366 protein-coding genes, 4 tRNA genes, 3 rRNA genes and 1 pseudogene (2 of these 374 only partly in view) are annotated in these 461,373 nt (G+C 60.5%); 182 read left to right on the forward strand and 192 right to left on the reverse strand.

Annotated elements, in window-relative coordinates:
- Both BLW03_RS11640 and BLW03_RS11645 read left to right on the forward strand, forming a co-directional pair.
- Positions 1 to 1,076: the 3' portion of an outer membrane protein assembly factor BamB family protein gene (locus BLW03_RS11640; protein ID WP_083350487.1), read on the forward strand. 616 nt of this gene lie to the left of the window's left edge; only the last 1,076 of its 1,692 coding nucleotides appear in the window; its start codon lies off the left edge, out of view; the stop codon is at positions 1,074 to 1,076.
- Positions 1,077 to 1,229: 153 nt separating this feature from the next.
- Positions 1,230 to 3,941, forward strand: coding sequence for a glycosyl hydrolase 115 family protein (locus BLW03_RS11645; protein WP_083350488.1), 2,712 nt, complete (start codon positions 1,230 to 1,232; stop codon positions 3,939 to 3,941).
- A 69-nt stretch (positions 3,942 to 4,010) separates the two neighbouring features.
- Here BLW03_RS11645 and BLW03_RS11650 read toward each other — a convergent pair whose 3' ends face one another.
- Entirely contained in the window at positions 4,011 to 5,381 is a 1,371-nt protein-coding gene (locus BLW03_RS11650; protein WP_074654232.1) for an MATE family efflux transporter, read from the reverse strand.
- Between the two features lie 132 nt (positions 5,382 to 5,513).
- On the opposite strand from BLW03_RS11650, the gene BLW03_RS11655 reads away from it, so the two are divergent.
- From BLW03_RS11655 to rrf, 6 genes are all read left to right on the forward strand, one after another.
- The gene (locus BLW03_RS11655) at positions 5,514 to 7,421 is read left to right on the forward strand and encodes a hypothetical protein (protein ID WP_074654233.1); all 1,908 of its coding nucleotides are present in this window, start codon (positions 5,514 to 5,516) and stop codon (positions 7,419 to 7,421) included.
- A 631-nt stretch (positions 7,422 to 8,052) separates the two neighbouring features.
- Positions 8,053 to 9,554 (forward strand): 16S ribosomal RNA (locus BLW03_RS11660).
- Positions 9,555 to 9,847: 293 nt separating this feature from the next.
- Positions 9,848 to 9,924: transfer RNA gene (locus tag BLW03_RS11665), tRNA-Ile, on the forward strand.
- Between the two features lie 55 nt (positions 9,925 to 9,979).
- Positions 9,980 to 10,055, forward strand: a tRNA-Ala gene (locus BLW03_RS11670).
- Positions 10,056 to 10,391: 336 nt separating this feature from the next.
- A 23S ribosomal RNA gene (locus BLW03_RS11675) occupies positions 10,392 to 13,340 on the forward strand.
- Between the two features lie 181 nt (positions 13,341 to 13,521).
- A 5S ribosomal RNA gene (gene rrf, locus BLW03_RS11680) occupies positions 13,522 to 13,638 on the forward strand.
- Together the 16S, 23S and 5S rRNA genes with 2 tRNA genes alongside form the textbook arrangement of a ribosomal RNA operon.
- Positions 13,639 to 13,740: 102 nt before the next feature.
- On the opposite strand, the gene BLW03_RS11685 is transcribed toward rrf, so the two are convergent.
- The 4 genes from BLW03_RS11685 to BLW03_RS11700 all read right to left on the reverse strand — a co-directional run bounded on the left by BLW03_RS11685 (position 13,741) and on the right by BLW03_RS11700 (position 17,741).
- A complete protein-coding gene (locus tag BLW03_RS11685) occupies positions 13,741 to 14,214 on the reverse strand; it encodes a protein-disulfide reductase DsbD N-terminal domain-containing protein (protein WP_074654235.1) in 474 nt (157 codons plus the stop codon).
- 47 nt (positions 14,215 to 14,261) lie between these two features.
- A complete protein-coding gene (locus BLW03_RS11690; protein WP_170835024.1) occupies positions 14,262 to 15,455 on the reverse strand; it encodes a redoxin domain-containing protein in 1,194 nt (397 codons plus the stop codon).
- Between the two features lie 41 nt (positions 15,456 to 15,496).
- Positions 15,497 to 16,606 (reverse strand): redoxin domain-containing protein, encoded by a 1,110-nt coding sequence (locus BLW03_RS11695; protein WP_074654237.1) that lies wholly within the window; start codon positions 16,604 to 16,606, stop codon positions 15,497 to 15,499.
- A 142-nt stretch (positions 16,607 to 16,748) separates the two neighbouring features.
- On the reverse strand, positions 16,749 to 17,741 hold the full coding sequence (locus tag BLW03_RS11700; protein WP_074654238.1) for a cupin domain-containing protein: 993 nt from the start codon (positions 17,739 to 17,741) through the stop codon (positions 16,749 to 16,751).
- Between the two features lie 226 nt (positions 17,742 to 17,967).
- Here BLW03_RS11700 and BLW03_RS11705 point away from each other — a divergent pair, with 226 nt between their 5' ends.
- The 6 genes from BLW03_RS11705 to BLW03_RS11730 all read left to right on the forward strand — a co-directional run bounded on the left by BLW03_RS11705 (position 17,968) and on the right by BLW03_RS11730 (position 27,504).
- A complete protein-coding gene (locus BLW03_RS11705; protein WP_074654240.1) occupies positions 17,968 to 18,990 on the forward strand; it encodes a hypothetical protein in 1,023 nt (340 codons plus the stop codon).
- Between the two features lie 278 nt (positions 18,991 to 19,268).
- The gene (locus tag BLW03_RS11710) at positions 19,269 to 22,790 is read left to right on the forward strand and encodes a TonB-dependent receptor (protein WP_074654242.1); all 3,522 of its coding nucleotides are present in this window, start codon (positions 19,269 to 19,271) and stop codon (positions 22,788 to 22,790) included.
- Positions 22,791 to 22,890: 100 nt separating this feature from the next.
- Positions 22,891 to 23,583: a FadR/GntR family transcriptional regulator gene (locus BLW03_RS11715; protein ID WP_074654244.1), complete on the forward strand. Its 693-nt coding sequence runs from the start codon at positions 22,891 to 22,893 to the stop codon at positions 23,581 to 23,583.
- Between the two features lie 141 nt (positions 23,584 to 23,724).
- Entirely contained in the window at positions 23,725 to 25,626 is a 1,902-nt protein-coding gene (locus tag BLW03_RS11720; RefSeq protein ID WP_074654245.1) for a pyrroloquinoline quinone-dependent dehydrogenase, read from the forward strand.
- A 114-nt stretch (positions 25,627 to 25,740) separates the two neighbouring features.
- The gene (locus BLW03_RS11725) at positions 25,741 to 26,838 is read left to right on the forward strand and encodes a sugar kinase (protein ID WP_074654247.1); all 1,098 of its coding nucleotides are present in this window, start codon (positions 25,741 to 25,743) and stop codon (positions 26,836 to 26,838) included.
- A 15-nt stretch (positions 26,839 to 26,853) separates the two neighbouring features.
- Positions 26,854 to 27,504: a bifunctional 4-hydroxy-2-oxoglutarate aldolase/2-dehydro-3-deoxy-phosphogluconate aldolase gene (locus BLW03_RS11730; RefSeq protein WP_074654248.1), complete on the forward strand. Its 651-nt coding sequence runs from the start codon at positions 26,854 to 26,856 to the stop codon at positions 27,502 to 27,504.
- Between the two features lie 32 nt (positions 27,505 to 27,536).
- On the opposite strand, the gene BLW03_RS11735 is transcribed toward BLW03_RS11730, so the two are convergent.
- Positions 27,537 to 28,871 carry an MFS transporter gene (locus BLW03_RS11735; protein WP_083350492.1) on the reverse strand — a complete coding sequence of 445 codons (1,335 nt, stop codon included), beginning with the start codon at positions 28,869 to 28,871 and terminating at the stop codon, positions 27,537 to 27,539.
- A 220-nt stretch (positions 28,872 to 29,091) separates the two neighbouring features.
- Between BLW03_RS11735 and BLW03_RS11740 the strand changes: the two genes are divergently transcribed.
- The 9 genes from BLW03_RS11740 (at position 29,092) to BLW03_RS11780 (ending at position 36,069) form a co-directional block, all read left to right on the forward strand.
- Positions 29,092 to 29,601: a ComEA family DNA-binding protein gene (locus BLW03_RS11740; protein ID WP_074654250.1), complete on the forward strand. Its 510-nt coding sequence runs from the start codon at positions 29,092 to 29,094 to the stop codon at positions 29,599 to 29,601.
- Between the two features lie 19 nt (positions 29,602 to 29,620).
- Complete coding sequence (locus tag BLW03_RS11745; protein ID WP_074654251.1) at positions 29,621 to 30,094, forward strand: nuclear transport factor 2 family protein; 474 nt, start codon at positions 29,621 to 29,623, stop codon at positions 30,092 to 30,094.
- 29 nt (positions 30,095 to 30,123) lie between these two features.
- Positions 30,124 to 31,104, forward strand: a complete 981-nt coding sequence (locus BLW03_RS11750; protein WP_083350493.1) for a cyclase family protein — start codon at positions 30,124 to 30,126, stop codon at positions 31,102 to 31,104.
- A gap of 113 nt (positions 31,105 to 31,217) precedes the next feature.
- The gene (locus tag BLW03_RS11755; protein WP_074654253.1) at positions 31,218 to 32,291 is read left to right on the forward strand and encodes a type III polyketide synthase; all 1,074 of its coding nucleotides are present in this window, start codon (positions 31,218 to 31,220) and stop codon (positions 32,289 to 32,291) included.
- Positions 32,292 to 32,368: 77 nt separating this feature from the next.
- Positions 32,369 to 32,992, forward strand: coding sequence for a methyltransferase domain-containing protein (locus tag BLW03_RS11760; RefSeq protein ID WP_348270846.1), 624 nt, complete (start codon positions 32,369 to 32,371; stop codon positions 32,990 to 32,992).
- Positions 32,989 to 34,101, forward strand: a complete 1,113-nt coding sequence (locus BLW03_RS11765) for an NAD(P)/FAD-dependent oxidoreductase (RefSeq protein WP_074654256.1) — start codon at positions 32,989 to 32,991, stop codon at positions 34,099 to 34,101. The genes BLW03_RS11760 and BLW03_RS11765 overlap by 4 nt, the downstream gene beginning before the upstream one ends.
- A 41-nt stretch (positions 34,102 to 34,142) precedes the next feature.
- Complete coding sequence (locus tag BLW03_RS11770) at positions 34,143 to 34,415, forward strand: acyl carrier protein (protein ID WP_074654258.1); 273 nt, start codon at positions 34,143 to 34,145, stop codon at positions 34,413 to 34,415.
- Positions 34,412 to 35,617 carry a beta-ketoacyl-[acyl-carrier-protein] synthase family protein gene (locus tag BLW03_RS11775; protein WP_074654259.1) on the forward strand — a complete coding sequence of 402 codons (1,206 nt, stop codon included), beginning with the start codon at positions 34,412 to 34,414 and terminating at the stop codon, positions 35,615 to 35,617. Before BLW03_RS11770 ends, BLW03_RS11775 begins: the two co-directional genes overlap by 4 nt.
- Positions 35,618 to 35,646: 29 nt before the next feature.
- Positions 35,647 to 36,069 (forward strand): DUF2147 domain-containing protein, encoded by a 423-nt coding sequence (locus BLW03_RS11780; protein WP_244502055.1) that lies wholly within the window; start codon positions 35,647 to 35,649, stop codon positions 36,067 to 36,069.
- 21 nt (positions 36,070 to 36,090) lie between these two features.
- On the opposite strand, the gene BLW03_RS11785 is transcribed toward BLW03_RS11780, so the two are convergent.
- Together BLW03_RS11785 and BLW03_RS11790 are read right to left on the reverse strand one after the other, a co-directional pair.
- The gene (locus tag BLW03_RS11785; RefSeq protein WP_074655963.1) at positions 36,091 to 38,562 is read right to left on the reverse strand and encodes a glycoside hydrolase family 31 protein; all 2,472 of its coding nucleotides are present in this window, start codon (positions 38,560 to 38,562) and stop codon (positions 36,091 to 36,093) included.
- A gap of 99 nt (positions 38,563 to 38,661) precedes the next feature.
- Positions 38,662 to 40,893 carry a winged helix-turn-helix domain-containing protein gene (locus tag BLW03_RS11790; protein ID WP_074654263.1) on the reverse strand — a complete coding sequence of 744 codons (2,232 nt, stop codon included), beginning with the start codon at positions 40,891 to 40,893 and terminating at the stop codon, positions 38,662 to 38,664.
- A gap of 211 nt (positions 40,894 to 41,104) precedes the next feature.
- Here BLW03_RS11790 and BLW03_RS11795 point away from each other — a divergent pair, with 211 nt between their 5' ends.
- Together BLW03_RS11795 and BLW03_RS11800 are read left to right on the forward strand one after the other, a co-directional pair.
- Entirely contained in the window at positions 41,105 to 44,464 is a 3,360-nt protein-coding gene (locus BLW03_RS11795) for a TonB-dependent receptor (protein WP_074654264.1), read from the forward strand.
- A gap of 86 nt (positions 44,465 to 44,550) precedes the next feature.
- On the forward strand, positions 44,551 to 46,395 hold the full coding sequence (locus tag BLW03_RS11800) for an alpha-amylase family glycosyl hydrolase (protein ID WP_074654266.1): 1,845 nt from the start codon (positions 44,551 to 44,553) through the stop codon (positions 46,393 to 46,395).
- A gap of 131 nt (positions 46,396 to 46,526) precedes the next feature.
- Here BLW03_RS11800 and BLW03_RS11805 read toward each other — a convergent pair whose 3' ends face one another.
- Complete coding sequence (locus tag BLW03_RS11805; protein ID WP_074655964.1) at positions 46,527 to 49,880, reverse strand: TonB-dependent receptor; 3,354 nt, start codon at positions 49,878 to 49,880, stop codon at positions 46,527 to 46,529.
- A gap of 273 nt (positions 49,881 to 50,153) precedes the next feature.
- On the opposite strand from BLW03_RS11805, the gene BLW03_RS11810 reads away from it, so the two are divergent.
- Positions 50,154 to 51,200, forward strand: a complete 1,047-nt coding sequence (locus BLW03_RS11810; RefSeq protein ID WP_074654268.1) for a ThuA domain-containing protein — start codon at positions 50,154 to 50,156, stop codon at positions 51,198 to 51,200.
- A gap of 103 nt (positions 51,201 to 51,303) precedes the next feature.
- Here the strand turns inward: BLW03_RS11810 and BLW03_RS11815 are convergent, their stop codons facing one another.
- From BLW03_RS11815 to BLW03_RS11825, 3 genes are all read right to left on the reverse strand, one after another.
- Positions 51,304 to 53,283: an outer membrane protein assembly factor BamB family protein gene (locus BLW03_RS11815; protein WP_074654269.1), complete on the reverse strand. Its 1,980-nt coding sequence runs from the start codon at positions 53,281 to 53,283 to the stop codon at positions 51,304 to 51,306.
- 185 nt (positions 53,284 to 53,468) lie between these two features.
- Complete coding sequence (locus tag BLW03_RS11820) at positions 53,469 to 54,878, reverse strand: aldehyde dehydrogenase family protein (protein ID WP_074654270.1); 1,410 nt, start codon at positions 54,876 to 54,878, stop codon at positions 53,469 to 53,471.
- A gap of 29 nt (positions 54,879 to 54,907) precedes the next feature.
- Complete coding sequence (locus BLW03_RS11825) at positions 54,908 to 55,678, reverse strand: citryl-CoA lyase (RefSeq protein WP_074654271.1); 771 nt, start codon at positions 55,676 to 55,678, stop codon at positions 54,908 to 54,910.
- A 284-nt stretch (positions 55,679 to 55,962) separates the two neighbouring features.
- On the opposite strand from BLW03_RS11825, the gene BLW03_RS11830 reads away from it, so the two are divergent.
- The gene (locus BLW03_RS11830; RefSeq protein ID WP_244502056.1) at positions 55,963 to 57,294 is read left to right on the forward strand and encodes an MFS transporter; all 1,332 of its coding nucleotides are present in this window, start codon (positions 55,963 to 55,965) and stop codon (positions 57,292 to 57,294) included.
- Positions 57,295 to 57,377: 83 nt separating this feature from the next.
- On the opposite strand, the gene BLW03_RS11835 is transcribed toward BLW03_RS11830, so the two are convergent.
- Positions 57,378 to 59,183: a thiamine pyrophosphate-binding protein gene (locus tag BLW03_RS11835; RefSeq protein WP_212733188.1), complete on the reverse strand. Its 1,806-nt coding sequence runs from the start codon at positions 59,181 to 59,183 to the stop codon at positions 57,378 to 57,380.
- 122 nt (positions 59,184 to 59,305) lie between these two features.
- Here BLW03_RS11835 and BLW03_RS11840 point away from each other — a divergent pair, with 122 nt between their 5' ends.
- Entirely contained in the window at positions 59,306 to 61,051 is a 1,746-nt protein-coding gene (locus BLW03_RS11840) for a tetratricopeptide repeat protein (protein ID WP_074654272.1), read from the forward strand.
- Here BLW03_RS11840 and BLW03_RS11845 read toward each other — a convergent pair.
- The 6 genes from BLW03_RS11845 to BLW03_RS11870 form a co-directional block, all read right to left on the reverse strand.
- Positions 61,043 to 61,954 carry a ThuA domain-containing protein gene (locus BLW03_RS11845; protein WP_074655967.1) on the reverse strand — a complete coding sequence of 304 codons (912 nt, stop codon included), beginning with the start codon at positions 61,952 to 61,954 and terminating at the stop codon, positions 61,043 to 61,045. The genes BLW03_RS11840 and BLW03_RS11845 overlap by 9 nt on opposite strands.
- 145 nt (positions 61,955 to 62,099) lie before the next feature.
- Positions 62,100 to 62,510 (reverse strand): hypothetical protein, encoded by a 411-nt coding sequence (locus tag BLW03_RS11850; protein WP_074654273.1) that lies wholly within the window; start codon positions 62,508 to 62,510, stop codon positions 62,100 to 62,102.
- A 308-nt stretch (positions 62,511 to 62,818) separates the two neighbouring features.
- Entirely contained in the window at positions 62,819 to 65,224 is a 2,406-nt protein-coding gene (locus tag BLW03_RS11855) for an Orn/Lys/Arg family decarboxylase (protein ID WP_074654274.1), read from the reverse strand.
- A gap of 371 nt (positions 65,225 to 65,595) precedes the next feature.
- Positions 65,596 to 68,433, reverse strand: a complete 2,838-nt coding sequence (locus tag BLW03_RS11860) for a UPF0182 family protein (RefSeq protein ID WP_074654275.1) — start codon at positions 68,431 to 68,433, stop codon at positions 65,596 to 65,598.
- 153 nt (positions 68,434 to 68,586) lie between these two features.
- On the reverse strand, positions 68,587 to 69,006 hold the full coding sequence (locus tag BLW03_RS11865; protein ID WP_074654276.1) for a hypothetical protein: 420 nt from the start codon (positions 69,004 to 69,006) through the stop codon (positions 68,587 to 68,589).
- Between the two features lie 191 nt (positions 69,007 to 69,197).
- On the reverse strand, positions 69,198 to 69,956 hold the full coding sequence (locus BLW03_RS11870; protein WP_074654277.1) for an SDR family NAD(P)-dependent oxidoreductase: 759 nt from the start codon (positions 69,954 to 69,956) through the stop codon (positions 69,198 to 69,200).
- A gap of 100 nt (positions 69,957 to 70,056) precedes the next feature.
- Here BLW03_RS11870 and BLW03_RS11875 point away from each other — a divergent pair, with 100 nt between their 5' ends.
- A complete protein-coding gene (locus BLW03_RS11875; RefSeq protein ID WP_074654278.1) occupies positions 70,057 to 71,298 on the forward strand; it encodes an SGNH/GDSL hydrolase family protein in 1,242 nt (413 codons plus the stop codon).
- Here the strand turns inward: BLW03_RS11875 and manD are convergent, their stop codons facing one another.
- Entirely contained in the window at positions 71,299 to 72,507 is a 1,209-nt protein-coding gene (gene manD / locus BLW03_RS11880; protein WP_074654279.1) for a D-mannonate dehydratase ManD, read from the reverse strand.
- A gap of 19 nt (positions 72,508 to 72,526) precedes the next feature.
- A complete protein-coding gene (locus tag BLW03_RS11885; protein ID WP_074654280.1) occupies positions 72,527 to 75,151 on the reverse strand; it encodes an alpha-glucuronidase family glycosyl hydrolase in 2,625 nt (874 codons plus the stop codon).
- 174 nt (positions 75,152 to 75,325) lie between these two features.
- On the opposite strand from BLW03_RS11885, the gene BLW03_RS11890 reads away from it, so the two are divergent.
- The 3 genes from BLW03_RS11890 (at position 75,326) to BLW03_RS11895 (ending at position 78,138) form a co-directional block, all read left to right on the forward strand.
- Positions 75,326 to 76,534, forward strand: a complete 1,209-nt coding sequence (locus BLW03_RS11890; RefSeq protein WP_074654281.1) for a DUF2252 family protein — start codon at positions 75,326 to 75,328, stop codon at positions 76,532 to 76,534.
- A 136-nt stretch (positions 76,535 to 76,670) separates the two neighbouring features.
- A complete protein-coding gene (locus BLW03_RS20865) occupies positions 76,671 to 76,832 on the forward strand; it encodes a hypothetical protein (protein WP_212733254.1) in 162 nt (53 codons plus the stop codon).
- Positions 76,833 to 76,869: 37 nt separating this feature from the next.
- Positions 76,870 to 78,138, forward strand: a complete 1,269-nt coding sequence (locus tag BLW03_RS11895) for an APC family permease (protein WP_244502058.1) — start codon at positions 76,870 to 76,872, stop codon at positions 78,136 to 78,138.
- Positions 78,139 to 78,159: 21 nt separating this feature from the next.
- On the opposite strand, the gene BLW03_RS11900 is transcribed toward BLW03_RS11895, so the two are convergent.
- The 3 genes from BLW03_RS11900 to BLW03_RS11910 form a co-directional block, all read right to left on the reverse strand.
- Entirely contained in the window at positions 78,160 to 79,815 is a 1,656-nt protein-coding gene (locus BLW03_RS11900; RefSeq protein ID WP_074654283.1) for an alpha-L-fucosidase, read from the reverse strand.
- A 122-nt stretch (positions 79,816 to 79,937) separates the two neighbouring features.
- Positions 79,938 to 81,365: an MFS transporter gene (locus BLW03_RS11905; RefSeq protein ID WP_074654284.1), complete on the reverse strand. Its 1,428-nt coding sequence runs from the start codon at positions 81,363 to 81,365 to the stop codon at positions 79,938 to 79,940.
- 271 nt (positions 81,366 to 81,636) lie between these two features.
- Positions 81,637 to 82,164: an inorganic diphosphatase gene (locus BLW03_RS11910; protein WP_074654285.1), complete on the reverse strand. Its 528-nt coding sequence runs from the start codon at positions 82,162 to 82,164 to the stop codon at positions 81,637 to 81,639.
- Between the two features lie 233 nt (positions 82,165 to 82,397).
- On the opposite strand from BLW03_RS11910, the gene purS reads away from it, so the two are divergent.
- Positions 82,398 to 82,643 carry a phosphoribosylformylglycinamidine synthase subunit PurS gene (gene purS / locus BLW03_RS11915; protein WP_074654286.1) on the forward strand — a complete coding sequence of 82 codons (246 nt, stop codon included), beginning with the start codon at positions 82,398 to 82,400 and terminating at the stop codon, positions 82,641 to 82,643.
- 43 nt (positions 82,644 to 82,686) lie between these two features.
- Here purS and BLW03_RS11920 read toward each other — a convergent pair whose 3' ends face one another.
- Entirely contained in the window at positions 82,687 to 83,340 is a 654-nt protein-coding gene (locus BLW03_RS11920; protein ID WP_074654287.1) for a TetR/AcrR family transcriptional regulator, read from the reverse strand.
- A 65-nt stretch (positions 83,341 to 83,405) separates the two neighbouring features.
- Here BLW03_RS11920 and BLW03_RS11925 point away from each other — a divergent pair, with 65 nt between their 5' ends.
- On the forward strand, positions 83,406 to 84,284 hold the full coding sequence (locus BLW03_RS11925) for an oxidoreductase (protein ID WP_074654288.1): 879 nt from the start codon (positions 83,406 to 83,408) through the stop codon (positions 84,282 to 84,284).
- Positions 84,285 to 84,456: 172 nt separating this feature from the next.
- A complete protein-coding gene (locus BLW03_RS11930) occupies positions 84,457 to 85,749 on the forward strand; it encodes an aminotransferase class V-fold PLP-dependent enzyme (RefSeq protein WP_074654289.1) in 1,293 nt (430 codons plus the stop codon).
- Positions 85,750 to 85,865: 116 nt separating this feature from the next.
- Here BLW03_RS11930 and BLW03_RS11935 read toward each other — a convergent pair whose 3' ends face one another.
- Positions 85,866 to 88,049: an alpha/beta hydrolase family protein gene (locus BLW03_RS11935; RefSeq protein ID WP_074654290.1), complete on the reverse strand. Its 2,184-nt coding sequence runs from the start codon at positions 88,047 to 88,049 to the stop codon at positions 85,866 to 85,868.
- A 390-nt stretch (positions 88,050 to 88,439) separates the two neighbouring features.
- Between BLW03_RS11935 and BLW03_RS11940 the strand changes: the two genes are divergently transcribed.
- Entirely contained in the window at positions 88,440 to 89,165 is a 726-nt protein-coding gene (locus BLW03_RS11940; RefSeq protein WP_074654291.1) for a hypothetical protein, read from the forward strand.
- A gap of 81 nt (positions 89,166 to 89,246) precedes the next feature.
- Here the strand turns inward: BLW03_RS11940 and garD are convergent, their stop codons facing one another.
- The 8 genes from garD to BLW03_RS11980 form a co-directional block, all read right to left on the reverse strand.
- Positions 89,247 to 90,797: a galactarate dehydratase gene (garD, locus tag BLW03_RS11945; protein ID WP_074654292.1), complete on the reverse strand. Its 1,551-nt coding sequence runs from the start codon at positions 90,795 to 90,797 to the stop codon at positions 89,247 to 89,249.
- A gap of 3 nt (positions 90,798 to 90,800) precedes the next feature.
- Positions 90,801 to 92,381, reverse strand: a complete 1,581-nt coding sequence (locus BLW03_RS11950; protein ID WP_074654293.1) for an aldehyde dehydrogenase (NADP(+)) — start codon at positions 92,379 to 92,381, stop codon at positions 90,801 to 90,803.
- A 37-nt stretch (positions 92,382 to 92,418) separates the two neighbouring features.
- On the reverse strand, positions 92,419 to 93,324 hold the full coding sequence (kdgD, locus tag BLW03_RS11955) for a 5-dehydro-4-deoxyglucarate dehydratase (RefSeq protein ID WP_074654294.1): 906 nt from the start codon (positions 93,322 to 93,324) through the stop codon (positions 92,419 to 92,421).
- Positions 93,325 to 93,400: 76 nt separating this feature from the next.
- Positions 93,401 to 94,741: a glucarate dehydratase gene (gene gudD / locus BLW03_RS11960; RefSeq protein WP_074654295.1), complete on the reverse strand. Its 1,341-nt coding sequence runs from the start codon at positions 94,739 to 94,741 to the stop codon at positions 93,401 to 93,403.
- A complete protein-coding gene (locus BLW03_RS11965) occupies positions 94,738 to 96,072 on the reverse strand; it encodes an MFS transporter (RefSeq protein ID WP_074654296.1) in 1,335 nt (444 codons plus the stop codon). Before BLW03_RS11965 ends, gudD begins: the two co-directional genes overlap by 4 nt.
- A gap of 117 nt (positions 96,073 to 96,189) precedes the next feature.
- Entirely contained in the window at positions 96,190 to 97,329 is a 1,140-nt protein-coding gene (locus BLW03_RS11970; RefSeq protein ID WP_170835026.1) for a GGDEF domain-containing protein, read from the reverse strand.
- 105 nt (positions 97,330 to 97,434) lie between these two features.
- Positions 97,435 to 98,046: a 2OG-Fe(II) oxygenase gene (locus tag BLW03_RS11975; RefSeq protein WP_074654298.1), complete on the reverse strand. Its 612-nt coding sequence runs from the start codon at positions 98,044 to 98,046 to the stop codon at positions 97,435 to 97,437.
- A gap of 54 nt (positions 98,047 to 98,100) precedes the next feature.
- Positions 98,101 to 98,964: a sugar phosphate isomerase/epimerase family protein gene (locus tag BLW03_RS11980; RefSeq protein ID WP_074654299.1), complete on the reverse strand. Its 864-nt coding sequence runs from the start codon at positions 98,962 to 98,964 to the stop codon at positions 98,101 to 98,103.
- Positions 98,965 to 99,073: 109 nt separating this feature from the next.
- Here BLW03_RS11980 and BLW03_RS11985 point away from each other — a divergent pair, with 109 nt between their 5' ends.
- Both BLW03_RS11985 and BLW03_RS11990 read left to right on the forward strand, forming a co-directional pair.
- Positions 99,074 to 99,499 carry a DoxX family protein gene (locus tag BLW03_RS11985; RefSeq protein WP_074654300.1) on the forward strand — a complete coding sequence of 142 codons (426 nt, stop codon included), beginning with the start codon at positions 99,074 to 99,076 and terminating at the stop codon, positions 99,497 to 99,499.
- A gap of 138 nt (positions 99,500 to 99,637) precedes the next feature.
- A complete protein-coding gene (locus BLW03_RS11990) occupies positions 99,638 to 100,390 on the forward strand; it encodes a hypothetical protein (RefSeq protein ID WP_139285185.1) in 753 nt (250 codons plus the stop codon).
- Between the two features lie 171 nt (positions 100,391 to 100,561).
- Here BLW03_RS11990 and rpoD read toward each other — a convergent pair whose 3' ends face one another.
- A complete protein-coding gene (gene rpoD, locus BLW03_RS11995; protein WP_074654302.1) occupies positions 100,562 to 102,256 on the reverse strand; it encodes an RNA polymerase sigma factor RpoD in 1,695 nt (564 codons plus the stop codon).
- 445 nt (positions 102,257 to 102,701) lie between these two features.
- Between rpoD and BLW03_RS12000 the strand changes: the two genes are divergently transcribed.
- Positions 102,702 to 104,747, forward strand: coding sequence for a M13 family metallopeptidase (locus tag BLW03_RS12000; protein ID WP_074654303.1), 2,046 nt, complete (start codon positions 102,702 to 102,704; stop codon positions 104,745 to 104,747).
- Positions 104,748 to 104,820: 73 nt separating this feature from the next.
- On the opposite strand, the gene BLW03_RS12005 is transcribed toward BLW03_RS12000, so the two are convergent.
- The 3 genes from BLW03_RS12005 to BLW03_RS12015 form a co-directional block, all read right to left on the reverse strand.
- A complete protein-coding gene (locus BLW03_RS12005) occupies positions 104,821 to 105,072 on the reverse strand; it encodes a GlsB/YeaQ/YmgE family stress response membrane protein (protein ID WP_074654304.1) in 252 nt (83 codons plus the stop codon).
- A gap of 85 nt (positions 105,073 to 105,157) precedes the next feature.
- Positions 105,158 to 105,661: a GNAT family N-acetyltransferase gene (locus tag BLW03_RS12010; protein WP_074654305.1), complete on the reverse strand. Its 504-nt coding sequence runs from the start codon at positions 105,659 to 105,661 to the stop codon at positions 105,158 to 105,160.
- Entirely contained in the window at positions 105,658 to 106,446 is a 789-nt protein-coding gene (locus tag BLW03_RS12015) for a glutaminyl-peptide cyclotransferase (RefSeq protein ID WP_074655968.1), read from the reverse strand. Before BLW03_RS12015 ends, BLW03_RS12010 begins: the two co-directional genes overlap by 4 nt.
- A gap of 99 nt (positions 106,447 to 106,545) precedes the next feature.
- On the opposite strand from BLW03_RS12015, the gene BLW03_RS12020 reads away from it, so the two are divergent.
- Positions 106,546 to 107,058, forward strand: a complete 513-nt coding sequence (locus BLW03_RS12020) for a gluconokinase (RefSeq protein WP_074654306.1) — start codon at positions 106,546 to 106,548, stop codon at positions 107,056 to 107,058.
- Between the two features lie 251 nt (positions 107,059 to 107,309).
- Here the strand turns inward: BLW03_RS12020 and BLW03_RS12025 are convergent, their stop codons facing one another.
- Positions 107,310 to 107,597 (reverse strand): zinc-ribbon domain-containing protein, encoded by a 288-nt coding sequence (locus BLW03_RS12025; RefSeq protein ID WP_139285186.1) that lies wholly within the window; start codon positions 107,595 to 107,597, stop codon positions 107,310 to 107,312.
- 22 nt (positions 107,598 to 107,619) lie between these two features.
- On the opposite strand from BLW03_RS12025, the gene BLW03_RS12030 reads away from it, so the two are divergent.
- Positions 107,620 to 108,819: a BaiN/RdsA family NAD(P)/FAD-dependent oxidoreductase gene (locus tag BLW03_RS12030; RefSeq protein WP_074654307.1), complete on the forward strand. Its 1,200-nt coding sequence runs from the start codon at positions 107,620 to 107,622 to the stop codon at positions 108,817 to 108,819.
- Positions 108,820 to 108,970: 151 nt separating this feature from the next.
- Positions 108,971 to 109,726, forward strand: coding sequence for a hypothetical protein (locus tag BLW03_RS12035; protein WP_074654308.1), 756 nt, complete (start codon positions 108,971 to 108,973; stop codon positions 109,724 to 109,726).
- A 1-nt stretch (position 109,727) separates the two neighbouring features.
- Here BLW03_RS12035 and BLW03_RS12040 read toward each other — a convergent pair whose 3' ends face one another.
- From BLW03_RS12040 to BLW03_RS12055, 4 genes are all read right to left on the reverse strand, one after another.
- On the reverse strand, positions 109,728 to 111,521 hold the full coding sequence (locus BLW03_RS12040; RefSeq protein ID WP_348270855.1) for a choice-of-anchor D domain-containing protein: 1,794 nt from the start codon (positions 111,519 to 111,521) through the stop codon (positions 109,728 to 109,730).
- Positions 111,518 to 115,849, reverse strand: a complete 4,332-nt coding sequence (locus BLW03_RS12045; RefSeq protein WP_074654310.1) for a beta strand repeat-containing protein — start codon at positions 115,847 to 115,849, stop codon at positions 111,518 to 111,520. Before BLW03_RS12045 ends, BLW03_RS12040 begins: the two co-directional genes overlap by 4 nt.
- Before the next feature lie 233 nt (positions 115,850 to 116,082).
- Positions 116,083 to 117,489 (reverse strand): nucleotide sugar dehydrogenase, encoded by a 1,407-nt coding sequence (locus BLW03_RS12050; protein WP_083350499.1) that lies wholly within the window; start codon positions 117,487 to 117,489, stop codon positions 116,083 to 116,085.
- A gap of 286 nt (positions 117,490 to 117,775) precedes the next feature.
- Entirely contained in the window at positions 117,776 to 119,434 is a 1,659-nt protein-coding gene (locus BLW03_RS12055) for a DHA2 family efflux MFS transporter permease subunit (protein WP_074654311.1), read from the reverse strand.
- Between the two features lie 417 nt (positions 119,435 to 119,851).
- Here BLW03_RS12055 and BLW03_RS12060 point away from each other — a divergent pair, with 417 nt between their 5' ends.
- A complete protein-coding gene (locus BLW03_RS12060) occupies positions 119,852 to 120,385 on the forward strand; it encodes a 5' nucleotidase, NT5C type (RefSeq protein WP_074654312.1) in 534 nt (177 codons plus the stop codon).
- 94 nt (positions 120,386 to 120,479) lie between these two features.
- Here BLW03_RS12060 and BLW03_RS12065 read toward each other — a convergent pair whose 3' ends face one another.
- The gene (locus tag BLW03_RS12065; protein ID WP_244502059.1) at positions 120,480 to 121,223 is read right to left on the reverse strand and encodes a YqaA family protein; all 744 of its coding nucleotides are present in this window, start codon (positions 121,221 to 121,223) and stop codon (positions 120,480 to 120,482) included.
- Positions 121,224 to 121,366: 143 nt separating this feature from the next.
- Here BLW03_RS12065 and BLW03_RS12070 point away from each other — a divergent pair, with 143 nt between their 5' ends.
- From BLW03_RS12070 to miaA, 3 genes are all read left to right on the forward strand, one after another.
- On the forward strand, positions 121,367 to 122,488 hold the full coding sequence (locus tag BLW03_RS12070; protein ID WP_244502060.1) for a cell envelope integrity TolA family protein: 1,122 nt from the start codon (positions 121,367 to 121,369) through the stop codon (positions 122,486 to 122,488).
- A 220-nt stretch (positions 122,489 to 122,708) separates the two neighbouring features.
- The gene (locus BLW03_RS20645; protein ID WP_170835027.1) at positions 122,709 to 122,873 is read left to right on the forward strand and encodes a hypothetical protein; all 165 of its coding nucleotides are present in this window, start codon (positions 122,709 to 122,711) and stop codon (positions 122,871 to 122,873) included.
- Positions 122,867 to 123,796 (forward strand): tRNA (adenosine(37)-N6)-dimethylallyltransferase MiaA, encoded by a 930-nt coding sequence (miaA, locus tag BLW03_RS12080; RefSeq protein WP_074654315.1) that lies wholly within the window; start codon positions 122,867 to 122,869, stop codon positions 123,794 to 123,796. The genes BLW03_RS20645 and miaA overlap by 7 nt, the downstream gene beginning before the upstream one ends.
- A 46-nt stretch (positions 123,797 to 123,842) precedes the next feature.
- On the opposite strand, the gene BLW03_RS12085 is transcribed toward miaA, so the two are convergent.
- Positions 123,843 to 124,406, reverse strand: coding sequence for a porin family protein (locus tag BLW03_RS12085; RefSeq protein ID WP_074654316.1), 564 nt, complete (start codon positions 124,404 to 124,406; stop codon positions 123,843 to 123,845).
- Between the two features lie 148 nt (positions 124,407 to 124,554).
- On the opposite strand from BLW03_RS12085, the gene BLW03_RS12090 reads away from it, so the two are divergent.
- From BLW03_RS12090 to BLW03_RS12105, 4 genes are all read left to right on the forward strand, one after another.
- Positions 124,555 to 125,592 carry an aldo/keto reductase gene (locus tag BLW03_RS12090; protein WP_074654317.1) on the forward strand — a complete coding sequence of 346 codons (1,038 nt, stop codon included), beginning with the start codon at positions 124,555 to 124,557 and terminating at the stop codon, positions 125,590 to 125,592.
- 580 nt (positions 125,593 to 126,172) lie between these two features.
- Positions 126,173 to 126,826, forward strand: a complete 654-nt coding sequence (gene hslV / locus BLW03_RS12095) for an ATP-dependent protease subunit HslV (RefSeq protein ID WP_432279815.1) — start codon at positions 126,173 to 126,175, stop codon at positions 126,824 to 126,826.
- The gene (gene hslU / locus BLW03_RS12100) at positions 126,826 to 128,430 is read left to right on the forward strand and encodes an ATP-dependent protease ATPase subunit HslU (RefSeq protein WP_074654318.1); all 1,605 of its coding nucleotides are present in this window, start codon (positions 126,826 to 126,828) and stop codon (positions 128,428 to 128,430) included. Before hslV ends, hslU begins: the two co-directional genes overlap by 1 nt.
- Positions 128,431 to 128,696: 266 nt before the next feature.
- Positions 128,697 to 128,918 (forward strand): hypothetical protein, encoded by a 222-nt coding sequence (locus tag BLW03_RS12105; RefSeq protein ID WP_074654319.1) that lies wholly within the window; start codon positions 128,697 to 128,699, stop codon positions 128,916 to 128,918.
- A gap of 70 nt (positions 128,919 to 128,988) precedes the next feature.
- Here BLW03_RS12105 and BLW03_RS12110 read toward each other — a convergent pair whose 3' ends face one another.
- From BLW03_RS12110 to BLW03_RS12120, 3 genes are all read right to left on the reverse strand, one after another.
- A complete protein-coding gene (locus BLW03_RS12110; protein ID WP_074655973.1) occupies positions 128,989 to 130,665 on the reverse strand; it encodes a VWA domain-containing protein in 1,677 nt (558 codons plus the stop codon).
- Positions 130,666 to 130,886: 221 nt separating this feature from the next.
- The gene (locus BLW03_RS12115) at positions 130,887 to 131,879 is read right to left on the reverse strand and encodes a transaldolase (RefSeq protein WP_074654320.1); all 993 of its coding nucleotides are present in this window, start codon (positions 131,877 to 131,879) and stop codon (positions 130,887 to 130,889) included.
- Between the two features lie 122 nt (positions 131,880 to 132,001).
- Positions 132,002 to 133,144 carry a fibronectin type III domain-containing protein gene (locus BLW03_RS12120; RefSeq protein WP_074654321.1) on the reverse strand — a complete coding sequence of 381 codons (1,143 nt, stop codon included), beginning with the start codon at positions 133,142 to 133,144 and terminating at the stop codon, positions 132,002 to 132,004.
- Positions 133,145 to 133,384: 240 nt separating this feature from the next.
- Here BLW03_RS12120 and BLW03_RS12125 point away from each other — a divergent pair, with 240 nt between their 5' ends.
- Entirely contained in the window at positions 133,385 to 134,176 is a 792-nt protein-coding gene (locus BLW03_RS12125) for a helix-turn-helix domain-containing protein (protein WP_074654322.1), read from the forward strand.
- 9 nt (positions 134,177 to 134,185) lie between these two features.
- Here BLW03_RS12125 and BLW03_RS12130 read toward each other — a convergent pair whose 3' ends face one another.
- Entirely contained in the window at positions 134,186 to 135,346 is a 1,161-nt protein-coding gene (locus BLW03_RS12130; RefSeq protein ID WP_074654323.1) for a glutathionylspermidine synthase family protein, read from the reverse strand.
- Complete coding sequence (locus tag BLW03_RS12135) at positions 135,346 to 135,729, reverse strand: hypothetical protein (protein ID WP_074654324.1); 384 nt, start codon at positions 135,727 to 135,729, stop codon at positions 135,346 to 135,348. The genes BLW03_RS12130 and BLW03_RS12135 overlap by 1 nt, the downstream gene beginning before the upstream one ends.
- Before the next feature lie 384 nt (positions 135,730 to 136,113).
- On the opposite strand from BLW03_RS12135, the gene BLW03_RS12140 reads away from it, so the two are divergent.
- Positions 136,114 to 139,728 (forward strand): choice-of-anchor D domain-containing protein, encoded by a 3,615-nt coding sequence (locus BLW03_RS12140; protein ID WP_170835028.1) that lies wholly within the window; start codon positions 136,114 to 136,116, stop codon positions 139,726 to 139,728.
- Positions 139,729 to 139,811: 83 nt separating this feature from the next.
- On the opposite strand, the gene BLW03_RS12145 is transcribed toward BLW03_RS12140, so the two are convergent.
- The 3 genes from BLW03_RS12145 to BLW03_RS12155 form a co-directional block, all read right to left on the reverse strand.
- Complete coding sequence (locus tag BLW03_RS12145) at positions 139,812 to 141,842, reverse strand: DNA repair helicase YoaA (protein WP_074654326.1); 2,031 nt, start codon at positions 141,840 to 141,842, stop codon at positions 139,812 to 139,814.
- A 113-nt stretch (positions 141,843 to 141,955) separates the two neighbouring features.
- The gene (iscX, locus tag BLW03_RS12150) at positions 141,956 to 142,171 is read right to left on the reverse strand and encodes a Fe-S cluster assembly protein IscX (RefSeq protein ID WP_074654327.1); all 216 of its coding nucleotides are present in this window, start codon (positions 142,169 to 142,171) and stop codon (positions 141,956 to 141,958) included.
- 2 nt (positions 142,172 to 142,173) lie between these two features.
- Positions 142,174 to 142,617 (reverse strand): 2Fe-2S iron-sulfur cluster-binding protein, encoded by a 444-nt coding sequence (locus tag BLW03_RS12155; protein WP_074654328.1) that lies wholly within the window; start codon positions 142,615 to 142,617, stop codon positions 142,174 to 142,176.
- A 132-nt stretch (positions 142,618 to 142,749) separates the two neighbouring features.
- Between BLW03_RS12155 and BLW03_RS12160 the strand changes: the two genes are divergently transcribed.
- Positions 142,750 to 143,643 carry an SDR family oxidoreductase gene (locus BLW03_RS12160; protein WP_074654329.1) on the forward strand — a complete coding sequence of 298 codons (894 nt, stop codon included), beginning with the start codon at positions 142,750 to 142,752 and terminating at the stop codon, positions 143,641 to 143,643.
- On the opposite strand, the gene BLW03_RS12165 is transcribed toward BLW03_RS12160, so the two are convergent.
- On the reverse strand, positions 143,636 to 144,112 hold the full coding sequence (locus BLW03_RS12165) for a hypothetical protein (RefSeq protein ID WP_074654330.1): 477 nt from the start codon (positions 144,110 to 144,112) through the stop codon (positions 143,636 to 143,638). The two genes, BLW03_RS12160 and BLW03_RS12165, sit on opposite strands and share 8 nt — an antisense overlap.
- A 72-nt stretch (positions 144,113 to 144,184) precedes the next feature.
- On the opposite strand from BLW03_RS12165, the gene BLW03_RS12170 reads away from it, so the two are divergent.
- The gene (locus BLW03_RS12170; protein WP_074655974.1) at positions 144,185 to 144,667 is read left to right on the forward strand and encodes a DUF427 domain-containing protein; all 483 of its coding nucleotides are present in this window, start codon (positions 144,185 to 144,187) and stop codon (positions 144,665 to 144,667) included.
- 2 nt (positions 144,668 to 144,669) lie between these two features.
- On the opposite strand, the gene hscA is transcribed toward BLW03_RS12170, so the two are convergent.
- Positions 144,670 to 146,601, reverse strand: coding sequence for a Fe-S protein assembly chaperone HscA (gene hscA / locus BLW03_RS12175; RefSeq protein ID WP_074654331.1), 1,932 nt, complete (start codon positions 146,599 to 146,601; stop codon positions 144,670 to 144,672).
- 111 nt (positions 146,602 to 146,712) lie between these two features.
- Here hscA and BLW03_RS12180 point away from each other — a divergent pair, with 111 nt between their 5' ends.
- Entirely contained in the window at positions 146,713 to 147,144 is a 432-nt protein-coding gene (locus BLW03_RS12180; protein WP_074655975.1) for a VOC family protein, read from the forward strand.
- A 25-nt stretch (positions 147,145 to 147,169) separates the two neighbouring features.
- On the opposite strand, the gene BLW03_RS12185 is transcribed toward BLW03_RS12180, so the two are convergent.
- Both BLW03_RS12185 and BLW03_RS12190 read right to left on the reverse strand, forming a co-directional pair.
- Entirely contained in the window at positions 147,170 to 148,426 is a 1,257-nt protein-coding gene (locus BLW03_RS12185) for a PQQ-dependent sugar dehydrogenase (protein WP_074654332.1), read from the reverse strand.
- A 163-nt stretch (positions 148,427 to 148,589) separates the two neighbouring features.
- Positions 148,590 to 149,360, reverse strand: a complete 771-nt coding sequence (locus BLW03_RS12190; protein ID WP_074654333.1) for an SDR family oxidoreductase — start codon at positions 149,358 to 149,360, stop codon at positions 148,590 to 148,592.
- 113 nt (positions 149,361 to 149,473) lie between these two features.
- Between BLW03_RS12190 and BLW03_RS12195 the strand changes: the two genes are divergently transcribed.
- Positions 149,474 to 149,917: a winged helix-turn-helix transcriptional regulator gene (locus BLW03_RS12195; RefSeq protein ID WP_074654334.1), complete on the forward strand. Its 444-nt coding sequence runs from the start codon at positions 149,474 to 149,476 to the stop codon at positions 149,915 to 149,917.
- Here BLW03_RS12195 and hscB read toward each other — a convergent pair whose 3' ends face one another.
- On the reverse strand, positions 149,918 to 150,526 hold the full coding sequence (hscB, locus tag BLW03_RS12200) for a Fe-S protein assembly co-chaperone HscB (RefSeq protein ID WP_074654335.1): 609 nt from the start codon (positions 150,524 to 150,526) through the stop codon (positions 149,918 to 149,920).
- A complete protein-coding gene (locus BLW03_RS12205; protein ID WP_244502061.1) occupies positions 150,523 to 151,005 on the reverse strand; it encodes a GNAT family N-acetyltransferase in 483 nt (160 codons plus the stop codon). The genes hscB and BLW03_RS12205 overlap by 4 nt, the downstream gene beginning before the upstream one ends.
- 86 nt (positions 151,006 to 151,091) lie before the next feature.
- Here BLW03_RS12205 and BLW03_RS12210 point away from each other — a divergent pair, with 86 nt between their 5' ends.
- Positions 151,092 to 151,364, forward strand: a complete 273-nt coding sequence (locus BLW03_RS12210; RefSeq protein ID WP_074654336.1) for a DUF4242 domain-containing protein — start codon at positions 151,092 to 151,094, stop codon at positions 151,362 to 151,364.
- Positions 151,365 to 151,378: 14 nt separating this feature from the next.
- Here BLW03_RS12210 and BLW03_RS12215 read toward each other — a convergent pair whose 3' ends face one another.
- The 7 genes from BLW03_RS12215 to BLW03_RS12245 all read right to left on the reverse strand — a co-directional run bounded on the left by BLW03_RS12215 (position 151,379) and on the right by BLW03_RS12245 (position 155,854).
- A complete protein-coding gene (locus BLW03_RS12215; RefSeq protein WP_074654337.1) occupies positions 151,379 to 151,852 on the reverse strand; it encodes a HesB/IscA family protein in 474 nt (157 codons plus the stop codon).
- A gap of 14 nt (positions 151,853 to 151,866) precedes the next feature.
- On the reverse strand, positions 151,867 to 152,409 hold the full coding sequence (locus BLW03_RS12220; RefSeq protein ID WP_244502062.1) for a hypothetical protein: 543 nt from the start codon (positions 152,407 to 152,409) through the stop codon (positions 151,867 to 151,869).
- 150 nt (positions 152,410 to 152,559) lie between these two features.
- Positions 152,560 to 152,982 carry a Fe-S cluster assembly scaffold IscU gene (gene iscU, locus BLW03_RS12225; RefSeq protein ID WP_074654339.1) on the reverse strand — a complete coding sequence of 141 codons (423 nt, stop codon included), beginning with the start codon at positions 152,980 to 152,982 and terminating at the stop codon, positions 152,560 to 152,562.
- 74 nt (positions 152,983 to 153,056) lie between these two features.
- Positions 153,057 to 153,254: a hypothetical protein gene (locus tag BLW03_RS12230; RefSeq protein ID WP_074654340.1), complete on the reverse strand. Its 198-nt coding sequence runs from the start codon at positions 153,252 to 153,254 to the stop codon at positions 153,057 to 153,059.
- A 9-nt stretch (positions 153,255 to 153,263) separates the two neighbouring features.
- Positions 153,264 to 154,532: an IscS subfamily cysteine desulfurase gene (locus tag BLW03_RS12235; RefSeq protein WP_074654341.1), complete on the reverse strand. Its 1,269-nt coding sequence runs from the start codon at positions 154,530 to 154,532 to the stop codon at positions 153,264 to 153,266.
- Positions 154,533 to 154,661: 129 nt separating this feature from the next.
- On the reverse strand, positions 154,662 to 155,141 hold the full coding sequence (locus BLW03_RS12240; protein WP_074654342.1) for an RrF2 family transcriptional regulator: 480 nt from the start codon (positions 155,139 to 155,141) through the stop codon (positions 154,662 to 154,664).
- A 140-nt stretch (positions 155,142 to 155,281) separates the two neighbouring features.
- The gene (locus tag BLW03_RS12245; protein ID WP_074654343.1) at positions 155,282 to 155,854 is read right to left on the reverse strand and encodes a CDP-alcohol phosphatidyltransferase family protein; all 573 of its coding nucleotides are present in this window, start codon (positions 155,852 to 155,854) and stop codon (positions 155,282 to 155,284) included.
- A 193-nt stretch (positions 155,855 to 156,047) separates the two neighbouring features.
- On the opposite strand from BLW03_RS12245, the gene BLW03_RS12250 reads away from it, so the two are divergent.
- The 3 genes from BLW03_RS12250 (at position 156,048) to BLW03_RS12260 (ending at position 160,285) form a co-directional block, all read left to right on the forward strand.
- A complete protein-coding gene (locus BLW03_RS12250) occupies positions 156,048 to 156,602 on the forward strand; it encodes a hypothetical protein (protein ID WP_074654344.1) in 555 nt (184 codons plus the stop codon).
- A 98-nt stretch (positions 156,603 to 156,700) separates the two neighbouring features.
- A tRNA-Val gene (locus tag BLW03_RS12255) sits at positions 156,701 to 156,777 on the forward strand.
- Positions 156,778 to 157,393: 616 nt separating this feature from the next.
- Entirely contained in the window at positions 157,394 to 160,285 is a 2,892-nt protein-coding gene (locus BLW03_RS12260) for a beta strand repeat-containing protein (protein ID WP_074654345.1), read from the forward strand.
- Positions 160,286 to 160,437: 152 nt separating this feature from the next.
- Here the strand turns inward: BLW03_RS12260 and BLW03_RS12265 are convergent, their stop codons facing one another.
- Positions 160,438 to 161,820 (reverse strand): M20/M25/M40 family metallo-hydrolase, encoded by a 1,383-nt coding sequence (locus BLW03_RS12265; RefSeq protein WP_074654346.1) that lies wholly within the window; start codon positions 161,818 to 161,820, stop codon positions 160,438 to 160,440.
- 508 nt (positions 161,821 to 162,328) lie between these two features.
- Here BLW03_RS12265 and BLW03_RS12270 point away from each other — a divergent pair.
- The 4 genes from BLW03_RS12270 to BLW03_RS12285 all read left to right on the forward strand — a co-directional run bounded on the left by BLW03_RS12270 (position 162,329) and on the right by BLW03_RS12285 (position 171,417).
- On the forward strand, positions 162,329 to 165,277 hold the full coding sequence (locus BLW03_RS12270; protein WP_074654347.1) for a TonB-dependent receptor: 2,949 nt from the start codon (positions 162,329 to 162,331) through the stop codon (positions 165,275 to 165,277).
- Positions 165,278 to 165,361: 84 nt separating this feature from the next.
- Positions 165,362 to 168,436, forward strand: a complete 3,075-nt coding sequence (locus BLW03_RS12275; RefSeq protein ID WP_074654348.1) for an amidohydrolase family protein — start codon at positions 165,362 to 165,364, stop codon at positions 168,434 to 168,436.
- Between the two features lie 26 nt (positions 168,437 to 168,462).
- Positions 168,463 to 169,890 (forward strand): M20/M25/M40 family metallo-hydrolase, encoded by a 1,428-nt coding sequence (locus BLW03_RS12280; RefSeq protein ID WP_083350502.1) that lies wholly within the window; start codon positions 168,463 to 168,465, stop codon positions 169,888 to 169,890.
- Positions 169,891 to 169,962: 72 nt separating this feature from the next.
- A complete protein-coding gene (locus BLW03_RS12285; RefSeq protein ID WP_212733189.1) occupies positions 169,963 to 171,417 on the forward strand; it encodes an amidohydrolase in 1,455 nt (484 codons plus the stop codon).
- Positions 171,418 to 171,633: 216 nt separating this feature from the next.
- On the opposite strand, the gene BLW03_RS12290 is transcribed toward BLW03_RS12285, so the two are convergent.
- The 5 genes from BLW03_RS12290 to BLW03_RS12310 all read right to left on the reverse strand — a co-directional run bounded on the left by BLW03_RS12290 (position 171,634) and on the right by BLW03_RS12310 (position 184,126).
- Complete coding sequence (locus BLW03_RS12290; protein ID WP_074654349.1) at positions 171,634 to 174,732, reverse strand: amidohydrolase family protein; 3,099 nt, start codon at positions 174,730 to 174,732, stop codon at positions 171,634 to 171,636.
- 93 nt (positions 174,733 to 174,825) lie between these two features.
- Positions 174,826 to 177,948: a TonB-dependent receptor domain-containing protein gene (locus BLW03_RS12295; protein WP_074654350.1), complete on the reverse strand. Its 3,123-nt coding sequence runs from the start codon at positions 177,946 to 177,948 to the stop codon at positions 174,826 to 174,828.
- A gap of 333 nt (positions 177,949 to 178,281) precedes the next feature.
- Positions 178,282 to 179,784: an argininosuccinate lyase gene (gene argH, locus BLW03_RS12300; protein ID WP_074654351.1), complete on the reverse strand. Its 1,503-nt coding sequence runs from the start codon at positions 179,782 to 179,784 to the stop codon at positions 178,282 to 178,284.
- An 82-nt stretch (positions 179,785 to 179,866) separates the two neighbouring features.
- Complete coding sequence (locus BLW03_RS12305; RefSeq protein WP_074654352.1) at positions 179,867 to 182,752, reverse strand: TonB-dependent receptor; 2,886 nt, start codon at positions 182,750 to 182,752, stop codon at positions 179,867 to 179,869.
- Between the two features lie 126 nt (positions 182,753 to 182,878).
- Complete coding sequence (locus tag BLW03_RS12310; protein WP_074655979.1) at positions 182,879 to 184,126, reverse strand: ROK family transcriptional regulator; 1,248 nt, start codon at positions 184,124 to 184,126, stop codon at positions 182,879 to 182,881.
- Positions 184,127 to 184,217: 91 nt separating this feature from the next.
- Here BLW03_RS12310 and BLW03_RS12315 point away from each other — a divergent pair, with 91 nt between their 5' ends.
- From BLW03_RS12315 to BLW03_RS12325, 3 genes are all read left to right on the forward strand, one after another.
- The gene (locus BLW03_RS12315; protein WP_244502063.1) at positions 184,218 to 184,622 is read left to right on the forward strand and encodes a cupin domain-containing protein; all 405 of its coding nucleotides are present in this window, start codon (positions 184,218 to 184,220) and stop codon (positions 184,620 to 184,622) included.
- A gap of 64 nt (positions 184,623 to 184,686) precedes the next feature.
- Complete coding sequence (locus BLW03_RS12320) at positions 184,687 to 185,532, forward strand: DUF4097 family beta strand repeat-containing protein (RefSeq protein ID WP_074654354.1); 846 nt, start codon at positions 184,687 to 184,689, stop codon at positions 185,530 to 185,532.
- 23 nt (positions 185,533 to 185,555) lie between these two features.
- The gene (locus tag BLW03_RS12325) at positions 185,556 to 186,353 is read left to right on the forward strand and encodes an endonuclease III domain-containing protein (RefSeq protein WP_244502064.1); all 798 of its coding nucleotides are present in this window, start codon (positions 185,556 to 185,558) and stop codon (positions 186,351 to 186,353) included.
- On the opposite strand, the gene BLW03_RS12330 is transcribed toward BLW03_RS12325, so the two are convergent.
- A complete protein-coding gene (locus BLW03_RS12330; protein ID WP_074654355.1) occupies positions 186,319 to 187,074 on the reverse strand; it encodes a cupin domain-containing protein in 756 nt (251 codons plus the stop codon). The two genes, BLW03_RS12325 and BLW03_RS12330, sit on opposite strands and share 35 nt — an antisense overlap.
- A gap of 271 nt (positions 187,075 to 187,345) precedes the next feature.
- On the opposite strand from BLW03_RS12330, the gene BLW03_RS12335 reads away from it, so the two are divergent.
- Positions 187,346 to 188,536, forward strand: coding sequence for a hypothetical protein (locus tag BLW03_RS12335; RefSeq protein WP_074654356.1), 1,191 nt, complete (start codon positions 187,346 to 187,348; stop codon positions 188,534 to 188,536).
- A 47-nt stretch (positions 188,537 to 188,583) separates the two neighbouring features.
- The gene (locus BLW03_RS12340; RefSeq protein WP_074654357.1) at positions 188,584 to 189,996 is read left to right on the forward strand and encodes a carboxylesterase/lipase family protein; all 1,413 of its coding nucleotides are present in this window, start codon (positions 188,584 to 188,586) and stop codon (positions 189,994 to 189,996) included.
- Positions 189,997 to 190,004: 8 nt separating this feature from the next.
- Here the strand turns inward: BLW03_RS12340 and BLW03_RS12345 are convergent, their stop codons facing one another.
- Together BLW03_RS12345 and katG are read right to left on the reverse strand one after the other, a co-directional pair.
- Positions 190,005 to 191,549 (reverse strand): glycoside hydrolase family 43 protein, encoded by a 1,545-nt coding sequence (locus tag BLW03_RS12345; RefSeq protein WP_212733190.1) that lies wholly within the window; start codon positions 191,547 to 191,549, stop codon positions 190,005 to 190,007.
- A gap of 162 nt (positions 191,550 to 191,711) precedes the next feature.
- Positions 191,712 to 193,997 (reverse strand): catalase/peroxidase HPI, encoded by a 2,286-nt coding sequence (katG, locus tag BLW03_RS12350; RefSeq protein ID WP_074654358.1) that lies wholly within the window; start codon positions 193,995 to 193,997, stop codon positions 191,712 to 191,714.
- A 138-nt stretch (positions 193,998 to 194,135) separates the two neighbouring features.
- On the opposite strand from katG, the gene BLW03_RS12355 reads away from it, so the two are divergent.
- The 4 genes from BLW03_RS12355 to BLW03_RS12370 all read left to right on the forward strand — a co-directional run bounded on the left by BLW03_RS12355 (position 194,136) and on the right by BLW03_RS12370 (position 198,560).
- Positions 194,136 to 195,080, forward strand: a complete 945-nt coding sequence (locus tag BLW03_RS12355) for a LysR family transcriptional regulator (RefSeq protein ID WP_074654359.1) — start codon at positions 194,136 to 194,138, stop codon at positions 195,078 to 195,080.
- 141 nt (positions 195,081 to 195,221) lie between these two features.
- Positions 195,222 to 195,977, forward strand: a complete 756-nt coding sequence (locus tag BLW03_RS12360; protein ID WP_170835029.1) for a gluconate 2-dehydrogenase subunit 3 family protein — start codon at positions 195,222 to 195,224, stop codon at positions 195,975 to 195,977.
- Positions 195,978 to 196,060: 83 nt separating this feature from the next.
- Positions 196,061 to 197,629 (forward strand): GMC oxidoreductase, encoded by a 1,569-nt coding sequence (locus BLW03_RS12365; protein WP_074654361.1) that lies wholly within the window; start codon positions 196,061 to 196,063, stop codon positions 197,627 to 197,629.
- A gap of 169 nt (positions 197,630 to 197,798) precedes the next feature.
- The gene (locus BLW03_RS12370) at positions 197,799 to 198,560 is read left to right on the forward strand and encodes a cytochrome c3 family protein (RefSeq protein ID WP_139285189.1); all 762 of its coding nucleotides are present in this window, start codon (positions 197,799 to 197,801) and stop codon (positions 198,558 to 198,560) included.
- A gap of 304 nt (positions 198,561 to 198,864) precedes the next feature.
- On the opposite strand, the gene BLW03_RS12375 is transcribed toward BLW03_RS12370, so the two are convergent.
- Complete coding sequence (locus BLW03_RS12375) at positions 198,865 to 199,998, reverse strand: acyltransferase family protein (RefSeq protein WP_074654363.1); 1,134 nt, start codon at positions 199,996 to 199,998, stop codon at positions 198,865 to 198,867.
- 202 nt (positions 199,999 to 200,200) lie between these two features.
- Between BLW03_RS12375 and BLW03_RS12380 the strand changes: the two genes are divergently transcribed.
- Positions 200,201 to 200,731 carry an Hsp20/alpha crystallin family protein gene (locus tag BLW03_RS12380; RefSeq protein ID WP_074654364.1) on the forward strand — a complete coding sequence of 177 codons (531 nt, stop codon included), beginning with the start codon at positions 200,201 to 200,203 and terminating at the stop codon, positions 200,729 to 200,731.
- Positions 200,732 to 200,786: 55 nt separating this feature from the next.
- Here BLW03_RS12380 and BLW03_RS12385 read toward each other — a convergent pair whose 3' ends face one another.
- The gene (locus BLW03_RS12385) at positions 200,787 to 201,416 is read right to left on the reverse strand and encodes a YoaK family protein (protein WP_212733191.1); all 630 of its coding nucleotides are present in this window, start codon (positions 201,414 to 201,416) and stop codon (positions 200,787 to 200,789) included.
- Between the two features lie 135 nt (positions 201,417 to 201,551).
- On the opposite strand from BLW03_RS12385, the gene clpB reads away from it, so the two are divergent.
- Positions 201,552 to 204,191, forward strand: coding sequence for an ATP-dependent chaperone ClpB (gene clpB / locus BLW03_RS12390; RefSeq protein ID WP_074654366.1), 2,640 nt, complete (start codon positions 201,552 to 201,554; stop codon positions 204,189 to 204,191).
- A 175-nt stretch (positions 204,192 to 204,366) separates the two neighbouring features.
- Here the strand turns inward: clpB and BLW03_RS12395 are convergent, their stop codons facing one another.
- The 7 genes from BLW03_RS12395 to BLW03_RS12425 form a co-directional block, all read right to left on the reverse strand.
- Entirely contained in the window at positions 204,367 to 205,686 is a 1,320-nt protein-coding gene (locus tag BLW03_RS12395) for an alkaline phosphatase family protein (RefSeq protein WP_244502065.1), read from the reverse strand.
- 159 nt (positions 205,687 to 205,845) lie between these two features.
- On the reverse strand, positions 205,846 to 207,165 hold the full coding sequence (locus tag BLW03_RS12400; RefSeq protein ID WP_074654368.1) for a sugar MFS transporter: 1,320 nt from the start codon (positions 207,163 to 207,165) through the stop codon (positions 205,846 to 205,848).
- 149 nt (positions 207,166 to 207,314) lie between these two features.
- Positions 207,315 to 208,361, reverse strand: coding sequence for an NAD-dependent epimerase/dehydratase family protein (locus BLW03_RS12405; protein ID WP_074654369.1), 1,047 nt, complete (start codon positions 208,359 to 208,361; stop codon positions 207,315 to 207,317).
- A gap of 48 nt (positions 208,362 to 208,409) precedes the next feature.
- Entirely contained in the window at positions 208,410 to 208,814 is a 405-nt protein-coding gene (locus BLW03_RS12410) for a response regulator (RefSeq protein WP_244502066.1), read from the reverse strand.
- A 30-nt stretch (positions 208,815 to 208,844) separates the two neighbouring features.
- A complete protein-coding gene (prmC, locus tag BLW03_RS12415) occupies positions 208,845 to 209,714 on the reverse strand; it encodes a peptide chain release factor N(5)-glutamine methyltransferase (RefSeq protein ID WP_074654371.1) in 870 nt (289 codons plus the stop codon).
- A 2-nt stretch (positions 209,715 to 209,716) separates the two neighbouring features.
- On the reverse strand, positions 209,717 to 210,790 hold the full coding sequence (prfA, locus tag BLW03_RS12420) for a peptide chain release factor 1 (protein WP_074654372.1): 1,074 nt from the start codon (positions 210,788 to 210,790) through the stop codon (positions 209,717 to 209,719).
- Positions 210,791 to 211,042: 252 nt separating this feature from the next.
- Positions 211,043 to 211,234 carry a hypothetical protein gene (locus BLW03_RS12425; protein ID WP_074655982.1) on the reverse strand — a complete coding sequence of 64 codons (192 nt, stop codon included), beginning with the start codon at positions 211,232 to 211,234 and terminating at the stop codon, positions 211,043 to 211,045.
- 98 nt (positions 211,235 to 211,332) lie between these two features.
- Here BLW03_RS12425 and BLW03_RS12430 point away from each other — a divergent pair, with 98 nt between their 5' ends.
- A complete protein-coding gene (locus tag BLW03_RS12430; protein WP_212733192.1) occupies positions 211,333 to 211,938 on the forward strand; it encodes a cysteine hydrolase family protein in 606 nt (201 codons plus the stop codon).
- 56 nt (positions 211,939 to 211,994) lie between these two features.
- Positions 211,995 to 213,941: an ATP-dependent DNA ligase gene (locus BLW03_RS12435; protein ID WP_074654373.1), complete on the forward strand. Its 1,947-nt coding sequence runs from the start codon at positions 211,995 to 211,997 to the stop codon at positions 213,939 to 213,941.
- 130 nt (positions 213,942 to 214,071) lie between these two features.
- Here the strand turns inward: BLW03_RS12435 and BLW03_RS12440 are convergent, their stop codons facing one another.
- The 3 genes from BLW03_RS12440 to BLW03_RS12450 form a co-directional block, all read right to left on the reverse strand.
- Positions 214,072 to 215,091 (reverse strand): hypothetical protein, encoded by a 1,020-nt coding sequence (locus BLW03_RS12440; RefSeq protein ID WP_074654374.1) that lies wholly within the window; start codon positions 215,089 to 215,091, stop codon positions 214,072 to 214,074.
- A 149-nt stretch (positions 215,092 to 215,240) separates the two neighbouring features.
- Positions 215,241 to 216,599 (reverse strand): dihydroorotase, encoded by a 1,359-nt coding sequence (locus tag BLW03_RS12445; protein ID WP_074654375.1) that lies wholly within the window; start codon positions 216,597 to 216,599, stop codon positions 215,241 to 215,243.
- The gene (locus tag BLW03_RS12450; protein WP_074655984.1) at positions 216,596 to 217,570 is read right to left on the reverse strand and encodes an aspartate carbamoyltransferase catalytic subunit; all 975 of its coding nucleotides are present in this window, start codon (positions 217,568 to 217,570) and stop codon (positions 216,596 to 216,598) included. The genes BLW03_RS12445 and BLW03_RS12450 overlap by 4 nt, the downstream gene beginning before the upstream one ends.
- Before the next feature lie 61 nt (positions 217,571 to 217,631).
- Between BLW03_RS12450 and BLW03_RS12455 the strand changes: the two genes are divergently transcribed.
- Entirely contained in the window at positions 217,632 to 218,990 is a 1,359-nt protein-coding gene (locus BLW03_RS12455) for a M24 family metallopeptidase (protein WP_074654376.1), read from the forward strand.
- A gap of 4 nt (positions 218,991 to 218,994) precedes the next feature.
- Here the strand turns inward: BLW03_RS12455 and bshA are convergent, their stop codons facing one another.
- The 3 genes from bshA to BLW03_RS12470 form a co-directional block, all read right to left on the reverse strand.
- The gene (bshA, locus tag BLW03_RS12460; RefSeq protein WP_074654377.1) at positions 218,995 to 220,128 is read right to left on the reverse strand and encodes an N-acetyl-alpha-D-glucosaminyl L-malate synthase BshA; all 1,134 of its coding nucleotides are present in this window, start codon (positions 220,126 to 220,128) and stop codon (positions 218,995 to 218,997) included.
- Positions 220,129 to 220,152: 24 nt separating this feature from the next.
- On the reverse strand, positions 220,153 to 220,734 hold the full coding sequence (pyrR, locus tag BLW03_RS12465) for a bifunctional pyr operon transcriptional regulator/uracil phosphoribosyltransferase PyrR (RefSeq protein WP_074655985.1): 582 nt from the start codon (positions 220,732 to 220,734) through the stop codon (positions 220,153 to 220,155).
- Between the two features lie 97 nt (positions 220,735 to 220,831).
- Positions 220,832 to 221,545 (reverse strand): TFIIB-type zinc ribbon-containing protein, encoded by a 714-nt coding sequence (locus BLW03_RS12470; RefSeq protein ID WP_074654378.1) that lies wholly within the window; start codon positions 221,543 to 221,545, stop codon positions 220,832 to 220,834.
- 69 nt (positions 221,546 to 221,614) lie between these two features.
- On the opposite strand from BLW03_RS12470, the gene BLW03_RS12475 reads away from it, so the two are divergent.
- Positions 221,615 to 222,433 carry an SDR family NAD(P)-dependent oxidoreductase gene (locus tag BLW03_RS12475; RefSeq protein ID WP_083350505.1) on the forward strand — a complete coding sequence of 273 codons (819 nt, stop codon included), beginning with the start codon at positions 221,615 to 221,617 and terminating at the stop codon, positions 222,431 to 222,433.
- 108 nt (positions 222,434 to 222,541) lie between these two features.
- Here the strand turns inward: BLW03_RS12475 and BLW03_RS12480 are convergent, their stop codons facing one another.
- Positions 222,542 to 223,108, reverse strand: coding sequence for a sugar O-acetyltransferase (locus BLW03_RS12480; RefSeq protein WP_074654380.1), 567 nt, complete (start codon positions 223,106 to 223,108; stop codon positions 222,542 to 222,544).
- 109 nt (positions 223,109 to 223,217) lie between these two features.
- On the opposite strand from BLW03_RS12480, the gene BLW03_RS12485 reads away from it, so the two are divergent.
- Positions 223,218 to 224,042, forward strand: a complete 825-nt coding sequence (locus BLW03_RS12485; RefSeq protein WP_139285190.1) for a hypothetical protein — start codon at positions 223,218 to 223,220, stop codon at positions 224,040 to 224,042.
- Positions 224,042 to 224,584 (forward strand): hypothetical protein, encoded by a 543-nt coding sequence (locus BLW03_RS12490; RefSeq protein ID WP_074654382.1) that lies wholly within the window; start codon positions 224,042 to 224,044, stop codon positions 224,582 to 224,584. Before BLW03_RS12485 ends, BLW03_RS12490 begins: the two co-directional genes overlap by 1 nt.
- Positions 224,585 to 224,741: 157 nt before the next feature.
- On the opposite strand, the gene BLW03_RS12495 is transcribed toward BLW03_RS12490, so the two are convergent.
- A complete protein-coding gene (locus BLW03_RS12495) occupies positions 224,742 to 226,052 on the reverse strand; it encodes a hypothetical protein (protein WP_074654383.1) in 1,311 nt (436 codons plus the stop codon).
- A gap of 254 nt (positions 226,053 to 226,306) precedes the next feature.
- Here BLW03_RS12495 and BLW03_RS12500 point away from each other — a divergent pair, with 254 nt between their 5' ends.
- The 5 genes from BLW03_RS12500 (at position 226,307) to BLW03_RS12520 (ending at position 234,762) form a co-directional block, all read left to right on the forward strand.
- Positions 226,307 to 229,765 (forward strand): TonB-dependent receptor, encoded by a 3,459-nt coding sequence (locus tag BLW03_RS12500; RefSeq protein ID WP_074654384.1) that lies wholly within the window; start codon positions 226,307 to 226,309, stop codon positions 229,763 to 229,765.
- A 218-nt stretch (positions 229,766 to 229,983) separates the two neighbouring features.
- Complete coding sequence (locus tag BLW03_RS12505; RefSeq protein ID WP_074654385.1) at positions 229,984 to 230,544, forward strand: DUF4232 domain-containing protein; 561 nt, start codon at positions 229,984 to 229,986, stop codon at positions 230,542 to 230,544.
- Between the two features lie 30 nt (positions 230,545 to 230,574).
- Entirely contained in the window at positions 230,575 to 231,459 is an 885-nt protein-coding gene (locus tag BLW03_RS12510) for an LpxI family protein (RefSeq protein WP_083350507.1), read from the forward strand.
- A gap of 162 nt (positions 231,460 to 231,621) precedes the next feature.
- Entirely contained in the window at positions 231,622 to 232,182 is a 561-nt protein-coding gene (locus BLW03_RS12515; protein WP_074654386.1) for a peroxiredoxin, read from the forward strand.
- An 81-nt stretch (positions 232,183 to 232,263) separates the two neighbouring features.
- A complete protein-coding gene (locus BLW03_RS12520) occupies positions 232,264 to 234,762 on the forward strand; it encodes a glycoside hydrolase family 95 protein (RefSeq protein ID WP_074654387.1) in 2,499 nt (832 codons plus the stop codon).
- Between the two features lie 98 nt (positions 234,763 to 234,860).
- Here BLW03_RS12520 and BLW03_RS12525 read toward each other — a convergent pair whose 3' ends face one another.
- Positions 234,861 to 235,901: a histone H1-like repetitive region-containing protein gene (locus tag BLW03_RS12525; RefSeq protein WP_212733193.1), complete on the reverse strand. Its 1,041-nt coding sequence runs from the start codon at positions 235,899 to 235,901 to the stop codon at positions 234,861 to 234,863.
- Between the two features lie 284 nt (positions 235,902 to 236,185).
- Here BLW03_RS12525 and hisS point away from each other — a divergent pair, with 284 nt between their 5' ends.
- Both hisS and BLW03_RS12540 read left to right on the forward strand, forming a co-directional pair.
- Complete coding sequence (gene hisS / locus BLW03_RS12535) at positions 236,186 to 237,529, forward strand: histidine--tRNA ligase (protein WP_074654389.1); 1,344 nt, start codon at positions 236,186 to 236,188, stop codon at positions 237,527 to 237,529.
- A gap of 80 nt (positions 237,530 to 237,609) precedes the next feature.
- Positions 237,610 to 238,242: a hypothetical protein gene (locus BLW03_RS12540; RefSeq protein ID WP_212733194.1), complete on the forward strand. Its 633-nt coding sequence runs from the start codon at positions 237,610 to 237,612 to the stop codon at positions 238,240 to 238,242.
- Positions 238,243 to 238,247: 5 nt separating this feature from the next.
- Here BLW03_RS12540 and lpxA read toward each other — a convergent pair whose 3' ends face one another.
- The 6 genes from lpxA to BLW03_RS12580 form a co-directional block, all read right to left on the reverse strand.
- Positions 238,248 to 239,033, reverse strand: coding sequence for an acyl-ACP--UDP-N-acetylglucosamine O-acyltransferase (gene lpxA, locus BLW03_RS12545; protein ID WP_074654391.1), 786 nt, complete (start codon positions 239,031 to 239,033; stop codon positions 238,248 to 238,250).
- Positions 239,034 to 239,035: 2 nt separating this feature from the next.
- A complete protein-coding gene (fabZ, locus tag BLW03_RS12550; protein WP_074654392.1) occupies positions 239,036 to 239,578 on the reverse strand; it encodes a 3-hydroxyacyl-ACP dehydratase FabZ in 543 nt (180 codons plus the stop codon).
- A gap of 44 nt (positions 239,579 to 239,622) precedes the next feature.
- Positions 239,623 to 242,451 carry a bifunctional YncE family protein/alkaline phosphatase family protein gene (locus tag BLW03_RS12555; RefSeq protein WP_244502067.1) on the reverse strand — a complete coding sequence of 943 codons (2,829 nt, stop codon included), beginning with the start codon at positions 242,449 to 242,451 and terminating at the stop codon, positions 239,623 to 239,625.
- Between the two features lie 38 nt (positions 242,452 to 242,489).
- Positions 242,490 to 243,362 carry a Nif3-like dinuclear metal center hexameric protein gene (locus tag BLW03_RS12560; protein ID WP_074654394.1) on the reverse strand — a complete coding sequence of 291 codons (873 nt, stop codon included), beginning with the start codon at positions 243,360 to 243,362 and terminating at the stop codon, positions 242,490 to 242,492.
- A gap of 1,253 nt (positions 243,363 to 244,615) precedes the next feature.
- Positions 244,616 to 244,993, reverse strand: coding sequence for a hypothetical protein (locus BLW03_RS12575; protein WP_212733195.1), 378 nt, complete (start codon positions 244,991 to 244,993; stop codon positions 244,616 to 244,618).
- 189 nt (positions 244,994 to 245,182) lie between these two features.
- The gene (locus BLW03_RS12580; RefSeq protein WP_074654398.1) at positions 245,183 to 248,014 is read right to left on the reverse strand and encodes an aconitate hydratase; all 2,832 of its coding nucleotides are present in this window, start codon (positions 248,012 to 248,014) and stop codon (positions 245,183 to 245,185) included.
- A 278-nt stretch (positions 248,015 to 248,292) separates the two neighbouring features.
- Between BLW03_RS12580 and BLW03_RS12585 the strand changes: the two genes are divergently transcribed.
- The gene (locus BLW03_RS12585; protein ID WP_074655988.1) at positions 248,293 to 248,721 is read left to right on the forward strand and encodes an MmcQ/YjbR family DNA-binding protein; all 429 of its coding nucleotides are present in this window, start codon (positions 248,293 to 248,295) and stop codon (positions 248,719 to 248,721) included.
- Positions 248,722 to 248,771: 50 nt separating this feature from the next.
- On the opposite strand, the gene BLW03_RS12590 is transcribed toward BLW03_RS12585, so the two are convergent.
- Entirely contained in the window at positions 248,772 to 249,383 is a 612-nt protein-coding gene (locus tag BLW03_RS12590) for a hypothetical protein (protein WP_074654399.1), read from the reverse strand.
- Positions 249,384 to 249,839: 456 nt separating this feature from the next.
- Between BLW03_RS12590 and BLW03_RS20190 the strand changes: the two genes are divergently transcribed.
- The 5 genes from BLW03_RS20190 to gnd all read left to right on the forward strand — a co-directional run bounded on the left by BLW03_RS20190 (position 249,840) and on the right by gnd (position 256,366).
- Entirely contained in the window at positions 249,840 to 250,442 is a 603-nt protein-coding gene (locus tag BLW03_RS20190) for a MerR family transcriptional regulator (RefSeq protein WP_083350510.1), read from the forward strand.
- Between the two features lie 101 nt (positions 250,443 to 250,543).
- Positions 250,544 to 250,975 carry a hypothetical protein gene (locus tag BLW03_RS12600; protein ID WP_139285192.1) on the forward strand — a complete coding sequence of 144 codons (432 nt, stop codon included), beginning with the start codon at positions 250,544 to 250,546 and terminating at the stop codon, positions 250,973 to 250,975.
- A 95-nt stretch (positions 250,976 to 251,070) separates the two neighbouring features.
- Positions 251,071 to 252,708: a lipid II flippase MurJ gene (locus tag BLW03_RS12605; protein WP_139285193.1), complete on the forward strand. Its 1,638-nt coding sequence runs from the start codon at positions 251,071 to 251,073 to the stop codon at positions 252,706 to 252,708.
- 141 nt (positions 252,709 to 252,849) lie between these two features.
- Positions 252,850 to 254,724, forward strand: a complete 1,875-nt coding sequence (gene der, locus BLW03_RS12610; protein WP_074654402.1) for a ribosome biogenesis GTPase Der — start codon at positions 252,850 to 252,852, stop codon at positions 254,722 to 254,724.
- 181 nt (positions 254,725 to 254,905) lie between these two features.
- Entirely contained in the window at positions 254,906 to 256,366 is a 1,461-nt protein-coding gene (gene gnd / locus BLW03_RS12615; protein ID WP_074654403.1) for a decarboxylating NADP(+)-dependent phosphogluconate dehydrogenase, read from the forward strand.
- A 281-nt stretch (positions 256,367 to 256,647) separates the two neighbouring features.
- On the opposite strand, the gene BLW03_RS12620 is transcribed toward gnd, so the two are convergent.
- The 4 genes from BLW03_RS12620 to BLW03_RS12635 form a co-directional block, all read right to left on the reverse strand.
- A complete protein-coding gene (locus BLW03_RS12620) occupies positions 256,648 to 257,034 on the reverse strand; it encodes a DUF779 domain-containing protein (protein ID WP_074654404.1) in 387 nt (128 codons plus the stop codon).
- A gap of 133 nt (positions 257,035 to 257,167) precedes the next feature.
- Positions 257,168 to 258,697, reverse strand: coding sequence for an aldehyde dehydrogenase (adh, locus tag BLW03_RS12625; RefSeq protein ID WP_074654405.1), 1,530 nt, complete (start codon positions 258,695 to 258,697; stop codon positions 257,168 to 257,170).
- A gap of 330 nt (positions 258,698 to 259,027) precedes the next feature.
- Positions 259,028 to 259,699 carry a peptide-methionine (S)-S-oxide reductase MsrA gene (msrA, locus tag BLW03_RS12630; protein ID WP_074654406.1) on the reverse strand — a complete coding sequence of 224 codons (672 nt, stop codon included), beginning with the start codon at positions 259,697 to 259,699 and terminating at the stop codon, positions 259,028 to 259,030.
- Positions 259,700 to 259,738: 39 nt separating this feature from the next.
- Positions 259,739 to 261,181, reverse strand: a complete 1,443-nt coding sequence (locus BLW03_RS12635) for a serine hydrolase domain-containing protein (protein WP_074654407.1) — start codon at positions 261,179 to 261,181, stop codon at positions 259,739 to 259,741.
- Positions 261,182 to 261,311: 130 nt separating this feature from the next.
- Here BLW03_RS12635 and BLW03_RS12640 point away from each other — a divergent pair, with 130 nt between their 5' ends.
- Positions 261,312 to 262,556 (forward strand): NAD(P)/FAD-dependent oxidoreductase, encoded by a 1,245-nt coding sequence (locus BLW03_RS12640; RefSeq protein ID WP_074654408.1) that lies wholly within the window; start codon positions 261,312 to 261,314, stop codon positions 262,554 to 262,556.
- Positions 262,557 to 262,590: 34 nt separating this feature from the next.
- Here the strand turns inward: BLW03_RS12640 and BLW03_RS12645 are convergent, their stop codons facing one another.
- A complete protein-coding gene (locus BLW03_RS12645; protein WP_074655989.1) occupies positions 262,591 to 263,253 on the reverse strand; it encodes a BON domain-containing protein in 663 nt (220 codons plus the stop codon).
- Positions 263,254 to 263,377: 124 nt separating this feature from the next.
- Between BLW03_RS12645 and BLW03_RS12650 the strand changes: the two genes are divergently transcribed.
- From BLW03_RS12650 to BLW03_RS12665, 4 genes are all read left to right on the forward strand, one after another.
- The gene (locus BLW03_RS12650; RefSeq protein WP_074654409.1) at positions 263,378 to 264,562 is read left to right on the forward strand and encodes a PQQ-dependent sugar dehydrogenase; all 1,185 of its coding nucleotides are present in this window, start codon (positions 263,378 to 263,380) and stop codon (positions 264,560 to 264,562) included.
- 66 nt (positions 264,563 to 264,628) lie between these two features.
- Positions 264,629 to 265,183, forward strand: coding sequence for an RNA polymerase sigma factor (locus BLW03_RS12655; protein WP_074654410.1), 555 nt, complete (start codon positions 264,629 to 264,631; stop codon positions 265,181 to 265,183).
- The gene (locus BLW03_RS12660; RefSeq protein WP_074654411.1) at positions 265,180 to 265,791 is read left to right on the forward strand and encodes a hypothetical protein; all 612 of its coding nucleotides are present in this window, start codon (positions 265,180 to 265,182) and stop codon (positions 265,789 to 265,791) included. The genes BLW03_RS12655 and BLW03_RS12660 overlap by 4 nt, the downstream gene beginning before the upstream one ends.
- A complete protein-coding gene (locus BLW03_RS12665; RefSeq protein WP_074654412.1) occupies positions 265,788 to 266,540 on the forward strand; it encodes a secretin N-terminal domain-containing protein in 753 nt (250 codons plus the stop codon). Before BLW03_RS12660 ends, BLW03_RS12665 begins: the two co-directional genes overlap by 4 nt.
- Positions 266,541 to 266,710: 170 nt before the next feature.
- Here BLW03_RS12665 and BLW03_RS12670 read toward each other — a convergent pair whose 3' ends face one another.
- The 4 genes from BLW03_RS12670 to BLW03_RS12685 form a co-directional block, all read right to left on the reverse strand.
- The gene (locus BLW03_RS12670; RefSeq protein ID WP_074654413.1) at positions 266,711 to 269,809 is read right to left on the reverse strand and encodes a TonB-dependent receptor; all 3,099 of its coding nucleotides are present in this window, start codon (positions 269,807 to 269,809) and stop codon (positions 266,711 to 266,713) included.
- 507 nt (positions 269,810 to 270,316) lie between these two features.
- Positions 270,317 to 271,333 (reverse strand): phosphate acyltransferase PlsX, encoded by a 1,017-nt coding sequence (plsX, locus tag BLW03_RS12675; RefSeq protein WP_074654414.1) that lies wholly within the window; start codon positions 271,331 to 271,333, stop codon positions 270,317 to 270,319.
- Between the two features lie 17 nt (positions 271,334 to 271,350).
- Positions 271,351 to 271,539, reverse strand: a complete 189-nt coding sequence (gene rpmF / locus BLW03_RS12680; protein ID WP_074654415.1) for a 50S ribosomal protein L32 — start codon at positions 271,537 to 271,539, stop codon at positions 271,351 to 271,353.
- A gap of 129 nt (positions 271,540 to 271,668) precedes the next feature.
- Positions 271,669 to 272,229 carry a YceD family protein gene (locus tag BLW03_RS12685; protein ID WP_074654416.1) on the reverse strand — a complete coding sequence of 187 codons (561 nt, stop codon included), beginning with the start codon at positions 272,227 to 272,229 and terminating at the stop codon, positions 271,669 to 271,671.
- Between the two features lie 993 nt (positions 272,230 to 273,222).
- On the opposite strand from BLW03_RS12685, the gene BLW03_RS12695 reads away from it, so the two are divergent.
- From BLW03_RS12695 to dut, 8 genes are all read left to right on the forward strand, one after another.
- Positions 273,223 to 274,302, forward strand: a complete 1,080-nt coding sequence (locus tag BLW03_RS12695) for a response regulator (protein ID WP_074654418.1) — start codon at positions 273,223 to 273,225, stop codon at positions 274,300 to 274,302.
- Between the two features lie 67 nt (positions 274,303 to 274,369).
- Complete coding sequence (gene moaB / locus BLW03_RS12700; protein WP_074654419.1) at positions 274,370 to 274,897, forward strand: molybdenum cofactor biosynthesis protein B; 528 nt, start codon at positions 274,370 to 274,372, stop codon at positions 274,895 to 274,897.
- Positions 274,898 to 274,906: 9 nt separating this feature from the next.
- Complete coding sequence (locus tag BLW03_RS12705) at positions 274,907 to 275,266, forward strand: cupin domain-containing protein (protein ID WP_074654420.1); 360 nt, start codon at positions 274,907 to 274,909, stop codon at positions 275,264 to 275,266.
- 56 nt (positions 275,267 to 275,322) lie between these two features.
- The gene (gene dnaG / locus BLW03_RS12710) at positions 275,323 to 277,101 is read left to right on the forward strand and encodes a DNA primase (RefSeq protein ID WP_074654421.1); all 1,779 of its coding nucleotides are present in this window, start codon (positions 275,323 to 275,325) and stop codon (positions 277,099 to 277,101) included.
- 56 nt (positions 277,102 to 277,157) lie between these two features.
- The gene (locus tag BLW03_RS12715) at positions 277,158 to 277,604 is read left to right on the forward strand and encodes a RidA family protein (RefSeq protein WP_244502204.1); all 447 of its coding nucleotides are present in this window, start codon (positions 277,158 to 277,160) and stop codon (positions 277,602 to 277,604) included.
- Positions 277,605 to 277,660: 56 nt separating this feature from the next.
- Positions 277,661 to 278,044 carry a RidA family protein gene (locus tag BLW03_RS12720; RefSeq protein WP_074654423.1) on the forward strand — a complete coding sequence of 128 codons (384 nt, stop codon included), beginning with the start codon at positions 277,661 to 277,663 and terminating at the stop codon, positions 278,042 to 278,044.
- 22 nt (positions 278,045 to 278,066) lie between these two features.
- The gene (locus BLW03_RS12725) at positions 278,067 to 278,651 is read left to right on the forward strand and encodes a histidine phosphatase family protein (protein ID WP_074654424.1); all 585 of its coding nucleotides are present in this window, start codon (positions 278,067 to 278,069) and stop codon (positions 278,649 to 278,651) included.
- Positions 278,652 to 279,035: 384 nt separating this feature from the next.
- The gene (dut, locus tag BLW03_RS12730) at positions 279,036 to 279,476 is read left to right on the forward strand and encodes a dUTP diphosphatase (protein WP_074654425.1); all 441 of its coding nucleotides are present in this window, start codon (positions 279,036 to 279,038) and stop codon (positions 279,474 to 279,476) included.
- Here the strand turns inward: dut and BLW03_RS12735 are convergent, their stop codons facing one another.
- Positions 279,477 to 280,013 carry a nuclear transport factor 2 family protein gene (locus BLW03_RS12735; protein WP_244502068.1) on the reverse strand — a complete coding sequence of 179 codons (537 nt, stop codon included), beginning with the start codon at positions 280,011 to 280,013 and terminating at the stop codon, positions 279,477 to 279,479.
- 36 nt (positions 280,014 to 280,049) lie between these two features.
- Between BLW03_RS12735 and BLW03_RS12740 the strand changes: the two genes are divergently transcribed.
- Positions 280,050 to 281,123: an aldo/keto reductase gene (locus BLW03_RS12740; RefSeq protein WP_244502069.1), complete on the forward strand. Its 1,074-nt coding sequence runs from the start codon at positions 280,050 to 280,052 to the stop codon at positions 281,121 to 281,123.
- On the opposite strand, the gene BLW03_RS12745 is transcribed toward BLW03_RS12740, so the two are convergent.
- Positions 281,120 to 282,058: a cation diffusion facilitator family transporter gene (locus BLW03_RS12745; RefSeq protein ID WP_074655992.1), complete on the reverse strand. Its 939-nt coding sequence runs from the start codon at positions 282,056 to 282,058 to the stop codon at positions 281,120 to 281,122. The two genes, BLW03_RS12740 and BLW03_RS12745, sit on opposite strands and share 4 nt — an antisense overlap.
- 94 nt (positions 282,059 to 282,152) lie before the next feature.
- Between BLW03_RS12745 and purL the strand changes: the two genes are divergently transcribed.
- Genes purL through BLW03_RS12760 form a run of 3 tightly spaced genes read left to right on the forward strand, consistent with a single transcriptional unit; the run spans position 282,153 to position 287,275 of the window.
- Positions 282,153 to 284,594 carry a phosphoribosylformylglycinamidine synthase subunit PurL gene (gene purL, locus BLW03_RS12750; RefSeq protein WP_244502070.1) on the forward strand — a complete coding sequence of 814 codons (2,442 nt, stop codon included), beginning with the start codon at positions 282,153 to 282,155 and terminating at the stop codon, positions 284,592 to 284,594.
- Entirely contained in the window at positions 284,591 to 286,090 is a 1,500-nt protein-coding gene (gene purF, locus BLW03_RS12755; RefSeq protein WP_083350514.1) for an amidophosphoribosyltransferase, read from the forward strand. Before purL ends, purF begins: the two co-directional genes overlap by 4 nt.
- Positions 286,091 to 287,275, forward strand: a complete 1,185-nt coding sequence (locus tag BLW03_RS12760; RefSeq protein ID WP_074654426.1) for an MFS transporter — start codon at positions 286,091 to 286,093, stop codon at positions 287,273 to 287,275.
- Here BLW03_RS12760 and BLW03_RS12765 read toward each other — a convergent pair.
- A complete protein-coding gene (locus BLW03_RS12765) occupies positions 287,272 to 288,798 on the reverse strand; it encodes an RNB domain-containing ribonuclease (RefSeq protein ID WP_244502071.1) in 1,527 nt (508 codons plus the stop codon). The two genes, BLW03_RS12760 and BLW03_RS12765, sit on opposite strands and share 4 nt — an antisense overlap.
- A 74-nt stretch (positions 288,799 to 288,872) precedes the next feature.
- Here BLW03_RS12765 and BLW03_RS12770 point away from each other — a divergent pair, with 74 nt between their 5' ends.
- Positions 288,873 to 289,166, forward strand: coding sequence for a hypothetical protein (locus BLW03_RS12770; protein WP_074654428.1), 294 nt, complete (start codon positions 288,873 to 288,875; stop codon positions 289,164 to 289,166).
- A gap of 25 nt (positions 289,167 to 289,191) precedes the next feature.
- Here the strand turns inward: BLW03_RS12770 and BLW03_RS12775 are convergent, their stop codons facing one another.
- From BLW03_RS12775 to BLW03_RS12795, 5 genes are all read right to left on the reverse strand, one after another.
- Positions 289,192 to 289,404, reverse strand: a complete 213-nt coding sequence (locus BLW03_RS12775; protein WP_074654429.1) for a hypothetical protein — start codon at positions 289,402 to 289,404, stop codon at positions 289,192 to 289,194.
- Between the two features lie 83 nt (positions 289,405 to 289,487).
- Positions 289,488 to 289,784 (reverse strand): hypothetical protein, encoded by a 297-nt coding sequence (locus BLW03_RS12780; protein WP_074654430.1) that lies wholly within the window; start codon positions 289,782 to 289,784, stop codon positions 289,488 to 289,490.
- Positions 289,785 to 290,119: 335 nt separating this feature from the next.
- A complete protein-coding gene (locus tag BLW03_RS12785) occupies positions 290,120 to 290,593 on the reverse strand; it encodes a hypothetical protein (protein ID WP_074654431.1) in 474 nt (157 codons plus the stop codon).
- Positions 290,594 to 290,737: 144 nt separating this feature from the next.
- Positions 290,738 to 291,814, reverse strand: a complete 1,077-nt coding sequence (locus BLW03_RS12790) for an alpha/beta hydrolase (RefSeq protein WP_074654432.1) — start codon at positions 291,812 to 291,814, stop codon at positions 290,738 to 290,740.
- A gap of 229 nt (positions 291,815 to 292,043) precedes the next feature.
- The gene (locus BLW03_RS12795; RefSeq protein WP_074654433.1) at positions 292,044 to 292,610 is read right to left on the reverse strand and encodes a hypothetical protein; all 567 of its coding nucleotides are present in this window, start codon (positions 292,608 to 292,610) and stop codon (positions 292,044 to 292,046) included.
- Positions 292,611 to 292,770: 160 nt separating this feature from the next.
- On the opposite strand from BLW03_RS12795, the gene BLW03_RS12800 reads away from it, so the two are divergent.
- Together BLW03_RS12800 and BLW03_RS12805 are read left to right on the forward strand one after the other, a co-directional pair.
- Positions 292,771 to 293,139, forward strand: a complete 369-nt coding sequence (locus BLW03_RS12800) for a hypothetical protein (RefSeq protein WP_074654434.1) — start codon at positions 292,771 to 292,773, stop codon at positions 293,137 to 293,139.
- A gap of 21 nt (positions 293,140 to 293,160) precedes the next feature.
- Positions 293,161 to 293,505 carry a hypothetical protein gene (locus BLW03_RS12805; RefSeq protein ID WP_074654435.1) on the forward strand — a complete coding sequence of 115 codons (345 nt, stop codon included), beginning with the start codon at positions 293,161 to 293,163 and terminating at the stop codon, positions 293,503 to 293,505.
- A gap of 320 nt (positions 293,506 to 293,825) precedes the next feature.
- Here the strand turns inward: BLW03_RS12805 and BLW03_RS12810 are convergent, their stop codons facing one another.
- The 3 genes from BLW03_RS12810 to glmS form a co-directional block, all read right to left on the reverse strand.
- Entirely contained in the window at positions 293,826 to 294,941 is a 1,116-nt protein-coding gene (locus BLW03_RS12810) for a hypothetical protein (protein ID WP_074654436.1), read from the reverse strand.
- A gap of 54 nt (positions 294,942 to 294,995) precedes the next feature.
- Positions 294,996 to 295,928 carry a hypothetical protein gene (locus BLW03_RS12815; protein ID WP_139285194.1) on the reverse strand — a complete coding sequence of 311 codons (933 nt, stop codon included), beginning with the start codon at positions 295,926 to 295,928 and terminating at the stop codon, positions 294,996 to 294,998.
- Between the two features lie 332 nt (positions 295,929 to 296,260).
- The gene (gene glmS, locus BLW03_RS12820; protein WP_074654438.1) at positions 296,261 to 298,246 is read right to left on the reverse strand and encodes a glutamine--fructose-6-phosphate transaminase (isomerizing); all 1,986 of its coding nucleotides are present in this window, start codon (positions 298,244 to 298,246) and stop codon (positions 296,261 to 296,263) included.
- 349 nt (positions 298,247 to 298,595) lie between these two features.
- Here glmS and BLW03_RS12825 point away from each other — a divergent pair, with 349 nt between their 5' ends.
- On the forward strand, positions 298,596 to 300,263 hold the full coding sequence (locus BLW03_RS12825) for a cytochrome c oxidase subunit I (protein ID WP_074655995.1): 1,668 nt from the start codon (positions 298,596 to 298,598) through the stop codon (positions 300,261 to 300,263).
- Positions 300,264 to 300,570: 307 nt separating this feature from the next.
- Here the strand turns inward: BLW03_RS12825 and BLW03_RS12830 are convergent, their stop codons facing one another.
- The 4 genes from BLW03_RS12830 to BLW03_RS12845 form a co-directional block, all read right to left on the reverse strand.
- The gene (locus tag BLW03_RS12830; RefSeq protein WP_212733196.1) at positions 300,571 to 300,711 is read right to left on the reverse strand and encodes a hypothetical protein; all 141 of its coding nucleotides are present in this window, start codon (positions 300,709 to 300,711) and stop codon (positions 300,571 to 300,573) included.
- Between the two features lie 99 nt (positions 300,712 to 300,810).
- Positions 300,811 to 301,533 (reverse strand): Crp/Fnr family transcriptional regulator, encoded by a 723-nt coding sequence (locus tag BLW03_RS12835; RefSeq protein ID WP_074654439.1) that lies wholly within the window; start codon positions 301,531 to 301,533, stop codon positions 300,811 to 300,813.
- A 53-nt stretch (positions 301,534 to 301,586) separates the two neighbouring features.
- Positions 301,587 to 301,955 (reverse strand): hypothetical protein, encoded by a 369-nt coding sequence (locus BLW03_RS20870; protein WP_074654440.1) that lies wholly within the window; start codon positions 301,953 to 301,955, stop codon positions 301,587 to 301,589.
- A gap of 55 nt (positions 301,956 to 302,010) precedes the next feature.
- Positions 302,011 to 302,436, reverse strand: coding sequence for a DUF2256 and DUF3253 domain-containing protein (locus BLW03_RS12845; protein ID WP_074654441.1), 426 nt, complete (start codon positions 302,434 to 302,436; stop codon positions 302,011 to 302,013).
- A 21-nt stretch (positions 302,437 to 302,457) separates the two neighbouring features.
- Between BLW03_RS12845 and tyrS the strand changes: the two genes are divergently transcribed.
- Entirely contained in the window at positions 302,458 to 303,717 is a 1,260-nt protein-coding gene (gene tyrS / locus BLW03_RS12850; protein WP_074655996.1) for a tyrosine--tRNA ligase, read from the forward strand.
- Between the two features lie 14 nt (positions 303,718 to 303,731).
- Here the strand turns inward: tyrS and BLW03_RS12855 are convergent, their stop codons facing one another.
- Positions 303,732 to 305,183: a sensor domain-containing diguanylate cyclase gene (locus tag BLW03_RS12855; RefSeq protein ID WP_083350516.1), complete on the reverse strand. Its 1,452-nt coding sequence runs from the start codon at positions 305,181 to 305,183 to the stop codon at positions 303,732 to 303,734.
- Positions 305,184 to 305,226: 43 nt separating this feature from the next.
- Positions 305,227 to 306,162 (reverse strand): MBL fold metallo-hydrolase, encoded by a 936-nt coding sequence (locus BLW03_RS12860; protein WP_074654443.1) that lies wholly within the window; start codon positions 306,160 to 306,162, stop codon positions 305,227 to 305,229.
- 261 nt (positions 306,163 to 306,423) lie between these two features.
- Between BLW03_RS12860 and BLW03_RS12865 the strand changes: the two genes are divergently transcribed.
- The 3 genes from BLW03_RS12865 (at position 306,424) to BLW03_RS12875 (ending at position 314,229) form a co-directional block, all read left to right on the forward strand.
- A complete protein-coding gene (locus BLW03_RS12865; RefSeq protein WP_074654444.1) occupies positions 306,424 to 309,147 on the forward strand; it encodes a TonB-dependent receptor in 2,724 nt (907 codons plus the stop codon).
- 364 nt (positions 309,148 to 309,511) lie between these two features.
- Positions 309,512 to 312,982, forward strand: a complete 3,471-nt coding sequence (locus tag BLW03_RS12870) for a TonB-dependent receptor (RefSeq protein WP_074654445.1) — start codon at positions 309,512 to 309,514, stop codon at positions 312,980 to 312,982.
- Between the two features lie 221 nt (positions 312,983 to 313,203).
- On the forward strand, positions 313,204 to 314,229 hold the full coding sequence (locus tag BLW03_RS12875; protein ID WP_083350737.1) for a sugar phosphate isomerase/epimerase family protein: 1,026 nt from the start codon (positions 313,204 to 313,206) through the stop codon (positions 314,227 to 314,229).
- Between the two features lie 270 nt (positions 314,230 to 314,499).
- Here BLW03_RS12875 and rpsU read toward each other — a convergent pair whose 3' ends face one another.
- The gene (gene rpsU / locus BLW03_RS12880) at positions 314,500 to 314,697 is read right to left on the reverse strand and encodes a 30S ribosomal protein S21 (RefSeq protein WP_041592738.1); all 198 of its coding nucleotides are present in this window, start codon (positions 314,695 to 314,697) and stop codon (positions 314,500 to 314,502) included.
- Positions 314,698 to 314,972: 275 nt separating this feature from the next.
- Here rpsU and BLW03_RS12885 point away from each other — a divergent pair, with 275 nt between their 5' ends.
- From BLW03_RS12885 to BLW03_RS12895, 3 genes are read left to right on the forward strand one after another with little or no spacing between them, the layout of a single operon-like run.
- A complete protein-coding gene (locus tag BLW03_RS12885; protein ID WP_074654447.1) occupies positions 314,973 to 317,357 on the forward strand; it encodes a TonB-dependent siderophore receptor in 2,385 nt (794 codons plus the stop codon).
- Between the two features lie 2 nt (positions 317,358 to 317,359).
- A complete protein-coding gene (locus BLW03_RS12890) occupies positions 317,360 to 318,526 on the forward strand; it encodes a PepSY-associated TM helix domain-containing protein (protein WP_074654448.1) in 1,167 nt (388 codons plus the stop codon).
- Positions 318,527 to 318,573: 47 nt separating this feature from the next.
- The gene (locus BLW03_RS12895; protein ID WP_074654449.1) at positions 318,574 to 321,876 is read left to right on the forward strand and encodes a DUF3857 domain-containing protein; all 3,303 of its coding nucleotides are present in this window, start codon (positions 318,574 to 318,576) and stop codon (positions 321,874 to 321,876) included.
- Positions 321,877 to 321,882: 6 nt separating this feature from the next.
- On the opposite strand, the gene BLW03_RS12900 is transcribed toward BLW03_RS12895, so the two are convergent.
- Positions 321,883 to 324,111: a penicillin acylase family protein gene (locus tag BLW03_RS12900; protein WP_074654450.1), complete on the reverse strand. Its 2,229-nt coding sequence runs from the start codon at positions 324,109 to 324,111 to the stop codon at positions 321,883 to 321,885.
- Between the two features lie 99 nt (positions 324,112 to 324,210).
- Positions 324,211 to 325,533, reverse strand: coding sequence for an enolase C-terminal domain-like protein (locus tag BLW03_RS12905; RefSeq protein ID WP_074654451.1), 1,323 nt, complete (start codon positions 325,531 to 325,533; stop codon positions 324,211 to 324,213).
- A 172-nt stretch (positions 325,534 to 325,705) separates the two neighbouring features.
- Between BLW03_RS12905 and BLW03_RS12910 the strand changes: the two genes are divergently transcribed.
- The gene (locus BLW03_RS12910) at positions 325,706 to 326,065 is read left to right on the forward strand and encodes a YciI family protein (protein ID WP_074654452.1); all 360 of its coding nucleotides are present in this window, start codon (positions 325,706 to 325,708) and stop codon (positions 326,063 to 326,065) included.
- A 64-nt stretch (positions 326,066 to 326,129) separates the two neighbouring features.
- Here BLW03_RS12910 and BLW03_RS12915 read toward each other — a convergent pair whose 3' ends face one another.
- Together BLW03_RS12915 and BLW03_RS12920 are read right to left on the reverse strand one after the other, a co-directional pair.
- The gene (locus BLW03_RS12915) at positions 326,130 to 327,779 is read right to left on the reverse strand and encodes an acido-empty-quinoprotein group A (protein WP_244502072.1); all 1,650 of its coding nucleotides are present in this window, start codon (positions 327,777 to 327,779) and stop codon (positions 326,130 to 326,132) included.
- The gene (locus BLW03_RS12920) at positions 327,779 to 328,537 is read right to left on the reverse strand and encodes a c-type cytochrome (protein ID WP_074654454.1); all 759 of its coding nucleotides are present in this window, start codon (positions 328,535 to 328,537) and stop codon (positions 327,779 to 327,781) included. The genes BLW03_RS12915 and BLW03_RS12920 overlap by 1 nt, the downstream gene beginning before the upstream one ends.
- Before the next feature lie 142 nt (positions 328,538 to 328,679).
- Between BLW03_RS12920 and BLW03_RS12925 the strand changes: the two genes are divergently transcribed.
- Positions 328,680 to 329,561 carry a TIM barrel protein gene (locus tag BLW03_RS12925; RefSeq protein ID WP_074654455.1) on the forward strand — a complete coding sequence of 294 codons (882 nt, stop codon included), beginning with the start codon at positions 328,680 to 328,682 and terminating at the stop codon, positions 329,559 to 329,561.
- A gap of 47 nt (positions 329,562 to 329,608) precedes the next feature.
- Positions 329,609 to 330,502: a TIM barrel protein gene (locus BLW03_RS12930; RefSeq protein ID WP_074654456.1), complete on the forward strand. Its 894-nt coding sequence runs from the start codon at positions 329,609 to 329,611 to the stop codon at positions 330,500 to 330,502.
- A 71-nt stretch (positions 330,503 to 330,573) separates the two neighbouring features.
- Here the strand turns inward: BLW03_RS12930 and BLW03_RS12935 are convergent, their stop codons facing one another.
- From BLW03_RS12935 to BLW03_RS12945, 3 genes are read right to left on the reverse strand one after another with little or no spacing between them, the layout of a single operon-like run.
- Complete coding sequence (locus BLW03_RS12935) at positions 330,574 to 332,403, reverse strand: lytic transglycosylase domain-containing protein (protein ID WP_244502205.1); 1,830 nt, start codon at positions 332,401 to 332,403, stop codon at positions 330,574 to 330,576.
- Between the two features lie 56 nt (positions 332,404 to 332,459).
- The gene (locus BLW03_RS12940; RefSeq protein ID WP_074654458.1) at positions 332,460 to 333,626 is read right to left on the reverse strand and encodes a glycosyltransferase family 2 protein; all 1,167 of its coding nucleotides are present in this window, start codon (positions 333,624 to 333,626) and stop codon (positions 332,460 to 332,462) included.
- A complete protein-coding gene (locus BLW03_RS12945; RefSeq protein WP_074654459.1) occupies positions 333,626 to 334,429 on the reverse strand; it encodes a lysophospholipid acyltransferase family protein in 804 nt (267 codons plus the stop codon). Before BLW03_RS12945 ends, BLW03_RS12940 begins: the two co-directional genes overlap by 1 nt.
- A gap of 174 nt (positions 334,430 to 334,603) precedes the next feature.
- Here BLW03_RS12945 and BLW03_RS12950 point away from each other — a divergent pair, with 174 nt between their 5' ends.
- A complete protein-coding gene (locus BLW03_RS12950) occupies positions 334,604 to 335,485 on the forward strand; it encodes an alpha/beta hydrolase family protein (protein ID WP_139285196.1) in 882 nt (293 codons plus the stop codon).
- Between the two features lie 65 nt (positions 335,486 to 335,550).
- Entirely contained in the window at positions 335,551 to 336,939 is a 1,389-nt protein-coding gene (locus BLW03_RS12955; protein ID WP_074654461.1) for a DNA polymerase domain-containing protein, read from the forward strand.
- Between the two features lie 554 nt (positions 336,940 to 337,493).
- On the opposite strand, the gene BLW03_RS12960 is transcribed toward BLW03_RS12955, so the two are convergent.
- A complete protein-coding gene (locus BLW03_RS12960) occupies positions 337,494 to 340,829 on the reverse strand; it encodes a TonB-dependent receptor (protein ID WP_074654462.1) in 3,336 nt (1,111 codons plus the stop codon).
- Positions 340,830 to 340,930: 101 nt separating this feature from the next.
- Positions 340,931 to 341,161, reverse strand: coding sequence for a hypothetical protein (locus BLW03_RS12965; protein WP_074654463.1), 231 nt, complete (start codon positions 341,159 to 341,161; stop codon positions 340,931 to 340,933).
- A 121-nt stretch (positions 341,162 to 341,282) separates the two neighbouring features.
- On the opposite strand from BLW03_RS12965, the gene BLW03_RS12970 reads away from it, so the two are divergent.
- The 7 genes from BLW03_RS12970 to BLW03_RS13000 all read left to right on the forward strand — a co-directional run bounded on the left by BLW03_RS12970 (position 341,283) and on the right by BLW03_RS13000 (position 346,313).
- Positions 341,283 to 342,074: a hypothetical protein gene (locus tag BLW03_RS12970; protein ID WP_083350519.1), complete on the forward strand. Its 792-nt coding sequence runs from the start codon at positions 341,283 to 341,285 to the stop codon at positions 342,072 to 342,074.
- A gap of 155 nt (positions 342,075 to 342,229) precedes the next feature.
- Positions 342,230 to 342,961, forward strand: a complete 732-nt coding sequence (locus BLW03_RS12975; RefSeq protein WP_139285197.1) for a hypothetical protein — start codon at positions 342,230 to 342,232, stop codon at positions 342,959 to 342,961.
- Positions 342,962 to 342,982: 21 nt separating this feature from the next.
- Positions 342,983 to 343,246 carry a YgaP family membrane protein gene (locus tag BLW03_RS12980; protein WP_244502073.1) on the forward strand — a complete coding sequence of 88 codons (264 nt, stop codon included), beginning with the start codon at positions 342,983 to 342,985 and terminating at the stop codon, positions 343,244 to 343,246.
- Between the two features lie 52 nt (positions 343,247 to 343,298).
- Positions 343,299 to 344,468 carry a DUF6351 family protein gene (locus BLW03_RS12985; protein WP_074654465.1) on the forward strand — a complete coding sequence of 390 codons (1,170 nt, stop codon included), beginning with the start codon at positions 343,299 to 343,301 and terminating at the stop codon, positions 344,466 to 344,468.
- Positions 344,469 to 344,509: 41 nt separating this feature from the next.
- Entirely contained in the window at positions 344,510 to 345,526 is a 1,017-nt protein-coding gene (locus BLW03_RS12990) for a sugar phosphate isomerase/epimerase family protein (RefSeq protein ID WP_170835033.1), read from the forward strand.
- A 171-nt stretch (positions 345,527 to 345,697) separates the two neighbouring features.
- Positions 345,698 to 345,898: a YgaP family membrane protein gene (locus BLW03_RS12995; RefSeq protein WP_074654467.1), complete on the forward strand. Its 201-nt coding sequence runs from the start codon at positions 345,698 to 345,700 to the stop codon at positions 345,896 to 345,898.
- A gap of 187 nt (positions 345,899 to 346,085) precedes the next feature.
- A complete protein-coding gene (locus BLW03_RS13000; RefSeq protein ID WP_074654468.1) occupies positions 346,086 to 346,313 on the forward strand; it encodes a YgaP family membrane protein in 228 nt (75 codons plus the stop codon).
- A gap of 199 nt (positions 346,314 to 346,512) precedes the next feature.
- Here BLW03_RS13000 and aspS read toward each other — a convergent pair whose 3' ends face one another.
- Both aspS and BLW03_RS13010 read right to left on the reverse strand, forming a co-directional pair.
- Positions 346,513 to 348,366: an aspartate--tRNA ligase gene (gene aspS / locus BLW03_RS13005; protein WP_280138031.1), complete on the reverse strand. Its 1,854-nt coding sequence runs from the start codon at positions 348,364 to 348,366 to the stop codon at positions 346,513 to 346,515.
- 7 nt (positions 348,367 to 348,373) lie between these two features.
- Positions 348,374 to 349,744, reverse strand: coding sequence for an MFS transporter (locus BLW03_RS13010; RefSeq protein ID WP_244502074.1), 1,371 nt, complete (start codon positions 349,742 to 349,744; stop codon positions 348,374 to 348,376).
- Between the two features lie 198 nt (positions 349,745 to 349,942).
- On the opposite strand from BLW03_RS13010, the gene BLW03_RS13015 reads away from it, so the two are divergent.
- Positions 349,943 to 350,722, forward strand: a complete 780-nt coding sequence (locus BLW03_RS13015; protein WP_212733197.1) for a hypothetical protein — start codon at positions 349,943 to 349,945, stop codon at positions 350,720 to 350,722.
- 21 nt (positions 350,723 to 350,743) lie between these two features.
- Here the strand turns inward: BLW03_RS13015 and BLW03_RS13020 are convergent, their stop codons facing one another.
- From BLW03_RS13020 to BLW03_RS13035, 4 genes are all read right to left on the reverse strand, one after another.
- Positions 350,744 to 350,962, reverse strand: a complete 219-nt coding sequence (locus BLW03_RS13020; RefSeq protein WP_074654470.1) for a type II toxin-antitoxin system HicA family toxin — start codon at positions 350,960 to 350,962, stop codon at positions 350,744 to 350,746.
- On the reverse strand, positions 350,959 to 351,159 hold the full coding sequence (locus tag BLW03_RS13025) for a type II toxin-antitoxin system HicB family antitoxin (protein WP_074654471.1): 201 nt from the start codon (positions 351,157 to 351,159) through the stop codon (positions 350,959 to 350,961). Before BLW03_RS13025 ends, BLW03_RS13020 begins: the two co-directional genes overlap by 4 nt.
- A gap of 20 nt (positions 351,160 to 351,179) precedes the next feature.
- The gene (locus tag BLW03_RS20875; RefSeq protein WP_074654472.1) at positions 351,180 to 351,770 is read right to left on the reverse strand and encodes a hypothetical protein; all 591 of its coding nucleotides are present in this window, start codon (positions 351,768 to 351,770) and stop codon (positions 351,180 to 351,182) included.
- 95 nt (positions 351,771 to 351,865) lie between these two features.
- Entirely contained in the window at positions 351,866 to 352,525 is a 660-nt protein-coding gene (locus tag BLW03_RS13035; protein ID WP_074654473.1) for a TetR/AcrR family transcriptional regulator, read from the reverse strand.
- Positions 352,526 to 352,636: 111 nt separating this feature from the next.
- On the opposite strand from BLW03_RS13035, the gene BLW03_RS13040 reads away from it, so the two are divergent.
- Positions 352,637 to 353,434, forward strand: a complete 798-nt coding sequence (locus BLW03_RS13040) for a VOC family protein (RefSeq protein ID WP_074654474.1) — start codon at positions 352,637 to 352,639, stop codon at positions 353,432 to 353,434.
- A 168-nt stretch (positions 353,435 to 353,602) separates the two neighbouring features.
- Here BLW03_RS13040 and trmFO read toward each other — a convergent pair whose 3' ends face one another.
- A complete protein-coding gene (gene trmFO, locus BLW03_RS13045; protein WP_074654475.1) occupies positions 353,603 to 354,949 on the reverse strand; it encodes a methylenetetrahydrofolate--tRNA-(uracil(54)-C(5))-methyltransferase (FADH(2)-oxidizing) TrmFO in 1,347 nt (448 codons plus the stop codon).
- A 102-nt stretch (positions 354,950 to 355,051) separates the two neighbouring features.
- Between trmFO and BLW03_RS13050 the strand changes: the two genes are divergently transcribed.
- A complete protein-coding gene (locus BLW03_RS13050) occupies positions 355,052 to 355,261 on the forward strand; it encodes a hypothetical protein (protein ID WP_074654476.1) in 210 nt (69 codons plus the stop codon).
- Positions 355,262 to 355,663: 402 nt separating this feature from the next.
- Here BLW03_RS13050 and BLW03_RS13055 read toward each other — a convergent pair whose 3' ends face one another.
- Complete coding sequence (locus BLW03_RS13055) at positions 355,664 to 356,149, reverse strand: GNAT family N-acetyltransferase (protein WP_074654477.1); 486 nt, start codon at positions 356,147 to 356,149, stop codon at positions 355,664 to 355,666.
- Positions 356,146 to 357,018, reverse strand: coding sequence for a hypothetical protein (locus tag BLW03_RS13060; protein ID WP_244502075.1), 873 nt, complete (start codon positions 357,016 to 357,018; stop codon positions 356,146 to 356,148). Before BLW03_RS13060 ends, BLW03_RS13055 begins: the two co-directional genes overlap by 4 nt.
- Positions 357,019 to 357,093: 75 nt before the next feature.
- Here BLW03_RS13060 and BLW03_RS13065 point away from each other — a divergent pair, with 75 nt between their 5' ends.
- Genes BLW03_RS13065 through BLW03_RS13085 form a run of 5 tightly spaced genes read left to right on the forward strand, consistent with a single transcriptional unit; the run spans position 357,094 to position 361,900 of the window.
- Positions 357,094 to 358,368, forward strand: coding sequence for a 3-deoxy-D-manno-octulosonic acid transferase (locus BLW03_RS13065; RefSeq protein ID WP_074654478.1), 1,275 nt, complete (start codon positions 357,094 to 357,096; stop codon positions 358,366 to 358,368).
- A complete protein-coding gene (lpxK, locus tag BLW03_RS13070; protein ID WP_074654479.1) occupies positions 358,365 to 359,387 on the forward strand; it encodes a tetraacyldisaccharide 4'-kinase in 1,023 nt (340 codons plus the stop codon). The genes BLW03_RS13065 and lpxK overlap by 4 nt, the downstream gene beginning before the upstream one ends.
- On the forward strand, positions 359,384 to 360,445 hold the full coding sequence (gene waaC / locus BLW03_RS13075; RefSeq protein ID WP_074654480.1) for a lipopolysaccharide heptosyltransferase I: 1,062 nt from the start codon (positions 359,384 to 359,386) through the stop codon (positions 360,443 to 360,445). The genes lpxK and waaC overlap by 4 nt, the downstream gene beginning before the upstream one ends.
- 22 nt (positions 360,446 to 360,467) lie before the next feature.
- A complete protein-coding gene (locus tag BLW03_RS13080) occupies positions 360,468 to 361,037 on the forward strand; it encodes a methyltransferase family protein (RefSeq protein ID WP_074656002.1) in 570 nt (189 codons plus the stop codon).
- 41 nt (positions 361,038 to 361,078) lie between these two features.
- Entirely contained in the window at positions 361,079 to 361,900 is an 822-nt protein-coding gene (locus BLW03_RS13085; RefSeq protein WP_432279816.1) for a DUF3108 domain-containing protein, read from the forward strand.
- A gap of 206 nt (positions 361,901 to 362,106) precedes the next feature.
- Here the strand turns inward: BLW03_RS13085 and BLW03_RS21055 are convergent, their stop codons facing one another.
- The 4 genes and pseudogenes from BLW03_RS21055 to BLW03_RS21060 form a co-directional block, all read right to left on the reverse strand.
- Complete coding sequence (locus tag BLW03_RS21055) at positions 362,107 to 362,451, reverse strand: histidine triad nucleotide-binding protein (RefSeq protein WP_074656003.1); 345 nt, start codon at positions 362,449 to 362,451, stop codon at positions 362,107 to 362,109.
- A 111-nt stretch (positions 362,452 to 362,562) separates the two neighbouring features.
- A pseudogene (locus BLW03_RS21350) lies at positions 362,563 to 362,823 on the reverse strand (HepT-like ribonuclease domain-containing protein); the annotation flags it as partial.
- Positions 362,777 to 363,607 carry a septal ring lytic transglycosylase RlpA family protein gene (locus BLW03_RS13100; RefSeq protein ID WP_074654482.1) on the reverse strand — a complete coding sequence of 277 codons (831 nt, stop codon included), beginning with the start codon at positions 363,605 to 363,607 and terminating at the stop codon, positions 362,777 to 362,779. The gene BLW03_RS13100 and the pseudogene BLW03_RS21350, both read right to left, overlap by 47 nt.
- The gene (locus tag BLW03_RS21060) at positions 363,594 to 363,905 is read right to left on the reverse strand and encodes a hypothetical protein (protein WP_244502076.1); all 312 of its coding nucleotides are present in this window, start codon (positions 363,903 to 363,905) and stop codon (positions 363,594 to 363,596) included. The genes BLW03_RS13100 and BLW03_RS21060 overlap by 14 nt, the downstream gene beginning before the upstream one ends.
- Positions 363,906 to 364,047: 142 nt before the next feature.
- Between BLW03_RS21060 and BLW03_RS13110 the strand changes: the two genes are divergently transcribed.
- Positions 364,048 to 364,881, forward strand: a complete 834-nt coding sequence (locus tag BLW03_RS13110) for a hypothetical protein (RefSeq protein ID WP_074654484.1) — start codon at positions 364,048 to 364,050, stop codon at positions 364,879 to 364,881.
- Positions 364,882 to 365,187: 306 nt separating this feature from the next.
- Positions 365,188 to 367,335: a radical SAM protein gene (locus tag BLW03_RS13115; protein WP_074654485.1), complete on the forward strand. Its 2,148-nt coding sequence runs from the start codon at positions 365,188 to 365,190 to the stop codon at positions 367,333 to 367,335.
- Positions 367,336 to 367,397: 62 nt separating this feature from the next.
- Here the strand turns inward: BLW03_RS13115 and BLW03_RS13120 are convergent, their stop codons facing one another.
- Entirely contained in the window at positions 367,398 to 368,201 is an 804-nt protein-coding gene (locus BLW03_RS13120) for a bestrophin-like domain (RefSeq protein WP_083350521.1), read from the reverse strand.
- Between the two features lie 198 nt (positions 368,202 to 368,399).
- Between BLW03_RS13120 and BLW03_RS13125 the strand changes: the two genes are divergently transcribed.
- Complete coding sequence (locus tag BLW03_RS13125; RefSeq protein WP_074654487.1) at positions 368,400 to 369,233, forward strand: class I SAM-dependent methyltransferase; 834 nt, start codon at positions 368,400 to 368,402, stop codon at positions 369,231 to 369,233.
- Between the two features lie 2 nt (positions 369,234 to 369,235).
- Here BLW03_RS13125 and BLW03_RS13130 read toward each other — a convergent pair whose 3' ends face one another.
- Genes BLW03_RS13130 through BLW03_RS13140 form a run of 3 tightly spaced genes read right to left on the reverse strand, consistent with a single transcriptional unit; the run spans position 369,236 to position 371,721 of the window.
- The gene (locus tag BLW03_RS13130; protein WP_074654488.1) at positions 369,236 to 370,486 is read right to left on the reverse strand and encodes an aminotransferase class V-fold PLP-dependent enzyme; all 1,251 of its coding nucleotides are present in this window, start codon (positions 370,484 to 370,486) and stop codon (positions 369,236 to 369,238) included.
- Positions 370,487 to 370,515: 29 nt separating this feature from the next.
- A complete protein-coding gene (locus BLW03_RS13135) occupies positions 370,516 to 370,890 on the reverse strand; it encodes a RidA family protein (protein ID WP_074654489.1) in 375 nt (124 codons plus the stop codon).
- Between the two features lie 48 nt (positions 370,891 to 370,938).
- Complete coding sequence (locus BLW03_RS13140) at positions 370,939 to 371,721, reverse strand: tetratricopeptide repeat protein (RefSeq protein WP_074654490.1); 783 nt, start codon at positions 371,719 to 371,721, stop codon at positions 370,939 to 370,941.
- A 229-nt stretch (positions 371,722 to 371,950) separates the two neighbouring features.
- Between BLW03_RS13140 and BLW03_RS13145 the strand changes: the two genes are divergently transcribed.
- The 4 genes from BLW03_RS13145 (at position 371,951) to BLW03_RS13160 (ending at position 375,057) form a co-directional block, all read left to right on the forward strand.
- The gene (locus BLW03_RS13145; RefSeq protein ID WP_074654491.1) at positions 371,951 to 372,793 is read left to right on the forward strand and encodes an alpha/beta fold hydrolase; all 843 of its coding nucleotides are present in this window, start codon (positions 371,951 to 371,953) and stop codon (positions 372,791 to 372,793) included.
- 119 nt (positions 372,794 to 372,912) lie between these two features.
- Complete coding sequence (locus BLW03_RS13150; RefSeq protein ID WP_074654492.1) at positions 372,913 to 373,707, forward strand: SDR family NAD(P)-dependent oxidoreductase; 795 nt, start codon at positions 372,913 to 372,915, stop codon at positions 373,705 to 373,707.
- A gap of 165 nt (positions 373,708 to 373,872) precedes the next feature.
- Entirely contained in the window at positions 373,873 to 374,550 is a 678-nt protein-coding gene (locus BLW03_RS13155; protein ID WP_244502077.1) for a YdeI/OmpD-associated family protein, read from the forward strand.
- Between the two features lie 63 nt (positions 374,551 to 374,613).
- Entirely contained in the window at positions 374,614 to 375,057 is a 444-nt protein-coding gene (locus BLW03_RS13160; protein ID WP_074654493.1) for a DMT family transporter, read from the forward strand.
- An 84-nt stretch (positions 375,058 to 375,141) separates the two neighbouring features.
- Here BLW03_RS13160 and BLW03_RS13165 read toward each other — a convergent pair whose 3' ends face one another.
- From BLW03_RS13165 to BLW03_RS13190, 5 genes are all read right to left on the reverse strand, one after another.
- Positions 375,142 to 375,537, reverse strand: a complete 396-nt coding sequence (locus tag BLW03_RS13165) for a hypothetical protein (protein WP_074656005.1) — start codon at positions 375,535 to 375,537, stop codon at positions 375,142 to 375,144.
- Positions 375,538 to 375,674: 137 nt separating this feature from the next.
- Positions 375,675 to 377,759: a M13 family metallopeptidase gene (locus BLW03_RS13170; protein ID WP_074654494.1), complete on the reverse strand. Its 2,085-nt coding sequence runs from the start codon at positions 377,757 to 377,759 to the stop codon at positions 375,675 to 375,677.
- A 489-nt stretch (positions 377,760 to 378,248) separates the two neighbouring features.
- A complete protein-coding gene (locus BLW03_RS13180) occupies positions 378,249 to 378,794 on the reverse strand; it encodes a zinc ribbon domain-containing protein (RefSeq protein ID WP_074654496.1) in 546 nt (181 codons plus the stop codon).
- Positions 378,794 to 379,177, reverse strand: a complete 384-nt coding sequence (locus BLW03_RS13185) for a hypothetical protein (protein WP_074654497.1) — start codon at positions 379,175 to 379,177, stop codon at positions 378,794 to 378,796. The genes BLW03_RS13180 and BLW03_RS13185 overlap by 1 nt, the downstream gene beginning before the upstream one ends.
- Positions 379,178 to 379,179: 2 nt before the next feature.
- Positions 379,180 to 379,890, reverse strand: coding sequence for an RNA polymerase sigma factor (locus BLW03_RS13190; protein ID WP_083350524.1), 711 nt, complete (start codon positions 379,888 to 379,890; stop codon positions 379,180 to 379,182).
- A 157-nt stretch (positions 379,891 to 380,047) separates the two neighbouring features.
- Here BLW03_RS13190 and rlmB point away from each other — a divergent pair, with 157 nt between their 5' ends.
- Both rlmB and BLW03_RS13200 read left to right on the forward strand, forming a co-directional pair.
- Entirely contained in the window at positions 380,048 to 380,839 is a 792-nt protein-coding gene (gene rlmB / locus BLW03_RS13195) for a 23S rRNA (guanosine(2251)-2'-O)-methyltransferase RlmB (protein WP_074654498.1), read from the forward strand.
- Positions 380,840 to 380,985: 146 nt separating this feature from the next.
- A complete protein-coding gene (locus BLW03_RS13200) occupies positions 380,986 to 383,310 on the forward strand; it encodes a gluzincin family metallopeptidase (RefSeq protein WP_139285198.1) in 2,325 nt (774 codons plus the stop codon).
- A gap of 21 nt (positions 383,311 to 383,331) precedes the next feature.
- Here the strand turns inward: BLW03_RS13200 and BLW03_RS13205 are convergent, their stop codons facing one another.
- From BLW03_RS13205 to BLW03_RS13230, 6 genes are all read right to left on the reverse strand, one after another.
- Complete coding sequence (locus tag BLW03_RS13205; protein ID WP_074654500.1) at positions 383,332 to 385,104, reverse strand: AsmA family protein; 1,773 nt, start codon at positions 385,102 to 385,104, stop codon at positions 383,332 to 383,334.
- Positions 385,105 to 385,109: 5 nt separating this feature from the next.
- Positions 385,110 to 385,910: a signal peptidase I gene (lepB, locus tag BLW03_RS13210; protein WP_074654501.1), complete on the reverse strand. Its 801-nt coding sequence runs from the start codon at positions 385,908 to 385,910 to the stop codon at positions 385,110 to 385,112.
- Positions 385,911 to 386,040: 130 nt separating this feature from the next.
- Entirely contained in the window at positions 386,041 to 387,156 is a 1,116-nt protein-coding gene (locus tag BLW03_RS13215; RefSeq protein WP_074656007.1) for a tetratricopeptide repeat protein, read from the reverse strand.
- A 109-nt stretch (positions 387,157 to 387,265) separates the two neighbouring features.
- Complete coding sequence (gene queC / locus BLW03_RS13220) at positions 387,266 to 387,964, reverse strand: 7-cyano-7-deazaguanine synthase QueC (protein WP_074654502.1); 699 nt, start codon at positions 387,962 to 387,964, stop codon at positions 387,266 to 387,268.
- 59 nt (positions 387,965 to 388,023) lie between these two features.
- Positions 388,024 to 388,317 (reverse strand): hypothetical protein, encoded by a 294-nt coding sequence (locus BLW03_RS13225; RefSeq protein WP_074654503.1) that lies wholly within the window; start codon positions 388,315 to 388,317, stop codon positions 388,024 to 388,026.
- Between the two features lie 114 nt (positions 388,318 to 388,431).
- Positions 388,432 to 389,937 (reverse strand): carboxylesterase/lipase family protein, encoded by a 1,506-nt coding sequence (locus BLW03_RS13230; RefSeq protein ID WP_170835034.1) that lies wholly within the window; start codon positions 389,935 to 389,937, stop codon positions 388,432 to 388,434.
- 139 nt (positions 389,938 to 390,076) lie between these two features.
- Between BLW03_RS13230 and BLW03_RS13235 the strand changes: the two genes are divergently transcribed.
- Complete coding sequence (locus BLW03_RS13235) at positions 390,077 to 390,796, forward strand: Rossmann-fold NAD(P)-binding domain-containing protein (RefSeq protein WP_244502079.1); 720 nt, start codon at positions 390,077 to 390,079, stop codon at positions 390,794 to 390,796.
- Here BLW03_RS13235 and asnS read toward each other — a convergent pair whose 3' ends face one another.
- The 6 genes from asnS to ggt form a co-directional block, all read right to left on the reverse strand.
- The gene (gene asnS, locus BLW03_RS13240; RefSeq protein WP_074654505.1) at positions 390,797 to 392,146 is read right to left on the reverse strand and encodes an asparagine--tRNA ligase; all 1,350 of its coding nucleotides are present in this window, start codon (positions 392,144 to 392,146) and stop codon (positions 390,797 to 390,799) included.
- 465 nt (positions 392,147 to 392,611) lie between these two features.
- Complete coding sequence (locus tag BLW03_RS13245) at positions 392,612 to 393,436, reverse strand: sugar phosphate isomerase/epimerase family protein (RefSeq protein ID WP_244502206.1); 825 nt, start codon at positions 393,434 to 393,436, stop codon at positions 392,612 to 392,614.
- Between the two features lie 104 nt (positions 393,437 to 393,540).
- Positions 393,541 to 394,359 carry an SGNH/GDSL hydrolase family protein gene (locus BLW03_RS13250; protein WP_074654507.1) on the reverse strand — a complete coding sequence of 273 codons (819 nt, stop codon included), beginning with the start codon at positions 394,357 to 394,359 and terminating at the stop codon, positions 393,541 to 393,543.
- Between the two features lie 66 nt (positions 394,360 to 394,425).
- Positions 394,426 to 395,205 carry an exodeoxyribonuclease III gene (xth, locus tag BLW03_RS13255; protein ID WP_348270856.1) on the reverse strand — a complete coding sequence of 260 codons (780 nt, stop codon included), beginning with the start codon at positions 395,203 to 395,205 and terminating at the stop codon, positions 394,426 to 394,428.
- Positions 395,206 to 395,446: 241 nt separating this feature from the next.
- On the reverse strand, positions 395,447 to 395,887 hold the full coding sequence (locus tag BLW03_RS13260) for an REP-associated tyrosine transposase (protein WP_074654509.1): 441 nt from the start codon (positions 395,885 to 395,887) through the stop codon (positions 395,447 to 395,449).
- Between the two features lie 404 nt (positions 395,888 to 396,291).
- Positions 396,292 to 398,037, reverse strand: coding sequence for a gamma-glutamyltransferase (gene ggt, locus BLW03_RS13265; RefSeq protein ID WP_244502081.1), 1,746 nt, complete (start codon positions 398,035 to 398,037; stop codon positions 396,292 to 396,294).
- 186 nt (positions 398,038 to 398,223) lie between these two features.
- Here ggt and BLW03_RS13270 point away from each other — a divergent pair, with 186 nt between their 5' ends.
- Positions 398,224 to 399,720, forward strand: coding sequence for an MHYT domain-containing protein (locus tag BLW03_RS13270; RefSeq protein ID WP_074654511.1), 1,497 nt, complete (start codon positions 398,224 to 398,226; stop codon positions 399,718 to 399,720).
- Here the strand turns inward: BLW03_RS13270 and BLW03_RS13275 are convergent.
- Complete coding sequence (locus tag BLW03_RS13275; RefSeq protein WP_083350739.1) at positions 399,662 to 401,440, reverse strand: DUF885 family protein; 1,779 nt, start codon at positions 401,438 to 401,440, stop codon at positions 399,662 to 399,664. The genes BLW03_RS13270 and BLW03_RS13275 overlap by 59 nt on opposite strands.
- 261 nt (positions 401,441 to 401,701) lie before the next feature.
- Here BLW03_RS13275 and BLW03_RS13280 point away from each other — a divergent pair, with 261 nt between their 5' ends.
- On the forward strand, positions 401,702 to 402,880 hold the full coding sequence (locus tag BLW03_RS13280; RefSeq protein WP_244502082.1) for a D-alanine--D-alanine ligase family protein: 1,179 nt from the start codon (positions 401,702 to 401,704) through the stop codon (positions 402,878 to 402,880).
- A 164-nt stretch (positions 402,881 to 403,044) separates the two neighbouring features.
- Here the strand turns inward: BLW03_RS13280 and BLW03_RS13285 are convergent, their stop codons facing one another.
- Genes BLW03_RS13285 through BLW03_RS13295 form a run of 3 tightly spaced genes read right to left on the reverse strand, consistent with a single transcriptional unit; the run spans position 403,045 to position 405,529 of the window.
- The gene (locus BLW03_RS13285) at positions 403,045 to 403,797 is read right to left on the reverse strand and encodes a class I SAM-dependent methyltransferase (protein WP_074656011.1); all 753 of its coding nucleotides are present in this window, start codon (positions 403,795 to 403,797) and stop codon (positions 403,045 to 403,047) included.
- Positions 403,798 to 403,835: 38 nt separating this feature from the next.
- Entirely contained in the window at positions 403,836 to 404,789 is a 954-nt protein-coding gene (locus tag BLW03_RS13290; protein WP_074654512.1) for a molybdopterin-dependent oxidoreductase, read from the reverse strand.
- Positions 404,789 to 405,529 carry a cytochrome b/b6 domain-containing protein gene (locus tag BLW03_RS13295; protein WP_074654513.1) on the reverse strand — a complete coding sequence of 247 codons (741 nt, stop codon included), beginning with the start codon at positions 405,527 to 405,529 and terminating at the stop codon, positions 404,789 to 404,791. The genes BLW03_RS13290 and BLW03_RS13295 overlap by 1 nt, the downstream gene beginning before the upstream one ends.
- 125 nt (positions 405,530 to 405,654) lie before the next feature.
- On the opposite strand from BLW03_RS13295, the gene BLW03_RS13300 reads away from it, so the two are divergent.
- Entirely contained in the window at positions 405,655 to 406,092 is a 438-nt protein-coding gene (locus BLW03_RS13300; RefSeq protein WP_074654514.1) for a hypothetical protein, read from the forward strand.
- Here the strand turns inward: BLW03_RS13300 and BLW03_RS13305 are convergent.
- Both BLW03_RS13305 and BLW03_RS13310 read right to left on the reverse strand, forming a co-directional pair.
- Positions 406,089 to 406,349: an anti-sigma factor family protein gene (locus BLW03_RS13305; RefSeq protein WP_074654515.1), complete on the reverse strand. Its 261-nt coding sequence runs from the start codon at positions 406,347 to 406,349 to the stop codon at positions 406,089 to 406,091. The genes BLW03_RS13300 and BLW03_RS13305 overlap by 4 nt on opposite strands.
- Entirely contained in the window at positions 406,340 to 406,969 is a 630-nt protein-coding gene (locus tag BLW03_RS13310; RefSeq protein ID WP_074654516.1) for a sigma-70 family RNA polymerase sigma factor, read from the reverse strand. Before BLW03_RS13310 ends, BLW03_RS13305 begins: the two co-directional genes overlap by 10 nt.
- 140 nt (positions 406,970 to 407,109) lie before the next feature.
- On the opposite strand from BLW03_RS13310, the gene BLW03_RS13315 reads away from it, so the two are divergent.
- Both BLW03_RS13315 and BLW03_RS13320 read left to right on the forward strand, forming a co-directional pair.
- Complete coding sequence (locus BLW03_RS13315; RefSeq protein ID WP_074654517.1) at positions 407,110 to 407,901, forward strand: DUF1223 domain-containing protein; 792 nt, start codon at positions 407,110 to 407,112, stop codon at positions 407,899 to 407,901.
- Between the two features lie 91 nt (positions 407,902 to 407,992).
- Positions 407,993 to 408,592 carry a peroxiredoxin family protein gene (locus BLW03_RS13320; protein ID WP_074654518.1) on the forward strand — a complete coding sequence of 200 codons (600 nt, stop codon included), beginning with the start codon at positions 407,993 to 407,995 and terminating at the stop codon, positions 408,590 to 408,592.
- Positions 408,593 to 408,632: 40 nt separating this feature from the next.
- Here BLW03_RS13320 and BLW03_RS13325 read toward each other — a convergent pair whose 3' ends face one another.
- Positions 408,633 to 409,475, reverse strand: coding sequence for a CPBP family intramembrane glutamic endopeptidase (locus BLW03_RS13325; protein WP_139285200.1), 843 nt, complete (start codon positions 409,473 to 409,475; stop codon positions 408,633 to 408,635).
- Between the two features lie 52 nt (positions 409,476 to 409,527).
- Positions 409,528 to 410,139 (reverse strand): TetR/AcrR family transcriptional regulator, encoded by a 612-nt coding sequence (locus BLW03_RS13330; RefSeq protein WP_083350525.1) that lies wholly within the window; start codon positions 410,137 to 410,139, stop codon positions 409,528 to 409,530.
- Between the two features lie 146 nt (positions 410,140 to 410,285).
- On the opposite strand from BLW03_RS13330, the gene BLW03_RS13335 reads away from it, so the two are divergent.
- Positions 410,286 to 410,912 carry an FMN-dependent NADH-azoreductase gene (locus tag BLW03_RS13335; RefSeq protein ID WP_074654521.1) on the forward strand — a complete coding sequence of 209 codons (627 nt, stop codon included), beginning with the start codon at positions 410,286 to 410,288 and terminating at the stop codon, positions 410,910 to 410,912.
- Positions 410,913 to 411,098: 186 nt separating this feature from the next.
- On the opposite strand, the gene BLW03_RS13340 is transcribed toward BLW03_RS13335, so the two are convergent.
- Entirely contained in the window at positions 411,099 to 412,796 is a 1,698-nt protein-coding gene (locus BLW03_RS13340) for a DHA2 family efflux MFS transporter permease subunit (protein WP_083350526.1), read from the reverse strand.
- A 135-nt stretch (positions 412,797 to 412,931) separates the two neighbouring features.
- Between BLW03_RS13340 and BLW03_RS13345 the strand changes: the two genes are divergently transcribed.
- Positions 412,932 to 413,498, forward strand: coding sequence for a TetR/AcrR family transcriptional regulator (locus tag BLW03_RS13345; protein ID WP_074654522.1), 567 nt, complete (start codon positions 412,932 to 412,934; stop codon positions 413,496 to 413,498).
- Here BLW03_RS13345 and BLW03_RS20650 read toward each other — a convergent pair whose 3' ends face one another.
- The 3 genes from BLW03_RS20650 to BLW03_RS13355 form a co-directional block, all read right to left on the reverse strand.
- Positions 413,499 to 413,666, reverse strand: a complete 168-nt coding sequence (locus BLW03_RS20650) for a hypothetical protein (protein ID WP_170835036.1) — start codon at positions 413,664 to 413,666, stop codon at positions 413,499 to 413,501.
- Between the two features lie 123 nt (positions 413,667 to 413,789).
- Positions 413,790 to 415,964 carry an NAD-dependent DNA ligase LigA gene (gene ligA, locus BLW03_RS13350; protein WP_074654523.1) on the reverse strand — a complete coding sequence of 725 codons (2,175 nt, stop codon included), beginning with the start codon at positions 415,962 to 415,964 and terminating at the stop codon, positions 413,790 to 413,792.
- 190 nt (positions 415,965 to 416,154) lie between these two features.
- A complete protein-coding gene (locus BLW03_RS13355; RefSeq protein ID WP_074654524.1) occupies positions 416,155 to 416,616 on the reverse strand; it encodes a hypothetical protein in 462 nt (153 codons plus the stop codon).
- Positions 416,617 to 417,036: 420 nt separating this feature from the next.
- On the opposite strand from BLW03_RS13355, the gene serA reads away from it, so the two are divergent.
- A complete protein-coding gene (serA, locus tag BLW03_RS13360; RefSeq protein WP_074654525.1) occupies positions 417,037 to 418,629 on the forward strand; it encodes a phosphoglycerate dehydrogenase in 1,593 nt (530 codons plus the stop codon).
- Between the two features lie 27 nt (positions 418,630 to 418,656).
- Positions 418,657 to 418,998: an FmdB family zinc ribbon protein gene (locus BLW03_RS13365; RefSeq protein WP_074654526.1), complete on the forward strand. Its 342-nt coding sequence runs from the start codon at positions 418,657 to 418,659 to the stop codon at positions 418,996 to 418,998.
- 92 nt (positions 418,999 to 419,090) lie between these two features.
- Here BLW03_RS13365 and BLW03_RS13370 read toward each other — a convergent pair whose 3' ends face one another.
- The 3 genes from BLW03_RS13370 to gatB form a co-directional block, all read right to left on the reverse strand.
- Positions 419,091 to 419,513 (reverse strand): DUF6496 domain-containing protein, encoded by a 423-nt coding sequence (locus BLW03_RS13370; RefSeq protein ID WP_244502083.1) that lies wholly within the window; start codon positions 419,511 to 419,513, stop codon positions 419,091 to 419,093.
- A 77-nt stretch (positions 419,514 to 419,590) separates the two neighbouring features.
- Complete coding sequence (locus BLW03_RS13375; protein WP_074654527.1) at positions 419,591 to 421,063, reverse strand: hypothetical protein; 1,473 nt, start codon at positions 421,061 to 421,063, stop codon at positions 419,591 to 419,593.
- Between the two features lie 113 nt (positions 421,064 to 421,176).
- Positions 421,177 to 422,658, reverse strand: coding sequence for an Asp-tRNA(Asn)/Glu-tRNA(Gln) amidotransferase subunit GatB (gatB, locus tag BLW03_RS13380; RefSeq protein ID WP_074654528.1), 1,482 nt, complete (start codon positions 422,656 to 422,658; stop codon positions 421,177 to 421,179).
- Positions 422,659 to 422,753: 95 nt separating this feature from the next.
- Here gatB and mfd point away from each other — a divergent pair, with 95 nt between their 5' ends.
- The 13 genes from mfd (at position 422,754) to BLW03_RS13445 (ending at position 440,816) form a co-directional block, all read left to right on the forward strand.
- A complete protein-coding gene (mfd, locus tag BLW03_RS13385) occupies positions 422,754 to 426,380 on the forward strand; it encodes a transcription-repair coupling factor (RefSeq protein WP_074654529.1) in 3,627 nt (1,208 codons plus the stop codon).
- A 53-nt stretch (positions 426,381 to 426,433) separates the two neighbouring features.
- A complete protein-coding gene (locus tag BLW03_RS13390) occupies positions 426,434 to 427,549 on the forward strand; it encodes an acyltransferase family protein (RefSeq protein ID WP_074654530.1) in 1,116 nt (371 codons plus the stop codon).
- Positions 427,550 to 427,738: 189 nt separating this feature from the next.
- The gene (locus BLW03_RS13395; RefSeq protein ID WP_074654531.1) at positions 427,739 to 428,401 is read left to right on the forward strand and encodes a YdeI/OmpD-associated family protein; all 663 of its coding nucleotides are present in this window, start codon (positions 427,739 to 427,741) and stop codon (positions 428,399 to 428,401) included.
- Between the two features lie 55 nt (positions 428,402 to 428,456).
- A complete protein-coding gene (locus BLW03_RS13400) occupies positions 428,457 to 430,217 on the forward strand; it encodes a DUF885 domain-containing protein (protein WP_074656013.1) in 1,761 nt (586 codons plus the stop codon).
- Between the two features lie 158 nt (positions 430,218 to 430,375).
- The gene (galU, locus tag BLW03_RS13405) at positions 430,376 to 431,251 is read left to right on the forward strand and encodes a UTP--glucose-1-phosphate uridylyltransferase GalU (RefSeq protein WP_074654532.1); all 876 of its coding nucleotides are present in this window, start codon (positions 430,376 to 430,378) and stop codon (positions 431,249 to 431,251) included.
- Positions 431,252 to 431,733: 482 nt separating this feature from the next.
- Entirely contained in the window at positions 431,734 to 432,498 is a 765-nt protein-coding gene (locus BLW03_RS13410; protein ID WP_074654533.1) for an RNA polymerase sigma factor, read from the forward strand.
- 197 nt (positions 432,499 to 432,695) lie between these two features.
- Positions 432,696 to 433,658, forward strand: coding sequence for a HEAT repeat domain-containing protein (locus tag BLW03_RS13415; protein WP_074654534.1), 963 nt, complete (start codon positions 432,696 to 432,698; stop codon positions 433,656 to 433,658).
- A gap of 49 nt (positions 433,659 to 433,707) precedes the next feature.
- Positions 433,708 to 434,607 (forward strand): PDZ domain-containing protein, encoded by a 900-nt coding sequence (locus BLW03_RS21145; RefSeq protein WP_280138032.1) that lies wholly within the window; start codon positions 433,708 to 433,710, stop codon positions 434,605 to 434,607.
- Positions 434,608 to 434,725: 118 nt separating this feature from the next.
- Positions 434,726 to 436,183 carry a circularly permuted type 2 ATP-grasp protein gene (locus tag BLW03_RS13425; RefSeq protein WP_074654536.1) on the forward strand — a complete coding sequence of 486 codons (1,458 nt, stop codon included), beginning with the start codon at positions 434,726 to 434,728 and terminating at the stop codon, positions 436,181 to 436,183.
- Positions 436,165 to 437,622 carry a carbohydrate porin gene (locus tag BLW03_RS13430; RefSeq protein ID WP_244502085.1) on the forward strand — a complete coding sequence of 486 codons (1,458 nt, stop codon included), beginning with the start codon at positions 436,165 to 436,167 and terminating at the stop codon, positions 437,620 to 437,622. Before BLW03_RS13425 ends, BLW03_RS13430 begins: the two co-directional genes overlap by 19 nt.
- A 377-nt stretch (positions 437,623 to 437,999) precedes the next feature.
- The gene (locus tag BLW03_RS13435) at positions 438,000 to 438,986 is read left to right on the forward strand and encodes an alpha-E domain-containing protein (RefSeq protein ID WP_074654538.1); all 987 of its coding nucleotides are present in this window, start codon (positions 438,000 to 438,002) and stop codon (positions 438,984 to 438,986) included.
- 105 nt (positions 438,987 to 439,091) lie between these two features.
- The gene (locus BLW03_RS13440) at positions 439,092 to 440,096 is read left to right on the forward strand and encodes a transglutaminase family protein (protein ID WP_074654539.1); all 1,005 of its coding nucleotides are present in this window, start codon (positions 439,092 to 439,094) and stop codon (positions 440,094 to 440,096) included.
- Positions 440,097 to 440,381: 285 nt separating this feature from the next.
- Entirely contained in the window at positions 440,382 to 440,816 is a 435-nt protein-coding gene (locus BLW03_RS13445; RefSeq protein WP_074654540.1) for a pyridoxamine 5'-phosphate oxidase family protein, read from the forward strand.
- 185 nt (positions 440,817 to 441,001) lie between these two features.
- Here the strand turns inward: BLW03_RS13445 and BLW03_RS13450 are convergent, their stop codons facing one another.
- Both BLW03_RS13450 and BLW03_RS13455 read right to left on the reverse strand, forming a co-directional pair.
- The gene (locus BLW03_RS13450; RefSeq protein ID WP_074654541.1) at positions 441,002 to 441,847 is read right to left on the reverse strand and encodes a hypothetical protein; all 846 of its coding nucleotides are present in this window, start codon (positions 441,845 to 441,847) and stop codon (positions 441,002 to 441,004) included.
- The gene (locus BLW03_RS13455; protein WP_074654542.1) at positions 441,844 to 442,158 is read right to left on the reverse strand and encodes a PadR family transcriptional regulator; all 315 of its coding nucleotides are present in this window, start codon (positions 442,156 to 442,158) and stop codon (positions 441,844 to 441,846) included. The genes BLW03_RS13450 and BLW03_RS13455 overlap by 4 nt, the downstream gene beginning before the upstream one ends.
- A gap of 89 nt (positions 442,159 to 442,247) precedes the next feature.
- Here BLW03_RS13455 and BLW03_RS13460 point away from each other — a divergent pair, with 89 nt between their 5' ends.
- From BLW03_RS13460 to BLW03_RS13470, 3 genes are all read left to right on the forward strand, one after another.
- Positions 442,248 to 443,021, forward strand: a complete 774-nt coding sequence (locus BLW03_RS13460; protein WP_074654543.1) for an ABC transporter ATP-binding protein — start codon at positions 442,248 to 442,250, stop codon at positions 443,019 to 443,021.
- 76 nt (positions 443,022 to 443,097) lie between these two features.
- The gene (locus tag BLW03_RS13465) at positions 443,098 to 444,711 is read left to right on the forward strand and encodes an LTA synthase family protein (protein ID WP_074654544.1); all 1,614 of its coding nucleotides are present in this window, start codon (positions 443,098 to 443,100) and stop codon (positions 444,709 to 444,711) included.
- 54 nt (positions 444,712 to 444,765) lie between these two features.
- A complete protein-coding gene (locus BLW03_RS13470; protein ID WP_074654545.1) occupies positions 444,766 to 445,095 on the forward strand; it encodes an EthD family reductase in 330 nt (109 codons plus the stop codon).
- 152 nt (positions 445,096 to 445,247) lie between these two features.
- Here the strand turns inward: BLW03_RS13470 and BLW03_RS13475 are convergent, their stop codons facing one another.
- Positions 445,248 to 446,519, reverse strand: coding sequence for a VWA domain-containing protein (locus BLW03_RS13475; RefSeq protein ID WP_074654546.1), 1,272 nt, complete (start codon positions 446,517 to 446,519; stop codon positions 445,248 to 445,250).
- A 98-nt stretch (positions 446,520 to 446,617) separates the two neighbouring features.
- On the opposite strand from BLW03_RS13475, the gene BLW03_RS13480 reads away from it, so the two are divergent.
- Positions 446,618 to 448,012 (forward strand): APC family permease, encoded by a 1,395-nt coding sequence (locus tag BLW03_RS13480; RefSeq protein WP_244502086.1) that lies wholly within the window; start codon positions 446,618 to 446,620, stop codon positions 448,010 to 448,012.
- 4 nt (positions 448,013 to 448,016) lie between these two features.
- A complete protein-coding gene (locus BLW03_RS13485) occupies positions 448,017 to 448,769 on the forward strand; it encodes a polysaccharide deacetylase family protein (RefSeq protein ID WP_074654548.1) in 753 nt (250 codons plus the stop codon).
- Here the strand turns inward: BLW03_RS13485 and BLW03_RS13490 are convergent.
- Both BLW03_RS13490 and BLW03_RS13495 read right to left on the reverse strand, forming a co-directional pair.
- Positions 448,766 to 449,083 (reverse strand): hypothetical protein, encoded by a 318-nt coding sequence (locus tag BLW03_RS13490; RefSeq protein WP_074654549.1) that lies wholly within the window; start codon positions 449,081 to 449,083, stop codon positions 448,766 to 448,768. The genes BLW03_RS13485 and BLW03_RS13490 overlap by 4 nt on opposite strands.
- Complete coding sequence (locus BLW03_RS13495; RefSeq protein ID WP_083350529.1) at positions 449,080 to 450,663, reverse strand: adenosine deaminase family protein; 1,584 nt, start codon at positions 450,661 to 450,663, stop codon at positions 449,080 to 449,082. The genes BLW03_RS13490 and BLW03_RS13495 overlap by 4 nt, the downstream gene beginning before the upstream one ends.
- Positions 450,664 to 450,937: 274 nt before the next feature.
- Between BLW03_RS13495 and BLW03_RS13500 the strand changes: the two genes are divergently transcribed.
- Positions 450,938 to 451,012 (forward strand) — tRNA-Phe (locus tag BLW03_RS13500).
- A 2,011-nt stretch (positions 451,013 to 453,023) separates the two neighbouring features.
- On the opposite strand, the gene BLW03_RS20880 is transcribed toward BLW03_RS13500, so the two are convergent.
- A complete protein-coding gene (locus BLW03_RS20880) occupies positions 453,024 to 453,236 on the reverse strand; it encodes a hypothetical protein (protein ID WP_212733198.1) in 213 nt (70 codons plus the stop codon).
- Between BLW03_RS20880 and BLW03_RS13525 the strand changes: the two genes are divergently transcribed.
- Together BLW03_RS13525 and BLW03_RS20465 are read left to right on the forward strand one after the other, a co-directional pair.
- Positions 453,235 to 459,345 (forward strand): beta strand repeat-containing protein, encoded by a 6,111-nt coding sequence (locus tag BLW03_RS13525; protein WP_083350530.1) that lies wholly within the window; start codon positions 453,235 to 453,237, stop codon positions 459,343 to 459,345. The two genes, BLW03_RS20880 and BLW03_RS13525, sit on opposite strands and share 2 nt — an antisense overlap.
- Before the next feature lie 52 nt (positions 459,346 to 459,397).
- The gene (locus BLW03_RS20465; protein WP_074654555.1) at positions 459,398 to 460,495 is read left to right on the forward strand and encodes an OmpA family protein; all 1,098 of its coding nucleotides are present in this window, start codon (positions 459,398 to 459,400) and stop codon (positions 460,493 to 460,495) included.
- 343 nt (positions 460,496 to 460,838) lie between these two features.
- Here the strand turns inward: BLW03_RS20465 and BLW03_RS13535 are convergent, their stop codons facing one another.
- A protein-coding gene (locus BLW03_RS13535) for a putative bifunctional diguanylate cyclase/phosphodiesterase (protein ID WP_139285203.1) crosses the window boundary here: on the reverse strand, positions 460,839 to 461,373 show its final stretch. Its footprint extends 1,724 nt past the window's final position; only the last 535 of its 2,259 coding nucleotides appear in the window; the start codon falls outside the window, past its right edge; it ends in the stop codon at positions 460,839 to 460,841.

The raw sequence follows: 461,373 nt of genomic DNA on the forward strand, positions 1-461,373 counted from the left end.
TGGCCGCCAGCGATCCTACCCTTGTCCCCGACTTCCGCGGTTCCGTCGTCGCGCTGGATCGCAAGTCCGGCGATGTGCTCTGGCGCACCTTTACGGTTCCCGATGGCTACAGTGGAGGCGCGGTCTGGGGTGGCAACTTCGTCATCGATCACAAGCGCGGCCAGCTGTATGCGAGCAGCGGCAACAACTACTCGATTCCTTCGAGCGCGAACGCCTGTATCAGTGGCGCCATGACACCCGAGGCGAAGTTCAACTGCCTGGACCGGGCAGACAACATCGATTCCATCCTGGCCATCGACCTTCGCACGGGCAAACCGCGCTGGGCTCGTCGCCTGTTTGGTCCCGATACCTGGACAGTCGCCTGCGTTGCCAAGCCCAACCTGGGTATCCCGTGCCCGGACAATAGTGGCCCGGACTTCGACTTCGGTTCTGCTCCCAACTTCTTCACCGTGCATGCCGGTGGCCGCGAGCGGGACATCGTCGGTGCGGGTCAGAAGAGCGGCATGTACTGGGCGCTCGATCCAGACACTGGTGCAATCCTTTGGGGCACGCAGGTAGGGCCGGGTGGAACCACGGGCGGCATTGAATGGGGCTCCGCGACCGATGGCAAGCGCGTCTATGTTGCGCTCAACAACAGTGGTCGCCTGCCTTACACCTTTCCCAACGGTCAGACCTCCATCGCAGGATCGTGGGCTGCGCTGGACGCGCTGACCGGTAAGGTCGAGTGGCAGGTTCCTGCATCCGGACAGAGTGCAGTGAACCCCACACTTGCGGCGGGAGCTACCGGGCAGATGTCCATTGCGAATGGCGTCGTCTTTGCACCCTCCTTGTCCGGAGACATGGTTGCGCTGGATGCCGCGAACGGAAAGACCCTCTGGAAGTTTGCCAGCGGCGGTTCCGTGGTGGATGGTCCTTCGATCGTCGACGGAACGGTCTATTGGGGAAGTGGCTACGGACACTTCCGCATCGGCACGCCCAACAATAAGTTGTATGCCTTTGAGCTTCCGCATGGGCATCATGAGGAACACGGCGACGACCACGGCGATGGGAGGGATGGGCGCGAACGCGGCAAGTAAAGTCCTGAAGATGCCGTGGAGATGCTGGGAACCGGGCGCGTCAAGCTGCCCGGTTCCAGCACCTGAAGCGATCGCGCTCTAGCCACCGGGGCGTGCAAAAAGCTTCCAGCGGGAGGCCGGGCCGGTGCGTGCTCGTGCCTTAGACTCTTGAGCATGCGAACATCTCACCGCGTGCTCCTCTTGGCCTTCGTTGGCAACGTTGCGGCCGCCTTGTGCGCGGCCCAAACGCCGCTTGTGGAATTGGACAAACCATCGCAGGCCACGTCATTCGCGGTAGCGGCGCAGGGCAGAGCAGCGGCAATCTATGTTGCACCCGGCAATCCGGAAAGCGTACGGACTGCTGCGGAGGCATTTGCCGGCGATGTCGAGCGCGTTACGGGCATACGTCCCGCACTCCTGACCAGCCTGAAGGCGCCTTTGCCTGCACAGTTGATCCTGGTCGGGGTTGTCGGAAAGACGTCCGAGTTCGACCAGCTCCAGAAACAGCATCGTCTTGAGACTGCTGCGATCGATGGCAAGTGGGAAGCGGCGGAGACGCTTGTGATCTCCAATCCGCCCGCCGCTCTTCTTCCGGGAGTAAAGTCGGCCCTGATCGTTGCAGGAAGCGACCGGAGAGGGACTGCCTTCGCACTGTTTGCGATGTCGCGGGCCATGGGCGTCTCTCCCTGGTACTGGTGGGCTGACGTGCCCGTGGCGAAACATCGCGCAATTTATGTCTCGCCGGGGTTGCACACACAGGCTCCGCCTTCGGTGCAATACCGCGGCATCTTCCTGAACGATGAAGACTGGGGTCTTCGTCCGTGGGCTGCGAAGAAGATGGATCCCGCGGTCGACGGCGGCAAGGGGAATTTCGGTCCACACACGTACGAGCACATCTTTGAGCTTCTTCTGCGCTTGCACGCTAACTCGCTTTGGCCGGCGATGCATCCGGGATCGTTGGCGTTCAATGCGATTCCTGAGAATGCAGTATTGGCCGACAAGTGGGGCGTCGTGATGGGTTCCTCGCATTCTGAGGCCCTGCTGCGAAACAACGTTGGCGAGTGGAGCGAGGCAGCGCCGCCCCGGGGCGATGGTCCCTGGAACTACCAGAAGAATGCCGATGCGATGAATGCGTATTGGGACAAGCGTCTGCAGGTGAACGGCAAGTACGAGAACTTCTACACGGTGGGCCTGCGAGGGCTCCACGACTCGGGACTGCAGGCGACCGGATCAGCCGAGGTGAAAGCTCGCCTTGTGGAAGGCGCGATGACGAAACAGCGGCAGTTGTTGGAGGAGCGGGTAAACCGAAACGTCGCAACACTGCCGCAGGTGATCTGGCTCTACAAGGAATCGTTGGATCTGTACCGCGCGGGCATGAAGGTGCCGGAGGATGTAACGCTCGGCTGGACGGACGACAACTATGGCTACATTCGGCAGTTGCCCAACGCCGTGGAGCAGAAGCGGCCGGGCGGTTCAGGCGTGTATTACCACGTCAGCTACTGGGGAGCTCCGCACGATCATCTCTGGTTAAGTTCGACTCCCCCCGCACTGATCCGCGAAGAGATGACCAAAGCGTACGACCACAATGCCAGGAAGTATTGGGTTCTGAATGTAGGCGACATCAAGCCGGCGGAAATGGACATTGACTACTTCATGCAACTGGCCGTGGATGAACCGGGAATGTCGAAGATCAGCCAACGACAGTTCCTGCAGGGCTGGTTGCATGAGCAGATTCCGTCCGCCAATGCTGCAGCGGCTGCAGACCTGATGACCCGCTACTACGCCTTGAACTTTGTCCGCAGGCCAGAGTTCATGGGCTTCAACGGGTACGACGACGGGGTCAAGCGAACCGACTTCAATCCGCTTGCCTGGCCAAGCCATGGCCAGCCGGACCAAAATCATGCACGCACGGCCGAGTGGGCACGGGCCAGTGAAGAGGCGCGCGTCCTCTCGAAGTCACTTCCGGCTGACGAGACTGCGGCGTACTTCGAGCTTGTCGGCTATCCCGTGGAAGCGGCTGCAGCGATGAACGAAAAGTTTCTTGCGACGGACCTGAGCTTTCTGGATGCAGCGAAACAGAAGTCAGCAGAGACACAGCGCGATGCGTCACGAGCGCAGGCGGCCTACCAGACCATTCAGGCGCTCACAGCGAAATACAACAACCTGCTAGGAGGGAAGTGGGACGGCATCATGTCCGCCTCGCCGCGCGAACGACGTGTGTTCGAAATGCCCGCTACTGCCACAGCAGCCGATGCAAAGACCCCTTTGCCCGCAAGTTGGGGTGAGGGCCAGATGCAACCGGAACGCGCCCCGAAGAGTGTCACTGGCTTTACGGAGCAGCACGGGGCCGTGTCGATCAATGCAGCTCACTATGGGACGAAGATCGATGGCGATATCGCGCATTGGCAGACGCTCGATGATCTCGGCATCTCCGGGAGTTCGGTGGTTTATGGCAGCCCCGGCGCGCTCGCGAATACGGCGGCTTCGGGAACGCCCTCATCGAATGCAGCGTCGCTGGACTACGACTTCACAACAGTAACGACTGACCCGGGCAAGCTGTCGATCTATCTGCTGCCAACGTTTCCGCTGGATTCGGAGCATCGTCTTCGCTACGCGGTTGTACTTGACGTCGGAGCGCCGATGGAGCGCGTGATCAACGGTAACGGCATGCAGGCGGCAGAATCCGGAGACGGCCCAAGCGGCGCGGAGTGGCCCCGGAACGTGTTGCGGAATGCTGCGGTCGACAGCATCGAACTGCCCTCGTTGGCACCCGGCAAACATCACATCAAGCTTCTCTATCGCGACCCGGGTGTCGTGTTCCAACATCTCCTGCTGACGTTCAAGGGTGCCGCTCCGGCTTACCCGGTTCCCCCTGAGACGCGCTGAGCAGATGACCTTAAGCGGACACGAGGTGGCTCTGCGTTATTGCTGAGCCATCTACCTCCCGGTTGTCACTCAGCGCGAAATAAGCGCAGGTGTGGTGGCATGAAGCGGGGCGTGTGACTTCCTTTGCCATACCGTGAAGAGCGCGATCGAGATCAGAATGAGCGCGGTCGTGAGACCGATCCAAACACCGAAGATACCCATGCGAGCCACAAAGCACAGCGCCGCTCCCAGGGGCACGCCGATGACCCAGTAGCCAACCAGGTTCGCCCACATGGAGGTGCGCGTCTCCCCCATGCCGCGCAACGCTCCGCTGGCAATGATCTGGACACCATCGAACACCGCGAAGAGCGACGCAAGCGCGAAGAGCGGTACACCAATCGCGGTGACGTCCTGATCATGCGTATAGAGCGCGATCAGGTGCTTTGGCACGGCAAAGAACAACACCGTCGCGCACAGCATGAAGCCCACGCCCAGACCGAATGCCAGCAACGCCCGCAGCCGTGCACCCTTCGGATCGCCCGCGCCTAACGAGTGCCCAACGGCGATGGCCGCTGCCGCGCTGATGCCCAGCGGCACCATGAACGCGAGTGCCGCATAGTTCAGCACGATCTGGTGTGCGGCCAGCGCATCCGGCGAGATCTTTCCAGCCAGGACGGTCGCGACACCAAAGGCACCCACTTCCAGCACAAGCTGTGTTGCGGCGGGCAGGCCCAGCTTTAGCAACTCCCGCATCTCGCGCAGCACGGGCCTCGCCCAGTGCGCGAACAGCGGATGGCCGCGCTGCTTCTCATAGCGCCACGCGAACGCGAACAACGTCAATGCCATCAGGCAGCGTGACAACACGGTCGAGATGGCGGATCCGCCCACACCCAGTGCAGGCAGACCCAGCTTGCCGTTGATCAGGACGTAGTTGCCGCCCCAGTTCAGCAGGTTCGCTGCAACAAACGTAACGGTGATGACCCGCACCTGCCCTACGGCCTGAAGGTAGCGGCGCGATGCTGCGTACAGCAGCAGGGGCAGCGTGCCCAGCAGCAGGATGTCAATGTATGTCCGGGTGGGATGGATGAGTTCGGCTGCGACACCGAAGTGCGGGGTCAACGTACTCAGGCCGAAGGTGATCAGCATCAGTGGCACGGTCGCGATCAACGCCACATAGACACCCTGCGCCAGCCAGCGATGGCACGCTTCATGGTCGCCGCGACCATACGCGTGCGCCACTACGGTATCCAGACCAAGCATCAACCCCAGACCGAAGAGCGACGGAGCGTAGTACAGCGCATTGCCCAGCGCGACGGCGCCAATCGCAACAGGGCCAAGGCGACCCACCATGATCACGTCAACGACACCCTGCAGCATCCAGCCAAGTTCAGCCAGCACCACGGGCCACGCCAGTTTCAGCATGAATCGAAGTTCCATCCGCCACGGGTGTGTCTGAGCCATCCGAAGATTCTATCGAGATTGGCCTGTTGCCTGAGCAACTGGTCCGTGTGGCCGCATTGTCTACTCCCGCGAGACCGAACGGGGTGGGAGTGGAAGATACGTCCGCATACCGTTCGGAGCTACATTGGTAGTGTGATCGGCGTCGGAATCCCACCAAGCTGCCATGGAGCAAGCGTCCACTCCGCGCAACCAGGTCCACCAGCAGCCTACGTCTGCGTCGGCAACGTCTATGTGCCGGCGACAGCAAGTGCTCTCCCCGCGGCGGTGGCAACATTGCGTCCTCCGGAGGCAGCCGCTGCGGCTTATCCGTCGGGACCTGCGGCCGACCATTCCGATGTGGCGATAAGGAACACAGACCTGCCGGTGCAGACGATCGGGGCCCCTCGGTACTTTGTGAACTCGCTCACCGGGAATGAGGCAAACGATGGTCTGACCCCAGCCACCGCTCTGGCGACCGGTGTCAGCAAGATGGGTGTTGCAAATGCCACGCTCCTGCTCTACTCGGCCGGCACCTATCGTGTGCAGTATTTGCCCACAGCTTCGGGCATCACATTTGCGCCATACGGGCCTGCACCCGTGTGCAATGCGCCGCAGGACGGTAGCACGCCGCAGTGCTCCAACATCCCCACCATCAAGGGGTCGGACATCGTCTCTGGCTGGACGGATGACGGAACAGGCAGCCACACCTATAAGGCAAACTTCACTGCCATTGCAGATCCGGCGAAGACCAAGGTCTACCTCGATAACCTGGACAACTTTGAAACGACGCCCTTGGCTCGCACCACCAGCCTGGCCCTTGTGCGCTCAGAACCCGGCAGTTTCTTTATCACCGGAGGCCACTTGTACCTGCATCTCGCGGACAACACCAGTCCCGCCAGCCACGCGGTCGAAGCCTCGACACGCGACTACGGCATCTGGTCGGGCGCGAACAGTAACCTGACGGTGCGGGGCATCCGCTTGATGGCGGCCAATCATGCCGGCTTGATGGATTGGGCGAATGGCGGCACAGCGAATGGACTGGTCCTCGACGGCGGATGGATGGCCTACAACAACGGCCTGAGCGACCAGGTCTCTGACCCCAACACGCACGACACGACAGACGGCAACATCGTTGCGTTCACCGGCACCGGAGCGGACTCCGCCACACAAAGTTTGACTGGGATTGTTATCCAGGACGGCTTCGCAGGAAGGCGCGACACGGAGAGCATGGTGCTCAACGATCACGGTGCCGGGATCGCCGTGATGTCGGCCACGGGCGCGCGGATCCAGCATGTAAAAATCCGGTCGACCAATGGTCACGGCTTTGTTCTGCGCCGTTACTACGCGGGTCTGATGGCGAATGACGTGATTGACGATGTTGAGGTGACGAAGTCGCAGGGCAATGGCTACGTAGTGAATTGCACCAATTGCCAGATGACCAACGTTCGGGCGCATGACAGCGCAGGCAACATCCAGACAGGCAGCAACACAAACTTCATCAACGCCCACAACTGGGTCTACAACCTGACGTCCGCATTCCAGCACGGCCTGTACAACGGCTTCGACGACCAGAGCAGCTCGAACACCTCTGAATTCGACAACCATTGCTGGCATGTTGCGAACAACTGTTCGACCCATGAGTCCGATAGTGGTGTCGGCAGCACCGGCACCATCACCTCGAATCACTATGACGCCAGCGGCAACACCACCAATCAGGATGTGGCGCCCACCCCCAGGGATGTCGTCGTGCCCATCTACGCAACATTGGCCTCTGTTGCCGGTGGACTCAGGGGATCCGGCAATACGCTTATCCCCGGCAGTGCGCCAGGAAACCTGGTGGCCTGGTGGGGTGCCAGGGATGCGGGCGATCACGCACCCCGGTACACCGACGAGCAATTCGCCGTTGTGGCTCCGGGATTCTCGCTGACGGGACACGCGCCGACGGCACCAACCGGCCCCTGCTCCGCACCGACCTTCACAAATGCCTGGCGCCAGTGGGTCACCGGTGATGACGGCCGCAAGAGCTACTGTGACGGAAGCCAGTGGCTCCCGAAGTTCTAACTGCCTTCGGTACGAGCACGGGTGCTCCGAAGTGAAGACAATCCAAAGAGGAGTTACCCAACCAAGAGTGTCCATCCTGAGGAAAAAGTAACGGTGAGGGTATTCAACCGCGTCATTCGGTCAATCAAACAGAAATCTATTTGGCTCGTATGTACAAGCAAGGAATAGGGTTAATGCACTCGCGTCCAAGCAAGTCAACATTCCTGAAAGAAAATGCGATCCGAAGTGTTGACGAAGCTCGATCTGCTTGTTACATTAGAAAAGTCGTCGCGAGCGGTTCTGAAACATCTCGCGACCCAAGCGCTTAGAGTACTGGATGCGTCGAGCTCAGCTCCTCCCGGTCCTTAAGCCCAAGTCACCGACAACATATAAGACTCACACCCTTAAAGGGGTGAGTTAAGTTCGAGGACACAACCGTTGAGTCAATGACTTGCGGCGTCCTTGATCCAAAGCGGACGGCTTAGGCCTGATCTGACTAGGATCTTTGACAACATGGTTGAACGTGCCAGTCGTGAGATGCATTGGACCTTACGGTTTAGTCATTCTCACTTGTTTTAAACCGGCTAGTTTTCGAGACTAGACCGGGCACCTATGCTAACCACCTCCGTGAGTTAGTAAGTGCAACCAGCATTCAAACGAGAGTTTGATCCTGGCTCAGAATCAACGCTGGCGGCGTGCCTAACACATGCAAGTCGCACGAGAAAGGGTCTTCGGATCTGAGTAAAGTGGCGCACGGGTGAGTAACACGTGACTAATCTACCCTCGAGTGGGGAATAACCTAGGGAAACCTGGGCTAATACCGCATAACACTTACGAGTCAAAGCAGCAATGCGCTTGGGGAGGAGGTCGCGGCAGATTAGCTAGTTGGCGGGGTAATGGCCCACCAAGGCAATGATCTGTATCCGGCCTGAGAGGGCGCACGGACACACTGGAACTGAAACACGGTCCAGACTCCTACGGGAGGCAGCAGTGGGGAATTTTGCGCAATGGGGGAAACCCTGACGCAGCAACGCCGCGTGGAGGATGAAGTCTCTTGGGACGTAAACTCCTTTCGACAGGGAAGATAATGACGGTACCTGTAGAAGAAGCCCCGGCTAACTTCGTGCCAGCAGCCGCGGTAATACGAGGGGGGCAAGCGTTGTTCGGAATTATTGGGCGTAAAGGGCGCGTAGGCGGTTTGGCAAGTTTCGTGTGAAATCTTCGGGCTCAACTCGAAGTCTGCACGGAAAACTGCCGGGCTTGAGTATGGGAGAGGTGAGTGGAATTTCCGGTGTAGCGGTGAAATGCGTAGATATCGGAAGGAACACCTGTGGCGAAAGCGGCTCACTGGACCATTACTGACGCTGAGGCGCGAAAGCTAGGGGAGCAAACAGGATTAGATACCCTGGTAGTCCTAGCCCTAAACGATGATTGTTTGATGTGGCAGGTACCCAATCCTGCCGTGTCGAAGCTAACGCGATAAACAATCCGCCTGGGGAGTACGGTCGCAAGGCTGAAACTCAAAGGAATTGACGGGGGCCCGCACAAGCGGTGGAGCATGTGGTTTAATTCGACGCAACGCGAAGAACCTTACCTGGGCTCGAAATGTACCGGAATCCGGCAGAAACGTCGGCGTCCAGCAATGGACCGGTATATAGGTGCTGCATGGCTGTCGTCAGCTCGTGTCGTGAGATGTTGGGTTAAGTCCCGCAACGAGCGCAACCCTTATCTCTAGTTGCTACCATTTAGTTGAGCACTCTAGCGAAACCGCCTCGGATAACGGGGAGGAAGGTGGGGATGACGTCAAGTCCTCATGGCCTTTATGTCCAGGGCTACACACGTGCTACAATGGCCGGTACAAACCGCTGCGAACCCGCGAGGGGGAGCCAATCGGAAAAAGCCGGCCTCAGTTCGGATTGGAGTCTGCAACTCGACTCCATGAAGCTGGAATCGCTAGTAATCGCAGATCAGAACGCTGCGGTGAATACGTTCCCGGGCCTTGTACACACCGCCCGTCACATCACGAAAGTGGGTCGTACTAGAAGTCGGTGCGCTAACTCGCAAGAGGAGCAGCCGCCCAAGGTATAATTCATGATTGGGGTGAAGTCGTAACAAGGTAGCCGTAGGAGAACCTGCGGCTGGATCACCTCCTTTCTAAAGAGAACCAGTCTGACAAAGTCAAAACGCCTCGCGTATCGCGAGCAGCTTACGAGCTGAGTTCGACTGAGGTCAGACAACCTCCAGGATTTATCCTGGAGAGCTTGAACTAAGCCTCTCTTTGGTCTAATTCCCATCTATGCGATGGTCATCACTGGCGTAGCCGGTGAGCACGTTCAACTGTGTCCTCGAAATCTTTCGAGAGCCAACTGCTTTGCAGTGAGCTCAAGGTAAATCAGAGGGTTGCCGGCAGGGTTCCGCGAGGGGCTCTGCCGGTATCGCCCTGATCTGGGCCTGTAGCTCAGTTGGTTAGAGCGCACCCCTGATAAGGGTGAGGTCGGTAGTTCGAATCTACCCAGGCCCACCACCAACCACTTGATTGGAAGCCGTGCGAGCGGTACTCTGGTGAAGTTGTTCTGAATGGGGCTGTAGCTCAGTTGGGAGAGCGCCTGCTTTGCAAGCAGGATGTCATCGGTTCGATCCCGGTCAGCTCCACCATTCTCTCGAAAGAATGAGTCTGTATGAGGTTGAGGAAGCTACTTCGGTAGTGCTCCTGAGCCTTGGACAGAACGCGTGTGCGGCTAAGTGATTAGTCTGCCGCGAGGAAAAGTCCCGCACCCCAGGGTGTGATGGTAAGCGAGATAGCTTGCCTGTGATGTTTGACAACTGAATAGATTGGGTAAATATAACTACAAGGCTGAGCCTTCAGTTTCCCGGGTTTTCTCTGGGAGTAAATCTGAAGATTTAGTGTTGAGTGTCTTTAGGATAATAAACGGCGAAGTAAAGGACTTGCAGCATTAGCAGAGTATGTTTCTGCGTGCGAGTAAATTCTATGAACAAGCTACTAAGGGCGCACGGTGGATGCCTTGGCAGAATCAGGCGATGAAGGACGTGGCAAGCTGCGATAAGCTTCGGGGAGCCGCACACAGGCGTTGATCCGGAGATTTCCGAATGGGGAAACCCACATGAGCAAAACTCATGTATGACCCGCTGAATACATAGGCGGGCTCAAGCGAACGGGGGGAAGTGAACCATCTCAGTACCCCCAGGAGAAGAAAGAAACCTCGATTCCGAGAGTAGTGGCGAGCGAAATCGGATGAGCCCAAACCCGTTCCATTTCGGTGGCACGGGGGTTGTAGGGCCTGCAACAAGTAGAGTTACCAATCCAGTAGATAGTCAAAGCCCTTGGAAAGGGGCCCCATAGAGCGTGACAGGCGCGTAGACGAAATTTATCTGGACTCGAAGCAGGTACCTGAGTAAGGCGGGGCACGAGAAACCCTGCTTGAATCCACGGGGACCATCCCGTAAGGCTAAATACTCGATTCTGACCGATAGTGAACCAGTACCGTGAGGGAAAGGCGAAAAGCACCCCATTGAGGGGAGTGAAAAGTACCTGAAACCGTGTGCCTACAAGCAGTGGGAGGACTATGCCCGTAAGGGAATGTCTGACCGCGTGCCTATTGCATAATGAGCCGGCTAGTTATTCTTGTCAGCAAGGTTAAGCGTGAGCGAGCCGCAGCGAAAGCGAGTCTGAATAGGGCGATAAGTTGGCAGGAATAGACGCGAAGCGGGATGATCTACCCTTGGCCAGGTTGAAGATGGGGTAACACCCATTGGAGGACCGAACCGGTGTTTGTTGAAAAAAGCTCGGATGAGCTGAGGGTAGGGGTGAAAGGCTAATCAAATTCCGTGATAGCTCGTTCTCTCCGAAATAGCTTTAGGGCTAGCCTCGGGTGATTTGGATTGGTGGTAGAGACATGATTGGACTAGGGGGCTTTCCGGCTTACTGAATCCAGCCAAACTTCGAATGCCAATCACAACCAGCCCGGGAGTCAGACTGTGGGGGCTAAGCTTCACAGTCGAGAGGAAAACAGTCCAGACCGCCTGCTAAGGTCCCCAAATTATCGTTAAGTGGGAAAGGAAGTCGGAACGCTCAGACAGCCAGGAGGTTGGCTTAGAAGCAGCCATCCTTTAAAGAAAGCGTAATAGCTCACTGGTCAAGCGGTCCGGTGCCGACAATACAACGGGGCTAAAACGATATACCGAAGCAGCGGATGCACACCTATGGTGTGCGTGGTAGGAGAGCATTCTCGCGACAATGAAGGCAGACTGAGAAGACTGCTGGAGTTTCGAGAAGAGACCCTGCCGGCATAAGTAGCGATAATCAGTGTGAGAACCACTGACGCCGAAAGTCTAAGGTTTCCTGAGGAAGGTTAATCCGCTCAGGGTTAGGCGGTCCCTAAGCTGAGGCCGAAAGGCGTAAGCGATGGATATCCGGTTAATATTCCGGACCTCCCAATACCTCGTTATTACGATGGGGTGACACAGAAGGATAATCAGGCCCTCCTATGGCTATGGGGGTTGATACACGTAAGCTGGATCTGATAGGCAAATCCGTCGGGTCTTAACAGTGAGGTGTAAAACAGTAAGGCGTATGCCTGAAAGCTGATGAGTTCACGCTGTCAAGAAAAACCTCTAAGGAGAGGGATTGGGAACCGTACCACAAACCGACACAGGTAGACGAGGAGAATATCCAAAGGCGCTCGAGTGAAGGCTTGTTAAGGAACTCGGCAAATTAGACCCGTAACTTCGGGAGAAGGGTCGCCACGGTAGGGTTTATAGCCCGAAGTGGCCGCAGTGAAACGCGTACGGCGACTGTTTAACAAAAACACAGGTCTCTGCAAAGTCTAAAACGACGTATAGGGGCTGACTCCTGCCCGGTGCTGGAAGGTTAAAAGGAGGGGTTAGCGCAAGCGAAGCTCTGAATTGAAGCCCCAGTGAACGGCGGCCGTAACTATAACGGTCCTAAGGTAGCGAAATTCCTTGTCGGGTAAGTTCCGACCTGCACGAATGGAGTAACGATCGTACGACTGTCTTAACGAGTTGCTCGGCGAACTTGTAGTACCGGTGAAGATGCCGGTTACCCGCAGCTAGACGAAAAGACCCCGTGCACCTTTACTATACTTTTACTATGGGTTACGGCATTTGCTGCGCAGGATAGGTGGGAGGCTTTGATCTCGGGATTTCGGTTTCGAAGGAGCCAACGGTGAGATACCACCCTGCGAATGTTGTGACTCTAACCTCCTTCCCTTATCGGGAAGAGGGACATAGTAAGACGGGTAGTTTGACTGGGGCGGTCGCCTCCTAAATTGTAACGGAGGCGCGCGAAGCTACACTCAGGCTGTTTGGAAATCAGCCGTCGAGTGCAAAGGCATAAGTGTGGTTAACTGCGAGACCTACAAGTCGAGCAGATGCGAAAGCAGGCCTTAGTGATCCGGTGGTTCTGTATGGAAGGGCCATCGCTCAACGGATAAAAGGTACGCCGGGGATAACAGGCTGATCATTGCCAAGAGTTCATATCGACGCAATGGTTTGGCACCTCGATGTCGGCTCATCGCATCCTGGAGCTGTAGAAGGTTCCAAGGGTTAGGCTGTTCGCCTATTAAAGCGGTACGTGAGCTGGGTTCAGAACGTCGCGAGACAGTTCGGTCTCTATCTGCTGTGGGCGTAGGAGATTTGAAGGGGGCTGTCCTTAGTACGAGAGGACCGGGATGGACGAACCTCTTGTGTTCCAGTTGTCTTGCCAAAGGCACGGCTGGGTAGCGAAGTTCGGTTATGATAACCGCTGAATGCATATAAGCGGGAAGCATGCCCTAAGATGAGATCTCCCAACCCAAAAGGGAAATGAAGGGCCCTGGAAGACCACCAGGTTGATAGGCTGGATGTGGAAGCGCAGTAATGCGTGTAGCTTACCAGTACTAATCGCCCGTTCGGCTTGATCATAGAATTTACTCTGCGCAGAAACATCGTTTCTGTCCTGAGACAATTCAACACAAGCTAAGTAGTTATGTTCGGAGCGCAAGCTCTGCGACGAAACTAAGTACGAAAATTACGAAGTATATGTCTACTCAATCTATTCAGTCGTGAAACTTCGCAGCAGGTATTGCGCGAGTTTTGACAATTTGCCGGTGAGAATATCACGAGGGCTACACCCGTTCCCATCCCGAACACGGAAGTTAAGTCTCGTTGAGCCGATGGTACTGCACGGGTGACTGTGTGGGAGATTAGGTTATCGCCGGCATAAACAACAAAGGCCCACTCTTCGGAGTGGGCCTTTTGTCTTGAGCGGCAAAAACTGGATTGTTTGCTTGCCTGTGAGATCTTCTACGGACATCGAAAGCATTTAGTTCTTCTTCCAGTCAGCGGTCAGGTGTGCCGTGTACGGCGGCAGGCAGAGGCGGTCGTTGCAGGCCTGGAAACGTACGTCCACCGGGATAACATCGACTGCCGCTGAGCCCTGCTTCTTGACATCGACGACCAGGTTCACCTCGTTCAGGTAGTAGACGGCCTCCATCTTGAAGGTGGGGTCGTCATGACGCGTCACCTTCGTCTCCGCTACCGGTGCCTGCAGGACAAACGGAGCGCCTGTTGGAATGGTGATCCTGAGCGGTGTCGGCCCTCCGGAAGGCTGCGAGAGTGCGTAGACATGCCACCCATCCTGGATCGTTGCAGCCAGTCCGACCGACGCTGAAGCCGCGGTGGACTTCGTCACCTTCGCGCTCCACTTCACGACTTCGTAAGGCCGCTGACCGGCGCTCACAGCTGTCGACGAAAGCAGACCGAGTGACGCGATCAGGATGCATTGATTGGTGGTCATGGAGTCAGTCCTTAAAAAGCTCGGAATACCTGGATGTTTTGCGAAACTCACTTTGTCCGCGAAGCCCAGTACTCCGCTTGACCGGGATAGTGAGGGTTATCTGTGAAGCTTCCTAGAATTGCGTGCCGCACCTCAAGAATATCCACCGGACCCTTATGCGCGTAGACGAGTTTGCCACCCGGCGCAATCACTGCGGTGAACTCTTCATTCGGTTGCCATGTGCTGCCAAAGGCGCTCTGCACAGCCTTCAGATCTGCCGGGGCAAGCTGCAGATTCTTGCTGGAAGCGTATTGGGCATGCAGGAAGTCCGTTGCTTTGGCCGTGTTCGCCGGGGCATCAGTATCCACCGTCACAAAGTTGTAAGAGCGTCCGCGATACATGCGCCAGGTGGTCTGCAGGTCGGCGAAATCTTTGTCAGCATTCTGACCTGCTGTGCTCCAGAAATGGACCACCGTGACCTTGTCACCACTGTTCGCACGGAGGGCTGTAAGGTCGGCCGTCGATGCAGGCGTGAGTTCCACCGGCTCCGCGTGAATCCTTGTCATCTCGCGCTCAACGTCGCCGGATTTCGAAAGCCACTTCGTCGAGCATCCAAACGCAGGCCGATGTGGCACCGCAACGGCACCACCTGACAGCAGCGCCTCGATTGCATCATGCGCATCGTGCACCTTCACCAGCGCCTCGTTCTGGTTGTCATCGATGCGTCCCTCGTAGCGCAGCTTGCGATCAGAATCAAAGATGAAGATGTGAGGCGTGGCGACTGCTCCGAACTTTTGCGCAGTGCTCTGCGTCTCGCCGTCGGAGACATAGGGCCACGGGATCTGCCGATCGCGCACACGGATCTTCATGTCCTCGGGTGAGTCGGTCAAGTCCGTGTAGCCGAGTTCGTCCAGGCGAACAGCCTTCGGGTTGTTTGGATTGATGGCGACGAACTCCACTCCCTTGCCGTGGTAGGTGTCGTACAGGGCGCGCATGCGACCCTCGTAGTTTTCCGAGACCGGGCAATGGACCGACTCGAACATCACAACAAGCACCTTCCCTTTGCTGAACTCCGACAGCGTGTGCGTTTTGTCATCTGTCCCTTTCAGCGCGAAGTCGGGTGCGGCCGTGCCGATGGGCATGAGCGGATGTTCGAGATTCGCTGTCATAGGGATCGTGCCGGCGGGCGGCGGCGGTGTCTGCGAGTGTGCCTGGAAGGTGCCGACGACTGCTGCGAGTAGAAGGAAGGAAAGGCGGCGCATGAGTCTGCTCCTATACGGAAATAAGTCTGTTTGGGCGGAGATCATTTCGCCGCCCAGTATGCCTGCGCTCCCACGTGTTCGGGATCGTCCGGCAGATTGGCCAGAATGGCGCGACGGATCTGCATGAGGTCAATCTCACCTTGTTCGTGAAAGAGGACGTCGCCACGCGGCGAAAGCAGTACCGTCACTGGAACTGCTGACCCCGCGTTGGGGTCAAAGGCGTCCTGCATGGCGTACGTGTCATCGGAGCCATAGAGCAAATTCGCAGTGGTAGCGTTCATCCTCTTGAGAAAGGCGAGCACCTCGGGCTGCTCTGCCGGCACGTTGGACGAGACCGTGGTGAAGGCGAACGCGCGATCGCGATACATGCGATTGGTCGCCATAAGATCTGGAAATTCGGTGACACAAGGTCCGCACCAAGTGGCGTAGAAGTTGACCAGCAGCAGCTTACCCGTGGGATTTTGCCGAAGCTTCGAAAGCATTTGTGCGCTGGCGAGTGTAACGCTAATGGGGCCGTTGTCGATGGTGGCTTTGACCTCTGCATGCGGTCCCAGATGAAGCGTGCAACCTGCCGCCTTGGTCGACGCCACAGAGACTGGCTTCTCCGCGAGAAGCTCTTCCACTGCGGTTGTCGCGCTATGCACGGTGGCCGGGCCATTTGCTGGATCGCTGTCGAAGCTGCCGGTGTAGCGGAGCTTGCGATTCTTGTCGAAGATGAAGACGGACGGAGCGACCGTTGCGCCGAAGGCCTCAGCGGTACTGCCGGTATTGCCGTCATACAGATAAGGGAAGTGGAAGTTGCGGAAGGTGGCCCGCTCCTTCATCTCCTCAAGGCTGTCGCCCACGTCGGACCATGCGAGGTCCTTCTCTGTAACAGCCTTTGGATTACTCGACTGGATTGCGACGACGGAGACACCGTTGCCGGTGAATCTCTTGGTCATGTCGTTCAGGCGGGACTCGTAGAGCTGCGATTCCGTGCAGTGGTTGCATAGAAAGGCGACGACCAGCACCTGGCTCTGCTGCCAGTCAGCGGGTTTGTGAACGACACCGTCCGTTCCCGGAAGGCTGAAGGCCGGCAACGCATCCCCGAGCGCGAGCGGCCTCGCCGTCGCCTGGCCCCAACCGGCCGACACGGAGACTGCTACCAACATAAGAAGGATGGCGGGAAAATTTCTGCGCACGCGCTCTGCCCCTAACTTCGGTGGCCATCATCTATATGCCTTCGAACTACGGGAATGCAAGTACAACGCGCCGAGCAACCGCCCGGCGCGTGTGTCCTTCGGGAACCATGCGCTAGCGCAGCGGTCTACCGGCGATGGTTGCTGCCGTCGTGTCGCGTGACAGGTTCGGATTGGCCGCAAAGCCTCCGCCCTGTCCCTGCGGACGCGGTGGCGCATTCGGATTCACCGGGCTGCGCGCGATGTATAAAAACCACTCCGTCTTGTCCTTGCTCAGGTTCAGATTAGAGTGATCGGTCTTGCCGGTCGGCGGCACCAGGTAGGACGAGTTCTGTTGCATCTCTCGCAGTTCGCTCCCGATGAGTACGGGGATCGTCCCGGGCGACAGCTTCGTCCAGACCTCTTCCATACCCTGCGGATGGCTATGTGGTTGCGATACAGACCACGGTGGCAGCATGACGGTGTAGATTCGCTCGCCCTGAACCAGACCATCGGCTGTGCCGAAGATGCAGTGGGAGGCATTATTCCAGTGCGCGTTCTCCTCGCACCACGGCAACGCGTAGCTGTTGCGGACGATCAGGGCCTTCTTCGCATCGGGCCCCGCTGTCCATTGCAGCATAATCATCTCGAGCGGCTTGTCCGACGTGTTGACTAAGCGATGCGGCACGGATGGAGGCACCATGATGGCGATACCATCTTTCAAGTCCCACATCTGCTTGCCATCATCCAGTCGACCTTCGCCGCTCTTCACATAGAAGAAGTAGCTGTCCGGGTAGGTTTCGAGCGGCGTCTGCGCGCCCGGCAGCAGCTTGGCAGTCGCAAGATTCTTCCGGTACTGCAGCACCTGGCCGTAAGCGCCGGGATGGTCCGGGTCGCCGGGACCCAGGATCTGCTGGATAAGCAGCGTGCCGTGCGACAGGTGGACCGGCTGATCTTCCGGCCTGCGAAGGAAGCGATCGATGGAGACGCCCTCATCCTCATTGCTGCGAACTGCCGGTGCCCGTCCAGCAGCAGCCGGTGCCGCCGACGCGGGAGGTGTGGCCGCGGGTGTCTGCGCGTAGCTGCAGCCGAGGCCGCCAAGAAACAGGGCAATGCAGGCGAGCTTCATGGATTTCCTTTCGTACCTGACTGTTCGTGAAAGGTCGGAACGGGCGGGTGTGCCCTGTCTTTCGCGCCCAAAGCATAGCGGCAACCTGTAGCACAGGTCAACCGGTGATTGAAAATTTCGCGCAGGTCGTTTGAGCCTCTGTCGCACGGCAGGAAGTCGTTGACCTATCCAACAGGCTGTTGCTACTATTCGCACGTTCCGACACAAACACCCAAAGGAATCCCGAATGACGATGAGGGCTGTACTGAGCGTTTCGATGGCCGCATGTCTTTGCGCCGGCATGCAGGCCCAGGCGCCGCAGGCCGAGATCAGCAATGGCGCGATTCGCGCGAAGGTGTACACGCCGGATGCCAGGACCGGATTCTATCGGGGGACACGCTTCGACTGGTCCGGCGTGATCAGCGATCTGGAGTTTGCCGGACATCATCTTTACAAGCCGTGGTTCGCTTCCACAGATGAGACGGTGCGCGATTTTTCGTATGTGGGAGACGGAATCGTCGCGGCTCCGAACAGTGCCATGACGGGGCCTGTCGAAGAGTTCCAGAGGCCTATCGGCTATGACACCGCAAAACCAGGAGAGACGTTCCTCAAGGTTGGTGTTGGCCTGCTTCGAAAGGCGGATAACGATCCGTACCAGTTCGGAAAACATTTCGAGCTGGTAGATGGCGGCAAGTGGATCACGCGTAAGACCGCCACGTCCATCACCTTTGAGCAGGTGCTGGGAGGTGCGGATTCGACCTACGGCTACGTGTATACCAAAACGCTTCGACTCGTGGGGAAGGAGTCGAAGCTGGTGATCGAGCACCATCTCAAAAACACGGGCAAAACTTCCATCGCCACCGCTGTTTATGATCACAACTTCCTCACGATCGATAGCGCCGGTGTGGGTTCGGCATACACGGTGACGGTGCCGTACACGATCAAGCCGACTCGATCACCCGACCCGAAGTTTGTCACCATTGAGGGCAGCAAGGCCACTTACATTGCGGATCTCCATGACAAAGATCGCGTTGCATTTGGTCTGCAGGGATTTGGTGGAGCTGCGAGCGATTATGACTTTCGCATCGCAAACTCTGCCGCGCAGGTCGAGGTACGAATGCAGGGAGACCGGCCATTATCCAATGCGAGTGTCTGGTCGATTCGCGATGTGCTGGCCGTGGAACCGTTTGTGGACATCAGTGCTGAACCGGGGAAAGAGATGTCCTGGTCTTACACCTACACGTATACCGACCTGGCAAAACATCGCTGATTCAACGGCGATACCGGCCTTTCGAGGTTTTTCTACCTGTAGAACACGACGGATGTTGAACGGGCCCTGCAATTTGCAGGGCCCGACTTCGTTATGCCCCAGCAGGCCGCTTTTTAACGTACCCGCGCTGCTTCAGGTCGAACAAAAAAAGTTTTTGAGATGCTTGACCTGTTGTACAGGTAGTTGCTATTGTTCGTCCGTCTCCGAGGAAGGACCAATACCTGGAGCGAACGAAATCCGGAAGCGGATCGCTGGCGGGATTTTCGGGAGGAGTTGAAATGAGCAACCGCAATACTTTTCTGAGGCTGGTTCCAGTGGTCCCTCTCGCGTTCCTCGCCTGCACTGCAGCGTATGGACAGGCGAGTGGGTCGCTGGTGGGTACGGTGACCGATGCTGGTGGCGCCTCCGTCCCGAACGCGAACGTAACCTACACCAACGTGGGCACCAATGAGACGAAGACGGCCAAGACGGATGACAGCGGCAACTACCAGTTCCTGCAACTGCTGCCCGGCAACTACCGTATTACGGTCGAGGGCAATGGCTTCAAGCAGTTCGTCCGCACAAACGTTGAGGTGACGCTGAACAACGCGACACGCATCGACGCCGCAATGCAGTTGGGTGGCGTCACGGAGACCGTCGAGGTCTCTACGGAAAGCCCGCTTGTCAGCACGCAGTCGTCTTCGTTGAACTACGAAGTGGGCGCCAAGCAGGTGGATGCACTGCCGCTGAACGGACGCAACGTGCTGAACCTGACAGCGCTGGTTCCCGGCGTTGTACCGCAAGGAAATACGTCGGGTAACGCATCCACGCTGAATGTCAATGGCTGGGGAAATTATCAGATTGGCGGAGGCGCAGCGAACCAGAGCCAGACATTCATCGATGGCGCGCCCGTCAACATCAGCTATACCAACAGCACCTCGCTGGTGCCAACGCAGGATGTCATCCAGGAGTTCCAGGTTGCGACCAATAACGTGTCGCCGGAGTTTGGACGGTTCGCCGGCGGCGTGATCAACATGGCGACCAAGGCCGGCACCAATGACCTGCATGGCACCGCTTATGAGTACTACCGCAACGCAGCGTTGAACGCGAACCTGTACTTCAACAAGCACAATCCGGCGAACCTGATCGATAGACCTCTGTTCACGCAGCACCAGTTCGGTGCGGCCATTGGTGGACCCGTCATCAAGAACAAGACGTTCTTCTTCTTGAGCTGGGAGGAGTTCAGCCTGAGGCAGGCAGCTACCACGACGACAACGGTACCGAGCGCGGCCTTTCTTGCAGGAGACTTCAGTTCCATCTGCACGAGCAGCTTTAATTCGGCAGGCGTCTGCAACACGGCGAGCCAGCAGATCTATGACCCGATTAACAAGGACGTGAACGGCAATCGTTTGCCTTTTGCAAACAACAGAATTCCAGGCACGCGGCTGAACGCTTCCGCGATCGCAATTGCAAAACTGATTTTTCCTGCACCGACCAATAACGGCCTGACGAATAACTTCGTCGTCAGCGTGCCGCGTCAGACGGTCTACAACCAGTACAGCGCGCGCTTCGATCACCAGTTGAATGCCAAGAACCAATTGTTCGCGCGCTTTACGAACTGGCACAAGAATCGTTCGGGTTCGTCCGCACTTCTGAACCAGATCGGCAACAACGCAAACTTCGGCACCATCCAGACCGTTGTTGGTGATTCCTTCACGTTGACACCGAACCTTGTAGGACAGGCGCGGGCATCCTATCTGCGGTTCCGGAACCAGTCGATCCCGTTCCTCTGCTGCAGCTTCAACGAAGGCTCGCTGGGCGGTAACTGGGGAAGCTATCAGAGCCAAATTGCCTTTGCGCAGGCACCGCAGCCAAATATTACGGGCTTCAATAACTTCAGCACCGGTGCCACCATTCTCGATACAGACAATGCGTATGTGTTGTCGGGAAGCCTGAATTGGACGCGCGGACGTCACTCGATCCAGTTCGGTGGTGAGTCTCGCCGCATTGAATGGGGTTATGTGCAGTCCAACAGCCCAGGCGGCACCTTCACGGCGGATAACCAGTTCACCGCAACCAGGACTGGCGGCACGGGTGGTTACAGCTTCGCAAGCTGGGCCCTAGGGTTTCCATCATCCGGAAGCGCGCAGGAGCCGTCGCAGTCTCTTGGCACCATGTACTACTCGGGTCTGTTTGTCGGTGACTCGTTTCGCTTGAACAAGCGACTTACAATCAACGCCGGCTTGCGTTGGGAGCAGCCTGGTTCCTTCCATGAGCGCAACGGCAGCCTGACGACGCTGGACCTGACGCGCCCGACGAATTTGCCCGCGGTGAATGGCAAGGTACCTGTTGGCGGCCTGTCGCTGGTCGACACGGACCGTCAGTCGAGCCGCAACTGGCAGAACCTGCATTGGACACTCTTCTCGCCACGCGTTGGATTTGCCTTCAGCCCGAATGAGAAGTCGGTACTGCGCGGAGGCTTCGGTATCTCGTACCTGCCGAACACGGTTGCGTTCAGCCTTGGACCGTACAACAACCCACCGAACAGTGCGACGACGACGATGAATGTGTCGAACAACGGCAACGTGGATCCGAACACAGCCACGACGCTCAGCAACCCATTTCCGAGCGGCATTCTGCAGCCGCCGGGTCGTAACCAGGCTGCGCTGGCCCTCGTCGGTCAGGGCATCCAATCGCCACTGCCAAGCACGAGCTATCCCTATGCCGAACAGTGGAACCTCGGACTGCAGCACCAGTTTGGTCAGGGTCTTGTGGTGGATGCCGGCTATGTCGGATCGCACGGTGTCGACCTGCCGCTGTACTCCATCAACCATAATCAGTTGCCCTACCAGTACATCGCGCAGGGCGCCGCAGCAATGGCGACGAAGGTTGCGAATCCGTTCTTCGGCATCGCTCCTTCCACGTCGGTGCTGGGTGGCCAGACCATCAGCCAGGGCTACCTGTTGAGACCGTTCCCGCAGTACCTCTATGTCACGGAAGACGCGCCGGCTATCGCAGGCTCTTCTTACCAGGCGTTGCAGGTGCGAGTGGAAGAGCGATTCAAGTCAGCCGGCGTACTGCTCGTCTCGTACACGCATGCGCATCTCGAAGGCACGGCCGATACGCTGACCGGGTACCTGGAAGGCAGCCGCTTTGGCGTCGGCGGTGCCTCCGGCGTGCAGGACAACAACAACATCGCGGGCGAGTACTCGAAGTCAAGCTTCGACATCCCGGATCGCGCGGTCATCAGCTATACCCTCGGTCTGCCCTTTGGTCGCGGAAAGGCACTGCTCAGCAACGCGAATGGCTTCGTGGATCGTGTCGTGGGTGGATGGACGTTGAACGGCATCTTCACCTTCCAGTCGGGTCTGCCGATTGCGTTCCAGTACTCAAGCCCCAACACGCTTGAGACGCTCTACGCCGCAGGCAATGCGGGCCCCGGTCTTCCAGCCGGTGTCTCGCGTCCCGACTATGTCGCGGGCTGCAAGAAGACCATTGATGGAGCACCGAAGGACAAGTTGACCAAGTACTTCAACACGGCCTGCTTTGTGAAATCAAACGATTTCGCTTTTGGAAACGAACCACGTGTCGATGACACACTTCGCGCGCAGGGGCAGAACAACTTCGATCTCTCCCTCGCAAAGAAGATCCCGGTAACAGATCGGTTCAACTTCGATCTTCGCGCGGAGTCGTTCAACCTGTTTAACCGGACGCAGTTTGCACCGCCGAACGCACAGGTGGATGTGTCCACGTACGGCACGGTCACGACGCAGGTTAACCAGCCACGTTTAATCCAGCTTTCGGCGCGCGTCAGCTTTTAAGGATGCGCTGGTAAGTGGTCCTCCCAACAAGGGCCGGCACACTCCCTGTGCCGGCCCTGCTTTATCCGGATGACATAATGGGGATGGGGAATTGAACTTAATGCCGACGGATTCGCTGACAACCCGTGTGATCGATCACGTATTCGATCACATACGGCTGAATGGACTTACTTCCGGCGAAACACTGCCTTCCGAGATGCGCACCAGCACTGATCTGAAGATCAGTCGCGGCATCGTGCGTGAGGCCTTCCGTTCGCTGGAAGTGGCAGGCATTATCGAGAAGGGAAATGGTCGCTCGCCTAAAGTCGGTGAACTGAACAATTCCTTCCTGACACACCTGATGCTGCACGCTCTTTCGACCAGCCAGGTATCCATGAAACAGGTACTTGAGATCCGAACACTGCTGGAAGTTCATGCAGCGCAGATGGCTGCGAAGCGCCGCACGAAGTCCGATATTGCACGTCTTCGAGCAGCAGTCAGCGGCATGAAAAAAGCAGCGGGCACGCCCGACGTGTTCGTTGCGCATGACCTCGAATTTCACGCCGTCATCGATGGTGCCACGGGTAATCCGCTCGTCGATATGATGTGTGGCGCAATGCATGAATGCATGCAGCAAACGATGCGTGTGGGCATTGTGAATCGCAGGGCAAAGGCCGACATACTCAAGGTGGTGGAAACTCACCATCAGATTGTCGATGCAGTCGAAGAAGGTAACTCGCAACGTGCCGGTGTCCTGATGCGGAAGCACTTTGAAGAAGCGAAAAAGTCCATCGCGCGTTCCGGCGTGGAGTAACTTCGTGCTTCGCCAAAGACCTCATTTGCGATGTGTCATGGGCTCTGCACGCACCTCGAAATATCGCCTCGGAACTCGTTGACCTGTCCTACAGGTGCATGCTAGATTTCTGCAGTTACCTGCCCGTTCCCAGGAGCTGTCATGAAACTTCGTCTCCGGCGGTTTGCCATTTGCCTGCCACTTTCCATCGCCCTTAGCTGCGCAGCACAGTCGGTTGGCGATTGGCCCATGTATGGGCATGACGACGGCAGCAGCCGCTACTCCCCTCTGACAGATCTCAACCTGAAGAACGTTGCAGGGTTGAAGCGTGCGTGGACGTACCACATGGCGCCCGCCACAACCGTAGCGGCGCCGGCTCCACCGGCGGGCTCGCTGGCCGCCCGTCTGCGCCAACGCCGGACGGAAACCACGCCGCTGATGGTGAATGGCATGCTCTTCCTTCCTACGCCCTACAACTCTGTCCTCGCGCTGGATCCGGTCACGGGCAAGCAGATCTGGGAGCATAAGCTGGCCGCGGGTGCGAACGCGTCGACCCGTGGCGTTGCCTACTGGGGCGGTAGCGGCACGACGCCCGCACGGATCGTCTTTGGCACGAGCGACGGCCTGCTGATCGCGCTCGACGCGAAGACAGGCGAGCCCGCTGCAGGTTTTGGTACTGACGGCATCGTGGACATGAAGCCGGGCGTGCAGAACGGCATTGCAAACGCGCGTGTCAGCATGACGTCTCCTCCCAGCATCTATAAGAACGTCATCATCACCGGCTCTGTCGTGCAGGAGTCGCCAAGCATCGGCGCCTCGGGTGATGCACGCGGATGGGATGCCGTGACCGGCAAACTGTTATGGCAGTTCCACTCCGTGCCACGGCCCGGCGAGCCTGGTAATGAAACGTGGGAGACACCGGATTCGTGGAAGGATCGCTCCGGCACCAACGCGTGGGGCTTCCTCAGCGTCGATGCGCAGACTGGCCAGGTGTTTCTGCCGTTTGGCTCACCGACGACCGATGCCTACGGCGGGGACCGCAAGGGCAATAACCTGTACGGTGATTCGCTGGTGGCACTGGACGCGAGCACCGGCAAGCTGAAGTGGTTCTACCAACTGATTCACCACGACACGTGGGATTACGATCCCGAATCTGCGCCGATTCTCGTCACGGTGCACCGCGGCTCGAAGAAGATTCCTGCGGTGGTGGTGACCTCGAAGACGGGACTGATCTTCGTTCTGGATCGCAACACCGGCAAGCCTGTCTACGACGTGAAGGAGACAGCCGTACCAGCGAGCGATGTTCCGGGTGAGTTCTCCGTCAACACCCAGCCGGTGCCGGCGAAGCCTGCTCCGCTGGCAAGGATGAGCTTCGATCCGAAGGACATTGCAACGGTCACGCCAGAGCACCAGAAGTTCTGCGAGAACCTGCTGAAGTCCGACGGTGGTCTGCACAACGATGGTCCGTTCACACGTTACGGGTTGAAAGGTTCCATCGTCTTTCCGGGCACGCTCGGTGCGACGAACTGGCATGGTGGCTCCTACGATCCGAAGTTAAATTACGTCTTCTTCAACACCATTGAGTTGGCAGATGTAGGCAAGGACACTCCGGCTCCTGCGGGATCGCCCTGGCCCTATCAGCGCGCAGGCTATGGACGCTTCTGGGACGGTGACAAGTATTGGCCGTGCCAGCAGCCGCCATGGGGCCAGATGGTTGCATTGAACCTCGACACGGGTGAGTATGCGTGGCGTGTGCCGCTCGGCATCATCCCGGAGCTCGATGCGAAGGGTGTTCATAACACCGGCGCGATGAACATGGGCGGCAGCATTGCAACAGCGGGCGGGCTCGTATTCATCTCTGCCACGAACGATCATCACTTCCGCGCCTTCGACGCGAAGACCGGCAAGATCGCCTGGGATACCGAGATGGAAGCGGGCGCCTACGCCACGCCAATCACCTACAAGGCCAAGGATGGCAAGCAGTACGTTGTCATCGTGGCGACTGGCGGCGGATATTACGACAAGACGGGTGGTGACAGCGTTGCCGCTTACGCTCTACCCTAGGAGGACGGGCGGTCTTCCTGTTTAACAGGGTAAGAGTGTCGTGGCTGCTTCTGCAGCGGTCGCGCTTCCGCATGACAATTTCCAACGTAGCGGCTTGCCGCGTCCGAAAGTGATATGAACGCAAACGGTGGGCTGCAGATTCGCTCTGCTGAGACATGTAAGTGGGATCTATTGAGCCTGGGCGAAGTGATGCTCCGCTTTGATCCCGGCGAGGACCGCATCTCGCGCACACGGCACTTTCGTGTGTGGGAGGGTGGCGGCGAATACAATGTGGCGCGTGGTCTGCGCCGGTGCTTCGGCATGCGCACCTCGCTGGTGACAGCGCTCGCAGACAACGCCGTGGGTCGCCTGCTGGAAGACATGATGCTGCAAGGTGGAGTGGACCTGAGCCATCTGCGCTGGACTGCCTTCGATGGCGTGGGGGAAGCCAGCCGCAATGGCGTGTACTTCCTGGAGCGTGGCTTCGGCAACCGGCCGGCGATGGGCATGATGGATCGTGGTCACACGCCCATCTCCCAGTTGCAGCCGGGCGACGTCGATTGGGACAGCATCTTCGGGGCAGAAGGGGTGCGCTGGTTCCACACCGGCGGCATCATGTGTGCGCTGTCCGCGTCTGCCACTGAGGTAGTGCGTGGGGCGATGACCTCAGCGCGTCGCCATGGCGTCCTGGTTTCTTACGACTGCAACTATCGGCCGTCGCTGTGGAAGCGTCGCGGCGGAAGACAGGGCGCTGCATCGATCAATCGTGAGCTTGCGCCGCTGGTGGATGTGCTGCTGGGCCACGATGGCGATCTTGCACGGGAAATCGGCGCATCGTCGCAGGGACCGCCGTCGCACGATGAAGAGAGCTACGCAGCGATGGCGCGGGGCATCTGCGGTGACTTCCCGAACATCCAGGCGATCGCCACCACGACGCGCAAAGCGACCGTTGCCAATCGGAATGACTGGGGCGCCTTCGCCTGGATGGACGGCGAGGTGTATCGCGGTGCGCAGTACAACGATCTCGAAATCTTCGATCGCGTGGGTGGTGGTGATTCTTTCGCAGCGGGCTTGTTCTACGGCCTGATGAACAATCGTGGCATGCAGTGGTCGCTGGACTGCGGCGTGGCGCACGGCGCCCTCGCCATGACAACCGCGGGAGACAACTCGATGTTCACACTGGCTGAGGTGGAACACGCCATGACCCGCAACGGCGCCGCCGTGCAACGCTAAGGATAAGGAACTGATATGGACAGGACAGCAGTTTTAGAGCGTATTGGACAGGTCGGCGTCTTGCCGGTGCTGCGAGCCAGCACAAGCGACGCGGCCATGGCACTTGCCGATGCAATCGCAGAGGGCGGCATCGCAGCGCTTGAGGTCACCATGACAGTCCCCGGCGCGATCGGCGTGATGCGGCGACTGGTCACGGAACGGCCGGAGTTGTTGATTGGCGCAGGCACCGTGCTGGATCCGGAGACGGCGCGCATGTGCATCCTGGAGGGCGCACAGTTCGTCGTCAGTCCTGCGCTGAATCTTGCGACGGTTTCGCTTTGCCGGCGCTATTCGGTTGCCGTGCTTTCAGGCGCGCTGACACCCACTGAGGTCATCGCTGCCTGGCAGGCCGGCACTGACATCATCAAGGTCTTTCCGGCCAGCGCCATGGGCGGTGCCAAGTATCTCAAGTCACTCAAGGCGCCGCTGCCGCAAGTGGAGCTGATCCCGACCGGTGGGGTGTCGCTGTCGAACGCTCGCGAGTTTCTGGAGGCAGGCGCCTTCGCGCTTGGTGTCGGTGCAGACCTTGCGGATGAGAAAGCAATCCTGGAAGGCCGCGCGCAGGATGTCACGGCCATCGCCAGGAAGTACGAGGCGATTGTGCGCGAGTATCAGTCGACCTTCTAAATCTTCAGCAAGTATCCCAGTAGAGACGAGCGCTACTCGGCTAGCGCCAGGTCGCTCGTCTCTGCCATGGCGTCTACCTGTTGTACGGGTCGCAGCACCAGGATCAGGATTCCTGACACCGTCAGTGCAACGGACATCAAGAGGTAGCCTGCCTTGGAATTTCCCGTAGACGCCTGCAGATAGCCCACGAGATAGCTGCCAAGGAACGAGCCAAGCGCTCCCATGCTATTGATCAGCGCGGTGACCTCGCCGGCGACGTTGCCCGGGAGCATCTCTGGAATGATGGCGAAGAACGGGCCGTAGGGTGCGTACATGGCGCCACCGGCAAGGATCAGGAAGCCGAAGGCGACGAAGAAATTCATGCCGGCCGTCAGATAAGACCCGAAGAATGCTGCGCCTGCGAGTATGAGGAACGGCCACACAAAGCGTGTTCGCTGCGCCGTGCGGTCTGAGTAGAAGCTGACAACGATCATCAGCAGGGCCGCGACCGCGTAAGGGATAGCGCTCAGCAGGCCGGTGGCACCAATGCCTTGTGACGAACCTTTGCGGATCATCACCGGCAGCCACAGCACGAAGCCGTAGACGCCGATGGACCAGAAGAAATACTGCAGGCAAAGCAGGATGACGTTAGGGTTCCGCAGCGCCACGGTAAGGCTCGCCACCTTCGGGATAACGCCTTGCTCGCTCGCCAGTGTGGCCGTCAATTCCTGGGCAGACTCCTTGCTGATCCATGCAGCATCTTCCGGCTTGTCGCGAATGACGAAGTACCAGACAACGCCCCACAGCACCGACGGCAGACCTTCAATGATGAAGGTCATCTGCCATCCGAAGGCCTTGATGATGTAGCCCGTCACCGCGGACATCCAAAGCACCGTGACCGGATTTCCGAGGATGAGCATGGTGTTCGTGCGTGAGCGCTCCGACCGCGTGAACCACTTGGTCAGCAGGATTAACATGCCCGGCAGGATGAAGCTTTCGGCCGCACCCAGTAACAGGCGATCTGCGGCGAGCCACCAGTACGACTTTATGACGCCGGTCAGCGAAGCGAGAATGCCCCAGCTGATGAGCGACAGGAAGATAAGCTTCCGAGCGGAACGCTTGCGGGCGTAGGCTGCGCCGGGAATCTGGAAGATAAAGTAGCCGAAGAAGAACAGGGAACCCAGGAGCGCCGACTGTGCGGCGGTGATGTGCAGTGTTTCCGCCAGGCCAGCCGCTGCGCCAAAGCCATAGTTCGCGCGATCGACGTACGCAAGACTGTACGTAACGAAGACGGCAGGAATAATGTAGAGCCAGCGACGCTTCAGGTCGGGATATTTCGAGAGATCAGTGGTAGCCGCGCCGGAGCTTTGAGAGGGTTCGAAAGCCATCGTTCATCCTTCTTGATTTCAGGAGCACCGCAGTCGAAAGATTGCCGACGCGCATCCCACCAGTCTGTACGGTGTGCGTGAGACTACCAGTATCCTGTTAAACAGGTCAACAGCCGATAACGCCGGAATTACAGGCGCACTCGCTACGATCTTCCATGCGTCCGATTGACCTGTCCAATAGGAGTTTGATACGCTCCTCCCGTTTGACGGAGGTGCCTGCATGCGGTTGGGAAGCTGGATCAGCAGCGCGGCCATGGCGACGGGAGCGTTGTTCCTGCTGCTGCCGGCGCTGGCTGGGAACTACGTGCAGACGCCCCCACCCGCGAAGGATCTGCCGCCCGGGGCGGGACATGATGCCTTTGTGCGAGTGTGCAACGGCTGCCACGTCACGGCTCTTGTTACTTCTCAGCGCAAGTCGGCCGATGACTGGGCCTCGGTCGTGATTGAAATGCGCAATCGTGGCGCAGTGGGATCGGACCAGGATCTTGAAGACATTGTGGGGTATCTCGCTGCCAATTTTGGTCCCGCTGCCGCACCCGTTCGCGTGAACGTCAATAGCGCTTCCGCTGCCGAAATCGCCGGCGCGCTTTCCTTGCCTCTCGCACAGGGAAATGCGATCGTCGAGTTCCGCGAAAAGAGCGGCAAGTTCAAAGACATCACAGCGCTGGAACAGGTGCCGGGCGCAGACACCGCCAAGATGGAAGCTGCGAAAGACCGCATCGATTTCTGAAGCCGTACCGGAGAGAGTCATGAAGCAGTGTCAACTTACCGTCCCTACCCTGCTCGCAGGTGCAGCCGTGTTGCTGTCCGGCGTGGCCCATGCACAAAGCCTGCCACCGCAGAAGCGCCAGGCAACACCGGAGAAAGTAATCGCGGAACATATCGCGGCGCTGAATGCCTGTGACTGGAATCGCATGATGGCACAGTACAGCGACAACGTGGAATTCCTCTCAAAGGACGGCAATGTCGTCAAAGGCCGTGAGGCCATTGGAAAGATGTTCAAGACGGCACTGATGCCGCCGGCAAAGGGTGGCCAGTGCGGCATGAAGCTCATCCCGGAACACACGGTCGTTGTGGATGGCACGGTGAACGTGGTGTGGCGTGCAGAGGCTCCCTTCTTCGCCGAACCGTATAAGGGTTCTGAGGCGTTCGAGACGAAGGATGGCCTGCTGGTGTTACAGGTGACCACGTGGGATCCGGCCGCCATCAAGATGAAGAAGTAGACGCCTCACTCTCAGGGACATCCACACACATGAATCGCCTTATCACCACGCTGGCTTTCGCTGCTCTCTTCGCACTGCCCTGTGCGGCACAGACGCCATCGCAGCCGCGCGAGTCGCTGACGAAGGCGCAGTTCGATGAGATGTTTCACAAGCTTTCGAACTGGGGGCGCTGGGGTAAGGACGAGCAGAAGGGCACGCTGAATCTGATCACGCCGGCGAAGCGTCAGCAGGCGGCAAAGCTGGTGACGGCGGGTATCTCTGTCTCCCTGGCGCGCGACCTCAATACGGCGAAAGAGATCGATAACCCCGATCCATTTCAGGATGCGATGGCGCTTGGCGCTGACGGCAAGTTCAACACCGACACTTACAAGGTGAACTTCCACGGCTTTGGCTTCAGCCACTTTGATGCGCTGTCGCATACCTTCTACGACGGCAAGCTTTACAACGGATTTTCTGACCATGCGATTACACCTCATGGCGGCGAAGTGCTCGATGCCACGCAATATCGTGATGGCATCTTCACGCGTGGTGTTCTCATCGACATCCCCTGGCTGCGCGGCCTGCCTTATCTCGAAAAGACGGGTCACATCTCTGCCGCGGACCTCGATCTCTGGGAGCGTAAGACCGGCGTGCATGTGACCTCGGGTGATGCCGTGCTGATCCGGACGGGGCGTTGGGCTCTGCGCAATGCGAAGGGGCCATGGGACATCTCCAGCGCCGCTGCCGGTCTCGATCCTTCAGCGGTCGCATGGCTTCACAAGCGGGACGTGGCCTTCCTGGTGAGCGACGCCGCGCATGACGCGCTACCGTCTGCGGTCCAGGGCATCGACTATCCCATCCACATCCTGACCATTGTGGCGATGGGAATGTCCCTCGCGGATCAGTGCAACCTGGAGGATGTCGCCGCGACAGCCTTGAAGCTCCACCGCCAGACCTTCCTGCTGACCCTTGCTCCAATCCGGATCAAGGGTGGAACGGGCGCGCTCATCAACCCCATCGCGACCTTCTAAACCTTCACATTCTCTTCAGCCTGTACAGGGAGCAGCGAGTCTGTGATCACACAACAACGAGTGTGACAACATAAGTCCTGCGAAGGGTCATCCAACTCGCATTGAGAGGTTCCATGGCGAGCAGGGTTTACCTCGAGCGGATCGCGACCGCTACATTCGACAGTGATGTCCACGAGGCGTTTGTCCGCTACGCGCATGGAATGCTTCGGGAAGAACGTAGCCGCGCACTGTTCCTGCGCATGGCGGAACGTTCCGGTATCACTGCGCGCTACTCGCCGCTGTTCATCGATGGAACGCACGGCCCCACCGATGTGGATGCGTACGAGTTCTACCAATCCGGCAGCTTCCCCGCGACTGCGCAACGCATGGCGCTCTACAAACAGTTTGCGCCCGTCCTGATGCGCCGTGCGCTGGATCGGCTCGCCTTGAGTCAAGAGGAGCGGCAGAGGGTTCGTCACGTCATCGTGACGTCCTGCACCGGCTTCTATGCGCCCGGGTTGGACTTCGATGCGGTGGACTATCTCGGTCTCGATCCCTCGGTAGAGCGCACCATGATCGGCTTCATGGGCTGCTATGCAGCCATGAATGCGCTGAAGCAGGCTCGACATATCGTGCGATCGGAACCGGATGACAGTGTGTTGGTAATCAACCTCGAAATCTGCACCCTGCATCTGCAGGAGTCGCAGGAACTCGGCGAGGTGTTGTCATTCCTTGTCTTCGGCGATGGCTGCGCGGCGTCGCTTGTAAGTGCGCGACCCACAGGTTTTGAGCTTGAGAGTTTCCGCGCGATACGCCTTGAGAACACGTCCAATCTGATCACATGGGATATCGGCGATCAGGGTTTTGACATGGTGCTCTCAGGGCAGGTACCGACCGCGGTAGGACAAGCGCTTGAGGCGCATCGGAAGGATTTTGTGCACGATGGAAGCGTCGCTCTCTGGGCGGTTCATCCGGGGGGACGATCCGTTCTGGATGCGGTGGAAGACGCACTGGCATTACCCACCGGGGCGCTGCAGGCATCGCGCGATGTTCTTCGGCAATACGGCAACATGTCCTCTGCCACGGTGATGTTTGTGCTGGAGTCGATAATGCGGACGGCTCGTGCGGGGCAGCGAGGCTGCGCCATGGCCTTTGGGCCGGGGCTGACCGCGGAGACGATGAATTTCGTCACGGCACCGCAGTCATGATGGATTTCGCCTCGCGTGCACACCTGTCTGAGTGGATGGATGAGCCATGCACTTATGAAGACTTTCGCGCATGCCTCATGGATCTCGAGCAGGTGAATCGACTGACCTTCGCGTACCGCCCTACGCTCGACTGGCTGGGGAAAGTCATAGGTCAGGAGAAGCGCACCCTGCATATCGTGGATGTGGGCAGTGGCGGTGGTGACATGTTGCGGATGGTCGAGAGTTGGGCAAAGCGAAACAATCTTGCGGTGCGGCTGACTGGGATTGATCTGAATCCTTATGCGGCGCGCGCTGCTGCGGAAAGGACGCCGCGCCGATCGAAGATCGCATGGGTCACGGGCGATGCCTTTTCGTATCGGCCTGACGTTCCTATCGATTTAGTCCTCAGTTCTTTATTCACGCATCATCTGGCCGATGAGGAGATTGTTCGCTTCCTCGCGTGGATGGAGCGCGTGACGGAACGTGGCTGGTTCATCAACGATCTGCACCGCGAGCCGTTTCCCTACTTTGGCTTTCAACTGCTGGCACGCGTTATGCGTTGGCACCGCTTCGTGCAACACGATGGACCAATCTCCATACGCCGCGCGTTTCGCCACGACGATTGGACCAGGTATCTGACTGCCGCAAACGTGTCGGCCAGGGCGGCGCACCTCGTTACCTATCGGCCGGCGAGGTTGTGCGTCTCGCGCGTGAAGGTATGACTCCCATCGATGCGGAAGCGCTGATCGTGGGCGGCGGCCTTGCCGGCAGCATGGTTGCGCTGGAGCTTGCAAAGGCCGGACGCGGGGCTGTTTTGCTGGAACGGAGCAAGGCAGCGCACCACAAAGTTTGCGGCGAGTTCCTGAGCGCTGAGACGATTCATTACCTGGCGCGCCACAATGTCGACCTGCCCGCACTTGGGGCGATTTCGCTGCATTCCGTTCGGTTGGTGCTGCGGCGCGGGATCGTTGAAGACAGGTTACCGTTTGCTGCATACTCGCTGACGCGCTCCGTGCTCGATGAGGCATTGCTGACGCATGCCGCGGCCGCTGGCGTGGTGGTGGAGCGGAACAGCGCTGTGGAGCATCTGCAACCGCAAGGTGCTGCCTGGTGCGCTTCGGTACGTGACGGACGGAGCTTTCGCTCGGCAAACATCTTCCTCGCCACAGGGAAGCATGATCTGCGGGGATTCTCACGCCCGGCAGGAACGCATCGCGGTCTTATCGCCTTCAAGATGTACTACCGGCTCACGCCTCAACAACATGCGCAACTGGGTGCGGCGGTGGAATTGATCCTGTTCCCGGGTGGCTACGCCGGCCTGCAACCGGTTGAAGATGGCCGCGTAAACTTATGCCTGCTGGTCACAGGAAAATGTCTCAAGAGCGTGGGCAGTAACTGGGCTGGACTTGTTCCATATCTCTTCCGCCATGCACCGCACCTTGAGGAGCGGCTGCGTGGTGCCGTGTCGCTGTTGGATGCACCGTTAACCGCGTCACACATCCCCTACGGCCACATGCAAGCGGCTTCGCGGGATGGCTTATGGCATCTTGGCGACCAGGCGGCGGTCATCCCGTCGTTCTGCGGAGATGGCATGGCGATCGCGCTGCATAGTGGGGCGGTCGCAGCGCACCACTTTTTGAAGGGTGATCGAGCAGAGACATACCAGTTACAACTTCGCTCGCAGCTTGGACGTAGACTTGCGCTTGCGACGCGTCTCTCCCAAGCGATGGTGGCATGGCCGGAGGCAGCGCAGATCGCTCGACTGGTCCCGGGACTGCTTTCTCGCATCGCATCCATGACGCGAATACCGGACACGGCGTTGCTGCGATAAGTGATGGACCTGGTCGGCGCGAGCGATAGCGGGAGGGTGCTGTGACGGAACTGGAAGTGGAATGCATCCGACGGATTGCCGAAGAGAAGTTGATTCCGGCAGAGTCCATCACGCTGGACACCTCGCTGGAATCGCTGGCGATCGATTCGCTTGATCGTGTCACGCTTGCCTTCGATCTGGAGGAGAAATACGGTGTGGAGATTCCCGAAGCGAAGCTGCACCAGATCATGACCGTGCGCGATGTTGTCGTCGCTGTGCAGCAGGCGCTTACGAAGAAGCAGCAAGCGATTGCGGGCGGTACGGGCGCGGCATGAGACGTGTTGTTCTTACAGGTGCAGGATGCGTCACGGCAATTGGTCACGACGTTGCCACCTTCCGTTCAAATCTGTTTGCCGGAATCTCAGGCATTCATGATGTGGAGGACGTTCCTCCCGGTGAGCTTCACTTCAGCACGATCGCAAGCGTGCGCGGTTTTGTGGCTTCGGATTGGCTGATGGCATCGCAGACAAAGCTGGCGGAGCGATCGTCACAATTTGCGATTGCTTCCGCTCGGCAGGCACTGTCGGCATCGGGGCTGATGAAAGCTTATGCGGGCAGCGATGTCGCCGCAGTCTTCGGATGTTCTGCTGGCGGGCGCACTGCCGAGGAGCCTGAGACAGCGAAGCTCTACACGCAAGGCGGACGCATCCATCCGCTGACCGTACCACGGGCCATGGCAAGCGCCGGCACAAGTCTCGTGTGTATTGAGCATGGCATCACCGGCCCCGCGTATAACGTCTCGACGGCATGTGCTTCCGGCGCGCATGCGCTGGGGCAAGCCTTCCACATGGTTCGCTCAGGCATGGTGGAAGCTGCTATCGCCGGTGGACATGAGGCGCCCCTGACCTTCGGATTTCTCAAGGGCTGGGACAGCCTGCACGTCGTCTCTCCCACGGTATGCCGACCCTTTGCGGCGGACCGTGATGGTATGACGCTGGGCGAGGGAGCCGCATTGGTGACCATGGAAGCGATGGACGCTGCCGTAGCGCGAGGTGCGCCGGTTCTCGCTGAGATCGTTGGATTTGGTATGTCATCGGATGGCCATCACATGACGCAGGCCAACCCCGCGGGCCCCGCCGCAGCGATGCTGCGCGCGCTGCAGGATGCTCACGCGATGCCATCCGAGGTCGGCTATGTCAACGCGCATGGAACGGGGACAGATGTGAATGATCGTGCGGAGGCGGATGCGTTGCATCGCGTCTTCGGAGACGATGCGCGCACCCTCCCGGTCAGTTCGACAAAGAGACTGCATGGCCATGCCATGGGGGCCTCGGGAGCGATTGAGCTACTGGCAACTGCGCTTGCGCTGCACGAAGGTGTGCTGCCGGGGAACGGTCACATCCATGTCGATGAAGCACTGAACCTGCAAGGTGTTCTTCGCGAGAACCGGAAGACCGATGCCTCAATGGCGCTCACTAATTCATTCGCCTTCGGCGGTTTGAATGCCGTGATCGCTTTACGGAGGTACGTCCCGTGAGAGCTTGTCGAACGGCAGGTTTGCTTTTCTTGTCGGGGGCATGTCTGCAGCTCTTTGCCGGCATCGCAGGCGCGCAGCAGAGTGGAATGCTGGGCTATTGGAAGGAGCCAGGCGGGTCCATTGTTCAAGTCGCGACGTGCGGCAAAGACATTTGCGTCAACATCGTCTCGATCAGCCCAACGGCTCCGGGGCGCGTGGATAACAACAACCCAGATGCCAGCCTTCGTGGGCGATCGCTCTGCGGTCTGCGCATTGGAGAAGGCTTTGAGCCGGTGTCACCGACCAAGGCGGAAGAAGGAAAGCTCTACGATCCAAAGTCCGGCAGAACGTATCGCGGCCGGATGGAAAGTCATGGCGACGAACTGAACCTGAGGGGCTACGTTGGCATTTCTATCCTGGGCAGGACGGAGAAGTGGAGCCGCACCTCAGTGACGAAGGTCTGTGCCCGATGAGGTGCGGCTTCCGATGAGTGCCTACCGCAGCGAGATGCGTGAGCCCCTTGGATTCACCGCGGTCGTGATGCTGACAAACCCGTTGGAGCTCTGGATGGGTGTCGCTTTGCCATCGATGGTGGCCTGCTGCAAGGTCTGCTGTGAGCCCAGCACCTCGATCCGAAGCTGCTTGAACCAGGGCTTGTAGCGACCTTCCACCGCACCCAGACTGACGCTGATGGAGCCGTCGGCTTCCGTGGCGCAGGTTGCGTTCATGCGGAAGTATTCTCCATTGCGATAGTTCAGAGAGTGACCATCGTCGGTGTAGACGCTGCCGTTGCAGGTGCCGCCGGCAGTGGGCAGATACACCCGTAGCGTGAGCGGACCGGAAGGCGTCTCATCGGTGCTTTGCACCAGCGGCTGCATTGGCAGAATTGCGCCGCCACGGACGTAGACAGGCAGCGTCGCGAGTTCGGGCGTCAGCATGATGCGCTTGCTCTCCAGCAGGGCGTCGCGCACTTCCGCGTCGCGCGCCTGGCCGCCGGTTCCGACACCTGCGCGAGCGCCAGTCCAGTAGTCGTACCAGGCACCCGGGGGCAGGTGCAGCTCATACTGCGCGACTTCTTCCGGGGAAGGATTCGGTGCGATCAGCATGTCCGGTCCCAGCATGAACTCTGCGCCGCCCGTAATCAGGTCGACCGGGCTGCCGTCCGCCGTGGCGTGCGGATACTGCATGAAGAGTGGCCGGACCATGGGCATGCCATCGCGAGATGTCTCTTCCGCGACGGTGTAGAGGTAGGGCAGCAGGCGATAGCGCTCTTCGATGTAGTGCTTGCGGATGGCCTCCTGTTCGGGGCCGTCGACCCAGGGTTCGTGCATGCGCGTGCCCTTGGCGGAGTGATCGCGATCGATGGGCTGGAAGGCTGCAATCTCAAGCCACTTGGTCAGCAGGTCCGGCGGCGGTGAACCGGCAAAGCCGCCCACGTCGGCACCGGCGAAGCTGAAGCCGCTCATGCCCAAATTGGCGAGCTGCGGAACGGTCATGCGGAGGTGATTCCAGGTGGAGCTGTTGTCCCCTGTCCAGGTGACAGCGTAGCGGTGACCACCGGCGTAGCTGGCGCGCGTCATGACATAGGGACGCTCGTTCGGTCGCAGGGCGAGGACGCCTTCGTAGCTGGCCTGGCTGTTGAGCAGACCGTAGATGTTGTGCACCTCGTTATGCGAGGTAGTCCGCTTCGCGAAGCCGGGTTCGTCGATGCGATGCTGGGTATCGAGCGGCATTGTCTTCGACGGATAGCGGAAGACCGCCGGCTCGTTCATGTCGTCCCAGAAGCCTGCGACGCCTTGCGCAACGAAGTCTTTATAGAGAGTGCCGAACCACTTGCGGGTTCGCGCCTGCGTGTAGTCGGGGAAGACAGAGTCGCCGGGCCAGACCTTGCCGACGTAGGTGGTGCCGTCAGGATTCTTGAGGAAGTGATCGCCCGCAGTGCCGGAATCGTAGGGCGCATAGCCGATGTTGGGCTTGTCTGCGATGTGGGTGTCGGCGATCACGATCAGGTGGAAATGGTCCTTTGCGAGCTGCTGCACCATCTCCGGGAACTTCGGGAAGCGAACGGAATCGACGGTGAAGGGCATGTTGTCCTTCTGAAAGTCGATGTCGAGCCAAAGGGCGTCGGCCGGGATCTTGTCCTTGCGCAGGTGAGCGGCGACGTCGAGCAATTGCGATTCCGGGTTGTAGGTGTAGCGCGACTGCTGGAAGCCGAACGACCAGAGCGGCGGCAGGGGCGCGGGCCCGGTGAGCCACGCGTAGGCGGCCATCACCTGCTTCGGCTCCGGACCGTAGAGGAAGTAGTAGTCGACAGGGCCGCCCTGCGATCCGAAGTTGTACTCCTGTGCGCTTTCGCGACCGAAGTCGAAGGAGGTCCGCCAGGTGTTGTCGAAAAGGACACCGAAGCTGCGCCCGTCCTTCACGTCCATGAAGAATGGCACGCTCTTATAAATGGGGTCTGCGGACTCCTGCCAGCCGAAGTCGTCGGTGTTCCACATGGTGAACTCCTGGCCGGCACGGTCGAGTGGGCCGGGCTTGTCGCCCAGGCCGAAAAAGTGTTCGTTGTCGCCGCGCTTCTTGTAGATGTGGAAACCGTCCCCACGCCACTGGGCAGGGGTGGAATCCTCCTGCAGGATGTGACCCTCATGGTCGCGGATGACCAGATGTAAATCGGATCCAACTTCCACGGAGAGCTGGCTCGTGTGGAAGCCATTGGAATCGGCCGTGACGGTCGCCCGGCTGGTGCGGCTGGCAGAGAGCACGGCCCAGGATGCGTCTTCGGGTGGGGCGGATCGCCATTCGCGAATGCGGAGCTTGTCGGCCTGCAGCGCCGTGACCTCCAGCGTTACACCATCTGAGGTGGCGGTCAGACCGCTTGCGGTGGGTCGGACGGCTTGCTGAGCGAGTGCGACTGGGACGGAAGAGAGGCCAAGAACAAAGAGGCAGCAGAGATTGGACCGGAGCATACCAGCGACCATCTCGGGTTCGGGTGGGTCAGCGCAATCCGCAGCCAGACCTTTTCACCTCATCTGTATGTCAACAGCTAACTCTCTTGGATTGAGTCTTTAGGGCTTGCTTCGGGATGCGCCGAGGTGAAGCGCATAGAGGTTTGCGGTGGTCAGCCGGCCTCTGACAGCCACCGTTCCGTCGTCGAAGACACCACAAAGAACCAAATCGCTGAACTCGGTGGACCGAAAGTTCGCGATGCCTCCAAGATCTTCCATGTGGCCGTCGGCGACATTAACCCGGTAGACGGGCTGGCCGGGTTCGGTGAAGGCATCGGCATAAAGGCTTCGGCTATCGGGCGACCAGACCGGGTCAGCGGCGGCACGCGTCGCGAGCACGCGCCATTGCCTGGTTGCGACGTCGTACAGGCGAAGCTCTCGTTGATCCAAGGACATGGCCGCAATGTGATGTCCATCCGGGGACCAGCGCGGGCTGAAGAGGCCGCTCGAGCCGTCGAGCGTGGTGAGCTTGTTCGTCCGGAGATCAAAGATCTGGATTGTGCGTGGTGCGGCGTCCTTTCCCATCAAATCCGGCGTCTGTCCAAGCACAATCTGCTGGCCGTCCGGCGACCACGTCGGATCGGCCGCGTTGCTGCGCGTCTGCAGCAGGGGCTGCAGGTCGCTGCCGTCCGCCAGAACCTGGAAGAGGCTCCACGCACCGGTGCGTGTACGCGCCATGAGCGCGATCCGCGACCCGTCCGGCGACCAATGTGCGACGAAGACCTGCAGGTCGGCCGAGGTCAGCTGGAGAATTTCGGAACCGTCAGACCGTGCGCGCCAAAGCCGCCCCTCGGTGTCGACCCAGCCCAGCCATTTACCATCGCGCGTCTGCTCCAGGCGGTGCGCGTCGCTGTAAAAGCTCTGGGCGGGCACGAATTCCTTGCTGTTCGGCCGCAGCAACTGCACTTCGCCTTCGGAAGCGACGCCGGTCAGGTATACCGTGGTCTCGTTCCGCGCGGCGACCGGGCCTTGATAGGCAAGCGGGCCATCCGTCAGCCGTACCGGCCGTTTGAGTACTCCATTCAGCATCCAAAGGTCGGATGCCTGGCCCTGGGTCGCCTGGAAGACGAAGCCCCGACCCTCCGGCATCCAGCTACCGCAACAGACTTCGCGAGTCTCGGACCAGTTCGGCAACAGCGGATGTGCGGAGTGGTCCGATACCTTCAACTCCCAAAGGTTTTGCGTGTGGGTTAGCGGATCGAAAAGCGTGAAACGTAACAGTTTGCCGTCAGGAGACCATCGCAGCCAGAACGCGCGCCCAGGTAAGGAGGCGTACCGCTCCGGTTTCGCACCGGTCATCGGCGTCACGAAGAGGTCATTGCCCGCCGCATAGAGAATGCTTTGATCGTCCGGCATCCACGTCGCGTCATGTGCAAGCACGCGGACGACACGCTGTGCTGAGCCGCCGCCTGCCGGGACGATGAAAAGGGGTTGTTCGGATTGGTTCGAAGCGTGGCTGCGGACGAGCAGTCGGGATCCGTCATGCGAGATGTCCGCGATGGCAGGGCCCGCCACCTCATCCGGCAGCGTGATAGGCGAGCTCTCACCGCCGGCAATCGTGATCCGTTCCAGATGAACGCCGCCGTCCCGGATAACGGATGCGAACAGGTGCAGGCCGTCCGTGACAGTCACCGGGAACGACTCCGTGGCATCTGCTCCTGGAAGAACCCTTTGTGTATGAGTGACTTGGCGAATGACGGGGACCGTCAAGGAAGTGCGGCCTGAGCCTGCAACATAACCCACCAGGCCTGCAAGCAGTATTACGGTTGCGGCAACGGCATACCCAAATCTCCGGTGCTTCGCTGCAGATGCAGATGGGGTTTCTTCAAGCAGAGGCAGCGGCGGGGTCAGTTCTACCGGTCCAGGGGTGAGTACTGCACCGGAAATCTCCGCTTCGATGGGCAGCACGGGCGGCAGGATCTCTCCTGGCTCCGGCGATGCAGGCGTTGGCTCGTCCAGAACTGTTAAAGGGGCGATGAACCGATAGCCGCGTCTGGGAAGGGTTTCGACGAACCGTGGATTGTCCGCAGTGTCTCCCAGTGCTTCCCGGATCTTATTGATCGCAGTGCCGAGGGAGTGGTCGAAGTCGACATTCGTCCCTTTCTCCCACACCGCAGCCTGAAGTTCTTCCCGCGTCACTACGTGCCCGGACCGGCGGATCAGCTCTGCCATCACGCGGAAGGGCTGGCTCTGCAACTTGATGCGGAAGCCACCACGCCAAAGCTCGCCAGTGGAAAGGTCGGCCTCAAAGGTGCCAAATCCTACACGCACGGGATGAATCTGGTTCTGCATAAGCTGCACCGCAAAATCTACCACTTTGCTCTCTCGGGAGACATCCCACTCTTGACTACAGCTCACAACTCAAAGAAACGAAGGCGCTTAGTAGTTGATGTGACTTCCATCCGAAAAGGATCAGCAGACGATGGAATTGCTGACGCCATTTTAGGGAGAGTCACAATGCCCGAGCAGGTTATGCCTGCGCGTGCGTTTTGGAGGCACCACCATGAAGTTGAAGCACAAGAGCTTTCGCTCAAACCTTTGCGTCACCGCTGCGACACTGTCCCTCGGTTTCGCAAGCATCGCCATGCACGCGCAGACCGACACCGGCCGCGTGACAGGCGTCGTCGAAGACACCACCGAGGCGAGCATCCCCGGCGCGACGATCACCATTACGAACACCGGCACAGCAGCGACCCAGACCATCACGTCGGACGCCGCCGGCAACTTCAGCTTCCCCGCGCTGACCCGCGGCACCTACAAGATTACCGCTACGATGAATGGCTTCCAGACCTTCACGCAGACGATTGATCTGCAGGTTTCGCAGACCCAGACCCTCATCTTCAAGCTGACGGTTGGAGCGAGCGACCAGACGGTCGAAGTGAGCACCGCTGCTCCCCTGGTTGACCTGGGATCGTCGACGATCGGCGAAGTCGTCGGCAGCCGCCAGCAGACACAGCTTCCCCTGAACGGACGTAACTTCACCCAGCTCGCCCTGCTGTCGCCCGGCGTGACCCGTGGCAACTATGGCAACGGTGCTTCTGGTGTCAACGGTGATGCGGAGACCTTCCGCAACAGCTCGTCGGGCGGCGGTTCGCTCTCGACCAACGGTCTGCGTCCCCAGGCCAACAACTACATCCTGGACGGCGTCGACAACAACGAAGGCCTGGTCAACACCCTGAACTTCTTCCCGAACGTGGAAGCGACGGAAGAATTCCGTGTGAACACCAGCACGGCGCCGGCTGAGTTCGGCCGCGCCGGCGGTGCGATCGTTCAGACCTCGATCAAGTCAGGTACGAACGGCATTCACGGATCCGCGTATTGGTTCTCCCGCTCGAACCTGTTTGACGCCAGCCCGAACTACCAGTTCCTGGGCGCCAGCAAGACACCCGCTCTGCCGTTCAAGCGCAACACCTTTGGCGGTGCGCTGGGTGGTCCCATCATCAAGGACAAGCTATTCCTCTTCGGTGATTACTCGGGCGTTCGTGAGAACTCGCCCTTGAACCCCGAGATCGTGACTGTCCCCACGGCGCTGATGCGCCAGGGCAACTTCTCCGAACTGTTGGGACAGGGCAGCACACAGGCTCCTTCGGTCTGCGGCATTGCCGGTGTGAAGACGGTTGTGGTCAACGGCGGTATCTATGACCCGACCACCTGCCAGCAATTCGCGGGCAACATGATCCCGACGGGCCGCCTGAACAAGGCTGGTTTGAACTACCTGAATGCCTATCCGCTGCCGAACATCCCAGGCACGTTGGGTGGCACGCAGAACAACTACCGCACCATTCGCACGGATATCCGTCACTCGAACACGATTGACGGTCGTTTGGACTGGAACCTCTCCAATGCGGATCGTCTGTTCGCTCGCTTCAGCTATGACAACAGCAACTTTGCACGGACGTCGCGCTTCTCGGCGCTGCCTGCAGGCTTTGCTTCCGGTACCAACTACGTCCATGCGCGCGGTTATGTGCTGGGTGAGACGCACACCTTCGGACCGAACGTCATCAATGAGTTCCGTGCGGGCTACACGCGTTACACCTTTGCGAACCAGCCCGTATTCAGCAACACGCCCATCTCGGCGAACCTGGGCATCGTGAATGCAAACCGCACCACGAACTTGGGCGGCGGCGCTCTCATCGGCGGCAACGGCAGCCAGTTGGAGTACACCGGCGACTACGGTACCTACCTGGTTCCGGAGAACACCTACCAGTTCAACGACGCGCTCACCTATATCTGGAAGGGCCACACCTTCAAGGTTGGTGGCAATGCCATCCGTCGTGAAGTGGCTTACTTCCGCCCCATCTCGGGCAAGGGCTACTTCCAGCTTGGCAACGGTGATTTCACCGGTTATGACACGTCGGAAGTGCTCGCAGGCTTTGCGGACAACTACAGCATCGGTGCGCAGAGCGGCCTGTTCGGTACGCGCAACTATGAAGTGGGCGCGTTCGCACAGGACGACTGGAAGGTCACCCGCCGGCTTACCTTCAACCTGGGCTTCCGTTGGGATCTGATCACCAATCCGACGGAGCAGCAGAACCGCCAGGCTGCTCTGAATCCGAACAGCACCGGCGCCAACCCGACGGAGTTCATTGCGGGCCAGAACGGTGTCGCTCGTTCCATCATCAACACTCGCTTCACCAACTTCGCACCGCGCTTCGGCTTCTCCTATGACCTGACCGGTCAGGGCAAGACGGTTCTGCGTGGCGGTTATGGCATCTTCTACTTCTTGGATCGTGGTGGTATCGACAACCAGCTCGGCCAGCAGGTGCCGTTTGGTGGCAGCACGTCGTACTATGCGAGCGGCGGTTCGCGTATCGCGTTCACCGGCCAGAATCCGAATGGCAGCTCGCTCAGCAGCACGCTGGCGACTGCTCCTCTCCCGGCACCTTCGACGTCATCGCTCGCCGGTGCGAACGTCTTCGCTGTGAACCAGACGGAGAAGATCCCCACGGTGCAGCAGTATGACGTGCAGATCCAGCATGAGATCACGCCGAAGATGGTGATGACGGTTGGCTACGTTGGAAACCTCTCCACGCACCTTGCAACGGGTTACAACTACAACAGCAAGCCGTTCTCCGCTGGCGCAACGACTCCCACCGCCTTCCCGACGCTGGGCCAGGTTGTCTACAACCTGAATGACGGTGTCAGCCACTACAACAGCCTGCAGGCGCAGTTGAACTACCGCGCGGCGAAGAGCCTTACGCTCACCTCGTCGTACACGTGGGCGCATAACATCGACAACACCAACGGCTACCTGGGCTTCTACGCTGTGAGCGATCTGAACTACTACGATCACAGTCTGAATAAGGGCAACAGCTCGCTGGATCAGCGCAGCGTCTTCGTGGCGAGCGCACTGTACAGCATCCCGTTCGGCCGTGGTCAGCAGTTCGGTGGTGGCATCAACCGTGGCGTCGATTACGTCCTTGGCGGATGGCAGTTGAACACCATCGTGCAGGCACAGACGGGTACGCCCTTCAGCGTGACCTTCCCTGTGTATGGCGGTGGTACCAGCATCCGTGCGGACTATGCGAACAACGGTCAGCCCATCTACACCCACAGCATCCAGGGCAACTACATCAACCCGGCAGCGTTCAGCAAGACGCAGCCAGTTGGTCGCCAGGGCAACACGGGTCGCAACCAGTTCTACGGACCTGGCTTGGCTTCGGGCGATGTGTCGATGTTCAAGACGCTTGGCATCACGGAGCGCCTGAAGACCGAACTGCGTGCTGAGGTCTTCAACGTGACCAACACACCGCAGTTCCAGAACCCGGACGGTACCATCACGGACGGCAACTTCGGGAAGGTCACGGCGACGCGTTCGGCTTCCGAGCGTCAGATGCAGATGGCGATCCGCTTCCTGTTCTAAGTCGTTCTTACTCACTCCCCAGGGCGCCGCGAGCTTGTTTCTGCGGCGCCCTTCTTGTTGAACTGCTTACCTTTGGAGATGCCACCATGCTTCGCTTCCGTTCCGTATTTGTCTCACTCTCGCTGGCAGCATGCAGCTGCCTGCCCATGGCGGCGCAGGCACCCGCCATCAAGAAGATTGATCCACCGAACTGGTGGGTGAACATGCCCGCGCCCATGTTGCTGCTGAATGGCGAACACTTCACCGGCGCACGCTTCACTATCAATGGCATTGCCATCGATCACACCGTCATCTCCGACAACGGCCACTGGGCCGAGTTGTGGCTCGCCAAGGATGCAGCCAGGGCCGGTAGCGTGACCATCACGGTAGAAAGCGCTCAGGGAAAGACGACCGCACCCTTCCGCTTCGAGACGCGCCGCGATGCGAACGATGGCTTTGCGGGCTTCTCGTCGAAGGACGTGATGTATCTCATCATGACGGACCGCTTCGCCGACGGTGACACCACCAACGATGGCCCTGAAGCGAAGGACAGCGCGGACAGTGCTGCCGCACAGGCCCAGCGTAAGGATCCGCATGGCTGGCACGGCGGCGATCTTCGTGGCATTGAGCAGCACCTGGACTATCTGCAGGCGCTGGGTATCAATACCGTGTGGATCACACCGGTCTATCAGAATCACGACCGTAATTCGTATCACGGCTACGGTGCCACGGACATGTATGCGGTGGACGAACACTACGGCTCGCTGGATGACTTGAAGTCACTCAGCAAGGCACTGCATACCCGCGGCATGAAGCTGGTACTGGATACGGTGCCGAATCACGTCGGTCCCGCTCACCCCTGGGTGAATGACGAACCGGAACCCACATGGTTCCACGGTACCAAGGCGAAGCACACTGTGGCGCAGATGGAATTTCAGCCACTTACAAATTCCCATGCACCGTGGAGCACACAGCGCGACATTACTGAAGGCTGGTTTGTCGATACGCTCCCGGATAACAATCAATCGAACCCTGCCAACGCAAAGTACCTGACGCAGAACGCCATCTGGTGGACGGAAGAAGCGGGGCTCGATGGTCTGCGGATCGATACCTTCCCGTATGTCCAGCGTGACTTCTGGACTGAATTCAACGGCACGCTGCATACCCTCTATCCCAACCTGACCAGTGTTGGAGAGGTCTCCGGGACTGATCCCATCATTAACTCTTCCTTTGCTGGTGGTGTGACACGCGATGGTGCAGATACGAAGCTGTGGACTCCGCTGGATTATCCGCTGCACTTTGCCATTCGCAATGCATTCACAGGCTTTTCGCCGATGACGGAACTCACCACCATCCTGCGGCAGGACTCACTCTACCCGCACCCGGAGCGCCTGGTGCCGTTCCTCGATAACCATGACCTCATCCGTTTTGCCAGCGAACCCAATGCAACGCTGCGAGGCGGCGAGCTGGCGATGGCGTTTCTCGCGACTGTGCGTGGCATGCCACAGCTTTACAGCGGCAACGAGCTCTACATGGAAGGCTGGCAGGATCCGGACAATCGCCGCGACTTCCCGGGCGGCTTTGCTGGAGAGAAAGGAGACGTCTTCCAGGCTACGTCGCGCACACCCGTGCAGGCAGAGATGTTCGACTGGACAAGCCGACTCCTTGCCGTGCGTAAAGCGACTCCCGCATTGCAGACTGGCGCCCTGCAGATCCTGTACACATCGACCGACTCCATCGTGTACACACGGACGGAAGGAAAGCAGCACGTTCTCATCGCACTTCATCGCGGCGGCGAAGACGTAACGCTTCACATGCCCACGGCAGAGACATCGCTGGCTGGCTTACAAAACAGCACGTCGCTCTTCGGCACTGGGAGTGTGCAATCGGAGAAGAACGGTCTTGCAATCCAGCTGCCCGCCAACAGCGTTGTTATCTCATCCATGCAGTAAGTCACAATATTCGCGAGAAAAGGGCCCAGCGAAAGCCGGGCCCTTTTTTTATTTCATGCTCAATGTGCGTGTGCCTAAAAGGATCAGGCCCATGCGTGATGCATGGGCCTGAGGGAGAGTGCGTCATACGCTTAGAATATGTACTTCAAAGCGAACTGCATGATGCGTGGATCGGCAGCGGTCGTCGTGACGATGCCGAAGTTGTTGCTGTTGAGCGCTGCCGTCGGGTTGGAGAATACGGCCTCATTCGGCACGTTAAAGACCTCCCAGCGAAACTGAACCTTGGTGGCTTCGTAGATGGGGAATTCACGCGTGAGTGCCATGTCTAACTGGTAGCTGCCCGGTCCGAGCGTGTTCAGTGGACGATTCAACGAGTAGGTTCCAGTCGCCGCAGAGGCGTAAGCGGCCTTGGTGATGAGCCCGCTCGCCCCGAAGCGCGTGGATGCCGTGTAGGGGTTGCTGATGCGCGTTGCGATCTGTGCGCCGATGCCACTGAGTGCATTGTCAACGCCAGAGGTCACGGTGTAATAGCCACCACTGCGAATGGTGAAGATAGTTGAGAGTCCCCATCCTCCGACAACAGCGTTAGTGAACCGCTGCTGGAAGCGGGGCGAATTGAGGATCAGCGAAACGTTACCGACATGCCGGCGATCTGAATCGCAGTTTGAGTAACTGGCGGCGCGATTCCCGGGGATGATGTACGACGGGCCGGTAAGTTCCGTCGTCTCCGCTTCGGACAGACAGTGTGACCACGTGTAATTTGCGACCAGGTTCATCAGCTTGGCGCGGCGATTTACGGACAACAACATGCCGTTGTAGTTCGCATGGCCGCCATCATCCAATTGACCAATCGTGGAGTAGAACACACCCTGCGCCGGGTTCGACAGGTACAGCGCGCGGCGCTGGTTGGTGTTGCCGGTTGTCGAACATGCTGCGCCAACTGCCATCGTTGCCTGCACGGAGGTGGGCATGGCACCGCAGCCATTCTTTGCAGCATTCTGTGTTCCGGGAATGTAGACCGCCGGATCCAGTTCGTAGGACGTTGTGAGATGCGTTGTCGTGTTGCCCAGGTAAGTGGCACCGAAGAGCCAACTCTTGTACTGCTTCTGCACGCTCAAGTTGAACTGCTGAAGATACATGGGCTTCAGGTTCAGCGGCGTATTCACATACACGCCACCTGTCACGAAAGTGGTGCCAGAGTTCAGGTTCAGCAGGCCCGGGAACGGGTTGCCGCCCGGGTAGTTTGCGAACGGGCTGGCCAACGGAACGTTCGTCAGAGAGAGTGTCTGCCCCCACGGTGGGGAGTTGGAGTAGCGCGTGTCGAAGAACATCTGCGGCGTGTCATAGAACAGGCCGTAGCCGCCGCGGACGGACATGGTGCCATCGTGTGACGGATCCCAGACGAAACCTACGCGAGGCTGGAAGCCGCTGCTGATCTTGCCGTTGTTATAGGAGCGACCCGGGAAGCCGGCATCGCCTGGAAAGATCAGCCCGGCAGGCGCCGCGGTGTACACGCTGCTCTTCTGTCCTGCATTGAAGCGGGCAATGTCGAAGTTCTCAGCGTGACTATTTACGTTATAGAAGGGGATATAAGGCTCCCACCGAAGGCCGTAGTTTGCCGTCAGGTGTTTCGTCACTTTCCACGAATCCTGTCCATAAAACGCAACATAGTGCCAGCGATCGTTCTCGTAATCAGCTGCACCCTGGCTGAAGGTGCTCACCTGGCCGGTCAGGAAGTCGGCGAAGCCGGCGGTGTTGCCGCCGTTCACCGTTCCGGCAAAGGTGTACGAGCCGTTCGTGGGACGGTTGTTGACCGTGTTCATGTAGGCGAATAGATACTGGCCGCCAAGGGCGAAGGAATGCGAGCCACGAACAAAGGTGACATCGTCTCCGAGCTGGTACTTCACCGTGTTGAAGTAGCCCGGATTATTGCCGCCCTGGCCCAACGCGAAACCGTTGGTGATCGTGATACCCATGAATCCCTTCAAGCCGGGATTCGTGTAGGCGTTGATACCGACGGAACTCGGATCGAAGAACGGATAGAGCTGACGCAGACCAAGTGTGCGGTCTCCCGTAATGCGCAGCGAGTTGACCACGTTCGGCGTGATGATCCACGTATGTCCCAGCGTGAGTGCCTGGTCCTGGTTAAGCTGGCCCACCTGGTTCGCAGTCAGCAGGTTGGACTGATCCACGTTCACCGGCGAGTTGTAGCGTGCAATCAGGTAGCGCGCAAAGATCGACTGCGAAGGATTGATGGTGTAATCCACGCGGCCGATCACATCATGACGGGTGGAATTTTGCGACAGGCGCACGTTGATCGAGCCACAGGGATTCGATGGATCATTCAGAACCGGGATGCCAGCCTTCACAATGTTCAGCGCCTGCTGGCTGTAGTTCGCAGGATTCGTCTTGTTGCCGATGAAAGGCCCGCCGAGCTTCACCGCTCCCGTGGTGGGATAGCAACCGGTGAAGTCGCCATTCAGTTCTGCCTGCGTCAGTGTGAATGTCTGGGTCGGTGCGCTCACGGATCGGACGATCGTTCCCTGGTAACCACCAAAAAAGAACAGCTTGTCTTTGATGATGGGACCGCCGATGACACCACCGAACTGGTTGCGCTTCAGGTTGTCGCGCGTCTTGGTGGCAGCAGCGGTTGCGGTGGGCGCGGTGTAGCCGAAGAAGTTCGCGGCATTGAACATGTAATTGCGAACGAAGTAGAAGACATCGCCATGGAACGCATTGCCGCCGCTCTTCGTGACTGCGTTAATGGCGGCCGAAGCATGGTTGCCATACTGTGCGGGCAGCGAACTCGTTTCAGACTTGAACTCCTGCAGAGCATCCGGAAACGGCAGTGGCAGGTTCAGGTTATTGAACACGTCATTGTGGTTGCCGCCATCCAGAATGTAGGCCACACCGTTCGGCAGGCCGCCCGCAACAGCAATGGTGATCGTCGGAAAATTCTTATTCGAGTTGAGATCGCCTGCGGGCGCAGTTGTGGTGGCGCCGGCAAGTGCAATGAGCTGTGTTGGGTCACGGCCGTTCAGCGGTAACTCAACCACCTGCCGCTGGTCGATGACCTGGCCGATGCCATTACTTACTGTCTCGACCTGAACGCCGCCCGATGTCTGGACAGTCACTTCTTCTGTCTGTGAACCAATCGCGAGCCTCACATCATACGTGGGATTACTGCCCACCTGCAAGACGATGCCGGTGACGGTGTACCCCTGGAAATTCGGCGCAGATACCTGCAATTTGTAAGGGCCCAGCGGCAGATCGTTCACGCTATACGTACCGGACGACGAGGTCTTCACCGTGCGGACGAGCCCAGTATCGGTTTGCGTCAGCGTGACTATGGCATCCGGTACGGACGCGCCTGTCGGATCCTGTACCGTCCCAACGATCTGGGAAGTGTTAAGCGATTGCGCCAGGGCCGGTGCGCAGCTTGCTAAGCCGACTGCACAGGTCAGGAGCGTGCGGGTGAATCTCATGAATCCTGCCTCCGGAAGGTGGTGCCAAGTTACAAGCGAGCGGGCCATCTTCTGTTCGTTCTTCGATCCCGAAGTAGGTGTGCCTTGGGCGCGCACAAAAGCCCCTTGCTGGATCGGACGGGATGCTAGGCTTCCTCAAAAAATGAAGTCAATGAACTTACCGTGTTGACACCGTTCGTCATCGCGTTGCAACTTGGCGGCCTGCTAGCATCACGACCGATGAGCACGTGCCGCATGTGGGACCGCGAACGTGTCTCGACGCGAGGAGAAGTAATGTTTAAACGCAGGGTTCTCACTCTTACAATTGCGCTGGCCTTCGCCGCGCCGATCCTTTGTGCTGCGCAGGCTCCGGCAGCCGCCGCAGACACGGGCTGTCCCGCGCCCGGTGCGCGTGGACCCCGTCCTGGCGGGCCCGGAGGTGCCGGAGGTCCGGGTGGACCTGGCGCCACTGCGGCGCGTCCGCAGGGCCCTCCGCCTGAGTTTGCCGATGCGCCCGCAGGGCCACCGAAGAAGCGGCTGTTGATCTGGGCCGATACGCGCAACGGCATCGCACAGCATGACATCGGTCATGCCATCGCAGTCATTGAAGAACTTGGCTACAAGTCCGGCGCGTATGACACGTGGATTCGTACGGATTCCAACATCATCTCGCGTCATCCGAAGATGACAACCGGCGAGCCGGCGAGTGGCGGCCCAAGCCTGTGCAACGTGGATGCCATCTTCTTCATGGGACATCGCGAGATTGAACTGTCGGCCGAACAAAAGGCGGACCTCCTGTGGTTCGTTCACGACGCGGGCAAAGGCTTCGTCGCGGCGCACGTGGGCGATACCGCATTCCTGTCATGGCCGGAGTTTGGCGAGATGCTCGGTGGCCGATTCGATCAGCATCCGTGGGGAACCATCGAAGGCACTGTCATCGTGACCGATCCCAAATTTCCCGGCATGAGCCAGTTCGGTCCCAGCTTCACCATTCGCGATGAGTTCTATCAGAGCAGCGGCTTCTCTCCCGATAAGAGCCGCGTGCTGATGCGACTCGACACCACGAAGATCGATAAGACCAAGGCGCGCGGCATGCAGGCTGCGGATTATCCCTACGCCCTGGCATGGGCAAAGATGTATGGCAAGGGCCGTGTCTTTTACGCAACCTTCGCGCATGCCCCCGCGACATGGGATAACCCTAAGATCCAGGAGATGTATCTGCAGGCTATCAAGTGGTCGCTGGGTGAAGTCGACGCGGATGTAACTCCGATCAAGATGCCGGCCCCTACGGCGGACGCTCTGCCAGCGCCTGGGGCACCTGCAGCGCCGGGCGGCCAATAACTCCTGCTGGTAGCCCAGGGGATGTGTGGTGTACTGCAAACCCGCTCATGACGAGAGCCCGTCATGAGCGGGGGACGCGCATCTTCTTACATTGCGCAGTGCATTACTTCGATTTCACCATCTTCGCGGGTGCCCTGGTCACGGCACCCTTCGGAAGAGCGAAGGCCACCACAGCATCTGCAACAGGGTCACGCAGGAAGCCACCTCCGGCCGCAGATACTACTACATACTGCCGCCCATCCTTCCCGAGGTAAGTGGCGGGCACAGAGTGCGCGGGCGCGTCGACCTTCACGGACCAAAGTTCTCTGCCAGTTTTCGAATCAAAGGCGCGGAACTTCCCATCAACTGTTGCGCCGATGAAGATCAGTCCGCCAGCGGTGTTGATACCACCGCCAAGGTTCGGTGTACCGGTCTTCAGACCCTTCGCCTCAAGCTCATCAAATGCACCCAGCGTCGAACGCCACGCGATGTTGCCGGTGTTCACATTCACAGCAACCAGCTCACCCCACGGCGGTGGAGCACACGAGTAGCGCGTATCCGCCTGCCAGAAGCGCTGCCCTTCAGGCGTCATCTTGCTGTACTGCTGCGCACCCGGCTTGGGAGCCTGGGCACGATCGGCAAACTCCTGATCGCTCGCGGGCTGACCGCCAACCGGAGGCGTCCCCGATGCTTGAGGCGTCCCAGAAGGTTGAGGCGGAGCACCAGCGCCTCGCGGCGGACCACCAGGACCACCCGCGCCCGGTGCGCGTCCGAAGCGACCGCCACCAAGCCCAATGTGCCCCCACTGGCCGGCGTTCATGACATTTGTGTAGACCAGCCCAAGCTGCGGGTTATAGGAAACACCATTCCAGTTACCGCCACCCACCGCGCCCGGAAACTCGACGACATCCTGATTCAGCAGCCATGCATTGAAAGGTTTCGCATCCTGCAGTTTGTACTTCTGCCACAGGCCTTCGCAGTAAGTGGTCAGGCTGCCGGTGATATTCTTCGGCAGTTCATCATGCGTCATGCTGATGCGGGCGATCGGTTCCGGCTTGATAGGGAACGGCTGTGTTGGCGACGACTTTTCGCCCGGCACGTTGCTCTGCGGGACCGGCCGCTCTTCCATGCCAAAGATCGGCGTTCCATCACGCCGGTCGAAGAAGTACATCAGACCGGTCTTGCCCATGTGGACGACCGCGGGAATCGTTTTGCCCTTCTGCTTCACCTCAACCAGCGCCGGTGCGGCCGCAGAATCGAAGTCCCACAGGTCATGGTGCACCAACTGGCGAAACCACTTCAACTTGCCCGTGTTCGCGTCCAGCGCTACCAGCGAGGTGCCATAGAGGGTGTCTCCCGGGCGTGTGACACCCACATAGTCCGGCGACGGTGGCGCCGTTGGCACGAAAGCGATCCCGAGCTTCTCATCGACCGTGATGTAGCCCCACACGTTGACACCGCCTGTGGTCTTCCACGCATCGTTCTCCCATGTCTCGTGGCCCGGTTCACCGGGCTGCGGAACCAGGTTAAAGCTCCACACCATCTTCCCGGTCTTCGCATCCCACGCGCGCACAAACTTGTCCATGGTGGGCAGAATCAACATGCCCTTATAAATCGCAGGCGGTGAAGTCATCTTCGTCTTGATATCGACATAGCCGCCATCGCCAAACTCCGGCACGGGCTTGCCTGTCTTAATATCCAACGCCACGATGCGGCCACCACTGACAGCCCCGATGATGCGAGGCGCCGTTGTCTTATCACCCGGCCAGTACGTCACACCACGGGTAGTCGTATCGGTCGCAGCAAACTTCCAGATCTGATCGCCCGTCACTGCATCCACGGCGAAGTAACCGTTGGGCGAAGAAAGATAGACGACCGAATCCATAACGACGGGCGTCACTTCATTCTGAGAATCGCCGCCTGTGTGAAATGTCCACGCACGCTCAAGCTTCGACACGTTCGATGCGTTGATCTGATTCAGCGTGGAGAAGCGACTCGACCCCTGGTCCTGGCCGTACGAAGCCCAATTGGCCTGTGCCCCGGCAGACAACGTACTGAGGCAAACGGCGGCGGTCCCAATGCTTACGAGATATCGGCTTTCCATGTCTCTCTTTCAATCCGGCGATTCAGGCGCCAACGCGTCTGTCCAAGGAAGCGCCTCAGGATATAGGGCGGACTGGAGCGCGCGCGACCCTGTAACCGTAACGGCACGGAGCCGCATTGAGCTCCCTCAGCGCTAACAAAGCGACCCGTGGCGATGTCACCCGGGCCGCCGGTTTGGTCACAGTGTTAGTAAGTCTGCGAGTTGTAAAAGTCGCCGAAGATCTCCTGATCGGATGGGCGATCTTCCGCGATGGGACGGCTGACCCACGTGGTCTGCATGTAGTGCTTCAGAACCACGTTCTCGTTGGTGATGTTGCCACCCCAGATACCGCAGCCCATGCTCGACGTCATCGCCAGACCGTTGTTGAACGAGCCCGAGTTTGCGCGCGACTGCGGCTGCCGTACGGTAATGCGGCTGACCGGCGCCATGCGTGCCAGCTCGTCGATGTGTGCGTCGTTGAACGAGTAGATACCTACTGAGTGGCCGCGTCCGCCGACCTTGTAAATCTCGGTCACCATATTCAGCGCATTCTCCCAGCCGTTGTACTTGAAGATCGCCAGCACCGACGAAAGCTTCTCGCTGCAGAAGGGAAACTCCTTGCCGATGTTGGTCTCCGGCACGATAAGGAAGCGCTTGCCTGCCGGGATCGAGAAGCCCGCCAGTTCCGCGATTACTCCCGCGCCGCGTGCGATGGTGGGCGCAGTGCGGTGGCGTTCGTCATCCCACATCACGGCCTGTAGCTTGACCTTCTCTTCCGGCGAGACGACGTAGCCACCTTCATCCTGCAGACATTGCAGCACGCGGTCATAGACCGTGGCCTCGACAACGAGGTTGCCGTCGGATGAGCAGCCGGAGCCATTGTCATGCGCCTTACTGATGCGAGTATTCCTCGCAGCCTCCTCGGGAATCGTCGTCTCATCGAAGACCATGGTGGCGTTCCCGGCTCCGACGCCATAAGCAGGCTTACCGGAACTGTAGGCCGCCTTCACCATCGCTGGACCGCCAGTTGCGACGGTCATGTCGCAGGACGCCATGAGTTCGTTGGCGACGGGGATGCTCGGCTTCTCGATGACCTGGAAAACATCCTCCGGCACGCCCTCGCGCTTCAGGACTTCGCGCATGATGTTGACGGTTTCGATGGTGGTGTTTTTCGCTGCAGGATGCGGTGCAAAGATGGCGACGTTCTTCGCCTTGATGGTGAAGATGCCTGTCACGATCTCGGTCAGCGCGGCGTTGGTCACTGGCACGAGCGCGGCGATGACACCGACGGGCTTGGCGTACTTGACGATGCCTTTTTCTGGAATCTCTTCGATGATGCCCATGCTCTTCTGCCGGAGAACATCGCGCAGAACACCGACGACCTTGGTGCGTTTACCGGGGCGTGTTTCGCGGTCGCCCAGGCCGCTCTCGTCGATGCTCTTGTTCGAGAGGCGTGTGAAGGTCGTCTCATTCGCGACGGCCCAGCCAAGCGCCTGGCACAGCCGGTCAACCTTTGCCTGGTCGTAGTCCTTGATGGCGTCCAGCGCGACCTTCGCCCTAGTGACCATCTCTGCAATCTGTTCTTTCTGCTCTTCGGTAATTACCTTCGGTGCCATTTCCTGCTCCTGACTGCGGTAGATCTTTGTTACGGCAATTCGCGTGGTGCGGGACCGTCGTAGGTGACCGGCACCTTGATGCGCATGGCCTTCTCCCGCCGAAGCTCTTCCGCCACTTCCGCGCTCAAGCCTGCGGTACGGCCGATGATGAAGATGAGGCGGCCCATCAAGGGCGGGAAGCCTAGATCGAAGAGGATGGCGGCGAGCACGCCGTCGATGTTGATGGGAAGCGGCTTGACCTTGGCGGCAACGGCGGCTTCAAGTGCCAGCATGAACTTCACGCCGTCCCCGGAGAGGCCGTAGCTCTCCGCCATGCCAAACAGCACTGCCTTACGCGGATCGCTGGTGTGCTGGCGGTGCCCCATCCCCGCCACGCGAGCACCACGAGCGCGGTAGTTGTCGACGAGTTTCTCTGCGGCAACTTCGAGCGAGATGTCTTCGGACTTCGCAATGCCTACACCTTCGGCAATGACCTCCATGCACTCCATACCCGCGCCGCCGTGCTGATCGCCTATGGCGAGGATCCCTGCGGCGATGGCAGAGGAGACGGAGCCGCGATTGCCCGAGCAGGCGAGTCGCGCGGTTGCGGCGGAGGGAGACCCCGGGCCGTGGTCAGCGGACGAGATCAGGATGGCATCGAGCAACTTGCCCTCTTCCTTGCTGGGCATGCGGCCCGCGTGCAGCAGGAAGATGGTTTCTGCGAAGGTCGCCCTCTGCATCAGGTCGCCAATGGCGTAGCCGCCGACCCAGATGTTCTTCTCGTCGTATGTCGTAATGCCTGTTCGCCAGGGCTCTGTCATGCGGTCTCCAACCTGTCTTGCACGTTCCGCGATTCCCACTTACCTGGCAGCCCGGACTGTGCGGCCGTAGAGCAGGTGACTAAGCGTAAAGCGAATCGACCAGGCACAAAAAACTTGATGCCAAGGTTAGCAGCGCGATCTGCTCAACAGGCGGCTTCTACCGTGACGATACCGTTCCTCGCTTGCTGGAGATTTTGGGGTGGTGCTACGGTTGGTGGCACTCTGGGAGCCCTGCAGGTACGGCGGCTCTCGACTCAAAAGCGACCAGCAGAAACGACGGGATTTTGATCGTACAGAAGCCGACACACGCATCCCCCGCGGCCCCGGACAGCGCAGGCCGTAGTCACCCGCCCGCCCTGCTCTCGTGGTCGATTTGGGCCCTCGCTGCAACCTTTTATCTTTCTGGTTTCTACCAGCGCGTATCGCCCGCTGTTATGACGGACGAGCTGATGCGCACCTTCTCCATCGGTGCCGCAAGCCTTGGGAACCTGTCGGCTTTCTATTACTACTCGTACCTTGCAATGCAGATCCCCACGGGCATCCTGATCGATTCGTGGGGCGCACGCAAACTTCTCATCAGCGGTTCGATCGCTGCGGCGGTAGGGACCATGCTGTTTGCGTCTACGGATAACTTTGCGCTGGCATGCCTTGGCCGGCTGATCATTGGTGCGGCGTCTGCGGTGGGTTGGGTCACACTGCTGACGCTGGCGACGCACTGGTTTCCGGCAAAGCGTTTCGCCATGCTGTCCGGCCTGGGCCTGCTCTTCGGCAACCTGGGTGCGCTGTTCGCGCAGGTGCCGCTACGCCTGGCCATTCAGAGCTTCGGGTGGCGGCCGGTGGTCTTCGTCTCTGCCATCGTAGTGCTCAGCATTGGCTTGCTCGCCTTCTTCTTCGTGAAGAACGATCCGGTCGATGTGGGCTTCGCGACGTATGCACCCGCTGATGTTCATCGGGGAGACTCGTCCTTCGTGGAACGGCTGAAGGGCTTTGGGCGCATCTTCGGTTTTCGCAATACGTGGCTCATCTTTCTGGCGCAGGGCGGCATCGTCGGTTCGATCCTGTCCTTCACCGGTCTCTGGGGCTCGCCTTATCTCCGCTCCCGATTCGGTCTGCAACAGACCGTGGCCGCAGAAGTTTGCTCCGTCATGATCGTCTGCTGGGCCGTGGCCAGCCCGCTGTGTGGCGCACTGTCCGATCGCATTGGTCGCCGCAAGCCGATCTATGTTGCCGGCGTTGCGACCGCGTTACTCGGCTGGATCGCCATGTTCTACACACCAAACCTGCCGCTTGCCGGCTTCATCGCCATCGCGGCAGTGACCAGCGTCGCCAGCGGCTCGGTGGTCATCGGGTTCGCTTACGCCAAAGAATCAGTGCCGCCACAGTACCTTGGCTCCATCTCGGGAACGGTGAACATCGGCAATATGATCGGGCCGACACTGCTGACGCCTGCAATCGGCGCGGTACTGGATCGCCACTGGACGGGCCAGCTGATCAAAGGTGCGCACGTCTACGGCGTGCATGCGTACGAGCTCGCCTTCCTGTTGATGATTGGATGGCTCACACTCTCCACGATCCTTCTGAGCCTGACGCGGGAGACCGGCTGCGAGCAGTGCTAGACGGCCCCTGATAACAATGGAAATTAATCAGCGGGGGGGGATACCCCTCCGCCGATTTGTTGCTGTTTGTAAATCACTGCGAGTTACTGACCGTTGCGGTAGATGTCATTGATATTCCAATGTCCGGGCGTCGGTGTGGGTGCATTTTCCATTGGCACCTGGATGACGGTGGGCATGCCGGAGGCAATTGCTTCTTCCAGCGCTGGCCCTAACTCCGCTGCAGATTTAATCGCGACACCCCGGGCACCGTAGGCACGAGCAATGGCGGCGTAATCGACGTGATACGTCTCACCGTTGCACTCGAACAGGCAGCCGAAGCTCCAACCGTAGTGCATCTTCTCAAGTCCTGCGATGGTACCGAAGGCGGAGTTATCCATGACCAGCCAGATGCAGGCGAGGCCGGCTTCCATGGCCGTTGCAACGATGCCCGGATTGCTGCTGAAGGCGCCGTCACCGATCAGCGCAAGTGCTACGCGGTTCGGCTGCGCAAACTTTACGCCGAGGACCGCTGCCGGTCCGAAGCCCATGGTTGCCAGGCCGCTTGGCGTGATGAACGTTCCCGGGACAGGGAAGTCAAACTGTTGCGCGACACCGTTCTTGTTCCAGCCCACGTCCGTGACGATGAAGCCATCTTCGGGGACAGCCTTGCGTAGCTCTGCGAGGATCCGCTCCGGTCGCAACGGAAACTGGTTAGATGTCCATTCATCCGCCCACAGGTCACTGAACTCCTTACGTGCCTTCGCGATGCGCTCGCGCATGCCGGGCCGCTCAACGTGCTTGCGACCCTGCGCGGCGCGCGCCAGCTCAGCTAGCGCAACCTTCGCATCGGCAATGACGCCGAGCTCCGTCTGGTAGTTCCGTCCGATCTCGGGAATGTCGATATCGATGTGAATCAGGCGTGGGCTGTCGAAGGTAAATTCAGGCTCCCACGAGCTTGAGTTCGCTTCGGCAAGCCGTGTGCCGACGGCGAGAATCAGGTCGGCCTCGCGGCACATCTCGTTGGAGACGGGGATGCCCCAGAAACCGGTCTGCCCCATCAGCAAAGGGTGTTTCTCGGGCATGCAGGCCTTGCCCATCAGCGTATGCGCCACGGGAAGCTCCAGAGCCTCGGCAAGCGCCTGCAGCTCTTTTGTCGCCTTGGATGAGATGACGCCGCCGCCGGCATAGAGCACGGGGCGCTCTGCCGTTGCGAGTGCATCGAGGATGTACTCGACAGAGTCCGGATCGATCGCCTGCTTGCTCAGGCGTGGTGGCGTCTTGGAGAAGGAGCCTTCCTTCAGATCCGCAGAGAAGATATCCATCGGCACGTCAACCAGCACGGGGCCAGGGCGACCGGACTGCGCAAGGTAGAAGGCACGCTCCACCGCGCGTGGCAGATCTTCCACGCGATCGACGCGATAGACGCGTTTGCAGAAAGGCCGGTAGATCTGGCTTTGATCAGCGTCCGCATGAAGATTCACTTCCTGGTGCGGATGACGGCCGTAGTAGTAAGACGGCACGTCGCCCGCGATGACGACCATCGGCACGGAGTCCAGTGCGGCATTCGCAACGCCGGTGGCGGCATTTGTAAGTCCTGGTCCAAGGTGGCTGAGGACGACACCCACCTTGCCAGAGGCGCGCGCGTAACCGTCTGCCGCGTGTGCCGCCGTCTGCTCGTGGCGCGTGGTAATGAACTTCACTTTCGGATTTTTTCCCAGCGCATCCAGAACTGCGATCACCGTATGTCCGCAGAGTCCGAAGACTACCTCCACACCAAGTAACTCGAGGTAATCGACCAGCTGATAGGCGGCAATGCGGTAACCCTCTTTCGGAGCAGGTGGAACCTTAGTCAAAACATGGCCGTATGGCTTTGCGGGAGCGATCGGGGCGTCGGTAATCGTGGGGATCATAGCGTGATGATTCTAAGGTCGTGGCTATGCCGTAACAACGGTGTAACGGTGGTGGCACGTTCCGAAGCGTAGTTCCTCTTGACGACAGGCGCAGACTGGATAACTTCCATTACTATTGTGCGGTGCCAGCCAAGACCCAAGCCGTGAGAGACAAATCCCCCTTCGATGACGTGGTGCGAAACCAGCTCCAGAAGATCATTGGTAGTAAGTCCTTTCGCCAGGGTGACCGGCTGCAGCGCTTCCTTGGGTTCATCGTGGACGAGTCCCTGGCCGGCCGAGGCGATCAGCTGAAGGAATACCCCATCGGGGTGGATGTTTTTGGCAAGAGCGACAGTTTTGACCCGCGGATGGATCCCATCGTGCGCGTGCAGGCACGGCGTCTTCGCATCCGTCTTCAAACGTATTACCGCGAAGAAGGTCATGCCGACGAGCTGGTCATCGAAATGCCAAAGGGCGGTTACGCGCCCACGTTCCGCCAGGTTGATCCCTCGCCAGTCAAGCATTCGCATCCGCCCGCACTGGTGAGCCGCAACACCGTCGCGATCCGCGCCTTTGAAGACTGCAGCCCGAACGGGACTGAGGGAGCGTTCTGTCGCGGCCTTGCCAGCGAGATCGTGCACGCTCTCTCAAAGATGGATTCCATCGTCGTCATGGATGGTTCCTCGGCGCGTGCTGAGAGCGTTGAGGATGCAGCCGTTCTGATCGGCGGCACGGTGCGCACGGCACAGGGGATGATGCGCATCACCATGCAGATGACCGACACCATGCGTGGCAGCATCCTCTGGTCGGAGTCGATTGATCGGCGCTACGACGACGTTTTTGCTCTTCAGGAAGAAGTGGCCACGACCATCATTCGGGCAGTGATGCCGCAGCTTGTAGGCGCCCCGGCAGGCACGCGATCGAAGGTGGGCAATCTTGCCGCGAACAACATGTACCTGCAGGGCATCTACCAATTTAACCAGCGCACGGAGAGCGGTCTGCGTAAGGCCATGGAGTACTTCGGCAAGGCGGCGGAGGAGGATCCGGGCTTTGCCAAGGCCTACGCGGGCATGTCCGACGCGCAACTACTAATGGCCAACTACGGCGTCGCCGCGCCTACCGAAGTGTGGACCAAGACGGCCGCAAATGCTTCGCACGCCGTGCTGCTTGACGACGAGTCCAGTGAAGCCCATACCTCCCTCGCGCACATCAAGGCTATTCAGGATTGGGACTGGGTTGGCTCGGAGAAAGAATTCCGGAAGGCAATTCGTCTCGATCCGCGAAACCCGGTTGCACACCACTGGTTTGCTATTTCCTGCCTGGTTACGCTTGGCCGGCTGGATGAAGCGTTGCAGGAGATGATGATTGCGCAGAGTCTTGATCCGGTGTCGTCGATCATCTCGCGAGACGTGGCGCAGATTTTTCATTTTCGCCGCGAATACGACCGCGCTCTGGAGCAGTGCGATCACACCATCGAACAGAACCCGCATTTCTCCGCGGCATACTGGACACTGGGTCTGGTGCAGGAGCAACGCGGCGAACTCGAAGAAGCAATCGCCGCCTTCCAGCGCGCGATTGAACTCTCTCCGCCGAGTCCTCGTATCGTCGGTGCGCTGGCGCGGACGTACGCAATCCTGGGCCGCAGGCAGGACGCGTTGCGCCTGCTGAATGACCTGAATGAGTTGTCGAAAAAGCGTTATATCTCGCCCTTCGAACTTGCCCTGATCTACTTCTCACTGGGCCGGATGGATGAAGGGTTTGAGCGGCTCGAACTGGCCTTCCAGCATCGCTGCTTCGAGTTGATCACGCTGCGCATCGACCCGCGTTTCGATGACGTACGCGATGATCCACGGTTTCAGGCCCTGTATGCACAGCTCGGCTTATCGTGAGGTTCCGGCTGCTGCGGGGAATGGTCGCGGTGTGATCTCAGCGTCCGTAAGATGCAGCGCCCAGCGTAGCGCCTCAAAGTACATCTGCTGAATTGCACGGTCATCCCATGTGCTGGGATCGTGCCCCAAAGCTGAGTAATAAACGCGACCTTTGCCATAGGTCTTCGCCCATGCAAGCGGAAAATCCGCATCCTTGTGATGCACCAACGGCATCGTCATATCCAGCTTCGATACATCAAGACGCAGCAGAACATGCACATTGGATCGTGAAAAATCCTTGATCTGGTAGTACTCGTCGATGTGATGGAAGGTGGACGGCAGATTCGTCATGCCGGGGAACTTCGGATCTTCCACGAGCACCGGCGCGTCCGTGATCCCCCACGGGTGCTCGTCGAATCGGCCGCCCAGCATCTGGCCGAACTCTGGCCATGAGAAGAAAGCAGTCGCACCCGCGTGCGCAGCAACAAAGCCTTTGCCGTCCTCATGCACGAAGGCCAGCAGATCCCGCCTCTGCGAAGCGGTCAGATCGATCTCGCGCACGCCAAAAAAGAAGATGGCGTCGAAGTCATTCAGGTTCTTTGAGTACAGCAGGGGCTGCCCGTCGCTCCCCGTGACCTCCCCTTTTGTAATCATGTGTGAGTCGGTGCGGATGAAGGTGTCGTAGGCGCCGGTCTCGTATCCAAGGCGTTCGATGGTCGCGACCGCATGGGAAACCGAGTCATGCTGATAGCCATTGCTGATATCGATCCACGCCAACACCCGCTTGCGATGCGGCTCTGCATTGTTGTGATAGCTCTCATCGCCAACGCTGGCGGAGTTCTTACCCGGGCCCTGGCGGATGCCGTTCTGACTCAAGCCGAGATCGGCCGTACCCTGGCGGCCCGACGGAGATTGTTGTGCCAACGACGTGCATGGCCAGCAGCATGCGAGAAGGAACAGCGCGAGCGACTTCACGAGAAACCTCGCAGGAATGCTAGCGGGTGATGCGTGCCGGGCGCACGTGATTCGAGCGTGAAAACGGTATTGATACCGTCGAGCCCGGAAGCCTTTACCCAACGCTTATTCGACGCTGTACGTCACCAGCCGTGCGGGACCGGCGGTGTTCTCGGTTACGTCGGTTTCGCGCACCATCGCGAAGGACGCGATCGTCGCGGCCCATGGGTACGGAGCGAGCCAGCGATCGCAGGTCAGGATCGACCAGGAACTCTGCGGCGGCCTCCGTTGAATAGATGGAAAGACCACCAGGCATCACCACGTCGTGCTCTGTCTCGGAGTCGAGGATGTGCGTGATCAGTGCGTCGTGCAGTGGGACCGAGCTGTTGCAGTCCTTCTCGGCGGGATGCGTGTTCCAGGACCAGTTACGAGTGCCCGGTTGTTGGCGGTCGCGGATATCGATGAGGTGCTGCGCCGCATCGAGAGCCAGGCTGACGCGCAGGCCGCGCGACAGGTGGAGCTCCACTGATTGTTAAGGCACCAATGCTGACCACGGGCGATTCGCGCAGGTCAGCGAAAGAACTGAATCCTTTCGCGGGATCACGGTCTGCTTGCCTCGCGAGGCGAAGACGCAGAGATCCGCGTGATCGCGATGGCATCAAGAGTGGAACATTCGGTTAAGTGAAGACCGCAGGCGTCGGCAGCGGCGCTTGGCCCTCTGTCGATGCGGACGTCGTGTCTTTGCGGTGCGCGACAACATGGACGGGAGGGTAAAAATCAGAAAGGCCTTCACCCGGTGACGAGTGAAGGCCGTGAAGTATCAAATGGGATTTGTCATTCGGTTGAGTGCCGTACGGGGCGGCTCGGCAGCCGCGAAGCTCCCACGATCGGCTCAGTCAGTGAAGCAGGCGGTGTGTGTGTTGCCTGTTGCCCCTCTTCGATAACGGCGCGCATCCAGTAATTGCCATCGCTATCGACCTCGATGCCATGAACCTCGCGTTCGAAGCCAGGGAAGCGCTTGCCGAACTGCTCCATGGCCAGGATCAGGCGGATAACCGGCGAATCCGGTCCGCCCAGGCGCTCGCCCGGCATGGACATGGGGATGCCCGGCGGGTAGGGAACCAGCATTACGGCGGCAATGCGGCCCGGCATCTCCGTAAAGGGGATGCGCTCGGTCTCGTTGCGCACCAGCTTCTGGTAGGTCTGCGAAGGTGTCAGCACGGGGTCGAAGTCCTCGTCGCAGGCGGCGTTCACCAGCCCCGCGAGATTCAACTCGATCATCGACTCGTGCATCTCGTCGGACAGTTCCTTCAGCGACATGTGGCGATACCGGGCAGGGTACTTCTGCACCAGCTCCGGCAAGGCTTCTTCGAGCGGCGCCTCGGAGTCATACAGCCGCTTGAATTCGAAGAGGTTCTCCAGCAGGCTGCCCCACTTACCCTTGGAAGTGCCGACCGAGAAGAGCACCAGAACCGTGTAGTCGCCGGTGCGGGCAATCTCCACGCGTCGAGAATCCAGGAACTCCGTCAGCACAGCAGCGGGAATGCCCCACTCTTCAATGGTGCCCTTTGCATCCACGCCCGGCGTCAGGATGGTGACCTTGGCCGGGTCCAGCATGCAGTAGTCATCGGGCGAACCTTCGTCCGCATAGCCGTGCCAGTCGTCGCCGGCCTTCAGCGTCCAGCAGCTCGGTTCGGTGGCGAGCAGCTCATCTTCCGCATCTTCAAACAGGATCGACTCGCCGGTGGCGGGATCAATGACGCGTTCGGGCTGGTAGATGCCGAAGAACCAGCGCTCTCCATTTTCCGACTCCGTACGCAGGCGGTGCGCAATGGAGCTCATCGCCTGGCGGAAGCTGATCGCGTCCGCAAGCGTTTCGATCATCAGCGTCGGTCCCGCGGGCTCGTCCATCATGGCCGCGGCCACGTCCAGCGATGCGATCAACGGGTAGAACGGCGAGGTGGTGCCGTGCATCATGAAGGCTTCGTTGAACTGGTCGAAGTCCATCGGCGCACGGTCGCTCAGCTTCACGTGCACCATGGAACCCATGGAGAACGCTGCCAGCATCTTGTGCGTGGACTGCACAGAGAAGATGGTCGGGCGGTCTTCCATATCGCGCGGCACGCCCATGGCGTAACGCTCACGATAAATGGGGTGGAACTTCGCGTAGGCATACCACGCCTCGTCGAAGTGAACACGCGCTACGGAGCCTTTTAGCTCCTCCACCACCTGGTTCACGTTGTAGCAAAGGCCGTCGTAGGTTGAGTTGGTAATGACCGCATAGGTCGGCTGCTGCGAGCGCGCCTCAGGAGAGAACGGGCTGCGTGCAATCAGCTCGCGTACATTCTGCGGTGAGAAGCGCTTCAGCGGCACCAGGCCGATCATGCCGTAGCCGTTGCGCGTCGGCTTGAAGTACACGGGCCGTGCCCCGGTAACAGTCAGCGAGTGGCAGACGGACTTATGGCAGTTCGCATCCGCCAGAACGATATCGTCCTGCGCGATGACGCCGTGTCCCACGATTTGGTTCGATGTGCTCGACCCGCCCAGGACGTAGAACGTCCAGTCCGCGCCGAAGATGCGTGCGGCATTGCGTTCGGAGTCACCCGGAGGCCCGATGTGATCCAGCCACGAACCAAGAGGCGCGGAGGAGATACCGAGATCTGAGCGCAGTAGATTCTCACCGAAGAAGCGATGGAACTCCTGCCCGACGGGGTGCTTCAGGAACGCCACGCCGCCCATGTGGCCAGGCGCGTCCCACGAGTACGCTGACTGGTCGTTGTACTTCAGCAGTTCACGGAAGTAGGGCGGTAGCAACTGTTCGTGATAACGCTCGATGGCGGTGTCGAGACGCGATGCAATGAATGCTGGCGTATCGCCGAAGAGGTGGATGTACTCATGGACCTGCTTGACCACTTCCAGCGGCAGCTCGCTGACCAGCGTGCGGTCGGCGATGAGGAAGATGGGAACCTTCTTGTTGCGATGACGAACGGCACGGATGACATCCAGCGCGGCGCGTTCTTCAAACTGCGAGTTGCTCTCAAGATCCCAGTCCAGCAGGATGGCGGAGTAGCTAGGGTCCGACGTTACAAGCGAACGACCGTCCTCAGGAGAAGTGGTGCGGACCACCTCGTAACCTTCCGCGCCAATCGCCTCGACGAGGCGCTCCATGGCACGGTCTGACACGGAGTCGGTACGACCGACCTCGCTCGCAATTAATAACACCCAACGCTTCTCACCCATTTATCTCTGTGTGCCCTCTCAAGGTGCCCCTGCATCATGGCAAAGGCGACGAACGGTTTATGGTATCGCGTATTGGTTTCCGGCGTGTGACCGGGGATCGAACGGCCTAACGTAGCGTTCCACAAGACGTGTCGCCCCGAGCACCCACAAAAGCGTGTCATCCTGAGCGAAACGAAGCGCAGCGGAGTGCAGTCGAAGGACCTGCATTCCGCTTGCGGCGGCAACAATGCGGTAGGAATCGAGCTTCCCGGTGTCAGAGGAAGTGGGATTCCCCGCAGGTCTTAGCGGCGGCGGAGCGAATGCAGGTCCTTCGACTACGCTGCGCTCCGCTCAGGATGAAAAATGCAGGAACTGAAGAACCAAGTAGCGATCTACCGCTCGCCACCCGCCGTCAACCGGTTCAACACCGCCTTCAACGCATCCAGCTTCGCGCCGGCCTCGCCGAGTTTGCCCTGCGCGGTCAGTCGCTGGTACTCGGCCAGATCCTGAGCGGCCTGCTGAATCTCTGCGTTGCGGTTGGTCGGTGCGCCCGCAACCGGAGAAGCGGACGGAGCCGCTGCAGCACCGCTGGAAGGAGTCGAAGGTTGCGCAGCAACCTGGGTAATGGACGACTCCGTGCCATTGAACAGGCTCGCCAGCGCCGCTTCAAAGGTGGTGCCATAGGCCAGCCGATCCTGTAGCGCAAGCACGACAAGGCGCAGCTCAGGCATGGGGCTGCGGTCGGCCTGCAGATAGATCGACTCGGCATACAGCAGCGCGGTGCCGGTGGGGATCACCAGCAGGTTGCCACGATGTACATGCGATCCCTGCTGGTTCCACAGCGTCAACTGTCCGCTGATCTGCGCGTTCTGGTCGATGCGCGCTTCGATCTGCGACGGACCATCGACCAGACGTGTCTTGGGGAAGTTATAGGCGACGGCCGTACCGTAGTTGGCACCATCGCTGCGGCCTGCGATCCAGCCGATCAGGTTGTTGCGATTGCTCGGTGTGAACGGCAGGATGTTGACGAACTCCATGCCCTTTTCGCCGGGCAGGTTCATCAGTACGTAGTTGGGCTGCATCTCCTGCGAGGATCGCTGGCCCTGGCTGTCGACGGCGGACTCCGTTGCTGGTGTCCAGAGGTCTTCGCGATTGAAGAACGTTGCTGGATCGGTCATGTGGTACAGCCCGTAAGCGTGCGCCTGCAGCTTCAGCAGCGTGTCGGTATAGCGCAGGTGTGCGCGCATGGTTGCGGGCATCGCGGCTGCGGGCTGAAACATACCCGGAAAGGCGTTGCGATACGCGTTAAGGATCGGGTCGGCCTCATCCATCACATAGAAGGAGACGGTGCCGTCATAGGCATCGACCGCGATCTTCACACTGTTGCGCAGATAGTTCACCGGCGTATCGCCCAGCGCGTAGTGGCGCGCGTTGGGATAGGTATCGGCGGAGGTGAAGCCGTCGAGAATCCAGCGCAGCCGGCCATCGTCGCCCACGGTGATGTACGGATCGGGGTCGAGCGAAAGGAACGGTGCGATGTTCATCACACGCTCCTGAATGTTGCGACGCATCAGCAGGCGTGAGTCCGGTGTGACGTCGTCACTGAAGGGCAGCTTCGCTACATCACCCCGCTCCAGCGCAATGATCGTGCGGCGCAGCCAGTTGCCCAGCGCGATACCGCCGGTGCCGGTGTAGCTGGTTAGGCTGTTCGACTGTCCCTGCGGATAGTCGAACTCCTGCTGACGCGTCTTCACGTAGACGTCCGTGTTCGTCATCTCGCCAAAGTAGATCTGCGGACGTGCAACGTTCAGCGATGGCACGGTGCTTTGCACGGGCATGTTGCCCAGCAGCAGAGTCGGCAGGCCCTCCGGCGTGAAGCCGTTCACCGGGTTCATGGTGACGCCGTAACCATGCGTGTAGACAAGGCGCTCGTTGATCCAATTGCGGCTGCTCTCGGGTAGCTTTTCGGTGCTTAACTCACGTGTTGCCAGCATCACCTGGCGCGGGTGGCCGTCCAGGTTGTAGCGATCGATGTCGATACCGGGGAAGTCGTAGTAGGTTCGAATCTCCTGGATCTGACGAAGCGTGTCCTGCAGCGCTTGTGCATCCCACAGCCGGATGTTCTGTAGCGTCGGCTGATAGTTCGAGGCATCGGCGTCAGCGACCGTTGTGCCCGCAGCAAACGGCCGCACTACGATGCTGTCCAGCGCGTAGGCCGTGCGCGTTGCTTCAATGTTGTTGCGGATGTATGGCTGTTCTTTCACAAGCTCGTTCGGCTTGACGATGAACGTGTCGACGGCTGCGCCAGCTACTTGCACGGCAACGTACAACAGCGCTCCAGGGAGGACTGCAGCAAAGACCCATCGCGCACCACTGTTCCGTTTCGCCGCGCTGTACGCGGCAACTGCCGCCCCCAGCAACAAGACCACGGAGACGATGAGCAGGCCGGGCAAACTGACATGTGCATCGGTATAGGTGACGCCGGAGAAGATTGTGTGCTCACCCATTAACAGACTGAAGCGACTAAGCCACACCCGCACCGACAGCGCCACCAGCAAAAAGGCAACGGCCGCATAAATTCCACGCCACGATGTGGTACCGGCGTCGGCGAAGTGAAAATCCTGATGGAAGTCCGGGACCTGCACTGCGCGCTGGCGCGTCATGTGCAGACCTGCGGCGAAGGCCAGGACGAGTGCTGCCATGGCGATCACCCATCCCGCCAGCAGTTGCCACGCGGGCAGCGTCAGCAGATAAAAGTTCAGCGGCCGGCCAAGCACCGGATCCAGTGCGCTCGCACCATGCTGCGCATAGATCCAACGAACAAAGGTAGGCCACTCCTCCGACATGCCGGAGCCCGAGACCCACGCAACAAAGAGCGACAAAGCCAGAACGGTCGGCTTCAGCCAGCGCCCAACGTCGATGCTGAGCGGCTGTCCATTCACCAGCACGGCACGCACCATGCTGGTGCCGTGTCCGCGTCCACGCAGCAACACAAACGTTCCGTAGAGCAACGCAAATGTCAGTGCGAAGAAAGCCAGAAACAGAGCCCACTGCAACATGAGTGTCTTGCGAAAGATCTCTGTAAAGCCGAGCGAGTGGAACCAGAGCGCGTCCACGTAGAAGCTGAGCAGACGGCCGCCACCAAACAGCAGCGCCGCAATGACGGCAACGGCAATCAGCAGCGCGCGCGGTCTGCGCGATGGAGCAGGAATGTCAATGATGTCGGGCATGTGTGCACCTGCACGGGCAGACAGCGATAAGCGCTGTGCCACTCACAAGCATAGAGGCGAAGGGCTGCGCGTGCGTGTCACTCTGACATACAAGGAGCAGGCCCGGTTCCACCACGGAAACCGGGCCCTTGTGCCTTCCTTGTGGGAGACGTGTTACTGCTGCGGAGGAGGTCCACCAGGGCCCATGCCGCCGCCGGGACCGCGTTGCGGACGCGATGCCAGGTAGGTGTCGTACTTGGTCTTCTGATCATCGGTCAGCAGGGCCTTGATCTTAGTCGTCTGCTCGGCGTTGATCGCCATCATCTTCGGACGCATCTCCTGCGGGTCGCCACCGGACGCTCGAAGCTCTGCCATCTTCTTCATCGTGTCGTCCTGGATGGCCTTCACCTGCGGGATCTGTTCCGGCGTGAGGCCGACAGCCGCAGCCATCGCATCGAACTGTGCCTGCCGCTGCTCCGGCGTCATCATGCCGCGACCTCCGCCGCCCTGTGCCATGGCCGGCAGAGTACAAAGCGCTGCACTGCAAAGTGCCACGGCGCTCAGGCGCGTAGCGTTTCTCAGGAAGTTCTTCATCGTCTGTCTCCTTCGTTGCTTCGATACCGAAGCCTGCGCCCCGGCGTGGTGCCTGTACTGAGGAAGACGACGGAGACACTGAGAATGTTTAAGTCATTGCCAGAAAATCTGCGCGGTTACGGTTACAACCGCACGTGGCGGCACATTGCGTGCCTGGCCGGTCGATTTCGCGACGTAGTCCTTACCTTCGACTACTGATTCACGCCGCTCGCCAGGAAGCCACCATCCACTGCAATCACCTGTCCGTTTGTAAAGGATGTCTTTTCGCTCGCAAGATAAACCGCGGTACTGATCAGTTCGTCGGTCGTTCCAAAGCGCGCGAGAGGTGTGCGCATCTGCAACTCCTGCCCGCGCGGGCTGTCGAGAATTCGACTGTTCAGCGCAGTCGGGAAGATGCCCGGCGCAACTGCGTTGACAAGCACCCCATGCTTTGCCCACTCCACGGCAAGTGACCGTGTGAGTGACGCAACCGCAGCCTTGCTCGCGCAGTATGCCGTAACTTCCTGAAAGGCCACAAAGCTTGAGAGTGATGCGATGTTAATGATCCGGCCGTACCCCTGCGTAATCATCTGTCCGCCAAAGACCTGGCAGGCGCGCAGTGTGCCGTGCAGGTTTACATTGAGGATCGCGTTCCACGTCTCTTCTGAAACTTCGAGTGTCGGCTCGCGCTTTGTAATGCCCGCGGCATTCACCAGAATGTCGACGCGGCCGAAGACTGCAAGCGCGCCTTCCAGTAGAGACTGTAGCGATCGACGCTGGAGGACATCGGACACGATCTCCATCGACTCACGCCCAAGCGATCGGATCTCTGCGGTTGTCTCAGCAACGGCCGCGTCCGAGCGTGACGTCGCGATGACATTCGCACCGGCACGCGCCAGGCCAAGCGCCAGTGCCTTGCCAATACCGGATGTGCCACCGATCACTACGGCCTTGCGGCCCGCTAACTCCATACCGCCGACTCCTCCTCAGGACGCGCAATCCCGTTGACGTTTCTTCCCGAGCAACTTTATTCTTTGCTCCGAAGAAAGTACAAGCCCTCAGGAGCATTGGATGCGCGTCCGGTCTCTCTTTATTTCGATTGCAGCACTGCTGTCGGCGCTGGGCTCCTACGCTCAAATCGTGAAGCCACCGCAGTGGGTGGGTAGCTGGGCCGCTTCACAACAAATTCCCACGGATATGAACATTGCACCTAAGGGGCAGCTTGAGGCCGCAACACTCCGGCAGATCGTCCATCTCTCACTGGGCGGCGAGGAGATTCGGCTGCGTCTGTCGAACGTCTTTGGCACATCGTCGTTGGGGTTGATGTCCGTCCATGTAGCGCGGCCGGTCTCAGCCTCCGGCGCCGTCATCGATTTTGCAACAGACCGTGTGGTCACCTTCGATCGTGGTCACACGAGCGTCATCATCCCCTCTGGCGCTGAGTATCTTTCAGACCCGGTTCCGTTCCACGCAGCCGCGCTGTCAGACATTGCCATTACGATCACCTACGACCAGGAGCCAGCGACCCAGACGGCGCATCCGGGGTCACGTTCGACGTCGTACGTATTACACGGTGTCGACGCATCGACCGCAGAGATGGAAGGCGCCGCACACTTCGACCGCTGGTACCAGATCGCCGGCGTCGATGTACCTGCACCGACGGGTGCAGCAAGCATCGTGACGTTTGGCGACTCGATCACCGACGGCCACGGCGCTACAACAAACGGCAATGACCGCTGGCCGGATGATCTTGCAGTCCGCCTGCAGTCCGACCCGGCATTGCGCAATCTTGGCGTACTAAACGCCGGGCTCGGCGGCAACCGCGTGCTGGTGGATGGCTCGGGCCCAAATGCGCTGGCTCGCTTCTCGCGCGACGTGCTGGTGCAGCCGGGCGCCAAGTATGTTGTGGTCTTCGAGGGCGTGAACGACCTGGGCATGACTGCTCGCCTGCAAGAATTCTCACCTCGCGCGCACGATGCGCTGGTTGCATCGATCCTCGGCGCATATCAGCAGATGATCGACCTAGCGCACGACCGCGGTCTGCGGATCTACGGCGCCACCATCACGCCGTTTCTCGGCTTCGACTTCTACCATCCCAATGCCGCGAACGAAGCCGACCGGCAGAAGATCAATGCCTGGATACGCGCGGCAGGCCACTTCGATGCAGTGATTGACTTCGACAAAGTCATCGCCGATCCAGCGGATCCCACGCGACTGTTGCCGAAGTTCGACAGCGGAGATCATCTGCATCCGTCGGCGTCTGGCTTTCATGCGATGGCAGATAGTATTTCGCTCGATCTATTTCGCAGGTAACTACCAATCCGTTACGGTGCCATCCAATAACCGTGCAGTCGGCAGGTACGCTCGCTGGTACGGATAATTCGCAGCCAGTGTTTCATCAATTTCCACGCCAAGGCCCGGCTCATCGCCCGGATGCATGTAGCCCGCCTCAAAGCGGTAGGCATGCGGGAAGACCTCGTCCGTCAATGCCGTGTGCGGCATGTGTTCCTGAATGCCGAAGTTATGGATCGCCAGTCCAAGGTGCAGCGCTGCTGCCATCGTCACCGGCGATAGATCGGTCGCACCGTGGAAGCCTGTCTTCACGTGGTACAGCGCAGCGAAGTCTGCAGCCTTCTTCAACGGTGTGATGCCACCACCATGCACAACAGTCATGCGTAAATAGTCGATCCACTGGTTGCGAATGAGTTCGTGCGCGTCGTAGATGGAGTTGAATACCTCTCCGACCGCAAGGGGTGTGGTTGTGTGCTGACGTATGAGTTGAAAGCCTTCCTGCAACTCTGCGGGTACAGGGTCTTCCATCCAGAACAGGTCGTGGGGTTCAAGCTCTTTGCCCAGGCGCGCGGCCTGTATCGGCGTCAGTCGATGATGCACATCGTGCAGCAGATGAACATCGGGCCCAACACTCGCTCGTACGGCTTCCATCAGTTTCGGCGCAAAGCGAAGATAGCGCTCGCTGGACCAGACACTTTCGCTCGGCAGCCCACGCTCCGCCGGCTCATACGGCTTGCCTGCCTTCGGGACACCGTAGCTCGATGCGATGCCCGGTACACCCGCCTGTGCGCGAACCGCGAGATAACCTTCGGACAAGTGCTTCTGCACGGAGTCGACGGCCTCCGCGATGTCCGCACCATTGGCGTGTGTGTAGACCATGCAGCCCTGCCGGCTGGCGCCTCCCAGCAGGTTGTAGACAGGCGTATTCAGAGCCTTGCCCTTGATATCCCACAGCGCCATATCAACTGCTGCAATGGCGGCCATGGTGACGGGCCCGCGGCGCCAGTAAGCACCCCGATATAGAAACTGCCAGGTGTCCTCGATCATGGAGGCATCACGGCCGATGAGGCATGGCGCCACGTGCTCCTGCAGGTAGCTTGCAACGGCTAACTCACGGCCATTCAGCGTGGCGTCGCCCAGGCCGTAGATACCCTCGTCGGTATCGATGCGCAGCGTGACGAAGTTGCGATCGGGAGAGCAGATGATTAGGCGAGCGCCAATGATCTTCATAAGACTTGATTGTCTCCACTTAATGCGGCGTAATATCGCCGTCCGGGCCAATGACAATGTAGTCGACGGGAGCGTACTCGCGATAGTCGCGCGCACGGATCTGGCTATTCGCCTCAGCAGCCGGGACCACGTTCTCCAGTTCCGTTCGCAGGTCCGGCACGGCGTGCAAAGTCAACGTCGCGCCGGGATGCAGTGCGACGCCATGCGCCGTGAAGCGCGTTGCCGTCTGTCCATCCGGAGCGGCGTCGTACTGCGCGGGCGGTAACGTGTCATCTGCGCGCCACTGCGCAACGCTCTTGCCGTCGACGAGTAACTCATAGCGCGATGCGCCGCGCCACATGTCGTAATACTGCACAGCGACGTTATATCTGCCGCGCGGCTGCGGAACGGTGGTTGTCAGTGTGCATCCATTGACTTCACGGCAGACAACAACTTTGCCGGCTGAAGCCGTCTCCCATGGGGTTACCTCGATGGGCGTGTAACCTTCGGCCTTCATCGCTTCCGCTTCGATGCGACCGGTGTCGCTGCCCACGCGATACGTTGCATCCGGTATGCCGGACTGTTTTTGAAACCAAGTGTTAATCGCATCGCGCCATACAATCGCATGCCCAGTCTGGAACTCGAGCAGTTGAAGAGTCTGCGTATAGCGCTCAGCATCGACCTTGCCTTCGAGCGACTTCCACTGCGGCACATACTCAGCAGCGGCACGTGCGCTTGCGTAATGCGTGTCGTATATGGATTGCACAAGTGTCTTGCCGCTGTGCAGCCGATGGTCATACGGCACATGGTGGAAAAAGAGCAAAAGGTTATCGGGAACCGTCGCAAGCGATTCGTACTGCGCAGCAAGCTCCGGCGGATACTGCTGGATGTATCCGCTGCCCCTGGCCGTTCGGTCCATGCCGATGCCATCCTTCTCTCCGCGGAACCACTGTCCCCAACCATTGCGCTCGGCGGACTCGATGCCTGGCCCGAAGTGATATCCAAGGATGTTCGTTAGGGTCCCGATTCCGTTCGGACCGGTGTAGCCCTCGTAGACCTGCCAGCTCGTGAGTAACATCTTCGGCACGGTCGTGCGGACCGCAGCATCGCTGCCCCACGTCATCGTGCTCCACGTATTCGCAATTTCGTCGAGAGGCGTGTCGGGGTTCCATGCCAGCCGTCCGAAGCCATACAGGTTCGCCATCGCCATCGGATGATGCAGCCAATTAGCATCCAGGCCGACGTTCGTCACGGAGATAAAGCCACCCAGGCGCGGCGTGCCGTCTGCGTTTGGAAACGTGTGGCCGGTAATGATCTGCTTCACCGGTGTTGCGCGCGGCTTGCCGTCAATGGCAGGCGCATGTAGATCCGTGTCGAGCACCCACTTCCACATGCTGGGCAGAAAGACCATGTGGCGTTGCTGGCCGGTGTACTCCTGCGCAGTCTGCACTTCGATCGCAACGTTCGTTCTATGGAGCGCAGCGAAGAGCGGGCTCACCGGTTCGCGTGCCTGGAAGTCGATGGGGCCTTCCTTGATCTGGATGATGACGTTGGAGTCGAATGTCCCGTCGTTCTTCACGAAGTTATCGACACCGGCACGCGCGCGGTCGGCCTTGCGATCGTTCCAGTCAAGATGGTTGTTATAGACGAAGCCGCGATAGAGCACCACGCCCCCGTGGGGCTTCAACGCGCGCGCCAGCACGTTCGCCGCGTCGGCTGGTGTGCGGCCGTATTGCGATGGTCCCTTACGACCCTCGGAGTCAGCCTTTACGGTAAAGCCGCCAAAGTCCGGCATCAGCTTATAGATCTCGTCCGCCTTCGCCTGCCACCATGCGATGACCTTCGGATCAGCGGGATCGAAGGTATCCAGCCCACCGACTGTCTGCGGACTTGTCAGGTCGATGCTCAGTGCAAGCCTCACGCCCCATGGACGGAAGACATCCGCAATGCGCGCGAACTCGTGCAGGTGCTCTGGCGATAACGTGTCCAGGTCCGCATTGACGTTGTTGACGTTGCAGCCGTTCATGCCAACGGATGCCAGCAACCGCGCATACTCGCCTGCGCGTGAAAGGTCAGCGCGCACATGCCCGTTCTCGAAGAAGATGGAGCGGCCCGCATAGCCGCGTTCGATGGTGCCGTTCAGGTTGTCCCACTCATCCGTCCACCGGATGGGCGCGGAAGGGGTATGTCCTTCATTCGAAGGCAGGGGCTTTGCTGTCGCAATCAACTCCAGCAGATGGAAGACGCCGTAGAGCTCAGCACGAGTGGAAGCACCAAGGACCTGCACCTGCCAGGGATTGCGAGAGGCAATGCGATACGTGTCCGCGCGGATGTCGACCGCGTTGTCATAGTCAGGGGCCTTGCCGGACCCGCCGCGCTCTCGATCCAGAACGATGGCTCGTTCTGTCAGCCCGGCAGCGCCCGTCACGGTGAACTCTCGCCCCAGCATCTTCGTGAGGCCTCGCTGAAGTTCAGCGCCGGCAGCGCGTTCTGTGGGGGAGTCTCCCATCACCACGATGCGCGAAGGCAACTCGCGGTACTGTGCAGGGTTTGCGATCGGCGCGTACCGTAGCCATGCGGCTGCACCGTCCTCCGCTTTCGCACCAAGGCAGGCGGCGAGGCATGTGGCGATGAGAACGATGGTGCGTGGGTTGCTTTTCATCATCAGCGCGTGTTCGTGCGGAGATACTCTGGCTCCCGAACTATATCGCCGAGGTGCACAACTGTCTATACATTGACCGCACACATACGCACTGTGCGCGTCGTCAGTGACACGCACGCACGCTTCTATGAGGCTGGTTCCCGACAGACCATCCGCGCAGCTTCATGTAACAGTTCAATGAGATTGAAGAACGATAAAACAACTACACCCGATCGACGTTCCCTCCTGGAGACAAAACGCCATAGCAAGATGGCCGAGTCTGCGCACGCCTACGTCCGTGGCAATACCCGGCGCTTCTACGAATGGCTCTCCAGTGATGCAGTGAAAGCTTCGTTACCCAGCGGTCCGGAGGTATGGATCTGCGGCGACTGCCATACGGGTAATCTCGGACCGGTAGCCGGTGTCCATGGCCGCATCGACATTGAGATCCGTGATGTCGACCAGACAGTCATCGGGAATCCTGCGCACGATCTGCTGCGCCTGGGCCTGTCTCTGGCCATGGCGGCGCGCAGCTCCGATCTACCCGGTGTAACCACAGCCCTCATGATCGAAGAGATGATCGAGGGCTACCTGGCACGCCTGACTGGCCACTCTGCGCATATCACGCCGAATGAGATTGAACCCATTCGCCGGGTGATGCGGCAGGCGGGCATGCGCCGATGGAAGCACCTGGCCGAAGAGCGCATCGAAGGCATCACGCCGAAGATTCCGCTGGGTCGCAGATACTGGGCGTTGCAGGAGCCGGAGCACGAAGCTTTGCAGAGCCTGTTCACGGAAGAAAAGCTGCGCAAGCTCATCGAGGGCATTCGCGGCAAGACCGAGGAACAGGTCGATCTGCTGGACGCTGCCTACTGGATGAAGGGCTGCTCATCTTTGGGCAAGCTACGCTTTGCAGCGCTGATCGGGGTTGGAAAGAAGAAGCATCGCCAGTTCCACCTCCTCGACATCAAGGAAGCGACAGCCGCCGCAGCTCCGCGCGCATTGCATGCGACGGTCTACGAAGACCATGCGGAGCGCGTAGTCACTGGTGCGCGTGCCTTATCACCCTTTCTGGGTAATCGGATGATCGCCGCGCAGCTGCTTGGCAAGCCCGTCATCGTGCGTGAGCTGCGACCGCAGGACATGAAGTTCGATCTTGAGAACCTTTCCCGTGAAGACGCCATCGGAACGGCTCGACTGATGGCCGGCGTGGTCGGGCGCGCACATGGCAGGCAGATGAAGCCAGCGCAGCGAGCGGCATGGGTGAAAGAGCTGCGTTCACGCCACACGCGTGGGCTCGACGCGCCGCGCTGGCTATGGAGCAGCATCCTGGACCTTGCGGCGCTGCATGAAGCTGCGTATCTGGAGCACTGCCGTCGCTACGCCCTCGGCGAAGTCGCAGCCTAGGTCATCGCAACGGTCCGCTTGCGGGGGTGCTTCGTGCCGTCGTTCCCGCGAGTCCGCTCCCGAGGAGCAGCAGGACTGTATCGCTGGTATCCGGCCGTCCTCGCCTGCCCCTGGTGGAGGGGCAGCAGGAACCACTTTGCCCGCAGTAGCTTTGCCTCCCGCTCTGCAAGGCCGTTCGTATTCCTGGGGATCGGACGAGGACGGCTTTCGCGGCAGCCAGTCCACGCGGTACAGTCACATCACAGCCCATCGACTTGACGACATCGACACCATCGCAACGGCGCACCGGCCCGCGTAAACTTCGGCTTCTGCCTCTACTGGCGGCCACTTACTTCATGGTCTCTGGCGGCCCGTATGGCCTTGAAGACATCATCGGCTTCGCAGGCTACGGCCGCGCGCTTGCCGTGTTGCTTCTGCTGCCGTTCGTTTGGAGCCTGCCCACAGCGCTCATGATCGGCGAACTTGCTGCAAGCGTGCCGGAGGAGGGCGGTTTCTATGCCTGGGTGCGTCGTGCCATGGGCCCGTTCTGGGGCTTCCAGGAGGCGTGGCTATCGCTCTCCGCCTCCATCTTCGACATGGCCATCTACCCGACGATCTTTGTGTCGTATCTGTCACGGGTGGCGCCCTCTCTGACCAGCGGACATCGAGGTCTGCTGCTGGAGATTGGTGTCGTTGTGCTGTCCGCGCTGTGGAACCTGCGCGGCAGCGTGGCGGTCGGCGTTGGCTCGGTATGGATGTGGCTGGTGGCTCTCAGCCCATTCCTCGCCTTGGTGGGCTTTGCGGTGTGGACGGGCGCGCATGCACCGCATGCAGCCATGGGTGCTCCGTCCCGCGTGGATCTGCCGGCAGCGATCCTCGTCGCCATGTGGAACTACATGGGCTGGGACAATGCCACCACGATCGCGGGAGAGGTGGAAGATCCGCAGCGCACGTACCCGCGCGTGATGATGCTTGCGGCCGCGATGGTCATGGCGACGTACATCATCCCCGTCGCGGCGGTCGCCTGGGCAGGCATCCCCCCGGAGCGCTTCAGTACCGGCGCCTGGGCTGACGCGGCGCAACTGCTGGGCGGCTCAGCCCTGGCTGTATGCGTGGTCCTGGCCGGATCGCTGGACAGCATGGGAACCTTCAACGCGCTCACACTCAGCTATACGCGCCTGCCGTATGCCATGGCCTGCGACGGTCTGCTGCCGAAGGCGCTCACCCTCCGCAATCGCGCGCGTGTGCCGTGGGTGGCCTTGATCGTCTGCGCAACCTGCTGGGCGTTGGCGCTCAAGCTGTCGTTCGAGCGGTTGATCACGGTCGATGTGCTGTTGTGGGGCCTGTCGCTCATGCTTGAGTTTGCCGCGCTCATCATCCTTCGGCGGCGTGAGCCAGACCTGCCGCGTCCCTTCCGCATCCCGGGACCAACCTGGGTCGCCGCAGCACTGGGTGCGGGGCCAGTCGGGCTGATGTTCTTCGCGCTGTGGGCTGCGCGGAACGAGCATGTGGGGCCGGTGCCGGCCTCGCTGTTTGCGCTGGGGATCGCGGCTTGCGGACTCCCGCTGTACTGGCTCGCGAAGAGGTATTTCGCAAGCCAATACAGCGGAGATCTGACGCATTGACGCTGCCAGGGTGGGCACTCGCTACGTACGGATGCGCAGGACATAGGCGTACGGATTCGGTGGCGACGAAGGCATCTTCACTTCCAGCGCATCCGCGGTTTGTTTGTACTGCAGCGATCCCGATTCACCGATCAACTCAACACGATGAATCGCACGCGGTGCGTGCTCGCCGCCCTTGCGCAGTGTCTTCACGCGCACGACTCCGTCTGTAGGCCACGCGAGCACAAAGGCATACAGCGTATTGCCGCGCGTCGTGAAACGAATGTCTTCCGCTGTGTGTGGCCGTGTCTTTTCCGCAAAACTGTTTGTAATTGGCTCGGGCGGACCTTCGCCGAAGATCGTGTAGGGTCGCGTCCCATAGATGGCTTCGCCGTGCTTTGGCACCCACGACGCGAGCTGGGCCAGGAAGGCGTGCTCATCCTCATCCAGTGATCCGTCGCCACGCACCGGCACGCTCAGCAGCAGATTGCCATTCTTACTGATCACGTCGATCAGCAGGGGAATGACGGTCTCTGCGGTCTTGTACTTGTGCTGCTCGTAGAGCGATCTCTTGTAGTGCCATTCGCCGATGCAGGTAGCGGTCTGCCACGGGTCTTCCAGAATCTCCGTGGAACGGCTGCGTTCGATCGTCAACGTGAACGCGCCGCGATGTTGTGGCTGGATCTTGTTTGCCACCACGACTGACTGCTGTGAGCCATGCTTCGCAATGCTGCTGTTGTACAGATGCGCCGTGGCCATCAGGCCCTTCTCCCCCAATGGCAGCTCCGTGTCGTCGAAGTAGACGATGTCTGGCTCGTACTTGTCGAATAACTCCTTGCAGCGCAGGTACCATAGCTCCGCAAAGCGAGGGTTCTGCGGCGGATCGTCCTCATGCCACACGGCATCATGTGTCTTGTGCCACTCGTTCTGCGCCTCGATGGTGTTCACCCCATCGGGCATGGCAAGGTTGTTGCGGCCTGTGTACAGAACCTGCGGGTCGTAGCCCTCCCACCATTTGCCTTTGCCATCCGCCTTGGTCAGCGTTGCGGCATCGTATCGCACGTTGGCCATAGGTCCGATTGCGTCGTAGCCATACGCCGCCTGCTGCCAGTGCCACGCGTGGGAACTGTGATTCGACACACCAAACTTCATGCCGTGCGCTCGAGCCACCTTGGCCCATGTGCCGACGATGTCGCGCATGGGACCGATGCGTGTGGAGTTCCATGGATGGTAGGTGCTGGCGTAGTTATCGAAGTTGTCATGGTGATTCGCCAGTGCGAAAAAGTACTTAGCACCCGCGGCCTGGTAGAGCCCCATCAACTGCTCCGGCTGCCACTTCTCGGCCTTCCACAGGTTGTCGATCTCCATGAAACCGAACTTTGATGGATGGCCATAATGCTGGGCATGCCAGTCATGGATGGGATCGCCCTGCAGGTACATCTTGCGGGCATACCAGTCGCCCTGTTCCGGCACACACTGCGCCGACCAGTGCGCCCAGATGCCGAACTTGGCGTCCCGGAACCAATCGGGCGTCTTGTTCTGCTTCAACGAGTCCCAGGTGGGTTGAAATGGCCCCGAGGCCATGTTCTGCCCGGCACCCATTGCGGAGGCCTGGGACAGGGCAGTTCCAGCTTGGGCGAGTGCAGCGGCAGCGGCCGTGTTTCGAAGAAAAGTTCGACGAGTTAGCTTCCCGGACATGCGGAATATCCTACGCCGTTCCTCGATCCAGGCCCAGATGCGGGCCATTACGAAACTTGGGTTCCCCACATACACACGAAGTGGGTGTGGGATGGGTCAGGAGGAGATGACACCGGCAGGGCTTAGATCAACGCCGATTCTGCCTCTGGCATCGGCTGGTGGCCGCTCGTATCCGAACCCGCATCGTGGGGCAGTGCAAGGCTGTCGAAGACCGGGCCCAGCGCCAGCAGAGCCATGACGATGATGGTCCATCGGAAATCCCGCAGCATTGGCGTCGATGCGGAGTGACCAGCGGTCTGCGCCACCATGCGAAGAGTGATCGCGCCTACGGCCACGCCCATACCGACACTTAACTGCATGATGGCGCTCAGGAAGCCGTTGGCACGGCTCATGCGCTCCGACGGAATCTCTGTATAAGCCAAGGTTGTCAGGCAGGTGAACTCCATGGACCGGGATGCGCCATGCGCAAACAGGATCAGCAGCAGGAGGGGGACGGGCGTGCCCGGTGTCAGCATCGCGCACAGCACCATCGTGCCTGCCGTGATGATGCCGTTGAAGATGAGGATCCGCCGAAAACCGAACTTCCGAAGCAACGGAATCACAATGGACTTCATGCTCAAATCGCCGCCAAACAGCGCCAGCAGGTAAAGTCCGCTCCGGAAGGCGCTGAGCCCAAAAGCAATCTGGAACATGAGCGGCAGCAGGAAGGGCAGTGTCGATACAGAGATGCGGAAGGCGCTGGCCCCATAGATCGAGAGCGAATACGATTTACGTCGCATTGATTCGAAGTCGATCAGCGACGTCTCCGGTCTGCGCCGCGCGTTCACGATGGCGAGCACGCCACTCAGCAGGCTCACCAGCAGCAGCGTTGCAGGGCCGGTCCATGGACTTTCGCCGCCACCGAGCTTCTCCATTGCATACACCGAACCAGCGGAGGCGAAGCCGGCAAGGATGAAGGTGCCCCAATCAAACCCATGGCTTAATTCGGTGCGGGTATTTTCAATCCACAGCATGGTGAGGACGAGCGCCGCAATGCCAAGCGGCACGTTAAGCAGGAAAATCCAGTGCCAGCTCGCGTACGTCGTGATGAAACCACCCAGCGGCGGACCGAGAACGAGCGCCGTAAGCCCAGGCCAGCTGATGTAAGCAATCGCCTGTGTGAGCTGGTCCTTGGGAGTATTGCGCAGGACGATCAGGCGGCCCACAGGGACCATCATGGCGCCACCCACACCCTGCAGAATTCGCATCAGCGTGAACTGCGTCAGGGTGTGCGCGCCCGCACAAAACAGCGAAGCGATTGTGAAGATGGCAATAGCCGTCGCAAAGACGGAACGCGAGCCGTAGTGGTCCGTCACCCACCCGCTGATTGGGATGAGAACTGCCAACGTCAGCAGGTACGCCGTCATGCCGATGTTCAGGCTGACCGCGCCCACGTGAAAGCTGCGAGCCATCTGCGGGATCGCTGTCGCGATGATGGTGCCGTCCAGGTTTTCCATGAAGAACGCGGCCGCGACCAGGGAGGTGACAAAAATGGGCGAACGGGGCTTCATCTCTTTATCGTAAGGCGGGACACGAAACTGGGTGCTAGAGATGCAAATGAAGCGGGATCTGTAGGCATCGCGTGGTGTCGACGGAATGGAAAGTCTGGATGTATCCGCAGCATCGGAGATATCCCGCGAAGGCCAAACACGCGGGATCGGGGCGCTGATGTTCCGGGATGGATCCAGGCAGCGCTGTGCTCAGAATGACATTCCTGTCGATCCATAAATAGCAAGAGGCAGCGCCGGAGCGCCGCCTCTTACGAGATGCCTGAAAACTTTCCTACTTCTTCTTCGCCTTATAGGCCGCAACCGACTTCTGAATCACTTCGTGCGCGTAATCGACGTCACGCCAGCCCCTGATCTCAACGGTTTTCCCTTCGAGGTCCTTATAGGTCGAGAAGAAGTGCACGATCTCCTTCAGCTTGTGTGGGTGGATCTGCTTGTAATCGGTGATATCGAAGAAGCGCGGGTTTGCGCAGCCCACAGCCAGGATCTTCTCATCGCCTTCGCCACCGTCGATCATCTCCATCAGGCCGATCGGACGAACTTCCTGCAGGCAACCGGGAAAGCTGGGCTCATCCACCAGAACCAGAACGTCCAATGGGTCGCCGTCATCGCCCAGAGTGCTTGGAAGAAAGCCGTAGTCGCCGGGATAGTGGACGGGGCTGTACAGGTTGCGGTCCAGCTTGAAGACTTCCAGCTGCTTGTCGTACTCAAACTTCATGCGGCCCTGGTACGGGATCTCAATCACCGCATTTACGACTTCGGGCGACTTTGCGCCCACCGGCAACTCTAAATAATTCGGCATAGGGTCTTTTCAGGTCTCAGATGGAGATATCGGCCACAAAAACGGTGTGCCCAAAAGGGGACGGGCTGCGGCAACTGCGTTTCATCTTACCCGTCAGTGGCCGTGCTACGCAAAGCCGATCTTGGGAAAGAGAATATCCGGTACCGCTCCTATCTCAAGCGTTTCTACGATTTGCGTCGATACGGGGAGGGCAGGCGACAGGCTCCGCGCCCGGCCTCACCTATAATCCGGGTATGCGCGCCCACGTTTATGTCACGCTGAAGACCACGGTACTCGATGCCCAGGGCCAGACCATTGCCAACGCCCTTCGCCGCCTGCACCACCCGCAGGTTGAGTCCGTGCGCCAGGGAAAGTACTTCGTCCTGACCCTCGCCGACACCCTGACCGGTGATGCGGCCGAGGCAGAAGTGAAGCGCATTGCCAGTGAAGTGCTGACAAACCCCGTCATCGAAGAGTTCACCTACAAGATCGACGCCTAACCGCAAATTCTGCTGAACGACCCGCGCGAACCTGCCGGACGAGTTACCGGCAGGGACGTCGCGTCGGCTTATGCACGGATGCCTGCAGGTAGGCAGTTGCAGCGACGACCAGTTCGCGCCGCATCGCATCGGCCTGCTTCTTCGGCACTTCCGATTCCACCATCCGCCGCGTCACACCGGCCATCATGTCGCCCAGCATCGCCGCAGCCACTGCGGGATCGGTGCCCAGTGGTTCCGTCGACGTGCGAAGCATGTCGGCCATCGCCGTACGGATGCGCTCGCTCATGCACTTCACCAGGCGCGCCCGGTCCATGTCGTAGCTGAAGGCATACAGCGCCATGCTTTTGCGGAGATTCCCCAGCTTCACCCTCAAAAACTCCCGCACCACACCTTCGGCCATGGCTGCCAGAGGCTTTCCTCGCAGCAGGGCGCACTCTGTCTCCACGACCTCGGCGATCTCGGCCAGGTGGCGCTCCATTACTGTCTTCAGCAACGCGTTCTTGTTGGGGAAGTACTGGTACAGAGTGCCCACGGACACACCCGCTCGTTCGGCGACGCGTGTTGTGGTCAGGCGGGCCTGTCCCACATCCAGCAAAACCTGAAGGGTCGCCTCCAGGATTGACTCCACGCTGACCGTGGCGCGTGCCTGGACCGGCGTCTTTCTTGGCTCGATGGACTCTTGAATGACCTGCGGCAAATGCGAACTCCAAACCTGAAGCTTCCTTCATCTAATCACAGGAAGCAAACTTCAGGAGATTCAACATGGCAGAAGCAGCAAAGCTTGGCGGCACCTACAAATTCCCCTCGGCAGAAAAGACTGTCCACCGCGTCGGCTACGGCGCCATGCGGCTCAGCGGGCCGCATGTCTTCGGTCCACCCGCAGACCGTGACGAGGCCATCCGCGTTCTCCGTACGGCGGTGGAGGCAGGCGTCAACCACATCGATACCTCAGATTTCTACGGCCCTTTCGTCACCAACCAGATCATCCGTGAAGCCTTGCACCCCTACGCCGACGTTCTGACGCTTGTCACCAAGATCGGCGCGTCGCGCGGTGAAACCGGCTCGTGGGACGCGGCACTGGATCGCCAGCAGATCATCGATGGCGTTCACAGCAATCTTCGCAATCTCGGCGTGGATGCTCTGGATGTGGTGAACCTGCGCGTCGGCGCGCCCCTCTTCCCGGCAGACATGTCGATCGAGGAGCCGCTCACCGTACTGCTTGAGCTGCAACAACAGGGCCTGATCCGTCACCTTGGACTGAGCACCGTGACGCACCAGCAGATCCAAGAAGGGCAGAAGCTTGCGAAGATTGTCTGCGTGCAGAACCTGTACAACATCGCGCAGCGCGAGGATGATGCGCTGATCGACACACTCAACGCGCAGGGCATCGCGTACGTGCCGTACTTCCCGCTGGGCGGCTTCACGCCACTGCAGTCGTCTGCGCTGGACGACATCGCAAAGTCTCTCGGCGCAACGTCCATGCAGGTTGCACTGGCCTGGCTGCTGCACCGCTCACCCAACATCCTGCTGATCCCCGGCACGTCATCGGTAGCGCATCTGAAGGAGAACCTGGCAGCAGCCGATCTGCAACTGCCCGCAGGGACCCTCGCCCAGCTCGACGCAATCGGAAAGCAGAGCTAACCGATAGAACCGGGTGCCCCATTCTTTGCGAAGCAAAAGGGTGGGGTATTCGCGTGAGCACGAACCTCGTTCTTCCATCGAACGCGCATAGAACAAACGTTTCAGGACTGCCTCCGCCACCAACGGATTCACGGACTCTCGTTACACTGTGTGCATCCAACGGAGACCGCACGTGCCCAACCGCCGCACCTTTCTGAAGTCCGCCGCTGCCTGCGCTCCTGCTGCCGCCATGCTCCGCACGCCCGCGCAGAATCCTGCGAAGACCATCGCGCCGCTCCCCGCGACCCTGCCCGCGGATCGCTGGCCCGCAGAGTTCGATGTCGCTCCCGGCATCATCAACCTTGAGAACGGCTACTGGGGCCTGATGCCTGTGCGTACGGCCAATCTCTATGCCGAAAAGACCGCCTATGTGAATCGATTCAACAGCATCTGGGGACGTGGCGTTCTGCCCGGCGACAACTCTGCAGCAGACTTCCGCGCAGGCCGTGCTGCCATCGCGTCAATGGTCGGTGTCGCCTATGAAGAGTGCGCACTGACGCGCTCCGGTACTGAGGGGCTGCAGACACTCATCGTGCAGTACAAGAACCTGAAGCCCGGTGACACGGTCATCTGCTGCGACCTGGACTATGACACGACACTGTCCGCGATGGACTACCTGGGCGATCATCGCGGCGCGAAGGTCGTGCGCTTCAACATGCCCGAGCCGGCCACCGAGGCCAATGTTCTGCAGGCCTACGAAGACACGCTGAAGGCAAATCCCGGCACGAAGATGATGCTTGTCACGCAGGTCTCGCACCGTACCGGCCTCATCTCGCCGGTGAAGAAGATCGTGGCGATGGCGCGTGCGCGCGGTGTGGATTGCATTGTGGACATCGCGCACGGCGTAGGCTGCCTCGACTTCAAGATCCCGGATCTCGATTGTGACTTCGCCGCGTGGTCCGTGCACAAGTGGACGATGGCGCCTCTGGGCACAGGCGCCCTCTACATCCGCAGGAACCGCATCGCGGACATCGACATTCATTACGACAATCACGAGATCCCGCCCGACGACATCACCGCGCGCGTGCCGCCCGGTGTCACGAACTTCGCCGCGACGCTGACGCTGCCGGGCGCGGTGCAGTTCTACAACGCGACCGGCGGCAAGGTCCGCGAAGACCATCTGCGCATGCTGCGCGATCGTTGGGTGCACGCCGTGAAAGACCTTCCCAACGTGGACATCCTGGTGCCTGACAATCCGGCAAACTACTGCGCCATTACGAGCTTCCGCTTGAAGGGCATGTACACGGTTGCAGACGCGTTGAAGGTGCAGCATCGGCTCTTCGACAAGTACAAGATCCACACGGTCTTTCGCAAAGGCGTCGCGAAGGGCCCGGTGATTCGCGTCACTCCGAGTCTGTACAACACGGTGGCTGATATGGACGCGCTTGCGACCGCTCTACAGGTGGAGCATGGGATGTTGCTGTAGAGGGCGCGAACTGCAAAAAAGCATGAATCGTAAGGGCACGGCTGAAGCCGTGCCCTTACGATCCTTAACCCCGCCCTACAATCCGTGCTCGAATGCGTCTGCGCTCACAAGGGAGATCACGGACGATTCTTCAGCTTCCGATCAAAGAAGTCCGCCGCGAGTTCGTAAGCCTTGACCCAGTTCCCATGCAGCAGAAAGTCGTGGACTTCATCGGGAAAGACTTTCTCTTCGACATCGACACCGTTTGCACGCAGAGCCGCGGCCAGCCGCACCGTCTGACCGAACAGCACATTGCGATCGTCGTCTCCCTGCATCAGCAGTACGGGGCTCTTCCACTTACTGACATCGGCCATCGGCGAAGCCTTGAACGCAACCGCCGCAGCGGCAGCCGTGTTGTGATCCGGATCGTCCGTCGGCTTCCACAGGTCGAGTTCGTACGACCAGTCATGCACGCCGTGCAGATCCACGCCCGCCGCAAAGTCTGCCGAATCACGCGCGAGTGCGAGCGCCGTCAGATAGCCTCCATAGCTGCCACCCCATGCGCCAATGCGTTTCGTGTCGACATTCGGTTGCGCCTTCAGCCACTTCACTGCGCCTTCAATATCCAGATACTCCGTACCGCCAAAGGCGCCGTAGTGCGGGGCCTGCCGGAACTCCATGCCGTAGCCTGTCCCGCTGCGATAGTTCACGCTGAGCACCGCGTAGCCGCGCGAGACGAAGTACTGGTTCAGCTCATACGTCTGCGCGTAGTACTGCATGGGATTGAAGCCAAGCAGCATCTGGCGGCGCGATCCACCGTGGAAGAAGACGATGGTGGGTAGCTTCGTGCCGGGCCCTGCGTTCTTCGGTAGGAAGAGTTGACCGTGAATCGGCAAGCCATCGGTTGCCGGGAAGACAATCATTTGAGGGACGACGAACTCGTCATAACGGGGACGGGATGACGAAGGCAGTCCCTCGACGGCCAGGCTGGCGAGAGGACCCCGGCCCGGAGGAGCCATTTGGGGGCAAGGCCGTCTGCCCGGACCGCTACACGAGATGATGTTCTCCAGTCCTCTAACCGAGAGCACGGGAAAGAATGCCTGGCCCCATGAAGCAGCCATGAAAGCGACCGACCCATCGGCTAGTAACGCTGGATTGGTCTCCAGTTGCGGGCCGCTGGTAATCGCGCTTGGCGGGCTCGCCGCCGTACTCACACTCCACAGGTGCCTGCGGTCGATATCCGCAGGATCGTTTGTGACCTGGTTGCTGCTGTAAACGACCCGCTCGCCGTCCGTGACAACGTTGTCCACTTCGAAGTCGCCGGGCGTCAGCAGCTTCCCACTCTTCTCACCGGGCATCAGCGAATACAGGTGCAGCCAGCCGGTCTTCTCCCACGGGAAGACAATGCGGCCATCCGCCATCCAGAGCAGTTGATTCTTCGCCACCATCTCGTGGAAGAGAGAGCCATTGCCTTTGTCGGCATGCCAGGCCTCAGTGCCTTCGCCGGTCGCTGCATCGGCAATCCGGATCGACCACGGCACGGGCACGGCGCGCATCCAGCGAAGATCGAGTTCACTGATCCACGGACTCTCCCGCACGAAAGCAATGCGCTTCGAATCGTTCGACCAGGCGGGATCGTGGTCGAGGCCCGTACCGGGATCGACGTACGTGAGTGTCTTGCTGGCAAAGGTGAAGACGCCGATGAAGCTGTGGTCGCTGCGGCGCGAAACAAAGGCCAGCTTGCTGCCATCGGGGGAGGGCCGCAGTGCGGTCGCGGTGCCTTTAGCAATCACGAGTTGCTCGGGCTGCTTCGTGGCGTCGACCACGTCTGCGGCGAAGATCTTGCCGCTGCGCAGGAAGAAGATGCGCTTGCCGTCCGCGGAGAATGCCGCGGAATGGCCCTCGCCGACGACACGCACCTCGCCGGTCACAGTTGCGATCTCGACACGCGCCTTTACGTCTTCCTGCAGATGCGCGGGGTTGGCAGCGGTCGGGTGTTCGCTGCCCTCAGGTCCAATACCGCGCGTGTAGGCAACGCGCTCTCCATCGGGCGACCAGGTGATGTTGTCGATGTCCTGGCCGTCGTCCTCCTTGTAGTGCGTGATGGCGTGCGCCTTCTCGCCGGGGGCGGCAACCCATACGTTGCGAATGCCCTCCTGATCCACGAACCATGCCACGCGATTCTTCGCGGGTGCGGCAGTCAACTGGTTCATGAAGGGCGCGGAGAGCGCATCGGCGACGCTGAACGGCTGCTGCGTCTGCGCGTTCGCTACGCAGGCAAGGCTAAGGCTAAGAGCTAGCAGGCGGTGCAGGCGCATCATGTGGTCCTCTGGGGGTAGATGGGTTGAATTTGAGCATATCGTGGGCGCAATCGAAGACGATTCGCGCTTTGCGCGAAGCACCCGGGCCGTGCTCCTCGAATTGGTCATCCTGAGCGGAGCGCATTCGCGGTTTTCCTCCAGCACTCCTCAAGAGCTGTCATCCTTCGATCGCACTTCGCTGCGCTCCGTTTCGCTCCGGATGACAAATCCGTGAAGAAGTCCCGGATCGAAGGCCGCACCGCATTCGTTCAGGGCTATAAATCTTCCGGGCGGGAGGAATTCCTGCTCACCCATTCGCGATGGAGCAGGTCTAGAATGAGTGCCGATGACGTTCGCCTTCGCGCGTGTTGCGTGGAGCGTCACAACTCCCGATCCAACAGGAATGCCCTTATGCGCAATTCGCTCTGTTGTACGTTCGCACTCGCCGCTATCGCCCTTGTCCCCGCGCTTCGCGCCCAGGCCCCCGCCGGCGCACCGCCTGCCCAGGAAGAAAAGGCCAAGGCCATCGCCAACGGCGGTATCTTCGTTCCCGGATGGAAGGCGACCGTGGATGCTGGGGCCGTCAAGCAGGGTCAGAGTGAGAAGGATTCCAGCTTCAAGATGGAGGGCAAGGCCTTCCACGTGATGACCGGACCGGCGCTCACCTACTGGAACCCGAAGAACGCCCCTACCGGTGACTACACCGTGATGGCGAACTTCAATGAGCCGCAGTATATGAACCGCAACGACCATCCGCACCCGTACGGCATCTTTATCGCCGGCAATGACATGGGCACGCCCAATGAGAGTGGCCTGTACTGCGCCGCTTACGGCAACGGCAACTTCATCGTCCGTGGTTTTGGCCCCGCACCGTTCCAGGTGAACGGCCGCCGCGGCGAGGCGAACGATGCTGTGCATAAGGCTGCCGGCCCCGGCCAGCCCGTCTCGCAGGCGATCTCTGTGCAGGTGAAGGGCGACAGCGTGTCGTGCATCATCAATGGCACGACGGTTGGCACCTACAAGAAGGCCGACCTCGTCGGGCCGGGCAAGCTCAAGTCCACCGACGGCGTAGCCGGCATCCGCTTCGCACACAACACCGACGCAACCGTCAGCGACTTCATGGTGATGAAGCCGTAGTCTGCTTCTCAACGATCACGCATCGACGACAGGCCCTGCATCCGAAAGCGATGCGGGCTCTGTTGCGTCTGGTCTCCTTGTCTAGGTAATCGGAGCCGGATTGAACAACGCGAATTCGTTGTGAAGTCCCCAGCGGTCTGCGCAGGTCTGCTGACGGCCGCTGGCCACCTCCAGAATCATGTGGAAGATCTCCCAGCCCACCTGTTCAATGGTCTGGTCACCCGTTGCAATGGTGCCCGCGTTGATGTCGATCAGGTCGCTCCAGCGTTTTGCCAGCGAGGTGCGTGAGGTCACCTTGATCACCGGCGCCATCGCCAGGCCGTAGGGCGTGCCCCGGCCTGTGGTGAAGACGTGCATGTTCATGCCGGCCGCCAGTTGCAGTGTGCCGCAGACGAAGTCGCTGGCAGGTGTCGCGGCAAAGATCAGACCCTTCTTCGTCACGCGTTCGCCGTGGCCGCTGACGCCGTGGATGGTGCCGATGCCGCTCTTCGCGATAGAGCCCATGGCCTTCTCGACAATGTTATTCAGGCCGCCCTTCTTGTTGCCGGGCGACGGGTTTGCGCTGCGATCCACGCCGCCATGTGCGAGATAGTCGTCGTACCACTGCATCTCGCGGACAAGGTCTCGCGCCACCTCATCCTCGGCGGCACGCGCGGTCAGCAGGTGGATGCCGTCGCGAACCTCGGTGACCTCGCTGAACATCACTGTCGCGCCTGCACGCACGAGCAGGTCGGTCGCGAAACCGACTGCAGGGTTCGCGGTCACACCACTGAATGCATCGCTGCCGCCACACTGCAGACCCACCACAAGGTCGCTTGCGGGGCAGGTCACGCGACGTCGCTTATCCAGTTCGATCAGGCGCTTCTCCGCCAGCTCCATGATGGCCGCAACCATCTCGCCGAAGCTGGTGTGCTCCTCGTCCTGTAGCCGCACGACGTACGGTGATCCTTGCAGGATCGGCAGGGTCGATGCCGGCAGCATCTGCGCGGGCTGCAGCTTTTCGCAACCGAGGCTGACGACCATGGGCGCACCACCGAGATTTGGATTCAGGCTCAGGTTACGCAGCGTGCGGATCGGGATCTCGGAGCCCGGCGCGTTGATGGCGACGCCACAGCCATAGATGTGCGTGATGCCGATGACGTCATCGACGTTGGGATACTTCGGCAGCAGCTCTGCCTTGATGCGCTTGACGGCAAAGTCGACGGTTGCCGCGACGCACTGCACCGTAGTGCTGATGCCCAGGATGTTGCGCGTGCCAACCGTGCCGTCGTCGTTACGGAAGCCCTCGAAGGTAAAGCCTTTCAGCGGCTCCTGCGCCGGGAGCACCGCGCCGCCGAAAGGCACTTCGCTCAACTCCGGTGCAGGCGGCAATTCCAGCAGACCCTCGTGTACCCAGGCTCCGCACGGGATGTCGGCATTCGTTGCGCCGATCGTCACACCATAGCGAATCACGCGCGATCCGCGCGGCAGATCCACCAGCGCGATCTTGTGGGCTTCGGGGATGTCTTCCGTCAGCGTCAGGCCGTCCTCAAACACCGTGCCCGCGCGCAGCCCGCCTTCATTCACGATGATGGCGACGTTGTCGTCCGGATGGACGACGATGCGCAGCGGGCGTGTCGGTGTGTCAGTCATGGGCTATGCGGTGAGCAGCTTGCCGTCCACGAGCCGGGGTTTCGTCGCAAGGTTGGCATCCTGCAATTCGGCAGGCAACAAATCGGCGGGGAAGTCCTGGTAGCAAACCGGTCGGAGGAACCGCTCGATCGCCATGGCACCAACGGACGTCACGCGCGCGTCCGAAGTCGAAGGCGAAGGTCCGCCATGCACCATGGCGTACGAGACTTCTACACCCGTCGGGAAGCCATTGATCACGATGCGTCCAGCCTTGCGCTCCAGCACCGGCAGCAGCTTCGCGGCGAGCGCGTGGTCCGCTGCTTCCAGATGCATGGTGGCCGTCAGCTGACCCTCAAACTGGTTGGCAAGATGGACCATCTCGGCGTCGTCCTTGCACGAGATCACGAGCGCGACGGGCCCAAAGATCTCCTCACCCAGCTTTGGATTCTTACTGAAGCTCTCAGCCGTCGTCGCGAACAGAACGGGCTGCGCTGCGACGGGATGCGGGGCCTCACCGCCCGCGCCCAGCCTGGTGACGCCGCTGATGGCTTCTACCGATACAACACCATGCGCGAAGGCCTGTTGAATGCCTGCGTTCAACATCGTCGCGGCGTTCGCGGCAGAGATTGCCTCGCCCGCGGCCTTCGTGAACGCATCGAACGTCTCGCCCGCAATGCCGAAGATCAGACCGGGCTTGGTGCAGAATTGTCCCACGCCCAGCGTCGCCGATCCGACGAGGCCGGTAGCAATCGCCGCACCGCGTGCTTCAAGAGCTGCGGGCAGCAGAAAGAGCGGGTTTATGCTGCTCATCTCGGCAAAGACGGGGATGGGCTGAGGGCGCGCGGCGGCAATCGCCATCAACGCCTGCCCACCCTTGCGCGACCCCGTGAACGCGACGGACTGGATGGCGGGATGCTTCACCAGCGCGCCGCCCACCTCATTGCCTACGCCCACCAGCAGCGAGAACGTACCCGGAGGCAGGCCGCACTTCGCAACAGCCTCCTGAATCGCACGCCCCGCAAGTTCCGAGGTGCCCAGGTGCGACGGGTGTGCCTTTGCTACGACGGGGCACCCCGCTGCAAGCGCCGCAGCGGTATCGCCGCCAGCGACTGAAAACGCGAGAGGGAAATTGCTTGCGCCGAAGACAGCGACCGGGCCAACGGGAATCTTGCGCGAGCGCAGATCGCTGCGCGGCAGCGGCTTGCGATCGGGCATGGCAGTGTCGACGACGACATTCAGGAACCGGCCGTCACGCACCAGCGATGCGAAGAGTTTTAACTGGCCGCAGCTACGTCCGCGCTCGCCCTCGAGGCGAGCCTTAGGCAGTCCGCTCTCGGCCATTGCGCGTTCGATGAGCTCATCGCCCAGGTCTATCAGGTTCTGCGCAATGGTCTCCAGCAGCACTGCGCGCATCTCCAGCGGCGCCGCGCGAAAGGCGTCGAAGTCCTGCTCGGCAAGCTCGCAGGCCTTCGCCACATCGGCGACCGATCCACCGCCGAAGACCGGCTCCAACTCCGCACCGGTTGCGGGATTTGCCGCGCGCATCTCGCCCTGCGTCCCGAGAACTTCCTCGGCACCAATCAGCATTGCTCCAGTCACTGCCATGTGTTTCTCTCCAAACCTGCTGCAACCAGCCTACTGCTTAGGTGCGGTTGCCGATCAAGGCTTTCAACTGCGTCGTTTCGTCGTCTGTCAGGTCGCTGAGCGGCGTGCGTACCGGGCCACAATCGTGACCCATCAGGCGAACGCCTGCCTTCACGATGGAGACCGCGTATCCCTTGCGGCGGTCGCGGATCGCCAGATAGGGCACAACGAACTCGCGCATTTCCCTGGCAACGAACGCGTGGTCGCGACGGCGGACCGCGGCGTAGAAGTCGGTCGCCCACTTCGGCAGGAAGTTGAAGATCGCCGACGAGTAAGTCGTCACGCCCATCTCCAGGTAGCTCAGCGCGAACGTCTCTGCCGTGGGCAGGCCGCCGATGTACGTCAGCCGGTCGCCCATTCGCAGATAGATCTTCATCATCAGTTCCAGGTCACCGACGCCGTCCTTGAAACCAACCAGGTTCGGGCAGGCGTCGCACATGCGCGCAATGGTCACGTCCGTCGCAATCGCGTTGTCGCGGTTGTAGACGATGACGCCCAGCGACGTCGAATCGCAGATCGCCTTCACATGCCGGAAGAGTCCATCCTGATCCGGATTCACAAGGTACGGCGGAAACAGCAGTAGCCCCTGCGCACCGGATTTTTCAGCGGCTTTGGCAAACTCAATCGCCGTGCGTGTGCCGTAACCGCAGCCAGCCAGGATCGGCATCTTGCCCGCGGTCTCGGCGACGGCGGCGCTCACCACGCGGCTGTACTCCGGCAGCGTCAGCGAGAAGTACTCCCCCGTACCGCCCGCGGCAAACAGCGCGGCCAGCTTGTGCGCATCCAGCCACGCCAGGTGCTTGCGGTACGAGTCTTCGTTGAAGTCACCGTCGGCGGTGAAGTGCGTGACCGGGAAGGAGAGCAGGCCGGAGCCGATGGTCGATGCTAGAGTCTTGGGGTCCATGTCTATCCGTCAGCAAGATCGTGCGGGCTGCGCACGTTACCACTCTACCGAAGGGCCGTCGTCGGCCTGTTGAGGTCTACCGTACGAGGCAAGGCCGTTTGGGATCAAAGGTCCATCCGGGGATCAGGTACTGCATCGCCATCGCATCGTTGCGCGCGCCGGCCGGCAGCCTGTTGTAGACCTCGTGCGCCAGCTCTACCTGCTGCATATCGATCTCGATGCCAAGGCCCGGCATCTCCGGCACGGTCAGCATGCCACCCTCGATCTGCAATGGATTCTTCGTGATCCGCTGGCCGTCCTGCCAGATCCAGTGTGTGTCGATGGCGGTCGTCTTACCCGGCGCTGCAGCGGCCACATGCGTAAACATAGCCAGCGAAACATCGAAGTGGTTATTTGAATGCGATCCCCAGGTAAGCCCCCACATCTGGCACATCTGCGCCACGCGCACGGAACCTTCCATAGTCCAGAAGTGCGGATCGGCCAGCGGAATGTCGACGGACTGCAGTTGGAGCGTGTGCTGCAACTGGCGCCAGTCGGTCGAAATCATGTTGGTCGCGGTGGGCAGGCCGGTTGCGCGGCGGAACTCCGCCATGATCTCGCGCCCGCTGAAGCCGTCCTCTGCGCCGCAGGGATCTTCCGCATAGGCCAGCACTTGCTGCTTGCCGCTGCACAGACGGATCGCTTCCTTCAGCGGCCATGCTCCGTTGGGATCGAGTGTGATGCGAGCCTCCGGGAAGCGTTCGGCCAGCGCCGTAATCGCTTCCATCTCCGCATCACCGGCCAGCACGCCACCCTTCAGCTTGAAGTCGTTGAATCCATAGCGATCGTGCGTCGCCTCCGCAAGGCGGACGATGCTCTCCGGCGTCAGCGCCTCTTCGTTGCGCAGACGCAGCCAGTCGTCCTCTGCATCGGTATCGCTTGGGTAAGGCAGGTCCGTTTTCGTGCGGTCGCCGATGTAGAAGAGATAGCCGAGCACTTCGACGGACTTGCGCTGCTGCCCATCGCCCAGCAATGCCGCAACGGGAAGGTTCACGAACTGGCCCAGCAGGTCCAGCATCGCCGCCTCAATCGCGGTGACGGCGTGGATGGTGATACGCAGGTCGAACGTCTGCAGTCCGCGGCCACCCGCATCGCGATCGGCAAAGGCGGCGCGCACCGCCTGCAGCACATTGCGATAGGCTGCGATGGACTTGCCGATCACCAAAGGGGAAGCCTCGTCCAGCACCTGCCGGATCTTCTCGCCACCGGGGACCTCGCCCACGCCGGTATTGCCCGCGTTGTCCGTCAGGATGACCAGGTTGCGCGTGAAGAAGGGAGCGTGTGCGCCGCTCAGGTTCAGCAGCATGCTGTCCTGCCCAGCCACGGGGATGACACGCATTGCGGTGACAACAGGCGCGCCGGTGATGTTCGAAATCATGCCCTGCCTTCGATCTGTTCCGGTGTGAACTCAACACGGTGGATGTCACCCACGATGAAGAGGTACGAGATGATGGCGCACAACGCCATGAAACCCACATACACCAGCGCCAGGTTGAACGAGCCCGTGCGCTTGACGATGTAGCCAATGATGATCGGCGTCAGGATGCCCGCCGTGTTGCCGAACAGGTTGAACAGGCTGCCCGTCAGTCCGGTCATGCTGCGTGGCGCTGCGTCGGCAATGACCGTCCAGCCCAGAGCTCCAAAGCCCTTGCCGAAGAAGGCAAGCGCCATCAGCGCGATGACGATGGTGGTGTTGTCGGTGTAATTGCAGCCGATCATCGTCAGGGAACAAAGCATGCCCAGAACGATGGGTGTCTTACGCGCGACGGACAGATTGCCGGTGCGTCGCAACAGCTTGTCACTCACTACACCACCCAGGATGCCGCCCACCACACCGCATAATGCCGGCAACGAAGCAGCGAAGCCGACCTTCAGCATCGACATGTGGCGAGCCTGGCTCAGGTAGATGGGGAACCACGTCAGGAAGAACCATGTCAGTGCGGTAATGCAGTACTGGCCCAGGTAAATGCCCACAAGCATGCGGCTGCTCAGCAATAGCTTCACCGCAGCCCATGTCAGCGTGGACGGGTTCTTACGGGCAGCGCCATAGTCCATGCCGGCAAGGCCGCCACCCATCTCGATGTGGCTGATCTCGGACTGGCTGATGCTGGGATGTTCCTTCACGCTATAGACCGTGCGGAACCACGCTGCGCTCAGCGCCAGGCTCATCAGGCCGCCCAGCCAGAAGCACGTCTGCCAGTTGAAGTGAGTGACCGTCCAGCCCATCAGAGGGCCGAAGAAGACCAGCGCGAAATATTGTGATGAGTTGAAGATGGCTGATGCGCGTCCGCGCTCTGCCGCCGGAAACCATGCGGCAACGATGCGTCCGTTGCCGGGGAAGATCGGGGCCTGCACCGTGCCGGAGAGCAAACGGATAAAGAACAACGCGCCAAATGCGATGGCCGCAGGCAGGTATCCGGTGAATCCCGCGAGCAGGCCGCAGATGGACCAGCCGATGATGCTGTAGCCGTAGACACGCTTGGACCCATAACGATCCAGCAAGCCACCTGCGGGAAGCTGCGCGACTACATACGCCCAACTGAAGGCTGAAAGCAGCCAGCCCAGCCGCGAAGGATCAAGGTGCATCTGCTTGCTGAGCGCGAGCCCGACAATCGATAGCACGACCCGATCGCCGTAGCTGAAGGAGCTGGCAACGAACAGCATGAATACGATCAGGTAGCGCACGCGGGTTTGCTTCGCTATTGGCATGTGTCGCGTGCGTGGCCTCCGGCTTCCTTCAGAACGTCTCCGACCAGTGAAAGCCCGGCAGGAGAACTATAAAAGACCCTCGATCATTGCGGGCGAATCCGCCGTGGAAGACCCAACCTACGTGACGTGCACGAAGTTTCCACCAGCGTTCTTGGCGGCGTAAAGCGCCTCATCGCATTTTGCGATCAGGCCTTCCCAACTGGTCATGCCGCGCGTCAGCGTTGCGACGCCAAAACTGGCCCGAATCCTCAGGCCGTCACTGGCTTCAAAGTGAAGCGCTTCAAGTGCCAGGCGCAGCCGTTCGGCGATCTCTTCTGCGTTGAACAAAGGGCAGTTCGGCAGCACAATGACGAACTCATCCCCGCCCACACGCGCAATGGAATCTGTGCCGCGCAGTTCCGCCTCCATGCTGCGAACAGTGTCCACCAAAACGGTGTCGCCGACGCTATGGCCCAGCGAGTCGTTGATCCGCTTGAAGTCATCCAGGTCGACCGCAATCGCAGACAACGGGCGCCCTGTTTCCATGCTCATCTCAACGGCTGTTGCCACCAGCAGTTCCAGTGCGCGCCGGTTGAGCACGTGCGTCAGCGGATCAGTCATCGCCTGCACATGCAGTTCATTTCGCAGGGTCGTCGCAATCATCCACACAAACGCGATATCGATTGCGACAAAGATCATCGTGTTCAGCATGACGACAGATGTCTGGATGTCGTCGGCCTTCAGATACGTCTGCGTCGTGCCCCACACCAGTGTCAGCAGCACGCGCGTCAGATTCAGTGCCGCCGAAAACGCCAGCACACCGCCCATGCTGATGGCGGCCACGCGAATGCGCACACGGCCACCGTCAAAGGCCACCGCCGCGCAGATGGCGAACTGCAGTCCCGTCGCAAGTCCAATCGCCGCCAGCCGCAAGCGTATATCCGGATGGATCAGGGAGAAGTAGATGCACTGTGCCAGCGACAGTGTGGCCACGGTGCACTGCGCGATCCATAGTCGACGGTCTGCCCGCAGGAACTCTGAAAGGCAGCGATGCAGAAACACATAACCCATGCTGTACAGGAAGTTTGCCAGCACCACGGCAACCCACACGGGCAGGTGCTGCCGATCGGCAATGAGTATCCCGCCGATGAGGTAATTCACATTGCTGGCGACAAACCAGCGGATGCCCCGCATGCTGCGGTGCTCGCGCACATTGGCGACCACCAGCAGGGTGCAGAAGCCCAGTAGGCAGACCCGTTCCAGAAGGAGAGTGCGCATGTCCATGGCCATCCCCTTTCAACTTGTACTTTGTGCGTGTGCGTTGAAGGATAAATCAGCAAAGGACTCGATGGGATGGCGCGAGTCGCTAAACGCCCGAATCGACTACGCCGTCTTGAGACGCGTCCGCACATGCAACCAGCAGTTCACGGCAAAGCGCGAATCAGCGAAGTCCTGTGATGGGCACTCCACGCGCATCACCTGGTGAGCAGCCCACGACGGGAAGACCGCCAGCGTATTCTGCGTCGGCTCCACGGTTGCAAACACGCTGCCGTCTGCCGTGCCTTGCGGATAGATCCGCAACTGACCGCCCGTGAAGCGCTTAGGCTCGCGATAGAAGTAGTACACGGCACTCAACGCGCGGTGGCTGCCGTCGCCACCCATAACCGTCTGTGTATCCAGGTGCCGATGGAAGTGTGCGCCATCGTTGTGCGCGGCCAGCTCCAGCTCAACACCGGAAACATCGAAGGGCGGCAGGCCCATCTGCGCAACCCAGCTCTTGTACTGCTTTGCCGCGGCTGCGGCAAACGGCATCTTGAAGGGACCAATGTCTGAGAGCACCAGCGCGCGGCGACGATCTTCATCCACGCCGGTAAAGACGCGAGCCGGTACAAACAGATCCTGGTTCTCCAGAGTCCAGGCCAGAAGCCGTGCGTGCTCTTCCTTTGGCAGGAAATCAGGCACGGTGATGTGAGGAGCAGGTATCGCAGGCGGCATGTCTTCCTATCTCACCACATCACCGATGCTTCCGTTTCCCAACGACGATCGCCGTCAGACCTTCAGAGAATGAAGATACGGAACACTGGGCGGCATTAGTTCCGGATCCTCTTCCAGCTCGACAAAGTAGTTCTTGATGCCGCTGATCTTTGCGGCAGCGAAGACTGACTTCCAATCCACCACGCCCTTACCAAGCGGCACCTGCTTCGTCTTACCGTCCGGTCCGACGACCCAGTCCTGGCAGTGCATAGAGATGTAGCGGCCTTTGTACCGGTTGAAATAAGTGACCGCATCGTAGCCTGCCTGCATGCTCGACACCTGGAACTGCAGCTTCACATTCGTCGGATCGAGTTGCGCGATCATCATGTCATAAACAGGTTTGCCATCAATGCGGGCAGAAACGAAGCCTTCATTGTGCAGAACGGCCGTGATGCCAGCGGCATGTGCCTTTACGGCAAAAGCATTGAAGTCGTCGGTGTAGCGCTTTACGTCGTCGACGGTCTCCTTGCCGGTGGGCTTGTACGGCCCAAGCATCGCAACCACCATCTGCGTCATGCCGAACTCCTTCGCATAGGCGATGCGTTCATCGCCGTGCTGGTAGAGCTCCGTTGGAACGAAATGCGCGCTGATGCAGGTGATGCCGTGGTCGGCGAGCATGCCGCGCAGCTCCTGCGGCTTGTACCTGCCGAGCGGAAGGAAGTCCGGGTAGGCGAAGGGCGAACACAGTTCAATAGTCTTGAAGCCGGCGGCCTGCACCCACTTCAACGCACCGGGAAAGTCCGCCTTGATCATGTCTTTGATCGGATACGTCTGGCAGCCGATGGGCATGCCGAGCGGATCGGCAAAGGACAAGGGCAGAGCCGCCGCGGCAGTGGCCGCAGCACCAAGCTGAAGAAAGTTGCGTCGCGTGATTGGCATCGGTCGGTCGCCTCCGAAAAGTCTTCCACAAAGCATATGCCAGGTGGCTGCTTTGTGGAGGCGCGCGTGTCAGCGTCCATGTGCATCTTAGGACGGGAAGGAGTTCCCTATGTCGAAGCTGTTTTCTCTTCGCCGATCCCGAACGAGCCCGCTGCAGGATGCCGCGCGCATCGGCCTGGGCCTGACACTCATGTTCGCCGGAACCTCGCACCTAACCTTCGCACGCAAGCCTTTCAAGGCGCAGGTACCGCCGTGGATCCCGATGGATGTCGATGATGTCGTGCTGCTGTCGGGTGTGGGAGAGATCACACTGGGCGCCGCTCTGCTGCTGGCGCCGGAGGAGTTCCGCCAACTGGTGGGCAGCGCCGCCGCCGGCTTCTTCACCGCAATCTTCCCCGGCAACATCGCGCAGTACCAGCACCGCCGCAGCGCGTTTGGCCTGGATACCGATGGGAAGCGGTTTGCGAGATTGTTCTTCCAGCCCGCGCTGGTCGCATGGGCTCTCTGGTCTACCGGAGCTATTGGGAAAAAGTGAACTAACGGGCTGGCCGCGAATTAACACCCGATAAGCCGACTTCTCGGTACTAATCTCGGCAAAGGAGAGGTCAAACGTCCGAAAGCCTTTTTCTCGTCCAAATGGATTAGCTCCAGTTTGTCGATCCACGCTAACTGATTGGAAGCCATCGGCTACGATGGAGCTGAAGCGTTCTGTAATTTTTCTATGGTCACAGTCAAACGTGTACTAGTTTGGTTGCTGGAGAGGCTGCTAGAGGCCTGGATGCTTGGTGCCCTCTTGGAAGTTTTGCTGATCCGAAGCAATGATGCCGCCTCGCGTAGCGGACATGGCAACCCGGCTGCACAGGTATGGGTTTTTGGCGTCGTGGTCGCCGTTATGCTTTTCGTACACGGATACTACATCACCACGGCAATATTCGGCGTGCTCTGGAGAAGCAAAAGGCCGTGGTCCTACCCCGCGATTTTAGCAGCGTTGTTTGCTCTCCACACCCATATCACTTTCTTGCACGGCAAGCCAGACTTTACGCGGGAAGCTAGGGCTATGGAGTTCCCGTTGGTTGTAGGCGGGGTGGTGATCGTCTTGATGTGTAGTTCTGCAGGTAACGAGATCCTAAGACATTGGACAGGTGATGGGCGAAGGTCAAATCCGTATCTTTCGGCGAGCGTTTTGACGTTATTCGGCTTTCTGCTTCTGAACATCGCGAACTACCTCCGCCCAATCGATGGCAATTTCAGTTTCCGCCCTTACGGTCTTCCATTTACGTTCTATCGCGAAGGTGGGTATGTCCAGGAATGGGTCTGGCGCAGTGGGGTCGTTGTCTGGAAAGGACTGATAGCGGACCTTGTAGTCGTTGGCGCAATCGCTGCGCCAACCGGCAAAGCAGCCCAACGGCTTCGCGTAATTCGCTGACACCAAGCAGTAGGTCTTCGATGCTTATTGGATCGCCTTCCAAGGGCAACTCACCCGAATGAGAAGTCGCTTACCAGACACTACACGGATAGATCCTTATAAACGCCGTTGTCTGATGTTGTGCAGAAGGGCCGCGATCGCTCGCGGCCCTTTCTTTCGATTCGGTGGTATTTAGTATTCCTTGACACCGTCGACGAACGCCTTCAGCTTGCGGCTGCGGCTGGGGTGACGGAGCTTGCGGAGAGCCTTTGCCTCGATCTGACGGATGCGCTCACGCGTTACCTGGAAGCTCTGTCCCACTTCCTCCAGCGTGTGTTCGCTGCCGTCTTCCAGGCCAAAGCGCATCTTGATGACGCGTTCTTCGCGCGGCGTCAGCGTACGCAGAACCTGGCTGGTGTACTCCTTCAGGTTGACCGCGATCACGGCGTCTGAGGGCGATACGGCCATGCGGTCTTCGATGAAGTCGCCAAGGTGCGAATCTTCCTCTTCACCGATGGGCGTCTCAAGCGAGATGGGCTCCTGCGCGATCTTCAGGACCTTGCGGACCTTCGCAACAGGGATATCCATACGCTTCGCGATCTCTTCCGAGCTCGCTTCGCGGCCAAGCTCCTGCACCAGCTGACGGCTGGTACGGATGAGCTTGTTGATCGTCTCGATCATGTGCACCGGGATACGGATGGTGCGGGCCTGATCGGCGATGGCGCGCGTGATCGCCTGGCGGATCCACCACGTTGCGTACGTGGAGAACTTGTAGCCGCGGCGATACTCGAACTTGTCCACGGCCTTCATCAGGCCGATGTTGCCTTCCTGGATCAGGTCAAGGAACTGCAGGCCGCGATTGGTGTACTTCTTCGCAATGGAGACGACGAGGCGAAGGTTGGCCTCGATCAGCTCGCGCTTGGCGCGCTCGGCGTCCATGTCGCCCTGGACCATCTCGCGCTGGGTGCGCTTGAGGATCTCGGTCGTCAGGCCGGCTTCCGCTTCCAGGCGATCCAGATCCACCTTGCAGTTCTTCTGCTGGCGGCGATATTCCTTTCGCAGCTCTTCCGACTTGGAAGCCTCGAACTTGATGTCGAGGTTCTTCATCTGGCGCTCAAGCGTACGCATGCTGTCGACGGTCTTGTTGACCTTGTCCAGCAGGCGCTTCTTCTCCGCGTTGGTGTATTTCAGTTCGCGGACGATGCGGGTGACCTTGACGCGTTCGCGTCCGGCCATCCAGCGCAGCTTACGCTGCTCCTTCTGCGTCTTTGCCTTGCCTTCGGCCAGCTTGTCCATTGCGGACTGGGCCTCGGCCTGGTGCTTCACCAGCGCATCGATGCGCTTGACCGTCTGCTTGACGCGTGCGGCCAGGACATCTTCCGTCAACTCGTCCTCGTCGAACGTGACTACTTCCTTCACGTTACGGACGCCGCGCTTCAGGTCTTCACCCAGCGCTGTAATCTCACGGATCACGATGGAAGAACGCGAGATGGCCTTCATGACGCGCAGCTGTCCGCGCTCAATGCGCTTCGCAATCTCGACTTCACCTTCGCGCGTCAGCAGCGGAACGGTGCCCATCTCACGCAGATACATGCGGACTGGGTCGTTGGTCTTCTCAAGCTGTCCGGGCGTCAGGTCGAGTTCGACATCGTCGTTCTCTTCCGACTCTTCGCCGTACTTGTCGCGCGACTCAAACTTGTCATCACCGTTCAGAACGTCGATGCCCTGCGTATTGATGGTGGTCAGCAGGTCGTCCAGGTCATCTGCGGAGGTAATGCCTTCAGGGATCAGGTCATTCACCTCACCGTATGTGAGGTAGCCCTTTTCCTTGCCGGTATCAATCATCCGGTCTACGTCTTCTTCGTACTTATCGATCTCTTCGGCCACGGGTATTTGGCTCCAATCCGGAAAATTGTGCAGGGGAGGGGGTACGCCAGGGTGCGGGCGCAGACACGACTCCCTTTATGGATGCAATGAATCTGAGCAGGGAAGCATTAGTGCGGTATCAAAGACCGCGGGCGCAAGGTTATCGGTCGTGCGAGGACCGGACCACGAAGGCGCACTTCTCCAGCGAGCCACAGATTATCACACTTCGTTAGACGCAAAACCTCCGCGAAAAGACTCAGCGCCCAGGCAACGCGCCAGATTCGGTGTTTTCACGCAGCGTGCGAAGCAATGGCTAAGCCGCAACACGAGTTCTGAATGGCCGTGTATCGTGTGACGTCGGCTTCCCGCCCGGATGTTTGCTCCCCCGGTCGAACCATTGCAGCTCTGGCCAGAACGATCCGGCCCGGTCTTAGAATGGTTTTCACGTTTTCCCCCCGGAGCCTGGATGTCTCTTCGCCTTACCGTTGTCTCCTTCGGCCTTGCCGCCGCCTTCGCCTCAACAGCATTCGCACAGACGCAGTCGCACGGCGTGAGCACCGCGTCGATGGACCGCTCGGTGAAGCCCGGCGACGACTTCTACAAGTTCGCCAACGGCACTTATGTTGCGAAGACCACGATCCCGGCCGATCGTTCCGGTATCAGCGTCTTCTCTATCCTGGGCGACCGGGCGCTGGCCCATGTGACCGCCATCGTGACCGACCCCGCGCTGGACAAGGCTCCCGCAGGCTCCGACGGTCGCAGGATCGCGGACCTTTACAAGGCCTACATGGACGAGGCTGCGATTGAGGCGCATGGCCGAGCCACGCTCGACGCGCAGTTGAAGCCGATCCTGGCAGTAAAGACACGTCACGATCTCGCGGTGGAGCTCGGCCGGTCGCTCCGCAACGATGTGGACGCGTTGAACAACACGAACTACCACACAGCCAACCTCTTCGGTCTGTGGGTCGCCCCCGGATTCAACGACCCGGACCACTACGCGCCGTACCTGCTGCAGGGTGGCCTCGGGCTGGCCACGCGCGACTATTACCTGAGCGATGCACCACGGATGAAGACCATCCTGGACGCCTACGGAAAGCACCTGGCGAACAATTTCCGGCTGTTGGGGATGGACCGTGCAGAGGAACGGGCCACAGCCGTCCTGTCGCTCGAAAAGGCCATCGCCCAGAAGCAGATTTCACTGGCGGACAGCGAGAACATCGAGCACGCCAACAACCCCTGGTCGATGAACGACTTCGACACCAAGGCACCGGGCCTGGACTGGAAGGCCTTCTTCACGGCGGCCGGCCTTGGCACACAGAAAAGCTTCATCGTCTGGCAGCCATCAGCCTTCACAGCGGAGTCCGCGCTCGTCGCCTCGCAGCCAATCGAGATTTGGAAAGACTTTCTGGTGGCGCACTTCGTGGATGCGCACACCAGTGGCATCAGCAAGGCCTTTGCGGAGGAGCGGTTTGAGTACAGCAAGGCCATCACCGGCACGCAGCAGCAGCGCCCTCGGCAGCAGCGCGCTGTGGGCCTGGTGAGCGCGGACCTGGGTGACGCGGTTGGCAAGCTGTATGCGCAACAGTTCTTCACGGCGGCGGAGAAGGCTAAGGTGCAGGCGCTGGTCGCCAACCTGATGGCTGCATTTCGCACCCGTCTGCAGACGTTGACCTGGATGAACGCAGCGACCCGCGCCGAAGCCATCACCAAGCTCGACGCGCTGCAGGTGGGCATTGGCTACCCTGACAAATGGCGGAGCTATGCCGGCCTGGAAATCAAGCCGGATGATCTGCTGGGAGACTACGTCCGCGACGAGATGTTTGAGTACCGCTACGCGTTGTCGCAGATTGGCAAGCCCACGGACCGCAAGGAATGGACGATGACGCCGCAAACTGTGAACGCGGTCAACCTGCCGCTGGATAACGGTCTGAACTTCCCTGCAGCGATTCTGCAGCCGCCCTTCTACGACCCTGCCGCGACAGACGCCGTGAACTACGGCGCGATTGGCGCCGTCATCGGCCACGAAGTCTCGCACACTTTTGACAGTGAGGGAGCCGCGTTCGACAGCAAGGGCCGCGTGCGGAACTGGTGGACGCAGGCAGATCTGGCCCACTTCAACGCATCGAACGCCGCCCTTGCAGCGCAGTATGACGCGTACGCGCCCTTTCCCGATCTGCACCTGAACGGCAAGCAGACGCTGGGCGAAAACATTGCCGACGCAGCCGGGCTGCAGGCTGCTTACGATGCCTTCCACGCTTCGCTGCATGGTCAGGCAGCGCCGGTCATCGACGGCCTCACAGGCGATCAGCAGTTCTTCCTTGCCTTTGCGCAGAACTACTCCGGCGTTGAGCGCGAAGCGGCTCTGCGGTCGCAGGTGCTGGGCGATCCACACTCTCCCGGCAGGTTTCGGGCTGCAACGGTTCGCAATGTCGATGGGTGGTACGACGCATTCGGTGTAAAGCCCGGCGATGCGCTATACCTGGCACCAGATCAGCGCGTCCATATCTGGTAGTCGACAAGGTCACGGCGACGCAGCGCGACGTCTGCATCACCGTGGCCTTCGTCTTGCCGTTAGGCCGGCCGCGCTAGGCGCTGCGACCCCTGATGACACGGTAGATCGCGAGCAGGATCAACGCGCCGATAATGGACATAATCCAGCCCGCAGACTGGCCCGGCTGGTACAGGTGCATCGCCTGACCCAGATACGTGCCCAGAAATGCGCCCGCGATGCCGATGAGGATGGTGACGATGATGCCACCCGGATCCTTGCCGGGCATGATCAGTTTGGCCAGCGCGCCCACGATCAGGCCAATTATCAAAGTTCCAATCAGGTGCATGTCGTTTCCTCCGGGGCCGCGCTATCTGCGGCTTGTCGTAGGAGGCAAAAGTCTCGCAACACGTTGCGTTGACGTGTGATTCAGGTCACACACCCGGCAGGCCCGGCCATGTGCTGTCGGCGAAGACGATTGACGTCTCCACCTGCCGTTCCGGAATCTGCCAGTACTTTCGGAGCAGTACTTCCTTTTCCGCATGCGTCACCACGCGAAAGCCATGCCGCTGGTAGAAGCCGATAGCCCAGTAGGAATCGATCCATGTGCCCAGCAGCAGCGGCCCCTGTGCCAGCGGACGAATGTGCTCCAGCAGCCGTCCGCCAATGCCTTTGCCCTGTGCCGCAGTGAGCACATACGCATGGCGGATCAAGGTCACGTCCTGCACACGCTGCACGCCCATCACACCCTGCAGCGCTCCGCCCTCTTCGTCACCAAAGAAGTGAACGCCGCTGGCGATCTCATGCTGCAACTCTTCGGCAGACATATACGGATCCTTCAAGCGGTCGGCTGGGATGACACCTCGATATGCCGTCGCACCATCGTTGATGATGGCGAGAATGCTCGCGAAGTCCGCGCTGCCGCAGAGCCGAATCATTTCTTTGGCACAACTTTGATCTCGAAGATCGTCGGCCATTGCTTGCCTGTAATGAAGATGCGATCCGTCGCGGCGTCATAGGCAATACCATTCAAGACGCTCTCATCATCGCGCTTCTGGTTGGCCGGCAGGATGCCCGTGCAGTCGACCCAGCTGATCACATGGCCATCCTTCGGCGAGATGCGTGCGATTCGCTCCTGATGCCATACGTTCGCCCAGATCTCACCCTTGATGTACTCCAGTTCGTTGAGCTGGTCGATGTTTTTTGCGCCGTCGTGGACCACAATGTGCCGGACTTCCGCGAAGGTCTCCGGATTACGGAAACGCAGCGTGTTGCTGCCGTCGCTGGTGATGATCGTCTTCGTGTCGCGCGTCATGCCCCAGCCCTCGCCCGTATAGCTGAAGGTGCGGACTGGCCGCAGGGAAAACCGGTCCAGAACCACGCCCGTGTGAGTCTGCCACGTCCACTGGTAGATATTCGCGCCCCAGTCGACGATGCCCTCGCCGAAGAACTGCCGGGTCATATCGTGGCGCTGCAGCACCTTGCCGGTGGCAGGCTGAATCACCTGCAGGCCGCTGCGACCCTCCATACCCGTGCCTTCGTAGAACAGGCCGTCCTTGAACAGGAAGCCCTCCGTGTAGTTGTCCGTGGAGTGCGGAAACTTCGCCACAACCGTATAGCCGCTGACAGGGGCGGACGCTGCCGGTGGCAGAGCAGAGCAGCCCAGGGCAATGGCGGAAATCGCAGCAACGGCAGACGTGCGCAGGAGGGTTTTAAGACGCATGATCACCACAACAGATTAGACGCACGCACGCCGGAGCTTCCACCTGTCAAGCGAACTTCCTCCGTGTATTGGAAAATAGGGAACTGAGGAACAACACACGTGATTCTGATCCTGATGGGTGTCAGCGGTACCGGTAAGACCACGCTGGGCAACATGCTTTCCGCCGAAACCGGCTGGCCGTTTCTCGACGGCGATGACTTCCACCCGGCCGCCAACAAGGCGAAGATGGCCGCTGGCCATCCGCTGAACGATGAAGATCGCGCGCCCTGGCTGGCCATACTTCACGGCAAGATCGCCGAATTCGCAGGCGAGAACAAGAGCATGATCCTGGCCTGCAGCGCGCTCAAGGCGCAGTACCGCGACACCCTGCGCGGCGATCTTCCTGCTACGACCGTGCAGTTCGCGCTCCTTCAGGCGGACCCGGCAGAGATCGCCGACCACCTGCAGAAGCGCCACCATGAGTTCATGAACCCGAACCTGCTCACCAGCCAGCTCGCGACGCTGGAACAGCCAGGCGACGACGAAGCCTGGACGATCTCCGTCGCAGGCAAGCCGGAACAGTCACTGGCGGAACTGAACGCCAAGCTAAGAGCGGCCGGCGCGATCGCATAAGCCGTCTTCCCCCCTATTTGTCATCCTGAGCGAAACGGAGCGCAGCGAAGTGCAGTCGAAGGACCTGCATTTCGTTCGGAGCGCCACAAAGGTGCGAGGTCTGCCGCACACCTTTGTGGCAACGCAAACAGAATGCAGGTCCTTCGACTTCGCTGCGCTCCGCTCAAGATGACAGGTCTGTGGCGCGTCGCGGTCAGGACCGAGCCTTTGGACACGTCGTGACGGCTCCGGGAGGCGCGGCAGCCGTGCTTCTACCCAAACAGCGTCGGTTCCGGCTCCGGCACAGGCAGCCCGGCTTTGCCTCCATCGCACTTTGGGCACTTCCGCTGGTGCACACGAATCCCCGCCTCGCCGTACTCATGGCCGCAGCTCTTGCAGCGCAGGATGTAGATGCTCTGTCCAGCCAGGTCATCGGCTGCTCGGCCTGCCTTCCGGACGACGGTCTGGCCGTGGTGATTGGTCGTTCCGGGCTCTACGGTGGTCGCTCGGGCGGGTTCGCGCGTCGCTCGGCCGCGGATGGATGGTGGTCTTAACTGCATACCTCTCTAGGATAGAGAGTAGATGTCCACAATTGAGAACTACGACGTTATCGTTCTAGGCGCCGGCGCTGCCGGCCTGTTTTGCGCCGCACAGGCGGGTGCGCGCGGCAAGCGTGTCCTGCTGCTGGAAAGTGGTGAGCGCACGGGCCGCAAGATCCTCATCAGCGGCGGCGGCCGCTGCAACTTCACCAACACCGGCACCAGGCCGGCCAACTACCTCAGCGAAAACCCGCACTTCTCGAAGAGCGCCCTTGCCCGCTACACACCACGCGACTTCATCGCCCTGGTCGAAAAGCACGGCATCGCGTACCACGAGAAGACACTGGGCCAGCTCTTCTGCGACGGCGGTGCTCACGTTATCGTCACCATGCTGGAGACGGAATGCCGCGAGGCCGGTGTAGAGACACGCCTTCGCACACCTGTCGAACGCGTCGAGAAGACGGACGACGGCTTCGCCGTCACGACACCCTCGGGCGTGCTTCATGCGAAGGCGGTCGTCGTCGCCACGGGCGGTCTCTCGATCCCGAAGATGGGCGCAACAGGCGTCGGCTACGACATCGCCCGCAGCTTTGGCCTGAACATCGTCGAACCACGCCCGGGCCTCGTCCCATTCACCTTCAGCGAAGCGGAAGCCGAGAGGTGGAGCGACCTCTCCGGCCTGTCGGCAGAGGTGGTCGCGACCGCCAACCCGAAGAAGAAGCAGCGCACACCACCGCCCACCTTCCGCGAGAAGCTGCTGATCACGCACCGCGGCCTCTCCGGCCCGGCCGTTCTGCAGATCTCGTCTTACTGGCGCCAGGGCGAAGCCGTGACGATCGATCTCGCACCGGGGTACGAAGTCTTCCTGCACATGCTGGAGCCCACGACCCGCCGCGATGAGACCACTATGCTTAACCTGCTCCGCGACCACCTGCCCACACGTTTTGCCGAACGCTGGCTTACGGAAAACCCACCGACGGACTGGAAGAACACCTCGATCCAGCGCACGGAAGCTTTGGTGCACGCGTGGCCGGTCACACCCGCAGGGACCGAAGGCTACGCCAAGGCCGAGGTCACGGCAGGCGGCGTCAGCACCGCCGAACTCGACAGCACCACCATGCAGGCCAAGCGCGTACCCGGCCTCGCCTTCATCGGCGAAGTCGTCGACGTGACCGGCTGGCTCGGCGGCTACAACTTCCAGTGGGCGTGGGCCAGCGCCTTCGCAGCAGCCGCAGCTCTCTAATACCCACGCCTTGGGTGCCCCCGTCTCGCGTTTGAGACGTGGGTTCACGTCTCGCCACCGCAGCACAATCCCAAGTCACGGGACCAGAATCCTGTTTCCCACGAAACACCCGCAGGCATAGACTTCTCCCGCTGACGAAGGGAGCTACGCCGTGCGGCTGTCACGACTCATCGGACTATTCGTAGCCGTTGCATCGGCCGCCGCGCAGACGCAGGCCGACGGCGGCATTGGCATGGATGGCGCCGGGAAGCAGGTGCTGGAGAGCATCCATGTCCCGCCCATCGCCGGCGCGCCCTTCAGCCTGACCCTTGCCACGGAGTGGACGAGGCCTCTTCTGCAGGGCGGCACATTCACCGTCGAAAACGTTCGCCCCATCAAGCGTGACAGCCGGGGGCGCATCTACGAGGAGCGCTGGCTGCTCTCTCCGAAGGGCAGCAACAACATGCCGTCGCGCCGCAGTTACATCCAGATCTACGACCCAACCGCTGAGACGTTCTACGAGTGCGCCGATCGCACGCATATCTGTGAGTTGTACGACTGGCCGAAGACGCAGCGGGCGCCTGAGATTCCTATTCGCACTGAGAGTGGTCCGCTACCCGATGGTCGCGGCTTCCGCACGCGTGAAGATCGCGGCGTCGAAACCTTTGCAGGTCTCCCCGTTCACTCGTACCGTGACACCGTCGTCCTCAATCCCGGCGTTATGGGAAACGACAGGCCGATGACTTACGTCCGTGATCTGCGGTACTCGGAAGCACTGCACTTCAACCTGAGTTCTATTCTGCAGACCCCAACGGTTGGCGAACAGCGCTTCCGTGTTCTTGAGATCGTCACCACTGAGCCGGAAGCAAAGTGGTTCGAGGTGCCGGAGGGCTACCGTGTCGTGGACAAGCGTCAAGCAGCGCGCTGAATCACTTCACGATCAGCGTCAGCGGTACCGTGTGTGTCACACCGGCAGCCGTCGCGGAGACGGTAAGGCTGTAGCTACCGGAGGGCGTCACGGTCGTGCCTGCTCCGGTGCCGCTGCCGTTCCCGGCGATGGGCACCGCGCGGTTGCTGCCGCAGCCCTGCACACCCGCCAGTACCGCAAGGGATATCGCCGCGAAAGCGGTGTGCCCTGGGACGGTACGCCGCCGCACGTACCAGGGCAGGCATAGCAGTACCGGCAGAATGAAGGCCGCGGCACGGAGACTCGTTGTTGCCGTGCCGGTCAGCACGGTAACCGTTACGGTACTGATGGCCGACAGGTCGCTGTACTGTGCGATGACGGTGCACTTCGCGTACGCAGGCGCGCCGCTGCAGGCGTAGGTGACGGGATCCGCGGTGCTGACAGCGGGCCGCAGTAGCAGGGGATAGGCCGCGCTTCCACCATTGCTGATGGTCTGGATGGTCGCGCCAGCACTTGCCAGGGCGAAGTCGACGCCGGTTCCGCCCAGTTGCGCGACCTGTGTCTGGGCATTGCTGCTGACCGTGACCGTTCCGGAGCGGGCTCCGCTTGCCGTAGGCAAGAATGCAACGCTCATGGAGCACGATCCGCCCACGGGAACCGTTGCGGTGATCGCGCAGGTGCTGCTGCCGGCAACGATACCGAAATCGCCCGTAAGCGTGATGCCTGTAAGTGCAATCGGCACTTCGCCATTGTTGGTTAGCGTCAGCCTCTCCCCTGTGCCTGCGACACCAACGCCGGTGGCCGCGAAGGCGATGGTCGACGGCAGCAGCGAGACACCGGGTCCAGCAAAGCCCGTGCCGATGAGCGTGATGGTCTGTACGCGCTGCACATCTGTGATCTGCAGCGTCCCTGAAAAGGTGCCCACACTCTTCGGAGAAAAAATGACGGCGATGCCGCAGGATCTGTGCGCGGGTACCGTTGGCCCGCAGCCGTTTACGACGCCGAAGTCACCGGCAACAATCACTGTGGAGACCAGCGTCAGGGAGGCATCGCCGCTATTCGTAAGGGTCACGACCTGCGCCGCGCTCGACGTGTCCGCCTGCTGTCTCCCGAAGGTGAGTGACAGTGGCGACAGTGTGTCGGTCGCTGCTGCCGTGCCGGTTCCCGTCAGTGTCGCAGTCTGCGTCCCGGCAGCGTTCATAACGGTAAGCAAACCCGTGCGAGTGCCGACTGCCGACGGCATGAAGACAATTGAGACGGTGCAGCCCGTCTGTGCCGCCAGCGATGCGCCGCAGGTATTCGCCCTGAGCACGAAATCTCCTGAAACGCTGATACTTCCAAGCGCGCCCGTTGAGGATCCAGTGTTGGAGATGGTGATGTTCGTGATGGCAGTTGCCGTACCAACGATTTGCGATCCGAAGTTAACGGCTGCAGGTGTCAGAACAATTTGAAAGGCTGCGACGCCGGTGCCGGTGAGTGTAACGGTGTGATTGTTTGAGGCGTCGGCCAGCGATAATGTGCCGGTGCGTATGCCTGAGGCGGCAGGTGTGAACCGCAGCGTGAGTGTGCACCTGGCACCAACACCAAGGCTCGCGCCGCAGCTGTTCGCAACAATGCTGAAGTCTCCTGTGACAGTGGCCGAGCCCAGCACGATGGAAGCGTTGCCATTGTTGGCAAGCGTGACCGTCGTCGCTGCTGAAGTCACCCCGACTGCCGTATTCGTAAAGGTTATGGTCGAGGGAGAAAAGGTAACGATGGCAGCGCCCGTTGCCGTCCCGGTCAGTGTGATGGCGTGCGAGGAGAGTGCGTCCGTCAGGTAAGCGTGCCACTCCGCGCACCACTATCCGTGGGCGTAAAGGTGACGGATAACGCGCAGGTAACGCCTGCGGCCAGGCTATTGCCACAGGTGTTCGTCACCACGCTGAAGTCGCCGGTGATCGCCGAGGGCGACAACGCAGTGGCGGCTGTACCGGTATTTGTGATGGTGATGGTCTGCGGGGACGAAGTGCTGCCGACCCCCGTGGGCGCAAACAAAAGCGACGTAGCCGAGACGCTCACAGCCGCCGCACCATTTCCGTTGCCGGTGAGCAGGACCGTATGCGCCACACCGGCTCTATCCGTGACGGTCACGGCGCCGCTTCGTACCCCGGTTGTTATGGGGCCAAAGACCACCGTGAGTAAACAGGACTGGTTCGTGTTCAGCGCAACGCCGCAGGTGTTAGCCGTGATGCCGAAGTCGCCGGTCACCTGCTCCGTGCCAAGGTACGTATTGCCGCCAATGTTGGTGACAGTGATGATTTGCGATGCGGACGTGCCGTAGACGGGTGTCGTCGCGAAGGTCAGTGTCGCGGGCGACGCCGTCAGGCTGGGCGCTGCAGTCGCCGTGCCGGTCAACGTCACAACGTGTGTACCGTTCTCGTCACTGAAGCTCAGTGTCCCCGCGCGTGGGCCCGTCCCTGCCGGCGAGAACAGCAAGGTGACAACACAGTTGGAATTGGGCTGCAGGTAGGTGCTGCAGGTGTTGGTGTACACGCTGAAGTCCGAGCCACTGACCACGGGACTCGAGAGCACTGCGAGCGCTGTTCCGGAGTTTGTGATGGTCACAGAGGCGAGGCTGGTCCGTGTCGAGATCTCACCTACGCCAAACGACAACGTTGCGGGTACGAAGGTGATGACTGCCGTTCCCGTACCTGTGCCGAACAGCATTGCCGTGTGATTCGCCGTGCTGTCCGTCACGGTCAACGTGCCGCTCCGCGCGGTGTTGCCCGTAGGCTGAAAGTTCACCAGGAGCCTACATGTCCCGCCTGCCGCGAGTGTCGACGTGCAGGTGCTGCCCGCGATATTGAAGTCTGCCGTGACAGCAGGCGCGCTCAGCGTCGCGTCTCCTGTGCCGGTGTTCGAGACGGTAACCGCCATCGTCTGCGAGGTGCTGTTGACCGCTGTATCCGCGAAGGTGATGGTGGTGGGCGTCAGAAGAATATTCGGCACGCCCAGGCCTGTGCCGCTCAGGTCTACTGTGCTGCTGCCGCTACTTACGTTGCTGTCGATCTGCAGCGTACCGGTCGCTGCACCCGCCGCCAGCGGTGAGAAAGTGACGGCCAGACTGCAGGTAGCGCCAACCGTAAGCTCTGCGTTCGAACAGGTATCAGTCTCCGCGAATCCGGTGCCGGCGAGAATGGTGCCGACCGCCAGAACGGTGTTGCCCGTATTGGTCAACGTAATGGTCTGCGGCGTGCTCGTGCTGCCCAAATCCTGCGACCCAAAGTTGAGCCATGCTGGAACAAACGTCGCAACGGGTGCCAGCGTCTGCGCTGAAGACACAAGCCCGATCTGCCAGATGCCACGGCCATAAGTCGCTGCCCGCAACGCGCCCGCGCTGCTGCTGCCCGGTAGCGTAACGCCCGCAGTTGCCACCAGCGACATCACCGGTGCATTCGGCAGAGCAGTGCCCAGAACGCCCCAGCAACTGCCGGTACCGCTTGCAGGCACACAGGTCGTAACGTCCGCCGCAACGTACACGCCGGTATCCATCGCAACGTAAACAGTCAGGGGATTGTTCGGGTCCACGACGACGCTGTTGGCAGGAGAGTTTGGCAGATTCGCGCTGATGTTCGACCACGTAGCGCCGCCATTCACGGAGCGATAGACATGCGCCACGCCGAAGCCCATGACGGTGGCATAGACGGTGTTGCCGGTGCCATCGCTGGGATCGACCGCGATCGAGGACACATCGAAGCCCGCTGCATTAAAGCGGTTGTATGGATCGTTGCTGACCGCGTTGTTCGTCAGGTCGGTCCATGCGGTCGTGGACGTGGCAACGTTGGCGGATGCCGTGCGGTAGAGGTGTCCTGCGAAGCTTGTCCCACCATCCGCACCGCCCGCAAGACCGGCATACAGGACGGACGATCCGCTGCCCTGCGCTGCGCTGGTTGTGATGATGGGACCGCCCGCCGCGAGGGAACGGATGTATGCGTCGGACGGGTTACACGCGGTGCCGGGTGGACCTGCGAGAAAGGGGCTGATCGCGTTTGAGGTCGACCATGCATCCCCTCCAGCCACCGATCCCCGCCAGACGCGGCAGGTGCCGGTCAACACGTTGGTGCCCTGCCCAGGATCCAGCAGCGCGGGCGGATCGGTCAGCGATTCATCGTCGCTGACCTGTGTCATGCCGACAGGTGCAGGTCCCGTAAAGTCAGCCGCAGTGCATGCTGCTCCGTTGTCACAGGCATGCAAGGCCACACCGCCGCCCGACTGCACCAGCCATTTGTTGCCACTGGATTGGTCAATGGCAACGCTGCCGCTTTCGCCCGCGCCAAGCTGCGTCCACGGTGTGATTCCGTGAGCCTGCGCATCGGTTGTGCTGGCTGCACTGCCGTTCGCTCCCAGTGCTGCCAGCAGGATCTTCGCGTCGCTGGGATGTGCGGCTAGATGGACGACCTCGGCCAGCGATCCAAGCGATCCATTCAGGTTGGTAAAGTGCGTCGCATCGTCGACAGAGCAGACGCCGGCCTGCTGGTTCACGCCATCGGCAGACCGCCATAAACCACCATCGTTGCCAAAGTACATCGTCGGTGCGGCCGTGTTCGACAGGTTCACGCCCCATGCGATGGCGTGTTGAGCGGGCGCAACACCGGCAGGAGCAGCACAGCCGGTAGAGGTATTCGTCGTGTTGCGCAGGGCGCAGCCACCGGCCAGCGAGCAGCGGTACAGATCGCCCGCGCCGGCGAATAACAGAGTGTCGGTCGTGCTGAGCGCGGTCGCGGCGGGAACAGCAGCGAGCACAAAGTTGTAGTCGCCCTGCGCGATGTTGCCGAAGCCATCTTCCATGGGCGTTGTCGCGATCTGTGTTGCCCATCTGACGGTGGTCGATGCGCACGCTGTGCCGCTCTTCGCGCATGCATCCTGCCACAGACCGCGGTCCGCGTTCTCCGCATCGACGGTCATCGCAAACAGATCGCCGGAGGTCGGTTGAACTGCCAGCGCGCCACGGAAGATGGGGCAACTGGTCAGGCCGTAATCGCCCGGCCGTGTGGGGCAGTTCGTTGTGGATAGGCCCGCGCCCGGCTGATTCGCCATGCGGGTCCACGTCTGCCCGTCGGCCGATTCGTAGTAGCCGTGCGACCGGATCGCTGCGTAGAACGTCTTCCGGATCGGGTTCCAAACAACCGCCGTCGCCGCGTTGCCACGGAAGCTTGTATAGCTGGTGCTGCGGTTCTGGACGATTGTGCTGCCATCCATGATGGTCGCCAGCGTCCAGGAAGCACCCGCGTTGATGCTGTAGTACAGGCCTCGCACACCGGCGTTGCTGCCCTTCACAATGGCCGATTCTGCAGAGGAGGAGAGAGCGGCTACGGCCAGGCCGGGCGTGACGCTGCTCCACGCGAACCCTGCAAAGCCCTCGCCCACAAACGCGTTGGCACTGCCTCCCGTGATCAGTGACCATGTCGCTCCGTTGTCAGCGGATCGCAGGATGCCGCCGCCGTAGTAGCTGTCGGTCGCGTCGTTCGGATCGCCCGTCCCAGCCAGCACCACGCCGGCTCCGCCCGGCTGCACCGACAAGGCACCAATCGAGAGCGACGGCACGACGGCGCTGCCAGCGCCCGCGGAGAAGACCGGCAGCGTGTCCGTCAGCGGTTGGAAGGTCGGCTGCGCTCCGGCGGCATTGGCACTCTTCCACACGCCGCCGCCTGATGTGCCAACGTAGACGGTGTTATTGGTCGCATCCTTCGGGTCGATGGCAATGCTGGTGACGCGGCCCGTAACCGGGCCGTAAGTTGTTGTCTGCACCTGCACAGGTCCAACCGGCGACCATGCGGACGGCGAAGTCAGGGCGTTGGACAAAGCAGCGAGCGCCAGGTGCTGCACACGGGCCTGCGCGAGCGATGCTGCGGCGGAGGTGTCTTCCGCCTGCGGCTCGCCGCTCGCAACGGCAGCGCGAAGGCGGACCACTGGAGTGTCCGACGCGACGCGGCTTTGGACAAAGGCGCGTGCACGACGGACGGCGACGGCAGCTTCGCCAGTGGACTGCGCAGGAGCACACAGGCAAAGCACATTGGCAAGCGCCAGGGCGAGCGCTGTCCAGCGCAGCGATGAGGCATGGCGGCGCGAGCCTTGCTGCAGCTTCGATTCGGCTGTGCGGTGCAATCAGGATCCTTTGGCCGGCAATCGGTGCGCGCACGACCGCGGGCGCAACCTCCGCACGGTGCATGCAAGGGGCCGCAACAAAGGGAATGCTGTGAGAAAACTCTCAGCGTTCTGCAGAGCCCGGGCGAATCGCCGTGTGCTGCAGAATCGTGAAGGAAAGGTGGAACGGCGCTGCTCTAACAGGCAGCTCGTCTACGCGCGCAGAGCGGCTGAGCCTGCGAAAGTGGGCTGGATTAGCAGCGCACAATCTTTGGCGAAGCGATATGGCGTGTGGCGTTGCGCGAGTCTACCACCAGCTTTGCGTCGGCGACTATCCGCTCCATCTCATAACTGGAGTGATCGGTGGCAATCACCACGCAGTCGAACTCCGGCACACGCTCCAGCGGCGTGGACTCCATATTCAGGGCGTACTTCCGGCCGTGGCCGACCGTGGGGAAGAAGGGGTCGTTGTAGCTGACCTCGCAGCCCATGCTCTGCAACTGTTCGATCAGCACCAGCGCCGGCGACTCGCGCAGGTCATCCACGTCGGCCTTATACGCCACGCCCAGCACCAGTACCTTGGCGCCCTTCATCGCAATGCCGTGCTCGTTCAGTGCACGTGCTACCTGACGCATCACGAAGATCGGCATCTCTTCGTTGACCTCGCCAGCTAACTGGATGAAGCGAGTCGTGAAGCCGTACTCCTTGGCCTTCCACGTCAGGTAGAAGGGGTCCACCGGGATGCAGTGCCCGCCAATGCCGGGGCCGGGATAGAACGCCTGGAAGCCGAACGGCTTGGTCGCAGCCGCGTCGATCACCTCCCAGATGTCCACGCCCATCTTCATGCACAGCTGCTTCATCTCGTTCACGAGGGCAATGTTCACGCTGCGGTAGATGTTCTCCAGCAGCTTCGTCATCTCGGCCGTAGCGGGCGAGCTGACGGGCACGGTGCGATGGAAGATGGCGCCATAGAGCGCGCAGGCAGCCTCGGTCGCCGTGACATCCATGCCGCCCACAACCTTGGGGATCTCGCGGCGCGGCGTGATCATGTTGCCCGGATCTTCGCGCTCGGGCGAGAAGGCCACAAGGACGCCGTCGATCTGCTCCTTCGTCTCTTCCGGTGCAATCTGTACCTGCACGTCCCGCTTCGCTCCAGCCTCCATCAGGATGCGGACGACGATCTCTTCCGTGGTGCCGGGGTAGGTGGTGCTCTCCAGGACAATCAACTGTCCGGCACGCACATACGGCGCAATCGCATGTACGGTCGCTTCGACGTAGCTCAGGTCCGGCGCGTGATGGTCCGTCAGCGGTGTTGGCACGCAGATCAGGACCGCGTCCATATCGGCAATTTGCGCGAAGTCCGTCGTGGCGGTAAAGCCCTTGGACTGTGCTGCAGCAATGTGATCCGGCTCAATCCGCCAGATGTAGCTCTCACCGCGGTTCAGCGTGTCGATCTTGGTGGTATCGACGTCAAAGCCCGTGACGCGAAAGCCCTCGCTGGAGAACAGCAACGTCAGCGGCAGGCCCACGTACCCCAGGCCGATAATGCCCACACGAGCCTCACGCCGCGCAACGCGCTCACGCCATTCTGTCAGGGAGCGGACTGAGGTTCCGGCTTTCAAAATGCTTTCGGTAAGCGTTGCAGGTACGGCATTGGCCAAGGTCTTGCCTCTTCTATCTCAGGCAGATACGTCGTGCGGCACGCCTGCCGCGATGGTACGCCCCTGCGAAATGATGGTTCAGGAATTGGACGGCGGGGTTCCTGTGAAGTTCCAGGGAATAGGTCTGCCGGATTCTGCCATCGGAAGTTTCTCGTCGAAGGATGGACTGATTTTTATCCCGAGAGGGCGGGGATCCGGGGAATCTGATAGGCACTGCGAAATCGTCACACTTCGTGCGGTACCCCACCCCTGCTTCGCAAGGATGGGGCATGCTTCTTTGTGTTCCCTAGTGCGCCATCGTCTCGGCGGACGCCGGTGCCGGCTTGGGTACCAGCCACACCAGCGGCACCATCACCGTCGTAAAGACGGCAAGGATTGCGATGATGTCCAGGTAGGCCAGCATCTGCGTCTGGCTGTGCAGCATGTTGTAGACGTTCCCCTGCGCCGCTGCAATCGCATCCGAATGATTCGCGACGGCCGCAGTTCCATGGTTCTGCAGATAACCTGCAATGCCGCTGATCCGGTCGTTGTATGCGGTGCTGCCTGCGCCCATGTGGATGGTCATATTCTGCTGGTGGGCCTGCGAGCGCCGCGCCAGCATGGTCGCCACGAACGCTGTGCCGACCGATCCGCCCACATTTCGGGCCAGGTTCGACAGGCCGCTGACGTCATTATTCTGAGACCGCGGCACACCGTTGTAGCTGATCGTGTTGATCGGGATAAAGAGGAATGCCAGCGACGCACCCTGCCATACGCGCAGCCACATCACCGTTTTAAAGGATGAGTTCAGCGCCAGCATCTGGTGCATGGCGAAGAGCGAACTGGTCATCAGCAGGAAGCCGAACGAGATCATGACGCGCGGATCCACACGCGTAATCAGCAGGCCCACCACCGGCATCATGAACATGATGATCACGCCACCGGGCGACATCACAAATCCGGCCAGCTCTGCTGTGTATCCCAGCAGCGTCTGCACAAACTGTGGGATCAGCACCGTCGACGAATAGAGTGAGAAACCCAGAACAAACAGCAGCGTAAACGCGATGGCGAAGGACGGCCGCTTGAACAGCGTCAGGTTCAGGATCGGTCGATTGCCCTTCCGCGCCTGGACCAGGGACCAGATAATCAGCGACACCAGCGAGACCACGCAGATGATGATGAAGGCCGTGATCACATGCGACCCGAACCAGTCATCCTCCTGCCCCTTGTCCAGCACGAACTCCAGCGATCCGAAGCCCAGCGCCAGCAGACCGAAGCCCACATAGTCCAGGTTCAGGCCCTTACGCTTGCTTTCGGCGACCTCGGCCACGATGTGCGGCGGATCTTCCACCATGCGCGTCGTCAGGATCAGGGAGAGAATTGCGACCGGCACGTTGATGAAGAAGATCCATCGCCAGTCATAGTTATCGGTAATCCAACCACCCAGCGTCGGTCCAATGGCAGGCGCTGCGACGACCGCCAGGCCGTACAGTGCAAAGGCCTGCCCGCGTTCCTTTGGTTCAAACGTATCGGCAAGGATGGCCTGTTCGCTCGGTCCAAGACCACCACCGCCCGCACCCTGGATCAGGCGGAAGACGATCAGCATCGGCAGCGAGACGGCAAGACCGCACATCATCGACGAGATGCCGAAGATGACCACGCACATCATGTAGAACTTCTTGCGGCCGATGAAAGTCGTCAGGTATGCCGACGCAGGCAGGATGATCGCGTTCGCCACCAGGTAGCTTGTGATGACCCACGTCGCCTCGTCCTGCGAAGCGCCCAGGCCACCCGCGATGTGCGGCAGCGCGACGTTGGCAATGGAGGTATCGAGAACCTCCATGAACGTGGCCAGTGTCACCGTCAAGGCAATCAGCCACTTGTTGTGCTTGGGTGCCCACGGCAGATGAGCCGCCGCCTGCACCTCGGCCGATTGGCCTGACTCTTCGATCGTTGCGGATGCCATGTCCTTGTTTCGATTCGTCCGGAAAGTGCCGGGATGCAGTTTTGTTCGACCGGGTCGGAGCCGGCCCAAAGCGCAGATCCTACCTCGACAACCCGGTCATCCTGGTCGGAACGCCCGCTTCCCACAGATTTGTCATCCTGAGCGGAACGGAGCGCAGCGAAGTGGAGTCGAAGGACCTGCATTTCGTTCGGTGTGCCACAAAGGTGCGAGGTCTGCCGTGCACCTTGTGGGGCCGCAAACGGAATGCAGGTCCTTCGACTTCGCTGCGCTTCGCTCAGGAGGACAAAATCTGTGGGATACGCGCTTCGCTCCGGATCCAGATTCTGAACGCGAGCAGAATCGCCACGTTGCGCTTAGGGAGCCGGACGGCGCGCCGCCCAGACCAGCCGCGCCTTGAAGTGCGCTACGCTGAGAACCATGGCAAGAATTGCAGTCGATATGGATGAGGTCATGGCGGACACTGTGGCCGAACACAAACGCCGCTACAACGCCGACTTTGGCGCCGAACTCACCCACGAAGACCTGGACGGCAAGTGGCTCTGGCAATGTGTTCCGCCGGAGCACCACGAGGCTCTTGGCAACTACCTGAACGAACCGGAATTTTTCGGCGCCCTGCCCGTTATGCCGGAGGCCCAGCGCGTTCTGGAGCGCCTAAGCCGCGACCACGAGGTCTTTATCGCCTCCGCTGCCATGGAAGTCCCGGCCAGCTTCACCGCCAAGTACCAGTGGATGGAACAACACTTCCCCTTCATCCGGCCGTCACACATGGTCTTCTGCGGCGATAAGTCCATCCTTGCCGCCGACTTCCTGATCGACGACAACCCAAGACAGCTGCGTCTCTTCCGTGGCCGCGGCCTGTTGTTCTCCGCACCGCACAATAAGTACGCGACGGAGTGGACCCGCGTGGACGACTGGCTGGCCGTGGAGAACTTCTTCTACAAGCAGAAATAGACGCCAGGGCAGGGATGCCCGCATCTGGGTGTTCAACCGGCGTGGACAGCCGGACAAGGGGTGACCGGCCTGCGTACAGGGAGGTCGCGGCGCCCTACTCCTCGACGATGGAGGTCCTGCCCTCGAGCTCTTCTTCTTCGATGGGCAGACGTGTACCCCGCCGGCGGTCGAAGATCTTGCGGATAACCCAGATCGCAATGGCGGCCAGCAGCAGCCCCACCACGGTAAAGATCAGGTGCGTATGTCCGCGTAGACCGGCGGTCAATGTTCCCAGTGCACCGGGTCCGTACACATGTGTGATGACCGCGTAAATGGTGAACTGCACCAGTTTGCCCAGCAGGATGGCGACCACAAAGGTCAGGGGCTTCATCTCGAAGACGCCCGCACAGAACTCGAACAGCTTGATGGGGGTTGGCGGCGGCCCCATGGCCGGGACGAAGATGGCCAGAAACTCCTGCCGTTCGAAGCGATCGCGCAGACGCTCGTAGCGCTCGCGGTTGATCTTGCCCAGCAGGAAGATTTCGCCGCCCAGGCGACCCACATAAAAGGGCACCAGGCTGCCAATTGCAGAGGCAACTGCCGCTACCACCGGGTAGATCAGGAAGCGGGAGGGATTGCTGTGGACTTCGGAGACAAGCAGCACCTGCCACGGCATGGGCAGAATTGCCGAGTCGAGCAGGGCGATGGCGGCAAGTCCCCAGATCCCGAAGCGCTGGAAGAAGTGGTTCAGATTCTCAGTGAAGTGTTTCAGAGCGCCGACGTGCTTGGCGCCATGCGCGGCGGCTGTTGTGGCGGCGTCAGTCTGCAGAAGTGCCGCAATGGCGTGCAAGTGGAGCATCTCCGGGCTATTCTACGCGCCGGAGCGGCACGGGTCTGCCTGCCGGGATGAGAGAATAGAGGTGCGCCACGGGCGACAAGCCGCGCCGTTCGAAACGAATTGGCCCCGGCAGTCGTCCTAACCCTGAAGAGACCGACACACGCGTGGCCCAACTCGAAACACCTCCCGGCGAGGACAGCTCACAGGAAACAGCACGGCCCAACGACACGCCCAGCGCGGTGTCCGGCGGCCGCAGGTTTCGTAGTGGCCGTTACGAAGAGCTTCACCAGCACGAACTGGTGATGCTGCTGGACGAAGTGGACGCGGAACGATCCCGCGCGCGCTTTCGCGAGTCTGTCTATATCTCGGTTATCGTCTGGCTGATCCTTGGCTGGGTCATCGTCTATGGTCCGCGCTACCTCTGGCACCCGCCGGTTATCGTGCAGGCACCGCCGGACCGCCGCAGCGCAATGACCGACCTGGACACGCCGCCGGACCTGAAGAAGTTCACAAAGCCGACGCGGCCGACGCCCAACATCAGCGAGAAGTCCACCAGTTCACAGAGTCCCAAGCCCAGCCCGCAGGCTCCGGAGCCGCGCGCCGGCAATCCAGCGCCTCCCGCGCCGAAGCCCACGCCTCAGCCGGCACAGCCGCGGCAACAGACGCCACAACCTCAGCAGCCACAGCCTCAACCCCAACAGCAACAACAGCCCCAACAGCAGCCGCGCAATACACCGCCGACGCCTCAGCCCAGCCGGACTGCACCGCCGCTCGCTGACGCGCCTTCCGCTTCTCCGACCGCCAACAGAAACATCTTTGGCGGTCAGAAGAGTGCGGGTGAGTCCATCGCCGATGCGGCACGCGGCGCGCGTAGCGGTGAGGGTGGTGACTACGGCTCAACCGGTCGTGGCCAGCAGGGCGGTACAAAGCAGGGCGTACAGGTCCTGTCGGACATGCAGGGAGTCGATTTCAGCAAGTACCTCGCACGGCTGCTGAGCGATGTGCGGCGCAACTGGCTGCCACTGATCCCGGAAGAGTGCCGGCCCCCGTTGAACAAGCAGGGCATCACCGGCGTGAGGTTCACCATTCTTCCAGACGGCCACATCGCTCCGAACTCGATGAAGCTCGACTACTCTACGCATGACGTCGCCATCGACCGCGCCGCCTGGGGCTCCATCACCGGCCTCGGTCAGGCGCAGCCGCTGCCGAAAGAGTTCCACGGCCCCAACCTCGAACTCCGCATCGAATTCCGCATCAACAAAGACGGCCAGGGCGACGCGCAGTAGCCTTTCTTCGATCGCAATGCCCCCACGATCCTCCACGATTCGGGGCCCATGCTTGCGCAGCAAGGGTGGGGTACCGCGCGTAAGCGACCTTTTCCAGTTAAGTTCTCCGATTCGCGCTGCCAGCGAATACTCCATCATTTCGCCATAGGCCCACGAAAGAATGGGACCCCGGTGGAGTGCCGCTCCGTGGCGATCCCTTCCGGGCGATATCCTGCACATCATGCCTCGCCGCAACATCCCGCACGAACATCAGGACGCGCTCGCCACGCAGCAGCGGCAGCAGGTCGGCGCGGCGCTTTGGCTGGGCGCGGGTGTTATCGCGGTGATCGTCTATCGTGCTGCGATTCACGGCATGTTTTTGCAGGGGTGGTGGCGGATTTGGTAACGGTAGAACCCCTGCTCGTAGTCCTTGTTGGTCCCACCGGCAGCGGCAAGACCGCTCTCTCGCTTGCGCTTGCAGAGCGCCTTGGGGGTGAGGTCGTCTCGTGCGATTCCGTCGCCGTCTATCGCGAGATGGAGTTGGGCACCGCCAAGCCCTCGCGAGAGGAGCGCACACGCGTGCCGCACCACTTGATTGATGTCGCTTGGCCCAGCGAAGAGTACACCGCGGGCGACTACGGTCGCGCCGCACGCGAGGCAGTCGCCGGCATCGCGGTGCGAGGACATGTGCCCATCGTTGCGGGAGGAACCGGTCTTTACCTGAGAGCGTTGCTCGATGGATTAAGCCCGGTACCGCAGCGTGACGAGGCCCTGCGCGACCGCCTGCGAGCAGCTGCGGACCGGCGAGGCCCCGCGTTGTTGCATCGCGTGCTGCGGCGGCTTGATCCCGCGAATGCAGCGAAGATTCATGCAAACGACCTGCCGAAACTGATCCGAGCGATCGAGGTTTCAGTGATGGAAGGACGTCCGATGAGCGAAGCATGGAGCGATCGCCGGCCGCAGCCGCTCACTGGCTTCCGCGTAGTGCAACTGGGGCTGATGCCCGATCGAGCGGCGCTCTACGAACGCATCAACGCACGCTGCGCCGCGATGTATGCGGATGGCCTCGTCCAGGAGACGCGTGCACTGGTTGCGAAGTATGGTTCCACACGAGCGTTGGGAGCTCTCGGCTACGCGGAGGCGCAAGCGGTTCTTCGCGGTGAGATGACCGAGCCAGAAGCGGTCGAGCGCGCCCAGATCGGCCATCGCAACTACAGCAAGCGGCAGGGCACATGGTTTCGGCGGGACCCGCGTATCCAATGGATTGAAGGCTTCGGCGGCGAAGTGTTAGAAGAAGCTCTGCACATGATCGAAGCAACAAACGGTTGAACCCTGTCTCCGCTGCGGGACATTGGCACCCGTTTCGACGGCTGCGCTAGAAGTGGTAAGCCGCGCCGATGGTCACCATCTGCGGCGTAAGTCCATGCGGCGGAAAGCCAAACCACTTCTGATACTCATACTCGGCGCGGACATTCACATGCTTATGCACATGGATATCGACCCCTCCGCCGGCCACACCCATGTTGTAGGCCAGGTTGGCGATGTTGGCGGGGAAGTTGAAGACGCCGCGCCCGTACATGACTCGCACGTACGGGTTCAGTCCATGCCCCAGATGCCACACGTAACGCGGACCCATCTCGTAGCTGCGTTCGTACAGGTCGCTGCCGGTATGGGAGCTAAGCTGGTGGAAGTCGAATTCAACGCCTAGATGTGTGCGGAAGTCGTACGTGCCGTAGAGCGTGAAGCCCTTGATGCCCGGGCCGTAATCCGGAGCTGCGAGGGCGAAGCCTCCGCCGAGTTGCAGGTCGGCCGTGCGGCTGGCCGTCGGTGCGGATGCCTGCGCCTTCATGCGCGGCGCGATTGATATCGCAACCAGCAGCGCGGCAATGAGAACGCAGCGCCTGCAGGACTGCGAGGAAGTTGGGTCTCGAGTTTCCATCACGCTCCATGGGACGATTTCCCCCGTCTCTCCGCGTACGCGAATGAGCGATGCCAAAAAGGTTTACATTGGCGGTTTTCTTCGCGACTCCGCCCACCGCCGTTCGGAAAGACGCGCCCCGCCGCAGGGGTGGCGCATCTGAAGGTCCATGGAATTTCGACAGCTTGGAAAAAGTGGTTTGCAGGTGCCGGTGCTCTGCTTCGGTACGGGGACGTTTGGTGGATCAACAGACTTCTTCAAGGCTTGGGGCTCGACCGACGTGGCCGAGGCGCGTGGCCTGATCGACATATGCATGGACGCCGGTGTCAACTTCTTCGACACGGCGGACGTGTATTCGAACGGTCACTCGGAGGAGATTCTTGGCGCGGCCATCGCTCACCTGCCCCGCGAGTCGGTACTGATCTCAACGAAAGCGACCTTCCCATTCGGTGATGGACCGAACAACATGGGATCCTCGCGCTTCCATCTCACGAGCCAGATCAATGGAAGTTTGAAACGTCTCAACGTCGACTACATCGACGTCTTCCACATGCACGGTTTCGACGCGCTGACACCGATGGAAGAGACCCTGAGCACGCTGAACGACTTCGTTCGCGAAGGCAAGATTCGCTACATTGCCTGCTCCAACTTCAGCGGTTGGCATCTGCAGCGTTCGCTCGATATCAGCGCGCAGTATGGCTGGGCGCGTTACGCCGCCCACCAGGTCTATTACTCGCTGATCGGCCGGGACTACGAGCACGAACTGATGCCGCTTGGGGTAGAGGAGGGCGTCGGCGCGCTCGTCTGGAGCCCGCTTGGCTGGGGTCGACTAACGGGCAAAATCCGCCGCGGACAGCCGCCAGCCGAAGGCAGCCGGGCGAAGGAGGGTACCGCGGGCGGTCCCGTGGTCGACGACGAGTATCTTTACACCGTAGTGGAAGCACTCGACGCGGTCGCAGCAGAGACCGGCAAGTCTGTCCCTCAGGTGGCACTGAACTGGCTGCTGCGTAAGCCAACGGTCAGCAGCCTGATCGTCGGCGCACGCAATGCCGATCAGCTGAGAGCGAATCTCGCTGCTACCACCTTCACCCTGTCAACAGATCAGGTTGCGAAACTGGATCAAGCCAGCCAGCGGCCGCTCCCATACCCCTACTGGCATCAGCGCCAGTTCGCCGTGCGCAACCCCGCGCCGCCCAGCTACCGCTAGCAAAGCGAAGGAGTTATAGCCTTGTGCCGTTTTGGGGAGCATCGATGCGCTTACCCGGGCGGCACAGGCTACGACTTTGGTATCACGCATAATCCTTGTGATTTAATTGCAGTTGCGCGAAACGACGCATCCAACCATCCATTGGTCACAATTGTTCCTCTGCACGGCTATATCCACTGCCTGGACCAATCCAATTCGAGACCACACATTGAGTGAGCACCGTTGTACTGTCTGCGCGAGCGGCAGGATGTATCGAAGCGGAAGACGCGGCCTGTGGGAGACTTACATTCTTCCGTTGGCAGGCAAGTACCCCTGGCGTTGCGGATTCTGCCGTACCCGTGTCACTCTGGCCGACCGCGGACCTGAGCATCAGTATGTTCAGTCCAATCAGGCCCAGTCGTCTCGCCCTGTACCAAGGGAGAGCGAAGCAGAGATCTAGCCGCATCGCCTTTGAGCCTCGCTCGTGACCCTTTCCGCGCTTCCGCATCAGGGTCTGCACGGCGGCTGCGACGTCCTCCGGAAAGCGAAGAAATCCAGCATTCATGCGGGTTTCGTGCCGGCGGGCGTATACTTGTGAGTGATGCAATCTTCTTCCGGCGGCCGCTCCGGCGCGCCCACGCGCAACACTCCTATGCCGATTTCCTCTTCTAACCCGAACCCTGCTGCGCACCCGTACGACCAGGCAGACGGCCGCCGCATCCGCTCGACAACGGTCTTGTGCGTGCGTCGCAACGGCTCCGTCGTCATGGCTGCGGATGGCCAGGTAACCCTCGGATCTGCTGTGATGAAATCCAGCGCGAAGAAGCTGCGCCGCCTGTACCAGGACAAGGTGCTGGCCGGTTTCGCGGGATCGACGGCTGACGCGTTCTCACTCTTCTCGCGTTTCGAGAGCAAGCTGGAGCAGTTCGCCGGCAACCTGCCGCGCGCCGCGGTTGAGCTCGCCAAGGATTGGCGCACCGACAAGCTGTTGCGCCAGTTGGAGGCTCTGCTGCTGATCGCGGACAAGGACCACATGTATCTCCTCGGCGGCAATGGCGATGTCATTGAGCCGGACCAGATTGAAGGTGGCGCGATCATGACCATCGGCAGCGGCGGCAGCTTTGCCCAGGCCGCGGCGCAGGCACTGCTTGAGAACACCGAGCTTTCTGCCCGCCAGATCGTCGAAAAGAGCATGAAGATCGCGGCTGAGATCTGTATCTACACAAACGAAAACATCACCGTGGAGGAACTCTAATGGCGATCTACCTCCCCGGAGTTGCAGAAGACCAGGCCGTCAATCTGGAAGAGATGACCCCGCGCGAAATCGTTGCGGAGCTCGACAAATACGTAGTTGGTCAGCATGCGGCGAAGCGTGCCGTGGCCATTGCCTTGCGCAATCGTCAGCGTCGGCAGAAGCTGCCGCCTGAGATTGCCGACGAGATCATGCCGAAGAACATCATCATGATCGGACCGACGGGCGTTGGTAAGACAGAGATTGCGCGACGGCTAGCCAAGCTAACGAACTCGCCGTTCCTGAAGGTGGAAGCCAGCAAGTTCACCGAGGTCGGCTATGTCGGCCGCGACGTGGAATCCATCGTGCGCGACCTGGTCGAAACATCGATCGAGATGGTGCGCGAAGAGAAGCTGGAGGAGATTGAAGACAAGGCCGAAATGGTCGCGGAAGAGCGCCTGCTCGACCTGTTGCTGCCGCCCGCGCCTCTGGATACATTGAAGGCCTCGCAGGAGCAGAAGCCGGAAGATCAGGCACAGGCTGCTGCCGCCGTACCGGTCGCCATCGACTTCGACGCCGCGGCTGCGAAGCCGGAAGAGCCGAAGTCGCTGGACAGCACGCGCGAGAAGCTGCGCACACAATTTCGTGAAGGCAAGCTGGACGACCGGATGGTCGACATCGATGCTCGGGATCGTAACCAGCCCGCGTTTGAGATCGTTGGCGTGGGCGGCAGTGAAGATGCCGATGTGAACCTGAAGGATCTGTTGCCGGGCCTCTTCGGATCGCGCTCGCGCAAGAAGAAGATGAAGGTCTCGGAAGCCTTTGAGTATCTCATCAGCGAAGAGGAGGGCCGCCTGATCGACATGGATCAGGTAACGCGCACGGCGATCGAGCGCGTTGAAGATAGCGGCATTGTCTTCCTGGATGAGATCGACAAGATCGCCGGCCGCGAGGGCGGCCATGGTCCCGACGTCAGCCGCGAAGGCGTGCAGCGCGATATCCTGCCGATCGTCGAGGGCACCACGGTCAACACGAAGTATGGCTTCGTCTCGACGGACCATATCCTCTTTATCGCGGCGGGTGCGTTTCACGTATCGAAGCCGAGTGATCTTATCCCTGAACTGCAGGGCCGTTTTCCGATCCGCGTGGAACTTCAGTCGCTGACCGTTGAGGACTTCATCCGCATTCTTACCGAGCCGAAGTCGTCGCTGGTGAAGCAGTCCATCGCGCTGCTTGAGACCGAGGGTCTGCGCCTTGAGTTCAAGCCGGAAGCTCTTGAGGAAATGGCAAACTTTGCGTTCAGCGTGAATGAGACAACAGAGAACATCGGTGCGCGCCGCTTGCACACCATCATGGAGCGCGTGCTGGATGAGATCAGCTTCCAGGCGCCCGACCTGATCAAGAATGCGAAGCCAGCAGAGAACGGTGTGGTCGCTCAGGTTGAGCCCAGTACGCTGCAGAAGCCCAAGGGCACACCGGAGACCGAGCCACCGCAGCATCCGCTGCCGGTGATTGAGCGGCAGGTGGAAGGCGGCGTGGAACGCGTCGTCGTAATCGATCCGGAGTACGTGCGCCAGCAGGTTGCGGCGATCGTGAAGAACCAGGACCTGAGCCGCTACATTCTCTAACGGACACTTCCAGCAGACTCATTAATTCAAAGGCAGCGAGGGCGGATCGCAATGCGATACGCCCTCGCATCTTTTGGCTCAGCCCCATTGCGAACGCAGTAGTTTTGGGAGTATTCTTCGCGGCAGCAAGGTGCCTCTCGCCTTGAAGCCTACCCTCTGGCGCGCGCCGTCTGCATCGTGTTTTGCTGCACCGGCCAACACCCTCTGGATCTGCTCCGGACGAGCATCTTCAAAACGTTGTAAAGGACACACGTTAGGGAGTTGCCATGAGTCTCATCACGCGCAGTACCGGTATCCACAATCACCTGGCGCCTCGCAAAAAGCATCTGTCCTCCCACTTGGGCAGCCATGCCGTGCAGGGCGAAGGTGCCTCAACGAACCCCGCTGATATCCCCCAGCGCGAACGCCCGTTTGCTCCCCTGAAGTTTGACGAAAACAGCGAAGTCGCTTCAAAGCCTCCGGCTTATAAATCCATCTTCCATCTGTAGACTTTTCCCCCGGTCTGGTGAGAACGGTCCTGCTTCGGCGGGACCGTGCCGCGTCTGGGCAATTTTTGCGCTACTTCGGCGGCGGCAGGGTGGCTCCATTCATGGGGGCATCCGCCGTTCCGATGCGGCCCGTGGCAGAGACGCGCACTACAAAGCGAGCGCGGACGGCCTTCGGATCGTGGTCCAACAGGAAGTGGAAATTCACATCGCGCATCAGTGGTCCGGTCGGAGGCACATCGGCAGTCGCCGGCACCTTGATGCTGCGTGCAATCTGCTTGAGTTGTTTATTTTTCTTGTCGAAGGTTGAGGCGATGACGACGACATCGGCATGGCGTGCCTCGGTATCGGTTGCCATCGTCCAGACAAGACCTTTGCCGTTGACGTGAATGTTGAAGGCGTCTGGATTCGCGGGGTCGGGCGTGAGCGTGAGCGGAACGCCGTCATACACCATGTTGCTGCTGTCTGCGGCCATCAACTCAAAGGCAAGCCGACGCGATGGATTAGAAGGATTAACGCGGGCCGGACCCTGCTGGACGTAGTAGCCTTCACGCGTCGTCGCCGTCAGGTCCGGGCGGCTGAGTGTGATCTTGATGCGGCGGAATTTCTTGGGATCGACCGAGTCATTCCCCGGACGGTAGGTGAGCGAGTAAAAGGCAGCGCCGTCGCGGATACCGTTGGCAATCTCGGCATCCACATCGTTGCGTCCGTAAAAGGTGCGACCGCCGGTTGCTACCGCCAGTTTGCTGAACTGATAGTTCCCGCCGAACGGGTCGTTGAATGCGGCTGCGGGACCGTAGCCTCCACCGGGCGTCGCGGTCAGTCCGGCCGGGTCTACCGTGTAGAGGGTCACACGCGCGTCGCGCAATTCGTTCACGCAGAGCTGCACTGCGTTGTTGACGCGATTCTCCGTGTCGACCGGGCCGTTGACGAAGTTATAGGCAGGGAAGCCGCGGCCGATCCAGATCATGTTCTTGTGGCCAGGATGGCCGGTGACTGCTTCAGCCACGCGGGTCAACGTACCGAACGCTGCGCTGAAGCGCTCAGCGATCCAGCCACCCTGATGTACCTGCCACGGATACGCAACGAAGTGGTGGTCCAGTGCGCCGATCAGCTTTGCCTTGTCCTGCGTGTAGTCCACCAGCACGCTGAAACTGGTAAGGTTCACGGCGATCAGCATCGTCGGCGTGGGGAGCTTTTCCGGTTGCTTCTCCAGGATCTTCTTGAGGGAGTAACGAGCGAAGGCCATGTCCTCAAAGCGTGTGTTGAACTCATCCAGCAGAAGAATGTTGACGGGGGCCTGGGGTGCCAGGCGATCCAGGTCTGCGGTGGAATTGATGTCGAGCGTGGTTGGAACCGTGTGGCGACCTGCATCCTCGAAGTTCAGGATGGTTTGCGGTTGGTCCATCTCGGTGACATGGAAGTCATCCCGTGTCAGATCCGTGACGACCTTGCCGGACTTGTCGGTGACGACCACGTCCAGAACCACCAGACGGGCAGAACGGCGAATGGTGAAGGAGCCATCCGCGGCGCGACCTGGTTGTGCCGGGGTGGCCGGCTGCGCCGAGTTCGGCTGCCCAGAAGCAGAAGAGGCTGGTGATGCGGGCGCGGGCTGGGTTACGGGTGCGGCCGTGGCAGGATCTGTCTGCGGTGCAGTGGCAGGCGTTTGTGCCATGAGGTGGACCGTGACTGGCATGAGGCTTGCGATGAGGCAGAGTGCCCGAAGAGTCGAAAGGAGCTTATGTCGCATGGCTGGGGACCCATCTTTCAGCGCAGTCGGCGCTTGGAACGCGTTGACCGTCAATGTATGCCGTTGCGTTCAGGAGGCGGCACGCCATTTTGGACTTGACGCTCGGGAGTCTGAAGCACCGACCGGCTGAAGCCACTCGTCTGCAGTGGAAGAACTGCAGCGAGCAATAAAACGGGAACGGCCGTAGCCGTTCCCGTTCCTGGTGGCAGCTCGCAGCGCGTTTATGCGTGTGCGGGCTCGGGCATTTCCTTCAGGCGCTTGGCGAGCAGTTCTTCCAGCTCTTCCAATGCCTTGCTGAAACCCTCGATGCCTTCCTTCAGCTTGTCGTGAGCCATGCGGTCTGCTGCATGCATCTTCTCGAAGGTCGCCTTGTCGATCGTGATCTTCTGGATGTCCATGGATGCGGACTTCGAAGCATCGAGCTTCTTTTCCAGCGTGCCTTCGGTCGCATCCAGCTCTGCAAGGAGCTTCGGCGCGATCGTCAGCAGGTCCGAACCGGCGAGCTCAATGATCTCGCTCGTGTTGCGGAAGCTGGCGCCCATCACCTGGGTCTTGTAACCGAACTTCTTGTAGTAGTTGTAGATCGTCGTGACAGACTGCACGCCCGGATCTTCCGCGCCGGCATAATCCTTGCCCGTGTCCTTCTTGTACCAATCCAGAATGCGGCCGACGAACGGCGAGATCAGGGTCACCTTCGCTTCGGCGCAAGCTACGGCCTGGTGCAGACCGAAAAGCAGTGTCAGGTTGCAGTGAATGCCTTCCTTCTCGAGCTCCTCAGCGGCCTTAATGCCCTCCCAGGTGGAGGCAATCTTGATCAGAACGCGCTTGCGATCAACGCCGGCATCCTCGTACTGCTTGATGATGTCGTGCGCCATTTCGATCGTCTTCTCCTTGTCGAAGGAGAGGCGTGCGTCGACCTCGGTCGAGACGCGACCAGGAACAATCTCAAGAATCTTGCGGCCAAAGGCGACAGCCAGCGTCTTGAATGCAGCGGCTGCAACAGCCTTATCATCCGAGTTCGCACCGGCGGCTGACTTCGCCTGCTTCAGAACGTCGTCGACGATGTAGCTGTACTCCGGCATGCCGGCGGCCGCAGTGATCAGCGAAGGGTTGGTCGTAGCATCGGTGGGCTTGAACTTCTCCATCGACTTCATGTCACCGGTGTCCGCAACTACCGTGGTGTACTGCTTCAACTGCTCCAAGAGCGTCGCCATCGTGTATCCCTCGCTGTGCCTTCAATCTTTTGATGCTGCTTTACGATTCTACGCCCGTATGGGAGCCGTTCCGCCGGCGACGATGCGCAGCACGAGCGAGAATTCACCTTCTGCGCAGCTCGTCAGGGCTGCGGAATGGAGGCGTGAATCTCCCGGCTGTGCTCACCCGCCCGGCCATCCGTGCTGACCGCCGCCACGCTGTACCGGTAGTCGGTACCAGGCTGCGCGGTGGCGTCGGTATAGCTGAAGCCTCGCACAGGTGACGCGGTCAACTGCGTCGGGGTCCCCGCGGCATCTGCGCGAAAGACCAGGTATCCACCGACACCGGGCTCCGTATTAGCCTGCCAGACCAGATCGATGGAGGGAGAGCCAAGCGTGTTCGCAACCGCCTCCAGACCAGTGGGTGGCGCAGGCGGAGGCGCCAGGGCCGACGCAGCGACCGTGACAGACGCAGATTCGCCGTTGATCGCCAGATCCAAACCGCCGATGTGCGCAGGACGCGACCGGTAGACCGTATAGGTCTGGGTAACACCGGCGCGGCCGCCCGTGTCGACAGCGCCCCCCGGATCGTGCGGCCCGGGCTCGACGGCCATCAGCGTCGTCGCTGGTGGCTTGGTTTCACTAGGCTTAGCGACATCGGGCGGTAGCGTCGTGGGGGTTGCACTATTGCGGAAGGCCACGACCGGCGCATCGCCACGCGTCACGTGGAGCAGGGTTCGGTCCTGCGCTGTCGCGCCGGGTTGCCAGCGAAGCGCAACGCCAGCCGCGACGGGCGACGCGGTCAGGCCGCGCATCGCGGCCGGCGCCTCTCCCGCGGCGGTAAGTATCTCGGCATAGGCAGCACCTTTGCCCATGCCGTTCAACACCCGGACGCGGTAGCGTAGTGCGCGATCCGGGCCGGCCATAAGGTCCGTGGGCAGCGCATCGCGGAAGCTGGTGTGCGTTCCGGCCTCAACCGGGATCTTCGCGATGGGAGAGCAATTGCCGTTCGCGGCGAAGGATTCTGCCCGGCAGATCTCGGCGGCGAGCTTGCCCGCACCGTGTTTTCCGGTCAGCGAGACGCCGTCCGTTGTGCGTGTCGGGTTGGTCCATGCCAGGTCCACCCCCGGGCCGGAGCGCTGGGCGCTTAGAGCTCGGACGACAGCCGGAAGGCGCAGTGTCGGTGGTCGAAGCGGCCCCTCGCTCGCGCAGCCTGTCAGCAAAATCGGGACGACCAGCGGCAGGATGCCGTACCGAGTCAGTCCAGATTTGCCGGAGGCATTCATTCCCAAAGCCTAGCATCGCGATCGCCCTGAACGGCTTTCACCGGGTTGTGCGGGAGCTTGTGCGAGCTATCGGACTATATGACCGGGCTGCAAATCCGTCACATTTTTTTTGCACAGGCCACGAAATCTATTTCATCTGGCTCCAATCCAGCAGTGTTAGCGAGACGTACATCTTTCGACGGAATAACAACATCTTTTCGGCTTGCCACACTCGCCGACCGTCAGGAGCATACCGACCCCATGGCAATCCAGATCGACCCCCAAGAACTGGCCCCGCAACCCATCACGCCGCCGGAAGTAGCAGCGGAAAAGGACGTGCGCGTCGCCACAGAGGCCGCTGAGTCCTTTATCTCTGAGAAGCGCCTTGGCGACCGCATCAAGCAACTGCGCCTGAAGAAGTCGATGGGCCTAGTCGAGTTGGGCCGCCATACGGGTCTTTCGGCCAGCTTCCTGTCGCAGCTTGAGACTGGACGCGTCGTGCCGACCCTTCGCAACCTGGCTCGCATCGCGCTAGTCTTCTCCAAAGACCTGAGCTACTTCTTCGAGCCGGAGCCTAAGACGCTCTTCCGCGTACAGCGAGGCAAGGATCGCATTCGTCTGCCGCAGAGCGGAACGGATGACCCGGCGTACTACTTCGAGTCGCTCGGCTATCTCATCCCGGATCGTCAGCTTGATCCCTACTTCGCCGAGTTCCTGCCGAATATGACTCCGCGCCGCGCCCATCAGCACCCAGGTTGCGAATTCCTGTATGTGCTGGAGGGCGAACTGGATATCACGCACGGTGAAGGCAAACACAGGCTTGGAGCGGGCGACGCCGTCTACTTCGACGCGAACACGCCGCACAGCTACGCGAACGCTTCCAATGAGCCTGCGAAAGCCCTGATCGTGACGCTGCAGGGGAACGCAGCATCGGCAAACAGTGGCAGCGGAGCGTTGCCGACGGGCAACGGGAAGACGCGGGGCCTCAACAACGGCTCCAGCAGCGTCATGCGCCCACGCACGACCGAGGGAACAACCCAGACGCCTCAGTAAAGGCGTCTGCTAGCGGAACAAGTGCGGTACAAAGCTGCTGAGATTCCCGGTGATGGGTGTCCGCGATTCGCGGATACCCATGCCACCGCACTCCTGGTCGATCATCCACAAACCCAGCACCGGGTAACGCGCGCTGCCATCCGCAGCAGAGAATGTCGCCAGTGGCGCCGCTTGCTGGCAGACAAACCGACCAGCGCCGTACCGGCCGTCTGTCTTGGTCGACGCTCCCGGAGCGACGAGCGTAATGTTCGCGCCTTCACGGCTCAGCAAAGGCTTGCGAACATAGCTCCGCATGGCGTGCGGATCGTCGAAGTGAGCCTCCAACAGCAGGGGATGATTTGGATACAGCTCCCACAGGATGGGAAGAATACCTTTGTTGGCCAGCAACATCTTCCAGATTGGCTCAATCCAGGTGACACGGTCGTAAGTGGAAAGCGCGTCCGGCCCAAACGACTCTGCCAGCAGACACTCCCACGGGTACAGCTTGAACAGCGTGCGAATGGGCTGATTCTCCAAATCGACGAAACGCCCCGCGCCGTTATCCCAGCCGATCTCTTCCATCAGCAATTGCGCTGTGGCCAGGCCCGCCTGTTCGGCGGTGTCGCGCAGGTAAGCGACGGTCAGCACATCCTCCTCGCTGTCCGCGCTGGCAAAGTGCACCGGCTGCTGCAGGTATGGTTTGATGTCCTTCCACTTGGCGATCAGGCGTTCGTGCAGGCTGTTGAACTGGTCCGCGCCCGCATGCATCTCGTTCAGCCAGTTCCACTGTGTCACCGCAGCTTCAATCAGGGACGTTGGCGTATCGGCGTTATATTCCAGAAGCTTCGGCGGACCGCTGCCGTCGTACATCAGGTCGAATCGACCGTAGAGCGCGGGAGGTTCCGCCTGCCAGGTGCGCTCGATCAGCGGGATGGCCCCCTGCGGAATGGTCAGGTCAGCGTAACGCTTCGTGTCGATGATGTGCTGCGCAGCGGCGAGGCACATCGTCTGTAGCTCATTCGACGCCGCTTCCAGTGTGTCGATCTCCGCAGCAGTAAAGCTGTAGAAGGCAGACTCATCCCAATAGACGGCGCCCTGCTGCGCAAGGTCTTCCGGTGAATGAAACGTCAGACCATCGACTTCTACCTTACGCCGCCAGTTCTCTCGCGGCTGTGTTGCGTGTCGTTGCATTACTCGCCGCCCCCGCCAAAGTGTGACCCGAAGCCGCCGCGTGTGATGCCGCTGAAGAAGCCCCCACGACTACCGCTGCTCGGACTGCCGTAAATGTGGTTCGGCTGCGGCTGATAGCCACCGCCGAAGACACGTGACCCCAGCCCATAACCGCCTCCGCCGCCGTAGTAGTAGCGGTACGGAATGATCAGCGGGACAAAGCCGCCATGTCCGTCAGGCCTCTGCTGCACGGCGTTCTGGGGCAGATTCGCGCAAAGCTTATCGTCGACGACATTGTCATGCTCGTCCACGCAGCGCTGCATCTCCTTCGGCCGGCAGCCGGTCAGGACGCTGACGGCTGCAGCTGCGAGCAACGGCGTGACGATCGTGCGGACGCGAGCCATGGTGAGAATCAGCCTATCTCACTCGTGCGAGTTCCTGGCATCAATCCGCGACGCGCCAACGTCCCCGGGAATTCCAGGCTTCGGGGACGAGCAGGCATCCTTCGTCCTCACCTGTCACAGCCGCCTCGCACGCGTGCAGATTTCTACGCACCACTACATAAGGGGTTATCTGTCAAGCAGTTAGGGCAGCATCCCAAAACTGGGGACGGCCTAAGAAAAACCTCACAAAACCAAGATTCGAAGAGTGCCGCGTCCGCGCGCAAAGTACTGCAGAGCGATCAAGTCTCCCCGATGTCTCGATCGGCCATGCCTGTTTTCTGCCCATTGTCGCCATCGAGCGTGTACCCGGACGCACCCCAAGAACCCATGTTTGTTGAGGAACTTATGCAGACTGTCCTGAATGTCCGTTCTACTGCCCGGCCCCACCCCGATTCCTCCGCTCCTGAAAACCGCTCGGAACAAATCGCGCGGGTACTTCGAGGTGTCCTGAAGCTCGGAACTTCCCTGGCAGTCTGCCTGTTGCTGTCCCTCACGGCGTATGCCCAAACGGTCGTCAGCACGACCAACCCCGCAGCCCTCGGGGAGGCAGTCGACGCGGCGGGCAACGTCTACTACGTCTCCCGTGCCGCTCAGAACATCGTTTTGAAGGCCACACCCACCGGGACGGGGTACGCCGAGAGCAAATTCTTTACGAGTACCAGCAACGTGACCGGCAACATCGCAATCGACGCGAGTGGGACTCTCTTCGCGATCGAAGGCAACAAGGTCGTGAGATTTGCGCCTGGTGGCGGCGGCGAAACTTCTATTGCGACGCTTACTCTCCCTTCCACATTCACAACTGGCTTGACGCTAGACGCAGCCGGAAATGTCTATGTCACCACCAGCACAAGCGTCATGAAGATATCCAGCGCCGGGACCTCGACGGTTGTCTCCGGCTTGAACTCCCCCAGCAGCGTTGGTGTCGACGGCAGCGGAAACCTCTACATCGTCGAAGCTGGAAACTCACGCGTCCTGAAAGAAACTCTGACAGGCGGCAGCTTTACACAGAGTGTCCTGATGACAGGACTCATTGGCCCGCAGGGCCTGGTGGTGGATGCCGTCGGAAATGTCTATGCCACAGACATACATCACATTTACAAGGCCGTGCCCACTGGCGGCGGCTACACCCTTCGGCTCTTCGGCTACTTTGACGCTGCCATCCCCGACGACCTCGAGCCCCAATGGCTAGCGGTGGCACAGGACGGCAACACACTTTACGTCGAGGGGCTGACAGTCGGGCAGCCTCCTCTCCTGGCGTTCCCAGCTTCCAGCGTCGATGCGGCAAGATTGCAGTTCGCCGACACCGCTCTGGGTAGCACCACTTCGCAGACACTGACTTACAAGTTCGCAGCAGCGGCCACACTGGGCAGCTATCGGGTCACGACACTTGGAGCGACGGGGCTGGACTTCACCGACGCGGGCGGCGGAACCTGCGCTGCGGCCACAGCCTATGCCGCCGGTGCAAGCTGCACGGTAGCCGTGACATTCACTCCACGGCACGCTGGCACACGTGCCGGTGCCGTCACCCTGGTCGACAATGCCGGTGCCGTCATTGCAGACGTGCCAGTCTCCGGAACAGGTACCGGACCGCAGATCGCCTTTATCCCGGCCACCGGCACGCAGGTTCGCGCAGGTTCCATCTCTTACACAGGCATTGCAGTCGATGGGAACGGCGTTGTGTACCTCTCCGACGCGATAAACCAACGCGTACTGAAGGAAACGCCTGGCACCGGAGGGACGTACACCGAGACTGTCATCGCCAGTGGTCTACAGGGACCGTCAGGCATTGCGGTCGATGGTGCCGGGAATCTATATGTCACCGACCACCCGAACCCCATCACCGCATACCGCGTTGCCGTCGCTCTAAAGTTCACGCCGAATGCCTCCAACGGCTACACGCAGACGACCGTTGCCACGGGACTGAACAGTCCGAAGGGCATCACGGTTGACGGCAGCGGCAATGTGTACATCGGTGACATTCGCGGGGACGGCAACAGCGGTGGCGTGGTCGTTCGGCTGACCCCTCTGCCCGGTGGCCGTTACTCCCAGGCAAAGATCGCGGAGCCCGACTCCTTCGGAGGGATAGCGGTCGATGGTACAGGAACCGTTTATACCGCGGACATCAATGGTCTGACGGCCGTTGTGCCAACCTCTTCGGGGGAATTCAAGACAAGCGTCTTCTCCAGCGGCAACGTGTCTCCCAATGGGTCCATCGCGGTAGACGGTGCTGGTGATGTCTATGTGTCCGGTGCCGGCAGCGGCGCCAATCAACAGATCTCACGGGTCAAGGCCGATGGCAACGGCAACTATGCTCTCTCCGTCGCGGCCGGTTCGGGCGTCATCACCGTCGATGGTGGCGGAAGTGTGTATGGAATCGGCTCTCTCTATACGCCTGCTGGATCGGTAGGCGGTGTCTACAAGGCAGACCAGGAAAATGCGCCTAAGCTCACCTTTCCATCTCTCGCCGTCGGCACCACCTACGGCATTCCCACACAGGTCCAGATCGCAAATATCGGCAACAGCCCCTTGATCTTTTCTGTCCCAGCCAGCGGGACCAATCCGAGCATCTCCGCCAACTTCCTGAACAAGCAACAGGGCTACAGCGATGGCTGCTCGCTGCTCACTCCGACATCCAGCACCGTCACACTGGCCCCGGGCGGAGAGTGCAGAGACTTTGTAGACTTTGCCCCGACTGTCTCCGGCGCCATCACAGGCGCGCTCACAACCACGGACAACAACCGCAACGTCGCAGGTGCTACCCAGGTCATTGCTCTCAACGGAACGGGTTCGGGCGGTACTGGTACGACCGCGCCGCAGGCCGCACTCAGTCCTGCAACCGGCAGCTTCGGCACTGTGGTGGTCGGCTCCTCCAGCGCCATCATCACCTTCACGCTCAGCAATGCCGGCAACGCCGCGCTGCCCATCACCTCGGTTGGCATCAGCGGCACCAATGCAGCATCGTTTGCGCTGGGGACGGTCAGTTGCGGCACCTCTCTGGCGGCGAGTGCCACTTGCACCATTGCTGTGAAATTCACGCCGACTGCAGCTGGTCCCGCCACGGCAACGCTCTCAGTGAACGACTCCGTCGGGACGCAGAGCGCTGCACTGTCTGGCACCGGCACAACAGTCGCCACGCCACAAGCAACCCTCACGCCTGCCACTGCCGCGTTCGGCAGCGTCAACGTCGGCAGCGCCAGCGCCCTACAGGTCTTCACCCTGACGAATGGGGGTACTGCAGCCCTGCCGATCACCTCGATCAGCATCGTCGGTATCAACGCATCGGCATTCACCCTGGGAACGAATACCTGCGGCACCACCCTGGCAACAGGTGCGTCCTGCACCATCCAGGTCTCGTTCCGTCCATCCGCAGCCGGAAGTGCATCGGCTTCACTCTCCGTGGTGGATAGTGTCGGCACACAGAGCTCAACGCTCACCGGCACCGGCACAAGCGTCGCACCTCCCGTTGCTGACTTCAGCCTGTCCGTCCCGAATCCCTCGCAGACGGTACAGCGCGGCGCCACTGCAACGTACACCCTTCAGCTTCTCTCCACGACGGCCGGCGCAAACTTTACGAGCGCCGTCACCCTCACGGCCACGGGGCTACCGAACGGTGCCACCGCGAGCTTTACGCCGGCGAGCCTTGTTCCGGGAACCACGCAAGCCGCAGCCGCCACCATGACCATTAATGTGCCCACCCAGGTAAGTCAGGCCAGGCAGAACCCCAAACAGGCAATCGCTGCAGTTGTGTCGTTTGCGTCGCTCCTCTTACTCCTGCCACTCCAGCGCAGGAAAGTAGCATTCCGCCTGCTGACATTGCTCTTCGCCGCGATGCTGTGCACCGCGGTGATGAGCGGGTGCGGCGACGGGGTGTCCACCGCCACCTCGACATCGAACATCACCGTGACCGGAACGAGTGGCGCAGTGAGCCATTCCACGACTGTCACGCTGAACATCAACTGAGGAACTCGCGAGTCGCCAGGGCACTGAGGGGACCATTCGCATCCGTGGACCTCTCAGTGCGGGGCATCCGTGCGTCGTCCCGGCTACAAGACTGGCGTCTCTCGTGTGAAGAAGGCTTCTACGTCGTTGATGTCCTGTGTCAGGCGGTAGGGCGGCAGGCTGTCGAGGAAGATCTTGCCGTAGCTCTGGCGCTGGATGCGACTGTCGAGAAGCATGAGGACTCCGCGGTCAGTGGCGGAGCGGATCAGTCGGCCGAAGCCCTGCTTCAACGTGATGACGGCCTGCGGGATCGACAGGTCATGGAAGGGCTTGCCGCCGCTGGATTCGATGGCTTCCATGCGCGCCTGTTGGACTGGATCGCTCGGCACAGCGAAGGGCAGCCGGTCGATGATGACGCAGCTTAGTTGGTCGCCCTGCACATCGACACCCTGCCAGAAGGACGAAGTGCCGAATAGAACGGCGTTCGGCGTTTCGCGGAATTCGTCCAGCAACTGCTTGCGTGGCGCCTGCCCTTGCAGCAGCAGAGGGAACGGCAACTCGACCAGCATGCGTTCGTACATGGTCTTCATCTGCGCGTAGCTCGTGAAGAGGCAGAAAGCGCGGCCACGCGACAGCTCCAGGACGCGGCGCATGCGCTCAGCAGCCTGCGGCATAAAGTCCTGGTCGCGGGGATCAGGCATATATGGCGGCAGATACAACAGCGCCTGCCTGGTGTAATCGAAGTGTGACGGCACCGTTAGCTCGCGCGCGCCGACGAGTCCCAGGCGCCTCGCAATGTGGTCGAAGCCGCCCTGCACGGTAAGCGTCGCGCTGGTCAGGATGACAGAGCTGAAGCCTGCGAAGAGAGAGGTCTGGAGGATCTCCGAGACGTCGATAGGAGTGGCTTGTAGATAGGTATGAAAGGCCGCAGGAGTGCCCGTCTGCAGACGGCTGAAGTTCTTGACTCCACCGGCTGCGCGGCGCTCGATCCAAAAGACAGTGTTCGGATCCTGGGCCTCCATCAGGAAGCTCGAGGAGGTCCGAAGGTCCGTTACGCGCCGCTTCAAGCCGTTGACCTCGTCCACATCCTTCACGCGGTCCAGCTCGTCGCGCAGTCGGTCCAGTGCCGTGAGGTAGGTCGCATAATTCTCACCACGCTCTTCTAAAAAGCCCGGACGGTCGTGGAAGGGCTGGCGGCCGAGTTGAAAGCCTTCCATCGGCAGCGAAGCAAAGAACCCGCGCGCGCGTTCCCGTAGATTGACGGTTGCGCTTTCGATACTGGAAGACGAAACGGCCTTCGCGCGCAGCAGCATCTCCGTGTCGCGTGCTAGCTCTTCCACGCGCTGCTGGCTGATGGCGACGCCGAAGTAGTCGCTGGCAACCGACTCCATCTCATGCGCTTCGTCGAAGATGACCGCGGCTGCGTCAGGCAGAATGCCTGCGTCGGGCGCGCCGGGGGCCTGTTGCTTGATGTTCAGGTCCGCGAAGAACAGGTGGTGGTTGACGATGACAATGTCGCTCTCAAGTGCCTTGCGCCGCATCGCCGTGATGTAGCAGGGCTCAAAGTTGGGGCATGTCTGGCCCAGGCAGGCTTCGCTGCGCGCGTCGAGTTTACTGAAGAGCGGCGAGTTCTCCGGGATGCCGGAGATCTCCGCGCGATCGCCCGTTTCGGTGTCGCGCTCCCATGCGCTGATCTTGTGGAACTGGTCTATTTCTTCCAGGCCTGTGAGCATGGGCGCGGCGGTCAGCGCGTAGAGCTTCTGCTTGCAGACGTAGTTGCCGCGGCCCTTCATGTAGCAGACCTTCAGCGGACCCAGCAGCGACTCGAGGAAGGGGATGTCCTTGAAGAACAGCTGCTCCTGGAGGTTCTTCGTACCGGTCGAGATGATGACGCGCTGGCCGCGCTCACGTGCGATACGCAGCGCCGGCAGCAGGTACGCGAGTGTCTTGCCGGTGCCCGTGCCTGCCTCGACGATCAGGTGGCGATGGTCTTCGAGAGCCTTCTCGACTGCCTTGGCCATTTCGTACTGGCCCTTGCGATGCTCGTAGTTCAGAGAAGAACCAGCCAGCACGCCGCCCGGCGCGAAGAACTCGTGCAGCGTGGGCAGCTTATCGGTCATGGCAAAGGTTGGCATGCAGGCGCGAAGAGACGGCGAACACCCTCTATCTTATGCGCAGCGGTCGCGGAGTACGGCGGCGGCGAGGGGCACGACTTTGGTCGTGCCCCCTCGCTGACATTCGCAGTCACTTACTTGGCGTCGTTGTATTCGTCGAGCCAGGCCATCTGGATCGCTTCCAACAAGCCCTCATTCGACTTGGCCGGATCGCCTGTAAAACCGGTCAGGCCGGTGATGTACTTGTGCATGTCGGTGAAGCGGACCGTGAGCGGGTCGATCTCCGGATACTTCTCCTGCAACTGGATGCCGATCTCCTCGGTGTCTTCCCATCCGAATTCAAAGGGCATCGTTACTCCTTACCAGAGGCGAGCACTGCAGCAGGCTTGCCTTCCTGTACGTAGTTGCGGTTCCAGGCGGGGATCTCGACGAGATACGTGCCGGGCTCGGTGATGACAGCCTGGCAGCCCAGTCGCGAGTTCGTCTGCGGCCCGGCGGCAAGGTCGATTCGATCGAGCTCGTCATCTTCCGGATCGTTCAGGCCCTTCTCGCCCTGCTTCACGTAGACGTGGCAAGTGGTGCAGGCGCAGACGCCGCCGCAGGCGTGATCCATGAAGATGCCGTAGTTTTCGGCAACGTCAAGCAGACTCATGGGCTGGCCGTGGCCGTCGTACGGCAGCGATCCGAAGGGGAACTCGACCGTCTTGTTCTCCGGTTGAAAGGTCACGCGGACGATATTCTCCGCGGGCGGCTTCGAAAGGTCGACTTCGGGTAGTTCGAGGGTGTGCTCAGACATAATTTTGCTCTCGCAATTCATTCTATCGAACAGCCCGCCAGTGCCCGCCACGCAGGCACAGAAGACACGTTGCGGCGGCATCTTATTGGCTTGAAAGCGCACTCCCCATGTGCCGGAAGGAAGATCGAAGTCATGTCTGATCTGTATAAGTTGCAGGACCCAACGAAGCAGTACCCGCAGCCGAAATTCAAGCACCAGCCGCAGGCTGTCCCTGGCATAGCCGCCGAGATGATGCCGAAGCCGGACCACGGCGAAAAGAGCTACAAAGGCAACGGACGTCTCCCGCATCGCAAGGCCCTCGTGACTGGTGGTGATAGCGGCATCGGCCGCGCAGCCGCGATCGCCTTTGCGCGCGAAGGTGCGGATGTTGCCATCAACTATCTGCCCGAAGAGGAAGAGGACGCGAAGGAGACCATCGCGCTGATTGAGAAGGCGGGTCGCAAGGCCGTCGCGATTCCGGGCGATTTACGTGACGAAGCCTTCTGCGTCGCGATGGTGAAGCAGGCGCACAAGCAGCTGGGCGGTCTCGACATCCTGGCGTGCGTTGCGGGTAAGCAGCATGCGACCGAGAAGATTGCGGACATCACGACCGAGCAGTTTGAGCAGACGTATCGCGTCAACGTCTTCTCATTGTTCTGGACGGTGAAGGCGGCCCTGCCGCTGATGCCGCCGGGCGGTTCCATCATCACGACAGCATCCATCCAGGCGACGCATCCCAGCCCTAGCCTGCTGGATTACGCGCCGACCAAGGCCGCGATTCTCGCCTTCACACGGGCGCTGGCGCGGCAGGTTGCGGAGGACGGTATCCGCGTGAACTGCGTGGCGCCGGGACCCGTTTGGACTCCGCTGCAGACAAGCGGTGGACAGCCCGACAAGAAGATTCCGGAATTCGGCAGCGAGACGCCGATGAAACGTCCCGGCCAACCGGTAGAGATGGCTCCGCTCTATGTGCTGCTTGCTTCCCAGGAGTCGAGCTACGTGACCGGTGAGGTCTACGGCGCAACAGGCGGACTCGAGGTTAGTTAAACAGGCGTTCGCCAGTGCTGCTTCTGCGTGCCGTACGGAGCAGCACCGGCGAGAACGTCGCAACGAAAGCGATCAGCTCCAATGCTGCCAACCTGGCAGGGCGATGCGAGATCGAAGACATCGCCCATGATCCCAGCACCCAGAACGCCATGTTCGCGGACGCCGCGACATACACCCAGTCAGAAAACTTGTGCTGATCACGCACGAAGTTCATCTCGCGCAGGCGGGGATAGGTCGTAGCCCTTGTGATGGTGAGGCGCAGAAGCACGACCGGCGTCAGATTCAGAATCAGTACCAGTGCGATCCACAGCATAGGCGCATAGGCCTGCGGATGACGTGGCTGCAGCCACCACGTTATGCCAATCGTTAACAGGATGTTCAGTGTTGCTCCTGCATTCACCAACGCGGGAAAGTGGCCCATATCGCTGAGCCGGTTCATCTCGTTCAAACGCTTGTCTGCACTGTTCATGGCATCACCCGTACATGCGCAGTCTACGTGCGTGGCGCGTCTCAATATGTGACCGTTTGGGAGCGATGCGAAGTGATCAACAAGACCGAGCCGGAATCAGTATGGGACTATCCGAGACCACCGCGGATGGAGCCGACGTCGCGACATCTACGCATCGTGCACCAGGGAATCGTACTGGCCGATACGACCCGTGCGCTTCGGATCCTGGAGACGAGTCATCCGCCCGTGTACTACCTTCCGCAGGCTGATATCGCGATGTCGCACGTCCTCCGGTCGGAGCGGCGGAGCAGCTTCTGCGAGTGGAAGGGATTGGCAACCTACTGGGATATCGTGATCGGCGATGTCACGGTTCGGAGCGCGGCGTGGAGCTATGCGAACCCGGCCGGATCTTACGCCGCTTTAAAAGACCACCTGGCGTTTTACGCCGGTATCGTCGACGAGTGTTCTGTCGATGGAGAGGTAGTTAAGCCGCAGCCTGGCGACTTCTATGGCGGATGGATCACGTCGCAGGTGCGCGGCCCCTTCAAGGGACCGCCCGGAACGATGGGTTGGTAAGTTTATTTCGCCTTGCTCTCGTCGATCTGTGCCGGTGCAAACGGATGCGGCGCGCTTGGGCCTTCGCCCATGTCATCACCCGCTGCGCCCATGGTCTTACCCGTCAATGCAGACGATACGGCGGTATCCATCATGAGTTCTGCGAAGCGAGTCGTTGCCTTGTCCAGGCGATCGATGGCGGCGCGAATCACCTTGTAATCCTGGCCGCGGATGCTCGCATCGAGCTCCAGTTGCGCCGCATGGATCTTCTCGATCTCATCCGGTGTGAGCTGCTGCCAGGCCGGGTGCTTCTGACCCTTCTCGACCGCTTCCTTGATGGTGTTGGCTTCGTTGGTCGCCTCAATCAACTGGCGCTGGTTCAGGTCGTCCTCGGCGTGATCGAACGAGGCGAGGATCATCTCCTCCACCTGGTCGTCGGTCAGGCCGTAGCTCGGCTTCACTTCCACCTCAGCGGCCTGTCCGCTACGCTGTTCGCGCGCACTGACCTGCAGAATGCCGTTGGCATCGATCAGGAACTTTACCTCAATGCGCGGTAGCCCCGCGGTCATGGGTGGGATGTTCTTCAGGTCAAAGCGGGCGAGTGAGCGGCAATCCTTCGCGAGTTCGCGCTCACCCTGAACGACATGGATGGCCACGTTGGTCTGGCCGTCGACGCCGGTGGTGAAGTGTTCCGTCGCCGATGCGGGAATGGTGCTATTGCGCTGAATGATCTTTGCGACCACGCCTCCGAGGGCCTCGATGCCAAGGGAAAGCGGTGTGACGTCGAGCAGCAGGAGCTCATTCGTTGCGGCGGAGCCACCCGCCAGAATGTCGGCCTGTACGGCCGCACCGAGCGCGACGACTTCATCGGGGTTCAGTTCGGTGTGCGCGTTCTTGCCACGGGCCGACAGCGTAAACACCTCGTCGACCAGCTTGCGAACCGCCGGAATACGTGTCGATCCGCCGACAAGGACGACCTCATCGATCTGCTCTGGCGTGATGCCTGCGTCCTTCAATGCCTGCTTCGCAGGTGCGGCGGTGCGGGCGATGACCGGTGCAATTAACTGCTCAAACTGCTCGCGCGTGATCTCGCGCTGGTACCGCTTGCCGTCCGTAAGTGCCAGGTCGAACTTCGCCGAGGCAGCCGCGGACAGCTCGATCTTGACCTCGATGACAGCCTTGCGCACGGCCTGAACGTTCTCGGGGGTAGCGGGGAGGCTGAGGTCATTCGCAATCTCGTCGAGCGCGATGTGCATCAGCAGGTTGTCGATGTCGTCGCCGCCCAGGTGCGTATCGCCATTGGTACTGATGACCTCGAAGATGCCATCGTGCAGCTTCAGGATCGACACATCAAAGGTGCCGCCGCCGAAGTCATACACCGCAACGGTGCCTTCCTTCTCGCGGTCCAGACCATAGGCGAGCGCTGCGGCTGTGGGCTCATTCACCAGGCGCAGGACGTCCAGTCCGGCGATGCGGCCCGCATCCTTCGTCGCCTGGCGCTGCGCATCGTTGAAGTACGCGGGTACGGTGATGACGGCGCGGGTGACGGGGAAACCGAAGAAACGTTCCGCGTTCTTCTTCAACTGGCCCAGTACCAGCGCGGAGATCTCCGGCGGCGTCAGGGTCCGGTTGCCCACCTTCAACTTCAAAGCGCCGTCCGCATCTTGTCCTTCAACTACCTGGAACGGGAACATCGCGAGCTCATCGCGTACATCGTTGATGCCGCGGCCCATCAGGCGCTTCGCGCTGTAGACGGCGTTGCCAGGCTGCGTCAGCAGTGTGCCGCGCGCTCCATTGCCAACGGTGATGGTGTCGCCGGAAATGGCGACGACGCTGGGGACCAGAGACGATCCGTCTTCACCCGGGATCACAACGGGAGTGCCACCCTCAAGGAAAGCGACCAGCGAGTTTGTGGTGCCAAGATCAATGCCGACGACGCGATTTTGTTCTGCCATGACTCTCTTTCGGATGCTCGCGGATGCGCGAAAGACGCACTTCCACGCGACTCTTCATTGTCTCATCGTGGATGTAGTCAGTGAATAAGCAGTGGGGTTAGGATGCTGCGCATGAGCATTCCCGGGCAGACCGTGACCATCATCCCCAGTGTTTTATGCCGCGACGCGAACGCCGGCATCGAGTGGTTGAAGGCTGCGCTCGGATTTACCGAGCATGCCGTCTACCGGACCGCGGACGGTATCGTCGAACACGCCGAGTTGCTGCTGGGAAATGGCATGCTGATGGTCGGTACCGCCGGCCACAATCGGCAGCTGGCCAACGTGATGGCACTGCCTTCAGAGGTCGGTGGAAAGAACACCAGCAGCGTGTACCTGATCGTGAAGGACTGCACGCCCGTGTGGCAGCAGGCGCTGTCAGCCGGTGCAGAGGTGGTGTTGCCGCTGCGGACCATGGATTATGGCGGTCAGGCCTTTACTGTTCGGGATCCCGATGGGCATCTGTGGTCCGTCGGCGAGTACGATCCGTGGACCGTACCCGCCTAACCTTGCGTGACGTCTGAGACGACCGCTACGGTTTTTCGCCGTAAGCAATACGCCAAATCCGTCCTTTGTTGGAGTCTGCGACATACAGCGCGCCGTCGGGTCCTACCGCCACGCCGACCGGTCGGTAGGCGGCGCTCTTCAGATTTTTGTCACTCGGCAGCGGCCCGGCAAAGCCATCGGCAAACACCACGGGTTTGCCTGCCTGATTGTTCTTCATGGGGACGAACACGATGTTGTAGCCAGCCTGCCCCTCCGGGGTCGCGTCCGCATCGGCGCCGCCATGCATGGCAACGAAGATGCCGCTGCGGTACATGGCAGGGAACCGTTTGCCGTTGTAGACGACCAGGTCCAGCAGTGCGGGACGGCGAGGCTGGAAGAACGCTGCGACAGGTTTCGCGTAAGTGCCCTCCGAGGGCGAAGCTTTCCCGTCGCCCCCGTACTCGGGTGCGAGAATGCGCTTCTGACGCGCGCCGTCGTAGTACGTGTAGGGCCAGCCCATGTCCGTTGCCTTTTCGATACGGAACAGCTCGTCGGGAATAGCCTCGTCCTCTGTCGCGCTGACCACCTCAGGGAACATGGCATGTGTGCCGTCGCGACCATGTGTGCCGCCATACAAAGCGTCGCCTGCGCGCCAGTCCAGTGCGGACATATCGCGGATGCCGGTGGCAAAGCGTTCGCCGTCGCTGAACTTCTGATTCAGCCTGGAGTCATCGAAGCGCCAGATGCCGGCTTTCGTCGTGAGGGCTGGGCAAGGCTTTAGTCCGACTGGTTTGCTGTCTCTGGGGGCCGCGGGGTCGGCGCAGATGTTCGCTCCGTCGAACGCGACAAACAGGCCGCCTTTCCCGTCGAAGGCGAAGACGTGGTTCGATGTGACCGTCAGACCATCGACCACGGTTTGCGGTGCCGCCGAAGGCACAAGTGCATTTCCATCCAAAGGAAAGCGGTAGATTGCCGTGGGCGATGCGGCGTACAACGCGCCCTTGTACATGCGGATACCGGTCGCCTGATCAACGGTGCTGAAATGCTCCGTTTGCACAGCCTTATGATTCGATCCCAGTCGCAATGCAATGATGCCCGTCGAAGGCTGATTGCGCGGATGCCGTGTAGAGACATAGATATCGCCATTGTCGCGGACTGTCAGATGGCGAACTGGACCTAATCCCTCGGCCACAACCGTGGCATGAAAGCCCGTGGGCAGCATCAGTCCGTCTGGCTCCGATGCTCGCGCTGCACCTGCGACCATGCCCAGAGCCAAAGCCGCAACCATGACACTCTTGATCATTCTGTCTCTCCCCTGATTTCTTCTGAAACGCAATCGTAGAGGAAGAACGATGCTTTTGGCTGCGTTGCTTTGCTCAGGACTGCACGAGACCAATCAGAACGATCTGCACGCAGCAATGGAGGCAGGCGCGACATTCCTGTCGAGCCTGCTTCGTGCGTTGTGCCTATCCGTTCGGGCGGGCGGCGATCATGCGCTGGTTAAAGGTATTGAAGAAGTTTTCGAAGTCACCGCTCTCCGGTGCGGTGCGCAGCGGCTTCACGCGGTCGATGACGACTTCTTTCACCTCTGGCTGATCGCGCAACACGGCGAAGGTTTCGCGCAGGTAGTCGGCCAGCGGCATCGCCATGGGGTCGTTCTTCTGACGGTCGCCCATCAGCTCTGTCTGCACGTATGGGGGGATGATCTCAATCACTTGTACGCCCGTGCCCTGCAGCTGGAAGCGCAGCGAAAGAGTATAAGAGTGGATCGCAGCCTTGGTCGCACAGTACGTCGGTGTCATGGAGAGCGGAACATACGCTAGGCCCGAGGTCACCGTCATCACAGTGGCTGAGGTTTGCTGCAACAGGTGTGGCAGCAACGCCGAGTTGAGACGGATTGGACCAAGCAGGTTCGTAGCGATCGTCGCCTCGGCGTCTTCGGTCTCGCCCTTTTTCAGATCTTCGTTCTTCATGATGCCGGCGTTGTGCAGCACGGTGTTCAGCTTCGGATACTTCGCGATCAGGTCAGCAGCAAAGGTCTTGATGGCTTCCGCGCTGTTGATGTCCAGCACTTCCGCGCTCATGCCGGGATTGGCTGCGACGACCTCGTCCAGAACTTCCTTACGGCGACCCGCAATGATGACGTGATTGCCTTCTTTGTGAAAGGCCTCTGCCAGACCGCGTCCGATGCCGCTACCGCCGCCCGTGATGAGAATGGTGTTGTCTTTGATCTGCATGTGCTTTCACCTCGTTGTCGAGCATAGGATGCGCTCGTGAATCGCGGAAGTACGCACCTTTTCGCGCCATGGTTACCACCCGGAGAGTATCGGCGTGGGCATAGACTGTGCGCATGAAGCCTGCAACGAAGATGGATCAACCGAAGGCCGTCGTTCCGCCCGACGGAGGTGAGGGTAACGCCTCGCTCGACGCCCTGGTGAGCGAGATCATCGGCCGCGTCGCGGACAAGTGGACCATGCTGGCGCTGGAGGCTCTCCAGGAGCACGGACGCCTTCGCTTCACAGAGCTCGCGGCAGAATTAAAGGGCGTCAGCCAGAAGATGTTGACCAAGACGCTGCGACAGATGGAGAGTGACGGGCTGCTGCTGCGCACGGTCTTCCCGGTGATACCGCCGCGTGTCGAGTACGAACTGACGCAGCTGGGTACAGGCCTGAGCGCGGCCTTCTGTGGTGTCTGGATCTGGGCAGAGAAGAATCGCGATGAGATCGAGGCCGCCCGCAAGCGCTTCGCGCAACGCATCGAACACACGCAGCCCTGGCAGACGCCACGCAGCTAGCTAGTCCAGCGCGGCGTTCACGTCACGGACCAGGTTCCGCAGATAGCTTCGGCGGTTCAGCAGCGCCACCATCTCGTCCTTTGCGGCATCCTTCGCGCCATCGTCGCCGCTGTCCACAGCCGCGTCCCAACTGGTCCACAGCGCTTCAAGCTCTTTACCTGCGGCATCCAGCATGCCGGTGAAGTTGGTCTTCGCGGCCTCGAGATCCTTACGAAGCTGCGGGTCATCATCGCCCATCTTCTTTGCCATCTTCATCTCTTCCAGCGCCATGTTCAGCTCGAAAGCCTCTTCCAGAAGATCGGGCGGAACGATCTGCTTCTTCTGCGTCCCGGAGGCACGGGCCGACTCGGTCGCCTTGACGGACTGCTCCTCCAGTTCCACGCCCTCAAGCTCCAGCAGATACTCCGTGCGGCGAATGGGATCACGCAGCGCGCGGTAAGCATCGTTCAGCAGGGACGACTTCTCCGTCGCTTCAGCCTGCTCTGCTGCTGGCTTCGAAGCGAAGCGGTCGGGATGAAACTCGCGTGAGAGCTTGTAAAAGCTCTTCTCAAGGGCGGCGGTGTCGAGCGCGAGTTTGTGAGGAAGACTGAAGACTTCGAAGTACGTCATGGTTGTTCCGATGGTACTTTCTGCGCTTTGGATTCATGCGCGGTCGATAGCCGGTAGCGGCATTTGCAGGGGCGGCCCTCAGGAAAAATCGCCTGATGGTAAAGAATTTGAATCGTCTCAACGTAGACCGCCCCGGCAAGCTCACAGGTGCGGCGAGATGCCGTATTCTCCGGGTCTGTAGTGATCCATAGGGGATCGATCCCGAAGCCGCGTGCCCCAGGAATCAGCAGGCGAACCGCGCGCGCAGCATAGTGCTCACCGCGAAACTGCGGGTACACCGTGTAGCCGATATGCCCCCCATAGAGCAGGATCTGCTGCGTGGAATGTAGTCGCAGATTGATGTCGCCTACCGCAACACCATGGGCGTCCTTCATGAGATAGAAGCGCGTGGGTACGCAGAGTCCCTTATGGCTGGCGGTTTCGAGGTACTCCAGTCGCAGGCCTCCCTCATCTTGAAGAGGCGGCAGAAGAATATTCAAATCTTTTGCGGTGGACTCGTCGATGAACAGACCGCATCTCCGGGGCTTGCTATCATTGCGGCCAAATCAAGCAAGGAGTGCTCCCTATGCCTAAATTTGTCATAGAACGTAACGTTCCCGGCCTGGGTGATCTGTCTGCGGATCAGCTGAAGGCGATGTCGCAAACTTCGTGTGGCGTGCTGCAGAGTATGGGGCCGAAGATTCAATGGCTGGAGTCGTTCGTTACCCCAAACAAGATGTATTGCGTCTACATCGCGCCCGATGCGGAAACTATCCGTCAGCATGCGCGCGTGGGTGGATTCCCTGCAGAGTCCGTAGAGCCGGTCCTGCAGATGATTGGACCAACCACAGCAGAGTAGCGGACGTTCCCGCGTTACGCCGTAAAGGATGAACCGCAGCCGCAGCTCTTGGTGCTGTGCGGATTGATGAAGTTGAAGCCCTGGCGCATCAGCGTCTCTTCAAAGTCGAGGGTCATGCCGCTGAGGTACAGGAAGCTTTTTGGGTCAACGAAGATCTGTACCTTGTCGCCATCCTGGCTGTAGACATAAACGCGGTCCCGCTCGCGCGGCTGCGAATCGAAGCGGATGTTGTAGCTCAGGCCGCTGCAGCCGCCGCCGGTGATACCGACGCGCAGGCCACCCTGCTCGCCGTTGACGTTCTCTTTCGCCATGGCAGCGCGGATGCGCTTCAACGCCTTTTCGGTCACCTGAATGTTCTGCGCCTTCGCATTGTCTGCGGGTGCGGAAACTGGAGGAGCGATGGGGCTGGAATATACAGGGGCGCCGGCCTGCGGTGCAGGCGCGCTCATCTCGTTGCTGGTGGTGGTGCTGATGCCGACTACGGACATGACTGTTCCTTTACTTAGTGCAGGCTACGCTGTTTGGCGTCGTAGATCTTCATCTGTCGAGAGACGAATTCATCTGCCTTTTTGAGCGCGAGCTGTGTGTTGCTGTCCAACTGGTCCCATGTGCGGAAGAAAGGATCATCCCGCAACGTGGACGGCTGAACATTACCGCTTTGATCGACCATCACTGCCGCCTGCAAGGTGACCGACTTCGATTGCGGGTCGATAAGAGCACGGCGCGCCCGATAGCCTGTGTCGAGGCAGGCATCCAGGTGTGCGGCATCGCCCAATCCCCAGGCTACCTGGTTCGCTCGGCAGGCAGCCGGTGTGCGGTAGAAGGTGAACAGAGAAAGCACATAGGTGCCCCTGTTTACGTAACTCCCGTAGTTACTTTGCAGCCACTGCGGCGTTGAGATATCCGGCATGTAGATGGATACATCGTGATCTTCCGCCAGCAGCAGCGGCGCAGTCCACTGGTCTGTCTCATCCAATACCTGGGCCGGCGCTCCCAAGGCGCCACGCTGGACAATCTGCTGCGCGGTCAAGGGGGCGGAGCTCACCGAAAGGAGGGCGGCGAGTGCAATGCATTGCGTGGCTGAGCGGAGATCTCTCATACGAGCTTCAGAAAGCGGGTGAAACAAACGGCAACGCGCAGAGGGCTTCGCCAAGTATCGGCGGCACCACCTCTGCGCGTTGCAGGTACAGTGAGCTTACGCGGATGCGCCGACGAGCGCAGACTCCGTCTCGGCGACATTGTTCTTCTTCTTCCAGTCGCCGATCGCAGCGCGGATGGCGTCTTCCGCCAGAACCGAGCAGTGGATCTTGACGGGGGGAAGAGCGAGTTCCTTCACGATCTCGGTGTTCGAGATTGCGAGAGCCTCGGCGACCGTCTTGCCCTTCACCCACTCGGTCGCGAGCGACGAGGAAGCGATGGCAGAGCCGCAGCCGAAGGTCTTAAACTTCGCGTCTTCGATAACCTGGGTATCCGGGTTCACCTTGATTTGAAGGCGCATGACGTCGCCGCACTCAGGAGCGCCGACGAGGCCGGTGCCAACTTCGGACGAGCTCTTGTCGAGCGTGCCGACGTTGCGGGGATTTTCGTAGTGATCAACAACCTTATCGCTATATGCCATGTTCGTCTCCTGTTGAGCGAATGCGTTAATTAGATGCTTGCCGGTCAGATTTCAGTGCAAATCCCTGCCGGATGCTAACCCTTGATGATTGCCCGGTTCCATCGAACCAGGGCGAAAAGCCAAACCAGTGTCGCAAACGCGACGGAATAATTGAACGTCTTCAAAGCCTCACGCCAGGTCAGAGGCGTGCTGAAGAAGTAGCCGGCGGCCATGCTGGAGATCCAGGTGAACAACATCGTGGATAGCCATGTCTTGCCCGTCGGCTCCTTCATCGGGACTCCTTAGTGAGCGGTCCACTCGATCTTGGTCAGGTCGATGCCTTCCTTCACCATCTCGTACAGCGGCGACAATTCGCGCAGCTTCAGGACGGTGTCGATCAGCTTGTCTGCGACGTAATCCACTTCTTCCTTGGTGTTGAAGCGGCCAAGGCCGAAGCGGATGGAAGAGTGAGCGACGTCATCGCCCAGACCAAGCGCCTTGAGAACATAGGACGGCTCCAGCGTGGCCGAGGTGCAGGCCGAACCCGAGGAGACGGCGATGTCGTTGATGCCCATCAGGAGCGACTCGCCCTCGACGTAGACGAAGCTCATGTTCAGGTTGCCGGGCAGGTGATGGTCCATGTTGCCGTTTACTGCGGTGTAATCAATCTTCTCTTCCAGGCGCTTGCGCAGATAGTCGCGCAGGCCCGTAAGACGAGCAGTCTCAGCAACCATCTCCTCGCCGGCCAGTTCGCAGGCCTTGCCCAAGCCGACGATGCCGGGGACGTTGAGCGTGCCCGAACGCATACCGCGTTCGTGGCCGCCACCGTCGATCTGTGCGTTCAGCTGTACGCGCGGGCTGCGGCGGCGAACATACAGCGCGCCCACACCCTTCGGTCCGTAGATTTTGTGGCCGGAAAGCGACAGCAGGTCGATGTTGTCTGTCTGCACGTTGACCGGGATCTTGCCCACAGCCTGTACCGCGTCCGTGTGGAAGAGCACACCCTTTGCGTGGCAGAGCTTGCCGATCTCGGCGATGGGGTTGATCACGCCGATCTCGTTGTTCGCGTACATGATCGTGACCAGGATCGTCTCCGGCGTCATGGCTGCTTCGATGTCAGCGACCGAGACCAGGCCGTCAGGCTGCACGGGCAGGTAGGTGACCTTGAAGCCGTTCTTTTCCAGGCGCTTGCAGGTATCCAGCACAGCCTTGTGCTCGGTCACCTGGGTGATAATGTGGTTGCCCTTTTCGCGGTACATCTCCGCGACACCCTTGATGGCAAGGTTGTTGCCCTCGGTGGCGCCGCTGGTGAAGATGATCTCCTTCGGCGTAGCGCCGATGAGCTTCGCAATCTGCTCACGCGCCAGGTCCACACCCTGCTCGGCTTCCCAGCCAAACTGGTGATTGCGGCTGGCGGCGTTGCCGTAGATCTTGGTCATATACGGCAGCATGGCCTCAAGCACACGCGGGTCAAGCGCCGTAGTTGCGTGGTTGTCCATGTAGATGGGCAACTGAACGCCCTTATGTACGGGCGTGGACTCCAACAGTTCGATTTCGGTGGCGAGACTCATGCTTCATTTCTCCTGATCCATTACAGGCCAGCGGCCCGGTTGAGCAAAGGTACTGCGTATGTCTGTCTGCTTTTTGCGGAGCGCAGACTTGTCTAAAGAGCAATCTCTCGTCAGAGAGCGAATCTCTCGCTAAAGAGCAATGGAAACCAGGCCACCGCCAAGTGTCGCGGAAGGCTCTGCATCCGGAACTTCCGCCAGATCGGCGATGATGATGCCGGTCAGCAGATCCTTAATGCTGTCATTTACCTTGCGCAACGGCTCTTTGATGGTGCAGTGCCCGGCCAGGTCGCAGGTTCCGTGAATCGTGATGCAGCTGGTGATGAACAAGGGACCGTCGATGGCCCGGATCACCTCAAAAGCGTTGATCTCGGTGGCAGGCCGCGCCAGCGCATACCCACCATTGGTTCCGGCGTGCGATTCGAGGATTCCCTGCCGGGCGAGAGTCTGCAGAATCTTCGCAAGCAGCTGCGGAGGAATGTGATACGCCTCGGCGATGTCCTTGGCGGACTGAGCACTTGCTGCGCCGGTTTTCCCGCTCAGTAGTGCCTGCTCCGCCAGGTACTTCAGCGCCATCAGGCCGTAATCCGCTTTTTTTGTCAGCCGCAGCATTCGAATAGGGCAAGGCCAGACGATATCCGACCAGTGCAGTCCTAAGTGTAGGCCGGAGGACAGGCGCTTGCAATGGCAAACAAGTGTTCTTTGAGAATAATTCTCAAAGAACGAGCCCGAGAGGCTCTGGTCGCCGACCCCTAGAGCGCTTCCAGCGGCTCTGTCCCAATCCGATGAATCACGACCCACGCATACTGCGCGGCGGACAAAGGGGCTAGCCATGCGATCACGACAAGCAACCCGTGCCTCAAGTGCGAAAGCTCGGGCGTAGTCCGGACGGCTGTCACCATCACCAGCAGCATCGTGAAAATCTGGACCAGGGTGTTGGTCTTACCGATGGCGCTTGGCCGGAAATCGCGCATGGTGTGCGAAAAGAAAAGCAGCGTGGCAATCAGCAGGATGCCAACGTCCCTCGCAAAAACCAGCACCGTCACGTAGAGCGGAACAAGCCCTATAGAGGTTGCAGTCAGGAAGAGCGTGGATAGCATCAGCTTGTCTGCAATGGGATCCAGAAACTGACCAAGTTTTGTGCTCTGGTTCAGGCGGCGTGCCAGACGACCATCCACGGCGTCCGTCGCGCCGGCAACGACGAAGATCAGCAACGCCACCTCCTCGTGCCGGTGCAGCATTGCCTTCACCAAGAAGGGGATGGCGATGACCCGCACCAACGTCAGAAGGTTAGGCAGTGCGCGAGCTTGGCGAAGCAGCGTCATCGGTTGTTTTCAGTCGCCTCCATGAGCCGTTCGGCGGGTTTTGTTGCTTAGGTGAACCCTCCTAGTATGCAGCGCCAGCCACCTCTGCGCGGACAGTGTCTTTCAGTACAACCGACGTTGTAGGTGCAAGTCTGGTGCAACAGTGCCAGACTGCCATACAGTTTTTAATGTCGCTCTGCGACGCGGAGCAGCCTTGCGGATCACCTACCAATGGACAGAGCGCGAGTGGGATCAGGCGGTCTGCGTCGCCACGCGAAAGGCCACGCGTGGAACGGCCCTGCCCGGCATGGTTTACCCATTGATTGTGATCCCGCTGTGCGGGGCCGTCGGGGACCTGATCTCGCTGCTGCGCCCGCCGGGCAGAGCCAACCTAGCTGGGTCCATCCTGCCTTTATTGTTGCTGCTGTCGGCTATCACAGCCGGTATCCTGATCAGCGTGTCGCGACTTCGGCGACGACGCCAGCGGAACGGCGCCTCTCCCATGCCGGACGGAGTTCGGGAGATGGTATTGCAGGAGTCCGGCTGGCGTTTCCACGCGTTTGGTCCGCACGCAGATCCGTCAACACTCGAGCCGCTTCCGCAGCGTCTGCGGCCCTGGACCGAACTGCTGGATGCGCGGCAGGGAAGCGGCGTCATCGTTCTTTTGCACCGAGACGGATTCGAAGCAGTACCCGCCAAGTCGCTCACGCCAGAACAGGCAGGGCACCTGCATCGCCTGGTAATGAGGAAGCTGAAACCAGCCGCTTGATGACAATTGTGGAACGAACCGTTTGCTCTCACGCGAAAGCCGACGTACACTGAGAAGACGGCAGCGGCGGAAGCATCAGGCCCGGTCGTCACCTGCGCAGGCGCGTAGCTCAGTTGGTTAGAGCGCTACCTTGACACGGTAGAGGTCAGGAGTTCGAGTCTCCTCGTGCCTACCATTTCCTTTTCACAACCTAAGACAAGATGGTGCAAACCTGCCGCGCGATCGCTCAAGGGGTGTCCTTGCAAGCGTGGGCTTGCGCAATTGCAATTCGAGCGGAAGGTGCGGCCTGCTGACACTTGCCATCGTGATGAGTCTCTGAGAAAGAATTCTCAGAGGCAGTACACCGGTAACGGCGTCTGTGCGGACACAAGCCATACCGAAGTCGCCTGCCCGCAAGCGACGCACCGCAAAACCATGCACGGACCCCGCATGTGCGGCAGGGTTCCCTCTTCTCCTCCTTTGATGTGCAGTCGATCGGCACGACAGTGAGCCATTCCATCTCGATGCCATGGACTGAAGGCAGCATGTTTTAGCGGAAGCTAGGTGTGGAGACTCGCCACCTGAGTCCTGCGTGAACCGCACACCAGCAGAACTGCCCAGCATCGCGATGCCTGCAACGAGGCCATCCCGGGAATCTGTACACTGGTGCGGCAAGCTTCCTCTCTTTCATTGTGGCATTTCTTCCCCCGGTTCTGCGTATGCTCCACCGCACGCGGAGGTTCGTGTCGTAACCCGAAGGGAAGGGTTCCTCTGTTGTCACTCGACTGCTTGCATTTCTTTCGTGGAGAGCCATGACTTCCCATCTGCCCCTGCCTGCCGCCCGCGTCCGATCCACGGTCCTTCGCCTGGCCCTTCGTCGCATCGCGATTCACAGCGTCGCTGTGACTCTCAGCGTCCTCTCCTGTGCAGTCGCCTTTGCAGCGAATGCAACGACGACATCGCTTGCCGCGCGTTCCGCCGAATCTCCTACAGCAAGTGTTGCTTCTGGCACAGTGGTCACGCTCACCGCGACGGTCCTCGCCGGTTCTACTCCCGTCACTACCGGGCAGGTGAAGTTCTGCGATGCTGCCGGTGCCTCCTGCGTCGACAACTACCTTCTCGGCTCCGCGCAACTGACCTCATCGGGCGTAGCGAATGTACGCCTGAGGCCCTCCAGCGGCGCACACACTTATAGGGCAGTATTCGTCGGCACCGCAGCCAATAACGCCAGCGTCTCGTCGATCGCCAATCTGCAAGTCACTGGAGTCCAGGCCACCTCTACCAGCCTCACGCAGACGGGCGTGGCAGGCAATTACACGCTCGCCGCTACCGTGGCAGGCACCGGCAGCGCCAACGCCCCCACCGGTATCGTCTCCTTTCGCGATGCCACCAACAACAACGCGGTGCTCGCCACGGCACCATTAGGCAGCGCCAGTCTCGCTCAGGCCTTCGCAACGCAGGTAGTCTATGCTGCCGGAACCTCTCCAATTGCCAGCGTCACTGCGGACTTCAACAACGATGGCTTTTCGGACGTAGCGATTGTCAATAATCGCGATAACTCCGTTGGCATACTGCTGGGAAATGGCGATGGCACCTTCAGTGCTCAGATCCCTTACGCCACCGGCGCCGGTCCGTCCTACGTTGCCGTAGGTGACTTTAACTCCGATGGAAACACTGATCTCACGGTCGTTAACTCAGGCTCGACCACTGTCAGCGTCCTCATCGGTAGAGGGGATGGCACGTTTCTCGCGCAGGCCACTTACGCCACTGGCAACATGCCTGTCTTTGTCACCACTGCGGACGTCGACAACGACGGCATTCTCGACTTGCTTGTCTCGAACTCGCTCGGCAGCAGCGTGAGTGTGTTTCTTGGCAAGGGTGACGGCACATTCAACGCGCAGACCGCGTTTCCTTCCGGTCTCGGCAGCCTCTCCATTGCTATCGCGGACTTCAACGCAGACGGCATTACGGACCTTGCAGTTACGAACTATCTTAGCAACACGGTGAGCGTTCTCATTGGCAAGGGAGCCGGCGCCTTCAGCGCGCCCGCGACCTACCCGGTCGACAGTGGTCCGACTCCGATCATTGCTGCGGATTTCAACCGCGATGGCATCGTTGACCTTGCCGTCACCAACTACACCGCGAATACCCTGTCGATCCTCGCCGGCAAGGGAGATGGCACATTCAACACGCAGGTCACCTACCCCACCGGGACCCAGCCCTATGCCATCGCCCCGGCCGATTACAACGGCGACGGGATCGTCGATCTCGCAGTCGCCAACTATGTCAGCGATAACGTCGGCCTCTTTTTCGGCAAGGGGGACGGTACCTTCGCGACACAGGTGACTTACGCCACGGGCGACGGACCCACCCCCGTCTCGACCGCGGACTTCAACGGAGATGGCATTGCCGATCTTGTTGCAGGCAATTATCACGCGAATACCCTGTCCATCCTGTTAGGGCAGCTTTCCACTACGGCAACGGCGTCTGCCGGCGGCATTTCCCCGGCCGGCGCTGGTACTCACATGGTCAACGCCAGCTATGGAGGCGATGCAATTTATGCTGCCAGCACTTCTAACTCCGTGCCCCTCACGGCCCAGTCCGTCGTTACGGCTCTTACTGCCTCGGCGAGCCCGGCTGTCAGCAAGTACGGACAGCAGGTTGTGTTGACCGCTGTGCTTAGCCCTTACGCAGCGCAATCTCTATCCACCGATGGCGAGCTCGTCACCTTTGGGAACGGGGCACAGCCTCTTGGCACTGCCACCCTGGCTAATGGGACTGCGACCTTGAATCTCACAGCACTGCCAGTCGGAGCGTCGTCCATCTCGGCCAGCTACCCTGGAGACGCGAACTTTCTCGCTAGCAATTCCACGAGCGTCTCCCACACGGTTTCGCAGCCCATCTCCTCACTCTCGGTCGCGGCGCAATCTCTGCCTCTCGGCACTGCGTCGGCTGCCTTAACCGCACAGCTCACTTACAGCGGCACCGTCGCTCCCAGCGCTCCGGTCAGCTTCACCATCGACGCGGGAGCCGCCGTAACCGCCGCCTGCACAGGAGCAGCCTCGCCCCTTGTATGTACCGCGTCTTATCCGACCGGCTCGCTCGCCGCGGGGGCTCATACCGTCTCGGTGAGCCAGTCCGCTGCAGGCGTCTATGCAGCAGCCTCCGCCTCGGCGGCTCTCACCGTCGTGGCTTCCGATTTCACCTTCACAGCCTCCGGCACGACCTCGCAGACCATCACCGGCGGCGGCACTGCCAACTTCAGCTTCGCACTCAGCCCTGGAGCCATTGCGTATCCCGGCAACATCTCTTTCGCCGTCACTGGCCTGGCCACAGGCATGACTTACACACTGGCTCCCACTTCGGTGGCAATGGCTGCCGGCCCGCAGACCGTTAGCCTGGCGGTTCAGACCGTCAAGCTAACCTCTCAGGCCGATTCTGCTCCGGTCTGGATGCGCCGCTCCGGTGTGGCGATGGCTTCCTTCTTGCTGCCCTTCTGTTTCCTTCACCGACGCCGTAGGAATGTACGCCTGTTAATGCTCCTGTGCTGCGGCGTTCTGTTTACCTCAGCACTTACCGGTTGCGGCTCCGGGACCCCGGCGACCGTGCCAAGCACATCAGTGACAAGCACGATCACCGTGACCGCCACAGCCGCTGGTTACGCCATACCTCACAGCTCAACCGTAACGCTTATCGTGCAGTAGTCGGGTATGGTGCGAGGCAAAGGGATCGCGTGCTTTGGGGGAAAGTACTTCTGGGATTTGAAAGCGAACATAAGCCAGGGCGAGAGCTCACATATCGACCTTAGATAAGAGGGGAAACGCACGGCTTCCTTCTTATCTAAGGTCGACGAATCTTATGGCGTTGTGATGAGCGTCACCAGGTTGTACATGAAGGTCTGTCCTTCGTAGAAGGACTTAATCGGCAGGCGTTCATCACGTCCGTGGAATCGGATGTCGTCGCGGTTGTAAAAGAAGCCCTGCACGCCGTAGGTGGGGACTCCGAAGGTACGCAGCATTCTGCCATCCGTTGCGCCCACGACCATGATCGGCACCACGGGGACTCGAGGAAAGACCTTCTCTGTCGCCTGCTTCACAGCCTTAAGGACATCCGGACGCATGGGCGAAGGCACACCGCCGGCGGATTCCCGTTCCGAGAGAATGGAAACCTCTGGATCGTCGACCACCTTCTTGAGTGTCTCCAGAACATACTGTGGCGAGTCTTCCGGCAGAACGCGGCAATTCACCGTGGCTTCTGCCAGTTGTGGCAAAGCATTTGCGGCGTGGCCACCGTTCAACATCGTAGCGACACAGGTCGTCCGCAAGGTAGAGTTCCAGTTCGGATTCGCTGCGGCAGCCTTCTGCATCGCCGCCTGATCGCCCGAGGGAATCTTCGCAAGTTCAGCGGCCATCGGCCCTTTTTCAATCTTCGCCATCTGTGTGAAATAAGCAGCCGTGACCTCATTGGTCTTCAAGGGAAAGCCGAACTTGGATAGCTTCTGCAGCGCGTCTGCCAAGCGATAGATAGCATTATCCGGTACCGGCATGGAGCTGTGGCCACCCTTGTTCGTCACCTTGAAGGTGTAGGTGATCACATACTTTTCGCTAACCTGCAGGTCGTTCGAGGCCTTGATTTTGTTACCCATCTCGCCCCACCCGCCTTCATTCAGCGCGAAGTCCGCTTTTAGCAGATCTGGATGTTGCTTCAGAAGCCAGTCGACTCCGTTGTACTTTCCACCTTCTTCATCTGCGGTGAGCGCTACGATGATGTCGCGGTTTCCCTTATAGCCCTCACGCTTCAAGCGAATGATGGTCTCAAGCCAGATGGCTGCCTGAGACTTGTCATCGCCCACACCGCGGCCATAAAAGTACCCATCCTTCTCGTTCAAGACAAATGGATCCATGTTCCAGTCTTCGCGCTTGGCTTCCACGACGTCGGTATGCGCGAGCAATAGCAGCGGCTTCATCGAGCCGCTGCCATGCAGTCGTACAACCAGGTTGTGCTTGTTGGGTACAGGCCCGCCAACGAAGATGTCGCCTTCAGGAAAACCTGCTTCCTTCAACCGGCGAAGAGCGATGTCCGTGACCAGCGTGGTTGATCCAGTCTGCGTTGCTGACTTCGCCTCAACAAACTCTTTGAAAATGTCGTGCGCCATCCGCCTGTCTGCGTCGGGTGTGGCCTGTGCGTGGACCGGAGAAAGAGTGCTGAGAAGGAGCAGGCCTGAGAGAGCAAGTTTCATACGCGGTAATGGTCCTCGAACGAAGGGTGCAGAGCGCGGAGCGCTGGTTGAACGGCGCTGCTGGAATGGCAACAGATGGAGGTGTGAGCATGACGCTAGCACAGGAGGTTCATCGCGAGTCCTCAGAAGTTTCTATCAGCACTCAAAAAAAACTAATTAGACACGCGACACCATTGTCCTTATGCTCAGGTCCATACCCGAACAATGTTTACCCGTTGAGCTTCGCAACCGAAGTCTCAACGACTCTTCTTTTCGCCGCCAAAGCTCCCTTGGAGGGAGCTTCTACCGCAGCGCGGATGTTTGTTCCGAAGTCCTTCTTTTGCCTGTTGAATTCGTAGCGTGTCTTCCGATGCGAGCGTCTTCGGACTGCCCTGTCTTCTGATCGCAGTTGTCGCGTAGCCATCACGCACTCTTTACGCTTCGAGCGCACTCTTGGCTCTATGTGTTCGCCGCTGCCGCGATTCAACATGCTGTCGCAACGCAAAATTCCAGTTGTTCCCGGAGGGAAATGTTGAAGCGTTCCATTCTGAGCACGATTCTCGCTCTGCCACTCGCAGCCATCACACTTCACGCACAGCAATCGGCGATTCTCGGCAAAGTGGAAGATGCCAGCGGCGCTGCCGTTGTCGGTGCGCAGATCACCGCAACCACTGAAGGAGGTGCGACGTTTCACACGGTCTCCGACAGGACCGGCCTGTACCAGTTCCCGAGCCTCGCGGCCTCTAACTTCTCGGTGAAGACCGAAATGCCTGGATTCTCCACTGTCGTGGAAAAGGTGACGGTGCTTGTGGGGCAGTCGGTCACTGCGAACTTCACACTGAGCGCGGGTAATAGTACCCAGGTAGAAGTAACTGCGGACATTGCAACCATCGACACCACGACGTCGCAGGTGTCCGGAAACATCGATCCGCAGACGATGGCGAAGATTCCGCTCAACGGTCGTAACTACATGGATCTGGCGACACTGATCCCGGGTATCCGACGAAACGCGATCACCAACTACAGCCCACTCGGTTCACTGAACGGCGGGCGCCAGCAGTTCAACCTGGATGGACAGCAGGTAACGGCTAACGGGGCTGACTCGAGTTTCGGTCAGGCGCAATTCAGCCGCGACGCACTTGCGCAATTCCAGATCATCACCAATCAGTTCGATGCGACCCAGGGCCGCGCCTCGCAATTGGTGATGAACATGCAAAGCAAGTCCGGCGGCAATAGTATTCACGGCACGCTCTTCGGCTACTTCCGTAATGACGTGTTTGACGCGAAGGACCCGATCACGAAGACGGTTCTGCCGTTCTCCGATCAGCAGTATGGCGGCACGTTGGGAGCCCCCATCATCAAGGACAAGCTGTGGGTCTTTGGCTCTTACGAAGGTGAGCGAAGGCCCCAGCAGACGAACACAACCCTGATCGGCTTTACTGCGGGGCAGCTTAACTATTCGCTCAGCAACGCGTTCACTACTAATGAATATCTCTTTCGTGGTGACTACCAGCCGAGCAGCAAAGATCACATCTTCGTCCGCTACTTCAAGTACAGCCAGAAGCTGCCCGACCAGCTGCCGACCGGTAACTCTTCCATCAGCCGCCAGTACTCAAGCACGTTGCAGGACTACGGTTACATCGGTTCGTGGACACGCAATATCTCATCAAATTTCGTGAATACGCTGTTTCATGGCTGGTACTACCAGGAGGGCGTGAACACGCCGCTGGTACCCAGTATGCAGATGACGTTCCCGACCCAGGTCATTGGTTCGGCGTATAACTATCCGTCATACCTCCCGGTGTCGAATTTTCAGTTTCGCGATGATGCTTTCTGGCTGAAGGGTAAGCATAGCTTCAAGTTTGGCGCGGAGTACCTGTTCGTTCGGAACGTGGGATCCTTCCCGCAAAACGCTCGCGGAACGGTCACAATCAGCACCGATCCAACCAAGTTTGCAACGCCGCGTACCTGGGATTCGGTATTCCCGAACCAGTTGGATCCAACCACTTGGGACTACGCGGCAATCAGCCCTTATGTGACCTCGTATACGCAGGCGTTTGGCAACTTTGATGTCAACATCAAGCGTAACCAGTTAGGTTTTTGGATTAACGACGACTGGAAGATCGCACCTCGTGCAACGCTGAACCTAGGCGTTCGCTACGACAACGATCTTGGTTTGATCACTGCGGGCAATAACACGGTCAATGGCATCGCTACTCCTAAGAACGGCAACAATTGGAACTTCGCGCCACGCCTTGGTTTCAACGCCGATATCTTCGGTACGGGCAAGACCGTGCTGCGTGGAGGAGCAGGCATCTACTTCGCCGAAATCAATGCGAATCAGTCTATCGATGCGCAGGTCTTCAATGGCGTAAATACGGTGCAGGCCGCCGCCACCATCGGCCCTGGCTTTAGTCTCTTAAAGCCGTTCGGCGCCATCGATCCGAGCAGCTTCGTTTCGAATCCACAAAATGTCTATCAATCGATCCAGGTGAATGATGCAAACATTCGCACACCATGGTCAGGACAAGCGACGATCGGTATTCAGCAGGAATTGCCGTTTAAGACGACTGTCTCACTGGATTACGTTCAGTTCCGTATGCACCACGAGTGGGGGCGGTTCGATGCCAACAGCGTCTACGATCCCAACACCGGCTGGAATCAGGCGAACTACACGGCAAGTTCGATCGTCCGCGTACAGCCCAACACGCACTACTCAGTCATCCAGACTTTCAAAACGCCGGATTACATCGCAAACCAGCTCAAGCAATTGATGTTCAGTGCACGGAAACAGACCCAGTTCGGTCTAAGCGCAATGGTTTCGTATACGTATGGCTTGCAGAAGGACAATTCAGGCGGACCGTTCAGCTACGCCTCAAATCCCTACAACTACGCAAACGAATGGGCGAATTCCGTAGATGACCAGCGTCACACACTGGCAATCACGACGGACTACCAATGGAAGTGGGGCATCCGTGGCGGCATCGTGTATCGTTACGGTTCTGGTCTCGCCTATGCCACCAGTGTTTCGGCGACACCCCCAACCGGACTGGTGCAGAGTGCCAGCGCTAATCGCAGCTTCTGCGTTCGGGGCGTCGGAATAACGGGCGCATTGCCTGGTTCGGTCTGCTCGAAGCTCTCCGCGACGCAGACTTATAACCTTGCAACCGCGAGGCTCTATAACCCTGCAAGCCACAATCATTACGACGCCGCAACCGGTCTAACAACAACGGATCGTAACGGCTTCCGTGCTTTGCCGATTGAACGAGTCGATGCGAACCTCGCAAAGATCTTCACGATCAAGGACCGCTACAAGGTCACGACATCCGTGGAGGCCTTCAACCTGTTTAACCATTCCAACTATGGTTCTTACAACACGAATATCAGCCTCGCGAACTACGGGACGCCGACCTCAACATCCGGCGTGCTTGCCTTCTATGCTCGGCAACTGCAGTTCTCGGCTCGTTTGGATTTCTAGCTGAACGTAAAGCTGTCCTTTGCCGGGGTCGAACGTGCCCTGGCAAGGGACAATCGTTTTTCGCCGTTCGCTTCAGGAGATTGCATGCTGTCGGTTCGTCTTGCCGGTTTCCATTCTGTGCTTCCTTTGTCTTTTGCCATTGCCGCCTGCACCATGCCGGTCGCTTCTGCGCAGTTTGAGAAAGCGCCCGGAAAGTCTGTGATCAAGTCCGTCGCTGTGACGGAAGGGACCAACATGGCTGCAACGGTCTCACCGGACGGCAAGACCATCGTGTTTGATCTGCAGGAGACACTCTGGTCTCTGCCGATTGGTGGTGGTACAGCAAAGCGCCTCACCGATCCGTTTCTTGAACCGGCGCGCCCAGACTGGTCACCAAAAGGTGATCTCATTGCCTTCCAGGGGTATAAGGGGGGGCAGTTTCATATCTGGGTTATGAAGCCTGATGGCACTGGCGTACGCCAGTTGACCAATGGTCACGGCGATGATCGCGAGCCTCGTGTGTCGCCGGACGGAACAAAGGTCGCCTTCGCCTCAGATCGAGCGATGAAGGGTAATTACGACATATGGGTTGTAGATATTGCAAGCGGCGCCTTGACGCAAAAGACATCCACAGAAAAGGAAGAATACGAACCGACCTGGGCACCGGACGGCCAGAGCATTGCCTTCGTAAGCGGCGTGGGAATTGCACGCGGTCATGGCGCCAGTGTCTCGGGTGTCGACATCGAATCGGTGAACGCGTCGGGTGCGATCAAGCAAGTTTACAGCTTGCCCAAAGCAGATGGGGGCGCGGAAGCGGCGGCGCCGCACATCGAGTCTCCTTCGTTTTCTCCTGACGGAAAACTGGCATTCACCCTTGTTGGCGCGGGCAAGAGTGAACTGGTGGTGGACGGTAAAAAGGTCGGAGAAGCTGAGGATGTCTTTCCGTTCTATGTCTCGTGGCTTCCCGGTGGGAAGGCTCTCTACACCGGGGATGGCAAGATCCTGGTCACGGACCTAACTGCGGACAAGAGCACCAGTATCCCTTTCTCCGCAAACTTCGACATCAACCGTCCGGGTTACCGTCATCGCATCTATGACTTTGATTCGACCGCCCCGAAACAAGTGAGGGGCATTCTGCATCCACAGCTCTCGCCGGATGGCAAACAGGTGTTGTTCGAAGCGCTGAATCAGCTATGGCTTATGCCATTGGGCGGAAAACCCGAAGCGATCACCAGCGACACCTACTATAAGCAGGACGCATCGTTTTCACCTGACGGAAAGAGCATCGTCTTCAGCACCGATGCGGATGGTTTCGAATCCTTACACATCATGGATCTGTCCACGAAGCGAGTGCGACGCGTCACCCACAGCACGGGTGACGCAGCGGAGGTTAGCGCAAAGTGGTCACCGGACGGCAAGTCCATCGCATTTCTTGATCAAGAGAGCGCGACCTTCGTTGCCGATGTTGCTACGGGTGATACGAAGGAAGTCCTCAAGGAGTTCTTCTATCCGTCGGAGCCGAGCTGGTCGCCTGACAGTAAGACCCTGACGATGGCGGTGTTGAAGCCTTTCAACATGCGTTTCCGGGAGGGCCTCAGCGAGATACTGACACTTGACCTTGCAACGGGAAAATACGTACTGACGCCCGCCGCTCCGGATAACACGATCTTGACGCGGGGTTTGAACGGCCCAACGTTCTCTCCGGATGGCAAGCAGATCGTCTTCGTGATGGATGATTTTTTGTGGACCATGCCGGTCGACGAGAAGGGCATACCCTCCGGCTCGGCTGTGCAATTGAATCATGAGAATTCTGACTCGCCGACTTGGAGCGGTGACTCGAAGACGATCCTCTATCTCTCCAATACAAAGCTGCACACGATCGCAGCGAGGCCGGGTGCGGTGCCCACGGCTGTGCCCGTGGACCTGACTTATCAACGCAAGTTGCCCACCAGCAAGGTCGTCATCTACGCCGGGACGTTCTGGAATGGCTTAGGTGCTGAGACCACGAAGGATGTCGACATCACCGTCGTAAAAAATCGCATCGTCAGCATCAACCCACATAGCGCCAATGCGGCCAAGGTCGCGGGCATAGACAAGTACATCGACGCCCACGACAAGACCGTCATGCCTGGATTGTGGGAATCGCATAATCATATGTACGGAGCGATCCAGGAGGCAGGGGATGCAGGCGGCCGTCTCTGGCTTGCCTACGGTTTCACCACCCTCCAATCACAGGGCGATGAGGGGTATCTGCAAGAAGAGATCAAAGAATCCTTCGCGGCAGATGCCCGTGTCGGGCCCCGCTATTTTGCTTCGGCCGAGATCTTCGATGGTGAGCGCATCTTCTATCCCACTAACCGGGCAATCCATGGCGATGCTCAGATTCAGCGGGAGTTCGAACGGGCGCAGTCGCTCGAAGTCGATAACTACAAGACGTATGTGCGCTTACCCCACGAGCAGCAGGCGAAGTTCGTGGATTTGGCACACAACAAGGCGGGCGTTTGGATTGCTTCGCACTACGGTCTGCCCGGGCTGACGTACGGAATGGATGCGATGAGTCATGTGTCGGCAACGTCTCGCTGGGGCTATGCGTATACGCGTTCGCTCAGCGGCGTGACCTACGGGGATGTGCGAACGCTCTTTCCTGCTGCGGACATGGCTATGATTTCTACAGCGTTCGCATCGACCTCACTGTACTCGCTAGACCCGACCATAGCCGACGATCCACGGCTGCAGGCGCTCGACCAGCCATGGGCCTTGAAGGCGCTGAAGACCACACGAGATCGAATGGTGAAGACGAGCCCCACTGTCAACTCAGAAGCATTGAAGCGTGAGGATGAGACGTTAATCGCTTTGATGAAGGCCGGTGGAAAGATCATGGCCGGCATCGACTCGTTTAGTCCGGGGTTGATGATCCCACTGGAGATGGGTATCCGCGCAGAAGCTGTCAACGGTATGAAGCCATGGCAGGCATTGCAAACGGCAACCATCATCCCTGCGCGCGCGTTCGGGTACGGCAAAGATCTCGGCTCGCTGGAAGTGGGGAAAATAGCGGATCTTGACATCGTTGACGGTAATCCGTTGGGGAACATTAACGATATGACCAAGATCGCAGGCGTCATGGTCAACGGTCGCTACTATACCCAGGCCGAACTCCAGGCCCCGTTCAAAAAGAACTAAAGGCATCTCGAAAGGAAATCGCTTCCATGATGACAAGCAGCCGAATCGTCGCGACGTTGGCCGTTGTCTGCACGATGTTGAGCCCGGGGACCGCACTTGGGCAATCGAAGAAAGTGGATTGGAACATAGTCAATCAAGAAGTCCTCGAGAACTTCACCTCCCTTATCAAGATCGATTCGAGCAATCCTCCGGGCAACGAAACGGAGGTGGCGAAGAGGCTCCAGGCAATCCTTCAGAAGGAGGGCATTGAGTCTCAGCTTGTAGGGGCAGAGCCAAACCGGTTGAGCCTGATTGCGCGTATCAAGGGGGATGGGTCGAAGAAGCCAATCCTGGTGTTGGGCCACACCGATGTTGTGGGCGTGCAAAAGGAGAAGTGGACGGAAGACCCCTTCGGCGCAAAACTGGTCGATGGTTTTATCTGGGGGCGCGGGACCATCGACGATAAATCGGTCGTAACAGGCGCGCTGATGAGCATGATTCTATTGAAGCGCAATCACGTTCCGCTGACTCGGGATGTGATTTTCGTTGCGGAGGCAGGCGAAGAAGGTGGCTCTCCCAATCGCACCTTCGGCATCAGCTATATCGTCGATCACAATTACCCCGACGTCGATGCAGAGTATTGCATCACGGAGGGTGGCAACTTCTACTCGGAAAAAGGCAAAGTTGGCTATCAGTTGGTGCAGGTCTCCGAGAAGGAAGGCCGCGGCGTAAAACTGGTTGCCAATGGCATTGCGGGACATGGGTCTATGCCCAGACTCGATAATTCCATTGTTCATCTCTCGGCCGCTGTCGCGAAGGTTGGCGCCTGGCAGCCGCCGATGGAACTGACGCCAGTGACGAAGATGTTCATCGACGGCATGCAGAAAGTTACACCGCCGGATGAGGCCGTTCGCTATCGCGATCTGTCTGATCCAGCAAAGACGCAGGCCGCACAGGACTGGTTCCGGGCCAATGATATCCGTATGAACTCAACCATCCGCACCAGCATCAGCCCTAACATCATCGCGGGTGGATTTCGTTCCAACGTGATTCCGTCCGAAGCAACTGCGACGTTGGATATCCGCGCCATTCCTGGCGAGGACATGGCGAAGATTCTGCAGTCGATGAAGCATCTCATCAACGATCCGGAAGTGAAGATTGTGACCCCGCCGAAATGGCCTGCTGAGACCCCTTCGTCTTCAGTTGACACGGAACTGTATAAGGCGCTCACGACGATCCAGGCAAAAGACTATCCCGGTGCAATTACGATACCTGGCATGTCGACCGGCGGCACTGACATGAAGCCGCTCCGTGCGCACGGCCAACAATGCTACGGCATTGGACCGGAGACTCCGAAGGAGGACCTGGTCACTCATGCGATGCACAGCGACAACGAGCGTATCAAGGAGACGGCACTTTACGACTTTGTTAGATACGAGTACGACGTGGTGGAAGCCATGGCAGCAAAGAAGTAAGTAACTGGTTCAGCAAACGGCACCCTGCGGGGTGCCGTTCACGCAAGAGAGATACATCACGAGGAGAGCACGATGATGCAAGACCGGTGGATCGTTGCAGTTGGTATGGTGGCTTCTTTCGGGATCACGGCGGCGAGAGGGCAAGTTGACCTTCATCGACAGGCGATCGAACTGGTCAACGAACAGTCGTCGAAATACAAGGCTGCTTCGCGCACCATCTGGGAGTATGCGGAACTCGGCTATCACGAGGAGAAGAGCTCAGCCCTGCTGCAGAAAGACCTGCAGGAGGCCGACTTCACACTGCAGAGCGGCGTCGCCAACGAGAAGACGGCTTTCATTGCAACCTACGGAACAGGGAAGCCGATCATTGCAATCCTTGGGGAATTTGACGCCTTACCGGGTCTATCGCAAGCAGATCAGCCGGATCGCAAACCAGTCGTAGCCGATGGGGCAGGGCATGGGTGTGGGCACAATCTTTTGGGTGCCGGCGCTGCCCTGGCTGCAGTCGCCGTGAAGGAAGCGATGCAGAAGAATCACCTGAAAGGCACCATCCGCTACTATGGCACACCGGCGGAGGAGGGCGGGGCAGGAAAGCTCTACATGATGCGTGCAGGGCTTTTCAAGGACGTGGACGTGGTACTGCATTGGCATCCGCAGGATCGCAATGCTGTTTTGAACGGAGGCACGCTTGCCATTACTTCCGCTAAATTCACGTTTCACGGTATCGCGGCCCATGCGGCAGCCGCGCCCGAGCGTGGGCGCTCCGCACTGGATGGCGTGATGCTGATGGGCACGGGTGTGGAGTACATGCGCGAGCACGTACCTGGCTCGACGCGAATGCACTATGTCATCACCAAAGGTGGCGCAGCAGCGAATATTGTTCCGGATCTAGCGCAAATCAGCATGGTGGCGCGCAGCCCATCCAGCGATACGCTGGCAGGCGTTTGGGAACGTGTTGAGAACGTTGCGAAAGGCGCCGCATTGATGACGGGCACTACCGTTGACGTGGACGTGGACGCGAGCATGAGTAACATCCTCCGAAATGACGCACTGGCAGCCTTGGCTCAGAAGAACATGAACGAAGTTGGCGGTTACACTATGACGCCACAAGAACAGACGTTTGCCTTGGAACTGCAGAAAAGCCTTCCCCAGGGAGCAGCGCCACCACTCTCCCTATCGAGTGAGATCGTGCCGTTAGCTGTGTCGCAGGCCGCGGTTCCGTCTGCATCCACTGACGTCGGAGATGTGAGCTGGAACGTTCCGACTATCGGCTTTGTTGCGGCGACGTTTGTCCCAGGCGTGGCACCTCATACGTGGCAGGCAACGGCATCGGCAGGCATGGCGATCGGACAGGACGGCATGATGGTAGCCGCTAAGTCGATTGCGCTGACAGCTCTTGATTTGCTCACGCACCCGGATTTAGTCGCGGCTGCGAAGGCCGATTTCGACAAGGAACTTGCGACGAAAAAATATATCTCAATCGTTCCAATGGATCGTAAACCCGACCCGAACTATCGGGGTAACTAACGTTTTTCTTTGATCGGACGCAAGAACATCCGTCAAATGAGTGAAACATTCTGGTGAGCCTATCGGTAGATTGGGAAAGTAACCGCAGCAGTCGACATTTCAGCAAGTCGCTGTGAATCTGTTTCTACTCATCCGGCTCAGGCCATTATGTTGGACCGGTCATAAAGGTAGCCGCCGCCAACATTCGTTGGCGGCGGTTATTTTATTGAATCCGGCTTACTGTGAGCAGACGTTATTCTTTGGAACGTCTTTCGTGAACGGTGCAGCAACTTCGTCCACGCTTTGCAGTTTGCCGTTGACTGCGACGCACTGGACCTTCGCCACGTCATCAATCGCTGTCAATGGATCACCGCCGACGATGATCAGGTCCGCAAGTTTGCCCGGCTCCAGCGTGCCCAGATCTTTACCATAGCCGTAAGCTCTGGCTGCCATCGAGGTTGCCGTGGTCAATGCCTCCCATGGCTGCATGCCGCCGTATTTCACCTGGGCGCGAAGATTCAGGTGAAGACTGGTTGCGGGGATATCGAGTGGGGAATCCGTGCCGGCGAGAACGATGCCGCCGGTATGTAAGTCATTTGCTACCGTCGACTCTTCATCGCGAAGATGGACATAGGCTGCCTTCTGATCGCTTGCCTTTGCAGTGTTGAACGCGGTCACTACGCGGCCATGCTCCCAAGGCGGCGCTACAGCCTGGCGCGGGTCGCTGACGATGCCCGCATCTTCCGCGTACTGCGCCTGCGCGAACGTTGTGGAGATCGTCCACATGCCGCTCTTCGCCAGCAGCGTCTGCACGTCACCGTAGGAGTGGCCAGAGAGCGATCGGGAATAAGCCCATCCGAAACGGGACGTGGCCGAGAGGTGCGACATGCCGTCCTCACCCAGTGCTACGGCTGGCAGCAGGTAATGGCTCGCGGTGTCCACGCCCATCTGCGTGTGCGCGAAGTCGATGCCCTTCTTCGCCCATGCAAATGGCAGGCGGACGTACAGCTTCACCATGTCGAAGTCCAGCGCCTTCAGCCGCAGGAACTCGCGCTGCAACTGCTCCTCGCTGGTGGTCGCAATCATCATGGGATAGTAGACGCGCTCGCCATCGACTGCCTCACCAGTTGAGAAAGTGCGTGGTCCGACGGCTGCACCGGAGCGATAGCTCTCGTTGTGTTCCACGCTGCGATAAGCGTTGTCTGCAATGCCGCGTGTGGTGGTAACACCGTAGCTCAACCACAGTCGGCCCATGCGTGCGCCGTAATAAATGCCGTTATCGCTGTCGGGGTGTGCGTGGTTCTCCCAAAGGCCCGGCAGGACGGTGCTGTCCGGCGCTTCAATCGTGCGTGTGATGCCAGCCGGTGGAGTTGCCTTGTGCGGCCCAACACTGGTGATGCGGTTGTCCGTGACGACGATATCGACGTCTGTCAGCAAACCCGGCCCGGTACCCTGCCATACCTTGCCTGCATGGATAAGCAGCTTCTGCTTCGGCTTCGCGAAGGTGTAGGTCAGCGGCATGGCAACAGGCGTGACCTTGCTCGTCGCACGGTCCAGCAACTTCAGCTTGCCGTTATTCAGGTACAGAATCGTCTTCGAATCTGCACTGACGGACGGAGCATCCGTGGTCTCGTCATTGAGCTTTACAGCTTTACCTGTGGGGTGCCCGTCGGCGTCAACAGGCATTGCATAGAGCAGGTCATCCAGAACAAAGATCATCTCCTTGCCATCGGGTGTGTACGTCGGGCCGTCTTCCGTGCGGGTCGTTACAGACTCGAAGGGTGCCGCCGCATACCAGTGTTGCTTTAGCGTTGCGATGTCCACAGTGAGGATTGCGCTTGTGCCTTCACGGAAGCGCTTTGTATACGGGCGAATCGTGGCGATGGCGACTGTCTTACCGTTTGGGGAGAATGACGCGCGACCCGGGAAGAAGGTTGATGCCGCAAGTGGCTTCACCATGCCGCTGGCGACGTCTGCCAGTAAGGTGGCACCGGTCTGGTCCTGGAAGGCCATCCACTTGCCATCGGGTGACCAAGCCGGCATAATCTGCGCGGTCTGCTGCGGCGCCAAGCGCTTGTCGCCGGCATCGGTAGCTTCGCTCATGCTGTGCAGGTAAATGTTCTCGATGCCATCGCGATCACTGATGTAGGCCAGCTTGGTTCCGTCCGGGCTCCACGCGGGACCTTGCTTGTAGAACGTATCGTTGGTGATGGCCTTTGGTGTGCCTCCCACGGGCATGACGTAGAGCTGATTCAGCGCGACGAAGGCAACGCTCTTACCATCGGGCGAGAGCGCCGGCGCGTAGATGCCCTTCACCTGCTTCGCGACTGTTGAATCGAAGTTGTGGACCTTATGCGGAAACCCGTGCGGCTGGTAGGGAATTGCCGCCGTGAAAGAAATCTCCGACTCCATGCCGCTGCTGACGTCCATCTTCACGATGTGGCCGCTGCCCGTATACACCAGCTGCGTCGGCGAAAGCCATACAGCCGGGAACGGAAACACGTCCTTCGACTTTGCAACGGTGGGGGAGCCTTTGCCGTCAGTGCCCACGATCTTCATCAGTCCCGTGTTCACGGCGCGTGGGTCACTTGCTTCGAACTCGATATAGGCCAGGTGCTTCGCATCAGGCGACCACGACGGCGCTTCAACGCGGTTCGCTCCACCCACCTTCAGCAGCTCCACCTGCTTGCCGTTGGCGACATCGATTGCCTGAACGGAGGTGGCTGTGAGACCGACACCGCTTACAAAGGCGATCTTTTTACCGTCGGGCGACCACGACGGGCCGAACTCGTCCGCGTCGCTTTTCGTGATCTGCGTCGGCTCACCACCGGCAACGGGCACGGTCCAGATGTCATACGAGCCTTGCGATGATCCATCCGCACCGGTCTTAAACGCACGGTCGCTGGTAAAGACGATGGTTTTGCCGTCAGGGCTGATACGCGGCTCTCGATCGTCACCGTGACCGAAGGTTACCTGCTTCAAGCCAGTGCCATCCGGTTTCATCGTCCAGATATGAAAGGTGCCGCCCGCATAGCACTGCAGCGCAACGATGTCCCCAACCTTGGACCAGTCCGGGTGTGACGCTTCCTGGAAAGGCTGGGTCAGCCGCTTTGCCGTTCCACCTGCCATGGGTAGTGAGTAGATGAGGCCCTGAAAGTCAGCGAGAATCGTCTTGCCGTCCGGCGAAACAGTTACCTGGGCATTAGTGGCTTCGCTGATCGTGATGGTGCTTGCATCGGACTTGGCAGCGGGCTTCGTAGGTGCGGCATACAAACCGGAAGCGGAAACGGCAGCAAGTGCAAGACTGGCAAGGGCGCTGCTTAGATCGATCTTCATCGCGGAACGTGCTCCTGATTATTTGGGGTCTGTAAAGGAAGAAGGCGACACGTGCGAGACATCAATCGCGCGTGCCGCCAGTGTACTCGTGCCCTAGAACGAGAAGCGGCCGATGAACTGCAGCGAACGTGCCTGGTATTCGAACGGCGCGCCGGACGATGCAGTTGCGGTGCCATAGGCAGTTGCGCCCGTGCCATTGGTGGCAGTTGTCGCAAAGTTACCAAAGTTGGAATGATTTGCCAGGTTGAAGGCTTCGATCGCAACGATCGCGCGGTAACGCTCGTGTAGCTTAAAGCTCTCCTGCAGCCGCACGTCCACGCGCTGATACGGCGTGCCACGGAAGCCGTCACGCTGAATCACGTAATAGCCGTATGCCGTATCGTTGTAGACCTTCGACAGCGGTGCGTAGATCTTGGTGCACGTGGTGGTTGGGCACGCACCGTTGAAGGTGGGCGCAACCGGCGTTACACCTGCGGCGAAGGTGCGTGTGCTGCCGACATAACCGTTCACCGAACCGCCAGACGATGTGGCAAATGCCAGACCCGATCCGAAGTGATAGAGGCTTGAGAGTGACAGGCCGTACTTCCACTGGTACTCGCCATTCACCGTCAATGTATGACGCTGATCGTCTGTGCCATTTGCCCATTCCTGTTGAAGACCCGGCTTAAAGGGCTTGTTCGGATATGAGAATGCTCCGTTTGTGGAGTTCTTCGTGCGACCCCACGTGTAGGCAAGTGCACCGGTGAAGCCGTGTGCTGCGGCATGCTTGATGCCAACCTGCAACGCGTCCGCAATGACGCCCGCTCCCGGCATCGTGGCGAAGTTACGCACGGATCCGCCGAAGAGATTGTTGCAGACTGCCTTTGCTGCGGCTCCGTTTGGGTTCCCATTATTCGGTGCACCCGTGGCCAGATTTGCCACACTGTCGAGCGTGATGCCACCGTTGCCACAGACTCGGCTCCCGTACTGTGCCGCGGTAATTGCAGCGGTTGGATTCAGGTTCCGCTGGGCGTTCGCTGGATCCTGGAGCAGGTTACCGCTCAGTGCAACGAAGTCGTCGTACACACGCATGTGAACGAAGTCAGCAGACATGGTCGTTTTATATCCAAGCTCCTGCTGTGCGCCAAGGGAAAGTTGCAGGGCATAGGGCGTCTTCGATCCACGCAGCACTGGCTGCGGCGAGCTTACATATCCTGCAGGGTTCGCTGCGGGATTCTGACCCGCAAACGGACTGGGCAAAGTAAGCGGTGTGGCCGTCGAACCGGAAACTGTCGCCTGCAGAGCTCTCGACGTGCTGCTGTAAAGCTGCTCGTCGATGATGGCGTTTGCCACCTGATCCGCAAAATACAAACCGCCGCCGCCGCGAATGGCTGTCTTGCCCCGGCCGCTCGGGTCATAGGAGAAGCCAAGGCGTGGCGCGAAGTTTGCGTTCGGATTGGAGTTGGGTGTCAACAGACCGGCAGTCGGCACGAATGACGTGTTGTACGCGCCAAGATCGTTGTCATAGCGAACGCCAAGGTTCAGTGTCAGGTTCGAGAGAATCTTCCAGTCGTCCTGTGCCCAGACCCCGATGATGTTCCGCCCGATGCTGATGTCGTAACTGCCGAAGGCCTGTGTGAAGATTTCACCGCCGCCGCAGTACGAATTAATGGCCGAATAGTTCCAGGTGGCTGGATCCAGCGTGCCATTGGGGAAAAACGAGTTGTACAAGGTCTTCAACTGTGCCGAGGTATAGCTGCTGTACGCGGCTGCCGCCGTGCAAGTGGTCAGCCCGCCGCGAAGGTACTGCGGGAAGGTGCCCCCATGCAGTGTATGAAGATACTCGCCGCCAAGCTTGAAGCTGTGCTTGCCCTTCACCCAGAACAGGTCGTCGCGATACTGCTGCGTATATTGGCTGAAAACTTCGGGCTGGTTGTAAGGCTCGCCCACGGTCGCCAGTGGTAGCGTCAGCACGATGGACTTATTGTCATAAAACGGCAGGATCTGAAACTGGAAGTAGTGGAAGCCCGTGTGAACGTCATTCACCATGTGATCGTTCACGTTATGATTCCAGTCGAAGACATAGCCCGACGAAGATACGGTCTGGCTGTAGGACTGGCTGGGGTCACTCCCCCCGACGAAGCTATTGTTTGAGTTGAAGGCATCACCGCGAAGGAAGAAGTGATTGCGGTCGCTGCGCTGGTAGTCTACGCGGCCCAGATACTCATTGTTCTTGAGAATGCTGGGGTGCGTGAAGACGCTGCCCACACCGCTGGTGACAAAAGGACTGATCGAGGTTGTGTTCGGCTGATGTTCTCCTTCGTAGGATCCGAAGAACCACATCTTGTCCCGTTTGATCTTGCCACCGAGTGTGCCGCCATACTGCTGATCGGCGAAATCCGGGACGACATTCGCAACCGTCGCACCAAGCACATTCTTGTTGTATTTCAGGATCGGATCGGCCTGGTTGAAATAAGAGTTGCGGAAGTAACCGAAGGCGCCACCGTGGAGGGCGTTGGTTCCCGTCTTGCTTTGAAGATTGACGTAGATGCCGGCGGAGCGGCCGCTGGTTGCGTCGAAGCGATCGGTGATGATCTGAAATTGCGAGATGGCATCCTGCGAAACCTTAGGCTGGCCAAAGCTTGATCCCACCGAATCCTGCGAGTACTGCAGGCCGTCGAGCGTGATCTGGAACTTTCCCGTCTCCGCGTCGCCTGCATTGGTCGACTGGCCAGAGGCTGCGGGTGTGTTGCCGAAGGAGTTTGCCTTGATACCGGGAATCAGCGCGGACAACTGCACGTAGTTGCGGCCGTTCACCGGGATGTCCTGTACCTCCTGCGGAGTCACATTGCCCGCGACTGCTGAGGAGGTGGTATCGATCGCAACCTCGCTTGCCTGTACTTCCACCACGGTGTTCGAGGTGGCCGCCGACAGGGTGATATCCACCGTTGCAAGCTGACCAACCAGCAACAGGATCTTCTGCTCCACCGTGCCGAAACTTGGGGCGGAGACTGTGATGAGGTAGTCGCCTGCTGTGAGGGACGGCAGAAGCCATGTGCCCTGGCCACTGGACTTCGCATGGAACTCGGCAGCACCAACCTGCTTCACGTTGATCGTGGCGCCAGAAACCACGGCACCACTGGCGTCGACCACTTTACCCGTCAGGCCGGTCTGTTGCGCCACTGCGGATGCTGCGGAGAGGAAAACAATCGGTGCAACGCGGCGGAGCATCTTCATCGTGCAGGAACCTCGCTCAAAACAAAGTCAATACTTCGTGGGCTGGGTGCGACGGAAAGACATCAGCTTGAACTGCGTTTTCATTTACAGCGATGAGGCGGTGGGACAGGATGGATTTCTGAACAGAAGGTCGCTTGCAAGGCGAATGCCCGGACGAGAGGAACGCCACAAGCTGCAGAAAGGATCTGCAGGTGTAAAGGCGGATATATCTCTTTCGGATCGTGGAGTCCGAAGGATGATTAGTGTATGGACCGAACTATAAACGAAGATCTCGCGCGGCGTCTACATATCTGTAACAAGTTGGTCGCGCGAAAAGCAGTTGGCGCAATGTGTCTACAACAGTTGCGCCTGTGCGGCCTTCATCAGATTGGACTGTTTCGCTGAGAGGTACTCGCGTTCCGCGTTGAGCCAGTTGGCATCTCTCTCCAATTGTGATGCCGCTCGTTGCAACTCGGGCTCTAGTGCAGACTTTGCAGGACCACCCTCAATACCTCGAACCGCGATAAAGTTTTCTGGATCCAGAGCGAGTTGAACCGTGGCGTAGGGCACGTCGAAGCCTGCGGCAATTACGTCGCGATGAACGTCCAGCGCAAGCGCATCGTTATCGTCGGAAGTTGCATGACGCACGGAACGGGAGACGATGCCGTGTGCCTGATGGAAGGACATGCCAGTCGATCGAACGAGCGTATCCGCAAGCTCCGTTACGGTCAGGAAGCTGGTGCCCGCGCGGGTTCGCATCCGCTCGACGCTGAACGTCGCTTCGGACAGCGCACCAGCCAGCAACGTTGTTGACCGCTCCGCATCCGCGAAGGCGAGCGCGACCAGTGGCTGCAGCGAATCTTCGCCGTCATTCATATCCGTGAAGGGGGTGTTATGCAATGAGCCGAGGACCGACTGCGACTCCGTCAATGCACGTGATGCAAGGATGCGCGTGTGTTCCAGCGGAACTGGATTACGCTTTTGCGGCATGATACTGCTGATTTGGACATAGCCTTCAGAGAGGCGTAGATAGCCAAACTCCGCAGTGGACCACAACAACATCTCCTGCGTAAATCGGCCCAGTGAGAGCATCGCCGTAGCCAGGACGCTGCATGCCTCCGCGACGTAATCCACTGATGCGATCGCACCGTAAGAGTTCGTGACAAGCCCGCGGAATCCCAGCGCCTCCTCGGTCATATGGCGATCGATGGAAAACCCTGTAGTTGAAATGGCGCAGGCGCCCAGAGGAGAGCGATTCACCCGCGCATAACAACTGATGACACGTTCCGCATCGCGCTCCATCACCTCGATGTAAGCCATCAGAAAGTGTCCCAGCGTCGTTGGCTGCGCGGGCTGGTTATGTGTGTAGGCCGGCATGATGGCGTCGCGGTACTTCTGAGCGAAACCAAGAAGGGTTTGACGCAGCGCAAGCGCACTACCGAGTAAGTCCAGCAGGCGTTGCCGGAGCGTCATGCGGTACATCGTCAGATCGAGATCGTTGCGGGAACGCGCGGTGTGTATGCGCCCGGCATTGTCCGCTCCAGCGGCTTTCGCGAGTTCGGTCTCCACATAAAAGAAGAGATCCTCGACCGAGCCGTCATAGCGAACGGCGCTGATCGCTGCAAGATCGAGGGAGAGAATTGCGCGCAGGCACGCGGCCGCCTGTTCCTGCGACAGAATGCCCTGCTTCGTCAGCATCAGGACATGAGCCAGGTCGCACTCAATGAGCGATGGAAGAAAGAGTCGCTGCGCATCCGCGAAGACGTGCGCGAGAACCGTATCGCGGTAGACGTCTGCCGGAAACTTCGAGGTGCTTTCAGCGTTTCCGCCGTTGCCGGTTGTGTCGTTCGATCGCAACGTTTCTCTCCCAGAGTGATGGTTCAAAGAAAGAACGACCGGGACGCTGCAAAGATCTGCCGCCTCCCGGTCGCAACATCCGTTAAAAGCGAACTGCAAAACCCCACTGAACGATGCGAGCTTCCAAGACCGTGCTGCGAACGGTGTTGATAGCTCCCGTTCCGACTCCGGCGTTACCGTTGGCCGCCTGCGATAGCGCGAAGTTGTACGGTGTGGTTGCCTGCGTCACGGTCAGGCCGGTGATGTTCTGGTGGTTGAAGACATTATTGGCTTCAAGTAGGAACGACGGCTCCAAACGATCCCAGTACTTTCCGAAGGTGCGGGTATACCGTGCGTCGAATTGGTAGATGTTGGGTGACCGGAATGTGTTGCGACCGACGAAGGCAGGGCGCTGTACGGTGCCGGCAGACGAATCGCCGTTCAGCGTTCCAGTCGACGTCGTCAAGTTCGCCTGGTCGCCCGAAGACAGGTTGGCCAGGATTGCGAAGCGATTACCATTCGCAATGGTGTTCAGGAAACCGCTGCCATAGTGGAAAGTAGGTTCCAGCACAGCCGTCATGTTGAAGGCGCTAGGACGATTAACCAGTGAGTTGCCGCGGTCGCGCTTGTAGTTGGTAGTGTCCATCACGGTAGTGCTCTGCTCGAAGGTGTTGACCTCTGGAGCATCCGTAATCGTGTGCGACCAGGTGTAGTTCGCGTTGAACTGCAGACCGTGGATTGGGGACATCGTGTAGTTGAGCACCAGCGCGTTGAAGCTGCTGTTAGCGCCGGACTGCACACGATTGATTTGATTGAAGCGCGGGTCAGGTTTTGTCGTTGCCAGGTTCGTATTAAATACCGGCCGTCCGTCCGCCAGCGTACCCACCGGGTTCTGCAGGTTGATATTGCGCAGATACATCAGATTGCGGCCGTTGGAGAGGATGTAGCCGACAGTCAATGAGCTACGCGACCCAAGCTGCTGCGTCAGTTGTGTGTTGAAGTTCCACGTGTACTCGTTCTTGATGTTCGGCGAAACGGTCAGAACGTTCTGCAGAGCCACGGCGCCGGTTGCGCTGGGGATGTTCGGGTACGCGGGGGCGCCCGTCTGCGTGGGCTGGAACGTGTAGCTGTTGATACGGTTCGAGCCATCCGAGTTCAGGGCATTGAACCAGAGATTAGTCGGCGTCTGCTGATAGAAAATACCGGCCGATGCCTTAAAGACAGTTTTCTCTGTCGCTCGGAACGAGAAGCCTAGGCGCGGAGCAAAATTACCGCCGGGTACATTGAACGACCAAGAGTCGGCGACCGGTGCATTCGGATTCGCACTGGGTGCCTGGAAGCGATCGTAACGTAGACCACCCACTACAACTAGTCGCGGCGCAACTTGCCAGGTGTCTTGCGCGTAACCGCCGTAGAAGAGTGATGCGTAGCCAATACCCGTTGTGTCTGTCTGCGAGGTGAACGAATTGTAGGACCGTGGATTTACACCGCTCACCGCCTGCTGATAGGCGGCGATCGAGCCAAAGGTGTAAACGTTGGAGCTGGCCACACGCTGCCGCTGTTGAAGGGCCGCAAGCGTGAAGCCTGCCTTGATGGCATGCGATCCACGGACGTAGGAGATATTCTCCGATCCGTTAGGCGAGTGTTCGTAGTAAGTGGTGCCGCCGGAGGATGACGCGCCCATGGTGACTAGGTTGGTGATTGTGACCGTGGGAGCGGTGCTTGGTGTCGCGGCGGAAGTAACACTGGAGCGCAACGGCAGTGAGATGCGGAACTCATTCAGTAAGTGATCGCTTACGGTGGTGATGAGCTGACCGCCGAAGACGTGCGCGCGATCTTTGAAATTCGCGCCCGTCGAACGCAGGTTGATGCCGCCGACCTGCGTGTTGTACGGGAAGTCGTTGACGAAGTAGTTGTAGCGAATCATCGCCTGATTCTTTTTGTTGATGGTCCAGTCAAGACGACCGAGAGCGAATTTGCCGCTGAGGAGACCGGGCGCCGCTTGCAGCTGGTCTGCGGGGATGCCGAGCGCGTTGATGGTCGCTTGTGTGACGGTGACCGGCGATGGGCTGCCGCGCTTTACCTGCTCATACGAACCGAAGAAGAACAGCTTGTCCTTGATGATGCGTCCGCCCAGGTTTCCGGAATAGTCACGCAGTTCAAGGTTTGGCTTCGCAGACCCGGTGGTGCTTAGCAAGGGATACGCCGTTGCATCTACCCAACGCTGCACGAACTGGAACATGCCGTGATATTGGTTGGTGCCGTTGTTCGAGATGACGTTGTAAACATTGCCCGTCGTCCATCCATACTCGGGCGCGAAGGAGTTCGCGACTTCTTGTACTTCCTTCACGAAAATGGTTCCCACCGGGAAGAAGCGCAGGCCGATGCGGTCGCTCTCGGTATTGAGCATGCCGTCCATCTGGTAGTTAATACGGTCCAGCAGACCATTCGTGTTGATGGTGCGGGGAATGCCCAGTTCTGCGTTTGGGTGCCCGGACACGCCTGGCTGAAAGATGATGAAGTTGTAGGGATTGCGCGAGGTCAAGGGGAGATTCTCCACTTCACGCGAATCCAGTGTGCGCTGGATGTTCAGATTTGTGGGATCGATGCTGACGTTATCCGCGACTACGCTTACGGAAGATCCAACTTCTCCGACTACCATCTCGCCATCAATTGCGGATTCCGAACCGGCGTTCAACACAACATCTTTCACTGTTAGAGAAGAGAATCCAGGTGCCGAGAACAGAACGGTATATTCGCCGAGTGGCAAATTGATGAGTGTGTAGAGTCCGTTGCTGCCCGTCGTCGCTGTCTTCGTGAAGCCGATTGCGGAATTTGTGACGGTAACGGTTGCATTGGCAATCGCGGCGCCACTTGGATCCAATGCGCGGCCGCGTATGGTTCCATTAACAGACTGTTGAGCCAAAGCCGCAGGAACAGCCGACAGCATCAACGCGGAAGTAATGACCGTGCGGGAAAATCTCGACATGTACTGCCTCCGAATGAGTTAGCTACTTGAAATGCCATTTCGTGCGGCCACGGTTCGTTGTTTTGGTAGGTTCGTGTCGCCACTAGGTCGATCTTGTCGTCGTCTGCCGTTTCTCGGCTCGTGTCGTCAACAGAAAAGGCCGGCCTCGATGGCCGCAAGTGACAAGGAAATCGCGCCGAACAGCTGTGCCTGCTTGCCCAGGCTGGATATCCGCAACACTGTTTGCGCAAGCTCGTTTTTGCGCAGGAAGTTTTCGGTGGATGTGCGCAGAATCTCGTGCGACCCCACACCACCGCCCAGTACGACCAACTTAGGGTCATACAGTAACCCCAGGATGCTGATCGCGTCCGCGAGAATCCGGGCTGTAGAGTTGACGATTTCAAGGGCCAGTGCGTGACCATCGCGTGTGGAGTCACCCGCCAGGTCGAAGATCTGCGACGCGCGCAGCCTCTGCAGGGAACCCTCATGCAGGCCTTCACGTAGCAACGCTGCTTTCCAGGTATCTTCGATACCTGCTCCACCGATAATCCGCTCCAACTGACCGGTCTCGTTCAGGCGCATGGTTTCGCGAGGCATACCCGCGACTGGCAGATACCCAATTTCGCCCGCGGACCATGTTGCCCCGTGGTGCAGTGAACCTTCTACATAAATGCCCGCGCCGACTCCGGTGCCCATGGCAATAAAGACAAAGTCGCGTGCATCGTGCGCGATGCCGCGGGATCGTTCTCCCACTGCCGCCAGGTTCACATCGTTTTCTACAGCCGCCTGGACGCCCAGGTCTTTCTCCAGCAAAAATTGCAGGGGCACATCGTTCCAATCCTGCAGGTTCGGAGCGGCCTTCACCACGCCATTGCGAACATCCGTAATTCCCGGGGCACCAACGGTAATGTGTCGAACGCGACCAACGGCATTCGCGCTCTCTGCCATGGTCGTCAGGCCCTCGCGCATCTGGGAGACGACGGCTCCGGGGGTCTTACGGCCTGCCTTCAGACGCGCTTCCCAGGTAGCAACAGTCGTGCCATGCAGATCTGCAAGCATCATGCGCAGATAGGTGCCACCGATGTCCGCACCCGCAACGTAGGCGTGCGATGCGTTGAACTGCAACAGATCCGGTGGGCGTCCGCCCGATGATTTTCCTTCACCGATCGGTTCGACCAGACCGTATTCAGCAAGTTGCGCAACGGCTGCTGCGACCGTAGGAGCCGAGAGTCCGGAACTGCGTACCAGGTCTGCCTTGGAGCAAGGGCTGCTCTTCCGCAGCAACCGCAAAAGCGCACGGCAGTTCGCCTCACGCAGGTGCGGTGGCCGCGCCGCTTCTACGGCATGGGGCTCGCCGGGTGCGGAAGGACTCAGGGGCAGCAGGGTAGGAGGCATCGTGTGAACCGAGTTTATAAGGAACATTCACAAAGTCCAGAAGTTTATTGTGCTTGCGTCTCCGGACGGTTGCCGATGCATCATGGATGGCATGAGTCAGGGCCACTTTTTCGACATTTCGGCGCTCACCGCCACGTTGCCAGCAACGGCAGAAACCATGCTGCGGGACATCCGGTTAACCGACGAGGTCGCCGCCAGCTGTCGTATCTTCCGCGTCTATCGTCCAGCGCCGCTGCACTTTCATACTGCCTGCGATGAGTATCTGTACGTTTTGCAGGGCCGGGGCCGCATACAGATTCAGGACGAGGTGCGCGAAGTTGGGCCGGGAGATCTCATCCACTTCAAGGTCCGCGTGGTCCATGGGACACCCGAAATCCTTGAACATCCCTTCGTCTTTCTTGCCATCGATACGCCACGTCGACCGCCAGAAGACGTCCACTTCGTTAATCCCGCGGACGGCGACGCGTTGACCTTCATCGCATCGCAGGACTACTGAATCAACGCAAAAAAGTTCGAACAAAGTACACACCGGATGCGTAACTGCAGGTGAGGAGATCCTTATGCGTACGTTGTCAGCCCTAGTTGTTACTGCCTCTCTCGCTACCGCCGTCACTGCTGTCGCGCAGGGGACCTGGGAAAAGACCTATAACGTCAGCGGTCGGGCCGCTGTGCAGGTCAGCGTAGACAACGCATCGGTGACCATGCGGAGTTGTGGCGAGTGTCGCACGGTTCGCATCCATGTGGACGCGCACGAGAACGACCTGTCCCGTTGGCATGTAACAGAGATGCAGGGCGGCAACGTGGTGCACTTCGATCTGAAGCGCCGAGAAAACGACAGTTTCTTCATGGGCTGGCATGGGCGCTCGCCGGAAGTGACCGTGGATCTTCCTACTGAATCTGACGTGGAACTGCGCTCTGGCAACGGCGCCCTGCAACTGGCGGGCGTGCACGGCTCCATCGAAGTGAAGACGGGCAATGGAGCCGTCCAGATCGACGACGCGAAGGGGGCGCTGCGGATCACGAGCGGTAATGGCGCGATAACGGTACATCGTGCAGACGGTACGCTGACCGCGGTCAGTGGCAACGGAGCTTTGACTCTTGAAGGCCGGCTGTCCCAGATGGACGCGCGGTCGGGCAACGGGTCAGTTCGCATAGCTCTGGAACCTGGCACGAATTTCACGAGTAGTTCGCGTGTCTCGACGGGGCATGGTGGCATCTCCATGACTGTCCCGCGTGATTTGAGAGCCGATGTTGACCTGTCTACTGGCCACGGCCCGCTCCACTGCGACCTGCCGTTGATGAGTCAGTCCTCTTCTGATCGCCACGTCCACGGCGCAGCAAACGGCGGAGGCCCCTCGCTCTCCCTACGCTCCGGGGCCGGTGGCATTACGCTGAACGCCCGCTAGCACCGTTTCGCGAAGGGCTCGCGTTGCGTCTAACGGATGTGCCTACGGCTCAACAAGCCGCCCTTTTCCCGGATGCCTCACGGCCCGAGCGGCCACTGCTCTTCCGCGATCTGCAGGAGATACAGGACCGCCTGCTGACGTGGTGGGGCGAGCCGCCAGCGCCACGAGAGGTGTGGGATCCGCTTACCCAACTCATCTACTCTCTCTGTTCCTCACGAACGAAAGATGCAGAATCGCAGGCGACGATCCTCGCTCTTCGAGAGCGCTTTGGTGGTTGGCCGAGCGGGCCTAACAGTTGGGACGAGGTGCGGTGGGAGCGGCTACGCGATGCGTCGGTTGCCGAGATTGAAGACACCCTGCGGCTGGCGACCTTCCCGGATCGTAAGGCCGTGCAACTCAAGCGCACGCTGGAGCGGATCACCGAGCGAGTCGGTTCGCTCTCCCTGGCCTTTCTCGCAAAGTATCGGACCGACAAGGTGCGCGCCTGGATTGAAGAGCTACCTGGCGCGGGTGTGAAGGCGAGCGCGGCGGTCGTCAACTTTTCTTCGTTGCGCCGAAGGGCGATCGCAATCGACGGCCACCATCAACGCATCGCCATTCGGCTTGGCATTGCACCTGCCAACGCAACCGCTCGGCAAGTGGAAGCCACACTTGTACCTCTGACACCCGTCGGTTGGACCGCGATCACGATGGATGAGCATCACACACTGGTGAAAAAGCTGGGCCAGCGCGTCTGTTCGCTGCGTGAAGCACACTGCACTCGATGCCCGTTGCGCGAAGTCTGCCTTACGGGTTCTGCGGCTGCGACTTCACGATCTTGATAATGAAGTAATCGAGCTGCTGCCCGGACGTGAGCACGAACTGATGCGGCATATTCGCTGGGATCGTAATGACGTCACCATTCGTCAGGTGAACACGCGTTGCGCCGTCGATGGACGTCCCTTGCTGCTCGCCCTTGCCACTAACGCGCATACCGACGCCAGTTCCGCCGACCAGGAAATCGGCCTCGCCCTTCTCGACAACGAAGACGTCATCCTGTGTTTCGTGAAATTCAATGGCGCCACTCTTCTCGCGGTGATAACCGTAGAGGATGTGATCACCGAAGTTGGCCTTGTGCTGTAGGCCTTCTGGCGGCGTGCCGTTCGGCCAGTGGATGACGCCAACCGGCATGCCCTCCATCTGCGGCTGCGGCGGGACAGTGTCTTCTTGTTTCACCCGTCTGATCACCAGATACGTGATCTTCTCGCCGGGTTTGGTTAGGTATTGGTGGACCATGCCGGCGGGGATTGTGATGACGTCGCCCTTCACCAGGTGAATAGTCGTCGCGCCAGAGATGTCGGTGCCAAGCTTCTCTCCCGACCCAGTCGAACGCATGCTAACGCCGGTGCCACCTACGCGAAAATCTGACGATCCACTCTGTATCAGGAAGATGTCGTCCTTAGCGTCGTGCGACTCCGGTGTTCCAGGCGCGCCATCGTGAACATAGATCCCAAGTGTGTGATCGCCGAAGTCCGCCTTTCCCTTGAGCCCGTCTGGAGGCATGCCTCCCTTCCATAGCACCACGCCTGGTGGGAGCGTCGATGTCGTCTGTGCTGGTAGAACAATCCCCAGGGAGAGAGCAAGGCAAAACGCAAGATTATGGGCTCGTAAGTGCATCCGAGTCGCTCCTCGCCATGAGTGGGTGATTCAGGGTTAGTTGACACGTAAAGTGTAGACCGTGCCGGGCTACGTCCATCTGCGAGGGACTTGGAGCGAGCAGAACGCGGGATGGTGAAGTCAGGATTTTGTTCGGAGATAAGGGTATGCTGAGTTAATGCGTCTGCCTAGCCTGAGCGTTCGCTTGCATGATCTCGTGTTCCGGTTGCCGGCGACGCCAGTGCTGCGACTGCCGCAAGTGGCGAAGATCCGGATGTTCCGGCTCCGAGGAGTAGAGGAATGGGTACTCATCGCCTCGATATTCGGCTACCTTGCGATCTGTGTGGCGGTCTACTTCGGCTACGTGCGGTCCTGGATCGAGGGCGACTCGATCGTCCGCATCGGTGCGGATTCTGACCGATACTGGGCTGCTGCCAAGGCTGTCGGCGAATTAGACAGTGACAAGCTGGTGAGTTTGACGGGGAACTTCCTTGGACCCGTTGCAATCGCTTATCTGTTCCGCGATGGCATCTTCGTGATGGTTTTCAATATCTTGCTATTCGGCCTTGCACTTAAAATAGCAGCGTCAATTCCCAACCTATACAAGGTGCGATTTGCGTGCTTGATGTTACTGAATGCGGAGTTGTTGCCAAGTATAACCACGCTGAACAAAGAGATAATCGCTCTGTTCGCATCAGTCTTGGCTGCGAAATATCTAACGTCGGTGCGGCCAACGAAATTGCTGCTTTTCTGGATGTTTTTGTTCGCTTTCCTTGCTCGATGGGAACAGGCATTCGTCCTCGCCCTTTTCTTTTTGCAACGCCTATGTTTTCGTCGCAGACCGAAGGCTGCTGTGTGGTTGTTGATCGCAGCCATCACGCTGGCTTATCCCATCGCGTTTAAATTGCTGGGGGTTAGTAGCTCGTTATTCGATGCGATCCTGGCAAATGGTGGCCTTATCACCTCACTGAATCAGATTCAGGAGAACTTTGGCTTCCCGCTTGTGCTCGCGCCTAAAATCCTGATGAATCTCGCTGGGCGCCTTGCCAGCCTAGGTGACTACATCAGCGGGTCCTTTCTTGCAAATGGCTTGGACGACCCACAGCAGCAACTATTTCAGCCGCTTGGATGTCTTGCGTACATGATTGTTTTTGCCTGGGCGTTTTGGAAAGGTCGCTACCGCATGGATCGCCCCTTGATCCTGCTTGCTACACTCACGCTAATCATTACGGCGGCTACTCCATTTATCCAGCCACGTTATGTATATGGTCCCTACACGCTTGTTTGCCTCGAGTTGTGCCTGCCTCGAGTTAGACGAAGTGACGGCGCGTACCTTCGACAACCTGACCGACTGGAGTTGTCTAAGTGAGCAGCCACTGTTCATCACGTCGCAAATTCCTGGCCATGCTAGCGGCCATGTCTGTGGCGCCCCCTACTGGAGAGGCTGTCACGGGCAATGGAGTAGAGATCGCGCTCGGCATTCCCTACGCGCAACCGCCCGTGGGCACACTGCGTTTTAGCGCGCCCGTTCCGGTGCGCGAAGGCACTCCCAGCCTCCACAAGTTGCCTCCACCTGCCATGCAGTCGGGTCGAGCTGGCTGTAGCGAAGATTGCTTGTATCTGAACGTCTATGCACCGGATCTGGCTACGCAGGGGGCGGGACCATTCCCAGTGTATGTATGGATTCATGGAGGCGGCTTCACTGGCGGAAGTCCGAACGACGTTAATGGAAGTGTCTTCGCGAAACAGGGCATTGTCTGCATTACTGTGGCGTATCGTCTCGGTATCTTCGGCTTTCTGGACTGGTCGCCGCTGCTCGGGCCCGATTATGGAGACAGCGCAAACAATGCAGTTCGCGACCTCATCCTTGCCCTGAAATGGGTGCAGAAGAATGTCCGTGCCTATGGTGGCGATCCATCGCGAGTCACCATTGGTGGCGAGTCTGCCGGGGCCAAGCTGGTGGCATCGTTGATGGCCATCGAAGAGGCGAAGCCTTTGTTCCGTAGCATGATCAGCGAGAGTGGCGGCGGCGAACGAATTCTGGACACGGCTACGTCGGCCCATGTGACGGAGGCCTTTGCGGCGCAGCTGAAGGACCGCACGCCGGGCGGCATCCAGGCCGCCAACGCAGCAGCGCTGCTCCAGGCGCAGGTAGCCATGACCGATGCGTGGCCCGCCAATTTTCCCCTGCGTACCGAAGCAGATGGGGCGCTCCTGCCGCATCGCATTTTGCCCGCAATCGCGGCGGGGAACACCAGCGGCAAGCGGCTCCTGATCGGTACCAACCGTGACGAGAATGCGCTCTATCTTGGCGAACATGCGGCCGAGCCAATCAAGCAACAGCGTCTGGCGAATGCTACCGAGGCGGAGTTCAACGCGCAGCTTGCGCGCTATCGCAAGCTGTACCCAACGATGTCGACGGCCGACATCAACATCCGCGCGTTGACCGCGGAAGAGTACTGGGTGCCCAGCATCCGTGTGGCGCAGGCGCATGCCAAAGGTGGAGGGTCTACCTGGTTCTATCGGCTCGACGAGGCTGCGGCCACTGGACCGCACAAGGGTCTGAGCTATCACTCCTACGATCTGGGTTACGTGTGGGAGACGCTCTCCGCAGCCGAACCGCCCTCCGCGCATGTGCTGGAACGGCAGATGCACGACGCCTGGGTGGCATTCATTAAGGGCGAGCCGCCTGCTGCAAGCGGACTTCCTCCGTGGCCGAAATGGGATCCGCAACAGCGTCCGACCATGCTGTTCAACAGAACCAGCACGGTCGAGCGGCAGCCTTTCGAGTCCGAACTGCGACTGTGGGACAACTTCAGGTTCGAGTAGTCTCGCCGCTACTTCGGCAGATAATGTGCCCAGTTGAAGTCCACTGCGCCCGCTCCCTTGTCTGTACCTGTTGTGTAGGCGAACAGTGCCGGTCGCGAGCCCTTCCACCAACTGAAGGTAATCTTCGTCTTCGGCCCAAGTACTATGAAGTGCGCGCCGCCGTCCATTGAATAGGAATACTGCACCTCGTCCTTGCTCACCTCAAGCCGCAATTGCAACGTCGCATCACGCACTTCCGGCCCGTCGACGTGATTTGTTGTGCTGGTATAGCGCAGCGTACGTTTGCCTCCGTCCTGCACGACTTCTAACCCACTCCAGGATTTCTCAAGCATCGCCAGGCCAGCGTGCACACCATCGCTCATGCGCGATACGCTGGCTTCCGTCGTAAAGGTGAAGGACTCGTCCTGCATCTGCTGCGTCAGCGTGTTGTAGGCGGTCAGCAGATCCGTTGCGGGCAGTGGCTTCAGCCTCAGGAAGCCAGGCCGAGCACTCAGCGACCATCCCGGCACAGGATTGTGGTTCCACTCCCATTGCTGTCCGAGCACTGCACTGTGAAACTCATCCGAGGTTTGCGGCTTCACTGCGGAAGGCGGCACATTCTTCACGAGAACATCACCCGCCACAACCGGTTCACCGTTGTTGCCCATCACTGGCCAGTCATCTTCCCAGCGCACCGGCTCCAGGCGAACGATGCGTCCGTGTGCGCCGCGCGACTGGAAGTGCATGAACCAGCCATCACCCTCCGGAGTCTCGACCCAACCGCCCTGGTGCGGGCCGTTGATGTCCGTGCTGCCCTGCGCCAGCACCACCTTCCGTTCGTACGGACCGTAGATGTTCCTCGACCGCAGCACCACTTGCGCTCCGGTCGAGACGCCGCCGAATGGAGCGAAGATGTAGTACCAGCCGTTGCGCTTATAGAGCTTCGGGCCCTCCAGCGTTTTCAGGTTCACTGGGTCGCGGAGGATCTCTTTGCCGTCGTCAAGAAGCGTCATGCCATCTGGAGACATTTTGTGCAGGATCAGCGGACCGGCGCCCGTGCGTGAGTGGATTAAGTAAGCCTGGCCGTCGTCATCCCAGAAAGGGCACGGGTCTTCGAGTTTTGGTTCCTGAAGGACTGCAACCGGCTCTGACCACGGACCAGTGATCTTCTTTGCCGTCGTGACATAGATACCCTCGGTCGGCGTCGGAAAGTAGATGTAGAACAGACCGCCATGTTTGCGGATGGCAGGGGCCCAGATGCCTTTGCCGTAGCCGTTTGCGCCAACCTTCGGGTCGGGGTCCTTGAAGTCGTAGATCGGGCTCATGTCCAGCCGGTTCACCGCATGCGCGATGATCTTCCAGTGCACCAGGTCGGTCGACTCCAGAATGGGCAGACCGGGCACGTACGAGAACGTCGAAGCCACAAGGTAGTAGTGACTGCCGTCGCGAATCACGTCTGGATCCGAATAGTCGGAGAACAGAATCGGATTCGTAAACGGGACCCTGCGCTGCTGCGCCGTCATAGAGCCAGCGAAAAGTCCAAGGGTGAGGGCCACCATGGTACGAAGTGTCATGCAGCCATAATGACAGGTCTCGCATGCTCTCTTGGCCGGGCGACTAGCTCCGTGTAGTCGGACGCACGCGAGGAATTCTTACGGTAGACAAAAATGACAGCGGCTGACTGCAACACTTGCGATGTTGTAGTCAGCCGCTGCCGCTTCGATAGACGAGGTCGCTTAGACGGTGTGGATGATGTCGAAGCGGTCGAGGTTCATGACCTTGTGCCAGACCTCGACGAAATCCTTTACGAACTTCTCATGCGAGTCTGAGCAGGCGTAAACCTCAGACAACGAACGGAGCTGCGCGTTCGAGCCAAAGACTAAGTCGGCGCGTGTTGCCTTCCACTTCGCCTGGCCCGACTTGCGTTCGCTGCCTTCGAAAGTGTTCTTGCCTTCGTCGAGCGCCTTCCAGACGTACTTCATGTCCAGCAGATTCACGAAGAAGTCATTTGTCAGCGTTCCGGGACGATCGGTGAAGACACCAAAGTTCGTCCCTTCATGGTTCGCGTTCAGCACGCGCAGGCCGCCGATCAGCACCGTGAGTTCCGGCGCTGTCAGACGCAGGAGCTGCGCCTTGTCCAGCAGCGCAACCTCAGCTGGCTCCGGATAGTTGTAGCCGAACGAACGGAAGCCATCGACCTTGGGCTCCAGCGGGGCGAAGGACTCTGCGTCCGTCTGTTCCTGCGTCGCATCTGTGCGGCCAGGCGTAAACGGCACCGTCACTGCAATGCCCGCATCCTTCGCTGCCTTCTCGATAGCCGCTGCACCCGCGAGAATGATGAGGTCGGCGATGGAGAGCTTCTTGCCACCGGTAGCGGAGCCGTTGAACTCGCCTTGAATCTGCTGCAGCTTTGCGAGGACGCGGGCCAGTTGCTCCGGCTGATTGACCTTCCAGTCCTTCTGTGGAGAAAGGCGAACACGTGCGCCGTTCGCACCACCGCGCTTGTCGGAACCACGGAAGCTCGATGCGGAAGCCCATGCTGTTGAGACGAGTTCAGGGATCGTGAGGCCCGAGGTTAGAACTTTCTCCTTCAGTGCCTTGATATCCGCCTCGTCGATCGGCGTGTAGTTGGGCACGGGAATCGGGTCCTGCCAGATCAGGTCTTCCTTGGGAACTTCAGGACCCATGTAGCGGGCTTTCGGTCCCATGTCGCGGTGAGTCAGCTTGAACCACGCGCGCGCAAACGCATCGGCAAACTTGTCAGGATGCTCGAAGAAGTCGCGCGAGATCTTCTCGTAGATCGGATCGATGCGCAGAGCGATGTCCGTCGTCAGCATACCGGGCTGATGCTTCTTGGAGGGGTCGTGCGCATCAGGAACGGTGTTCGCGCCCTGGTCGCCCACGGGCTTCCACTGCTTTGCGCCGCCCGGGCTCTCCGTCAGCTCCCACTCGTATTTGAACAGGTGCTCGAAATACTCATTCGACCATTCGCGGGGCTTGGTGGTCCAGGTGACTTCCAGGCCGCTGGTAATGGCGTCGCCGGCGATACCGGTTTTGTACGCGCTGGACCAGCCAATGCCCTGGTTCTCAATCGGCGCACCTTCCGGATCGTGCGCCAGGTGGTGTCCCGCGCCCGCGCCGTGCGTCTTGCCGAAGGTGTGGCCGCCGGCGATCAGCGCGACGGTTTCTTCATCGTTCATGGCCATGCGGCCAAACGTCACGCGGATATCACGCGCAGCGCCAGCGGGATCCGGCTTACCCTCGGGGCCTTCCGGGTTCACATAGATCAGGCCCATGGTGGTGGTAGCATGCGCCGGATCCAGTTCACGGTCGCCCGAGAAGCGCTTGTCTGTGCCCATCCAGGTGTTCTCTGCACCCCAGTTCACATCCATGTCCGGCTCCCAGACATCGGGACGTCCACCGGCGAAGCCAAACGTCTTGAAGCCCATGGTTTCAAGCGCGACGTTGCCAGCCAGAATCAGCAGGTCCGCCCAGGAAATCTTCTTCCCGTACTTCTGTTTAACAGGCCAAAGCAGACGACGGGCGCGGTCGAGGTTCACGTTATCAGGCCAGCTATTCAACGGAGCGAATCGCTGCTGACCGCGTCCGCCACCGCCGCGACCGTCGAAGGTGCGGTAGGTTCCGGCCGAGTGCCAGGCCATGCGGATCATCAATGGACCGTAGTGGCCGAAGTCTGCGGGCCACCAGTCCTGCGAGTCCGTCATGACGGCGGCCAGGTCTTTCTTCAAGCCCCAGTAATCCAGCTTCTTAAACTCTTCGGCGTAGTTGAACTCCTCAGCCATAGGGTTCGACAGGCGCGAATGCTGATGCAGCAGATCGAGGCGAAGGTGGTTCGGCCACCAGTCGCGGTTGCTCATGGCTGCATGTTTCTGTGCTGCGGTGCTGGGTGCTGCTCCGTTGCCTGCCGCCTTGTGGTCAAACGGGCAGGCAGCCTGATTGGCTACCTGAGCGTTCGGTTCGGACTTTGCTTCGGCCGTGAATTCGGTCTGGTCGCTCGCCATGATGCTCTCCTTTTGTGTTGCGTTTTCTCTTGAGGAAGGGCATCGCCGACGCCCATCTCATCTCACAGGGTTCGACTGTAGCACCGCCTGAGAGATAGTTCCAATACGTATGCGACATCATTCATATAGTCTTTACCTATGGAAGTTCACCAGCTGCGCTACGTGTGTGCCGTAGCCGAAACCGGCAGTTTCAGCCGCGCTGCGGAGCGTTGCCAGGTCGCACAACCCTCGCTCTCCCAACAGGTGATGAAGATCGAGGAGGAACTGGGTACGAAGCTGTTTGATCGACTCGGGAGAGGTGTCCGTCTCTCGGAATCAGGGCGCGCTTTCTTACCCCACGCGCGCGCCGTGCTTGAGCGGCTTGACCTCGCACGTGCCAGCGTCGCTTCGAACAACGACGGCGTCTCTGGCAGCGTCACGCTCGGGGCGATCCCGACGATCGCGCCCTACCTCGTCCCTGGCTATACGTCATCGTTCACTAAGCAGTATCCCGACGCCCGTCTGAGGATCGTGGAAGACACCACGCCGGTGCTGATCGAAGGCTTGCGCGATCTGTCGATTGACTTTGCGCTGCTTGCGTTGCCGCTTCGTCACAAGGATCTCGATCTGCATCCGATACGAACGGAACCCCTGTTCGCAGTGCTGCCGCGTACGCACGCACTGGCAAAGAGCGAGTCGCTCTCGCTCGCGGAGCTTCGCGGCGAATCGTTCGTTATGCTGCGCGATGGCCATTGCTTCCGCGACCTGAGCCTCAGCATCTGCGGCAGTGCACGTGTGAATCCAAACATTGCCTTTGAGAGCGGTCAGTTCAGCAGTGTTCTGGGCATGGTCGGCGCAGGCATCGGCTTGTCGCTGGTGCCGGAGATGGCCGTTGAGCCGACCGCATCGTGCCGCTTCGTCCTCATTCGGGACAGCAACGCGGTCCGGACGATCGTCCTCGCCTCGTTACGAGGCAGGAACTTCAACACTGTGCAGCAGGCGCTTGCAACTTGGATGGAACCGAAAGCAGAGACGCGTCCAAACCGACGTCCGAGCAGCGGAGCAACTGAGAGACAGTCCTGCGAGACTTCGGCACATCCGTAAGCGCGAAAAACAGGTATCTTTCCACTTCCATGTTGCCTCTTGATCAATCGCACCCTGCCGCAGTTCGTAACCTTCATGACAGGAAACATACCGATCGAAAGGATTTGACGACCTTCTACGCGCCGCACTAGCATGGCGTCCATGAAGAGGCGTGACTTTGTGAAGGGGCTGGCCGTCGCGACGGCAACAGCCGGAACTGCACTCGGCCAACAGAAGACACCACCGCAGGCGCAGAATCCCGCGCCGGCAGCCAATGCGACCGACCAGGGAACCATGGCGGTGAATCCCGCCGCCGCATCCAGTCCTGCGGCACAGCAGCGTGTGCGGCAGCTTGGCGAGTTCCACACACCGAATATTCCTCTCTCGCAACCGGATGTCGTTGCCACCACCGAGACGCGTTACTTCACGCCGGTGCGCTACGCCACTCTTGTGCATCTGTGCGAGATCCTCATGCCTGCCAGCAGCGACTATCCCAGTGCTGTGAAGGCAGGCGCTCCGGAGTTCCTGGATTTCTATCTCGGTGCTGCTCCAGCCGACCAGCAGAAGATGTACAACGACGGACTCGACCGGCTGAACGCTGACACCATGAAGCAGTTCAAGGTCGCCTTCGCCAAGGCCGATCCGAAGCAGGCAGACGCTGTGATCCGTCCTCATCTGAAGGGCTGGATGAACGATCATCCGCCGCGTGAAGTGCACGTGCGCTTCGTCAACCTGGCGCATCGCGACATTCGCACCGTTACGATGAACTCGACTGCGTGGGCCATGGCGGCTGACGCTGCCGGTGAGCGCACGCCCGGTGTTGGCCTGTATTGGAGCCCTATCGATCCGGGCATCGACACTTGGGTCAAGCACGGTGTTGCACAGGCTACGCCGACCACGAAGCACGCTCACAGCTAAGCACGCACAAAGCCGGGCATTTATAGCCAGGCATGCAGCTAACAGTCCCGCGGGTTCGCGACAAGAGAGAGCAAGAAAAGCGCATGGCACAAAAGAAGGTTGACGTCCTCATCATCGGCTCCGGTCACACCGGCGGCATGGCTGCGAAGATCCTCACGGAGAAGGGCATCGCATGCACCATGCTCGATGCCGGTCCGATGCTGAACTTTGAGAAGTATCGCGAACTGAAGCCTGCGTCGCAGCTGCCCTTCCGCGGCCTCGGCACGCCTGGCCGCAATCCGCATATCTACCAGTCCAGCGAGTTCAACGAGAACCAGTGGGTGGACGAGAAGGTCATTCCGTACTCGCATCCGGCAGACCAGGTCTACAACTGGGTCCGTGTGCGCAGTGTCGGTGGCCGGTCACCCTTCTGGGGCCGCCAGTCGTTCCGGCACAGTGACTACGAGTTCAAGAGCAAGGACCACGACGGCTTCGGTGAGAACTGGCCGATCTCCTACAAGGATCTGGCACCTTACTACGACCGCGTGGAGGAGATCTTCCGCGTTACCGGATCGACCGAACACCTGCCGCAGTATCCGGACGGCAAGTTCATCGAGGACAAGGCTCCGTGGTCCGGCGCGATGCAGCGCTTTGTGGATGCCGGCAAGAAGCACGGTGTTCCTGTCACCAAGCCACGCTCCTCGCAGGGCCGCGACGGCCTGGCGTCGTCACTGAACCTGCTGCTGCCGGACGCTGTGCAGACAGGCAAACTCACCACGATCCCGAATGCCATCGTGCGGCAGATCACCGTGGACAAGAACACCGGCCTCGCAGACGGTGTGGTCTTCGTGGACCGTCACTCACACCGCGAGATGACGCTGAAGGCTCGCGTGATCATCGTTGCAGCCGGCACGCTGGAGACGACCAAGCTCCTGATGGCTTCCGAGATCTGCAACTCCAGCGGTGCGCTGGGCCACTACCTGACCGACCAGATCTACGGCGCAGGCATCATCTGCAGTGTGCCGGAAGCACGCGACGGCAAGAGCCGCGGCATCACCGGCGGCGGAGCCCTTATCCCAGGCTTCCGGAACCTCGAGACCAAGACGGACGGTTTCCTGCGCCGCTACGCAGTGAATGTTTCCTGCAGCAACGGTCCGTTCGACGCGCGTGCGCTGCCTTACTACGGTGCGGAGCTGGACAGCAAGCTGGCGAGCTACAACGGCAGCAGCTTCTCGACCAACATCATGGGCGAGACGCTCGGTCACTATGAGAACCACGTCACGCTGAACAAGCAGGTGCTGGACGCGTGGGGCATGCCGACGTTGAACATCTCCACGAAGTACACGAGCAACGAGACCAACATGACGAAGGACTACATCGACACCATGGCCACCATGGCGACCGATGCGGGCTTCGACATCCTGGTGAAGAACTACGAGTTCAACCCGCCGGGCTTCTCCATCCATGAGCAGGGCACCGCTCGTATGAGCGCGGACCCGAAGAAGGGTGTCGTCAACCAGTGGAACCAGACGCACGACATGAAGAACGTCTTCATTACGGACGCCAGCGTCTTCGTCAGTGCAGGCTGGCAGAACCCGACGATCACCATGTGTACGCTGGCGATGCGTGCGTCGGAGTATCTGGCGGAAGAGATGCGTAAGGGGAATGTGTAGCTTGCGCGGTGCGATTGCGTGACTCGGAAGGGCACAGCCTCAGCTGTGCCGAAAGGGCCTTGCAAGCTCGTCGGCTTTAGCCACTAAGGTACGCTTTTCTTATCCGTGTTGAGGACGAGAATGCTCAACCTCAGGGGCTAAAGCCCGTTCCGTAGAACTCCGTTATGGCATGGCTGAAGCTATGCCCTTCCGAATGGTGAAGATGCTGACCTTTCCCGCAATACGATCTCTGTTCCTCCTGATCGCGACAGTCGCTGTGATGCCGCTCGCGCGTGCGCAGGACGCTCCTGTAGGGCCGCCACCGTCGACCGCTCCCGCTCCAGGGACGGTCGCTTCGTCGGGCGCGCCGACGATTGCCAGCCCGCCCCCCGGGCCGGGGCAGCCGATCAGCTTCAGCCACAAGAAGCACATCGGCGACGCGAAGATGGGCTGCAACGACTGCCACGAACCATCACGCAACGGCAGCACGCTTGCCATGCCGCAGCCGACCAAGTGCATGCTCTGCCATGCGGCCATCGCGACCGACAAGCCGGACATCAAGCGGCTGTCCGACATGGCCAAGAACGAGGAGAACGTGCAGTGGGTGCGCATCTACCGCGTGCCGTCGTTCGTCACCTTCAGCCACAAGACGCACGCGGCGGCGCAGTGCCAGGACTGTCACGGTCCGGTCGCCGAGCGCGAGGTCATGACGAAGGAGAAGGATCTGTCGATGGGCGGCTGCATCAGCTGCCACACGCAGAAATCCGCTCCGACAACCTGCGACACCTGCCACCAGCTCAACTCCGTGCAGCTCCATCAGCCAGCCATCGAGTCTGACTCGCGGCTCGTCGCGATGCTCATGCGGCAGAGCAATACGGTGAGTCACTCGCTTCGGCAGTTCCTGGCTCCCATGGCGATGCCGGGGACGCTCGCAGCAGGGCTGACGCGCTGAGGGGTACCCCCCCCCCGGTTTCCGCTAAAAATTAGAAAACAAAGGACTTGACGTTTCCCTTTTTGGCAAAAATTAGATTCCAAAAGGGTTGCGGGTAAAAATTAGATAACAAGGACTTAGGGCAACGAACGAAGGCCTCACCGTTCTCGGTGAGGCCTTTCTGTCTGTATCTCTATTCTACCAACTTCGGGGCGAAATGCGCTCAGTGTAAGTGATTGAAATAAAGCTGTTTAAACGATTTACCTCTTGACACGTACTTCTCGCGGCTAAGGCCGACACGGTCCTGAAGGGACGGCATCCTGGGTCAGCGAGCAACCTCCTCGATTCCGACTTCCAGCCGGGATCGAGTCTGCTTCGGGAAGATCCTGTCCCGCAGGCGCAGCATCGGAATCTCGACAAGCTCTGACATCACGATCCCAAGCGCGATGCCGATCGCCATTTTTATCAGGTCTACAACCAGAGGAGACAGGGTATGCGGCAGCCGGGCCAGAAGCCTGGAGATCGGATCACCAACCGAAACGTGCCACAGGTAGATGCCGTAGGAGTACAGGCCAATCCACGCGACCGATCGATAGACAGGGTTTTTCCTACCCAGCGTGGGAGAACTGCGATACAGCAGCAAGAGAGTGGCGACACCAAGCAAATCCAGCGAGTCGTATAGGACAGCGCCAAGTCGCGGATACCGAACCAGAGCAGCCTGATACACGAGCCATCCAGCGATCACCGTTACCCAGACTGCTCGTGAGCTCTGAAGCCTTGCAAAGTGGTGCGGCCAGAAGTGAAACAGCATGGCAATCAGCACGCCGAACAGAATCCCAGTCATGCGGTACTGGGAGGGCAAAAAGACCGGGACGCCACGCGAGGATTGCACATCGCGGAAGACAGAGAGTCCGGCAGCAAGCGCCGCCAAGCCCAGAAACATATGACGCTTACTGACTTGGCGAGCCACGCCTACCGCGATCACCGCAGTGAGGAAGAGGTAGGCGTGTTCCTCGACCGCCAGGCTCCAGGTATGCGCGACGCCGCCGATGTAGTTCTGAATGTTGAGGATGTTCCCCCACATCTGCACAAGAGGCCGGTGCCCGGTCAAAAGAATGATCAGGATGAAGACATAGTACTGAGGCCAGATCTTGAGGCCGCGCCGGATCAGGAACCGCTTCCAGTCCAGCGAGTGGCGTTCCTTCCACTCGCGCATCAGCAATCCGCCGACGAGGAAGCCGCTCAGTACAAAGAAGATCGCAACGCCGACCGCGCCTTCGAAATTTTGAGGATAAAGGCGTCGAAAGGGCGCGAGAAGGAGGGAGCCCTCGTGGTAATCCACAACGAGGAGTATCGCGATGCCTCGAATGAAATCCAATTCGATCTGACGTTGTGGTTTGGGGCCGGATCGTTGCATGGAATCAGGGCTCAGGTTGAACCGGTCGTCCACGCTATCCATAGGTTGTTTGTACCACGGAGCAAAACGGAGCAACCTTGGTGGAAGCGGCGCTCGTGAGATCGATCAAATCAAAAGATAAAGTGAGTGCATAAGACTCACATAGTATGCATCCGTTATGCTAAGCTCTGCGTCAGATGTAGTGAGCCGTACTACCGCAGCGACTGCGATCCGGCTCGACAAATCTTGCACAGGAGCCTGAGCCATGACCATCACGCGATTTACCCCGTTTTCTGACGTTGCCGTTCTTCAGAACCGCCTGAACTCGATCTTTCACGATTTCGACCGACCGCAGAACGCCGCGGATGGCGGCGAGAGCCTGAGCGCCGGATCGTTCGTGCCGGCAGTCGACATCTATGAGGACGCGCAGAAACTGGCGCTGACCTTTGAGGTCCCCGGTATCAAGCCGGAGGATGTGGATGTCCGCGTGGAAAATAACACGCTGACCGTCCGGGGCGAGCGCAGCTTTTCGAACGAAGTGAAGGAAGAGAACTTCCGTCGCATCGAGCGCCGCTTTGGATCGTTTGTTCGCAGCTTCACGCTGCCGCAGACCGTGGACACCGAGCAGGTGCGTGCGCATGCCGAGAACGGTGTACTCGTGATCGAGCTGCCGAAGAAGCTTGCGGCACAGCCGAAGCAGATCAAGGTTGCAGTGGGGACCGCTACACAGGCGAAGCAGGTGGAGGCGCAGGTGAACCAGCCTGTAGCCGCCGGCACGGAGCAGCAGGCCGCCTAAGGCGCCTGTCGTGTAAGGAGTTGCGCGAGGGCTGCCGGCCAGCCCTCGTCGCGGCTCAGGCTTCGGTCGTCTCGGCGCGCCGTAGCAGGTAACCGGCAACGAAGAAGAGCAGGGCAGCGATCCAGAAGGCATGATTCTGCAAACGATGCGCGGTCGTACCACCGATGGCCGCTCCGCAGAGGAAGCCGGCGCAGGTCAGGCCGACGATCCTGAACTCGGAGGCGCCACGCACCGCGGTGGAGTGTTCCGGTGGGAAGACCGCATCGAATGCGCCTACGATCACAGCCCGAAGGTTGCCGGTCATGAAGGCGATGTTGAAGGGGATGTCGCCTACTTTTCGAAGGACAGTGACGAGTATGCCTCCACTGACAGAGAGAGTGATGACCAGCACATTCGAGTGGAGCCGGCCGGCAAAGAGGCCGGCCAGGAGAAGTACGGTGGCCTGTAGCAGCATGGTGACGGGCATCACGAGGGAGCGCTGCCATCGCAGCATAGACTTGCCAGCAAGTACACCGGCGGCAAAGCCCAGCAGCGGAACCATGTGGCGAAAGACTTCGCCGGTATCGTGCGTTGCGACCGAGACGCCCAGCAGCACCAGGTTTCCTGTCATCGCAAAGGCAAAGACGCCGCCATGCAGGATGTAGACAAGCGCGTCGGTCAGGCCGCTGGACATGGCCAGCAGCACGACGGACAGGATAATCCCACGGGTTTGTGGAAGCGGAGCGGGCAACGGTTTTGTGGTCCCTCCAAAGGCGCGGCAGCCAGTAGCTCCGTGCAGCAATGATTTCAGAGATTTTGCGCGAGAGGGTGAAGAGGACGTATGGCGATCAAGTGGGACAAGCTGACAGTGAAGTCGCAGGAGGCAATTGCCGCCGGTGGCAGCATGGCTGCAGAAAACGGCAATCCGGAGGTGCTGCCGCTGCATCTGCTGGCGGCGCTGCTGGAAGACCGTGAGGGCATTGTGCTGCCCGTGCTGCAGAAGATGGATGTGTCGGCGCAGCAGTTGCTGTTGAGTGTGAACACGGCGATCGGGAAGCTGCCGCGGATCCAGGGGCAACAGCAGCAGCCCAACGGCGGCACTGCGCTCAATCGCGTTCTGGAGCAGGCCTTCAAAGAGGCGGAGAACTTCAAGGACGAATACGTCTCGACCGAGCACCTGTTGCTGGCGCTTGCCCAGACAAAGAACGACCCCACGCAGGCGGCCCTTGCGGCGCTGGGCGCAACGCACGACGCCATCCTGCGTGCGCTGACGCAGGTGCGTGGATCGCAGCGCGTGACAGACCAGAACCCTGAGGGCAAGTTCCAGGCGCTGGAGAAGTACGGCAAGGACGTGACCAAGCAGGCGCGTGAGGGCCGGCTGGATCCAGTGATCGGGCGCGATGAAGAGATTCGCCGCGTCATCCAGGTCCTCAGCCGCCGCACGAAGAATAATCCCGTGCTGATCGGCGAGCCGGGCGTTGGCAAGACCGCTATCGTCGAGGGACTTGCAAACCGCATTGTTCGCGGCGATGTGCCGGAGAGCCTGAAGGACAAGCGTGTTGTCTCGCTGGACCTTGCCAGCATGCTGGCGGGTGCGAAGTTCCGCGGTGAGTTTGAAGAGCGCCTGAAGGCGATGCTTAAGGACATTGAGGATTCGCATGGGCAGATCATTCTGTTCATCGACGAGTTGCATACGCTTGTCGGCGCAGGGGCGGCCGAGGGTGCGGTCGATGCCAGCAACATGCTGAAGCCGGCGCTGGCACGCGGCGAGTTGCGTGCGATTGGTGCGACCACACTCAGTGAGTTCCGTAAGTACATCGAGAAGGATGCGGCACTGGAGCGTCGCTTCCAGCAGGTGTACGTCGGTGAGCCGAACGTCGAGGACACCATCGCCATCCTGCGTGGCCTGAAGGAGAAGTACGAGGCGCACCACAACGTCCGCATCAAGGACGCAGCCATCATCGCGGCGGCGGAGCTTTCGCACCGCTACATCAGCGATCGTTTCCTGCCGGATAAGGCGATCGACCTGGTGGACGAAGCTGCTGCCTCGCTCGCCATCCAGATCGGTTCGGTGCCCGAAGAGATCGATGCGATCGACCGGCGTGTGGTGTCACTGCAGATTGAGAAGGCAGCGCTGACGCGGGAGACGGATGCGAACTCCGTGGATCGCCTGGAGACGGTCGAGCGTGAACTCGCAGAGCTGCAGGAAAAGTCCAGCGGCCTGCGCGCGAAGTGGCAGCATGAGCGCGACGCCATTGGCAACATCACCGAGCTGAAGAAGCAGGTGGAGAGCCTGCGCTTTGAGGCCGAAGACCAGACGCGCCGCGGCAACCTGGAGCGTGCAGCTGCCATTCGTTACGGCGATCTGCCGAAGGCTGAGGCCGAACTGGCGAAGCTGGAAGCCGAGCAGGATGCGGTGAATGATGGCAAGACCAGCCGCATGCTGAAGGAAGAGGTCGACGAGGAGGACATCGCGGATATCGTCTCGCGCTGGACGGGGATTCCGGTCAGCAAGATGCTCGAAGGCGAGGTGCAGAAGCTGGTGCAGATGGAGTCGCGTCTGCGTGAGCGGGTTGTCGGTCAGGATGAGGCGCTGGTGGCTGTCGGCAATGCGATTCGCCGCAGCCGTGCGGGTCTTAGCGATCCGAAGCGGCCGATTGGGTCGTTCATCTTCCTTGGCCCGACGGGGGTGGGTAAGACCGAAACAGCGCGTGCGCTGGCGGACTTCCTCTTCGATGACGAGCAGGCAATGGTGCGCATCGACATGTCCGAGTACATGGAGAAGCACGCGGTGGCGCGGCTGATCGGCGCACCTCCGGGGTACGTGGGCTTCGACGAGGGCGGCCAGTTGACCGAGGCTGTGCGTCGGCGTCCCTACGCCGTCATCCTCTTCGACGAGATCGAGAAGGCGCATCCGGATGTCTTTAACGTCCTGTTGCAGGTGCTGGACGATGGCCGTCTGACCGACTCGAAGGGACGCACAGTGGACTTCAAGAACACGGTGCTGATCCTGACGTCGAACATCGGCGCGAGTGCGTTGACGACGGCGTGGGCCGAGGGACCGGACGGCTTCGAGGACGCGAAGTCGCGTGTGCTGGATGAGCTGAAAAAGCACTTCCGGCCGGAGTTCCTGAACCGCGTGGATGACATTGTGGTCTTCCGTTCGCTGGGTGAGGAACAGTTGACGCACATCGTCGATCTACGCCTGGGCGAGCTGCAGCACCTGCTGGACGATCGCAAGATCAAGCTGGAGCTGACACCCGCGGCTCGGCGCCTGGTCTTCGAGACGGGGTACGACCGGGCGTATGGAGCGCGACCGTTGAAGCGGGCGATCCAGCGGATGGTGCAGGACCCGCTGGCGATCAAGATCCTCAGCGGTGACGTGCGCCACGGCGATCATGTGCGGATCGATGCGAAGGGCGACCACCTGACCTTCGATGTGGTGGTGCACGAGGATGTGCCCGAGCCAGTCGAAGTTTGATCGCTCCCGAAGTGAACCAGAAGTCCCGCCACGAGTGATCGTGGCGGGACTTCTTTGCGCAATGCACGATTCACTTTTTCAAATTACCCGAGTCGATCCTGTTCAGCTGCCCCTAGGTGATCCAGTCTTGGCAGCCCGAGTCGTCGAGCAGTCCGCATGAGTTTCCGGTCACGATCTACTTCAAGATGGCGGTCACCGGTTTGCCGTCCATGCCGGTCTGCGGCAGGCCGAGGATCTGTGCAATGGTGGCGGCCACGTTCAGGTTGGGGAAGGGTGGCTGCTCGCCTGCGTGCGGCTTGATGGCGGCACCTTCTGCGATGAAGATCTCCTGCATCAGCGGGCGGGTGTTGGGGTAGCCGTGTGCGCCGGTCTGGTTTTCGGTCGGCGTTGTGCCCGGCTTGATCTCACTGAACTTCCAGTCTTCCTTCGCATACGCCAGCACATCGAAGGCCGTGGGATTCGGCTTGCCCGCGTCGTGCGGCGTTGGCCAGCCCTGGGCGCTGATCTCGGCGTCGGTGGGCACCGTGTCGGTGGCGGGGGATGCGGCGAAGGCTGCGCGGATCTTTGCGGAGAGCTCCGGAGTTGCGTGCGCTTCGTAGATGTATGCGGCTCCGCCTTCGGCAAGTGCGGTTGCTTCGGAAGGCTTGATGCCGGCGTCGCGCAGGATCGCGTTGGGATCGGCGGTGTGGTGCACGCTGCTCTGGCCGTGGTCGCTGACGATGAGGAACGTCGTTCGGTCGAGGTCGCCTGCGTCCTTCACAGCCTGCACGACTTCCGCAACCCGGTCGTCCAGGAAGGCTGCGGTAACGACGCCGGCCGGCGTGCCGTAACCATAGGTGTGCTCGGCCGAGTCGAGCGCCAGCAGGTGCAGCAGCGTCAGGTTCGGGTGGTGGTGCTTGATCGTGTAGGCCGCTGCACGCGTGTAGATGCGGTCGCGCGAGGGCTGCGACGCCTTACGGAAGTTGTCGAGTTCAGCCTGCGAAAGGCTGCCGTCGGCGAGCATCTCCTGGATGAGTTTGCTGTCGCGCTCGGGCTGCTCGAAGAAGCTGTAGTCGATGCCGGCGTGTTCGATGGCGACCCAGTCCATCTCTGCGGTAGTCATGCCGGCAGCGTGTGCGGCTTCATAGACGGTGGGGACGCGTACGAGCTGGGATTTGGGTGCGTGAAACTCGACGGTGATGGGGCCGCCGGTCCGCTGCCCGGTGATCTGGCCATTGGCGATCAGGCCGTGCTTCGCCGGTGTGACGCCAGTGACCATCGCGGTGTGATTCGGCCAGGTGACCGTGGGGTTTACGGGCTGCATGCTGGAGGCGTAGGCGCCGTTCTGCATGAGGGCATGAAGGGCCGGAACGGGCAATAGGGGATCGTGCAGCAGCGATGCGCCGAAGGCGTCCAGGCTGATGACGACGACCATGGGCTTGCGCTGAGGTGTCTGTGCGGCGAGGGTGGTGGCGGCAAGGCAGAGCGCGGCGACAGTGGAGAGCAGCTTCTTCATGCGGGTCATTGAATCACACAGAGATTGCGATTGTGTTGCCGCGGATGGTGTCTCTGCGCGTTCTGATGGGCGAGGCTCGCAAGTCGCAAAACAAATGGCTTCAGCCTTGGAGGGGGTTCCCTCGCGGCTGAAGCCATCGTTCTTGTGAAAACGTGTTCCTTAGATCTGTTCCTTCGGAAGGGCCGGGTACATCGGCTTGCGACCATTGGCAGCGAAGCCATAGATCGCGATGTACACGTAGCAGACCGCGGGGATGATGAAGGCGTGCTGGTAGCCCACATGGTCGGCGACCTTGCCGTAGACATACGGAATGATGGCGCCGCCGACGATGGCCTGTACCAGCAGGCTGGATCCCTTGCTGGTGAGCTCGCCCAGGTCCGTCAGGCCCAGCGCGAAGATGCTGGGGAACATGATGGAGTTGAAGAAGCCAACTGCGAGGATCGTGTAGACCGCCGTGTTGCCGTGGGTCAGGACGCTGGTCAGGACCAGTGCGCAGGCGACTCCGCCCGCCAGGCCGAGGAGGGTGCCGGTGCGGACGCGCTGCAGTATGGCCGAGCCGATGAAGCGGCCGATCATCGCGCCGCCCCAGTAGTAGGGAACCATGCCCGCGGCCTGCACGGCCGTCATGCCGCCCACGCCGGGCTGGCCGAAGTAGCCGATCAGGAAGCTGCCGATCGAGACTTCTGCGCCGACGTAAACGAAGATGCCAAGAGCACCCAGCAGCAGCCAGGGCTGATTCCAGATGCTGGCGCCGAATCCAGCGATGGGCCGGTAGTCGACCGTCATGTGTTCGCTGGTGTCGAGTCGCACGGAGGCCAGCAAGCCGGCCAACACCAGCAGGATGCCGGTGATGACAAGGTAAGGCATCGTCACGGTGGAAGCTTCGTGCGCACGGTAGGCGACGCGCTGGGCATCCGACAGGCGGCTGACTTCAAGCGTGCTCATCGCGGTGACACCAGCCAGAATGGTGACACGGCCGATCCACGGAGCAATGGTGGTGCCAAGCGAGTTGAAGGCCTGTGACAGGTTCAACCGGCTGGAGGCGGTGGCCGTCGGTCCGACGCTGGCGACGAACGGATTCGCCGAAACCTGCAGGCAGGTGATGCCGGCGGCCAGGACCACCTGCGCCGCCAGGAAGATGGGATATGACGCCAGGCGCGCAGCAGGAATGAACAGGACCGCACCGGCAGCGGCGACGACGAGTCCGACGACCATCGTCTGTTTATAGCCGCGGTACTCCACCAGTTTGCCCGCGGGCATCGCGAACAGGAAGTACGAACCGAAGAACGCCGTCTGAATCAGCGCGGCTTCCGCAATGCTGAGCTCGAAGATGCTCTTCAGGTGCGGAATCAGGATGTCGTTCATGCAGGTGAGGAAGCCCCACATGAAGAAGAGCGTGGTCGCGATACTCATCGCACGGTAGTCGGTGCTCTTGCGACCGTAAAAAGAAGTGGTGGATGTGGTGGTCGAAATGGCCAAAGTGTGGGCTTCCTTCTGGGCCGCAGGTGCGCGGCGCTGCACTTTAAAGGGTATCGTGTGCGGGCGGATGCGTCACGAATGCAACACGGAATTCGTCCGTGGTGGCCGTACATCGCGCGATCTGCGGCGTGCGAATGCCCCGTGTAAGGCTAGGAGAGCCACTTCAGCAGCCGAATCACACCCATCCCCGCGGGTTTGCGGTGAGCCGAGACGTCCGTGCGGCCGTGGATCTCTGTGCGGTGGTCGCGATAGTGGGCGTAGGCCTTCAGCAGCATCTGTTCGTTGGTCAGGGTGGGCTGCCAGCCCAGTTCGCGCTTGATGGCCGTCGTGTCGAAGACGAAGCTCTCCGCGATCATCTTGTAGTGATACGGCCCCAGCGGCGAGATGCGCAGCTTGTGCGCGGCCATCATGGCGGCGATGGTCGGCCCCTTGGGCAGGGAGCGCACCTTGCTCCGGCTGCCGCCCGCCGCAATGACGCTCTCGTAGACAGCGCGCATGCTCTTCACATCGTCGCTGCCCGTATGGAAGAGGCCGCTGCGTCCGTACTGCGCACCCAGGATGCAGGCGGTTGCGAGGTCGTCGCCGTAGATGAACTGGTACTGGTTGCCGCCATCGCCCACGACCCACACGGTCTTGTGGTCGTCCATGAATTCGTACAGGATGGCCAGCAGGCCGAGTCGGCCTTCGTCCATGATGGTGGGGCAGCGCAGAATGACGACGTTCAGGTCGTCGAAGAAGGCGCGCAAGCGCACCTCTGCCTCCAGCTTGGAGCGGCCGTAAATCTCGATGGGCGCGGGAATGTCCCGCTCTTCGTGCACCGGATGGCCCAGGTTCGAGGCCCACAGGCAGTTGGTGGACACGAACACAAACGGCTTCACGCCGTGCTGCTTTGCCAGTTCCGCCAGCAGAACCGTGGCGTCCACGTTGCTGGTCCACAGCAGCTCTTCGTCCAGATGCATGCCATGCGCGAGCTGGGCCGCGGCGTGGAAGATGGCGTCAAAGCGATGTTCTGCGAAGATCTGCTCCATGCGCACACGATTGCGAAGGTCGCCGCGAATGCTGGTCAGACCGGGCAGGCCGGCGTCTTCATCCACCTCAAGGTCAATGTTGACTACGGTGTGGCCTTCGCGCAGCAGCCGCCGCTTCAGGATGCCGCCAAAGAAGCCGGATGCGCCGGTGACAAGATAATGAGCCATCGAGATCTATTGTCCCATTGCCGTGTTCAAGCGATGCAGCAGGCCAGACTAGGGCTTCTCCACGTCGCCTTCGAGCTTCCTCTCAATCGATTCTGCCGTAGCTGCTTCATCCGGAAAAAGCTTCTTCAGTGCATGCAACAGCTTGTCTGGTGCATAGCCTTCGACGTGCGCATCGCATGGCGCATCGTCATCCACGGCGTGGCCGGTCAGGACGAGCTTGATGTCCGGATGGTGCGCCCTTACGGCTTTCAGGAATCTGCTGACGAGGTCGTCATTGCCGGCGCTTACCACAATGCCGTGGATTCCCGGGAAGCGCTCAATCGTCGCTTCGGCTTCCGCGATGGAGTAGGCGGTGATGACGTTGAACTTTGCGGTCTCAATGACCAGCTTGCGGCTTGAGATGCTGCCGGCGAACTCACGATCGACGACCAGAAAACAGGGGCGTAAGAACAAGGGAGGGACCTCCGTCCGTTGGATGCAACTCTACGCCTGCTGCACGCACGCGATCCGCTCTATGCCCTGCAGGTCGGCGACATAGTGCTGATTCTTACCCGTCTTCAGCAGTTCATCCAGTGCAGCGGTGCGGCCTGCGGTTTCCAGCAACTGCCAGCCCCCGGGTACGAGGTGCTGCGAGGCTTGTGGGATGAGTCGACGCAAGATGTCGAGACCATCTTCGCCGCCGAAGAGTGCGAGGTGCGGCTCATGCAGAACCACCTGCCGGTGCAGCGTCGAGGCTTCCTGCTGCGGTATGTATGGCGGGTTGGAGACGATCAGGTCGAACGACTGTCCCGCAACAGCGGCCATCAGATCCGATTCCAAAAAAACGATGCGATCTGCGCCCAGGCGGGCGGCGTTGGTACGAGCTTCACGTAATGCAGCCGGAGAGATGTCGAGAGCGGTGACAGAGCTCTTCGGATACTCCAGCGCCAGCGTGATGGCGAGGATGCCGCTGCCGGTGCCGACATCCGCGATCTTCAGCGGAGCGTTGCGATCGGGGTAGAGCCGCAAGACCTCTTCGACGATGTGTTCCGTCTCAGGACGGGGGATCAGCACATCCGGCGAGACGAAGAAGTCCCGGCCGAAGAACTCCTGCGATCCGCGCAGGTGCTGGATGGGCACCGCGCCGCGACGCTGGGCAATCATGCCCTGGAACGATCCGGCCTCTTCCTCGCGCAGTGGGCGATCCGGCTGGGCCAGCATCTGCACACGGGTAAGGCCCGTTGCAATCTCAAGGATCTGCTGGGCATCGCGTGCGGCGTTCTCGCGCAGGTCATCGCTCATCGCGAGACGCGCCGTGCCGAAGGTCAATGCAGACTGAACCGTTGCGCCTTTAATCGTAAGAGGATCGTGCATGCTTACGCAGCCACCGCTTCCGCCTTCAGGCGTTCGTTGGTGTCATGTGCAATCAGTGCGTCGATCACCGGCTGCAGCTTGCCTTCCATCACGTACTCCAACTGGTGGAGGGTCAGGCCGATGCGGTGGTCGGTGAAGCGGTTCTGCGGAAAGTTATAGGTGCGGATCTTTTCGCTGCGATCGCCTGTTCCGACCTGCGACTTACGCGCGGTGGCCTGCAACTGATGCTGCTTCTCCATCTCGACTTCGTAAAGACGCGAACGCAGGACGCGCATGGCTTTTTCACGGTTCTTGATCTGCGACTTCTCATCCTGGCAGCTGACGACCGTGTTGGTGGGCAGGTGCGTGATGCGGATGGCGGAGTAGGTCGTATTGACCGACTGGCCGCCCGGTCCGGACGAACAGAAGGTGTCGATGCGCAGATCCTTCTGTTCCACCTTCACGTCGACCTCTTCCGCCTCCGGCAGAACGGCGACGGTGATGGCCGAGGTGTGGACGCGGCCCTGCGTCTCGGTTGCAGGCACACGCTGCACGCGGTGTACGCCGCTCTCATACTTCAGGGAAGAGTAGACGCGGTCGCCTTCGATCAGCGCGGTCACATCCTTCATGCCGCCGACAGTCGACTCCGTTTCGGAGAGAATCTGGACCTTCCAGCGATGCTGCTCGGCGTAGCGCAGGTACATACGGAAGACCTCGCCGGCGAAGAGCGAAGCCTCGTCGCCACCGGTAGCTGCGCGGATTTCCAGAACGACGTTCTTGTCATCGTTGGGATCCTTGGGCAGCAGCATGATCTTCAACTGCTCTTCAACTTCCAGCAGGCGCGGTTCCAGGCCGGAGAGTTCTTCCTGCGCCATGGAGCGCATGTCCGCATCGTCTTCAGCCATCATGGCCCTGGCGTCGGTGATGCCGGCAGCGACGCGCTTGTACTCACGGAAGCGCTCGATGACGGGCTCCATATCCCGATGCTGCTTGGTGATCTTCTGGTAGCGGGTCTGATCGCTTACCAGTGCAGGGTCCGACAGCTCTTTTTCGAGCTCTTTGAAGCGGTCTTCCAGTTGTTCCAGGCGGTCAAACATGGGCGAATCTCCTCCTGCGGTGAGCAGGGCAGTCACAGATCAGAATTTTGGGAAGCGAAAAGTGCGCGAAACGCGCGGCTGCGTCGGGGAGACGTAGCTAGGCAAAGCCGAGACGGGCGGCCGCTGAGCGGGAGGAATTCACCGAATTGGACAGGGCGCGCACCATGACTCTTATTCGATGATAGCGCGTGCGGCCGGATGCAGCGCAGGGAACCGCATCGCGGCGGCAGGCGGATTCACGGTCTTGCTGCGTTAGATCGCGCGGATCAGCCGCACGGGCAGCGTGAACAGTGCCGAGATCAGCTCCAGCACACCCTCGACCGCGATTCCAACAACGCGGAAGGGCAGCAGCAGAAGCCACACGACGGGGTACAGCACCAGCGCGATCAGAGCGAGCGGCCAGCACAGGACGAACAGAACGCAGAATAGGAGTAACTTGAGCACGGCGCCCTCCAGGAAGCTATACGCAGACGCGAGACAATTGTTCCACCTGCGATTTGCGACGTCCAACAGGACAGTGACGAGAAAAAGGAGAACCACACATGCCCATCGACCCGAAGACGACCGCACTGCTGCTGATCGAGTACCAGAACGACTTCGTGAGTGAAGGTGGCGCGCTGCACGCCGGCGTGAAGGGCGTGATGGAGTCCACGAATATGCTGGCGAACACGCAGAAGACGCTGGAGGCGGCCCGAGCCGCCGGTGTGACGATCATGTTTGCACCCATCAGCTTTGCCGAGGGCTACCGCGAGATCACGCCACGGCCGTATGGCATCCTGAAGGGCGTTGTGGACAGCAATGCCTTTCGGCGGGGTACCTGGGGCGCCGAGATTGTCGATGCGCTGCCGCGGGCCGAAGCCGACATCGTCATCGAAGGCAAGCGTGGCCTGGATTGCTTTGCCAGTACGAATGTCGACTTCATTCTGCGGAGCCTGGGAATTCAGCACGTTGTCGTAGCCGGATTCCTGTCCAACTGCTGCGTGGAATCGACGGGCCGCAGCGCGTATGAGCGCGGCTTTCACGTCACGGCGCTGTCGGACTGTTCTGCGACATTGTCCGAGGAGGCGCAGCGCATGACCTTCGAAGTCAACCTGCCGATGTTTGCCGAGATCAAAACGCACGACCAGTTTCTATCGGAGCTGGCGTAGCGGCAGATGCGGGTTAGCCAACCCGGTGGGGGGTGGTGCATCTGCATAAGAACGCTATGGCGTTCTTTCTCCAACTCGCACAACTGGCCGATGAGCTCGCTGCAACGTCCAGCAAGCTGAAAAAGCGCGCGGCGATCGCGGCGGGCATTCTTGCGGCGCGCGATGCGGGCGATACGCAGGACGCAGGATTATTTGCGCTCTATCTTTCGGGTGAACCGTTCAGCGAGGCTGATACACGCAAGCTGAATCTGGGCGGCGCCATTCTTTCAAAGACGATTCGGGAGATCGTGAAGCCGACAGAGGCGCAGTTCACCGCGGCGTGGCGGCGGCATGGCGATCTGGGCGCGGCGGCGGGCGATCTGTTTGCGGAACTGGGCCATGCACCGGAACCCACGCTGACGCTGCGCGAGATCGAGGCGGCGTTTGCGGCGATTCCTGCTGCGAAGACGACGGCAGCGCGGCAGGAGATTCTTGCCGGTCTGCTGCAGCGATGCTCGCCCGTTGAGGCGAAGTACCTCATCAAGCTCATCAACGGCGATATGCGGATTGGCGTGAAGCAGGCGCTGATTGAGGAAGCGATTGCCGTCGCCAGTGAACAGCCGCTGTCTGCACTGCGCAATGCCGTGATGCTGGAGGCGGACCTGTCGCAGGCCACACGCATGGCATTTGCTGGCACGCTGGGTGAAGCGCGCATGCGTCTCTTCCATCCGCTGGGCTTCATGCTGGCGTCGCCGGTGGAGACGGCTGCTGAAGCCGTGAAGCGATTTGCCTCCAAGCCCGATGCCGCACGGGATGCCGACATCTCCGGAGCACCCGCGAGCGATGCGGAACCGGGGCCGCACATCGTCGAAGAGGATGAGTCGTCGCTCGAAGACCCTGATGTGGAGCATGTACCGGTGGAAGCAATCCGGCTGAGCGCGCAGGTCGAGGACAAGTTCGACGGCATGCGGGTGCAGCTGCACTGCGGCGACGCAACGCAGCCGGGCCGCGTGGCGCTGTACTCACGCAATCGCGAAGATGTGACGGTGAGTTATCCGGAGATTGTCGAGGCCTTTAGCCGCATCGACACGGCGGTGCTTCACGGCGATGCGCAGGGAGTCATACTCGACGGGGAATTGCTGGCGTGGGACGTGCGCACAGACCGTGCGATGCCGTTTGCTGTACTGTCGCCACGGATTGGCCGCAAACGCGTTTCGAATGACATTCGTGTGAGCACGCCGGTTGTCTTCATGGCCTTTGACCTGTTGTTTGCCGGTGGAGAACTGTTGCTGGACCTGCCGCTGCGCGAACGTCGGCACCGGTTGGAGGCGCTGGCGACAAAGGTTGGCGCAGTCACACGTTCGCCGCTGGAGCTGCCGGCGCCGATGCCCTCGGGCGGTCTGTTCGCTGATGAGGGAGCGCTCGTGCCCGACGGCGAACAGCGGTTGAAGCTATCGCAGATTGTCGAGGCGCACTCGGCCGAGGAGCTTGATCGGACCTATGTTGCAGCGCGTGATCGCGGCAATGAAGGCGTGATGATCAAGGCGAGTGAGTCGCTCTATGTGCCCGGCCGTCGCGGGCTGAGCTGGATGAAGCTGAAGCGTACGCTGGACACGCTGGATGTCGTCATCACCGGTGCGGAATATGGCAGCGGACGCCGGTCGCAACTGCTCTCCGATTACACCTTCGCGATCCGCGGACCGGAGGGATCGTTGCTGAATGTCGGCAAGGCGTATGGCGGCCTCACGGACGTGGAGATCGTTGAGCTGACGCAGTGGTGCAAGGAACATACGCTGGAAGACACCGGCCATTTCCGCACGGTGGAACCGCTGATCGTGCTGGAGATCGCCTTCAACAATGTCATGCGCAGCGATCGCCACGCCAGTGGCTTTGCGCTCCGCTTTCCGCGCATTGTGCAGATCCGGCAGGACAAGCCAACCGCAGAGATCGATACGCTGGAGCGGGTTGAAGAGATCTACCAGTCGCAGCCAGACAAGCCATTTGAGACTTCGGAAGGGCAGTGAGAAGGGCAACCCAAAGGTTGCCGTCTTCTCTTAAGGATCAAAGGCTTGGGTGCCCCACCTTTGCTCGCAAAGAACGGGCACCCGGAGGATCACTTCACCTTTTATCGTCGCTTAGGCGAAGCAGTAGCCGTTAGCGCTCTGCGACCTGTGCGGTGCCAGCGTCTGCGGGCTGTACGGTCAGGTCGTCTTCCAGGCGGAAGCGAACCAGCGATTCTGCGGGAATCACGATGTCGCGATTGCCTGTTGCACCCGCCAGCAGCGTGCCGAGGCCACCGCCTGCGAGTCCGCCGACAGCGAGCCCAACGCCACCTGTTGCGAGTCCGCCCACCAGCATGCCTACGCCCGCCGTGCCGCCGATAAAGGCTGCCGAACGCTTGCCCTTGCCCTTCTTGCTGGCAACGAAGTCAGCTGTCTCAAGCGGGTAGACCTTGCCGTTGAAGACAATCGAAGTCAGACGCAGTTCCAGGATCGAGCGGCCCTTGAAGTGACCGCGACGATGCGCCGCGTCGACTACGCCACGCACGTTCGTGCCGCGCGGCAGAATGACATTGCCGTCGCGCGAGACGCCCTCAGCGAGCACGCCGGTGAAGCGCTCGCCTGGTGCCGCGTGCTTCACGTCGATGCGCTGATTGATACGAATGGCAAGGCTGGTGCCTGCAGGGATGGTGACGTTCGTCGGCACAAAGTTCGCAGGCGCAGCGTACGTGTTGCCATCCGCCGCGGGGGCCACGGGCGCACTGTAGGGGCGCGCGTTGGGATCGGTTGCTGTGCCTGGCTCGGCCACGGCTGCCGCCTGAACCATCACGCCGGGCTGCTTATAACGAGCGGCGTGGCGCGGCTGTGGATGCTGGCCGTTGCTCCAGTCGGGCAGGCCGGTAATGTTCTGGGTTCCGGCGGGTGCCGTGGTCTGCACCATCGTGGGCTGCGCAGTGCCGGGGGCGGGCGCGCTGACCATGGTGACGGTCGTGTTGCCGGCGCCGTCAACGTAGATCACCTCTTCGGGCTGACCGCTCGTTGCGACATCCTTCTTCGCCGCATCAATTGCGCTCTGCTGCTTGCTGCAGCCGGTGGCAAGGCAAACGACCAGCGAAAGTGCGGCAACGGGCTGCTGCCATGCTCTAAAAGACAGAAAGTTATTGCGAGAGATCATGTCGTTCCTCCGGGGGAGACCGCGCCGGAACACGGCGGCAGGAATCTCAACCCTGCGCGTGGGATGCGCGGCGGGAAAACGAACGCTGCCCGACATAGTGAAGTTCGCTGATAATTTTGTTGACGCCGCGCCCGCCTACAACCTTCGTGTTACGCGGAGAAACGGACCGCGCCGTTCACGATCGTGACCGACACGCGGCCAAGCATCGGGGCACCGTGGAAGGGCGTGTTCTTCGACTTTGAGCGCGTCGTCGCAACATCGTAGGACCACTGCTGCGCAGCATCGAAGACCACCAGGTCAGCCGGTGCGCCGACTGCAATCCGGCCCACATCATGGCCCAGATCGCGCAGGCGGAACTTCTCTGCCGGTGCCGACGTGAACAGCGCCAGCACCTTCAGCAGCGGCATGCCATGCTCGCCATGCAGGATGCGCAGCGATGCACCAAGGGCAGTCTCAAGTCCGGTGATGCCGTTGGGCGCACGCTCGAACTCCACGTTCTTTTCGTGCTCCGCGTGCGGTGCGTGATCAGTTGCAATCACGTCCACTGTCCCGTCAAGAATCGCCGCGATGCATGCGTCACGATCGCTCGCGGCGCGCAGCGGCGGGTTCATCTTGAAGTGTGTGTCGTAGCGGCGCGAGCGTTGTGCTTCGTCGCCGGCAATGGCTTCATCGGTGAAAGCGATGTGGTGCGGAGCCACCTCGCAGGTCACATGCAGACCGCGCTGCCTGGCTGCGCGGATTGATTCAAGCGCCTTTGCCGTCGACACGTGTTGCACATGCAGATGAGGCTTCAGTTTGTGTTCGCGTTCGATCTTTTCGAGCAACGCAATGTCGCGATCCACAATGCTCGACTCTGCCTCGATCGGCATACCGCGCAGACCGAGACGAAACGCGACCGGGCCAAAGTTCATGCTGGCGCCCACGGTCATGCGCGTGTCTTCGGCATGCTGCGAGATCGGCAATCCAAGCCGCGCAGAGGCGATCAACGCCTGCTCCATCATGCTGTCTGCAAGGACTGGCTTGCCATCATCGGTAAAACCGATGGCACCTGCTGCGGCCAGCGCGGCATAGTCCGTCAACTCGCCGCCCATGCTGCCGACCGTCGCCGCGGGCATTGCGAGCACACGAGCCGACGAGCCACGCGCGGGTGACTGTACAAACTGAAGCCACTCCACCGTGTCAGTGACGGGCACGGTGTTCGGCATGGCGACCACTGTTGTCACGCCGCCTGCAACTGCTGCGAGCGTGCCGGTCGCGATGGTCTCTTTGTGCGTCTGGCCCGGCTCGCGCAGGTGCACGTGCATGTCGATCAGGCCCGGCGCAATGGTCAGGCCGGCGCAGTCGATCACCTGTGCTCCGGTGTCCTTCGCCAGTTGATCCAATTCGCCCGCGCGACCGGAGTAAGTCATCTGGGTGACGAGACCGCCTTCTATGAAAACATCGCCAAGATCATTCAGGCCGCAGCCGGGATCGACGACGCAGCCGCCGCGAAGAAGTATGGCACTCATGCGTTTGTCTCCGGTCGCAGGGCACGGTCCAGCAGCGCCATGCGGATGGCGAGGCCGTGCTTCACCTGCTCTTCAATGGCGGATTGCGGGCCATTGGCCACAGCAGAATCAATCTCAAGTCCACGCACCATCGGCCCGGGATGCATCACGAGGGTTTTGGGTGCAATACGCGCAAGCCGCTCCGCATCGAGTTGATAGCCCGCGATGTAATCGGCGGTATCAATATCGAGACCGGCAAGGCGCTCGCGCTGGATGCGCAGCATCATGGCCACGTTCGCCTGCGAAAGTGCGTGCTCAAAGTCGCGCTCAATCGCAACACCCGGTGAGATGGAGAGCGCTTCCTTCGGGCAAAGCTCGGGCGGTCCGCACAGGATCACACGCGCACCCAGCCGCGGCAGCAGCATCGCATTCGAACGCGCTACACGCGAGTGCCGCACATCGCCCGTGATGACCACCGTGAGGCCGCCAAGGGTGTTGGCACTCAATGACTCCGAGAGTCCCAGCCGCTTCAGCATCGTGCGAAGGTCCAGCAGCGCCTGCGAGGGGTGCTCGTGCATGCCATCCCCCGCGTTCAACACGGGCAGGCCGGTGCATCGCGCCAGCACTTCGGGTGCGCCCGAATAGTTCGAGCGAAGAATGATCGCCTCGGCACCCAGCGCGCGCAGCGTCACGCCGGTGTCATGCAGGCTCTCGCCCTTTTCAATCGAGGAAGACTTGTCGCTGACCAGCGTGGTCATGGCGCCCAGCGACTTCGCCGCCAGTTCAAACGAAGTCCGCGTACGTGTGGACGATTCGTAGAACAACAGCGCAACCTTGCGGCCATCCAGCCGTGCCATGCGCTCGCGGTGCGGCATCGACTCCAGATGGTTCGTCAGCGCCAGCAGGCTGCTGATCTGTTCGATAGAGATGTCTTGAATCGAAAGCAGCGAACCGGGGTGAGGGGCGTGCGGATTGGCAGCAGTGAGGCTCATGCTCCTGCCGATGTTAGCAGGAAGGGTCAGGGCAATGCTCCGGTTGGTATAACTATCGATCATGTCCTCGAACCTGCGCATCTACGCCGTGTCTATCGGCCTTGCCCTTGCTGCCGTCAGCCCGCTGTCCTCCGCAGCCCAGTCGAAGCCGCTTGAGAGTGCAACGTATCGGCTGCCGGCGTGGTCGCAGCAGATCGCCATCCGCGAGGGTTGGCTGGCCAGACATCACGCGCTGCTGCTGGACATGATGCGCCGCAACCACGTGGACATGTGGATAGTGGTCAATGAGGAGTTTCACAATGACCCGCTGACGGAGTATGTGGCACCGCCACGACCCTACACCGGCAATCGCGACATCTTTGTCTTCATCAACACAGGCACAGATCTTCGCAAGGTCGCGATCACGGGGTATTCGGAAGACAATCTGAAGAGATTTTTTGAGAATCCCGACGATCCTATTCCCGCGGAGAAGCTCCTGCCGCAGCTCTACGCGCAGTACAAGCCGAAGCGGATTGCGCTGGCGATGGATGCGAAGCGCGGCGCGCAGCGATCCATCACGCATGACTCGTACCAGTTCCTGGCGAAGGCCATGGGGCCAGAGGCGGAGGGCCACTTCGTTCCTGCGGCCGACCTTATCGAGGAGTACTGTGCGACACGCATTCCCGACGAGTTCGACACATACAAACTGCTGGTGGGACTGACGGACGAACTGACGAAGCGTGCATTCTCCAACGAGGTCATCACACCGGGCAAGACGACGGTTGGCGATGTACGCCGTTGGCTCTACGACGCGATGTATGCGAACCATGTGACCACATGGTTTCAGCAGGACATCCGTCTGCAGCGCAAGGGCCGCGATACTGGCACATCCCGGGGCTTCCTTGCCATTGAGCCCGAGGCGACTGTCATCCAACCGGGTGACCTGCTGCACGTTGACTTTGGTGTGACAGGCATGGGCCTGAACACCGACTGGCAGAAGATGGCCTACGTTCTGCTGCCGGGAGAGCAGGACGTCCCGGCTGGCATGAAGGTGGCGTTCGCGCACACCTCCACGCTGCAGCACACGCTGGAACAGAGCTCGCGGCCCGGACGCAAGGCCGGCGAGGTCTATGCCGAGATTATGGCGGAGATGAAGAAGCAGGGCATTGAGGCGAAGGTCTACAGCCACCCCATTGGCGTGCAGGGCCACGGCCTCGGCGCGGCCCTGGACTATCGCTCGTCGGAAGCGGGAGCGGCGCACGACAAGATTCAGCAGGAGGGCATCTACCTGTCCATCGAGCTGAACACGGCAACGCCACTCCCCGAGTGGAACAACCAGAAGGTGTACATGATGAACGAGGACGATGCGTACCTGACGAAGGAAGGCTACAAGACCTTCTTTCCGTTGCAGGACCGCATCTACCTCATTCAGTCGAAGTAGTGCCTTACTGTGCCAGCACCTGTTCGTAGTACTGCTCGTACATGGGGATGATGCGGCTGGTGCAGAACTTGTCCTGCGCGGTCTTGCGTGCGGCTTCGGCCATGGTCTGCTGCAGCGTGTCGTCCTTCAGAATGCGGATCGCCGCTGCTGCCATGGCTGCCACATCGCCCACGGGGAAGAGCATGCCGTTCACGCCGTCTTCCACCAGCTCCGGAACGCCGCCGACGCGGGTGGCGATGCAGGGAACGCGGCAGGCCATGCCTTCCAGCGCAGCCAGGCCGAAGCTCTCCATCTCGGACGGCATCAGCATCAGGTCGCCCAGGGGCAGCAGATCCTGCACGCTGTCCTGCTTGCCCAGGAAGTGGATGCGGTCCTGGATGCCGTGCTGCAGCGCGAGATGCTCCGCGATGGAACGGTCGGGGCCGTCTCCGATCAGCATCAGGCGGCTGGGCACCTCGCGCGCAATGCGGGCGAAGGTCTCCACCACGTCGCCCACGCGCTTGACGCGGCGGAAGTTCGACAGGTGGATCACGATCTTTTCGTCTGCGCGCGCATACCTTGGCCGCAGCTCGCGGCGCTTGGCCTCGTCGGGCTTGTAGACGTCGCAGTTCACGAAGTTGCGGATGACTTCGATCTCGCGCGTGATGCCGAAGGAGCGCTCTGTCTCATCCTTCAGGTGGGCCGAGATGCTGGTCACGCCGTCGCTCTGCTCGATGCCGAAGCGCGTGATGGGCAGGTAGCCGGGATCCTGGCCGACGAGCGTGATGTCCGTGCCGTGGAGCGTAGTGATGAAGGGCAGACGTATGCCCTTGGCGGCGAGCATCTGCCGCGCCAGCAGCGCGCTGACCGAGTGCGGAATGGCGTAGTGCACATGCAGCAGGTCCAGGCCGTAGAACTCGGCCACTTCGGCCATGCGGCTGGCGAGCGCGAGATCGTAGGGCGGGTACTGGAAGAGCGGGTAGGTCGTGACGGCGACCTCGTGGAAGAAGATGCCTTCCTCGCGGCCGGTCAGCCGAAAGGGCTGCTGATAGGTGATGAAGTGCACCTGGTGGCCGCGCGCGGCAAGCTCAATGCCGAGCTCCGTCGCAACAACGCCGCTGCCGCCGTAGGTGGGATAGCAGGTGATGCCAATCTTCATTGCGATGTCCCGGCTGCCATGCGGCTAGTCCGTCAGTTCCACGAGCAGAACACTGTCGGTGCCGTCGACTTCACTCAGCTTCACCTCGATGATCTCCTTCGAGGAGGTGGGCACGACGCGGCCGATGAACTGCGCCTCAATCGGCAGCTCGCGGTGGCCGCGATCGATCAGGACCAGCAGGCGCACGGAGCGCGGGCGGCCATGGTCGAAGAGTGCATCCAGCGCGGCGCGGATGGTGCGGCCGGTGTACAGCACGTCATCCATCAGGACGATGTCGCGCCCGGCAATGTCAAAGCCGATCGCCCCGGCCTGCACCGTGGGCTTGGGGCCGGCGGTCGACAGATCGTCGCGATAGAACGAAATGTCGAGCACGCCCGTCTCAACCGGTTGCTTCTCAATGCCTTCAATAATCTTTGCAAGGCGCTGCGCCAGCGGCACGCCACGGCGCTTGATGCCGATCAGGCCCAGGTTACCGCTGCCTTCGTGCTTCTCAACGATCTGGTGCGCCAGGCGCACGAGCGTGCGGTCGATCTCAGACGCGGACATGAGCCGGCCTTTTTCGCGAATGCGTGGCGTCGTGGCTGGGGGCGTGGTGTTATCGCTCATCGTGCGCTGATGATACGAGGGCGCGGAAGGGCGCGGCAAGTTTGTGGCTGCCTTCGCCTATGTCTTCACCCATTAGCTATGTCCCGGAGAGCGCACGTCAGCCCAGGTTGCGCTGCCGCCGTGCACGCAAAAGTGCGCCGGCAATCCAGCCGCAGATGGATCCGGCCAGGATCAGCAGCAGTAGGGTCATGCCATAGCCGGCGATGAAGCTGCCCGCGTGAAATTCTGGAGACTGCAGGAAGCCGAGCAGCTCGGGAGGCGGTGGCGAGGTGTCGGTGATCTGCTTCATCATCGCGTCCGAGGCGCCCTGGATCTTGTCATCCATGGTGTGCGAGTGGAAGTGGTAGCGCAGCACGAACCCCACGATGCCCGTAAGCAATGTGATCAGCGATCCCATCATCAGACCCAGCGTGCCGCCCAGGCGCATGCCGGTGGCAGGCGACATCTCGCGAAGAGGGCGAATGCGATGGTAGGCGACCGCAACAGCCAGGGACAACATGGGGACGAGCAACAGGGAAAGGCCGCCCACGGTGCCGTCCGCTACAGAGCTGGGAATAGCTGCGGCAGGCAGCACGCCCGCCAGTGTTGCCACGCCAAGAATGCGCATGGCGACCGGCCAGTCCAGCGATGTGGAATGCACGGAGCGGCCGGCCGCCGGGCCGGAGCCAGTGTGTGGCAGGGTTTCGCTGTGCTCGCGTAACGCGTGTTCCGACACCGTGAGTTGGGGCAGGCCGCAATGGGCGCAGAAGGCGGCCGGCCCGTCATCGACGACCGGCAGCGACGCGCCACAGCGGGGGCAGCTTTGTTCCATTAGCAAAAGGCTACAGCAAACGGCGGGTCGCCATCGCCGGCAGGTCATGGTCGCGGCATTCGTTGCATCATGGACGGTATGAATATTCAGGACAAGGCGCCGGGTGTGGTGCTTTCGCTGACAGGGCGGGTCGCCCTTGTGACGGGTGGATCGCGCGGCATTGGTGCCGCAACGGTGCGGCTGTTTCGGCAGGCGGGTGCGCGTGTAGCGTTCAGCTATCGCGTGGCAGAGGAGCAGGCGCTGGCCCTGCAGGCGGAGATGGGCGGGCCGTCGGTGTGCTACGCCATCCGGCAGGAGCTGGCATCGGCAGGGGACGGCGACGCCCTGGTGGCCGCTGCGGCCGAGCATTTCGGGCGGCTGGACTGCATGATTGCAAATCACGGCATCTGGCCTCCGCATGACGCACCCGTCGGCAGCATGACAGATACCCAGTGGCGCGGCACGCTCTCGGTGAATCTGGACAGCGTCTTCGGGCTGGTGAGGGCGGCGGTGGCTCAGATGCAGCGGCAGACGGTCTCGCCGGGGCAGTCGAGGGGGCACATCGTCCTGGTGAGCTCCACCGCAGGGCAGCGCGGCGAGGCCTTCCATGCCGACTATGCCGCAAGCAAAGGAGCGCTGATCAGCATGACCAAGGGCCTTTCGACGGAGCTTGCGGGCGAAGGGATTTACGTCAACTGCGTCGCGCCGGGCTGGGTGCGGACCGAGATGTCCGGGGCAACGCTCGACGACCCGGCGACGGCGGGGAAGGTCTTCGGGGCCATCCCCCTGGGCCGTGTCGCCACGCCGGATGAAATCGCCGGGCCGATCCTCTTCCTGTGCACGCCCTGGGCCGGGTTTGTCTCCGGGGAGATCTTCAACGTCAACGGCGGTGCGGTGCTGGTGGGGTAAGGTCTCTGTCGCGCAGCAGGACGGTGGACCGGGTGCCTCATCTATCGGGCACCCGGTCGGTCGTCACCCGACCAAAGCGGAGCCACGAACAGAATGGCGACGGTGATTTTAGCGGCGCAGGATTCGTGCAGGATTGCCCGCGACGGTCGCCCCTGCAGGCACGTCATGCGTCACGACTGAGCCTGCGCCGATGATTGCGTTGTCGCCCACGGTAATACCCGGCAGCAGGATTGCTCCGCCGCCGATCCAGCAGTTGCGGCCGACCGTCACAGGCTTGCCGCACTCCAGTCCGCTGAGCCGGACGGCCTGGTCCCTCGGGTGGTCGGCTGCGTAGATCTGAACGGCCGGGCCAATCTGGGTGCCGTCGCCGATGTGGATGGGCATCACGTCCAGCAGGACGCAGTTGAAGTTCAGGAAGACGCCTCTGCCCATGTGGATGTTGTAGCCGTAGTCACAGGCAAAGCCGCTGCGAACCTCTGACTCGGCGCCGAAGCTGCCGAACAGGATACGCAGCAGTGCCACGCGCTCAGCGGTGTGGTCCGTAGCGTTCAGGCGCAGTAGTTGGGTCTGGCACCAGCAGCGATCGGCCATTAACTCGGCGTCGTTCGCCAGGTACAGGTCGCCTGCCATCATCTTCTGCTTCTCAGTTGCGGCGGAAGGCCTTGGTTCGAACATGCACCAGTCTGATGCGGCGCATCTGTTCTGCGGAGGCATGTACCCTCGGATTGGGATTTGCGTCCAACAGCGTGACACTGAGGTTCGATTGCCGACTCGATTTCGTTCCATGAAGACCGTTCTGCTCGTCGCAGTGCTGTCCGCGCCCGTGGTGCACGGGCAACAGCCGCAGACGCCCAAGCGTGAAGAAAACATCGTCGTGACCCAGCCGAAACCCGGTGAGGAGAACGACCAGGTCAAAGCGCGCGCCGCGCTGAACAGCATGTACAACGCGCTGGGCGGAGCGCGCTGGCTGAACCGTGGCGACTATGTCCTGAAGGGACATACCTCGTCCTTCTACAAGAACGCGCCCACTGCAGTTGGCGACTTCCTCCAGTTCCACCACGCTCTTCCCGACGGCAAATGGGAGGACCGCATTGAGCTGTCGAAGAAGCGCGATGTTGTGCAATTGTGGACCACCACCGAAGGTGTCGAGATCACCTATAAGGGCCGCAAGCCCCTGCCGAAGGAGTTGCAGGAAGACTACTTCCGCCGCATCCACTACTCCCTCGATACCATCGCCAATGTGTGGCTGAAAGACCCGGCAACGCTGCTGATCTACGGTGGGACGGCGGTCGTCGCGAGACGGCAGGTGGAGCAGGTGACACTGATCGACAAGGACAATAACTCTGTCGAGGTCGACATGGAGATGAGCACACACCTGCCCATGCGCCGCATCTTCAAGTTCCGCAACACCACCTATAAGGACTTCGACGAGGACGTTGAGGAGTACAGCGATTTTCACGATGTGGATGGCATCCCCACGCCCATCGTCACCACGCGTTATTTCAACGGCGACATGGTCGCGCAGCGCTTTGTCGAGGAGATGCAATACAAACCGGTAGACCCGGCACTCTTCACTCCGACCGCGCCCATCGGGAAGCACAAGTATTAATGCGGCGGAACGCCCTGATCGCCACTGCCTTGCTGTCACCCGTGCTTGTCTGCGCGCAGAAGCCGGGACCGAAACTCGAACTGAATCTGGAGGCGCGGGATGTTGTGCGCGGCGTGCCGACCACCTTCCACATCATCCTTCGTAACATCGGGCAAGAAGACATCCGTCTGCCTGAACCTGCGCTCGGCTGTGCCAGCGCGTTGGACGGAACGGTGCTGCTGGTGGAGAAGTACACGCCCACGGTGCCTGGCCTGGACGATGGATTCGGACCCGGCTGCACGGCGGACCGACCGTACTCGCAGGATATTCTGAAGCGCGCCAGGTCCTGGGTGTTGCTGCGGCCCGGAGGCTACCTGGAACGCGTGGCAAGCCCCGGCCGCATGCGCTATCAGAACCATGGCGCGGGCACCTACGACCTGTGCGCCACATACACACCGCCGGTCGTCACGCCCGAAGAAGCACGTGCGCTGGCCAGCGCGGACTATGTGTTTCCGCGAACAAAGCTGACGAGCAGGCACATTCTCCTGAAGAAGGACCGTTAGCCAGCCAGGAACTGTGTGGACCTCCAAATCGGGTCAAGACCACAGACCGGGAAGCCCACCCGAGGTCACGACATAGAAGATCCTACGGTTCGACGGAGTTGTAAGCTCGCGCGTCGAGCGATACCCGCTCTTGCACCGCAGGAATGCTTCATTGCGTTTACCGGACATCGAGCGCTACGATCTTCGCCGCGCCGGCGATGCCGTCCACCACGTCCGTCTGCAGCACTGCCTCAAAGTCCCGGTCACGAGCCGCGGGACCCAACTGCCGTTGCAACTCGCGCATGCTGTCGGGCGATGCAAGGAATTCACCGGCAGCCGCCGTGCCGCTCATACCAATGCCCGCGGCGATCATGACAACCTGCCCCAGCGCGTCGCTGTGGACGCGGGCAACCAGCGCGTAGTCGCGATTCACGGTGGTCATCTTATCGCGCAGGCGGATGGACCACTGCCGTGATTCCGGCGACTTCGCATCCCGAATGTAATACGCAGCAGCGTCGCTACCCGCAAATCGGTAGCGCAGGGGCTCCAGCAGTTGCAGCGTCCACTGGTTACTCAAGCCACCCAGGAAGATGACGGGGCCTTCCCGCAGGTCGTTCAGGTTCGTGCCCAGGTTCAGCCGGACACGCACGGGCCGGTGCTGGCGCTCCACCACGGACTCGAGTTTCATCATGGCCAGCACGTCGGAATAGACGACATTCTCGCCCAGCAACTGGTGATCGAAGAAGGTTCCGGAGGCGGGCAGTTGTTTGTCCGCAAGGTCCAGCGCGTGGGCGATCGCCTCTTCCGTCGTATTGGCGTTACCCGGGCCGTTCTTCTTGACGCTCATCGGCAGGCAGAAGGTGACGGGGCCGCTGGCAGCGAAGACCGGTTGCCATAGAACGTCGAGCGGGGACGGACGAGAGAGACGCCACGCCGCCACGCCGCCCAGACAGAGAACCAGGGCCGCCAGCAGGCTGAAGAGTACGAGCCGTGGTGTCTTGCGGCGAGCCGCAGGTGCGATTGGCTCCGCGGTGCTGACGGCGACTGGCCACGGAGCGGGCTCGGCGATGCGTTCCTCGGACCGCAACTCATGCTTTGAGGCCTCTTCCGTCTCGCGGCCGGGCAGAAACTCCGGGATGTAAGACCCCGGCGTGAGTTCGATGCGCAACTCGGAGGCGTGCGCCTCCTCGTGGTAGTACTGCGCGATCCGTTTGCGGATCTCCGCCACCGTCACGCGGACGATGGGATCGGATGCCGTGTCGTAGTCCAGCGCGCGCCCAAAGACCTCCACGCCCAGGGTTCGTTCCTTCAGGTGCGGTCCGCGACCTTCCAGGGTCTCTTCCACGATGTATCGCAGCAGGGTGGGATACCGCCGGCTATTCCGAAAGTGAGTCGAGTGCAGCAGCTTTTCCATCTGCGCGCGCACCCTCTCCCTTTCTTCCGCTGGTGCAGGCGAGGGTGTATTTGGATCGTGGGCTGTAGGCAACATGTATTTCCGCTTCGAAAGGTCGTGAGCGAGGATAGGCCCGAATCGGAGCGATTGACAACTTCTTTACCTGCTCTTTACCTCTGCATTTTTCGGCCAAATTCCCGTTTTACCTCTCCGTCCATACCCGTTGGACCTGAACAGCTCTTTTCCATGGTGCGTAGAGTCCGCTCGTCATTGGAACGACCCGGAATTCCGCGGCGAATGCGCCACGCGAAACGGGGTATTCACAGACAGCCAGAACGGCAGGGATCCTTATGAATAATCGATATTGCACTATCTTTCGGAGTGGCCAGACGCGCGCAGCACACAGCATCGCCTGTGCAGCGGTAACTCTTATGGTGCTGGGCGGGGCCAACATGGCACACGCACAGCTGACGACGGCAGACATCATCGGTACCGTCACGGACGCCTCGGGGGCAACCGTCCCGAATGCCCAGGTGGAGGTCAAGAACCTTGCCACCAACGAAACCCGAACCATCACGTCAGGCGCCAGCGGCGAGTATGTCGTCAGTAACCTGAAGCCGGGACACTACAGCATCACGGTGACGGCATCTGGATTCAAGGTGACCAAGACCGGCGATCTTGCCGTGGAAGCAGGCGACCGCGCCCGCAACGACACCAGGCTCGAGCTCGGCAACGTGTCGGAGACGATCAGCGTCGAGGCCCAGACGCCTCTTCTGCAGTCTGAGAATGCTACGGTCAGCTCCACGGTGACGGCACAGGCCGTGCAGGATCTGCCGCTGAACGGCCGCAACTACGTCCAGCTCGTCCAGCTCGTCCCCGGCGCGAACGAAGGGCCCGGCAACGGACTTACCTCTGGCGGACGTCCGGATGACCGCCGTCAGTCCTCCTCGATCTCTGTAAACGGCCAGGACGACACGCTGAACAACTTCACCATCGACGGCTTCGACAACAATGAGCGCGTCATCGGCACCAGCGGTGTCCGCCCGAACGTGGAGGGCATGCAGGAGATCAGCGTCCAGACCAACAGCTACGCTCCGGAGGCCGGTCGCACCGCCGGCGGTGTCATTAACATCGTGACGAAGAGCGGCGGCAATCAGTTCCACGGCAGCGTGTACGAGTACTTCCGCAACGACATCTTCGACGCCCGCACCTTCTCCCAAAACACGGGAGCGAAGCCCGAACTGCGGCAGAATCAGTTCGGCGGCAGCATCGGCGGACCCATCTTCAAGGACAAGACGTTTTTCTTCGGAGACTACGAAGGCCTGCGGCAGGTCATTGGTGTCACCTATAAGAGCACCGTCCCGACCATCGACGAGTACAACAACATCAACAGCATCGGCGGAGGTTCGCCGCAGGCACTGGTGGCGGCGGGCGCGGGCACTGCGGGTCGTCCCATCGACCCGATTGCTCTCAACTACCTGAAGCTCTTCCCGGCACCGAACGAGCCGGGGCTGACGAACAACTACATCGTCAGCCCCAGCAAGACCGCGACCAGCAACCTGTTCGATGTGCGCATCGACCACCACTTCAACGCCAACAACCTCTTCTTCGGCCGGTACACCTACAACAAGGTGGACAGCACGATTCCACCGGCACTTGGCACCCGGAACGGCCTGGACATCTCGGGCGGGCGTTACATCTTCGCGGGACCGGCGAGCGATGCGGCGCAGCAGTATGCCTTCGACTACACCCACATCTTCAGCCAGAACCTGCTGGTGGACCTGAAGGCTGGCTATACCCGCATCAACAACCTGTCGCTACCGCTGAACTATGGCAAGAACGCAGCGACGCAGGTGGGCTTTGGCCCCAACATGAACTTCAACGCCACCAGCAACGTTCTGCCGCCGATCTCCTTCGGCCCCTTCGCAGATATCGGCGACGGTGCTTACGTTCCGCTGCAGGACATCGACAGCACCTTCCAGTATGCGGCCATCGTGAACTGGACCAAGGGCAATCACAACCTGAAGTTTGGCGCCAGCTACATCCGGCGACAGGCACGCAACCTGCAGAGCGCGTTCCCGGGTGGCCAGTATGGCTTCAACCTGATCTCGGATAACGTGTCTTCCACACAGATTCCGGATGCCAACGCCCGCCAGAAGAAGCAGCAGGATAACCAGCTGGCCAGCTCGCTGGTTGGCGCCTTCTCCTCCGAAGGCCGCAACTATAACCTGAACACGCCGGACTACCGCACGTACGAGCCGAGCTTCTTCATCCAGGACAGCTGGAAGGCGATGCCGAATCTGACGGTACTGTACGGTGTGCGGTATGACCTGTTCACACCGTTCACGGAAGCGCACGGTCACATCTCAAACTTTGACTTTAACCAGGCGCTGACGCTGACCTCGGCGACAGTCGGCCAGGCTTTGAAGATTCCCGGGGTGAACGGTGTCGATGGCCACGCGGGCATTGGTGTCGATCACAGTAACTTTGCGCCGAGAATCGGCTTTTCCTACTCACCTAACGCAAGAACGGTTTTGCGCGGAGGCTACGGCCTCAGCTTCTTCCCTGGCAACTACACCTCCAATGCCGATCTGAAGAATGCGCCTTTTGTCTCGGTCTACTCGCCCAACTGCGTCTCCAGCGTCGGCTACCAGATCCAGAGGCAGCAGGGCGTGGCGGCAAGCGCTTCCAACCCGGATTGCGCCACGGTCGCCGGTGCCGTCCCGACCTTCGACGCGGGCCTGCCGCTGCCGGCAGCACAGACCATCAACAGTCCGGCACTCTCGTTTACAGCGGAGAGCCCGAACTTCCGTTCGGCGATGATCCAGCAGTTCAACCTGCAGGTGCAGCAGCAATTCGGGGCGAACGTCCTGACGGTCGGTTATGTGGGCAACATCGGCCAGCACCTGCCACAGACCATCAGCGACATCAACGTGCCGAAGCCGGGTAACTCCGTCAATGGCGGTGCATCCTCGGCTCGTCCGCTCAGCACGATTCTGCCGAATCTGGGCGGCGTTAGCTGGATCATCAGCGAAGGCGTCTCCAACTACAGCGCTTTGCAGGTTTCCTTCCAACGGCGGTTCGTTCATGGCCTGTCGTTCGACGGCAACTACACCTGGGGCCGCGCGGCAAACGACGTGACCGGCTTCAGTCAGGAGGGTGCGCAGGGTGCCTATAACGCGGATCCGACCCGGATTCGCCTGATCGACTACGGCTTGGCGGAGAACGACATCAAGAACCGCTTCGCCCTGTCGCTCAACTACGCCATCCTGGAAGGCCACCACTTCAGCAACGCGTTCGAGACGTTCGCGCTGGGCGGCTGGCAGGTCAACACCATCACCGTGTGGCAGGGCGGCAAGCCGGTCTCCATCCTGAACAGCAGCTCCGCTTCGCTGCCAGGGGATTCCGGGTATAACAACCGCGCCACTCCGATCAACAACGGCGGTACTGATCGTCCCAACCAGATCGCATCGCCCGGTCTGGGGAGTCCCACCAACAGCCGGTACTTCAACACGGCGGCGTTCGTTCCGCAGCCGCTTGGCACCATTGGCACCACGCAACGGAACAATGTCTTCGGACCGCACTTCCGTCACGTGGATCTGTCACTGTTCAAGGACTTCCGAGTCACGGAGCGTACCAAGGTGCAGTTCCGCGCGGAAAGCTTCAACATCTCCAATACGCCCAGCTACCAGCTGACGCAGGGCAGCGGCAACGTGCAGCTTGGCAACTCCGCCTTCGGTACCGTTACCGATGCGGACTCCAACTACACGCCGCGGCTCTTCCAGTTCGCACTCAAACTCAACTTCTAACGACTTCACTGCACCACGAATAAGTTGTGTCACTGGCCTCCTGCCGGACAGCGGAAATGCTGTCCGGCAGCTTTTTTGCAAGCGACAACGATCCCAGGTGTCCTGCATCCCTGCTCTTCTGCATGAGATCCGTGCGCAGGAGATCGCACCCACCTCTCGAGTACGTGACGTGGGGTGTCCGCATCCAAGGGGTGATGAGGAACGTTTGCTCGATCGTGATGCTCTCGACGGTGGCACTGCTGGCGCCGCTGGTGGGATGTAGTGCAGGTTCCACAAACGCCGCCCGCACCGCGAAACGGGCGGAAGCGCAGCCGTCTCCCGCGGCGACGGTGGACTGTTCCGCCGGTGACGTGACACTGAGTTTCGACGGCCGCAACGGCGACTACACCGGCATGTCCCACGATGGCGCTCTGCTGGTGCTCCGCAACACCAGCTCGAAGACGTGCCGGGTGCCGAAGCGGCCACAAATCACTCTTACGGACGCCACGGGAAAGCCGGTTGCAGCGAAAGCCAACGTCCCGCCCGGCATGCATCCGGGCCCGGTCCTGGTGCCAGTGGCCCTGGCACCAGGAGCATCCGCGCAGGGATCTTTGCGATGGGTGATGGGGCCCGTCTATGACAGGAACACCTGCGTCGACACTGCCCATGCCGCCATTACGCTGCCGGGCGGTACCGTTGCTGCGGATCTTCGCGCACACCTCTGCGGACAGACTGGCTCGCCCATGGAGTATGAGCAGGAGTGGTTGCAGCTGTCGACCGCTGCGAAGGAGCAACCGTAAGCAGACGCCCGACGCGATACAGTCTTTGATGTGGAGAAGCCGATCGACAAGCTGGGATTGATTGCAGGGAACGGACGCTTTCCGTTTCTGCTGCTGGACGCCGCGCGTGCTCGGGGGCTGCATGTGGTCGTCGCTGCCATCAAGGAAGAGACCGATCCGGAGATGGACATGCGCGCCGCCGCGGACCGCGGGATGGAAGTCCACTGGATGAGTCTGGGCGAATTATCCCGTCTGATTGAAACGTTTCAAAAAGCGGGCGTAACGAACGCTGTAATGGCCGGTCAGGTCCGGCATAAGCAGATCTTTTCTGCCATCCGCCCGGACTGGCGGCTGGCCAAACTGCTGCTGAGTTTGCGCACTCGATCTACGGATATGCTGCTGGGCGCGGTCGCGAAAGTGCTAAGCAACGAGGGAATCGAACTCATCAGCTCCACCGCATATCTTGAGCCGATGCTGGCGCGCACGGGCGTGTTGACCGCGCGCACGCCCAATGATGCCGAGCGCAATGACATCGCCTATGGGCTCACCGTCGCGCGCGGCATCGCCGGCTTCGACCTCGGCCAGACGGTCGTCATCGCAGCGGGCGCATGCGTTGCGGTGGAAGCGATGGAGGGCACGGACGCAACCATCGAACGTGCGGGCGCATTGATGGGGACCGTCGAGGAAGAAGCGTCCACGCTGGCGCGATCATTGACGGTGGTGAAGGTGGCAAAGCCGAAGCAGGATCTACGCTTTGACGTGCCGGTCGTAGGCGTTCCCACCATCCGGGCGATGGCCGCCGCAGGTGCCACGTGTCTTGCGGTAGAGGCTGGGCGCACGCTGCTGTTCGATGAAGCGTCGATGTTGCGTGAGGCCGACGCTGCCGGCATCGCCGTTGTCGGTGAATCGTCCAGCGGCGGTGTAGCAAACCGTTGAACAGTTTTTAACGGGTGACAATGTTTTTACAATTCGCCACGGTTGGCGCTTCCCGAGCCCATTGTGCTGAGTCATACTGATCACCGATTGCAAAATCACCGCCGCGGCTGCACGTCTTGCCACGGCTTGAAGCAATGAGCCAGAGGCTAAGGGAGATTCACCATGCAGCGTGCAGGATTGTGGTCGATGGTATTGGTTGCGGTGCTGGCAGTGGGTGCCACCGCGCGTTTGGCAATGGCAGCGGGCGCTGGCGCCATGCTGGAACCGGGCGCAACCGCGCCGAACTTCACACTGCCCTCGCAGGAGGACAAGCAGGTGAGCCTGTCGCAGTACAAGGGCAAGTGGGTCGTTCTGTACTTCTACCCGAAGGATCAGACCGCCGGCTGCACGCTGGAGGCGCATAACTTCCAGCGCGACCAGGCGATGTATGACAAGGACAACGCGGCCGTTCTGGGCGTGAGCCTGGACACGGCCGAAAGCCACAAGGTTTTCTGCACCAAGGAGAACCTCACCTTCAAGCTGCTGGCCGATCCTGACCACAAGGTTGTGGATGAGTATGGCGTGCCGGTGATGGCGATGGGACCGATGAAGGCCGCGAAGCGCGTCACCTACCTGATCTCGCCAGCGGGCAAGGTCGTCAAGGTGTGGCCGGATGTGAAGGTTGCGAACCACAGTGAGGAAGTTCTCGCCGCCATCGCAGAAGCCAAGGCTGCCAAGTCGTAAGTCAGAAGTTTTGAATCAGAGAAGGGGTACGGCAGATGCCGTGCCCCTTTTTGTCTTCTTCCGAGGTCTTATATCAAGTCCATGCCCCGAACAATCTTCCGCAAAGCCTTCACACTCACATTGCTGACGACCGCGTCATGCGTGGCGCAGACGGCAACCTCCCATGAATCCGCAGACGTGCTGTGGTATCGGCAGCCCGCGGCAATATGGGATCATGCGTTGCCCATTGGCAACGGCAGACTTGGAGCCATGGTCTTCGGCGGTGCAAACAGCGGTGTGAACAATGGAGATCAGCAGGATGAAGCGAAGAACGCCGACGTCCTGGATGGCAGCAAGACCTCCGGTGCCGATGAGCATCTGCAGTTGAATGAGTCCTCTCTGTGGCAGGGAAGCCGGAAGGATCGCCTCAATCCAAAGGCGCACGATGCCTTCCCACAGATTCGCAAGCTTCTGCTCGATTCCAGGGGTGTAGACGGCGCAAAGATCGCCGCGGCAGAGAAGCTTGCGCAGGAGAGCTTGCTCGGTATGCCTCGAGGCATGCCCGGCTACAGCACCCTGGGCGATCTCTATTTACGAAGCACGGCGAAGTCAGCGGTCACGGAGTACCGCCGCCAGCTTGACCTCGACACCGGCGTTGTTCGAGTGACCTACACGAGTGCCGGTGTGCACTACCGGCGAGAGGTCTTTGCTTCCATTCCAGGACAGGTCCTCGTCGTTCGACTCACCGCTGACCGCAAGGGAGCCATCAGCTTCCGCGCCAGCATGGATCGGCCGGCGGACTTTCAGGTACGAACCCGCGGTGACAACACGCTCGTCCTTCGTGAGGGAGCCACGCACAGCGACCAGATTCGTTTTGCCGGCGAAGCCACTGTGCTGCCCAGCGGAGGGCGCGTCCGCACCGAGGGGACGGAGGTGGTGGTAACCGGCGCCGATAGCGCAACGGTTCTGATCGCCATGGCTACGGATTTCAAGGGCGGTCCGTTTACCGGGGGAGATCCTGAGACACTCTGCGCAGAGGTCCTGGCGAAGGCCGCGAGGCAGCAGGTGCCGGCCCTGCTGGCCGCACAGGAGGCCATCTCGCAGCCCATGTATCGCCGAATGTCTCTGCAGCTTGGAACCGCGGACGCAACGTTGGAAGCTTTGCCCACGGATGAACGCGTCAAGCGCGTCAGCGGCGGCGCCGATGACCTTCGTCTTCAGCAGCTTTACTTTGCATTCGCCCGGTACCTGTTGCTCAGCTCTTCGCGAACGGATGGTCTGCCCGCCAACCTGCAGGGTATCTGGGCAGCGGGCATCAGTAATCCATGGGGATCGAAGTGGACGATCAACGTGAACACCGAGATGAATTACTGGCTGGCCGAACCTGCCGGTCTCTCTGAAACGACCCTGCCGTTGATCAACCTGGTCGATATGGTGCGCACGCCCACAAGCGGTACCGGCACGCAGGTGGCGCAGAAGTACTACGGCGCGCGTGGCTTTGTGATTCATCACAATACCGACCTGTGGGGCGACGCGGAACCGATCGACGGCTATCAGTATGGTGTATGGCCCATGGGCGGTGCATGGCTGGCGCTGCACGCCTGGGAACACTATGCCTTCACACTCGACAAGGACTTCCTGCGGTCGCGCGCCTGGCCCATCCTGCACGATGCTTCTCTCTTCTTCCTGGACTATCTTGTGGACGATGGCGCGGGGCATCTCGTGACGGGACCTTCTCTATCACCGGAGAACATGTACGTTCTGCCGGACGGTTCGAAGCATGCGCTGACCATGGCACCCACCATGGACGTTGAGATCGTCCGTGAGTTGTTGACGCGCACCCTGGATACCGGGCACCTGCTGGGCGAGGATCCCGCATTCTTACAGCAGGTCGAGACAGCGCGGGCAAAATTGCCGTCGTTCGCCGTGGGCAAGCTGGGGCAGTTGCAGGAATGGCAGCGCGATTATGACGAGAACGCGCCGGGGCACCGTCACATCTCTCACCTGTGGGCGCTCTATCCCGGGACGCAGATCTCTTTGAGCCATACACCCGACCTGGCGGCGGCCGCACGTATTTCCTTGGAGCGGCGGCTTGCCAACGGCGGCGGACAGACCGGCTGGTCGCGTGCCTGGGTCGTCAACTACTGGTATCACCTGCACGACGGCCAGCAGGCCTATGACAGCCTGCAGGTCCTGTTCCGTCAGTCGACCTTTCCCAACCTGATGGATACACATCCGCCGGGCGTCTTCCAGATCGACGGAAACCTCGGCGCAGCCAACGGCATGCTTGAAGCGATTGTGCAGTCGCGTTGGGCGAGTGATGCAGCGGAGGTAGAACTGCTACCCGCCCTGCCAAAGCAATGGATGCAGGGAGAGGTGCACGGTGTACGGGTGCGTGGCGGTGCTGCGCTGGACCTGCGCTGGAAGGATGGTCGCATCGTCTGGATGAAGATCCATGCCGATCACGACGAAGCATTCCGCCTGTTGCCGCCCGTCGGCCAGACCATTGCGCGGGTTGAATCCGCGGGCCGTAGAGTTGCCGCAGCCGGCGATCCCGTCGCGCTCAAGGCAGGAGCGACTTACGAGGTCGTCTTCCAATGAGTGATGCAGGCACGCAAAAAGGCCCGGAGCCTCTTGGATGAGGAGCCGGGCCTTTTTGCTTGCCTTGACTTCAGTGGTGCGGGTTAGGGAAGAACCAATTACTTGGCGGTCTTCTTGGCTGCCTTCTTCGCGGTGGTCTTCTTTGCCGCGGTCTTCTTCGCAGGAGCCTTCTTGGCCACTGTCTTCTTTGCTGCTGTCTTCTTTGCTACGGTCTTCTTCGCTACGGCCTTCTTGGCCACAGCCTTCTTCGCTACGGCCTTCTTCGCCACAGCCTTCTTTGCAGGAGCTGCCTTCTTCGTTGCCAAAGTTTTGCCTCGCTGATTGGATTTTGCCGCCTTGCTGCTGACGACCTTGCCACCACGTTTCGTCACCGACGGTTTCGTGGCAGACTTCTTTGCACCGGACTTCTTCGCGGTCGACTTCTTCACGACAGCTTTTTTCGTGGAGGTCTTCTTCGCGACAGTCTTCTTTGCGGGTGCAGATTTCTTAACAGCCACCTTCTTCGCGGCCTTCTTGGCTACTTTCTTTGCAGCCTTCTTCGCGGGTGGTGGGGGAGTCTTTTTCGCAGCCTTCTTCGCCGCGGGAGGTAGAGTCTTCTTCGCCGCCTTCTTTGCGGCGGGCGGAGGAGGCGTCTTCTTTGCGGCCTTCTTCGCTGCTGGCGGCGGAGTTTTCTTCGCTGCCTTCTTCGCTACAGCCTTTGCAGGTGCAGTCTTCTTCGCGACCGTCTTCGCGGGTGCTGCCTTCTTTGCAGGAGTGGAGACGCTGCTCAGCGTGGCCGCGACCGGAACCTCGGTAGCACTCTGCTCGGGAACGATCGACTCTTCGTCTGCGGGCGTATAGGGATCCACCTGGCTGGACGGGGGCGCCTTCAGCGTGGCCTCTTCCGCGTGGTGTTCACTGTGCAGCATCTTGTCGCTGCCCTCGGCGTCGGTATCGTCGTCGCGGTCTTCCTCGTCGTCGATGTCATCTTCTTCATCGTCCAGAGTGACGTCGTCATCATCGTCGTCGGAGGTCGTGGTGACTTCATCCTCTTCGTCTTCGTCGTCGTCGAAGTCTTCGTCCTCATCCGTGTCGAGCTCGGGCTCGTCGTAATCGTCTTTGGGTGAGGCGTACAGCTTCAACTCTTCATCGAACATCATGGTTCAACCTCCAGCTACCGTTGCAGGTAGGATGCAACAAACCCAGCGGACGCGTGACGCAATCGCAGACGAAATCACACGATTGCAACACAGCATTATGGTGCACCGCAGATGGTGCAATGGCAAGAAGAAGTTTTGTGTGTGCGCAGATTTTGGTTCTGCTCCTTCTTCCTACGGCACCGCAGTAGTTGCTCGCGTTCTGCGCACAACGTTCTATCGCAACTGTAGCGCTCTTGCAAAGCCTGTGCGCATACGTCCTTAGAGTCATTCGCTAAACTGGATGGATGGCTTCGATCGTTAAAGCAATCCGCGGCACGCGTGACCTGCTGCCCCCTGAGACGGCACTGTGGAATCGCGTGGAGAGTACCGCGCGCAAGGTATTCGCACGCTACAACTTCGGTGAGATCCGCACGCCCGTCCTCGAAGCTACCGAGCTCTTTGCACGCGGCGTCGGTGAAGAGACCGACATCGTCAGTAAAGAGATGTACACGTGGGAAGACCGCGCACGGGCTGCGAGCGAGAAGGCGCAGTCGCTGACGCTGCGGCCCGAGAACACGGCCGGCGTCGTCCGCGCCTACATTGAGCACAAGCTTGGCGACACGGGACAGCTGCAGAAGCTGTATTACATCGGACCGCAGTTCCGTCGTGAGCGGCCACAGAAGGGCCGCTATCGCCAGTTCTTCCAGATCGGTGCAGAGGTTATTGGACCTGCAACGTCCGGCAGCGAATCGCCGCTGCGCGATGCGGAGATCCTGGAGATGCTGGCCACGCTGCTGGATGAACTCGGCATTCCACGCGCCAGTGCGGAGAATGAGTACAAGGGCTGGCGGCTGTTGCTGAACTCGGTTGGTTCGTCGACCGACCGTCCCCGCTACGTCGCTGCACTACGTGAAGCATTGCTGCCGGTGAAGGATCAGATGTGCCCCGACAATCAGCGGCGCGCCGAGACGAATCCGCTGCGCGTGCTGGATAGTAAGGACGAGGCCGACCAGGAGATCATCAACGCTCTGCCGAAGATCGCGGACTATCTCGACGAGGCATCGACACAGCACTTCAATGAGGTCAAGGCGGCTCTGGATGCGTGCGGCGTGCCGTACACGGTCAATCCGCGGCTGGTGCGTGGCCTGGATTACTACACACGCACAACGTTTGAATTCACGGTCGACCTTGGTCTGGGCACGCAGAATGCGTTGCTGGGCGGTGGCCGCTATGACGGCCTAAGCGAGATGCTGGGTGGACCGAAGGCGCCGGGCATCGGCTTTGCCATTGGTGAAGATCGTTTGATTCTGACCCTGCAGGCTCTGGAAGAAGCTCGCGTTGCGGCGGAAGGTGAGGCGGATATGGCAAAGATCGACGCGTACATTGCGCCGCTTAGCCCCGCGCAGAATGCTGCCGCCCTTGCGCTTGCGCGGACGCTCCGTGCCGGTGGTCTGAGTGTCGAAGTGGGCGACGGCACCTTCCGCCTGAAGAAGAGCTTCGACGCTGCGGACCGCGTCGCTCGCAGCATCGTGATCCTCGGCGAGGACGAGGTCAATGCGAAGTCCGCGACGGTGAAGACGTTCAAGACTGGCGATCAAGCGAAGGTCGCGTTTGAGGATCTGCCGCAGGCGCTGAGCGGCCAGGCGTAACCCGGAACCCACGTCTCAGAAAGCGAGACGTGGGTACCCGCTTTGTTGCCCACCGCGCGTCCCTTCTGTACCCTGCTGCCATGCACGAAGTCCATCCTGCAGATCATCCCATCCACGGTGTGCGCGACTTCCTTCTCCACCTTTTCACCATCACGGTGGGTCTGCTCATCGCGCTGGGACTGGAGAACATCGCGGAGTACGTTCATCACCGCCACCTGGTGCATGAGGCGAGAGAGAATCTTCATCACGAGATCGAAGACAACCGCAAGGATCTGAAGGACGTACTGGAAGCCATCCCAAAAGAACAGGCGCGGTACAAGGACCTGCTGACGTATCTGCAGGCACGTGCCGAGGGCAGGCCGTCCGAGATCCACAAGGTGATGATCGGTGTTGAGATGATTACGCCGCAGGACGCCAGCTGGCAGACCGCCAACGCAACGGGTGCACTGAGCTTCATGCCATATAGCGAGGTCCAGCGTTATGCCACTGCCTACCAGCTGCAGAAAAAGCTCGATGCGCTGCAGGAAGCTGCGATACAGCCTGTAATCCTGCTCATTGCGACGGTCGGTGGCGGTGACCCGGAGAAGCTCAGCAAAGAGGATCTGGCAGGCGCCATCCCGCAGGTGAGGCAGGTCGCGGCGCATCTGGAATCGGTGCGCGAGATTGGTGCCGATCTCGACAAGCGCTATGCGGATGCTCTGAAGGGCGAATAGCCGATCTACTTGATGACGCCACGCTCGCTCTTGGCGATGAAGTCGGCGAGGTAGCCGACACGCTCACCAAACTCGCCGCTGGCGATCTTTTCCCGGATGGTCTCAAGTGCCTGCGAGGTATTCAGCTTGCTGCCCTGCAACAGACGATAGGCCGCGCGAAGCTGCTTGATCTCGTCCGGTGTAAAGCCGCGACGTTCCAGCCCAACCTTGTTGATGCCGAAGGCGCGGTTCTCGCGCCGGACGCTGGTCAGGGAGTAGGGCATCACGTCCTGCGTGATGGTGGTACCGCCGCCAATGTAGGCGTAGGCGCCAATGGTGCAGTACTGGTGCACGGGCGCGTTGGCGCTCAGAACGGCGTAGTCCTCCACGATGACGTGGCCGGCAAGCGTCGCACCATTCGGCAAAATGCAGCCGTTGCCGATGTGGCTGTCATGGCCGATGTGGACGTACGCCATAATCAGGCAGCCATCGCCGATGGTCGTTTCTCCCCCGCCGCCGACGGTCCCACGGCTGACCGTGATGCTCTCGCGGAAGGTGTTGCCGTTGCCGATGGTCAGCTTCGTCGGCTCGCCCTTGTACTTCAGATCCTGCGGGCTGCAGCCGAGCGATGTGAAAGGGAAGACGCGGTTGTCATCGCCCATGGTCAGGTGACCGTGGAGCACGACGTGACTGATCAGTTCGCAGCGCTCGCCCAGCACGACGTTCGGCCCCACGATGCAGAAGGGGCCTACGGTGCAGCTCTCCGGCACCACGGCACCGGTGGCGACAATCGCGCTGGGATGGATTGGCATGGCTAGACTGCGGCCTCAGGCAGCGCAGTCGGATCCTGCTGGGGATTCGATTCGCCGACCGTGGTCGCGGCAGGTGCGGCTGCCGGTGCAGAGGGACGCGGCACAAGCTGGCACATCACTGTGGCCTCGCAGGCGACCTTGCCATCGACGGTCGCGACGCCATGCATCTTGACGGCGCGCGAACGCCACTGCAGTACCGTGACCTCGATGCGTAGCTGGTCGCCCGGCGTGACGGGACGGCGGAACTTTGCGCCGTCGATGCCAGTGAAGACCATCAGCTTGTTTTCGCGGTCGGGGATCTCGTTCAGCAGCAGGCAGCCGCCGGCCTGCGCGATGGCTTCGACGATGAGCACGCCGGGCATCAGCGGATAGTCGGGGAAGTGACCTGTGAAGTGCGGCTCATTCGCCGTCACATTCTTCAGGCAGACGATGCGCTGCTTCGGGTCTACCTCGATCACGCGGTCGATCAGCAGAAACGGGTAGCGGTGCGGCAGCAGCTTCATAATCTGCTGGATATCCATTACGGGGGTATGGCTCTCACTCATGGCTCCCAGCAGTATAGTTTGCCGCCGTGTCTGCGGGTGGGTGCCTAGTCGTCGTCATCGTCCTTGTGGGCGTCCTTGGGATGCAGGATCATCTGCGGCACCGCGGCGCTGTTGCCCATGGCGTCCTGCCACAGAATGACGTTAAGTTTGCGTGGGTCCGCGCGATCTTCGTGGGTGAAGTCCATCTTCGCGGAGGTCTTCGCGCCAATGGCCTGCGGCGTGTTCGCCGTGTAGATCAGCTTGTTATCACGGTTGCTGTAGTCCGCGGCGTAAGGTGCAACGGAGCCGTCGCCACTGAAGATCTGGATGAGCGGCGCGAGGGCGTCGTTGTTGTTCATGGGCGGCAGGCCCAGCAGGTCTTCCATGGTGCGCAGGACGCTCACGGTGGTGTAGAAGTTGTGATCGACCGTAGCGGTCGTGCCGTGCGGTGCGTACTTGCTGGCGATCAGGGCGATGCTGCGGTGCGCATCTACATGATCGGCACCATCCTGTGCGTCGTCTTCCAGGAAGAAGACCGCGGTGCTGTCCCACAAGTTGCTGTGCGACACGGCGTCGACCAGGCGGCCTACAGCCAGATCGTTATCCGCCACGGAGGCACGTGGTGTGGGGCTGCCGGCCTTGGTGCCCGCGGTGTGGTCGTTGCCCATCCGCATCATGATGAAGTTGGGCATGGTGTCGTGTCCGGCAGCCATATCGGTCTGCCACTTTGCCAGGTGCGTGCGGAACTCCTCGAAACGCAGTTGCTCCGGGAAGCTGAGTTCGAAGTCCGGATAGAGCGGATCGTAGTGGTTCTGCAATTCGGGCTTAGTTGCTGTGTTCTTCGCGATGAGCGGAATCGGCCACGGGTAGGGGCTGGTGCCGCCACCGTAGTTTGTGGGGATGGGTTCGCCCGGTCGGATGGCTGTGCGTGGGCAGCCGGTCGCCTGGCCTTCCGGCGTGCCGAGCAGCGGGCTTCTGTCCTGGGCCTTCGGCTTGTCCGTGCAGAAGTCCGTGTTGATGAACTCGCCGAAGTGCATCAGCGACTTGCCGTGACGTGCAAGATTCGTCCAGATGTAGCCGCTTGCCGGCTCGTTGACATCGCTGATGCCTTCGGCCAGCGGATAGCCCTGCTCGACCACGCCCTCGAAGTCATACATGCGCTCGTCGCCGCGGTAGCTCTGTTGCCAGATGCGTTCGGTGTAGTCGCTGGTGATGCCTGCGGTTGACCAGACGTGGCCATTGCCGGAGACTTCGCCGGAGTCATAGAAGTTGTCGAGCACACCGTACTGCAGCGCCAGCTTGTGTTCGTTGGGCGTGATGCTCTTGCCGTACATGGCCAGTGAAGGATCGCCGTCGCCCACGCCGAGGTCGCCGAGAATCTGGTCGTATGTGCGGTTCTCCTTGATGACGTAGATCACATGCTTGATGGGATTGGTGCCGCCGGCGAAGCGGAGGTGCTCCTGCGCGGCATTCATGCGGTTGCTGGTCATGACCGCTGCGGAAAGCTTCGCGAGGTCGGGCATCGCCTTGGTCAGGTCGATGGAGGCGACGGAGCCGTAGAGCAGTGTGGCGATGTACGCATGGGCGCGTGGCTTGAAGAGCTTAGCCGCGGCAGGATCGCGGGGAGCCACGGCGGGAGCGGCATTGGGGCCGGTGCTCTTGCCTTTGCCGGTGGCGACCAGAAGATGGCCGGCGTGCACGGTGACGGCAGTTGGAAACCACTCAGTGGGGATGAAGCCTGCGGCGGTGGCCGGCGTTTTCAGGCTGAGCTTGTCGCCTGTGTGCAGTACCGCGATGGCGTTGGAGCCGGAGTTCGCGACGAAGAGATCTTTGCCGTCGTCGCTAAAGGCGAGCGCGGAGGGAATCGCTCCGAAGAGCGTCTGGCCGGGGAGACGTGTGTCCCATGTGCCCATCAGCTTCATGCGTGCGCCGTTCAAGCCTACGGCTGCGACCGCGTCGCGATTCGCAAGGGCGATGTACAGGCGCGACTCATCCGCGCTAAGGCGCATCGCCGCCGGGTGTGAGCTTGGGTCAATGGGCCGCGTGGGCGGCATCAGTGGAAGTGTCTGTACGGTTCGGCCTGAGACGAGATCAAGCTCGGCAACTGCGGAGCCATTCCACAGACCAACGAAGGCGCGGCGGCCATCGCGGCTGACCGCGAGACTGATGGGGTAGGTCGAGGGCACCACCGGACTGCTCGCCAGGTCGAAGCGCTTGAGTGTGGCGCCGGTGGCCGTGTCCATCAGCAACACGTCGTCGGAGTAGACGTCGGCGATCAGCAACTGGTCGGCTGCGCCGCTCCTGCCGGGAACGAGTGCAAGGCCTGTGGGAACGGGGATTGCCTTGCCCGCGGGCGTGTCCTTATTCAATTCATTCTGCTTGCGACCGGGTGCGAGCGTTTGCAGCGGTACCTTCAGAAGGCGTTCCGGAGTGATGGAGCCATCGTGGAAGCTGTAGACCGCGATCGCGTTCCCAGTGGCCTCTTTGCCCTTGCCTTCAGGGTCCGTCAGGGAATCGAGGCTGGCGTACAGATGCGTTCCATCGGCCGAGAAGACAAGCCCCGTATACAGCGTCTGCGGCATGTTGCGCGAGGTGCGCCGCTCCGGAAAGTCCTGCACGGCGTCCGTCGCTGCATTAATGATGGCGATGGATTGCTGGTAGTCACTCTCCGCCGTGCCGTAGCCGCCATTGACGACCGCGACATAGCGCCCGTCGGGCGAGGTTGCCATGGCCATGGGCAGGCTGTTCAGGCGCTGCGGGGCGCCCGGCACGGGGAGCAGAAGCTGCTTGCTGGTGGGCAGGTTCAGGACTGTCTGCGGCTGCTGCGCAAGGGCCAAAGGTGAGGCGAACGAAGCAGAGAAAAGAGCTGCCGTGAGAACACGCTGGGGACGCATGCCGAGCATGATACTCAAGGAATGTGAAACTGGTATTCCTACCGGTTGCGTGCGTTCCCGGAAAGCCAGTAAGGCTCTCCCGCGGGAATGAAATCGATTTTCGTGTCGTGGAAGACGGTCTTCAGCCAGGTGGCGCAGTTGTCCATGCCTGGCTCTTCCGAGGTGTAGTGACCCAGCAAGATCATGGCTTTGTGGCGGCCCTGCTGTTGCGCATCCCAGACGTAAGAGATGGTCTCCCACTCAGGAATTTCGCCAGCAATCAGGACTTCGACATCCTCGCGTTCCAGAGCCTGAATCTGTCGGGCCTCGCCGGAAGCTCCCGGCGCGTAAGCTGCCTTGGATACCTTCATATTCGGGTCGCCCACCACGCGCACAATGCGGTTCCCCATGCTTGCCTGTAGCTGCTGCGCCAGCGCCTTCACGGTTGTCGTGGGGATCGTGTAGAGGTATTGATTGTCCGCGTTCTGGAACTGCTTCCATCCAGCCTTCTTCGTCCAGCCCTCTGCAATGCCATCCGGCTTGCGCGCGTGCCAGCCGTCATGCCAGCGGAAGATGACGAGGCCGTGCTCGCGGATGTACGCCATCTTTTCGGCGTAGACCGGATCGTTCTTGAAGAGGGTGTCTGCATCCTGGTGGTTATAGAAGGTCGGCTCGTGCGTGATGATGAGATTCTCATGCGCCGCAACAGCCTTGCGCAGTACGTCCATCGAAGGTGCAATCACCGTTGCGATGCCCGTGACGACGGTGGCCGGGTCACCCGCCTTGATGGTGTCCACGGTGTTCGGCACCGCTGTGACGCCTGCGGCCTCGCGCATCTTCGCGATAACCTGTTCTGCGGTGAGGGACTGTTGGGCTTGCGCGGAGAGTGTCAGTACGAACAGAGCGAGCGAGACAGGGCGAAGGAGTGGCATCGAGGACAGTGTCGTCCTGAGTGATACCGAATGACAAGGGGGCAGGGACAGTAGTGAAAGAAGTTGACTTCCGATTACAAATATCCGCCTAGTTTCCGAAAACACCGTTTTGCGGGAGCGCCTGAAGGCAGTAATTTGAAGGTGTGACATACGCTACGGTGGTTTCGGAGATGTTGAGCCGCCTTCCCCGGCTAGCGACTGCTTACCATGCGAAGTTTGCATATATGGACGATGAGGAACCCGGTCCCTATATTGTCTTCGGATCCGTCCTCATTCCAGCTTTGGCTGAGGCTCTGGAAGAGGGCGATCTAGGAACAATCCTTCCTATTTGCGCCTTCTTGGAAGACGCCTCATTCGATGCGCGCAAAGACAACGGATTGGCGGCTCTTATTAAGGTCGAGGTATCTGAGTGGCTTGGGTGGGCTGCAAATGAGGATCGGCTTGCCCCTTGGCTTGGCTCAGAGACGAAGCTCATTTGCAACTATGTTCCTGGTCTTGCGACGCAGCGGAGGCAGCTACGAGATGAAAAGAAAGAGCAAAGCCTTTTCTCCCGATTCGTGGCAAACTTCAGGGGATCCAGCCCGGAAGGGTGACCGCCCCCGCCGCATGAGCACTCACTGTTTCCGAAAACACCGTTTTCTGCGAACGAGGCAGTTCCGAGTTGCCGTGCCCAGTCACAATTGGGCCTCAGCGCGATATGCTGTCACTCAAACTATGTCGGCCAGGAAAGAAGTCACGTTTGGATCGCGTCCCAAGATCCTCTTTGTCAGGATCTCCCAATGTGCTGTAGCGCTCTGCTTTATCGCGGTCCTGTTTGACGGACAGAGCGTCGCTTCTTTGGTTTTGATGGGCGTTCCGTTACTGTTTTTTGAGACTTACATGTCCGGGATGGTGCTCGCCCGCTTGAGTGACGACGGACTTGCGTATAAGCGTTTGGGAACGTGGAAGGAGTTGCGGTGGACAGAGTTCGCTTATGGCGGTGTATCGCCCCTTGGGACGATCCGGGTGAAGCTGCCAAGTCAGCCCATTTGGCGACGCTATCTCCTGCTTTTAGTCCCTAACCCACCACTTGAAGACCAAGAGGCATTTTTACCCGGAGCTCGTCGTTTCTGCGAAATCATGGAACCTCCCAGCGGGCGTACCAACTGACAGCGTGCGTGTTACAAGCCCAACGCTCTTGTAAAGTCGGGTTTGCGGAAACAGTGACCTCGGAGCTGCCGAAAACACCGTTTTGCGGGAGCGGAGGATGTAAGCTATTCGCCTGCTGCAGTCATGACCCAGAAGGCCAGCGTGCCTAACGCACAGGCAGGCGCATACCATCGAAGCACGTTCGGCCTCAAAAAACCAGCGAGGGAAAGAAGCAGGGAGATGCAGGACAAGACCGCACCGCATCCGTAAATCCTCATCAACACTGGATCGTAAAAGCCGAAATAGTGAATCTGAGCGAAAGCTATCGTAGCCAAGCCCAAGGCTGCCGAGCCTGAAGTAAACGCGAAGGACACAAGAGACACAGTGACGCCTTCCGCCGCCGCTGCCCGCTGCTTCGACCAGCGAACCCATCCGAAAATCAGCGCTGCTGGAGTGACCAAGTAAGCCAAGGGAAGAAGCGTGTAGACGATTAAGGTGTTCACTCTGCTCATGATCGGGCACTCGTTGAACTAATCATCCTTTAAAGTCGGGTTTTCGGAAACTGCGTGAATTGCGAACGCTAATGCCGTTCCCGTCGCTAGGTGAACGTTCGGCGTCGTCGGTTTGTATAACCTTCTTCGCAAGAAAAGGCCCGGATTGCTCCGGGCCTTTTCTTGTTGCTCGTGATCGGGTTATGCCTTGCCAGCCAACTGACGCAGTACGTACTGCAGGATGCCGCCGTGCTGGTAGTAGAGGATTTCCTGCGGTGTGTCGATGCGGACGGTTGCGGGGATGCTGGTTATGGTCCCGTCAGCGTGCTTGGCTTCCACGGTGATCTGCTTGCCGTCGGCGAACTTGCCTTCCAGCATCGCCTTGAGGCCCGGGACCGAGTAGGTCTCTTCACCGGTCAGGCACAGCGATTCTGCGCTGTCTCCCGTCTGGAACTGCAGTGGCAGGATGCCCATGCCGACCAGGTTGCTGCGGTGAATGCGCTCGTAGCTCTCCGCCAGCACGAAGCGGATGCCGAGCAGGCGAGGACCCTTGGCAGCCCAGTCGCGCGACGAACCGGAGCCGTACTCCTTGCCCGCAAGGATCGCGAGCGGCGTACCGCGCTTGGCGTACTCGACCGACGCATCGTAGATCGACATGCCGGTGCCTTCGGGCAGCAGACGCGTCACGCCACCCTCGGTGCCTGGTGCCACCTTGTTACGCAGACGAACGTTCGCGAAGGTTCCGCGCACCATGACCTCATGGTTGCCGCGACGCGAGCCGTAGCTGTTGAAGTCACCCGGCTTCACACCGTTGTCCGTCAGGTACTTGCCGGCGGGGCCGTTCAGCTTGATGCTGCCTGCGGGCGAGATGTGATCGGTGGTGACGGAATCGCCCAGCACTGCGAGCACGCGTGCGTCGGCAATATCGACGACCGGAGCGGGCGTCGCAGGCATGCCATCGAAGTACGGTGCCTTGCGAATGTACGTGGAGTCGGGCTCCCATCCGTACACGTCGCCCAGCGGGAACTTCAGGCCTTGCCAGTTCTTGTCGCCGTCGCTGACGGTGCTGTACTGCTTGCGGAACATCTCGGCGTCGATGGAGTCGGCAACGGTCTTGTTGACCTCTTCCTGCGACGGCCAGATGTCCTTCAGGAAGACTGCGGTCTTATCCGGCGAGAAGCCGATGGGTTCCTTGTCGAAGTCGAAATCAATCGTGCCGGCGAGCGCGTACGCCACGACGAGCGGCGGGCTCATCAGGTAATTGGCGCGCACGTCCGAGTTGATACGGCCTTCGAAGTTTCGATTGCCGGACAGAACAGAGACAGCGACCAGACCGTGATCTTCGATGGCCTTGGAGACATCGGTGGGCAGCGGTCCGCTGTTGCCGATGCAGGTGGTGCAGCCATAGCCGACGGTGTTGAAGCGCAGGGCATCCAGGTACTGCGACAGACCGGCCTTGTCGTAGTAGTCGGTTACAACGCGCGATCCCGGCGCGAGTGAGGTCTTGACCCATGGCGGGGTCATCAAGCCCTTCTCGACTGCCTTCTTCGCCAGCAGGCCGGCCGCGATCATGACGTACGGATTGCTTGTGTTGGTGCACGAAGTGATGGCAGCGATGACAATACTGCCGTGGTGCAGGTACGGATCGACATCGATGCCGAGGCGCTCTTTGATGGAACCGATGACCTCCATGCCTGTCTCCAGGTGACCAGCCTTGCCGGGTTCCGGCATACCCACCGTGGATTCAACCGAGCCGTCTGCGGACGAGTGGCCGCCTTCACCCTGCCAGCGCGTGATCTGGCGGTCGCCCTTGACGTTGGCGTTGGGGCCGTAGAGCGTGGGAAGAACCTTGGCGAAGCTCTCCTTTGCCTGTGAGAGTGCAACGCGATCCTGCGGGCGCTTGGGTCCTGCAACAGAAGGTTCAACGGTTGCCAAGTCGAGCGAGAGCGTGCTGCTGTATTCAGCCTCGGGCGCGTCGGCGGTGTGGAACATGCCCTGGGCCTTCTGGTACTCCTCGACCAGCTTGACCTGGTCTTCGGTGCGGCCGGTCAGGCGAAGGTAGGTGAGCGTCTCTGCGTCGACGGGGAAGAAACCGCAGGTGGCGCCGTACTCCGGAGCCATGTTCGCGATGGTGGCGCGATCGGCCAGCGGCAGTTCGCTGATGCCCGATCCGAAGAACTCGACAAACTTGCCGACGACGCCGTGCTTACGCAGCATCTCGGTCACGGTCAGAACGAGGTCGGTTGCGGTGGTGCCCTGCTTCAACTTGCCGGTCAGGCGGAAGCCAACGACCTGCGGAACCAGCATGGAAACCGGCTGGCCCAGCATCGCTGCCTCGGCTTCAATACCGCCAACACCCCAGCCCAGTACGCCCAGTCCATTGACCATGGTGGTGTGGCTGTCGGTACCGACGAGCGTGTCGGGGTAGGCGACGTTGTCCTTCGTGGTGAAGACCACGCGGGCCAGGTACTCCAGGTTCACCTGGTGGCAGATGCCCATGCCGGGCGGTACAGCGCTGAAGTTGTCGAAGGCCGTCTGGCCCCACTTCAGGAAGGCGTAGCGCTCACGGTTGCGCTGGAACTCGAGCAGCGAGTTCAGGTCATAGGCGTTCTTCAGGCCATACTCGTCGACCTGCACCGAGTGGTCAATGACCAGCTCCGCTGGCTGCAGCGGGTTGATCTTCTGTGGATCGCCGCCGAGTACCTTCATGGCATCACGCATGGCGGCGAGGTCGACGATGGCGGGCACGCCGGTGAAGTCCTGCATCAGCACGCGGGCAGGCATGTAGGCGATTTCGCGGCTGGGTTCGGCGGCGGGCTGCCACTTGGCCAGGAACTCAATGTCGTCTGCGGTGACAGTCACACCATCTTCGCGGCGCAACAGGTTCTCAAGCAGAACGCGTAGCGAGAAGGGCAGGCGCGAGAGTTCGACGCCCTTGTTGGCCAGCGAATCGAGACGGTAGTAGGTGTAGCTCTTGCCGCCGCTTTGCAATGTGGCGCGTGCGTCGAAGGTGTTCAGGGAAGTCGTGCTCATGGTGATGTCAGATCCTCAAGCGTGCCGTTGATGGCTCGTGGGCTGGCCGCAGACACTGTGCTTCACAAGGTGAAACGTGGCCCGAGCGGCGTGGTGAGAAAGAGTAGCAAAGGGAGGCGACGTTTGTGCGACCGAGGTCGCTAGGCGGCGACGCGGCCGCGATCATGCTTGCCGTGACGAAAGCGCTTCAACCTGTCGAGGGAGCGGCACATGCGAACCATGTTAGCGCGGATGACCTTGGTTTCGCGAGTTCCGCCGGCCGTCGTATCGTGATTTCCATGAGCATCAACCGCACACGCGATTACCTGCTGACGCTGCCGCGTGTGGAGGAGACGCTACAGTGGGACAACCTCGTCTACTGGGTTCTGGACAAAGCGGTCGGCGGCAAGATGTTCGCCATGATCGAGCCGGAGCCGGGCGGCGCACATGTCGCCGGTTTTGCGGTGCCTCCGGATCACTATGAATCGCTGTTGGAGATTGAGGGTGTTCGCCCCGCTCCCTACCTGGCCAGAGCACACTGGGTTGTGGTGGAACGGTGGGACGTCTTCACAGCCGCCGAGTGGCAGACGCACCTGAAAGCAGCGCACGCACGTGTCGAGGCGAAGCTGCCGCCCCGAGTGCAACGCATTATGGAGCTAAAACAAAGGGAGTACCGTGCGCTCGTTCGCGAAAACCGCGCCACTGCAAAAGCCGCACGGAAGAAATAAGGGTGGCCAAGTCTCAAATGCGAGACGTGGCGCACCCGTTCCGTAAGTCGTTAGTCGTTCTTGCTGTCGCCGCGCGGCAGTTCCAGGGCCACCAGCCCAAAGCGCGTTCCGCCGCCGCTGCTCTTGATGGACACGATGTGCTGGCGCGACGGAGAACCTGACTTCAATTCAGTCTCATCCGCGTCGTCATCGTCCCGATCCCGCTTGTCGCGGTTGCTGACGTGATTGTCGTCGTTGCAGGTCAGGCCCAGGCCGGTCTTCGCTGGAGTACCGACAGGCTGCTTGTGACGGCAGGTAATCACATCGCTGTATTGCGAGAGAGCCTTCTTGTAGAAGTCCGTAATCTTCGCGGGCGAGTCGGTCGACTCAAAGCTCAGCGCAAGGACGCGCAGATGGAATGCTCCGAAGTTCATGTCCACATCGGCCGATCCACTGTCGTTGTCCTTTTCCTTTTTCTTCTTCTCCAAGACGGCTCCCGGATAGAGCGGCAACCCAACCTTCTTGCTGACGGAATCACTGTCGGTCTTGACGCTCATGCCACCCAGCGGCGTGGAGATGGCAACGTCTTTGTCACCGTTGTCGCCCTTGCGGGACTGGACCATGCAACCGGCCAGCGGCAGCAGGAGTATGAGAGCGGCGGTCGTGCGGAAGGGGACGTGCATGGGATGACTCCTCGGCAATTCTGAAAGCAGCATACGGTGGAACGTCTCGCAAGGTTCCATGACCGTTCGGGATATTTGCGCACCGCGTCGAACACCATTGGGCCTCCAGAACTCTGTAACAGAAATTGTGCAATTTTGCGCTTGACAATGTTGGTACGCTACCCCAATATCTAGGGTGGCTGGCAACCTGTGTCCCATCTGTAGCGTTGGCGTAGTAGATTCGGGTCTTTCGTCAGGGAGATGACTCGCTAGGAGGCACCCAACGTCCCTTGGAATGCTGCAAGCCCGCTGTTCCTGTCCATGAGCAAGGCCCCGCACATCGTTGCGGGGCCTCTTTTTTGGAGAATGCCGTATGCCGGAGCCAATTTCATCTCGCGATGCGGGGTGGGCGGGAATACACTTGAGGCGAATCGCCTACGGCATTTTTCATAGGGAAATGGGTCACGAGGAGCGGATTTGGCTGGGGCGGATGCAAACCGGAAAAAGTCGAGCGGACCTTTCCCGGAGATTCCGGACAAGCTCTACTTCCGTATTGGCGAGGTCGCCCGCCTGCTGGATCTGCCGGCCTATGTGCTGCGCTTCTGGGAGAGTGAGTTTCCTCAGCTAAAGCCCAACAAAGGCGGCACCGGTCAGCGTCTCTACCGTCGGCGAGATGTAGAAACTGCGCTCGAGATTCGCAAGCTGCTTTATGACGAGGGGTACACCATCCCCGGCGCTCGCCAGGCTTTGAAGGGCGAATCCCGCGGCTTGCGCGCGCTGTCACCGGCGAAAGCTCCAAAGGATCCACAACCCATCCGATCGGTGGAGCAGGCCGCCGCGGCTCTGGCAGACGAAGGGCCGGCCAGCCGGCTTCGCCGTATGAAGGCAGAGCTGCAGGCGATCGCTGCACTGCTGGATCGTCCCGCACCCGGCGCGCGACCCAAGGCGAATCCGGCGCACCGCGGCTTGCAGATCACGGCAAGGCGGCGTCTGGCAGAGGTGCCACCACCACTCTTCGCAAGCAGCTTTGATCTCGAGCTCGACCAGCTGTTGAATCCCAAAAAACCAAGCGATCAGTAATGTCGCCTGAGAGTCCTGCCTGTCCCCATTTGGGAGGCGGTGGTCAATCAGCAGCGTCAATGCTTGCGGCCACGCAGGCTAGACCTTAGGCTGTGAGCATCATGACGCAACCCAAAGACCCGCAGGACCACACCATCGGTGTCACAACGGCCGAAGTCAACGACCGCAGATACCTGGTGCGTCCCTACGACGACAAGCCCGTCGTAGAAGTAGCGGAGGGGGTTGTTGCCTGCCTGCATTGCGGTAACCCAAGCTTCCGAAGGTCGCGTCTGCGCTTTACGGACATCCTCGAAGTTCTGATGATGCGTTACCCCGTGCGCTGCACCCGCTGCGGCCAGCGGCAGTACACCGACTTTAATGTCGCCATGCTCTCATTCCCGCCACGGTCCGCAGGCCCGCGAGCCGACGATCAGGAATCATGGAAGCGGTGGACGGACCCGTCTCTGCCCGGCCAGGCTCTTGCGCGCCCGCTCTCCACCGCCCTCGGGCCGCGCGCACAAAGGCTTGAAGCGAACTCGCTGCGTCGCGACTAGCGATGCCGGAGCGTACCGTGACCTGCGGGGCAGACAGAGACATCTGACATCGCCCGCAGTTCTGCCGGTGCGAGTTGGCTAGAATCAATCCAGCTTTGACTGACACCACACCATCCAGAGGCAGGATCGCAGCGCTGTTGCGCCCAGGCGGTTCGTCGTCCGCTTACTCCGCATCGTTGCTGCTCATGATTTCCGCGCTGCTCAGTGGCGTACTCGGGCTGGTGCGCAGCAGCCTTATCGCGTACTTCTTCGGCGCGGGCGGCTCCGTCGACGCTTATAACGCTGCCTTCGAACTGCCGGAGACGATCAACTACCTGCTGATTGGCGGCGTCGCGTCGACAACCTTTATCAAGCTGCTGACGCAGTATGAGGCCGAGGGTCGGCAGGAAGAGGGCGACCGGGCACTCTCAAACATCCTGAACGTGATGTTGACGGTTCTGGCCGTGGCCGCGCTGCTGGGGATGGCGATTGCGCCGCTCTATGTGAAGTACAAGTTCCACAACTTCTACTCGGAAGAGACGGCGCGGCAGTGCGTCTGGATGACTCGTTGCCTCCTTTTCAATCCGCTGCTGTTGCTGTCAGGTGGTGTCTTTGGCTCGCGGCTGATGGCGAAGAAGATCTTCTTCTACCAGGCACTGCAACCGCTGGTCTACAACGGTGGCATCATCCTGGGGCTCGTGCTGCTGCATGCTCGCTTTGGTATCTATTCGCTGGCGATCGGCGCCGTGACCGGCGCAGTCCTTGGCATGTTTGCCCTGAACCTGGTGGGGGCGCGGTCCATCGGAATGCGGTGGTCGCCGGAGTATGACTGGAAACACCCGGCCCTGCGGGAGTGGATCCGGCTAAGTCTGCCCCTGATGCTTGGGCAGTCGCTGGTCACCCTGGATCCCCAGATCCGCAGCTATTTCGCGAGTGAGGTGAAGGGCGCGGTTGCCTTGATGAGCTACTCGCGCCAGTTGTTCAACTCGCCCATGACGGTGATCGGCCCGGCTGCGGGCGCGGCGTCACTGCCGTTTTTTGCGTCACTCTGGGCGAAGGCGGATGTTGCAGCCTTCAGTGCGGCGGTGAATCGCTCGGTCTCTCGCCTCCTGTCGGTCAGCCTGTTGCTCACGGCATTGTTGATCGCCCTGGCCTATCCGATCGTCGATGTGGCGCTGCGCCGTGGACGTTTCCACGCCAGTGACGCTTCCGCCGCAGCACAGTTGTTCGTGCTGTTCTGCCTGTCGCTGATCTTCTGGACCTCGCAGAACCTCTACGCGCGAGCCTTTTACGGCGCGGGCAATACATTGACTCCCATGATCTCCGGCACGGTCGTTACGGTGCTTTCCCTACCGGTGTACTGGCTCCTGTTCCACACGAACGGTGTGCGTGGACTGGTCATCGCATCCGACCTCGGCATTGGGGCGCACATGATCTCGCTGGCCGTCCTGTTGCATCGCAAGCGCATGGTCAGCCTTACGGAACTGCAGTGGCTCGAGCTGGGCAAGGCGCTGCTGGCATCGCTCGCAAGCGGATCTGCCGCGGCGCTTGTGCTGCACGTGCTCCCGCTTGGCACAAGCCACGCAGCCAATTTCATCCGACTGGTGCTCGGTTCCGCTGTCTGGCTGGGTGTGGCCCTCGGTCTGTTGGTGGCCATGAAGTCCTCGCTGCCCGCAGCGGTGTTGAGGCGCCGGTCTGCGAATGTGCAACTGCCTATCCGCGTCAACGCAACGGACGCACCGGATCGGAACTAGCGTCCAAAGCTCCGCGGGAGGGTATCGTTAAGGCGCGATGCAGGGCATCCGCGGCATGCTCGCAGGCCTGCAAACTGACGATGGCACGCCGATAATCGCTCTTACGCTGCTACCCTTGAAGGTGGGAAGCAGGCACGCGCAATGGCACAGGAGAAAAAACGGCTCGGCAAGAAACACAGACTGGCGCAGACACGTCCGCACAAGGGCGCGACGCCGAAGGGCGCAAAGGCATCTGCAACATCAGTTGGCGGAGCTTCGCCGAAGGGCCGCAAGACCGTCTCCGCAAAGAAGTCGGCCGCGTTCACGAAGAGCAAGGTCCGCACGCAGTCACCGACGCGCATCAAGGGCAAGGCCGTCACCGGCGCCCAGATGGCCGGAGCTGCACAGCCCGCGGAGAAGGCGCCGTCGAATCGTCCGGTGCGTGGATCGCGTGGCATGGGTGGCGACGAAGGCGTCCGGTCGCGCGTCAATATTGCGTCGCTGAGCGACCCGGAGACGGAAAACGCATTCGCGGCGATGCTGCCGCTGATCGAAGATGTCCAGCGCTCGAGCGATTCCATCGTGGCGCCGCTCTTCGCCATCTGCGGCCGACCGAATGTGGGCAAGAGCACGATCTTTAACCGGCTGACAGGCACCCGCCGCTCCATCGTAGGCGACGAGCCCGGCATCACGCGCGACCGCATCTACGGCGAAGTCGAGTTCGACGGACGCCTGCTGCGCATCGTGGACACCGGCGGCGTTGTGCCTGATGATGAAGCACTCATTCCATCCGAGATCTTCCGGCAGGCGCGCATCGCGCTCGAAGAAGCCGAGGCGATTGTGCAGGTGGTCGACGGGCGCGCGGAGCTGACGCAGCCTGATATCGAACTCGCTCGCATTCTGCTCAAGAGTGGCAAGCCGATCTTCCTGGCCGTAAACAAGATGGACACGGAGAAGATCTCGACCGACGCGGAGAACTTCCGCCAGCTTGGCTTCAAGCAGGTGTTTCCCGTAAGCGGCGAGCACGGCCTTGGCATGGGAGATCTGCTGGAGGCACTCTCTGCAGCGCTGCCGATGGACGAGGTGGAAGAAGTCGAGGACCTCGGCGACATTTATGTCGAAGAGGTAGAAGAGACCGACGAGACGAAGCGTGAGCGCAAACTGCGCAGCCACGGCGAACACATCAGCAAGGAGACGCGCGTCGCGATCATCGGCCGGCCAAACGTTGGCAAGTCGACGCTGCTGAACGCGCTCACCGGCACAGGCCGAGCCATTGTGTCACCCATTGCGGGAACGACGCGCGACGCCGTGGATGAAGTGGTCATGCGGAATGATCACAGCTTCCGCTTCGTCGATACCGCCGGTATTCGTCGCAAAGGCAAGACCACGCTAATGGCGGAGAAGCTCTCGGTCATCATGGCGCGCAAGCATCTTGAGGCGGCGGACGTTGCGCTGCTGGTGATTGATGCGACCGAAGGTGTCACCGGTCTGGACGCGAACATCGGCGGCTACGCGCATGAGAGTGGTCGCAGCGTCATCATTGTCGTCAACAAGTGGGACGAAGTCACGACCGGTCGCATGCGTCCGGACGGCAAGGACGACTACGAGGACGGCAAGGCCCCGGCCGACATCAAGGCCTACACCGAGCAGGTCCGCGATGCTCTGAAGTATCTCGACTATGCACCGCTGCTGTTCATCAGTGCGAAGGACGGCATCAACGTCGAAGAGGTCTTTAAGAAGGTGCAGCTGGTTGCGCGCGAACGTCGCAAGCGCGTCACGACTGGCCAGATGAATCGCTTCCTCGACACGGTCGAGTTCGAGAAGGCCGGAGTACCGTACAACAAGCGTCTGCGGATCTATTACATGACGCAGGCTGCGGTTGCGCCGCCGACGTTCGTGCTGTTCACGGATCGCGACGTGAAGCTGCACTTCTCCTACGAGCGCTTCCTCGAGAACCAGATCCGGGCCAGCTTCAAGTTCATTGGCTCACCCATCTGGTTCAAGGTGCGCGCACGCAACAAGAAGAAGGAAGAGTAGTCGCCAGGCGAAGAGGCCGGGAAGTTCGGAAGTCTGTTGTGAAGGAGGCCCTGGTTGCCGGGTTCTGAGCCCCGGTAACCAGGGCCATATTCGTGAGACGTTCGTCATCCTTTGCGACGGATGCCTGACGGTCCCTTGCCGCTGAATCCTGTATTCTTTCCGTTTTATGGGAGGGAATCAGATGCCGGAAGCAGCGTGTGACATTGGACTGATCGGTCTTGCCGTGATGGGGCAGAACCTCGTTTTGAACATGAACGACCACGGCTTCACTGTGGCTGTCTTCAATCGCACCACGTCCAAGGTCGATGACTTTCTGGCCGACGAGGCGAAAGGGACCAAGGTTGTGGGTACGCACTCCATCGCGGAGTTGTGCCAGAGTTTGAAGCGGCCTCGCCGCATCATGATCATGGTGAAGGCCGGAGCTGTCGTCGATGAGACGATTCAACACATCGTCCCTTTTCTTGAAAAAGGCGACATCATCATCGATGGCGGCAACTCGCTGTACACGGACAGCACCCGCCGCACGAAGGAGCTGGCGGACAAGGGAATCCTCTTCCTGGGCACTGGGGTCTCGGGTGGTGAAGAGGGTGCTCGCTTCGGTCCGTCGATCATGCCTGGCGGCAACCCCGAGAGCTGGCCGCACCTGAAGGAGATCTTCCAGTCCATCGCGGCGAAGGTGGAAGACGGCACGCCCTGCTGCGACTGGGCCGGTCCCGACGGCGCCGGGCATTACGTGAAGATGGTCCACAACGGTATCGAGTACGGCGATATGCAGTTAATCGGCGAGGCCTACCAGATGCTGAAGGATGGTCTGGGCCTGAGCCCCGACGAGCTGCACGAAGTCTTCGCCGAGTGGAACAAGGGCGAGCTCGACAGCTTCCTCATTGAGATCACCGAGAAGATCTTCGCGAAGAAGGATGAGGACGGTAAGCCCATGGTCGACAAGATCCTGGACACGGCCGGGCAGAAGGGCACGGGCAAGTGGACGGCGATCAATGCGCTGGACCTGGGCCAGCCGGTGACGCTGATCGGCGAGAGTGTCTTTGCGCGATGCCTGTCTTCGTTGAAGGAGGAGCGTGTTGCTGCGTCGAAGGTCTTCGGCGGCCCTCCAGATATTCCCGCGATCGCGGACAAGGCTGCGTTTATTGAGGATGTTCGTTGCGCGCTGTACTGCTCCAAGATCATCAGCTACGCACAGGGTTACATGCTGCTGCGGGCTGCGGAAAAAGAGTATGGATGGAAGCTCAACCTTGGCGGCATTGCGCTGATGTGGCGCGGTGGATGCATCATTCGGTCGGCCTTCCTGGGCAACATCAAGGAAGCGTATGACAAGAATCCTGACCTGACGAACCTGTTGCTGGATGACTTCTTCAAGGATGCTTTGACGAAGTACGTCGGTCGGTGGCGACGGGCGATTGGGCATGGTGTGGCTGCGGGGATTCCGATGCCGGCGTTTACGACTGCGCTTTCGTTCTTCGATGGGTATCGGACGGCGACTTTGCCTGCGAATCTGTTGCAGGCTCAGAGGGACTTTTTCGGTGCGCATACGTTTGAACGGGTCGATCAGCCGCGTGGGAAGTATTTCCATGTGAACTGGACTGGGACGGGCGGGCGCGTGGCTTCTTCTACGTATAACGCCTAGATGGTTGTTGGTTTGGGGAGGGCGCCGCGAACGCGGCGCCCTTTTGTGTTGGAGACCGTGCAGGATGGCGACGCGGCGTCGCGAGGTGTTGGAAGCGGAGACGTAGGTTTATTTCCGGCCGGTACGAAAAACTAAACCTCAGTTGCTAAAGCCCGTTTTGTTGGTGAGGTCCTTGGCACAGCTGAAGCTGTGCCCTTCCGGGCGCCTGGCATTCGTGGTTGGGCGCGGAACGCGGGAGACGATGTCTCCGCTTCGCTGCGGGATGACAAGCGTTGGATAGCTTAGATTCGTCCGGCGGAACGTAGCGCGGCAATCTCATCATCCGTGAAGACGCGCGAACGGATGTGAAACCGCACGCCTTCGCCGTTATCCAGCGAGAACATGCCGCCGCGACCCGGCACAACGTCCAGCGTGAGTTCGGTGTGTTTCCAGTATTCGAATTGCGGGCCGGACATGTAGAAGGGCGTCTCGCCCAGTGTGCCGAGCAGGACGTCCTGATCGCCCACGAGGAACTCGCCGCGCGGATAGCACATGGGGGACGAGCCGTCGCAGCAGCCGCCGCTCTGATGGAACATGAGTGGGCCGTGCTTCGCTTCGAGCTTCTCCATGAGCACGCTTGCCGCAGGCGTGCGAAGGACCTGTATCGGGATGGTTGGTGTTGCGCTCATGGGTGTCGGTCGTTTCGCCCTCCCGCAGCGCAGCATCGAGTTGGCTGCATGCCTGCTTCAGTAATCCGGAGCATCTGCTTGGCGGATCAGCATTCGTGCAGGCCCGGTGCTGCGCTGCGGGAGGGCAAACCCTTTAAAAGAAGCCCAGCTTGTTCGGACTGTAGCTGACGAGAACGTTCTTCGTCTGCTGGTAGTGATGAATCATCATCTTGTGGTTTTCGCGGCCGATGCCGCTCTGCTTGTAGCCGCCGAAGGCTGCGTGGGCGGGGTAGAGGTGATAGCAGTTGGTCCAGACGCGACCTGCTTCAATGCCGCGGCCGAAGTTGAAGGCGCGATTCATGTCGCGTGTCCAGACACCGGCGCCCAGGCCGTAGAGGGTGTCGTTTGCGATCTCGAGCGCTTCGTCTTCTGTCTTGAAGGTGGTGACCGAAACGACCGGTCCGAAAATTTCCTCTTGGAAGATGCGCATCTTGTTATTGCCTTCGAAGACAGTGGGCTGCACGTAGAAGCCATTGGCGAGGTCTCCCGGCATGTCGGCTCGCTTGCCGCCTGTGAGTACCTTCGCGCCCTCCTGCTTGCCGATGTCCATGTAGCTCAGGATCTTTTCAAGCTGCTCGGACGAGGCCTGCGCGCCGATCATGGTGGATTTGTCGAGCGGTGAGCCCTGCTTGATGGCCTCGACGCGCTGGATAGCGCGTTCCATGAAGCGGTCATAGATGCTCTGCTGGACGAGTGCTCGTGAGGGGCAGGTGCAGACTTCGCCCTGGTTGAGGGCGAACATGGCGAAGCCTTCCAGAGCCTTATCGAAGAACGCATCGTCTTCGCGCATGACGTCTTCGAAGAAGATATTCGGGCTCTTGCCGCCGAGTTCGAGTGTGACGGGGATCAGGTTCTGCGAGGCGTACTGCATGATCAGGCGGCCGGTCGTCGTCTCGCCGGTGAAGGCGATCTTCTTGATGCGCGGCGACGATGCGAGCGGCTTGCCTGCTTCCAGACCGAAGCCGTTGACGACGTTGAGCACGCCCGGCGGCAGGATGTCTTCGATGAGGCCCATGAAGACGAGGATGGAGAGCGGTGTCTGTTCTGCGGGCTTCAGCACGACGGTGTTGCCGGCGGCCAGTGCGGGTGCGAGCTTCCATGCGGCCATCAGCAACGGGAAGTTCCACGGGATGATGAGGCCGACGACGCCGAGCGGTTCGTTGTAGTGGTAGGCGACGGTGGTCGCGTCGATCTCGGAGATGGTGCCCTCTTCCGCGCGGATGACGCCGGCGAAGTAGCGGAAGTGATCGATCATCAGCGGCAGGTCGGCAGCCATGGTCTCGCGGATGGGCTTGCCGTTATCCCACGTCTCGACGGTTGCGAGCAGCTCCAGATTGTCCTCGATCCGCTGTGCGATGCGCTCAAGCAGGCGGCCGCGCTCCGTGGTGCTGGTGCGACCCCACGCGGCGCGGGCGGCGTGTGCGGCGTCGAGTGCCTTGTCGACGTCGGCGGCGTTGGAACGGGCGATCTGGCAGAGGACTTCGCCGGTGACGGGTGTGACGTTGTCGAAGTACTGGCCGCTGGCCGGCGCGATCCATCGACCGCCGATGTAGTTGTCGTACTGCTTGCGCAGGTGCAGGGGATGGTCGCCGGTGGCGGGATTCAGTGCAGGTGTCGTGGCCATGTCAATGGGCTCCTTCGCTGCGAACACAGGGCACGTCGGCCCCGGGGAGATCGCAGCGGCGAAAATCTTACTCCCGCTGCGGCTGTGATGTCGCGCGGAGTTAGAAATGTCGCATCTCGAACAAACGCATCTGTCGCTGTCTGTCCAGAAAACGGTGAACGGTCCGAGAGTTCGGGTGCCCCATTCTTCGGCGGTCTCATCGCGAGAGGGTAGGGTTCACACACCGTGCGAATCGTTTCTCCGTTTCAGCCTGACATCATGGATGGTCGCGCTTCGCGCGACACCCATCCTTTGCTTCGCAAAAGATGGGGCGCCCGGAGGGGGCACAACTTACTGGCCCTTGTAGTCCACGAAGAGGTCCGGGTACTCGCGCTTCAGTGCGTCGATTTTTGGGCGGTCGCAGGTCTGGATGTAGGGGTTGTTTGGGTTATGGAGGGCGTAGTCCTGGTGGTAGTCTTCGCCGCGGTAGAAGCCCTTCAGTGGTGTCACCTCGGTCACGATCTTCGACTTGAAGGCATGCGCCGCGTCGAGTTGTGCGATGTAGGCCTGCGCGATACGCTGCTGCTCCGGTGTGTTGAAGAAGATGGCTGAGCGATATGACGTGCCTTCATCCGGTCCCTGGCGATTCAGTTGTGTTGGGTCGTGCGCGACGGAGAAGAAGATGCGGAGCAGGCCGCCGTAGGTGATGATGGCGGGGTCATAGGTGACCTCGACCGACTCGGCGTGGCCGGTGGTCTCGGTGGTGACCTGGTCATAGGTGGCAGTGGAGGCTTTACCGCCTGCGTAGCCGACGACAGTCTTCTTCACGCCCTTGACGCGCTCAAAAACGCTCTGCGTGCCCCAGAAACATCCGCCGGCGAAGACGGCCACCTGCAACTTGCCCGGAGCCTTCGCAACATCCTGTGACGGAATCGGGAAGGTGCCGCGATCCACCGCGTGGCCGTACAGCGGCACAGCGAGTGTGGTGGCGAGAACGGCGAAACGGATCGAGCGAGCGAACATGCGAAACCTCACGCAGAATTGGACGCACGCGCTGCTGCGTTAGTCGCCGTTAACGAGGAACTGTTCGATCCTGCCGTCCTTCTGCGTGTACGAATTCAATGACAGTGTGCGTGTGGCGAACTTCACCTCGTAGGTGCGGTAAAACATTCCGCCACGCAGGGCTTCGCTGGTTTGTCTGACGTCAACGATGGAACCGAGCGGAGCGAGACTCTTCGCGAAATCGGCGAGCGTGCTGTCGCTGAAGTAGTAGTTTGCATCCGGCGTGAAGAGCGATCGGTCGATCGTAGAGGTCTGCAGACCCGTCAGGATGGACCTCGCCTGTTGGGATGGAGCGGGCGAATACAGGGCCGCAGCAGGCACGCTCGTCTGCTCGGGTGCGGCAGCACGCTTTGCCGCTGGTGGAGCAGTAGAGCGGATCAGGATCGGGCGTATCGCACTGGTGATGCCTTCTGCGCCGGGACCTTCGAAGTTAGTCAGCGCAGCGAAGGCGATGTCGTCCGTGAGATCGACAACGTTGTTCGAGACGAAACCGCCAACCTCGCCACTGTGGAAGAGAATGTCTCGTCCGCCGGAGTGACTTACAAAAATACCCAGGCCATAGTGCGAACTGCTGCCATCCTTCAACTTGAAGTCGGTTTCCATTGCGTCATAGCTCTCAGGCTTCAGCAGCGTGCGGTGCACGATGCTCTCATCCCATGCCAGCAGCGTAGAAACGGGCATGGCAAGGGTCGCATCTCCGCTATACCAGCCCGGCGCTTCCAGAATTGCGGGCCGCGGCGGACTGAGCGCGTGGCGCTCGTAGCCGTGTGGCTTGAGCTGATCGCGTTCATTGTCAAGATCAAGCACGCCTTCGAGCTTCAGCGGCTTGATGACGTTGACCCACAGGTAGTTGTGAAAGCTTTGGCCTGTGACCTTTTCGATAATGAGCGCGGCGAGCTGGAAGTTCGTGTTGCTGTACTGCCACTTTGTTCCGGGATCGAAGTCGAGCGGCTTCGTAGCCCACTCGTGGATGAGCTTGTAGCTGTCGACGGGTTTTGTCCATGCAGGGATGGTGTAGTCCTGCGGCGCATAGTCGCTGTAACCGCTGGTGTGGGTCAGCAGGTTGCGGATGGTGACTTCGTCGGCTCGGGTGAACTCCGGAAACCACTTGGAGACGGGATCGTCGAGTCGCAGCTTGCCTTGCTCCTGCAGCAGCAGGATGCAGGCCGCGGTGAACTGCTTCGAGATGGAGCCGACAGGGTAGGCCATGGACGTTTGCGCGGGGACATTCTTCTCGATGACGGCGCTGCCAAAGGCCTTCGTGTAGACGAGTTTGTTGCCGCGACGGATACCGACAACGGTGCTGGGAATGCCGCTCTTGTCGAAGGCGGTTTTGACGGCAGTGTCGACCTTTGTGGTCTCGTCCGGGGTGAAGGCCGTCTGCGCGAGCGACGTGCTCGCCGAGGCCATCAAAATCGTCAGTGCCGCTGCAGCAAATCGCATGATTCCCTCAACACTTTTGTAAGTGGGTAAACAGGTCTACGCATGGTTATACGCGATGGCCTCGGTGTCGTTTTCGCTGCCATGCAGAGCGTCTCGAAGTGACCGCAGCGATTGCCTACAATGGATCCTGATGGACAACACCTTCGACATCATTATTGTGGGCGGTGGCCCTGCGGGTGCCACTGCCGCGTATCAACTGGGCCTCGCTGGCGTGAAGGTCCTGCTGCTGGATAAGGCTGCCGGGTTTCCGCGTGAAAAGCCCTGTGGTGGCGGCCTGACCGCGCGCCTGCTGGATCGCTTTCCCTACGTGCGCGAGTTCCTCGCAGCAGGCGAGGTGTCGGTCAATCCGCTGAGCCGCATCCACCTGGAATCGCCGGATGGTACGCGTGCGACCTATCAAGCCGATTACACGTGCCTCCACCTGATCCGTCGCTGGGAGTTTGACGCGGCGCTCTTCCGCCGTGCCGAGAGCGTGTGCACCGTTCGGACGGGTGTGATGATCCGGCGCTGCCTTGTGAAGCCCGACCATGTTGAGTTGGAGAGCAGCACCGGCGAGCTCTTTACGGCGCCCATGATCATCGGTGCCGACTCCGCAAACTCAGTCGTCGCGCGACACACCGGGCTGCGCGATGAAGCCGCGCATAAGCTGTACGCCATCGACATGATGGAAGAGACCACCTACGACCGTCTCGACGTGAAGGATCGCGAGAGCATCTACATCTTCCTCACGTTGAAGGAGGCCTTCGGGTACGGCTACATCTTCCCGAAGACCGAACACCTGAACCTGGGCTATGCATGCAAATTGGACTGGTATCTGACGAAGCTGCGTGGCAAGGGAGCGGAGTTTCACGGGGAGTGGGTCGACACGCTGAAGGCGAAGGGCGATGTGACCGGTGAGACGAACCCTGACGGCTACAAGGCCTTTCCCATTCCCATCAGCGGGCCGCTTGAAAAGACGTATACGGACCGCGTTCTGCTGGCAGGGGACGCAGGTGGCTTTGTGAATGCCTTCACGGCTGAGGGCATCTATTACGCCATGACCAGTGGCTCGCTTGCTGCGGATGCAGCGCTGGCGGCGATCCAGTCGAAGCGCTACGACGCACAGTTCCTGAGCAGCTATCAAGCCGCCTGGCAGCGCGAGATCGGCAGCGACCTTCAGCACTCCGTGGACATTCAGCACCGGCTGTTCAACGGCAGCGATCGGATTGATGCGCTTGTGCGTAAGTCAAAGGAAGACCCCGAATTGCTGCGGCTGATCCTTGGTTACAGCATGGGCACATCGACTTACGAGGCGCTTCGAAATCACATGGTTCGATCGACCATGCCCAAGTGGGTGTGGGGCAAGATGAAGGCGGCTGTCGGCTTGAGCCGATAGACCGCCTTTGCCGGCGGATCGATACAGTCCCGCGCTAGTCCATCTTCTCTCTGGAAGGCTGACCTGCGATCACGATTTCGTTATCGACAGAGAACACCCCAGGCGTGCCATTCGCCTGCATGGATGCGATGTTCGCATCCGACTCGCGATCGACCACGCCGGTGAGTGTGACGTGACCGTGGTCCACGATGATGTGGATGGCATGGTAGCCGCGCGGTGGGTCGGCCGTGATGCCGCCGGCTTCCAGCGCGACGGACGGCGCGGCGCCAAAGCCTACAGGGGCACCGGTGTACTTCCGTAGCGCGGGTTGCGTGTAGATGCGGCGATATACACCGATGCGGATGCCGTCATCCATGGGCGAGGTCGGCAGCACCTTGATCTGGTTGTTGACGGTCTCAACTCCGGGTATATCCTTCACGGCGCGCTGTGCGTCCTGCTTCAGCGTGGGCCGCGAGGCGAAGCCGCGCAGCACGATGGTACGGCCCTGCATGCCGAACGAGAGCGAGTCGAAGACGCTGTAGTTGGACAGGCTCAGCAGGCGGTGACGCACCTCCTGCACAATGCGGCCGGCATCTTCCTGCGACCAGGTCTTGCTGTTGTACTCCTGTGCGGCGGTTGCCTTTGACTGTGCCCCAACGATTGACGGTGCCAGGGCCAGCCCGGCACAAAGAACGGTAATTGCGAGCGGTTGTTTCATGGTGTTCACCTCACGGCATCTCCGATTTCATAGGACGCTGCGAGCCCACGTTTGGGTAGGCGGATTTGCGCCATGTTCGTTAGCGGACGGAGATGGTATGGGCGTCCCTGGCATCCGTAGGGACATGAAACGCACGCTCGCTTCGCTCGCCACTGCCGCAGTCCTACTCTCCTCTTGCTCGCTGTATGGGCAGACCATGCCGAACCCGAACAAGGACACGCACGAGGTCAGCGTGGTGCTGCCTGCACCGCTGCCTGCGACGCCGGAGAACATCGCAAAGCTGAAGCTGCCCGCAGGCTTCCATATCGCGAAGTTTGCTGAGGGGCTGCAGAGCCCGCGTGTCGTCGTCGTCTCTCCGGCCGGAAACATCTACGTTAGTAGCCGCGATGCCGGAACCATCACAATGGTCTCGCCGGACGGCACGACGAAGAAACAGGTACTTGCTCTGCAGGATGTGCACGGCATGGTCGTTCACAACGGCACCCTGTACTACGTCACCATCAACGAGGCCTACAGTGCGCCCATCAATGCGGACGGCACGTTGGGCACTTCGAAGCTCATCATCCGGGGTCTGCCGGACGCAGGTCAGCACGTCGATCGCACGCTGGCTGTTGGGCCGGATAACAAGCTGTATCTCTCGGTGGGCAGCACCTGCAACACCTGCGATGAACACAATAAGGCTCAGGCGACCATGCAGCGATTCAATCTGGATGGAACTGGCCAGGAGACCTTTGCTACCGGGCTGCGAAACACCATCGGTTTCAACTTTCAGCCGAGTACCGGGTCCATGTATGGCTGGGATGACGGTGTTGACTGGCAGGGCGACAAGGTACAGCGCGAGGAGTTGAACAAAATTGAGATGGGTAAGGAGTATGGCTGGCCTTACATCCTGGCGGATGGCGAGCGCAACCTGTACCTGACGCCTCCGCATGGCGTCACGATGGAGCAATGGGACGCGAAAACCACGCGCCCGGTACTGACGTGGACGGCGCATGCGTCGGGCATGCAGTTGATCTTCCTGAACGGCGCAGGTCTTCCGGCGGATTACAACGGAGACGCGCTGGCCAGCATGCACGGCTCCTGGGGAGCGAATCCGCCCAGCGGGTATGAGGTGGTTCGCATCCACTTCGAGGGTGCCACTGCGAAGACGATCACACCCTTCGCCGAGGGCTTTCTGATGCCCGCCAGGGGCGGAAGCGGCTGGGCAAGGTTCGCGCGCCCGTTCGGCCTGGCGCAGATGCAGGATGGCAGCATCCTGCTTGGCGACGAACAGAACGGCATTCTGTACCGGATCAGCTACAGCAAGTAAGTCAGCACCCAGAAAATAATTCGAGCGCGATGGCGGCCGCACCGTCTTTCCCTGTAGAGAGTAATCATGATCTACGCGGAAGGGTGCGGCCTGTCGTTGTCTCAAACAGAGGAAGCCGTGCCAGCCATCACGGTCGAGTCGCTGGTACCCGCGTACACGCCGCTGCTCTTCCGCATGGCGCATGCGTTACTGCGTAATCGAGCGGAGGCGGACGACGTCGTGCAGGACACGTTTCTGCGCGTCCTGCAGCATCGCCGATCGCTGCCTGACGTCCGGGACATGCGAGTCTGGCTGGTGCGGATCGCGTGGAATCTCGCCCTGGATCGACGGAGGAAGCTACGGCCGGACCAGATGGAGGACGCCTTTGCGCAGTCGCTGGTGGCGGTTGATCTGCCGGCAGACCGCGCCATTGCGGAAGCGCTGGAACTGAAGGCCGTGATGGCAGAGATTGAGCGACTGCCCGAGGCGGAGCGGCACGTGCTCCTGCTGGCGGCCGTGGAAGAGATGAGTCATGCAGAGATGGCGGCCGTGCTGGGTCGCAGTGAATCAGCCGTGCGCGCACTGCTGTTCCGTGCACGAACGCGGCTGCGCGAACGTTTGAATCGGAGGTCAGCGCGATGAACGAGGACGATAAGAATCTGGAGACAGTACTGCGCGGCCTGCGCGAGGTTCAGCCTGATGCATCGCTGGAGACGCGCATCGCACGGGTGTTACGCGAAGCGCAGGCCGAGCCGGTTGCCGTCCCGTGGTTTGGAGGCTGGTTACTCGCGCTTCGCATCACCGGTGCAGGGGTTGCGTGCATCTTCCTTGCCGCGATTGTGCTTCGTTCTTCGCATCATCCGCGGACGAGCCATGTCGCGCATACCGCGCCACTCGTGCAACAGAAGGCACTGCCGCAGAGGGCCATTGCGTCTGCTGGAAGGACGAAGCTGCGAGGACGAGTTGCCGTTCCTGGAATGCAACCCACCGTTTCAGCATCGCGCGTAGAGACAAACATGACTTCCCAGCAGCAGAGTTTCCCGGCCCCGCCCCTGCCACTGACCGAACAGGAAAAGCTACTGATAAAGCTGGCGCATCGGGACGATCCGGTGCAGTTGGCGCGACTGGCGCCCGGTCCGCGCGCTGCCCGCTATCAGGCCGAAAAGGATCAGGTGAGCGAGTTCTTCACGCCGCCAGCACCACTCGATCAACCTGACATGACCTTGGAATCCGGAGGAGGAACCCAATGAAGATCTCTCTCGCGACCACTGCACTCTGTGTGCTCCTGCTCCCAAGTGGCGCCGCATCCGCCCAGTCGGCGGTAGCTACCACCAACGCGCCAGCACCGCCACAGCAGACGGGGCCGCACATCCTGCGCACCTTCCACCTGCATTACACCGATACGCAGGCGGATCAGAACGAGATCGTCACAGCCATCCGGAACCTCTCGTCGCCGCAACTGCGGGTCTACCTGGTTCCGTCGCGCAACGAGATTGCAGCGAATGGCAGCCCTGAAGACCTGAAGATGATCGAAGATCTGCTTGCCAAGCTTGATGTTCCGCACAAACTCTATCGACTCACTTATACCTTCACGGAGAGCGACGGAGGCAAGCGCATCGGTGTGTCGCGCTACGCTATGACGCTCGCGCCGGGGCAGCGCATGCAGATGAAGCAGGGTAGCCGCGTGCCCTTGGTCACCGGTTCCGTAGGACATGATGCCCAACCAATGAAGCAGACACAATACATCGACGTCGGGCTCAACTTCGACTCTGAGGTCGAGGAGTATGGTGCGGGGATCCGACTGAAATCAATGGTGGAACAATCCTCGGTGGCTGAAGAGAAGTCCGGCATGGGGCCGGAAGATCCCGTAATCCGGCAGACCAAGGTTGAGGGAGTTTCAATCCTCACGGAGGGAAAGTCGATGTCGCTTGGAGAACTGGACGTCGTAGGCAGCACCCGCCACATGCAGGTAGATGCGGTGATCGAAGCCGTGAAGTAAGTTGCATGCGCTTCCGCACCGGGGTTTCGCAGGTAAACTCGATCTCGAAAAAAAGCCCGCGATCGGACTGCAAGATATCTAGGTCGTGCTCGCGTCAGCTCGGACGGTGAAAGCAGAGAAGGCCGGGGCATGTAGTTCCGGCCTTCTCTATTTTCGTCCTCGGCTCTTCGTTAGAAGGTAATTTTCGCGCCGAACTGCGTGTTGAAGGGCTCACCCGCACCAATGCCAGGGGCCCCGTTGTAGTCGCCGATGGTGTCATTGAGCGTAAAGGTTCCACCGGAGTTATTGCTGGATGGTGGGGCAAAGTTAATGCGGTTCCCCAGGTTAAAGAGTTCGGCACGGAACTGGATGTTCACACGTTCAGCGATGCGTGTGTTCTTAAAGAACGACAGATCCATGTCGCCATAACCGGGGCCGTAAAACTGGTTACGACGCAGCGTGCCGAAGGTTCCCTGAGGAGCATCGGAGAATGCGGCCGGATTCAGCCACGAAGCGCCAGTCTTGCGCTGACGAAAGCCAGCATAAGGATCAGGCAATATTTGCACTGCTCGATCCGTCCCCTCGTTGGTGCCGCTGACATTCCCAGACGCAGCAATATTGAAGGGTTGGCCACCGTGATAAGACGCGAGTGCATTGACCTGCCATCCGCTGGTCAGCATTTTCAGGTAGTTTGAGCCGGGTAGTTCATACGAGGCAAACATCACGAACGTGTTGCGAACATCGTAATCGGAATTACCGTACTGACCTTTGAAGTTACGGCTATCCTGCGGCAACTCACCACGATACTGCGAAGTTTCATCCAGATTATGACTCCAGGTGTAAGTCCCCGAAGCCGAGATGCGGTGCCAGTTGTTGACACGAAGCTGTGTCTGCAGTGAGTTGTAGTTGGAGGTGCCGATGCTCTGAACTTCATTGATATTGCCGTACTGCGGATAGAGAGAGAAGTAAGGGCGGGTCACTTGTCGCGCACTGTTGTTTGCGTAGACGCCCGGCAGCGCCTGGTTAATGTCAAGCAGCGCAAGCAGATGCCTCGCCTGGCTACCCACGTACCCGACCTGTGCGATGACGCCCGGGGCGAGCGTCTGTTCCACGTTGAGGGAATAGTTCTGATTCACCGACGGGCGGAAGTTCTTGTTGATGCTGAAAACTCCACAGGGTGCCGCGGTCGTGCAACTCACGCCTGTGGACGTGCCAAAGATGTTTTGTCCCTGCGCGATCTGGACCTCACCCACGTCGATTGTGAAGACGGGATTGGGACCTACAGGGTTACCTTCTACACCATTGGGGGCAGCATTGCCGGGCCGGTTGTCGAGGAAAGGATTTAGGTTCGGTGTGTCGTAATAAAAGCCATAACCCGCACGCAATACCGTTGTGTTACTGAGTGAGTAATTCAACCCAAGGCGGGGACTAAACGCGCCGTAGTACTTCTGATAGAGACTATCGATCTGATTACCCTGGAATGCGATGCCGGAGGGCGTGAGGCCTGGGCGAAAGACCGAAAGATCCTGCAGGCCATTATGTAGCGGACCCACATAGTCAAAGCGCGCTCCGTAGTTGAGTACAAGCTTTGGCGTGACCTTCCAGCTATCCCCTGCAGACAGGAACCAGGTGTTTACGAATACCTGCCGTTCGGGATCGCCGATGGCGATGGTCGCGTCTGACGTGCGTCCGGAAAGGAAGTCGGCCAGCGGCGCGATGTATTGGTCCGGCGTGTAACAGTTGGTTGCGGTCTGTGGCGTCGTAGCGCAACCCGGTAGTTTCGCGTTGATGGTTTGAGCGATCTGACTGCCGTCGAAGGTGAACGATCCGACAGAATGGCGCTTGTAGAACTCGTCGAGTTGCGCCTGACGAAATTCGCCACCGAACCGGAGCTCGTGGTTGCCGATGATCCACGACACCTGGTCGGTCAGGTGCCCGGTAATGTCATTGCGGCCTTCCGGCGGGGTCAGGCCGGCAGGATCGAAGGAACCGATATTGATATTGGGTGCATTGGTGTACTTTGCGCTGGTGACGAAGCCCGCGGTCTGAATGCTGCCGAAGTTCGTGTTGGCATCATTGAAGACCTGGTTGAAGTAGTTGACGCCCATCAGGACCTGATTGGAGATATGCGGCGTAATGGAGCGGTTGTAGACAATCGCGATGTTGTGCACATGAAGCGGAGCGACCTCGTAGTAATCCGCCAGTTGCGATCCGACGGGCGCCACCTGGTTGCCCTGACCCGTAAACCAGTGAGCGGACAGGCTGTCCTTATCCGAGATGTGCCAGTCAAGCTTGCCAATGCCATTCCAGCTATAGCCGTACTCCGGTACTGGCGAGTGGAAGTTATCCGGTGTTGTGTCGGTTGAACCCAGGTTGCCGCTGGTGTACAGGGTGTTCAGTGTGCTCTGCATAACGCCCAGCGATGCGAGGCCGTTCATTGCAAGCAGAGCCTTGGCCTGCGTCTGCCAGCCCGTATTGGGCTCCGTCGCGGTGCCGGATTCGCCGATGACAAAACGCTGATGCTCAAAGCTCAGGAAGCCGAATAGCTTGTCCTTGAGGAATGGGCCTCCCACTGAGAAACCGGTGTTGTAATTACGGACCTTTTGCTTAATGTCGGCAAAAGGGCTCTTCGTGCCGAAGAGTTCATTTCGGTTGAAGTAATACACCGAGCCATGCAATGAATTCGAACCGGCCTTAAGTGACAGGTTGACTGTGCCGCCGGGATTGCGTCCGCCCTCCGGTCCTGCCTGGGTTTGTGCGCTGAACTGATCTACAGCGTCGATGGGAAGCACGATCCCTGCAATCCCGGATACGCCACCCTGATTGACTGCCGGAACGTTGTGCCACAGATCGTTGTTGTCGACGCCGTCAATTTGCCAGTTCATCTGGTTTGCGCGCGTCCCGTTCAGCGATCCAAATCCTCCGCCGACGTAGCCCGCAAAGCCCGGCGTCAATTGAACCAACTGCGTGAAGTCGCGGCCGTTCAGCGGCATGTTGTCCACGGCTTTTTGATCGAGCACGGTTGTCTGCGTGACCGTGGTTGTGTCGAGCGCGATTGCGGCTGCATTGACTTCCACGGTCAAGCTCTCGCTGGCGACGGCGAGTTTTACCGGTAGCGTATACATCGTGCCGGCGGCGACCTGGATCTTGTCGTACTTCGTCTTGCCGAATCCACCCGCAGAGATTTCTGCGCTGTAGATCCCCAGCGGAAGATCCTGGAAGAGGAATTCGCCACTGGAAGAACTCACGGAGGAACTGACGACGCCGGTGGCAACGTTGGTGACCTTCACGGAAGCGTTAGGACCGAGGCACCTGTGGAGTCAGTGACCGATCCATTGATACCGCCACGGAATGTCTGCGCTTTCGCAAACGGCGTGAGCAGAAGCAAGAGTAAGAGCAGCGAACAGCGCAATGGCATTTGCATATTCCTCCCGGAAACGACAACAGTGCCTTACCCGCTCTGTAGAGAGCAGTTGGTTCGTGGCTGAATATCGGGCGGGTCAGTTCGGAATCCGAACTAACCTCTCTCGCAGAGCTTCAGTCTCTTCCGCATGCGTTCACGTGCACGCAGCGGTTACATTTTGGTGAATTGCACAGAAGATACAAACACGCAGATACCCACGCAAGCTTTATTGCGAGCTATTCATGGTATGTGGCGCTAATAGGCGCTTTGTGCTCTGTATAAGTCGTCTTCACGACGGAATCCTGCTGAATCACTCGCAGGTTAGAGTTTGAATAACTCCAACGCAAAGTCACGCACAGGTCACAGCGGCGACGCAAAACAGTATGCGGATTTTCTACTTGATGCGGCTGAGCGAGGCTTCGATGTGATGGGCGACATCGGCCTGCGCGAATTGCGATGCGACGCGGATCGCGTTCAGGATCGCGACCTCGTTCGAGGATCCATGGCCGATGATGCACGCGCCACGAACGCCCAGCAGCGGCGCTCCACCATATTCGGAGTAGTCGAGGCGCTTCTTGAAGTTCTTGAATGCCTTGCGGCTCAGCAGCGCACCGACCTGGGAGGTGATGGTCGCCTTTAAGGTCTGCTTCAGGCTCTCGGAGACAAGCTTCGCGATGCCTTCGGTGGTCTTGATCGCCACGTTGCCCACGAAGCCGTCGCAAACTACGACATCGCAGCGGCCGTTGAACAGGTCGCGGCCTTCGACGTTGCCGATGAAGTGATAGATCTGCTCACCCTCAAGGGCACGGAGGAGCGGCAGGGTTTCGCGGGTGAGCGCGTTGCCCTTGCTGTCTTCTTCGCCGATCGAGAGCAGGCCCACACGCGGCTTGGGGATGCCAAGCACGTTCTGCGCGTAGATCTGGCCCATCAGGGCAAACTGCACCAGGTTCTTCGGATCACTATCGACGTTGGCGCCGACGTCCAGCATCACGCAGGGCGAACCGGTCTGCGTGGGCAGAATAGTTGCCAGCGCGGGCCGATCGACACCTTCCAGCGTGCCCAGCACCATCTTGGCCGTGGCCATGGCGGCGCCAGTATTGCCGGCCGTGACGAAACCCCGAGCCTTGCCTTCGCGGACCAGTTTCAGGCCCACGCGCATGCTGGAGTCTTTCTTGGATCGGACAGACGCTGCCGCCTTGTCGTCCATGCTGATCCATTCACTGGCGTGAACCACGTGAATAGGCAGACGCTCGCCCTGGAGGTGTTCCTCCAGCAGCGGCCGGATCATGTTCTCCGGTCCAACAAGATGTACGCGAACAGGAAACAGACGGCACGCGGCGATGGCGCCGCGTATCTCCGGTTCCGGGCCCTTTTCAGAGCCCATCGCGTCAAGAACGATATCAGTCAGCATCCGGTGGGATTCGACGCTTACGCTTCCTTCGTCGCAGCGGCAACCACGGCGCGGCCGCGGTACTCGCCGCACTTGGGGCAGGCGTGGTGCGGCAACTTGCGCTCGCCACAGTTGGGGCAGTTACCCGAGTTGGGAGCGGTGAGGAAGTCATGCGAGCGGCGCTTGGCGGTCCGCTGCTTGGAATGGCGACGCTTGGGATTCGGCATCGTATTACCTTTCAGAAACGCTAAAAATCAGCACAATCGCTCCCGTTCACGCTCATATCATCCGCGTGTTCGGAAGCTCAGTGCTTCAAACCTTGGTCGGCTTCCCACGCTTGGTAGCTGCGTGTCGAGTTACTTGCTTTCGGACTTGCTTGCCGCACCGAATCCCTGAAGCGCAGCCCAACGCGTATCGACTTCCGTCTCGACGCAGTTACAGGCTGTTTCATTCAGGTTTCCGCCACACCGCGCGCAAATACCCTTGCAATCGTCCCGGCAGAGTGAGCGATCGGGCAGGGAAAGCAACACCTGCTCGCGCACCACGTCTTCCAGGAGAAGGCCGTTCTGTTCATAATACCCGATTTCCGTCTCAGCTTCACTGATGGCGCGCTCGCCGGCTTCCGCATCGACGCCAGAGGGCCGGAAGATCAGGTCAAAGTTCTGGTCGGCGTGGTACGCAATGGGATCCAGGCAGCGGGCGCACAGCAGTTCGAAATCGCCGATGAAGGCTGCCCGCACGCGAATGTCTTCGACGATGTCCTTCGGCCCGCGGTTCTCTTCAATGCGGTCGGCCTCGCCCTTAACGGTCAGGGGACCGATTTGGCGAACGTCCGGAGCGTAGTCGATGGTGCCGGGCTGGATCGTCTCAGCAAGAGGCAGAGGGTCGGGGATAAGGTCGGCAGGGGTAATGCGCATAGCACCTCCATTATCGCAGCTTGTACAGGTGGGGCGTTCGACTGACCCCGTTGCGGGATTGCAAGTTGAAGGGGCCTGCAGCTCAATCTACGGAATTCTATAGATCGACATGTACCAAATCTGGGATATTCCGTGTTCGCGCCGCCCGAAACGCTGAATTACCGGCATAAAACGAAGCTTGTAACTTTGGCACGACACCTGCTCTAAAGGATTGCGGGAAGAGCGTGCGGATAGGTGCTGCTGACACGATCAGCTGTTCCAATGTGCGAAGAACCAGCCCGGGGAGTTGCAGATCGCGCCAGATTTGGGCCACAGCCTGAACTGAGCAGCGGCGGACTTCACCGGAGGGCACCAAAATTTTAGGAGGCCGTGACAGGCCATTCGAATCAGGACAGGAACGGCCACCCGCAGAGGTGGCCGTTTCGCCGTTCTGGAAGTACTCCCTGCCTCACTCTCTGTGCAAAACTGGTGCTTGACCATTCCGGGGACCTGGAGTAGCATCAGCATTGCCTGACGAAGACGCTGATGCACGGTTCGCAACAGTAGCGCGAACAACCGCTCGCTAAACGGTGGCTCAAACGAGCCTGCAGGCCGAACGACATCGACACAGAAAGTTGATTCCTTCCGATCTGGGCTTGGTCATGCCCGGCGCGAAGGCAAAGAGGATCGAGGCGCAGAGGATCGCACCCGGCTCGCAGCCAAAACTCTGCAGCCCCCTTTCCAAAGCGACCATCGTCTGCAAGCCCGTAGTGATCACGCTGCCCCGCGGCAAACGCCTGCCCGGCAGCACGCTGCACCAAGAGATTGCCCGCCCGGACGAAATGCCTTTGGCGTGCGCTCGTATTTCGAGTGAGAGCTTGAGTACCTCCCTTCTGAACGCATCCCGTGTCTGCCGGCCGTCCGCCGCCCGCCCTACCAGCGGTCGCTGACGTGACCAGAAACAGGCCTTCGCGCGTGTCTGCGCTGACGACCTGAAGAGAAGAAAGAAGAAGCATGAACGCAGAGCAGAACCTTCCTGAGTCGCACGTCTCCGTTGCGCCTCCGCCGCCTCCCTCGCACGACTCTGAGGAAGGCGCCTCCAACGGATCACAGACAGCAGCACCGGGAAAGAGCCGCCGCCGCCGTCGCAAGCGTAAGAACCGCCCCGGCGAGGCTGGAGCAGCTCCCCAGATCAACGCGGGCGCAGAGGGCGGCGAAGCCGCAGCTCCGGCTGCTGCCGCTGAGGGCAGTGCGCCGCCGCAGCAGTCCAACGGGCAGCCGCAGCAGCGCTCGCGCCAGCAGAATGCCAACAACCAGCAGGGTCAGGGCCAGGCACAGGGTCCGGGCAAGCGCTGGAAGAAGAAGAAGTTTGGCGGCCGAGCCGGTGGTGGGGATGGTCAGCCGCGGCCCGAACCGGGTAACAGCGTTCAGGGCAGCACCGGCTCCATGGGCGCACGCGGCCGCAATCGCAAGCAGCAGAGCCGCGGTCCTCGCGCCTTTGTCGGTCCCATGGATCACAGCTATCGCGAAGCCAATGGCAATTATGCCGATGTGCCCGCAAGCACGATCGAGCTGCATGGCAATGGCGGTCGCCGCCCGAGCAATCACCGCAATAACAATCACGGCAATGAGGACCGCATGCCGCCAGAATTGCTGACGAATTTCCGCGCCGTCGCCATTCCGGAAGGTGCTCCGACGCACATCTACTTCTTCATTGAAGACCTGTTCTTCACGGCGAAGATCCAGGAGGCCGCGCGCCAGCAGGGCGTGAAGGTCGCCTTCATGAAGCCGGACAAGGACATCGTTGCGCACCTGGCGGAGCTGCACGATCACGAGCATCCTTCGTTGATTGTGTTTGATCTGAACAATGTTGCCGCGAAGCCGCTGACGCTGATTCCGAAGCTGAAGAGCAAGCTCAAGAAGGGCACCTCCATCGTGGGCTTCCTGTCGCATCTGCAGGGTGACCTGAAGGCGAAGGCCGTCGAAGCAGGTTGCGACTCCGTGATGCCGCGTGCGGCCTTCTCGCAGAATCTGCCAAACCTTCTACGCCGTTACGGTGCAGAAGACGAGCACGAGCCGAACTACAACCAGTAAGTCTGACGTATCCAAGTGAGGGCACCCATTGCGGGTGCCCTCACTCATTTCCGAGATAGAAAACCTCATGGCAATTAGTCCCGAACGTAAGTTCACGCCTGTTCGCATCGCCGCGCTTACCGTAAGTGATACGCGCACGGCTGCGACCGACCGCTCTGGCGATGTGCTGGTGCAGCGCATTGCAGAAGCGGGCCATACGCTCGCGGCGCGCGAGCTCCTGCGTGACGATGCCGATGCGATCGAAAGCCTTCTGCAGCGCTGGATTGCGGACGCTTCCATTGACGTCGTGATCAGCACCGGCGGTACAGGAATCACCGGCCGTGACGTGACGCCTGAGGCCTTTCATCGCGTGCTCGAAAAGCAGATCGAGGGATTTTCCGAGCTCTTCCGGATGATCTCGTTCCAAAAGATCGGACCGAGCGCGATTTTATCGCGCGCTGTGGCGGGTGTGGCTGCGGGGACATACTTATTCGCCCTACCCGGTTCGCCCGGTGCCGTGGTCGACGCGTGGGACGAGTTGCTTTTGCCGCTGCTCGACAGCCGCAATACGCCGTGTAATCTGGTCGACCTGATGCCGCGCCTGCGGGAACGGTAGGAGGAAACGATGCCAACGAAGATCATCGACACGACCAACGCCGAGCACTATAAGTGGGGCGGCCCTTCCGGTACCGATTGCGATGGCTGGCACCTGGTGAAGACCGAGCACCTAAGCGTCATCGAGGAGCTGATGCCGCCGGGCACGAAGGAAGAGCGGCACGCCCACGCGAAGTCGCGGCAGTTTTTCTTTGTGCTGGAAGGTGAGTTGACCCTTGAGGTGGAGCGCCACGACTTCGTGATCGCTGCGGGGAAGGGTGTTGAGGTGCATCCGGGGCAGGCGCACCAGGCGCTGAACCGCAGCGGAGCGCCAGTTCGAATGGTCGTCACCAGCCAGCCGCCGAGCCATGGCGACCGCACAGCTGCCTAGTGTTCTTACAGTGGACGGGTTTCCAGCCTGATTGATTGTTACCCTTGCAGTGAGCCGTGTCCGATAACTTTGCACAGACCGTAAAGCAGGCCACCGACATCGTGAAGGTGATTGGCGAGTACGTGCGTCTACGCAAGAGCGGCGCGCAGAACTTCAGTGGCCTGTGTCCGTTTCACCAGGAGAAGTCGCCTTCTTTCAGTGTGAACGTACAGCACAGCTACTTCTACTGTTTCGGTTGTCATGCGAAAGGCGATGTCTTCACCTTCGTGCAGAAGATCGAAAATATCAGCTTTCCCGAGGCGGTTCGCGCAGTGGCGCAGAAGAGCGGTATCCCACTGCCGAAGCGTGAGTGGAACTCGCCGGAAGAGGCTGCGCAGGCCGGTTTGCGGCGCCAGTTAATCGACATCCACGAGGCGGCGACGCAGTATTTTCAGCAGGCATTGCAATCACCAGAAGCGGCGCGCGCGCGTGAGTACATCAGCAGCCGCGCATTGACGCCGGAGACGATTGCGCAGTTTCGCATTGGTTACGCGCCGGACGACTTCAACCACATGCGCGATGCGATGGGGAAGCACTTCAACGACGAGACCATGCGCGCCAGCGGCCTGTTCAGCAGCAAGGAGCAGAACGACGAGGGCAGGCCTACGGGCAACATGTACGCCCGTTTCCGCAAGCGTATTACGTTCCCCATCTGCAATGAAGCGGGCAAGACCATCGCCTTCACGGCGCGCGCGTTGGACAGTGACGAGAAGAGCGGGCCGAAGTACATGAACTCGCCCGAGACGCCGCTGTATACGAAGGGCCAGGTGCTCTTCAATCTCGACAAGGCGAAGGCCGCGATCCGCACGCAGGATTATGCGCTGCTGGTGGAAGGTCAGATGGACTGCATCCGCGTCTTCACCTCGGGTATTCAGCCGGTCATCGCGACGAGCGGCACTGCATTTACAGAACACCAGGTGCGACTGCTGGGCCGCTTCACCAAGCGTGTCGTCGTCAACTTCGATCCGGATACGGCGGGAGCAAATGCCGCGGAAAAGTCGTTAGCGTTGCTGACCGAAGCGGAGTTCGAAGTTCGTATCGTCACGCTTGAGGGAGGCCTTGACCCGGATCGCTTTGTAAAGGAGATGGGCATCGTTGCCTACGCCGAAGCGCTGAAGACTGCGAAGCCGCTGGCGGAGTACCTGATCGATCGCGCGCGCGCCCTGTTCCCGCAGCGCACGGCCGAGGCGAAGGTGAAGGCAGTGAACTTTCTGCTGCCGCATATTCGTCGCCTGCCATCGGCCATTCAGCGGACGCAGTTTGTGGATGATGCCGCACAAAAGCTCGGCATCGACTCATCACTGATGCGGCAGGAGCTGCAGCACGCGGCGACGCATCGGCTTGAGAGTGTGCGCAGTACGTCCGCCCAGGCAATGCATGAGACGGAGCGCATCCTGCTGCGGGCGCTGGTTTTGCCGGAGACGGATAAGGCGCGGCAACGTGCGGCGGCAGAGGTCAACGCTCATCCCGAGTGGCTGGAGGGTATGGCGGTGGCCGACTTGATTGAGGCGCTCGCCGCGAATCCGGTGGGTGACAATCCTCTGGACGTGGCGCCGGATGATCGTAGTCGCGAGGTGCTGGCCCGTCTGCTGAGCGAGGACCAGATCAGCGACCCAACGATGATGCTGGTTGAAGTGGGCAACGTGCTGCATACGCTGGAACGCCGACGCCTCGAGCGACGGCAGCGCGAGATCCGGTCGATGCTGGCAGAGGCAGAGCGCCGCAGCGATCAGAGCATGATCGAAAAACTACAGTCGGAGTCGGTGCAGATCAATCGCGCGCTGCGCACGGTTTAGATTCGCCAACGCTGCGCTATGCTCTCCCTATCCTTACCTAGGAGAGCCCTGTGCCGATGACCCGCCGTATGCTTGCCAGCTCTGCAGCCGCTATTGGTGCTGCCGCCTTCACGCCGTTTGCCCGCGCCGCTGCAACCGTGCGCAAGAAGGTACTTGCGGCTAACCCGAATGCGACGCCCAAGCCGCCGTATTCACCTGCCGTGGCGTATGGAAATCTTGTCTTCGTGTCCGGTAAAGCGAGCTATGGGGCACCAGACCCGAAGGACATTCGCGCCTGCACGAAGTACGCGCTGGAAGAGGTTGCGAAGGAACTGAAGAACGCGGGCTCATCCATGGAGAACGTGCTGAAGGTGCAGGTGTTCCTGCGCAACATTGAGGACTATGCCGCGATGAATGAAGTCTTTGCCGCGACCTTCGTGAAAGAACCGCCGGCGCGCACGACCATCGCCGCAATCATTCCGCGCGAGAGCCTGGTCGAGATCGACGTCGTCGCCTACATCTAGTCGGCATGAAGGGCCGTGCGTTGGACGTGCAGCCCTGCGAGCGAGAGAATCGAAGTATGTCGAACGAGAACAGCCCGAAACGGGAGTACTTCAGCGCCACCAATCCATTTCCCAACGCCGCCGTCTACACGCCTGCCGTGGCCTTTGGCGACCTGGTCTTTCTTGCGGGTAAGACCTCGTGGAATGCACCGGATCCGACGGACATTCGCAGTTGCGCGCAGCACGTGCTGGACGGGATTGAGAAGGAACTGATCCACGCCGGATCCAGCATGGAACAGGTGCTGAAGGTGACGGTCTATCTGCGCGATATAGAAGACTGGGATGCTCTGAACGAAGTCTACGTCGGCCGCTTCGGTCCCAATCCGCCGGCTCGCACGACCATCGCTGCGGTTCTGCCGCGCGACAGCCGCGTCGGCATCGACGTTATCGCACACCGCTAGACCAGGACGGGACAGACAACACATGAGTGAGAGAACGCCTGAACTGTGGCTCATCCGCCACGGCGAAACCGAGTGGTCGAAGAGCGGCCAGCACACCAGCTTCACGGATCTTCCTTTGACACCCTTTGGGGTAGAGCAGGCGAAGCGTCTGCAGCCTGTTTTGGCGAAGGTCGACTTCGACCTTGTCTTGACCAGCCCGCGCCAGCGCGCCATGGTGACCGCGGAGCTTGCGGGGATTCACCATCGTGCGGAGGTCGACGAGGATCTGCAGGAGTGGAACTATGGCATCCACGAAGGCGTTACCACGGCGCAGGTGCATGAGACCGATCCCACGTGGAATGTTTGGCGCAGTGAGAACCCGGGCGGCGAGTGGCTGGCGCAGGTTGAGAGTCGCACCGAGCGTGTCATCGAGCGCTGCATGGATAACGGCGGTCGCTGCGCGCTGATTGCACATGCGCATGTTTTTCGCGTGCTGGCCGGCATGTTCCTGGTGAAGGAAGGTATCTTCGGCGAGCACCTGATGCTGTCGACCGCGAGCATCAGCGTGTTGGGTATCGATCGCGGCGTGCGTGTCATCAAGCGATGGAACGAGATGCCGCCGGAGTAGCGCTTTCGTTCGCAGTTGCTTTCGGAGGGGCATGGCTTTAGCCGTGCCATATCCGTCGCGGGGAAGATTCGGCTTTAGCCGCTGGAGCGAAATCCCTCAGGGGCTAAAGCCCATCTCCTCTTCGCGGTTGATAGCAGGGCTGAAGCCCTGCTCCTCCGAAAGCAAAAGCCGTTTGCTCTGCGGAGACTCCTGAGCTGATGGTGGCGATTCATCTCTACTGGTGAGAGTTGACCTCTGTTCGTGAGAGTTGACCTCTGTTCTTGACGCTTGACCTCTGTTCGTGAGAGTTGACCTCTGCTCTTCACGCTTGACCTCTGCTCATGACGCTTGATCTCTGTTGTGACGCTTGACCTCTGTGCTCGGGGCGGCGGTTATTCTGAACGCATGGAATCTGGTCTGCACGTCCCCGTTAAACGTCTTCACCCGGAAGCAAAGCTGCCCAAGTATGCACACACAGGGCCCTTCGGGGATCTGGCCGCAGACCTGTACAGTGTTGCCGGTGCGTATATTGAGCCGCACAAGACAGCGCTCGTGCCTACCGGCATTGCGATGGCATTCCCTGCGGAGTATGGCGCGCTGATCGAAGACCGCAGCGGTCTCGCGGTGAAGGGCATCACAACGCTCGCGGGCGTCATCGATCCCGGATACCGCGGTGAGATCAAGGTGGTCCTCATCAACATCACGGACGCGCCCATCGCGCTGAACGCGGGGGATCGGATCGCGCAACTGCGCATGGTGCGCAAGATTGAGGCGACGTTTGTAGAGGTCGAAGACCTGGATGATACGCACCGCGGCGACGGCGGCTTTGGTTCGACTGGTTCCTGATTACTTCGCTGCACCGTGGCCGTAACTCACCACGCGCGTAAGCTGCCAGCCGTCGTTCGTCTTGCGCCAGATCATCAGGAATCGCGCCTCTCCAAGCGGCTCGGAATCGTCATGCCCGGGATGACGAAAGCGATGGACGCCAACCTCCATGGCTCCGTAATCCTTGATCGGAAAGATCTCCAGCGTTCCTGGAACCAGGTCCCGCTGCACCTTGCCGCAGATGTTTTTCTGCGTGTTCTCGAGGAAGAGCTTGCGGCCCACAGCGAGGCCACCCTGGTCGTGGAAAAACTCAAGGTCATCGGCAACGAGGCTGCCCATAGCGGCGACATCGCAATGGTTATAAGCGTCGAAGAGTGACTTGTCGAGGGCCGAGACCGTCTGGGTGAGGTTCTGCGCTGGTGACGGCGTTATCTTTGCCTGGCCGTTGCACACTGCCGTGAAAAGACAGGCAGTAAGTGGAGCGGCGATGGCGTGGTGAAGGCGCATGTTGGTCTCTTCTTCCTTCGTGAGGGTGCTGTATCGTACGGCTGTGAGCACGGGTTAGTTCCGTGAAGCGCGATTTACCGAGGAGTGATGATGAAGCTCACCGATTTCCGCACGCTTGGCCGCTCGGGCTTGATTGTTTCGCCGCTATGCCTGGGCACCATGACGATGGGCACACCGCGCTGGGGCTCGGCCGACGATGTGTCGGAGGCGATCTTTAACGCGTACATCGACGCGGGCGGCAATTTCATTGACACTGCCGATGCCTACGCCGTTGGCCGCAGCGAAGAGTTACTGGCGGAATACATTGCTAAGCGCAGCCTGCGCGACAAAGTGGTACTGGCGACCAAGTTCACCATGTCCGCGGGCGATCAGGCGGGCAATCCCAACGGCAGCGCGAATGGCCGCAAGAATCTGTATCGCGCTCTGGACGCGTCTCTGCGCCGCCTGAAGACGGACTACATCGATTTATACTGGATGCATGCGTGGGACACGGTCACGCCTGCGGAAGAGGTGCTGCAGTCGCTGGGCGACCTGGTGCGCGCGGGCAAGATTCGCTACTTCGGTTTCAGCGATGTGCCTGCCTGGTATGCGGCGAAGGTCGCGACGCTGGCGCAGACGCACAACGTGCCGGGACCGATTGCGCTGCAGCTGGAGTATTCGTTAACCGAACGAACCATTGAGCGGGAGCACGTGGATTGCGCGCGCGAGTTTGGGATGGGCATTACGCCCTGGAGCCCGCTGGCGAGCGGTTTCCTGGCCGGCAAATACAAGCGCGAAGACGATGGCAAGGGCAGCGGCGAAGGCCGGCTGGCGGTGCTGGCGGGTGGTAACAATCCTGCCTTTCACAAGTACACCGAGCGCAACTGGAAGACACTCGACGCCCTGCGCGAAGTAGCCGCTGAGGCGGGCAAGCCGATGGCGCAGGTAGCGCTGGCGTGGGCCTCCGCGCGGCCGGGCGTGACGTCGTTGATCCTGGGCGCGACGAAGGTGGAGCAGCTGCAGGACAATATCGCCTCGCTTTCCGTGACGCTCACAGCCGAACAGCTGGCGAAACTGAATGAAGTAGGCGCGCCGGAGCTGGTGCATCCGTACATGTTCTTCACGGGCATGCTGCGGCGCGAGCGCGTCTTTGGCGGCACCGACGTGACCGGCTGGCGCTAGCCTGCGGGAGCGACAGGGAAGCGCTCGGACGATGTGCGCATGGAGCCGGCTTCCAAGTAGATTTGCTTGATGTCGGGATAGCGCTTTTGGATGATGGTCTCGATGCGGCAGACCGCCGTGTACATGGCGCTCCCTTCGAGTCCGTCGCGAAACTGGACGTTCATGGTGAGCAGAGCGTTGTGTGGGCCGAAGTACATTGTTAGCGGCAGACCCACGTCCGTTACATCCGCGTCGGCTTTGGCGATGGCACGGATATCCCGCAGCGTGGCGCGGTCGGCGCCCTCGCCCACGATGAGTGCCTTGCATTCGACGATCAGCAGGATGGCCACCGTCACCAGCAGCGCGCCGATGACCATGGAGGCGATGCCGTCCGCGCGATGCCAGCCGAAGCTGTTACTGAGCCACACGCCAAGGAACGCCGCCACCAGGCCGAGCGTTGCTGCCGCATCCTCAAAGATGACGGTAAAGCTGCTTGGGTCTTTGCTGGCGTGGATGGCCGCGATCAGGCCGGTGCCCGGGTGGGACTGCTTGAATTCGCGCACGCTGACGATGAGCGCATAGCCTTCAAACAAGAAGGCAAAGCCGAGAATGGCGTAATTCCAGACCGGACTGGACGACGGCGCGGGATGCCGGGCGTGCTCGAAGCCCTCCCAGAGCGAAACGCCGCCGCCCAGCACAAATACCAGGACGGCAACGATCAACGACCAGAAGTACAGCTCCTTGCCATAGCCGAAGGGGTGGGTCTCGTCCGCAGGTTTGGTGCTCTGTTTCAGGCCCACGAGCAGCAGCGCGCCGTTGCCGCAGTCGACCGCGGAGTGGATCGCCTCGGAGAGCATGGCGGCCGAGCCGGTAAAGGCGAAACCGACCATTTTCGCGATCGCGATGGCGACATTTGCAGCGATGGCGGCGTAGATGCTCTTGTGGGACGAGGACATTCCCTGTCCGATGCGGTCGCCGGCCGATGGGCTGCAGGCGGTTGTGGACCGGTTTTCGACCGGGCCGGTGCGACGGCCATGCGACACTAGAAGCGTGAGCCAGCCCACAGCCATCCCAAAAGAGGCAGAGGTCGCGACCTCATCCGCCGCAATCTCTCACGACGTGCCGAAGCCCTGCAACGTCACGCCTGCACTGCTCAAGACGCATAACATCACGGACGAGGAATACGCCAAAATTCTCGCAACGATGGGCCGTACGCCGTCGTTGACCGAGCTGGGTATCTACTCCGTCATGTGGAGCGAGCACTGCAGCTACAAGAGCAGCCGCGTGCACCTGAAGCGCTTGCCCACGAAGGGCACACGCCTGAGCGGCCCCGGCGCCGTCATGCAGGGTCCCGGTGAGAACGCCGGCATCATCGACGTGGGGGATGGCTGGGCCTGCGCCTTCAAGATCGAATCGCACAATCATCCGTCGTACATTGAGCCCTACCAGGGCGCGGCGACCGGCGTTGGCGGCATTCTGCGCGACATCTTCACCATGGGCGCACGTCCCATGGCGGTGATGGATTCGCTGCGCTTCGGCCCGCTTGGCCTGACCGCCGCGGAAGGCATGCCGGATCTGGACGATGACACTCTTTCTTCTGAATCCATTGACTACGAGAAGAACCGAAGCGTGATGGAAGGCGTCGTCCACGGCGTCGCTGGGTACGGCAACTGCTTCGGCGTGCCAAATGTTGGCGGCGAGACGCGTTTTGAAGCCTGCTACAGCGGCAATCCGCTGCTGAACGCCTTTGCGCTGGGCCTTGTGCGGCACGACGAAATCTTCTACGCCAAGGCGACCGGCGTTGGGAATCCGGTGATCTACGTCGGCGCAAAGACCGGCCGTGACGGTATCCACGGCGCGACGATGGCCTCCGAGGAGTTCACCGAAGGTTCCGAACAGAAGCGTCCCAACGTCCAGATGGGCGATCCGTTCCTTGAAAAGTTGCTGTTGGAAGCCTGCCTGGAAGCGATGAGGACGGGCGCGGTCAGTGGCATCCAGGATATGGGCGCGGCAGGCCTGACCTGCTCTACCTGCGAGATGGGTGGACGCGGTGGCGTTGGCCTCGAGATCGAACTCGACAAGGTGCCGCAGCGCGACAGCGGCATGACCAGCTACGAAATCATGCTGAGCGAATCGCAGGAGCGCATGCTTCTCGTTGCGCACGCGGGCCGCGAGCAAGAGATCCTCGACGTCTTCGACAAGTGGGGACTCGACTCCGCCGTCATCGGTACGGTCATTCCTGAGAACCGCATGAAGGTTCGCCAGGGTGGTGAACTGGTTGCGGATTTGAGCAACGAATCGCTGACGGATGATGCGCCGGTTTATCACCGCCCCGTCGGTACGTGGAAGTCGCCGGTTCCGCTCGATCCGCCCGCAGCGGTGCTCGAGGAACTCAAGAAGAAGCGCGACTTCACCGCGGATCTGAAGACACTGCTGGCCTCTGCGAACATCTGCGACAAGCGCCACATCTTTGAGCAGTACGACAGCATGGTGCAGACCAACACGGTGCAGGGCCCTGGCTCTGAGGCCGGCGTGATCCGCATCAAGGGCACGGGCGCTGACGGTAAAACGGAGCGCGGCCTCGCGATGGCGCTGGCCGGCAACGGTCGCTGGTGCTACCTGGAACCGAAGCTGGGTGCGATGCACGCGGTTGCGGAAGCGGCCCGTAAGGTCGCCTGCACCGGTGCAACACCGGTCTCCGCGACGAACTGCCTGAACTTCGGCAACCCCATGAAGCCGGAGATCATGGCGCAGCTGTCGAACGCCATTGACGGCATCAGCGATGCCTGCACCGCACTGGGCACGCCCATCACTGGCGGCAACGTCTCGCTCTACAACGAGACGAAGGGCGAAGGTATCTATCCGACGCCGGTTATCGGCATCGTCGGCATCCTCGACGACGCCAGCAAGGCCGTGCCGAACGCCTTCCAGAAGGTTGGCGACACCGTGGTCTTCCTCTCCGCATTCCGTGGAGCAGGGCGCCAGTGGCAGCAGGATTTTGGTTCGTCCGCATACGCCCAGGCTGTTCTCGGCGAGTTCTGGGGTGCACCGCCGGTGCTTGATCTGAACGAAGAGGCCGCTCTGCATAAGGCTCTGATCGCCCTGGCCGATAAGCGACTGCTGCGCAGCGCTGCGGACCTCTCCGATGGTGGCTGTATCACGGCATTCGCTCGCGGAGCATTCCCGAAGAGCCTTGGCGTGCGCGTCGAGATGAAGGTTGGCGGCGAGCCGGGCATGTACATTGAGCGGCTCTTCAGCGAGATCGGTTCGTCGGTTATCGCAACCCTCGACCCCGCGAAGCTGGAAGAGGCGCGCGGTGTCATCGCCGGTATTCCGGGCGTCTTCCTCGCGCCACTTGGCGAAGTCATCGCAGATCGCGTGGAGATTGTGCTCGATGGTGAATCCGTCATCAGCGCCAGCACATCGGAACTTCGAGCATCCTGGTCGGGCGCGTTAGAAGAACAACTTGCCGCCGAGGTGGTGCTCGCATGATCGACGAATTGGAGCTGAGAACCCTGCAAGCCACGGAAGCAATCGAGATCGAAGACAACGAAGCCGACGACCACTTCGACAAGCTGCGCGAAGAGTGCGGCGTGATGGCGATCTATAACCATCCCGACGCAGCACGCCTCACCTATTGGGGTCTGTATTCGTTACAGCATCGCGGACAGGAATCTGGCGGCATTGCCGCTGCCGATGGCGAAGACATTCATGACCTGAAGGGCATGGGCCTGGTCAGTGAAATCTTCACGGATCCGGTCCTCGCCAAGCTGCCGGGTAATCTCGCGATTGGCCATACGCGCTACTCCACTACCGGAGATTCCGCGCTGCTGAATGCGCAGCCCATCAAGGTGGAATCGACAAAGGGCCTCATCGCCATTGCGCACAACGGCAACCTGGTGAACCTTGGCACAGCACGCGAACGACTTGAACGCGATGGTGCCATCTTCCAGACCACCAGCGACACCGAGATCATCGTGCAGCTTATCGCGCACTCGAAAGAGACGACGCTGGTTGACTGCATCGCCGACTCGCTTGGCCAAGTCGATGGTGCGTTCTCCATCGTCATGATGACGCGCAATCGTATCTTCGCGGCGCGCGATCCACACGGGTTCCGTCCGCTGTCCATGGGCCGTATCCCCGGCGTCGATGGCATGCCTGACACCTTCGTTTTCGCGTCTGAGACATGTGCCTTCGATCTGCTGCACGCGAAGTACGAGCGCGATGTAGAGCCCGGCGAACTTGTCATGGTCAGCGAAGATGGTGTGACCTCGCGCTACTTCAATCGCGACACGAAGCAGGCAAGCTGCATCTTCGAACATGTGTACTTCGCACGTCCCGACTCCCGTATTTACGGCCGCTGGGTGCAGAAGAGCCGCGATGAGATGGGCCGTACGCTCGCCCGCGAATCCGGTGTTCCCGCCGATGTGATCGTGCCTGTGCCGGACAGCGGCGTGACTGCTGCTATCGGCTACGCGAGCGAGAGCGGCATCCCGTTCAACTTCGGCCTTATACGCAATCACTACGTGGGCCGTACCTTCATCCAACCGGAGCAGCGTGTACGCGATTTTGGCGTGCGTATGAAGCTGAACCCGGTGCGCGCATTGCTTGAGGGCAAGCGCGTCATCCTGATTGACGACTCGATCATCCGTGGCACTACCTCACGCAAGATCGTGCGCATGGTGCGTGCGGCTGGCGCGAAGGAAGTGCACATGCGCATCTCCTGTCCGCCGACCATCTCACCCTGCTTCTATGGTGTGGATACGCCAAGCACACGTGACCTGATCGCGGCGAATAATTCCGTCGAACAAATTCGCCAGTTCATTGAAGCAGACTCGTTGGCCTATCTATCGTTGGACGGCGTAGTGCATAGCTGCACCACCGGCGATGACAAGCCCGTCGGCTACTGCACGGCCTGCTACACCGGCAACTACCCGACGCAGTGGGTGGACGTGGAAGAGATTCTGCCGGCGACTGCGAACGTCTAGATGCGTAAGCCTCTGCTCGCACTTGCGATCGCAGCCTTCGGCATTGGCACCACCGAGTTCATCATCATGGGCCTGCTGCCGGACCTGGCGCGGGACTTTGCCGTCAGCATTCCGAAGGCAGGTACGCTCGTCAGCGCCTATGCGCTGGCCGTAACTGTCGGGTCGCCGCTGGTGGTGCTTGCGCTGGCGAAGGTTGATCGCAAGCGCGCACTCATCTTGCTGATGAGTATCTTCATCCTGGGCAATGCTGCCTGCGCGCTCGCGCCTAACTTCCATCTTCTGTTACTCGCGCGCATCTGCACGGCACTGTCGCATGGATCCTTCTTCGGCATCGGCAGCATCGTTGCCGCGAATGTGGTGCCACGCGAGCAGCGAGCACGCGCAGTTGCCATCATGTTCAGTGGTCTGACACTGGCCAATGTACTTGGCGTACCCGCCGGCACCGCGCTGGGCCAGGCCTTCGGTTGGCGAGCAGCCTTCTGGGCCATCGTTCCCATCGGCATCCTCGCAGGGGCAGGTGTGTGGGCGCTTGTCCCGCACCAGCATTCTGAGCCGGTGCACCTGAAGCACGAACTCAAGTCGGTGATGCGGCGTGGAGTCTTGACCACGTTGCTCATCAGCACCATGTCCTCTGCCGCCATGTTCTGCGTGCTCACCTACATCACGCCCATCCTGGAAATCGTCACGCACATCACGCCGCACGGCGTCACCGGTGTGCTCGTCCTCTTCGGCGTTGCGATCACCGTTGGCAATCTGCTCGGCGGTATTATGGCGGATTCGCAGGGCTTCCGCGCCGTCGCTATCGGCTTCGTTGCTCTCACGGTGCTCTTCGCGCTGATGCCCATTGCAGAACTGCACGTCCTTGCCATGCTCCTCGTCATCGCGCTGTGGGGCATGCTGCACTTCGCCGTCGGAGCGCCGCTCCAAACGCGCGTGGTCGATCAGGCGCGTGGGGCGCAGAACCTCGCTTCCACACTGAACCAGGGCGCCTTTAATCTCGGCAACGCTCTCGGAGCAGCGCTGGGAGCACTGGTGCTCACGCATGGCTTCGGCTACCGAGCCCTATCGCTCGCGAGCGCCGTCGTTGCCGCACTCACGGCGGGACTCACCGTGCTCGCCATCGTGTGGGAACGAGAGGACAAGAAGAAGAGCGACGATCATCTGCGCTTCTCCATGGGCCACTAGCTATCACTGCGTGCGAAGTCGATGAATGCCTTCGCGGTGTCCGTGTGCACGAGCGTCACATTCACGCGATCACCCACATCCAGCCCCGCGGCACCATGCACCAGCATGCCCTCGACTGGTGGTTGTAGTACCCGGACGAACGTCCCCTTCGGTCCAGCGCCGGTGACGATGGCCTTGTAGTGCTGGCCGATGCTGTGGCTCAGCGCCTGCGCCTGGGCCCGCTTCAGCATCGCTCGTTCTACCTTGCGTGCGGCCTTGTCGCGGTCGTTGCAGTGTTCGGCAATCGCGGTTAATTCATCGTCGCTGTACGGCGCCGGCGCATTCGCCAGCATGGCATGCACGATGCGCTGTGTGACCAGATCCGCGAAGCGCCGGTTCGGCGCAGTCGAGTGCGCGTAGTCCTGCGCGGCAAGTGCGAAGTGTCCCGGCGGATCGGGATCATCCCCGCGCGCCAGGACGTACTCACCCGCGCCCATCAGCTTGATGATGGCGAGCGCCAGATCGGGATAGTGATCGGGATCGTGCTCACGTTCGGAACACAGGAAATCATTAAGAGCCTTAGCATCCGGCTGCGCAGGCAAGGTGACCGGCATCGGCAGGTTCGAACTTGCTGCGTGGACAAGATCGGCGATGCGCTGCCAGCGCTCGGGATTCTTCACCACGCGCCGCAAGCCGCTGCGCTTCGCTGCTGAGAGCGCCGTCGCAACCGTCTCATTCGCGGCGATCATCAGGTCTTCGATCATGTCCATTGCGCGATTGTGCAACGTGCTGTCGAGCGACATGACCCTGCCATCGGCGACAACTGGCATCGCCTCGGCACGACGGAAGTCCAGAGCACCAGCTGCTCTGCGATGGATGCGCAGTCGCTGAGCGGCCTGATCCTGCAAGCGCAATTGATCCTGCAAGGCAGACGAGGCCGTCAACATCAGGTCTGCAGCATCCGCATCGCCGCTGAGCCAGGAGCCAACGCGGCTGTATGCGAACTGCGCACGGTTCTGCACCCGTGCTGCGAGGATGCGGCGATCGGTGATGCTGCCATCCGCGGCAACGACAAACTCTGCGACGAGCGCATCGCGATCCTCGTGCGGATTCAGGCTGGTCAGGCCGGTCGACAGCGCGAAGGGCAACATCGGGAAGTTACGCACGGCGGTGTAAACAGTCTGCGACTGCCGCTGCGCGAACTGGTCGATGGGCGAACCCTGCGCGACCGTTGCAGCAACGTCAGCGATGCCGACGCGGACGCGAATCGCGTCGGAGTCCGGAACACTTTCGGCCCATTCGACCTGATCCAGATCACGCGAGCTGTCATTGTCGATCGACGACCAAAGCAGCGTCCGCAGATCCGCGCGACCATCCGCGACTTCCTCGGCAGGCTTCGCGATGATCGCCGCGAGCTGCGCTGCGCAGCCTGCGACAGGCGACAGGTCGAAGCCATCCTGCTGCATCTCCTGTGCTGCGGATGCGGCGAAGTCGAAGTGGTCAGGAGACGTATGCGAAGGTGAGCTTTGAGCAGTCGTGGACACGATACGTTCGATGCACGCATCGCTGCCGTCGCGCTGCAGAATGTGATCTCTACAATCGGAGCAAGGGGACACACATGGCACGCTTGCTGCTTCGCATCGCCGGAGGACTCTTGCTGTTGCCGGTGCTGTTCTACGCGGTCGACTGGACCGTCTGGCAGATGCGCAGCGCGCGGGGCAACGGCATGGACGAGGTCGCAGTGACCAGCATGAGCATTGCCACGTTGAAGAGCAGCAAGGAAGAGTATTACTTCGACGGCAACATCACGCTGGCCTGTCCGCGCAGCGTGCTGCCGATGCTTACCTCGCAGGGGATGATGACACCCTGCTGGTATCTCCGCAGGCATCGCACTGTCGTCACACGCTACTGACGCGTGACGGCAGAGCGGGAAGGCTCTAGGTCGCCTTGCGCTGGAAGTTGGACTTTTTGGTGCCTGCGAAGGCGTCTTTTCCCTTGAAGGCGAAGTTCGGATTCGCACTGTGAGCCTTCGCTGCGACCACGCCGGCGGCCTTGTCGCGGAGTGCCTGCAGCTTCTGTGCCTTCGGGCTAAGCCCGCCAATCTTGATCTTCGCGGGTGGTGCTGGCGGTTTCGGGGTTTCGTCGCTCATAGCCTAAATCTTCTCACGCCTGTATCGGTGGCGCACATCCGGCACCCGCGTGGTGCGGGCGCCGGATGCGGTGGGAGCGAAGACTACTGGTTGGCTGCGGCGCTTGCGGCGCGGTCTGCCTTGTCCTGCTGGCGTGCGGCCTTCTTGGTGTCGTCATCGTTCAGAGCCTGGTGCGTGCGATGGTCTGCTTTGGCCTGCTCTTTGTAAGCTTTCTTGGTCTTACCGCTGGTCTGCTTGGCGGCCTCTTCGTTGGCCTTTTCATCCACCTTGGCGGTGGCGTGCGCGTCCTTGCGGTCCTGTTCGCTTGTCTGGAGCGCGAACAGTGGCGTCGAGAACAGCGTTGCGGCAAGGGTAAGGGATGCGAGGTGCTTGAATCGCATGGGGGACTTCCTCCTTCGCACTGTAGGATGACGAACTCCGGCGCGTGGGTGGCTGGCGGGCCGCGGGTGACCCTCCCCCCCCCCCATTTTCCCGTAAAAATCAGAAAACAAAGGAGTTGACGTTTCCCGTATTAGCAAAAATTAGATTCCAAAGGGGTTACGGCTAAAAATCAGATTCCAAAGGACTTAGCGCCGACGCAAAGCGGGCCAAAACTCACGCGCGAGCAGGGACGGAATCGGCCCTATCTCAATTGTAGTGATCGCAAAGAAGTCACCGGCCAACTTTATCTCACTTTGTTTTGTTGGAGATACGTCCTGCAGGGGCTTGACAGCTTTTATTGCAGCGCGGCGCGAAGGCGGTCGGCGCCGGCTTCGGTATAGTCGCCCACCACGCGCTCCAGAATATTGCCGGCACGGTCCACAACCAGCGCCTGCACCTGCTCTTCGCTGGCGACGCCCACCTGCTGGTTGAAGCGATCTTTCTTCGTGTACAGCGCCACCACGTGCGGCCACCATGCGTGGTTCGGAATACCGTGGCGCATGCCGCTGTTGATGATCATCTTCAGGAAGCCGTTCGACGTGTCGATGACCGGCACACTCAGCCACGCGGAGCCTGCCGACGGCGCCATGGCCTTCGCCCAGCTTTCAATGCTGCCCTGCTGCCCGCGCTGCCAGCCCAGGATCACAACGGTCCGTTCACCCGGCAGATCGCGTGGCAACGTGACTGCGTGTCCGTTCAGATCCTTCGAATGGACTTGGGGGAAGCGTGCGACATCGGTCGTCGCAAGGGCTGTGGCTGGGATCGGCATCACTCCCTTGGACGCCTCGGAGCGGTCCCCTTGCGGTTCCCTTCGGAGCGCTTGGCGATGTCGTAAAAGTTAGTCCATTCCACTGTTCAGGCCATGGAGCGCAGCGGATCCCTCTCCATCTGACCTCGCTGGCTCAATACCCGGCTAGAGGGGCGTTGGCGGTGGCACGGGCGACGGGGTCACCGGAACGGCACCGGGGGCGGAGGCCTGCTGGGTGCGGGACAGGGCATCGGGCACCAGCCCTTCCTGTATCAGGATCGAGCGGTCTTTCCCTTCCAGCAGGCCGCGCATCAGGGCGTAAACGCGATCCGCGGCGGGGTCAAAGTATTCGCCGTGGGTCTTGATGCCGTCTACCCTTGGCAGCAGGGCAGTGCAGTCCACGTCCCACACGTTATCCGGCACAGGCACGGTACGGTCCAGTCCAGAACGGCCCAGGCGGCGTTTGCCAAAGTGCTTCAGACCGGCAGAGCCACCCAGCACATCGTCGCGCCCGGTGAACAGTGCGGTGATGCGATAGCTCATGTTGGAGAGACCCTCGCCGTCGCCGTGGCTGACCTGCTCGCCGTTGCGGAACAGGTCGTTGTCGACATCGGCAGCGACCATCAGCACCTCCTGCATCAGGCTGATCAGCAGGGGCCGATTCTTACGAGTCCAAAGCGCATTCAGAGCGTACTCCAGGACGTAGTTGCCCATGCTGTGCGCAATGATCGACGTTCGCGCCTTGCATGCGTTTGCCGGGTCTTTGGTTGCGACTTTTTGCATGGTCAGCAGCCAGTCATACAGCTCGGACAAGACATTGTTCAGGTCTTCTCCGGTGCGCCGCGCCTCGGATCGGTCGGAGAGATAGCCGAGCAGCGCGCCCTTCGAAGGCCAGTCAAACGCAATGCACTCGCCCAGTCCGTCGGCACCGTCGAACAGACCGGCCGCAACGTTTTCGTAACGACTCATCACGGCATCCCACGCATTGTTGTAACCGTGGACGAACAGGCATACGTGCTTCTGCTGGGATGAAGGCGTGCTTTCGCCGTTGGCAACCACGGCCGGGAAGGTGTCATTCACAACCTTCAGCAGTGTCTTCCGAAAGTCATCCACGCTGACCAGTTGCCAGTCCGCAGCGTTCTTCACGCTGCCGCCGTCTTTCAGCGTCCAGTAAGTCAGCGAGCCGAACTTATCGCCAAAAACACCCTTCTTGTATTCCCGGTTCGTGATGAGCCAGCGCATGGGGGAGAGACCTTCGTGACGACGGATTTGGACTGCGGGGAGCGGTCCCAATCTAGAGCAGGCTTTTGCGCTGTCAAGCAGGGTTTCGTCGATTCCGTTTTCAGCCGACAGTCCGGCGCGCAGGGCAAATCAGGCGGCGCAGCTTCGCCGCGCTGCCGCAGGGATTTCACCCGGATGAGCAACAGGGAGCCGGGTACTTCGCGGGACGTGCGCGATCGCGAGGCAGTCCTCAGCGGTTGAAGACGATCTGTTTCACGTCCTGCACGAAGATGGTGAAGGGGCCCAGGTCGCTCTGGCCGGTGTAGGCGTAGTTTGAGGCGATGTCGCCGGTCACCACGCGGCCGTCCGTCAGGGTGAGCTTCAGGCCAATGGTGTGCGCGTTGCCATCCACCGTGAGGAAGTCGAGCTGGTGGATTTTCTCAAAGGCGATGGTCTGGCCGCTGGTGAGCTGGATGGTGTCCTCGGTCATGTTGTGCTTGAAGCTCTTCAGCGAGAGCTGTGTGGTGTCGCCCGCGCGCGATCGCAGCGTCACCGAGCCCTGGTGCGCGGCATCGGCCGTGGTGGTTACGGGCGCGGGCGGCGACAGGGGATTGGTCGCCGTGGTGGCAACCGGCGCATCCGGTGCGGGACGCGAATCGCCCGCGACGATGGGCGCACGGTTCGCCGGATCCGAAGACTCGGGTGCGCCGTGATGGATGGCCAGCCAGAATCCACTGGCCGCCGTCAGTACCGCTGCCAGACCGGTCAGGATGCCGGGAATCGTTGTCCAGAAACTCTGCTTGTCCACTTCCGCCACGCCGCACCTCGGGAGAAGAGTAACTGAGGGCGGAGGAAAGTCCAGCGGGAATTGCTGCGTTCCTGCATAACTCCTTCCCATCTACGGGAACCGCGAGTCACCAATCCCATCCGCAGCGAATGTGGAGAAGAAAAGTCCGCCATCAGCATCGCGCACGTTCTTGAATTTTCTTGAAATCTGCCTGTCATTGTCGGAAGCTGGGCTAGGGGGCAGGGAGATGGCCGCAGGAACAGGATTAGCTTTTGAAACGGAATGGACCGCAGTGGCTCAGGAATACGCGGCTTCACGTGGGTATCGTTTCTCCGACGAATGCCTAAGTGACCTTCGGGGATTCTTGGCTGGAGGGTTAGCGAACCTCGGCCACCGATCGAGCGAGATCGAAATCCGTAGTTACAACTCGTCAGTTGTTCAATTGGTGCAAGCCATGATCGACGAGTCTGCCGAAGTGGCCGACGGTGAAACGATTTTGCATGAGTGGACGCTACAGGCAGCCAGGGTGAAGTTCTGCCCACTCTTTCCTTTCTGTTAACGGTTCGCGTAAGGGGGCTTTATGGCGATGGAAGAACACGAAAAAAAGGCATTCGACTTTGCCGCCGATTTGACGAAGCAACTGATCACCTTAGCCACTTCTATCGTGACCTTTTCTCTTGCTTTCAGCGACCACTTTCCCAAGCAAAGCAGACTTGCACGCGATGCATGGTTCTTCTATCTGATCTCTATCCTTTTTGGGCTATGGACACTCATGGCACTCACCGGGACCCTGGCGCCAACGGGAGGTGCGGCGACGGACTTCACCCTCAAGTGGAACGTTCGACTTCCATCCCTCCTTCAAATCCTCTCCTTCGGAATTGCTGTATTACTGACCATCTCGTTCGTCGGTTTTTGGTGGCACTAAGACAAGATTGGATCGGGTCTCGCGTTATTCCGGTGCCAGCCAGCAGATTCTTATGGATATGGTTCGCGCCTTCGCGCGAATGCTCACCCTTCGACTGGCTCAGGGCAGGCTTCATGACGATTGAGCCGTCAGGAATGGGGCACCCATTGTGGTGGTGGGTTCAGAGTTGGGGACGCTGAGGAATCGCGATTCCAGACAGGAGAGGATCTGGGTGCCCCGTCCATGGCAGAGCCATTTGCGGGATCGGTGAATTGCGGGCTTCTTGTATAGACCACCCGCCCATGCGCATCACTCGGAAGGGGTGATCTAGAGCGAACCGCCTAAACGGCATGCGCCGTTGCCAATGTCATGCCTAGAAAATCGTAAATCGTTGCGATCACTTTAGGGTTCAAGAAAAACTCTGGGCCCTCGTTGTGAGCTTTCCAGAGGAAAAACTTGTCGCTCTCTTGAGTGGAGAGGAATTTCTCTGCGTTTTGCGTCAGGAGTTCATCCGCTCTGCGCAGGTTCTGCCTGCGAGCTTTCACGGTCAACAGCACCTCTTCGCGAGAGCAATGATTGTATTGTCCAATTTTCGAATGGGAAATCATTGGGCGGAGCATAAGGCGCATTAGCACTTCATCCTCCGCTACGCTGTCGCTAGCCGTGTTTTCGAATTCCTCAACAAGCAACTCGATCGCAGTTCTTATCTCCGAGACTAAGTCGGTGCCGGTCGTATTGCATTCGTAGACTCGGCCTTCCACCAGATCGCTCGGCATTAGACCAGCATTCAGGTGTGGGTTACCTGTGACAATCACAATGCCTCCGTGGAGGTTCGTCTCGTCGAAGATTCTTTGCCGGGTATCGCGAAAGCTTGAAGCATTCAGGAATTTAATATCAGCCCCTAAGACTCTTCCCATGGCATACACGTGTTGAGCGATGGGAAAGCCGCCAACCGTAGGGCTTCCCGTTACAACGATGCGCGGTTGAGCGGGCCGTAGAAGCTTTGGCTGTTGGAGTATGGCCTTCTGGCCTCGAAGTGACGTCCACCGTTCACTGAGCGCGATTAGCCAGTCGGATGCTTCCTCGAGGGTCATCTGGCGCAGTCCAGCAATGGAAGCCGCCGCGGAAGGGCTCCTGCGACTGGCAGGAAGAGGTTGATCTAGGTCGATTCGGTTAACTACAGGTGTGCCGTCATCTGCCTCTGAAAGTGCAAGAATATGCCACGTGACGCACTCTCCGTCAGAGTATCGATAGACGCGCGCCCATCCTGTCAGAGACTTTAATATGTTGGGAAGATTGTCCTCGATGAGGCATGCCGCCGAGCATGAAGCGATATCGACAGCCATGGTGATACCAGACCGGAACTCGAACCTATGTCCAACCACCTGATCGAGACGCAACGCATCGGAGGCATCTAAGGCCCTCGCTGCGCACAACGCTCGTAGGTTGAAGTCCATGACCGCTCCTATCGCACGAAAAGACGCTGCTTTTCATGTCGCTCCTCAATCTGATCAAGATGACTTCTTCGCTATGGCAATTAGTCCGCGGAGCGCAATTAGGCTTTCGACCAATTGATCGATTAGTGGCGGGAGGCGATCGAGTACGACAGGATTAGAAACATCGATACTGACATCCAAATTGTCTTGGATGCCTCGCTCTAAGTGATCGGAGGGTCTCTCTATGGTGGTCGCAGCAGTGGACTCGGACCGTCCGCGGAAAGGCTCCGCTAGACTTCTGGGTCTAACTTTGTTGGCGACAGACCATGCTTCGATTTCAGAAAGAATCTGCTGGACATGATAGCGGCGCCATGAACGTAGTAGATCTGGAGTTTTTCTTAAACTGTATTCGAAGCGGAATGGGTTCGAATCCTCATCGAGGAGCTTATTGAGTCGGTCCTGCGCTTCGAAAGGTTGAAGGGCGGCAAATGATCGCATCCAATCGATGAGTCTGGGCTTTGCAGAAGGAACGGGAATTGTTTGCGTTCCAAATGCAAGAGCAGTGGCCGCCGGTCGGAATGCCACATCTTTATTGATGTCGTAAAGCCAGCCGCTGGTCGCTGAATTAAAAGCCCGCCAAAGGTCTGGTCGCACTCGCACGGCCAGATTCTTGGCCGTAATCGAAGAAGCTAGCGACTCGGGCTCCTTGGACTGTTCAAGCGGGATCTCAACTAGACTCAACTGTTGAACATTGGGCGGTGAAGCTGGGAGGCTAACCTCCAGATCACCACCAGGGTGATCGGCAACACGCACGAAGCCTGCGGTCTGGGCTGCCCTCAAGAACTCGCCGAAGCGACTAAAGCCAAGTGTCCGTTCGGTCACGCCGCCGCCAATTGCCTGCAGAAACTTAGGCTTTAGGAGCGCACCGATGCAAGGCTTGCCTGACAGCTCAAACTGCCTGACGCAAGACGCGAGAATTGAAAAGGGTTGAGTAAGACTTGTCGACATATCGAGCATCCTCAAAGAAGGAGATCAGTAGGGCCCTTTCAAACGTCTAGAGCCCTACTGTCCAAAATTCTTTATTGAATGCAGGCAAAGTCGATCAACTATAGAGTTCTCGGTTACCCGGCTCCTGCAGCATGAGAATCCCACTTTGCGTAAATTCTCTGCCTATCAGGCCCTATAGCGTCGCACCGAGTCGAAGTAGTCCAGATGCTTACTCTTGAAGCATCGTGCACGAAAGTTGCCTAGGTCTTGTTCGGCTATCTAGACACGACGATCACGGCGTACAGCATGCTTAGTCTAGCAGAACAACGGTGTTCGTCAACAGAAAGTTGCAACTACTCGACTGTAACGCTTTTAGCTAAGTTCCTCGGCTGATCCACATCGCAGCCTCTGCGGACTGCTATGTGGTAGGCGAGGAGTTGGAGCGGGACTACTTCGAGGATGGGGAGTAGTAGTTCTGGTGCTGCGGGGATGTGGATGACGGCTTCGACGAGGTTGCCGATCTCTTCGTCGCCTTCGGTGGCGATAGCGATGACGCGGCCGCTGCGGGCGGTTACTTCCTGGATGTTGCTGAGGGTCTTTTCGTACTTGAGGACGCTGGTGGGATCCGCTGGATCTTTCGTTGCGATGCAGACTACGGGGAGCGTCTCGTCGATGAGTGCATTGGGTCCGTGCTTCATCTCGCCTGCCGGGTAGCCTTCGGCGTGGATGTAGCTGATCTCCTTGAGCTTGAGCGCGCCTTCGAGGGCGATGGGGTAGTGGATGCCGCGGCCCAGGAAGAGGAAGTCGTTGGCGGTGCTGAAGGTCTTGGCCAGGTTGCAGCACTGGTCGTCGACGGAGCGCAGGATGTCTTCGAGCTTGAGCGGGATTTTGGCTAGTTCGTCGACATAGTGCTTGGACTGCTCGGAGGAGACGTGGCCGCGCTGCTGGCCCAGGTAGAGCGCGAGGGTGAAGAGTGCGGTGAGCTGGGCGGTGAAGGCCTTGGTGCTGGCGACGCCGATCTCCGGCCCGGCGTTGGTGGTGATGACGCCCTGCGCCTTGCGCGTGATGGCGGAGCCGACGACGTTGCAGATGGCGAGGGTGGGTGTGCCCTTGCTGATCATCTCGGCCTGTGCGGCGATGGTGTCGGCGGTTTCGCCGGACTGGGTGATGAGGAGGCCGAGCGAGCCGGGGATGGGGTCTCGGTAGCGATACTCGCTGGCGTAGTCGACGTCGACGGGGAGTCGTGCGAGGCGCTCGATCATGAACTTGCCCGCGAGGCCCGCGTGCCATGACGTGCCGCAGGCGGCGATGGTCATGCTGGTGGCTTGCTGGAACTCCTGCTGGGACAGTTTGAGGTCCGGCAGGAAGACCTGGCCGCTGTCGAGCGAGACGCGGCCGAGGGTAGTGTCGCGGACGGCGCGCGGCTGCTCGTTGATTTCCTTGAGCATGAAGTGCTTGTAGCCGGCCTTTTCCGCCTGGATGGGGTCCCAGGTGATGCGGGTGGGCGTGCGGTCGTGGGGGACGCCTTCGAAGTTGGTGAAGGTGACACCACTCTTCGTTAAGATGGCGCACTCGCCGTCGTTGAGGAAGATGATGTCGCGCGTGTGGTGGAGGATGCCGGGGACGTCGGAGGCGAGGAAGTATTCGCCGTCGCCGATGCCGATGACGGCGGGTGGGCCGGAGCGGGCGGCGACCAGCTTGTCGGGTTCGCGGGCGGAGAGGACGCCGATGGCGAAGGCGCCGGTGAGGCGCTTGACGGCTCTCCTTACGGCTTCTTCGAGCGAGATGGAAGAGGCGGGGGCGGTGACGATGGACTCTGCCGAGTTTGCCTCAGGGGCTGAAGCCCCTTTGTTTTCCTGGAGCTTGATGGACGGGCTGAAGCCCGTCCCCTCCGAAGGCTTTGTGCCGGCCTTTTCGAGTTCGTCTTCGATGAGGTGCGCGATGATCTCGGTGTCGGTTTCGCTGACGAACTTGTGGCCGCGCTTGATGAGGTCGTTCTTGAGCGCGATGTAGTTCTCGACGATGCCGTTGTGCACGACGACGAGGGTGCCGCTGCCGTCGCGGTGGGGGTGCGCGTTCTCTTCGGTGGGGCGGCCGTGGGTGGCCCAGCGGGTGTGGCCGATGCCGTAGGTGCCGTGCAGCGGATGGTCCTTGAGCACGGCTTCCAGGTTGCCGAGCTTGCCGGGGGCGCGTCGGACGTCGAGCGCGGTGGGGTTCAGCAGGTCGCCCGCGACGGCGATGCCTGCGGAGTCATAGCCGCGATACTCCAGCCGGCGAAGGCCTTCCACGATGAGGGGTACGACGTCTTTCGGTCCGATGTAACCAACGATTCCGCACATGTTGGGAGTGTAGACGCACGCGGCGGTCTTGAGTTTCGCTTTGAGGGACCGAAGATGTGCGGGCTCCCATCTCTGCAACGCGAGAGGTGATGCGGCTGCTTCCTGTTACGGGGTGTTACAGAAGACTGACAGAGCATGTGACGGTCATCACAGACCCCCGGGCGCCGTGCACTGGAGGATACGCACAGAGGTTCTCTGCGATGCGTATACCGACGACCAAGGTCTGCCCGAATTCGAACCAGCCGTGCATGGGCAAGTGCTCCGGCTACGGTACCAGTTCCAACTGCCCACCTCTGATTGTGCTGGCGGTACTGGCCACGTGCGCGTGTGAAGCGGCGGAGGCATGCCGATGAGTTCGACTGCAGTTCTACAGCCGCAAACAGAAGCGGCGAGCGGATATAACCAGCGGAATTATCTGAACCAGGAACATGGGCTGCTGAGCTGGCTGCTGACGGGCGACCATAAGCGCATCGCGCTTATGTATATGTTCGCCGTGTCGATCTTCTTCATGGCGGGCGGGTTGCTGGCCATGGCGGTGCGGCTGGAGTTGCTGACGCCGCAGGCCGACCTGATGAGCCCCGACACATACAACAAGGCATTCACCATGCACGGCATTGTGATGGTCTTCTTCGTTCTGATTCCGGCGGTGCCTGCGATCCTTGGAAACTTCCTGGTGCCGCTGATGATCGGCGCGCGCGATCTGGCGTTTCCGAAGATCAACCTGCTGTCGTTCTATCTGTACTGCGTTGCGGCCGTGCTGCTGCTGTACACAATTGGTGCGGGCGGCGTGGATACGGGCTGGACCTTCACCACGCCGTTGAGCACGCACTATGTCAATACGAATGTGATCAGCGCGGGCCTTGCGGCGTTTGTGGCGGGCTTCTCGTCCATCTTCACCGGCCTGAACTTCATCGCAACGATTCATCGCATGCGTGCTCCCGGACTTACGTGGTTCCGGCTGCCCTTATTCATCTGGAGCATGTACTCCGCCAGCGTCATCATGGTGCTGGCAACCCCCGTAGTCAGCATCACAATCGTGCTGGTCGCTGTGGAACGGCTGTTCAACTTCGGATTCTTCGACCCGACGAAGGGCGGCGATCCGCTGTTGTTCCAGCACTTGTTCTGGTTCTACTCGCATCCCGCGGTGTACATCATGCTGCTGCCTGGCATGGCCTGCATCAGCGAGATCATGGCCTGCTTCTGTCGCAAGCGGATCTTCGGGTACGCCGCCGTAGCCTTCTCGTCGATCGCCATTGCGATGTTCTCGTTCTTTGTCTGGGAGCACCACATGTACATCATGGGTGTGTCGCAGTACTCGGCGCTGGTCTTCAGCATGTTGACGATGCTGGTTGCGGTTCCTTCGGCGATCAAGGTCTTCAACTGGACCTTCACCATGTACAAGGGATCGATCACCTTTGACGCCCCGATGATCTATGCGATCTGCTGCCTTGGATTGTTTGTGGTGGGCGGATGCACGGGCGTCTTCCTTGGCTCGCTGGGCATGGATGTGCACCTGACGGAGACCTACTTCATCGTGGCGCACTTCCACTTTGTGATGGTGGGTTTCGTACTGATGGCGTTCCTCGGCGGCATTCACTTCTGGTGGCCGAAGATGTTCGGGCGCATGTATCCGGAGGGGATCGCAAAGGCGTCCGCTGTGATCATCTTTGTGGGCTTCTACATCACGTTTGGGCCGCAGTTTGTCCTGGGCTACCTTGGTATGCCGCGGCGGTATGCTGCCTATCCAGTCGAGTACCAGGTGCTGAATGTCATGTCGACGGCGGGTGCGACGGTGATGGGTGCCGGGTTCTTTATGACGATGATCTACCTGCTGTGGTCGCTGAAGTACGGACCGGTTGCCGGACCCAACCCTTGGAACGCCTATGGTCTGGAGTGGCAGACAGCGTCACCGCCGATCACGCAGAACTTTGCCGTGACACCGATTGTGACGCACGAAGCGTATGACTATGGCTGGATGGACTCGCAGCATCCGGAGACGGCGAAGAGCGCGGCGTAACGCGGTCCGTCCTTCGGGGCGGGCCGTGTTTGTTGTCGTATTTTAGGGGGTCGCTGCGGGCTGAATGACCGAGGGGTTTTCAGCGCCGCGAGTGGTGTAAAGAGTTGGCTCTTTGTCGCGGACCTTCAGTCCGCAGCGACGTGACGCGAGGCTGACCCAGGGCTTTGCCCTGGGCCTGGAAGTCGCGGGCCTTCAGCCCGCCTTGACTCTCGGACCTCACCTTCAGCTTGCCTTGTCATTAGCACCCTCATCTTCAGCCCGCCCTGTCGTTCGCACTCCGCGTTGTCAGCCCGGCTCAAGTCAGTGTCTATCGGCAAAAGTACGGCATCAGCATGTTGCCGGAGCTTAGAAGCAGTTCTCCATCGGCCAGTGTGAAGCCATGTACGCCCTTGCCTGCGGTGTAACTCAAGATGGTGGAAGGGCCATAGTTCACATTGAGAGTGGCCACCTGCTCGGTGCGCGGTTGCAGGATGGCAGCGTTCGTTAGTCAACGCGTTCCTCGCCGACCTGCTGTGCAGGCGTGCGATAGGTTTGTAGGCCTTGCGTTCTAGCCGACCTGCTGCTGCAGGCGTGCGATGTCGCGAAGCTGCATCTGGTCGTGCTCCAGGTGGAGTAGTCCATCGCGCCGCATGGCAGAGAGGGTGCGTGTGACTGTCTCACGCGAGATGCCGGCCATGTGGCCGAGTTCCTCATGGGTCAGCGGCATGTGGAAGCTGACCGAATTGGGGACGGTGCCGCCCAGCTGTTCATGCTGGCCCGCGAGGACGAGACCACCCCATTCCAGCAGGACACTGCCGAGTTTTGCCGCTGCCGAGGTGGAGAGGGCCAGACGGCGCGCGCTGAGGACGGCGGAGTTGTAGTCCCGCGTTACGGCCATGAGGGAGTTGCGGCCGACCGCCTGAAACTCTTCCATGAAAAGAAGGAAGTGCGTGCGAGGGATTGCCTTAAGCTGGCACGTCTCCAGGGTCTCGGCCGTCGCCTCATAGCGGGTACGCTTGAGTGCGGCAGAAAGGCCGAGGACATCGCCGGGGCCGACGATACGCAGCAGTAGCAGGCGGCCATCCACGGACGATGTGGTCAGCTTCAGCGTGCCGCTGCAGACGACATAGACGTGATCCGGAGCGTAGCCCTCGCGGAGCACTTCCTGGTGACCTTCCAGGCGCAGCCAGTGGCCCACGCTCTCAAGACGTTCCAGTGCGACTCGATCAAGCGAACAGAAGCAGTTGGGCCCCTTGGTTTCGCACTGGAGACAACTGCGCCGAAAAGGCATTGCGTGGACTCCTGCAGCAAGTCTAGTGGACGCAATCTGGTCGACGTAAGTTTCTATTTCCGTTGGCCGCTTAGCTTGCTGGCTGCTGCGGCCTTTTGGTCGCCTTTGCGCTCGCCCTTTGTCTGTGAATTTTTGGGCTTGCAGCTGCCCTTTTCGCCTTGAGCCTTGCCGGGCGTGGGCTCGTAGCCGGGCCAGCAGGCGTTGGCCTGGCTGCTCTTTTTGCCGCTCTTTTTGGCAGCGGATTTCTTGCCGGGTGTCTTCTTCGTGTCGGCGCCAGTGATGTGGCGGCGGTTGGCTGCGGTCTTGGTCGATGCGGATTTCGTCGCACCCTTGGCGGGCGTGCGCTTCTTTGCGGGGGACTTCTTTGCGGCAGACTTCTTCGCCGGTGTCTTCTTTGCAGCGGATTTCTTCGTCGTAGCCATGCGAGCTTAGAAGCGATCGACGCCGCGTGCGTCCACCTGGGCCGTGTTTACTGTTTCAACGCAATCGCAAACGGATGGCTCCCTTTGCAGTGGAAGCATCGACGGCATGGCCGCCCTGCGTGATGACGATCTTTTCCGCGGCCACCAGCCTGCGTGCGGCGGCACGTGCGGGTTCCATCAACGGTTCCCAGTCTTCGCGGTTGCCGGACAGCTTGCCGTCGCCCGCGACGGTTCTGGCGGCTTCGCTGGGGCAGATGGTCTTGCCGGCGCCGCGTTCGTGCAACAGGCGCAGGATCGTCTCTTCCAGCAGCTTGTCCTGCGCACCCGGCTTATGCGCTCGACAGGCATCGCTGCAGAACTTCACGTTGTCCCAGTCGCGCTCCCACTTCTTGCGCCACGTGATGGTGCGACCGCAGGCGGCGCAGGTTTTGTCAGGATGCGCGCCGGCGTTGTGCTGCGATCTGGGCTTGCGATCAGGCATGAACTCTATACTTGGATGGCGATGTCAAATCTTCCGCCAAACAATTTTCCGCCTCTTGAGGCGCAGCTTGACCTCATCACCAAGGGCGCTGCCGAAATCATTCCCGTCGAAGAGCTCAAGAAGCGCATTGAGCAGTCGATTACCACGGGCAAGCCCATGCGTATCAAGGCGGGCTTCGATCCCACGGCGCCGGACCTGCACCTGGGGCACACGGTACTGATGCGTAAGCTGCGTCACTTTCAGCAGCTAGGCCACACCGTCATTTTCCTCATTGGCGATTCGACCGCGTTGATCGGCGATCCGACGGGCAAGAGCGCCACGCGCAAGGCGCTGACGCGCGAACAGATTGCGGAGAACGCGAAGACGTACCAGGAACAGGTCTTTCGCATCCTGGACAAGGACAAGACAGAGGTTCGGTATAACTCGGAGTGGCTGGACTCGCTGAACTACTACGACATCGTGAAACTGCTGGCGCAGTTCACCGTCAGCCAGATGCTGGAGCGCGAGGACTTTCACAAGCGCTTCGACGCGGAAGAGCCGATCGCGCTGCATGAGCTGATGTACCCCATCGCGCAGGGCTATGACTCCGTTGCCTTACAGAGCGATGTGGAGCTTGGCGGCACCGACCAGAAGTTCAACCTGATGCGTGGTCGCGACCTGCAGCGCAGCGCCGGTCAGCCGCCGCAGATTGTTCTGATGATGCCAATCATCGAAGGTCTGGATGGTGTGCAGAAGATGTCGAAGTCGCTGAACAATGCGATTGGGGTCAATGAGCCGCCGTTTGAGATGTTCGGCAAGCTGATGCAGGTGAGCGACGAACTGATGTGGCGCTACTGGACGCTGCTGACCGACCTGCCGCAGAGCGCCATCGACACCATGCGGGAGGAGGTCGCCGCAGGCACCCTGCATCCGATGGAAGCGAAGAAGGCGATGGCACGGACCATCACGGCCGGCTTCTCATCGGAAGAAGCGGCGCTGAAGGCCCAGGAAAACTGGGCTACGCAGTTTCAGAAGGGCGGCGTCAGCGAGGATACGGAGCGTGTGTCGCTCGCCAAGGAAGAAGTTGGCTGGGACGAGGCGACGCAGACCATCGGCACGGACCGCATGCTGGCCTCTGCCGGGCTGGCTGCAAGCAATGGCGAAGCGCGTCGCAAGCGCAGCGAGAGTGCGGTGAAGATCGATGGGGGGACTGCGGCGGATGTGCGTTTCAGCACGCCGGTTCTGCCGGTCACGCTGACGGTGAAGCTGGGTAAGAAAACGAAGCTAGTAACCATCGAATAGCAACCTGCGGCTGCTTAGATCTCGCAGCCGTGGCACACCATGCGGTCTTTGCCCTCGCGTTTGGCGCGGTAGAGAGCGCTGTCGGCGAAGTCGACTAACTCATCGGACGAGCAGGTGTGGGAGCACATGGCAAGCCCAAGGCTGGCGGTGACAGTCCCGTTTTCCCACGGATAGGCGTGCAGCGCAGCGATGATGCGTTGTGCGAGGCGTTGCGCGCCGTCCATTGTGGTGTCCGGCAACAGGATGGCAAACTCTTCGCCGCCGAAGCGGCAGGCCACATCTGCAGCGCGTTTCACGCGGTTCAGGATCGCGGCAAAGTGCCGCAGGATCTGATCTCCGTACAAATGGCCGAAGCGGTCATTCACATGCTTGAAGTCGTCCACATCCAGCAGCATCAGCGCCATGGGCCGCTTGTTCCGCTGGGCACCCATGATGGAGGTCTCCAACTGTGCATCGAAGGCCCGGCGATTCCACAGGCCCGTCAGCGAGTCCGTAAGGGCCAGTGAATTCAGCTTGCGGTTCGCCTCTTCCAGTTCGTCCTGGATCTCCTGCAGCCTGCGTTCCCGGGCCATGTGTTCTGTCATATCGACTGAGCAGCAGGCGAGCAGCTTCTCATCAGGCGGTATCAGGCACGCTACCTTCATGCTCCGCCAGTAGCTAACGGTGCCGTTTGGTTCAGGAATATCGACAAAGCTCTCGTGAAGCTTTCCCGTCCGCAGGACGTACTCGTCTTCGAGCGCAATCTCGTCGGCGGTCTGCTTGTTCCACAGGTCGTAGCTGGTCTTGCCGATCCATTCATCTGACGAAACCTTGAAGCGGTCAGCCAGCTTCTGGTTGTAGAAGAGGATCCGCCCTTTGCTGTCCTTCAGGTAGATCTCAACCGGAACGTTGGCCAGGATAGTGTCGAACATGGCGTGTGTGCGCTCCAGATCGTGCGACATCTGCGCGACGGCGGCGGCACGCTCACGCAGTTGCAGGCGGCTGCTGATCTGCTTGCCCAACACCTCCAGCGCGCGCATCTGCTGCGTTGTCAGCGTGGAGGGAGCGGTGTCCATGACGCAGAGTGCGCCCACGTGCGTGCCGTCAGCAGTAGTCAGCGGCATGCCCGCATAAAAACGGATGCCGCCCTCGCTGTGAATCATGGCGCCGTGTTCGTCAAAGCGATGGTCGGCGTGTGTATCTTCCACCATCATGACGTGGTCCTGCAGGACGGTGTAGCGGCAGACAGACTCCTTGACGGGCACACGTGCGGCCGGCAAACCGACCGTTGCCTTGGTGTAATTCTCTGTCTCGGTCAACAGTGTCATGGCGCCCAGCGGCTTGGCGCAGATGGCGGTTGCAAGCTCCACGATCTCGTCAAACTCCTGCTCCGGCGAGGCGTCTGCCAGGCCCATCAGGCGCAGTAATGCCTCTCGCGGAGTCTCCGGGGAGCGATGCTCGTTCGGTCGTAGGTTGAATGAGTTCATGAAACCGCGCTACTCCACATATCGCAACTTCCCTTATACCCTGTTACACAGGCCGCACCACGAACGGCTCGGTGGCGGACGCGGGTATATCCCTAACGCTTTCGATCACGTGAAGACGCCCTCGATCATCCGTGCCCACGGTTGAAAGCGGGATGCGGTGGTCGTGTGGGTAGATCACTGTCCATCTCTCCGGTATGGCCCTGGCGTAGAAGCGTTTCCGCTCCTCGATGGTGCGTAGCGGGTCCAGGTCGAATCCCATGGCCCAGCCGATATCAAGGTGTGCCGTGGTGGGCAGCAGATCGCTGATGAAGCAGGCGTGCTCTCCCGCGCTCTCAATGTGGACGGCCATCAACTGTGCGGTGTGACCGGGAAAGCACTCGACGCGTATGCCCGGGAGGATGTCGGCTTCTGTGCCATGGATCAGTCGCATCTGGCCACTCTCGATCAGTGGCTCATAGTTATTGGCAACATACGACACGCGATCGCGCTCCCACTGCCGGCGGCCATGTTCCACCTCGCCGGCGTGCGTGATGTACTGCGCGTTGGGAAAGAAGGGAACTGCTGTGCCTTCGCCACCCAGCACGGTATTCCAGCCACAGTGATCCCAGTGCAGGTGCGTGTTGATAACCACGTCGACTTCGCCGGGCGAAATCTTTGCTGCAGCCAGCGATTCCGGCAGGCGCTCCTGTATGCAGTAAATCTCTTTGAGCTTCGGGGCGATCTTGTTGCCAAAGCCAGTCTCGATCAGCACGGTCTTGCCGCCGATGCGAACGACGACGCAGTTCAGCCCCAGCATGACGCGGTTCTGTTCGTCGGCCTGTGTTCTGCGGGACCATAGTGTCTTTGGCACGACGCCGAACATGGCGCCACCATCGAAGCGGCAGGTCCCATCCGTGCATACGATGATCTCCGCGTCGCCCACGCGGGCCCTTGCGCGGATCAGGTTTTCGTCGTCGGCGGCGAGGTAGTCGATGGCCATGCCGATAGCCTATCGCTTTCTGTCAGGCTGCTGTTGCCGTGGCGTGGGCTGCCGGGCTGCATGCTGTGCGTTCATCGACGGATCACCTGCCTCAAAAAAATATGGAACCACCTCGCAGCGCCTTGCGTAAGGCCCTACAGCACCGAAGGATGGATGAATTCTTTCCTGTGAATTCTGCATTTCCATAATTTCTGCGATGCGTAGCTGGGAATAGCAGGCACATCGCAGCACCCGTAGACCGCAGCCCGAAGGAACAGCACAATGAAGACTTCATTCGCCGCCGCGGCGTGGATCGCCGCGCTCTCGATCTCGCACGCTTCCAGTACGGCGAACGCGCAGGGGCTTTGCAAGGGCGGCGGGCCGATCGCCGGCATGGTTCGCGATGTGACGGGCGCCTCCGTTGCAGAGGCCGCCGTCACGCTGGACGGCGGCGAGACCACGCACACTGCCACCGATGGCCGCTTTCGCTTTGCGTGTGTGCCAGGTGCAACGCATCGGCTGCATATCATCGCAGAGAGCTTTGCTGCCGCAGAGATAGCGGCTGCTCACACAGGCTCTGACATTACCGTTACGCTGCGGCCAAATGAGGTGGAGGATGCCGTTGATGTAAGCGGCGCGGAGACACCGCATGGCGTGGATAACGCGGAGAACAGCGGCGCATCGCGGACGTTGCAGGGAGACGATCTGAAGGCGCTGGCCGATGATCCTGATGATCTTCTACGGCAGTTGCAGAACATGACCGCGGGCAGTGGCGGTGATCCGGAGACGGCGTTAATTACCGTCGATGGATTTCAGTCGCCCACCAAGCTGCCGCCTAAGTCTTCCATCGCCTACATCCGCATCAACCCGGACCAGTTCGCCGCGGAATACCAGGAGCCGCCGTACATGGGCGGTCGCGTGGAGGTGTACACGAAGCCCGGTCAGCCGCGTCTGCATGGCGATCTGTTTATGACGTACGGAGGCTCTGCGCTGAATGCGCGTGATCCGTTTTCTGTCTCAAAGGGAACGCTCGGCAAGCAGAGATTCGGTTTCGACCTGAGTGGTCCGGTGCGGAGGCAGGGCAGCGACTTTGCGTTGAGCCTGGAACATCGCAGCATCGATAACATTGCTGTCGTAAATGCCGTCACGCTGGATGCGAATGGAAATACTGTTCCGCTGACGGCGAGTGTTCCCAAGACAGAGCGGCTGTGGGTCGCGAGTGCTCGGGTTGGGTGGCAGCTTGGCCCCAAGAACACCTTCATCGCCACTTACTCGGCGAATGTAAATACCCTGCAGAACCTTGGTGTCGGTGGCACTACCACGCAAGAGGCCGGCTACAACGCAACCCGGTACGAACACATCGTGCGGCTGACAGACATCACCACCATCTCAGCCCACTGGATGCACGAGGCACGCGCCAGCCTGCGATTTGGTGGTGAAGACGACACGCCCGCCAGCCTTGCACCGCAAGTGCAGGTCAGTGGTGCCTTCACCGGAGGCGGAGCGAACATTGGTCCGCAGAGACAGCATGAACTGTTGCTTGAGGTGCTAGACGACGCCATCTACACAAGGGGAAAACACACGGTCAAGTTCGGCATGGACCTGCGCAGCGCGCGCGAGCGCCAGCAGATCACCCAGGACTTTAACGGCACGTATATCTTCGGCGGCGGCCCTGCCCCGGTGCTGGACGCGAATGGCCAGCCGATCGCCGGCAGCAGCATCGACATCACCGGGCTCGAGCAGTATCGCCGCGCGAAGCTCAATCTTGCGGGCGGCACACCGACGGCATACACCGGGCTGACCGGATCCCCGCGCATCGATTTCGTGCAGACACGGACCTCACTCTTCGCTCAGGAAGACTACAAGCTCCTGCCCAATCTGAAGTTTTCCTTCGGCCTCCGTTACTACGCGCAGAACCTGCCCTCAGTCACCGGCGACATCGTCCCACGCGCCGGCATCGCATGGTCGCCGGATAAGAAAGCAACGTGGACGCTGCGCGCGCACGCCGGCATGTTCAATGGCCGCTACAGCACCGAAGACGCAACCGAATGGGCGCGCCTGAACGGTACCGCACGTCAAAGCAGGCTGGTTTACTCACCGGTCTACGGCAACCCCTTCTCGGCAGGCGCAGTGCCCATTACAACCGTGCGGACCTTCGCGCCCGGTTTTGGCAACACCTGGTTCAGCGAGGAACAGGTGAACGTGGAGCACACCATGCGCGGTTGGAACATCAACGCCGCCTGGTACTGGCTGCATCTTTGGAACGAGTCCCGCGTTCGTAACATCAACACACCTATTAATGGCGTGCGGCCCATCGCTGCGAACACCAACATCCTGCAATCGCAAAACAGCGGCAAGGGCTATGGTCACGCGCTCTTCTTCAGCGCAGAAGAACACAGCATCAAGCGGTTGAATCTGTTTGTGGGTTACGTCCTCGCGGAGGTCTTCGACACCGGCGGCAATGACACCTTCATGCAACCGCAGAATGCCTATTCAGACGCCGGAGAATATGTTCTTCGAGACAATCAGAATAAGCACCAACTGATCCTGAACGGCACCCTGCACCTGCCGCAGAAACTCGACTTGTCGACAGAAACCAACCTGCGCACCGGTCGTCGCTACAACGTGACCACTGGCTTCGATAACAACGGCGATGGTAATTTCAACGATCGTCCGATGTACGCCGGGCCGGGTGATCCGAACGCGATCGCCACCAGGTTTGGCAGTCTTGTCCCAACCGGCGGAACGGCAGTCTTCCCGCGCAACGCCGGCACCATGCCTGGAGCCGCCTACGTCGACATGAACCTGAGCCGCAGCTTTACGCTGACGCCGCACGCCGCGAAGGACAGACTGCAGACTCTAAGCGCCAACGTGCGTGCAGCCAACATTCTGAACCACACCAACGTGCGCCGCGTGGGAGGTGTCCTGGGGTCACCGCTCTTCGATAAGGCGTACGGCGCAGATACGGGCCGGCGCATCGAGTTTGGCCTGCGGTATGCCTTTTAGGCGTATCGCCCCGCAGGCTTAGCCTGTCTTTGTTGTCGATAGTAGGCTCGGCGATCTTTGGTCGCCGGAGCGTGCCCGCAGGCATCGCCCACAACCTTTGTAGGGTGGTGCGACTAAGGTGGACCAGTGCAATCGGCTGCTCGTCCGGCTGTCTTTGGACCTCTCTGGACCTGCCAATACGGAGGGGCGTCACGACTCTCGATGTGATCTGGATCACTTATTGAAACGTTTCTATGGCTTCGGAACCAACCCCGCGGAAAATTATCAATAATCCTGTTGCTGTTCGTTGACCTTCCGGCCTATTATGCCGCGCGCAGCGCAATCCACCGCGTTGTCGTTGTGAGGCCAGAAGAATATGAGATCCATGACACCAAATCCCGTCCCACGTGGACATGAGGCGCCCACCAAGAGCGCTGGATTCCTTAGCAGACCTTCCCTGGTTATCCGCGTCATCCTGTTCACCATCCTGGCGGCGTTTGCCGGCCGCGCGCTGGTGGCACAGGACACAACCGCGACCATCCTTGGAAACGTCACCGATCCATCGGGCGCCGCGGTGCCCAAGGCTGAAGTTACCGTCACCAATACGGAGACAAATGTCACCGTCGTCGTGACCACGACCGACTCCGGCGCGTACACCGTGCCGCAGTTGAACCCCGGCTCCTACTCGGTCAGTATCAAGATGCCTGGCTTCCAGACGGCAGCGATCTCCAACCTGACAGTTGCCGCCGGCGACAGACGCCGCGCGGACGCTGCACTGAAGATCGGCGGTGCAAACGAGACCGTTGAGATCACAACCGCTGCGCCAGTGCTGCAGACAGATGCATCGTCAATTGGCAGCAACGTGACCGATCGGGCCGTGCAGGATCTGCCGCTGAATGGTCGTAACTACATCAACCTGGCCCAGATCATTCCGGGTGCCACGGAAGGCGCACCGAACAGCATCAGCAGCGGTACACGTCCGGACGATCGCCGTCCCACCTCATCGGTATCGATCAATGGCCAGTCAGAAGTATTGAATGACCAGCTCGTGGATGGTCTCGATAACAACGAGCGCGTCATCGGCACCATCGGTGTGCGTCCCTCGATCGACTCGATCCAGGAAGTCCGCATCCTTACGAACAGTTTCTCTGCAGATGGTGGACGCGCCGGTGGTGCACTCATCAACGTGATCACGAAGAGCGGTACGAATAACTTTCATGGCACTCTGTATGAGTTTTTCCGTAATGACAAGCTGAATGCGTTTGCCTACCAATATGGTGCTGGCCGCGCAAAGCCGCGTCTGCGTCAGAACCAGTTCGGTGGATCGCTCGGCGGACCCATCTTCAAGGACAAGGCCTTCTTCCACGGCGACGCGGAATTCTTCCGCCAGATCCGCGGCAGCCTGCCCAGCCAGTTGACGGTGCCGACGGCATTCCAGCAGGCGAACCCCGGCGATTTCTCGGATGCCATCCCGAGCGGCACCATCCTGCAGACGGATGGTGTAACCCGTAACGGTTGCGCAGTCATCGCAGCTTCGGTTGCGGATCCCACGCAGAGCCAGACTACGGGCTGCGTGTATGACCCGAACCCGGCATCGCCTGGCTACCTGCGGAATCCGCTCATTGGAAACAGGATTCCAGCTGCTTATCTCGACCCCATCGGTCTTGCCTACTTCAAGCTGTATCCGCGGCCGAACGTCGGCAGCAACGGCTATGTGAATGTCCGCAACAACGAGCAGTACTCCGTTGTATACGACGCACGCGTGGACTATCACTTCAACGAGAAGAACCTGCTCTTCGCCAAGTACATTGTGAATGATGTGTACACGGTGTCGCCCGGTGCCCTCCCGATCTCAACGGCGAATGGCTTTGCCATTGATCCGCAGACCGGCAACGGCTTCGGTACTTCGCCGCAGATTGCGCGCAATGCCGCGTTGATCTACACGCACACCTTCACGTCGAACCTGCTGACCACCGTGGGAGCAAGCTGGACGTTTATCAACGGCGGTTCCAATCCTTTGAACTATCAGGTGAACCCGAACCTGAAGCTGGGTCAGCCAAACATCAACATCAGCGATGCGACTTCGGGTCTCGCGCTGGCATTACCCACGGGTCTTACCGGACTTGGAAACGGTGGCAACTTTGTGCCGCTCTTCAACAAGGACAATACCTACCAGCTGAACGGCAACGTGATCTATACCCGTGGCAACCACAGCTTCCGATTTGGCGCCGCTGGTATCCGCCGCATCGCTCGCAACCAGCAGGACAACAACGGTAACGGCTCCTGGACATTCCGTACCGGCGCCCCTGGTCTGCTGGAAGGTATCTTCTCCGCAGCCGTTCGTAACGTCAACCTGTACACACCGTATTACACGACGTGGGAGCCCAGCGTGTACGTGCAGGACGACTGGCACGTTGCGTCGAACTTGACGCTGAATCTTGGTATCCGGTACGACGTCTACACGCCCTTCCTGGAGAAGAACAACCACATCTCCAACTTCGATCCTTCCTGTGCCTGCATCCTGCAGGCAGGGGTGAATGGCGTCAGCCGTTCGGCTGGCGTGGCGGTGGATTACACCAACCTTGCTCCTCGACTGGGTTTTGCTTATACCCCGATGCAGGGGCTGGTAGTGCGTGGTGGCTTCGGTCTGGCGTTCTTTCCCAGCAATTACCAGTCGCCGACGAACCTGAAGAACACGCCGAATATCTCCATCTATGGCAACTGCTCCACCTTCCAGTCCTCAGCGGCCACCAGCGGTTGCAATCCTAACTACAAACTCTTCCGCCAGGGTATTCCGCTGCCGAACACAACTCCCGGTACGGCAGGTGCGGCAATCGTTGGTTCCATTCCGGCCACCATCGACCGCCACTTCGGATCGGGCTATCTGCAGCAGTTCAACCTGACCGTGCAGAAGGATTTCAAGGGCAACGCTCTTACGATCTCCTATGTCGGCCAGCTGGGCCGCAAGCTCTCAACGGGCTTCGATATTAACCGCGCGCCGGCGAATGCTTCCGGCAGCCAGACACTTCGTCGCTTCGCGACACAGTTGCCGAACGTAACCACCATCACCCAGACGTTCAGCACCGGTGCTTCGTCCTATCACTCGCTGCAGGCTACCTTCGAGCGTCGCTTCTCGAACGGCCTCGGCTTCAACGTGAACACCACGTGGTCTCACCTGCTCGACAATGCTCCAAATATCAACGGCCAGGGCAACAACGGTGTAGGCCAGGTGTTGGCAACGCAGAACTACGACGACTACGGCAACGGCGATCTCGACACTCGCAACCGTGTCGTTGTAACCGGCAACTATGCCATTCCGTGGGGCAAGGGAACCTCGGGTCTGCGCAACGCAGTCACTGCCGGCTGGCACATCAACGTGCTCAACCTGTGGTCGACCGGCCTGCCCTTCACCGTACTGAATGCCTCGAACATCAGCGGCACCAGCCCGGGTGGAGCAGCGGATCGTCTGAACGTACTGAGCAATCCGTTCGCGAACATTCAGCCGGGCACCGGCAATACCTCGGGCGCTCTGCAGTTCTTCAACGGCAATACCGATCCCACGCGCGGTGCGGTTGCCTTTGCTCCGCAGGCTGCGGGCACCTTCGGCAACGAGCGTCGCAATCTCTATCACGGACCCCACTTCCGTCATTGGGATATGTCGCTCTTCAAGGACTTCACCGTCTATCGTGAGACCAAGCTGCAGTTCCGGGCTGAGGCCTTTAACCTGGCGAACCAGACCAACTTTGCAAACCCGTCGACTGGCGTCACCACGCCATCCACCTTCGGTGCGCTTACCTCCACCATTGCCTCGTACCAGCCGCGGCTCTTCCAGTTCGCGCTGAAGTACGAGTTCTAGAACCTGCATGGAAACGAATCGAAGGGCCCGGAAACTTACTCTCCGGGCCTTTCGTCTGTTGCATCGGGATTATCGATAATGGTCCTTGCTTATCTTTTGCGCAGCAGCCTAGAATTCCCGCGCACGGCAGCTTTGCTCTCAAGCGGAAACGCACAGACCGCAATCGCGCGGCGACTTACACACCTTTTGCAGTTCAGCCAGTGATGGAGTTACGGAAGACCATGATCGTCACCAGAAGACAGTTTGGAAAAATTGCAGCGGCCACCGGCGCCGCTGCTGCGTTTGCGGGCCCCGCGAACCTCTTCGCAGCGGCAAAGCCCAATTCGAATTTCAACGGCGTGCAGATCGGCGTCATCAGCTACAGCTATCGCCAGATGCCGGACTTCGGAACGGAGAACGCAAATGCCGTGCTGCGCTATGCGCTGGCTGACGGCATCAGTGCGGTCGAGCTGGAGAACGTGCAGGAAGAGTGGGCAGGCGCGCCGAAGCGTCCGATGATGCAGCGGCCAGCAGGTGTTCCTGCCGTGCAGACCGGGCCGCCTACCGGTGGACCGCCGCCGCGCCGGCAGATGACGCCGGAGCAGATGGCCGCACAGGCGAAGTTCGCAGAGGAGATGACGGCGTTCCGCCTGTCCGTTCCCATGAGCAAGTACGAAGCGTTGCGCAAGATGTACAACGACACCGGCGTGAGCATCTACGCCTTTAAGATCACGCTGAACATGAAGATGCAGGACGCTGAGTTCGACTATGCCTTCAAGGCTGCGAAGGCCTGCGGCGCGAACCAGATCACCATGGAGATGCCGGATGGACAGCCGGAGCTGACCAAGCGCATCGGCGACTTTGGCAGCAAGTACAAGATGATGGTGGGCTACCACGCGCACCTGCAGGCCACGCCCACCACGTGGGATGAAGCCATGGCGCAGTCGCCCTACAACGGTGCGAACCTCGACATTGGCCACTTCATCGCGGCCGGCAACTCGCCCGAAAGTGCGCTGGAGTTCATGAAGAAGAATCATGCGCGCATCACCAGCATGCACATGAAGGATCGCAAGTCACCCGCACACGGCGAAACCAATATGCCGTGGGGAGAGGGTGATACACCGATCAAGCAGGCGCTGCAGCTGATGAAGAAAGAAGGCTGGAAGTTCCCGGCCACGATCGAACTGGAGTACACGATCCCCGAGGGTTCGGACTCAGTGAAAGAAGTGGCAAAGAGCGTCGCCTACGCCAAGGCCGCACTGGCCTAGGCACTTCGTACTGTTCTCGACGCGCTTCGCGCGTGTCCGTACAACCGCAAGCGTCAAGGGAAGCCCGGCCTCGTGCCGGGCTTTCGACGTTCGTGTGGCGAGGTCAGCGTTTCCCCGTCGCCCGTGTTGGAAGCGAACGTTATGGGATGACGGCAGCGAATGGCTATAGACGCAGAAAAGCCCGGAGCGAGTCCGGGCTTCTCTATCTTCTGGACTGCGGTACGGCTACACACGCGATGCGTGTCGAGAACCGCACGAAGTGCCGAAGCACTAGTCCTGTTCCTTGCGAACCTTCTTGCGATTCCGCTTGCGTGCCAGGGCTTCCTTAACGCGCTTCTTCTCGCCGGGCTTCAGGTAGAAGGAGTGACGCTTGACTTCCTTGATGATGTCTTCCTGCTGCACCTTGCGCTTGAAGCGGCGAAGAGCATTCTCGAGGGGCTCACCCTCTTGCAGACGAACTTCTGCCAATGTAAAAACACCCCGCTCCCAGGCCTCGCAGGCCGTCTCTAAGAATACCGCAGATCGATGGAATCTCCCAGCAAACCGCGATAATCGTCCGAAAGCAGTTGATCTCGGACCAAATCTGTCGTAGTTTGGAGGTGCGGCCGAATATGTCGCCCATGATGCCCTCCCCAAGCAGGGAGGGCCGCGCGAATCGATCCGCGCTCTCGCAACAACATGGCAGCCTCTGCACTGCGGCGTTCTCGCCCGGAGGCAGACGTGCGCCTCGAAAGGAACCTGTTTTGTCTCTCTCCCGTACCAAGGCTGGCTTCGCCCTCGCTGCCGCAGCCCTTCTTCTGCCAGGTCTTGCCCTCGCGGCTGCCCCTGACACCTGTTCTGTCGATGTCAGTGTCCCGGCTGTTCCCGTGAGCCTGACCGTCCGCGATGCCAGCGGAGCCACTATCGACCGCGCCGCGGTCCAGGTCGTCTGTGGTGCCACGGTTCGCACGCTCCAGACCGCGCAGGATGGTTCGGTCACCGTCTCCCTGCACCCCGGACACTATCGCGTCACGGTGCAGGCCGCGGGTTTTGCGCAGCTCGACCAGGCGGATGTAATCCTGCCACAGGGTGATGGTCCCGCCGCGCTCACGCTGCATCCCGGATCGGCGACGGACGTGGTGAATGTTACGGCGCAGAGCGGCTTTGTACCTTTCGATTCGAATGCCGGTTCCAAGACGAACGCAGCGCTCATCGAGGTGCCACAGTCCATTTCCATCGTGAACCAGCTTGAGATGGAGTCGCGCAACGTGATCACCATGAACGAGGCACTCCGCTACACGGCGGGCGTCCAGGCGGACGAGTTCGGCGTGGAGCCGCGCTTCGACTGGCTGAAGCTGCGTGGCTTCGCTGCGGAGACCTTCGGTGTCTTCCGCGATGGCATGCGCTTCAACTCGCTCTCGGGCAAACTGGATCCTTACGAACTCGAGAGCGTGGAAGTCCTGCGCGGACCCAGCTCCGTCCTGTATGGTGAAGTGCCTCCGGGCGGCCTGATCAACCAAGTGACGAAGCGTCCCAGCGCCGAGCGTCATACCGAAATCGGCGGCCAGTATGGTGCCTACGATCGCCGTCAGTTTCAGTTCGATACAACCGGGCCCTTCGACCACGCGCAGGTGTGGCGCTACCGGCTGCTGGGCTTGATCCGCAACAGCGGCACGCAGACGGCCTACACGCCCGACAACCGCCGCCTAATTGCACCGTCGCTCACCTACCATCCCGGCGACCGCACCAACTTCACGGTGCTGGGTGACTGGCAGCACGACCGCACGCAGTGGAGCCAGTTCCTGCCCTCGCAGGGCACACTCACCAGCAACCCTAATGGCGTGATTCCGATCAGCGCCTTCGTCGGCGAACCCGGCTTCGATAAGGTCACACGCGACCAGGCATCGTTCGGCTATACGGGCGACCATCTTCTGCAGGATGGCTGGAACGTTCACAGCAACTATCGCTACCAGTACATCAACTTCCACGGACAGACGATCTACGGCGGTGGCTTCGACGGCACCAGCCTGACAAACATGATCCGCTATGCCTACACGCTGCCCACGCGCAACCGCATCAACACCGTGGACAACCGTGCGCTACGCCGCTTCCACACCGGCGACTGGGAGCAGACGCTGCTGTTTGGCTACGACTATCAGCATGTCGCGGTCCGCAGCTCGCAGGCCTTTCAGCAGGTGGCAGACATCAACATTTACCACCCGGTCTACGGCGTGACGACGGTTCCCACGCTGTCGCCCTATGTGAACCAGGACAACCTGCTGCAGCAGCACGGCCTGTACGTGCAGGACCAGATCAAGTACCGCAACCACCTGATCTTCACGCTGGGCGGTCGGCAGGACTTCGCACGGAATGACACGGCGAACTTCCTGACGAATACGGAGTCGGGCCATCTGGACCAGCGCTTCACGGGACGTGTGGGTGTGTCGTATCTCACCAGCAGCGGCATCTCGCCCTATGTTGCGTACTCCACCAGCTTCCTGCCGAACGCCGGCAGCCTGGTCTACAACGCGACGACCGGTCTTTCCACCACACCGGCCAAGCCCAGCGATTCCCGCCAGATTGAAGCGGGTGTGAAGGTGCAGCCGGCCACCTGGAACAGCTACCTGACGGCGGCGTTCTTCCAGATCAACCAGACGAATGTGCTCGTAAGCAACGCAGCCTTCCAGAGCTACCAGAGCGGCGAAGTTCGCTCTCGCGGTGTGGAGCTTGAGGCGGTTGCAAGTCTGCATCATGGCCTGAGCCTGCACGGCAGCTACACCTTCACCGGCACAGAGACACTGCAGGACCAGACCACCGCGAACATCGGTAAGTGGCTGCCGCAGACACCGCGCAACCAGGTGGGAATGCTCACCGATTACACGGTGCGAGGCGGACGCTTCGCAGGTCTTGGCGGTAATTTCGGCGTGCGCTTCACCGGCAAGAATGCGGCAGACAGTGCGAATACCTTCTTCGTGCCGGACTACGCGCTGATGGATGCGGGTCTTCGCTTCGGCTATCGCGGTACCTTATTCAGCGTTAATGCAACGAACCTTACGGACAAGCGCTATGTCGCAACCTGCAGCGGCGCCAGCTACTGCTACTACGGCTATGCTCGGAATGTGATCGGTTCGGCGAAGTACACCTTCTAGCAATGGCCTTCTTCCAAACGCTCGTACAGCATCCGCGCAAGCTGTGGATCCGCAGGGCGCTCTTCCAGGTTCATCTCTGGCTGGGCGTCCTGCTTTCGCTGTACGTCGCGGTCATCGGATTATCGGGCTCGGTGATCGTGTGGGAAGACGAGATCGACGCGCATGCCTACCGGCACGTGCGCTACGACGAACGCCACCTGGCGCAGCCAGCACAGGTGATGGCGAACGCGCATGCAGCGTACCCGAACGAGACCGTCACCTACTTCATGTTTCCGCAGGCAGACGCACCGGTCTACACCGTCTACCTTCGCGATGCGCGTAACGAAAAGCGCATTGTCCGCGCGAATGCTTCTACCGGTGAGCTGCTGCCCGCAGCAAACAGTTCGTTCGTCGACTGGGTGCATGAGCTCCACGTCTACCTGCTGATGGGGCACACCGGATTTGTGATCAACTGCGTCGCAGGCATCGGCATCTTCGTCCTTGCGCTCACAGGCATCGCGTTGTGGTGGCCGGGGCTTCGGCTGTGGATGCGTGGTTTCTACCTCTCGCTGCACCACAACTGGAAGCGCATCAACTACGACGCACACAGCGCGATCGGCGTGTGGACGTTGCTGATCGTCAGCATGTGGGGACTCACGTCGATCGACTTCCTGTGGCCTACGCAGACTACCGCTGCAGTCAATGCAGTGCTGCCCATACGAGGCATGCAGGCGCCCATCGCGATCAAGCCAGCCAGGCTCGGCGCACCCGCCTCACTGCAAACCATCGTGGACAAGGCGCACAGTTTGAGCCCGACTGCTTTCCTCTCCGGGGTGCTCTTTCCAATTGGGAAGACCGGCAACATCGTCACATACATGGATACAGCCGCCGTCGGCGATTACACTCATCGCGACATCCATACCTTCGCGGCCGACGGCACGCTGCTCACCACCTGGCACTACGGCCACAACGAAACGCTGGGCGACTGGATCCTGTGGCTGGTGAACCCGCTGCACTTCGGCACGCTGTGGGGCACACCGGTGAAGGTGCTGTGGAGCATCCTCGGCCTCAGCCTGCCGGCGCTGTCGATCACAGGTCTGCTGATGTACTGGAATCGCTATCTCGGCAAGCGTTGGGCGAAGCTGTCGGCTCTTCCGCAAAGAGGATGCCCTCGCACAGTACCCCAATAAGACTATTTGCCGGGCATATGCTTTCTGCTATACCAGCTGTTACCCCCATGAAGCTGCTTCCTATCCGCGTCCTTACGGCCTCTGTTCTGGGCCTTGCTGCGACCGTGCATGCAGTCGCGCAAACGACTCTGCCTGTCCCTGCTTTGCCGAAGACCGACGCGCAAAAATCCGCGGCCGCTGATCCCTATCGTGATGAGCCGTTCGTCTTTGAAACATACGACACCACCACTCGGATGAAGGCGGACGGCACGGGGGATGTCGTGCAGCATGTCATCCTCCGCGTGCAGACGGACGGTGTGGCGCGGCAGTTCAGTGTGCTGAACCTCTCCTATGCCTCTGCCAACTCGACCGCGACCATGGATTTCGTGCGCGTGCACAAGCCGGATGGCAGCACCGTGAATACTCCGACCGACGAGGCAATGGAGATGCCGGCCGAGGTCAGCCGCGAGGCGCCCATGTACTCCGATGTGAAGGAGAAGCATCTGCCGGTGCGGAGTCTGTCGGCAGGCGACCGCCTGGAGTACCAGTTCCACACGACCCTGACGAAGGCGCAGGCTCCCGAACAGTTCTGGGGTGCGGAGCACTTCCAGGTGCAGGGCGGAGTGGTGCTGAGTGAAACACACACCCTGCAGGTGCCGGAGGAGACCTACGTGCAGGTGTGGAGTCCGAATCATCCCGCTTCGCCCGTTGTGAAGGATGGGATGAAGACGTGGACATGGACGTCGTCCCAGACGAAGCCAAGCGCACGGGACGAAAACGGTCGCATGACCGCCGCGGAGGTGAAGGACCCGGATGAAGATGCAGACGGCCGCAAGCTGCCTTCCGTGGCATGGACTACTTTTCATAGCTGGGCAGAGGTCGGCGGCTGGTATCGCAGTCTGGCGGAACAACGCCTGCAACCTACCGCAACGGTCCGCGCCAAGGCAGACGATCTGACCAAGAATGCGAAAACGCCCCGGGAGCAGGCGGAGGCGCTCTACCGCTTCGTGGCGACACAGATCCGTTACATCTCCATCAGCTTCGGCGTCGGCCGGTTCCAGCCGCATACGCCCGACGAGGTGCTGGATCACGGCTACGGCGACTGCAAGGACAAGGACACGCTGCTGGAGGCCATGCTGCGCGCCAAAGGGCTGACGACGGCGCCGGTACTGATCGGTGCAGGCATCGCGCCCGTCGTCGATGTGCCGTCGCCCGCGGTCTTCAACCACGCCATCACCACGGTGGAGCTACCCGGCGCGGATGGCAAGCCGGAGCGCATCTGGCTGGATAGCACCGCGGAAGTTGCTCCCTTCCGCGTGCTGTTGCCGGTCATCCGCGACCAGCAGGCGCTCGTGATTCCGGATAAGGAACCCGCCGCGTTGGCGAAGACTCCGGCGGACCCGCCCTATGCCTATCGGGAAGACTTCCGGGCAGAGGGCGTTCTTGCCGCCGATGGCCTGATGAAGGGCCACATGAAGTGGGAGGTCCGTTCCGACGCTGAGCTGGAACTGCGTGCAATGATGCAGCGCCTGGCCCCTGCGCAATGGGACGACGCCATGCAATACCTGTCGAACGCCATGGGATTTGGCGGCAAGGTGAGTGGAACGGATATGCGACAGACCGATGCCACCTCGCCGGTCAAGATCGCCTACGATTACCGCCGTGAGAAGTACGCCGGATGGGAGAACAACCAGTCACTGCCGCTGTTTCCTACGGTGGAGATGACCATCATCGGCAAGGAGAAGCAACCGGAACACGATATCGATCTCGGTGCTCCCAGAATGGTGGAGGCGCATAGCGTCGTCACGCTGCCGACGGGCTATCGCGCAGAGTTACCGGATGCTGTGCATGTGGACCGCGACTTCACCAGCTATGACAAGACCTACCGGATGGTCGATGGCAAAGTCTTCGCCGATCGCAGACTGGTGGTGAAGATGCGCAAGGTGCCGCGCGGTCGGTGGAAGGATTACCTCGCCTTTCAGAAGGCGACACTGCTGGAAGATGGTGAGCCGTACCTGAGACTGATTGAGCCCGACGGAAATCGTACCGAGAAGGCAAAGAGTGAGAAGTCAGCCGCGCCCCCGTCGAACATTCCCGAGGATGAAGGCGTTCGGCAGCAGCTTGCCGAGATGGGGCAGATGCTGCAGCATCGCAACTTCGCGGGGGTTCGAGCACGTGCAGAGTCTCTTCATAAGGCATCTCCGGACGCGGCGTACGTACAGGGCATGCTGGGAATCGCGAAGGCTGGGCAAGGCGATATGGACGGTGGTATCGAGGACCTGAAGGCAGAGGTGAAGGCGCACCCGGACGACGACTCCAGCATGCTTCTGGGGCTTGCAGGTCTCTATGCCGAGAAGAAGCGCTATGCGGAGGCGCTCGAAGCGCTGGACAAGTACGGTCGCAAAGGTGATGAGCGAGTCCAGCAGATGCAGGTCAACCTGCTGGAGCGTGACAATCGTGGCGAAATGGCGCTACCGATTCTGCGCAACATGCAGGAGCGCAAGCCGGAAGATCGTGGCATCGCCACGCAACTAGCAAGCCTGCTTTATAGCCTGCACCGCAACGACGACGCCGCAGCCGCGGCGAAGAAGGCGATGGAAGGCAGCGACGATCCAGATGTAATCAACAACAACGTCTACGTCCTCTCCGAGACGAAGCAGGATCTTCCGTTCGCAGAGGCACAGTCCCGCCGGTCCGTCGATCTGCTGGAGAAAGCGACCGCTTCGCACAGCATCGAAGAGGCGAACTTTAAGGCCTTCGCGGAGTCTTCAAACCTGGTCGCATCCTGGGACACACTTGGTTACATCCTGCTGCTGCAAGGGAAGGCAAAGGAAGCCGAGCCCTACCTTCGTGCGGCATGGTTCAGCCAGAGTGGCGTTACGGTCGGCAATCACCTGGCACAAAGCTTTGAGGCGCAGGGGCGTAAGTCCGAGGCGCTCTGGGCGTATCGCCTGTCCCGCGACAGCGAACACGCTGCCGATGCCAAAGAGGACTATGAACAGGTGCAGGCGTCGATCGCGCGGCTGGAAAAGGCAGGCATTAAGTCATCGACAGGGGAAGAGTTTCCGACGACCATGCAGGCATTTCGCAGCCATCACGTGAAGAATGGCGCAGGGGCTGAAGGTGGCGGAACGGTCCGCGTACAGATCAGCCCGGATGGCATTGCGGCAGCGGTGCTGGTTGCGGGTGGTGAGAAGCTCAAGCCGCTGCTGGAAGAGGCCAAGTCTCTCCGACTGCCGGGTGCTGAGCCAAAGGGTTCCGTCGCTCGTGTGCTGCGCGATGCCGTCGTCTACTGTGGCAAGAAGAGCGTCAGCTGTGACTTCGTCTTCATGCTGAATTCGGGCATCGCCGTGGAAGGCGCCGCGGAATGAGTGCGGCTACTCGCCGGGATGATAGGTGCGTTCGATGTGGCCTTTCAACTGGTCGGGGTAGTACATCACCTCCCGGAAGTCGCCGCTGGCGTAGCGATCCTGCTCATCGTTGAAGTGCTTTGAGTTGGGATCGCCGCTTTCGCCGCCGCAGGTGATGGCGCGGGCCGTGACACGCTTGGGACCAAAGTCAACGACGGCAACGAAGCTGTTGCCATTCGTGCCGTAACGCTTCTTCGTGTTGGGATAAGCCTTTGCTCCGAGCGATGCGAGCGAGCCCCAGATGGACCCGGTGAAGGGGATCGCGATGCTGGGCTGGGCGTCGTCGAAGTGCGGTGTGATGCTGTCATCCAGACGCTGATAACGGTTGATGTCGCCCCACGGCTTCTGCCACGTGCCGAAGTCTGCAGTGAGCTTGTCGGTTGCAGTTTGCAGAGCCGCCAGCAGCGTTGCGGCGAGAACCTTCGTCGCAACGTAGTCTTGCCACAGCATGTGTTCGCGATAGGCCTGGCCGGAGACGGGCGACCCGCTTGCCTCGCCCCAGTAGATCGCGAGCGTTGTTGCGGGGGAGTCGGTGGCCCACTTGAAGTCCCACTTGCGCAGCAGGTCGATCTGCGGAGCCAGTTTCGCCCGCTGCGCGTCGTCCTGTGGCAGCGCGTCGTATGCCTTCAGCAGCACGGGTACGGTCCGTGCGAAGTATGGCAGGTACGGATCGAAGGCTGTGGTGAGCAGGCTGTCGAGCGTGAAGTCCTTGCGATTATTAAGAACCTTAACCATATGTACGCCGCGCGCGGTCTCACCGCTCTGTTCCACGTACGGCGGATAGTCTGCCTTCTTCAGCGAGCTTTCGCCCGCACCTGACCACGGTGCGTTGTTTACATTTTCCAACCATCCGCTGCGGGGATTACGCAGTTGCGGTATCTGCGCCAGCGGCATCAGGCCCTGCCAGTCCGTCGCGGGGTTTGTGCCATCGACAGGCTTGGTGAAGTCATAGCGCGTATCGCGCTCCGGGATATAGTTGCCGTGCCAGTACGCGATGTCGCCGTCGGCACTGGCGAAGATGGTGTTGTTGGAAGAGTTCGCCATCAACTCCATGGTCTTGCGATAGTCGGCATAGCTGCGCGCCTTGGTGCGTAGAAAACTCTGCTGCAGCGCGGGCACCGGCGTGTTCATCAACTCGATGCTGACCCACGCCTCGCCGTCCTTACGAACGATCGGGCCACGATGATCGAAGTATGTCGTGAAGCTGCGCTGCCTCATGTTACCGTCCGTGGCCTTGTAGCTCAGCGTGATGGTGCGGGTCTTGAAGGGGCGAGACGTGGGGCCGTACTTGTACATCATGATGCCGCCGCCCTGCGTCACCGTGTTGCGGAACTCATCGACCGCATCGACATTGCTGCTGGTGTGCATCCATCCCGCGCGGTCGTTGAAGCCCTGGTAGACGAAGATCTGCCCCCACGTCACGGCACCGTAGGCGTTCAGGCCCTCATCGCTTTGCATCTGCAGTTCGCTGCGGAAGAAGAACGAGGTATGTGGATTGATGAGCAGCAGAGGGTGGTGATTTGCGGTGTTGGCTGGCGCGATCGCGGCACCGTTTGAACCGCCGGGTTCCACGTCGCGATTGACCTGTGCGAGTTGCGCGACGACAGCGTTCCGTTCGTCGATCGCACGTTGCGCCGAGGTCTTCGCGCCATAGAACTTTTCAAGCTCTTCAAGATTCACGCGTTCGATGTCGCCACCGATGGAGCCTTCGGTGAAGCTCAGCGCCATCCACGGTTCGAAGTGTGTGATGACGCGGGGCTTCGTCTCCGGATGCTTGCTCAGGTAGAAGTTCGCACCGTCGGCCCATGCATCCATGAGTGCCTTCAGCCACTCCGGACTGCCAGCGTAATCCTTCTTCAGGACCTCGGGGTCGAGGAAGAGTTGCTGCCGCAGATCCTGCCAGATTTTGGCTTCGCCCTCAGCCTCTGCCAGGCGGCCGAGCGAGACGAGATAGTTCGTCTCAACGCGATTGAAGTCGTCTTCGCATTGCGTGTAGATCATGCCGAAGACGGCGTCTGCGTCCGTCTTGCCATGGACGTGCGCGATGCCCCAGTTGTCGCGCGTGATGGTGATGGCCTTTGCATGTGCGGACCACCGCGCTGGCTCGGCCAGTGTTGCACTCACTGCGCCCTTCTGCGCGAATGAGGATGTGGCAGCGACGGCGAGCAAGAGGGCAGCGGCAGAGCGAAGCTTCATCGAGCAGAATCCTGGGTGCTGGCGGTGCTATGAATCTAGCACCGCCCCTATAGTCCCCGACAATACGTGTGGTCCCCGCTCGATGATCCGAGATGCTAGCTACTCCGGCGCTGTCATCACGCGCTGCGCATCAATCTTTGCGGGATCAAGCTGGATATCGAAACCTGCGCCTGTGGGTAAGGCGATGTGTGCGTTCTCCACGACCATTGGGTTCTTCTCGAAGTGGTGGTAGTGCTGCATCTTGAGGGCGAGATACTCGCCCAGCGGGAAGGTCATAGGCGACTGGCTGAAGATGGTGTGGACCGCCGCTCGCAGACTGTGGCCGTGTGGGATCAGCGGTACGTCGTAGAGTGAGCAGACCGTGCCGATCTTCAGCAGTTCCGTGATGCCGCCGCACCACTCCGGGTCGGCCTGCACGACGGAGAGCGCGTTCTGCTGCAGGTAGCGGTGTACCTCCCAGCGGCCGTAGAAGTGCTCGCCGCTGGCGATGGGGATGGAGGTGCTGCGATGCATCTCGGCGAAGCTGCCGATCTTCTCCGGGTGCGTCACCTCTTCCATCCAGCGCGGGCGGTACTGCTCCACGCGGTGCGCCCACTCCAGCGCGTAGTTCTGGTCCCAGCCGCTGAAGGTATCGAACATCAGTTCGGTATCTTCGCCCACGGTCTCGCGCAGTGTCTTCACCAGTTCAACATTCTTCCGCATGCCCTCCGGCCCGGAGCCGGGACCGTAGGCGATGAACCACTTCTGGTAGCGAAAACCCTGCTGCTTCAGTTCCAGTGCTCGTGTGCGCACCTTATCGAGTTCGAGTGAGGAGCCGAGCGCGGAGACGTACATCTCGACCTTGTCGCGCGACGGACCGCCGAGCAGACGATAGACCGGCACGCCATACAGCTTGCCGCGCAGGTCCCAAAGCGTGTTGTCCACGGCCGAGATCGCCATCATGTAATAGCCGTCGCGGCTGTGCCGGTCGCTGCGGTACATCTGGTCCCAAAGCACCTCGCCCGCAAGCGCATCCTTGCCGATGAGGAACGGACGCAGTCGCTCGTAGACGATCAGCGCCGGCTCCTTTTCGATAGGGCCGTAGAGTCCCTCAAGGCCGCCGGTAGCGCGAATGCGGAGGTAGATGGCCTCATACTTCACGGTAATTTCGCCGCCCGGTCTGTCGACGTAGACGGGTGGACGCAGAGTGTCATAGACATCTTCCGGGTTCACCTGGGCCTGCTTGTTCACACCGCTGCGCGAGGTGTAGTGGCCGCGCAGCTCCAGCAACTCGACCGCTTCAATCTTCAGCGGTGCGATGCCGGTCGGTCGCGCCGCAGCAGGTTGCGCGAGAGCTTGTCGCGATGCCGCGCCGCTTGCCAGCGCCCCGCCCGTGGCGCCCACTGCTCCCAGAAAACTGCGACGATTCCAGCCTGTTCCCACGTACCCTCCCGCATCGACGGCGCACACGCTTTGGCGTGCATCAAGATGCCGGCGGAAGATTATCACCGGGGTCCGAACTAAATCGAGTTGGAAGTGCAATGTGGACGTTGTCCACATGCTCTTGGTATGATCCACCTGCAATTCAGATGGACTTCAAAAGGAGACGGAACGCATGCGCGTGATGGTGTTTGTGAAGGCGACGGAGGACAGTGAGAAGGGCACTCTTCCCTCGGCCGAGTTGCTTGGTGCGATGGGTAAGTTCAACGAGGAACTTATAAAGGCGGGGATTCTGCGCGATGCTGCAGGTCTCAAGCCGACGTCACAGGGGAAGCGCGTCGCGTTCCACGGAACTGAACGTAAGGTGATCGACGGACCGTTTGCAGCAACCGGCGAACTGGTGGCCGGTTTCTGGCTCTGGGAGGTGAAGGATATGGACGAGGCAGTGGCGTGGGTGAAGCGTTGCCCCAATCCGATGCCGGGACCAAGCGAGATCGAGATCCGACCGTTTTACGAGATGTCGGATTTTCAGTAGATCTCTTTCAGAGGGGTCGCCCCCACGTCTCAGAAGCCAGACGTGGGGCAACCGCCTCCGCGGCTTATTTGAGGACGAAGGAGTACAGCGTGTCGCCGGACGATGCGACGACGTACTGCAGGCCGTCGAGCATGAAGGTGATCGGTCCGTTGCTGACCGCGCCACCCATGCCGGCATGCCACAGGACATCTCCGGTGGCAGCATTGAAGCCCACCAGGTTGGACAGCGGATCGCCGGTGAAGAGTACGCCACCTGCAGTCGTCAGGATGCCGGAGCGCGCACCGGGTGAGGCCCACTGGTGGTTCCAGCGCACTTTGCCGCTTTTCGCGTCGATGGCCCGCAATGAGGCCCGCGAGAAACCACCACGATCATTGCCGGCCCAGCCCTCGGGCTTCTTGTTGTTGTCGAAGACGTAGTAGACACTGGCCGCATCGTAGGCGGGAACGTAGAACAGGCCCGTCTGCGGGCTGTAGCTTGGCGGATACCAGTTGGACGCGCCCGCCTGGTTCGGCATCACGAGTACGCCGTTGGGCTTCGCTGCCTTTTCCGGGTTCGGAATGGGCTGGCCCTTGCTGTTGAGTCCCAGCGTCCAGTTCTGCATGGCGTAGGGTGTGCTCACAAGCGCCTTGCCGTCCGTGCGGTCCAACAGGAAGTACCAGCCGTTACGGCTGGCCTGCGCCAGCAACTTGCGTGGCTTGCCGGCGATGACCGTGTCGATCAACACGGGCGTCTGCACGGCGTCCCAGTCATGCGTGTCATGTGGGTTCGGCTGGAAGTACCAGACAAGCTTGCCGGTGTCCGGGTTCAGCGCGCAGATGGTGCTGGTGAACAGGTTGTCGCCGGGACGAGCGTCGCCGTTGATGACGGGCTGTGCGTTGCCAGTGCCGAAGTAATAGAGGTTCAGTTGCGGATCGTAGGTGCCCGCAACCCACGTCATGCCGCCGCCATGCAGCATGGCTTCGTCGTTCGGCCAGGTCTTTGCCTCGGGTGTTCCCGGTTCAGGGTGCGTGTACCAGCGCCATTGCAGCGCGCCCGTTTCAGGGTCGTGCGCTTCAATGTAACCGGGGATGTCGAAGTCATCGCCGCTGACGCCAACCATCACGTGGTTCTTCACGATAACCGGTGCGACCGAGCCGAAGTAGAACTGGTCCGGATTACCGATGGTCGCGTGCCACTTCTCTTTGCCCGTGGCGATATCCAGCGCGACGAGGTTACAGTCTTCCGTTTCGAAGTAGAGCGTGTTGCCCTGCACCGCTGCGCCGCGATTGCCGATGGTCTCGCCGCCCTTGCTGGGCCAGTCGAACTGCCACAACTGCGTGCCGGTGCGGGCGTCGACAGCCCATGCGTGGCTGGGCACCGTGAAGTAGAGCACGCCGTTGATCTCAAGCGGCGTGGCGGAGATACGTCGGCCGCCACCGGTTGTGGTGTTGATGCGGAAGGTCCACGCAAGCTTCAGCTTGTCGATGGTGGCCGGCGTGATCTTCGTCAGCGGGCTGAAGCGGCGACCGCTGTAGTCGCCGTTGTAAGTCGTCCACTCGCCGCCTGCAAGCGTGCCGACGGTGCCGCTCGCAACGGCCGGGGCCTTGGTGGCAACGGGCGCCGGCGCATCATGCTTCGTGGTGTCGTGCGGATTTGCGGCATTGGTCGGTGTCTGCGCGTGCAGAGAGAGGGACAGTGCGACGGCAGAAAGGGAGGCAAAGAGTATGCGGCGCATCATTGCAGCGTATCCAGATAGGTCGTCAGGTTGTGGATGTCGGTGTCCGTGATCTTTTCCAGCAGAGCTTCATGCGCTGCGTACGGGTTGGTCGTGGTGACCTTCACACCTGCGGTGCGATTGAAGGACTTCGTCGCGCCCGTTGCATGATCGCGCAACTGGATTGTGAAGTCGTCGATGCGAACGACGTCGCCCGTGGCCGTGGTGCCGTTCGGGAACCTCACAACAGCGGTAATCGGCGCTTTCTTGCCGAGGCCCGAGCTGGGAAAGAGGAACTTCTGCTGCAGCGCAGCCGCCGAGTAGCGCTTGCCCAGGCCTGCGAGATCGCCCGTGGTCGAATGGCACTTGGCACAACCGCCCACGCCGTTAAAGTATGCTTCGCCAGCCTTGGCATCGCCTTCGGTCAGGTGCGTGGGATGGTCGTCATAGCCACTGCGCAGAATCTTGTTAACGGAGGCGGAGAGGAACTGCGACAGGTCGTCGGCCTGCTTCTCGTTGAAATCGAACTTATGAGGAGGCGTCGACTTCAGATACGGGGCAAGCTCTTTGCCATGCAGTGCCTGGCGACGGTCATGCAGCACGACCGTTGAGCGTAGAAGGTCCGGAGCGCCATCGGTAATGCCGCGCGTGTCGCTGCCGTGGCAGCGCGCGCAGTTGCTGGCATAGGTCTTCGCGCCGCGCTCGACCGCCGCTGGTTCCGTGACGGACTTGGGGAACTGGCCAAACAGCGCGGGTGCGATGGCGCCGACAGCCGCCATGGTTATGAGTAATCCTGTGTGTTTCGACCTCTTCACTCGTTCCGCTCCTCGGGCCGTGCAAACGTCCCCGCCAGTACGCCGCGACGCAACGTCGTTTGATGCCCGCACTCCTTTATACTTGGCCCGCTCGATGGAGGTCACGATGGACCGGCGTCAATTCAGCCGAAGGATGGCAATTGCGGGTGTTGGCAGTGCGTTGCTGGGGCGACAAGGCGCGGCACAGGCCGCTCCATCGCCTGCCGTGAAGTTCTCGGTGATGCTTTGGATTATGGGCCGCAACTTCACCATCGAACAGCGGCTGGAGACAATTGCCGCGGCCGGTTACCAGGGCGCGGAGATGGTCGATGAGTGGATGAAGTGGACCGCGGAAGACCGCAAACGCATTGTGGCGAAGAAGAACGCGCTGGGCGTGACCTTCGATGTGATGTTCCCGAGCCTGACGACGCTGGTAGACCCGGAGGCCAGGCCCAAGCTGCGGCAGGAGATCCTGGCCGCGATTCCCATTGCGCAGGAGATTGGCTGCAGGCAATTCGCCATGAAGTCAGGCGCGCGCATCGCCGGACAGTCGCTGGAGCAGGGCCGGCAGTCGATCGCAGACGGGTTAAAGCTGGCCGCTGATGCTTGCCGCGATGCAAAGATCGAGGTGCTGCTGGAGCCCATCGACGTGCTTGAGGATAAGAAGCAATTTGTGAATTCTGTCGTCGAGGGCTTCGCGATTGCCCGTACGGTAAACGACCCCGGCGTGAAGGTGTTGTACGACTTCTACCATGAGCAACGGGGCACCGGGAACCTCATCGAAACCCTCGAGAAGAACATCGATCTCGTCGGCCTGGTGCACATTGCGGATGTGCCGGGAAGGCATAAGCCGGGCACGGGCGAGATGAACTATCGGAACGTCTATCGCAAGCTGGCCGCGCTGAAGTACAACCGCTACATCGCCATGGAGTTCTACTTTCAAGGGGACGCTGTCGCGGAGCTGAAGGCCGCAAAGGCCGAAGCGCTGACTGCAATGCAGACCGCATAACAGGTACGATTGCAAACGACCCTCGGGCATTACATTACGGAGAAGGCATGAACCGTCGCGACTTTCACAAATTATCCATGGGCGCTGCTGCTGCATCGCTGCTGCCCAGCCTGCCGGCGTTTGCTGCCGCACCTCCCACGGTTGCCAGCAATGACGGTCATAAGTTCTCCGTCATGCTGTGGACGCTGCCCAAAGGCCTGACCTTTGTGCAGCAACTCCAGCTTGCTTCCGATGCCGGATTTACCGGTGTGGAAGTTGGGAATGAATACGAGAAGTGGACGCCAGAGGAATGGAAGACAAATCTGGCGAAGCAGCATGAGCTGGGCATTGCGGTCGATTCCGCAGTCCCGGGACGGAATGCGCTTGCGGATAAGTCGAAGCGTACGCCGCTGCACGACGATCTGCTGAAGGCGATTCCGGGAGCGAAACAGCTTGGCTGCAAGCAGTTCATCTACACGGCGTACACACGCGTGCCGGAGCAGACACCGGAGGAGCAGCGCGCCGCAATCGTCGATACCCTGAAGTACGCGGCAGACCTGCTGGAGAAGGACGATATCGAGATCGTCCTGGAGCCGATTGACCTGCTGGAGCACAAGCAGGAGGCGGTGGTCAGCGTTGGAGAAGCCTTTGAGATCACGCGTGCTGTTGGCAGCCCGCGCATCAAGGTTTTATACGACTTCTACCATGAGCAGCGACAGGCCGGAAACCTGATTGAGAAGCTCACGAAGAACGTCGACCAGGTCGGCCTCGTTCACATTGCGGACGTCCCGGGACGTCACCAGCCGGGCACGGGCGAGGTCAACTACACGAACATCTATCGTGAGCTGGCACGCCTGAAGTATGACCGCTACATCTGCATGGAGTTCATGTCCCAGGGTGATCCCGTGACGGTGCTGCGCAAGGCAAGGGAAGAAGCCATTGCTGCGATGAAGTCCGCATAGTTCTCGAAATCGCCGTCGCGTGAAAGTCCAGGGATACGACAGAACCGGGGCACCCGGAGTCTTGTCGATCCCTAGCGGCGGCGCTTCTTCGCTGTCGTCTTTGCGGGAGCAGCCATACCTCGGGATGAGGTCTTGCCCCCGCGCGACGAAGCGTAGCTGCCGCGAGATGACGATCCGCGAGAACTCGCGCGGCCGGAGCGGGATGTGGTCGCACGTCCACGGCGGCCACGGCTTGGTCCCAGACGCACCGGCTCTGCCACGTAAATCTTGCGGCCTGCGGGCAGGGCAGAGCTGGACAGATGATTCCAGTCGCGTAGATTTTCGGTGGAGACGTTGAAGCGATCGGCCACGGTGACCAGTGAGTCGCCACGGCGCGTCGTGTATTGCAGCGGATGCGCTCCGCCACTGCCGTTGCTGCCAGCGACGGGAATCACGAGGTCATCGCCCGTTTGAATGGTGGCGGTGGGTTCCAGGTCATTCGCCGCCAGCAGGTCTGACGCGCTCACATGGAACAGCTGAGCCACCTGATCCACCGTTTCACCAGCGACCGTCTCATGGAAGCGCCAGGAGGCGCGCTTGTCTTCCGGGATGGCCGCGATGCGTTCGGTGAACTGATCTTTGGTGCCCTGCGGTACATGCAGGTCATAGCCGATGTCACGCGGTGTGCTCAGGCGCAATAGTGCGGGGTTAAGGCTGACAATGTTCGCGAGCGAGGTCCCTGTGACATCCGCGGCAAGGCGCAGGTCCATGGCGTAGTCGACGTGGACGGTGTCGAAGAGCACCGATGGATCCGGGTTCATCTTGTCCAGGCCGTACTTCTCCGGGTTCTTCGCCATAATGATGGCGGCCAGGATCTGCGGGACGTAGTTCTTCGTCTCGCGCGGCATGGCATTGCGGCGGTAAAGCTGCCAGAAATCGGCATAGCCGGTGCGCTGCACGGCTTTCTGAATGTTGCCGGGTCCCCAGTTATAACCGGCCATGGCCAGGTACCAGTCCCCGAACTGGTTGTAGAGACCCTTGATGTAACGGGCATACGCGCGCGAGCTCTTTTCCGGGTCGAAGCGCTCATCGAAGTAGCCGTTGCGCGCCAGGCCGTAGGCTCCCGTGGGCATAAACTGCCACATGCCGCCGGCGCCGCTGCTGGCGTTCATGGCCTGGGGCTGAAAGCCCGACTCGGCGACAGCGAGATAGATCAGATCCTGCGGCACGCCTTCCTGCTTCAGTACGTCCTGGATCAGGTCTTTGTACTTGCCGGCACGTTCCAGCGAACGCAGCATATGCGCGTGGAAGGCGGGGGAGTTGGCGAAGGCGTTGATGTAGCCGGCGACCTCGTCGTTGATGACGAGCGGAAGATCTGACGTTGTGTTCAACGTGCTCTTAAGATTTGCCGTGACTTCCGGCGAGGCAGCGGGGAAGGTCAGCTCTCCGACGGCGTCGATCGGCGCCTCTTCCGTGCGGGGGCTGAAGCCGTTGCCCTGCTTCAGCGCGTCCATCTCCAGCGCGCTGACCGCGTCCACGGTGCGCTCAAATTCATCGCTCAGCGTGCTGTCCGCCTTGATGTCGATGCCGCTGGTCAGCATCAGGTCCACGGCGAAGTCGAAGTCCATGCGTGCGGCATCGAGCTGGCCATTGCGATAGTTGGTGACGCCGCTGCGATAGCTGCGGTCGACCTGTGCGATCAGGCTGGCGACCCGCGGGTTCGCCGACTGCTCGGCTGTCTGTACATTGTTGCCGCCAACGGTCTTCGGCAGCGCAGGTGCCGTGGCATTCGCTGGAGTCTTCGCCGCGACCGTCGTGGTGATGCCGTCCTGCGGGCAGCCCGTGAGGAAGATGGTGCAGGCACACGCAGCGGTGAGCAGGAGCGGGCGAACTGCGGAGGAGGCACTTCGGCCTGGCTTCATCGGCACAACCCTCATTGTATCGGCGCGGCGATACGGCTGGCATCTCTTGCCGTATTTCAGTTTGAGGGGTACGCCCGAGACTTCCACGTCGCTGGCCGGCCCAGCAGCTTCCGCGCCAGGGCGACCCACTGCAGCACCAGAAGCAGTGCCACACCCACGGGATGCAGTAGCGCGCCAAGCCAGCTTTGGCGATACCGTACGGCATTGACAACACGCGGCAGATAACTCAAGAGCAGCGCAACCACGGACCACCACACCGGCGCCATGCCGATGCGGATGGGTGGCCCCAGGAAGGGGATGATGAACGTCGTCCTCTCCCATGCCAGCCACAGCAGTGGCAGCGGTAAGACCTGTCCCAGTCCCAGCAGCAACGTCATGGGCACGATGCGCGCGGGCGCGGCGATGCCTTCCGTGGCGTTCTTACTTAGACCGTTCCACGTAGCCGCTGCAGTCGTGTACATGCGGCATTCGGCCAGATGGGTCAGGTCGGCCAGCCGTGTCGTGTAACCGTTCGAGCGCAGGAGGCGAGGCAGCAGCAGGCCATCGTGCATGGTGTGTCGGATGGCCGCATGGCCGCCGCTGCGGTTGTAGGCTTCCCGATCCACCAGCAGGAACTGACCGCAGCCCGCGGCATAGGCGGGCTTTGTCGTGCACCGCAAGCCTCGCATGGGGAGCAGACCCAGCAGCACGAAATGGATCAGCGGAATCAACAGCTTCTCAAGCCAGGTGCGGGTGATCTGCCGCGGAAAGCCGCTCAACAGTGCTGCGCGTTCCCTCACCATCTGTGTCACGGTGCGTGCGAGTGCATCGGGATGCAGACGAACATCCGCGTCAAGGAAGCACAGCAGCGGCGTGTTGGCTGCCTGCGCACCCTGCCAGCAGGCGTGCTGCTTGCCGTTCCATCCTGCAGGCAGTGCCACGGATGCGATGAGCTTCAGGCGCGCGTCCTGCGCTGCCATGCCGCGCACGATCTCCGCAGTGTCGTCGGTCGACGCATCATCAACAACCAGGAGTTGCAGATCAACCTTGCTCGAAGCCAATACGCCGCCCACGCAGGCCGCGATACCGCCAGCTTCGTTGCGTGCGGGGATGATCACCGTCACGGCTGGCAGTCCGTCGCTCGTGATGGCAGAAGGTTCGCGGTACTCACGCAGGTTCACCACCGTCATCACGGCGGGGATCGCGGCGCACACAGCGGAAGCGATAGTCCATGCGACAAGCATTAGTCGGTCTCCGACGTACGATCTGCGCCCGGTATCTCGAGTTCGCCACGCATACGTGCGCGGAGACGTTGCCACAGGCTGGCGCCATTCGAATCCAGCAATGTCTCAAAGATCGAAGGGTCGCGCAGCATCGCTGCCGCAGCCAGTTCGTCTTGCGCGGTCTGCAGCTCTTCTTCCAGCAGTTGCGTCCACTGCCTCGCGGTGTTCGGCACTGCCGTGGAACGGACGTCGATCGGTGTTCCCGCGGCTGAGAGTGCCTCCGGCTTCACACCGTTCCAGAAGGTGTACTCCAAGGCCAGCGGTAGCACCGTGACCGGGCTCGCGTCCTGCAGTCGATGCAGCAGCGCTCCCAGGCCGGCCTTCAATGTTGCAGGACGAAGCCGAACATCGCTGAAGCGTCCCTGGGCGGTGATCCAAAGCACGCCGCCTGATGCAAGCACAGACTGACTGCTGCGCAGGAACTGTGCTGCTCCACGCGCCGATCCCTGGTCGACAGGAAACATCCCCAGTCTGCCGAACATGGGATACCGCACCAGCGACGCGGCGCTGATGGGGGCGTAGTGGGTGCGATGTGGCAGCAGCTTGCGCGCCAGTGTGAGGCAGAGCAGCGGATCCCACCACGAGGGGTGGTTCAGATAGACAATCAGCGGTCCTGCCCCGGCCTGCACCAGCCGCTCCGCGTGCAACATGCGTACCGCACGAAAGCTGCCGCGCAGGCGCCGTCGCGCAATACGCGAAAAGCCTGCCAGGAGCAGCGGCGATGGTGTTCGCACCCCGGGCTGTGATGATGGTCTCTGCTGCATCTTGAAGAATCCGATGCTAGCAGGAGCAAGAACGCCGTTCGACCAACGCAGTCATCTCCATCGGGAGCAAAGCTCGCCTCGCTGAAAAGGAAACATTTCACCACAGGCACAAGGAAGCGCCTTTCTTTCGGCAACACGGTGAGTGATTGCGGGTTAACTGATGACGGAGGCCTCATGACGAAAGCAACAACCTGTCTGACTGCAACACTTGTTTCTCTACTGGCATGGACTACGGCACGTTCGCAGGAGAGTGTAACGGCTCCTCGCAGCGATGGGCAGGTCACTCCGATGAGCGTTTACCGCGCATCCAGCCGGGGTGGCTGTGCCCCGCTCGCCGTGCTTTCTCCGGGAGCCGGTGGGACTGAGAACGATTACCGTTACCTCGCACAAGGGCTTGGCAGCGGCGGCTTCACCGTGATCGTCATGGGGCACCGGGAGAGTGGTCCTGCGGCGGTGCGCGCTACCTTCTGGCATAACGGGATGGGCAAGGGCATGTCTGCGCTGGTTGGAAGTCGCGAGGCCGAGACAGCGCGCCTGCTCGACACGGGCGCAGCACTCACATGGTCCGATCATCAGTGCAGAGCGCCCTTCCGTGTGCTGATCGGGCACTCCATGGGAGCAGAGACAGTGATGCTGGAAGCCGGGGCCACGAATGCCATTGGCATCAGCTCGCCGCCCGCTGCGCAACATCGCTTCGACGCCTACATCGCCATGTCTCCGGAAGGTCCTGGCCTGGTCTTTCCCGATCACGCATGGAGCACCCTGCATGTGTCGATGCTGGTGCTGACCGGTACGCGTGACCAGACGATACCGGGCGGCGGTGGTCCGGCAGCCAGGCAGATCCCGTGGAAGGACATGCCTGCCTCGAGCGATGGCTGTCGTTGGATGGGTGTCCTCGCCGACGCGACCCACATGAACTTTGCCGGCCGGGGGCCAGGTGCGAACTCCGTGACTCCAGTGGTCGTCGACACCATTCGAAACTACCTTTCCCAGGTACAACACGGCAGTTGCCGGGATACCAGGTCTTCCACTGCATTGACGCTCTCCTCGAAGTGATCGGGTGGCACTCGCACGCATCACACTTCTGCGCAGCTGTTATCGGAGTGCGGGAGTGTGGTGCGATGGCGAAGGTGGATGACGCCGAACTGCTGGAGATCGATGGCCGTACCGTGCGGGTCTCCAACCCGCGCAAGCCTTACTTCACGCGCGGCGTGCAGCTCTCGAAGATCGACATTGTGCGGTACTACCTGTCGGTTGCGCCGGGCGCTCTGAATGGCATCCGCGACCGTCCCATCGTGCTGAAGCGCTTTGTCGATGGCGCTGAGAAGGAACCCTTCTACCAGAAGCGAGCGCCCGCAGACAAACCCGACTGGCTGCGCACCGCGACACTCTCCTTTCCCTCCGGCCGCACCGCAGAAGAGGTTGTCGTGGACGACACCGCCGGCCTTGCGTGGATCGTCAACCTTGGCTGCATCGAGCTGCATCCGCATCCCGTACGAACCGGCGACCTTGACCACCCGAACGAACTCCGCATCGACCTCGACCCGCAACCCGGCGTGGCGTGGGACGATGTGCGCTCTGTTGCCATGGAGGTGAAGGCGCTGCTGGATGAGCTGGGGCTTGTCGCGTGGCCAAAAACCAGCGGCTCTCGCGGCATCCACGTTAACGTACGCATCGAGCCACGATGGAGCTTTACTGAAGTTCGCCGAGCAGCGCTGGCTTTGGCACGGGCCGTCGAGCGGCGGTCACCGCTCGCCAGCAGCAAATGGTGGAAGGAGGAGCGCCACGGCGTCTTCCTCGACTACAACCAGAACGCGAAGGACCGCACGACCTGCTCGGCCTACTCGGTGCGTCCGCTGCCCGATGCGCGCGTCAGCACACCGCTGCGCTGGGACGAGGTGATGACCTGCGATCCCGCCGACTTCACGGTGCTCACGGTGCCCGATCGCTTCGCAAAGATCGGCGATCCGCAGGCCGCGATGGACGACCATGCAGGCGTACTCGACGCATTGCTGGAGATGGCCGCGCGCGATGAGGCCGAAGGCATCGGCGACGCCCCGTGGCCACCGCACTTTCGCAAGATGGAGGGCGAGCCCTCCCGCGTGCAGCCTTCGAAGGCTCGCAGCAGCAGTGCAAAGAAGAGTGCCGCAAAGAAGGCTGCGGCCGCAAAGGAGGAGGGATCTGAGGCAGACCCTGCTGCCGAGACGGCTGCGCCAAAGAAGCGTGCGGGCAGACAATCGACGATGCCGCTGATCGTCATCGCGCAGTCGCCGGACAAGGCTGCAGCCGAAGCAGGTCTGGAGCGATGGAAGAAGCAGCATACGGAAGCCGCAGCATTGCTTGCTCCCGACGATGTGCTCGTCGATCGCATGCGTGGCTCGGCCTACATCTGGTACCGCATCCGCGTGAATCTGCGGCATGTGCCGGAGGATCAGCGCCCCGCGCAGGGAACGGTCGATCCCGACGACGACCCAACGCGCGCCTGGCGCGAAGCAAAGGAGCAGCAATGAAACGAACGTTGCGTTCTATGGTTTGGGCGGTATGCGGCCTCGGCGCATGCAGTGCGTTGAGTGGTTGCGTGATGGTGGGCTATTCATCCCGAAGCGGGTTCTTCTTCTGGCCCGGCGGACTTGGGCTGCTCGTACTGCTTGGGATCCTGTGGCTGATCTTCAGCCGCCGGTAGGGTGGAGTCCTCCCTTACGAACTCATCTTCGCGATCTGGAACGTTTGGCGATCTCGGAATGCTTGGAGATTTTGAAAGCCTGGAGATTTCGAATGCTAGGCAATCGCGAATGCTTTGAGATCTCGAATGTTTGGCTTTCGGAAGGGCATGGCTTCAGCCATGCCAACATTGCCTGAAAAGAAGAACGGCTTCAGCCGCTGGGGTACGCTTCTTTCCTCGGAGCAACGAGAAAAGCTAAACCTCAGCGGCTAAAGCCGATTCCTTTCCGATCATGATTTGGCACAGCTAAAGCTGTGCCCTTCCAGACGCCGCGCCTTTGGCCTTCCGACCAGCCGCACCTTTGCCTTCCAAACGCCGCGCCTGTGCCTTAAAACGTAGCGCCTACCGGCTCAGGCGCAGCGCAAACTGAGCCACGCGGGGATCGGTAACCGTTGCCGTGATGCTGCCGAAGGCTGTCGTACCGAACGACCCATTCGGCTGCGCGAAGCCCGGCGTGTTGGTCACGTCGAAGAGTTCCGCACGGAACTCCACATCCGTCTTTTCGCCAATGCGTGTGTGCTTGATCAGCGAAAGATCGCCGTCACGATAGGCCGGTCCGCGCACCGGATTGCGCGATGCGGAGCCGAACTGGAACTGCGGTGTGGTGGCAAAGGCTGCCGTGTTGAAGAAGCGAGCCTTCGTGCGCTGATCCTTGGGCAGCGACGGATTCGCGATCTGGTTGGGCCGCATCAGCGCCACACCGGCGAAGCTGTTGGTGTTGGTCGATTGCGTGACGGTCACCGGCATACCGCTCTGAAGCGTGATGACGGTGTTGATCGTCCATCCACCCAGTGCGGCTGTTGCAAGGCCGTGGCCCGCAAACTTGGGCAGCGCGTAGACCGCCGCCAGTGTCAACACGTTCGGCATGTCGCCATTGGAAGAATCGCGTTCCAGGTACGGGCGGTAGGTGTCCGCTGCAATCAGGGAAGACGAGTTCGGTGACGACAACACCGTCGACGAGAAGACCGACGATGCATCGTCGATCAGCTTCGAATGCGTGTAGCCGAACAGCAGCGACAGGTTGTGCGACATGCGCTGCTCCACCTTCGCTTCGATCGCGTTGTAGTTCGTCTGGCCCGTGTTGTTGCGGTAGATGGAGACATTCTGGAAGCGCGGATAAGGCTTCAGCAACTGGCCGGCTGCGATGGTCCGTGTTCCCAGCGGGCTCGACGCCGGCAGGATGCCGAAGTACGGATTCGCCACCGTCGCGGTCAGCGCTGTGCCCTGCGCAAGCTGCGCCGCGGTCAGCTGATTCAGGTTGCTGTCTGGTATGCCGACATGCACGATGTGCGAGCCAACATACGCGACCTCCACCGAAAGATTATTCGTGATCGCCCGCTGCAAGGCCAGGTTCCACTGCTGTACATAGCCGCTGCCCGCCTTGCGCGTCGCCGTGTAGACGCTCTGTCCCAGGCCTGCATCCGGGGTGTACGCGATCGGTGAAACCGTTGGTCCATTCGATAGCTTGAAGGGTGCCGAGTAGCTATCGGTCGTCTTCTGCTGCACGTTCTGAATGAACGGATACTGCGGCGTGGTGAAGGGCGTCGTGATGCCGCTCTGGTCGATGAAGACAATGCCAAAGCCTGCACGAAGAACGGTCTTCGTGTCCGGCGAGTAAGCCAGACCGAAGCGTGGTGCAACATTTCCCCAATGCAGCTCGCGAGCACTGCGCGAGTTGCCATTCATGCCCAGGTAGTCAAGCTGCTGCGTCGCCAGGTTGAAGATCGCGCCCTGGTTGTGTGTCTCGGTGGACGGCAGGTGCAATGACCAGCGCAGACCTGCGTTGATCGTTAGATTCGGTAGCATGCGCCAGTCGTCCTGCACGAAGAACTCATGGATGTAATCGCGCGGTCGAATGGTGCGTGCCTGCAGATCGATGGAGAAGGTATCCACCTGTCCAAGCAGGAAGCTGGCGAGTGCATTGCCACCCGTCGCGCCTGTTGCTCCCTGGATGTTGGTGCCCGTCGTGGTGAAGGCAAAGGAGCCCGTCGGGTTCGGCGGTGCGATGGCATTCAACTCGTAGCGGCGCAGATCGAAGCCGGCTTTTACCGAATGCGCTCCACGCACCCACTGCACCGTATCGACGAGTTCACCTACGGCAGTCTGGTACTGCGAGAAGGTGCTGGCACTGGGCCCAAGCTGTGCGAATCCCGTCAGCGTGAAGAGCGGCAGAGCGTTGTTGAACGCCGCATTCGTCGGAATACCCGGAATGCCCAGCGAGTTGGAAGCGGTGTTGCCCAGGCTGGTGCCCGCCTGCGTGTTGCCACGCCGCGTGTAGCCGAGGCGGAAGTTATTCAGCACCGCGCCGTTGAAGGTGTGCGTCTCGTTCAGCACCACTTGCTGCCCCGTGATGTGGGTCAGGCCTGTGACATTGCCTGCGCCCAACACCGATCCGCTGATGGCGCCGGAACCGTCCGGCAGCGGTGTCGCCGGCTGTTCGACCTCGTGGTAGTACGTGTAGCGGGCGAAGCCGCGGTCACGCTGTCCATGTGCCGCATCGATGCGTGTATCGAACTGCTGCTGATGATCGTCATCGTTCGCCGTGCGTGTGTAGTTGTTGGCTGCGCCTGAAGAGGTTGGCAGTGGGAAGCGGGCCAGGAGAGCGACTGCCGCGGGGTCCAGCGGCACGTTGATGACGTCGTTCGGGAACTCGGTGCGCGTCAGTCGTCCGCCAACGGTCGTCGTGGTGCTGGGGTTGTAGATGTGTGTGCCGGTGAAGATGCCGGCGCGCTGCGCGACGGTGGGCACCGTTGAGATACGCGTGACGCCGATGCGCTGCAGAACGCCCTGGTAGTCGCCGAAGAAGAACAGGCGGTCATGCAGGATGGGAGCGCCCAGCGTTGCACCGAACAGGTTGCGGCGATACATCGGCTTGCGCGCGGTGGATGTTGCAAACCAGTTGCGTGCGTTCAGGTCTTCATTCCGGAAGTACTCAAACAGGCTGCCGTGGATCTGGTTCGATCCGCTGCGTGTGGCGACGTTGACGACGCCACCATTGAACCGGCCATACTCTGCGGGCACGTTGTTTGCCTCCACAGTGAACTCGCTGATCGAGTCCACAATGGGGAAGAAGGCGACCTGGCCCGGCTCCGGCTGCAATGCGCTGATGCCGTCGAAGAGATATTCATTCGTGCGCGGCCGGCCACCGTTGATGCGCGGCAGCAGCGTACCGGGCGGCAGCGCCACACCGGGTGCAAGCTGCGCAAGCTGGATGAAATTGCGTGTGTTGAGTGGCAGCGCCTGCACGGTGCCGCTGGCGACGGTGGTGGCGATGTTGGAGGTCTGCGACTGCAACAGCGGCGCGTCGGAATTAACGGTTACAGCGTCGGATCCCGATGCGGCAAGTGGAGCATCGAGTCCGACCGTGCCACCCGTGGCAATGGTGATCCCGCTGCGATCATAGGTGGCAAAGCCCGGGCTCTCGACATGCAGGCTGTATGTGCCGGAGACCAGCTGCGGAAAGTCATACAGGCCGTCCGCGCTGCTGGTTGCAGACTGGCGAATGCCGGTGGCGGTCTGCGTCAGGGTGACGTGCGCGCCGGCGACTGCGGCGCCCGTGACGTCGAGGACGCGACCGCGTAGTTCCCCCGCTACCTGGGCTTGCGCAAAGGGAAGCGTACAGGCAGCGAGAGCAAGCGCGCCAACGCGCAGGGTGGTACGTGCATTCCGGAAAGGCATGCTACGAATCTATGCGATTCTATCCGTATAGCCAAGAGATTCTGTCGGCGTGCTTTCAGTCCCTGAACGTACCGCGTAACCAGGCCATGCGAGTTTCTCCGCTAGCTGTCTTTGCGATACAGCATGTTGCGGATGGTGTCGCGGCGCGCTGCATCCATCTCGCTCTTTTCGCGGCGCTGGTCCGCGTCCATGCCAGTCTTCTTGGCAGCCTCAGCGGCTGCTTCCTGCTCTTCTGCAGTGCACTCGGGACAGCGATTGGCGAAGCCCGGTTTGTCGGGCTTCAGCTCGAACTCTTCGCCACACACGGCGCATTTCTTGATGGGGAACGGCATAGCTCCCATGATAAATCCGGTGCAGAACGTCTGCGGTGCCAGGGGACGCCTGCGAACAATTTCGCATCCAATAGTGACGCACAGCGAGACGTGCGGCTCTCGCCCGGAACGGATCCCACACGTGCACCGATCGCTGTCGCTCTTTCTTTGCTCCCTTCTGTCTGTTGGTCTTGCCTCCGGCGAAACCATTCCCGCGAAGCAGCAGCAGGGTTCCCTGCATGCCATGCTGCTGATCTATACCGAATCCGGCAAGCTGGTTGGCGTAGCGGACGATACCAACGTGGCTCATGGCAAAACGTGGACCGCGCGCTTGACGTTGCGCTTTCGCGACGGATCCGTGGATGACGACACCACCGTGTACACGCAGAGACCCGATCTGCATGTCATCAGCGATCACCACATCCAGAAGGGGCCATCCTTTCCGAAGCCGATGGACATGACCGTGGACACAGCCAGCGGCCAGGTGACCTACCACGAGGTGAAAGGCGGCAAGGATGAGGTGAAGACAGACCACCTGGACGTGCCGCAGGATCTGGCCAACGGGCTGCTTGGGCTCGTAGTGCAGAACTTTCCGCGCGGTGTCGATGAGGTGAAGGTCGGTTACATTGTTGCGGCACCCAAGCCGCGACTGGTGAAGCTGGCCATCTCACGCGATGGCCAGGTCGGTTTCACGATTGGCGGCGAGCGTCGCAAGGCAAACAACTTCAAAATCCACTTCGAACTCGGTGGTATCGCGCGCGTGATTGCGCCCATCATCGGCAAGGAACCGGGCGACCTGCACATCTACGCCCTGGGCGGAGAAGCACCGACGTTCATGCGACTGACGGGCGAACTGTACAACGGTGGCACCGTGTACGACCTGGAACTTTCCGGGCCCACGTGGGCTAAGAACGCACCGGCTGCCGCAAAGTAATTGCAGAATCGCCTGCATGCCCTGTTGGCCACGGTTAAACCGTCGTCAATAGGGCATTTCTTCGTATTTCCCTGAGAATTTCCTTGCGGCCCCGCAGCGCGCGGCTCAGTATGGACACATCCCCCGCATACCCGCAGATGGATGGAGTCCGCACGATGGCCACCACCACGTTTCCCCATATCGTTAAACAGCGCGATGCCGTGCTGTACCCGCATGCGCACTGGTACTTCCTGCTGGCCATCGCCACCACGTGGCTTGGCTTTGCGCAAAGCTATTTTGTTGTGATCCGCACCCAGCCGTTGCTGCACCACATCCACGGGGCACTCATGGGTGGGTGGATCGCGCTGCTTATCGTGCAGCCCATCCTGTATCAGCGTGGCAAGATGCGGCTGCACCGCACACTTGGTCGATGGGGCGCTTTCGCGCTGGTGCCGGCGATCATGGTGGTTGGCTTCCTCATGATGCGCAGCGCGCTTATCGCTACGGCGATTCCACCCTTTCTGATAGACCATCTGCTTTTTCTGGATTTCACAGCGCTGTTGCTGTTGCCGACCTACGTGGGACTGGCCATCTATTACGGCCGCAATATCGATCTGCATGCGCGTTATATCGTCTCCACGGTGCTGCTGCTGTTGCCGCCCGCCATCGTGCGCGCGATGCCCATCCTGCCCATCTTCCGGAAGAGTTTCCACGCAGATATCAACATGGGAGTCGGGCTGATGAGCCTGATCCTCGTCGTTCTGCTGATCGACGATGCCCGTCGCGGCAAAGTGCGTGCGCCGTACATGGTGGCACTCGTTGCCAATACGGCCGTCGGCGTCGCCGCCAATTACGCAAAGGACTGGGCCTGGTGGCACGCGCTGACCGCATGGATGGTGCGGTTGTAACGAAGAGTTTCCCGGGCTGTGATGACCGTCACTGCCGCGCTGGACGTATCGCCGTACAACATTGCCATGACGAGCGATCCGGTGGCGATGAATGTGGGGCGCGTGGATATGCTGATGCGCTTTGGCATGGCGGCGGTACTGTTCAGCGCGAATGCCGTGCTGGATGAAGGGCAACGGTGGGTAGCTGTGGCGGGCTTTCTGCCGCTGATGACGGGGCTCTTCCGCTTCTGCCCGCTGTATGACCTGCTGGGCGTTCGGACATGCGGCGCGGAACTGCGTAAGTAACCGACAACCCCGCGCACCCCCAGGGAAAGTGCCGACTGATTAGACTCGAAGCATGAAGTTTCTTTCCGCCCTGGTGCTTTCGTTTCTTGCGGTCGGTACGTGCCGCGTGCAGGCACAGCCTGCTTCGGCTCTCGCTCCGCTCGTGACCAACCAGCGCATTACGCATCCAGCAGAAGGCGCGACCAGCGAGCACGGCGATCTTGGCGGCGTACCCTACCGCATTGAGATACCGGCGCACTGGAACGGATCGCTGGTGGTCTTCTACCACGGCTATTCCTATGTTCCCTTTGGTCCGGAGCTGGACAGGCCGCTCACCAGCCAGGAAACGCCGGAGTACAACCGCGGCTACGCCATCGCGCAGTCAGCCTACTCGCGCACAGGATGGGCGCTGGAGCAGGCCCTGCCGGAGACCGATCGCCTGCGCGAATACTTTGTGAAGCAGTACGGCAAACCGAAGCAGACGTTCGTTACGGGCGGCAGCATGGGCGGTGCGCTGACGATGGTCACCATGGAGCAGCGGCCCGAGGTGTACGACGGCGCACTCGCACTCTGTGGCCGGCTCGGACCCACCGACCCGCCCATGCAGCAGCGCTTCTCCTTCCGCGCGGCCTTCGACTATTACTTTCCCGGTGTCATGCCGCCGCTGGTGCCCACTCCTGCGGACTACATGGACTCCGATGCAAATCGCGCCAAGGTCACCGCAGCCTTGAAGTCCGATCCGGCGAAGGCGCGCAAGATCCGCAACCTGATGCGTCTTCACAACGACGAGGACGTCGCGCACATGATCTCGTACATCGGCTTCATCATTGCCGATTATCAGCAGCGCGCGGGCGGCAATCCGTTTGATAACCGGGACCTCGTCTACAACGGCACGGACCCGGACGACTCGGCCAGCGACAACGATCTGAACGACCACGTGGCCCGCTACGCCGCCGATCCCGTTGCGCATCAGTATCTCGTGCGCAATGTAACGCCGACGGGAAAAGTTCTGAAGCCGATGCTGGCGCTTACAACGACTTACGATCCATTAATCCCTGCGGCGACCATCTCAAGTTATCCGCAGATGATTGCCGCTGCAGGGTTCAGCCAAAACTTCGTGCAGCAGTATGTCAAGCGCGACGGGCACTGCACCATGTCCGGCGAAGAGACGGGTCGCGCCTTCGATGAGCTGGTGAACTGGGTCAACCACGGCAAGCAGCCGAAGGCCGGCCTGCTGCCCTGAGCATTCGATAAGGCTTGGCTCACCGGGCTAGAATGGCCCGCATGTTGAATCGTCGTGAGTTCATGGTGCGGGGAGCCAGTGCGGGTGTCGCCGCGTCTGCGCTGCCGAGCCTGTCGTATGCAGATGCCGTTACGCCGCCAGCAGCATTGGCACCGGTAACCGGTGCGATGCCGTGGAAGATTGATATCTACAGCAAGCACCTCCAGTTCCTGCGCGATCCTCATGAGGTTGCAGCAGCCGCAAAGGCCATGGGCTACGACGGCCTGGACATCACGATCCGGCCCTATCCCGGCCACATTGATCCAGCCCGAGTGAGGCAGGATCTGCCGCCGTTTGTGAACGCCGTTCGCAGCCATGGGGTCGAGGTCCACATGGTGACAGCGCCCATTGCAGATGCCGACTCGCCTCATGCGGAAGCCATCCTGGAGACGGCTGCGTCGCTTGGCATTCATTCCTATTGGTGGGGTTCGTTTCTGTACGTCAAAGGCCAGCCCATCCTGCCGCAGCTTGAGGCGATGCGGCCACGCGTGGCGAAGCTGGCGCGTTTGAATGAGAAGTACGGCATGACCGCCATGTATCACTGCTACGGCGGGGAGCACACTGTGAACGACAAGGTCTACGTCAGCGGGCCCATGTGGGATCTGCTCCACGTGCTGAAGGACCAGGATCCGCGCTTCGTCGGCATCCAGTGGGATAGCTGCCACATGACCAACGCCGGCGGCATGCGGACATGGGAACTGAACCTGCGCGCGGCTGGTCCGTACATCCGCGGCGTCTCCTGGAAGGATTCACTGCCGGAGAAGGCGGCAGACGGCCGCTGGCTGCCGCACTATCTGCCGCTCGGCCACGGCAACGTGGAACTCGCACGAGCCAACGCCGTCCTGCGCGAGATCGGCTTCAACGGCCCCATGGAAATTCAGCCGGAGCATATGAAGGGTGCCGCAGGCGACGGCAAAGACACGCTCACCGAGCCCAAAGAATGGGTTTTCGCCACCATGACCGAGGATCTGCGCATGCTGCGTGCGGCGATCGCGGAGAGCGAGAGTTACAAGCTCTAGATCGCTGGAGTGGGTGCTGAGCAAGCATCGTCTCCGCACACCGCGAGAGGCTCGCATTCGCCGGGAAGAGCAGTCATCACTTCGGCTGCGGCAGGTAGCCAACTGCCCCGAGTGATGGAGGTCACTGACAGAGCCTTTCCGCTGCCCTAGAACAGGCGTAGAGGTTATGCCATGAGGAATGTTGGAGTGGTGGATATGGTGGTGCGCCTGGTGCTGGCGGCGGTGCTACTCAGTCTGTTCATCCTGCTGCCGGGAAATCTGCGATGGATCGGGCTGATCGGCTTCGTGCCGCTGGTGACGGCGATCTTTCGCTTCTGCCCGCTGTATACCCTGCTCGGTGTGCAGACGCGCGGCGCGCGGTTCAGTCGATAAAGCTGGATCTTCTGCCGACGAGCAATTTATTAACTCTCTCGCGTAACCAGTTTTGCTTGCAGGTGCTTCACAGTCCCTGAACGTTAGTCGGGGACGATAAGTGAGGAAACACCTCTGGACAAGAATTTATGAGAGGGAGTACAAGATCATCGCCGGTCGTGGATGCGGCCGTGCGGAGGTGAGTGCCATGGACCAGGTTAATGTCGGTGCTCTCGATATGTTTTTACGCTTTTTATTGGCAATGATGCTGTTCACGCTTGCGACGTTCCTGCAGGGTGACTGGCGATGGCTGGCGCTGCTGGGCCTGGTGCCGCTCTTTAACGCAGTCTTCCGCTTCTGCCCGATCTATGCCGCGCTCGGCTGGTCAACGTGCGATGAGGGCCGCCAGAAGCGTCATCTGCACGCTGCTCACTAAGGTAGTCGCTCACGAATATCTTGCCGAATAATCCAGCCTCAGGACTGGGTTAACCTGGCGGCGCTGCTTCGCAGCTTGCGATCATTCGGCGGGGAGCGGATGGCTTACTTCGAAAATGGATGCTGCGAGAGCGACCGACGCCGCAAAGAAAGCCCGCTGCATCAGCAGCGGGCTTTCTCTTGCGAAGAATGATGAGGATTTAGCTGCGAATCACCGTCCGCAGGTGCAGATCGCGCAACTGCTGTTCCGTCGGTTCGCTCGGTGCCTGCACCATCAGGTCAACGGCCTTGGCAGTCTTCGGGAACGCGATCACCTCGCGCAGCGAAGTCGCTCCGGCCAGCAGCATCACGATACGGTCCAGCCCCAGCGCGATGCCGCCGTGCGGAGGCGTGCCGTACTCAAGCGCTTCCAGGAAGAAGCCGAAGCGTTCCCTGGCCTCTGCTTCATCCATGCCCAGCGAGCGGAAGATCTCCTGCTGCACGTCCTTGCGGTGGATACGGATGGACCCGGAACCAAGCTCAAGACCGTTCAGTACTACGTCATAGGCCAGTGCGCGGACGATGCCCTTGTCATTGAACAGCGCGCCGGACTTGATGTCGTCCTCATGCGGCGAGGTGAACGGGTGGTGCGCCGCGTCCCAGGTTTTCTTCTCCTCGTTGAACTCGTACATCGGGAAGTCGGTGACCCACAGGAACTTGTAATCCTCCGCGGTGCCCTTCTTCTCGAAGAGCTTGTGCTTGTCCGCGTACTTCTTTGCCAGTTCCAGGCGCAGCGCGCCCACACGCTTTGGAATCCACTGGCGATCGAAGTTCCACATCGCCGGTGTGCCCAGCTTGGGCGTGATGACGATCGCGAGATCCTCCGTCGTGAAGCTGTCGCCGTTGAAGGCGATGGTGGTCGCATTCAGGTGGCTGCCAATCTCTTCGGCCAGCGGCATGAAGGCTTCCGCGGTGCGCAGTCGAACGAGGTCGAGGATGTCGAGGCCGCTCTCACCGAAGAAGGTGCGAATCTCGCTCAGCAGCGCCTTACGCGCGGTGCCACTCAGTTCGCCAACCCTGGGGATGACGAAGCCGTAGACCGGCAGGTCCTGCTCGATCTTGAGCGTGGTGCGGATCTCAGGCGTCAGCGTGGCTGTCAGGTCGGCCATGTGCGGCAGACGCATGTCCGGCTTGTCGATGCCGTACTTAGTGATGGCCTGGTCGTAGGTCATGCGCAGGAACGGCGTCTGGATGGTGGTGCCCGCCGCCGCGAAGGCAGCGACCAGGAAGCGCTCGGCCACGCCGAAGACCGTCTCCTGCGTGGGGAAGCTGATCTCCAGATCGATCTGCGTAAATTCCGGCTGGCGGTCGGCGCGCAGGTCTTCATCGCGGAAGCAGCGGGCGATCTGGAAGTAGCGGTCGAAGCCGCCAATCATCAGGATCTGCTTGAAGATCTGCGGCGACTGCGGCAGCGCATAGAACTCGCCAGGGTGAACGCGCGACGGGACCAGGTAGTCGCGAGCGCCTTCCGGCGTGGAGCGCGTCATGAAAGGCGTCTCGATCTCGAGGAACCCTTCGCTCGAAAGCTGGCTCCGGACGGCCTGTGCGACCTTGTGGCGCAGCAGGAAGTTCGCCTGCATCTCCGGCCGGCGCAGGTCGAGGTAGCGGTACTGCAGGCGCAGCTCTTCATTGCCGATGGCGTCTTCCGCGGGCGAGAACGGCGGTGTCTTCGCATCGCTCAGCAGCAGCAGGTCCGTGCAGACGACTTCGATGTCGCCGGTGGGCATGTTCGGGTTCTCAAGACCTTCAAACCGCTGGCGAACCGTGCCGATGGCGGCCACGACAAACTCCGGCCGCGATGCCTCGGCCTTCTCGAGCGCAAGGCCCGAGCGTGACTTGTCGACGACGATCTGCGTAATGCCGGTGCGGTCGCGCAGGTCCAGAAAGATGAGGTCGCCGTGATCGCGGCGGCGATTGACCCACCCCATTAGGGTGACGGTCTGGCCGGCGTCGGCGGAACGAAGGTCGCCGCACATGTGCGTGCGCTGGTGCTGTCCAAGAAAGTCGAGTGTCACGATGCTTCTATTGTACGAACTTCGGGGCCTCTGGTTGGTCCCGTCGCGCCGCTTTCCGCATGGTTGCGATGATTGCGGCGCATCCGAGGGCCGGCAGGGCCATCGCCGCGATGCCCCGGCCGTAGCTGCCGGTCAAGTCGCGCATGAACCCGATCCAGTACGGACCCAGGAAACCGCCAAACATGGCGATCATGTTGATGACCGCCACGCCCACCGCCGCCCTGCGTCCTGTGGGGTCACGCAAAAATGAAGCCGGCAGTGCCCAGGCCGGCCCCTGCATCCCGTTGAAGCCCAGTATGACGATGCCCAGGCCAAGGATCGCCGAGACCGGCGTATGGCCCAGACCGTAGACCAGGAAGCCGCCCGCCAGCAGGCCGCACCACGGCAGAATGTGCGCGTACCGGTCAGCCTGCGTGCCGAGTGCGCGCGCGGCTCGCTGCCGGCTGTCGGAGAAGCGAGCTCCCAGCAGCATCGCCCCGGCTCCAAGCAGGGAAAGCGCGGCCACAATGTAGCCGATGCGGGCCGAACTGAAGCCTGTGGCCGCTTGCAGCACGGAGGGTGCCGAGAACGTGTAGGCGTAGGAGCAGCCAAGGCACATCAGGTTGAAGAAGCCTAATTGCCAGATCCGCCGGTTGCGGAGGGCTGCGGCGATAGCGCCGTGGCTATGCGTCACGGAGGCGGCGTCTTCCGTGGTTCTCTGGTGGATCCACTGTTTCTCCGCGGTCGTCAGCCACTTGGCATCTGCCGGGCTGGATGGCAGGAAGAACAGGAACACGATGCCCAGCAGGATGGGCGGTAGTCCCTCCACCAGGAAGAGCCACTGCCAGCCGTGCAGCCCGGCGCGGCCTTCCAGACCCAGCAGCGCGCCTGCGGCGGCCCCCATGAAGACCGAGGAGAGCGGCAGCGCGATGTAGAACTGGCTGAAGGCGCTGGCGCGCAGCTCCGGTGGGAACCACCGCATGAAGTAGTAGACGACGCCAGGGAAGAAGCCTGCCTCCGCCATGCCCAGCAGGAATCGTGCCAGGTAGAACTGGTGCGGCGTGCGGACCAGCATCATGCCCATGGCCAGCAGACCCCACGTGATCATGATGCGCGACAGCCAAACCCGGGCGCCAAAGCGATGCAGCGCCAGGTTCGAAGGGATCTCGCTGGCTGCGTAGCTCAGGAAGAACAGCCCCGCGCCGAAGCCGTAGACGGTCGCGCTCAGGTGCAGATCGCGGTTCATGCCCAGCGCGGCAAAGCTGATGTTGACGCGGTCGATGTACGCCGCGCAGTAGCCAAGGCCGATGAGCGGCACAATGCGCAGGCGCACCTTGCGCATGGCTGATCGGCCGACGGCTTCGGCAGTATCCACTTCAGGGTGCAGCGATGTTGGCACGGTTCTCCTGCGGGGATGGCGTGAGTTTGCTGCGTGGGATTGGGTGATTGGAGTGAGCTTACTGCATCTGATGGCAAACCGGGTTCAGGCTCTGCGCGATGTTGCCCAGGAAGCATCCAAACAGCCTGCGCGTGAACGTAGCGAGCAGAGGTGCATACGGTGAGGCAAGCGATGACGGGGACACAGCGATCAAGATGGATGGGGATCGCGCTGGCTGCGGCAGGCTGGTCGCTTTGTGCGCACGGTCAGACGGCAGAGATGAATCCGACGCGCCCCACCGTCGCCAACAGCGCCGCCATCCAGGGCAAGGGCACGGTGCAGGTTGAGACTGGCTACGATGCCTATCCCGGAGCCATGCAGACGGTCGACACCGCCCTCTACTACGCCCCGCTCGATCGCTTGAGGCTCGACTTCATCTGGTCTGCGTTCTCGCACGAGGTGAACGACGACAACACGACGACCAACGGCATCAGCACGCTGCAGATCGGTGGCAAGGTCGAGCTCAAGAAAGAGGACTATCACCGCTGGGCGCCGGGCATCGCGGTGCAGTACGAAGCGGAGTTGCCGACAGCCTCAAAGAGCGATCTGCAGGGCTACGGGCAGCAGGCCATCCTGCTCCTGAACCACCATTACGGCAAGAACGGCGACCTCGACATCATGCTCAACGGGTCCATCGTGCAGGAGGGCTGCCGTGACGCCACCGGCTGCCGCTACGGCGGTCAGCAATCCTTCGCTGTGAGCTACCACGTCACTAAGTCGACGCGCCTCTACGGCGAGGTCTTCGGGCAGAACAACTCGCAGTCCAATACACCGCCGGGAACGTATGTCTTCGCGGGTTTTTACCACCCCTTGAGCGACTCCTTCGGCATCGACGGCGGCATGCGCTTCGGCGTCACGCCAGGCTCAAGCTCCTATGGGACAACAGTGGGACTTGTCTTCGGAAGACACGTGCACGGCAACGACAAGCCGTCACACTAATTGAACTGCGGTGGTCAACTGCTACAGATCTTTCGGTTGCAACCCCGTCTGCTTCGCGATCCTTGCAAGCATCTTCGGTCCGATCTCTTCTCCATCGTGGAAGGCCCACGTAAAGGGCGGGAAGCCAGGTCGAAGAAGTTGAAGATGAGAGCCGACCGCAGGACGGCTACCTTCGACCCAACCGATGGACTTGAGCGCGCGCAGAACTCGCTTCGATTTACTACTCGGCCAGACACTCACGCGGCGGCGAAGCCGACGTGATCGGTGGTCGCCTGATCGCGCTCCAGCTGGTCTGCCGTGACACGTAATGCCAACGCCTGGACTCTTGATGCGGCCTCTGCCTTCGTCGCGCCGTAGACCATCACGCCGGGCAAAGAAGGAATCTCGGCGATCCAGCGGCCGTCGTCTTCCTGCTCGAACTCGATTTCATAGTCCATGCGGGAAGTATAGCTCCGCTCTACCGCAGTAAAGCGGCATCCTTCCCCTTCGGCAGGATCTTCCGGAAGTCGGCATGCGTCAGCGCCTCAGCACCCCGCGCAAACTCCATCGCGGCACGGTACCGCTTCGCTTTAAGCGCCACAACAGCAGCACGCGACATGCTGCGATAAATGGTCTGAATGGCGCGAGGAGCCTCCGCGCAGGCGCCATGATCCTCGGCACGCTGCAGCAGATGTTCCACCTCTTCGTGCAGTGCCGAGAGGAGTGATGCAGCAACGCTTTCATCCGCGGGCTGCGTGTTCTGCAGGATCGCAAAAAGATTGTGCTCAGACGCCCGCAGCAGCTCCGCAGCATCCTTCGCCTGTTCGGCGCGCATGGCATTCTGCGCATGGGTTGCAAGCGTCTGTGCGTCTTCCGTCCCGCCGGGCAGCGCCGCTGCCAGTGACTGAATGCGGCCAAGATGTTCGTAGGCCCGGCGAGTGTCCTTGCCCGGGTTGCCGTGCGCGGACTTCTTCGCAGCATGTTTGGCTGCGTGTTTCGCGGGTGCTTTCTTGGCCGCCTTTTTCGCGGACTTCTTTGCTGCCGTTCCTGCTATCTGCTTCAGAGCCACAATCCCACCTTCAACGCGAGCGCCTACAGGCACGCGTGACTTGTCGGAGCGCAGCGACGCCGAAGGGGTTGCACGTGTGGCGGAAGGGTGCGCGACTACCCCAGGCCGCGTTCCACCATGTCCAGCAGACGCTTGCCAAACTGCTGTGCCGTCGGCGCATCGATGCCGCGCAGCGGACCGTCCAGCATCAGGATCGACATGCCATGCACGGTTGACCAGGCCAGGAACTCGGCGCCGGGCCGATCCTTCGCCTTCAGAATGCCGGCATCGACCATACGATCCAGCGCAAGGCTTAGCAGTTGAAAGGGATTCATCCCGGTCTGACCGGCGTTCGCAGGATTCGGTGGTTGCTGAAAGACCGGCGCGGGCACGCTGAATGCTGTGTGGAAGAGACCCGGCTCGCGCAGCGCGAAGTCCATGTACGCCTTACCCACGGCACGCAGGCTGCGCCGCGCGTAGCTGGCAGCATCTTTGCCGGGGCGGATGGCGCTGAGTTCGGCTTCAATCGCCACAGCCAATGCGGCGATGGAGGCCGAGCGCACGGCGGAGAGCAGCTCTGCCTGGTTGTGAAAGTGACGGTACGCCGCGTTCGGCACCACGCCCGCCCGCCGTGTCGCCTCCCGCAGAATCACCGCCTCCGGCCCACCCGTGCGAGCCATGTCCAGACCCGCGTCCAGCAGCGCGCGTCGCAGGTCGCCGTGGCGAAACGTAGTCCGTGCCGCAGATTCTGCGCGTGGTGAGGTGGGTCGTGGCATCCAGTTATTTCCAAGTCTAACGAAAATTCATAGTCCTGCATCTGGACAGAGTCTGCCTTCTTGCGTACATTGTGGACGTTGTACACATAGGGACAGACGGTGGGGTGAGTTATGACCAAAAGTGGATTTGTCTGGTACGAGTTGATGACGAACGGCGCCCTGGACGCCGCGGTTTCGTTCTACAAGCACGTAGCTGGCTGGGATATCCGGGACAGCGGCATGCCGGGCATGCAGTACATGATCTTCGGCAAGGATGGCAAAGACGTCGGCGGCATGATGAGCTGGAAGGCCGTTGGCCAGCCGGACATGCCCACCGAGTGGGTCGCACACATCTACACCGCGAACGTCGACGCTGAGGTCGAAGCCGTTGTGAAAGACGGTGGCACGCAGATCCAGCCGCCACGTGACATCCCCGGTGTCGGCCGCTTCGCCGTCGTGACCGACCCGCAGGGTGCGAAGTTCCTGCTCTTCCAGCCGGGCCAGGCGTATGCACCGCCGCGCCTTGCGCAGAACGAGGTCGGCAACGTGGGCTGGCACGAACTGATCACGACCGACTGGGAGAAAGCATGGGAGTTCTACAGCAAGCACTACGGCTGGCAGAAGGACTTCGCCATGGACATGAAGGAGATGGGCATCTACCAGACCTTCCGTATCGACACCGACCGGTACATCGGCGCCATGATGAACATTCCGCCCTTCATGAAAGATCTGAAGCCCGGCTGGCTCTTCTACTTCCAGGTTGCGGATGCCGACGCCGGCGCAAAACGCATCACGGAGAACGGCGGCACGATAACGCACGGGCCAATGGATGTCCCCGGCGGCTCACGCATCGTGCAGGGCATCGATCCGCAGGGCGGTCGCTTCGCACTGGTGTCCACCAGCAGCACAGCCCCGGCCTACGGCGCATAAGCGGGCGCCCCACATCCTGCAGGGATGTGGGTTCCTTCTTGCGAGTCCTTGATGCTGGAATGTGCTCTCCGGCGGGGCCGTGGCGTCAGCCGCGCCGGATCAGCACGCAAATCTTGACGCAGGTTCTTTCGGAGGGGCATGGCTGAAGCCATACCCCTCCGAAAGCTTCTACGCAGTGACAGTGACAGCCTCGGGCACACCGGACAACCAATCGCGCCACGCATTCAGACCGCGCTCGCACTGGATCCGGTGGCGTTCCTTCTTGTCGCGAATCTTCTTGCGCAGCTCTTCCTCCAGCGGCATCAGCAGGTCGAACGTGACGTTCGCCGGCTGGAAGCGCTTCGCATCCGTATGGGTAATGTAGTGAACCAACGACCCATGCGCCGACAGGCGCGGCGCGGGTGTCGGCTGCTCCCCGCGCACAAGAGCCGCGGCAAAACGGCCCGCCAGCATGCCTCCTGCGATCGATTCCGTATAACCCTCCACACCGCTCAACTGTCCGGCAATCATCACCTGTGGATGCGCACGCAGCTGCAGCGTCTCCGTCAGCAGTGTGGGGCTGTTGATGTAGGTGTTGCGATGGATCTGGCCGAAGCGCAGGAAGGTCGCATTCTCCAGCCCGGGGATCAGCCGCAGGATGCGCTGCTGGTCGCCGTACTTGATGTGGTTCTGAAAGCCCACCAGGTTATAGCTGTCCGCGCGCAGATTCTCCTGGCGCAGCTGGACGACGGCGTACGGCGTGATCTCCGTGCCCGGGTAGCGCAGGCCCACGGGCTTCATGCAGCCGAAGCGCAGTGTGTCCTTGCCGCGGCGCGCGATCTCCTCAATCGGCAGGCAGCCTTCGAAGTAGTCGAGCTTCTCCCAATCCTTCGCTTCGACTTCCTGCGCAGCAATCAGCGCGTCGTAAAAGACGTCGTACTCTTCCTTCGTGAAGGGGCAGTTGATGTAGTCCGCGCTGCCTTTGTCCCAACGCGCCTTGAAGTACACGCGATCCATGTTGATCGTCGTCGCGTCCACCACGGGAGCGATCGAGTCATAGAACGAAAGGTGATCGGCGCCTGTCAGCCGCTGCAGATCCGTCGTCAATGACGGCGAGGTCAGCGGCCCGCTGGCCAGCACGGTAATGTGATCGCCGTTCTCTTCAATGGAGGTGACTTCCTCGCGAACCACGGTGATCCGCGGCTCGGCTGCGATGCGCTCGGCAACGCGCCGCGAAAACTCCACGCGATCGACCGCCAGCGCATGGCCCGCAGGTACGGCGCAGGCATCGGCCTCCGCCAGCAGGACCGATCCGGCGAGCCGCATCTCCTGTTTCAGCAGCCACGGCGCGGTGTTCTCGCTTTCGCTCTTCAAGCTGTTGGAGCAGACAAGTTCGGCAAAGTCGCTGGTCTGGTGCGCTTCGGTGGAACGGTGGGGGCGCATCTCGTACAGCGTGACCTCACAGCCAGCACGCGCCGCCTGCAAAGCGGCCTCGGGGCCGGCGAGTCCGCCGCCAATTACTTTGATCTTCTTCACACTTCTATTGTCTCGCGGATTTCTTTTGAACTTTTTACGGCGGAAAGCGTAGGAATATCTGTGCGGACGTAGGCTTCTGGAAACCCGCACCGAGGCCCATTGATGCTTTGCCTGATCCTGATTGTCCTGTTCTTCAGCCGCCGGTACTACTGGAATGGCTACGGGCCATACAACTATTACGGCGCACCCTATTGTGGCGGATACCCCTACAACGCTTATCCGTACGGCGCCTACAGCTACTACGATCCCTATTGGCGCTACGCCCGCTACTACGGCTACCGCGGCGTCTACCAGCCGTATCGGGGTTACTAACGCGCCGCAGGCGTCGCGACAGGTCTGCTGACACGGCACGAGTGTAGGCAGACCTGCTGATGCGGCACAGGTGCACTTTGTTCGGAAGGGCATCGCTTCAGCGATGCCAGCAAACCTTTCGGCACAAACGTCGGCTTTAGCCGCTGAGGTTTAGCTTTTCGCTCTTGCAGGCAAGGAAGAGAAAGCGGCCGTCAGCGGCGAAAGCCAGTCCCCTTGACCGTGTTTGTTGGCGCGGCTGAAGCCGTGCCCTTCCGAAAGCAGGAAGATCGAAGGCAGCAGGGGATTAGCGTAGGACGGGCTAAAGCTCAGAAGTTTAAACTCTTGTGCGAACACCCACTCTTCCGCAAAACGCCACGAAAAAAACAGGGCACTTGATTCGAGTGGCGGTCCGTGTCGCGACGGTTAGCGCGTTGATCCGGCTAATGCCTGCAACGCATCCCCGGTCACCCGCAGGTTCAGCCACTCCCGCAGCACCTTGGCCCCGGCGTTCTCATAGAAGTCGAGCGCAGGCTGATTCCAGTCGAGGCACTCCCACTGGAAGCGCGTGCATTGCCGCTCCAGCGCAATCTGTGCCAGCCGCTGGAAGAGCGCAAGTCCGATGCCGCGCTTGCGAAACGGTTCGCGGACGTACAGGTCTTCCAGATAAAGCGCGGGCCGGCCCTCCCATGTGGAGTACTGGAAGAAGAAGAGCGCGAACCCGGCCACGGCACCGTCCCACTCCGCCATGATGCAGCGGAAGTACGGCTCCGGCCCGAAGCCGTCGCGCAGCAGATCCGCCTCCGTGGCAATGGCAGCGTCCGGCTCGTTCTCATAGATGGCCAGGTCGCGAATCAGCGCAAGAATCTCAGGCACATCGGCCGACACGGCATCACGAATCAGAAGGCTCACGGTCGGTTTCCTGGGGTGGTGCTGTTGGGTGCCGCCGGGGTGCCTGGCGTGGTCGTGCTTGCCTTTGCAGCGTCTTTCTCGGCCTTGGCTTCCGCAGCTTCCGCGTCAGCCTCAGCCTTGGCGCGGGCCGCGGCTTTCTCCTCGTTCTTTTTGGCGTCGGCGACGGCCAGGTACTTGTCAAAGGGAACGCTAAAGCCGAACAGCTCGGTATCCTTCGTCTCAGCCTTCGAGTGAATCATCTTGACGTACAGTTCCGCGCCCCGCAGCGGCGGATCATCCAGGTCCTTGATGTCGTAGAAGAGGAAGCCGCTGGCCGTGGTGTGCGGCGGAATCACTGTCTGCGAAAAGCCGAAGTCCTTGTCGTCATCCAGGATCTTCTTATCGACAGGCGTTGGCCGGTACGCGATGGGCGTGCCGGGGATGTGCTTTTCCTTGATGTCCTTGAAGCGGAACAGGCGGCGATTCAACTCGTCCGGTGTCGCCGCGGGCAGCTTCGTACCATCGGAGGCGATGAACTGGATGCGTGCCTGGTTCAGGTCCAGCGGTGCATCGCTGTCGTTGGCGATGACCAGCCGCACCGGCAGAACGCTGTGTCCCAGGTAGTCGAGCCGGAAGAAGTCACCCTGACCGCGCCCGTCGAGCGGCTCAGCGGCAATGGTGACGTGTTCCTTCTCATGCGTCTCGTGCGCGGGATAGGCGGTGGCAGCCAGCGCGGGCGGCGCTTTCTTCGCGGCGGCGAAGGCAGCAGGGCTCACCAGCAGCAGCGCGGCCAGCAGTGAGAGTCGACTTGGGGGCAGGGAAAAGCGCATATCGGTGAGACGTGCGGGCAGTCGCGCTGGTTCACGCGGCTGGCTGCGCCGTCTTGCCATTATCAGTCGGCCCGCTCGAGAGGGTAAAGTGACCTTGCGGCGGTGCAACTCTGCCACTGTGGTGATCTGCCCGGAATGATGATGCTTTACAGCCTTGCGGTGACCGTGGCGCTGGTGCTTAGCGCACCGGTGTGGGGCTGGCGCATGCTGCGGCAGGGCCGCTATCGGCAGGGTCTGCAGCAGCGTCTGGGTGATGTTCCGTTACGTCTGCGCGACTTTGTAAGGGACCGTCCCGTCCTCTGGCTGCACGCTGTCTCCGTGGGCGAGACACTGGCCGCGACCCGGCTCATCGCGGAGCTGGAAGCCGCCCTGCCGGGCTATGCCGTCGTCATCTCGACCACAACCCCCACCGGCCAGCAGGTCGCGCGCGAGCGCTTCGGCGTGGATCGTGTCTTCTTCTACCCATTGGATCTTGCCTTCGCCGTACGACCCTACCTGCGCGCCCTGCAGCCAAAGCTTGTCATCCTGATGGAGAGCGAGCTCTGGCCACGCATGCTGGTCGAGTGTGAACGCGCGGGCGTCCCCGTGGCCGTGGTGAACGCACGTGTCAGCGACCGATCCCTCCCGCGCTATATGCGTTTGCGAGTCCTCTGGAAGCCACTGCTCGGCAAGCTGTCGTTGCTGCTGGCGCAGAGCGATGAGGATGCGCGGCGCTGGCGCAGCATCGGCGCGCCCGCAGAGCGTGTGCTGTCTACCGGCAATCTCAAGTACGACATCCGTGCGGCCAACGAGACACCACTGACTGTCCTCGTCAGAAAGCATCTGCCCGCAGACGCGAGGGTGCTGGTTTGCGGCAGCACGCATGACGGTGAAGAGTCGTTGCTGCTCGATTGCTGGAAGTCCCTCTCGCAGAATCGAGTGATGATCCTTGCACCGCGCCATCCCGAGCGCACCGCCGCCGTCGAGCATCTGGCACGTGAGCGCGGACTTACGGCGACACCCCTAAGCCAATGGCGGCTTGCTGCTGCGACGACCGCGCCGGGCGCCGTCTTATTGGTCGATACCGTTGGCGAACTCTCGTCGCTCTACGCTCTCGCGACAATCGCCTTCGTCGGCGGGTCGCTCATCCCGCACGGTGGACAGAATCCCCTGGAGCCCGCGAGCTTTGGTGTGCCTGTTGTGATGGGACCGAGCTATGCGAACTTTCGCGGCATGGTCGATGCAATGGTGCAGGCGCACGCAATTCGCATGGTCGCGCGGGAAGACCTCTGCGTGTCGCTGGAGCAACTGCTGACGACGCACGATGAGGAGCTCGGAGAGCGCGGGCGTCTCTTCGCCGCATCCATGACCGGAGCAACGGATCGCACCGTCGCTGCGCTGGTTCAGTTGCTCGAGCGGGGCGCAAGATGAAGCGTCCCATACTGCTGCCATTGGTTCCGCTCTACGCAGCCGGTGTCGCCTGGAAGTCAAGCGCCTTCGACCGGCATCCGGACCGTGCGCAGCGACTGCAGCAGCCGGTCATCAGCGTAGGCAGTCTTTCCGCTGGCGGAGCCGGGAAGACACCCTTCGTCATTGCACTCGGCGAGGCCCTGCGCCGCGCCGGTCATGGTATCGACGTCCTGTCGCGCGGCTACGGCCGCACGTCGGACGAGGTCCTGCGTGTGAATCCACTGGGCAGCGCGGCCGACTTTGGCGATGAGCCCTTGCTGATCGCCCAACGGCTCGGCTGCCCCGTCTATGTCGCACGCAAACGCTTCGATGCCGGCCGATGGGCGGAGCGCGATCGACACCATCTTCGCGAGGACAAGACCCTCTCGCTGCACCTGCTCGATGACGGCTTTCAGCATCGGCAACTCGCACGCGCGGTCGACATCGTGCTCTTCACCGCGGACGATGCGCGCGACACGCTGCTGCCCGCAGGTGATCTGCGCGAGCCGTTGCGTGCGCTTCGCCGTGCGTCGATCATCGCTCTGCGCGCAGATGAGGCGGATGCATTGCGGCCGTTGCTGGATCGCTTCAACAAGGGAAAAGCAGTGCCGCCAATCTGGATCGCAGATCGGGCATTCGCCTTGGTTGAGGGGCAACCAGCGAGCAAGCCTTTGGCCTTCTGTGGCATCGCTCGCCCCGATGGCTTTCGTGCTTCGCTCACGAGCAAGCATGTCTCGCCCGCAGACTTTGTTGCACTGCGCGACCATCAGGCCTATGACGCGCCGACGATTCAAAGGCTCATCGCACGTGCGAAGGCATGCCATGCCAACGGCTTCGTAACGACAGCCAAGGATGCGGTGAAGCTCACGCCGCCCTTGCGTCGCTTGCTGGAGGATGTGGGGCCGCTGTCTGTCGGCGATGTGCGAGTCACGTTGCGGGATGAAACCCGGTGCGTCGCCGATCTGATCGCGCAGGTGCAGACATGGTGGTCGAAGTTATGAGCGAGCCTATGCGCATCCTGATCGTCCGCGTTGGTGCGATGGGCGATGTACTGCATGCCATGCCTGCTGTTGCTGCATTGCGCAAAGCAGTGCCCGATGCGGAGATTGGCTGGGCGATTGAGCCGAAGTGGTCACCGCTATTACGCGCAGGGGAGGATGCTCTGCCATCCTCCCCCGCGATGCCGCTGGTGGACCGTGTGCATCTTGTGGCGACGAAGGAGTGGTCGAAGAAGCCGTTCTCATTGGCCACGCTGCGCAGTGTGCTCGCGCTGCGCCGGGAACTGCGTGCGCGGCACTACGACATCGCCATCGATCTGCAGGGCTCCATCCGCTCGTCGGTGATTGCACGCATGAGTGGTGCGCGCCGCGTCGTAGGCAGTGCCACCACACGCGAGTCGCAGGCACGCTGGCTCTACAGCCAGAGCGTGGGCCTGCAACGCGCCCATGTGGTGGAGCAGGCAGCGGAGATCGTCTCTGCCGTACTGGAATCGCCGGTCAAATCTGCCATCGCGCCGCTACCCATCGATCCGGCAGCAGAGCAGTGGTGCCACGATCTCCTGCGAGATCGCCCTCACGGCCCCTTGGTGGTGTTAGCTCCTACCGCCGGATGGGGTGCCAAGGAGTGGCCCGCCGAGCGATACCGTGCTGTCGCGCAGGCGCTCGCCGCGCGGGGATGCACGGTGCTTGTGAACGCGTCGCCCGTTGGTATCGATGCCGTGGCGGATCTCGTCGTTGCGGGCAGCAATGGCGCAGCATCGGCGGTGGCCTGCACGCTGCCGCAACTCACGTCGCTGCTTCGCCACACATCGGTACTCATCGCAGGTGACTCCGGCCCGCTGCATCTCGCGGCCGCGCTGCGCGTGCCCGTCGTCAGCATCTTCGGACCGACCGACCCAGTGCGGACCGGGCCATGGGGATCGCCCTCGCGTGTCCTGCGCCATGCCACCAGCATCACCGACCATCGACGTCATCGCGAGCCCGAGGCCGGGCTGTTGCAGATCGGTGTCGAACAGGTTGTGAGTGCCGCAGAAAGCCTTCTGCTGCTCGCGCGTGGATAATGACAGAGGCATGGCAGCAGAGATGAGCAGAGGCGAGCGGTTGGTGAGGCGCATACGTGTGCCGTTGGGTTTCGTCTTTGCGGCGATTTTTCTGTGGCGTGCAAGGCCTTCAATGACGTCGCTGGCGCTCAGTCTGTTGCTGGTGATTCCCGGCCTGTGGCTGCGTGGCTATGCTGCGGGTTATGTGAAGAAGAACGCAGAACTCACGCAGACCGGCCCCTACGCCTACACACGCAACCCGCTCTATCTGGGCTCCATCCTGGCAGCCTTTGGCTTCGCCTTTGCGTCGCGGCAGTGGTACCTGGTGGTGCTGCTGGCGGTGCTGTTCCTTGTGATCTATGGGCCGGTGATCCTGTCGGAGGAGCGTTTTCTACGAGGTCATTTCCCCGACTTTGATGCCTATGCCGCGCGTGTCCCGCGTCTGCTGCCACGGCTGACCGCAGCGCCCACAGGCCAAAGCGCGCCAGTCGCGGCGTTTTCACCCGAGCGATACCGCAAACACCGCGAGTACAATTCTGTGATGGGCGCGGCTGCCCTGTACGCTACGCTGCTTCTGCTCATGTTCGCCCGCATGCACTATGGCGCGCACTGAAGGGATGCAGTTTCAGACCAATGAGAAGGGGCAACGACGGCTTGCAATCGCTTAGAAAAGCCCTTCTGCTGGCAGCGTGCCTGCTCGTCTCCAGTGCTCGCGCACAGAAGGAAGGCGTGCCTCCTGCCTCTGCGCCGCCCGTGATCCCGCCCATGCAGGGCTATAGCTTTCCGCAACATCAGACACTGACCTTCGCAGTCGACTGGCGCGTCTTCACCGCCGGCAGTGTCACCTTCCAGTTAGACCAGCAGGGACCGTTGATGAAGGTGGGGGCGACGGCTGACACGGTGGGCGCGACCAATATGATCTACCAGGTCATCGACCGCTTCCAGTCCAGCTTCAACATGGCAACCGGCTGCTCCGCAGGCTTCAGCAAACAGACACAGGAGGGCCGTCGCAAGGTCTCCAGCGACCTGGTCTTTACGCCCGGTGCAACGGCTCCCGCACCCGGCAGCAGCTCCACGCCGGTGCTTGGAACGCAGAGCCTCAACGAACGCAACCTGGTGAAGAACACGACCAAGCACCAGGAAGGTCAGATTCCCGCGTGCGCGATTGATTCGCTCTCGGGAATCTTCTACGTCGGCTCGCAGAAGCTGACCGTGGGCCAGGACTTCAAGCTGCCACTGGCCGATGCGATGCGTACTGTCGCCGTCACCATGAAGGTCGAGGCGCGTGAGGATGTGAAGACACCGGCCGGCACCTTCAGTGCGATCCGCGTCCAGCCAACGGCGGATGCCGGTGTGGTGAAGAACCGCGGCACCATCACCATCTGGTACTCCGACGACGCGCGGCATCTCCCCGTGCAGATCCGCGCCAAGCTGCTGTGGGGAACCATCACGTTCCACCTGCAGTCCGTCTCCTAGACGCTCTTCGGTCCCATCATAACCATTGGCATCCTGAGCGGAGCGCAGCGTAGTCGAAGGATGCATTCCGCTTGTGCAGCCATCGATGTGGTGAGGTCCGACCGTGCGTCGTGGAGCAGCCGCAGGGCGGAATACAGTCCTTCGACTGCACTCCGCTGACGCTCCATTCGCTCAGGATGACACCGGGGACGGCGGAAGACGATCGGCTAGCCCGGGGGCCACGTCATCGAACGCCCGCCCAGCACATGCAGGTGCAGATGATCGACGGTCTGGCCGCCGTCTGCGCCGGTGTTAGCAACCACTCGGAAGCCATTGGACAGGTCTTCCTGCCCGGCCACCTTCGCAGCCGTCAGCATCAGGTGTCCCAGCAACGCTTCGTGGCTTTCCAGAGCATGTGCGGTCGATGCGATGTGCTCTTTCGGGATCACCAGCACATGGACAGGCGCGGCCGGATGAAGATCGCGAAAGGCAAGTGCGCGGTCGTCCTCAAAGACTTTGGTTGACGGGATGGTCCCGGCAACAATGCGGCAGAAGATGCAGTCAGCAGCCATATCTAGAAGTGTAGCGACTCCAGGTTCGCATTGGGATCGAGTCCAAGCAGAACGGGGACTGTGAGCATGCGCAGTCGAGGAAATCGTATGATAGCGACCGACCACGCGAGCAAGATCGACGCCTTCATACTGATGCGCGATCCGGTTCCTCATTCCAATGGTTCGACCGAGTTCTGAGCGTCCGTTGTCCTGCAGCAAATCCGGATCTTCATCGCGTATTCGCTTGGCGATCTCTCCGAGAACTTCGAGCTGCCGAATGACGACGTCCTGAGCAAACCTCGCGGATAGTGTCTCGCATGCATCGCGTTGTGACCAGAACGAAAGGCTAGTCCAGCCGCACCAGGTACGCCTGCGCGTCGGGCTCTGCAGCATGAATTGCGGACGCGATCTGCAGCGCCTGTGTGCGCGATGCGCTGATGGGATTGATGCGAACCCAGTGGCCGGTCGGTCCCTGGAACTCGATGACCTTTGCGCTGGTGGCGTAGCGTCGTTGCAGATCGCTCTGCAGGCGCCAGGCGTTGTTCTTATCGAGGAAGGCCCCGATCTGGACGCACCACTTACCACCCAGGTCGGCGCCGGGGCGCTGTTCGAGCACCTCAACCCGCACCTTCGCCAGGCCCATCCGGTAGATGCCTGTCTCTTTCGCGGCTGCAAGCGACAGGTCGATCAGGCGTCCGTGCACGAACGGTCCACGGTCGGTGATCTTGACGGTCACGCTCTGCGATGTGGTTAGGTTGGTTACCCGAACCACCGTGCCCATGGGCAGCGTGCGGTGCGCGGCGGTCATTGCATTCTGGTCGTAGACCTCGCCGTTCGCGCCCTGGCGGTTGTGGTAGGGCGGACCATACCAACTGGCCAATCCAGTCTCGGTAGAGTTTGTGTGACCCGAGGCGATTGCGTTGTCATCGACGTTCGGATCCGGGATGGCGTAGGAGGGCAGCGGCCCGCCGTGCAGGCCACGCTGCGCGGTGCTGGTTGAGGGTGCCGCTCGCGATGGGGAACGGGTGGGCGGCGGCGGTGGATAGTGACGACTGACCTTCGCCTTGTGGTGGCAGCCGGTGGTCAGCAGAGCCACGAAAAGCGCCATGCATGCGAAGGCGCACCGGTGCACCAGCAGCCCGGTGTCCGAGCGGTTGCCGGTATTACTTGCGGTCATCCATCTTCTCCGCCAGCTTGCTGAGCTGCTCTGCGGCAGACCGCAGGGCGCTGGAGCTGTGCTGGCGTACTTCCGGAACCACTTCATCGTTCAGATAACGGATGAGCCGCTTCACCTCGGCCTCGGCGCGCTCTGCGGCATCGGTTACTTCCTTGTTCCAGTCCGTCATGGTCAGCTCCTTTGCGCGCGGGGTGGGGCCGCTGGCGCAGGTTCCCCCAGTAATTAGAGCGAAGTCCACAGGCGTCACTTCGTGGAAATACGACCGCAGTGCCGCGTTGGTTACTGGCCGTGCGAGCACCTTTTTGAACTCAACTCACCCGAAAGGGCTATTCAGCGCGGCCGTCCACTATGCAACTTAGTGGGTCTTCAGGGACTCAAAGTACTAAATCACGTGAAACGCGGGCCTTCGAGGCATGCCTCACCACTACCAAAGGAAATACATGACTCGTTCGCTCTCGCTCGCAGCACTGCTCGCATTCGCACCGATCCTCACGGCCCAGTCTGTTCCTGCGTCACCCTCCATGACCCCACTCCAGGTGGCGTCGGTGGAGACGCCTTCGCTCCTGCCGACCGAGGCTGGTATGTCTTCCAGCAACCTGCCCGATGCGCCCAGCGCCGTGGCTGCTATGGCCGCTGAACCAATGGAAGCCGCAGCACCTGCGTTTGATTTTGGCCAGGCACCCTCCGGCGTAGGCACTGGCGCGGTTGCACCCCGATTCTCGACCATCATTCTGCCGGGTCAGACCGCAGTGCCACTGCATGGCATGGAGAAGGTCGTCTACGGTCTGCACGATTCGTTCAACCTGACGCAGCTTGCCGGCATCACCATCTCCGCAGGCTGGTCGCAGCTGATTGACTCGCAGCCGCACTACGGTCGGGACGCGGAAGCCTTTGGCAAGCGGGAAGGTGTTGCAGCCCTTCGCAGCACCGTGCAAACCCTGGCAACCGACGCAGTGTTCTCGCCCATGTTTCACGATGACCCTCGGTATTACGCGCTCGGCGACGGCCATAGCTTTGTTAACCGCGTCGTCTATGCGGCATCGCGCGTTGTGGTCACGCGGTCGTCGTACAGCATGAAGAACAAGATCAATGTGCCACTGCTGCTGGGCTACGGTTCGGCTGCCGGTCTCAACAATCTCTACTACCCGGATGGAGATCGTGGCGGCAAGAACACCATGGAGAACTGGGGCACGTCGCTGGTTGGCGCCGCTCTCGGCTTTGAAGTCAGCGAGTTTCTCGATGACGCGCTGAAGATGGTTCACCTGCGTAAGTAGTCGATATACCCAGCGACATATCGCGCCAAAGGGTCAGCCATATTGGCTGGCCCTTTGCTTCGAAGGAAGGGCGCAGATTCCCGTTCGCTGCTCGTCCTCGCACTTCGCTGCGCTATGTTGCGGTTCGGTAAATCCCCCTGCCCAATCAGAGCCTGTGCAGTTAGCCTCGAGGAGGCTCAAACCGCTGTAACTGTGCGGGTTCGCCGATAAGATTAGAGACGTACCAGTGCACCGGAGCATCCTAATCTCGTCATAGGAAGCGTTCGGAATCCACCGTACGCAGCACCATCATTTTCAGGAGAAGCAATGGCCAAGGCATCGAAGCTCGCAGAAAAGTCCCTCACACTCGTCGCAAAGGCAGGTTGGGCGGTGTTTGAAAAGCTGAACGCGTTCAGCCCAAACGCCTCATTCACGCCGCGCTGGTCGGACAAGCCCCTGCTCAAGAGCTACCAGAAGGAGAAGCCGCCCCTCGGCTGGCCGCGTACCACTGACTCTCTTTGCCCGCGTTGCGTTCCCGAGATCCGTCAGCAGATCATCGACGGCAAGCTCCCCCACGAGATCCTGCTGAACGAGAAGGTCGGCGAGATCAAGGCGCAGATCATCGAGCGCGACGGTCAGATCCTGATGGTGAAGGACTGCCCGATTCACGGCCACTTCGAAGACGTTATGTCCATCGATCCGCCGATGATGCAGCACCTGGAAGAAGTCTTCCCCGGCCGCGACATCCGCGCGCACAACGATGAGAAGCTGCACAACCACGGCACGTCGACTGTTACCCACGGCCGCGGTTCGGTTCTCACGATCGATCTGACCAACCGTTGCAACATGATGTGCGATCCCTGCTTCATGGACGCGAACCAGGTCGGCTTCGTTCACGAACTGACATGGGACGAGATCAAGACCATGCTGGACAACGCCGTCCAGATCAAGCCCAAGCGCCAGATGTCCGTGCAGTTCTCCGGTGGTGAGCCGACGCTGAGCCCGTACTTCCTGGATGCTGTCGCTTACGCCCGTAAGGTCGGTTACACCTCCGTGCAGGCTGCGACCAACGGCATCGAGTTCGCCAAGAGCAAGGAATTCGCAAAGGCAGCGGCAGAAGCCGGTCTGCGTTACGCCTACCTGCAGTTCGACGGCATCGGCAACGCAGCCAACAGCCACCGCAAGGTCGGCAACTCGTTCGACGTGAAGCTGCAGGCCATTCACAATCTGCACGAGGCCGGCGTCGACATCGTTCCCGTCACCTGCATCATCAACGGCATCAACAACGAGCAGGTTGGCCGCATCATCGAGTTCGCGCTCGACAACCCGAAGAAGATCAACTTCCTCTCGTTCCAGCCGGTCTCCTTCACGGGCCGCGATGAGGCTGTCAGCGATGAGCGCCGCATGGCGCAGCGCTACACCCTGAGCCACCTGGCACACGACGTCAAGACGCAGACTGGCCTCGGCGAGTCCACGCGCGACTGGTTCCCCATCTCGTTCATGTCGACGTTCTCCGACTGGGCCGATCTGGTTCACGGACCGGATCACGACTGGGGCCAGCTCTCCTGCGGTTGCCACCCGAACTGCGGTATCGGCATGGCCCTGATGATCGATAAGGAAACCAAGGAAGCCGTTCCCGTCACCGCATTCCTCAACGCCGATCGTCTGGCGAAGGACGTTGCGAAGGTGAACGACGCTGCCCGCGGCAAGTTCCTCTCGATCCTGGGTGTGTCGCTTGCGCTGCTGCGCAATTACGATCCGTCCAAGGCACCGACCCACTTCAAGATCAAGGATCTGCTCCTGAAGTTCGACAAGTGCTTCGGCGCCACCGGCCGTAACTACGGCAAGGTGACTGCAGACCGCACCATGGAAGACATCAAGATGCGCCGCGCGGATCGTTGGAACTTCCTCTTCATCGCCGGCATGTGGTTCCAGGATCTGTTCAACTACGACTTCCGTCGCACCGAGCAGTGCATCATCCCGTACGCCACGCAGGAAGGTGAGATCAGCTTCTGCGCGTACAACACGGGCGTTGGCTGGCGCAACATCATCGAGAAGATGCACATGACGTCGTCCCTCACCAAGTGGTACGAGGAGCACGGCCGTCACGAGATCTTCGCCGGTGGCAAGAAGGTTTCGATCGAGAAACAGGAGAAGTACGACCTGGTTCTGAACGAGGCGCACGTCAACTCGGCTGCAAACGACACCTTCGACAAGAGCGGTATCGCCAAGAATGCGCGCGAAGAGAAGATCCGCGCACGCGACGCGAAGCTGAAGCAGGATGCAGAGAACGCCCGCATGGCGAAGCTCTACCGCAAGGAAATCCTGAAGGAACCCGAGACCCCCGGCGGCTTCGTCGCCATCGGCGAGATCGGTGGACTCGGCGGCATCAAGCCAGCAGCGCCCGCTCCGGCAGCTTCGAACGTCGAAGTCGTCAACATGATCAACAAGGACGAGCTCGTCGCAGGCGACTAGTTATTCCCCGCATCAAGCAGTGCAAAGGCCGCCCGAAAGGGCGGCCTTCCTGTTGCTCATCATCACTTGATCAACTGGGAATACACGCGCTCCAGCGCCACCGGGCTTACGCTCACCTTGCCGCGGAAGGGATTGTCCAGTGTCGCGATCAGGAAGATCATCAGACCCAGCAGGCCGCTCATCAATGCCGTCATCCAGACGTGCATGCTGAAGCTGCGCAGGTCAAAGAACATGGTCGTCGTAATCGAGACAAGCGCGCCGAGGATGACCATCCACCACATGGAGCGCGGCAGTGAGGTCGTCACGCTGTCCAGCCGCGCGCGGCGGCTTTCGACCAGTTCGTTGAACTGGTGATAACTCTCCTGATAGATGACCTGCTGGCCAGACGTCTGCGGCGAATACTGCAGCATGTGCTCCTGCAGGTGATCGATAAAGACGCCGGACCCACTCGGCACAAGTCCCCTGCGCTGCTGCGGCCAGCTATGGTCGATGACTTCAAGAACATAGTCCTTCAAATCCTGACGAAGCTCGGAACGAACCGGCTCGGGATAGCTGCTGACATCGCGGTAGAGCGACGCAACGTTTTGCGCCTCGTGGTCGACCTTGTCCTGAATGGCGGAGTAGTTGTTCCATGTGCCAATGGCGACCAGGCCCAGCGTCACGCCGTAGAAGACAGTGATCGCCGCGAGAAAGTAACCGACGATGTCATTGTGCGAGTGATCCTCGCGATGCACGCGCTTCACAAAGTCGCGTGACAGGTAAGTGCCGAGGACGCCGAAAAGAACAAAGGCAACTGTGCAAAGAACTCCAAAAAGCCAGTTGGGAATGCTGTAAATCCAGTAAAGCGTCATTTGAAAAAGACTCATTCAGGGGGAAGATGCGAACGCGGTTCCATGTGGTGTCCGTCGTTAGGCAGATGCGATGCAGAACAAAGGAGGTGTACCGCAGCCGGTCGGCCGGCATTCCTTCTCTCGCGTTCATCACTTGCCGCGCATATTTGACGTGACCTTCCGCAGGGCAAGGCGTACTTTGGGTGCGAATACGAACAGAGGGAGAGGAACGCCATGAGCACACCACCGCAGGCAGCACCCCCGATGGATCAGATCAAGCAGGCCATGCGCGCCACGTGGATGGCCGGCGACTTCGGGGTGATTGCGAAGACGATCGAAGGCAGTGCGCAGGAACTGGTGCGCCGGCTCGCCATACCGCCGGGACAGCATGTGCTGGATGTGGCCACGGGCACAGGTAATGTAGCGCTGCCGCTGGCTCGTTCCGGCTGCATCGTCGCCGGCGTGGACATTGCGCCAAACCTGCTGGAACAGGCGCGCGCACGTGCCGCGGAGGCAGGCCTGACGATCCAGTTCGATGAGGGAGATGCAGAGGCGATGCCATATCCCGATGCCAGCTTCGACGCAGTGACCACAATGTTCGGAGCAATGTTTGCGCCACGACCGGAGCGCGTCGCGGCAGAATTGGCCCGAGTGCTGAAACCAGGTGGCCTGTTGGCGATGGCCAACTGGAATCCCGAGAGCTTCACTGGCAGAATGTTCCGCACCGGCGCGAAGCATGTACCGCCGCCACCGGGTGTTCCACCGCCCGTACAGTGGGGCGATCCAGAGAAGGCGCGCGAGCGTCTTAGCGCCGGCTTCGACGATATCCAGACCGAACTGATCCCGCTGAACTTCGAGATGGATACAAACGTTGCGGGCGCGGTCGAAACCTTCCGCACATACTTTGGTCCGACCAAGATGGCCTTCGCGCGGTTGGATGACGCCGGCAAGTCCGCGCTCGAGGCGGACCTTGTGGATCTATGGACTTCCGCGAACACCGCAGCCGATCCGGACCATGCAACGGTTGTTCCCAACACCTATCTGCTGGTCACCGCCCGGAAGCGATAGGCCTACGCCAGCGCCGACAGCAGTGCCTGGATATCGCCCTCGTGGTTGTACACAGAGGGTGAGACCCGCATGCGTCCCGGGTTCAGCGAGACATCGACGTTTGCGGCCTTCAGCTTTGCAGCCGTCTTTGCTGCATCCGCCACACGGAAGCTGAGGATGGACGCACCCGCATCCTCCGGCGTGATGCACTCATAGCCCAGTCGCGGCATCTCTCGGCGCAGCGTGGTGTTCAGGGTGTGTGCGTGTGCCTGGATGTTGGCAACGCCCATGCGCTGGATCCACGGCAGGGAATCACTCAGCGTTGCCAGCACCGCATTCGCATACGTTCCCAGTTCGAAGAAGCCTGCGGCCGTCTGCAGTTGATCGAACGTGGCAGGGTACGGCCCGGGCGGGTCTCCCGGCAGTGCGTGATACTGCATCTCGCTAAACTGCCGGAAGCTCCACTGCGTGCGTTCCAGCGTCGGCAGCACGTCCGCGCGCGCATACAGAAAGCCGAGTCCGAAGTCGCCCATCAGCCACTTGTAACTTGCCGATGCAAGGAAGTCGACGCCACTCGCGCGGACATCGATGGGCATACAGCCTGCCGCCTGTACGGCATCCAGGAACAGCTTCGCACCATGCGCATGCGCAAGGTCGGCAAGCCACTTCGCATCATGAGTGAAGCCGTTGATCCATGACACCTGCGAGACGGCTATCAGTCGCGTGTTCTTGTCGACCGCACGTTCGATGTCAGCCCTGTCGATCACCCATCCGCGCGGCTTCACGATGCGAACGTCCACGCCGCGCTTCCTCAGTTCGCTGTAGAGATACAGCGAGCCCTCGAAGTGCATGGCATCTGTCACGATGTTAGGCTGCGGCCCGGAGGTCGCGGGACGCGTGAGTCCAAGTGCGGCAACCACCAGGTTCTCACCCGCCGTGGTGCTGTTCACAAAGGCAACTTCATCGGCATGCGCGTTGATGAGCGAAGCGAAGCCCTGACGTACTGCGATCGATGTGGGGCTCGTCAGGCTGGTCTGGTTAAAGACACCGCGCGCCTTGTAGTCCAGATAGGATTCCGTCGCTTTGCGTGCACTGTTGCTTAGCGGATGCCAGCGCGCGTTGTTCAGACACACCTCGAACTGCGGTGTCACGAAGGCATCGCGAACAGGCAATGTTGTCGCGCCCTCCGCGCTTGCGATCGGAGCGGAAAGAAGCGACTTTGCTGCAACTATCGCGGCACCACTGTTCTTTATGAGCGATCGTCTCGAGAGCATGTGCCTCACAGGTTATTTGGGTAGTGAGGTTAATTATCCTTCACCGCGATGCCCATCAACTCAAACCGCGCACCAAACAGCAGCGTGCCCGAGCCAAGAAAGGCGCGGGGTGGCAGGGGACCGGTAAAGTACGTGCGATAGATCGCGTTGAAGGATTCCCACAACGACACGTCAGAGCTGAACACCTGTAACGAGACGAGATCATCCATCGTCATCCCTGCCATGGCAAGCACGCCCTGCAGGTCGCGCAGTACGGCATGCGCTTCCTCTTCCATGGTGTCGGGAATGGTCGTTGTTCCCGGCACGAAGCCAATGCGGCCGGAGATGTAAAGGGTCTTGCCGTCGATCAGAACGGCGTCGGCAAAGGGATACTGCGGATTGCGTGCGAAGTACTCGCGGCTCACAGGGCACTCCTTGAAATGCGAGAATGCCCTTGAGTGTAGCGGAGGCGCTTAGTTCTTCTTCAGGTCGTCGACCATCTTTAGGAAGACGTCGGTCGTTCGCAGGTCGGCGAACTCCTTGTCATGCAGCAGCCGGTTGCGATCGTTGAAGCCTTCACCGATAGCCTTGCGCAGATAGTCCAGCGCCATGGCGCGGCTGCCCGCCTGCGCGTAGGTCATGGCCATGTGATAGTGCAGCTCGCTCGCGGCATCGGCCTTTGACGTGGTCTGAATGCCGGTGTGAGCGCTGTGCTCCAGGATCTGCGGGTCAATGGCAAGGGCTTCCTTGTAGGCCGCATCACCCTTCTTGTACTTGCGTTGCGTGTAGTACAGCGCACCCAGATTCTGCAGGGTGTTGGCCGCGTGCGGCTTTAGCTTCAATGCCTTCTTGTACATCTTTTCCGCGCGGCCCAGGTCGCCCAGGCTATGGAAGAGTGTGCCCATGTTGTTATAGGCCTCGGCGTAGCCGGGGTTGATCTTCAGTGCGGCTTCGAAGCTGCTCCGCGCGCGGTCGAACATCAGCATGTGTTCGCAGGCGATGCCGGTCTTGTTAAGGATCGGTGCAGTCGGCGGCAGTTGCTCAAAGACTCGGATCGCGGCAAGATAGCGACCTCGCGCCATCATCACGTCGCCAATGCCTTCGCTCGGCGGCAGCGAGAGCGCGGGCTCTGAGGCTGCGGCAGGCGTGGGTGCCGGGGCGGCGACAGGCTGCGTGCCCGTGGCTTGTTGAGAAAACAGGTTTACCGGGAGAAGGAGTGCTAGCGTGATCAGGGTCGTTCGGAGTGGGGATACCATAACGCCTCCCATACAACTGGGGCTCAGGACAGATATAGTGCGCCGGTGCATGCGAACTTCGCAAGTACTGTTTGCAGAGCGAAACAAGGCTCCCGAGGGTGACAGGATGGGGAGATAAAAGTCGCTCGTGGCGACATGGAAATCAGCTGTTCGCAGAGGCTGCGTGGCGCACTCCAGCGCTGCCGCGGATCGTTTCCGTTCGCATCCAACTGTGCCGAGGAGACAGAAGATGCCTTATCTGCAGACGAAGGACAAGACCGCGATCTACTACTACGACTGGGGCACCGGTGCCCCGGTCGTGCTGATTCATGGATGGCCCCTCAGCTCCGCCAGTTGGGAGGCGCAGGCGCGCGTGCTGGCGGATAACGGCTATCGTGTCATCGCGTATGACCGCCGCGGGTTTGGCCGCAGCGACTGGGCCGGATCCGGTTATGACTACAACACGCTCGCCTCGGATTTGAATGACCTGATGCAGGCGCTCGATCTGAAGGGCGCTACGTTGGTCGGCTTCTCCATGGGCGGTGGCGAGGTGGCGCGCTACCTCGCAACGTACGGCAGTGCACGCGTCAGCAAGGCGGTCCTCATCAGCGCAGTGACGCCCTACCTGCTGAAGACCGATGACAATCCGGATGGTCTGCCAAAGGAAATTTTCGACGGGATCGTCGAGAAGCTGGAGCAGGACAGGCCCGACTTTCTGAAGGCCTTCGGCAAGATGTTCTATGGCGTCGGACTTGTAAGTCATCCGGTGTCGGAGTCATTCCTGGAGTTCTCGCAGGGCATGGCGCTGACGGGTTCGCCGCTCGCAACCGTGAAGCTCGTGCGCACGTGGAGCGAGACTGACTTTCGCGACGACCTGACAAAGATCACGGTGCCAACGCTTGTCATCCACGGCACAAGCGACAAGACCGTTCCGATCGAGAACAGTGCCCGCCGCGCCATCAAGCTGCTCGCCAACGGCGAACTGCTGGAATACGACGGCCAGCCGCATGGCCTGACCGCCACCGTGCCGCAGAAGCTCAATGATGATCTGCTTGCGTTCCTCGCGCGGCCCGCAGCAACGGCTGCGCTCTAAGTTAACGATCCAACATGTTGTCGCGAGATGCCGCGGGCCGGTGAGGGGTGGATTCCCTTAGCCCGCGGCATCGGACTTAGTGGAATGATTCGCGGACGGAGCGTCCGCAGGAGAGCACTATGGCAAATCCATTGGCATTCGTTACCGGCGCATCGGCTGGTATTGGTTACAACCTCGCAAAGGTGCTGGCCGAACGCGGCTACGACCTGATCATCACAGCGGAGAGTCAACGACTGGACGAGGCAGAGGCCGACTTTCGCGCGCTGGGTGCCAACGTCTTCGCCGTGAAGGCGGACGCACGCAAGCGGGAGGAGGTGGACCGCGTCTGGAATTACGTGAAAGAGACCGGCCGTCCGCTGGATATCGCCTGCATCAATGCTGGCATCGGCGAAGGTGGTCTGTTTGCCACGGAATCATCCCTGGATCAGGAGTTGGATATCGTGCAGCTCAACTGCGCTTCGACCGTTCATTTTGCGAAGCATGTCACCCGGCAGATGGCCGCACGCAAAGCAGGTCGGATCCTTTTCACGGCATCGGTCGCCAGCGAAATGGTGGCGCCACGCGAGGCGGTCTACGCTGCCTCCAAGGCATTCGTCCTGTCGCTTGCGAAGTCCCTGCGTTATGAACTCAAGGATGAAGGCGTGACCGTCACGGCATTGCAGCCCGGCCCGACTGACACCGACTTCTTCAACCGCGCGCATCTGGGGAACACCAAGGTTGGCACAGAAGGGAAGAAGCAGTCGGAGCCCTACGATGTCGCAGTGGATGGCATCGAGGCGCTGCTCGCTGGCGAGGAGCATGTCTATGCGCACGCTACCGCCCTGAAGATCGAGGGCGCGCTGATGGGCATTGTTCCGGATGCGGTTCAGGGCGCGATGCATGACAAGCAGGCAAAGCCGAACGAACGAGAGTAAGCCATTCAACACCTTGTCATCCTGAGCGGAACGCAGCAAAGCGGAGTGCAGTCGAAGGACCTGCATTCCGCTCGCGCGGTTACAAATGCGCATGGCGATCCTTCGATGTTCTCCCGCAGAAATTGAATGCGGCATCGAGCGGTAGACGGCTATACTGCGGCCACCATGCCTGCCTCTACCTCCGCAAAGCCCACGGCAAAACCCGCAGAGAAATCCAGCATCGGCAGCACGAATCCAGCCGTCGATGCCGTGATCGCCAAAGCGCCAGCCTTCGCGCAACCCATCCTCCGGCAATTACGCGCACTGGTGCATGAGGCCGCGCCGGACGCCGTCGAAGAGATCAAGTGGAGCCGCCCGTTCTTCTCGGTCAACAGTGTGCTCGTCTGCCAGATGTCGGCGTTCACAAAGCACTGCGGCTTCGGCTTCTGGTCGCCGGAGATGACGGCGCTCCTGACTGCAGATGGGGTGAGGGGCCAGGATGCGTCGGGGTCCTTCGGCCGGATCAGCTCGATGGACGACCTGCCACCGCGTGAAAAGTTACTCGGATACATCCGGCACGCGGCTGACCTGGCGCGCTCTGGTACAGCGGGAAGCCCTGTTGCCGGCCGGGCCCGCACGTCGGCGAAAGCACCGATCCCCATCCCGCCGGAGTTCGCGGCGCTCCTTGCGAAATCAAAGTCTGCAACGGCTACCTTTGAGGCGTTTCCGCCGAGCTGCAAACGGGAATACCTGGAGTGGATCACCACGGCCAAACGGCAGGAGACGCGCGAGCGCCGCATGACCGAGGCCGTCAACCGGATGGCGGCCGGACGTCGCTTCAACGAGGAATATCAGTCGAAGTAGCTCCAGCGAAATAAGGCAGGTCGGACGCACTGCAAGCTCGCGCCGGAGCGCGTCCAACGTTGCATGCAGTGGTTTGCCATCGTTTTCGCGCTGGTCGCCGGCGCCGCCAATCCCTTTCAGTCCGGCTCGAACGCGGCCTTGAAGACACAGCTCGGACAGCCCCTCTGGGCGACGGTGTGGGTCTATGGCACGGGCCTGCTCGGCGTGCTCCTGATGCAGGCGATTCTGCGTCAGCCACTGCCTTCCGGTGCGCAGGTATCCACGGTGTCGTGGTGGGCCTGGACGGGCGGCCTGATCTCCATCATCGCCACCGTCATCGGTCTGATGCTGGCACAGAAGCTAGGATCGGGCGTCTTCACCGGTGTCAGCATTACCGCATCGGTCGTCGTGAGTATTCTGCTGGATCACTTCGGCATGCTTGGTTTGAAGCAGCATACCGCGTCGCCGATGCGGCTTGTGGGTGGGGCCTTGATGGTGTGTGGCGTCTGGCTGGTCGCGCGGTTCTAGCGACCTCAAAGAAGACGGCCTGCCCCAAAAGGACAGGCCGTCGTTTCATTCTGAGACGATTCAACGTTCGGAGGTTCGGCGACCTTATCGAGGTCCGCCGGGGCCGCCCATGCGGGAATGATCCCAGAAAGCGCGGTAGCCGCGTTCGAATGCCATGCGATACGCGCGACGCTCCGGTCCACGGTAGTTGCGGTATTCATCCCGGTTGTTTACGTTCGGCCGGCGGCGATTTTCAAGGTCGCGTCGTGCTCCCTCCAGGCCGTCATGGAACGCATTGCGCTGCAGGTCACGCGTGAACTCAGAGGGCGGTGCGTCCCATCCGCCCGGTCCACCCGGTCCGCGACCATAGCCTGGGCCCTGGCCATATCCCGGGCCCTGGCCGTATCCCGGAGGCGGTGGTCCCTGTGCAAGGGTGACTGCCGGCAAAACAAAAAGACCGGCGCTAAGAACAACAGTGGCGAATCGTGCGGTGATCTTCATGGAGCTCCCCCTCTTCCGAAAACACTGCGCGATGGCAGCAACGGAAAGAACACCTTCTTTGAGGGAAGGTCGCGGTGCGCTGTTGCCTTTCTGGTGTTCGATTTTGGGTTGCCTGAGGAAGCCGTATCGCTCTGTGATCACCAGACCTTGCAGACGTTTGCCTTCACCATGGGCGCCGTCTTCGGGCAGCTAAATGCGGTGGCGAACTGCGGCAGGTTCGTCACGATGCCGTTGATGCGTGCCTCGCCTGGCGAATGTGGATCGGTGGCCGCATGGACGCGCAGTTGTTCCGGCCGCTGGTTCTCACAGGCCCACTGCGCAAAGCCGAGGAAGAAACGTTGGTCGGGAGTGAAGCCGTCCACCGGCGCCAGCCGCTCAGCCTTGGTCGCGTCGCGCCACGCAAGATAGGCGAGCAGAGTTCCGCCCAAGTCCGCAACATCCTCGCCGCTCGTCAGCTTGCTGTTGATGTGAATGTCATCCACGACCGTGTAGGTCGCGAACTGGTCGCGCACACAGTTGATGCGGTCTTCGAAGCCCTTGGCATCGTCCTTGGTCCACCAGTCGCGCAGGTTGCCGTTCGAGTCAAACTGTCGGCCCTGGTCGTCGAAGCCATGCGTTAGTTCGTGCCCGATGGTCGATCCCGTGTTGCCATAGTTCACGGCATCGTCTTCCTTCGGGTCGTAGAGCGGCGGTTGCAGGACGCCTGCGGGAAAGTTGATGTCATTCATCTGCGGATCGAAGTACGCGTTCACCGTCGGTGGCGTCATGCCCCATTCGTTACGGTCCACGGGCTTACCGATCTTCGCGAATTGCCGCTTGCTTTCGAACTCCACCGCCCGATGCCAATCGCCAAAGTAGTCGTCGCGATCCACCTTGAGCGCGCTGTAGTCGCGCCAGTGATCGGGATATCCCACCTTGTTGCGGATGGTCGACAGCTTCCGCAGCGCTTCCGCCTTGGTGGCCGGACTCATCCAGTCCAGTTGCTCGATCTCGAGCTTCATGGCGTCTTCGATCTCTTTGGTCATCAGGACAGTCTTCGCCTTGGTATCTGCGGAGAAGGTGCGGCGAACAAACTCCTGCCCGAGCGCTTCGCCAAGATAGGCGTCCACCTGGCGCGTGCAGCGGCGCCACTTGGGAGCCAGTGTCGGTGTGCCGCGCAGCGTATGGCTGAAGAACTCAAACTGCGCATCCTGCCAGGGCTTGCTCATCGCGGGCGCGGCTTCCGTCAGCGCGTGGAAGCGCTCGTAGGCCTGCAGGGCGGGCAGCGGTGTCGTGGTCAACACGGTCTGAACGGCGGCATTCAGAGCGGGCTGCTGAATGTTCATGGTCGTGAACGCGGGCGCGCCAGAGTGGCGGAAGAACTCGGTCCAATCCATCGCAGGAATCTGCTTCTGCAGGTCCGCGAGTGTCAGCTTGTGGAAGGTCTTGTACGGATCGCGAAGGTCCACGCGCGACAGCGCTGCCGTCGCCAGGGCTGTCTCAAGTTTCAGAACAGCATCCGCATCGGCCTTCGCCGAGGCTGCGGGCTCACCTGCCATGACGAACAGTTGCGCGATATATGCGACGTACTTCTGGCGGATCTCGATGCTCTTCGCGTCGGTCTTCAGGTAGTAGTCGCGATCCGGCAGCCCCAGCCCTCCCGCAGACTGTTCGGCGATGACCTTGTCGGAGTCGTCAGGATCCTGCGTCGATCCTGCATTGAAGAAGAAGGATCCATCGACATCGGCAGCGAAGGCGGGCAGATCGCGCAGCAATGCCTCGCGAGACCTGTAGGCAGCGATCCGCGCCAGCACAGGACGGATGGGCGCGTCCCCGCGACGGTCGATGGCGGCTTCATCGATGCACGCGGCAAAATAGTCGCCGATCTTTTGCTGCGTCGCATCGCGATCCTTCATGGCAGCGGCGTCGCGCAGAATGCCCCACAGAAACTGCTGGTTGTCGTAGGCCAGCTTGCCGTAGACGCTCCAGGACGACTGGTCCGCCGGGATCGGATTGTTCTTGATCCAACCACCGCAGCTGAACTTATAAAAGTCCGTGCAAGGGTCGACACTGCGGTCGAGGTTGTTCACATTCAGCACGGGCGAGTAGGGAAGCTTCTCCAGCGGCACCTGGATGGTCGCGGCAACAGCCGTGGGCGAGCCTGCCGCAGGGGTCTGCGCCCCGATCGACAGGGCGGAAGAGACTAAGGCGACGGCCGATAGAGCCTGCAGTAGAGAACGCATGTTGGACAACCCCCGGGAAAGCTTTTCCGTTGGATCTGTTGTATCAACTACGCAGGATGCAGGGGGCAGTGCAAGCGGAATGTTTCCTGTCAGGGCGATGCTGGCGGCGCGAAACTGCTGCCGGCGGGGTGCGATGTGCCCCAGACCGGTACATTGACGATCACGCAGCCTGCGGAGATCTTGCAGGACATCCAGGACCGCGTGGACGCTGGCGGATTCCGGTCGGCAGCGAACTGGTCGAGAGCCGCCTTGTCGATGGCGAATCCATCACACAACGTGCAGACCGAATGCTCGCCAAGAATCAGGACGGCGTGCGATACGCCAGGCGATGCGCCGCTTCGAGGTTCGGTCAGGAAAGAACTCCGTCCCTATCTTCGAATTATCAGTTCGCGGCCGGGTAGCACTGCTCTTTAGCGTTGGAGAGGACGCTGTGACGATTCTGGATATTCGTTATGCCGGCTGGGATCACGCGCTATCGCGTCAGGAACGCTAGTCGCTATGCGAACGTAGCCGAGCGGGCATCTCATCCCGCGTCAGATCGTGGCCGCACTGGACGCAGTACACGTCCGTGATGTGGACGCCGCGGAAGCACTGGCCGCACACTGGCTTCATCTGGAACTGGCACTGTGGGCAGAAGTGAAAACCGCTGGCGACCTCCGTCCGGCAGGACGGGCAGCGGGTCATCATCGGTTGCCGCAGCATGAAGTAGACGATTGCCCCGATGCCGCCGGGCATCACCAGGACAATCAGCATCCAGATGCCGGCGCTCATGTTGCGACGTTTCACATCACGACTGATGTAACCGATCAGCAGCACGTAGCTCGCCAGCGCAGCTCCCCAGCTATAGCTGCCCACCACATGCATCACGGGGTTCCCGCGATGTGGCATGGAGTTCTGACGGCCCCAGAAGCTGAGAACCTGGATGCCCGCAAAGACGACGAGCGACAGGATCACCGACCACAGCGGGATCATCTTCAGCTCGTTGCCCTCGTCCTCAACATCCGGACGCGATGGCGGATCGATTCCCCAGGCCATTAGCGCGGTACCTCGTCGTTGCGGTCGTGGCTGCGGCTGCGACGCAGCATGACGATGGCCGCTGTAATCACGGAAAGTGGCAGGAACCACACGAGCACGATGCTGATGGAGCTGCCGGCGTCGCCGCCGAACTCAAGAACGCGCTTGCCCAGTCCGCCTTCAAACTCTGCCAGACTCTCATCGCCCAGCGACCACACAGCGCTCGCGATCAGCAGCAGGATGGTGGAGCAGATCGCAAAGGGGACGATCAGATCCTGAACGGTACGCTTACGTGCCTGCATGGCGGCCGCACGTGCTCGCACGACGCGGCGGGTGCGATTCACAATCGCAGCACGTGCATCGAACACCGGTCGAGCCCCGTGCTGGTCGTCTGTAATCGCCATGCTCAACAAAACCCTCCGCTCACGACTTGCCGCCGCACCTGGTTACGCTCGCCGCGCAGTTTCTCAAGCTGCGGCTTCAGCGCAGCCAGACCACGGTAGAGACGGGATTTCACGGTCGACAGGGGCGCCCGTGTGACGGCTGCAATCTCCTCCAGCGCCATCTCCTCGTGGAAGCGTAGCACCAGCACCTCTCGATAGCTGGCGTGCAATTCCAGAAGTACGGCAGAAACTTCCGCGGCATCCTCGCGGGAGCAGAACTGCTCAAAAGGCGAAGGGCCATCGATGGCAATCTCAAAAGGACGCTCGTCCTTTGTGGGGTCCTGCAGTTCATCCAGGGAAGCCATCGTACGCTTACGTGACAGGTCAATCACCAAATTGCGGGCGATCGTAAACAGCCATGTATCGAACCGGGCCTTGCCGTTGTACTGGCCGCCACGCATCAGCACACGCATCCATGTCTCCTGGAACAGGTCTTCCGCAACCTCGCGTTTGCCGGTCAGGAAGGTCAGGTAGCGCATCAGGCGATGTTGATAGGTATCGATCAGGCGATCCAGCAGCTCCGGGTCCTGCTGCTTCAACCCGCGTGCAATGTCGGCGTTCTCGGCCTCATTGGCCTCGATCATTGCCGCCGTCATGGGCAGGGTCTGCACGCCCTTGTTGACGCGATATTTTGTGGGAAAGACGCGGACAGCGAAAGATTTTTCTTCCAGCATGGGTTTCGCCTCGGGGAATCAACTGCGCAGGGGGACGCTGGCGCGATTATAGGATTGGCTTCCGACCGCTGTGGGTAACGATTTGTAACAAGTAGACTTGAAGAGTGGCGAACGATTTCAGCGCATTGCGCTCGCGCCTTTCGGAGCGGTCTAGCTGATGGAAATAATCTTCGGTGTTCATCCCGTAACTGAGGCCGTCCGCATGCGGCCGGCAGACCTGGACCACGTTACGGTGCTGTCCGGCGCGCCGAACCCCCGTGTGGCGGCGCTGGCGGACCTGTGCCGCGCCTCGAAGATTCGCGTGAGCTCAGCCAGCCGCGAAGAGCTGCAGCGGATGAGCCGCAGCGAAAATCATGGTGGGGCCGTCGCCTTTCTGCGGGAGCGCAAGGCACTGACCATTGAGGACCTGCTAAAGCCCGTCGCAACCAAGCGCTTTCTGCTGGCGCTGGACGGTGTCGAAGACCCGCATAACCTGGGCGCTCTGCTGCGTACAGCGGATGGTGCCGGTGTTGATGGCGTCCTGATCCCCGAGCGCCGCGCCGCGTCCATTACCGGGACAGTCGCCAAAGCGAGCGCGGGCGCAACGGAACACGTTCGTGTGGCGAAGGTAACCAACCTGGTCCGGTCGCTGGAAGACCTGAAAAAACAGAACATCTGGATCATCGGCCTCGACGAGCGCGGGACGATGGATTACGACCAGTTCGACTTCAACGCCGACATTGCGCTGGTGCTGGGCCGCGAGGGCGCCGGTCTGCACGACCTGACCAAGCGCACCTGCGATTTCCTGCTGCGCGTCCCCATGGCGGGCGCCGTGCCTTCGTTGAACGTTTCCGTCGCGGGAGCCGTCGTCATGTACGAGGCGGCACGCCAGCGCCGGCACGCCGCTACCCCGGCCGCTGCCGAAGCTGACCCCAAGCCGTCCAAACCAAGGAAGGGCCTGGGCTCCTGAGCCGAGGTCCGCTGGTGCAAATGTCCCCAAGTAAGCCAAATCACGCGGTAGCGGGTCTCGCATGTCTTGCCCCTGAGACGCTGGATCCGATGACGGACTCTCCCACATTTCCAACGTGCGCCCGTAAGTCCCCACATCCGTTCAGGATGTGGAGCGCCCGCGTCTTCGGTGCGTTGGCGCTGGCGACAGTGACTTGCAGTGCCCAGCAGCAGACCCCTCCTGCCGATCCCCAGCCGCCGCTCCCCAAGGGCAAAGTTCTATTTGAGCGGCACGAGCCACCGGCGCCGCCGGACGAGGATCCTGCGCAAACGGCTCCAGCAGCCGATCCTGCGACCCAACCCAAGCCCAAATCTGGTGTGTCCACCAGCAGCCGCCATCCGCGCTCGCTGAAGCGCCGAACAGACACGCCGGAGGAACCGGCAGTCGAGTCGCCTCCGGTCATCGTGACAGAAGCTCCGGCAGAGGCAGTTTCCAGCAGCACGGACGCCCCCGAAGCCATCGTCCTCACGGCTGCGGATCTTGCCGCGTCGGCCAACGTGACGGTGGCCGAGCGGGCTGCACCGCAGATCGCCCGCACCTATCTTGACCTCCATCTGAACTCGCACACAGGCGAGATCGAGACGCGCGCACAGCTCCTGGTCCGCAATACCGGTTCCTCGCCCATGACACGCCTGCCGCTGCGCGTCTCCGGCGCCCTGCAGTGGGAGAGCGCCCGAGCGGCGAATGCGCCGCTGAAGCTTGAGCAGCACCACATCGCGGATGACCTGGACCACACCGGCGTCGGCACGGAACTGCTGCTGACGCTGCCGGAGCCGCTGGGCCCGGGCGCGATGGTTGCGCTGGACCTCTATTACGGTGGGACGATCACCGCCAGCACAGGCCGCCTGACCGCCATGGGCGCACCAGCCGGTCGTGCAGCATCAACTGACTGGGATACCGTCACGGATACCTTTACCGGTCTCCGCGGCCTGGGAGATGTGCTTTGGTATCCGGTCACGACAGCACCAGCGCTCCTTCGAAATGGTGATGCGGTGCCTCAGTCCGTCGCTGCCGCTCGCATCGCAGACGCGGCCAGTCCCTTCCGCCTGGATCTCACGGTGGAATACACCGGAACCCGCCCGGACGCAGCGTTCTTCACCGGAGAGCGAGCTGTCCTGCGGCCCCTCGGCGGCAGCCAGGCTGCGGCAGGGAACACCGCGGACGGTGCCGGCGTCGTCACGGCCAGCTGGTCCCGCGCGGCAATGGGGCCGCACACGCCATCCCTCTTCATCGCGCAGGCTGCGCCGCACCTGGCTGCGAACGGTCTGCTGCGCGTAGTCACCGACCGGGCGGATACCGTTGCTGCATTAGGTGAGGCCGCCACCCGCCTGCGACCCATGATGTCAGAATGGCTCGGCGCCGCGCCTCTGTCCGCGATCGATGTCATCGATCTGCCAATCCGAAGTGCCGCTGGCTATTCCGATGGCACGCTGCTAGTGGCTCCACTCGGAACCGCGCCCGCTGCCGCTCTGGCGCCTACGCTGGTCCAGCCGGTGGCTGCCGCGTGGCTGCCGCCCGATGTTGCGGCCGCATGGCTTCGCGAGGGCATTCCCACGTTCCTGCAGGCGGTCTGGTCGGAGCGGTCGCAGGGCAGGGCCGTCGCCCTCAACGGTCTTGCCTCCAACGCCACCGCGCTCCAGGCGCAGGCTGCTCCATTACCGTCGCCGACCTCTTCTTCGTCGCAGGACGCCTTCACGACACAGACACTTCCGCCCCTGGCGACATGCGCCGATCCTGCCTGCGCCCGCGCCCGTGCGGCGTATGTCTTTGAGATGCTGCGCGGCATGCTGGGTGACAGTGGCCTGCAGCAGGCTATCTCCGGCTGGCGCCAGCGCCTGGCACCCTCGGACGCGACAGGTCAGATTCGGTCAACGGATGGCGCATCTGGCGGCGCTGCGCTAGCAGAGACAACTGCGATGGAGCAGATGCTGCAGCAGGTTGCCGGCAAGCGCGATCTCGGCTGGTTCTTCCGGAGCTGGATCGACGCGGGGCATAGCCTGCCTGACCTGTCGATCGTGACCGTCGCGCCGCGTCGCGTGGAGCGGAATGCCCCCGTGGACTACCTGCCTGCAAAGAAGCCCGTCGGTGGCCCGATCGGCCCGGAACCCGTGCCGCAGGTCGGTGACCCCACGTACGAGGCGGAGCGCAAGCCCATCGCGCCCGGCGATCGCATCGCCCCGGCCGTTGGTTCCTGGCTCGTAGCAGTAGAGGTTCAGAATGCCGGTGAGACAGAGGCTGAGGTCCCCGTTACTGTTCGCGCCGGCGACCTGACCAACACGCTGCCTCTGCGTGTTCCGGCTCATGGCCGCGCCACGATCCGCGTGCCGTTTGAGGCGGATCCGCAGGAGGTCGTCGTGAATGACGGCTCTGTGCCGGAAGCGCGCGCGACGACACATCGCCGTTCCATCACAAACCTTCCGCCTGCCCGATAGCGACAGCCGGGAGCTCGGTTTTTAACGGCGTCGGCGCGAACGTGGTTCGGGCTTGGCGGGTGTTGCTGCGGTCCATGTCTGCGGACCGCCCCACGGGCGCTGGACCTCAAGTGCAGTCCCGGTGTCGGGCGTGGGCATGCCGTCGCCCAGTGGCGGCAGCAGTGCGGCAGCCTGTTCTGCGGTGGCCCGTGTGCTGTAGATGAGGGTGTAGCCGTTCCGGCTCAGCTGGCCTGACACAGCTGCATCGCCATAGGACTTTGCCACGACAGGCTCTGTGCCCACATCCGTGGGAGATGGCCTGTAGGCATTCACGGCGATCGCGCCGGCAGGTGTGTCCCCGTGTGCGCCCAGCGCGCCATAGGTCAGCACCAGGTTCCAGCGGTTGGCCTTCTGATTCGTAACGCTTGTTGGGGCCGTCTCGCTGCCTGCTGTCGTGTCGCTCTTTGCGGCAGGTGGCGGCGGCAGCGTGCAGGCGCAGACCAGCGTGCCGCCCCAGCGATCGCTCGACGAACCGTTGTCTTCCTTCCACGCTGTAAGGTCCAACGTTCCGCCAAGCCCAGCGTCACGCGGAATCCGCTTGGAGAAGAGGCGAAGCCACGCCAGCGCGTAATTCGCCTTGGCGTTTTTTAGAGAAGCCTGCAAATTCACCGTCTGCCAATGCATCACGTCCGGCACGTCACCACGCAGCAGCAGTACGCCGGGCTTTGCCGAAGCATCCGGCAGGTCATGTCCGCTGGGCACCGTCCGGCGCAGAAACTCCATGGCGCTGAAGATCGAGGTTTCTTCATCGGTCGGCACCGCGCACTTGATCTCATGCAGGCTGCCCAGCAGACCATTCGTGTTCGCTTCGCAGTGGGCGTTGATCTCCGCGGTATGTTCGGGAACAAAGTCGGCACGGCGCAGCGATAGCAGGTGAAGATCGCCTGTCAGCTTTGCCAGCGCCAGCGTTCCCTTCAGCGAAGCCTCAGCAGATGCTTCGCCGCGCCAGCCCATGTCGTGACCAAAAGTCAGCTTGCCCGCCTCGCCCAGCGGTGTGGGCTTCCAGCTTGCCTGTAGTTCAATGGGCGCTGCCTGCAGGCTGGTGCCTTTGCCCAGCGTGGCCTCAACCTTCAGCAGGCCGACGTCGCTCACATCGGTGTCTGTCCGGACGGGCTTGCCGCTGAAGCGGAGGTGCCATTCGTCCGGTTCCGGCAGCCATAGGGAGAACTGGGCTTCCTTCACGCTGAACGGCATCTTGGTATCGCCGTTCTTGATGTTGAAGCGGGCGTCAGTCGCCTCGATGTAGGGGAAGCGTGGAGCGTCACCGGCCGCGGTCTGCGCCGTGGGTGCCGAGGTGATCTGCGACGCCTGCGTCACAATGCCCTGCAGATTCCAGCGGCCCGTATCGGTGCGGCGCACCAGATTAATGCTGGGCGCCTCCATCGAGATCCGCGAGACCTCGATCCGGCGTCGCCACAGCGAACTGATGCGCAGCCGCGCTTCCACCGTGTCGGAGACCATCACGGGCTCTGAGCCGAACTCCGGCAGTTCGCTGACGACCAGGTACTTGATCGTGAGTCCGGGCAGCGGCAGCAGGTGCATCTGGATGCTGGAAAAGTGCACCGGTCGGCCAAGCTCGCCGGAGATAGCGGCGGCCACACGCCGCTGATAGCGGCTGATCGAGATATAGGGCGGCAGAATCACCAGCAGGAGCAGCACCACCACGGCGGCGCCTGCGTAGGTAGCGCGGCGTTTCCGTATCGGCGTCCACAGCGGGTCGTCCTCGTCGTGCACTTGGGGCGTACTGCTCTGCATGCGCCCTACTGTATCCGGTGGAAGGTCCGCTTCCAACGTGTATCGCTGAAGAAGTGCGTCGCCTCATGGCCGATCCACGCAAGCGTACTGCCTGCACCGGTCTTCAATTCCTGGTCAGACGGAGTGAGGAAGGACCAGTAGACGAACATCGGTCGGCCGATCAGGTTCTGCATGGGCACGAAGCCCCAGAAGCGGCTGTCAAGACTCTGCAGGCGGTTGTCGCCCATCGCGAAGACTGAATTCGGAGGAACGATCAGCTCGCCATTCTGCACATGATTCCGAATCTCAAGCGACCAGCCGGCAGCGTTGTTGTTGGCGGCCGCTGCGGCGATGCCTTCCAGATCGCGCGGGAAGTCGTCGCGTGCTGTCTCGTATTCGTGTCCTTCGGATCCATCGGGCATCGAGATCTGAGGCTCATTGACGCGCTCGCCGTTGCGATACAGGACGCCGTGCTCCAGGTGAATGCGGTCGCCGGGCAGGCCGATGGCGCGCTTAACCAGGATCATGTCCGGGATTTCAGTGTTCGGCTTCACGAAGACGATCACATCGCCGCGCTGTACCGGGCGCTGATGTTCCAGCGGCATCCAGGCGGTTCGCGGTGCCAGCGTGATGCGATCCACGACCACATGGTCGCCGATCAGCAGCGTGTTCTCCATGGAACCGGAGGGGATGGCGAAGTTCTGAAAGAGAAACGTCATCACAAACAGGCCGATGACAAGTACGTAGGCCAGTCCCGCGAGGGACTCCGGCAGGGTCTCGTGCCGCTCTTCCGCTGCGGTCGCTGGGACCAGTGTGTTCTCTTCCATGACGGGATTTAGTCTATCGCGGCAAAGGCCTCAACGCCGAAACAGGCATACATACGGGCACCGTTACGGGTGCGCGAAACAGAATGGCCCCGGATTACTCCGGGGCCATTCTGCTTCCTGATGCTGTTGACTACTTCTTCTTGTTCTTGGCGTTCGCCTTGAAGTCCGATACCTGCTTCTGGTCGAAGGCGCTGACAATGCCCTGGACATCCGCAGCGTGCGAGCCGGTGGGAGCAAGCTCCAGGTACTTCAGATAGGCCTCGAGGCAGCCTTCCGGAGCCGTCATCTTCTGCGTCTTCGAGTCGATCGAAGCCTTGTCGATCAGGCTCTGGCCCTTGATGTAGTAGGCGTCGGCCTTGGTCGGATCGGCAGCGATGGCCTTGTCGGCGGCCTGCGCGCTCTGGTCATGGGCACCGGCGTTGTACATCACGGCAGCCTCGTTGTAGTAGTAGGTCGCAGCCTTTGCAGGCTCAGCCTGGGCAGCCTTGTCATACGCTGCAAGTGCTTCCTGCGACTTCTTGTTGGCAACCAGGGCCTGGCCCATGTTGTTGTACGCGCTGCCGGATACAGCCGGGTTCGGCTTCTTGCTGGCTGCGTTCAGATCAGCGGCCTTCTGGAAGGAGACGACGGAATCGTCATACTTCTTTGCGCCAAGCTGCGCGTTGCCCAGTTCAAGCCACAGGATGGCTTCGTTCGGGCCCTGCTGCGTTGCCTGCTGCATCTCCGTGATGGCGTCGTCGAATTTGCCGGCCTTCTCATTCTCGCGAGCCTGGGTCAGCAGCGCGTTCATGTTGCCGACGGCCTTATTTGCGGCCATGGTGGCTGCATTCTGCTTCTTGAACTCTTCGATCTGCTTCTTCATCTCCGGCGTCATGGCCTTCACGAACTCTTCGCGGGTCATGTCGTCGTTCTGCGCCAGGTCAACACCACTCTTGATCTCGACGTTGTCGATGTAATCGACCGAATCGCCCTTGACGATGTAGAAGAGGATGTACTTGCCCGGAGCAATGTCCGTTCCCTTGAAGTCGCCATTCGCGTCGACCGGGAAGGAGTACTGATACTTGCGGGCCTTCGCATCCGAGTTGCGGTCGGTCGTCAGCTTGATATCGCCGGTTGCCTGGGGCATGCCGGCAGCGTTCTGCACGTGACCATGGATGCTGCCCGGTGCGGGTGCCTGCGCAAGAACAAGAGCGGCCGGCGACAGCAGTGCCAGCAGTGCGGTAGAGGAAAGGAAGCGGCGGTTCATGTCGTACTCCTTGGCTGGGCGGCGCAGCGGCCGTCCCATGGGTTCAAACGCAATCTTGTGGGCCTTGTTGCGCCCCGGTTCAGGGCCGGTCGCGCCCTGTTTCGGCACGTCAGCTTTGGGCGTAGGGTATGGGATCCGTTGTGCCGGCCTCCCGAAATGCCCGCAACCGAAGCACGCAGCTTTCGCACACGCCGCAGGCGAAATCCTCGCCTGAGTAGCAGGACCAACTTACATGTAACGGCGCACCAAGTTCAACACCCAGCGCCACGATCTCACGCTTTCTCATGTGGATGAGCGGTGTTTCCACCCGGATATCGCCCACCGCGGTGCCCTGCCGGATCAGCGCGTTGAAGGCATCGTAGTACGCCGGACGACAGTCCGGATAGCCGGAGCTGTCCTGTTCGACTGCGCCAATCAGGATCACTTTTGCCCCGATCACCTCAGCCCAACTGACCGCGGCAGAAAGGAAGTGCGCATTGCGAAACGGGACATAGGTCACCGGAATGGCATCGCCGATGGCCGACTCTTCAGCCGGAGCGTCAGGAACTGCAATGGACGCATCCGTCAGCGCCGAGCCGCCAATCTGACGGAACAGGTCCATTCGCAGCGGCAGGAACTGCTTGAAACCCAATGCCTCCGCAACGCCGCGGGCTGAGAGCAGCTCACGCGCCTCCGTCCGTTGGCCGTACGAAAAGTGCAGGGCATAGGCATCATAATCGCGGGCGGCCAGCGCTGCACAGACGGTGGAATCCATCCCGCCAGAGAGGCAGACGACGGCCTTCTCGCGTGGCTTTATTTGGGAACTCATAGCTTGATTCTAGGCGCTCTCGGCGGACACCGGCCTGGGTGCCCGCCATCGCGAAGCCGTTACAGATCGTCACCGTTGTCCGCCAGCGACGCGCCCACGCGGGAGCTGCCGCTATCCACGCCATCTGCATCCGTCACAGTCGGTACGGTGTTCAAAAGCTCGCGAGCTGTCTCTACGTCCGACACCTTCACCTGCAGGCGTGCGCCGCTCATCGGCAGAAGGATGTTCGCTTCTTCGCCGCTCAGGAAGGAGTCCACGCCCGCGCCGTCCAGCACGCTCTGCGCCAGGGCCGCCTCACCCACCTCCGAGTAGCTTGCTACTGTCACAAAATCGTCTTCATCGCGCTCTGCCATGCTGATTGCCTCCACGTTCTAGATTCCGTATGACGCGCCCACAGCCAGAGCGGGTGCCCCGGATCCTGGGCATATGCCCCCTGGTATGCCGCAGCACGTTCTCCGAGACAGCTTCTAGGGTCTGCTTAAAACGGACTTCCAGAACGTAGCACGCAGGCTGTCGAGCTTTGACTCCACCTTGAACGTGTCGCCCAGCACGTTGAACGGACCGCCACCATTGCGTGCAGGGATCCACGGCGGTCCGGGCGTGCCGGTCTCCGCGAAGTGGACCCAGGCCATGACAGCTTCTCGGCTGACCGCACGATCCGTCGCATCGTAGTCACGGTCCTTCACGCGGTCCAGCGTCCCGAAAAAGTACGGGATCTCTGCAGTGTGATGGGCACCGAACTCCGGATGCGCCTTCCACGGCGGCACCCGGCTGAAGTCGTACAGAAAGACCTCCGAAGTGCGTCGGCGTACGTATGCGTCAGCGTAAAGGGCTGCCACGGCGTAGTTGCGATCTCTGCCCGCAGCGACCTGCGACTTCGCTGCCTGCGCGTCGTCGTTGCCGGGATACAGCTTCAGGAATCTTGCCGCGTCCGCGCCCAGCTTCTTCTCAGCGTCCGCGCGATAAGCCTCAGCGGTCTTGCCGTTAGGCACAGTCGTGCCGCCCTCATCGCCATTCCAGCCTGCGATGACAGGCACATCGCTGCCCACGGGACTGCGAAGGTCATCGCCCGGCTCCTCGGTCAGCCACCATCCATCCACCACGGGCCTGCGCGGCGGAGTGTCCTTTGCATTCATCAGGTCCTCCGCTGACATCGCCCGTAGGGCCGCCAGGCTGCCGCCGTGTGCGTGCGTGAACCTGTCGCCTGCAGCCTCAGCCTCGGGCAGAGGTGTGATCGATGTCGCCGGCCACACCGGCGGTCCGCTGTTCATGATCGCGCGGGCGAAGAGGCCCTTTGCACGCGGGGATGCGATCAGCTGCGCGACACTCTGCGCACCGGCAGACTGACCCGCGATGGTGACACGAGACGGATCGCCGCCAAAGGCTGCGATGTTTCGTTGCACCCAGCCGAGCGCCGCGATCTGGTCAGCCAGGCCGTAGTTCCCGGCGCTGTCATGGCCTGATTCAGCTGCTAACGCAGTCGTGGCCAGGTAGCCGAAGACGCCCAGGCGGTAGTTCGCGTCCACGACGATCACGCCGTGCTCGGCCAATGTTGTGCCGTCATAACCGGCGACACTGTTGGAACCTTCATTGAAGCCGCCGCCGTGGAAGAAGACGAGTACGGCATGCCGACCGCCCTTTGCAGGCGCCCAAATATTGACGGACAGGCAGTCCTCGCTGGCGTTGTTCTGCACCATGAAGGCTTCCGTCCAGGGCAGTCGACTGCGGGACAGCACCTGCATGCACGCGGAACCAGGCTTGTCTGCCGGCAACAGCGTCGCGCTCCGAACAACGGGCCGCGGCGCCTTCCAGCGCAGGTCGCCAACAGGTGGCGCGGCAAACGGCACTCCAAGGAACGCGCGCACATTGCCGCTGCGAACACCGGCAAGATCGCCGCTCTCTGTCTTCACCGCGGTCTGCGCCACACAAACCGACACGGACAAACCCACTAGGAACGCTGCAAACAAACGCACGTGGCACCTCTGACACCGACGAGAGGCGATCATAACGCGGTCCTTATAAATCCCGCACCACTGTTCCCAATTCCGGAAAGATTGTCCGCGCTACGACAGCATAAGCACCGAGGTCCAGCGTCCGGCTGGAAAAGGAATCTTGCCAACCCGCAAGCGCATCGGATTGCGCATGCGAGTTGTCATCTTCGGCGCCAGTGGCATGGTTGGCCAGGGTATTCTCCGCGAGTGTCTGCTGGACCCCGGAGTGGTTGAAGTGCTCACGGTCAGCCGCAGTGCGCTCGATGCATCGGTCGACACGGCCGTCGACCGTAAGAGTCCAAAGCTGCGCGAACTGGTTCGGCCCGATGTCTTTTCAGACCTCGACTTCACGCCCATCGCCCGCGAACTGACCGGCTTCGACGCGTGCTTCTTCCCGCTGGGCGTCTCGTCGTTCCGCATGAAAGAAGCCGCCTACAAGCGCGTTACGCGCGACCTGACGCTGGCCGCGGCGCGTGTCCTGGCGAAGCAGAACCCCGCCATGGTCTTCCTCTACGTCTCAGGCGAAGGGACCGACGTCCGCAGTAAGACGATGTGGGCGCGTGTGAAGGGGGCAACGGAAAATGCGCTGCTGTCCATGCCATTTCGCGCGGCATACATGTTCCGACCGGGACTGATCCTGGCGAAGAACGGCATCCGGTCAAAGGTGGCCATCTACAACCTGCTGTATCGCGCGCTCTTGCCTCTGGTAGCGCTGCTTGGCCGCTTCCCCAAGCTGGCAACCGACACGCAAACGGTCGGCCGCGCCATGCTGCGTGCTGCACGCGAAACGCCTGCGGAACGCATCTGGAACACGGCCGGGATCAATCGCCTGGGCCGGTAACTACGGGTAGATCCGGTTCAGCGTCCGCGCGAACGGAATTGTTTCGCGTACGTGATCCAGCCCGCAGATCCACGCGACGCAGCGCTCAATGCCCATACCGAAGCCACTGTGCGGCACGCTGCCATACTTGCGCAGATCCAGGTACCACTCAAATGCTTCCAGCGGCAGACCATGCGACAGGATGCGCTCCTTCAGCAGGTCATAGTCGTCCACGCGCTGCGATCCGCCGATGATTTCTCCATAGCCTTCGGGCGCCAGAACGTCCACGCAGAGCGCCTTCCGGGGATCCTTCGGATCGGGCTGCATATAGAAAGCCTTCACCTCCGCCGGGTAGCGATGCACCATCACCGGCCGGTCGAACTGGTTCGAGATGTAGGTCTCATCGGGCGCGCCGAAGTCATCGCCATAGACATGCGGCTTCTCGATCAGGCCTTCGGCGAACGCCTTCTCCAGCATGGCGTGCGCATCGTCATAACTCACACGCGGGAAGGGTGCGCTGATCTTCTCAAGCCTTGCAGCCTTATCGTCTGCGCCCGTGATTGTCTTCAGGTCGATGCGGTGCTTCTCCAGCACGCGTGTGACGATGTGCGACAGGAAGTTCTCCGCCAGCACCATCAGGTCATCCAGGTCGGCGTAAGCGACCTCCGGCTCGATCATCCAGAACTCAGTCAGGTGGCGGCGTGTCTTGCTCTTCTCTGCGCGGAAGGTGGGGCCGAAGCTGTACACCTTACCCAAAGCCAGTGCCGTGGCTTCGATATAGAGCTGGCCGCTTTGCGTCAGGTAGGCATTGCCTTCGTCGAAGTACTTCATCTCGAAGAGTTCGCTTGTGCCTTCGCAGGCTGCAGGTGTCAGGATGGGTGGATCGGTGCGCGTGAAGTCCTGGTCGTCGAAGAACTCTGCCGCCGCCCGCATGATGGTCGCGCGGACGCGCAGAATGGCCGACTGGCGCGGCGTGCGCATCCACAGGTGACGATGCTCCATCAGGAAGTCCGGACCGTGCTCCTTCAGCGTGATGGGGAAGGGCTGGTCAGCACGCACGGCCTGCTGCACCTTCACGTCTTCGACGTCGAGCTCAAAGCCCGAGGGAGCGCGCGAATCGGCACGCACCTTGCCCGTGACGGTCAGGCTCGACTCAAGCTGCAGATCCTTCAGCGTCTCGAAGACTTCGGGCGATACGGCAGCCTTCGGCACAATGCCCTGGATGGTCCCGGTGCCATCGCGAAAGATAGGGAACAGCAGCTTTCCGCTGGCGCGCAGGTTGTACAGCCAGCCGCGCACGGTGACTGTCTGGCCGACGTGGGTGCCGATGTTTGCAATGGACGTGATGGGGGCGCTGGATTCGGTGCTCATGACACTGTTCAGTGTATTCCCGCGCGTATTCCTGCACTGCCACCGGGGCCAGCGGGCATGGTGTTATCAGGTGTTTGCGCACTCGGCGACGCGCAGGCAGTTGCAAAACAGGCGCTGCCCCGTAGGTGTTAGCGGTGCAACGTACAGGCGTAGGCGCCGATACACGAACGATATTTTGCGACACGCCTTTGGGCAATGGTTGCAGTAAGGCAAACAGGCGATTCTAAGTCTGTCAGGAGAGGGCACTGAACCTCACCGGCAAAGCAACAGGAGACCAGGATGCATGACTTATTTGTAGCAATTGCTTTTCTTACCATGCTGCTTCTTCCGTGCGTTGTCGCCACCCTCAGCGGCACCAGCGAAGTTTAGATCTTGGGCGCGAGCATCTGCTCTGCGCAAAGAAAAAAGGGCAACATGCGCCAAGCATGTTGCCCATTATTTTTTTGTCCGCTGACCGCCCTGGAGCTACTTCTGGCCTACCGGCTGCTCCAGCATATGAAATGCCGTCGCAGCGTTCGCGCTCATGGACTTCGCGTCAATCTCAGGCTCGTAGCGAATTTCCAGTGTGCCCGTAGGAGGCTGCTTCAGCGCTGCAATGCCTGCCCGAACCTCGTCCCACTTCACGGTTCCTTCGCCCGGCCAGCAATGCTCATCCTTCTCGCCGCCGTTGTCGTGCAGATGCAACTGCTTGATACGGTCGCCGAGGATCTCATAAGCTGCCGCAACACCACCCATGCCATGCAGATTCATGTGACCCACATCAAGGCAAACGTTCACGGAATCCAGGTGGCCGATGCGCAGCATCTCCATCAGGTGTTCGGGCGTGGTCACGTCGTTGGGGAGGGTCTCAATCAGCGTCTTCACACCCAGCGGTGCGGCAAATGCCTTGATGTGTTCGACGGCAGTCATCGAAATGTCGAGCGTGCGCTCGTTCCAGGTGTCGTTCGCTGTTCCCAGGTGCAGAACCATGCTGTCAATGTCGATCTGCTCGGCTGCTTCCAGGGCGCGCTTGACCTCATCCATCGCATCGATGCGGCGGGTCTTCTCAACATCAATCAAGTTGATGGACGGTGGCACGTGCTTGCTCCAGTTGGAGCCCCGGCCATCGAAGATGGGCTGGTGCAGGGTGGCGCGACAGTCGTTGCTGCGAAACCACTTCGCCAGCTCCTTCACCTCGGTGCGGTCGGCGTAGTCGAAGTGGTGGCGCGCCGCAAATAACTCAATCGACTGGGCGCCGGCGCCGACCATCGCATCCAGCAGGCCTGCGTGAAGTCGTTGTTGCAAGAACACGTGGGTACTGATGGAACGCTTCATCATCACCCAAAACGATAGCAGGGACGGCGGGGCAGCGGAGCATCAGCGATGGTTCGCGCCCCGCACGCTCGAAACGGCGGCTAGTGAGCAGGCAGTGTGCGGTCGATGGCTGCCTGCGCCAGCGGCGCCATGATGGCGTACCCGGCTGCCGTGGGGTGCACGCCGTCGAGAGCGGTGCCGGGCTTCATGCCACCTGCCGGTGTCGCCAGTGCCGTGTAGTAGTCCAGGTAGGTGAAGCCGTTGGCCGCGCAGTATTGCTGAATCCACGCGTTCATGGTGCGAATTTTCTCTGCCGGTCCAAGACCGCGACGCCATGGGTAATCGTCTGCGGGCAGCACGCTGGCAAGGATGACCTTGATGCCGTGCGCCTTCGCCAGCTCCGCCATGGATCGCAGGTTATCCTGCGTGCTCTCGGCCGACGCGATACCGGTGTTGCCAGCAATGTCGTTGGTGCCTGCAAGGATCAGGACGGCTGCAGGCTTCAGTGCGATCACGTCCTGCTGAAAGCGGATCACCATCTGCGGCGTGGTCTGGCCCCCGATGCCGCGATTGATATACGGCTTGCCGGGGAAGAACGGGACGGTCTTATCGCGGTGAGACCAGCCGTCCGTGATGCTGTCGCCATAAAAGACAACGCGACCCGGCTCCGTAGCCGCCAGAGTTTTATTCTCTTCGCGATAGCGCGCAAGCTGCGCAAAGTCTGCCAGCTTCGTTTGCAGGCCCTTGATCTCGGCGGGTGTCAGCGTCGCCGGATCCTTTGTCAGAACGGGGTCGATCGGCTGCGGTGCGGACACAGCGGTTGCTGCTGGTGCTGGAGCGACAGTGGTCGTGCTTTGTGCGCTCAGGACGAGACAAGAAGTGAATGCAGCTGCCGAAGCGATGGCGAGAGAACGAATCATGAAGCCGATACCCCTGTGGTTCGCAAGTGTACGAACTCGAGCGCACACATGCAACGCCGCGTCGCGTTACGCCAGGGTTACCAGTAGCGGCGTATGGTCGCTCGGCTTCTCCTGGGCCCGCGGCGTCTTGTCGATCTCGCATGCGGTCAGGCGCGGAGCAAGCCCCGGCGACAGCAGAAAGTGGTCGATGCGGATGCCGCGATTGCGCTCAAACGCCTGCCGGAAGTAATCCCAAAAGGTAAACGCATCCCTGGTATCGGGGTAGAGCGCACGGAATGCATCGACAAAGCCCATCGCCTTCATTGCGCGATAACGGTCACGGGGCTCCGGCTGAAAGAGCGCGTCACGCAACCAGTTCGCTGGCTTGTCGCAATCGATGTCTTCCGGAATCACATTGAAGTCGCCGCCAATGATCGTCGGGATTGGATCGTTTTTCCAAACCATCATCTGCTGGATCAGCCGATCCATCCACGCCAGCTTGTAGAAGAATTTCTCCGTGCCCACAGGATTACCGTTCGGCAGGTAGATGTTCACGACGCGCAGCTTCGTAGGCATATCGAGGATGGTCTCGAGGTAGCGCGCATGGGTGTCTTCGTCATCCCCCGCGAGCTTGTTCGTGACCATCTCAATCGGCAACCGCGAAAGGATCGCGACACCGTTGTAACTCTTCTGCCCAATGGCGACCGACTCATAGCCAACGGCGCGAAATTCCTCCACGGGGAACTCGAGACCCTTCAACTCCTGCAGCAGCAGAACATCCGGCTGGCGCGTCTCAAGGAAAGCCAGCGCATGCGTCATCCGCGCGCGGATCGAATTCACATTCCAGGTTGCAATAACGATGGCCAGTTCTCCTTGCGTGCGCTATCAGGATAACGGCTTGCTCGGTGAGGCATCGTCCAAGGCCCAACAAACCATCTTTAGCGTCCGACGATCCTGACGCCTGACCGCCGCCGATCCGGGTGACGAATGCTTCGACGATGCATCCGCATAGCTTTAGCTGCTCGAACATAACCTTTATTGCGTAGATCTATCCGCTCGGAAGGGCACAGCTTAAGCTGTGCCACAACGACCCCACAAAAAGCCGGCTTTAGCCGCTGAGGTCAGCTTGCTTACGATGCGCCGACGACCACGGATAGTCCCCGAGATCTTCGACCAACCGTCGCGACACGGGATTCTGCTCGAGGTAAGTCTTCCGTGCAAGGTAATCGATACGGTCGCGCACGCGATGATCCGCGAAGCCACGTTGCCAAACCGGCGAATGCTTGCCACCCGCATGGTGATATCGCTTGGAGAAGCCGCCCTTGATGCACTGCATCGCTCGCTCCAGCGTAACCGTCGGAGTCAGGAAGACGTGAAGATGCTCCGGCATGATGACAAAGGCGTGCAGTTTGTAGATGGACCGGTAATGCTGCAGGACATCGAACATCAGCTGCGCGGCGGTGTCCCTCTGGAAGACCCGCTTCCGTTCCGCGCATACGGCGGTCACGAAAAATGTACCTTCCTGACTGGTCCTCGTGGGCGCGGACATCGCGAAAGCTCAACCTCAGCGGCTAAAGCCGGGATTCGAACAAGAGTATTGGCACAGCTAAAGCTGTGCCTTTCCGTGCAGCGAGCAGCGTGCCCAATGGAAGCGATGTTGACGCAGGAAGCTGTGCTCTTTCGATCAAAGACATCAGTCGACCCAGCTGAAGCTGCGCCTTTCCGTGCAACGAGCAACGTGCCCAACGGAAGCGATGTTGACTCAGGAAGGCGTGCTCTTTCGAGCAAAAACATCAGTCGACCCAGCTGAAGCTTAGCCCTTCCGATCAACGAGCATCGTCCCTCACGACCATCCGACTGAACCCATGTTGGCACAGCTAAAGCTATGCCACACCGACCGACTGCCCTTCGCCGAAATCAGTAATCCCGATTTGGATCCGAACAGGGCAAACTTCAATACCCGCTCGCCTTTCCAAAGCCCTTGCGGGTGTCATGTCCGCCGAGCAGTTCGCCTGTCTTCGGATCGACTGCGATCAACTCGCTGTCGCCCCAGATGCCGGGGTTGTGCTCGTCGAACTCGCCGGATCGTTTGATGTTGTAGCCGTCCGCCTTCAGCACCTCGCCGGCGGCAGCTGGGAAGCGCTTCTCCACCTGCAGTTCGTCCGGCAGGTACTGGTTGTGAAAGCGCGGAGCGTCCGCTGCTTCCTGCACATTCAGGCCGTTATCCAGCACGCTGATCAGGTCGTTGGTCACGGTCGAGATGATGGTCGGTCCGCCCGGCGATCCAGCGACGAGCACAAGCTTGCCCTTCTTCGTGACCACCGTCGGGGTCATCGCAGAGAGAGGCCGCTTGTGCGGTGCGATCGCGTTGTTCGGTCCCTGGATGAGGCCAAAGCCGTTGGGCACGCCGACTTTGCTGGTGAAGTCGTCCATCTCGTCATTCATTGCGAAGCCGAGACCCTTCACCACCACACCGGAACCGAAGTAGAAGTTAAGCGTGTAGGTGTTGCTGACGGCGTTACCATCTGCATCCACAACGGAGAAATGCGTCGTCTCTGTGTGATCGGTGACGCCTTTCTGTTTTGGAGGTTCGGGCATGAAGCCCGCGGGCCGGACCAGGTCCTTCGACAGGCTAGCCTTCACCGGGTCAATCGTCTTGCGCCATGCCTTCGCGTACTTGCCATTGCTCATCTCTTTTAAGGGCATCTTTGTGAAATCGGGATCGCCAAGGTAATCACTGCGATCCATAAATGCGCGGCGAAAGGCCTCTGTGATCAGGTGCACCTGTTCCGGAGAGCGGTCGCCGCCCATCTTTTTCAGGTCATAGCCCGTGAGAATGTCCAGGGTTTCGAGCAGGACGATACCGCCGGAGGACGGAGGAGGCGCCGTCGTGATTTCGTAGCCGTGATAATGACCTATCAGCGGCTTGCGGTCCTTTACCGAGTAGCCTTCCAGATCGGCCCTGGTGATGGTGCCGCCGCCGGACGCCATCTCTGCCGCGATCTGGTCGGCCATGTGGCCGTGATAAAACTCATTCGGATCGGCGGCGATGCGCTCCAGCGTCGCGGCCAGTTCGGGCTGCCTGATGACCTCGCCTGCCTTGTAGAAGTCGCCGTTCCGCTGGTAGATGCGGTAGCCCTCAGCGTTCTTCTTCAGCAGTGCCGAGTGCCATACATTCAGCTCTTCCTCGGTACCCACAAAGCCATCCCGCGCCAGTCTGATAGCGGGTTGCATCGCCGCTTTAAGTCCCAGCTTCCCAAAGTGCTGCTCTGCATAGGCCATACCGGCAACGGTCCCAGGTACGCCACTGGCTGCGTAGCCCTGAATGCTCATGCCTTTGGTGACGTTGCCGGTTTTATCCAGGTACATGTCACGACTTGCAGTGGCCGGTGCCTCTTCGCGATAGTCGATGAAGTGCGCCTTGCCATCGCCCAGCTTCTTCGCTCCTGTGGCATGCGCCGGCTTGATCAGCATGAATCCGCCACCGCCAATGTTGCCCGCCTCGGGAAAGACCACGGCCAGCGCGAAGGCCACTGCAACGGCTGCATCCACCGCGTTGCCGCCCTGCTTTAGAACGGCAAGGCCTGCGTCGGAAGCTTCATGATGCACGCTCACCACCATGGCATGCTGGGCGCGTGCGGGCGGCGGTGTTGGCAGTGTCTGAGCCCAGCAGGTTGCGGCCAAAGACAAGATCGACATGACGGCACAAGGCCGGGCCAACGCATTCATTCAAAACCTCACCGCAATTTGTGGCAGAACTGAAGAATAACGCGCAGGTATACAGTCCTGTAACCCTGATGGGGTACAGAGCAGTGCGGCTCGCAGAATCGAAGCCGCGTCTTACTACCTGCCGCACTCTCACTGTGTACAGAAAGCAGAACCACATTGCCTGGAACCTTCGACACCTGGACGATTCTGTTCTCATTCAGCATCGCCACGCTGGCAGGATTTGTCGCATTTGAATCGATTGATCACATGCGCGACAGTCCTCGCCCGGCGGTGTGGACCTTTGTCAGTGGCGCGATGCTGGGACTAGGCATCTGGTCCATGCATTTCGTCGGCATGCTTGCATGGCAGCCGCCCTTCCCGCTGTATTACACGGTCCTCCCGACGGTGTTGAGTGTGCTGGTCGCCATCTTGTCGTCGTGGCTTGCGATGCACATCACCGTCAGCCATCAAGCTGGCGCGTCACAGCGGAACCTTATCGGCGGCGCATTGCTGGTTGGGCTGGGCATCTGCACCATGCATTACCTGGGCATGTGTGCACTGCATTTTACGCAGCCCGTCATGTGGAGCTGGCCAGGTGTTGGCCTCTCCTTCCTGATTGCGGTCCTGGCATCGTTAGGCGCCATGGCCATGATGCAGCGGAGTCAATCAGAAGCTCTCAGCCTCGCCCGTCAGACCGGCGCATCGCTTGTGATCGGGCTTGCGATCTGCGGAATGCACTACACCGGCATGCTCGCCATGATGCTGCCTGCTGGAGCCGTCAGTATTGCGCTGCCCGGATCTTTCTCCGGCCCAGTACTTGCCCGCATCGGTGTTGGCAACTCATTGCTGTTCATGGCCTGCCTTCTGGTCGTCTTTCAGCGCGACAAGGTTCGGCTGATGCGTCTGGCCAATGAAGCGCGCTTCGCGCTGCAGGAAGCCGCCCGCAACTCCGAACGATTGGTAACTGCCAACAAGATCGCTGCCACCATCTCACACGAGATCAACAATCCCCTGGAAGCCGTGACCAACCTGCTGTACCTCGCGGAAAGTGGAATGATCGGCGATACGGAGCGGACGTACATCCAGGCAGCGCAGACTGAAATTCGCCGCATTGCGGAGATCACAACGCATACGCTGAAGTTCTATCGCAACGGAAACTCGCTGGTGGAGACAAAGCTGCCCGATCTGTTTGAGTCGGCCCTCGTCGTCTTCGACAAGCGTCTGACGCAGGCCGGCATCAAGATCGAGAAGCACTGGGCGTCCAATGCACCGGCGATAGTCTGCCGGCCGGGAGAGATTCGCCAGGTCTTCGCAAACCTGGTCAGCAACGCGATGGATGCCATGCCAAATGGCGGCTTGCTCTGGGTGGCAGTGCTGCCCTGCGAAGGCGGCGCCTGCGTGGAAGTTGCAGACTCCGGCACGGGCATCCCTGAGGATGCCCGTGCGCATATCCTGGAGCCATTCTTCACGACCAAAGGCCTCAGCGGAACGGGGCTGGGGCTGGCGCTGTGCGCGGAGATCGTGCAACGTCACAACGGCAGACTTGACTTCATGAGTAACACCGCCCCTGGCCGCAGCGGAACAAAGTTCACGCTGTTCCTGCCCACGCGTGGCGCTACTTCCGAGACTGCGGAGACTTCATCGGGCTCGTCCCAGCCCGCCAGGCAAAGCTAGCCGGGATCGCCGGAACGTCGCTCTTGTCTCCCAGCAGCTCCCAGCGCTGCAGGCTGAAGGGAACGCTGCCATTCAACCACACGAAGTCCTGGTACGCCTGCAGGTTGAACTTGTCGCCCTGCTGCAGCTTCGCCATCGTCAAGCCCTTCAGGATGTCCATCTTGCCAATCTGGTAGGTGATGGCCTGGCCCGGTGTGCAGGCGAACATGAACGATTCGTCGCGCGCCGTCGCCTCATCCATTGGAACGGTTTTCGTCATGTAGGCCTGTGCCTCCGGCTGCGTGAACTCACCGAGAGCCAGCTTTACATCCACCGCGACGCGCAGCGTGCGCAGGCGGTTCAGAGCGTAGATAGCTTCCTTCATCTTCGGCGTGTTCTCGTACAGGCCGGCGATCATCATCATCTCTTCCGCGTAGAAGCCGATGCCCTCCTGCGCCTCGGAGTCATAGTAGTGGCGCCGCACCGGGTCCGGATGGTGCATGCTCCACGCCATCTGGAAGTAGTGGCCGGGCATGCCTTCATGGTTGGTCAGCGGCCGCACATCGCGCGAGGTGATGTTGGCCCAGAAGCCGCCCAGTCGTGGTGTTCCCTTGTAGCTGCTTCCGTCCTCGTTCAGCCGCATCGGGTTCGTCAGGTCGTCCTCGACACCCAGAAAGCCAAGCGCGCCAATGTAGGGCGGCGTCGGCACATAGTAGTAGTGCTTCACACCGGCAGGATCACCGGTCAGCAGGCCGTGATCGGTCAGGTATTTGCGCATGGCAAGCTCCTGCTTCTTCTCATCCGCGATCTGGGCATCCAGCGAGGGGTAAACAGGCAATTCCGGCATGCCCTTATCCGCCGCCTGCTGCAGCGCCTCAAAGCCCACGGCGCGCTGAAACTCGATCTCGCCATCCTGAAGAATCTGTTCCGGCGTATAAGGCAGCAGAGCGACGTTCCGCAGGAAATAGAGGTAGCCCTCGCGGCCCACCGCCGTCTCCTTCTTCATGCCTGCCACCTGTGGCTTCAGCCACTCGCGGTAGGCGACAAGGGACTTCGCGGCAGCCTCTTCGGCCTTGTCGAAGGCGGCAAGATTTTCCGGGCTGAAACCAGCCGCGGAGTGTACGCCGTCGCGAAAGCGCTCCATCCGGGTTTCAATCTGCGCCAGGTTTCCCATGGCGATTGCGGCATACGGCTGACGCATGTCGGTCAGGTTGGAGCGGCCCTCGTCCAGCAGGCGTGGAATGCTCTCCAGCCGCAGAACAATCTCATGCTGGCGCGCCGTGCTGATCGGCGCTTTCTCCAGCGCCAGGGTATACGTCGCCGTCAGACCCTGATCCACATAGAAGAACGGATTCCGTTTCCAGTCCGGAATGACCTCAAGTTCCCAGCGCACACGTGCGATCGCTGACCCGATCAGGCGATAGTCCACCTGCACCGGCACGGGCGCAGCGCTTACATCCAGCGCGCGCCACTGCTTTTCAAATTCCGCGATGCGAGCCTCATATCCGGCAACATCCTTCGGGGACCACCGGCCGACATAGCCCGCCGGTCGTGCGAGCCGTGGAATGTCGTCATTGGTAAACGGCTGCTCCGTCGCCCGCCAATCCCAGAACGTCTCACTCAACGCCTGCACCTTGGCCTCAGCCGTCTGTGCCGGCAGGGTGGTCGTAAAGGCAATCGCAAGGGCCGACGTGATGATGCACGCGGCAAAGGCGCGGGGCAGAGCAGGTAAGAATCGCATGTTTGGACAGTAGCGCAACGGACGCATAAGCCAAAGCAATTTCAAGAACTCGCAGTTCAGTCGACGAGACCGAGTATCCAAGAGATTCGGTTTCCCACCCTTTCGCGACGAAGCCGTCGAAGAATGGGTCACGCGGCCAGTCGCCGCCGAGGCGTCACGAGGAATTGCAGCAGCCCCTCAGGTCAGCATTGTCCTGCTCCCCGTACCCGTACCGGTACACCGGCGCCACAGCACCGAGTCCGAAACGCTACCATGCAAGGGATGGCCGTACGCGCGTTGCCGCGTGCGCAAGGGGAGATTCCGTTGGCAAAGAAGCTGCGCGTGGGTGTGTTGTTTGGTGGCAAGTCGGGCGAGCATGAGGTGTCGCTGCGCTCGGGCGCATCGATTCTGCTGGCCATCGACAAGAGCAGGTACGACGTGGTGCCCATGGGCATCGCCAAGACCGGCCAGTGGCTGCCCGCCGAAGCGTCCACCGCTATGCTTGGCGGCGACTTCGCGCCGAAGCTCGGTAAGACCTCCACAAAGAAGAAAGCGGCTGACACCAGCATCGCTTCGCAGGCACCAGGCACCGCCGGCCTCGACGTCGTCTTCCCTGTGTTGCACGGCACCTTCGGTGAAGACGGCACCATCCAGGGCATGCTCGAACTTGCCGACGTTGCCTACGTCGGCTCGGGTGTTCTCGGCTCCTCAGTGGGCATGGACAAAGACGCCATGAAGAAGATGTTCGCCGTGGCCGGCCTGCCCATCGTGAAGCACGTCACCCTTCTGCGCGGCGAGTGGAAGGCCAATCCGAAGAAGTGCACCAAAACCATCGAAGACAAGCTGAAGTACCCGGTTTTCGTAAAGCCCGCAAACCTCGGCTCCTCGGTCGGCATCAGCAAGGTGCGCGAACGCGCCGAACTTGCCAGGGCCATGGATGAGGCCGCGTCCTTCGATCGCAAGATCGTTATCGAAGAAGGTGTCAGCGGCACCGGCAAGCTGAAGGGGAAGGGCAAGCCACGCGAGCTTGAGATCGCCGTGCTGGGCAATGACGATCCCATCGCCAGCGTCGTCGGCGAGATCGTGCCCGACCGCGAATTCTACGACTACGCCAGCAAGTACGACAGCACCAGCACCAGCGAACCGGTCATCCCGGCGAAGATCACCAAGGCACAGTCGAAGCAGATTCAGGCGATGGCCATCGCCGCCTTCAAGTCCTGCGACTGCAGCGGCCTGGCCCGCGTCGACTTCCTCATGGAAGCCGTCGAACCCGGCTCAAAGAAGGAACCAAAGATCTTCCTGAATGAGATCAACACCATGCCCGGCTTCACCAGCATCAGCATGTACCCCAAGCTGTGGGAAGCCACGGGCATCGGCTACAGCGAACTGATCGACCGTCTGATCGCACTCGCCATCGAACGCCACGACGAGCGTGCTGCGACGACGTTTTCAAAGTCGTAGCCGACAGAGCAGATTCCGATAAGCCGACTCGTCGTGATCTGCTTCGGGGAGCGCATCGGCGAGCGGGAATGTGAGATCCCGCTTCGTCTGCACTTCTCGCGCCCTTGCGCACCCTTGTCCCGGCCGTCCGGTTGCTTCGATTCAAGATCCGGTCGGGCCCCTGCTTAGGCAGCACTCCTGTCGAACGATGACGCTACCTCGTCTGACGCCGCAGCCGCGCGCTTTGTGCAGATGGCGTATTGGTAGCCGTCGCGGTACACCATCTCAACCTGTTGCCACGGTTGAGAGTGGACGAGCCGTCCGAACTCATCCGCGGATAAGACCTTGACTGGAGACGATGCGTTTGCTCTCCAAGGACTGTCCCCGCTCAGCAGCTCGGAGATCTGCATGAACCACAACGGCAGACGTGTCTTGAATCGCGTTGTCGGCTCGGCCACGAAGCATCTACCGCCGGGCTTCAGGATCCGAAAGATCTCGGACACCACTCGCTCCCGGTCGTGCACGATCAGGAACAGGCGCGACACCACGATCGCGTCGACCTGTTCCAGGCCGTCGTGCAAGGCGCACGCATCGCCGTGACGGAAGGAGCAGTTCTGCAGATGCGATGCCGATGCTCGCGATCGTGCCCACTCGAGCAGGCTTACCGACTGGTCAATGCCGATGGTCTGTATCTGGGGGAACAGGCGCGCCAACCGGCAGGCATAGAAGCCCGGGCCGCATCCCAACTCCAACACACGCGTGCCAGGACGCGGTCCACTCGAAGGAAAGATCGACCGCTTGATCTCTTCCGTGTGATCGCGAAAGACATGTTCGCGGAAAAATGCGTAGAGCCAGTGGCGCCGTTCAAAGAGGTTCCTTCGCACCACCACTTCTTCCGTCGGACAACAACCAGACTCGTCCAGCTTCAAGCACTGCATGTTCATCCTTGTCCTGCGCTCATCGCGTGTGGCATCCATTACAGTCCGGCGTACCAGTCGTATCCCAGCTTGGTCCAGTAATCATCGGGCTTGTTGTTCGTATAACTGATCAGCCCGATCCGTTTGATTTGCTTGTAGCCGTACTTCGTCGGCATGTGCAGTCGCAGCGGCGCCCCATGAAACTGGGTCAAAGGCGCACCCATCATCTCGGTCACCAGCAGCGTCTGCGGATGACGGCACACGGCCAGGTCATAGCCGGTGTAGTAATCGCCATCCGGCGTCTCCATGTACACAAACTTCGGCTCGCGGCCGCCAACCTTCTCCGGCGGATAAGCCTCAAGAAAATCAGCCATGCGAACACCAGCCCAGTGAACGATCTGACTCCAGCCCTCGATGCACTTGAACTGCGTTACCAGTTCCTGCCGCGGCAGCTTGAGGACATCATCCATCGTCAGCAACAGACCCGGTGTGCCGGGCGCAAGTGTGGAGTCGCTCTCGCCAGCGTCCTCTCGACCACGCTCTGGTTTCTCTCTTATCGTCTGGTCCGTCTGGTGCGGAGCACTCTTCGTGTCATGTCCGTGATCTTCTGCAGACTTTGCCTGCGTGTAGCGATACTCCCACGCAGTAACATCCCGGCTGAAGCGAGCATGCTGCGCACCCGCGGTGGACCCAACTACCTGGAGCCTGTAGCTCTCAGGCACCATTTCTTCCTTGAGGCCGAAGACACCGTTCACCCGCAGGTTCTCCGCTTGATGCAGCGGATAGGTCGGCGCCAAGGCGTGATCGTGAAACAGTGCCTTCGAGATCGCAGCATTGGCTTCAAAGGCGTCCCGGTACGGTATCTGTTGATCATCCTCGGCGGGTCTCCCCTCGATCCACCGGTAAAGGCCGAACCCTGCGGCAGCGGCTACGCCCGCTCCCAGGAACGATCGGCGCGTGTGTCTGCGTGACCGCGCCAGGATGACCTTGTTCTCTTCTTCAACGGTTGCCATCACCAGGACTTCCTTTCTGCTTCCACCGATGGTTCGTCGACACGTTTGATCTCAAGACCGCTGACCATCGCGCGGAAGTTATTCCATCCGGCCAGCACCACCTGTCCCACATGAACCAGGAAGAATCCAAGAAAGCTCATCGTCAGCCAGAAGTGCTCCCATCGCGCCATCTCATAACCACCCAGCAACGACGTCAGCCAGTGCAACTGCGTCGGCTTGTAGATTGCGAGACCGGTGACCAGCATGCCCGCGCCCATCAGGATTACGGCCGAGTAAGCGATGCGCTGCGCACCGTTGTACTTCGTCTGGGGCGGCAACCCCTTGCGAAGATGCAGATCGACCAGTGTGACTTGCACGGCATCCCGCAGACTGCGCTTTTGCGGAACGAGAAATCGCCACTCGCCGGAGAGGACAAGGAACAGAACGTAAGCGATGCCGTTCGCGACAAAGAGCCACATGAAGAAGAAATGATGACCCAGTGCCTGCGTCACGTGATTGGGCGCGTTCGTCGCCTTCCAGAACCAGTCCGGGAACAGCCGCACCAACGTAAAGGAACCGATCCCGATGCGGTACACCGCGTGCGGATGCTGGTATGGGTTGTCGGAGTCGTTCCAATAGATCAGCAGCCCGCTCCAGATCATCAGGAACAGCAGCGGGAAGTTGATCCAGTGCATCCATCGAATGGCCAGCGGATGCTTCCGGTCGAGTTGCAACGGTTCTTCCTGCACAATCTTCCTCATTCCAAAGTCCCGGCTGCAAGCAAAGTGCAAGCTTCCGTTCGTTAGAGAGGAAAGTAGGGAAGAGGTTACAGAGAGTTCGAAGAAATCTCCGCTATGCTTGAGCCGGAGCTGCGCACTACATTCCTATGAGCCAACACACAGACGCCTCGCCAGCAGATGACAGCCGTATCAAGCCGTCGAACTGGTTTCTGAGTATCACCAGCCTCCTGTTTATCGTCTTGCAGAGCCTGTGTACCGCCGTGATGGCGATCAGCGGCGTGCGCGTTCTCATCGGGCTGAGTGCACTGGCGGCAGCCGCGGGGCTGAACCGACCGGCGTCGGGCTACCACGCAGACGCCATACGCATTCCGATGATGACGATTGCGGTCGTTGGCTCACTGGTCAACCTGTATGTCGTGTGGAGGATTCGCAGTTTGCGGAACCGGCCCGCAGCACAATGGCGCTCCCAGCCGATCAGCCTGAGACAGAGACGTGCGGAGATGTTTCAGATCGTGCTCGCCGTAGTCTCGCTGATCCTTGTCGCCATCGAGTGGTGGACTCACCGAATCGTCCACAATGTCTAGGACGAGTCGCCTAAGCCTCGGTCCTTGTTGATCTCCGCGTTCAGCCGCTGATGCAGACGATCACTGAATCCGATGGGCAGTTCAAAGACACGATCGTCGGCTGTCAAAACAAGGATGTTCCGCGTCGAATCCAGAATGGCCGAGCAGATCTCGCAGTGATCGAGATGCCTCTGCACCAGTTCCCGCGTCTCGGGCGGCAGTGAGCCATCCAGGTAGTCGGAGATGTAATCCCATACGTGCTTGCACTCTATGACCATGGGAGCCACCTCCTCTTTGATTTGGATGTTGCGGCCCGAAGCTCTGGCGTCAGTTGCCGCTGCAACATCATGCGTGCACGATGCAGCCGGACCTTTACGGATGGGACGCTGATCTGCAACGCCTCCGCCGTCTCGATCACACTGAATTCCTGAACCTCTCGCAGAAGAAACACGCGACGATAGATCTCTGGCAGATCGGCAACGGCCTGCTGCAGCAACTGACGCACTTCGCCGCGCTCGATCGCTTCGGATGGAATCTCGCGCCAGTCACGAAGCATCGCCGGAGAGGCTTTCGAACTGTCGTCCATAAGCTCATCCAGCGATTCGACACGGACGGTCGCCTGCTTGCGTAACCGGCTGCGAGCCTCATTCAGGGTGATGCTGATGAGCCACGTGCTGAACCTTGCCTCCGACCGGAAGCTGGCAAGATTGCGATAGGCCTTCAGGAAGGCCTCCTGTGCAACGTCCTCAGCATCGCTTTCGTTCTTCATATAGGTCAGGGCCATCAGATACACGCTGCGCTCATACGGACGGATCAGCTCGTGATAGAGCTGTGTCTCGCCGGCCAGGATAGAAGCGATCATGCCTGCTTCATCCCTGATGTCGCTCTCGTTCCTCATTCGGCGATGCCAGCTCCTGAATCCATCCCTGCAACGACCTTCGCACCATTAGAGCTGCAGCGCGAGAAAGGGTTACAGCGACGTTGTAACCCGTGATCCATCGCGGCGTCTCATGACCGTTCGCTTCGGAGGGAACAGCGATGAATACGTTTCGCAAAACGACATGGTCGATTGCCGCCTGCCTTCTGGCAGTATCTCCTCTGCCCATGGCAATTTCGCAGCCGAAGCATGCAGAGACGCCGCCGAACATCGTGCTCGTCGAGCTGTTCACCTCGGAGGGCTGCTCCAGCTGTCCGCCCGCGGATGAACTGTTGCGCAAGGTGAATGGCAGGCAGACCGCAGCAGGTCAGCTCGTCGTCGGAATCAGTGAACATGTGACGTACTGGAACCGGTTGGGATGGACGGATCCGTTTTCTTCCTCGACCTATACGGACCGGCAGGATCGCTACGCGAACCGTTTTGGCCTGGACAGTGTGTACACCCCGCAGATGGTCGTAAACGGTCAGCAGCAGTTTGTTGGAAGCAATGAGTCTCTTCTGGGTCGAGCGCTTGCCGATCAGGTCAAACAAAAGAGGATCAATCTTCGGATCCTTTCAAGCGAGTTTCAGAACGGCAACATTGCAATCCATTTCGCGGCATCGCAACTGCCCTCGAATCGACCGCTCAACATCGTCGCTACACTCACAGACGACCTTGCAATCTCCAAGGTGATTCGCGGAGAGAATGGCGGGCGCTCCTTGCAGCATGTTGCCGTCGCTCGGTCACTCGCAACGATTGCGACCATCCACGGAGATACGGACACAACCGTCAACGTGCCGTGGAACGCAGTCGATGCGACGAAGCAGGGAGCGGCGCATCATCTGATCCTCTTTGCGCAGGAAGCAGGGCAGGGCGCAATTGTCGGCGCGGATGCGACACCGGTCATCCTGTGAACCATGCGTGCAGAAAGTCTGTAACTTCTTGCCGAATTCCTTGTCGAATGCGCAAAGCCACATGAGGCCACACAGGGAGATAAGAAACATCATGCCCATCGCAACGACGTCTCATAACGTTTCCAGCGTATCGTCCCGCACGTCTCTCATCCGCAGACTGCTTGCTGTCACGTTTGCTGCGTCCACACTGCTGGGCGCGCTCCACGCACAGACTCCTGCAGTGGGTAACGTCGCGCCGGACTTCACGCTCAACACGCCCACGGGTAATTCGGTGCAACTCTCGAAGGGGCTCAAACAAGCGTCGACGGTCCTGATCGTGTTGCGTGGCTACCCGGGCTATCAGTGCCCCTTCTGTCAGAAACAGCTACACGACTTCATCGAACATGCGTCGGAGTTTGCGGCGAAGAAGGCGACGGTCCTTCTCGTCTACCCGGGTCCGCCGGCAGATCTCGATCAGCGAGCAAAGGAGGCGCTCGCACAGCAGGCCAACCTTCCTGCGAACATCACGCTTGTCGTCGATCCGGATTACACGGTGACGAACCTCTACGGCCTGCGATGGAATGCACCGCACGAGACGGCTTACCCGGCCACGTTCATCCTGGATCACAACGGGAAGGTCCTCTTTGAGAAGATCAGCCACGGCCATGGGGATCGCACCTCCGCGCAGGATGTCCTGGCCGCGCTTCGCTAACTCTTCGAATGGTTCTGCCGCGTGACGATGAGATGCCTGTCTACCGCGAGCTCAGGCCAGTTTCGTGACGGCCTCTGGAGACGAGCACTACAGCAGCAATCACGATGGAGAGTGCTAAGCCAGCCCCAAACTCAGAGGTAATGTATTTGGCCGCGCCGACCGGAGCCGTCAGCGGATCGTAGATGCCCTGAACGAAGGTATTGTGGCTTGCGTGGATAAGAACACAAGGCCAGAGGCTGCCGGACTGTAGCCGCAGGTAGCCCATGAGGTACGCCATCGCGACCACGCCCACAGTGAAACACGTCATGGCGAAGAAGGGATTGGTGCCGACGTTGTAATCAGCCCAGAGCAGCCCGGGGAAGTGCCAGACCGCCCAGATCGCTCCCGAGATGAGGCATGCGCCGTGGAAGCCAAACCGTTGATGCAGACGGGGAAACAGAAAGCCACGCCAGCCCAGTTCCTCACCCAGCGCCCACACGCATGTGGCGATTACATTGACGGTGAATAACAGCGGTAGAGCGACGGCAAAGGTTCCAAAGACAGGCCACTGTCTCAGTCCGTACATGCCAGACATGGTGGCTTCGAAGCTTTGCAGCGAAAGCGCGCCGTGGATCGCCAGCCATGTGATCAGGTAGACGGGTGCGGCATAGAGCAGTGGAAGGAAGTACGCGAGCTTCAGGAACCGCGGTGCGGGCCAACTCCAGCCCAGGCTTCCGACCGGGATTCGGAGCACGAAGCAGGTACAAAGCGCAGCGAACCCGGGGCACCACATCGTGAACCTGCTCAGTGGCGCATCCATGTGGTGGCTGTGAATCACAAGCGCGTATGCGGCTGCGCTGAAGAGACCGAGGAAAGCGAAGAAGACGGGCAGTTGCTTATTCAAATTGCGCACTCTGATGCTACGAAGTTGGAAATCATTTGTTCCCTCCGGCTTGTTACTTGGCAAGAACAAGGGACATGTAGCTGCGGGCGTCTTTCAGAAGTTCTCTGCGTGATACGCCAGCCTTGGCGCGAAGCAGCAATCCCTGCATCAGGTCGATGAGCGCACGGGCTCGCACCTTCGCCGACAACGTGCGAGTCAGGCGGCCGGCCTTCATCTCCTGCTCAAACCTTTGTGCGAAGACATCAGCGCTCGCAGTAAGGCCCTTCGCAAAATAAGAGCGGATCTCGATTACTCGCTCCGACTGTCCGAGCGCCGCGGCAGCCATCATGCATCCGCCGCGCGCTTCGCCCGTAGCGGTGTCGACAGTGGCGACGCAGAAGGCGGTCACTGCCTTGTGGATGTCCGGCTCCGCCTGGAACGCCGCGATCATGGGAGCACCATAGGTCGTTGCATAACGTTCGACCGCCTTGAGCAGCAAGGTCGGCTTGTCGCCAAAGGCGCGGTACAGCGCAGGTTTTGTGACGTGCACGGCTCGCGCGATCCGTTCGACATCCACGCCTTCATACCCATGCTCCCAAAACATCTCCACGGCACGGTCAAGGGCATCCTCAGGCAGAAAAGCCTGAGGCCGCCCGGGGGCCCGTCTGTCTGTATTAGTTACCATCGCGTACGAAACTCCTTGCAGCGTTCTTCTGATTATCGTACTCTGTCGTACGGAATACCTCAAGAGTGAATCGGGTCATCGGAACGCAGTCTGACCGTTTCTGGAAACGCTCTCCAACTTCAACTTCCAACCGAAAGGTATGAGTTATGTCGACCCTGCTTGCCCTGGACGTGAGTCCTCGCGGCGACCGTTCGATCTCTCGCGCACTTGGAAAGCATTTCGTCGGCGGATGGCAAGCGCTTAACCCAGATGGGACCGTGATCTATCGCGACCTGAATGCATCACGCATTCCCTACATGGACAACGACTGGATCGGAGGCGTGTATGCTCCGGCAGAAGTGGAGCGGACACCCGAGATGCACAGAGCGCTGGCGCTCTCAGCCGAGTTGATCGCCGAGCTTCAGGCGGCTGACGTGCTCTTCATCAGCACGCCGATGTACAACTTCACGATCCCTGCCGTACTGAAGTCATGGCTCGATTACGTCGTGCGGCCCGGCTATACCTTCCAGCTCGCGCCAGGCTGGCCCGGCATGCTGAAGAACAAGAGAGCCAAGCTGATTGTGGTGTCGCGCGACAGTTATGAGGAAGGCCAACCCACCGAGACTGAAGACCATGTGACGCCAGTACTACGCAAAGTACTTAGCTTTATGGGAATCAACGAACTGGATGTGGTGCGGGCAGGAGGTAGCCTCGCCGTGAATCTTGGGAAAGTTCGACTCGAAGATCACCTGAAGCACTATGCTCCTGCGGTGGCAGCGCTCGCAGGCAGCTGACTTGATCGAGGAGGAGTCCCTGCTGCGGCACGGGAAGACCGGCGCAGCAAGGATGCTCGTGATGCTCGATGCCCAGGCGCTGTAAGTCAGCCATAAAGCTGGCTTGTGCGTTCAATCGATGCAGGGCGATAGCCAACGCGATCATCGGCCTCGGTAGCCCTTTCGAACCGGAGCACGATGCAGGCTCTAGTGGGCGTCGAGTGTGATCTTGCCAATGATCTTTGGCGGCCGTTTCAGCAGCAAGACCAGCGGCAGCAGGCAGGCCAGCACATACGCGAACAGCCGGAACTGGTCCATGTAGGCCAGCAGGGAGGCCTGCGTCTGCACCTGGTGGTAGACCATTGCCAGGCCTGCGTAGCTGCGGTCGGCCGCGTCTCCACCCACGGCCGCGCTGGCGGACTGTACAGCCTGCATCGCGAGCGGATTCGATGCGGAGATATTTGCCGCGAGATACGTCTGGTGCTGCTGTGTCGTGCGCTGAAGAAAGGTGCTCGACAGCGCAATGCCGATCGATCCGCCTTCATTGCGCACCAGCGCGTAGATACCTGCTGCATTGCTGCTCTGATCCGCTGGCAGGAAGCGGAACATGATGGTGCTGAGCGGGACCGTGGTCATCCCAAGGCCCATGACCTGCACAATGCGCGGCCAGACCAGGCTGTGTTCGCCTACGCTCAGGTTCAGCAAGGAGCACCAGTAGGTGCCGGCCGTCATGGTGATGATGCCCATCGCGATAAGTCTGCGAGCATCCGAGCCTCGGCTCATAAGCCAGCCCACGAAGGGCACCTCAAGCATCGTGACAAGGCCCGCGGGTGACACGGCGAGGCCGGCTGTCGTCGCGTCGTACCCCATCAGTTCCTGCATGTACTGCGGCAGCAGAAAGGTCGATGCATACAGGGCCGTGTACATGCCCAACACGATCGTGCAGCAGAAGAGGAAGTTCCGTTCCTTCAGCAGCCGCAGGTTCACCACGGGGTTGGGCGTATAAAGTTCCCACGCGATGGCGCCGACGATGGCGATGCCTGCAACGATCGCGGTCCAGGTGATGAAGGTGCTGCCGAACCAGTCCAGTTCCTGTCCGCGATCGAGCACAATCTCCGTCGCCGCAAGGCCGATGCTCACCAGCGCGAGACCGGTACCGTCGATCCGAATCTTCTTGCCCTTGTTGGCTTTGCGCGCGGCGGTCAGATGTGGCGGATCGACCAGCACCATGCGCGTGAAGATCGCGCACAGAACACCCACTGGAATGTTGATGTAGAAGATCCAGCGCCACGAATAGTTGTCGGTGATCCACCCACCCAGCGTCGGGCCAAGCACCGGTGCGCACAGAATCGCGACCGTATAAACCGCCATGGCCATGCCACGCTTCTCCCCAGGAAACGCATCGGCAAGAATCGCCTGCACCGACGGCTGCAGACCGCCACCACTTAACCCCTGCAACACGCGGAAGACCACCAGCGCGCCCAGCGTCGGCGCAATGCCGCATGCGGCTGAGAACACGGTGAACATGACCACGGAAATCAGGTAAAAGTTCTTGCGGCCAATGACACTAGAGATCCATCCGCTGATCGGCAGGATGATGGCGTTTGCGACCAGGTAGCTGGTCAGCACCCACGTACTCTCATCCTGTGACGCGGAGAGACTGCCCGCAATGTGCGGCAGCGCAACGTTCGCAATGGAGGTATCCAGCACCTCCATGAACGTGCCCATGGTGACAACCAGCGCAATAATCCACGGATTGAAGACGCGAACCGGCGGCGCCTGGGTCTCAAGCGGCACGCCCGGCTCAAAGCGTGCGGCAGAGGGCGCCAGCGGCGCTTCGGCGCGGTCCGCGGCGTCTTCAAACGGATGGGATTCGATCTCGGGGTCCTGCGTAGATGACTGCATGGTCAGAAAAATGACTACTCAGTCAGTTAGATTCTTTCAGACAGTTGCCGGATTCACTGTGATAGCTTCAGTTGCGTGAAATCCACCAGGGCTGCTACTCCCGGCAAGAAGGCAAAGACCGTGTCCCCGCGGCAGATGCTCACCGATCTGCGGCGCGGCGAAATCATCGCCGCGGCCATGAAGGTCTTTGCAAAGAAGGGCTTTAGCGAGGCACGCGCCGAGGATGTCGCAGCGCAGGCCGGCATCGCCAAGGGAACGCTCTATCTTTATTTCGATTCCAAGGAAGCCATCTACGAAGCCGCACTGAAGCACGCCATGACTGCCCTGGGCGCGACCGTGGCGGCGCGCGTGGGTGCTGCAGCCACGGCCGAGGAACGTATTCGCGCCTGGGTCGGCGCACGCATTGATTTCTGGGGAGGCCAGGGCGACCTCTACCGCATGATCCTGACGCTGGGCCGCGAGAAAAAGCATCGCAAACAAACCGCGACGCTGCTGCGAGAGAGCGTCGATAGCTTCATGAATGTCTTGCGGATGTCGGTTGCATCGGGGGAGTTGAAGGACAGGCCGCTGGAGCCGATTAGCTGGACCGTGCTGGACATGATCCGCGGTGCGAACGAGCGGCGCATCGACGGCCTCTCAATCCACGATGCAGGCAGTGATACCGAAGGGATCGTAGAGACCGTGATGCGCTACTTCGCGTAACTACCGCGCGCTGGGCGTCAGGTTATAAGGCGTCGAAGTGCTGTTGCCATCGACCGTGTAGCCGACGGTCTGCTCGGGGCTCGACGAAGCCGCGCTCACCGTACCCGTCATCATCAGGGCTGCATCCAGTACCAGGGCCGTCGCCAACATCCATTTCAGCAGGTTCATCCGGTCTACCTCCTTGACTTCTTGAAGACTAGACCTTTGGATGCACTGCCTTCTACGGGAAAGAACTTCCGAAAGGCCGTGAAAAGGTGGGATTTCAGGAAGTCTTTGCCCATTTTCGCGCGTTTATTTGAGCAAATCCAGCAGCCCCTGCTCGTCCAGGACACTTACGCCCAGATCCCGCGCCTTATCCAGCTTGCTGCCGGCCTCTTCTCCCGCGACTACGTGGCTTGTCTTCCTGGAGACAGTGCCGGCCACCTTTCCACCGGCGGCCTCAATGCGAGCCTTCGCCTCATCACGCGTCAGCGTCGGCAGTGTGCCGGTCAGCACGAAGGTCAAACCAGCCAGCGCTGTCCCCACCACTCGCTTCTCCGCGGTGAACTGCAGTCCCTGTGCCCGCAGGGCTTCCACCAGCGCGCGATTCTTTTCAATGCTGAAGTAGTCGACGATCGTCTTTGCAACGATGGGACCGATGCCTTCTGCACGAACCAGTTCCTCTTCCGTCGCAGTCATGATTGCGTCCAGGCTGCCAAAGGTATCCGCAAGATCCTGCGCGGTGCGCTCGCCCACATGCCGGATACCCAGCCCCAGCAGCACGCGATACAGCGGCGCCGAGCGCGATCGGTCGATCTGTGCGATCAGCGATTCCGCAGTCTTCGGCCCAACGCGCTCCAGCTTCAGCAGGTCGTCTGCGGTCAGCCTGTAGAGGTCAGCAACGGTATGGACAAGCGCGGTGCGTGTCGGCTCATCGGCTGTCGTGTCGTTGGACTCTTCCAGCATCTCCGCATCACGCACATCCAGCGACATCGGTGCATCCTGCGCCTCTACATCAGCCAGCGAGACAGGATCGTTCAGCGGGTGGCCCAGCAACTGCGCCACCATCGCCTCGCCAAGACCTTCAATGTTCATCACACCGCGTGAGGCATAGTGCAGCAACTCTTCACTCAGCCGCGCAGGGCAACTTGCATTCACGCAGCGGAAATCGATCTCGCCATCCTCACGCACCACGGGCTCTTTGCACTTGGGGCAAAGCGTGGGAAAGACGATCTCCCGGGTGCCGCGCGGATGTTCCGTATCCTCGACGACTTCCGTGATCTTCGGAATCACATCGCCACCACGCTCCACGGCAACGTAGTCGCCAATGCGAACGCCCAGCCGCGCGATCTCATCCGGGTTATGCAGCGTCGCGCGCGCCACCGTGATGCCACCAATGCCAACGGGATCCAGCGCAGCAACCGGTGTCAGCTTGCCGGTGCGGCCCACCTGGAACAGAACGTTCAACAGCTTCGTCACCGCACCGCGCGCGGGAAACTTGTACGCAATCGCCCATCGCGGGGCCTTGCCGGTAAAGCCCAGCCGCCGCTGCTGCGCGACCGAGTTCACCTTGATGACGATGCCATCGATCTCATAGCCCAGCGCGTCCCGCTTTGTCTCGCCTTCGGCGATGAACGCTAGAACCTCCTCGATCGTCTTCGCGGTTCTCGCGTGCGGGTTGGTCAGGAAGCCCGCGGCTGCAAGCGCGTCCAGCGTCTCGCTCTGGGTGGGCAACAGGAACTCGCCGTCACGCAGCAGAAAATACGCGTAGTAGTCCAGGCGGCGCTGCGCAACAATGCTCGGTTCTACGGTGCGAATCGTACCGGCGGCAGCATTGCGTGGATTGGCAGCAGGCGACTGGCCTGCGGCTTCGCGCTCCGCATTCATCCTGGCAAAGGCTGCCTTCGGCATCACGACTTCGCCACGCACTTCAAAGGTCTGCGGCAGGCCGGCCTTCTTTAGCTTCTCGGCATTCACGGAAAGCGGCACCGTGCGGATGGTGCGTACGTTGCCCGTCACATCCTCGCCAACGGTTCCATCGCCGCGCGTCACGCCGCGTTGCAGGTGCGCGCTGCCGTGAGACGCAGCCCCGTAGTGCAGCGCCAGCGACAGGCCGTCCAGCTTGTACTCGCACACAAACTCCAGCACATCGCTGGAGTGCAGCGCGCCTCGTACACGAACAGCCCATGCACGGAGCTCTTCTTCGTTGTAGGCATTGTCCAGCGACAGCATGGGCCGCGAATGCGCCACCTTGGCAAAGCCATCTTTCACCTTGCCGCCAACGCGCTGCGTCGGCGAATCGGGCGTGACCAATTCCGGATGTTCCGCCTCCAGCGCCTTCAGCCGGTTCACCAGCTTGTCGTACTGGGCATCCGTCAGCGTGGGCTGATCCATCACGTAGTACAGGTGTTCGTGATGAACGATCTCGGCGCGCAGGGCGTCGATCTGTTGCGTGGCGGTACCGTGGGCTTGGTTTGAAGAAGACATAGGCCTCTGCAGTTTAGGACGTTTCAATGCGACCGTGCCGTGGACGTCTTCCACCGGGCACCCTCGGGACGGTGGCCTGATGGCAAGCGCTTTCCGAGTCCAGGGCAACGCCCCGGGTTCGTATGCCGGCGATCATCGGAGGGCTGGGAAAGCGCGCACTTTCAGCGCGCGTCGCCGACGGTTTTGCCCGTCACGAATCGAGCAGATCCGGCCATCCGCCGGTCGGTTCCACCCACATCGCACGGGCCCGCTGGTCCTTCACCACATCGAAGTCGTACAGCAACGCGTGCAGATCGCGGCGCGGCCCGTAGCGCTCCACGGCAAGCTGCACAAACGCGAGTCGCGAGGTGCCATGCGAGGCCCGCAGGAGACGCACAAGGACCCCGATCCACATGCGCGTGAGCGTTTCGTGATAACCACTGGTCGCTGAATTAACGCCGCCGATGGCTTGGTTATAGGCGCGTACGCGGTCGCGCATGTGCCCCATGGCGCGCGCTTCGCCGAACAGGTAGACGTAATGGGCTCCGGCGACCAGGTGCCCCTCGTGCGTCCATCGCGACTTGGGCAGGCTGCCTGCCTCAAACGCACGCAAAAATGCATCGAGTTCTTCCACGCTCGCGGGCGCTTGATGGGGATCGGTTTCAGGCGTCATCTGGGCAGTATCGCCCAGTGTGAGCCGCAATGCTTTCAGTGGACTAAAGGCGCGATCTATAGAACGTCCGCGGTCGACCGAATGCGTGGCATTCGGGAGCCGGAAGGTCCCTTGCATGTCGGCATAACAATGCTGTCAAGAGGCAAAACTTGTAACTGCATTGGAAGCAATGACTTACGGGTGGCCGGTATTTCCGCGGAAATCGCTACAATAGATATAGAGCTCTTTCCAGCGGACGCCGCACCTCCCATTGCGGCGCTAAGTCCTTTGGAATCTAATTTTTACCCGTAAGTCCTTTGGAATCTAATTTTTGCCGATCCGGGAATCGTCAACTCCTTTGGAATCTGATTTTTACGGGTTTCAGGGGGAGGGGTACCCCCCTCTGCCGACAGACTTGCCACACCACAGAAAGAAGTCCGAATGAAGATTGTTATCGCCGAGAAGGTATCCCCCGCAACGCTCGCCGTCTTTCAGCAGGAGCCTTCGTGGCAGATTGTGACTGCCGATAAGATCACCAGCCTGGAAGCTGAGCTGGCCGCTGCGGATGCGCTCGTTGTCCGCAGCGCCGTTCAGGTGGACGCAGCCCTGCTGGAGCACGCTCCCAAGCTGCGGGTGATTGGACGCGCCGGTGTTGGCGTGGACAACATTGACGCGGATGCCGCAACCAAGCGCGGGATCGTGGTGATGAACACGCCCGGTGCGAACGCCGTGGCCGTGGCCGAGCTGACGCTGGGCCTGATGGTCACGATGGCTCGCCAGATCCCGAAGGCGACCGCCGCACTGCATAACGGCAAGTGGGAGAAGAAGAGCCTGCAGGGCACCGAACTCCGCAACAAGACGCTGGGTATCGTGGGCCTGGGCCGCATCGGCCTTGAGGTTGCGCGCCGTGCGCGTGCCTTCGGCATGGACTTGATCGGCTACGATCCCTTCGTTGCCCCCGTCATCGCGCGTGAGAACGGTGTGACGCTCGTCGACATTGACACCATCTTCAAGCAGTCGGACTACCTGACACTGCACGTCGGCTTGACACCGCAGACGGACGGCCTCATCAATGAGCACTCCATCGCCATCATGAAGAAAGGCATCCGCATCGTGAACTGCGCGCGCGGTGAGCTCATCGTGGATGAGGCGCTGGTGGAAGGCCTCAAGAGCGGCAAGGTTGGCGGCGCAGCACTGGACGTCTTCCGCACCGAGCCCCTGAAGAGCTCCTCGTACTTCGGTCTGGACAACGTCATCCTCACGCCGCACCTTGGCGGATCGACCGACGAGGCGCAGGAGGCCATCGGCATCCAGCTTGCGGACCAGGTCAGCGCCTACCTGAAGGACGGTGTGGTGCAGAACGCGGTCAACGTACCCTCGCTCAGCCGCGAAGAGTATGTCGAGGTCGCACCGTACATCGATCTTGCGCTACGTCTCGGCACCTTCCTGGGCCACGCAACGCCCGGCAACCTGGAAAACATGGAGATCGCCTACTCGGGTCGTCTCGCCTCCGGCAAGACCGACCTCATCCGCAATGCGATCCTCGCGGGTGTACTGAACGATTCCGATGTGAACAGCATTAACGCCACGTCAGTCGCAGCGGAACGCGGTATCCGCATCCAGGAAGACAAGAAGGAATTCGCCAGCGGCGGCGCCGGATCTGTCCTGAAGCTCATCCTGCATGCTGCCGAGGGGGAGGCCTCCGCGTCTGCAACGGTGCTGCATGGCAACGCACCACGCCTGCTCTCGCTGGATGGCATTGACATCGAAGCGCCGTTGACCGGAACACTGCTGGCAATTCGAAATCATGATGTCCCAGGCGTCATCGGCCGCATCGGAACGGTGCTGGGCGAGCATGGTGTGAACATCGCCAACTTCGCACTGGGCCGCAGCGTACGCAGCCAGAGGGTCCCGCAGGGCCAGGCGCTTGCCGTTGTGCAGATCGAAGCTTCGCCGGCAAAGGTCGCCGACGTTGTTGCTGCCCTGCGCAAGGTAGATGCCATCGCCAGCGTGCGCGCCATCGAACTGCCCTAACCAGCACCGAACGAGAGGAGAGCTCTTATGCCGATCTACGAGTACAAATGCAACGATTGCGGACGCGCGCTGGAGAAGCGGCAGAAGTTCTCGGACCCCGAGCTGACGGAGTGTCCGCACTGCGGAGGACGCCTGGAGAAGCAGATCAGTGCGCCTTCATTCCAGTTCGCGGGCGGTGGATGGTACGCGGACGGCTACGGCAATAAGGCCTCTGCGAAATCGGCTTCGAGTGAGAGCAGCAGCCCTTCCAGCGATAGCTCCAGCACGCCCGCGAGCACGCCGTCACCGGACTCGTCAACAACTGCCAAGCCTGCATCGACACCGTCGGCACCCAGTGCTCCAGCGAGCACCGCAACGCCAACAAAGTAGAAGCAGCGTAAGACGGAAACACGAAGGCCGCAAGGATTGCTCCTTGCGGCCTTTGTATTGCTTCGAGCAGGTGGCTCGTCAGCGTGTGAAGACTACTTCTTCTTCGGTGCTGGCGGAACCTTCTTGCCGGCCTTGCGAGCTTCGCTCAGACCGATCGCGATTGCCTGCTTCGGGTTCGTGACCTTCTTGCCGCTGCGACCGCTCTTCAGCGCGCCCTTCTTCATCTCGCGCATCTCGGTCCCGACCTGTTTGCCTGCAGCGGGTGAGTACTTACGCGTGGTGGTCTTCTTCGCTGCTTTGGTCGCAGTGGTCTTCTTCGCGACGGTCTTCTTTGCAGGAGCCTTGGTCGCAGTGGTCTTTTTCGCGACGGTCTTCTTTGCAACGACCTTCTTCGCAACGGTCTTCTTCGCCGGGGTTGCTACCTTCTTGGCGGTGGTCTTCTTCGCCGGAGCAGCCTTCGTTGCGGTGGTCTTCTTTACTGCGGTCTTCTTAGCGCTTGCCTTTTTTGTTGCCATGACTACTTCTCCCTGTGTTGCTTCTTGCATGGTGCTACGCGTTCGGTATTGCACGTGCGCGTTGTGACTCTGTTGCGTTAACGACGACTGCGGCGGAACCGCAGCAACCAAAGTACAAGACCGGAGGCAATCAATACACCTGCAATTGTCAGGGCTTGCCCAGTAAGTACATAGCGATGATGCAGATCACCCTGCTGCCAGGCGGTCTGCGACCGGATCAGATCATCACGCAGACCAGGAACCGTGATCGCGTTCATGTCCGTCGTTGGCAACGATCCGAAGATGCGCTCGAATGCAGGCGGAGCTCCGCCAGTGTCTTTCGGCACTGCTTCCATCAGCTTCGTGATCTCATCATCCGGCTGATCGCGGAAGAGTTCTGTCTTCGCCGTGTTAGGGAAGAGCGTCGTTCTGCCGGTCATGCGCTGCTCAATTGCGCCGACTACGTCCTGGCAGACGCCCAGCGTGTAGTAGCCGCCAAACGGCAACTGCGGATGCGCCGCATGCAGGTACGCATACGCACGCAACATCTGTCCGGTCAGGCGTGTGACTTCGATGGCATCTGCGCCGATGTATTCATGCGCATGCCGTCCCATCACCCACGGCTGATTCAGCTGGTCGTTCGTACGAAACTCCGCGCGTCCGTCGATGCCAAAGTAGAACGTGATGTCTGCATTGATCTTCGGTCCCCGTATAAACCACTCGTACTCCGCATGCGCAACTGGTACCAGCAGCCGATGCGAGCGCTGCCACCAGTGATCGGTTGACACGGAGATCTGGCTGTCCAGAAAGAACGGCATCTCGACATCCTCGCCGTTGTAGTGGAAGTGTCCGAAGTTGGCGAAGTAACGCGCGTCCGCAACGGTGACTTCATGGCCGGTCTCGACTAATGCCTGTACGAGCTGCTGTGGAGTTGTCACGGTCTGTCCACTGATGCTGGCAGCGAACGGAGCGGTGGATTGGTAGCCGTTGAGCGACAGCCGATTCATCACCTCGGCGAGCCGAGCGCTCTCCGCATGCATCGGAGCGATCTTCGGATCAGCACCATCGCCGTTCGTGACGGAGTCAGTCAGCTTCGTGACAAGACCCTTGTCCGAGAAGCCAGGACGATCGCTCGGCGTGTCGAGCGAGGCGGTCATCGCCTTATCCAGCGTGTAGGGTCCAATCTGAACACGATCGCTCGCGGCGACGGCATCCTTGCTCTTGGACATCAGGCTTTCGCCGATGTGCACAGTCTGCGTGACGCGATGGATCGTCCAGCCTGGGAAGCGGTCAAGCCCGCTCCAGTCCTTGCCAAGCACGAGTTTCCGGAAGGTGTCGAAGAGCTCCGGTGTCAGGAACGCACCGTTCTTCTCGCCCTTGTTGATGAAGCTCAGCAGCTGATCGGTGAAGCCAGGCTGAGCAGAAAGCTCACGCATCATCTGCGACAGCATCACCGTATTCGGCGGCACTGCCGACGAATCGCTTGCGATGGAGCGCTCCACACCAGCGCGGCTCGCGCATCCAGCGAGCAGCAACAGGGAAGAGAGACGAAGGTAAGACAATGCACGCATGCAACATCTACGATGCAGCATTGCATCGTGATGGCGATACACAATGCACCACAAAACACACGAGGCGCAGGGATTACTCGTTGCGCCTCTTTGTTTCCGAGCCTTCGCAGGGCTTATGCGGCGTTGAGCTTCTTCATGACGAGCTCGTTCAGCAACGCAGGATTCGCCTGTCCCTTCGACAGCCGCATCACTTGGCCGACGAAGAACGCAGACACTGTCGTCTTGCCGCCTTTGAACTGCTCCACCTGCTTCGGATTTGCGGCGATGACCTCATCGATCATCTTCTCGATCGCGCCGGTATCACTGATCTGTTCCGGCTTCTCGCGGTCATAGACCACGCCGAAGTCCTCGCTCTTCTCGAACGCAATGTCGAACAGGCCCTTCAACTGCTTGCTGGAAAGCTTGCCCTCTTCGACAAGGTCCGCAGCCTGCACAATGCCCTGCATCGAAACGGGCGATTGCGAGAGCTCTAGTCCTGCAGCGTTCAAGCGTCCGACGAGTTCACCGAGGATCAGGTTGGCAACACGCTTGGGACTCTTCGCAGTCTTTGCTGCAGCCTCAAACGAATCTGCGAAGGCGCGCGTGTTCGCGAAGGTTGCCGCATCTTGCGCGGTCAGATCGTAATCCGCGATCATGCGCGCGCGACGCGCTTCCGGCAGCTCCGGTAGATCGGCAAGGATCGTCTGCATCCATGCGTTATCGACGTGCAGCGCAGGCAGGTCCGGCTCAGGGAAGTAGCGATAGTCATGCGCGGCTTCCTTGCTGCGCATGCTGTACGTGCGGCCCTCGGCCGAGTTGTAGAGCCGCGACTCCTGGATAACGCGCGCGCCGCTTTCCACGACTTCGATCTGCCGTTCGATCTCGAAGTGGATTGCTTCGCGAATGAAGCGGAAGCTGTTGACGTTCTTGACTTCGGCTTTGGTGCCGTATTCGGCCGCACCCTTCAGCATCACGGACACGTTGGCATCGCAACGCAGCGATCCTTCTTCCATGTTGCAGTCGCTGACGCCGGTGTAGAGAAGGATCTCCTTCAGCTTTGTCAGGTACTCATAAGCTTCTTCCGGCGTCCGCAAATCAGGCTCACTGACGATCTCAACCAGCGGGGTCCCGCAACGATTCAGGTCGATGTAAGTGCTGCGAGCGGAGTCGGCGAAGCCGTCGTGAATGCTCTTGCCGGCGTCCTCTTCCATGTGAAGGCGCGTAATGCCGATGCGGCGCGTGCCGCCTTTGCCGTCGCTCACGTCCATCCAGCCGTTCTCCGCCAGCGGCTTGTCAAACTGCGAGATCTGATAGCCCTTCGGCGAGTCGGGATAGAAGTAATTCTTACGCGCGAAGATGCTCTCCTCGTTGATGGTCAGGTTCAGCGCCTTCGAGGCGAGCACGGCAAACTCAACCGCCTGGCGATTCAGGACTGGCAGCGCGCCCGGCAGACCGAGGCAGACAGGGCATACGTGCGTGTTTGGCTCACCACCGTAGCGGTTGATGCAGCCACAAAACGCCTTGGTCTGCGTCAGCAACTGCACGTGAACCTCAAGCCCGATCACGGGCTGGTACTTCGCGAGAACATCCGGAGAAAGTGCGGCGGCAAGAGACATATCACCTCTGATTCTAGCGAAGCGCACCCGAGAACTGCGAGATTACTTGGAGTCCTTAGGCACCGCCTTTCGTCGCCCGGCTAAACTGTAGCTAGATGATTCTGCCGTTTGTCCGCGAGATGATCGCGGACCTGGAACACACTGACGCCTTTGAACGAGTCCGCCGTCACCTGAGCGCGGGCAGTGGGCGCCGACGTGTGTCCGGACTCACTACCACCGCGCGTGCGATTTACCTGCCGCTGATGGTCCGCGCCAGTAACGCGCCGGCGCTCATTTTGGTTAGCGACAACAAGGCTGCAGAAGCTCTACATGCGCTGCTGAACGCTACGTGCGACCTGACCGGAACGCTGAAGTGCGAAGAGGTGCTGCGGCTGCCCGCGCACGATGTGTTGCCCTTTGAGAATCTGTCGCCGCACGCCGAGATCCAGGAGCAGCGTGCCGCAACTCTGTGGAAGATCTGCAGCGGCGCCGCCCGGATTGTCATCGTCCCCCTCGAATCGGCGTGCATGCGGCTCTTCAGCCGCGATTACTATGCCGCACTGGCGCTTGAACTGAAGCGCGGCGAAGAGTACGACACAGCGATGCTTTTGGAGCACCTGCTGACTGTCGGCTATACGCGTGTCGACGTGGTGGAGATGCCCGGCCAGGTTACGCTGCGAGGCGGCATCATGGATGTCTATTCGCCGGAGATGGACCGGCCAGTGCGGATCGACTTCTTCGGCGACGAGATCGAGAGCATGCGCAAGTTCGACCCGGAGACACAGCGTTCGTCTTCACCTGTCGACGAAATTGTCCTGCTGCCTCTCACGGAGACACCGGTCACCGAAAAGCTGCTTGGCGCCGTACATGCGCGTCTAGTGCGCGGTGGCACTGCCGGCGCTGGTCTTGAGGGCGGCGAGGAGCCGCGTGAATTGCAAACAAGCGTTGGCGAAGTCTCGGTGTTCCCAGGTTGGGAGTTCTTCGCGCCCGTCGCGGGCGCTCACGGCACGGTGCTGGATCTGCTGGGTCCGAAGACGCGTGTGTATGTAGAAGAACCCGCCATGGTGAAGAATCAGGGCGAGCGTTGGTGGAACAAGGTTGAACAGCGGCACGATCGTAGCGGTATCGGTTCGCTGGTCAAGCCGGACGATGTCTACCTTTCGCCGTGGGATTTCGCTGATCGCGTGCGCATGTACCCCGGTATCGAGCTCGACCAGCTTGGCGCGGTGGATGTTCTCGATGCGGAGGCTTCATCGCAGAGCGAAATCGAGTTTGCGACACGGCCAACGATGCGTTTCCACGGCTCGATCCCACAGTTCACGGAGCATCTGAAGACGCTCCAAAGTCAGGATGCGCGCGTCCTCATCGCGGCCCATAATCAAGGCGAAGTTGAGCGCCTCGCTGGGCTGCTGCAGGAATATGGCGTTGCCTACCGTATTGGCAGCCGCGTGCAGCAGGCAAGTGGCTCAGCAACCGTCTACGACGAGAGCAGCTACCTGACCGGCGACATTCGCACGCCGGTCATCGTTCGTACCGCGCTTGCGAGCGGTGTGCAATTCCTCGATCTCGACAAGGCAACGGCTCGGCAGTTCATCATCGTTGGCGCGCAGGACCTGAACGACGAGGCGGATGTTACCGCGCGGCCTGTGCAACGCAAGTCGAAGACATCGGCTTTCATCAGTGACTTCCGTGATCTGACAGTTGGTGACTTTGTCGTGCACGTCGAGCACGGCATCGCGAAGTACATGGGTCTGCGCACCATCGATCAGGACGGCACTCCGCTGGAATTGATGATCTTGGAGTTCGCGGAGCAAGCGAAGCTGTATGTGCCGCTAACGCGACTCGATCTCATTCAGAAGTACCGCAGCAGCGAGTCTGGTCCAGCACCCGAGCTCAACAAGATGGGCGGGGCTGCGTGGGCAAAGACAAAGGCTCGGGTCAAGAAGGCCATGCAGGACATGACCGGCGAGTTGCTGAAGCTGTATGCGCAGCGGCAGGCAGCCCTCGGTTACGCGTTCACGCCGGACTCGCAGATGATGCGCGAATTCGAGGATGCGTTCGACTACAGCGAGACGGACGACCAGCTCGCAGCCATCGCAGACATCAAGCGTGACATGGAGTCCACGCAGCCCATGGATCGCCTGCTGTGCGGCGACGTGGGGTACGGCAAGACGGAAGTTGCGATGCGCGCGGCGTTGAAGGCCGTGCAGGATTCGAAGCAGGTCGCAGTATTGACTCCAACGACCGTACTCAGCTTCCAGCACTTCCAGTCGTTTAAGAAGCGCTTCGCGCGCTTCCCGGTGAACGTTGAGATGATCTCAAGCTTCCGCACCGCGAAGGAGCAGAAGAAGATCCTTGAAGACACCGCCGCTGGCAAGGTGGACATCCTCATCGGAACGCATCGCTTGCTGTCTAAGGACCTCGTCTTTCAGGATCTTGGTCTTCTCGTCGTTGACGAAGAGCAGCGTTTTGGTGTGCGACACAAAGAGCGGTTGAAGCAGATGCGAGCACACATCGATGTGCTGGCGATGTCTGCTACGCCAATCCCACGCACATTGCACATGAGCTTGCTGGGCCTGCGGGACATGAGCGTCATCGAGACGCCGCCAAAAGACCGTATGGCAATCCAGACGATCGTCGCTAAGTTCGATGAGAAGCTGCTGCGCACCGCAATCGAAGTCGAGCTGGAGCGCAACGGTCAAATCTACTTCGTGCACAACCGTGTTGAGACGATCTATGAGCTTGCCTCGAAGATCCGCGAGCTGGTGCCGCAGGCGCGCACCATCGTCGCGCATGGTCAGATGGGTGAGGGCGAGTTGGAGAAGGCGATGCTCGCATTCATGGACGGCGAGTACGACGTGCTCTGCGCGACCAGCATCATTGAGAACGGCTTGGACATCTCGCGCGCGAACACCATCATCATCAACCGCGCAGACCGTCACGGCCTCAGTGAGCTTTACCAGCTTCGGGGCCGCGTCGGTCGAAGCGATCGCCGCGCTTATGCATACCTTCTAATTCCACCCGAGAACGAACTGACTGAAATTGCACGCAGGCGTCTCGCAGCGTTGAAGGAGTTCAGCGATCTCGGCGCGGGCTTTAAAATCGCAGCGCTCGATCTTGAACTTCGCGGCGCGGGTAACATGCTTGGCGGCGAGCAGAGCGGCCACATCGAGGCCATTGGCTTCGAGATGTACACGTCGATGCTCCAGGAGGCCGTCGCCAAGATCAAGGGCGAAGGGCAAGAAGAGCGTCCCGGCGTTGTGCTCAATCTGGGCATCTCGCTGCGGATCGATGCGACATATATTTCGGAAGAGAATCAGCGCCTACGCATGTATAAGCGCATCGCCGGCGCAACCGATACGGGCGTGCTCGCGGATGTCCGCGCAGAGATGATTGATCGCTACGGCGAACTGCCGGAGAGCGTCGTGAACCTACTCGCTGCCGCGGAAGTGCGCCTGCAGTGCGAGCGAATCTGCATCGCGCAGTTGGACCGTAAGCGCGTCCAGCTCGAGGAGAATAGGCAGAAGGTCTTCCGCGAAATGCTGATTCTCAAGTTCGATCAGAAGGCGAAGATCGATCCCGGCATGTTGATGAAGCTCGTCTCGCGCAACACCAAGAAGGGCGCGCAGTTCACGCCTCAGGGTGTGCTTCGTTGGCCGCTGTCGTCGGCCCAGTCTGCTGATGTCATCGCAGAAACGAAGGCGCTGCTGGAACAGCTTGATCTAGCGCCTGCGGCTGTGTAGTCTCGCGGCATCCACAACATTCGCAAGAACGACCGTGTGATCAAGGTCAAACTGTGACGAAATCTGCTTCTGCGCCTGCTGAGCTCAAGATTCTACCGCTTACCTCGGTGCGATTCTTTGCTGCTATCTTTGTCGTCTTCTATCACGGTTGGCCAACCATACATTCCCATCGGAACCATGATGATCTTGTCTTCAGGTTCATTGGTTTGGGGTATGTAAGTGTCAGCTTTTTCTTTATGCTTTCAGGCTTTATCCTGGCTATCGTCTATCTGGGCTCGGGCAAGCCAGTCCAGCTTAGACGCTTCTTCGTCAGCCGCTTCGCCCGCATTTATCCACTCTATGTTGCAACTCTGCTTTTGGATCTGCCTCACTTTCTTCACACGTACCGTCCCATCAGTGCTGGCTCGTTCCGTGCCGTCGGCATTGTTCTGGCCAGCTTTGGTCTTGTACAGTCGTTTTCTCCCGCATTGATGGGTCTGAATATCCCTAGCTGGTCTCTCTCCGCAGAGGCCTTTTTCTATCTGTTCTTCCCATTTATCGGGCCTTTCTTAGGGGAATTGCGCTTACGCACATCGCTTTTTTTAAGTCTGCTGATCTATGTTTTCGGCACATGGATTGTGCATTCTGTTGGTGGTTCCGGTCAGACTTATTCTCCCTTCCCCCACTTTTACGTGTTTCTGCTTGGTATAAACCTTGCTAGGCCATTCCGTTGGTTGACGGAAGATCTTGAACGGAGGCGGATGCTGGAGCGGAGCGCGCCGTACATGCTCATCTTCAGTCTTGGTGCCTTTCTTGCGATTCCAATACTTCGGCTTCCGATCTCTGAAAACAGCTTGCAGCATGGTCTTCTGGCTCCGCTTTTCGCGATTGTCATCGTGGCACTGGCCAGCGGGAATCGTCTCATCAAGTTTTTGCTTTCGCCGAAATGGCTCGTGTTATTAGGCGAAGCGAGTTTCGCGCTTTATTTGATCCACATGCCGATTGCGACCATGCTCAGGCGTCCTTTACAGCGCTATGGCAACCCTGCATTCTGTGTCTATGTATGCCTGGTGGTTGGAATCAGCGTACTCAGCCTTCTCTACTTTGAGACGCCCTGCCGTCTCTGGATACTTACAAAGGAGAAGGTCCGTACCCGCGAGACAGAAGCCACCAGTGTCTTAATGCAATAGCTCTCTCACGACACTTCAGGGCAAGACGAGCGGGTGATCGTAGGGCGTGCTGAAGTATGTCACGCTTTAAGTTTTCCTTGCCACACTGCTCCGGAAGTAATGAAATGGTTTGATCGGACTCCAGCGCTTGTAACGTCTCGCCTGTCATGCAAATTGCGGTTTGAGCCTGAATGTTTATCGGGTGTCGATATGAAGAAAAACTTCCAAGCCGCAATTGAAAAAGGGACAGGGGGGCTTGGCTGGACGATCGCGCAAATCCCGTTCGATCCCCTAGTGGACTGGACTGATCGAATCCGTCTGCGTGTGAAGGGAACGATTAATGGGTTCTCTTTTCGCACTTCGTTGTTTCCGCTTGCGGGCGAAGCGGGCAAGTATTTCCTGTTGGTGAATCGCGAGATGCAGACCGGCGGTCGAGTCGGGCCCGGGCACGTTGCGCAATTCGTGTTGGAGGCCGATCTTGATCCACGTCCGGCTGAAGTGCCGGAGGAACTTGATGCGTTGCTTGATGAAGAGAATGGGTTGCGCGCTTGGTACGACTCTCTCTCGGAGTACACGCGGCGCGAGATCGGCAAGTGGATCTGCGATGTGAAGAGCGATGAAGCACGCATGCGTCGTGCGCAGACGATGACCGAACGTCTCTTCGGAACCATGGAAGCCGAAGCCGAATTGCCACCTGCGATTCGCAAGGCGCTGGATGCCAGGCCGAAGGCGAACTCCGGATGGCAGACGATGACCCCGACGCAGCGACGCATGGAGTTGTTCGCCGTCTCCGCGTACCAATCGCCTGAGTCGCGCGCTAAGCGCATCGACAAGCTGTGCGATGCCGCGGTCAAGCACGCCGGGAAGAAATAGCCGCGCTTCATCGGCTCTTGCGAGACGTGCTCGCCGCGATAAGATGTTCGCAATCATGCGCTTTTTACTTCAGTCCGTCGCGGTCTCGTTCGCACTCGTCGCAACCCTCTCTGTCCCGGCACGTGCGCAGCGCATCGGCGCCGATGGCGCAAAGCAGACATTTGGTTTCGTAAGCGAACAATACTTCGACGACGTTTACTTCAAGTTCAACCCCACCAGTGGAACGAGCGTCGGCTTTCATCAGTACGACGCGCAGCTTGAGGACTATTCCGCTGCGAACATCGCGAAAGAGACGGCTGCGCTGCATCAGTACCAGGCGAAGCTTGAGGCGATTCCCGCGGATGGTCTTGATGCTCCTGTTGCCGCGGACCGCGAGGTGCTGCTGAATTCCATCAAGTCGCAACTGCTGAGCCTGGAGACGATCCGGATGTGGCAGAAGAATCCGGACAACTACTCCAGCGGCGTTACGAGCTCGATCTTCACACTGATGGAGAGGCCATACGCACCGGTGAACACACGCTTACGAGCGGCAATCGCTCGCGAGAAGCTGATTCCGCAGGTCTTCGCAGAGGCGCGGAAGAACCTGCAGAATCCGCCAAGAATCTACACAGAGATCGCGTTGGAGCAGATCGACGGCAGCATCAGTTTCTTTGAGCACGATGTGCCGCTGGCCTTCGCCTCGGCTACCGACGCTGCCGCGAAAGCTGAGCTCATGAAGACCAACGCTGCTGTCGTCGACGCCATGAAGAGTTATGCAGCATGGATGAAGGCGGACCTGTTGCCGCGTTCGAACGGCAGCTTCGCCTTTGGTGCTGACACGTATCGTAAGAAGCTGCAGTACGACGAGATGGTCGACACTCCGCTGGACAAGCTGCTTGCCGTAAATGAAGCGAACACGAAGGCAAACCAGGCGGAGTTCGCGCGCATTGCGAAGGAGCTCGATCCGAAGAAAACTCCGACGGAAGTGCTGGCGGAACTGGCCACTATCCATCCTGCACCGGACAAGCTGCTGGATGCCTTCCGTTACAGTTTCAACGCGGAGATAGCATTCATCCAGACGCATCACATCATCACGCTGCCGAGCGACGCGCGCCCTATCCTGCAGGAGACACCGCCGTTCATGCGCGCGACGACCTCTGCCAGCATCGATCCTTCAGGACCGTTTGAGACAGGATCGAAGGCCGCGTACTTCAACGTGACGCTGCCTGAAAAGGGATGGACACCGGAGCACATCGCCGAACACATGGCGGAGTTCAACGTTGGAACCGTCGTCAGCACCAGCATCCACGAGACGTTTCCCGGTCACTACGTCCAGTTCCTCTGGCAGGATCAGTTCCCATCGAAGGTGCGCAAGCTGGTTGGCGCGAATACGAACGTAGAGGGCTGGGCTCACTACACCGAGCAGATGATGCTGGATGAAGGTTTTGTCACACCCGGCGCGGAGGAACGCACACGCAAACTGGTCCGGCTGGGCCAGATCCAGGATGCGTTGTTGCGCAATGCGCGCTTCACAGTGGCCATCAAGATGCATACGGAAGGCTGGACGACGGAGCAGGCTGAGCACTATTTCGTAACCGAAGGCTATCAATCACCGTCTGTAGGGAAGATGGAAACCAAGCGCGGAACGGCCGATGCTACCTATCTGTATTACACGTTGGGTAAACTAGAGATACTGAAGCTCCGAGCTGATGTGAAGGCAAAGCAGGGCGCACGATTCAACCTGCAGGACTTTCACGATACCTTCATGCGGCAGGGTCCTGTACCGATCAGGATCGTACGCCAGGCGATGTTGCACGATAACTCGCCGGTACTGTAAGCCGCACAACGTTTGCTGCGTCACTGAACTGCTTCCTGCACTGTCGTTCATCGACCTACAACGGATTCGGGATACGCTTCCTCGAATCCGCTCACTAGCATTGGGCAATTGAAATCACTGTAATTACATCTCGGAAAGTGTTTGGAAACCAGTCACGCATGACACAGAAGATTCGTAAGGCCGTATTCCCCGCCGCCGGTATGGGCACCCGCTTCCTTCCTGCCACCAAGGCCACTCCCAAGGAGATGCTGCCTCTGGTCGACAAGCCGTTGATCCAGTACGGCGTCGAAGAGGCAGTCGCTGCCGGATGCACAGAGATCATCATCGTCACGGGCCGCGGCAAAGGCACCATGGAAGACCACTTCGACCGCGCACCGGAGCTTGAGGCGTCGCTTGAGAAGCGTGGTAAGACTGCTCTGCTTGAGATCGCGCAGTCTGTCTCCAAGCTGGCCAAAATCACCTACGTGCGCCAGCCAGAGGCGCTTGGCCTGGGCCACGCAGTGCTGATGGCGAAGGAACTCGTCGGCGATGAGCCATTCTGCGTGCTTCTGCCGGACGACATCGTGGATGCGACCACACCCTGCATGAAGCAAATGGTGGAAGCCTTCAACCGCACCGGATCGTCGATCCTGGGCAGCGAAGTGGTCGAAGGCGAAGCCATCTCGCAGTACGGCTGTCTCGACTGCGCTCCGGTCGCCGGTGATGAGCGCCTGCTGAAGGTTCGCGACATGGTCGAGAAGCCCAAGGCAAGCGAAGCACCGAGCCAGAACGCGATCATCGGTCGCTACATCCTGACGCCTCGCATCTTCAGCCTGCTGGAGCAGCTGACACCCGGCGCTGGCGGCGAACTGCAGCTGACGGACGGCATCAAGGCGTTGCTGCAGTATGAGAGCGTCTACGGCTTCACCTACGAGGGCAAGCGTCACGACGCGGGCGATAAGCTCGGCTTCCTGAAGGCGACTGTCGAGTTTGCTCTGAAGCGCGACGACCTGGGGCCGAAGTTCCGCGAGTGGCTGAAGTCGTTCCCCATCTAAGAACGTCGACGACCTGAGATCGGGGGGTACCCCCTCCCCCGATTCTCGTAAAAATCAGATTCTAAATAGGTTGACGATTCCTAAATCGGCAAAAATTAGATTCTAAACGGCTTAGACGCAAAAATCAGATTTTAAAGGACTTAGGGCAAATCACAGAGTCGCTGTGATTTGCCCTATTTCTATTGTACCGAGTCGATGGAAGTCAGCGGCCAACTCGATGTCTTTTTGAATCTATGAGATAAGTGATTTAGGGGCTTGACAGCTTTTTGGCAGCGGGAAAGTTCGCGCGAGCGCGAGTACCCACCTCTCGTGATGGAGCCGCGAAAGGATTGGGCACCCGGAGCGGCGGCAGCCCACTTACGACAATGAAGCTGTCACGAATGGGCCACCGGATTTGTGGCGCGCATGGGCTCACTAACCTTTTTCTATCTCCCGTGTCTATCACTGTGAGATCGATCTTCTGACTCCGGAGTCAGCGCACGATGGGTACACAAGCTTTTGGTGACGCAGTGAGTGGTGGCGCTTTTGCAGCAAATACCGGTGGTTTTGCCGGCAATGGGGCATTGGTGGCGGGTGTGGTCGCGGTAGAATCGCCAGCAGTGGCGAAGGCAGCGGCAGGACGAGCAGGCAGGGCGGCGCTTACTCCAGCGCAGATGGAAGCCCGTGCCCAGCAGCGGTTGGAGGATGACGAACTCATCCGTCAGGCGCAGCGCGGCGAGCGCGATGCATTCGACCAGTTGGTGCGCCGGTATGATGGTGCGGTTCTAAGGCTTGCGCTGCACATGCTGGGCAATGAGCAGGATGCGCAGGACGTGCACCAGGAGGCGTTCCTGAAGGCCTACCGGCACCTGTCGAACTTCCGCTTTGAGTGCTCGTTTTACACGTGGCTCTATCGCATCGTCACTAACCTTTGCCTGGACGCGCTGCGCCGGCGTAAGAGCCGTCGCGAAGATCCGGCGGTGGTGATGGACGGCAGCGGTGATGCGATCGACCTGATGAGCAACATCAGCGACGACCGCGCCGGTGCCAACCCTGAACTGGAGCTGCGGCGCAATACGCTGCACCTTCGCATCCAGGAAGCGCTGAACCTGCTGACGCCGCGCGAGCGGATGGTGTTTGAGTTGAAGCACTACCAGGGCCTGAAGCTTCGCGCCATTGGCGAGATGCTGCAGACCACGGAAGAGACGGCAAAGAACACGCTGTTCCGCGCAACACGGAAGCTGCGCGCGAACCTGGCGGACGCTTAGAAAAGTTTCGTAGTTTCTGGTTTCTAGGAACTACGAAACCAGCAACAAGAAACAGCAGCACCAGCAGGACCCCGCAGATCAGGCACAGGCCGGCGCGGGTGCAGTACACAGACCACGGCAGGCGATCGGGACACCAACGACCGGCCGGGACAGCAGCACGCAACAACTTTTGGGAAGCCACACAAGGAACACGCGCCATGAACTGCGAAGAAGTCAAAGTAAATCTCGTTTTGTTGGCCTACGACGAGCTCCGAGAGGAAGAGCAAGCCGATCTGGAACTGCATCTGAGGGGATGCGCTGAGTGTCGGGAGGAGTCGCTGGCAATGGCCGCGATGACCGGAGTCCTGGCCCAGGAGACAGTCCCCGAAGTGTCGCCGAACATGCTGGCAGCCAGCCGCATGCGCCTGGACGAAGCCCTGGATGAAGCCGCCGAAAGCACCTGGAGCATGCGCCTTCGGGCTGCGCTGATGGGCACGTGGCAGCACCTGTACGCCGCGCCCGCATTGGCCACGCTGCTGGTGGGCGTAGGGTTCCTGGGCGGCAACTTCGTCACGCGTTACCAGGTGGACCATGCGCCGAAGCCCACGTCGCCTTTTTCGGCGACCATTGGCGAGGGTGTGATCGGAAGTATCAATGACATTGTGGCGACGCCCGAACCGGGCGTCGTCCAGGTGAAGTACACGCGGATGGTGCCAACGATGTTCCAGGGCCGCCTCGATGAACCGCAGGTGCGTGAACTGTTGACACTCGCAACACAGCGACCGGGCGATAGCGAAGTGCATAAGACGTCTGTCGGCATATTGGTCGATGCATGCAAGGCCGGCAACATCTGTGATCATGGCGAGGGGCAGGCGCCGGGTTACCGGGACGTCCTGTTGCAGCGGCTGCGCTACGATCAGAGCGCTTCCGTTCGTTTGCGCGCGCTGGAGGGCCTGGGCCGCTATATCGGTGAGGATCCAAAGGTTCGTGATGCCGTGCTGGAAAGCCTGATGAGCGACTCCAATGCCGAAGTGCGAACCCATGCCATTGGAATGCTGGAGCCCGTCGAGGGTGATTCCAGTGTGCGCCAGGTGCTCCACACGGTTTCCACGCGGGACGAAAACCCATACATTCGCAATGCCTCCGCGCAGGTACTGGGGACCATCGATGGGATTCAATAGCCGGGTTGCGATCGCCGGACTCGCGGTGTCTCTTTCGGCCGGAATTGCGATGGCACAGACGGCATCCCTGCCGGTGCAGATGTGCAGCACTGCCGATTTGAGTGCCATATTTGCAGGCGCAGGTTTCGCCTCCTTCAGCGGTGCGCACTCCCAGCCGCCGCAGGGATATCTTGGCATCGCATTTCACGGTGTGAATGACGGCGAGATCGCTGCCATGCACCTGAAGGATGGCCACGGTGCCGAGATCATCATGGTCGATCATGATGGCCCGGCGGGTAAAGCCGGACTGCGCGAGCATGATGTGGTGCTGAGCGTGAATGGGGTCAGCATCGAGGGTGAGGACCAGCTACGCAAGATGCTGCGTGACACGCCTCCGGGAAAGTCGATCGCGCTCTACATCTGCCGCAACGGCGTGGAGCAGACGGTAACAGCCGTGATGTCCACGCGCGAAGAGGTCGATAAGCAGGCGCGCCAGACCCGCTTTATCGTGCCTGTGCCCGTGGACGATACGGCAATCGTCGTTGCGCCTGCGGAGCCGCCGGCCTCGCGGAGCGGCTTCGGTCATGGCTTCATTGCGGGACATCTTCTGCCCACACCCACCTACACGGGTGCAACGGTCGACGCCATGGGCGCGCAACTAGCCGACTACTTCGGCGTGAAGGACGGGAAGGGTTTGTTAGTCCACGAAGTGGAGAACAACAGCCCGGCCGCTGTGGCAGGTTTGCGCGCCGGTGACGTCATTGTGAAGATGAATGGCGGCCGTGTGGCGACCGAGAAAGACTGGACGCGCGCCCTGCATGAGAGCAAGGGACGTGCGGTGACGATGACCGTTATTCGCGAGCGGCGCGAGCAGGTGCTGACCATGGTGCCGGACTCGAAGAGACGCAGTTCGCTGGACAGGGCGACGGAGCCGGGCGCAAGCGGTTTGCCTGCGATGATGCTGCGGTAAGGCTGCGCTACGGCACGATAATCCCCGAAGAAAAACATGCGGACGGCCTCTTCGCAGGCCGTTGAACGGTGAGGCACGCTTCTGGCGTCCGTCCCGGACCTCTATACTGAGGCCACCGATGGACAATCTCGAGCCGCTTCGGCCCAACCTGGAAGACTACCTGCTGGACAACGCCTACGACGAAATGTTCGCGGGGCCGGACCAGTTGCGCGGCACTTATGAAGTGCTGATGGAACAGTTTTCCGCCCTGCCGCGCGCTGAAGTGGAGCGACGCAAGCAGGCCGCTGATCTATCGTTTCTGAATCAGGGCATCACCTTTACCGTCTATGGCCGCGATGAAGGTACGGAAAAGATCTTCCCGTATGACCTGCTGCCGCGCATGATCACGAGCGCCGAGTGGGCGACGGTGGAGAAGGGCCTGACTCAGCGCATTACCGCGTTGAACCTCTTCCTGAAAGATATTTATACCGAGGGCCGCATCCTGAAAGAGGGTGTGGTGCCGCGCGAACTGGTGTACAGCTGCAAGCAGTTCCGCCGCCATATGATCGGGCTGCAGGTGCCGCGCAACGTCTACATCGCCGTTGTGGGGACGGACCTGATTCGCCTGGAGAACGGCGAGTTTGTTGTGCTGGAGGATAACCTGCGGGTGCCGTCAGGCGTGAGCTACATGCTGACGAACCGGCGCGTGATGAAGCGGATCTTCCCGCAGATGTTCCGCAAATACAACGTGCGCCCGATTGAGCAGTACACCCAGCTGCTGTTGAGCACGTTGCGTTCGCTGGCGCCTGAGGGGCGTCCGGAACCGAATATTGTTCTGCTTTCGCCCGGTGTTTTTAACTCGGCGTACTACGAACACGCGTATCTTGCACGGCAGATGGGTATTGAGCTGGTCGAGGGACGTGATCTGGTGACGCACGACAATGTCGTGTACATGCGCACGACCAGCGGCCTGCGCCGCGTGGATGTGATCTATCGCCGCGTGGATGATGACTTCATCGACCCCATGAGCTTCCGCGGCGACAGCATGCTGGGTGTAGCGGGCCTCTTCAACGCCTATCGCGCGGGTAACGTGACGCTGGCGAACGCCTTCGGCACCGGTGTTGCCGATGACAAGGCGCTGTATGCCTACGTGCCAGACATCATCAAGTACTACCTGGGCGAAGACCCTGTGCTGAAGAACGTGGAGACGTATCTTTGTGCGCGGCCCATTGAGCGGCAGCATGTGCTGGCGAACCTGGACAAGATGGTCGTGAAGGCCGTGGGTGAGAGCGGTGGCTATGGCATGCTGATCGGCCCGCAGTCGACGGCGGCGCAGCGTGAGGAGTTTGCACGCAAGATCGAGGCGGATCCGCGGAATTACATCGCGCAGCCGACGATTCAGTTCAGCCGCGCGCCATGTCTGTTTGGCAATGGCTTTGAGCCGCGTCACGTGGATCTGCGGCCGTACGTCCTGTACGGCGATAAGGTGAGCATCGTGCCGGGTGGACTGACGCGCGTTGCGTTGAAGAAGGGGTCGCTGGTTGTGAATAGTTCGCAAGGCGGTGGCAGCAAAGATACATGGGTGCTCAGTCAGTAATGATCGTGCGGCGGTGGGTGGTGTGTGCGTTGCTTGCGGCTGCGCCGCTTGCTTTGGCGCAGGCACCCGCCAGTCGCAACCCACCGGCGCAGGTGCCGATCGAGAATGCGCCGCCGGCTGACACGGCTCCGGCGCTGTTTCCGCATACGCTCACGAAGCCCTGGTACATCGCAGGGCAGGCGAACAGCATTTTGCAGGCGCATGGCGCGTTTCACTCGCCGTATGAGGGCGTAAACAGCTTGCGTGCGCGCGGCGAGTATAAGGTGTCGCTGCTTGGCACGGTGTATCTCGGCCTGCAGCCGTGGCAACTGCTCGCAGGCGCGGACTCGGTAAAAGCGAGTCGTTACAACACAGATTTTCTGGTCAATGTTGAGGCGGCCGGTGGCCGCGGCATCAGCCAGGCGCTGGGACTCGCAGGCTTTACGAATCTTGATGTGGTGCGGAATCCCACGCTCGGGTCCAAGCCGTACATCGCTCGGCTTGAGGTCCATCAGACCATCGGCTTTACCGATGCGATGACGGACAATACGCGCGGTCCGCTGTCGCTCGCGACGAAAGTGCCTGTTCGACGCCTGGAGTTTCGCGCCGGCAAGATGTCGACACCGGACGTCTTCGATCTGAACAGCGTGCTGAGTGACAGTCATCTCCAGTTCACCAACTGGAGTATCGACAACAATGGTGCGTGGGACTATGCGGCGGACACGCGTGGCTACACCTATGGCGCGACGCTCGAATACCAGGATCGCGACTGGGCCGTGCGCTATGGCCTGATGCTGATGCCGACGGTGGCTAACGGCATCGACCTGGACTGGGCGGTGAAGCGTAGCCGCGGGCAGAATGTGGAGGCCGAGCTTCGGCACGGATTCCTGCCGGGGAAGAAGGGAACGCAGCGTGTCCTCGCTTTTGTGAACACAGCCCACATGGGCAGCTATCGTGAGGCAGTGCAGGCGTATCTGCGCGGTACCGATGCAACACCGGACATCACGCTGCACGAGCACACGTCGGCGCGGAAGTACGGCTTCGGCTACAACATGGAGCAGGCGGTTACCGATGACCTGACGGTGGCCGCGCGGTTCGGCTGGAATGACGGCAAGACCGAGTCATTTGCGTACACCGAGATCGAGCAGACGGCGCTGGTTGGCGCCAGTTACGACGGCAAGCAGTGGGGCCGGAAGAATGACAAGGTGGGCCTGGCGTTCAGTTCGAACGCCATCAAGCGCGATCATCAGCAGTATCTTGCGAACGGCGGCCTTGGCTTCATCCTGGGAGACGGCCACCTGCGCTACGGCCGCGAAAACATTGTGGAGGGTTATTACAACCTCCACCTCTGGCGCGGATCGTACTTTGCAGCGGGCGGGTCGCACATCAATAATCCCGGTTACAACCGCGATCGCGGCCCGGTCTGGGTACCGTCGTTGCGCATGCACATGGATTTCTAGCGAAAGGTTTGGAGGGGCACAGGGGCGGGTGCCCCATTCTTTCGCGGCTCCGTCGCGAAAGAATGGGTTCTTTCGCTGCAATTCGTACAGATCTGTGAAGCAATGCGGTTGCGCTGTCGCGCGATATCCCACCCTTGCTTCGCAAGGATGGGGCACCAACCGGATTGACTGGTGCAGGTGTCGCACGTTCTGCAACTGGTCCGTCGGTCTTGCCCCGATGAAAAGCCAGCATGCCGGGCTAGCTGCACTACACTGTATGGACCGATGAAGCTAAATGACGTCGGATGCGACTTTCCCTATGCATCGCGGCGACTCTCATTTAAGCCGTACTGAAACCTCATACCTGCCTCTTCCAACCGCCTCGTAACCGGAGACACATGCTTTCAAGAGTTGCAGACAGCCTGTACTGGATGAGCCGCTACCTGGAGCGCGCGGAGCACACGACGCGGCTGCTGGATGTGAACCTGAACCTGATGCTGGACGAGCCGCAGACCAGCGCGGACCGTCGTTGGCAGCGCGTGCTGCAGGCGCTGGGTTCGCCCAAGGGCGCGAAGTTCGAGGGCGATGCCATCGCCTTGGCTCGCTGCCTGACCTTCGACGCGAACGTGCACGCGAGCGTCCTGTCCTGCATCATCGCGGCGCGCGAGAATGCGCGGCATGTGCGCGAGCAGATCTCCACCGAGATGTGGCAGAAGCTCAATTCGCTCTATCTGCAGGTCACTCGTCCAGAGATGCAGAGCGACATGCACGCCGAGGCCTTGTTGCAGCAGAACGAAGGCCCGACCGAGTTTCTTGGGCAGGTGATGGAGGGTGTGCATCAGTTCCAGGGTGTGACCGACTCCACCATGAGTCACGGCGAAGGCTGGCAATTTATCCAGGTAGGCCGCTTCATGGAGCGCGCCTCCGCAACGGCCATGCTGATGGAGGCCTACCAACCGGAGCTGTGGGCCAAGCATGACGCTCTGCCGGACAGCAACGAGTACCTGGAGTGGATGGGGCTGCTGCGTTCCGCCACGGCTTTCGAGGCTTATTGCAAGGTCTACACCGCCGACCTGGCACCTGACTGGATTCTCGAATTCCTTCTGCTCGACGAAGACTTTCCGCACTCGCTGCGGTTTTCGATCGACGCGATGCAGCATGCGCTGGAGGCCGTGCAGGATGTGAGCGGCGGTGCTCGCTCGCACAACCTAAGCCGTATCTCCGGCCGATTGCGCGCCACGCTGAGTTACTCCAGTGTGGAAGAAATTATGAGCGGTGATGTGGTCACGTATCTGCGCGAAATCCAGATGCAGTGCCGCGAGATTCACAACGCCATCTATGAGCTATATGTCGATTACTCAATCCAGGCGGCGCTTGCCGGGTAAGAGTTTCTTGTTGCTGGTTTCTTGTTTCTAGTTACCGGCCGAAGGATCGATGCATTTCACGGTCACTAGAAACCAGCAATAAGGAACTAGAAACACGGAGTCCCCATGTATTACACGGTCCGGCACCTGACAAAGTTCGTCTATTCAAATGCAGTGAGCGAAAGCATCATGGAGACGCGCATGCATCCGCGGTCCGATGCTGTGCAGCGCTGCTTGAACTTCCAGCTCTCTGTCAGCCCGCGTTGCCGCGTCTTCAGCTATCGCGACCACCTGGCGAACAACGTGCACCATTTCGACATACCCGGCGCCCATGAGCAGTTGGTCATCGTTGCGGAGAGCCTGGTCGAGATGGAGCCGGCACCCATGGTGCCGTCGTTCCTGTCGCCCGATGCATGGGCAGCGCTCGATGCGGATGTGCAGGCCGGTGACTTCTGGGAGTTCCTGTTTCCCAGCGAGTTCACGACACCAACACCGCTGCTGGAGGAGCTTGGAAACAAGCTTGAAGTGCGCCGCCGCGACGACCCGCTGATGGTGCTGCACGACCTGAATGAGAAGCTGTATCGCTACTTCGACTATGTGCCGAAGTCGACCGAGGCAGACTCGCCGATCGATAAGGCGCTGGAGCAGAAAAGCGGTGTCTGCCAGGACTTCTCGCACATCATGATTGCGCTGGTGCGGTCGCGCCTGCAGATTCCGTGCCGCTACGTCAGCGGCTACCTGTACCACGGCCAGGGCGACAAGGACCGCAGCGCCACCAGTGCCACGCACGCATGGGTTGAGGCCTACCTGCCGCAGTTTGGATGGGTTGGCCTGGATCCAACGAACTGGCTGATCGCAAGTGACCGACACATTCGCACGGCCATCGGCCGCGACTACAGCGATGTGCCGCCAACACACGGCATCTTCCGTGGCTCGGCGAATACGGATCTAACGGTTGCAGTACGCGTCTCGCCCAGCGAAGGCTCGCCGTTGCCGGACCAGGAGCTGCCCGTGCCGGAAGACTGGTCCATGCTGGTGGAAAAGGCGCAGCAGGTGCCACCACCGCCGCAGCCCATCGCCGACAGCATGAAGCGCATGCAACAGATGCAGCAGGCCCAGCAGCAACAGTAAGCCCTTCGTGCCGCTCTCGATATTTCGCGTGAGCAAGCCCGGCCTCGAGCCGGGCTTGTCTTTGTGTGGAGAGCCCGAGTTCGGGCGCCCTAAGTCTCGATTCTGAGAGGTGGGTTCCTCAAATTTCGATGGCGCTCACAGAACCCAAATCTCATGGAGATGTGGAGCGCCCGATCCTCATTGCTTGCACTTCATTCGGCGCGCGGTCCTGTTGGCCGCAGTGAAATGGCTCTCGCTCGTGAACTTCAGGCCCGCATCTCACTTGATCGTTGAGGTGATTGGGCAATGAGCGAGATGAGCATGCAGGACCTGGCAAAGAAGATCGGTGACATCGACTTCACGATGCTGTCGACAAAGACAGACGGCGGCGCAATCGCCGCGCGTCCCATGAGCAACAACGGCGATGTTGAGTTCGACGGCGACTCGTGGTTCTTTACCTGGGAAGAGTCACGCATGGTGCAGGAGATCAAGGCCGATCCAAAGATAGGCCTGTCCTTGCAGGGCAAGGGACACTTGCTGGGCAAGCCTCCGCTCTTCATCGCCATGGAAGCTACGGCGGAACTCATCCGCGACAAGGCGGTGTTCACGAAGCATTGGCAGGCTGAACTGGAGCGATGGTTCAAACAGGGTGTAGATACACCGGGCCTCGTGCTGATCAAGGCACACGCCGAACGCATCACGTACTGGGACGGTGAAGAAGAGGGAACCGTCAAAATCTAGCGATGTCTCTGCCATGCCACGGATCGGATCTTTAAGCTTGAGGGGCTTATCCTCACAGGCTCTATCGGCACTCCTCGGAGCGAAGTTCTGTCCCGCCGGCTGATTGCCTTTCGGCGGAATCGCGTGCCGAATAACTCCGTGCAAATCAAATGCCGCATCCGGTGGGAGCGAGTAACGGCTGGTGGCTACGGCCGGAACAGTTCACGCCAGGTGCGATCGAGCTGCAGCCAACGGGCGTTCTCAAACCAACTTGTCTGCCACTCTGGCTGGTGCAGGAGGCCGTGGCCTCTGTCACACATCTCCTCGGTGGCGTTTGAGTCCAGCAGGCTCCATGAGGGTGAGCCCATGCGCGCGGGACTGCGCAGCGACCTCATGCAGGTGGGGCAGCGCTGGCGCTGATCGGTGAGAGCCCAACTGACGGCAACTACATTGAAGACCAGTCCACAGGCCATCAGCAGCCAGTCTGCCTGTGCGCCCAGAAGGTGCTGGAATGGCATCGTCACGTGAATGGCAAGCAGATAGCATGACAGCACCGCAAAGACGAGCTTTGCGCCAAGGAAGCGCCACCGCAGCCATCTTTGGGCCATGGTGGCTGCGTCGCCGCGATAAGCGTCACACGCGCCGTAGCGCGAGGTGACAACAGTGGACGGCAACGAGAACAGTGCGAGTGCGATGAAGCATGCAAAGGCACCGTGTCCCCAGTTGGAGAAGACCAGGTGCCGGAGCTGCGGCTGCGCCATGCTGCATACAAATAACAAGAAGAATGCTCCGCCCACCATGCGCACGCAGAGGCTGGGTGCCCGCCAGTCGATGGCCTCAAAGCGGCAACGTAGTTGAAGGCGACGCATGGCGATAGCGTCCGGCACCAGGCCCTGCGCAAGCTGTGCTGCAGCGTGAGGATCTTCGCAGTAGGCATGGCTCAGTTCCGCGACCCACTCTGTCTGCCAGGCTTCGCGCTTTACGGAAGGCACGATAGCAGCGGCCGCGCGTAACTGGCGATGCAGGCTGCGCAGCTGCCGGTGCGGCGTCATGCCTTGACCGCCTTGGGCCGTGCGAATTGAGCGATGAGCGGATACTTCTTCTCGGCTTCGACGAGTGCCACCTTTCCTGCGGCGGTCACCTTGTAGTAGCGGCGCGCGGGCCGGTCCTCCTTCTGCGCCTTCTGTTCGTTCTCCCACGTGCCGTCGATCAGGCCATCATTCTCCATGCGGCGCAGTGCGGGGTAGACGGTTCCGCTTGGAAGGCCGGTGATGTTCATGATGTCGAAACCATAGCCATAACCCTCCTTCAGGGTCTTGAGCAAGAGCGCGGCGGAATGGGAGAGTCGAACGGTTTCGGACACGGCAAATCCTCGGATCGGTAGCTATGTAGTTTTCTACTTGACCGCGCATGTTCGTCAAGGATATGAAGAATGCTACATAGGGGTGGAGCTTGCTCGAACTGCTACGGGTTACAAAACGGTACCGCGGTATTCCGGCGGTGGAGGATGTCAGCTTTCGCCTGGAGGCCGGTGGTGTGCTCGGCTATCTGGGCCCGAACGGTGCGGGCAAATCGACGACGGTAAAGATGATCACGGGCATGGTGGAGCCGACGCACGGCGAGATTTTATTCCGTGGACAGAGCATCTTTAAGGATCTTCCCGGGTATCGAGCGCGGCTGGGCTATGTGCCGGAGGAAGCGCAGGTTTACTTGCATCTGAGCGGCCTTGAATACCTGCAGCTTGCCGGGCGTCTGCGGGGGATGCCGGAAGTGACGATCGAGCGTAAGGCGCGGGCGCTGCTGGAGCTATTTGGTCTGAAGGCTGCGGTGGAGGCCCCGATCAGCGACTACAGCAAGGGCATGAAGCAGCGTGTGCTGCTGAGTGCGGCGCTGCTGCATGATCCGGAACTGATCATCTTCGACGAGCCGTTGAGCGGTCTGGATGCCGTGACGGCGCGGCTGTTCAAGGACCTGCTGGTGGTGCTTCGCAGGGAAGGAAAGGCGGTGCTGTACATCTCGCATGTGCTGGAGGTGGTGGAGCAGGTATGCGATCGCGTGATCATCCTGGCTGCCGGGAAGGTGGTTGCGGATGCTTCGCCCGGAGAACTGACGCGCATGACTTCGCAGCCAACGCTGGAGCGCGTCTTTGCGCAGATGGTGCAGCAGCGGGATACGGCGGGTGTTGCAGAGGACCTTGTCAGCGTAATGCGGGGCGCGAGTGTTTAGGCGGCTGCGCCTGGTCGCGCGCGGACTGTTGCAGCCAAGGCATCTGTCGCCCCGGAGGGCGCTGACGGCCCATTTTTTGCGGCAGTTCTTTCAGGGTGGCGATGCCGGGTCGGCGGAGACATCTCTGGTCCGTGCGCTCGCCGGTGTGGCTGCGCCGATGCTGATGGCGGCGTTCTGGATTGTGACGCTGGCGGGCAAGCTCTCCTCGTGGTCGGCAGCCGGTATCCACTACCTGTTCGTGCTGTACGCGTTCTGCGCCATGGGGTGTGTCACGACGCTGCAGTGGGAGCGACTGTTTCCGGAACGCATCGACTTCCTTGTGCTGCTGCCGCTGCCATTGCGCGGCCGCATGATCTTTGCGGCTAAGCTGCGCGCCGTTGCCGCGCTGCTGCTTCTGTTCCTGTTCTCCGCAAACATCTTCGGGACGCTGCTGATGCCGGCGCTTACCGGCCGTCGGCTGCTGACTGCGATGGCTGCCCATGCTGTGGCGGTCTTTGGAGCGGGCGCGGCCTCGGCGCTGGCGGTGCTGGCACTGGAGTCGCTGGTGATCGCTCTTGTCCCGGAGCGCCTGTTTCGCTACGTCGCTCCCACCGTCCAGACAGTGCTGGTGGCGTTGTTTCTGGTGCTGTTCCTGCGCATGGGTGTTGTGACGGAAGGTTTGCCCGTGTTGTTCTCAAGTCAAGGGAATGTGACGCGCTGGTTTCCGCCGTTGTGGTTCCTTGCTGCGTATGAGGTCTGCGTGGGAGGCGCGGCAGCGACACCGTACGCGCATCTGCTGGCGCGCCAGGCATTCCTGTACCTTCCCATCCTGCTTGCGTGCGCGGTCGCTTTGTATCCCACGGCGTGGGTACGAAGGCAGCGCATGGCGCTGGAGGGGACGCGCAGCGCGACGTTGCGCGATGGAGCCGTATGGGCCGGCGTGGTGCATCGGACTGTGTTGCGCACGGCGGACGGACGCGCCGTCTTTCACTTCATGCGGCAGACGCTGGCCCGGCTGAGTCGCTATCACGTAGGCCTGGCGGCGTATGCGGGCACGGGCATAGCGCTTAGCCTGACCGCTGCTGTGAAGGTGGAAGTGCGTGGCGGTAGCCTGCACGTCGGCCTGATCGAAACAGGTGCGCAAGCGGTGATGCCATTGCTGTTGTTCTGGCTGGTGGCGGGTCTGCGAACGGCGTTTTCGCTCCAGGCAGATATGGGCGCGCGGTGGGTCTTTCGGCTCGCGGGACTTGAGACGCGGCGTGTGATTACCACGGCGAAGCTGTTTGTGTTCAGCGGCTGCTGTGCCCTGATCGCGCTGGTCGTGCTGACACTCGCAGGCTGCGGCTGGCGTGGTGTGGACCTGGCGCTGCAGGGGGTCTACGGTTTGCTGTGCGCTGTGCTGTTGACGGACCTCTTCTTCTACCTGGAGGCGCATGTGCCATTCACGCGTCCGCCGCTGCCGGGCCGGACCAGTCTGCCGATGACACTCGCGGTCTACATTTTCGGTGTGCCCGTGTTGCTGCTGCTGATGGTGACACTGGAACGCTGGACCGGCCATCATGCGCTACGTGTTCTGGAAGCCGTTGGCGGAATCACCGGAGTGCATGCGTTGATGCACTGGTTGCGTGGTCTGCCTTCACATCCCGCTTCCGCGGATGTTTTTCTGGATGAGTTGACGGAGGAGATCCAGACACTCGGCCTGAGCGGGTAGGCTTGGTCGGGAGAGGCGTAGCGCAGCCGAAGAGCGCGCCCCTATACTCTCCGCATGATCGTTCTCTCCGTGCTGTATCCGAAGACTGCCGGCGCTCGTTTCGACTACGAGTACTACCTGAACAAGCACATGCCGCTGGCGAGCGCGCGTTTCAGTAGTATGACGAAGTCTACGGTGATGCGTGGCGTGTCTGCTCCTGACGGCAGCGCACCTGCTTATGAGGTCCTTACGTTGCTTGAGTTTCCGTCCGCGGAAGCGCTCGCTGCTGACATGGAAGCGCATGGTGCCGATGTGACTGGTGACGTTCGGAATGCAACGGACATTCAGCCGTTGCTGCAGATCAATGAAGTGCTGGAGCAGGGGCCTGCCGGGATCGATCTCTAAGGCCGGAGGACCGCAAGCGGGTGCCTCTATTCCTGTGTGTTGTTTGCGCAGGAATGGGCTTGATGCGCAGGGTGCTGACGAGCGTTTTGCGAACCCACTCATGACGATGGTGCCGTCATGAATGGGGCGCCCGGTTTCGTTGGTAGACGGAGCTACCTCATTTCGCCGCCGGTGTAGTAGCCGTCGCGTGCCTGCAGGATGACCTTCTTCTGTTTGGGCGTGTCGACAATGAGCTTGTGATATCCCGGCTCGTTGTTGCCGGGCGAGAAGCCCAGGCGGTATTGGCTGCGTAGCTCTTCGGCGATCTGCCGGTAGATCTCGGTCAGCGGCAGCTTTTTGGATACCTCGTAGACACGACCACCGGTCTCGTCGGCCATCCGCTCCAGAATTTTCTTGCCGTCGACTCTACGTTCGCCGCCGCCACCGCCACCGGTGCGTCCACCGCCGCCGGGGAAGCCACCGCCGCCACGTCCGCCACCACCCATGCCGGGGATGTGGCCAGGGAATCCGCCACCACCGCCGCCGTGGTCTTCTTCACCCTTGTAATAGATTGCGTAGATCGTCGCATCCGTACGCTGCGCAGCCTCGATGGCGTCGGTCAGGGACTCCTTGCTGCCGCGATCGTCGCCGTCCGTCAGCAGGATGATCGCTTTGCGTGAAGGGCCGCTCGTGACAGTCGATTTGGCCGAAGCGTCGCTGCCTGCGACCGCTTTGCTCTCGGCCGGTGCGGTGGGCGCCTTCTTCAGCACCTCGTTCGAGGAGAGATAGACTGCGTCGTACAGGACGGTGCCACCACCGCGGCTGGAGCCGCCACCTTGCCCTCCGCGGCCACCCCGCCTGCCGCCGTACCCACCATTGTTGCCACTGCCGGTGTCATTCGGATCGTTGCTATTTCCGCTGTCGTTTGGATCGCCGTTACGGAAGCTGGGCCGGCTGTCCGTGTCGGCCTCGATCTTCTGCAGGCCTGCCTGCAGCCTGGGCAGGGACGGCGTCACGTCCGCCAGCAGGTCGGCCGACTTGCCAAACTGCACCACGAAGGCGCGGTCGCGGCCGGGTGTCAGCATGCCGTCGAGAAACGCTGACGATGCCGTGCGCTCCGAATCCAGGACCGTACGCTGGCTGCCACTGACGTCGACCAGGAGGCCCACCGTCAGCGGCAGGTCATCTTCGCGGTCGAAGTAGCGGATGGACTGCGGCTTGCCGTCGACGGTCAGCGTGAAGTCATCCTTTGCCAGCGTGCGGATGAAGTGGTCCTTGTTGTCGCGCACGGTGACGGGTACAACCACCAGCCGTGCATCGACCTTTAGCGTGGTGGTCTGCGAAGCGGGGTCAGCCTGCGTTGCCGATTGGGCGAGCGCATGGGGCAGGGTTGCGGCGGCACACAGCAGCACGCTCAAGGCGGAGGAAGGACTGCAGAATCGCATAGCTGATTGGACGGTATGGGTGTCCCGGAGTCTACGTCGCCAACGGAAATGACGCGGAAAGACAACAGCCTAAGGCCCTGACGCGATACCATCGCCGAATGATCCCAGTACAGCCCAGGTCCCACACAAGCGGTCTGCAGCGCGGCATGGGCACCGCCGGAGCGCTGGGCGCGAATGTGATCGACATGGTCGGCGTCGGACCGTTCATTACGTTACCGCTGATCGTTGGCGTCATGGGAGGCCCACAGGCCATGCTGGGCTGGTTGCTGGGTGCATTGCTGTCCATGGCGGATGGCTGCACATGGAGTGAACTCGGCACAGCGCATCCCGAAGCCGGCGGGTCGTATGCGTACCTGAAGCACAGTTTTTCGCCGCGATGGGGCCGTGCGTTCTCGTTCCTGTATGCGTGGCAACTATTGTTTTCTGCGCCACTCTCCATCGCTTCGGGCTGCATTGGATTCGCGCAGTATGCCAGCTGGTTTCTGCCGGGCGCGACGCATACCGTGCAGACACTCATTGCGATCGCCGCCTGCGTCGCGTGCACCGCCCTGCTATTTCAGCCGGTGCGCAAGGTGAGTGAAGCGACGAAGGCACTGGGCATCGTGGTGCTGCTGACGCTTGTGGCTGTCATCGTCATCGGATTCACGCACTTTTCCCCAAAGCTCGCACTATCGTTTCCGCCGGGAGCATTTCACCTGGGTCATGCTTTCTTTCTTGGACTCGGTGGCGGCCTGTTGATCTCGGCCTATGACTACTGGGGCTACTACAACGTCTGCTTCCTGGGGGCAGAGGTGCGCGACCCCGCGAGGACGATTCCGCGGGCGGTGCTTGGCTCCATCGCCATCGTGGGAACGCTGTACCTGTTGATGAATACGGCTGTGCTGGGCGTGCTGCCCTGGCAGTCTTTGATCCATGAGGACGCGGGCGCACGGCAGTACACCATCGCCATCTTCACGCAGACGGCCTTCGCCTCGCATGCCTGGTCACACACGGCTGCCAGCGGTGCCGTGGTGTTAATTGCCGTGGCATCGCTTGCATCGGTTTTCGCGTTGCTGCTGGGCTATTCGCGCATCCCGTATGCGGCGGCAGAGGATGGTAACTTTCCTGCGATCTTCGCGCGTCTGCACCCGAAGCATCGCGTGCCCACAGTTGCTCTGTTGACGCTGTGCGGTGTCACGCTGGTGTGCTGCCTCTTTCGTTTGCAGGAGGTGATCGCATCGCTGGTGGTGGTTCGCATCGTCTTTCAGTTCCTGCTGCAGGGCGTTGCCGTGATGATGCCGAAGCACCGTGCGGAGCGGAGGCAACGCGGCCGCTTCCGCATGCCGCTTTACCCGCTGCCCACGCTGCTGGCGATGTGCGGCTTCGTCTACATCCTGCTGTCACGCCCACGCCTGCTGGTGGAACTGCGGCCCGTGGCATTCGTGCTCCTGAGTGGCCTTGCGGTCTATGGCGTGCGAGAAGTCCTGTCGCGTCGTGCACAGCCGGTAGACTAGGCCGATGAATGCGTTGCTCGATGTTGGCGCGGGTGCTGCTGCTTTGGGGCTGCTGGCCGGCGGCTATGCCTATGCGGCGAACTGGCCGACGTCACAGATCTTCGGCAGAACACTGATCGCTGGTCGCGACGGTGCTGATGGCCTCCATCGCGTCGCGCTGACCTATGACGACGGCCCCAGCCCGCGCAACACGCCGGCACTGCTTGACCTGCTGGCAGACCATCATGTACATGCGACGTTCTTCCTCATCGGCGAACATGTGCGCAAGCATCCGGATCTGGCCCGCCGAGTCGTTGCGGGCGGACACGTCATCGGCAATCACACGGCGATGCATCCCAACCTTCGCAAGAAGTACGATGCGCGTGTGCGCGGAGAGTTGGCGACCTGCCAGAAGACGATCGAGGACACGCTTGGCATCACGCCGGTGCTCTTCCGTCCTCCGTATGGCGCGCGACGCCCCGGCGTTCTGCGAATTGCACAATCGTTGGGACTGACACCGGTGATGTGGAATGTGACCGCGCACGATTGGGATCCGATTGGATCGGACGCGATCCTGGCGCGGATCGACAAGGGAATGCGTGCGAATGGGAAGCGCGGTGTTGCCTCCAATATCCTGCTGCACGACGCCTCACACCTTGACGGCATCGAACCTGCGTCGCGTGTCGATACCATCACGGTGACTCGCACGCTGCTACGGCGCAAAGGGCTTCACTTTGTGACGCCGCTGGACTGGCTTGAGGACTTCCGCAAGCACTAGAAGGACGTGTAGGTCTCCTTCACGCCGATCTGCGTGAACACCACAACCACCAGGATCGTAATTGCCAGGGCGATGGTGGCAGAGATGGCACATGTCTTCATGCGCTTGCGCAGCGCGCCGTAGCCCAGCAGTGCTGCGTATACGAGCACAACAGCAATCAGCCAGTCGAAGTCATAGGTGCGGGTGTACAGCTCCGTGTGCGCCGTCACGCGCGAGATCCGCAGCGCCGGTACTGCAGCGCCCAACATGAAACCGCCAAGCGCCGCTACAAACAGCAGCAAGGTCTGCCCTAGAACTGCAAGTGCCGTTCTCATCGTGTCTCCTTCGTAGTAGCCACCGCAGTCGACTCAAATGCGCGGAAGCGCTTTTCCAGTTCCCACTGCTGTTGTGCCTTGTCACTTGTCTTCAGGAAATCCGCGCATGCGGCGGAGGGCGCATCGCCCTTGCTGGTGATGCACTCGTGCCGCATCGCAGCGAATTTGTCGCGCGCTGCCCACAGGCTGTCGCCGGGAAGGAACGAGTGTTCCAACGAAGCTCGTGCGGAAGACTTCAGCTGAGCGTACGTCAGGCCCTGTTCCATCACGGCTCGCACATACTCGTGGGTTAGATCGATGCGCGACACGCCTTCATCATCTGTCGAAAGTGCAAACGGCACGCCTGCACCGATGTAGCTCTGTAGCGAATGATCCTTGCCTCTCACGCCCAGGATCACATCGTTCGAAGTCAGGTTGATCTCAACCATTACGTGCTTCGCGGCCATGTCTTTCAGCAGCGCGTCCGCGCCGTCCTCGAACATGACGTCAACGCCATGTCCAATGCGCTCGGCGCCGGCCTTCTCGACCGCATCGTGGATGTGAAACCGGAGACCATCCGGCGGCACCATCCCCGGACCAAGCTCGCCGGCGTGCAGCGACAGGTGCACCTTGGGGTAGGTCGCATGCAGATACTGCAGCATCGTCATCTGGTTGTCGTACTGCGACATCGCCAGGAAGGCGTCCTCCGGTTGCACGAAGTTGATGCCAACCACGCGCGGGTCGACGCTTGCGACCTCGTAGCCAAGCAGCGTCTGCGCAAAAACGCGCTCCGGCGGAGCGGATCGCAGGATCTGGTAGATGTAGCGCACCTGCACCCTGCATGCAGGCTTTGCTTCCGGCGTGCCGCAGTGCTCACGCGCGTTGCGTGTCGCTTCGAGAGCGTCAATCTCTGCGCGATCTGTAGCGATGTTGTCCCGCAGCCCACCGGCGAGCAGCGCATCGCGCATCTTTGCAGGATCGCCATCCCAGTGCTGCTGCGCTGCAAGGCGTATCGCCATGCCAAAGTCCGGCGTGTTCATCAGTTCGAGATACTGCTCGTTCTGCGAGGCAGCACGGGTGGCGACTTCATCCACCCACTCACCCTGGTGGCTCTTCGCAATGCCGCCGAAACGGGCAAAGGTCGCGAAGAACTGATCGTGGCCGCTCCAGCCCGCACTTGGGACGAAGGAGCGCATGCTGAAGCTGTCGACCAGCCTGTCGTAAAGCCCCTGGTCGCGGAAGGCGGTTGCAGCAGGCTGCGTGCCCTCAACGCATACGGGCTGTGGCGGCAGGCTCTTCGTAAGGCCGCGGTTGGGCAGTAGCACGCCCTTGATCGGGTCCACGCAAAGATTGTCTGCCGCGGCGTTCTGCAAAAAGGTCTCCGCATAGACGGCACCTGACAGGTGTACATGCAAGTCGCCGCCCTTGGGCATGCTGACCAGCAGTGCGCGCAGCGCAGCGGGGTTCGATCGAAGTCTCTCAATCTTTGCAGCCATCCGCGCTTCACTGCTGCCAGCGGCAGCCTGTGCGGATGCACCCATCGAGGCAGTAGCCGTCGCGCCCAGTAGCGCAACACGGAAGACTTTCTTCCACGAAACCATTCGGATCTAACCTCATGAAGCGCCGGCAAGCCGCCAAGGACGGGCTCTTTGCGCAGTGTGGGAACGATGCCTAAGCATATCTGACGGAGCACTGCGCGCTGCAGGGAAAGGTCATCGGCCAAAGGAATAACGGACTCCGATTTGGCGCACCGGCCATGCGTTGGTATACTCAGGAAGTCGTTCCAGCCGCCGCAGCAAGCAGAGGATTTGGAATCACCGGCGGCACCAAGGGACCCCGGGCTTCAGCCCCCAAAGCAGAAGTGATACATCCCACGGCCAGATAGCTCAGTGGTAGAGCGCGGCCCTGAAAAGGCCGGCGTCGGCGGTTCGATCCCGTCTCTGGCCACCACTCCTTCAACATCTAAAGAGTCCGAGCCGCGCTCCTTGAGCGTAGCTCCGTGGCATGCCCGCGGCCATGGGAAGGCCCTCGCGTCGGCGGTTCGATCCCGTCTCTGGCCACCACTCCTTCAACATCGAAAGAGTCCGAGCCGCGCTCCTCGAGCATAGCTCCGTGGCATGCCCGCGGCCATGGGAAGGCCCTCGCGTCGGCGGTTCGATCCCGTCTCTGGCCACCACTCCTTCAACATCTAAAGAGTCCGAGCCGCGCTCCTTGAGCGTAGCTCCGTGGCATGCCCGCGGCCATGGGAAGGCCCTCGCGTCGGCGGTTCGATCTTATCTCTGGCTACCACGAATGTATTCATCGAGCGCGCAGGGCTGACCGGAAAGTGCGAAAGCTTGCGGATCAACTCATGAATTGGATCGAGTCCCAAATCGCAGCTCAGCGCGAATGCTTCGCGCGAGACATTGACCTTGGCAGTCGTTACGGTGGAGCCAGCACCTGGGAGTGCCTTCGCTGCCTTCTAGCATGCTTTGATGGAGGGGAGCGCCGGGGTTCGCCGGCCGCGCATGTGTAGCAAAACCTAAAACGAATGGCGCTGCCGTTCAGGCAGCGCCGCAGGGGTTTTGGGGCCCAGGCTCTGCTTTGCCTGTTAGCCATTCATGGTGCTGCAGTGACGCCAATTTCTCAGCCGCGGCGAGAATCATAAACTCGTCGACGGACAAACTCTGAGCCTTGGCCACCTCCACGATTTTCGAGTACAGAATCTCGGGTAATTGCAAGGAAGCGGTCATTTAATCCTGGGAAGACCGCGGTGCAGCGTACGGCGATAAGTGAACAACAGCGTACGGCAGGAGCGGCCGGGGAGTTAATGGATGTTAGGTAGAAAACCGAGCGCGCGTGCGTCGGCATCAGTCAGTTGCCGGTGAACAGTCTCTCCACCGTCGATAAGCTTGAGGACATCGTCGACTTCATTCTCTGTGAAGCAGGTAAGCAAGCAGGTCCGCAACGCGTCGGGAGAATCACAGGTAAACGGTTCAGCCGAGTGGAAATTAACCTCGGTTAAGGCAATGCAGCTCATGCGCACATAGATTTCATCCCCATGTACGGGAAAGATGCTTAGTAAATGATTTTTCAAAAGAGTGATCTGCCTCTGAACGTGCGGCAATAGGTGCTTTTTGCCTGCACAAGGATTCAAAGTATGAGGCAGTTTTCGCCTTTTTGGTTTTCCATAGGACCTGTCTTTCGGCAGGCACTCATACGTTGCATTTGGCACAGGGAGAACCCTCAGGGTGTTGGAGGCTCTTTCGCTGCTAAGGAATCCTAGCGTCTTCGAAGCTGCGCCGAAGGCGCACTGGCGCGGATTGCGGTGGGCGATGGAGCTTTCGCGTCGTTCTGCCGAATCCAGCTGTCGTGTTCGAGGCGGCTGAGTTTCTCGGCAACGGCGAGGCTGATGAAATGGTTGAGCGAGATCCCTTCCTGGCCTGCAATCTCTGTTGCCTGCAGTCGAATGGACGGGCAAAGACGGAGTGGGAAAGATAAGGCGCGTTTCTGTTCCATGTTTCCTCGGCTGCCCCATTTGGATGCGAGCGCTCTACTGGCTGACCTATGAAGAAAAGTGATTGACCGCTTGGAATCGATGGGTGGCTGAACCGCCCATTCGACTGACGACACTTCGCCTCACTCGCTGAGGTCGACGTAGTACAAATGCCCTACATATCCCTACATGCAATAGCCCCGTACCAGGCTGAGTCGGATAACCGTCTCAGTCAGGTAGGTGACATATGGGGAGGTTGCCACGCATGCCGACCAGGAGCAACACCGCTAAAGTGGTAGGCGCGCAAAACGAATATAGTTTTCCGTCTTGTGAAAGTGTGCGTAGCTAACCCCTTGCATTTCAATAAAAGACCTATTCCCAATTCGGGAATTTGCTTTTCTTTGTTTTAGGGGCAACCTTTTGCTCTCCGCAAACTCCTGATTCGCCAATTGTCGCCGCTCTCGTGACGCGATCCGTCCTGGAGTGCTAGATCGCTGCTTCCGCGAGCGCCTGAGAAGGATCATGACGGCGATCCCTTGCCTGTTTGAAGACCCTGATATCAAGCGTGATATCCAAACTCGGCTTTATGTTTTCCCGGGCGGGAAAGCGCTCTGCATCCGGCATACAAGCAAATAGAGACACGTAAGCACATCCATTTGTGCCAGCTATTTGACCTGCCTTTTGCTTAGGAGCCGCCATGGAAATACCTCGGTCTTTATCCGCCGCTGACGCTGCGCTGAACATGCGAGTGAATCATCCCTCGCTGACGTTTGTTCCCTCCGCAGTGCGCAGCCGCACGCTCTGGACGACCAGGCAGACAAGACAGGTCCTGTCTGTCCTGTTGCTGCTTCTGCTCTCCAGCTTCATGGGATTCCTAGCGGGTTGCGGCGGCGGAGGCTACGCAGGCACGGGCATCACCAGCCTGTCGAAGAGCACGGCAACGATCGACGCAGGCCAGTCCTTCAGCATTGCTGCGGCAAACCCGGGGAATCTGCCGCTGACATGGACGTTGACAGGGCCAGCCTGCAGCGGCGCTACATGCGGTACGTTGTCGGCGAGCGACAGCGCATCCAGCACGGTCTACACGGCACCCGCGACGGTCACGACGCAGATGACGGTGACACTGAGCGCGACCGTATCCGGAACGCAGAGCACAAAGGTTGTTGTCATCACGGTCAACCCGGCGCTGGCGATCACGGGCACGACGCCGTCCGGCGTTGTTGGCGCCGCTTATAGCGCGACACTTGGCACCACGGGTGGCACGCCCACAGTCACGATGAGCCTGGTTGGCGGCACGCTGCCGGCCGGCCTCACATTCGATCCCTCGACGGGAAAGATCACGGGCACGCCGACTGCTGCGGGCACCTCCAACTTCACCATCCAGGCTGTGGATCACAGCGACGTCGTAGCGACCGTAACGTCGTTGCGGCAGATCACCATTGGCACCGCCGGCGCAACGCTGAGCGTCACCGGCACTCCTCCTGCGGGCGTCGTCGGCACCGCGTATAGCTACGCGCTGCTGGCCAGCGGCGGCACATCGCCTTATACGTGGGGGATTACGTCGGGCGCGCTCCCGGCAGGGCTGACTTTGTCCTCCACGGGCGTGATCTCCGGAACGCCCACGACTGCAGGCACCTCCAGCTTCGTGGCAACGGCTACCGACGCTGCTGGCAATAAGGCTGGTTCCTCCTTCGGCATCGTGATCACTGCAGCGGTACCCACAGGCACCCTCACCATCACCACAGGAACGCTGCCAAACGGCACCATCAATGTGCCCTACAGCTCCGTCATTGGAGTCAGTGGCGGCACCGGTCCTTACACCTGCACCATCGTCAGCGGAACGTTGCCAGCGGGGCTCTCGCTCGGCGCAGGCTGTGCGGTGACGGGTACGCCAACGGTCACGGGAACCAGCGCACTCGGCGTCCATGTGACGGACTCCTCCAACCCGGCGCTGAGCACCACGGGGAATGTCAGCATCACCATCGGCGCCAGCACCCTGGGCATCACCAGTGGAACGCTGCCGGCCGGCACGGTTGGCACGGTCTACACGGCGACCATCCCGGTCACGGGGGGAACGTCCCCCTACACCTGCACGCTCACCAGCGGCACGTTGCCTGCAGGCCTGACGCTCGGAGCTGGTTGCACCGTCACCGGCACACCGACAACGGCTGGCACCAGCACGGCGACCATCACCATCAAGGACGCCTCCAACCCGCAGCAGACGATCACTCCATCGATCAGCATTACGATCGCTCCCTCTGCGATGAGCGTCACCAGCGGCACGCTGCCGAGCGGCACCGTCGGCACGGTCTACACCGCGACCATTCCGGTCACGGGTGGGACCGGACCTTACACCTGCACACTGGCAAGCGGCACACTACCCGCGGGTCTGACGCTTGGAGCTGGTTGCACCGTGACGGGAACGCCGACGACTGCCGGCACCAGCACGCCGACCATCACCATCCACGACTCTGAGAATCCACCTCAGACGATCACACCGGCGATCAGCGTCACCATCAACCCCAGTACCCTGGTCATCAGCAACGGCACGCTGCCGAATGGCACGGTTGGCACGGTCTACAGCGCACCCATTCCCGTCACGGGTGGCACGTCGCCTTATACCTGCACACTGACCAGCGGCACCCTGCCCGCGGGCCTAACGCTGGGAGCAGGTTGCACCGTCACTGGCACCCCAACGACGTCGGGCGTCAGCACACCGACCATCACCATCAAGGACTCGTCCAGCACGCAGCAGACGATCACGCCGACCATCAGCATCACGATCGCTCCTGCGACCTTGAGCCTGACCAGCGGCACACTGCCGAACGGCACGGTTGGCACGGTCTATAGCGCTTCGCTTCCGATCACGGGTGGCACGGCGCCGTATACCTGCACGGTGACCAGTGGCACCTTGCCCGCAGGCCTGACACTTGGCACTGGTTGCACCGTCACTGGTACGCCAACGACGGCCGGCACCAGCACGCCAACGATCACCATTCACGACTCTGAGAATCCAGCTCAGACGATCACGCCGACCGTCAGCATCACAATCGCTCCCGCGACCATGACACTGACCACCGGCACGCTGCCGAACGGGATGGTTGGCACGGTCTACAGCGCTCCGCTCCCGATCACGGGTGGCACAGCGCCTTACACTTGCACACTGACCGGCGGCGCACTGCCGGCAGGTCTGACACTGGGAGCTGGTTGCACCGTCACCGGCACCCCGACGACGGCCGGCACCAGCACACCCACGATCACCATTCACGACTCGGCGAATCCAGCTCAGACGATCACGCCGACCATCAGCATCACGATCGACCCCAGCAACTTCCGGGTGACGAACGGTACGCTGCCGGACGGCACGGTAGGCATCGTCTACAGCCAGTTGATTCCGATCGTTGGTGGCACCTCGCCTTACACCTGCGCTCTCGCTTCGGGGGCCATGCCTCCTGGCCTGACGGTGAACGCGAACTGCACCGTGACCGGAACACCGAGTGCGGCGGGAACCTTCTCGCCGACACTGACAATCCACGACTCCTCGAACCCGCAGCAGACCATCACGTCGGCTCTCAGCATCACCATCAATCCGAGCGCTCTCGCAGTCAGCAACGGAACGCTGCCTGCTGGTACGGTTGGCACGCTCTACAACGCAACTATCCCGGTAACGGGTGGAACCGCACCCTATGCCTGCACACTGACCGGCGGCACACTGCCCGCGGGCCTGACGCTTGGTGCAAACTGCGCTGTGACCGGCACTCCGACTACGGCCGGTACCAGCACGCCGACCATCACCATTCACGACTCCTCGACCACGCAGCAGACCATCACGCCGACGATCAGCATCACGATCAATCCTGCGGCGCTGACGGTTGGCACCGGATCGTTACCGGGTGGCACGGTAGGTGTCGTCTACACGCAGCCGATCCCCGTCACGGGCGGCACCGGTCCCTACACCTGCACGCTGACCTCGGGCACACTGCCCACCGGTCTGACACTCGGCGCAGGCTGCACGGTCACCGGTACTCCCACGACGCCTGGCACCAGCACGCCGGTCATCACCATCCACGACTCGGGTAACCCGACGCAGACCATCACCCCGACGATCAGCATCACCATCAGCCCCGCACCCCTGGTGCTTGGTACTGGCGCTCTGCCGAACGGAACGGTTGGCACGGTGTACACGGCAACGCTGCCGGTCAGTGGCGGCACCTCGCCTTACACCTGCACGCTGGGCGGTGGCACACTGCCAGCTGGTCTGGCGCTGGGAGCAGGTTGCACCGTGACCGGAACACCGACCACGGCTGGCACCAGCACCCCCACCATTAACGTGTCAGACAGCAGCAATCCGGCTCTCACAACGTCTGGCCCGGCGAGCATCACGATCGTTGCCGCGCCTCCCACACTCGTGATCAGCTCACCGCCTCCTGCAACCGTGAACGTGCCCTACACCGGCACCATCCCGGTCACGGGTGGAACCGGACCGTATACCTGCCAGGTCGTCAGTGGCACGGTACCCGGCCTGACGGTGAATGCAAACTGCTCCATCACCGGCACACCCACCACGACTGGCTCCACACCCATCTCGGTCACCGTGACCGATTCGAGCCAGCCGCCTGCAACGAAGACTGGCACCACCACCATCACGGTCAACGCGGCCACGACCACACTCACGCTGACGTCTCCTGCCACGGCGACGGTCACCGTTCCGTACACCGGCACCATTGGTGTCACGGGCGGCACCGGTCCCTACACCTGCGCAGCCCCGGCAGGAACCATGCCGGCCGGTCTGACACTCAATGCAAACTGCTCCGTTACCGGAACGCCTACGGTCGTGGCTGTCACGCCGGTCAACGTAACCGCAACGGATTCGGCTAGCCCCGCAAACGTCACCACCGCACCGGTCACCATCACCGTGCAGGCAATCCCTGCGCTGACGCTGACTGGATCCCTGCCCAACGCAACGGTCGGTGTGGCTTACACGCAGACACTGCAGGCAGCGGGCGGCGTTGGTCCTTACACCTACGCGGTCACCGCAGGCGCTCTGCCTGCCGGTCTGACACTCGCTACGAACGGCACGGTCAGCGGAACACCGACTGCACCTGGCGCCAGCAGCTTTACTGTCACCGCAACCGACTCGGAGGGCACGCCGCAGACGGCGAGCCTGCCGCTGGTGTTGCTGGTGGTCTACCCAACCACACCGGACGACGCCAAGCTGAAGGGACCGTACGCGTATCTCTTCACAGGCAATGACGACGTCCTGCTCGGCATCCTCGCCTACCGTACGGCCACGGCAGCAAGCTTCACCGCGGACGGAACGGGCGTCATCAGCGCCGGTGAGATGGACAGCAATCACCAGACGTCCACAGCTACCGGCAATACCATCGCGACCAACGAGTTCGTCGGCACCTACACCATCGGTACAGACCTTCGCGGATCGCTCACCCTCAGCACGCTCAACGCAGACGGTACTGTGCAGTCCAACACCACCTATGCCATTGCACTCCGCGCGCCGGTTTCGCCGGTGACGATCTCCTCAACCGCCAGCATGACGTTGGCTGACACCAACCTGCTTGCTTCAAGCAAGGGCTCCGGAACCATCATGCTGCAGGACGCGACGAAGTTTGCCGCGGGCCTGACCGGTAGCTATGTCTTCGGTCTCCAGGGTGATGCACCCTGCTTCCCGACCTGCACTTTGGGCCTGGTTGCGGGACCTGCTGCTTCGGTCGGACAGTTCACGGCGACCGCTGGCACCATCTCGGGAACGGGCGACGCCAACCTGGCTGCAACCAACTACCCACAGTCCACACTTGCAGGCAGCTTCGGTGCGGCCGATGCAAATGGACGCTTACAACTCAGCATGACCACCTCCGGCCTGGCGGGTGTGGCCTTCCCAACCGACTACGCGGTCTATGTGGTCGATTCCAGCCACCTGTTCGTTGTGTCGACGGACAAGCACTCCTCCTTCGTCCTGCAGGCTGGTACGGCGCAGCTGCAGACGCAGGCTACCTATAACAATGCGTCGATGAATGCACCCTTCGTCGGCTATGAAAACTCCCCGGTCAACCCTGGACTGGTGGGCGCCACACTGCAGAGCGTTGCCAGCCTCTCGTCCGCAACGATCTTCCGCGGAACGGGTAACGGCAACGGAACCTGCACAACCACCAACGTGGACACGGGCGGCACCACCGGCCTGGTCAACTCCATCGTCGGAGCGGTCGGCGGCGGGGCTCCCCTTATCGGAGGCCTGCTGGGTACCTACCAATCGCTCGGCAACAGCAATTGCGCGGTGACTTCGAACGGTCGCGTGGTGCTGAACTACCCAGCACCGAGCTCACTCCTGACCTCAATCCTTGGTCTGCTGGGAGTCCAGGCAGTGGCGCCGGCACCACGCATCGTCTACCTGGTTTCGCCTAACACCGGTTACTTCCTTGAGAGCAGCTATGCAGGCGTCGGCAACATTGAGGCGCAGGTGGGTGCTCCCTTCACCACGGCAACGCTGAACGGAAAGTTCCTCTATAACCAGGTTCCGGCCAGCACGATCGCAACCATCAGCAGCTCCGGCGAATTGACTGCCGACGGAGCAGGACACACCATCTCCACCCTGGACGAGAACATAGGCGTTGGTTCCCTCAACGTCCTTTCCCTCGGCGTCACAGGAGCGGATACCTACACCCTGACGGACGGGGTTGCAGGACGCTACACGCTCGGGAATTACGGCACGGTCTACGCCATCTCTCCCGGCAGGTTCGTCCTTCTGCAAACAGATGCAGTGGGTACTTCACCCTACATCGCCCTGCTGTACTAGGGTTCCTAAACGGCACGACCGGGCAACACCCGGCAAGGGAAAGGTATAAGGCATGCGTCTGATCACTGCTTCACTGCTGATGGCTCTCTCCGGACTCCCACTTGCGAACGCGCAAGTGGGAGCCTATGACCCCACACCGAGCGTCCCGCGCTTTACCCTGGCGGCTCAGTACAACTACATCCGCGCCAATGCTCCCCCGGCCGGCTGTGACTGCTTCAGCCTGAATGGTGGAGATCTCCAGGCAGGTGTCACCATTCGTTACTGGCTCCGTGGCGTTGCCGATGTTGGCGGCGCGCATGCCAACACCATTGGTCCGCTGGGTCAGAACCTGACGCTGCTGACCTACATGGGCGGCCCCGAAGTTGTTCTGCACGGCCGCCGCATTGAGACCTTTGCGCACGGCCTGTTCGGTGCCGCGCATGGCAGCGACTCATACTTTCCGACAACCACCACCTACAGCACCTCTGCCACCAGCTTTGCGTACAAGGTTGGCGGTGGATTCGATTATGACCTCACTCATCGGCTTGCGATCCGGGTGGTGGAAGTGGACTACCTTCACACCGGATTCCCAAACGCTGCCAATAACTCACAGAGTCACCTGGTCGTGGGTGCGGGCCTGGTCTTCCACTTGCGCAACAAAACCTGGACGCCGGATCCCGGCAACCAGCGCCGCGATGCAAACAAGGCTATGCATGACATGGACATGCAGGCCCTGAAGCCGCCAACGCCGCCGCCGTCCGCACCAGCCCCGGCCCCGGCAGCACCACCGCCGCCTGCCCCGGTCGTGGATAACGCGCCCATCAGTGAGGCGACCTTCCACGAGCACATCAAGGATGCTTTGTTCGACTATGACAGCTACGCGTTGCGTCCCGATGCGCAGCAGGCGGTGCAGGAGGCTGCGGCATATCTCAAGTTGCACCCGTCGGTCATGGTGCTGGTTGGTGGCTACTCGGACGAGCGGGGAAGTGCTGACTACAACCTGGCTCTGGGCGACAAGCGCGCCACCGCCGCACGCGAGGCGCTGATCCTGAATGGTGTCAGTCCGGATCGCATTGAAACCATCAGTTACGGCAAGGAAAAGCAGGTCTGCACCGCGGAAGACGAAGCCTGCTTCCAGCTCAATCGCCGAGCTGCCTTCATGCCGAAATAAGTTAACCCTCCCCATGGCGGCCGGCCTCTGTCACTGCGAGGCCGGCCTGAGGAGATTCCATTTCCCACACCGCATTCCTGCCATGGATGCGGTGTTTTTTTGCGCCTGAAGGAACCTGCAGTGCAGACCAGGCGGCGAGGATCACAAAGGGGATAGTGGAGGTCGGAAGGGAGGGCCATCGCAGGCGTTTAGAGGCCTCTGGACAAGGCCGGACGGTCCATCCCGACCGGATGCCAGTAGCAGAGGTAAGACGGCCAGCGGCGGGCCTCGCACAACTTGCGTGAAGCGTGGAAGGGTGCCACGGTGCCTGATTCACTCGGCACCGTTCGTGATCGACTGGCTTCTACCGCTCTTTTGGAGTGGGGAAGATCATGGGGGGCGCGAGAGCTGCAGCGCCGTGCATCTGCAAGCGCTTATTGACAACTGGCGGCAACATCCGCGTGGACTTGGAGATCGTCAGTCCATTCCTCAGCAGACCGATCATCATATCCATGGGTACAGGCCTGCTGTAAAGATAGCCCTGCGCATGCATGCATCCCTGCTTCAGCAACGCAGCTTCCTGCTCGACCTCTTCAACGCCCTCGGCCGTAACGGACATCCGGAACTCGTGCGCCAGCGCGACGATGAACAGCACAAGGTTTGTCCCACCCTCGCTCTGGTTCATCGCCCGCACAAACGATTGATCCACCTTCAGGGTGTCGATGGGATAGCGGGTGAGATAGCTCAGGGAACAGTAGCCCGTGCCAAAATCATCGAAGGCCACCTTCACACCCAGCGCACGAATGTCATGTAGTAGCGACCCGATGGACGTTGCATCCCTGATAAAGATGCTCTCCGTAATCTCAAGTTGAAGCTGAGAGGGTGGCATGGATGTCTCA

This window comes from Terriglobus roseus (genome assembly GCF_900105625.1).
GTDB lineage: Bacteria > Acidobacteriota > Terriglobia > Terriglobales > Acidobacteriaceae > Terriglobus > Terriglobus roseus_B.

What these genes read in the sequence shown, in the direction of transcription:
- BLW03_RS11645 (WP_083350488.1), top strand. Translation starts at nt 1,230, where the DNA reads ATGCGAACATCTCACCGCGTGCTCCTCTTGGCCTTCGTTGGCAACGTT.
- BLW03_RS11650 (WP_074654232.1), bottom strand. Translation starts at nt 5,381, where the DNA reads ATGGCTCAGACACACCCGTGGCGGATGGAACTTCGATTCATGCTGAAA.
- BLW03_RS11685 (WP_074654235.1), bottom strand. Translation starts at nt 14,214, where the DNA reads ATGACCACCAATCAATGCATCCTGATCGCGTCACTCGGTCTGCTTTCG.
- BLW03_RS11690 (WP_170835024.1), bottom strand. Translation starts at nt 15,455, where the DNA reads ATGCGCCGCCTTTCCTTCCTTCTACTCGCAGCAGTCGTCGGCACCTTC.
- BLW03_RS11695 (WP_074654237.1), bottom strand. Translation starts at nt 16,606, where the DNA reads ATGTTGGTAGCAGTCTCCGTGTCGGCCGGTTGGGGCCAGGCGACGGCG.
- BLW03_RS11700 (WP_074654238.1), bottom strand. Translation starts at nt 17,741, where the DNA reads ATGAAGCTCGCCTGCATTGCCCTGTTTCTTGGCGGCCTCGGCTGCAGC.
- BLW03_RS11705 (WP_074654240.1), top strand. Translation starts at nt 17,968, where the DNA reads ATGACGATGAGGGCTGTACTGAGCGTTTCGATGGCCGCATGTCTTTGC.
- BLW03_RS11710 (WP_074654242.1), top strand. Translation starts at nt 19,269, where the DNA reads ATGAGCAACCGCAATACTTTTCTGAGGCTGGTTCCAGTGGTCCCTCTC.
- BLW03_RS11715 (WP_074654244.1), top strand. Translation starts at nt 22,891, where the DNA reads ATGCCGACGGATTCGCTGACAACCCGTGTGATCGATCACGTATTCGAT.
- BLW03_RS11720 (WP_074654245.1), top strand. Translation starts at nt 23,725, where the DNA reads ATGAAACTTCGTCTCCGGCGGTTTGCCATTTGCCTGCCACTTTCCATC.
- BLW03_RS11725 (WP_074654247.1), top strand. Translation starts at nt 25,741, where the DNA reads ATGAACGCAAACGGTGGGCTGCAGATTCGCTCTGCTGAGACATGTAAG.
- BLW03_RS11730 (WP_074654248.1), top strand. Translation starts at nt 26,854, where the DNA reads ATGGACAGGACAGCAGTTTTAGAGCGTATTGGACAGGTCGGCGTCTTG.
- BLW03_RS11735 (WP_083350492.1), bottom strand. Translation starts at nt 28,871, where the DNA reads ATGGCTTTCGAACCCTCTCAAAGCTCCGGCGCGGCTACCACTGATCTC.
- BLW03_RS11740 (WP_074654250.1), top strand. Translation starts at nt 29,092, where the DNA reads ATGCGGTTGGGAAGCTGGATCAGCAGCGCGGCCATGGCGACGGGAGCG.
- BLW03_RS11745 (WP_074654251.1), top strand. Translation starts at nt 29,621, where the DNA reads ATGAAGCAGTGTCAACTTACCGTCCCTACCCTGCTCGCAGGTGCAGCC.
- BLW03_RS11750 (WP_083350493.1), top strand. Translation starts at nt 30,124, where the DNA reads ATGAATCGCCTTATCACCACGCTGGCTTTCGCTGCTCTCTTCGCACTG.
- BLW03_RS11755 (WP_074654253.1), top strand. Translation starts at nt 31,218, where the DNA reads ATGGCGAGCAGGGTTTACCTCGAGCGGATCGCGACCGCTACATTCGAC.
- BLW03_RS11760 (WP_348270846.1), top strand. Translation starts at nt 32,369, where the DNA reads ATGGATCTCGAGCAGGTGAATCGACTGACCTTCGCGTACCGCCCTACG.
- BLW03_RS11765 (WP_074654256.1), top strand. Translation starts at nt 32,989, where the DNA reads ATGACTCCCATCGATGCGGAAGCGCTGATCGTGGGCGGCGGCCTTGCC.
- BLW03_RS11775 (WP_074654259.1), top strand. Translation starts at nt 34,412, where the DNA reads ATGAGACGTGTTGTTCTTACAGGTGCAGGATGCGTCACGGCAATTGGT.
- BLW03_RS11785 (WP_074655963.1), bottom strand. Translation starts at nt 38,562, where the DNA reads ATGCTCCGGTCCAATCTCTGCTGCCTCTTTGTTCTTGGCCTCTCTTCC.
- BLW03_RS11790 (WP_074654263.1), bottom strand. Translation starts at nt 40,893, where the DNA reads ATGCAGAACCAGATTCATCCCGTGCGTGTAGGATTTGGCACCTTTGAG.
- BLW03_RS11795 (WP_074654264.1), top strand. Translation starts at nt 41,105, where the DNA reads ATGAAGTTGAAGCACAAGAGCTTTCGCTCAAACCTTTGCGTCACCGCT.
- BLW03_RS11800 (WP_074654266.1), top strand. Translation starts at nt 44,551, where the DNA reads ATGCTTCGCTTCCGTTCCGTATTTGTCTCACTCTCGCTGGCAGCATGC.
- BLW03_RS11805 (WP_074655964.1), bottom strand. Translation starts at nt 49,880, where the DNA reads ATGAGATTCACCCGCACGCTCCTGACCTGTGCAGTCGGCTTAGCAAGC.
- BLW03_RS11810 (WP_074654268.1), top strand. Translation starts at nt 50,154, where the DNA reads ATGTTTAAACGCAGGGTTCTCACTCTTACAATTGCGCTGGCCTTCGCC.
- BLW03_RS11815 (WP_074654269.1), bottom strand. Translation starts at nt 53,283, where the DNA reads ATGGAAAGCCGATATCTCGTAAGCATTGGGACCGCCGCCGTTTGCCTC.
- BLW03_RS11820 (WP_074654270.1), bottom strand. Translation starts at nt 54,878, where the DNA reads ATGGCACCGAAGGTAATTACCGAAGAGCAGAAAGAACAGATTGCAGAG.
- BLW03_RS11825 (WP_074654271.1), bottom strand. Translation starts at nt 55,678, where the DNA reads ATGACAGAGCCCTGGCGAACAGGCATTACGACATACGACGAGAAGAAC.
- BLW03_RS11835 (WP_212733188.1), bottom strand. Translation starts at nt 59,183, where the DNA reads ATGATCCCCACGATTACCGACGCCCCGATCGCTCCCGCAAAGCCATAC.
- BLW03_RS11855 (WP_074654274.1), bottom strand. Translation starts at nt 65,224, where the DNA reads ATGGGTGAGAAGCGTTGGGTGTTATTAATTGCGAGCGAGGTCGGTCGT.
- BLW03_RS11860 (WP_074654275.1), bottom strand. Translation starts at nt 68,433, where the DNA reads ATGCCCGACATCATTGACATTCCTGCTCCATCGCGCAGACCGCGCGCG.
- BLW03_RS11865 (WP_074654276.1), bottom strand. Translation starts at nt 69,006, where the DNA reads ATGAAGAACTTCCTGAGAAACGCTACGCGCCTGAGCGCCGTGGCACTT.
- BLW03_RS11870 (WP_074654277.1), bottom strand. Translation starts at nt 69,956, where the DNA reads ATGGAGTTAGCGGGCCGCAAGGCCGTAGTGATCGGTGGCACATCCGGT.
- BLW03_RS11875 (WP_074654278.1), top strand. Translation starts at nt 70,057, where the DNA reads ATGCGCGTCCGGTCTCTCTTTATTTCGATTGCAGCACTGCTGTCGGCG.
- manD (WP_074654279.1), bottom strand. Translation starts at nt 72,507, where the DNA reads ATGAAGATCATTGGCGCTCGCCTAATCATCTGCTCTCCCGATCGCAAC.
- BLW03_RS11885 (WP_074654280.1), bottom strand. Translation starts at nt 75,151, where the DNA reads ATGATGAAAAGCAACCCACGCACCATCGTTCTCATCGCCACATGCCTC.
- BLW03_RS11890 (WP_074654281.1), top strand. Translation starts at nt 75,326, where the DNA reads ATGAGATTGAAGAACGATAAAACAACTACACCCGATCGACGTTCCCTC.
- BLW03_RS11895 (WP_244502058.1), top strand. Translation starts at nt 76,870, where the DNA reads ATGGTCTCTGGCGGCCCGTATGGCCTTGAAGACATCATCGGCTTCGCA.
- BLW03_RS11900 (WP_074654283.1), bottom strand. Translation starts at nt 79,815, where the DNA reads ATGTCCGGGAAGCTAACTCGTCGAACTTTTCTTCGAAACACGGCCGCT.
- BLW03_RS11905 (WP_074654284.1), bottom strand. Translation starts at nt 81,365, where the DNA reads ATGAAGCCCCGTTCGCCCATTTTTGTCACCTCCCTGGTCGCGGCCGCG.
- BLW03_RS11910 (WP_074654285.1), bottom strand. Translation starts at nt 82,164, where the DNA reads ATGCCGAATTATTTAGAGTTGCCGGTGGGCGCAAAGTCGCCCGAAGTC.
- purS (WP_074654286.1), top strand. Translation starts at nt 82,398, where the DNA reads ATGCGCGCCCACGTTTATGTCACGCTGAAGACCACGGTACTCGATGCC.
- BLW03_RS11925 (WP_074654288.1), top strand. Translation starts at nt 83,406, where the DNA reads ATGGCAGAAGCAGCAAAGCTTGGCGGCACCTACAAATTCCCCTCGGCA.
- BLW03_RS11935 (WP_074654290.1), bottom strand. Translation starts at nt 88,049, where the DNA reads ATGATGCGCCTGCACCGCCTGCTAGCTCTTAGCCTTAGCCTTGCCTGC.
- BLW03_RS11940 (WP_074654291.1), top strand. Translation starts at nt 88,440, where the DNA reads ATGCGCAATTCGCTCTGTTGTACGTTCGCACTCGCCGCTATCGCCCTT.
- garD (WP_074654292.1), bottom strand. Translation starts at nt 90,797, where the DNA reads ATGACTGACACACCGACACGCCCGCTGCGCATCGTCGTCCATCCGGAC.
- BLW03_RS11950 (WP_074654293.1), bottom strand. Translation starts at nt 92,381, where the DNA reads ATGGCAGTGACTGGAGCAATGCTGATTGGTGCCGAGGAAGTTCTCGGG.
- kdgD (WP_074654294.1), bottom strand. Translation starts at nt 93,324, where the DNA reads ATGGACCCCAAGACTCTAGCATCGACCATCGGCTCCGGCCTGCTCTCC.
- gudD (WP_074654295.1), bottom strand. Translation starts at nt 94,741, where the DNA reads ATGATTTCGAACATCACCGGCGCGCCTGTTGTCACCGCAATGCGTGTC.
- BLW03_RS11965 (WP_074654296.1), bottom strand. Translation starts at nt 96,072, where the DNA reads ATGCCAATAGCGAAGCAAACCCGCGTGCGCTACCTGATCGTATTCATG.
- BLW03_RS11970 (WP_170835026.1), bottom strand. Translation starts at nt 97,329, where the DNA reads ATGCGCACTCTCCTTCTGGAACGGGTCTGCCTACTGGGCTTCTGCACC.
- BLW03_RS11975 (WP_074654298.1), bottom strand. Translation starts at nt 98,046, where the DNA reads ATGCCGCCTGCGATACCTGCTCCTCACATCACCGTGCCTGATTTCCTG.
- BLW03_RS11980 (WP_074654299.1), bottom strand. Translation starts at nt 98,964, where the DNA reads ATGCCAATCACGCGACGCAACTTTCTTCAGCTTGGTGCTGCGGCCACT.
- BLW03_RS11985 (WP_074654300.1), top strand. Translation starts at nt 99,074, where the DNA reads ATGTCGAAGCTGTTTTCTCTTCGCCGATCCCGAACGAGCCCGCTGCAG.
- BLW03_RS12000 (WP_074654303.1), top strand. Translation starts at nt 102,702, where the DNA reads ATGTCTCTTCGCCTTACCGTTGTCTCCTTCGGCCTTGCCGCCGCCTTC.
- BLW03_RS12005 (WP_074654304.1), bottom strand. Translation starts at nt 105,072, where the DNA reads ATGCACCTGATTGGAACTTTGATAATTGGCCTGATCGTGGGCGCGCTG.
- BLW03_RS12010 (WP_074654305.1), bottom strand. Translation starts at nt 105,661, where the DNA reads ATGATTCGGCTCTGCGGCAGCGCGGACTTCGCGAGCATTCTCGCCATC.
- BLW03_RS12015 (WP_074655968.1), bottom strand. Translation starts at nt 106,446, where the DNA reads ATGCGTCTTAAAACCCTCCTGCGCACGTCTGCCGTTGCTGCGATTTCC.
- BLW03_RS12025 (WP_139285186.1), bottom strand. Translation starts at nt 107,597, where the DNA reads ATGCAGTTAAGACCACCATCCATCCGCGGCCGAGCGACGCGCGAACCC.
- BLW03_RS12030 (WP_074654307.1), top strand. Translation starts at nt 107,620, where the DNA reads ATGTCCACAATTGAGAACTACGACGTTATCGTTCTAGGCGCCGGCGCT.
- BLW03_RS12055 (WP_074654311.1), bottom strand. Translation starts at nt 119,434, where the DNA reads ATGGCATCCGCAACGATCGAAGAGTCAGGCCAATCGGCCGAGGTGCAG.
- BLW03_RS12060 (WP_074654312.1), top strand. Translation starts at nt 119,852, where the DNA reads ATGGCAAGAATTGCAGTCGATATGGATGAGGTCATGGCGGACACTGTG.
- BLW03_RS12065 (WP_244502059.1), bottom strand. Translation starts at nt 121,223, where the DNA reads ATGCTCCACTTGCACGCCATTGCGGCACTTCTGCAGACTGACGCCGCC.
- BLW03_RS20645 (WP_170835027.1), top strand. Translation starts at nt 122,709, where the DNA reads ATGCCTCGCCGCAACATCCCGCACGAACATCAGGACGCGCTCGCCACG.
- BLW03_RS12085 (WP_074654316.1), bottom strand. Translation starts at nt 124,406, where the DNA reads ATGGAAACTCGAGACCCAACTTCCTCGCAGTCCTGCAGGCGCTGCGTT.
- BLW03_RS12090 (WP_074654317.1), top strand. Translation starts at nt 124,555, where the DNA reads ATGGAATTTCGACAGCTTGGAAAAAGTGGTTTGCAGGTGCCGGTGCTC.
- hslV (WP_432279815.1), top strand. Translation starts at nt 126,173, where the DNA reads ATGCAATCTTCTTCCGGCGGCCGCTCCGGCGCGCCCACGCGCAACACT.
- hslU (WP_074654318.1), top strand. Translation starts at nt 126,826, where the DNA reads ATGGCGATCTACCTCCCCGGAGTTGCAGAAGACCAGGCCGTCAATCTG.
- BLW03_RS12105 (WP_074654319.1), top strand. Translation starts at nt 128,697, where the DNA reads ATGAGTCTCATCACGCGCAGTACCGGTATCCACAATCACCTGGCGCCT.
- BLW03_RS12110 (WP_074655973.1), bottom strand. Translation starts at nt 130,665, where the DNA reads ATGCGACATAAGCTCCTTTCGACTCTTCGGGCACTCTGCCTCATCGCA.
- BLW03_RS12115 (WP_074654320.1), bottom strand. Translation starts at nt 131,879, where the DNA reads ATGGCGACGCTCTTGGAGCAGTTGAAGCAGTACACCACGGTAGTTGCG.
- BLW03_RS12120 (WP_074654321.1), bottom strand. Translation starts at nt 133,144, where the DNA reads ATGAATGCCTCCGGCAAATCTGGACTGACTCGGTACGGCATCCTGCCG.
- BLW03_RS12125 (WP_074654322.1), top strand. Translation starts at nt 133,385, where the DNA reads ATGGCAATCCAGATCGACCCCCAAGAACTGGCCCCGCAACCCATCACG.
- BLW03_RS12130 (WP_074654323.1), bottom strand. Translation starts at nt 135,346, where the DNA reads ATGCAACGACACGCAACACAGCCGCGAGAGAACTGGCGGCGTAAGGTA.
- BLW03_RS12135 (WP_074654324.1), bottom strand. Translation starts at nt 135,729, where the DNA reads ATGGCTCGCGTCCGCACGATCGTCACGCCGTTGCTCGCAGCTGCAGCC.
- BLW03_RS12140 (WP_170835028.1), top strand. Translation starts at nt 136,114, where the DNA reads ATGCAGACTGTCCTGAATGTCCGTTCTACTGCCCGGCCCCACCCCGAT.
- BLW03_RS12145 (WP_074654326.1), bottom strand. Translation starts at nt 141,842, where the DNA reads ATGCCAACCTTTGCCATGACCGATAAGCTGCCCACGCTGCACGAGTTC.
- iscX (WP_074654327.1), bottom strand. Translation starts at nt 142,171, where the DNA reads ATGCCCTTTGAATTCGGATGGGAAGACACCGAGGAGATCGGCATCCAG.
- BLW03_RS12155 (WP_074654328.1), bottom strand. Translation starts at nt 142,617, where the DNA reads ATGTCTGAGCACACCCTCGAACTACCCGAAGTCGACCTTTCGAAGCCG.
- BLW03_RS12160 (WP_074654329.1), top strand. Translation starts at nt 142,750, where the DNA reads ATGTCTGATCTGTATAAGTTGCAGGACCCAACGAAGCAGTACCCGCAG.
- BLW03_RS12165 (WP_074654330.1), bottom strand. Translation starts at nt 144,112, where the DNA reads ATGAACAGTGCAGACAAGCGTTTGAACGAGATGAACCGGCTCAGCGAT.
- hscA (WP_074654331.1), bottom strand. Translation starts at nt 146,601, where the DNA reads ATGGCAGAACAAAATCGCGTCGTCGGCATTGATCTTGGCACCACAAAC.
- BLW03_RS12180 (WP_074655975.1), top strand. Translation starts at nt 146,713, where the DNA reads ATGAGCATTCCCGGGCAGACCGTGACCATCATCCCCAGTGTTTTATGC.
- BLW03_RS12185 (WP_074654332.1), bottom strand. Translation starts at nt 148,426, where the DNA reads ATGATCAAGAGTGTCATGGTTGCGGCTTTGGCTCTGGGCATGGTCGCA.
- BLW03_RS12190 (WP_074654333.1), bottom strand. Translation starts at nt 149,360, where the DNA reads ATGCAGATCAAAGACAACACCATTCTCATCACGGGCGGCGGTAGCGGC.
- BLW03_RS12195 (WP_074654334.1), top strand. Translation starts at nt 149,474, where the DNA reads ATGAAGCCTGCAACGAAGATGGATCAACCGAAGGCCGTCGTTCCGCCC.
- hscB (WP_074654335.1), bottom strand. Translation starts at nt 150,526, where the DNA reads ATGACGTACTTCGAAGTCTTCAGTCTTCCTCACAAACTCGCGCTCGAC.
- BLW03_RS12210 (WP_074654336.1), top strand. Translation starts at nt 151,092, where the DNA reads ATGCCTAAATTTGTCATAGAACGTAACGTTCCCGGCCTGGGTGATCTG.
- BLW03_RS12215 (WP_074654337.1), bottom strand. Translation starts at nt 151,852, where the DNA reads ATGTCCGTAGTCGGCATCAGCACCACCACCAGCAACGAGATGAGCGCG.
- iscU (WP_074654339.1), bottom strand. Translation starts at nt 152,982, where the DNA reads ATGGCATATAGCGATAAGGTTGTTGATCACTACGAAAATCCCCGCAAC.
- BLW03_RS12230 (WP_074654340.1), bottom strand. Translation starts at nt 153,254, where the DNA reads ATGAAGGAGCCGACGGGCAAGACATGGCTATCCACGATGTTGTTCACC.
- BLW03_RS12235 (WP_074654341.1), bottom strand. Translation starts at nt 154,532, where the DNA reads ATGAGTCTCGCCACCGAAATCGAACTGTTGGAGTCCACGCCCGTACAT.
- BLW03_RS12240 (WP_074654342.1), bottom strand. Translation starts at nt 155,141, where the DNA reads ATGCTGCGGCTGACAAAAAAAGCGGATTACGGCCTGATGGCGCTGAAG.
- BLW03_RS12245 (WP_074654343.1), bottom strand. Translation starts at nt 155,854, where the DNA reads ATGACGCTGCTTCGCCAAGCTCGCGCACTGCCTAACCTTCTGACGTTG.
- BLW03_RS12260 (WP_074654345.1), top strand. Translation starts at nt 157,394, where the DNA reads ATGACTTCCCATCTGCCCCTGCCTGCCGCCCGCGTCCGATCCACGGTC.
- BLW03_RS12265 (WP_074654346.1), bottom strand. Translation starts at nt 161,820, where the DNA reads ATGAAACTTGCTCTCTCAGGCCTGCTCCTTCTCAGCACTCTTTCTCCG.
- BLW03_RS12270 (WP_074654347.1), top strand. Translation starts at nt 162,329, where the DNA reads ATGTTGAAGCGTTCCATTCTGAGCACGATTCTCGCTCTGCCACTCGCA.
- BLW03_RS12275 (WP_074654348.1), top strand. Translation starts at nt 165,362, where the DNA reads ATGCTGTCGGTTCGTCTTGCCGGTTTCCATTCTGTGCTTCCTTTGTCT.
- BLW03_RS12280 (WP_083350502.1), top strand. Translation starts at nt 168,463, where the DNA reads ATGATGACAAGCAGCCGAATCGTCGCGACGTTGGCCGTTGTCTGCACG.
- BLW03_RS12285 (WP_212733189.1), top strand. Translation starts at nt 169,963, where the DNA reads ATGATGCAAGACCGGTGGATCGTTGCAGTTGGTATGGTGGCTTCTTTC.
- BLW03_RS12290 (WP_074654349.1), bottom strand. Translation starts at nt 174,732, where the DNA reads ATGAAGATCGATCTAAGCAGCGCCCTTGCCAGTCTTGCACTTGCTGCC.
- BLW03_RS12295 (WP_074654350.1), bottom strand. Translation starts at nt 177,948, where the DNA reads ATGAAGATGCTCCGCCGCGTTGCACCGATTGTTTTCCTCTCCGCAGCA.
- BLW03_RS12305 (WP_074654352.1), bottom strand. Translation starts at nt 182,752, where the DNA reads ATGTCGAGATTTTCCCGCACGGTCATTACTTCCGCGTTGATGCTGTCG.
- BLW03_RS12310 (WP_074655979.1), bottom strand. Translation starts at nt 184,126, where the DNA reads ATGCCTCCTACCCTGCTGCCCCTGAGTCCTTCCGCACCCGGCGAGCCC.
- BLW03_RS12315 (WP_244502063.1), top strand. Translation starts at nt 184,218, where the DNA reads ATGAGTCAGGGCCACTTTTTCGACATTTCGGCGCTCACCGCCACGTTG.
- BLW03_RS12320 (WP_074654354.1), top strand. Translation starts at nt 184,687, where the DNA reads ATGCGTACGTTGTCAGCCCTAGTTGTTACTGCCTCTCTCGCTACCGCC.
- BLW03_RS12330 (WP_074654355.1), bottom strand. Translation starts at nt 187,074, where the DNA reads ATGCCTCCAGACGGGCTCAAGGGAAAGGCGGACTTCGGCGATCACACA.
- BLW03_RS12335 (WP_074654356.1), top strand. Translation starts at nt 187,346, where the DNA reads ATGCGTCTGCCTAGCCTGAGCGTTCGCTTGCATGATCTCGTGTTCCGG.
- BLW03_RS12340 (WP_074654357.1), top strand. Translation starts at nt 188,584, where the DNA reads ATGTCTGTGGCGCCCCCTACTGGAGAGGCTGTCACGGGCAATGGAGTA.
- BLW03_RS12345 (WP_212733190.1), bottom strand. Translation starts at nt 191,549, where the DNA reads ATGACACTTCGTACCATGGTGGCCCTCACCCTTGGACTTTTCGCTGGC.
- katG (WP_074654358.1), bottom strand. Translation starts at nt 193,997, where the DNA reads ATGGCGAGCGACCAGACCGAATTCACGGCCGAAGCAAAGTCCGAACCG.
- BLW03_RS12355 (WP_074654359.1), top strand. Translation starts at nt 194,136, where the DNA reads ATGGAAGTTCACCAGCTGCGCTACGTGTGTGCCGTAGCCGAAACCGGC.
- BLW03_RS12360 (WP_170835029.1), top strand. Translation starts at nt 195,222, where the DNA reads ATGAAGAGGCGTGACTTTGTGAAGGGGCTGGCCGTCGCGACGGCAACA.
- BLW03_RS12365 (WP_074654361.1), top strand. Translation starts at nt 196,061, where the DNA reads ATGGCACAAAAGAAGGTTGACGTCCTCATCATCGGCTCCGGTCACACC.
- BLW03_RS12370 (WP_139285189.1), top strand. Translation starts at nt 197,799, where the DNA reads ATGGCTGAAGCTATGCCCTTCCGAATGGTGAAGATGCTGACCTTTCCC.
- BLW03_RS12375 (WP_074654363.1), bottom strand. Translation starts at nt 199,998, where the DNA reads ATGGATAGCGTGGACGACCGGTTCAACCTGAGCCCTGATTCCATGCAA.
- BLW03_RS12380 (WP_074654364.1), top strand. Translation starts at nt 200,201, where the DNA reads ATGACCATCACGCGATTTACCCCGTTTTCTGACGTTGCCGTTCTTCAG.
- clpB (WP_074654366.1), top strand. Translation starts at nt 201,552, where the DNA reads ATGGCGATCAAGTGGGACAAGCTGACAGTGAAGTCGCAGGAGGCAATT.
- BLW03_RS12395 (WP_244502065.1), bottom strand. Translation starts at nt 205,686, where the DNA reads ATGAAGAAGCTGCTCTCCACTGTCGCCGCGCTCTGCCTTGCCGCCACC.
- BLW03_RS12405 (WP_074654369.1), bottom strand. Translation starts at nt 208,361, where the DNA reads ATGGCTCATTATCTTGTCACCGGCGCATCCGGCTTCTTTGGCGGCATC.
- prmC (WP_074654371.1), bottom strand. Translation starts at nt 209,714, where the DNA reads ATGCACGATCCTCTTACGATTAAAGGCGCAACGGTTCAGTCTGCATTG.
- prfA (WP_074654372.1), bottom strand. Translation starts at nt 210,790, where the DNA reads ATGTTTGACCGCCTGGAACAACTGGAAGACCGCTTCAAAGAGCTCGAA.
- BLW03_RS12430 (WP_212733192.1), top strand. Translation starts at nt 211,333, where the DNA reads ATGCCCATCGACCCGAAGACGACCGCACTGCTGCTGATCGAGTACCAG.
- BLW03_RS12435 (WP_074654373.1), top strand. Translation starts at nt 211,995, where the DNA reads ATGGCGTTCTTTCTCCAACTCGCACAACTGGCCGATGAGCTCGCTGCA.
- BLW03_RS12440 (WP_074654374.1), bottom strand. Translation starts at nt 215,091, where the DNA reads ATGATCTCTCGCAATAACTTTCTGTCTTTTAGAGCATGGCAGCAGCCC.
- BLW03_RS12445 (WP_074654375.1), bottom strand. Translation starts at nt 216,599, where the DNA reads ATGAGTGCCATACTTCTTCGCGGCGGCTGCGTCGTCGATCCCGGCTGC.
- BLW03_RS12450 (WP_074655984.1), bottom strand. Translation starts at nt 217,570, where the DNA reads ATGAGCCTCACTGCTGCCAATCCGCACGCCCCTCACCCCGGTTCGCTG.
- BLW03_RS12455 (WP_074654376.1), top strand. Translation starts at nt 217,632, where the DNA reads ATGTCCTCGAACCTGCGCATCTACGCCGTGTCTATCGGCCTTGCCCTT.
- bshA (WP_074654377.1), bottom strand. Translation starts at nt 220,128, where the DNA reads ATGAAGATTGGCATCACCTGCTATCCCACCTACGGCGGCAGCGGCGTT.
- pyrR (WP_074655985.1), bottom strand. Translation starts at nt 220,734, where the DNA reads ATGAGCGATAACACCACGCCCCCAGCCACGACGCCACGCATTCGCGAA.
- BLW03_RS12470 (WP_074654378.1), bottom strand. Translation starts at nt 221,545, where the DNA reads ATGGAACAAAGCTGCCCCCGCTGTGGCGCGTCGCTGCCGGTCGTCGAT.
- BLW03_RS12475 (WP_083350505.1), top strand. Translation starts at nt 221,615, where the DNA reads ATGGACGGTATGAATATTCAGGACAAGGCGCCGGGTGTGGTGCTTTCG.
- BLW03_RS12480 (WP_074654380.1), bottom strand. Translation starts at nt 223,108, where the DNA reads ATGTTCGAACCAAGGCCTTCCGCCGCAACTGAGAAGCAGAAGATGATG.
- BLW03_RS12485 (WP_139285190.1), top strand. Translation starts at nt 223,218, where the DNA reads ATGAAGACCGTTCTGCTCGTCGCAGTGCTGTCCGCGCCCGTGGTGCAC.
- BLW03_RS12490 (WP_074654382.1), top strand. Translation starts at nt 224,042, where the DNA reads ATGCGGCGGAACGCCCTGATCGCCACTGCCTTGCTGTCACCCGTGCTT.
- BLW03_RS12495 (WP_074654383.1), bottom strand. Translation starts at nt 226,052, where the DNA reads ATGTTGCCTACAGCCCACGATCCAAATACACCCTCGCCTGCACCAGCG.
- BLW03_RS12500 (WP_074654384.1), top strand. Translation starts at nt 226,307, where the DNA reads ATGAATAATCGATATTGCACTATCTTTCGGAGTGGCCAGACGCGCGCA.
- BLW03_RS12505 (WP_074654385.1), top strand. Translation starts at nt 229,984, where the DNA reads ATGCTCTCGACGGTGGCACTGCTGGCGCCGCTGGTGGGATGTAGTGCA.
- BLW03_RS12515 (WP_074654386.1), top strand. Translation starts at nt 231,622, where the DNA reads ATGCAGCGTGCAGGATTGTGGTCGATGGTATTGGTTGCGGTGCTGGCA.
- BLW03_RS12520 (WP_074654387.1), top strand. Translation starts at nt 232,264, where the DNA reads ATGCCCCGAACAATCTTCCGCAAAGCCTTCACACTCACATTGCTGACG.
- BLW03_RS12525 (WP_212733193.1), bottom strand. Translation starts at nt 235,901, where the DNA reads ATGATGTTCGATGAAGAGTTGAAGCTGTACGCCTCACCCAAAGACGAT.
- hisS (WP_074654389.1), top strand. Translation starts at nt 236,186, where the DNA reads ATGGCTTCGATCGTTAAAGCAATCCGCGGCACGCGTGACCTGCTGCCC.
- BLW03_RS12540 (WP_212733194.1), top strand. Translation starts at nt 237,610, where the DNA reads ATGCACGAAGTCCATCCTGCAGATCATCCCATCCACGGTGTGCGCGAC.
- lpxA (WP_074654391.1), bottom strand. Translation starts at nt 239,033, where the DNA reads ATGCCAATCCATCCCAGCGCGATTGTCGCCACCGGTGCCGTGGTGCCG.
- fabZ (WP_074654392.1), bottom strand. Translation starts at nt 239,578, where the DNA reads ATGAGTGAGAGCCATACCCCCGTAATGGATATCCAGCAGATTATGAAG.
- BLW03_RS12555 (WP_244502067.1), bottom strand. Translation starts at nt 242,451, where the DNA reads ATGCGTCCCCAGCGTGTTCTCACGGCAGCTCTTTTCTCTGCTTCGTTC.
- BLW03_RS12560 (WP_074654394.1), bottom strand. Translation starts at nt 243,362, where the DNA reads ATGCCACTCCTTCGCCCTGTCTCGCTCGCTCTGTTCGTACTGACACTC.
- BLW03_RS12580 (WP_074654398.1), bottom strand. Translation starts at nt 248,014, where the DNA reads ATGAGCACGACTTCCCTGAACACCTTCGACGCACGCGCCACATTGCAA.
- BLW03_RS12585 (WP_074655988.1), top strand. Translation starts at nt 248,293, where the DNA reads ATGAGCATCAACCGCACACGCGATTACCTGCTGACGCTGCCGCGTGTG.
- BLW03_RS12590 (WP_074654399.1), bottom strand. Translation starts at nt 249,383, where the DNA reads ATGCACGTCCCCTTCCGCACGACCGCCGCTCTCATACTCCTGCTGCCG.
- BLW03_RS12600 (WP_139285192.1), top strand. Translation starts at nt 250,544, where the DNA reads ATGACGCAACCCAAAGACCCGCAGGACCACACCATCGGTGTCACAACG.
- der (WP_074654402.1), top strand. Translation starts at nt 252,850, where the DNA reads ATGGCACAGGAGAAAAAACGGCTCGGCAAGAAACACAGACTGGCGCAG.
- gnd (WP_074654403.1), top strand. Translation starts at nt 254,906, where the DNA reads ATGCCGGAAGCAGCGTGTGACATTGGACTGATCGGTCTTGCCGTGATG.
- BLW03_RS12620 (WP_074654404.1), bottom strand. Translation starts at nt 257,034, where the DNA reads ATGAGCGCAACACCAACCATCCCGATACAGGTCCTTCGCACGCCTGCG.
- adh (WP_074654405.1), bottom strand. Translation starts at nt 258,697, where the DNA reads ATGGCCACGACACCTGCACTGAATCCCGCCACCGGCGACCATCCCCTG.
- msrA (WP_074654406.1), bottom strand. Translation starts at nt 259,699, where the DNA reads ATGTTCGCTCGCTCGATCCGTTTCGCCGTTCTCGCCACCACACTCGCT.
- BLW03_RS12635 (WP_074654407.1), bottom strand. Translation starts at nt 261,181, where the DNA reads ATGCGATTTGCTGCAGCGGCACTGACGATTTTGATGGCCTCGGCGAGC.
- BLW03_RS12640 (WP_074654408.1), top strand. Translation starts at nt 261,312, where the DNA reads ATGGACAACACCTTCGACATCATTATTGTGGGCGGTGGCCCTGCGGGT.
- BLW03_RS12645 (WP_074655989.1), bottom strand. Translation starts at nt 263,253, where the DNA reads ATGAAACAACCGCTCGCAATTACCGTTCTTTGTGCCGGGCTGGCCCTG.
- BLW03_RS12650 (WP_074654409.1), top strand. Translation starts at nt 263,378, where the DNA reads ATGAAACGCACGCTCGCTTCGCTCGCCACTGCCGCAGTCCTACTCTCC.
- BLW03_RS12655 (WP_074654410.1), top strand. Translation starts at nt 264,629, where the DNA reads ATGATCTACGCGGAAGGGTGCGGCCTGTCGTTGTCTCAAACAGAGGAA.
- BLW03_RS12660 (WP_074654411.1), top strand. Translation starts at nt 265,180, where the DNA reads ATGAACGAGGACGATAAGAATCTGGAGACAGTACTGCGCGGCCTGCGC.
- BLW03_RS12665 (WP_074654412.1), top strand. Translation starts at nt 265,788, where the DNA reads ATGAAGATCTCTCTCGCGACCACTGCACTCTGTGTGCTCCTGCTCCCA.
- plsX (WP_074654414.1), bottom strand. Translation starts at nt 271,333, where the DNA reads ATGCTGACTGATATCGTTCTTGACGCGATGGGCTCTGAAAAGGGCCCG.
- rpmF (WP_074654415.1), bottom strand. Translation starts at nt 271,539, where the DNA reads ATGCCGAATCCCAAGCGTCGCCATTCCAAGCAGCGGACCGCCAAGCGC.
- BLW03_RS12685 (WP_074654416.1), bottom strand. Translation starts at nt 272,229, where the DNA reads ATGCGCATTACCCCTGCCGACCTTATCCCCGACCCTCTGCCTCTTGCT.
- BLW03_RS12695 (WP_074654418.1), top strand. Translation starts at nt 273,223, where the DNA reads ATGAACGCAGAGCAGAACCTTCCTGAGTCGCACGTCTCCGTTGCGCCT.
- moaB (WP_074654419.1), top strand. Translation starts at nt 274,370, where the DNA reads ATGGCAATTAGTCCCGAACGTAAGTTCACGCCTGTTCGCATCGCCGCG.
- BLW03_RS12705 (WP_074654420.1), top strand. Translation starts at nt 274,907, where the DNA reads ATGCCAACGAAGATCATCGACACGACCAACGCCGAGCACTATAAGTGG.
- BLW03_RS12715 (WP_244502204.1), top strand. Translation starts at nt 277,158, where the DNA reads ATGACCCGCCGTATGCTTGCCAGCTCTGCAGCCGCTATTGGTGCTGCC.
- BLW03_RS12720 (WP_074654423.1), top strand. Translation starts at nt 277,661, where the DNA reads ATGTCGAACGAGAACAGCCCGAAACGGGAGTACTTCAGCGCCACCAAT.
- BLW03_RS12725 (WP_074654424.1), top strand. Translation starts at nt 278,067, where the DNA reads ATGAGTGAGAGAACGCCTGAACTGTGGCTCATCCGCCACGGCGAAACC.
- dut (WP_074654425.1), top strand. Translation starts at nt 279,036, where the DNA reads ATGGAATCTGGTCTGCACGTCCCCGTTAAACGTCTTCACCCGGAAGCA.
- BLW03_RS12740 (WP_244502069.1), top strand. Translation starts at nt 280,050, where the DNA reads ATGATGAAGCTCACCGATTTCCGCACGCTTGGCCGCTCGGGCTTGATT.
- BLW03_RS12745 (WP_074655992.1), bottom strand. Translation starts at nt 282,058, where the DNA reads ATGTCCTCGTCCCACAAGAGCATCTACGCCGCCATCGCTGCAAATGTC.
- purF (WP_083350514.1), top strand. Translation starts at nt 284,591, where the DNA reads ATGATCGACGAATTGGAGCTGAGAACCCTGCAAGCCACGGAAGCAATC.
- BLW03_RS12760 (WP_074654426.1), top strand. Translation starts at nt 286,091, where the DNA reads ATGCGTAAGCCTCTGCTCGCACTTGCGATCGCAGCCTTCGGCATTGGC.
- BLW03_RS12770 (WP_074654428.1), top strand. Translation starts at nt 288,873, where the DNA reads ATGGCACGCTTGCTGCTTCGCATCGCCGGAGGACTCTTGCTGTTGCCG.
- BLW03_RS12775 (WP_074654429.1), bottom strand. Translation starts at nt 289,404, where the DNA reads ATGAGCGACGAAACCCCGAAACCGCCAGCACCACCCGCGAAGATCAAG.
- BLW03_RS12780 (WP_074654430.1), bottom strand. Translation starts at nt 289,784, where the DNA reads ATGCGATTCAAGCACCTCGCATCCCTTACCCTTGCCGCAACGCTGTTC.
- BLW03_RS12785 (WP_074654431.1), bottom strand. Translation starts at nt 290,593, where the DNA reads ATGCCGATCCCAGCCACAGCCCTTGCGACGACCGATGTCGCACGCTTC.
- BLW03_RS12790 (WP_074654432.1), bottom strand. Translation starts at nt 291,814, where the DNA reads ATGCGCTGGCTCATCACGAACCGGGAATACAAGAAGGGTGTTTTTGGC.
- BLW03_RS12805 (WP_074654435.1), top strand. Translation starts at nt 293,161, where the DNA reads ATGGCGATGGAAGAACACGAAAAAAAGGCATTCGACTTTGCCGCCGAT.
- BLW03_RS12810 (WP_074654436.1), bottom strand. Translation starts at nt 294,941, where the DNA reads ATGGACTTCAACCTACGAGCGTTGTGCGCAGCGAGGGCCTTAGATGCC.
- BLW03_RS12815 (WP_139285194.1), bottom strand. Translation starts at nt 295,928, where the DNA reads ATGTCGACAAGTCTTACTCAACCCTTTTCAATTCTCGCGTCTTGCGTC.
- glmS (WP_074654438.1), bottom strand. Translation starts at nt 298,246, where the DNA reads ATGTGCGGAATCGTTGGTTACATCGGACCGAAAGACGTCGTACCCCTC.
- BLW03_RS12825 (WP_074655995.1), top strand. Translation starts at nt 298,596, where the DNA reads ATGAGTTCGACTGCAGTTCTACAGCCGCAAACAGAAGCGGCGAGCGGA.
- BLW03_RS12835 (WP_074654439.1), bottom strand. Translation starts at nt 301,533, where the DNA reads ATGCCTTTTCGGCGCAGTTGTCTCCAGTGCGAAACCAAGGGGCCCAAC.
- BLW03_RS20870 (WP_074654440.1), bottom strand. Translation starts at nt 301,955, where the DNA reads ATGGCTACGACGAAGAAATCCGCTGCAAAGAAGACACCGGCGAAGAAG.
- BLW03_RS12845 (WP_074654441.1), bottom strand. Translation starts at nt 302,436, where the DNA reads ATGCCTGATCGCAAGCCCAGATCGCAGCACAACGCCGGCGCGCATCCT.
- tyrS (WP_074655996.1), top strand. Translation starts at nt 302,458, where the DNA reads ATGTCAAATCTTCCGCCAAACAATTTTCCGCCTCTTGAGGCGCAGCTT.
- BLW03_RS12855 (WP_083350516.1), bottom strand. Translation starts at nt 305,183, where the DNA reads ATGAACTCATTCAACCTACGACCGAACGAGCATCGCTCCCCGGAGACT.
- BLW03_RS12860 (WP_074654443.1), bottom strand. Translation starts at nt 306,162, where the DNA reads ATGGCCATCGACTACCTCGCCGCCGACGACGAAAACCTGATCCGCGCA.
- BLW03_RS12865 (WP_074654444.1), top strand. Translation starts at nt 306,424, where the DNA reads ATGAAGACTTCATTCGCCGCCGCGGCGTGGATCGCCGCGCTCTCGATC.
- BLW03_RS12870 (WP_074654445.1), top strand. Translation starts at nt 309,512, where the DNA reads ATGACACCAAATCCCGTCCCACGTGGACATGAGGCGCCCACCAAGAGC.
- BLW03_RS12875 (WP_083350737.1), top strand. Translation starts at nt 313,204, where the DNA reads ATGATCGTCACCAGAAGACAGTTTGGAAAAATTGCAGCGGCCACCGGC.
- BLW03_RS12890 (WP_074654448.1), top strand. Translation starts at nt 317,360, where the DNA reads ATGGCCTTCTTCCAAACGCTCGTACAGCATCCGCGCAAGCTGTGGATC.
- BLW03_RS12895 (WP_074654449.1), top strand. Translation starts at nt 318,574, where the DNA reads ATGAAGCTGCTTCCTATCCGCGTCCTTACGGCCTCTGTTCTGGGCCTT.
- BLW03_RS12900 (WP_074654450.1), bottom strand. Translation starts at nt 324,111, where the DNA reads ATGAAGCTTCGCTCTGCCGCTGCCCTCTTGCTCGCCGTCGCTGCCACA.
- BLW03_RS12910 (WP_074654452.1), top strand. Translation starts at nt 325,706, where the DNA reads ATGCGCGTGATGGTGTTTGTGAAGGCGACGGAGGACAGTGAGAAGGGC.
- BLW03_RS12915 (WP_244502072.1), bottom strand. Translation starts at nt 327,779, where the DNA reads ATGCGCCGCATACTCTTTGCCTCCCTTTCTGCCGTCGCACTGTCCCTC.
- BLW03_RS12920 (WP_074654454.1), bottom strand. Translation starts at nt 328,537, where the DNA reads ATGGCGGCTGTCGGCGCCATCGCACCCGCGCTGTTTGGCCAGTTCCCC.
- BLW03_RS12925 (WP_074654455.1), top strand. Translation starts at nt 328,680, where the DNA reads ATGGACCGGCGTCAATTCAGCCGAAGGATGGCAATTGCGGGTGTTGGC.
- BLW03_RS12930 (WP_074654456.1), top strand. Translation starts at nt 329,609, where the DNA reads ATGAACCGTCGCGACTTTCACAAATTATCCATGGGCGCTGCTGCTGCA.
- BLW03_RS12935 (WP_244502205.1), bottom strand. Translation starts at nt 332,403, where the DNA reads ATGAAGCCAGGCCGAAGTGCCTCCTCCGCAGTTCGCCCGCTCCTGCTC.
- BLW03_RS12940 (WP_074654458.1), bottom strand. Translation starts at nt 333,626, where the DNA reads ATGCTTGTCGCATGGACTATCGCTTCCGCTGTGTGCGCCGCGATCCCC.
- BLW03_RS12945 (WP_074654459.1), bottom strand. Translation starts at nt 334,429, where the DNA reads ATGCAGCAGAGACCATCATCACAGCCCGGGGTGCGAACACCATCGCCG.
- BLW03_RS12950 (WP_139285196.1), top strand. Translation starts at nt 334,604, where the DNA reads ATGACGAAAGCAACAACCTGTCTGACTGCAACACTTGTTTCTCTACTG.
- BLW03_RS12955 (WP_074654461.1), top strand. Translation starts at nt 335,551, where the DNA reads ATGGCGAAGGTGGATGACGCCGAACTGCTGGAGATCGATGGCCGTACC.
- BLW03_RS12960 (WP_074654462.1), bottom strand. Translation starts at nt 340,829, where the DNA reads ATGCCTTTCCGGAATGCACGTACCACCCTGCGCGTTGGCGCGCTTGCT.
- BLW03_RS12965 (WP_074654463.1), bottom strand. Translation starts at nt 341,161, where the DNA reads ATGCCGTTCCCCATCAAGAAATGCGCCGTGTGTGGCGAAGAGTTCGAG.
- BLW03_RS12975 (WP_139285197.1), top strand. Translation starts at nt 342,230, where the DNA reads ATGGCCACCACCACGTTTCCCCATATCGTTAAACAGCGCGATGCCGTG.
- BLW03_RS12980 (WP_244502073.1), top strand. Translation starts at nt 342,983, where the DNA reads ATGACCGTCACTGCCGCGCTGGACGTATCGCCGTACAACATTGCCATG.
- BLW03_RS12985 (WP_074654465.1), top strand. Translation starts at nt 343,299, where the DNA reads ATGAAGTTTCTTTCCGCCCTGGTGCTTTCGTTTCTTGCGGTCGGTACG.
- BLW03_RS12990 (WP_170835033.1), top strand. Translation starts at nt 344,510, where the DNA reads ATGTTGAATCGTCGTGAGTTCATGGTGCGGGGAGCCAGTGCGGGTGTC.
- BLW03_RS12995 (WP_074654467.1), top strand. Translation starts at nt 345,698, where the DNA reads ATGAGGAATGTTGGAGTGGTGGATATGGTGGTGCGCCTGGTGCTGGCG.
- BLW03_RS13000 (WP_074654468.1), top strand. Translation starts at nt 346,086, where the DNA reads ATGGACCAGGTTAATGTCGGTGCTCTCGATATGTTTTTACGCTTTTTA.
- BLW03_RS13015 (WP_212733197.1), top strand. Translation starts at nt 349,943, where the DNA reads ATGGGGATCGCGCTGGCTGCGGCAGGCTGGTCGCTTTGTGCGCACGGT.
- BLW03_RS13025 (WP_074654471.1), bottom strand. Translation starts at nt 351,159, where the DNA reads ATGGACTATGAAATCGAGTTCGAGCAGGAAGACGACGGCCGCTGGATC.
- BLW03_RS13035 (WP_074654473.1), bottom strand. Translation starts at nt 352,525, where the DNA reads ATGCCACGACCCACCTCACCACGCGCAGAATCTGCGGCACGGACTACG.
- BLW03_RS13040 (WP_074654474.1), top strand. Translation starts at nt 352,637, where the DNA reads ATGACCAAAAGTGGATTTGTCTGGTACGAGTTGATGACGAACGGCGCC.
- BLW03_RS13050 (WP_074654476.1), top strand. Translation starts at nt 355,052, where the DNA reads ATGCTTTGCCTGATCCTGATTGTCCTGTTCTTCAGCCGCCGGTACTAC.
- BLW03_RS13060 (WP_244502075.1), bottom strand. Translation starts at nt 357,018, where the DNA reads ATGGCAAGACGGCGCAGCCAGCCGCGTGAACCAGCGCGACTGCCCGCA.
- BLW03_RS13065 (WP_074654478.1), top strand. Translation starts at nt 357,094, where the DNA reads ATGATGATGCTTTACAGCCTTGCGGTGACCGTGGCGCTGGTGCTTAGC.
- lpxK (WP_074654479.1), top strand. Translation starts at nt 358,365, where the DNA reads ATGAAGCGTCCCATACTGCTGCCATTGGTTCCGCTCTACGCAGCCGGT.
- waaC (WP_074654480.1), top strand. Translation starts at nt 359,384, where the DNA reads ATGAGCGAGCCTATGCGCATCCTGATCGTCCGCGTTGGTGCGATGGGC.
- BLW03_RS13080 (WP_074656002.1), top strand. Translation starts at nt 360,468, where the DNA reads ATGAGCAGAGGCGAGCGGTTGGTGAGGCGCATACGTGTGCCGTTGGGT.
- BLW03_RS21055 (WP_074656003.1), bottom strand. Translation starts at nt 362,451, where the DNA reads ATGGCTGCTGACTGCATCTTCTGCCGCATTGTTGCCGGGACCATCCCG.
- BLW03_RS13100 (WP_074654482.1), bottom strand. Translation starts at nt 363,607, where the DNA reads ATGACCGCAAGTAATACCGGCAACCGCTCGGACACCGGGCTGCTGGTG.
- BLW03_RS13110 (WP_074654484.1), top strand. Translation starts at nt 364,048, where the DNA reads ATGACTCGTTCGCTCTCGCTCGCAGCACTGCTCGCATTCGCACCGATC.
- BLW03_RS13115 (WP_074654485.1), top strand. Translation starts at nt 365,188, where the DNA reads ATGGCCAAGGCATCGAAGCTCGCAGAAAAGTCCCTCACACTCGTCGCA.
- BLW03_RS13120 (WP_083350521.1), bottom strand. Translation starts at nt 368,201, where the DNA reads ATGAGTCTTTTTCAAATGACGCTTTACTGGATTTACAGCATTCCCAAC.
- BLW03_RS13125 (WP_074654487.1), top strand. Translation starts at nt 368,400, where the DNA reads ATGAGCACACCACCGCAGGCAGCACCCCCGATGGATCAGATCAAGCAG.
- BLW03_RS13130 (WP_074654488.1), bottom strand. Translation starts at nt 370,486, where the DNA reads ATGCTCTCGAGACGATCGCTCATAAAGAACAGTGGTGCCGCGATAGTT.
- BLW03_RS13140 (WP_074654490.1), bottom strand. Translation starts at nt 371,721, where the DNA reads ATGGTATCCCCACTCCGAACGACCCTGATCACGCTAGCACTCCTTCTC.
- BLW03_RS13145 (WP_074654491.1), top strand. Translation starts at nt 371,951, where the DNA reads ATGCCTTATCTGCAGACGAAGGACAAGACCGCGATCTACTACTACGAC.
- BLW03_RS13150 (WP_074654492.1), top strand. Translation starts at nt 372,913, where the DNA reads ATGGCAAATCCATTGGCATTCGTTACCGGCGCATCGGCTGGTATTGGT.
- BLW03_RS13155 (WP_244502077.1), top strand. Translation starts at nt 373,873, where the DNA reads ATGCCTGCCTCTACCTCCGCAAAGCCCACGGCAAAACCCGCAGAGAAA.
- BLW03_RS13160 (WP_074654493.1), top strand. Translation starts at nt 374,614, where the DNA reads ATGCAGTGGTTTGCCATCGTTTTCGCGCTGGTCGCCGGCGCCGCCAAT.
- BLW03_RS13165 (WP_074656005.1), bottom strand. Translation starts at nt 375,537, where the DNA reads ATGAAGATCACCGCACGATTCGCCACTGTTGTTCTTAGCGCCGGTCTT.
- BLW03_RS13170 (WP_074654494.1), bottom strand. Translation starts at nt 377,759, where the DNA reads ATGCGTTCTCTACTGCAGGCTCTATCGGCCGTCGCCTTAGTCTCTTCC.
- BLW03_RS13180 (WP_074654496.1), bottom strand. Translation starts at nt 378,794, where the DNA reads ATGGCCTGGGGAATCGATCCGCCATCGCGTCCGGATGTTGAGGACGAG.
- BLW03_RS13185 (WP_074654497.1), bottom strand. Translation starts at nt 379,177, where the DNA reads ATGGCGATTACAGACGACCAGCACGGGGCTCGACCGGTGTTCGATGCA.
- BLW03_RS13190 (WP_083350524.1), bottom strand. Translation starts at nt 379,890, where the DNA reads ATGCTGGAAGAAAAATCTTTCGCTGTCCGCGTCTTTCCCACAAAATAT.
- rlmB (WP_074654498.1), top strand. Translation starts at nt 380,048, where the DNA reads ATGGAAATAATCTTCGGTGTTCATCCCGTAACTGAGGCCGTCCGCATG.
- BLW03_RS13200 (WP_139285198.1), top strand. Translation starts at nt 380,986, where the DNA reads ATGTGGAGCGCCCGCGTCTTCGGTGCGTTGGCGCTGGCGACAGTGACT.
- BLW03_RS13205 (WP_074654500.1), bottom strand. Translation starts at nt 385,104, where the DNA reads ATGCAGAGCAGTACGCCCCAAGTGCACGACGAGGACGACCCGCTGTGG.
- lepB (WP_074654501.1), bottom strand. Translation starts at nt 385,910, where the DNA reads ATGGAAGAGAACACACTGGTCCCAGCGACCGCAGCGGAAGAGCGGCAC.
- BLW03_RS13215 (WP_074656007.1), bottom strand. Translation starts at nt 387,156, where the DNA reads ATGAACCGCCGCTTCCTTTCCTCTACCGCACTGCTGGCACTGCTGTCG.
- queC (WP_074654502.1), bottom strand. Translation starts at nt 387,964, where the DNA reads ATGAGTTCCCAAATAAAGCCACGCGAGAAGGCCGTCGTCTGCCTCTCT.
- BLW03_RS13225 (WP_074654503.1), bottom strand. Translation starts at nt 388,317, where the DNA reads ATGGCAGAGCGCGATGAAGACGATTTTGTGACAGTAGCAAGCTACTCG.
- asnS (WP_074654505.1), bottom strand. Translation starts at nt 392,146, where the DNA reads ATGAGCACCGAATCCAGCGCCCCCATCACGTCCATTGCAAACATCGGC.
- BLW03_RS13250 (WP_074654507.1), bottom strand. Translation starts at nt 394,359, where the DNA reads ATGATTCGTTCTCTCGCCATCGCTTCGGCAGCTGCATTCACTTCTTGT.
- BLW03_RS13260 (WP_074654509.1), bottom strand. Translation starts at nt 395,887, where the DNA reads ATGTCCGCGCCCACGAGGACCAGTCAGGAAGGTACATTTTTCGTGACC.
- ggt (WP_244502081.1), bottom strand. Translation starts at nt 398,037, where the DNA reads ATGTCGATCTTGTCTTTGGCCGCAACCTGCTGGGCTCAGACACTGCCA.
- BLW03_RS13275 (WP_083350739.1), bottom strand. Translation starts at nt 401,440, where the DNA reads ATGCGATTCTTACCTGCTCTGCCCCGCGCCTTTGCCGCGTGCATCATC.
- BLW03_RS13280 (WP_244502082.1), top strand. Translation starts at nt 401,702, where the DNA reads ATGGCCGTACGCGCGTTGCCGCGTGCGCAAGGGGAGATTCCGTTGGCA.
- BLW03_RS13285 (WP_074656011.1), bottom strand. Translation starts at nt 403,797, where the DNA reads ATGCAGTGCTTGAAGCTGGACGAGTCTGGTTGTTGTCCGACGGAAGAA.
- BLW03_RS13290 (WP_074654512.1), bottom strand. Translation starts at nt 404,789, where the DNA reads ATGGCAACCGTTGAAGAAGAGAACAAGGTCATCCTGGCGCGGTCACGC.
- BLW03_RS13295 (WP_074654513.1), bottom strand. Translation starts at nt 405,529, where the DNA reads ATGAGGAAGATTGTGCAGGAAGAACCGTTGCAACTCGACCGGAAGCAT.
- BLW03_RS13300 (WP_074654514.1), top strand. Translation starts at nt 405,655, where the DNA reads ATGAGCCAACACACAGACGCCTCGCCAGCAGATGACAGCCGTATCAAG.
- BLW03_RS13305 (WP_074654515.1), bottom strand. Translation starts at nt 406,349, where the DNA reads ATGGTCATAGAGTGCAAGCACGTATGGGATTACATCTCCGACTACCTG.
- BLW03_RS13310 (WP_074654516.1), bottom strand. Translation starts at nt 406,969, where the DNA reads ATGAGGAACGAGAGCGACATCAGGGATGAAGCAGGCATGATCGCTTCT.
- BLW03_RS13315 (WP_074654517.1), top strand. Translation starts at nt 407,110, where the DNA reads ATGAATACGTTTCGCAAAACGACATGGTCGATTGCCGCCTGCCTTCTG.
- BLW03_RS13320 (WP_074654518.1), top strand. Translation starts at nt 407,993, where the DNA reads ATGCCCATCGCAACGACGTCTCATAACGTTTCCAGCGTATCGTCCCGC.
- BLW03_RS13330 (WP_083350525.1), bottom strand. Translation starts at nt 410,139, where the DNA reads ATGGTAACTAATACAGACAGACGGGCCCCCGGGCGGCCTCAGGCTTTT.
- BLW03_RS13335 (WP_074654521.1), top strand. Translation starts at nt 410,286, where the DNA reads ATGTCGACCCTGCTTGCCCTGGACGTGAGTCCTCGCGGCGACCGTTCG.
- BLW03_RS13340 (WP_083350526.1), bottom strand. Translation starts at nt 412,796, where the DNA reads ATGCAGTCATCTACGCAGGACCCCGAGATCGAATCCCATCCGTTTGAA.
- BLW03_RS13345 (WP_074654522.1), top strand. Translation starts at nt 412,932, where the DNA reads ATGCTCACCGATCTGCGGCGCGGCGAAATCATCGCCGCGGCCATGAAG.
- BLW03_RS20650 (WP_170835036.1), bottom strand. Translation starts at nt 413,666, where the DNA reads ATGAACCTGCTGAAATGGATGTTGGCGACGGCCCTGGTACTGGATGCA.
- ligA (WP_074654523.1), bottom strand. Translation starts at nt 415,964, where the DNA reads ATGTCTTCTTCAAACCAAGCCCACGGTACCGCCACGCAACAGATCGAC.
- BLW03_RS13355 (WP_074654524.1), bottom strand. Translation starts at nt 416,616, where the DNA reads ATGACGCCTGAAACCGATCCCCATCAAGCGCCCGCGAGCGTGGAAGAA.
- serA (WP_074654525.1), top strand. Translation starts at nt 417,037, where the DNA reads ATGAAGATTGTTATCGCCGAGAAGGTATCCCCCGCAACGCTCGCCGTC.
- BLW03_RS13365 (WP_074654526.1), top strand. Translation starts at nt 418,657, where the DNA reads ATGCCGATCTACGAGTACAAATGCAACGATTGCGGACGCGCGCTGGAG.
- BLW03_RS13370 (WP_244502083.1), bottom strand. Translation starts at nt 419,513, where the DNA reads ATGGCAACAAAAAAGGCAAGCGCTAAGAAGACCGCAGTAAAGAAGACC.
- BLW03_RS13375 (WP_074654527.1), bottom strand. Translation starts at nt 421,063, where the DNA reads ATGCGTGCATTGTCTTACCTTCGTCTCTCTTCCCTGTTGCTGCTCGCT.
- gatB (WP_074654528.1), bottom strand. Translation starts at nt 422,658, where the DNA reads ATGTCTCTTGCCGCCGCACTTTCTCCGGATGTTCTCGCGAAGTACCAG.
- mfd (WP_074654529.1), top strand. Translation starts at nt 422,754, where the DNA reads ATGATTCTGCCGTTTGTCCGCGAGATGATCGCGGACCTGGAACACACT.
- BLW03_RS13395 (WP_074654531.1), top strand. Translation starts at nt 427,739, where the DNA reads ATGAAGAAAAACTTCCAAGCCGCAATTGAAAAAGGGACAGGGGGGCTT.
- BLW03_RS13400 (WP_074656013.1), top strand. Translation starts at nt 428,457, where the DNA reads ATGCGCTTTTTACTTCAGTCCGTCGCGGTCTCGTTCGCACTCGTCGCA.
- galU (WP_074654532.1), top strand. Translation starts at nt 430,376, where the DNA reads ATGACACAGAAGATTCGTAAGGCCGTATTCCCCGCCGCCGGTATGGGC.
- BLW03_RS13410 (WP_074654533.1), top strand. Translation starts at nt 431,734, where the DNA reads ATGGGTACACAAGCTTTTGGTGACGCAGTGAGTGGTGGCGCTTTTGCA.
- BLW03_RS13415 (WP_074654534.1), top strand. Translation starts at nt 432,696, where the DNA reads ATGAACTGCGAAGAAGTCAAAGTAAATCTCGTTTTGTTGGCCTACGAC.
- BLW03_RS21145 (WP_280138032.1), top strand. Translation starts at nt 433,708, where the DNA reads ATGGCACAGACGGCATCCCTGCCGGTGCAGATGTGCAGCACTGCCGAT.
- BLW03_RS13425 (WP_074654536.1), top strand. Translation starts at nt 434,726, where the DNA reads ATGGACAATCTCGAGCCGCTTCGGCCCAACCTGGAAGACTACCTGCTG.
- BLW03_RS13430 (WP_244502085.1), top strand. Translation starts at nt 436,165, where the DNA reads ATGGGTGCTCAGTCAGTAATGATCGTGCGGCGGTGGGTGGTGTGTGCG.
- BLW03_RS13435 (WP_074654538.1), top strand. Translation starts at nt 438,000, where the DNA reads ATGCTTTCAAGAGTTGCAGACAGCCTGTACTGGATGAGCCGCTACCTG.
- BLW03_RS13440 (WP_074654539.1), top strand. Translation starts at nt 439,092, where the DNA reads ATGTATTACACGGTCCGGCACCTGACAAAGTTCGTCTATTCAAATGCA.
- BLW03_RS13445 (WP_074654540.1), top strand. Translation starts at nt 440,382, where the DNA reads ATGAGCGAGATGAGCATGCAGGACCTGGCAAAGAAGATCGGTGACATC.
- BLW03_RS13450 (WP_074654541.1), bottom strand. Translation starts at nt 441,847, where the DNA reads ATGACGCCGCACCGGCAGCTGCGCAGCCTGCATCGCCAGTTACGCGCG.
- BLW03_RS13470 (WP_074654545.1), top strand. Translation starts at nt 444,766, where the DNA reads ATGATCGTTCTCTCCGTGCTGTATCCGAAGACTGCCGGCGCTCGTTTC.
- BLW03_RS13475 (WP_074654546.1), bottom strand. Translation starts at nt 446,519, where the DNA reads ATGCGATTCTGCAGTCCTTCCTCCGCCTTGAGCGTGCTGCTGTGTGCC.
- BLW03_RS13480 (WP_244502086.1), top strand. Translation starts at nt 446,618, where the DNA reads ATGATCCCAGTACAGCCCAGGTCCCACACAAGCGGTCTGCAGCGCGGC.
- BLW03_RS13485 (WP_074654548.1), top strand. Translation starts at nt 448,017, where the DNA reads ATGAATGCGTTGCTCGATGTTGGCGCGGGTGCTGCTGCTTTGGGGCTG.
- BLW03_RS13490 (WP_074654549.1), bottom strand. Translation starts at nt 449,083, where the DNA reads ATGAGAACGGCACTTGCAGTTCTAGGGCAGACCTTGCTGCTGTTTGTA.
- BLW03_RS13495 (WP_083350529.1), bottom strand. Translation starts at nt 450,663, where the DNA reads ATGGTTTCGTGGAAGAAAGTCTTCCGTGTTGCGCTACTGGGCGCGACG.
- BLW03_RS13525 (WP_083350530.1), top strand. Translation starts at nt 453,235, where the DNA reads ATGGAAATACCTCGGTCTTTATCCGCCGCTGACGCTGCGCTGAACATG.
- BLW03_RS20880 (WP_212733198.1), bottom strand. Translation starts at nt 453,236, where the DNA reads ATGGCGGCTCCTAAGCAAAAGGCAGGTCAAATAGCTGGCACAAATGGA.
- BLW03_RS20465 (WP_074654555.1), top strand. Translation starts at nt 459,398, where the DNA reads ATGCGTCTGATCACTGCTTCACTGCTGATGGCTCTCTCCGGACTCCCA.